Source organism: Halomonas sp. PGE1, from assembly GCF_013000985.1.
Taxonomy (GTDB): Bacteria; Pseudomonadota; Gammaproteobacteria; order Pseudomonadales; family Halomonadaceae; genus Halomonas; species Halomonas alkalicola.
On record NZ_CP053032.1, the window covers coordinates 1,399,935 to 1,849,174 of the forward strand.

Sequence of the window (449,240 nt, forward strand, 5' to 3'; positions counted from 1 at the left end):
AATCTCTCGCCCCGCGAGGCCATCGCCCTGCAGCGGCGCCTGGCCGGGCGGGTGGAGCGTGAGGATCGCCTGGGCGAGGTGCGGTGCATCGCCGGAGTGGATATCGGCTTCGAGCAGGGCGAGGCGATCACCCGGGCGGCAGTGGTGGTGCTGGCCTGGCCGCCGCGGGGGCCGGGGGTATTCGATGTGGTCGAGGAGGTGGTGCACCGCGGGCCCACGCGGATGCCCTATATCCCCGGGCTGCTCTCCTTTCGCGAGGTGCCGGCGGCGCTGGCGGCCTTCGAGCGGCTCGGCGTGATGCCCGATCTCATCATGGTGGACGGCCAGGGCATCGCCCATCCGCGCCGGCTCGGGGTGGCCTCCCACCTGGGGCTGTGGCTCGACCTGCCCACCATCGGCGTGGCCAAGTCGCGGCTCTGCGGGCGCCACGGCGAGCCGGGGCCCGCGCGGGGTGACTGGACGCCGCTGATCGACGGCCCCGACGACGAGGTGATCGGTGCGGTGCTGCGCTCGCGGGTGGGCGTGAAGCCGCTCTTCGTCTCGCCGGGGCATCGCCTCTCGCTGGCCGCGGCGCTCGACTGGGTGATCCGCTGCCTCGGGCGCACCAAGCTGCCGGAGCCGACCAGGATGGCCGATCGCCTGGCCTCCCGACGGGGAAACCGGTGATTTTCTACACGATATCCAGCGTCGTCTTGCGGGCCGGCGCGGGGAAGGCGGCGTCGAGGCGGGCGAGCGCTTCCTCGGTCAGCGAGATCTCGAGGGCCCTGGCGTTCTGCTCCACGTGCTCGAGGCGGGTGGCCTTGGGGATGGCGATCACGTCGCGGGGCGCGCCCTCGCCCCGTGGCCGGATCGCCCAGGCCAGCAGCAGCTGGGTGGGGGTGATGCCGAGCGACGAGGCGATCTCGAGCACCTCGGGGTGGGTGAGCAGCTCCCGGCGCAGCTCGCCGGCCTGGGCCAGCGGGCAGTAGGCCATGGTGGGGATGCCGCGGGCGCGCTGCCAGGGCAGCAGGGCGTGTTCGATGCCCCGGGAGCCGAGGTGGTAGAGCACCTGGTTGACTGCGCACGCCTTGCCGCCGGGCAGGGCATGTAGCGCGGCCATCTCGTCCACGTCGAAGTTGGAGACGCCGAAGCGGCGGATCTTGCCCGCCTGGCGCAGCCGCTCGAAGGCCTCCAGGGTCTCCTCCAGCGGCACGCTGCCCGGCCAGTGCAGCAGGTAGAGGTCCAGATGGTCGGTGCCCAGGCGTGTCAGGCTCGCCTCGCAGGCGGCGATGGCCGAGTCCCGCCCGGCGTTCCAGGGGTAGACCTTGGAGACCAGGAAGGCCTCGTCGCGCCGGCCCAGCAGCGCCTCGCCCACCACCGCCTCGGCCTCGCCGTCGGCATACATCTCGGCGGTGTCGATCAGGGTGAGGCCACGCTCCAGGCCGTGCTGCAGGGCGCGCACCTCGTCGCTGCGCGGGGCGAGCCCCTCGCCCATGTGCTAGGTGCCCTGGCCGATGGCGGGAAGCTCGACCGCAGGCGCATGGGCGGTGGCGGGCAGGGTGACGGTGGGTGACGAGATGGCGGACATCGTGGCTCCTCGTGGCGGTCGGGTTTCTGCCACAATAGCAGACCGCCTTCCCCAGACCGCCTTTCCTGTTGCCACGAGAGTCCCCATGTCCGCATCCATCGAGCCCACCCCGAACCAGGCCCAGGCCCTGGCCGCCACCCGCGCCTGGGTCGAGACCTTCGTGGTCGCCCGCAACGTCTGCCCCTTCGCCGGGCGCGAGGTGGCCCGCGACACCATCCGCTACCTGGCGGTGGAGGCCGGCGACTGGGAGCGCGCGCTGCTGACCCTTGTGGCCGAGTGCGAGCGCCTCGACGAGATGCCCGCCATCGAGACCACCCTGCTGGTGCTGACCCCGGGGCTCGAGGCCTTCGACGACTACCTCGACTTCCTCGCCGTGGCCGAGGCGCTGCTGGAGGACCAGGGGTATGAGGGCACCTACCAGCTGGCGAGCTTCCACCCCGACTACTGCTTCGAGGGAGCCGAGGAGGAGGACGCCGCCAACTTCACCAACCGCTCGCCCTGGCCGATGCTGCACCTGCTGCGCGAGGCGGGCCTCGAGCGGGCGCTTGAGCACTATCCCGACCCCGAGGCGATCCCCGAGCGCAACGTGGCGGCGATGCGGGCGCTGGGCGAGCCGGCCCTGGCCGCGGCCCTGGCCAGGCTGCGTGACGGCAAGCGTTGAGTCGTGGCTGGCCGTTCGCGGCCGGAGAGGCTAGGCTCGAGTCTTCCCCAGACGACAGAGGAGTAGTGCCATGAGCCAGGTGAAACTCGGCGGTGAGCCGGTGGACGTTGCGGGCAGCTTTCCCGCGGTGGGCGATACGGCGCCCGCGCTGACCCTGACCAATGCCGAGCTGGCGGATGTGACCCTTGCCGACCACGCCGGTAAGCGCAAGGTGCTCAATATTATTCCCAGCGTCGATACGCCGACCTGCGCTACCTCCACCCGCCGCTTCAACGAGCTGGCGTCGCAGCTGGATAACACCGTGGTGCTGGTGGTGTCCGCCGACCTGCCCTTTGCCGCCCAGCGCTTCTGCGGTGCCGAGGGGCTGGAGAAGGTGGCGACCCTTTCTACCTTCCGCCATCCGGAATTCCGGCGCGACTGGGGCGTCGATATCAGCAGCGGACCGCTGGCCGGCCTCTGCGCGAGGGGCGTGGTGGTGCTCGACGAGAACGATCGCGTGATCCACAGCCAACTGGTCGACGAGATCAAGGACGAGCCGGACTACGAGGCGGCGCTCGCGTCCCTCGGCTAGCGGGTGAGGGAACCGGATCGCCCGATCCATGCAGACGGCCACCCTCGGGTGGCCGTCTTCGTGCCGGGGGGGGCTCAGCCCGCCTGCCGCTGGCGGGCGGCCTCGACCAGGGCGCGGATCAGGCGCTGCTGGGGGCGGTTGAAGATCAGCCACTCCGGGTGCCACTGCACGCCGATCAGGAAGTCGTGGTCGCGGGATTCGATGCCCTGGACCAGGCCCTCGCGGTCGCGGGCGACGATCTCGATCCCCTCGCCGGTTTCCTGCACCGCCTGATGGTGCAGGCTGTTGATGCGGCACCAGCTCACCCCCAGCAGGCGGTGGAGCTTGCTGGCGCCGACGATATCCACCGTCTTGCGCGGCAGCACCGTGCGCCGGCGCTTGAGGCCCTCGTGGGTGGTGTAGATGTCCGGGTCCAGGGTGCCGCCACGGTAGACGTTGATCAGTTGGGCGCCGCGGCAGATGCCGAGCACCGGGGTGCCCTCGGGGATGAAGCGCTCGAGCAGCTCCAGCTCCAGCTCGTCGCGTTGGGGGTCGACCCGCACGTCGAGCTGCACCTCGGAGTCGTAGAGGTGGGCCTGGATGTCGTCGCCGCCGCCGATGATCAGGCCGTCGAGGCGCTCGGGCAGAGGGCGCGAGGGCGACAGCCGCCGCGGCCGACCGCCGTGGCGCCACACCGCGAACCAGTCGAAGAGCCAGGCGATCTGGCTCTTGTCGTCGGAGGTGGTGATGCCGATCAGGGGGCGGGGATCGCTCACGAGGTGCCCGCCCAGCCGCGCATGCGCAGCCACAGTCGGGCCAGCGGCGAGAGGGTGTGCTTGGCCACGTAGCCGGCGCTGCGCTTGGCCAGCAGCTCCTTGTCGGCGGCCAGCTTCTCCACCTCCAGCCAGCGGTTCCACTCCGTCACCGAACCCCAGCCGGGCTCCGAGAGCCGGGCGTCGGGCAGCCGGTAGTGGAAGGTGGGGCGTGCCTTGACCAGCTTGTTGCGAAACAGCGGGTGGGGGTAGCCGGGGCGCAGGTGGGCAAACAGCGGGGTCATGTCGAGCTCGCGGTTGCGGGTCGGGTTGTCCTCGAGATAGTCGCCGATCAGGGTGTCGAGATCCGGCGCATAGCGGGGGTCGAGCACCTTGAGGGCATATGGCTTGGGGAAGGGGTTGGCGTGGGGCAGCACCTCGCGGGTGATGTCCACGTCGATCTGCTCGCGCAGCCACTCGGCGGTGAGCAGGTAGGCACGCAGGTGGTCGAGGAGGCTCTCCACCGAGAGGCTCGCCGCTTCGGGATTGAGGTGCAGGCCGAAGCCGTAGAGCAGGCTGGCGTCGGTGCCCTTGGCGCCGTGCTGGCGCAGGGCGTCGAAGAGGGCGTCGAGCTCGTCGAGCTCGTCCCAGGGTACCGCTGGGCAGACGATCTCGGTGGGCACCAGGCCCGTGACCACGTCGCCGATCAGCTCCCGGGTGCGGGTGTGGAAGTCGACGCGCATCTGGTGGCGCTGGCGCTCCCACTCGGTATCGTCCTTCGGACGGGCGTCGAGCACCTCGCGGTCGGGATGGGCATACTGGGTATCGAGCTCGATGACGAAATCGCCCCAGCGGGTCTCCTGCACCTTGAGACGGTGGGGGCTGATGACCGTCAGTTCGCCGCCGAACAGCTCGCGCACCAGCTCGGCGGTGTCGCGGGGCGGCAGACCGGCGAACTCGATCTCGACCCCGACGCGGCGCGTCTCGCCGTCTGGATTGCGGGGCTCGGGTGGCGGGAGAGGCGTCATGGCGGCATCCTGTGCGTGACCGATGGGCTCGCGTGGAGCCTAACATATCAGCGGCCTGCGTCGCCGACCGAACACGGAGAAACGATGTCCCTACCACTGCGCCGAACCCTCTTCACCTGCCTGGCCTGGCTGCTGCTGCTCCTGCTGGCGCTGCCCGCCCAGGCCCAGCAGCTGGGCCTGACGGGGCTGGTCGGAGGCGGGGAGGCCACCGCCGAGCATGACCCCCAGGCGTTCCAGGAATCCCTCGAGCAGGTGATTGCCACCCTGGAGGACGCCGAGCGGCGCGGCCAGCTGCTGGAGGGCCTGCGCGAGCTGCAGGCGGTGCACGGCGAGGCGGCCGAGGAGGCGGCCCTGGCGCCGCGCCAGGGGCTGCTCGGGGCCCTGGCCGAGACCCTGAGCGACCTGGGCGAGCAGGCCGAGGCAGGGCACTCGCCCGTCGACCAGTGGCAGGACCAGCTGGAGCAGGGCTGGGAGGACCTCAGCGGCCTGGTGACCGGCACCGGCAATGCCGACCTGATGCGCTTCCTGGTGGAGGGGGCCGTGCTGCTGGGCATCTGGGTCGGCCTGCTGGTGATCCTGATCGCCCTGGGGCGCCTGCTGGCCCGTCGCCGCGGCTGGCCGCTCGACCTGCCCCGGGACCCGCGGGCCTGGTTGCTCACCGTGCATTTCCTGCGCCGCATGCTGCCCTGGGCGCTGGCCTTCTTCCTGGTGCTGGGCATGGCGCAGCTGATCCCGGAGAGCTCCGGTCGCACCATGGCCCTGGTGGTGGCCTATATCGCCCTGTGTGGTCGTACCCTCTCGGTGGTGGTGGAGACCTTCGTCTCGGTGTTTACCCGCGGGCATCGCTTCGTGGCGGTGCAGATCCTGCAGCAGCGCGCGCTGCGGCCGCTGTTCGTGATCGGCGCGCTGATCGCGCTGGGCGATGCCTTCAACTCCGGACGCCTGACCGACCTGATCGGCGACGAGCTGGCCGGCCTGCTCTCGGTGCTGGCCAACATGCTGGCCGCGCTGCTCAGCATTCGCTTCATCCTGCGCTTCCAGCGCCCCATCCAGCACATCATCAGGAACCGCCCCTGGCGCGAGCGCCGTGAGAGCAGCGGTAGTGCCAGCGTAGTGGCCGTGGTTGGCAGCCTCTGGCACGTGCCAGCGCTGCTGCTGGTGGGCGCTTCGCTGGTGGCGATCTTCGTCACCGGCGGTGACGTGGGCACGGCGCTGGCCCGCTCGATCATTTCGGCGTCGCTGCTGGTGCTGGCGCTGGTGGTCACCGGCCTGCTGCGCCGCCACGGGGAGCGGCGCAGCAAGCGCAACCAGCGGCGGCGCATCAGCCAGTATCGCCAGCGCCTGGAGCGCTTCGGCTATGTGCTGGCTCATGCCGCCACCTGGCTGGCCTTCGCCGAGCTCTCCACCCAGGTGTGGGGCGGGTCGCTGATCGGCATCGGCCAGCAGGGGGTGGCGAGCGCACGCATCGGCCAGGCGCTGCTGGCCGTGGCCTTTACCGTGCTGCTGGCCTGGCTGGCGTGGATCTTCGCCGATACCGCCATCCAGCGTGCCCTGACCAGTTCGGCGCGCACCCGCGGGCGGCGGGTCAACCAGGCCCGGGCCCAGACCATCACCCCGATGATCCGCAATGTCATCTTCACCACCATCGTGATCATCGCGGCGATCGTCGGCCTGGCCAATCTCGGGGTGAACGTCACCCCGCTGCTGGCCGGTGCCGGTGTGATCGGCCTGGCCATTGGCTTCGGCGCCCAGACTCTGGTGCAGGACCTGATCACCGGCATCTTCATCCTCATCGAGGACTCGCTGGCGGTGGACGACTTCGTCGAGATCAACGGCCACATGGGCACGGTGGAGGGGCTGACCCTGCGTACCGTGCGCCTGCGTGACCTGGACGGCATCGTGCACATCATCACCTTCAGCCGCATCGCCACCATCCACAACATGTCGCGGCAGTTCGGCATCGCCCTGATGCGCATCCGCATCCCCCACGAGATGAAGATCGACGATGCCATCAGCCTGATGCAGGAGACTGCCCAGGCGCTGCGCCAGGACCCGATGATGCGCCACTACATCTGGTCGCCGCTGGAGATGCAGGGCATCCAGGCCTTCGAGGAGGGCTGTCCGGTGCTGCGCATGCGCTTTCGCACCGCGCCCGAGATGCAGTGGGACGTGGCCCGCGCCTTCAACCTGCTGCTCAAGCAGCGCATGGAGGAGCAGGGCCTCGACCTGGCCATGCCGCGCCTCAACATCAGCATGCAGGGCCGCGGCGGCGGCCGTCTGGACGGCAGCGACGAGGGCATCGCCCGGGCCAGCGAGTCCCCTGATGCCCCCCCGCGACGCCGCCGGGCGCGAGCCCGGTGAGGCCCAGGTGGCCGACCCCGAGGGCGACACCAACCCCCGCGGTGCCTCACCGGATCCCGGCCAATGATCAGCGTGGATCGCGCGGATGCGCTCTCCCTGCGTATCTCCCGGGTGCTGCAGGAGGAGACCGCCCACCAGTTGGATCTCTACCTGTTCGTGCCCGGGGAGCTGGGGCTTGGCCCCCAGGTGCTCGCCGAGGAGGCCTTCTACCACGCGGCGATCCACGTCAAGCGCACCTACTACAGCGACCGCTACCGCCTGCCGCTGGTGCTCAGCCGGCTGGCCGAACGGGGGCGCCTCGACCCGGCGCAGTACCGCCTGGGGATGAGCCTCTACGCCTACCAGTACGTGGTGGCCCTCGAGGGCTCCAACCAGCCGCTGCTGGACGCCGCCCGTCGGGTGCGCCGGGCCGAGAAGGCCGCCGCCGGCAAGGAGAAGGGTGCTGTCGGCAAGGAGAAGGGGGCGAGCGGCAAGGAGAGCGCCCCGGCTGCCAGGGAGAGGCCCGCACCCGGCACGCCGAGCGCCCAGGCCGCCAACGACACGCACAAGCCCGCCGGCGGCCAGGCGAAGGAGCGCGAGGGGCAGAAGGAGGAGGCCTCCCTGGAGACGCGGCTGGAGGAGCACGCGGAGCTTGCCACCGGGATTCTCAAGCGGCTGCGTCGCCAGGAGCCCGCCGAGGAGAGCCTCAGCCGCTACTACGTCACCATCGACAACTATCTCTCCTGGTTCACCGAGCAGCGCCTGCTGGCGCTGGTGGCCAACCTGCCCAGGGGCGCGCGCTTTCGCGAGATTCGCAAGCGGCTCCTGGCCATCTGCCGGGAGGAGGGCGCCCATCGGGAGGCGCAGCAGTACAACTCCGAGCGGGTCACCCGGGACCCGACCCGCATGTCCAACAAGATGCGGCTGCTGCGCCGCTTGATCGAGTACCCGGTGACCCTCAAGCAGAAGACCCAGGAGCTCGGCGGGGGCGAGCAGAAGGCGGTCAAGGCGCTGGCCACCGCGGTGGTGATGGTGTTCGTCTCGCTGGGGCTCTTGCGGGTGCGTGACGCCCTGTCCGATATCACCGCGCTCTTCGTGCTGGCCATGGCGGTGCTCTATGCCCTGCGCGAGGTGTTCAAGGACGACCTGCGCAACACCCTGTGGCGCCTCCTGCGCCGGGGGCGGCCCAAGTGGCGACGCCAGTACCTGGACCCCACCCGCAACGTGACGGTGGGCCATCAGCTCGAGTGGTTCGACTATCAGCGCTTCCTCAAGCTGGACGAGGAGATCAAGCGGGTGCGCAAGCGCAACGTGGCACAGCGCGAGGAGGTGGTGCTGCACTATCGCTCCCGCTCGCGGATGTCACCGACGCGCTTCCTCAGCGGCTACGAGCACACCCGCGAGACCCTGACCCTGGACCTCTCGCCGCTGGCGCGGCTGATGGACAAGGGCAGCCACCGGGTCTACCGGCTGGAGGAGGGGCAGGTGGTGCGCGAGGAGGTGGAGAAGCGCCATCTGATCAATCTGGTGATTCGCGAGGTGCAGGGCGACCGGCCGCCGACCCTGCAGCGCTGGAAGGTAGTGATGAGCCGTTCGCGGATCGTCGACGTGGAGCGGGTCCATGCCGAGGGGGCGGGCCAGGCAGACTGAACCGGGGCAAGGGTTGAAACGGCGTCCAGCAAACCCGGCCCCGGTCAATGCGTCGCCGCCGGCAAGTTGCTATCTTCAGGGTGTATTCCCATAAATCCGTGGAGAACGCCCGATGCTAGCTGCAGATGTCATGACCCAGAACGTCATCACCGTATCGCCGGACAGCGAGGTGCGCGAGATCGCCAGCCTGCTGCTGGAACACGGCATCAGCGCGGTCCCCGTCGTGGATGATGGTGGCAAGGTGCTCGGCATCGTCAGCGAGGGTGACCTGATGCGCCGGGTGGAGAACGACACCGCGCGCCGCAAGTCCTGGTGGCTGAAGCTGTTCGCTGGCCACGATGCCGCCGACTACGTGAAGTCCCACGGTCGCCGTGCCCACGAGATCATGACCAAGGACCCGATCACCATCGCAGGCGACATGCCGCTGCACAAGATCTCGCGGCTGCTCGAGAAGCATCACATCAAGCGGGTGCCGGTGGTTCAGGAGGGCAAGCTGGTGGGCATCGTCAGCCGCTCCAACCTGCTGCGCGGCTTCTCCGTGGTGGCCACCGAGGCCAGCGTGACCGCGGATGACCGCGAGATCCGCGAGGCCATCCTCAAGGAGGTCGACGCCAACACCGGCGTGCTGGTCGACCGGATCAACGTCATGGTCTCCGACGGCAAGGTGCAGCTGTGGGGCCTGGTCGAGAACCAGCAGGAGAAGATGGCCGTGCAGGTGGCCGCCGAGAATACCGCGGGCGTCAAGGAGGTCGACAACAACCTCGGCTTCGTGCCGCGCGGCGTCGGCAGCCTCTGAGGCTCGGCGCGGCTCCGGCGCGCAACGCAAGCACGAGCTAAACAAGCACGAACTACGCAAATACGAGCTACGCAAACACGAGAGGGGCGGCCAGTTGGCCGCCCCTCTTCTTATGGTGGGCTTTGTCGTTGCAGGCTGGCCCTATCAGGCCTCGCCGGGGGGTACCGGTTGCGCCCGGGCGATGGTCTCGAGGGCACCGCGCAGGTGGGCCAGGCTGCGCTCGCGGTCGTGGAGCTTCTCCAGGCCGAACAGGCCGATGCGGAAGGTCAGGAAGCCCTCGCCCTCGTCGCACATCAGCTGCACGCCGCCGGCCACCTGCAGGCCCGCCTCGGCAAACTTGCCGACCAGGCCGGCGTCATCGGTGTAGCTGACCACCACGCCGGGGGCCTCGAAGCCGGGGGCCGCCACGCTCCGATAGCCGAACTCTGCCAGCAGCTCGCGGACGCCGTCGCCCAGCGCCTGCTGCTCGTCGCGCACCTTCTCCAGGCCATAGGCCTCTATCTCGACCATCACGTCGCGAAGCGTCACCAGCCCGTCGGTGGGCAGGGTGGCGTGGTAGGCGTGGCCGCCGCCCTCGTAGGTTTCCATGATGGTGAGCCACTTCTTGAGGTCGCAGGCGAAGCTCGAGCTGGTGGTGTCGTCGATGACCTCGCGGGCCTGGCGCGAGAGCATCACCATGGCGCAGCAGGGCGAGGCGCTCCAGCCCTTCTGGGGGGCGCTGACCAGCACATCGACGCCGAGGTCCTGCATGTCGACCCAGATGGCGCCGGAGGCGATGCAGTCGAGCACCAGCAGGCCACCCTCCTGATGGATGGCATCGGCCACCTGGCGGATGTAGTCGTCGGGCAGGATGATCCCCGCGGCGGTCTCCACGTGGGGCATGAAGATGATGTCCGGCTGCTGGTCGCGGATCGCCTCGATCACCTCCTCGATGGGCGCCGGGGCGAAGGGCGAGGCGGGGCTGCTCTCGTCGAGGCGGCGCGCCTTGAGCACGTTGATATCGGCCGGGATGCGGCCCATCTCGAGGATCTGGCTCCAGCGGTAGCTGAACCAGCCGTTGCGGATCACCAGGCAGCGCCGCTCCTTGGCGAACTGGCGGGCCACCGCCTCCATGCCGAAGGTGCCGCTGCCGGGCACGATCACCGCACTGTGGGCGTGGTAGACCCGCTTGAGCTGGCCGGAGATATCGCGCATCACCTCCTGGAAGCGGGAGGACATGTGGTTCAGGGCGCGGTCGGTATAGACCACCGAGTATTCGAGCAGACCATCGGGATCGACGTCGGGAAGCAGGCCGGGCATGTGAGTCTCCGTCATGAAGCGGGGAGCCTTCAGGTTAGCGAAGGCGGGTCCATGGACTGAGAATATGCCCATTCGCCACCCGGGGCCAGCGGCCCGCGCGGCGGGCTTGAGGCGGGTCAAGTGAGACGCGAGCGCCCCGTCGGTTACCCTGACGGGGCGCTGCTGTTTTCAGAGGGCCGCCGGCTCAGTCGCCCTGGGCGGCCTGGATGGCGGTCAGCGCGATGGTGTAGACGATGTCGTCGACCAGCGCCCCGCGGGAGAGGTCGTTCACCGGCTTGTTGAGGCCCTGCAGCATGGGGCCGACGCTGACCACCCGGGCGCTGCGCTGCACCGCCTTGTAGGTGGTATTGCCGGTGTTGAGGTCCGGGAAGACGAACACCGTGGCGCGCCCCGCCACCGGGGAGTCCGGCGCCTTCTGGCGGCCGACGCTCTCGATGGCGGCGGCGTCGTACTGCAGCGGGCCATCGATCGAGAGCTCGGGGGCCCGTTCCCGGGCCAGGCGGGTGGCCTGACGCACCTTCTCCACGTCGGCGCCTGAGCCGGACTCCCCCGTGGAGTAGCTGATCATTGCCACCCGCGGCTCGATGCCGAAGGCCTGGGCGGAGCGGGCGCTCTGCAGGGCGATCTCGGCCAGGGTCTCGGCGTCCGGGTCGGGGTTCACCGCGCAGTCGCCGTAGACCACCACCTGCTCGGGCAGCAGCATGAAGAAGATCGACGAGACCTGCTCATAGCCCGGGGCGGTCTTGATCAGCTGGAAGGCCGGACGCACGGTGTTGGCGGTGGTGTGGATGGCGCCGGAGACCAGGCCATCCACCTCGTCGAGGGCCAGCATCATGGTGCCGAGCACCACGTTGTCCTGGAGCTGGGCCTCGGCGGTCAGCTCGTTCACCTTGCCGGTGCGCCTCTCCACCATGGGCGCCACGTAGCGCGCCCGGATGCTGTCCGGGTCGATGATCTCGAGCCCCTCGGGCAGTTCGATGCCGCGCTGGCGGGCCACCTCCATGATCTCCTCGCGCTTGCCCAGCAGCACGCAGCGGGCGATGCCGCGACGCTGGCAGATGGCGGCGGCCTCCACGGTGCGCGGCTCGCTGCCCTCGGGCAGGATGATGCGCCGGTCGGCCTGCTGGGCCAGCTTGACCAGCTGGTGGCGGAAGGCGGAGGGGGAGAGACGGCGGGTATAGCCGCGGCTCAGGTGGTCCTTGAGCCACTGCAGATCGATATGGGCGGCCACGAAGTTGGCCACCCGCTCGGCGCGCTCGAAGTCGTCGATGGGGATGTCGTTGCCCATCTGGCCGAGGTTCTTGGCGGTGGTGAAGCTGTCGGTGTCGACGCTGATCACCGGCAGGCCGGTCTTCAGCGCCGGGCGGCACATCTCGATCATGTTGTCGCCCGGGATGAAGCCGTTGGTAAGCAGGACGCCGGCCAGGGGGACGCCGTTCATGGTGGCCAGGGCCGAGGCCAGCACCACGTCGTCGCGATCGCCGGAGGCCACCACCAGCCCGCCGGGTTTGAAGATGTGCAGGGCGTTGGAGGCGCTGCGCGCGCAGAGGCTGGTGGAGAGCACCCGCCGTTCGGGTTCCCCCTCGTTGAGGAAGCGGGCTCCCAGGGCGCGGGCCACGTCCAGCACCCGCGGGGCGGAGAGCGCCGGGGCGTAGGGCACCATGCCGATCAGGTGGAAGCGTTCGGTGGCGAGCGCGGGGGAGTGACGGCGCAGCTCGGCGAGCAGGGCCTCCTCCAGGGCCGGCGCGGCGGTACCGGGGGCCAATCCACTGGCGTCCTCGCCCCCGGGCATGTTGTGCATGCGCATCAGGATGCAGCCCAGGGTGCGGGCCGAGCCGACCCCGCCGAAGGCCCGGGCGTGCATGTCGAGCTGCTCGGCCAGCGCCTGGGGATCGGCCAGGTCGCCGCTGCCCACTAGGATGATCCGGGCGTTCAGCGCGTGGGCCAGCTGGGCATTGACCTGGGCGGCGTAGCTGGCGTGGCGCGTCGGCACCAGCCCCTCCATTACCAGCAGCTCCGGGGCGCCGTCCGGGAAGGCCTCGAGGGCGGCCTCCTGGAGCTCCACCACCTGCTCCATCAGCACGTCGAGGCGGTCCTGGCGCAGCAGGCGCTCCATCTCGGACTGGGGGATCGGCGCCGGCGGGCGCAGCCCCAGGGTACTGTTGACCAGGGCGCAGGAGCGGTCCGGCCCCGAGCCGTTGAGCTCGTCCTGGCGCAGCGGCTTGAGGAAGCCGGCCTTGAGGCCGATGGTGTCCAGCGCCTGGATCAGGCCCAGGCAGGCCGAGGTGAGGCCGGCGCCCTCGCCGGTGGGCACCAGCAGGATGGCCTGGGGAGCGGGGCGGGCGGGGCGGGGCGTCATCGGGCGGTCTCTCCCAGCAGCTGGCGGGTCTCGTCGGCGATGCGGCCCTCCTCGTCGGTGGGGATCACCCACAGGGCGGGGCGGTTCGGGGCCGGCGCGTCGATGCGGCCCTCGTGGCCGCGAATCGTCTCGCGGTTGGCCTCGGGGTCCAGGGCGAGGCCGAAGTGGGGCAGCAGCGCCACCACCTGCTCGCGCACCCGTGGCGAATTCTCGCCGATGCCGCCGGTGAAGACGATGCCGTCCAGGCGGGGCAGGGCGCAGGAGAGGGCGGCCAGGGACTTGGCGATGCGGTAGCAGAACACCTCCACGGCGAGTGCCGCGCCGGCGTGGCCCGCCTCGGCGGCGGCCTCCAGCTCGCGCATGTCGTTGGAGAGCCCGGAGAGCCCGAGCAGGCCGCTACCTCGGTTGAGGACATCGTTGATGCGCTCGAGGGACCAGCCCAGCTCGCGGGCCAGGTGGGCGTGCAGCCCGGGGTCGACGTCGCCGCTGCGGGTGCCCATGACGAGCCCCTCCAGCGGGGTGAGGCCCATGCTGGTGTCGAGGCTCTGCCCCTGCCACACCGCGGCGGTGGAGCAACCGTTGCCCAGGTGGGCGGTCAGCCAGCCGCCTTCGATGCCGGCGAGGGCATCGGCGCGCGCGCTCACGTAGGCATGGCTGGTGCCGTGGAAGCCGTAGCGGCGGATGCCGTGCTCGCGATAGAGCGCCTCGGGCAGGGCATAGCGGTAGGCGCGGGGCGGCAGGCTCTGGTGGAAGGCGGTATCGAAGACCGCCACCTGGGGCAGTTCGGCAAACAGCGCGCGGGTGGCGGCGACCCCCTGGAGGTTGGCCGGGTTGTGCAGCGGCGCGAGCGCGCTGGTGGCCTCGATGGCGGCCACGACGTCATCGTCGATCAGCGCGGCCCGGGTGAAGCGCTCGCCGCCGTGAACGACCCGGTGCCCCACGGCGCCGGGGCGGTGGTCCCCCAGTCCCTCGAGGATCGCCGCGAGGGCCTCGACGTGGCCGGCGTCACCCAGGGCGCGGGTGAAGGCCTCGCCGCGGCTGTCGACGCCCTTGAGGCGGGCATCGCCGCTGCCCAGCCGCTCGGCCAGGCCGGTCAGGCGCGGCTGGTCGGCAGCCGCCGGCACCAGCGCATACTTGATGGAGGAGGACCCGCAGTTGATCACCAGCACCGGCTCGTTCATCGACGCCTCTTGTGGGATGGAGGGTGAGAGAAGGCTTGGACTTTAGTCTAACATGAGGCCGCCGCCGGTGGTCGCCTCTCGGCTTGACGCCCATCATGATGTGCTGCCCTTGTCCCCTACACTCTGCATGGAAGCCGTGACATGTCGACCCCCTCTGGCGCTTCGGTGGCCCCCGCTCCTTTCCCGCGGCCCCTCGCCCTGGCCCTGATGTGCGGCCTCGCCACCCTGTTCGCCGCCAACCACGTGGCCGCCCGGGTCGCCTTCGATGCCGGTGCCGGCCTGCTGCTGGCCATCGTGCTGCGCTCCGGCGTGGCCGCCCTGGCACTGGCGGCGCTGGTGGTGTTCCAGCGCAAGTCGTGGCGACTGCCCGCAGGCTCCGGACGCTGGCAGCTGGCGGTGGGCCTGCTGGTGGCGGTGCAGAGCCTCTGCCTCTATTCGGCGGTGGCGCGCATTCCGGTGGTGGTGGCGCTGCTTTTGATGAACACCCTGCCGATCCAGCTGGCGCTGCTCTCCTGGGCGCTGGGGGGGCCGCGGCCGACGGCGCGGGCGACGCTGGTCATGGGTGTGATCCTCATCGGCCTGGTGGTGGTGCTGGACGTGCCGACCTGGTTCGCCGACCCCGGGGCCATGGGGCCGGACTGGCTCGCCGGGGTGGCCTTCGGCCTGGCCGCCGCCACCGCCTTCTCCTGCGCCCTGTGGATCACCGAGCACCGCCTGGCCGGCGTCGGCAGCACCCTGCGCAGCCTGCTGACCATGCTCACCGTGCTGGCGGCCATGGTCATCGCCGGGGGCCTGGGGCTCGTGCCGGGCGGCATGGCGCCGCCCCAGTCGCTGGCCGGCTGGACGGGGCTCGCGCTGCTGACGCTCTGCTATGCGCTGGCCTTCTCGGTGCTCTTCATCACGGTGCCCAGGCTCGACATGGCGCGCAACGCCCCGGCCATGAACATGGAGCCGGTGGCGGCCCTGCTGCTGGGCTACCTGGTGCTGGGGCAGGCGCTCACCCCGGTGCAGCTGGTGGGCGGCGGCATCGTGCTCGCGGGGATCCTGTTCCTGGGCCTGTCGAAGCGGGCGTGAGACCAGGCGGCGTCGCCGCCGGGCGACGCCGCTTGGCGCACATTTGCACATTCCCACCTTGAAGAGTGGCGTTCCCGGGACCACACTGTAGGCGTTATAGAACGGTGTTCATTAACGAGGAGAGCCCCATGAAACGCATCACGCTTGCCGCCGCAACCGCGGCCATCCTGGCCGCCGGCGCGGCTACCAGTGCCCAGGCCCAGCAGGCCTTCTATCCCCAGCCCTACATCGGCGGCGACGCCATGTTCTGGGACCTCAACCCCGATGGGCCCGCCTCCAGCCGCGATAGCGTCGGCCTGCGCCTCAACGGCGGCATGCAGTTCAACGAGTACTTCGCCGTGGAGGGCCACCTGGGTGGCGGCGGCTCCGATGGCCCCGTCGAGCTCGACTACCTGATCGGCGCCTATGCCAAGGGTATCCTGCCGGTGGCTCCGGAGTTCCGCCTCTATGGCCTGGCCGGCTTCACCGAGGTGGACTTCGATATCGACCGCGAAAGCGGCTTCTCCTACGGAGCCGGCGCCGAGTTCGACGTGGCCCCCAACCTGTCAGTGGGCGCGGACTACATGCGCTACCTGGACAAGTCCCGCTACAACTTCGATGCGGCAAGCGTGGGTCTTCGCTACCGCTTCTGATCCGCGACGGCTGCGGTTCCCGACGCCCCGAGGCTTTTTCGCCTCGGGGCGCTCTTTTTTGGTGCGTCATGATGCGCCGGGATGGTGCGCAAGGTTCGCCGCCGTCGCGCCAACACCCGCTGCAATGCGGCCTGGCACGCCCTGTGCAAGGTAAGGGCAACGACCCGATGTCACGCCAGGGAGCTGCCATGACCGACTCACGCCTCACGCCCCATTCCGGCCTCGATGCCGCCCTCACGCCGCGGCTGCTGTTTACCGACCTCGACGGCTCGCTGCTCGACCACCACAGCTACGACTGGCAACCCGCCAGGCCCTGGCTTGCACGGCTCAAGCAGCTGGGTGTGCCGGTGATTCCGGTGACCAGCAAGACCCGCAGCGAGATCGTGCCGCTGCGCCGGGAGCTGGGCCTGACCGATACCCCCTTCATCGCCGAGAACGGCGCCGTGGTGGGGCTGCCGCCGGCCTGGTGCCATGCGCGCGTCGACCGCCCGGGCCCCGATGGGCTCGGGATCCGCACCCTGGGGGTGGACATCGGCTTCGTTCGCAAGCGCCTGGCGGTATGGCGCGAGCGTCTCGGGGTGCGCTTCACCGCCATGAGCGAGATGACCCTCGATGAACTCACCGACTACACCGGTCTCCCCGAGCCCGAGGCGCGCCTGGCGCGGATGCGCGAGGGCAGCGAGCCGCTGATCTGGGAGGAGGATGAGGCGCGCCTCGAGGGCTTCCGCGTGGGGCTCGCCGGCGACGGCCTGCAGCTGGTGCGGGGCGGGCGCTTCTGGCACGCCACCGGTACCTCCCACAAGGGCAACGCGGTGAGCTGGCTGATCTCCCGCTTCGAGGCGCTGCGCGGCCGGCGGCCGATGACCCTGGCCCTGGGCGACGGCCCCAACGACATCCCCATGCTGGAAGCGGTGGATCAGGCGGTGGTGATCCGCGGCTGCCATGGCCTGGACGTATTGCCGGACCAGCCATCGCTCTACCGCAGCGAGGCGACGGGACCCGCCGGCTGGGCCGAGGGGGTGGCCTACTGGTGGGGGCGAGCCGACCGCCGGGTAATTCCGGCGGCACTGCGTGAGACCGTCGAGGCGGCCGAGGAGGCAGCGGCATGAGCGACTTCCATCAGAACGGCATCATCACCGACTTCCACAACCTGACCCGGCGGCCGGTGGCGGCGTTGGAGGCGGAGCTCTGCGAGTTCGGCCGTCGTCGGCCCATGAGCCTGATCCTGCCGTCGCTCTTCTCGGAGCTGGAGGGGCCCGCCCTCGAGGCGATCGTCGAGGAGCTACGTCGGGTGCCCTACCTGGCCGAGGTGGTGATCGGGCTCGACCGGGCCGACCGCGAGCAGTTCCTGCACGCCCGGAAGTTCTTCGCCCGGCTGCCCCAGCGCCATCGCATCCTCTGGAACGATGGCCCGCGACTGCGTGCCCTGGATGCCGAGCTGGAGGAGCATGGCCTCTCGCCCCGGGAACCCGGCAAGGGGCGCAACGTCTGGTTTTGCGCGGGCTACGTGCAGGCCTCGGCACGCGGTGCGGTGGTGGGGCTCCACGACTGCGATATCCTCACCTACGACCGGGGCCTGCTGGCACGGCTCTTCTACCCGGTGGCCCACCCCCACTTCAACTACGAGTTCTGCAAGGGTTACTACCCTCGCATCGCCGAGGGCAAGCTCAACGGCCGGGTGTCGCGGCTGATGGTCACGCCGCTGCTGCGGGCGCTCAAGCAGATGCATGGGCCGCTGCCCTACCTCCAGTATCTGGACAGCTACCGCTATCCGCTCTCCGGTGAGTTCGCCATGCGCGCCGAGGTGCTCGACGGCATCCGCATCCCCGCCGACTGGGGCCTGGAGATCGGCGTGCTCTCGGAGGTGCACCGCAACCACTCCACCAAGCGGCTCTGCCAGGTGGACCTGGCCGATGCCTACGACCACAAGCACCAGCCGGTCTCGGAGGAGGATGCCTCGGCGGGGCTCAACCGCATGAGCCTGGACATCGCCAAGGCGCTCTACCGCAAGCTGGCTACCCAGGGCGTGACCTTCAGCGCCGAGGGGTTCCGCACCCTCAAGGCCACCTACTACCGCCTCGCCCTGGACCTGATCGAGGCCTACCATCACGACGCGGTGATGAACGGCCTCGCCCTGGACCGTCACGCCGAGGAGCGCGCCGTGGAGCTGTTCGCCGCCAACCTGCTGGAGGCCGGCAACGCCTTCCTCGACAATCCCGGCGAGCGTCCCTTCATCCCCAGCTGGAACCGCGTGCGCTCCGCCATCCCCGACCTGCTGAGCCGCCTCCACGATGCCGTGGAGGCCGATAACGCTGGGGAAGTGTAACCAGGTCGGATCACAGCGTAGTGCGAGGCGCCGGCATAGCCTCCAACGATGTTCCTGTCGTTCAGGACTGCTGGACCAGCCACAGGGTGCGATAGGGGGCGAGGCTCTCCTGACCCGCCCAGGGCACATTCTCCAGCAGGTCGAACCACTCCCCCTCGGCCAGCGCCGCCAGTGGCTGGCGCTGGTCGCTGACGTTATGGATCGCCAGCAGACGCCGGCCGCCCGCCAGCGGGCCACGCTGGAGCACCAGCAGCGCCGGCGGGGCTGGCAGCACTCGCTGGGGGGCATCGGGATGGAAGCAGGGCTCGGCGCGGCGGATGGCCAGGCGCCGCTTGAGCGCCAGGAAGACCTCCCGGGTGGGGGTATTGCGGCTGTCGAGCAGCTCGTCGAGCTCGTCCAGGTGCCAGCGGCGGCGGTTGATCGAACGCAGCCGGCCGCTGCGCTCCACGCCCTCCAGGTCGTTGAGGGTACCGGTCAGGCAGTGCAGGTAGAGCGCCGGGATGCCCTGCAGGGCCAGCATCAGGTGCTGGCTGCACAGGAAGCGCTCGATCTGCCAGGGATCACGGCCGCGCCGGGTGCCCTGCATGGCGTCGAACCAGGTGATGTTGATCTCGTAGGGTGCGTCCTCGCCGTCGGGGCGCTTGCGCATGCTGACGAAGCCGCCGAAGCGATGCATCAGCTCCAGCAGCGCCTCGATCTCATGGGGGGGGCAGCCAGCCCTCCAGGGGGCGCACGCCGATGCCGTCGTGGCTGGCGGTGAAGTTGAGATAGCTGCAGCCCGGGGGCAGTTCGGGCAGGCTCTCGAGCCAGCTGGCCAGCAGGCTGGCGTCGCCGCTGGTCAGGGTGTGCAGCAGCAGCGGCGGCAGCGAGAACTGGTAGACCAGATGCGCCTCGTCGGGCTCCCCGCCCTCTGCCAGCCGTTCTAGACCGAAGTAGCTGAGGTTCTCGTGGTGGGGCACGTTGGTCTCGGTGAGCAGCAGGGTGCTCGGAGCCACATGATCCACCACGGCGCGCAGCAGGCGCACCACCTCGTGGGTTTCGGGCAGGTGGATGCAGGGGGTGCCTACCCGCTTCCACAGGTAGGCGATGGCGTCGAGGCGGACGATGCGGGCGCCCTGGCCGAGGTAGAAAAGCAGGATGCCGATGAACTCCAGCAGCACGTCCGGGTTGGCGAAGTTCAGGTCGATCTGGTCCTCGGAGAAGGTCGCCCAGAGGTGGCGGGTGCCGCGGCGGGTGGGCACTGGTACCAGCAGCGGCGAGCTGCGCGGGCGCACCACCGCCGAGAGGTCGGTCTCCGGGTCCAGCTCGATGAAGTAGTCGCGGCCCGGCTGGCTGCCGGTCAGGTAGTCGACGAACCACAGCGACTCCCGCGACACATGGTTGAGCACCAGATCCACCGCCAGGTCGCGCCGCTCGGCCAGGGCACGCACCTGGGGCCAGTCGCCCAGCGCCGGGTCCACCTCCCGGTAGTGGATCACCGAGAAGCCGTCGTCGCTGCTCCAGGGGAAGAAGGGCAGCACATGCACGCCGCTGAAGGTGTCGGGCAGCCGGGTATCGAGGAAGTCTCCCAGCACCGCAAGGGGCGGGCGCTCGCCGTCGAGCAGGCTGTCGCCGTAGCTGATCAGCCACTGGTCGCGCTCGCTCCACAGCGGCACGCGGGTCTCGCCCGGGGAGGGGGCCGGCGGCGCCTGATGGGCCAGCAGCGTCGTAAGCCGGCGCAGCACCTCGTCGGCGCGGGGGCCGTACAGCATCGCCAGGTGCTCACGGGCGCGGCTCTGAAAGGCCGCGGCGTCGAGCGGCGTGGCCAGGGAGGGGGTGAAGGTCGGACGGTCGGGCATGGTCGGGCTCCTGTCGGATCGGGCATTGCCCGATCCATGCAGGGAGCGTGCCAGCGCTAACGATCCGGATCGAAGAGACTCATGCGTGCCATCACGCCGTCGCGACGGATCAGCCAGTGGTAGAGCGCACCGCTGATGTGCAGGGTGATCAGGCCGAGGATCACCCAGCCCAGCCAGCCGTGCCATTCGAACAGCCGCTCCGAGAGCGCCTCGTTCACCGGCACGATGCCGGGCAGGTGCCAGTGCAGGAACTGCACCGGAAAGTCGCCGCTGGCGGTGGCGGCCCAGCCCAGCATCGGCTGGGCCAGCAGCGCCAGGTAGAGGAGGTGGTGCACCGCGGTGCTTAGGATGCGCTGGAAGGGGTGCAGCGGCGGGTCATGGTCGGGCACCACATAGAGCAGCCGCGTCATCACCCGCAGGGTCATCAGCGCGAGCAGGGCCACGCCGAGGGACTTGTGGGAGGTGTAGAGAAAGTCGGTGCCGGCCCGGCCCAGGCGCTCCATGGCCCCTTCGAAGCCGAGAAACCCCAGGGTCAGGCCGCTGGCCAGCGACAGCAGCAGCACCGCGGCCACCAGCCAGTGCAGCACGCGGTGAGGGTAGGCGTAGCGGTCCGTCTCTGACAATTCCAACTCAGACATGGGGCGTCTCCCGGAATCGAGGTGGGGCACCGCTACAGCCTAGCCAAACTCAGCGTTGAGTGCGCTGCATGCGCCTGGCTTACACCACCTTCACACCTCCTGGTAGAGCTCACTGCCCTTCTGGCGGAACTTCTCCGCCTGTTCCTCCATGCCCTTCATCACCGCTTCCTGATCGCCATCGAGGCCGTTATCCCGAGCATAGTCTCGCACCTCCTGGCTGATCTTCATGGAGCAGAACTTCGGCCCGCACATGGAGCAGAAGTGGGCCACCTTGGCGGAGTCCTTGGGCAGGGTCTCGTCGTGGTACTCCCGGGCGGTGTCCGGGTCCAGCCCGAGGTTGAACTGGTCCTCCCAGCGGAACTCGAAGCGCGCCTTGGAGAGGGCGTTGTCGCGGCGCTGGGCGGCCGGGTGGCCCTTGGCGAGGTCCGCCGCATGGGCGGCGATCTTGTAGGTGATGATGCCGGTCTTGACGTCGTCCTTGTTGGGCAGGCCGAGGTGCTCCTTGGGCGTGACGTAGCAGAGCATGGCGCAGCCGAACCAGCCGATCATGGCCGCGCCGATACCGGAGGTGATGTGGTCGTAGCCCGGGGCGATGTCGGTGACCAGCGGGCCCAGGGTGTAGAAGGGCGCCTCGTCGCAGTACTCGAGCTGCTTGTCCATGTTCTCCTTCACGAGATGCATGGGCACGTGGCCGGGGCCTTCGATCATCACCTGGACGTCGTGCTTCCAGGCGATCCTGGTCAGCTCGCCCAGGGTCTTGAGCTCGGCCATCTGCGCCTCGTCGTTGGCGTCGGCCACCGAGCCGGGGCGCAGGCCGTCGCCCAGGGAGAAGGCCACGTCGTAACGCTTGCAGATCTCGCAGATCTCCTCGAAGTGCTCGTAGAGGAAGCTCTCACGGTGATGGTAGAGGCACCACTTGGCCATGATCGAGCCGCCCCGGGAGACGATGCCGGTGACCCGCTTGGCGGTGAGCGGCACGTAGCGCAGCAGCACGCCGGCGTGGATGGTGAAGTAGTCCACCCCCTGCTCGGCCTGCTCGATCAGGGTGTCGCGGAATACCTCCCAGGTGAGGTTCTCGGCCACGCCGTTGACCTTCTCCAGCGCCTGATAGATCGGCACGGTGCCGATGGGCACCGGCGAGTTGCGCAGGATCCACTCGCGGGTCTCATGGATGTTCTGCCCGGTTGAGAGGTCCATGATGGTGTCCGCGCCCCAGCGGATGCCCCAGGTCATCTTGTCTACCTCCTCCTCGATGGAGGAGGTCACCGCGGAGTTGCCGAGGTTGCCGTTGATCTTCACCAGGAAGTTGCGGCCGATGATCATCGGCTCCGATTCCGGATGGTTGATGTTGCAGGGAATGATCGCCCGGCCGGCAGCGACTTCTGCGCGCACGAACTCCGGGGTGATCTCCTCGGGCAGCCGGGCGCCGAAGCCCTGGCCCGGGTGCTGGTGGCCCAGGATGCGCTCCACCTCTTCGGTGCCTGAGTACTTCGCAGAGAGCGCCTGCCGCCTCTGGTTTTCCCGGATGGCGATGAACTCCATCTCCGGGGTAATGATGCCCTGGCGGGCGTAGTGCAGCTGGGTAACGTTCTTCCCTTCCTTCGCGCGCCGCGGCGTGCGGGTCAGGTCGAAGCGCAGCTGGGCGAGCGTCGGGTCGTTGGCGCGGCGCTTACCGTACTCGCTGGTGGGGCCGTCGAGCTGTTCCGTATCGCCGCGTGCCTCGATCCAGGCGCGGCGCAGCTCGGGCAGGCCGCGGCGCAGGTCGATCTCGGCATTCGGATCGGTATACGGGCCGGAAGTGTCGTAGACCAGCAGCGGCGGATTCTCCTCGTCGGCGCCGGAGGTCTTTGTCGGCGAGAGCGAGATCTCGCGGAAGGGCACGCGGATATCGGGGCGTGAGCCTTCCACATAGACCTTGCGCGAGCCGGGCAGGGGCTGGATGGCGGCCTCGTCGACCTTGGCGGTTTCGGCGAGGAAGTGGGCGGTCTTGCTCATGGCGTGAATCCTTGTCGTGGCTGTTGTTGTCGGGGGGAGTGGCCTTGGGTGTCAGGGGTGTGGTGGGGCGGCGGCGCTAGAGGGCGCGGTCCAGCCCCATCTGCCAGAAATCGATCTCGAGCCGGGTGGCGTCGCGGAACACCTGGGTGAGCTCGGCGAAGCGCGCCGGGGTGACGTCGGTCAGGCGGGCGTCGAGCCAGGCCTCCTCGGCGCGGCGGGCGGCCTGGAACTCCTCGCTCTCGTACATGGCGATCCAGGCGTCATAGGGGTTGGCATCGCCGCGGACCGTTTCGGCGCGGGCGTTGATCCAGTCGGCGATCTCGCCGTAGCCCACCAGGCAGGGGGCCAGGGCCACGTGCAGGTCGAGCAGGTCGCCGCGGTTGCCGGTATCCAGCACGTAGCGGGTATAGGCCATGGTGGCGCGGGCCTCGGGCAGCTCGGCCAGGGACGCTTCGGAGATGCCCCACTCGCGGCAGTAGCCCACGTGCAGCCCCAGCTCCAGGTCGACGATGGCCTTGAGCCCCTCATGGGCCTGACGCAGGTCGTCCAGGGTGCGGCTCTTGTAGGCGGCCAGGGCGTAGGCCCGGGCAAAGTGGATCAGAAACAGGTAGTCCTGCTTCAGGTAGTGGCGAAAGGCGCCCTCCTCGAGGGTGCCCTCGGCGAGACCGCGCACGAAGTCGTGTTCGATATAGGCGCGCCAGTCGTCCTGGCAGGCGGCGGTGAGGTCGCTGAAGCGGTAGCCCATCTTGCCTCCGATTGTCGGGTGACGATCCGGAGTGCGGGCGAGGGAGGGAGTGGGGCCTGGGGGGCGCGCTACACGGGGGTAGCCGGGGGAGGCCGCCGCTTGATTCCTACGCCGGTACTAACCGGATCAGGTTCAACGGGCCCCGCCGTGACGACCGCGCCGGTGTGGCGCACTGTCGTATAGCGATCTCAGCCGGTTCCACCGGCACCCCGTCAAGCGAAGGCCCACTCTAGCAGGCCCGGGGGCATTTGCCAGCCCCGAGGCTTATCGATGGTGGTAGAGCCAGCGCACGTCCACGGCGAAGGAGAGGGTGAGCCCCGCCAGGGCGGTGGCGGCCAGCCAGGTGGCGATCAGGCCGGGCGTGGCCGGCAGCAGAGCCAGCATCAGCGCCGCCACCTGCCACACGCAGACCGCCTTGCGGCGCAGGCTGTCCGGCAGCTCGCCGGCGAGCCAGGGCCAGCGCCAGCTCGCCGCCACGAAGGCGTAGCGCATGGCGCCAATGGCCAGCACCCAGGGGCCGACGCGCTCCAGCAGCAGCAGCGCCAGGCAGAGCATCAGGATGAAGAAGGCGTCGAGCTCCATGTCGAAGCGGGCCCCCACGGCGCTGGCGCTGCCGGTGCGTCGAGCCACCCAGCCATCCACGCCGTCCAGGGCCAGGGCGACCAGCGCCAGGGCGAAGAGCCACTCTCCGTGGGTGGCCAGCAGGGCCGGGTCGGCCAGGGTGCCGGCCAGCAGGGCCACCAGCACGCCTCGCGCCAGGGTGACCCGGTTGGCCGCGCCCAGCCCGCCCTGGCGCATGGGGCGGCGGCGCAGGGCGCGCCACAGCAGGGCCGCCATCCCCAGGTAGGTGGCGATGGCCAGCGGCGCTACCCATGACCCCACCAGCCCCAGCGAGGCCAGAAGCCCGAGCAGGGTGAGACCGCCCAGCGCCAGCTCCATGGCCAGGCGCCAAGGCCGCGTCGCCTCGGCGGGCCCTTGCGCAGGCGGGTGGGATGAGAGAGGAGAGGGCATCCGGGCTCCCTGATGGTTGTCGATCGCCGCTGTCGATGGCCGTTGTCGACGGCCATGGTGGCGAGGCATAGCCGCTATGCTGAACGCGATGGGCTCATGACCACCACACTAGCAGTCGGCACCGCCCTGGGCCGCCGGCAGCGATAAAATTGTTCATTTGCATGTTACTGTACCATTATTGTAGAAGTATTCGCCCGCCTCACCGCTGGAGCCGCCATGTCCGTCGACACCGCCACCGCCTTCTGGACCCTGGCCCCGGGTCACGGTGAACTGCGCGCGGAGCCGTTGCCCGCCGCCGGCGAGGGGGAGGTCCGGGTGAGGGCGCTGTTCGGCGGCATCAGCCGCGGCACCGAGGCGCTGGTCTTTCAGGGGCGGGTGCCCGAGAGCGAGCGGCAGCGCATGCGCGCCCCCTTCCAGGTCGGCGACTTCCCCTGGCCGGTGAAGTACGGCTATGTCAGCGTCGGGGTGGTCGAGGCAGGCCCCGCGGCGCTGCTGGGCCGGGAGGTGTTCTGCCTGCATCCCCACCAGGACCGCTACGTGGTGCCGGCCGCCGCCGTCACGCCGCTGCCGGCGGGTCTGCCCGCCGCCCGGGCGGTGCTCGCCGCCAACATGGAGACCGCGCTCAACGGCTGCTGGGACGCCGAGCCGCGCCTGGGCGACCGCATCGCGGTGATCGGTGCCGGCGTGGTGGGCGCCCTGGTGGCCTGGCTCTGCGCGGCGATTCCCGGCACCCGGGTATGTCTGGTGGACGTCTCGCCGGGGCGGGCCGAGCTCGCCCGCGCCCTGGGCGTCGATTTCTGCCTGGCCGGCGAGGCGCCGGGGGACAACGACCTGGTGATCCACGCCAGCGGCAACCCCGAGGGGCTGCGCCAGGCGCTGGCGCTGGCCGGCGATGAGGCGCGGGTGGTGGAGATGAGCTGGTACGGCGATCGCGAGGCGAGCCTGCCGCTGGGGGAGGCCTTCCATTCCCGGCGGCTCAAGCTGATCGGCAGCCAGGTGGGCCGCCTGCCCGCCGAGCGCATGCCGCGCTGGGGCCACGCCCGGCGCCTGGCGCTGGCGCTCGAGCTGCTGCGCGACCCTCGCCTCGACGCCCTGATCAGCGGCGAGAGCGATTTCTCCGAGCTGCCCGCCCTGATGCCTCGCCTGGCCGCCGGGGCCGGCGAGGTGCTCTGCCACCGGCTGCGCTATGCCTCGCCCGACCGATTCGACGCCGACGGATCCGAATCCGACCGACTGGAGCCCTGACATGTACCGACTCACCGTTCGCGACCACGTGATGATCGCCCACAGCTTTCGCGGCGAGGTCTTCGGGCCCGCCCAGCGGACCCACGGCGCCACCTACGTGGTGGACGTCACCTTCCAGCGCCGCGAGCTCGACGACCATGACCTGGTGGTGGACATCGGCCTGGCCAGCGAGGCGCTCAAGGCGGTGCTCGCCGAGTTCAACTTCCAGAACCTCGATGAACTGACGGAGTTCCAGGGCCGCAACACCACCACCGAGTTCATGGCCCGGGTGATCTTCGAGCGCCTGGCCACGGCGATCCAGCTGGGGCGGCTGGGGGAGGGCGCCGGCGGGCTCGAGGCGATGACCGTGACCCTCCACGAATCCCATATCGCCTGGGCCAGCTTCGAGGGCCCCCTGTGATGGCGAGCGCCACTCTGGCCCGGCCCGTGACGATGCCCGTCACGATGATCGTGGCCGGCGATCCCGGCCAGCTCACCGGTGGCTATCTCTATGACGCCCGCATCGCCGAAGCGCTCAGGGCCCGGGGCTGCCGCGTCGAGGTGGTGGGGCTCGAGGGGCGCTTTCCCGTGCCGGACGACCTGGCCCGGCGCAGCATGACCCGGGCGCTCGCGGCGCTGCCCGACGGTGCCCGGGTGGTCATCGACGGCCTCGCCATGGGCGGGCTTCCCGAGGTGATCGCCCGCCATGCGGATCGCCTGGCGATCATCGCCCTGGTCCACCATCCGCTGGCCGACGAGACCGGCCTGGACGAGGCGACCCGCCGCTCGCTGCTCGACAGCGAGACCCGCGCCCTGGCCCTGGCGCGTCGGGTGATCGTTACCAGCCGCTTCACCGCCCGGGGCCTTGGGCGTTTTGGCGTGGCGCCCGAGCGGCTCCGCGTGGTCGAGCCTGGCGTCGAGCCGGTGCCGCTGGCGGCCAGCGCCCTGGACCTCGAATCCCCCGGCCCCCGGCGCCTGCTCTGCGTGGCGACCCTGGTCCCGCGCAAGGGCCACGATGTCCTGCTCAAGGCGCTGGCCGGCCTCGGGGAACGCGACTGGACCCTGACGGCCATCGGCAGCGCCGAGCGCGATTCCGCTCATGCCGCCCGGCTTTACGAGGCCACTCGCCGATACGGCCTCGAGGGGCGCATCGACTGGGCCGGGGAGCGCAGCACCGCCGAGCTGGCCGCCGCCTACCACCGGGCGGAGCTCTTCGTGCTGCCCTCGCGCTACGAGGGCTACGGCATGGTGGTCACCGAGGCGCTCTCCCGCGGCCTGTCGGTGCTCACCACCACCGGCGGTGCCCTGGTCGACACCCTGCCACCGGGGGCCGGCCTGGCCGTGCCTCCGGATGATGCCGACGCCCTGGGTGCGGCCCTGGCCGCCTGGCTCGATGACGCCGCGCTGCGTTGCCGGCTGCGCCGCGGCGCCCGGGAGGCCCGCGGCCACCTGGGCGACTGGCAGCAGGCCGGCGACCGCTTCCTGGCGGCCCTGGAGGACGCTGCGGCTCCCACTCCCGCACCCACCCCCGACCCAACCGACGCCGGCCAGGCGCCCGAGGAGAGCCCGCCATGACGCTACCCGCCCCCGCCCGGTCCGACGCCGAGGCCACCCGCCCAGGCGAGCGCTTCAGCGCCGACTGGCTCTCCCGCCGCGAGGCGCTCGACGCCCGCTCGCGCAGCCGCTGCCTGACGGGCCTGGCCGCCGACTGGCTCGCCGGCCGGCCCGGAGCACACGACGGCGCGCATGGCATCCTCGATCTGGGATGCGGCAGCGGCAGCAACCTGCGCTTCCTCGCGCCGCGGCTGCCGGGGCCCCAGCGCTGGCGCCTGGTGGACCACGACCCGTCGCTGCTGGCGCTGGCCCGACGTCATGGCGCCACCCTGCGCGACCCCACCGGTGGCCGGCTGACCGTCGAGGCCAGCTGCCGCGACCTGGCGCCGGTGGAGGATGGCCTGCTCGAGGGCGGCGACCTGGTGGTGGCCTCGGCGCTCTTCGACTTGGTATCGCGCCCCTGGACCGAGGCGCTGGTGGCGGCCGCGGCCGTGCGCGGCCAGGCGCTGCTCTTCACGCTGAGCGTGGATGGCGACTGGGCCTTCCTGGATGCCGCTGGAGAGCGAATCGAGGATGAGGAGGACATAGCGGTACGGGCGCTCTTCCAGGCCCACCAGCGCCGCGACAAGGGGCTTGGCCCGGCGTTGGGCGGCGACGCCCCCGGCGTGCTGGCGGCGGCCATGACCGCGGCCGGCTACCGGGTGGAGAGCGCGGCCACCCCCTGGCACCTGGCCGCTGGGGAGGAGGCGCAGTGGCCCCTGGCCGAGCCGCTGGTACGGGGCTGGCATGACGCCGCCCTGGCCCAGGCCCCGGAAGAGCAGGCGCGTCTCGCTCGCTGGTGCGAGCGGCGGCTGGCCGGCCTCGCCGCCGGCGAGCTGGGGCTGGTCGTGGGGCATCGCGACCTGCTGGCGCTGCCGCCGCTGTCGGCCAGGGGCGCCTGAGCATGGCCCTTGCCCAACGAGCAGCCCGGCGAGCGCGACAACCCGCACGCCAGGGCCTGCTGCGCCCGCTGGTGGGGGTGGTACTGCTGGTCGGTCTCGTCGGGTGGCTGCAGCCGGGGGCGATCCTCGCCGAGGTGCAGCGGCTCTCGCCGGGCTGGGCCCTGCTGGCCCTGGCGCTGACCCTGCCGCCCCTCTTGCTGAGCGCCTGGCGCTGGCGGCTCACGGCTCGCCTGCTGGGGCTCTCGCTGGGGTTCCGCCGGGCTCTGCGGGAGTACTACCTGGCGCTCTTCCTCAACCAGGTGCTGCCGGGCGGGGTGGCCGGCGATGCCGCCCGGGCCTGGCGCCACTCCCGCGACAGCGGGCAGCGCGGCGGCGCCTGGCGGGCGGTGATCATCGAGCGCGCCTCCGGCCAGCTCGCCATGGCGCTGCTGACCCTGGCCGTGCTGGCCGCCTCGCCGCTCTGGCATGAGCTGCTGGGCCGCGCCTTCAGGAGTGCGGCCGCGTCGACCTGGCTGCCGGCCGGGGGCGCCGCCCTGCTGCTGATGGTTCTGGTGGTCTGGCAGCTGGCCAGGCGCCCGCCGGCGGCCCTGGTGGGCCTCGGCGGTGATCTCAGGCGCAGCCTGCTGGCGGCCTCGGTGTGGCCCAGGCAGCTCGCCGGGTCGCTGTTGGTGGTGGTGAGCTACGCCCTGGTGTTCGTCTGTGTCGCCCGGGCGATCGGCGTCCAGCTGCCGCTTGCCACCCTGCTGGCGCTGGTGCCGCCGGTGCTGCTGGCGATGCTGATCCCGATCACGCTCGCCGGCTGGGGGGTGCGCGAGGGAGCCGCCGCCCTGGTGTGGGGGCTTGCAGGGCTGCCGCCGGCCCAGGGGGTGGCGATCTCCATGGCCTACGGAATCATCGTGCTGCTGGCGAGTCTGCCCGGCGGCCTGGTGCTGCTGCATCGGGCGCTTCGCGTCGTGCCGGGGCACACCGGCAGCGAGCCGATGGCTCAGGGGGCCGGGGCGTCGAGCACGAGATCGAAGAGGGTGTCGTCACCGCAGCGGAAGGTCCGCGACGCGGGGCGGCGCGCCTCGTGGAGGGTGGCGATGGGCGTCATGACCAGCCCCGGTCGGCCGGAGCCGATCAGCAGCGGGGCCACCAGCAGGTGCAGGCGATGGAGCACGCCGGCCTCGAGGAAGCGCGACACCGTGATGCCTCCGCCTTCGATCAGCACCCTGGCGAGGCCCCGCTCGGCCAGGACGTCGAGCACCGCCCGCGGGGCGAAGCCGCCCTCGACCAGCGGCAGCGCCAGACGCTCCACATGCGCCCCCGACGGGCCTTCCGGAGGCGCCCCCTCGCCGTGCAGGTGCAGGGTCGGCGCCACGGGGTCGCGCAGCAGGCGGCGGTCCGGCGTTACCCGGCCGCGGGGGTCGAGGATCACCCGCACCGGGTGGGGCCCGGTCACATGGCGCACCGTGAGCAGGGGATCGTCCTCGCTGGCGGTGCCGGCGCCGACCACCACGGCGTCCACCAGGGCGCGCAGCCGGTGCAGGTGCACCAGGCTCTGCGGGCCGTTGACGTAGTGGGAGTGGCCGCTCTCGGTGGCGATGCGCCCGTCCAGGCTCTGCCCGAGCTGGGCGATGGCCAGCCGGCCGGGCCGGGCGGCCAGCGGGGCCAGGCAGTCGAGCAGTTCGCGGGCCTCTGGCGCGACGGGGCGCGCGGCCTGCCAGCCGGCCGCCGAGAGGCGCAGGTCGGATGCCTGCGCGGGCGGCTCGCGGTCGGGGTGAGCGGCATGCACGAGGGCCTGCCAGGCCTCCTCCAGGGAGAGCGTCGAATCGGTGGCGCCCATGGGGCCTCCTGCCGGGGAGCTGACCACCATCATGCGCAGATCTTGGGCGCGACGCCAAGCGCATCGAAACCACCAGGAGAGAGCGATGCATCAGGTTGAACGGGCCATCTTCGATTTACGACGGGGGCTGCCGGTGCTGCTGGTGGCCGGTGAGTCCAGGGTGCTGGTCCAGGCCCTCGAGGGGGCCGCCGAGGCGGCCGTCGCGCGGCTGGGCGAGCTTGCCGGCACTTCCCCGGCGCTGGTGCTCAGCCGGCATCGTCTGGCGACCCTCGGCGCGGGGAAGGGCGGCACGGCGGCGCGGCTGCCGCTGCCGGCCGGGCGGGTGCGTCGGCGCCTCGAGTGCCTGGCCTACGGGGCCACGCCGGCGGCGAGCCTCGGCGAGGCGGGGCTGGACGAGTGCCGTTCGGCCCTGGAGGCAGCGGAGCCGGCCGATCTGGCGGCCCTGGCGTTGATGCGCCGGGCGCTGCTGATCCCCTCGGCCCTGGTGGCGCGGGTCGCCGAATCCCAGAGCAAGGCGGTGAAAGCGGCGGTGGCCGACGGCACCCTGCTGACGGTGAAGGCCGAGCAGGCGGCGCGCTGCCTGGACGGGGCCGGCGGGCTGCTGCGCCGGGTCAGCGAGGCCAGGATCCCCCTGGCCGATGCCGACGAGTGCCGCTTCATCCTGTTTCGCGAGCCCGACGGGCTGCGCGAGCACGTGGCGGTGGTGATCGGCGACCCGCCCCTCGAGGCGCCGGAGGCGGCCGTGCCGCTGCGCCTGCACTCCGCCTGCCTTACCGGCGACCTGTTCGGCAGCCTGCGCTGCGACTGCGGCGAGCAGCTGCGCAACGCCGTGGCCGAGATCGAGGCCCTGGGCGGCGGGGTGCTGCTCTACCTGGCCCAGGAGGGGCGCGGGATCGGCCTGGCCAACAAGCTGCGCGCCTACACCCTCCAGGACAGTGGGCTCGACACCCTGGATGCCGACCAGGTGCTCGGCTTCGGCGAGGACGAGCGGCGCTACGGCGTGGCGGTGGACATGCTCGACGCCCTGGGCATCCGCCGCGTGCAGCTGATGACCAACAACCCCCTGAAGATGGCGGCCCTGGCCCAGGGCGGCATCGAGGTGGTGGAGCGCCAGGCGCTCTACGGCAGCCTCAACGACCACAACCACCGCTACCTGAGCGCCAAGGCCGACCGTGCCGGCCACCTGCTCGACGAGGTGTTCCGGGCGCGACGCTGAGGCGACGAACCGGCGCCGTCAGGGCCCGCCGTGGGATCGCTCGAGGCGCATCGTGCGGGTCTCCTCGAGGATCCGGGCGATGCGCGAGGCGTAGTGGTCGGTCAGGCGCGCGCCCAGTTCGGCGCTGCCGAGGTGGGCGTTGCCGACGACGCCCTCCGGATGCAGGTCCTCGGCCAGCCAGGCGAAGGCCGCTTCCCCCTCCGGGCCCAGCAGCTGGCCCTCCTCCGCCATGGCCTGGCCCCGGGAGATCGGGTGGTCCAGGTGCGCCAGGCGCACCTTGTGCGGCGCCAGGTGGCGCATCAGGGCGGTTTCCAGCGCACCGCCGTGCAGCCCGTGGCGTAGTTCCTCGGCGGGCAGCGTCGCGTCCGGGAGGTCATCCGGCAGCGGCATGCGCATGTAGTGAACCTTGACCACCAGCAGGCCGTGGCGGCGGCGCAGCCGCAGGGCGGCCAGGTCCATCACCGCCTTGTTGCCGCCGTGGCTGTTGAGCCATACCAGTCGCTGGAACCCGGCCCGGGCCACGGCATCGCCGTGGGCCTCCAGGGTGGCGATGGCGAGCTCCGGCGAGAGGCTCAGGGTGCCGCCAAAGCTCAGGTGCTCGTCGCTGGCGCCCACCGCCAGGGTCGGCAGCTGCACCAGCGGGAAGCCCGCCGGCAGCCGCGCGAGGGCGGCGGCCAGCAGCCCCTCGCCGATGTCGAGGTCGGTGGAGAGCGGCAGGTGGGCGCCGTGCTGCTCGATGGCACCGAGCACCATCACCGCCACGCTCGCCTCGGGCAGCTCGGCGAGTTCGGGGGGCGTCAGGTCCTGCCAGCGCGGAAAGTCCTTTGGGGCCTGGGCGGGGGAGGAGCTCATGGGGTCGTCTCCGCGGTCGAGGTATCCGGGGGCGTGGTGGCGTTCGGGGTGTCCAGCCGCGCGTAGAGGTCGCCTGAAGGGAGGCCGTCGGCGCCCTGCGCGAGCCACCCGAGGGTGGCGTCCGCCGTTCGCCACTCGGGCCAGCGGAACTGACGGCGCTCTCCCTCGATGGCGTTGAAGCGATAGTCGCCCAGCGCGGCCAGGCGTGTCACGCAGCGCTCGGCCACCTCCAGGGCGCCGGCCACGAACTCCACCGAGACCCCCTCGATGGGCCGGGAGAGCCCCGCCAGCACCTCGGCCTCGAAGCCCTCCACGTCGATCTTGCAGAAGCGCGGGGTGCCGTGCTCGGCGATCAGCGCGTCCAGGGTGGTCACCGCGACCCGCCGGCGGCTCTCCCAGCGCACGTTCTGGAAGCCGGGGTTGCGCGCCCCGATGGTGGTACGCCACTCATGAGCCAGGGTGGAGACCGTGGGGTTGGCTTCGCTCACCGCGAGCTCTGCCTCACCGGGTTCGGCCCCGGCGGCCTGGGGCAGCAGGATGACCCCGGCCCGACCGCCCACCAGCCGCGCCAGCCAGCGGAAGAGCCCGGGCTGGGGCTCCAGGGCCACCACCCGGGCACCCAGCGCCTGGAAGGCGGCGGTGCGATCGCCGAGATGGGCGCCCACGTCGAAGGCCAGGTCGCCGGGGCCGACGAAGTCGGCGTAGAGGCGACGCAGCGCGCGCTGTCGCCCGGGGCGCCAGTAGATCAGCAGCGAGCGGGCAATGCCGGCGCCCTGGCGCAGGCGGGCCGGCGAGAGTAGAGCCGTCATCGAGGTTCCCTATGCAGGAGTTGGGTGGGCATCTCTCCGGGACATTCGGGAGGCGGTGGCCGTAGGGCCGGCGTGTCGGCCTCGGCTGCGTCGTTGGCGGCGAGGTCGCGACGTTCTTCCAGCAGCTCGGCATGGGCCTGGGGCTCCGGGGTGCGCAGCAGGCCCCGTCTCGCCAGCCAGTCGGCCGCCCGGCGGCTGCCGCTCAAGCGCACCAGCAGCGGCGACAGGGCCAGCCCCACCCAGACCGGGGCCAGCCAGGCGACCAGCATCGGCACCTGCCAGTGGACAAGGGCGATCCACAGCCCCCCGAGCAGGGCGAAGGGCGCGGTGTGGCGCAGCGCCTCCCGCCAGAGCACACGGCGCCCCTCGCGGGCCTGGGCGCCCCACTCCACGCTGGTGCCGGTCAGCACGCCGATCACGAAGGCGCTGTGGAAGGCCATCATGATCGGCGCCAGCAGGATGGCGGCAAGGCTCTCCAGCAGGGCACTGGCGCAGAGGCGCGCTCGCCCGCCGTAGCCGGCGGCGCGTCGCCCCAGGGCCAGCAGCAGCCCGAGCCCCTTGGGCAGCAGCAGCAGGGTGGCGGTCATCGCCAGCAGGGCGGCGATCAGCTCGGGGCGCGCCCGGGGCCAGAAGGGGAAGAGCTGCTCGCCTGGGCCGAAGTAGGCGGGCTCGCTGCGGGCGATCAGCACCGCATCCAGGCTGCCGGCGAGCAGGATGGCGAGCCACAGCAGCGAGGAGACGAAGGCGGTGGCGCCGAGCAGGAAGTGCAGCCGGCTCAGGCCGTGCAGGCCCGGCGCCGCCAGCAGGCGCAGGTGCTGCAGGTTGCCCTGGGTCCAGCGCCGGTCGCGGCGGGCATAGTCGAGCAGGTTGCCGGGCATCTCCTCGAAGCTGCCCGTCAGCCGGGTCTCGAGCTGCACCTCCCAGCCGGCGCGACGCAGCAGGGCGGCCTCCACGAAGTCGTGGCTCAAGATCTCGCCGCCCAGCGGCGGGCGGCCGGGCAGGGGCGGCAGGCCGGCGTGGTCCATGAAGGCGCGCAGGCGCAGGATGGCGTTGTGCCCCCAGTAGTTGGCGGCGTCGCCCTGCCAGGCGCTCTGGCCGGCGGCCAGCATGGGGGCATAGAGGCTGGCGGCGAACTGGGCCAGGCGGCCGAACAGGGTGTGCTGGCGCACCGGCAGCGGCACCGTCTGGATCAGCGCCACCCCGGGGCGGGCCTGCATGGCCCGCACCAGCTCCAGCAGCGTCTCGCCGTCCATGCGGCTGTCTGCATCCAGCACCACCATGAAGTCGAAGGCCGCCCCCCCAGCGGCGGCAGAACTCGGCGAGGTTGCCCGCCTTGCGCCCGGCGTTGTCGGCGCGGCGCCGATAGTGCACGGCCAGGCGCCCTTCGAGGCGCCGCTGAAGGGCGGCCATGGCGCGGGCCTCCGCCACGGCGATGGCCGGGTCGGTGGTGTCGCTGAGCACGAAGAGCGTGAAGTGGTGCGCCTCGCCGGTGGCGATGAGCGATTCGGCGGTGGCCGAGAGGGCAGCGTCCACCTGCTCGGGCGACTCGTTGTGGATCGGCATGGCCAGCACGGTGCGCCGGGTGATCGGCAGCTGACGCTCGTCGGCGACCCGGGGCCGGCGGGCCAGGGTCAGGGGGTCGCGGTCGGCGAGCAGCAGCAGAAAACCGGCCACGGAGCTCCAGAAGCCCACGGCGACCCAGGCGAAGGTGAGGGTGAAGAGCGCAAGGATGCCCCCGCGCAGCGGCGTGATGCCGCCGGGCGAGAGGATGTGCCACATGAGCCCCGTGCCGACGAGGGTGGTGAGCAGCGCCAGGCCGCCCAGCAGTGCCCGGCGCAGTGCCAGCCCCGGGAGCCGGGCGCCGGCGTGGCGGCCGCGGCGGCCGCGGCGGGCGGCTAGGCTAGCGCCGCTCGTCGGGGTGCCAGACATGGTTCCAGGTCTCGCTGATCACCTCGTCGCGCAGGCGGAGCCGCAGGCGCAGGTCGCTGGACTGCTGGCCGTCGGGGTTGAGGCGGAAGGAGGCGCGCCAGCCGCGGCCGTCCGGCAGCGGGCGTGTCTGCAGGTGGTGGATCTCGCCGCGGCTCGCCGTGAGCTCGGCCTCCACCGGCTGGTCGGGGGAGAGGTTCTCGAGCTCGCCGCCGGCGAAGTCCACCATGAAGTGGCGTCGGCTGCGCGGCGGCGGGCTGGGATCGCCGGGCACGCCGCCCCAGCCCTGGCGGGTGCGGATGACCCGGGCCGGTGCCGCCGCGGCGGGCTCGGCGCCGAAGGTGTGGGTGCGGTAGCGCAGCTCGCGGCGCTCGCCGGCGCGCAGGGGCGTATCGCTGACCCAGAAGGCGACGATGTTGTCGTGGGTCTCGTCCGGCGCGGGGATCTCGATGAGCTGCACGCGCCCCGCCCCCCAGGGGACGAGCGGTTCCACCCACTGGCTGGGGCGGCGATCGTAGCGGGCCTCGAGGTCCAGGTAGCGGTCGAAGTTTCGCTCCCGCTGGGCCAGGCCGAAGCCACCGGGGTCGCGGTCGAGCAGCGAGGAGACGCGCAGCGAGCGCGGGTTGGTGAGCGGACGCCAGATCCATTCGCCGCTCCCGGTGTGTACCAGCAGGCCGTCGGAGTCGTGCACCGCCGGGCGGTGGTCGTCCACGGCCCGGGGGGTGGTGTCGCCGTGGGCGAACATGCTGGTCAGCGGCGCCACGCCGAGCCGCTCCACGTCGCGGCGGGCGAACAGCCGGGCGGTCACCTCCACCTGGATGTCACGCCCCGGGGCGATCTCGAAGCGGTAGGCGCCGGCCAGCGAGGGGCTGTCGAGCAGGGCGAGAACCGTCATGCGGGTGGCCTCCGGGGCCGGCCGCACCAGCCAGAACTCGCGGAAGGCCGGGAACTCCTCGCCCCGGGGCAGGGCGGTGTCGATGGCCAGGCCCCTGGCGGAGAGGCCATAGCCCTGGCCGCGGCCCACCAGGCGGAAGTAGGAGGCGCCGAGGAACACCGCGAACTCGTCCTGGTAGTCGGCCCGGTTGAGGGGGAAGTGCAGCCGGAAGCCGGCGTGGCCGGCGCCGGAGAGGTCCCGCTCCGGCAGGGCGGCGGCGGCGTCGTCGTAGCGGAAGCGGGCGGGGTCGAAGTTCAGCGCGGTCACCTCGCCATCCTCCACCGTATGCAGGTGGACCGGGGCCTCGAACAGGAAGCCGGTGTGGAAGAGCTGCACCGAGAAGAGGCCCTCGTCGGCCCAGAGGGCGGCCTCCGGGCGGAAGCGGATCTGTCGATAGGTGTCGTAGTCGAGATCGCGCAGCGCCTCGGGCAGCTCGCCCGTGCCGGGGTCGTGGGGTCGGCCGGCCAGCGCCTCGGCCTGTTCGGTGATGCTGTCGAACAGGGCATCGACCTCGCCGGGGGCGGTCTCGGCGGCGGCTGGCAAGGCTGATGAGAGTGTCAGCAGCAGCGCCATGGCCAGGCACGCCGTCAGGCGAGGGTTTCGTCTCAGGGGCATCGCGTCTCTCCCGGGCTTCCTGGCTCGTTCTCGCAGACTCGCTCCTGCACAACAGTGTCGTCGCGGAGGGGGGATACTGCACGTGTGGCGGAGTGGATCCTTGTGAGACAATCCTTGTACATGGTAAGTCATGCGTACACAATTTTCTCGTGCGCTACCCTATAACGATAACCCCACCCTCGAGGATCCCCCCGCGATGCTGCGACTGCTGGGCCTTGCCGTCCTGCTCAACCTGCTGCTGCTGCTGCCCCTGTGGCTGCGCTTCGGGGAGATCGCCACCCGCTGGGTCGCCCTGGAGGCGCTGCTGCTGGCGGCCCTGCTGGTGGTGCTGCCGGCCGGTCGACTGGGCTGGCTGCGCCCGCTCTTGACCGTCGTCGTGATGGTGGCGGTGCTCGCCGGCCTCGGCGATGCGGCCACCCACCTGGCCCTCGGCCGTTCGCTGAACCTCTATCTGGACCTGCCGCTGCTGCGTTCGGTGTTTCACCTGCTGGAGGGCAACCTGGGCACCGGGATGGCCTGGGCCACCACCCTGGCGGCCCTGCTGCTTGTCGGCCTGGTTGGCTGGGCGCTGAATCGAGCACTGCGTGCCGGACAGCGGCAGGCGACGGGCGGGGCGGTGTCGCTGATCGCGCTCCTGCTGCTTCTGGCCAGTACTACCCTGATGGCGGCCCAGTGGCATCATCAGCGCTGGCTGCCCGTGGCCCGGGCGCCGGCCATGGATACCCTGCGCTTCCAGGGCCAGCAGCTGGTGGAGACGCGCCGCGCCCATCGCGACTTCGCCGCGCGCATGGCGGCGTCGCCCACCCGGGCCACCGCGCTGCCGGGGCTTGCCGGGCGTGATGTGCTGCTGGTCTTCGTGGAGTCCTATGGCGAGTCTTCGGTGTTCGATCCACGCTTCAGCGAGGTGACCCTCCCGCGGCTGGCGGCCATGGAGGCGCGCCTGGCAGAGGCAGGGCTTGTGATGGCCACGGGGCTGCTGGACGCGCCGATCCGCGGCGGACAGTCCTGGCTCGCCCATGCCAGCACCCTGAGCGGCCTGAGGATCGACAACTCGCTCTGGTACCGGCTGATGCTGGCAAGCGAGCGGCCGACCCTGGTGGACGACTTCCGGGCCAGTGGGCATCGCACCCTGACGGTGATGCCCGCCATCACCCTGGCCTGGCCGGAGGGCGAGGCCTACGGCTTCGACGAGATCCACGCCGCCGCCGACATCGACTACTCCGGGCCGCCCCTCAACTGGGTGACCATGCCCGACCAGTTCACCCTGCACCACTTCGAGCAGCGCATCCGCGCCCCGGCCGAGGCGCCGCTGTTTGCCCAGGTCGCCCTGATCTCGAGCCACGCGCCCTGGACGCCGATCCTGCCGGTGCTCGACGACTGGGACGCGGTGGGGGACGGCAGCATCTTCTATCAGTGGGAGGACGCCGGCATCCCGCCGGACGAGCTGTGGCAGGATCTCGAGCGGGTGCGCGAGCACTATGCGCACTCGGTGGACTACGCCCTGGAGGTCAGCGCCCGCTGGGCGGCGGACGCGCTCGGCGACGAGGCCCTGCTGATCCTGCTGGGCGACCACCAGGCCGCCCCCCTGATCATCGGTGACGAGGCGGGCTTCGGGGTGCCGGTGCATGTGATCAGCGCAGACGCTTCCCTGCTTGCCCCCTTCCTGGCGCGGGGCTTCGAGCCCGGCATGATGCCGGCGCCGGGCCCTGCCGAGCACGGCCTGGAGGCCCTGCGCGGCTGGCTGCATGAGGACTTTGGCGAATGATGACTCCCGTGATCCTGGCCGGCGGCAACGGCGTGCGGCTCTGGCCGCTGTCGCGCCGGGCGCGGCCCAAGCAGTTCCTCGCCCTCGAGGAGGAGGGCAGCCTGCTGGCCCGCACCCTCGCTCGCCTGGAGGGGCTCGCGCTGGCGCCGCCCATCGTCATCTGCCACGAGGCGCATCGCTTCCTGGCCGCCGAGCAGCTGCGCCGGGCCGGCGTGGAGGGGGCGACCCTGCTGCTCGAACCCGAGGGGCGCGGCACCGCCCCGGCCATCGCCCTGGCGGCCCTGCTGGCCCATGGCGAGGGGCGCGAGGGGCCGCTGCTGGTGCTCCCCTCGGACCACCACCTGGGCGACGAGACCGCCTTCCACGAGGCGGTGGCCCGCGCCGTCGACCTGGCCGAGGCGGGCTACCTGACCACCTTCGGGGTGGTGCCGACCCGCGCCGAGACCGGCTTCGGCTACCTGCAGGCGGGTGACCCCCTGGGCGGGAAAGGCTTCGCGGTGGCGCGCTTCGTGGAGAAGCCCGACGCGGCGCGGGCCGAGCAATTCCTGGCCGCCGGCGACTACTACTGGAACAGCGGCATCTTCGTGATGCGCCCGACGGACGCCCTGGCGGCCCTGGCCACCCACGCCCCGATGATCCTCGCGGCGTGCCGCGAGGCCCTGGCGGGCGCCACCACCGACCTGGACTTCCTGCGTCCCGCCGAGGCGGCCTTCCTGGCCTGCCCGGCGGATTCCATCGACGTGGCGGTGATGGAGCGCACCGACCGGGCGGCCATGGTGCCGCTGGAGGCGGGCTGGAGCGACATCGGCTCCTGGCAGGCGCTGTGGGAGGTGCTGCCCCGCGATGGTGACGGCAACGCCCTGCATGGCGACGTCGTCTGCGAGGCGAGCCGGGGGCTTCTGGTTCACGCCGAGTCGCGGCTGGTGGCGACCCTGGGGGTGTCGGACCTGGTGGTCGTCGAGACCCGTGACGCCGTGCTGGTGGCCGATCGCGCCAGCAGCCAGGCCCTGCGCGGCCTGGTCGATCGCCTCGAGGCCGCGGGCCGCCCGGAGACCCGCCAGAGCGCCACGGTCTTCCGCCCCTGGGGGCACTACGAGACGCTGGACGCCGGCGAGCGCCACCAGGTCAAGCACATCACGGTGAAGCCCGGCGCCCGGCTGTCGCGCCAGCTCCACCACCATCGCGCCGAGCACTGGATCGTGGTCAGCGGCACCGCCCGGGTGACCCTGGACGACCAGACCTTCCTGGTGGGGGAGAACGAGTCGACCTTCATCCCCGTGGGCCGGGTGCACTGCCTGGAGAACCCCGGGCTGATTCCCCTGGAGCTGATCGAGGTGCAGTCCGGCAGCTACCTGGGCGAGGACGACATCGTGCGCCTGGACGACCGCTACGGGCGGGAGTGACGAGCGGGGGGAGGGACCAGACGCTCAGTAGAGCCGGAACTCCTGATGGCGGGGGTGGCCCTGCTGCTCCTCGACCACCTTGCGGTAGCGCTTGTACTCCCACTGGTACTGAGCCGGGTCCAGGGCGATGGCGGCTTCCACGCAGGCGTTGACGCCGGTGGCGGATTCGGCCTCGTCCGGGGAGTAGACCCGCGTGTCGGCGGGGAGGAAGTGGAGCTCGAAGCCGCGGCCGGGGATGCGCCGGGCGACCCCGGTCACCACCCGCGCCTCGGTGCGCGCCACCAGCTTGGGCAGCAGGGTGGCGGTGTAGGCGGGACGGCCGAAGAAGGGGGCGAAGACGCCGCTGCCCCAGTCGGGCTCCTGGTCCGGCAGGATGCCGATCGCCTCGGAGCGCTTGAGCGCCTTGAGCAGGGCGGCGACGCCCCTGGGGTTGGTGGGCACCAGGCTCGCCCCCATGCGCTCGCGCCCGGCGCGGGTCACGGCGTCTAGCTCGGCGATCTTCGGCGGCTCGTACATGGCGGTGAAGGGGAAGTGGCTGGAGAGCCAGAAGTTGAGCACCTCCCAGTTGCCGAAGTGCGGCGCCAGCACGATCACCCCGCGGCCCTCGGCGCGGGCCTCGTCGAGCAGCTCGCGGCCGTGCACGGCCTGGATCGAGGCCTCGACCCTCTCGGGGTCGCCCATCCAGGCGAAGCCGAGCTCCAGCATGGTGGCGGTGGAGTGGGTCAGGCTTTCCCGGGCCAGGCGGCGGCGCTCGGCGGTGCTGCGCGCCGGGTAGACCTCGCCCAGGTTGATCTCGGTGACCTCGCGCTCGCGGCGGCTGAAGCTGTGCACCAGGGGGCCTGCGAGGCGCGACAGGCACCACAGGGTGGCCAGCCTGCGGCCGGCCAGGCTCTTCCACAGCCCGGCGATGGCGCGGGCCTGACGGGGACTGGACTGGGAGCGGGAGTCGGCCATGGGTGCGTCGCCTAGAACAGCCAGGTGTCCACGTTGTCCGGCGCGCGCTTCTCCTGCAGGCCGCGGAAGCCCTTCACACAGCGTACGATCAGCCACACCGCCAGGGCGATCAGCAGCGGGATGCCGATGGCCACCAGCACCAGAATGGAGGCGATGGTGGCGTAGAGCAGGCCGATCCAGAAGGTGCGGATCTGGTAGCGGTAGTGCTCGTCGAGCCACCCCGGTCCCTTGCCGCGGTAGACGTAGGCGATCACCACGCCGATCACCGAGGTGAAGCCCACCACGAAGCTGACCAGGTAGAGGGCATAGACCACCATGGGCATGGTGGTGTCGGGGGGCTCGCGCCGTTCGATGATCACATTGTCGTTCTGGACTTGGTCTTGTCGGGGCCTGTCACTTTGGAAATTGTCGCTCATGGGGCGTCCCTGGCCGTGGAATCGAATCTCGGGGCGTCATGATACCGACCGGCAGACGCATTGCCAGCGCCGGCCGGGGAGCTCAGCCCTCGGCGGCCTCGGTGGCCGCCTGGCGCAGCGGGCGGCTGATCTCGATCAGGTTGCCGTCCGGGTCGCGCAGGTAGACCGACTCCAGCAGGCCGGTGGCGCCCTGGCGCTCGACCGGGCCGAGCTCCACCTCCACCTCCAGCGCCTCCAGGTGGCGGGCCACCTCGTCCAGAGGCAGCAGGCTGCGCAGGCAGATATCGATGCTGCCGGGGGTGGGGGTCGCTGCCCTGGGCTCGATATCGGTGGCGGTCCAGTGCAGGCGCAGGGCCAGGTCGCCGAGGATCAGGTCGACGCGCTCGCGGTCGCGATAGCGCACCTCCAGCCCCAGCACCCGGGAGTAGAAGTCCACGGCGCGGGAAATGTCGGTCACGGTGATGACCAGATGATCCAGACCTGACAGCATTCACATCTCCTTGGTCTTGTCCTGGAGTGGCAAGAACGTTCTGGCACAGAGGATACGACGATGCCGACCTGCCCGCTATGCGCATCTGGCGACGCGGCCTTCTACCATCGCGATGCGCGGCGCGAGTACCACCAGTGCCGGCGCTGCGCGCTGGTGTTCGTGCCGCCGGCCTTCCGGCTTGGCCCTGAGGAGGAACGGGCGGTCTATGACCAGCACGAGAATTCCCCGGAGGACCCCGGCTACCGGCGCTTCCTGTCGCGCCTCGCCGACCCGCTGCGCGAGCGCCTCGCCCCCGGCGCCCGGGGGCTCGACTTCGGCGCCGGCCCCGGGCCGACCCTCTCGGTGATGTTCGAGGAGGCGGGTCATCCCATGGCGGTCTACGACCCTTTCTACGCCCCCGACCCCCGGGTGTTCGAACAGGCCTACGACTTTATTACCGCCACCGAGGTGGTCGAGCACCTCTTCGCACCGGGGGAGGAGCTTGCGCGCCTGGCACAACGCCTGCGTCCCGGCGGCTGGCTGGGGCTGATGACCAAGCGGGCCACCGATCGCGAGGCGTTCGCCCGCTGGCACTACATCCTCGACCCGACTCACGTGGCCTTCTTCAGCGAGACGACCTTTCGGTGGCTTGCCGATGAGCTCGGCATGAGCGTGGAATTTCCCGCCGCCGACGTGGTGCTGCTGCAGAAGCCCTGAGGCGTGAGGTGGGGGAGGGGGTGTGGCGGATGATATTGCCAAACTGGGGGGAGCTGGCAGAAGAAAATTCCGCCTTGCTGATGCCGGGTCGGGAAAGCGATTGACTCGCCGCCAATCGGGCGTATGATTCGCGCGCTTCGATACCCTGCCGGCGCTTCAGGCGCCGCTTCCGGCCCGCCGGACAGGCGATATGTCCCGTTTTCTGCCACTCTTTCCGTCTTTCCTTTCGCTGTGAGGCATGCAATGTCGCGGCAACTGCTGACCATGGCCCTGGCGCCGCTGCTCGGTCTCTTCATCCTCGGCATCGGTAACGGCTTCCTGGCCACCGTGATCACCCTGCGCCTGGATGCCGCGGGCGAGTCGGCGGTGGTGATCGGCTGGGTCTCCTCGGCCTACTTCATCGGCCTGGCCCTGGGCGCCATGCTCAACGACCGCCTGCTGTTGCGCATCGGCCATATCCGCGCCTATGGAAGCTTCGCCTCCCTGGTGGCGGTCACGGTGCTGCTGCAGGGGCTGGTGGACCACCCCTGGGCCTGGTTCGTGCTGCGCTTCATCGGCGGCTGGGCCACGGTGGGGGTCTTCCTGGTGATCGAGAGCTGGCTCTTGACCGCCGGCGACCAGAAGGTGCGTGGACGACTGCTGGCGCTCTACATGATCTCGCTCTATGCCGCCGGGGTGCTCGGCCAGCTGCTGCTGGGCGTCACCGAGGCCATGGGCGGGGCGGCCTCCTTCATGGTGATCGGCATGCTGGCCTCGCTCTCGGTGCTGCCCATGGCGATGATCCCGCGGGTCACGCCGCTGATCGAGAAGGCCGAACCGCTGCCGCCCCATCGCCTGATCACCCTGACCCCCACCGGGGTGATGGGCAGCTTCGGGTCGGGGCTGGCGGTGGCCGCGGTCTATGCGCTGCTGCCGCTCTACCTGCAGCGCGTCGGCCTGTCGGTGGACCGGGTCGGTCAGATGATGGCGGTGGTGATCCTCGGGGCCCTGCTGCTGCAGTACCCGGTGGGGCGCTGGTCGGACCGCCATGATCGCCAGATCGTGCTGATCGCCATCGGTGGCTTCTGTGCGCTGATCTCGGCGGCGATCCTGTGGCTGCCGATGTCCACCTGGCTGCTGGCGGGGCTGCTGTTCCTGCTCGGCGGCGGGGTCTTCTCGCTCTATCCGGTGGCGGTGGGCCACGCCGCCGACCGGGCGCCCGCCGGTGCCCTGGTGCGCATGAGCCAGGGTCTGCTGCTGATCAACGCCATCGGCTCGGCGATCAGCCCGCCGCTGATCTCGCCGGTGATGGCCGCCCTGGGCGATGCCGGGCTGTTCTGGAGCTTCGGCGCCCTGGGCCTGTTCCTGGTGGCCTTCTTCGGCTGGCGGCGCAGCGTACGCCCGGCGCCGGTGCCGGTGGCGCCCTTCCATGCGACCACGCCGATGTCCGCCGCAGGGGCCGAGCTGGTGGTCACCGAGGAGCTGTTGCAGGGGGCCGCCGAGCACGAGCACATGGAGGACCTCTCCGGGGCGGTCCCCGAAGTGGACGTGGCCGAGCCTCTGGTCGGCCCGCCGCCGGCCGACGAGTCCCATGTGGCCTACTTCGACGAGGCCGAGGCCAGGCAGGGGAGCGAGCCCACCCAGGAGGAGCTGCCCGGCCTCGAGCCGCTGCCCTCCCGTAGCTGAGGCGCGGAGGGCGAGGCGGGGTAAGACCTTGGGATAATGGTCGGTGAAAAGTAGGGAATCTACTATCGCCGTTATCATTTTTCCCCGAGGTGCTTCGATGATCCCCTTTGCCGCCCCCGTTCGCGACATCCGCTTCGTCCTGGAGGAGCTGCTCGAGCATGGCTCGCTCTCGCTGCCCGGCTTCGAGGAGGCCAGCCCCGACCTGGTGGAGGCGGTGCTGGAGGAGGCCGCCAGGCTTGCCGGCGAGGTATGGGCGCCGCTCAACGCCAGCGGCGACCGCCAGGGCTGCACCCGCCGCGACGACGGCGGGGTGACCCTGCCCGACGGCTTTGCCGAGGCCTACCAGGCCTACGCCGAGGGCGGCTGGAACGGCATCGGCGTGGCCGAGGCGCTGGGCGGCCAGGGGCTGCCCGAGGTGGTGGCAAGCTCGGTCCAGGAGATGCTGCACGGCGCCAACATGGCCCTCGGGCTCTGCCCCATGCTCACCGCCGGCGCCATCGAGGCCCTGGCCCACCACGGCAGCGACGAGCTGAAGGAGCGCTACCTGCCCAGGCTCGTCGAGGGCACCTGGACCGGCACCATGAACCTCACCGAGCCCCAGGCCGGCTCGGATCTCTCCAAGGTGCGTACCCGCGCCGTGCCCCAGGAAGACGGCAGCTACCGGCTGTTCGGCCAGAAGATCTTCATCACCTGGGGCGAGCACGACGCCGCCGAGAACATCATCCACCTGGTGCTGGCCCGCAAGCCCGATGCTCCGGAGGGCAACAAGGGCATCTCGCTGTTCCTGGTGCCGAAGTTCCTGGTCAATGCGGACGGCTCGCTCGGCGAGCGCAACGACGTCATCTGCGCCTCCATCGAGCACAAGCTGGGTATCCACGGCTCCCCCACCTGCACCCTGAGCTTCGGCGAGGGGGAGGGCGCCATCGGCTACCTGGTGGGCGAGGAAGGCCGCGGCCTCAACCACATGTTCACCATGATGAACGAGGCGCGCCACAAGGTGGGGATCCAGGGCATCGGCGTGGCCGAGCGCGCCTGCCAGCACGCCTTCGCCTACGCCCTGGATCGCACCCAGGGCCGCAGCCCGCGCTCCGGACGCAGCGATTGCACCATCAGCGACCACCTCGACGTGCGCCGCATGCTGCTCTCCATGCGGGCGCGCACCGATGCCCTGCGCTCGCTGGCCCTCTACTGCGCCGCCCAGCTCGACCTGGCCCGCCACGCCGAGGATGACGCCGAGCGCGCCGCCGCCCAGGCCCGGGTCGAGGTGCTGATCCCGGTGGTCAAGAGCTTCTCCACCGACCAGGCCGTGGAGATCGCCTCCCTCGGCGTGCAGGTGCACGGCGGCATGGGCTTCATCGAGGAGACCGGCGCCGCCCAGCTGCTGCGCGACGCCCGCATTGCCCCCATCTACGAGGGCACCAATGGCATCCAGGCGCTGGACCTGGCCGGGCGCAAGCTGCAGCGCGACCGGGGTGCGGCCCTCGAGGGCCTGATCGACCAGGTGGAGGCCACCGCCGACGCCCTCAAGGCCAGCGACGAGCACGCCGCCCTGGGCGAGAGCCTGGCCGGCGGTGCCGCCGACCTGCGCGCCGCCATGGTCGCGGTGCTCGAGGCGGGCGCCGACCCGGAACAGGGCGCCGATGCCGTCCAGGCCTACGCCACCCCCTTCCTGAACCTGGCCGGCCACGTGCTCTGCGCCTGGCAGATGGGCCTGGCGGCGCTCAAGGCCAGCGCGGCCGTGGCCGCCGGCCGCGACGAGCCCTTCTACCAGGCCAAGCAGCAGAGCGCCGACTACGCCATCCGCCAGTGGCTGCCGGTGGGGCGCGCCCAGCGCGCGGTGATCGAGGCCGGCATGGCGAGCCTCGCCGCGTTCGACGCCGCCGCCCACTGATCTCGCATCGATCCGCCGCCGGCCCCGCGCCGGCGGCGGCCGTTCATGACATCGCATCACGACATTCCTCGGAGCCAAGCATGAGCCAGAGCATCTTCGAACAGGGCCTGCCCAAGACATCGGCCAATCATGTGGCCCTGTCACCGCTGACCTTCATCGAGCGCACCGCCTCGGTCTACCCGGACTATCCGGCGGTGGTCTACGGCGAGATTCGCCGCGACTGGGCGACCACCTGGGAGCGCTGCCGGCGGCTCGCCTCGGCGCTGTCGAAGCGTGGCGTCAAGCCCGGCGAGACGGTGGCCGCCATGCTGCCCAACGTGCCGGCCATGTTCGAGGCCCACTTCGGCGTGCCCCTGGCCGGCTTCGTGCTCAACACCCTGAACATCCGTCTGGACGCCGAGGCCATCGCCTACATGCTCGAGCACGGCGAGGCGAAGGCGATCCTGGTCGACCCCGAGTTTGCCGATGTCATCGAGGAGGCGGTGGCGACGCTCGACGACAAGCCGCTGATCATTGACGTGGCGGACCCCGAGTTCATGCCCCAGGGGCGGGCCATCGGCGCCCTGGAGTACGAGGCGCTGCTGGCCGAGGGCGATCCCGACTACGCCTACCGGCTGCCCGAGGACGAGTGGCAGGCGATCTCGCTCAACTACACCTCCGGCACCACCGGCAAGCCCAAGGGGGTGGTCTACCACCACCGCGGGGCCTACCTGAACGCCACCAGCAACATCCTGGTGTGGGCGATGCCCCACCACCCGGTCTATCTGTGGACCCTGCCGATGTTCCACTGCAACGGCTGGTGCTTCCCCTGGACCATCGCCGCCGCCGCCGGCACCAACGTCTGCCTGCGCAAGGTCGAGGCGAAGCGGGTCATGGACCTGATCGCCGACGAGGGGGTCACCCACTTCAGCGGCGCCCCCATCGTGCTCAACGGCCTGGTCAACCTGCCGGATGACCAGAAGCGCGACTTCGGCCATCCGGTGAAGGTCACCACCGCCGGCGCCGCGCCGCCCGCCTCGGTGATCGCCGGCGTGGAGCGCCTCGGCATCGACGTGACCCACGTCTACGGCCTCACCGAGGTCTACGGCCCGGTCACCTCCTGCGCCTGGCGCGAGGCCTGGAACGAGCTGCCCGCCGAGGAGCGGGCGAAGCTCAAGTCCCGCCAGGGGGTGCGCTACCACATGCTCGAGGCGCTCTGCGTGGCCGACCCCAACACCCTGGAGCCGGTGCCCAAGGATGGCCAGACCATCGGCGAGATCCTGATGCGCGGCAACACCATGATGAAGGGCTACCTGAAGAACCCGGCGGCCACCGAGCAGGCCATGGAGGGGGGCTGGTACCATACCGGCGACCTGGCCGTGTGGCATGCCGACGGCTACATCGAGATCAAGGACCGTTCCAAGGACATCATCATCTCCGGCGGCGAGAACATCTCCACCATCGAGGTGGAGGATGCCATCTACGCGCACCCGGCGGTGGAGGAGGCCGCGGTGGTGGCCAAGCCCGACGAGAAGTGGGGCGAGACCCCCTGCGCCTTCGTCAAGCTCAAGGTGGGCTACGGTGAGGTGACCGAGCAGGACATCATTGATCACTGCCGCGCGCGCCTGGCCCACTTCAAGGCGCCGAAGACGGTGGTCTTCACCGAGCTGCCCAAGACCTCCACCGGCAAGATCCAGAAGTTCGTGCTGCGCGACGAAGCCCGCAAGCAGTGATCGCCCCGGCCTGACAACAACCAAGGAGAGAGTGCAATGAGTGAGCAAGCGATCGGCGTGGTAGGCGCCGGCACCATGGGCCAGGGCATCGCCCAGGTGCTGGTCCAGAGCGGCTTTGCCGTGCAGCTCTACGACGTGGCCGACGAGCAGCTGGAACGCGCCCGAGGCGGTATCGACAAGGGGCTGGGCAAGCTGGTGGCCAAGGAGAAGCTCTCCGAGGCCGACAAGGCGGCCGCCATGGCGCGCCTGGCCACCTCCACTGCGCTGGACGCCCTGCGCGACTGCGAGGTGATCATCGAGGCGGCCCCCGAGCAGCCGGCCCTCAAGGAGAAGCTGTTCCGCGACCTGAGCCGCCTGACCCACGACGCGATTCTGGCCTCCAACACCTCGTCGCTGTCGCTGACCCGGCTCGCCGCGGTGTGCGAGCGCCCGGAGCGGGTGGTGGGCATGCACTTCTTCAATCCGGTGCCGGTGCTCAAGCTCGTCGAGGTGATCCGCGCCGAGCAGACCTCTGATGCCACCGTGGCGCGCATCGAGGCGCTGACCGAGTCGCTCGGCAAGACCGCCGTGGCCATCGCCGACTCCCCGGGCTTCGCGGTCAACCGCCTGCTGGTGCCGATGATCAACGAGGCGGCCTTCCTGCTCCAGGAGGGCGTGGCCAGCGCCGCGGACATCGACGAATCCATGAAGCTGGGCGCCGCCCACCCCATGGGCCCGCTGGCCCTGGCCGACCTGATCGGCCTGGATGTCTGCCTCTCCATCATGGAGGTGCTGCAGGAGGGCTTCGGCGACCCGAAATACCGCCCCTGCCCGCTGCTCAAGCGCATGGTGGCCGCGGGCTACCTGGGCCGCAAGACCGGCCGCGGCTTCCACGTCTACGAATAAACCCACCGAGATGACCATCGCGAGGTGAGCCATGTTCAAGGCGATAGTGATCGAGAAGCAGGACGACGCCCAGCGCGTCACCATCCAGTCCCTGGACGAGTCACGGCTCCCGGAGGGGGACGTCACCGTGCGGGTGGAATGCAGCACCCTCAACTACAAGGATGCCCTGGCCATCACCGGCAAGGGCCCCGTGGTCCGGCAGTTTCCCATGGTGCCGGGGATCGACCTGGCGGGGACGGTCGAGGCGTCGAGCGCCGATGAGTTCAAGCCGGGCGACAGCGTGCTGCTCAACGGCTGGGGCGTGGGGGAAGGCCACTGGGGCGGGCTTGCCGAGAAGGCACGCCTCAGGAGCGACTGGCTGATCCCGCTGCCCTCGGCCTTCACCGCCAGCCAGGCCATGGCCATCGGCACCGCGGGCTACACGGCGATGCTCGCCGTGATGGCGCTGGAGCGTCAGGGGCTCGAGCCGGACCACGGGGAGGTGCTGGTGACCGGTGCCAGCGGCGGCGTGGGCAGCTACGCCATCGCCTTGCTCGCGCGGCTGGGCTATCGGGTCATCGCCGCCACCGGGCGGCCCGAGGAGGAGGCCTACCTCAAGGGGCTGGGGGCCCAGGCGATCCTCGACCGCAGCGAGCTCGCCGAGCCGGGCCGGCCGCTGGCCAAGGAGCGCTGGGCCGGCGCCATCGATTCGGTGGGCAGCCACACCCTGGCCAACGTGCTGGCGGGCACCCGCTATGGCGGCTGCGTCGCGGCCTGCGGGCTCGCCCAGGGCATGGACCTGCCGGCCACGGTCGCGCCCTTCATCCTGCGTGGCGTGACGCTGGCGGGCATCGACAGCGTCATGCGGCCCCGGGCCGATCGCCTCGAGGCCTGGCGCCGGCTGGGCGAGCTGCTCGACCGCGCCCAGCTGGACACCATCACCCGCACCATCGGCCTCGACGAGGCTATCGACACGGCCGAGGCGCTGCTCGCCGGCCGCGTGCGCGGCCGGGTCGTCGTCAGCATGACCTGAATCGGCCCGACAGGCCGAGCCAGACAAAAGAGGGGATTGCCGCCCAACCAAGCGTTCGCTAGGGTTGGGCGTTATCGTCCTGAACACGTACTGCCCCATCCACTGAACAACAAGCCAAGGAGTCCCCCATGAGCGAGCAGCTGATCGAGGTGTTCGACAACGCCGGCATCGTGCGCCTGACCATCAATCGCCCCAAGGCGCTCAACGCCCTGAACAGCGCCGTGCTGAACGAGCTCGAGCGCGTCCTGGCCGAGCTGGAGGCCCGCGACGACCTGCGCGCGGTGCTGGTCACCGGCGCCGGCGAGAAGTCCTTCGTGGCCGGTGCCGACATCGCCGAGATGCGCACCAAGACGCCGGAGGAGGCCCGCGCCTTCGCCCGTCAGGCACTGGCCACCCTCAAGCGGCTGGAGACCCTGCCGGTGCCCACCGTGGCGCTGGTCAACGGCTTCTGCCTGGGCGGCGGCTGCGAGCTGGCCCTGGCCTGCGACTGGGCGGTGGCCAGCGACAACGCCATCTTCGGCCAGCCCGAGGTGCTGCTGGGCGTGATCCCCGGCTTCGGCGGCACCCAGCGCCTGCCGCGCCGGGTCGGCCCGGCCATGGCCCTGGACCTCTGCACCACCGGGCGCAAGATCGATGCCGCCGAGGCGCTGCGCATCGGCCTGGTCAACCGGGTGATGCCCCAGGCGGAACTCGAGGCCTACGCCGAGGAGCTCACCAAACAGCTGGGCGGCAACGGCCCGCAGTCGGTGCGCGCCTCCAAGCAGGCAATCCACGACGGCATGGACCAGGACCTCGACAGCGCCCTGGCGCTGGAGACCGCGCTGTTCGCCTTCTGCTTCGCCGGCGACGAGCAGACCGAGGGCATGAGCGCCTTCGTCGAGAAGCGCAAGCCGAACTTCTGATCCTGGCGTGTCCTTCTGGTGAGACTACCGCGGCCGTGGCAGAGATGCCACGGCCGCGCTGCGTCTGGCAGGCCTTGCGCCGCTGGTGCTACTTGGCGAACAGCTGGCTCATGTCCTTGAACGCCTTGAACTCCAGGGCGTTGCCGCAGGGATCGAGCAGGAACATGGTGGCCTGCTCGCCCACCTGGCCCTTGAAGCGCACGTAGGGCTCGATCACGAACTCGGTGCCTCGGGCGCGCAGCCGCTCGGCCAGGCTCTCCCACTCCTCCCAGCCCAGCACCACCCCGAAGTGGGGCACCGGCACGTCGTGGCCGTCCACCGCGTTGGTGTTGGCCTGCTCCTGGTAGGGCATCTTCGGGTGCTCGTGGATCACCAGCTGGTGGCCGAAGAAGTCGAAGTCGACCCACTGCTCGCTGGAGCGGCCCTCTTCCAGGCCGAACACCTCGCCGTAGAAGGCGCGGGCCGCGGGCAGGTCGTGGACGGGAATCGCCAGATGAAAGGGGGAAAGGCTCATGGGGTTCTCCTGGTGTTCTCTCGTGGATGATCAGTGTCGAGAGTGGTTGTTGTCGGGCGGGGTGTCATCGGGGGTGGCCCCGGGTGCTGCAGCCTGTGTTGCATCGAGGGTTGCCGCCATCGGCTGTGCCGCGGTCGCGGGGGATGGCGGGGCGCGCCGTCGCAGCCGCAGCAGGCCGGTGGCGACGGCGGTGCCGGCCAGGGTAATCGCCATGCCGGCCAGGATCTGCAGGCTCAGGCGCTCGCCCAGCAGCAGGTAGCCCCACAGCAGAGCGCTGACCGGCACCAGGAAGGTCACCGTGGAGGTGGCGGTGGCCCCGGCGCTGGCCAGCAGGGCGAAGTAGATCAAGAAGGCGGCGGTGGTGCTCAGCGCCGCCAGCGCCAGGGCGTTGGCCCAGGCCTGGCCGCTGATCGGCTCGCTGGGCCACAGCAGAAGGCCCGGCACCAGCAGCACCAGCGCCGACATGGCCGAGCTGCCCGCCGCCAGCACCCGTGCCGGGAGGTGGGACAGGTGGTTGCGAGAATAGTTGCCGGCGATGCCGTAGCAGAAGGTGGCGCCCAGCACGGCCAGGATGAACCAGCCGTCGCCGCCCAGGGCGAAATCCAGGCGGTCCGCCGAGAGCACGTAGACCCCGAAGAGGGCCAGGGCCAGGCCCAGGTACTGGCGGCGCTGGATCGGCACGGTAAAGAAGAGTGCGCCGAGCAGGGCGGTGAAGATCGGCGTGGTGGCGTTGATCAGCGAGGTGAAGCCGGCCTCCAGGCGGGTGGTGGCCAGGGCCAGCAGCGAGAAGGGCAGCACATGGTTGATCACGCCCAGCAGCAGCAGGCTGCCCTTGTGCTGCCAGACCAGGCGCAGGTAGTAGAGGCTGAGCAGCAGCGGCACCAGCAGCAGGGCACCCACGCCCATGCGCACCAGCACCAGCGAGACCGCGCCGAACTCGGGGGCGGCCACCCGCATGAAGATGAACGACAGCCCCCACAGCGAGGAAAGCAGCAGCAGGCGCAGGGTGTCGGCGGGTGACATACCGGTTCCTTGGATGGCGATATCGTTCGCGGGAAAACAATCAGATTACGGCGGCCGCGAGGCGTTGGGAAGGGCAGCCCCTTGTGCGGCATTGCGGCATGACCTTGACGTCCATCAAGGGCAGAGGTGGCAAACCCCTGCTATAGCTGTAGGGCACCCTTTCCGGAACCTGGAGCCTTGCCCATGCCCGCCATGATGAAAGCCGCCGTCTTCGTAGAGCCCGGCCGCATCGAGATCGACGACCGACCGATCCCCGACATCGGCCCCAACGACGCCCTGATCCGGGTCACCACCACCACCATCTGCGGTACCGACGTGCATATCCTCAAGGGCGAGTACCCGGTGGAGAAGGGACTGATCGTGGGCCACGAGCCGGTCGGGGTGATCGAGAAGCTCGGCGCGAACGTTCAGGGCTACCACGAGGGCCAGCGGGTGATCGCCGGGGCTATCTGCCCGAGCTTCACCTCCTACGCCTGCCAGGACGGCTGCAGCGCCCAGGATGGTGGCCACCACGCCCACGGCTACAAGCCCATGGGCGGCTGGCGCTTCGGCAACACCATCGACGGCGCCCAGGCCGAGTACCTGCGGGTGCCCGACGCCCAGGCCAACCTCTCGCCGGTGCCCGACGGCCTCACCGACGACCAGGTGCTGATGTGCCCGGACATCATGTCCACCGGCTTCGCCGGCGCCGAGTCGGCCAATATCAAGATCGGCGACAGCGTCGCGGTGTTCGCCCAGGGCCCCATCGGCCTGTGCGCCACCGCCGGTGCCCGGCTGCGCGGCGCGGGGCTGATCATCGCCGTGGACGGCGTCGACGAGCGCCTCGAGATGGCCAGGAAGATGGGCGCCGACGTGACCCTCAACTTCCGGAAAGTTGACGTGGTCGCCGAGATTCTCAAGCTCACCGGCGGCCGCGGCGTGGACGCCTCCATCGAGGCGCTGGGGCTGCAGCAGACCTTCGAGCAGGCGCTGCGGGTGATCAAGCCCGGCGGCACCCTGTCGAGCCTGGGGGTCTACTCCGAGAGCCTGACCATTCCGCTGGACGCCTTCTGCGCCGGCCTCGGTGACCACCGCATCGTCACCTCGCTCTGCCCCGGCGGCAAGGAGCGCATGCGCCGGCTGATGCAGATCATCGACAGCGGCCGCCTGGACCTCGGCCCGATGGTCACCCACCGCTACCCGCTGGAGAAGATCGTCGACGCCTATGACCTCTTCTCCCACCAGCGCGACGGGGTGCTGAAGATTGCCCTTGAAGTCTCCTGAGTCCTTGCGATGGCGGGAGTTCTGGTACACTCCCGCCATCATCGAGGTAGACGGAGACACGATGGAAACGGAACTGAGTGAGTTCGAGCGACAGATGCGTCGTGAGATCAACGCCTTCATGGACAACGCGCAGGAAACACGGCGCAAGGCGGTGACGTCACCCCCCGAATGGCCCAAGGAGGCCGACGAAGAGGCCAAGGCCAAGGCGCCGCGCAACAAGCCGGCCGGTTCGCCGAAGACCGGCCACCGCGTCAAGCTGGCGGTGCGTACCAAGCCCCTCGAGCTGGACACCGTCTTCGAGCATGTCTCCTCCAGCATCTCCAAGATCGAGGCGCAGCTCGAGGCCGAAAAGGCCGCCCGCAAGGCCGGCTACCCGATCATCGGCCATGTGATCGAGACCCAGCGACTGTAACGCCTTCCCGCCCGGGCCAGGCGTCGGGCAGACCCCACCGAGGAGCCGCCCGTGAGGATCACCCAGCTTGCCATCTATCCGGTCAAGTCGCTGGGCGGCATCGCCCTCGATGACGCACGCCTGACCGCCGAGGGCCTGGCCTGGGATCGCCGCTGGATGGTGGTCGACGATGTCGGCCGCTTCGTTACCCAGCGCCAGCTGCCGGCCATGGCGTCCATCCGCGTCACCCTGGAGCCCGATGCCCTGGTGCTTGCCCACCCCGGGGTCGCGCCGCTGCGCGTGGCGCTTGCCGCCCGCCAGCAGGAGCGTCTCTCGGCCTACGTCTGGGAGGATCGCTGCGACGCCCTGGACGAAGGGGCTGAGGCCCGCGACTGGCTGGCCGCGGCGCTGGGGGATCTGCGCGGCAGCCGCCTGCGCCTGGTGCGCTTCGCCCCCGACCACCGTCGCCCGGTGGAACCCCACTACCTGGCGCCCGGCGAGTGGGCCCACACCGCCTTCGCCGACGGCTATCCGCTGCTGGTGGCCTCCATGGCGTCGCTTGCCGAGCTCAACCGTCGGCTTGCCGCCAAGGGACTGTCGCCGGTGCCCATGAGCCGCTTTCGCCCCAATATCGTGATCGAGGGTGTCGAGCCCTTCGCCGAGGATGGCTGGCAAGCGCTCGGCCCCACCGACGGCCGCTGGCGGCTGGGGCTGCGCAAGCCCTGCCAGCGCTGCAAGATCACCACCGTGGATCAGCACAGCGGCGAGATACCGGTGCCCGGCGAGCCGCTGCGTACCCTGGTGGAGATGAACCCACGCCTCGCCCCCGGCGGCTACTTCGGCCAGAACGCCATCCTGCTGGCGGGAGAGGGCGAGACGCTCAGCGTGGGCGATGTGGTGGCGGCGAGCCCCGCCTGACCGGTCCCTGCATTCCTGGAACGATTTTTCATTAAAATCGCCCTGGGCTATGATGGCGGGTCCGATTCGTCCATCCCCCACCAGGAGCCTGCCATGAGCTTTCATGTCTATCTGTCCGGCGAGATCCACACCGACTGGCGCGAGGAGATACAGCGCGGCGCCGAGGCCGCCGGGCTGGATGTGGTCTTCACCGCCCCGGTGACCGACCACGCCGCCAGCGATGCCGCCGGCGACCACCTGGGCGAGACGCCCAGCCAGTTCTGGCGCGACCACCAGTCCTCCAAGGTCAACGCCATCCGCACCCGCACCCTGATCGAGCAGAGCGACCTCGTGGTGGTGCGCTTCGGCGACCAGTACAAGCAGTGGAACGCGGCCTTCGATGCCGGCTACTGCGCGGCTCTGGGCAAGCCCTACGTGACGCTCCACGCCGCGGAGATCGTCCACCCCCTCAAGGAGGTCGACGCCGAGGCCCAGGCCTGGTGCACCACCACCGACCAGGTGGTGGAGATCCTGCGCTACGTGCTCAAGGCCTGACCCCACAGGCTCCGGCCGGGACTGGCCCGGCCGGAGCCTCCTCGCGGCAGGTGCCGGCCAACGATCGCCATTCCTGGGCTACGCTGATCAGGGAAGCCATCGAGGGCTCCAGGCAGGGCGGGATGCGCATGGGGTCCGCCAACTGCTTGCCCGGCGACTCCCGCGGCGACTGGGCCCACCCAGCGCGGGTCCTGCCGGCAGAGGAGCGTCAGCATGACCAGGGAGCGCTACCACCCGATCATCTACGTGCGCGGTTTCGCCATGCGTGACAGCGAGATCGAGGCGACCATCAACACGCCCTACATGGGTTTCAACCTGGGGGCGACCCGGGTACGCCAGGGGCCCAGCGGGGCGTTCGACTCCCTGATCTTCGAGTCGCCGGTGATCCGCCTGATGAAGGATCACGGCTACCGGGACGTCTACGCCGAGGGGGCGGAGCGCGAGGACCGGCTGCCCCGCCGGACCCTGCTGATCCACCGCTACTACGAGGGGGAGGGCGGTGAGGGGCAGCGCCCCTCGATCCCCGAGGCGGCCCGGGCGCTCTCCGAGCGGATCCTGTGGCTGCGCGAGCGGATCTGCGGCGACGATGAGGAGGCGCGGGAAGCCTTCAAGGTCTACCTGGTGGCCCACTCCATGGGCGGGCTGGTCTGCCGCTGCCTGCTGCAGAACCCCGAGGCGGGCAGCGCTGAGGCGCGCGCCTGCGTCGACAAGGTCTTCACCTACGGCACCCCCCACGATGGCATCGAGATGGCCGGGTTCAACGTGCCGCGCTTCCTGGGCCTCTGGGACATCAGCAACTTCAACCGCAAGAGCATTGCCGGCTACCTCAAGCTCTCCCCGCGCGGGGGCCGGGTCAACCGCCTGGGGGGACACTTCCCGCCGGAGCGCTTCTTCTGCCTGGTGGGCACCAACCACCGCGACTACAACGCCACCCGCCACGTGGTGGGCGCGCGCAGCGACGGCCTGGTGAAGATCGACTGCGCCTGGGTCGAGGACGCCCCTCGGGTGCACCTCTACCTGGCCCACAGCGGCCCCTTCGGCATGGTCAACTCCGAGGCCGGCTACCTCAACCTGACGCGCTTCCTGTTCGGCGATGCCCGCATGCAGGGGCAGCTGGTGGTCGACCACCTGCCGCTGCCGCCTTCGCTGCAGCAGGCCCGTGACGAGGGGAACGACATCGAGGGCAGCTACCACTTCGAGTGCACGGTGATGCCGAGGCTCTTTCCGCCGGTGGCGCTCTCGGAGCGGCGGGTGGAGCACGACTCGGCGATCTTCCGTCGCTATGACGAGATGTTCCATCCCGAGCGGGCCGGCCATGACCATGCCCGTCACCCGGTGCTCTTCTCCGTCTACCTGGACAGCACGAGGATCACCGTCACCCAGGGGCGCACCATGATGCTGACGGCCGACATCGCCGTGCGCAGCACCGAGTTCAAGGTGGGGGGGCGCTGGTTCGTCAGCCGCCGGGTGCCGGAGGAGAACCTCTTCCGCGAGAAGGTGGTGATCCTGGCCACCGCCGCTGCCGGGGGCTGGCGGCTGCGCTATATCCTCGGCGACGAGGACTGGGGCGAGGGGCGCGGGCGGCCGGTCAAGGAGGATGCGCGAGGGCACTACGTGCCGCTGACCAGCCGCAAGGGCTTCAAGGCGCGGCTCTACCTGCGCATCGATCCCTGGCAGTGAGGCGTCGCCCGGGCTGGCGGGCTGATGCCCGGGGCGTTCGGTGGTACTGTTCCCTCATTCGAATGAACTTAGGCTCGGGCGGCCTCATGCCGCCCGGGGCAACAGGGAACAGCAACGGAGCGGGCCTTGGCTCAACTGGAACATATCCAGGCGCTGGAAAAGCGCCTGTGGAGCGCCGCGGACAATCTGCGCGCCAACTCGAACTACGCCAGCAACGAATACTTCCTGCCGGTGATGGGCCTGGTCTTCCTGCGTCACGCCTATAGCCGCTACCTGGCGGTGAAGGACGACATCCAGGCCAGCCTGCCGTCGCGGGGTGGCAAGATCCGCGAGATCACCAAGGAAGACTTCTCCCAGCGCAGCGCCATCTACCTGCGTTCCAAGGCGCAGTTCGACCATCTGGTGAGCCTGCCGGACAGCGCCGATCGAGCCCGCGCCATCATCGACGCCATGGAGGCCATCGAGAGCGACTATGCCTCGCTCAAGGGCGTGCTCCCCAAGAGCGAATACCAGGAGCTCGACAACGAGGTGCTGGGCCAGTTGCTTCGGACCCTCAACCCCGACGAGCTCAAGCGGGTGAAGGGCGATGTCTTCGGGCGCATCTACGAATACTTCCTGACCCAGTTCGCCGACCAGGGGGCCCACGACGGCGGCGAGTTCTTCACCCCGGTGTCGCTGGTCTCACTGATCGCCCATGTGCTCGACCCAGAACGCGGCACCGTACTGGATCCGGCCTGCGGCTCCGGCGGCATGTTCGTGCAGAGTGCCCGCACCGTGGAGGAACACGGCGACAACCCCAGCGAGCGGTTGACGTTCCGGGGCCTGGAGAAGAACGCCACCACGGTGCGTCTGGCCAGGATGAACCTGGCGGTGCACGGCCTGGAGGGTGATATCCAGCGCGCCATCACCTACTACGAGGACCCCCACGCGCTGGTCGGCAAGGCCGACTATGTGATGGCTAACCCGCCGTTCAACGTCGACGAGATCGACGCTGAGAAGATCAAGGCCGACCCGCGCCTGCCCTTCGGCCTGCCCGGGGTGAACAAGAAGGGCAAGGTCTCCAACGGCAACTATGTCTGGATCAGCTACTTCTACAGCTACCTGAGCGAGCGCGGCAGAGCGGGCTTCGTGATGTCCTCCCAGGCCTCCAGCGCAGGTCGAGACGAGGCCCGGTTGCGCCAGGCGCTGGTGGAGACCGGTGACGTCGACGCCATGATCGGCATCCGCGGCAACTTCTTCTATACACGCAGCGTGCCCTGCGAGCTGTGGTTCCTGAACCGCGACAAGCCGGCAGAGCATCGCGACAAGGTGTTGATGATCGATGCGCGCCAGATCTATCGCCAGGTGACGCGCAAGATCTACGACTTTAGCCCCGAGCAGCAGCAGAACCTGCAGGCCATCGTCTGGCTCTACCGCGGCGAGACCGAACGCTACCTGGCACTGGTGGCAGCTTATGGCCGGCGCACCCTGTTTGATGCCGCCGCCTGCTTCGAGCGGCAGGATGAGGAGGGAAGCACCGACGCTCCCCTGGCTGACTTCGACACCGCCCTGGATGCCCTGGGCGAGCGCGCCGCGCCTTTCCTCGACAGCCTCAACGACGCCTCTCCCTCGCTGGCGCCGCTCGCGGAGGCCCGAGATGAGCTGGCCCAGGCGCGTCGCGCTTTTGCCACCGATGTGGCGGCCTTCCGCGAGACCCTGGCCGCCGAGCAAGCGGAATGGCGCGGGCAGTCATTGACTAACGGTGCCCTCAAGCAAGCCGTCGACCGCCTGGCGCCCCTGGCCGAGGCCAGTCGCGACCTGGTCAAGCAGACGGACCTGCTCTACAAGCTGGCCTGCCGGGTGCTCGACAGCTGCGAGCAGGAGTACGCGGCGAAGAAGAGCCGCCTGTGGCCCAGCCGCGAGATCAACCGCGCCCGCAAGGCCGCCGATGCAGGCCGCCATGCGGTAGTAGAGCAGCTCAAGGCCGTGCGCTATTTCTGGAAGCAGGCGCACTGGCTCACCGAGCGCTTCCCGGAGGCGAAGCTGCGCGACGTGGAGGGGCTGGTCAAGCTGGTCAGCATTGACGAGATCGCCGCCAACGACTGGAGCCTGACCCCCGGACGCTATGTGGGCGTCGCCCCGGAAGAGGAGGACGAGGACTTCGACTTCGAGGAGGCCCTGCGAGGGATCCATGTGGAGCTCGCCGACCTCGACGCCGAGGCGACCCGGCTGGCCGCGAAGATCCGCCGCAACTTCGAGGAGTTGGGGGTATGAGTTGGCCTCTCAAGCCATTGAATGAGCTTTGCCTTCTTGCAGTCGATTGCGTCAACAAGACTGCTCCTGTCGTCGACTACGACACCGGCTACAGGATGATTAGAACCACCAACATCAAAGGTGGCTTCATTGATCTGGATAACGTTCGATATGTGACCGAGGAAGTATTCGAGAAATGGACTCGTCGCTCCAGGCCGCAATATGGTGACGTAATCTTGACCCGGGAAGCTCCTGTAGGGGAGGTCGGTAGATTCACAGAAGACGTCAATAACGTCTTTCTTGGGCAAAGGCTATTTCACTATCGCCCAGACCCTGACTTGCTTGATTGGAACTATCTGGCCTATGCCTTGCTCTCTCGACAGATTCAGGGCCGGCTCAAAGGAATGGGCTTTGGCGCCACGGTTGATCATATTCGTGTTGGTGATGCCGAGACCCTAGCTATTCCTTGTCCACCGCTTCCAGTGCAGCGCAGCATCGGGAGCATCCTGGCTAGTTACGATGACCTGATCGAAAACAACCAGCGCCGCATCCAGCTCCTAGAGGAATCGGCCCGCCTGCTCTACAAGGAGTGGTTCGTCCATCTGCGTTTTCCCGGCCGTGAGCATGTCAAGGTCACCAATGGCGTGCCGGAAGGGTGGTCAAGAAGAAGGCTTGTTGATGTCACTTCGAAAATTGGCAGTGGTGCAACCCCGAAAGGAGGGGCTTCGGCCTACCAGCCGGAAGGCATTGCCTTGATCAGGAGTCAGAACGTCTATGACTATCGTTTTGACTCCAGTGGACTCGCCTTTATCAATGACGAGCAGGCAGATAGACTTTCCAACGTCGAGGTCAATGGATCCGATGTTCTGCTGAACATCACTGGGGCATCAGTAGGACGCTGCTGCCTGGCTCCCGATTATCATCTTCCTGCACGTGTCAATCAGCATGTGATGATCATTCGGTCCGATTCTGAAAAGTTCGGACCACACTACCTGTTGCATTTCATTAACAGCTATCGTGAGAAGCAGAGGATCCTTGCCGCGGCGGGTGCAGGTGGCTCCACACGCGAGGCCTTGACCAAGAGCTTTGTACAGAACCTTGAGGTAACGCTTCCTTCAAGAACTCTTATGGAGCAATTCGAGGATTTTGCTAAAGACTGTTTCGAGCAGAAGCAAAAGCTGGAAATGCAGAATATCCGCCTCGCCAAGGCCCGCGATCTGCTGCTGCCCAAGCTGATGAGCGGAGAGCTGGCCGCATGAACCGCCAGGCGCTGAACGACCTGCTCGCGCTCGGAGAGGGCTTTACCACCGAGTTCAAGAAGGCCGGTACCTCCGGCCTGGGGCGGGAGCTCTGCGCCTTCGCCAACGCCACCGGCGGGGTGATCCTGATCGGCGTCACCGATGCCGGCGAGGTGGTCGGCGTGGCCGACCACAACAAGCTGAAGTCCGATGTCCAGGCCACGGCGCGCTCCGCCGAGCCGCCTATCGCCGTGGAGGTGGAGAGCGCAGGCAATGTGCTGTGCGTGACCGTGCCGGCCCAGCACAGCAAGCCCTACTCCTTCGGCGGCAAGTTCTACCTGCGCGAGGGCGCCTCCTCCCAGCAGATGTCGCGCCAGGAGATCCGCGAGTTCTTCTACCGCGAGGGGCTGATCCACTTCGACGAGACACCCTGCGAGCGCTTCTCCCTGGAGGAGGACCTGAGCGACGAGGCCTGGGCCACCTTCCGTCGCCGGGCGCGCATCCCCGCCGAGATGCCGCCACTCACCGCGCTCAAGAATCTGCATCTGCTGACCGACGACGGCAGGATGACCCACGCGGGCGCCTGGCTGCTGGCACGCGACATCCAGAAATTCTCCATCAGCGCCGACGTGGGCTGCGCCCTGTTCATGGGCACCGACAAGGTGCATATCCTCGACCGTCGCGGCTTCCACGGCGACGTCTACTCGATGATCGACGAGGTGATGGCCTGGCTGCTCTCCAAGCTCAACGTCGCCTACATCATCAAGCACGTGAAGCGCGAGGAGCGCCCCGAGCTGCCCGAGGAGGCGCTGCGTGAGGCGGTGGTCAACGCCCTGGTGCATCGCGATTACCGCTCTACCGCCAACGTGCATGTCTACGTGTTCAAGGACCGGGTCGAGGTGGTCAGCCCCGGCGGCCTGCCCGCCGGCATGAGCGAGGCGGACCTGGGCATCAAGAGCATCCCGCGCAACCCGCTGCTGTTCGGCATGCTGCACCGCATGGAGGCCGTGGAGCATATCGGCTCCGGCATCCGGCGCATCCGCCGCCTGTGCGCCGAATACGGTGTGGCCGATCCCGAGATCGAGCTATCGCCTAACTGGTTCGTGCTGCGTTTCCCGCGGACGGTAGTGGGCGAGGAGGCAGGCCAAGAGCCACCTGCTTCCCATGACACGGAAGTCGGGGAGCAGGACGAGGCTAGGGCAGCACCAAGTCGGCACCAAGTTGGCACCAAGTCGGCACTAAGTCGGCACCAAGTTGCGATTCTGGTGAAATGCCTCGAAGATCAAGCCATAACGGAGCTGATGGCGGTCACCGGCCGTTTGGACCGCACCAAGTTTCGAAAGCAGGTGCTGGCACCGCTGCTGGAGGAGGCCCTGTTGGAAATGACCATCCCCGATAAGCCCCGCAGCAGCAAGCAGCGCTATCGGCTGACCGAGCGCGGTCGGCGCTACCTTCAGGAACACGCCCCGGAGCCGAACGACAAGGATGCGTGATGAGCCCGAGCCCCTACAGTGAAGACACCCTTGTTCAGCAGACCACCGCCGACTATCTGGAACAGCGGCTCGGCTGGCGCTCGGTCCTGGCCTGGAACCAGGAGGACTTCGGGCCGGATAGCCTGCTGGGGCGAGGCTCAGAGCGCGAGGTGGTGCTCACTCGAACGCTGCGCGAGCGGCTGACTCGGCTGAACCCCGGGCTGCCGGCCGATGCCTACGACGATGCCATGCGTCAGGTGGTGGCCTCACCGGTGGCCCAGTCCCTGGCGGCCACCAACCGCGACAAGTATGCCCAGCTGCGCGACGGCGTCTGGGTCACCTTCCGCGACGCCAAGGGCGAGCGCTGCCGCGAGCGCCTGCGGCTGATCGACTTCGACGAGCCGGACAACAATGACTTCCTCTGCGTGCGCGAGTTGTGGGTGCAGGGCGACCTCTACCGCCGCCGGGCCGATATCATCGGCTTCGTCAACGGCCTGCCGCTGCTGTTCATGGAGTGCAAGAACATCGGCAAGCACCTGCGCACCGCCTTCGAGCAGAACTTCTCCAGCTACAAGGGCGAGGTGCCGCACCTCTTCCACCACAATGCCCTGGTGGTGTTCGGCAATGGCGAGAAGGCCAAGCTGGGGTCGTTGACCAGCCGCTGGGAGCACTTCACCGACTGGAAGCGCCTGGCCGAGGAGGACCCGGGCTCGGTGGACATGGAGACCCTGCTCAAGGGCGTCTGCGAGCGGCGCAACTTCCTGGATATCGTCGAGAACTTCACCCTCTTCGATGATTCGGCAGGTGAACCGAAGAAGATCATCGCCCGCAACCATCAGTTCCTCGGCGTCAACCGGGCGGTGCAGGCGGTGCGCGAACGCCGCCAGCGGCAGGGCAAGCTGGGGGTGTTCTGGCATACCCAGGGCTCCGGCAAGAGCTACTCCATGGTGATGTTCACCCGCAAGGTGCACCGCAAGCTGGGCGGTAACTTCACCTTCGTGGTGCTCACCGACCGTGAGGATCTCGACACCCAGATCTACAAGACCTATGCCGGCTGCGGGCTGGTGGACAACGATCGGGACCCCTGCCGAGCCGGCAGCGGCGATCACCTGGAGGCGCTGCTGGGGCAGCACAAGGCTTACCTGTTCTCGCTGATCCAGAAGTTTCGGCCGGACATGCCGCCCAACCGGCGTGACGACATCATCGTCATCTCCGACGAGGCCCACCGCACCCAGTACGGCAGCCTGGCGCTGAATATGCGCAATGCCCTGCCGCGGGCGAGCGTGATCGGCTTCACCGGCACGCCGCTGTTCAAGGACGACGAGATCACCCGACGGATGTTCGGCGACTACGTTTCCACCTATGATTTCCAGCGCGCCGTGGAGGACCAGGCCACGGTACCGCTCTACTACGACGCCCGCGGTGACAGGCTGGGTGTGGCCATCGGCGATATGAACGAACGCATCGCCGAGCGCCTGGAGCAGTTCGAGACCGACGATGTGGACGTGGAGCAGCGCCTCGAACGGGATCTCAAGCGGGACTATCACATCATCACCGCCGGCAAGCGGCTCGACCGGGTGGCCCAGGACTTCGTCGAGCACTACGCCAACGCCTGGGAGACCGGCAAGGCGATGCTGGTGTGCATCGACAAGGTCACCTGCGTGCGCATGCACAAGCTGATCGGCTTCTACTGGGATGCGAAGATCCACGAGCTGGAGAGGTCGCTGGCCAAGAGTACCGATGAGCAGGAGGAGCTGTTCCGGTCGCGGCAACTGGCGTGGATGCGCGAGACGCGCTCGGCGGTGGTAGTGAGCGAGGAGCAGGGTGAGGAGGAGAAGTTTCGCCGCTGGGACCTGGATATCACGCCACATCGGCGGTTGATGAAGGAAGGCATGGCGCTGCCCGAATCGATGCGCGAGCTGCCCCAGTTCCGCCACATGCAGCGCATGGCGCTGGATGACGCCTTCAAGGCCGAACAGCACCCGTTTCGTATCGCAATCGTCTGCGCCATGTGGCTGACCGGCTTCGACGTGCCGAGCCTCGCCACCCTCTACCTCGACAAGCCGCTCAAGGCCCACACCCTGATGCAGACCATCGCCCGCGCCAACCGGGTCAGCGAGGGCAAGAACAACGGCCTGATCGTCGACTACTGCGGCATCCTGCGCCATCTGCGCAAGGCGTTGGCGACCTTCGCCGGCACCACCGGGGAGGGCGACCCGGGGGAGGGCCGCGATCCTGCACGCCCGGAAGAGGAGCTGCTGGCCGACCTGGACGAGGCCGTGGCAATGACCAGAGCCTTCCTTGAGGAGCGCGAGGCCTCGCTGGCGGCGGTGCAGACCACCAGCGGCTTTGCGCGCAACGCGGCCATCGTCGCCTGCAAGGAGGTGGCCAATGAGAGCGACGAGAGCCGCAAGCGCTTCGAGGTGATGTGCCGTGAGGTGTTCAAGAAGTTCAAGGCCTGCCTGAACGCCAAGGGCGTCAACGCCCGCCGTGCCGACCGGGACGCCATCGATATCGTCTACAAGAGTCTGCAGCAGGACCGCGAGCAGGCCGATATCTCGCATATCATTCGCGAGCTGCATGGCGTGGTGGATGAGGCCATCGCGGTGCAGCCAACCGATGACAGGGCCTATGGAAGCAAGCCCTACGATATCAGCGCCATCGACTTCGAGCGCCTCAAGAAGGAGTTCGAGAGGAGCAAGCAGCAGCGCACCCTGTTGCAGGAGCTGAGCCAGGTGGTTGAGCAGAAGCTGCAGCGCCTGCTGCTGCAGAACCCGCTGCGCACCGACTTCCAGAACCACTACGAGAAGCTGGTGGCCGACTACAACCGCGAGAAGAGCCGTGCAACCGTGGAGCAGACCTTCGAGGAACTGTTCAAGACGTTGGCAGCTCTGGATGACGAAGAGGCGAGGGCCAGGAGGGAAGGCCTTGATGAAGAATCGCTGGCGATCTTCGACCTGCTGCGCAAGCCGGAGCTCAGCGGCGCCGAGATTCGCCGTATCAAGCGGGTGTCGGTGGAGCTGCTGGAGAACCTGAAGGCGAGGATCACCGAGATCGACCACTGGCAGGAGCGCGAATCCAGCCGCGATACGGTTCAGATCATCATCCGCGACTTCCTGTGGGACGACCGCACCGGTTTGCCGGTGGACCACTACAGCGAGGAAGAGGTGCTGGAGAAGACAGGTGAGGTATTCCGGCACGTGATGCGCGCCTATCCCCGTGTACCGTCGCCGGTCTACTCAGGGCAGGCTTGGCACTGAGCGAAATTGGCATGTGCCAGAGACAGTAACGCCGCCCCCGGCCAGGGCCGGGGGCGGCGTCTCTTGCGGTGGCGCCCTGTGTCGAGCTCGCCGGCCGGGTTGGGTCGAGGCTCAGAGGGTCATGAAGGGCGTGGCCTCGCCGTCGCGGAACTGGTAGACGTCCCAGTCGCCCTGCTTGGGCCCGGGCATGCCGGGGGTGCCGATGGGCATCCCGGCCAGGCCGATGCCGCGGGTGTCGGGGCGCTCCTCGAAGAGCTTCTCCACCGCTTCGAACGGCACGTGCCCCTCGATGGCGTAGCCGCCCATCTGGAGGGTGTGGCAGGAGCCGAGGCCGAAGGGCAGGCCGACGCGCTGCTTGATCTTGCCCACCTCGATATCGTCGACGATCTTCACCTCGACCCCGCGGGCCTCGAGCTGGCGGGCGTACTCGTCGCAGCAGCCGCATTCCGGGTTCTTGAACATGGTCGCCTTGTCGGGCAGGGCGGCCTGGGCGGTGCCGGCGCCCAGCAGCAGGGCGGCGGAGAGCAGGAGGGTGGAGCCTAAGCGGTTCATGAGCGGACCTCCGGAAGATCACGGGATGTGCGGGGGGACGTGAACAGGTACTTGGCGAGGGCGGCGATGCCGAGGCCGAGCAGGGTGAGCATGGCGATGGGCATGACCCAGGCCAGCCAAGGCAGGTTGCCCATCAGGGCGGTACAATGCGCGATCATGGTCTTGGTTCCTCTCAGTGGTTGACCCAGGTCACGCCGTTGGGACCCTGGCCAGTGTCGTGGCGGCTGATGACGGCGCCGGCTTCCAGGTCGATGACCGAGAGGCTGTCGTCATACAGGCTGGTGATGAAGGCGAAGCGTCCGGTGTCGTCGACGCTGATGCCGTGGGCGCCGGCGCCAACCTCATGGGTGGCCACCACCGTCAGGCTGTCGAGGGCGATGACCGAGACCCGGTTGTCGGGTTCGGCTTCGCTGCCCTCGTTGGCCACCAGCATGAAGCGACCATCCGCGGTGGCATGTACCTGGATCGGTAGCCGGCCCACCTCGATGCGCTCGATGACCTCGCGGCTGGCGGTGTCGATGACGGCCACGCGGTTCTCGTCGCGCAGTGAGACGAAGACCCGATCGCCAGCGGGGGTGAAGCCCACCTGGACGGGCGCCTGGCCCACCGGCAGGCGAGCCACTTCTTCGCGCGCCGCGACATCGATCACCGAGACGCTGCCATCCAGCACGTTGGCCACATAGAGCTCCCGGCCGTCGGGGCTCAGGCGCAGACCGTGGGGATACTCGCCGGTGGCGATGGTGGCAACGCTCTCCCTGGCTTCGAGGTCGACGACCGAGACGCTGTCGTCTCCGGCATTGGTGACGAAGGCGAAGCGGCCTTCCAGGTCACTGACCACATGGGCCGGATGGCTGCCCACCTCGATGCTTGCCAGGGGAGCGCCGGTTGGATCGTTGGCCGGGTAGAGCTTGAGCGTGCCGGGGGCAGCGCCGTGAGCATGCGCGTGGCCGTGAGCGTGGTCGTCGGATACCGGTTCCCCCACCGCCATCAGGTAGCGGCCGGCAGCGCCGAGCTGGACGTTGTGGGGGGCTATGCCGATGGCATGGCGAGAGGCGGTGCCGTTGCCCAGGTCGATGTGGGTCAAAGAGGCGCCGCGCTCGTCGGCGGTGACCACGCTGCCGGCGGGACTCTCGCCGGCGAGTGCCGGGGGGCTGGAGAGGGCCAGCCCGGCGGCCACCAGCCAGCCGAGGAGCAGAGTCTTTCCGCCGAGGGAAAGGGGGGAAGGGAGGAATGCCTGGCGCGCCATGGCGGCCGATGGGACACGGATAGTCATGATGAACTCCTGATGAACGTAATGTTTGATGCGACGGGGAGTCGCGATCCGACGGCGATGCCGCCTGCGTTCGATCAGGCTCTGGGAGGGCGTCTGGGGGGCAGCGGGATCTGCGGGAACAGGGCCATGGCCGGCGAGTCGGCCTGGCGCTGCGGACCCACCACGGGGAGTCGCGCCTGGCCCGTGGCGGTGGAACAGGTGACGCAGGATGAGGCCTCATGGTCGTGCTCGGCACTGAGGCCGCTGCTCGCATGAGCATCATCGGCCACCCATTCGGCGGCGACGCTGCAGTCAGGGGATGACGCCATGGTGGCGCCGTGGCTCGACAGCGTGACCATCGCCAACAGCAGCGCGAGCAGGAGGGCCAGCAGGCGGCCTCCTGTGCGCTGTGTTGCTGATGTCGGAATGAGCCGGTGCATGAGGAATTCCCTTGAGTCAGGCCTTCAGCTTACCTCTTGGTGCCTTGAGCTGCATTGATCCAAGGCAACTTCCCGGGCGAATCGCGAAGTGGGAACGAGGACGCGGGTCATTCATCGTTTCGGTGGCTGTGGCGGTGCATGAACAGATGCAGGCCGAGACAGAGCCCCATCGGCAGCAGCAGCAGCCAGGTGCCGGTGCCGAAGGGGTTGCCGCGCCACAGCACGATCAGCATGGCCACCCCCATCAGCACCAGGCAGGCGGTCATCATTGCGTGGTGCAGGCGGTTCATGTCTTCTCTCCTTGCGGGTTGGCGCGGGTGAAGCCCCGCTTGAGCAGCAGCGAGTTGCCGATCACCGAGAGCGAGCTGGCGGTCATGGCGATCACGCCGATCATCGGGTGCAGCAGGCCCACGGCGGCGATGGGAATGGCGGCCACGTTGTAGGCACTGGCCCAGATCAGGTTCTGAACGATCTTGCCGAAGGTGGCGCGCGAGAGGTGCATGGCCTCCACCACCCCGGTCAGCTCGCCGCGCACCAGGGTCACGTCGGCGGCCTCGATGGCCACGTCCGCCCCGGCGCCGATGGCGATGCCCACGTTGGCCTGCTTCAGCGCCGCGGCGTCGTTGATGCCGTCTCCCACCATGGCCACGTGGTTGCCGTACCTTTCCTGCAGCTTGCGAATCGCATCGACCTTGCCCTCGGGCAGTACGCCGGCCTGGACTTCATCGATGCCGACCTCCTCGGCCACGGCCCGGGCGGCACGCTCGTTGTCGCCGGTGATCATCACCACGTGCAGGCCCAGCGCATGCATGCCGCGGATGGCCTCGACCGACTCCTCCTTGAGGGTATCGGCCACGGCCACCAGGCCCAGGGCCTGGCCGTCGGCGGCCACGATCACCACGGTGCGCCCCTTCGCTTCGAGCTTGCCCATGGCGTCATCCAGGGCCTCGAGGCCGGCCACGCCTTCCTCCTCGAGCAGCCGGCGATTGCCGATCAGCACGCTCGCGTCGCCCACCCGGCCCGAGACGCCGCGGGCACCGGTGGAGCGGAACTCGCTGACCTCGCCGGGCGTCACATCGCGTTCCTTGGCACCGTCGACAATGGCCCGGGCGATGGGGTGCTCCGAAGCGTTCTCCACGCTCGCCGCCAGGGTCAGCAGGCGCGTCTCCTCGACGCCCTCGGCGGCCACCACCTCGGTCAGCGTCGGTTCGCCGCGGGTGATGGTGCCGGTCTTGTCCAGCACCATCACCTTGACGTCCTTGAAGGTCTGGATCGCCTCGCCGGAGCGGATCAGGATGCCGCGCTCGGCACCGATGCCGGAGCCCACCATCAGCGCCGTGGGCGTTGCCAGGCCCAGCGCGCAGGGGCAGGCGATGACCAGCACCGCCACGGCGGCCAGGATCGCCAGCACCGGGGTGGCGGCCTCGGGGTTGACCCAGGGCAGGAAGGTCGCGCCCCAGTCGAGGATCGGGCGCAGGGCATCCGGAATGAGCAGCCACGCCGCCAGGCTGGCCAGGGCGATCAGGATCACCGCCGGCACGAAGCGGCCGGTCATGCGGTCGGCGAACTCCTGGATCGGCACCCGGGAACCCTGGGCCTGGTCGATCAGGCGCACCACCTGAGCGAGGAAGGTGTCGCCGCCGACCCGGGTCGCCTTGACCCGCAGGCGCCCCTCCTTGTTGATGGTGGCGCCGATCACGCTGTCGCCGGGGCTCTTGTAGACCGGGATCGATTCGCCGGTGGCGATGGACTCGTCGAGGTGGCTCTCGCCCTCGACCACCTCGCCGTCGGTGGGGACCTTGTCGCCGGGGCGCACGATCATGATGTCGCCGGGCGCCAGCTCCTTGACCGGCACCTCGACCTCCTCACCGTTGCGCTCCACCCGGGCCGTCTTGGCGCCCAGGGTCAGCAGGCGGCGGATGGCCTGTGAGGCGCGCCCCTTGGCCAGGGCCTCCAGGTAACGCCCCAGCAGGTGGAAGGTCATGATGGTGGCGCCCATCTCGATGAACGAGGTCATGGGGGTAATGAAGCCGACCAGGCCGATCAGGTAGGGCGGCAGGCTGCCCATGGAGATCAGCACGTCCATGTTGAAGGTGCCGTTCTTCAGCGAGCGCCAGCTCGAGCGGTGCGTGGCGGCGCCGCCATAGAGAAAGATCACCGGGAAGGCCAGCAGGGCGACGATGGCCAGGTAGCCCGGGATCGGCTGCCAGAACATGTGCGGCATCATCAACAGCATGATCAGGGTGGCGGGTATGCCGGCGATGATCAGGCGCTTGCGCGCCTGGGCGAGGTAGGCCTCCTCGATCTCGGCGTCGCCGTCGCCCGCCTCCTGCTCCTCGGTCTGCACGGCGGCCACGTCATAGCCGGCCCCCTCGACGGCGCGCTTCAGCGCCTCACCATCGGGGCCACCGGCCTCGATGGTCACACTGACGCGGTGGCTGGCGATATTGGTCTGGATCTCGCCCACGCCATCGAGGCGTTCGAGCGTCTTGCGCACGATGCCGGCGCAGTGGTCCGAGCCCATGCCGGGCACCGTCAGGCGAATCTGCTGCTGGCCACCACCGCTGACGGCGGCCACGTCATAGCCGGCACCCTCAACGGCTCCCTTCAGGGTGTTGCCGTCGGGTCCGCCTTCCTCGACCGTCACGCTGACATGATGGTTGGCGATATTGGTCTGGATCTCGCTCACGCCATCGAGGCGCTCGAGGGTCTTGCGCACGATGCCGGCGCAGTGGTCGCTGCCCATGCCGGGTACCGTCAGGATGATCGTTCTGGACCTGGTGTCACTCATCACGTGCCTCCTGCAGCTGTCGCCGAGTGGACGGCCAGGGTTGGCCGTCCTTGATGTTGCGTACTCAGTGACTCCGCCGATCAGTGATGGGCATCGTGGTCCTCGGGATCCACGTCGGCGGGCGCCGCCTGCTGAAGCTGCTCGCGCTGCTCATCGGTCATGAGGTCGTGCATGGCGTTACGCATGCGCACCATCTCGGCCATCATCTCGCCGTGCAGCTCGGCCAGGCGGCCGTGGAGTTCCTGCACCTGCTCAGGGTCCGGACGCTCGCCGTGCATCTCGGCCATCAGGTCGTCGCGCAGGTTCATCAGGCGCCCCTTGCGCTCGAACTGGGCCGGGCGGTGCTCCTGCATCAGTTCGCGCATCTGGCTGCGCTGGTCGGGCTCGAGCATCGACATCATGCCCATGCCCTCGCCCATCATCGGGCAGGGCATCATGCCGCCCATCATGCCGGGGCCCATGCCGCCCTGGCCGCCGCCGCCCATCATGCCCCCCATCATGCCGGGGCCCATGCCGCCCTGGCCGCCGCCGCCCATCATGCCCCCCATCATGCCGGGGCCCATACCGCCCTGGCCGCCACCGCCCATCATTCCTCCCATCATGGCGCTGCCCTGGCCGGGTTGAGAGTCCGGCATGCCCTGGGCGAGGGCGATCCCAGAACCACTGGCACCGATGGCCAGCGCGAGTCCGAGGGCGAGAGTCTGTTTGCGAAGTTTCATGATCGTTCTCCTTGCGGCTATTGGGGCCTTTCGAGGGCCTTCGAATCGAGTGTAGAAGGTATGTGTCACACAAAGGTCAATGCCGTGAGGGCATGTCTTATCCATCGGGCAAGATGAAAAGGTCTTGCGTGAAGGGCCCTGCTTGCAGGGGGCCTCGAGGCCGTGAAATACTCGCTCCCCCAACTGGCTCACAAGGCCGCTTTACTCCATGCGTCGACTCTCCTCCCACTGGCTTCTCAGCCTGCTGATGGCCCTGGTGCTGGTCATGGCGCCGCCCGTTGCCGCGGGCGGGCACCATGGGGATGCCGCCTGCCTGGAGAGTCAGCTCATGGAGCATTCGGCCATGCAGGGGGCGGCGGCCTGGGACCTCTCGGCAACCGCCGACCCCAGCGAGCCGGATGCCTCCCTGGCCTCTCCCTGCTGCATCCCCTGTGCCCAGTGCGGTGCCAGCATGGCCCGGCTGACCATCGAGGCGGTAGCATCCCCGCATCCCCTGTCCGGGCCCGGCCTGGGCCATCCTGCGGGGCCTCCCGCTCCCTTCGAGCGGCCTCCTCGCGCCTGAACCTCTCTTCCCCTGATGGCGCCGCGGGTGATCGAACCGCGGTGAGAGTGTTCATGTCACGAGGATCACTTGATGAAACATCGCGAATTTCTGGGCTACTCGGCGCTGGGCGCCCTGGTGCTGTCCACGGCCGGCACCATGGGCTATGCCCTCTCTCGCCAGCTTCCCCATTCGACGCCGCCCGTCGGGCTCGCCCCGACGCCGCTGGGCGGAGAGCCCCTCCAGCCGCTGCCGCGCATCGCCAACCTGAGCGAGACGGCCGGCCGCTTTCGCAGCGCGCTGACCCCGGCCCCCCATGCGGTGCCGCTCGGCGATGAGCTCGAGGCCCGACTGTGGCTCTACAACGGCAAGGTGGCGCCGCTGATCGAGGTGCGCGAGGGGGATGAGCTGAACATCACCCTGATCAACGAGCTGGAGCAGGAGACCACCCTGCACTGGCACGGCGTGCCGGTGCCCCAGGCCCAGGATGGTGCCCCCTGGGACGCGGTGGCGCCGGGCGAGTCCCGCCAGTACCGCTATACCTTCCCCGCCGGCAGCGCGGGCCTGCACTGGTTCCATCCCCATCCCCACGAGGGCACCGCCCGTCAGGTGGCCCACGGCCTGGCGGGGGCGCTGCTGGTGCGCCCGCCCCAGGATCTGCTGCCCCTGGAGGTGGAGGAGCACCTGCTGGTGGTCAGCGACCTGCGCCTGATGGCGAACGGTGAGGTGGCGCCGCATACCGCCGAGGACTGGATGAACGGCCGCGAGGGGGAGCTGCTGCTGGTCAACGGCCAGCGCGAGCCGCGCCTGGACGTGGCGCCGGGCACCACCCTGCGCCTGCGGCTGATCAATGCCTGCGCCGGGCGCTACCTGCGTCTGCGCCTGGACCAGCACGAACTCACCCTGATCGGTACCGATGGCGGCCTGATCGAGCGGCCGCAGCCGCTGGAGGAGCTGCTGCTCACCCCGGGCGAGCGCGCCGACCTGCTGGTGCGGGTGAGCGAGCAGGCCGAGGGGCGCTTCCAGCTGGCCAGCCATCCCTACGAGCGCGGCTGGATGGGCGAGAGGCCACCCCACCTGGAACAGGTCGCGCCGCTGCTGGCGATCCATACTCTCAATTCGGGCGTACACCCCGCCGTCGCACTGCCCGAGCGGCTGGGGCGCGTCGAGCCCCTGGGCGAGCCGGCGGTGCAGCGTCGGGTGGAGCTGACCGAGGTGATGCCGGGCCATGACGACCACGGCGCGGGCCACGGTGACCCCCATGCCGGCCATGGAGCAGGTCACGGTGCAGGCCACGGTGACCCCCATGCCGCCCACGGCGGCGGCAGCGGCAGCGGCAGCCATCATGGCACCCATGGTCCTGGCGCCGGTCACGGGGCCGGCCAGGCTGGCGACGCCCGCCCGGAGGTAGATTTCCTGATCAACGGCCGCGCCTTCGCCATGGACGAGATCCTCTTCGAGGGCAGGGCCGGCGAGGTGGAGGAGTGGGAGGTCTTCAACAACTCCCATATGGACCACCCCTTCCATGTGCATGGCACCCACTTCCAGGTGGTCGCCAGCCGCGATGGCGACGGCGAGTGGCGCGAGGCGCCCTGGCTGGCCTGGAAGGACACCGTCAACCTGGCGCCCTACCAGCGCCTGACACTCCGCATGGTGTTCCGCGAGCCCGGTGACTGGCTGTTCCACTGCCACATCATCGAGCACGAGGAGCTGGGCATGATGGCGACGATCCGCGTGAGCTGAGGCCACCCCTGTTGCCGAGGCGCCCCGGGGGGCCTTGCCACCCCGGGGACGCTTGAGAGGAGAACGAGATGCTGCAATACCCCAATATCGATCCGGTGGCCATCAGCCTCGGGCCGTTCGCGATTCACTGGTACGGCCTGATGTACGTGGTGGGCTTCGTTGCCGCCTGGTGGCTGGGGCGCCGCCGGGCCCACCGCCTGGGCCTGACCCACGATGATATCGGTGACCTGATCTTCTACGCCGCCGTCGGCGTGGTGCTCGGCGGACGGCTGGGCTATGCGCTCTTCTACGGCAGCGGGCAGTGGCTTGCCGACCCGCTCTGGCTGCTGCGACTCTGGGAGGGGGGCATGAGCTTCCACGGCGGCCTGGTCGGGGTGCTGGTGGCGGCCTGGCTGTTCGCGCGCAAGAAGCGGCTCGGCTTCCTGTCGCTGACCGACTTCATCGCACCGCTGGTGCCGATCGGACTGGGGGCGGGGCGGATCGGCAACTTCATCAATCACGAGCTGCCGGGCCGGGTCAGCGAGCTGCCCTGGGCGATGCCCTTCCCGCATATGGGGCCAGAGCCGCGCCACCCCACGGCGCTCTACGAGTTCGCCCTGGAGGGGGTGGTGCTGTTCGCGGTGCTCTGGTGGCTCTCCCGCGAGCCGCGCCGCACCGGGCTGATCTCCGGGCTCTTCCTGCTGCTCTACGGCGTCTTCCGCTTCGCCGTTGAGTTCGTGCGCCTGCCCGATCCGCATATCGGTTTCATCGCCTTCGGCTGGGTGACCATGGGCATGGCGCTGACCCTGCCGATGATCCTGGCAGGCATGGCGCTGATCGGCTGGTCGCGGCGTCAGCCGGCGGTGGAAGCCGCTTCCCGATGAGACATCAGTCACTCCAGTGACAAATCTCAACACTCTTGCTGCTCCGGGACGGGGTGCTCCCCGTTACACTACGGACACGATAATGATCCCGAGGCCTTGCGGCCGCGGATGCCTTGACGAGGTGATATAGATGGCAATATCGAGAGACAAGCCCGGCTGGCGGGGCGAGCCCCGGACGTGGTCGGCCCTGGCCATGAGCGTGCTTCTGGCCGGCATGCTGGCGTTGACCGGTGCCGTTCAGGCCGACGAGGAGCGCGAATGGCCCCGCGGCCACTACCCGCTGCCCGAGGAGGGCAACGTGATCGGCGAGGTCTACACCGTGACCGTGGACGACCACGAGGACACCCTGATCGACATCGCTCGCCGCCATAACGTCGGCTACGAGGAGATCGTGCGCGCCAATCCGGACGTCAGCATCTGGATTCCCGGCGAGGGCACCGAGGTGACCATTCCCGGCAAGTTCATCCTGCCCGATGCCGAGCGCACCGGGGTGGTGATCAACGTCGCCGAGCTGCGTCTCTACTACTTCCCCGAGGCGCGCAACGGCGAGACCCCGCGGGTCGAGAGCTATCCGATCGGCATCGGCCGCGAGGGGTATGACACCCCGCTGGGCATCACCAAGACCACCATGCGGCTGCAGGACCCGGCCTGGTATCCGCCGCGCTCCATGCGCGAGGAAGCCGCCGCCCGCGGCGAGCCGGCCCCGGCCGTGGTGCCGCCCGGCCCCGACAACCCCCTGGGGCGCCATGCCGTGCTGCTCGATATCCCTGGCTACCTGATCCACGGCACCAACGATCCCGACGGCATCGGCATGCGCGCCAGCCGCGGCTGCATCCGCATGTTCCCCGAGGACATCGAGTCGGTGTTCCACACCGTGCCGGTGGGCACCCAGGTCAACATCATCGACCAGCCGATCAAGGTCGGCTGGCAGGAGGGCCAGGCCCTGGTGCAGGTCTTCGAGCCCCTGGAGTCCCAGGAGCACGGCATGTCGGCCCTGATCGACACCATCTCCCGTCTCAACGCGGGCAATGCCAACGGCGCTGCCTTCGACTTCGAGCAGCTGCGTGGCCTGCTCGAAGCGCCCACCGGCCAGGTGGTGGCGTTGCAGGCGCCCCCCGAGCCCGAGCCCGACGAGGCGCCGGCGCTGAACGGCCTCTTCGAGGAGCTGGCGCTCAGCGACGACTGACGCGAGCCAGGCTCACGGAACGGGCGCCCTCGGGCGCCCGTTCTCGTCAGTGGCGGTGGCCGCCGGCCTCGCTGCCATTCGCGTCGGCCGCCAGGACGTGGCGGATATAGAGCACCACGGCCCAGGTCTCCTCCTCGCCGAGCTTGCCGGCAAAGCGTGGCATGGCGCTCTCGGGGTTGCCTGCCTTGACCAGCCAGGCATATTCGCCGGCCGCGTGGCCGGCGCCATGCTGGGCGAGGTCGGTCGGCACCGGCACGAAGCCGGCCACGCCGGCGGCGACACCGTCCCCGCGTCCTCTCTCACCATGACAGGCGGCACAGTAGCGCTGATACACCTGCTGCCCGACAGCCAGGTTGTCGGCGCTGAGTGGCAGGGGGCTCTCCCGCTCGAGCCACTCCTGCGGGGCCTGGCGGCCGTGATCGCCATGGGCGTGGTCGCCGTGGCCATGGGCATGGTCGCCATGGTCGTTGGCAGGGGCCGGCGCATGGGCGTGGTCGCCATGGTCGTTGACAGGGGCCGGTGCGTGGGCGTGATCGCCGTGGTCATGGGCTGGCGCATGGGCATGGTCGCCATGGTCGTTGGCAGGGGCCGGTGAGTGGGCGTGATCGCCGTGGTCATGGGCTGGCGGATGGGCGTGATCGCCGTGGTCGTCATGGGCATGAAGGGGGCCGGCGAGGGCCAGGGCGGCAAGCAGGACGAGGGGCAGGCGGCGCAGGGGGCGCCTGGGCGAGACGAAGGCTGACATGGAGAATCTCCTGATATCCGTGAGGGACGAGCCGTCATGGCGGCTCGAGCAAGGCAGCGGAATCAGGCGGTTCTGGGAGGGCGTTCGAGGCGGTCGCAGGGAGCCGGGAGGTGCCGCAGCCCGGGCGGCGGCGGGCAGGCGGCCTCGGCGGGGGCGTTTGCCAGGCTGAAGCGGCCGGCGGTGCCGCTCAGGCAGTGGCCGGCGGCCAGGCACTCGGCGCCGTGAGTCTCGTCCGGACAGTCGGCAAGCCGTTCGGCCGGTGCACTGGCCGAGGGGGCATGGGCCGCGTGCGCATGGCTGGAGGTCGCGACGGCCGACGGGTCGGGCGAAGCCTGGGTGGTCATCCCCGGGGGCCCGGCCAGCAGCTGCCCGCCTGCCGAGAAGGCAAGCAGCAGGCAGAAGCCAAGCAGCAGGGCGAGACGTCGCATGGGAAGACCGTGAGCCAGGGTGATGCCGGGATCATCGCCCGGCTCGGCGCCAGCGGCAAGGCGCCGGGACGCTTCGGCGGGCATCAATCGGCGTCGACTTGACCCCGGTCAGGCAGCGCCTCCACCAGCTCCAGCGCCACGCAGAGCCGCACCAGCTCGGCGAGGCTCGACGCTCCCAGCGCCTTCATGGCGCGCAGCCGGTAGACCTCCACGGTCTTGGCGCTGATCCCCAGATGCTCGGCGACCTCGCGGCTGGTCATCCCCTCCGCCACGTGCACCAGGATCTGCCGCTCCTTGGGGCGCAGCGCCGCGTAGCTCGCCTGCAGGTCGTCGTGGCGCTCCCGCTCCCGGCGCTGCCGCTGGTGGGCCTGCCGCGCCTGCTGCACGGTATCGATCAGCTGCTGGTGGTTGAAGGGCTTCTCGATGAAGTCCAGGGCACCGGCCTTGAGGGCCGCCACCGCCATGGGGACGTCGCCGTGGCCTGTCATGAAGATCACCGGGAGCTCGTCGCCGCGCTCGTTCAGGCGCTGCTGGACCTGCAGGCCGGAGAGGCCCGGCATGCGCACATCCAGCAGTAGGACGTCGAAGGCGTCAGGGTCGGCGGCCAGGAAGGCCTCGCCGTCGGCGAAGGCGCGGCTGGCCAGGCCCACGGAGTCGAGCAGCCAGGCCAGCGACTCGCGCAGGTCCTGGTCGTCGTCGACGACGGCGATGCAGGCGTCGGGTGTGTCGGTCACGGGTGTCTCGCGGCAGCCAGGGGAGCGGGTTCGGCCAGCAGTGTAGCGGCAAAGGTGGCGCCGCCGGAACCGTTGGCGGGCAGGAGGCGCAGGTCGCCCCCCATCGCCTCCATCAGCGAGTGGCTGATAGCGAGCCCCATGCCGAGCCCCTCCGGTCGCCCGGAGTGGAAGGGCGCGAAGATGCGCTCGGCGTCGCTGGCCGGCACTCCGGGCCCCTGGTCGCTGACCGTGAGGGTGACCTCACGGCGACCGCTCTGGCGGGCGCGCAGACTGACCCGTTCGGCGCCGGGGTGGTCGCGGCTCGCCTCCAGGGCGTTGAGCAGCAGGTTGACCAGCACCTGCTCCAGGGCCACCGGGTCGACGATGACCCGCGGCAGGGTCTCGGGCAGGTGGTGCTCCAGCGCGATGCCGGCCTGCTGGAACTGCCACTCGCAGAGCCGGCAGGCGGCGTCCACCACCTCCAGCAGGACAGCCGGCCGCGGCCGGGTCTGCCCCTTGCGCACGAAGGCGCGGATATGCCGCAGGCGCTCGGCCAGGCGGGTCACCTGGTCGCTGATCCGGGAGAGCGGCAGGCGCAGCGCCTCGGCCGGCAGGTCGGGGTCGGCGTCGAGCTTGAGCAGGGCGCCGCTGGCGTAGTTGGCGATGGCCCCCAGGGGCTGGTTGAGCTCGTGGGCGATGTTGGAGGCGAGCTCGCCGGTGGTGGCCAGGCGGTTGGCGTGGGCGATCTGCTCCTGGTGGCGGCGGGCCTGGGTCTCGGCGGCCTTGCGCAGCCCGATATCGCGGTTGAGCAGCGACACGTGGCCCGGCTCGCTGCCCAGGCCCCGATGGGCCATCACCACGCTGAGCACCGGCACCGGCCCGTCGGGGCCGCGCATGGCCAGCTCGCCGCTCCAGGAGCCATAGCGGGCCACCGCGGGGAGCACGATATCGCGCAGTTCGGCCAGCGACTCTTCGCCGTAGGCGTCCGCCAGGCGGGCCTCGCCGCCCTCCCGAGGCAGGCGCAGCAGGCGCCGGGCGGCCTCGTTGGCGTAGAAGAGCCGCTCGTGCTCATCCATGAACAGCACGTGGTCGGTGGTGGATTCCACGACCCGGGCGAGGCGTTCGCGGTTGGCCTCGGCGCGCAGGCGCCGGCCCACGTCGCGGGAGACGCTGAGGATGTCGAGCAGCTCGCCGGTGGCGGGGTCGCGGCGGGTGCGGCTGGTGGTCTCGAACCAGACGTAGCGGCCGTCCTTGGCGCGGAAGCGGTAGGTCTGCTGGTAGAACCCCTTGTGGTAGTAGACCCGCGGCGACTTGTTGAGCAGGTCGGCCAGGTCCGCTGGGTGGAAGAGGTCGTAGGCGGAGACGCCGATCAGCTCCTCGGGCTCATAGCCGAGCAGGTCCCGGGCGGCGCGGGAGGCGTAGAGGAAGGTGCCGTCCCGGGCGTGCCGGCTGATCAGGTCGGTGGTGCTCTCGGCCAGCCACTGGTAGTGGTCGCGCTCGTCCTGGAGCGGCTGCAGCTGGTCCCTGAGCCGCCGGTTCTCTGCCTCCAGCTCGGCGCAGCGCGCCGCCAGCCCTTCGGTCCTTTCGTTTTGCCCCGTCATCAGCGCGCCGGGTCCACCCGGCCGCCCAGGGAGGCGTTGCGCCGGAACCAGCCGGCGATGCTGGCCCGCGGCAGGCGGGTCGGCAGCACCTCGTGGGGCACGCTCTCGGCGAGGAAGCAGGCGAAGGTGCCGGCGCTGGGCCGCACCCGGGCCACCTCGCGCTCGGGCTCGTCGGGGGCGTAGAGCACCATCTCGCCGCCGCCGTCCTCGGGCCAGTCGGGGTTGAGGTAGCCCACGGTGGAGACCACCCGGTTGGCGCGGCCGCGGAAGCTGTCCAGGTGCCGGCGGTAGAAGGCGCCGGGCGGGTAGTGGGCGAAGTGGGCCTCGTACTCGAAGAGCCCCAGGAACAGTGCCCGGTTCAGCGCCTGCTGCACCTCGCCCATGGCCTCCAGATAGCGGCGCTGGGCGAGGCTCTCGCGGTCGAGCCAGTGGATGGCGTCGCCGCGGATATCGCGACGCAGCTGAAGCTCCTGGCCGCGGCCGATGCCGGCGGCCTCCAGGGCGTCGCGTTCGGCCAGGGCGGTGAGTTCGGCGTGAAGCTCCGCGCACAGGTCGGCGTCCAGCACCCCCTCGCCCAGGTACCAGCCCTGTTCCACCAAGGCATCGATCAGGCGGGGCAGGGCCTCGGGGGCCAGCGCGGGGGGCAGGGCGGAGGGCAGGCTCAGTGTCGTGGTCTCCTGGGTCGAACGGGTCAGCGGCTCGCCTGCTGCTGGATGCGCAGCAGGCGGTCGGGAAAGTAGCAGAGCCGGCCGGGGGGCTTCCTGTCCAGGCTCACCGGGCAGCCGAACCCCTCGGCCAGCAGCTCCACCAGCATCATCGCCGAGAGCCCCCAGATCACCTGGCCGTCTACGTGGTAGTTGGGCACATAGAGGGGCCGGCCGTCCATGGGGATGACGTCGGTATGGTGGCGGCGATCCTCCAGGAAGTGGGCGAGGGGCACCTCGAAGATGGCGTCGAGCTCCGTGGGGTCGGGGATCAGGGGCAGGTCCGGTGGAATGAGCCCCACGTAGGGAGTGACGCGCAGGCCGTGCAGCGAGACCACGTCCGACAGCCTGCCGAGCAGCTCCACCCGGTAGGGGGGCAGGGCGATCTCCTCATGGGACTCCCGAAGGGCGGTGGTCAGCAGGTCAGGGTCGCCCGCCTCGCGCTTGCCGCCGGGGAAGGCCACCTGGCCACTGTGGGTGTTGAGGTGGGCGGCGCGGCGGGTGAGCAGCAGGGTCGGCTCGGGGCGGTCGACGATGGGCATCAGCACCGCCGCCTCCGGCAGCTGCAGCAGTGACCGCCGGGGGCGGTGCGCTTGCAGGCGTTCGCGAAGATTCTCTAACATGGGGTTTCCATCGGGTTTGATTCCTTCTACCCGTCCCTCGAGAGCGGCGTCAAGCCCGCCAGCCTGCCCGGGAGCCCCATGAACTTCTGCAGCCACTGCGGCCACACCGTGCGCTTCGCGATTCCCGAGGGGGATGACCGCCCCCGCCACCTGTGCGACGAGTGCGGCACCGTCCACTACCAGAACCCGCGCATCGTGGCCGGCACCCTGCCGGTGAGCGGCACCCGGGTGCTGCTGTGCCGCCGCGCCATCGCCCCGCGCAAGGGGTACTGGACCCTGCCGGCGGGCTACATGGAGAACGCCGAGACCACCGTGGAGGCGGCCGCCCGGGAGACCCGTGAGGAGGCCTGCGCCGAGGTCGATATCCACGGGCTCTACACCCTGATCAATCTGCCCCACATCAACCAGGTCTACATGATCTTCCGGGCCGATCTCACCGGCGGCTTCGGCCCCGGCCCCGAGAGCCTGGAGGTGGCGCTGTTCGAGGAGCACGAGATCCCCTGGGAGGAGCTCGCCTTTCCCACCATCGAACGCACCCTGCGCCACTTCTACGCCGACCGCCGCGATCAGCGGTTTCCGCTGCACGTCAGCGACATCACCCCCGAGGATCGCGAGCGCTACTTTGGCTCAGCCTGACGGTGGCTCTGCCTGACATTGGTTCTGCCTGACGCTGGTTCCGCCTGAGCGTCAGTCGAAGGTCTCCAGCCGCCATACGTCATAGGCCGGCTCCTCGTAGGGGTGGGCCAGCCTGAGCGCGGCCACGGCGGCCTGGATGCGGTCGTCCTCGCACACCAGCTCCACCTTGAGCTCCTCGACGCGCTCCAGCTCGCCGACGCGGCCGATATGCGGGTTGGCGCCGGCCAGCGGGCGGAACTGCCCGGTGCCCGGCGTCTGGAAACAGCACGCCTCGTAGTCGCCGATGCGCCCCGCGCCGGTGGCGAACACGGCTTCCTTGACTGCCTCGGCATCCGCCACGGGCACGAAGAAGGCCAGCTTGTACATCGCGGTTCTCCCTGTTGGTCGGTATCGGGTCGGGGGCATCCCCTGCGCCCCCTTGTGCCACAGCCAGGGCGCCGCGTCAGCCCGACGGTGAGGGAGTGACGAAAAAATAGCGTGACGCGGTGAACTTCTTGTTCAGTAGGTGTACAAATAGTTCGTCATGTACAGGAATGTTCCTGCGGTTCGGGTCCCCTGTCAGACACCGATCACTGACGAACTGCCCGCTGGGCAATCCCTCAAGGAGTCACACCAATGACGAGCTTCAAGGCAGCAACCCGTTGGATGGGCGTCGGCGTGGCCGGCCTGATGATGGCCGGCGCCGTGCAGGCAGGTAGCCACGGTGGCGGCCACGACCATCCGGACATCGTCGATACCGCGGCCGCGGCCGGGCAGTTCGAGACCCTGGTGGCCGCCGTCGAGGCAGCGGGCCTGGTCGACACCCTGAAGGGCGAGGGTCCCTTCACCGTCTTCGCGCCCACCGACGAAGCCTTTGCCGCCCTGCCCGAGGGCACCCTGGAGGAGCTGCTGCTGCCCGAGAACCAGGAGACCCTGCAGGCGATCCTCACCTACCATGTGGTGGCCGGCAAAGTGATGGCCGAGGACGCCATGGGCCTCGAGAGCGCCGAGACCGTTCAGGGCCAGGAGATCACCATCACCACCATGGACGGCAGCGTGATGATCAACGAGGCCAACGTGATCCAGGCCGACATCGAGGCCAGCAATGGCGTCATCCACGTGATCGACGCGGTACTGCTGCCCGAGTGACCCCCCTTTCCGCGCTTCCTCCAGTCCCTTGCTCTTGCCGCCCCTCGGGGCGGCTTTTTTGTAGCGTGTTTCCGGCCGGTGACTCCGGCCCCCGGAGAGGTCTTCTTGGTCGCCTGCTGGCATGACAACGCCCCGGCCGATGGGCCGAGGCGCTGTGGTGGGTCAGATGCGTCTTACCAGGCCTTGTAGGGCAGGAACTTGCCGTTGAGGGTCAGCAGCACGCGGTCCCCCTTGGGGTCCTCGATCTTGTCGACCTCCATGGTGAAGTCGATGGCGCTCATGATGCCGTCGCCGAACCGCTCCTGGACCACGTCCTTGAGGGTCTCGCCGTAGACGCCCACGACCTCGTAGAGGCGGTAGATGAAGGGGTCCTGGGGGATCGCCTCGTCCCAGGCCTTGGTGGGGAAGTCGGTGAGCGCCTCGGCGACCTCGGTATCGACCTCCAGCACGTCGCAGAGCTTGTGGGCCACCTCGTGGCTCGCGCTGTTCATGCCGTAGCAGGCGGAGGCCACCCAGACGGGCGACATGTTCACGGCGGTGGCGATGTCGTCCCAGCTCAGCTTCTTGCGGGCCTTGGCGGCGAGCAGGGTGTGGCGCATCTCGAGCTTATCCATGGTGAGTCTCCTTGGGAGTGAACTTGACCAGTTTCTGGTTGGAGGAAGCGGACTCAGCATCCGCGCTATCGGTATCGCTCTGGGTATCACCCTGGGTATCTGACCCGGTGGCCTCGGCGGTCGGCTCGGTGACCGGGTTGACCGCGCGCGGGTAGGTGAGGCCGCGGCGGTCGAGGTCGGCGGTGCGCAGCTCGCCCGAGCGGTTCACCAGAAAATCGACCAGGTAGTTGCGGATGGTGTAGAAGTGCGGGTGCTTGACGATCTCGGCCCGGGCGCGTGGCCGCGGCAGGTCGATCTCCACCGCCTCGGCGATGCGCGCCTGGGGGCCGTTGGTCATCAGGAAGATGCGGTCGGCCAGCAGGATCGCCTCGTCGACGTCGTGGGTGATCATGAACACCGTCTGGCGGTCCTGGCTCCAGATCTTGATCAGCTCGTCCTGGATGACGCCGCGGGTCAGGGCGTCCAGGGCGCCGAAGGGCTCGTCGAGCAGCAGCAGCTCCGGCTTGGTGGCAAACGCTCGGGCGATGCTGACCCGCTGGCGCATGCCCCCGGAGAGCTGGGCGGGCTTGCGATCCTCGACCCCCTTCAGCCCCACCATCTCCAGGTACCTGAGGCTGTGCTCGGTGACCTGAGACTCGTCCCACTCCTTCCAGCGGGCGCGGACCCCGAAGCGAACGTTCTCCAGGGTGGTGAGCCACGGCAGCAGGCTGTAGTTCTGGAACACCACGCCGCGCTCGAGGCCCGGGCCGTTGATCTCCTTGCCCTCCATCACCATGGCGCCATCGCTGAACTGATCCAGCCCGGCCAGGGCGTTCATGATGGTGGACTTGCCGCAGCCGGAGTGGCCGATAATGCAGACGAACTCGCCCTTCTCGAGGCTGAAGCTGACGTTCTCGAAGACCGTCAGGCCCTCGCCCCCCTTGGCGCCGGGAAAGCGCTTGGCGGCTTGCTGAACTTCCACAAAGGCATGACTCATGGTTCTCTCCTGTGGGGGATGCGTGGGGTCGGTCATTCCTGGTAGGCGACCAGCCTGGCGACGGCGCCGAGGGCCAGGTCGAGCAGCATGCCGACCACGCCGATAAGCAGGATCGAGAAGATCACGCTGGTCAGGTCGAGGTTGTTCCACTCGTTCCACACGTAGTAGCCGATGCCGGTGCCGCCCACGAGCATCTCGGCGGCGACGATGACCAGCCAGGCGATGCCGATGGAGATGCGCATGCCGGTGAGGATGGTCGGGGCCGCGGCGGGCAGGATCACCTGGAAGGCGGTCTTCATCGGCGACAGCTCGTGGGTGCGGGCCACGTTGACCCAGTCCTGCCTCACGCCGGCCACGCCGAAGGCGGTGTTGAGCAGCATCGGCCAGATCGAGCAGATGAAGATCACGAAGATCGCCGAGGCCTGGGCATCGCGGATGATGAACAGCGCCAGCGGCATCCAGGCCAGCGGCGAGATGGGTCGCAGCACCTGGATGAAGGGGTTGAGCGCCTTGTAGGCGAGCGGCGACATGCCGATCAGAAAGCCGATGGGAATCGCCACCAGGGCCGCGGCGAAGTAGCCGGTGAGCACCCGGAACAGCGAGTAGCCGAGCTGGATACCGATGCCCTTGTCGTTAGGGCCCGCATCGTAGAAGGGGTTCGACAGCTCCTGCCAGCCGCGCTCGATGATCTGCGAGGGGGGCGGTACCCGGGCGGTCTCGTCGGCGCCACCCATCAACAGCTCGTATTCGCTGAGTTCGGCGCCGGCGCCGCCGAGGATCGGGGCGCGGTTGAGCCCCTCCCAGAGGCCGAGAAGCAGCGCCAGGATCACCGCGGCGAGCAGGCCGGCGCGAAAATTGAGACTGAACTTCCACTCGGTGGTCGTGCGGTCCATGGTTCAGCTCCTGCGGATGTCGAAGCTCTGCAGATAGGCTTCGGGATTGGTGTAGTCGAAGGTCTTGCCCATGATCTGGTAATGCCGCGAGGTCTCCTCCGGGGCGTCGTAGCCGAGCTCGCGCATCACCTCGGCGGCCTCGGTGGCCAGGAAGACGTCGCGGGCGACCCGCTGGTAGTCCACGTCGCCATCGATGTAGCCCCAGCGCTTCATCTGGGTGAGGATCCACACCGCCATGGAGTGCCAGGGGAAGGGGTCGAAATCGATGCGGTCGGGCACGTTCTGCACGTTGCCCAGGCCGTCGGCGAAGCGCCCGGTGAGCACCTGCTCGATCACCGTGACTGGCTGGTTGAGGTAGTTGGTGGGGGCGATGGCCTCGGCGATCTCCGAGCGGTTGGCGGGGTCGGAGGAGTACTGGGTGGCATCGATGATGGCCCGCAGCAGAGCGCCGTAGGTGTTGGGGTTTTCCCGGGCGAAGGTGGCGCTGGTGGCGAAGGCGCAGCAGGGGTGGCCGTCCCAGATCTCCTTGGTCAGCAGGTGGATGAAACCGATGCGCTCGAACACCGCCCGCTGGTTGAAGGGGTCCGGCGAGAGGAAACCGTCGATGTTGCCGGCGCGCAGGTTGGCGACCATCTCGGGCGGCGGAATGACGCGGATCTGGATGTCCTGGTCGGGGTCGAGGCCGTGTTCGGCGACGTAGTAGCGCAGCAGGAAGTTGTGCATCGAGTATTCGAAGGGCACGCCGAAGGTGAAGCCCTTCCACTGCGCCGGGTCGCGCTTGTCCTGGTGGTCGTTGTGCAGCACGATCGCCTGGCCGTTGATGTTCTCGATGGCCGGGGTGATGAAGGCGCGACGGCTGGAGCCCGCCCCCAGGCTCATGGCCAGCGGCATCGGCGAGAGCATGTGGGCGGCGTCGTAGTTGTCGTTGAGCGAGTTGTCGCGGATCAGCGCCCAGCCGGCGGTCTTGATCACGTTGACGTCGAGGCCGTAGCGCTCGTAGAAGCCCATGGGGTGGGCCATGATGATCGGCGTGGCGCAGGTGATGGGGATGAAGCCCACGTCCAGGCGGGTCTTCTCCAGCGGGCCGAGGTCCTCCTTGACGGCCGCCTTGATGGCGTCCATCGGGAACAGGGTGGCCAGGGCCGCGGCCACGGTGCCGCCCCCCACCAGTTTCATGAACTGGCGGCGGTGCATGTCGCTGTGGCCGAAGATGCCGCGCACCAGGGCGCTCTCCACCACCCGGTCCATCATCTCCTCGCTGTCGCGCGGCGCCCCGGTGGCAGCGGGGGCCTCGTCGGCGCGGCGACTGGCCGAGGGAGGCGTCGAGGGAGAGGAAGAAGCAGGGGAGTGCGCATCCGCGCAGGTCTTGCAGCCACAGTTGCGTCCATGGACCAGGGATTGCCGGTGATCGAAGGGGTTACCCAGACTGTTGTGGTCGTTGTTCATGGTCGTCTCGCTTCGCTAGTGCAGGGGAAGGCCTGTCATGCGCCAGCCTGGTGCAGAAATGCTGCTCGCTGGCCGTTCACCCTGAATACTGCGAGGCCCGTGCCATCTTGCGAGATTCCTGAGATACCCGTCGAATTTTCAAACGCTTGGAAATAAATGGCTGACTGGCGAGGGCGCTTCCTGACGGTGACGAGATCTCGTCAATGACGAGATCTCGTTGAAAGATTGGCGATTTCTCGTCATTGGCGCGGGCCTTGTATGGCAGGGATACCCATCGCTGCGAGGCCGTCGCCATGTCCCAGCCCGATCTCTCCCCGCCCTCCCTCGTCCAGGAGGCCTTCGCCCGGGCGCCCCAGGCGCTGCTGCTTATCGACCCCGTGGCCGACCGCCTGCTCGGCGCCAATGCCGCGGCCTGCCAGCTGCTGGGTGGCGACACCGAGGCGCTCGGCGCACACCCCTTCAGCCATCGCCTGGGGGCCTCGCTGCCGCTGTGGGTCAGCTTCACCGACGAGGCCCTGAACCGCTCCCCCGCCTGGTCCGACGACTTGGTGGTCCTCGATCTCAAGCGCCAGCCGCGCCATGTGGAGGTGCAGGCCCAGGCGCTGGCGGGGGGGCGGCTGTTATTGACCCTGGTCGATCGCCAGAAGGCCGAGCAGCGCCGCGCCCGGGCCGACCTGAGGCGACAGCATCGGCGCGGGCAGGTGGGCTGGGAGCGGGTCGAGCAGGTGTTCGAGCGCATCGAACGCCAGAACCAGCTGATCCTCGGCGCCGCGGGGGAGGGCATCTACGGCCTCGATGCCGAGGGGCGCACCACCTTCGCCAACCCCGCCGCCGAGCGAATCCTGGGCTGGAGCAACGAGGACATGGTGGGCCACGACGCTCACCTGCTGTTCCACCACACCCACGCCGACGGCAGCCACTTTCCGGTGCAGCAGTGCCCGATCCATGCCTCCTTCAGCGACGGCCAGGTGCATCGGGTCGATGACGAGGTGTTCTGGCACAAGAACGGCGAGGCGGTGCCGGTGGAGTACACCAGCACGCCGATCTTCGAGATGGGGCGCCTGGTGGGAGCCGTGGTGCTCTTCCGCGACATCTCCGAGCGCAAGCGCGCCGAGCAGCAGCTGCGCGACGCCCTGGCCGAGGTGGAGTCACTGAAGCAGCGCCTGGAACTCGAGAACCAGTACCTTCAGGAAGAGATCACGGCGGAGATCAACCACCGCGAGATCGTCGGCGAGAGCCAGGCCGTGGCCCACCTCGTGCGCCAGATCGCGCTGGTGGCGCCGACCGATGCCAACGTGCTGATCAGCGGCGAGTCGGGCACCGGCAAGGAGCTGATCGCCCGGGCCATCCACGCCGGGGGTGTCCGGGGGGGCGGCCGCTGATCCGGGTCAACTGCGCCGCCATTCCCCGCGACCTCTTCGAGAGCGAGTTCTTCGGCCACGTGAAGGGGGCCTTCACCGGGGCGGTCAACGACCGGCCGGGGCGCTTCGAGCTGGCCGATGGCGGTACCCTGTTCCTCGACGAGGTGGGCGAGATCCCCCTCGAGCTGCAGGGCAAGCTACTGCGGGTGCTGCAGGAGCAGCAGTTCGAGCGGGTGGGCGACAACCGTACGCGCCAGGTGGACGTGCGGGTGATCGCCGCCACCAACCGCGACCTGCGCGAGATGGTCGAGGCGGGCGAGTTTCGCGAGGACCTCTACTTCCGCCTCAATGTCTTCCCGATCGCCTCGGTGCCGCTGCGCCAGCGCATCGAGGACGTGCCCCTGCTGGCGCGACACTTCCTGCTGCGCGCCTGCCAGAAGTTCAACCGGCCGGGGGTGAGGATACCGCCGGCCCAGCTCGAGGTGCTCAAGCGCTACCCGTGGCCTGGCAATATCCGCGAGCTGGAGAACGTGATCGAACGCCAGGTGATCGTGGCCCAGGGGCGCCAGCTGGCCTTCGATGACCTGATCCCGGCGGCCGGCGACGAGGGGGTGGCATCGCCCGGCGAGCCCTTTCCGCCGCCCCGGGAGCCCACCGAGCCGGGACTCTTGACCGAGCACGAGCTGTCACGCCGGCAGCGCGAGAACGCCCTGGCGGCGCTGCGTGCCAGCGGTGGCAAGGTGTCGGGGGAGGGCGGGGCCGCCGAGCGGCTGGGGATCAAGCCGACCACCCTGCGCTCGCGCCTCAAGGCGTGGGGGATCGCACCCCGGGACTTCAAGGCGTCATGACGGTCTTGTTAACCCCTGAGCCGCGCGAGCAGCCGTTTCCACCAGGCCGTGGAGGGAGGCGACGGCGGTGCCGGCATCAGGGTCTCTCTCGGCCGCTCGAGGAAGCCCGCGATGGGGTCGACCTGGCTCGCCCGGTCGAGCATGGGGGCGTGGCCGCAGCCGGGCACCTCCAGCGTGACCAGGCCCGGCTGGGCCTCGGCCATCTTCGCCACGCTGTCCCGGCGCAGCAGCGGGGAGTCGGCGCCGCGCACCACCATCAGCGGACAGCGAATCGCGCGCCAGTCGGCCCAGGTATCGCGGGGAGTGTCGTGGATGAATTGCTCGCCGATGCGGGGATCGTAGTGGTAGGTCCAGCTGCCGTCTGGCAGCCGGCGTGCGCTGCCCAGGGCCAGCCGCCGCCAGGCGTCGTCAGTGTCGATGCCGAAGCCGGCATAGTGGCGACGCAGCTCGGCCTCCAGGTCGCCGAAGCGGGTGAAGCGATGGGGGGCGGCGAAGTAGCGGCCCAGGTCGGCGAGGCCCTGGAGGTCCAGCTCCGGGCCGACGTCGTTGAGCACCAGCCGTTCGAGGCGCGGGGCCGTCTCGGGGTCCGCCGCGAGCAGCATGCCGATCAGCCCGCCCATGGAGGTACCCACCCAGGGCACGCTGTCGAGCTCGAAGTGGTCGAGCAGGGCGATGGCCAGGGCCGTGTAGCGCGCATAGAGGTAGTCGTGGGCGGGGAAGAGCGGCCAGCCCGACAGGCCACGCCCCGGCGTGTCGGGGGCGATGACGCGCCAGCCGGGGCCCAGCGCCCGGGCGAAGTCCTCGAAATCGCCGCCGTGGCGGGCCAGGCCGTGCCAGGCCACGACCGTCCGGGGGACCTCGGGGTGCCAGATGCGCACCGCGACCTCCAGCTGTTCGACCCTCACCAGTTCCAGCGCATCCATGGCCTTGCTCTCCTGTTTGTCACGATGGTCTGCGTGGCTTGCCAAGCCACCCTCGCGGCAGCTTAGCGGCGAGCCGGGCCCGGGTCGAGGCGATAAAAATTGTACGAATATTGATTCGTGTCGATTTGTTGTCTAATATTTTCACGAGGGAACCTCAGCCCTCGGCTTGAAATGAACTGTTCCTTGTTTCAAGTCCGTCTGTACCAACCCTGCTTTACCGCCCCGCCCCGGGCGGTTTTTTTCTGTCCGGAAGGAGGGGGGCGGGAGAAAAGTCGCTAGTATACATACAAGGATGTAGCTATAATCCCTGCCTGTTTTCGACCCGCGCGCCGGCGTTTTCCCCCTGCTGGCGGGCCCCTGACGAGATCACCCAGAGTGGAGACTTCCATGCGATTGGCACCCCAGAAGGGGCACAGGCCCCTGAGAATCCTGGCCCTGGCGGGCCTGATGGCCGTCGGGCTGTCTGCCTGCGGTCAGGACAACGATCAGGCCGGAGCGCCCGGCGGCGGTGGCGGCGAGCGTCCTCCCCCTCCGGTGGTGGTGGTCGGCGTCGAGCCGCGCAGCGTGGAGGTGATCGAGGAGTATGCGGCCCGCGCCCGGGGTTCCCGGGAGGTGCAGGTGCGTGCCCGGGTCGACGGCATCCTCGAGGAGCGCCTCTACACCGAGGGCCAGATGGTCAGCGAGGGCGACGCGCTGTTTCGTATCGACCGCGAGCCCTACGAGATCGCCCTCAAGCGCGCCGAGGCCGAGCGCGCCAATGCCCAGGCCGAGCTGAACCAGGCCAATCGCGAGTGGCGGCGCATCTCGACCCTGTTCAACCAGAGCGCCGTCAGCGAGCGCGAGCGCGACAGTGCGCTCTCCGCTCGGGAGCTGGCGGAGGCGCGCCATGCGCTGGCCGAGACCGGCGTGGCCAACGCCGAGCTCAACCTCAGCTACACCGAAGTGCAGGCGCCCCTGGATGGCCTGACCGGCCTCGAGAGCTTCCCCGAAGGCAGCCTGATCGAGCGCGGCACGCTGCTGACCAGCGTGACCCAGCAGGACCCGATCCATGTGCGCTTCTCGCTGCCCGAGCGCGATGCCGCGCTGCAGCGCGCCGCGCGCCGCGCGATGAGCGATGCCCAGACCGAGGCGCCGCGGGAGGCGTGGCTGACCCTGCCCGACGGCAGCGAGTACGCCGAGCGCGGCCTGATCGACTTCACCGACAGCACCATCGACCCGCGCACCGGCAGCGTTTCGGCGCGCGCCGTCTTCCCCAATCCGGAGGGGCTGGTGGTGCCAGGGCAGTTCGTGCGCGTGCGCGTGCTGGTGCAGGAGCTCGACGACGTCTTCCTGGTACCCCAGGAGGCGGTGGGCCAGGGCCCCGGCGGCCCGCGTATCTTCGTGGTCGCCGAGGACCGGGCGCATGCCCGCGATGTGGCGCTGGGGCCCATCGTCGACAATCGCCAGGTGGTGCTGAGCGGCCTCGAAGCGGGTGATCGCATCATCGTCAGCGGCCTGGTGATGCTGCAGGATGGCATGCCGGTGCAGGCTCGCGAGGCCGAGTCGGCCGAGGAGGTCGAGGGCGACGAGACGGCCGCCGAGGTGTCGCTCGACGCCGCCGACGTCGACGACGAGGAGGCGTGATGCTCAGGTTCTTCATCGATCGGCCGATCTTTGCCTCGGTCATCTCCATCATCATCATGCTGGTCGGCCTGGCGGCGCTGCGGGCCCTGCCGGTGGAGCAGTACCCCGACGTGGTGCCGCCCCAGGTGGTGGTCCAGGCCGCGTATCCCGGCGCCAGCTCCACGGTGATCGCCGAGGCGGTGGCCGCACCGCTGGAGCAGGAGATCAACGGTGTCGACAACATGCTCTACATGGAGTCGACCTCGACCGATGCCGGCAGCCTGCAGATCACCATCTCCTTTGCCATGGGCACCGACCCCGACCAGGCGGCGATCAACGTCAACAACCGTGTGCAGGCAGCGCTTTCCAGGCTGCCCCAGCAGGTGCAGACCCTGGGGGTCAGGGTCGAGGCGCGTTCCAACAACATCCTGATGGTGCCGGTGCTGTTCTCGCCGGACGGCAGCCGCGACGTGCTGTTCATGTCCAACTATGCGCTGCTCAACGTGCTCGACGAGCTGGTCCGGATCCCCGGAGTGGGTGATGCCTCGCTGTTCGGCGCCCAGGACTACTCCATGCGCATCTGGCTCAGCCCCGACAAGCTGGCCCAGTTCGACCTGACGCCCAACGACGTGGCCGCGGCGATTCGCGAGCAGAACGCCCAGTTCGCCGCCGGCAGCCTGGGCGCCGAGCCTTCGCCCCAGGGCCAGGCCTTCACCTTCTCGGTGACCACCCGCGGCCAGCTCTCCGAGGCCGAGGAGTTCGAGGCCATCATCCTGCGCGCCGAGCAGGATGGCAGCACCCTGCGCCTGGGCGACGTGGCCCGCGCCGAACTGGGCGCGCAGAACTATGCCTTCTCGGCCACCTATAACGGCCAGAACGCCGTGCCCATGGGGGTCTACCTGCAGCCGGGGGCCAATGCCCTGGAGACCGCTACCGCCGTCCACGAGGCGCTGGACGAGATGGCGTCACGCTTCCCGGAAGGCCTGACCTATACGGTGCCGTACGACACCACCGAGTTCGTCGAGATCTCCATTCGAGAGGTGTTCATCACCCTGCTGATCGCCGTGGCGCTGGTGGTGGTGGTGACCTTCATGTTCCTCCAGCACTGGCGCGCCACCCTGATCCCGGTGGCGGCGATTCCGGTCTCGTTGGTCGGTACCTTCGCCGGCATGCTCGCCTTCGGCTTCTCGGTCAACCTGCTCACGCTGTTCGGGCTGGTTCTGGCCATCGGCATCGTGGTGGACAACGCCATCATCGTGCTGGAAAACGTCGACCGCCTGATCAAGGAACAGGGCATGAAGGCCCGCGAGGCCTCCATCGAGACCATGAAGCAGGTGGCCGGGGCCGTGGTGGCCTCGACCCTGGTGCTGGTGGCGGTGTTCGCCCCGGTGACCTTCCTGGGCGGCCTGACCGGCGAGCTCTACCGACAGTTCGCGGTGACCATCGCCGTCTCCGTGGTGGTCTCCGGCGTGGTGGCCCTGACCCTGACGCCGGCCATGTGCGCGCTGCTGCTCGACAGCCAGTCGCACAAGGTGGCCAAGCCGTTCCAGTGGTTCAACGCCGGCTTCGATCGCCTCACCCGCGGCTTTACCTGGCTGGTCGGCAAGCTGCTGCGCCATGCGCTGGTCGGCGTGGTGCTGTTTGCCGGCGTCCTCGCCGCCACGCTGTTCACCATGTCGCGCCTGCCGCCGGGGCTGGTGCCCCAGGAGGACCAGGGCGTGGCGCTGGTGATGTACCAGCTGCCGCAGGTATCGGCGCTGCCGCGTACCGAGGCGGTGCGCGACCAGGTCTCGGCGATGCTGCTGGAGATGGACGAGGTGGATGAGTTCACCTCCTTCGCCGGCTTCGACATCATTGCCGGCGCCCTGCGCAGCAATGTCGGCGTGGGCTTCGCCAACCTGGCCGACTGGAGCGAGCGCGAAGGCCCCGGCCAGGATGCCCAGTCGCTGACTGGCCGGATCATGGGCATGGGAGGCGGCATTCCCGAGGCCTTCGTGATCGCCTTCACGCCGCCGCCGATCATGGGGCTGTCGCTGACCGGCGGGGTAGAGGGCTATGTGCAGGTGCGCGGCGATGCCACCACCGAGGAGATCGCCGAGCTGGCCGGCCGGCTGGCGGCCGCGGCCAATGCGCGCCCGGAGCTGACCAACGCCCGCACCACCCTGGACACCTCCATCCCGCGCTATCGGGCCGAAGTGGACCGCGAGAAGGCCCGCGCCATGGACGTGCCGATCAACGAGGTCTTTGCCAGCATGCAGAGCACCTTCGGCTCCATGTACGTGAACGACTTCACCCTGGCCGGGCGCAACTGGCAGGTGAACCTGCAGTCGGAGGGCGAGTTCCGCAGCCAGCCCGAGGATCTCAATAAGGTCTTCGTGCGTTCCCAGGGTGGCGAGATGATTCCGCTGAGCTCCCTGGTGACCCTGACCCGGGAGGCCGGGGCGGACATCCTCAACCGCTACAACGTCTATTCGGCCGCCAAGTTCCTGGCCGATGCGGCGCCTGGCTATACCACCGGGCAGGCCAAGACAGCCATGGAGGAGGTGGCCGCCGAGGTGCTGCAGAGCGGCGATGTCCAGCTGGGCTGGACCGGCGAGGCCTATCAGCTCGACGCGGCCGCCGGTGCCGGCGGCCTGGCCTTCGGCCTGGGGCTGCTGATGGTGTTCCTTATCCTGGCGGCCCAGTACGAGCGCTGGACGCTGCCCTTGGCGGTGGCCACGGCGGTGCCCTTCGGTGTGCTGGGGGCGGCGCTGGCGGCCATGCTGCGCGGTTTTCCCAACGACATCTACTTCCAGGTGGGCCTGCTGGTGCTGATCGGCCTGGCGGCCAAGAACGCCATCCTGATCGTGGAGTTCGCCGCCCAGAACCGCCGCGAGGGGCACAGTTCCACCGAGGCGGCCCTGGCCGCGGCCCAGCAGCGTTTCCGGGCCATCCTGATGACGGCGCTGACCTTCATCATCGGCACCCTGCCGCTGGTGTTCGCGACCGGCGCCGGGGCTAACAGCCGCCAGGAGATCGGGACCGTGGTGGTGGGGGGCATGCTGATGGCGAGCTCGCTGGCGCTGATCTTCGTGCCGCTGGCCTACAAGCTGCTGGAGGACCTGGTGACCTGGCGCCGCGAGCGCAAGGTCGGCCGCCTGGAGAAGGAGACTCCCCATGCGTAAGGCACTGCCTGTCCTGCTGCTCTCCACCGCCCTGCTGGCCGGCTGTGCCGTGGGGCCCGGCTACCGGGCCCCCGCGCTGGACCTGCCCGAGCAGTGGCCCGAGCACGTGCTGCTCTCCGCCGAGGCGCGCGCCGACTGGCAGCAGTGGTGGCGCCAGTTCGAGGACCCGCACCTGGATGCCCTGGTGGCCCGGGCGGTGGACGACAACCTGGAGCTGCGTCTGCAGCTGGCGCGGATCCAGGAGGCCCGCGCACGGCTGGGGTTGGCCCGCGCCGAGCAACTGCCCTCGGTGAGTGCCCAGGCCGAGGCGGCCCGGGAACGCACGCCAGGGGCGGCTTCGCCGCTGGGGCAGAGCAGCACCGACAACCTCTTTTCCCTGGCGGGCGTGCTCGACTACGAGCTTGACCTCTGGGGCCGGCTGGCCCGGGAGCGGGAGGCCTCCGAGGCGCTCCTCGAGCAGAGCCTGTTCGCCCACGACGCGGTGCGCCTCAACGTGATCGCCGACGTGGTGGCCACCTATTTCGACCTGCGTAGCGCCCAGCGTCAGCTGCGCATCACCGAGGCCACGGCGGCGTCTCGCGAAGAGACCTTCCGCCTGGAGCAGCTGCGCTTCGACGTGGGCGAGAGCGACGAGTTGGCCCTGCGCCAGGCGCAGTCGGAGTTGGAGTCGACCCTGGCTCAACTGCCAGGCCAGCGTGAGCGGGTGCGCATGCTGGAGGGCGCCCTGGCGCTGTTGGTGGGCATGAGTCCCGCCGAGCTGATGGCCGAACTGGACTACGGCGACACCGACCTGGAGGCGATCTCCCTGCCCGACGGAGTGCCGTCGGTGCTGCCCTCGGAGCTGCTGGCACGGCGCCCCGATATCCGCTCGGCGGAGGCGGGGTTGATTGCCGCCAATGCCGGCATCGGAGTGGCCGAGGCGAGCCGCCTGCCGCGCTTCAACCTGGGCGGTCTGCTGGGCAGCGCCGCCGGGGACGCTGGGGACCTCTTCACCTCGGCGGCCGGCACCTGGGGGCTCTCCGCCACGGTGATGGGGCCGCTGTTCGACTTCGGGCGCAGCGCCTCTCGTATCGAGACCGCCGAGGCCCTGGCCGAGCAGGCCGAGGTACAGTACCGCGCCACCGTGGCCCAGGCCTTCAACGAGGTGCGCAACGCCTTGGTCACCTACGAGGCGAGCGGCGAGCGCGTCGAGGCGATTCGCCGCCAGGTGACCGCCTTCGAGCGCACCCTGGAGCTGGCCGAGGTGCGCTACCGGGAGGGCTTCGTGGGCTTCATCGAGCTGCTCGATGCCCAGCGCGCCCTGCTGGCCGCGGAGCTCGCGCTCTCCGAGGCGATGCGTGATCGCCTGACCGCCACCGCCACGCTGTTCAAGGCGCTGGGCGGCGGCTGGCAGCTCGACGGCTGAGGCGCCGCAAGGCTCAGGGAACGAGGGCCGGCCCGGAACCGGCCGGCCCCCACCAACTCAAGGGAGACATCTCATGGCGACCCGAATCACCGCTACCCGGCGCGACGACGGCATCATGGTGCTGAAGATCAGCTGCCCGGAGCGGCGCAACATCCTCGACGAGGCCAGCTACACCCAGCTGATCGAGGGGCTTGCCGCGGCCGAGGCGGACGACAGCGTCAGGGTGCTGATCCTCACCGGCACCGAGAACTGCTTCACGGCGGGCAACGACCTGGCCAACTACAAGGCCCTGGCCGAGGCCGACAGCGTCACGGCGATCACCTTCCTGCGCCGCCTGCACGCCTTTCCCAAGCCGGCCATCGCGGCGGCGGAGGGGATCGCCATGGGGCTTGGGGTCTCGATGCTGCTGCACTGCGACTTCGCCTATGCGGGGCTCTCGACCCGCTTCCAGCTGCCCTTCACCCGCTTCGCGCTGAGCCCGCTGGGGGCCACCACCTGGCTGCTGCCGCAGCTGGCGGGCCACAAGGCGGCGGCACAGATGCTGCTGCTGGGACAGGCCTTCTCCGCCGGCGAGGCCCGGGAGATCGGCCTTCTGACCGATACCGCGCCGGATGGCCGAGCGCTGGAGCAGGCCTTCGACTGCGCCGCCCGGCTGCTGGCCAAGCCCGGCGAGGCCGTGCTGGCCACCAAGGCGCTGATGCGCGAGGGGCAGGCCGAGGCGGTCAAGGCGGCGCTGGATCGCGAGGAGCAGATGCTGCTGGCGCGCTGTCGCACGCCCGAGGCCCAGGGGGCCATCGATGCCTTCTACGCCAGAAGACGCCATCCGTGACCTGACCTGACCGGAAGGGCAGGGCGCCGGGCCGGATCAGGCCTGGCGTCTGAACAGCCCGAGCTGGGTCTCCACCAGCAGGTTGCCCTGTTCCAGGATGGAGAACTGCTCGTGATTGCGCAGCCAGTCGTGGAACAGCCCGCCGAGCATCGACTGCAGCAGCCTGGCGGCGAGCTCCGGCGAGAGGTCCTCGCGCAGCTGGCCCAGCCGGGCGGCGCTCTCCAGGTAGTCGCGCAGGGCGCCGCAGGACTCCTCGGCCATCTCGTTCTGCATGGCCAGCGGGTCGATATCGCCGAACACCTCGCAGTGGTGGATCAGGATGGCGTGGACACGGCGGTAGCGCGGCCGCTCGAGGCGCGCAAAGCCGCTGACGCAGGCCAGGCGGATCGCTTCCAGGGGGGCGTCGGCAAGGCTCGGGTCACCGATCTCTTCCACCAGCTCCTGGAAGGGCATGCGTACCCGGTTGAGCATGGCCTGGAAGAGGTCGGCCTTGTTCTTGAAGTGCCAATAGACGGCTCCCCGGGTCATGCCGGCATGGCGGGCGATCTGCTCCAGGGAGGTGCGGGCCACGCCCTTCTCGAGGAAGACCTCCTCGGCGGCGTCGAGCAGGGCCTCGCGGGTCGCGGCGGCCTCGGCCTTGGTCTTTCGCGCCATGTGGGGCGGACTCCATCAAGCGGTGGGGAAGTGATTCTAACCGATTGTCGCGACTTTTACATTCGTCAATGTATGGTTGGTGGGCGGCCGTCGCCGCCCTCGCCAACCCCCTGATGACACGGGTATAAAGGGAATCTCGCCCCGTCACAGGATGACTCGCCATGGCCCGCGCTCCCTTCGACCTCGCCGGCATACGGATTGCCCCCGGCAGTCGCACCCAGATCGATGTGCCGGTAGCCCGGCTCTACACCCATGCGCCGCTCTATATCCCGGTGGAGGTGGTGCATGGCCGCCAGGCGGGGCCGACGCTGCTGGTGTGCGGGGGCATCCACGGCGACGAGATCAACAGCGTGGAGATCGTGCGCCGGCTGCTGCGCTCGAAGCAGCTCCAGGGCCTGCGCGGCACCCTGGTCGCCGCACCCATCGTCAACGTCTTCGGCTTCGTGCAGCACAGCCGCTACCTGCCCGACCGGCGCGACCTCAACCGCTGCTTCCCGGGCAGCGAGTCGGGCTCCCTGGGCGGGCGGGTGGCGGCGCTGTTTCGGGAGCAGATCGTCGACCACGCCACCCATATCATCGACCTGCACACCGGCGCGATCCACCGCACCAACCTGCCCCAGATCCGCGCCCAGCTGGAGAGCGGCAGCGAGACCGAGCGCATGGCCAACGCCTTCGGCGCGCCGGTGATCCTCAACGCCGAGCTGCGCGAGGGCAGCCTGCGCCACTATGCCCAGACGCGCGGCATCCCGGTACTCACCTACGAGGCCGGCGAGGCGCTACGCTTCGATGAGTGGGCGATCACCCCCGGGGTGCGCGGCGTGCTGCGGGTGATGCGCCGGCTCGGCATGCTGACCGGCGAGCACCGCCGTCGCGCGCCGCCGGCGGCGGAGGTCGCCAACGGCTCCAGTTGGGCCCGGGCGCCCATCGACGGCATCCTGCGCCCCCAGGTGCGCCTGGGCGACCGGGTGGCCAGGGGCGAGCTGCTGGGCCGGGTCGCCGACCCCTTCGGCAACGCCGAAGGGGAGGTGCGCTCCATGGCCGACGGCATCGTCATCGGCATGAGCCGACTGCCGCTGGCCAACGAGGGCGAGGCGCTCTTTCATATCGCCCGCTTCGATGCCATCGAAGAGGCCGAGAGCGCCATCGAGGACTTCCACTCCAGCCTCACGCCGCCGCCTGACCCGCTCTATTGAGGAGGCACCACCATGTTCGATCCGAGCCCCCAGCAGATGGACGCCCAGCGCGCTTCCGGCGGCGCGCCGGGCGAGCTCAACCACCACTACTGGATGCCGTTCAGCGCCAACCGCGACTTCCATGCCCACCCGCGGGTGATCACCGGGGCGGAGGGGCGCTACTTCATCGATGACCGGGGCCGGCGGCTATTCGACTCGCTCTCGGGGCTGTGGACCTGCGGAGCGGGGCACAACCGCGCCGAGATCCAGCAGGCGGTGGCGGAGCAGCTCGGCATCCTCGACTATGCGCCGGGCTTCCAGGTGGCCCACCCGCTGGCCTTCCGCCTGGCCGAGAAGGTGGCGAGCCTCACCCCGGACGGCCTCGACCACGTCTTCTTCACCGATTCGGGCTCCGAGTCCGCCGACACCGCGGTGAAGATGGCCAAGGCCTACTGGCGGCTCAAGGGGCGGCCCGAGAAGACCCGGCTGATCGGCCGCGCCAAGGGCTACCACGGGGTCAATGTGGGCGGCACCAGCCTCGGCGGCATCGGCGGCAACCGCAAGCACTACGGCCAGCTGATGGAGGTCAGCCACCTGCCCCACACCCTGCAGCCGGGGCTCGCCTTCACCCGCGGCCAGGCCGAGAGCGGCGCCGAGCTGGCCGATGCGCTGCTCGACCACATCGCCCTGCATGACGCCTCCAATATCGCCGCGGTGATCGTCGAGCCGATGTCCGGCTCCGCGGGGGTGATCGTGCCGCCGAAGGGCTATCTGGAGCGGCTGCGGGCGATCTGCGATGCCCACGAGATCCTGCTGATCTTCGACGAGGTGATCACCGCCTTCGGGCGCAGCGGGGCGCGCACCGGCGCCGAGGCGTTCGGCGTGGTGCCGGACATGATGACCATCGCCAAGCAGCTCACCAACGGCGCCGTGCCCATGGGCGCAGTGGTGGCCTCGCGCGAGATCTTCGACACCTTCATGCACGCCGGCGGGCCCCGTCACGCCATCGAGTTTCCCCACGGCTACACCTACAGCGCCCACCCGGTGGCCTGCGCCGCGGCCCTGGCGGCCCTGGCGCTCTTCGAGCGCGAGGCGTTCCCCGCCCAGGTGCGCGCCATCGCCCCGGCCTTCGAGGCGAGGCTGCACGCGCTCAAGGGGCGGCCCCATGTGGTGGATATCCGCAACTACGGTCTGGCCGGCGCCATCCAGCTGGCGCCGCGGAATGGTGACCCCACCATCCGGCCCCGGGACGTCCATATGGCGCTGTGGGAAGCGGGCTTCTACGTGCGCTATGGCGGCGACACCCTGCAGTTCGGCCCCCCCTTCGGCAGCACCGAAGAGGAGCTGGAGCGTCTCTTCGATGCGGTGGCGGGAGTGCTGGACCGGCTTGAGTGAAACGGGCCTCGCCCCCAAGGCGGCAACACCCTCTCTACCAACCCTCGGCCCCCCCCTTCGGCAGCACCGAAGAGGAGCTGGAGCGTCTCTTCGATGCGGTGGCGGGGGTGCTGGACCGGCTTGAGTGAAACGGGCTTCGCCGCCAAGGCGGCGACACCCTCTCTACCAACCCTCGGCCCCCCCCTTCGGCAGCACCGAAGAGGAGCTGGAGCGTCTCTTCGATGCGGTGGCGGGGGTGCTGGACCGGCTTGAGTGAAACGGGCTTCGCCGACGAGACCCGTTGAATCCTGAAAAAAGCGACCGGGGCCATGATGGCCCCGGTCGTCGTTGTGGCGTGGCGTTGTCGCTCAGGCCGCGGCGCTCTCGCGCTCGGGCACCAGGCTCAGGGCGTCGTCGAAGACCCGCAGGCAGGCCCCGTCGAGGTGGCCGTTCTCGGAGAGGTGGCGGCGGAAGCGGCGCCCGCCGGGCTGGCCCTGGAAGAGGCCCAGCAGGTGGCGGGTGATGTGGTTGAGCTTGGCGCCCTCCTCGAGGCGCCGGGCGATGTAGGGGCGAAAGGCCCGTGCCGCCGCGTGTCGGCTGACCGCCGGGCCGGGCTCGCCGTAGAGCGCCTGGTCCACGCCGGCCAGCAGCCAGGGGTTCTGGTAGGCCTCGCGCCCCACCATCACGCTGTCCACCTGCTCGAGCTGCGCACGACACTCCTCGAGGGTCCTGATGCCGCCGTTGATGCCGATATGCAGCTCGGGTCGGCTCGCCTTGAGGCGGTGCACCCGGGGGTAGTTGAGCGGCGGGATATCGCGGTTCTCCTTCGGCGAGAGGCCCTGCAGCCAGGCCTTGCGAGCGTGCACGATGAAGGTGTCGCAGCCGGCGTCGGCCACCGTGGCGATGAAGCGCTCGAGATCCGCGTCCTCGTCCTGGTCGTCGATGCCGATGCGGCACTTGACCGTGACCGGGATCGAGACCGCCTCGCGCATGGCGCGCACCGCCGCGGCCACCTTCTCGGGATGGCCCATCAGACAGGCGCCGATCAGGTTGTTCTGCACCCGGTCGCTGGGGCAGCCCACGTTGAGGTTGACCTCGTCATAGCCCCAGGCCTCGGCGATGGCGGCGCACTCGGCCAGCTCGCCCGGGTCGCTGCCGCCCAGCTGCAGGGCCAGCGGATGCTCCACCGCATCGAAGCCCAGGAAGCGCTCCCGCGGGCTGCCGTGCAGGATGGCGCCGGTGGTGACCATCTCGGTATAGAGCAGGGCGTGGCGGGTCAGGGTCCGGGCGAAGGCGCGGTAGTCGCGGGTCGTCCAATCCATCATCGGCGCGACGGAGAAGGTGCGGTCGAGCTGGGGCATCGGGCATCACGGGGTTGTTCGGAGAGGCCAGCATTCTACCAGCCCCCGGCGCGGGTTGCCCATGGCGGACATGCTGCGGCCCGTCGGGCCGGTCTGGGAGAAGGCGGTCGGCGCTTCGCGGTTGCCGCACTGCCGGCAGATCAGGGTCAGGCCTTGTACCCTGTGGGTGAGGGCGATCCTTCAAGCGCGAGCGACGCTAACCCTGGAACCTTACTCTGCGAGATGACGGCCATGTCCCACGAACTGACCGACCACCAGCTGGAGCTGCTGGCCCGCGTGCTGCAGCATGGCGGGGTCCTCTCCTCGCCCTTCGGCTACTCAGACGAGGACGCCCTGCTGCCGGCGCTGCGTGAGGATATCGCCGCGCTCGAGGAGAAGGGGCTGATCACGGTGACGCCCCATGCCGGCCGGGAGGGGGAGACCCTGACGCTGACCGAGGAGGGCTATGCGGCCCTCGACATGACCTGACGGGCCCGCCTGGTCGGCACGCGCTCAGGCGGTGAACACCGTGTAGAGCATCTGCAGCGCCAGGAGCATCAGCATGACCGCGAATACCCGCTTGAGGAGCGCCACCGGCAGGCGGTGGGCGAGCCTCGCGCCGAGGGGGGCGGTGAGGATGCTGAAGGGCGCCATGAGCAGCAGGGCGGGCAGGTAGACATAGCCCCAGGCGGCATCCGGCAGGCCGGCGGTGCCCCAGCCGTTGATCAGGTAGCCCAGCGCCCCGGCCAGGGCGATGGGCAGGCCCACCGCGGCGGAGGTGCCGATCGCCTGGGGCAGCCGGACGTTGCACCAGGTGAGGAAGGGCACGGTGAGCGAGCCGCCGCCGATGGCCACCAGCGCGGAGATGCCGCCGATGCCGAACCCCGCTCCGGAGAGGCCGACGGCGCCCGGCAGGGTGCGCGATGGCCTGGGCTTGAGGTTGGCGAACATCTGCAGCGACATCAGTACCATGAAGCAGGCGAAGAACACCGCCAGGCCGCGGGTCGGTATCAGGGCCGCGATGAAGGTGGCCAGGAAGGTGCCGGCGAGGATCGCGGGGGTGATGAGGCGAACGACATGCCAGTTCACCGCGCCATGCCGATGGTGCGACCAGAGGCTGGCCGAGGCGGACGGCACGATGGCGGCCATGGCGGTGCCCAGGGCCAGGTGGGCGAGGTGCTCATGGGGGACGCCCTGGAGCACGAACAGGAAGGTCAGGATCGGCACCATGATGCCGCCGCCACCGATGCCGAGCATGCCGGCCATCAGGCCAACGAAGCTTCCCAGGGCCAGATAGGCCAGCCACCACAGGGGATCCACGGGCGTCTCCTCGATCGTCATGGGTTGTCGTGAAGAGGGCATTCTAGTGGAAAACCCGTGCCGACAGGCAATTGCCGGGTCGTGGGACGGTCGGCATGTGCTATGAAGAAGGACAGGCGGTGCCACTCCGGTACGCCTGGCGACGGGAGGCAGGAGCATGATGGAGCGCAAGCAGCGACTCGAGACCCTGCGTGACGAGCTGGTCGAGCGAATCGATCGCTATCGTGACCACAAGGAGCAGCGTGCAGGCCCGCTGGACAAGGACATGGAGGAGCAGGCCATCGAGTTGCAGAACGACGAGGTGGTCGATGCCCTGGAGCGGGAGGCCGAGGATGAGCTGCGTCAGGTGATGCATGCCCTGGCGCGCATCGACGGCGGCGAAGGGGAGCTCTGCGAGGTGTGCGAGGAGCCGATCGCGGGCGAGCGTCTCGAGGCCCTGCCGTTCGCTACCCTCTGCCGAGACTGCGCCGAGCCACGTTGAGTGGTTCACGGGACGGGCAGCCCGAGCCGATGATAGCCTTGGCCTGGGAGTCATCGCTTGGGAGGTCATGCATGAAGCTGTGGTATCGAGGATGCAGCCTGGGGCTGCTGCTGCTGCTGGCGGGCTGCGGCGGCGCCGATAATGGTGACGCGGCGCCCGAGGCGCCGGCAGAGGAGCCGGAAGCGGAGGTGGTCGTCGAGGCGCCGGCGCCCGAACCGGAACCCGAGGTGGCACCCTTCGACGAGCCGGTCGTCATCGAGTTCGCGGCCAGCCTGCGCACCGACCGGCGGCTGATGGTCGAGGGGGAGAGCAATCTGCCCGAGGGGGCGAGGCTGCAGATCGTGGTGGAGCGGGAACTGAGCGGCGTGCGCTGGCAGCAGCGCACCACCCTGCAGGAGGGGCGCTTCCATGCCGGTCCCTTCGGCCCGGGCAGTGGCCTGCCGGACGGCGGTTACACCATTACCGTGAACCTGCCCGAGGCCAGCGTGCAGCCGCTGGAGGTGCGGCGGAAGATCGGCCAGCAGGGCGAGCACCTGAGCGGTCCTCTGGTGAGTACCTCACGACACGGCCTGGGGCAGGTGGCCAGTGCCTCCCGGCGTTTCCTGGTGGGCAGCGAGCCCCGTCGCACCGATGATCGGGTCGAGGTGCTGGGCGTCGAGTAGGGGGAGGAAGAGGGCCGCCTCAGAGTGAGGCGGTCTGCCAGCGGGCCACCAGCTTGCCCAGCAGCCGGGTATCGGGGGTATAGCCTTCGACCCGGTCGCTCTCCTCGGCGCTGAACAGCAGCTTGCCGTCATCATCCTGGCTGACGCGACGAATGCAGTGACGCCCCTCTCGCTCGACCAGGTAGAGCCCGGTCTGATGGAAGATGTCGGTGGGGGCCACGGCGACCAGGTCACCTTCGCTCAGGAAGTCGAAATGCTCGCCAGGGGCCGGGGTCAGCAGGAAGCACTCTCCCTCCCACTGCTGGGCGGGCACCAGCTCGAAGGGCAGCTCGATGCGTCCGGCGGCGGGGTCCTGCCAGGGGGCGGGGGGCTGGCTGCGCAAGTAGAGAGGGGCGGCCCGGCCGCCGTTCTCGCCCTCCAGCAGCCGCGACAGGGGGCAGCCCAGGGCCTGGGACAGCGCCACCAGCCGCTCGTGGCCGATCTGGCGGATGGCGCCCGACTCCCAGTAGGAGATGGTCACGTCCGAAACGCCTACCCGTCGAGCCAGGGCCGCCTTGTTGAGGTTGGCCTCCAGACGGAGCTCCTTGATGCGCGGGCCTAGTGAATCCATCTCTTCATCCTGTCGTTGCATGTCTTGTGTTATCGGAACGTTAGGAAAAGCCGGCGACGATCATCCGGGATCCTGTGCGGCTGTGCAATAACGCGCATCAACGTTGATTAACCGCTTATGGCGCCATGGGTGGTGATCACCAGGCCACCGGATCCCCGGCCCAGTCGAAAAAGCTGGCGGCGCCGCCCAGCGCGCGCTCCCCCAGCACCGCGAGAAGCCGCTCGGCCACGAATGCCGGTGTGAACAGTTTGCCTTCCGGCACCCGGGCCTGGAAGGGGCGTGAGAGTCCGGTATCCGTGGTGCCGGGATGCAGGCAGACCACGGCGAGGGTTTTGTTGAGCCGTCGCAGCTCCACCGCGGCCGTCCTCATCAGCATGTTATGGGCTGCCTTGCTGGCGCGATAGGCGTACCAGCCGCCCAGACGATTGTCCTCGATGGAGCCGACCCGGGCCGAGAGACTGGCCACCAGGGCCGGGTGCCCTCCCTTCAGGCTGGGCTGCAGCGCCTGGAGCAGCAGGGCCGGGGTCGTGGCATTGACGTGGAACAGGTGTGCCATGGCCTCGGCGTCGAGGTCGTCGAGCTTCTTCTCTGGGTGAATGCCGAGCGCCTCGTCATGCAGCATGCCGAGGGTGTTGAAGGTCAGGTGAAGCGGTGTGCCGTCCAGGTGGGCGGCCAGTCGCTCTCGGCCCTCGGGCGTGGTGAGGTCGGCTTCCAGCGGCTCCAGGCGGGGATCCGCTTGGGGCATCGGGCGCCGGCTGGCGGCGATCACCCGGCCCGGCCTGGGGCTGGCCAGCAGGGTCTCCACCACCGCCCGGCCGATGCCGCCGCCGGCGCCGGTCACCAGCGTGGTGAAGCCCTCGGGAAGTTGCGCAAGCATGACGTGTCTCCTGGTCGGCCGGCGGGCCAGGTCGGGTAGCCTGACATTGACCGCGATCCACGCGGATGATTCCCGGTGACGGCTGCCGAGCGGGCGGCAGGTGCGTATAATGCGGCCATTCTTCCACCAGCATCGGGACACCGCAACGACATGACCGTACGCACGCGTATCGCGCCGTCACCGACCGGCGATCCCCACGTCGGCACCGCCTACATCGCCCTGTTCAACCTCTGCTTCGCCCGCCAGCACGGCGGCCAGTTCATCCTGCGCATCGAGGACACCGACCGGGTGCGCTCGACGGCCGAGTCCGAGCAGATGATCCTCGACTCCCTGCGCTGGCTGGGCCTGGAGTGGGACGAGGGCCCCGACGTGGGTGGCCCCCATGGGCCCTATCGCCAGAGCGAGCGCGGCGACATCTACGCCGAGTACGCCCGCCAGCTGATCGAGGCGGGGCACGCCTTCAAGTGCTACCGCACCAGCGAGGAGCTCGATGAGCTGCGCGAGGCGCGCAAGGCTGCCGGCATGCACCTGGCGCTCAAGCCCGCGGACCTCGCCCTGCCCGCCGAGGAGCAGGCGCGCCGCGAGAAGGAGGGCTGGCCCTACGTGGTGCGCATGGCGGTGCCTGCCAGCGGCACCTGCGTGATCCAGGACATGCTGCGCGGCACCATCGAGGTGGACTGGGCCCAGGTGGATGCCCAGATCCTGCTCAAGTCCGACGGCATGCCCACCTATCACCTGGCCAACGTGGTCGATGACCACCTGATGGGGATTACCCATGTGCTGCGCGGTGAGGAGTGGATCAACTCGGCGCCCAAGCACCAGCTGCTCTACGAGTACTTCGGCTGGGAGATGCCCGAGCTCTGCCATATGCCGCTGCTGCGCAATCCCGACAAGTCGAAGCTCTCCAAGCGCAAGAACCCGACCTCGATCAACTACTACCGGCGCATGGGCTACCTGCCCCAGGCGGTGATCAACTACCTGGGCCGGATGGGGTGGTCGATGCCCGACGAGCGCGAGAAGTTCAGCCTCGACGAGATGATGGCCCATTTCGATATCCAGCGGGTCTCGCTGGGCGGCCCGGTCTTCGACCTCGAGAAGCTGACCTGGCTCAATGGCCTCTATATCCGCGAGGAGCTCGACGACGACGCCTTCCTCAGGGCGCTGATGGAGTGGGCCTTCAACGAGCGCTACGTGAAGGAGATCCTGCCCCAGGTGCGCCCGCGGGTGGAGACCCTCTCCGAGGTGGTGCCCCTGGCCGGCCACTTCTTCTCGGGGCTGCCGCGGATCGGCGAGGAGAGCTTCGACGGCGTCAAGCTGGGTCGCGAGGACCTGCTCAGGCTGCTGCAGTTCCTGGTGTGGCGCCTGGAGACGCTGCCCGCCTGGCACAAGGAGGCGCTGCTTAGCGAGGTGAAGGCGCTGGCCGCCCACTTCGACCTCAAGATGAAGGAGTTCCTGGCGCCGGTCTTCATCGCCATCACCGGCTCCGCCGCCAGCACCTCGGTGATGGACGCCATGGCGATCCTCGGCTCCGACATGACCCGGGCGCGCCTGCGCCACGCCATCGAGGTGCTCGGCGGCGTCTCCAAGAAGCAGGCCAAGCGCTTCGAGAAGGAATTCCGCGAACTCGCGTGATTTCCTGTTGACGAAGGCGAGTCGAATCAGTACTATACGACTCGTCTTCAGGGCACGGGGCCTTAGCTCAGCTGGGAGAGCGCAACACTGGCAGTGTTGAGGTCAGCGGTTCGATCCCGCTAGGCTCCACCAACCCCTCGAACGACACCTGCGTCCCATTCGTCTAGTGGCCTAGGACACCGCCCTTTCACGGCGGGAACAGGGGTTCGAACCCCCTATGGGACGCCACTCTTCCTGAAAAGGGCACTCTCTCTGAGTGCCCTTTTTTCATCGCCCGGTGGCGGTCGCCAGCGTTGATGCCTCTCACGTTATCTCCCTCTTGGGGCCCCTCTTGCGGGGCGATTTCTGCTTGACTTGTCCACCAGGCGGGGTTCCGTCGGTACGCCTGTGCACAGCAGGTCTGCAATCGCCCGTGTCTACAGGCTTTTTCATAAAGCCTTTCAAAATCAATGGTTTATACAAGATCAAAAATTGATCAATCTGAGCTCAGCCCCCAGTTCATGGCGATCTGACGGCCTTTTCTTGCGGTTGTGAACAGGTTTATCCACAGAATGTGTGGACAACGGCGAGTAAGCCTCTGGCGCTGTGCAGTATGGCTTTTGTCAACCTGAAAAGAGGGGGAGACTAATACTGGCGGGGGAGGGGGGAAGGGCGGCGCCGGGGCGCCGCCCTGAGGCTCAGCGCTGGCCCACGGCGCGCAGTCGGCGCAGCAGCGAGGAGGTGTCCCAGCGGCCGCCGCCCATCACCTGGACATCGGCATAGAACTGGTCGACCAGAGCGGTGACCGGCAGTCGCGCCTGCAGCTGGCGGGCCTGCGCCAGGCAGATGCCGAGATCCTTGCGCATCCAGTCCACCGCGAAGCCGTGGTCGTACTCGTCGGCGATCATGGTGGCGTGGCGGTTCTCCATCTGCCAGGAGCCGGCCGCGCCCTTGGCGATGACGTCCACCACGCGCTGGCGATCGAGCCCCGCCTGCTCGGCGAAGTGCAGCCCCTCGGCCAGCCCCTGGACCAGGCCGGCGATACAGATCTGGTTGACCATCTTGGTGAGCTGGCCGCTGCCGGCGGCACCCATCAGGGTCACCGCACGGCCATAGTGGGCGAGCACGGCTTCGGCGCGTGCGAAGTCGTCCTCCTCGCCGCCGCACATGATGGTCAGAGCGCCGTTCTGGGCACCCTGCTGGCCGCCGGAGACCGGCGCGTCAAGAAAGCCGATGCCCTGCTCGCGGCAGGCGGCGTCGAGCTCCAGGGCGAGCTCCGCCGAGGCGGTGGTGTGGTCCACCAGCAGGCTGCCCTCTGCCATGCCGGAGAGCGCGCCCTGCTCGCCCGTGGTGACCTGGCGCACGTCATCATCGTTGCCCACGCAGACCAGCACCAGGTCGGCGCCTCTCGCGGCCTCCTGGGGATTGGGGTGGTGGCTGCCGCCATGTTCGGAGGCCCAGGCGGCGGCGCGGGCCTCGGTGCGGTTGTAGACGCGGACCTCGAGCCCGGCGCGGGCCAGGTGGCCGGCCATGGGATAGCCCATCACGCCCAGGCCGATAAAGGCGACTCTAGAGATGCTCTTGCTCATCCTGACTGCTCACTCTGGTTGGGAAGGTTGGGGGTCACGACGCAGAAAGCCGCCCGAAGGCGGCTTTCTGTAGGGTAGCGCATGCGGGTGTGGCCGCACCTGCCGTTGGCTTACTTGGCAGGATAGTCGCGCTGGGTGTGGCCGGTGTAGAGCTGACGCGGACGGCCGATCTTGTAGCTGTCGCTCAGCATCTCGTGCCAGTGGGAGATCCAGCCGATGGTGCGGGACACCGCGAAGATCACGGTGAACATGTTGGTCGGGATGCCCATGGCCTTGAGGATGATGCCGGAGTAGAAGTCGACGTTGGGGTAGAGCTGACGCTCGACGAAGTACTCGTCTTCCAGGGCGATCTGCTCCAGGCGCTTGGCGATCTTCAGCTGGGGATCGTCGATACCGAGCTCGGCCAGCACCTCGTCGCAGGTCTCCTTCATGACTTTGGCGCGCGGGTCGAAGTTGCGATAGACGCGGTGCCCGAAGCCCATCAGCTTGAAGGGGTCATCCTTGTCCTTGGCCTTGTCGATGAAGCGCTGGATGTTCTCCTCGGAGTCGTCGCCGATCTCGTCGAGCATCTTCAGCACCGCCTCGTTGGCGCCGCCATGGGCCGGGCCCCACAGGGCGGCGATGCCGGCGCTGATGCAGGCGAAGGGGTTGGCGCCGGTGGAGCCTGCCAGGCGCACCGTGGAGGTGGAGGCATTCTGCTCGTGATCGGCGTGCAGCATGAAGATGCGGTCCATGGCCCTGGCGTAGACCGGGTTGACCTTGTACTCCTCGCACGGGGTGCTGAACATCATGTAGAGGAAGTTCTCTGCATAGCTCAGGTCGTTGCGCGGATAGTTGAAGGGCTGGCCCACGTTGTACTTGTAGGACATCGCGGCGATGGTCGGCATCTTGGCGATCAGGCGGATCGCGCTGATGATGCGGTCCTCTTCCACGGTGATGTCCATATGGTCGTGGTAGAAGGCAGCCAGGCCGCCAACAACGCCACACATGATCGACATCGGGTGGGCGTCGCGGCGGAAGCCCTTGAAGAAGTTGTTGATCTGGTCGTGGACCATGGTGTGGTTGCGCACCCGCGACTCGAAGTCGGCGTACTGCTCGTCGGTCGGCAGTTCGCCGAACAGCAGCAGGTAGCACATCTCGACGAAGTCGGACTGCTTGGCCAGCTGGTCGATCGGGAAGCCGCGATGCAGCAGAACGCCCTTGCCGCCATCGATATAGGTGATGGCGGACTGGCAGGAGGAGGTGGCCATGAAGCCGGGGTCGTAGGTGAACAGGCCTTCGGCACCGAGCCCGCGTACGTCGATCACGTCGGGGCCCAGGGTGCCCGAATAGACAGGCAGTTCGATCGTCTTGTCCAGACCGTCTACCGTCAGCGTCGCTTTCCTGTCAGCCATGCAAGGCCTCCTCTCGAGTTCGTGATAGGGCGATAAGTCGTTATTTCACTGGCGGGTTCGCAGATGATGCCGGCGAAAAGGTTCGCCCACTATAGAAGCGTTCCAGCGATTGTCAATTAGCCCATGGCGACCCCGGCATTGTACGGAGTGTCAATATACATATAGCTACTGTATAATAATTGGTGCTTTGCACCACGCCCGCGCGGGCGCCGGGGCAGGTTGTGCCGGAGCAGGCATCTGCTGGCTGTCGACACCCTTTGCACCATGGTCTAGTTGGCCGCCGCTGCGTTTGTCATGGCTCGGCCATGTCCCTATAATCCACCCCGCGCGACTGGCAGGAACAGGCGGTCTTGCCTTCAACGGTGAGTGCCGCTCCTTCCCGAAACCACCGCCCGCTCGGACCTTGCCCGTCCCGTCCTCAAGTGGGCCATAGAGAGTGTGTAGAGAGCCGTGAATAGTAAACGACCCGTAAACCTGGATCTGTCCACGATACAGTTCCCCCTCCCCGCCCTGACCTCCATCACCCACCGCGTCACCGGTGTGATTCTGTTTGTCGGCCTGATCTTCGCCTTCTGGGCCCTGAGCAAGTCGCTCTCCTCTCCGGCCGGCTTCGCCGCGGTGAGTGATGCGCTGGCCAACAACTTCCTGGCCAAGCTGATCGCCTGGGGCCTGCTCTCGGCGCTGGCCTTTCATTTCGTGGCCGGCATCAAGCACCTGCTGATGGACGCAGATATCGGCGTGACCCTCGAGGGTGGCGTCAAGAAGGCGCAGATCACCGTGGTGGTGAGTGCGGTCCTGATCATTCTGGCGGGAGTCTGGGTATGGTAACCAACATCACGAATTTCGGCCGCAGTGGCCTCTCCGACTGGCTGATTCAGCGCGTGTCGGCGGTCATTCTGGCGCTCTACACCGTCTTCATCGTTCTCTATCTGCTGTTCAATCCCGGTCTCGACTACGTCACCTGGAGCGGCCTGTTCGCCCAGACCTGGATGCGCATCTTCTCGCTGCTGGCCTTCGTGTCGCTGGCCGCCCACGCCTGGGTCGGGCTGTGGACCGTGACCACCGACTACCTCAAGCCGACCGGCCTTCGCGTCGGCGCCCAGACCGCCATCATCCTGGCCATCTTCGTGTTCCTGGTCTGGGGCATTCAGATTCTGTGGGGAGCCTGATACATGTCCAACCTGCGTAGCCTTTCCTTCGACGCCATCATCATCGGCGGTGGCGGTGCCGGCCTGCGTGCCGCCCTCGAGCTGGCCAAGTCCGGCAAGAAGACCGCCGTGCTGTCCAAGGTCTTCCCGACCCGCTCCCATACCGTTTCCGCCCAGGGCGGCATCACCTGCGCCATCGCGTCTGCCGACCCCAACGACGACTGGCGCTGGCACATGTATGACACCGTCAAGGGCGGCGACTACATCGCCGACCAGGACGCGGCCGAGTACATGTGTTCCGAGGGCCCCAAGGCGGTCTTCGAGCTCGAGCACATGGGCCTGCCGTTCTCCCGCTTCGACAACGGCCGCATCTATCAGCGTCCGTTCGGTGGCCAGTCCAAGGAGTTCGGCGCCGGCGGCCAGGCGGCGCGTACCTGTGCCGCGGCCGACCGTACCGGCCATGCCCTGCTGCACACCCTTTATCAGAACAACCTGAAAAACAATACCACCTTCCTCAACGAGTGGTATGCGGTTGACCTGGTCAAGAACGCCAACGGCGACGTGGTAGGCTGCATCGCCATGGACATCGAGACCGGTGAAGTGGTCCACGTCAAGTCCAAGGCCACCGTGCTGGCCACCGGCGGCGCCGGTCGCATCTACGCCTCCACCACCAACGCCCTGATCAACACCGGCGACGGCATCGGCATGGCGCTGCGCGCCGGCTTCCCGATGCAGGACATGGAGATGTGGCAGTTCCACCCGACCGGCATCTACGGTGCGGGTACCCTGGTGACCGAAGGCTGCCGCGGTGAGGGTGGCTACCTGGTCAACAAGGATGGCGAGCGCTTCATGGAGCGTTACGCCCCCAACGCCAAGGACCTGGCCGGCCGCGACGTGGTCGCCCGCTCCATGGTGATGGAGATCCTCGAGGGCCGCGGCTGCGGCGAGCACGGCGACCACGTCTTCCTGAAGCTCGACCACCTGGGCGAGGAAGTGCTCGGCAAGCGTCTGCCCGGCATCGTCGAACTCTCCAAGACCTTCGCCCACGTGGACCCGGCCAAGGAGCCGATCCCGGTGGTGCCGACCTGCCACTACATGATGGGCGGCGTGCCGACCAACATCCACGGCCAGGCGATCATGCAGGACGCCGACGGCAACGACCAGATCATCAACGGTCTGTTCGCCTGCGGCGAGGCGGCCTGTGTGTCGGTGCACGGCGCCAACCGCCTGGGCGGCAACTCGCTGCTGGACCTGGTGGTCTTCGGCCGCGCGGCCGGCATGTTCATCGAGGGGGCGCTCAACGAGGGTATCGACTACCTCGACGCCTCCGAGTCCGACATCGAGTCGGCCATGAAGCGCATGAACCGCTGGAACGAGTCCACTGGCGGCGAGACCGTCCCGGAGCTCAAGCGCGAGCTGCAGAACATCATGCAGAACTCCTTCGGCGTGTTCCGCGAGGAGAAGAACATGGTCGAGGGCGTCAAGCAGCTGGCCGCACTGCGCGAGCGCATCGCCAATGCCTACCTGCCGGACAAGTCCAACGCCTTCAACACCGCGCGCGTCGAGGCCCTGGAGCTGGACAACCTGATGGAAGTCGCCGAAGCGACCGCCATCGCCGCTCTCGAGCGCAAGGAGAGCCGTGGCGCCCATTCCCGCTACGACTATCCGGATCGCGACGACGTCAACTGGCTGAAGCACTCGCTCTACTTCCCGGCAGAGAAGAAGCTCGGCAAGCGTGACGTCAACTTCACGCCGAAGACCGTCGATACGTTCGAGCCGAAAGTCCGCACCTACTGAGGGGAGTCACGATGCTTCAGGTATCCATCTACCGCTACAACCCGGAAACCGACTCCGCGCCCTACATGCAGGAGTTCCAGGTCGACACCCAGGGCCGTGATGTCATGGTGCTGGACGTCCTGCACCTGATGAAGGAGCAGGACAACGGCCTGGCCTATCGCCGCAGCTGCCGCGAGGGCGTGTGTGGCTCCGACGGCATGAACATGAACGGCAAGAACGGCCTGGCCTGCATCACCCCGCTCTCCGAGGTGGTGAAGAACGGCAAGCTGGTCCTGCGCCCGCTGCCGGGCCTGCCGGTCATCCGCGACCTGGTGGTCGACATGGGGCTGTTCTACAAGCAGTACGAGCGCATCCAGCCGTACCTGCAGAACAACACCCCGGCGCCGGCCATCGAGCGTCTGCAGTCGCCGGAAGACCGCGACAAGCTGGACGGGCTGTACGAGTGCATCCTGTGCGCCTGCTGCTCCACCTCCTGCCCGTCGTTCTGGTGGAACCCGGACAAGTTCGTGGGTCCGGCCGGCCTGCTGCAGTCCTACCGCTTCCTCGCCGACTCACGCGACGAGGCGACCCGCGAGCGTCTGGCAGATCTGGAGGATCCCTTCTCCGTGTTCCGCTGCCGCGGCATCATGAACTGCGTCGCGGTCTGCCCGAAGGGGCTCAACCCCACTCGCGCGATCGGCAAGATCCGCGAGATGCTGCTGGCCAACGCCACTTAAATCGTGGCGCCTAGCTTGCTATCATGGGCCCCCGTCTCCCGCTGCGACCAGGTGTCGCAGCCGGAGCCGGTCGGTTCAGCAGCATCAGGAGCCGGTGCCTTGGGCACCGGCTCCTGAGCATGGAATTCAAGGCTGTCGACCGCGTGTCGGCAGCGCCGGAACGAGAATGGCCCCGCCGGCAGGGCACCACCGATGTCGCCGCGCCCAGCGTGCGGGGACGCCGATACCACCCCATCAGTGCAGGGTGACCGAGAGATGCAACAAGGCATAATGGAGTTGATGTGGCGCTCTTCCCACGTCAGTGGCGGCAATGCCCACTATGTGGAAGCGCTCTACGAACAGTACCTCGACGATCCCGCCGCTGTCCCGGAAGAGTGGCGCAACTACTTCGACCAGTTGCCGGCCCCCGAAGGCAGTGCCCCCCAGGATGTCCCCCTCGCCCCGGTCCGCGACCAGTTCTACCAGCTGGGTCGTGCCCGCCGCACCGCCCTGGCTCCTGCCGCCGCCGACGGCGAAGAGAGCCGCAAGCAGGTCAAGGTTCTCCAGCTGATCAACGCCTACCGCTTCCGCGGTCACCAGAAGGCCAATATTGATCCGCTCGGCCTGCGCAGCCCGACACCGGTGCCCGACCTCGACCTCTCCTTCCATCAGCTCTCCAAGAGCGACATGGACACCGAGTTCCAGACCGGCTCCTTCTTCCTGGGCCTGGATCGCGCGCCGCTCAAGGATATCGTCGAGGCGCTGGAGCAGACCTACTGCCGCTCCATCGGCTGCGAGATCATGCACATCGTCGACACCGAGGAGAAGCGCTGGCTGCAGCAGCGCTTCGAGTCGGTGCGCAGCGCGCCCAAGTTCAGCAACGAGGTGCGTCAGCATGTGCTCGAGCGGCTGACCGCGGCCGAGGGCCTGGAGAACTACCTGGCCTCCAAGTACCCCGGCACCAAGCGCTTCGGTCTGGAGGGCGGCGAGTCCTTCATTCCGATGATGGACGAGCTGATCCAGCGCGGCGGCGGCTACGGCATCAAGGAGATGGTGATCGGCATGGCCCACCGCGGCCGTCTCAACCTGCTGGTCAACATCCTCGGCAAGAACCCCGGCGACCTGATCGACGAGTTCGACGGCAAGAAGGTCATCGAGCGCGGCTCCGGCGACGTCAAGTACCACCAGGGCTTCAGCTCCAACGTGATGAGCCCGGGCGGCGAGGTACACCTGGCGCTGGCCTTCAACCCCTCCCACCTGGAGATCGTCTCTCCGGTGGTCGAGGGCTCGGTGCGCGCCCGCCAGGACCGCCGCGACGACAGCGACCGCAGCAAGGTGCTGCCGATCAACGTCCACGGCGATGCGGCCTTCGCCGGTCAGGGCGTGGTCATGGAGACATTCCAGATGTCCCAGACCCGCGCCTACAAGACCGGCGGCACGATCCATATCGTGATCAACAACCAGGTCGGCTTCACCACCTCGAACCCGCTGGACACCCGCTCCACCGAGTACTGCACCGACATCGCCAAGATGGTCCAGGCGCCGATCTTCCACGTCAACGGCGACGACCCCGACGCGGTGCTGCACGCCACCCAGGTGGCGCTCGACTTCCGTCAGCAGTTCAAGAAGGACGTGGTGATCGACCTCGTCTGCTATCGTCGCCGCGGTCACAACGAGGCCGACGAGCCGAGTGGCACCCAGCCGCTGATGTACAAGAAGATCAAGGACCATCCCTCTTCCCGTGAGATCTACGCCAAGCGCCTGGTGGCAGAAGGCGTGCTCTCCGAGGAGGACGCCAAGGCGATGATCGAGACCTACCGCGAGGACCTGCTGGCCGGCAACCACGTGGCCAACGCCCTGGTGCAGGAGCCCAACACCTCGCTGTTCGTCGACTGGAAGCCCTACCTCGGCCACGAGTGGACCGGCTATGCCGACACCGCCGTGGAGATGAAGCGGCTGCAGCGCCTGGCCGCCCGCATGTGCGAGATTCCGGACGGGGTCGAGGTGCAGCGTCAGGTCGCCAAGATCTACGAGGACCGCCGCAAGATGCAGGCCGGCGGCATGGCGCTGAACTGGGGTTTCGCCGAGACCCTGGCCTACGCCACCCTGCTCGACGAGGGGCATCCGGTGCGCATCACCGGCCAGGACGTGGGCCGCGGCACCTTCTCCCACCGCCACGCGGTGGTGCACAACCAGAAGGATGGCACCAGCTACGTGCCGCTCCAGCACATGGCGGATGGCCAGCCGGCCTTCACCATCCACGACTCCTTCCTCTCCGAGGAGGCGGTGCTGGCGTTCGAGTATGGCTATGCCACCACGGCGCCCAACGACCTGGTGATCTGGGAAGCGCAGTTCGGCGACTTCTTCAACGGTGCCCAGGTGGTGGTGGACCAGTTCATCTCCTCCGGCGAGACCAAGTGGGGACGGCTGTGCGGCCTGACCATGCTGCTGCCCCATGGCTACGAGGGGCAGGGTCCCGAGCACTCCTCGGCCCGCCTCGAGCGCTTCCTGCAGCTGTGCGCCGAGTACAACATGCAGGTCTGCGTGCCCACCACCCCGGCGCAGATCTTCCACCTGCTGCGCCGCCAGGTAATCCGCCCGCTGCGCAAGCCGCTGGTGGTGATGTCGCCCAAGAGCCTGCTGCGCCACAAGGAGGCGATCTCCAGCCTCGACGAGCTGGCCACCGGCCAGTTCCAGATGGTGCTGCCCGACCAGGGCGAGCGCGATCCCAAGCAGGTCGAGCGCATCATCCTGTGCGCCGGCAAGGTCTACTACGACCTGGCCACCTGGCGCGAGGAGAATGACCGCCAGGATGTCGCCATCGTGCGGGTCGAGCAGCTCTACCCCTTCCCCAAGGAGGAGCTGTTCGAGGCGCTCAAGGCCTACGTCAACGTCAGGGACGTGGTGTGGTGTCAGGAGGAGCCGCTCAACCAGGGCGCCTGGTACTCGAGCCAGCACCACATGCGGGCCGTGGCCGACATGCTCAAGAGCAACCTGGGCGGCGCGCTCAAGTTCGCCGGGCGCCCGGCCTCTGCCGCACCCGCCGCGGGCTACATGTCCGTCCATATCGAACAGCAGCGCCAGCTGGTGGAAGACGCCTTCAATCTGTAAGGCACGCCACCGGGACGAGAGAACAGACAAGGGAAACGACATGGCTACCGATATCAAGGCCCCAACCTTTCCGGAATCCGTTGCCGAAGGCAGCGTGGCTGCCTGGCACAAGAAGGCCGGTGACAGCGTCGAGCGCGACGAGCTGATCGTCGAGATCGAGACCGACAAGGTGGTGCTCGAGGTGCTGGCTCCCGAGGCCGGCACCCTCACCGAGGTGCTCGCCGAGGAGGGCGACACCGTCGAGTCCGAGCAGGTGCTGGGCCGCATCGGCGAGGGCAAGGCCAAGCCGGCAGCGGCCAAGGCCGAGCCGAAGAGCGACGCCAAGGCCGACGCGCCTGCCGCCAGCGGTGGCAAGCAGCACCAGGTGAAGGCGCCGACCTTCCCCGAGTCCATCCAGGAAGGCACCGTCGCCCGCTGGAACAAGCAGGTCGGCGAGAGCGTCAAGCGCGACGAGGTGCTGGCCGAGATCGAGACCGACAAGGTGGTGCTCGAGGTGGTGGCGCCGGGCGACGGCGTACTCACCGAGATCAAGGCCGAGGAGGGCAGCCAGGTCGAGTCCGAGGCCGTGCTGGCGATCTTCACCGAGGGCGCCGGTGGCGCCGCGACCGCCGCCGACGAGACCCCGGCCGCTTCCGCCGATGACGGCGCCAGCGACGAGAAGGTGGGCGACAAGATCCTCGCCCCCGCCGCTCGCAAGCTCGTCGCCGAGCACGACCTCGACGTCAGCGCGATCCAGGGCACCGGCAAGGGTGGCCGGATCCTCAAGGAGGACGTGCAGAAGGCCGTGAAGGAGGGCACCGCGAAGAAGGCCGCCAAGCCGGCCGCGCCCAAGCCTGCCGCCGCCGCGGCCCCCGCCTTCGAGGGCGAGCGCCCCGAGAAGCGCGTGCCGATGAGCCGTCTGCGCCAGACCATCGCCAAGCGCCTGGTCCAGGCCCAGCAGACCGCCGCCATGCTCACCACCTACAACGAGGTGGACATGAGTGCGGTGATGGCGCTGCGTGCCCAGTACAAGGACAGCTTTGCCAAGACCCACGACGTCAAGCTCGGCTTCATGGGCTTCTTCGTCAAGGCGGCCTCCGAGGCGCTCAAGCGCTTCCCGGACGTCAACGCCTCCATCGACGGTACCGATATCGTCTACCACGGCTACCAGGACATCGGCGTGGCGGTCTCCACCGACCGCGGCCTGGTCGTTCCGGTGCTGCGTGACACCGACAGCATGAAGATCGCCGACGTCGAGAAGGGCATCGGCGACTTCGGCAAGCGTGCTCGTGACGGCAAGCTGGGCATCGACGAGATGCAGGGCGGGACCTTCACCATCACCAACGGCGGTACCTTCGGCTCGCTGATGTCCACGCCGATCCTCAACCCGCCGCAGACCGCCATCCTGGGCATGCACAAGATCCAGGATCGCCCCATGGCGGTGGACGGCAAGGTCGAGATTCGCCCGATGATGTACCTGGCGCTCTCCTACGATCACCGCATGATCGACGGCAAGGACGCGGTGCGGTTCCTGGTCACCATCAAGGAACTGCTGGAAGATCCGGCGCGCCTGCTGCTGGACATCTGAGCGGAACGTGCCGCCGGGCGATCCCCGGCGGCACTCCATCCCAAGACACGCAAGGGGAGCCAACATGGCTGACAAGTTTGATGTGATCGTGATCGGTGCGGGCCCCGGCGGCTACGTGGCCGCCATCCGCGCCGCCCAGATGGGCCTGAAGACCGCCTGCGTCGAGAAGTGGATCGGCAAGGAAGGCAAGGTGGTGTTCGGCGGGACCTGCCTCAACGTGGGCTGCATTCCCTCCAAGGCGCTGCTCGAGGCCTCCCACAAGTTCGTCGAGGCCAAGCACGACTTCGCCGGCATGGGGATCCAGACCGGTGACGTCCAGATGGACGTCAAGAAGATGATCGCCCGCAAGGACACCATCGTTAAGAACCTCACCGGTGGCATCGCCGGCCTGTTCAAGGCCAACGGCGTGACCGGCATCGAGGGCACCGGCAAGGTGGTGGGCGCGAAGCAGGTCGAGGTCACCGACCTCGACGGCAAGGCGACCACCTATGAGGCGGACAACATCGTGATCGCCGCGGGCTCCGTGCCGGTGGAGATCCCGCCGACCCCGCTGACCGAGGGCCTGATCGTCGATTCCACCGGCGCGCTCGAGTTCACCGAGACGCCCAAGCGCCTGGGCGTGATCGGCGCCGGCGTCATCGGCCTGGAGCTCGGCAGCGTGTGGAACCGCCTGGGCTCCGAGGTCACCGTGCTCGAGGCCATGGACAGCTTCCTGCCGATGGTGGACGCCGCCATCGCCAAGGAGACCCAGAAGCTGCTCAAGAAGCAGGGCTTGGACATCAAGCTGGGCGCGCGGGTCACCGGCTCCGAGGTCAAGGGCCAGGAAGTCATCGTCAAGTACACCGACGGCGATGGCGACCAGGAGATGACCTTCGACAAGCTGATCGTCTGCGTGGGCCGCAAGCCCTATACCCAGGGTGTCGTGGCCGATGGTGTCGGCGTCGACCTCGACGAGCGTGGCTTCATCCACGTCGACGACCAGTGCCGCACCAGCGTGCCGGGCGTCTACGCCATCGGCGACTGCGTGCGCGGCCCGATGCTGGCCCACAAGGCCTCCGAAGAGGGCGTGATGGTCGCGGACATCATCGCCGGCCACAAGGCCGAGATGAACTACGATGCCATCCCCAACGTCATCTACACCTTCCCCGAGGTGGCCTGGGTCGGCCTGACCGAGCAGGAGGCCAAGGCCAAGGGCATCGAGGTCAAGGTTGGCAGCTTCCCGTTTGCCGCCAGCGGCCGCGCCATGGCCAACAACGCCACCGAGGGGCAGGCCAAGATCGTCGCCGACGCCGAGACCGACCGCGTGCTGGGCATGCACATCGTCGGCCAGCACGCCGGCGAGATGATCGCCCAGGGCGTCATCGCGCTGGAGTTCGGCTCCAGCGCCGAGGACCTGGCGCTGACCTGCTACGCGCACCCGACCATGTCGGAAGCCGTGCACGAGGCCGCCCTGGCGGTGGATGGCCACGCCATCCACATGGCCAATCGCAAGAAGCGCAAGTAAGCCGCACAACGAGCGCCGCCCATCGGGCGGCGCGCCCCTTCCGACCATGTATCGGCAGGGACGGTGGTGGTCCGAGACGTCCGCCCGAGGCGAAGCCGGACCACCGTTCGAGTCACATGCAACCAATGGCATGAATCGATGAACCTTCACGAGTATCAGGGCAAACAGCTGTTTGCCGACTACGGTCTGCCGGTGTCCAAGGGCTTCGCCGTCGACACCCCCGAAGAAGCCGCAGAAGCCTGCAAGAAGATCGGTGGCGACATGTGGGTCGTCAAGGCCCAGGTCCACGCCGGTGGCCGCGGCAAGGCCGGCGGCGTCAAGCTGATCAAGAGCCCGGAGGAGGCCAAGGCCTTCGCCGAGCAGTGGCTGGGCAAGAACCTGGTGACCTACCAGACCGACGCCAACGGTCAGCCGGTCGCCAAGATCCTGGTCGAGAACTGCACCGACATCGCCGAGGAGCTTTACCTGGGCGCCGTCGTTGACCGTGCCACCCGCCGCGTGGTCTTCATGGCCTCCACCGAGGGCGGTGTCGAGATCGAGAAGGTCGCCGAGGAGACTCCCGAGAAGATCCTCAAGGCCGAGATCGATCCGCTGGTGGGCGCTCAGCCCTACCAGGCGCGCGAGCTGGCCTTCGCCCTGGGCCTCAAGGGGGACCAGGTGAAGCAGTTCACCAAGATCTTCCTGGGCCTCTCCAAGCTGTTCCACGACAAGGATCTGGCGCTGCTGGAGATCAACCCCCTGGTGATCACCGACGAAGGCAACCTCCACTGCCTCGACGCCAAGCTCAATCTGGACAGCAACGCCCTCTACCGTCATCCGGACCTGCAGGCGATGCGCGACCCCTCCCAGGAGGACGCTCGCGAGGCCGAGGCGGCCGCATGGGAACTCAACTATGTGGCGCTGGATGGCAACATCGGCTGCATGGTGAACGGCGCCGGCCTGGCCATGGGCACCATGGACATCGTCAACCTGCACGGCGGCTCCCCGGCCAACTTCCTGGACGTGGGCGGCGGTGCCACCAAGGAGCGCGTGGCCGAAGCGTTCAAGCTGATCCTCTCCGACGATAATGTGAAGGCCGTGCTGGTCAACATCTTCGGCGGTATCGTGCGCTGCGACATGATCGCCGAGGGCATCATCGGTGCCGTCGAGCAGGTCGGCGTCAACGTGCCGGTCGTGGTGCGCCTGGAAGGCACCAACGCCGAGCTGGGCGCCGAGAAGCTGGCCTCCAGTGGTCTGAACATCATCGCTGCTACCAGCCTGACCGATGCGGCAGAGCAGGTCGTCAAGGCAGCGGAGGGCAAGTAATGAGTATCCTGATCGACAAGAACACCAAGGTCATCTGCCAGGGCTTCACCGGCGGCCAGGGGACCTTCCACTCCGAGCAGGCGATTGCCTACGGTACCCAGATGGTCGGCGGCGTGACCCCGGGCAAGGGTGGCCAGGAGCACCTGGGCCTGCCGGTGTTCAACACCGTCAAGGAAGCCGTGGAGAAGACCGGCGCCGAGGCCAGCGTGATCTACGTGCCGGCCCCGTTCTGCAAGGACTCCATCCTCGAGGCCGCCAACGCCGGCATCAAGCTGATCGTCTGCATCACTGAGGGCATCCCCACCCTCGACATGCTCGACGTCAAGGTGAAGTGCGACGAGTTGGGCGTGCGCCTGATCGGCCCGAACTGCCCGGGCGTGATCACTCCCGGCGAGTCCAAGATCGGCATCATGCCGGGTCACATCCACAAGCCGGGCAAGGTCGGTATCGTGTCGCGCTCCGGCACCCTGACCTATGAAGCCGTCAAGCAGACCACCGACTACGGCTTCGGCCAGTCCACCTGCGTGGGCATCGGTGGCGACCCGATCCCGGGCTCCAACTTCATCGACATCCTCGAGATGTTCGAGAAGGATCCGGCCACCGAGGCGATCGTGATGATCGGCGAGATCGGCGGCACCGCCGAGGAAGAGGCGGCGGCCTACATCAAGGCCAACGTCACCAAGCCGGTGGTCTCCTACATCGCCGGTGTGACCGCCCCTCCGGGCAAGCGCATGGGCCACGCCGGTGCGATCATCTCCGGCGGCAAGGGCACCGCGGACGAGAAGTTCGCCGCCCTCGAGGACGCCGGCGTCAAGACCGTGCGCTCCCTGGCGCAGATCGGCGATGCCCTGAAGGAAGTGACCGGCTGGTAAGCCACGCTTTCCTCGGGAAGATCAAAAGGGCGCCTTCGGGCGCCCTTTTGTGTGGGAAGATGTGCGCTACCGGGTCCGGACAGCCACACGGCGGCCAGTTGGCCGCCGTGCTGTTCACTGCTGCTGGGCCGCGAGGGCCTGGGTCTCAGTCGGCGGGACGCGCCACCAGCGAGCGGGTCTCCTCGCGGGCCTCCAGCAGGGCCACGCGGATATGGTCGCCCAGCTTGAAGCGCTCCTCGCTCTCCACCTGGATACGCCCCTCCTTGTCGTCGATGGCCACCTTGTCGCGATCGCTGTGGATCATCGGTGCCGGCACGAAGGCGGTGGCGCCATTGGCGGTGAGGCGCACGCGCATGCCGCCGCGGTTGATGGCGATGATCTCGGCGTCGAAGCTCTCCTGGGCCTCGGCGGCCGGGGTCAGGTAGCGCACATAGAGCCAGTCCTTGACGTCGCGCTCGGCCATGCGGTTGAGCCGGCGGCGCTCGGTGAGCTGCTCGGTGAGCGCCAGGCTCGCCTCGGCGGGGGCCTGCTCGCCCTTGAGCACCCGCTTGATCAGGCGGTGGTTGACCATGTCGCCATACTTGCGGATCGGCGAGGTCCAGGTGGCGTAGGCGGCAAGCCCCAGGCCGAAGTGCGGACCCGGCTTCGCCGACATGCTGGTGAAGCCCTGGAAGCGGCGCAGGCGGGCGTCGAGCCAGGCGTCGTCGCGCCCCTCGAGCTCGCGCTTGAGCTCCTTGTAGCGGGGCAGTTCGGTCAGGGCCTCCAGTGCCACCTCGATCTCCTGGCTGGCCAGGAAGTCGCGGGCCGCCTCGGCCTTGTCGTCCTCGAAGGCGCGGTGCACGTTGAAGATGCCGTGGCCCACGTGCTCGGCCAGCAGGTCGGCACAGCAGGCGTTGGCCGCGATCATCGACTCCTCGATCATGCGGTTGGCGATGCGCCGCTCCTCGGTGCGCACGTCCAGCACGTTGCCGGCCTCGTCCAGGTCGAAGACGTAGTCGGGACGGTCCTTGAACACCAGGGCGTGGGCGGCGCGCCAGGCGCTGCGGGCCTCGGTGAGGTCGCGCAGGGCCTTGAGCTGCTCGGCGATCTCGTCGGCCGGGGCCCAGTCGCCCTGGCCCTCAAGCCAGTCGGAGACGCGGTCATAGGCCAGCTTGGCTCGGGAGGTCGCGGTGGCGGCGAAGAAGCGATAGTCGCCCAGGCTGCCGTCGGCCTCCACGTTCAGGGTGCAGGCCAGCACCGGGCGCTCCTTGCCTTCCCACAGCGAGCAGAGGTCGTCGGCCAGCTGCTCTGGCAGCATGGTGACGTTCTGGCCCGGCAGGTAGACGGTGAAGGCGCGGGTGCGTGCCTCCAGGTCCGCCGCGTGACCCTCTTCCACATAGGCGGTGGGGTCGGCGATGGCCACGGTCAGCGCCCAGCCGCCCTCCTCGCGGGGCACGATGCGCAGGGCATCGTCCATGTCGCGGGTCTTCTCGCCGTCGATGGTGAAGAAGGGCTCGGCGGTGAGGTCCTCGCGAGCCAGGCCCTCGTCGCGCAGCGGCCAGTCGTCACCGGCATCCGGGCACTCCTGCTCCAGGGCGTGGCGGGCCAGGGTGACGCGCCAGGGCACGGCGGGGTCGTCGGCCTTGGCCACCAGCTCGTCGATCTGGGCGAAGAAACCGCGGTCGTCGGCCTTGAGGGGGTGACGGACCAGACGGGCGACGACCCAGTCGGCGTCGCCGATGGTGGCTTCGTCCAGGCTGCGCTTGATGCGCGCCTTGAGGGCGTTGTTGATGGAGGGGTGGTCGGGCACCACGGCCAGGCGGCCCTCGGCCTTCTGGACCCGGGCGATGAAGCGGTCGAGTCCCTGTTCGATCAGGGTGTCGGGTTCGACGCGCTTCTTGTCGCCTTCCTCATGCAGCACGGCGCCGACCCGATCGCCGTGGAGGACCAGCTTCATGGCGGGGGGCGGCACGAAGTAGGACTCGCCCTCGTCGGTCTCGAGGAAGCCGAAGCCCTTCTGGGTGGCCTTGATCACTCCCTCGACCCGGGGGGTGCTGGAGCGAATCTGTTGCTTGAGCTGGGCAAGCAGGGCGTTGTTCTGCAGCATGATCACGAACGTGTGGCGGGGGTAGGGGGCCACTATACGGACTCCCGGGGCGCGCGCCAAACGCGGGACAGCCCGGACGAGGGGAATCAGTCACTTGAGCCGGCGCCCGCCTCCCGACCGGAACGCAGACGGCGCCCTCAGGCGCCGTCGTCGTTGCGGTTGGCCGCGGGCTCAGCGCACGGTGATGACGGTGCAGTCGGCGGTATGGGCCACCTTGTGGGAGACGCTGCCGACCACGAAGCCTTGCAGGTTGCTCAGGCCGCGGCTGCCCATGACGATGGCGTCGACGCCGCGACGGCGCGCTTCGCTGAGGATGGTACGGGCCGGGTCGCCCTGGCCGATCACGGTCTCGATGTTGGTGGCGCCCTGCTCGCGGGCGGCCTCGGCGGCGCGGTCCATTACCTGCTTGCCGGCCTCCTGGCGCTCCTCGCGGCTGGCCTCGATGGCGATGGCGCCGATGCCCCACACCAGGGTGGTCTCGTGGGCAAGCTCTTCCGGGATATGCACCAGGTGCAGGGTGCAGCCCTCTTCCTGGCGGGCGAGCTGGCAGGCCACGGAGAGGGCCTTCTTGGCGTGCTCGGAACCGTCGACGGGCACCAGGATGGACTTGAACATAGCGGACTTCCTTGCTCGGTTGGATGGACGATGCCTTGATCGTAGCGCTTCGGGGCCACGCTGTCATGATCCCGGTCAAGGTGGCCGAGGCTCAGCGCCGCTCGTCCGGTGACTCGCGGCTCTCCAGCCGGCGCAGCTGCTGCCACAGCTCGCGGCGCAGATCGCCCAGGCGAGGGGTCGCGTTCTCCGCGAAGGGCAGCGGTCGCGTGAGCCGCTGGGTGCGCAGCCCCAGCCGGGCGCCGAGCAGCCCCACGCCCATGCCCTGGGCGGCACGGGTGGAGAGTCGCCCGGCCAGGTTCATCGACAGCAGTTCCATGCCGGCGTCGCTGGCCATCTCGGTGGCGCCGGCGAAGGCCATCTGGTGGAGCACCGCGCGCAGCAGCCGGATCCGCCCCGCATAGCTAAGCTCCAGGCCATAGAGACGGCACAGGCGGTCGATCATCGCCAGGCTGCGCCAGGCCACCAGCGCCATGTCCACCAGGGTCAAGGGGCTGACCGCCACCATGATCGCCGTCTCGCCGGACATCCGTGATACGAGCCGGCTCGCCTCGCGGTCGCGGGGGGCCAGCAGATGGTGGTCGAGCAGCAGCTGGATGTCCCGGCCGTCGTGGTGGGCCTGGCGGGCCGCCAGGAAGCCCTGCCAGTGGGGGTGGTCGTCCTCCAGGGCCAGGGCATGACGCAGCGCCTCGGCGGTGGCCAGGGCCTCGCGGGGCGTCGACTCGGGCAGGGCGGTGAGACGGTCGCGCAGCCGGTCATGGCGGCGCAGCCGGCGCAGCCGCCACAGCTCGCGCCCCAGCGCAGAGCCTCCCAGGGCCAGGGCCAGCAGCAGCAGCCCGCTCCAGGCGCCGGCCAGCCAGTTGCCGCCGAGGCCGGCGGCGTAGAGGGTCGTGCCGGCCTCCACGGCGCCGAGCCCAAGCGTGCCGCCGAGCAGGGCGAGCAGGCCCCAGCGTCGCCTGCGTGGCCGGGCCAGGCTCGTCTCCAGGGCGCGCTCGCCGGCGTCCGCTGGCGCCTCGGCCAGCGGGCGGCTCTCCAGGTCGGTGGCGAAGGCCGTGGCGGGGCGCGGGTCGCGGGCCGTGGGGGCCTCGGCGGGGTCGTTGGGTTCGGGGGAGAAGCGCTGGCCCGGTCGTGGGTCGCGGGGTTCGTTCATGTCGGCTCGCTCATGACAGCTTGTCTCCGATCAGCCAGTCCAGGGCGGCATCCATGCGGATATGGGGCAGGGCACCGCCCTCCAGGGGCAGCGGCCGAAAGGCCGGATAGGCGAACCCCTGGCGCGCCCAGAAGGCGTCATCGGGCAGGCGTTCCGGCACCTCGCCGGGATAGAGCAGCAGCGCTTCGCCGTCGAGCCCGGTGCCGCGCAGGGCGGGGGTGCGCTGGCCGCGATGCTCCACCTCGCGAGCCTCGCTGGCGCGGATGGCGGCAAGGGACAGGGCACGGACCGGCACGCTGGCGAAACGCAGGTCCTTCAGGGGCTCGGCCAGCAGCGCCTCGAGCAGCGCCACCAGGCGGGGGTGCTGCTCCGGGGTGACGTGGTCGGCCTTGGTGGCGGCGATGGCCAGGCGGTCGATGCGCGGCGCGAAGAGCCGCGAGAGCAGGCTGCGCTTGCCGTAATCGAAGCTCTGCATCAGGTTGGCGAGTGCCCGGGAGAGGTCCTGGAAGCGCTCCGGGCCGGCATTCAGCGCACCGAGCAGGTCCACCAGCACGATCTGGCGATCGAAGCGGCGAAAGTGGTCGCGGTAGAAGGGCTTCACGATGTGCTGCTGGTAGTACGCGAAGCGCCGCGCCAGGGTGGCGTAGTTGCTCTCGGGCGGCAGGGTGGCGAGCGCGGCGGGGTCCGCCTCGGCCACGCCGGGCAGCGGGAAGAACTGCAGCACCGGGGCGCCGGCGAGATCCCCCGGCAGCAGGAAGCGCCCCGGCTGCAGGTCGGCGAACCCCGCCTCCCGGGCGGCGCGCAGCCCCTCGGCATAGTGCTCGGCGATCTCGGCCAGGCGCGCCTCGTCGGCCTCGGCGGTGGGGTCGAGCGACTCCACGGCCGCGTGCCAGGCGGCGAAGTGGGCGCGGCGCTGCTCCCCCGCGAGGGCCTGCTGGCGGCGGCACCAGCTGGGGTAGTCATGGGCCAGCAGCGGCAGGTCGAGCAGCCATTCGCCGGGGTAGTCGAAGAGGTCCAGGGTGAGCTGGCGGGATTCGCCGCCGAGCCAGCCACGCTTCGCCGGGCGATAGCGCAGCACCAGGCGCAGCTCGCTGATGCCGCGGGTGGGCTCCGGCCAGCGCGGCGGCGTCTCGGCCAGTGCCGCCATGGCCTGGTCGTAGGGGAAGCGCGGGACGCCCAGGTCCTGCTGGTTGACCCGCCGGGCCCCCAGCAGCCGCCCCTGGCGGGCCGCCGGCAGCAGGTCGAGCCTGGCCTCCAGGCCGACATGGCGAAGCTGGTTGACCAGTGAGGTGAGGAAGGCGGTCTTGCCGGAGCGGGAGAGGCCGGTCACCGCCAGGCGCAGCTGGCGGTCGCGGCCGCGCTCGATCAGGTCATGGAGCTCGCGAGCCAGGGGCTGGCGCATGGGCAGGGCCTCCTCGGGGCTCAGCGGGGGCCGGCAAACATGGTGTAGAGCAGTGGGCTCGCGGCGATCACGAAGCCCGCGCCGGCCAGCAGGTAGCCGGGCACTCGATGTCGGGTGCGGTGGGCCAGGGTCAGGCCGCCGATGCAGACCAGCATGCCCACCAGGTTGAGGGTGAAGGAGGCCATCTCCATGAAATGCTGGGGCGACATGCGTGTTCCTCGGGTTGCCGTGCAGTGTGGGGAATGGTATCAGGTGTCGGGGTATCTCCGCAGGACCGACCAGGAGGACGCGCATGGCCAGGTTACCGGATACCGAGGCGGTGATTCGCTTCTGGTTCGACGAACTCACGCCGGCCCAGTGGTTTCGCAAGGATCCCGAGCTGGATGGCGAGATCGCGGCGCGCTTCGGCGAGCTGCTGGCGGCGGCGGGGCGCGGCGAGCTGTGGTCGTGGCGGCTCTCGGCCCGGGGGCGCCTGGCCGAGGTGATCGTGCTCGATCAGTTCTCGCGCAACATTCATCGGGACACCCCGCTGGCCTTCGCCCGGGACCCGGTGGCGCTGGTGCTGGCCCAGGAGGCCGTGGCCAGCGGCATCGATCACCGCCTGGAGGTGCCCTGGCGCGCCTTTCTCTATATGCCCTGGATGCACAGTGAGTCCCTGGCCATTCATGACGAGGCCCTGGGGCTCTTCGACCAGCCGGGCCTGGAGGAGCAGCTGCACTTCGAGCATCGCCATCGCGACATCATCCTGCGCTTCGGCCGCTACCCGCACCGCAACGCGATACTGGGTCGCCCCTCCACGCCGGAGGAGCTGGCCTTCCTCGACCAGCCCGGCTCGTCATTCTGAGCGCCGCTCGGGCTGTCCTGGATTCAACACGACACACTGCAAGGAGAGCGATATGGGACTGATTGCCTGGTTGATCATCGGCGGGCTGGCGGGGTGGATCGCCGGTCACATCATGCGCGGAGGCGGCTTCGGCATCCTCGGCAATATCGGCGTCGGCGTGGTGGGCGCGGTGATCGGCGGCTTCCTGTTCAGCCTGCTGGGGCTGCAGGCCGGGGGCTTCGTCGGCTCGCTGGTCACCGCCATCGTCGGGGCCGTGGTGCTGCTGTGGGTGATCTCGAAGGTCAGGAAGGCCTGACCCCCGCTGCCATGATGCCTGCCTGGCGCCCGGCTCCGGCCGGGCGTCGTCGTCTCTGGCGGCGGCTCAGCGTCCTGCGGGGCGGGGCAGGATGCGCCGATAGCGGTCCAGGGTGCGGTCGAGCCAGGCGCCGTTCAGCACCACCTCCTCGCGCCGGGCCGGCACGCTCAGCGCCAGCAGGAAGACCCCGTCGGCGGCGGGCTCCCCCGAGCCCAGGCGCCGGGCCAGGGCCGGGGGCAGGGCCTCCGGTCGCCGCCAGGCGAGGCGCAGGGCGCGCTGCTGGAGAAGGTACTGCAGGCGGGCGGCATCGGTGAGCACCGAGGCGGCACCCTCGGCCAGCCCCCGGGAGAGGCTCTCCAGGGTGCGATAGGCGGGGGCGCCCGCGGCCCGACAGGCGTGGGCCCCCTCCACGAAGCAGCGCTCGCGCTCCTCGGGAGTCTCGGGCCAGCGGCCGCCGGCCAGGCGCGCCCGGGTGGCAGGGTAGGCCAGGGTGATGGTGACCCCGGGGGTGCCGTCGGCCAGGGCGGTGGACGGCTCGGTGATGGCGCCGTGGTGAAGCTCCCCGCGCAGCCAGCGGTAGTCGCAGGCCTGCTGCACGGTGGCCTGGGCCTCCTGGGCGGTGTGGCTGGCACCCTGCAGGGAGCGTAGCAGGGAGAGGGTTCGCAGTATCACGGGATGGCCTCGCGGTGGACGCCGTCATCTTCCCGGCTGCGCCCGGCGATGACAAGGCCCCCCAACGCAAGCCCCCCAACACAAGCCCCCCAAGACAAGCCGCCCGGCGCAGAGCCGGGCGGTGAGCCGCTGGACGCGAGGCGGCGGGTCAGGCGGTGGTGGGCTGGCCCACCAGCTCCTTGAGGGAGGCCTCGACGATGGCCAGGCCCTCCTCCAGCACCTCGTCCTCGATGGTGACGGGCATCAGGAAGCGGATGGTATTGCCGTAGAGGCCGCAGGAGAGCAGCACCAGCCCCTTCTCGCGGGCGCGCTTGCACAGCGCCGCGGCCAGGTCGGCGTCCGGGGTGTGGTTGGCCCTGTCGGAAACGAGGTCGATGGCCGCCATGGCGCCCAGGTGGCGGCCGTTGTCCACGCAGTCGAAGGCCTGCTGCCACTTGGCGAAGCGCTTGCCCAGCTTCTCGCCCAAGGCCTGGCTCCTGGCGAGGATGTTCTCCTCCTCGAACACCTCGAGCACCGCCAGCACGGCCGCACAGGAGACCGGGCTGCCGGTGTAGGTGCCGCCCAGGGAGTTGGGGCCGGAGGCGTCCATGTGCACGTCGGTGCCTACCACGGCGGAGATCGGCATGCCGGCCGCCATGCTCTTGGCCATGGTGATCAGATCCGGCTCGACGCCGCTGTGCTCGATGGCGAACATCTTGCCGGTGCGGCCGAAGCCTGACTGCACCTCGTCGACGATCATCAGCATGCCGTGCTCGTCGCAGATCTCGCGCACCGCCTTGAGGAAGCTGGCCGGGGCGGGGTAGAAGCCGCCTTCGCCGAGCACCGGCTCCAGCACGATGGCTGCGGTATCGCGGGGGTTGGCGTCGGTCTTCAGCGCCATCTTGAGGCCGCGCAGGGCCTCGTCCTCGCTGACGCCGTGGTAGGGCACCGGGTAGGGGGCGCGGAAGACGTTGCCCGGCATGCTGCCGAAGTCGGCGGCGTAGGGGGCGACCTTGCCGTTCATGGCCATGGTCATGAAGGTGCGGCCGTGGTAGCCGCCGTCGAAGCAGATCACGTTGTTCTTGCCGGTGGCGGCGCGGGCGATCTTGACGGCGTTCTCGAGGGCCTCGGCCCCGGAGTTGGCCAGCATCACCTTGGCGTGGCCGCGCACCGGGGTGATCTGGCTGAGTTTCTCGGCCACCTTCACGTAGCCCTCGTAGGGCATCACGGTCTGGCAGGTGTGCATCACGCGGTCGAGCTGCGCCTTGACGGCCTCGACCACCTTGGGGTGGCGGTGACCGATGTTGAGTACGCCGATGCCGCCGGCGAAGTCGATGATGCGGTTGCCATCGGCATCCCAGATCACGGCGTTCTCGGTGCGATCGGCGAACTGGGTGGCGGGGCTGGCCGCGCCGTTGGCGACATAGCGCTTCTTCAGGTCGTTGAGTTCCGCGTTGGTCATGATGCCTCCGGTGGCAGAATAAGGGGGGCGAGAGCGGTCCGCGCTCCCACAGTCTAGTTCACTCTGCCAGGTTTGCCGGGGCGCGCAAGGGCAGGGCGCTCGGGGGCAGCAGCGGAACCGGAACCGGCAGAAGGCGCGCGTCGACCCATCGGCGCCGGCGGCGCTTTCCGCTACACTATGGCGCCGCAATACGCTGGCGGCCGCTGCCGTCCTTCTGACTGATGCCGAGGTGAGCCTTGATCGATCCGCTGAATGCCTGGTGGGCCCAGCAGCTGGTGCTGTGTGACTGGGCCTTCGACCCCGACCCGCTGAGCGTGGAACCTCAGGCCGCCCTGATGCGCCTGCACGGGCTGGGCGTGGCGGACCGCGGCGAGCTCGGCTGGCGCCTGGTGGAGTCCTTCGGCGTGGGCGGCAGCATGGCCGACCCGGCTCGCCTGCTGGCGGCCCTGGAGCTGGTCGCCCTGGCCGGTGCCGCGGGCTGGCTGGACGAGCGGGCCGGGCGCGCCTGGGCCCATCGTCTGGCCGCCGAGATCAGCGCCCATCACCGGGACCTGGATGCCTGGCTTTCTGCACTGCGTCGGGCGCGCAGCGCCGAGGGATGGGTGCGCGGCGATGACGGCTTCTTCGAGGCCTGCGAGGCGCTGGCTGCCCTCGAGCACGATGGCGATGGCATCACCTGGGAGCGTCTCGGCGAGTGGCTGGCGATCCACGATACGCTGCCGCCGCTGTGGCCCGTCGAGGAGGAGGCACAGGTGTGGCGTCTGCGCGCCGGCTTCGCGCCGGTGATAAGCGTGCCCGCCATCGAGGAGGACTGGTCGGGCCTGGCCGGCTGGCTGGGCGAGGCGTGGCAGATCCACCACCGTGACGACCTGATCCGTTCCCTGCTGTGGCTGGGCGGGCAGGGCGATCGTCAGGGCTGGGACCTGGACGCCACGCGGCTGCTGGAGAGCGATCCGGCGAGCCGCTATGCCTGGCTTCACAAGCTCGAGGAGGAGGATCAGCGCTATGGCCGGGTGCTGCTCGAGTTCATCGAGCACGGCGAGCCCCTGGAGTGGGCGGCCTGGGACTGGCTGCGGCTGATCGACCTGGCCTGGGCCGGGGCCTGCATGGGCTGGCTCAGCGGCCGGGAGGCCGCCGACTTCGCGCTTCACGGCGCCGACCTGGTGATGCATCGCTACAGCGACTGGGCGGCCCTGGCCCGGGCCTATCAGCGCGGCAGGAGCCTCTTCGAGGGGCGCAACCTGCTGAGCACCTTCGAGGCCGACTGGCGGCTGCTGCTGCAGTCGCCGGTCAGTCCCTGGCGCCCGGCCCTGCAGGGGCTCGTGGGCCAGGAGTCGCTGGAGCGCTCCCGGCAGGCCATTCGGGCCTGGCGGGCCGATCCCCGACACTGGGTGCTGGCCCTGGCCGCGGTGCGCGAGCCCGAGCTGGCGGCGCGCCAGGGGCCCGCCGGGCCGGTGTCGACGGCGCGCCGTGACGACGCCCTCCAGTACCTGGCCGAGACCCTCGACCTGCACCCCGACGAGGGCATCTCGGCGCTCTCCCGCTACTGGCTGCCGGCCCAGGCGCACCACCTCAACCAGCTGGCCGCCGATGCGGCCCATGGCGCCCTGCCGCCGGCGGAGACCTCCTTTGGCCACGCCGACCCGGCGGGGCTGGCAAGCCGCGATGCGCTGCGCCGCGGCAGCCGTCATGCGGCCACCATCCACATGGCCGAGAAGTACGCCTTCTATCTGCAGATGGCCATGGACTGCGAGGCCTTCGACGCCGAGGGGCTGGCGGCGCTGGCCGATGCCCTGCGCGCCTCGCTGTGCCGCTTCTATCCGGACCCCCGCCGCCTGCTGGAGGCCTGGGCGACCTGGGAGGGACTGCTGCCGGAGGAGGAGCAGCCTTCGTTGGTGGTCGAGATCCGCTGGCATGAGGAGGACCCCGGCAGCCTGTTTCACTGGCTCGACTGGCGTGCCGGCGAATGGCAGGAGCCGGGGCCGCGTCCCAGCCTGAACCTGTTCACCGCCATGGCACTGGTGGGGCCGCTCAACAGCCCGGCCTGGAGCCTGCCCCACCCGGAAAGCGAGCGTGAGCGCGTATCGATCCGCGAGTGGATCGATGGCCATTACGGGCTCCAGGGGGCCGAGGAGCTGGGCGAGTTCCTGGAGTTCCTGCTCGAGTCCGGCGACCGTCAGGAGTATCTGATCAACTACGCGCCCTACACCCTGAACGCCGCCCGGCTCGGCTCCGAGATCGCTACCCTGGAGTCCGGCGAGTGCAGCGACGAGGAGCGCACCCACCTGCTGCGCCTGCAGCGGGTGCGGGACAACGAGGACGGCTGCAACGAGACCGACATGGCCGCCTGGGACGTGGCTCAGGCGGTGGATCTGGCCATCGCCGCACGCCAGCTGGGCTGGCTGGAGGAGCGCGCCTTCGTGGCGGTGCTGGAGCGTGCCCATGGCCTGGCGGCAGCCCACTACTCGGGGTGGGAGGCCTATGCTCGCGGGCTCTACGCCGGCTTCTCCTTCTTCATGGGCGAGACCCCGGAGCGGGAGAGCTTCGTTGCCGGCTTTCGGCAGGCCCTGGTGGCCTGGCTGTCCGCGGCCCCGCCCCTGGCCGGGCCCTGGGCAAGCCTGGAGTTTCCCGGGGCACGCCCGCGCCACTGGGCGCCGATGCATATCGACACCCTGCCGGGTGATTCGCGCACCCTGCACTGAGAGCGCTTTCAGGGCTCGCCACCCGCTCGGGGCTGGTTTATAGTCGGCGAGTCTAAACAAGGCTCCACCTGTCGGGAGCCGTGTTCCACAGTGAGCCGCCGACAGGCCGCTCTGGCAGTGATACCGGTTGCCGGCACCACTGCCACAGCGATGACTCCCCCGAAGGCTGGCGCCCGCCGGCGCCGCCGGGGCGCGGCTCCGGTCAGAGGTCACCGCTGGAATGGACGTCACCTCGTCGTGCCGAGCCCTGTGTGTTGTCGTGTCGCTGGCCCTGCTGGCCGGCTGTGCCTCCGCTCCTCGCGATGTCGCCTCCCGCGACGCCGAGGAGCCCTACTTCGCCCGTCAGCTGCCCGGGATATCCGGCGACTGGGGGCTGGCCATGTCGCCGGTGGACAATCCGATTCTGGAGGCGCGCGCCCTCGGCAATCCCCCGCCCGCCCTGATCCAGCAGGCGCTGCTGGCCCAGCATGAACGCTGGGTCGGTACGCCCTACCGCATTGGCGGCACCTCCTCCAGCGGGATCGACTGCTCGGCGCTGGTGCAGAGCGTCTTCGAGGAGACCTTCCGCGTCTCCCTGCCGCGCACCACCGGCGAGCAGGTCCACCAGGGGGCGCCGGTCGAACGCAGCGAACTGGTACCCGGCGACCTGGTCTTCTTCCGCCCGCCGGGCCGCTATGACCACGTCGGCATCTACCTGGGCGAGGGGCGCTTTCTGCATGCCTCCACCTCCCGGGGGGTGATGATCTCCGAGCTCGACAACCGCTACTGGCAGCGCTACTACTGGCAGGCCCGTCGCACCCTGGAGCCCACCACCCTGGCCCAGCGTGTGATGGTCGGCGACCAGGGCTGAATCGCGCCGCGGTCGCGGCGAGCCGGCGACCGTCGCCGCCCGTGGGCCGGCCCGCCGGCCCGCTGCTCCCATGACCGCAGGCGTTCACGCCATGATCCAGATTCGAACCCGTGCCTGGTGGCGCGCTACCCTGGCTCTCAGCCTGGGTTCCTTCCTCGTCTTCATCAATCTCTACGCCCCTCAGCCGCTGCTGCCGGAGCTGCGCGAGGCCTATGGGGTCTCCACCCTGGCCGTGGGGCTGGTGATGTCGGTCGCGACCCTTGCCCTGGCGGCCTCGCTGCTGGTCTTCGGTCCGCTGTCGGACGCCATCGGTCGCGCGGCCATCATGCGCCTGACGCTGCTGGCGGCCGGCGCGCTGTCGCTGGGTCTGTCACTGGCACCCAGCTTCGAGGTGCTGCTGGTGCTGCGCGGGCTGCAGGGCTTCGTGCTGGGCGGGCTGCCGGCGGTGGCCATCGCCTGGATGGGGGACGAGTTCGAGCCTTCGGCGATGCTGCCGGCGATTGGCCTCTATATCGGTGCCAACTCCCTGGGCGGGATCAGCGGCCGCCTGGTGGGCGGGGCCGTGGGGGAGGTGGCCGGCAGTTCCGCCAGCTTCCTGGCGGTAGGCGTGATCACACTGGTGGGGCTGGTGGTGTTCTGGAAGCTGCTGCCGGCGGCCAGGGGCTTCGTGCCACGCCGTTTCGAGCTGCGCGGCGCAGCGCGAGATCTCGCCGGGCACCTGCGTAACCCGTTGCTGCTGGCCGCCTACCTGCTGGGCGGGCTCAACTTCCTGATCTTCATCAACCAGTACAGCTACCTGACCTTCCGCCTGGCCCAGGCGCCCTTCGAGCTGGGGCCGAGCGTGCTGGGGCTGGTCTTCCTGACCTATCTGGGGGGCACCCTGGGCTCATCGCTCTCCGGCCGGCTGGCGCGGCGCCTGACACCGCCAGCCTGCATGATGCTGGGCATCCTGATCCTCATGGGTGGGACCCTGGTGACCCTGGCGGGGTCGCTGGCGCTGATCGTGCTCGGCCTGACCATCAACGCCTTTGGTTTCTTCCTGGCCCACGCCATGGCCTCGAGCTGGGTGGGACGCCATGCCGGACAGGCCAGGGGCAGCGCCTCGGCGCTCTATCTGGTCTTCTACTACAGCGGCGCCAGTCTGGGGGCCTTCTGGCTGGAACCCTTCTGGCAGGTCGGGGCCTGGCCCGGGGTCGCGCTGGCCTCCTGGTTGGTGCTGGGCGTCACCCTGGCGATTGCCGCCTGGCTGTGGCGACGACAGCGCCCATGAAAAACCCCTGCCGATGGCAGGGGGCGAAGAGAGGGGAGCGGCCTGATGGGTGACGCCTTGTCACTCCTCGTGGGCGGTCTCCTCGCGGTTCTCGCCGGCGCGGACTTCGGCCCAGGCCTCTTCCAGGGTGCAGCTCAGGCGGGAGTCGAGGGTGTCGACCACTTCGAGAGCGTGCTGGAGGGACTGTCGGTCGCCCTTCAGGGCAACCACCAGCCTGGCCAGGTCCTGCTTGCTGAAGCTGTCGGCGATACGCTCGGCCTGTTCGCTCAGTTCGGTGGCGTTCATGGTGTCTTCCTCGTGTCAGGTCATCACGGCGCTGGTCAATGCTGTCTGCGGGGAGTCGGGATGGCGGCACACCCTCCTGATCCATGATGTCACTATGGTCCAGGCCCTTTTTTGCCGCAATGCATCATTGGGTGAACCCCCGGTTGTAGCTCGACTACATGGCCGCCCCGCCCGGGAGGCCGGGCAGGGGACTTTCACATTCCTTGAGCGATTTCGGGCTAGAATGAGCCGCACATAGATAGCCTGCGCTGGTCAAAGCGTTACAGACTGGCATAGAATCCCGTTAGCAAACACTGTTCACTAATCTGGCCATTCCTCTCCGGACGTCCCGGAGCCTGCTCCCACATGACGGGGACCGGCAGCCTTTCTTCAGGAGGTTTTTCATGAAGCGACTTCTTCCCATCCTTGCCATCGGTGCCCTGACCCTGGCTGGCTGCGCCAATACCTCGACGATGGGCGGCAACGTCTACCGTGGCAGCCAGGCCGGCACCGCCCAGACCGTGACCTTCGGCACCATCGAGGCCGTGCGCCAGGTGCAGATCCAGGCCGACAGCCGCGCCGGGGGCATCGTCGGCACCGGCGGTGGTGCCGTGGTCGGTGGCCTGCTGGGCCGCCAGGTAGGTGGCGGCAGCGGTCGCGACCTGGCGACTGCCGCCGGTGTGATCGGTGGCGCCGTGGCTGGCTCGCGCATCGAGGAGGCCACCAACCGCGTCAACGCCCTGGAGATGGAGATCCGTCGCGATGACGGCCAGCGCGTGGTGATCGTCCAGAAGGCCGACCAGCGTTTCCAGACCGGCCAGCGCGTGCGCCTGATCGGCAGCGGTGCCAACATGACCGTGGCTCCCTACTGAGCGCCGCGACGCCTGGCCCGGTTACGGGTTAACCGGGGCCGGGCATAGCGCAGCGCTGAAAGCAGAAGGCCCGCGGAGAGATCCGCGGGCCTTCTGCCATTCGGCGATCAAGCGCTGCCACTCCGGCAGCGCTGCTGGCTCAGTGCAGGTCGACCTTGTTCATCGCCCAGCTAGCAAGCTTCCAGCCGACGAGGCCGATGATCACGGCCAGCACCACGGTCAGCAGGATGTCCACCGGGCGCACCAGGACGGTGGCCCCCAGGATGGCAAGCGAAAGCCCCCAGAGGGTGCGATTGTCGCCGCGGCTCTTGAGCAGCGAGGGCAGCACGCGGTCCAGCGCCGGACTCACGCTGTCCCAGCGCTTGAAGGTGAGGAAGAGAATCGCTGCGAAAGCGATCAGCCAGAGCACTACTTGGATCATGGGCAGATCTCCAGACAAGGGGTGAAAGGCGGGTCATCAAAAAGGTGCGAGCTAGGTTAGCCGCGGCCGCACTCGGGCGCAACCGTCCATAGGTCAACCCTGAGGGCATGCCATTTACCGGCGGCTGACGGCTGCCGGCCGGGTGCGTGAACGCCTTTCAGGATGCCGTTTGCGATCCTGAAAATCCGCCATGCCCCTGACAGCCACCCCCGCGCCGCGTTACCATGCCGGGACATGCACTCACCGAAAGGTTCATTAATGCAGATTGCGCAGAACTCCGTTGTCGCGTTCCACTACACCCTGACCAACGACTCAGGTGAGGTGCTGGACAGTTCGGAAGGCCGCGAGCCGCTGACCTACCTCCATGGCGCCGGCAACATCATTCCGGGCCTCGAGAAGGAACTGGAAGGCCGCCAGGCGGGAGACTCCCTCAACGCCGTGGTATCACCGGCCGAAGGCTATGGCGAGAAGCAGGAGCAGCTGGTGCAGGAAGTGCCCCGCGATGCCTTCCAGGGCGTCGAGGGCATCGAGCCGGGCATGCAGTTCCAGGCCCAGACTCAGGGCGGCCCGCTGATGGTCACCGTGACCAAGGTCGAGGGTGACACCGTCACTGTCGACGGCAACCACCCGCTGGCCGGCCAGACCCTGAACTTCGCCGTCGAGATCGCCTCGGTGCGTGAGGCCAGCCAGGAAGAGATCGAGCACGGCCACGTGCACGGCGAGGGCGGTCACCAGCACTGAGCGGTGTCCGACAGCCGACGCGGCGCTCGCCGCACGTAACAGAAGGGGCAGCCTGGGGGCTGCCCCTTCTGTTTGCGCTAGCGACGGCGGCGAAAGCCTGGCGAGCAGGCACAAAAAAAGGGGAGGCAGCTGCCTCCCCCAAGTTCCAGTTTTACCGCAGTGCCATGATCAACCGATCCGGTATCAGCCGAACTGGTTCATGGTGTTGTCCTTGCCACCGGCCTTCAGTGCGGCCTCGCCGTGGAAGAACTCCTTGTGGTCGTCTCCGATGTTGGAGCCGGCCATGTCCTGGTGCTTGACGGTGGCGATACCCTGACGGATCTCGCGGCGCTGCACGCCCTCCACGTAGGCCAGCATGCCCTCGTCGCCGAAGTAGCCCTTGGCCAGGTTGTCGGTGGAGAGAGCCGCCGTGTGGTAGGTCGGCAGGGTGATCAGGTGGTGGAAGATGCCCGCCTCGCGAGAGGAGTCGCGCTGGAAGTTGCGGGTCCACTCGTCGGCCAGCTGGGCCAGCTCGGTGGCGTCGTACTCCGGGCTCATCAGCTTGGCGCGGTCGTAGGCGGAGACATCCTTGCCTTCCTTCTCCCAGGCGTCGAACACCTGCTGGCGGAAGTTGAGGGTCCAGTTGAAGGAGGGCGAGTTGTTGTAGACCAGCTTGGCGTCCGGCACCGCCTGGCGGATGCGGTTGACCATGCCGGCGATCTGGCCGACGTGGGGCTTCTCGGTCTCGATCCAGATCAGGTCGGCGCCGTTCTGCAGGCTGGTGATGCAGTCCAGCACCACGCGGTCCTCGCCGGTGCCCGGCTTGAACTGGAAGAGGCCGGAAGCGAGACGCTTGAGCTTCTTCAGCTTGCCTTCGGACTTGATGACCACGTCGCCGTTGTCGATCTGGTCGGCGCTGTCGATGTAGTCGCCGTCGAGGAAGCTGTTGTACTGGTCGCCCAGGTCGCCCGGCTCGTTGGTCACGGCGATCTTCTGGGTCAGGCCGGCGCCCAGGGAGTCGGTGCGGGCGACGATGACGCCATCGTCAACGCCAAGCTCCAGGAAGGCGTAGCGCACGGCGTTGATCTTGGCCAGGAAGTCCTCGTGGGGCACGGTGACCTTGCCGTCCTGGTGGCCGCACTGCTTCTCGTCGGAGACCTGGTTCTCGATCTGGATGCAGCAGGCACCCGCCTCGATCATCTGCTTGGCCAGCAGGTAGGTGGCCTCGGCGTTGCCGAAACCGGCATCGATGTCGGCGATGATCGGCACCACGTGGGTCTCGTGGTTGTCGATCTGCTTCACCAGCTCGGCGGCCTTGGCGCTGTCGCCGGCCTGGTTGGCCTCTTCCAGAGCGCGGAACAGGTGGTTCAGTTCCCAGGCGTCGGCCTGGCGCAGGAAGGTGTAGAGCTCACCGATCAGGCCGGAGACGGCGGTCTTCTCGTGCATGGACTGGTCGGGCAGCGGGCCGAACTCGGAGCGCAGGGCGGCGACCATCCAGCCGGAGAGGTAGAGGTAGCGACGCTTGGTGGTGCCGAAGTGCTTCTTGATGGAGATCAGCTTCTGCTGGCCGATGAAGCCGTGCCAGCAGCCCAGGGACTGGGTGTACTGGGCGGTGTCGGCGTCGTAGGCGGCCATGTCTTCCCGCATGATCTTGGCGGTGTACTTGGCGATGTCCAGGCCAGTCTTGAAGCGGTTCTGGGCACGCATGCGGGCGGCGCTCTCGGGGCTGATGTCCGCCCACTTGCCTTGCATGGCTTCACGCAGCTGGGACAGTGCCTTGATATCGTCCTGGTATGACATGGTGTCATCCTCTCCTGGTCTGGTCGTTGGCTTGCCGGTGTCGCTTATGCTGCACCTGCGAAGTGGAGTCAGGTTCGTTCATCGCCGGCGGCTTGTCTCTGCGGCCTTGGTCGAACCCGGGCGAATTTGAAACGAATGTATGAAGGCGCTCGCAAGGCCGGTGTCAAACAGTCGTTTCGTCGTCCGCCATGGCAAGCACTATGGCCCATGGCCATGGGCTTCAACAATGGGCTCTTTGGGGAAGAAGGCGTTGTAACTCGACTACAAACAGGGCCGAAATGGCCCTGCCCGTGTAGTCAATTTTCGTTTGAAAGGTGGTTAGCCGGCTCAGGAACAGGCCAGCGGAAGGCGCATATTGCGGTGCAAGATACCGGCGTCGAGGAATTCGTCACCGAAGGGAATGAAGCCCAGCCGTGCGTAGAAGGCGAGGGCGTGGGTCTGGGCGGCGAGCTCCACGGCGGGGTGGCCGTCGCGGCGGGCGGCCTCGATGGCCGCCGCCATCAGCGCCGCGCCGATCCCGGAGCCGCGGGCCCTGGCGAGCACCGCTACGCGGCCGATATGGGCGTCGGGCAGCAGGCGGGCGGTGCCCACCGGGAGCCCCTCCAGCAGGGCGAGGAAGTGGCGGCACTCGGGGTCGCGGCCGTCCCACTCCTCCTCGAGGGGGACGCGCTGCTCCTCGATGAAGACCATCCGGCGGATCTCGGTGGCCTCGGCGCCCAGCGCCTCCCAGCTCCCCTCGCGAATCTCCAGCTTGGCATTTTGCATGTTATCCCTTCCCATGCTCGGGGCTGATCCAGCGGCAGGCCTACGAGGAGGCGCTGTAAATACATCCCTGTAAGCTACTTTTGCCTTCCCTGGCAAAAGACCTCCTCTTTGGCCTGCCCCTGGCGCCCCTCGAGCCTATTCCCCTCACTCGTCATCCGCCCAGGCCAGGCTGCCGGCATCCAGCAGGGCGGTCATCAGCTCGGCGGCGCCGGGCAGGGCCAGCGCCTCGGCGTCCAGCGAGACCTCGGAGGCCACCAGCTGCGCCAGCGCCAGGGGGCACTCGACGCCGTCGCCGTCGGCGAACAGGGTGGCACGCTCGTCGTCCAGGGCCCGCCAGGCGAAGCGCGAGCCGGGGCTGCGCACGAGCATCTCGCCTTCCTGTAGTGCCGCAACAAGCGCGGCGGGGTCGGTGGGGGTGTCGCTGGCCACCAGCTGGTCGACGTACTTGGGCTGGGTCATTACCCGGCCGAACCACTGGGCCAGCTGGGCCGGGTCGTCGAGGGTCTCGAGGATCAGGGCGCGCATGCGCGCGATGGCGGCATCGTCCAGCTCGGCCGGGTCCCCGAGCGGGGCCATGCCGGCGTCGGAGTAGCGCTTTGATGCCGGCAGCTGCTCGCCCAGGAAGTCGGCGAAAGAGGTGATCGCCTCGTCGGCGGAGGGCGCGCGGAAGCCCACCGAGAGGGTCAGGCAGTCGTCGGACTGGCTGACGCCGTGGTGGGCCCAGCCGGGCGGCAGGTAGAGCATGTCGCCGGGCGCAAGCACCCAGTCGTCGTCGTCCTCCACCTCGAAGTGCTCGAGGATGCGCAGGTCGATGCCGGCGATGATCGGGGCGTCGTCACCCACCCGGCCGCCCAGCTGCCAGCGACGCTGCCCGCTGCCCTGGAGCAGGAAGACATCGTACTGGTCGACGTGGGGGCCGACGCTGCCGCCCGGGGGGGCGTAGCTGATCATGATGTCGTCGAGCCGCCAGCGGGGCAGGAAGTCGAAGGCCTCGAGCAGCTCGGCCACCTCGGGCACATAGTGATCCACGGCCTGCACCAGCAGGGTCCAGTCTCGCTCGGGCAGCCGGGCGAAGGTGCGCTCATCGAAGGGGCCGTGGCTCACCTGCCAGGGGCCGGCCTTGCCGTGCTCCTCCACCAGGCGGGCCTCGACGCCCTCCTCGCAGGCCAGGCCCGCCAGCTCGTCGGGGTCTAGCGGGCACTCGAAGTCGGGAAAGGCGCCGCGGATCAGCAGCGGCTTCTGCTGCCAGAAGTCGCCCAGGAACTCGGCGGCGGTCAGGCCGCCGAGCATGGCCAGCGGGGTGTCGGCAGAAGCGCTCACAGCCGGCGCGCCTGGGCCTCGGCGTTGCCGATGTAGGTCGCCGGGCTCAGCGCCTTGAGCTCGACCTTGACCTCGGCGGGCAGCGCCAGGGTGTCGATGAAGGCTTTGAGCCCGTCCTGGTCGATGCGCTTGCCGCGGGTCAGCTCCTTGAGCTTCTCGTAGGGCTTCTCGATGCCGTAGCGGCGCATCACCGTCTGGATCGGCTCGGCGAGCACCTCCCAGCTGGCGTCGAGGTCCTCGGCGATGCGCGCCGGGTTGGCCTCGAGCTTGCCGATGCCCTTGAGGGAGGCCTCATAGGCGATCAGGCCGTAGGCCAGGCCGACGCCCAGGTTGCGCAGCACCGTGGAGTCGGTGAGATCGCGCTGCCAGCGGGAGATCGGCAGCTTCTGGGCCAGGTGGCCGAGGATGGCGTTGGAAAGCCCCAGGTTGCCCTCGGAGTTCTCGAAGTCGATGGGATTGACCTTGTGGGGCATGGTCGAGGAGCCGATCTCGCCCTCGACGGTCTTCTGCTTGAAGTAGCCCAGCGAGATGTAGCCCCAGACGTCGCGATCGAAGTCGATCAGGATGGTGTTGAAGCGGCAGATAGCGTCGAACAGCTCGGCGATGTAGTCGTGGGGCTCGATCTGGGTGGTGTAGGGGTTGAAGGTCAGCCCCAGCCCCTCGACGAAGGTGCGGGCGTTGCCTTCCCAGTCCACCTCCGGGTAGGTGGCCAGGTGGGCGTTGTAGTTGCCCACCGCGCCGTTGATCTTGCCGAGGATCTCGACGCCTTCGATCAGCTTGAGCTGGCGGCGCAGGCGATAGGCGACGTTGGCCATCTCCTTGCCCAGGGTGGTGGGGCTCGCCGTCTGGCCGTGGGTGCGCGACAGCATCGGCAGCGCGGCATGCTCCTGGGCCAGCTTGGCGATCTCGTCGGCCACCCGCTGCATCACCGGCAGCAGGCTCTTGAGGCCGTCGGTGAGCATCACGCCGTGGGAGAGGTTGTTGATGTCCTCGCTGGTGCAGGCGAAGTGCACGAACTCGGTGATGGCGTGCAGCTCCGGCTGGCCGGCGATCTTCTCCTTGAGGAAGTACTCCACCGCCTTGACGTCATGGTTGGTGGTGCGCTCGATCTCCTTGATGCGCTCGGCGTCCTCCAGCGAGAAGTCGCGGATCAGCGCCTCCAGGAAAGCGGTGGCCTCCGCGGAGAGGGGCGGCACCTCGGTGACCCCGGCCAGTTCGGCGAGGCGCTGGAGCCAGCGAACCTCGACGATCACGCGGGCGCGGATCAGGCCGAACTCGCTGAAGTGTTCGCGCAGGCTTGAGGCCTTGCTGCCGTAGCGGCCGTCGACGGGGGAGAGGGCGGTAAGGGCGGACAGGGGAAGCGAAGAGTGCGACAGGGCTTGCATGGTTCGAGTTCCAGGTCGATGAGCGTTGGAGTGTCGGGCTGGGTAAGGGATCAGGAGAGCTGGTCCAGGGCCTTCTTCAGGGCGCCGCGCTGGAAGACCAGCTTCCAGCGTCGGCCACCCTGCTGGTGCCAGAGCAGTGCGAAGCGGATGCCGCCGAGCAGGCAGGCTCGCACCCGCTCGGGCATCATCCGGCTCTGCAGCAGCGAGGGGTCGCCCTGCACCACGATGCGGGTCTTGAGGGTAGAGAGCGTCTCCTGGTAAGCCTCGCCGAGGCTGGCGATGACGTTCTCGTGGGTCTCGCCGAAGTGCTCGGCCTGCCCCTGGATGCGCACCAGCCGGCTGCCCAGCTCGCCCAGCATGGCGTCGTTCTTGCGCACCTGGTTCATCAGCAGCAGCAGGGTGAAGCCGTAGCGCAGCACCACCGGGTTGGCCTGCTTGCGGCCCACCACGGCCTCGAGCACCTCGAGGCCGCAGCGCAGGTTGTTGGGATGGCCGCCGTAGATCGCCTCGAAGCTCTCGGGGTTGGTGTCGAGGGTGGCGCGGATCAGGGTGTCCCAGCTACGCGGGTCGACCTGGCCGGTGCGGGCCAGTTCGTCGACCAGGCTGGCCGACTGGAAGACCCCCGCCAGGGCCAGGGCCTGGCGGGTGACGGGGTCGTCGGGGATGCGGTGGATCGGGGTCGAGGCGGTCATGGGGCAGGCTCCTCGGCGTTCCAGGTGTCGCGGATCACCCCGCCGCCCAGGCAGATCTCGCCGTCGTAGAGGACCAGCGACTGGCCGGGGGTGACGGCGCGCTGGGGATCAATGAAGCGCACCTCGACGCCGCCATCCGCCAGGGTGCGCATGCGGCAGGGCACGTCGCTCTGGCGATAGCGGGTCTTGGCGGTGAAGCGCCCCTCGGCGGCGGGCGCCTCGCCGGCCACCCAGTCCATGGCCTCGGTGGCCAGGCTGTCGGTGTAGAGCAGCGGGTGGTGCTTGCCCTGCACGGCGATCAGCACGTTGCGCTCGAGATCCTTGGCGGCCACGTACCAGGGGGCCTCCGGGTGATTGGCGAGCCCGCCGATGCCCAGGCCCTGGCGCTGACCCAGGGTGTAGTACATCAGCCCCATGTGCTCACCGATCGCCTCGCCCTCGGGGGTCTCGATCACCCCGGGCTGGGCCGGCAGGTACTGCTTGAGGAAGTCGCGGAAGCGCCGCTCGCCGATGAAGCAGATGCCGGTCGAATCCTTCTTCCTGGCGGTCACCAGATCGTGGCGCTCGGCGATGGCGCGCACCTCGGGTTTCTCCAGTTCGCCCACCGGGAAGAGGGTGCGGGCGATGGCGGCCTCGGGCACGGCGTGCAGGAAGTAGCTCTGGTCTTTGTTGGCGTCGAGCCCCTTGAGCAGCCGCGGCCGCAGCAGGCCGTCCGTCGGGCCGCGGCGCTCGCCCTGGCGAACATAGTGGCCGGTGGCGATCTTCTCGGCGCCGAGCATCTCGGCATACTCCAGGAACACCTTGAACTTGATCTCGCGGTTGCAGAGGATGTCCGGGTTCGGCGTTCGCCCGGCCTTGTACTCGGCCAGGAAGTGCTCGAAGACGTTGTCCCAGTACTCGGCGGCGAAGTTGGCGGTGTGCAGCCGGATGCCGAGCCTGTCGCAGACGGCCTCGGCGTCCGCCAGGTCGGCCTTGGCGGTGCAGTATTCGGTGCCGTCGTCCTCGTCCCAGTTCTTCATGAACAGGCCTTCGACCTGATAGCCCTGCTCGAGCAGCAGCAGGGCAGAGACGGAGGAGTCGACGCCGCCGGACATGCCGACGATCACCTTGCCTGGGGTGGCGGTCATGGGCGCCCTCGGAATCGGTGTGACATAAATGGGGCAGGATTATACATGATCTGAGCGCCGGGCGCGGCGCGCTCAGCGTTCGTGGATGACGTCCATGGGGTAGAAGCGCCCGGCCTGGGCGTCGCGGATGCGGCGCAGCACCAGCGGGCTTCTCAGGCGACCCTCGCGATCCAGGGTCTCGACCTCCTCCAGGGTCAGCCAGTGCACGGCCAGGATCGCCGGGTCCAGTTCGCTGCCCAGGTGGGCCAGCGCCATGCCGAAGAAGGCGTGGCTGTGGAAGGTCTTGCCATCCGGGGCCCGGTAGACGTACATCCCCAGGTAGTCGCTGATGCCGACTCGCCAGGCGGTCTCCTCGGCCACCTCGCGCAGGGCGGCGTCGAGGATCTGCTCATCCGGTTCCAGGTGGCCGGCGGGCTGGTTGAAGAGGGTGGCGGGGCCGCCGCGGTCCTCCTCCACCATGAGGAAGGCGCCGGCGCGCTCCACCACGCAGGCCACGGTCACGTAGGGCTGCCAGCGACTCATCGCCTGCCGCCTCGCGTGGCGGGCTTGCGACGCGGGGTAGGGCCCTGGCCCGGCCGGCCACGACGCGACGGGGTCGGGGCATGCAGGGTCTCGCGGCGCCACTCTCCGGGGGCCAGGCCGTCGAGGCGCCAGGGGCCGATGGCCACGCGCACCAGGCGCAGGGTGGGGTGGCCGACGTGGGCGGTCATCCGCCGGACCTGACGGTTGCGTCCCTCGCTGATGGTGATCTCCAGCCAGGTGGTCACCGGATGGCGCCTGGGGTCCAGCGGCGGGTCGCGCTCGGGCAGGCCGCTCGCCTCCAGGCGACGCACCTTGGCCGGCTTCGTCATGCCGTCGCCGAGCGCGACGCCCTGGCGCAGCGCCTGCAGGGCGGCGTCATCGGGCTCGCCCTCCACCTGGACGCGGTAGGTCTTGGGCTGCTTGTGGCGCGGGTGGCTGATGCGGTGGATCAGCTCGCCGTCGTCACAGAGCAGCAGCAGCCCCTCGGAGTCGTGGTCGAGGCGCCCGGCCGGGTAGATGCCGGGCACGTCGATGACGTCGGCCAGCGTCGCGCGACGCTCGCCGTCCACGCCGGCCCGGTCGGTGAACTGGGACAGCATGCGGTAGGGCTTGTGCAACAGGTAGAGGGTGCTCATGGGGCAAGCTTACCGGCAAGCGGGGCAGGATGGCAGGGGGAGGGGCGTCAGCCTTATTGCTCATGCGCCGGCTCGGGCGGACTGATATAATGCGCCCGCTCGCCGGGAGCGCCCTCGTCGTTCAGGGATCTGCCGAGACTCCGCCACCGGGTCGATGCCAAGCGCATCCCCGCACGATCACAACAGTGGGCGGAGCACGCCGGTCCCCCGTTGCAGACATCGTGAGCGCGCGCTACCGATCCAGTTTCATGCCACCGCAGTGACCAGAGAGATCAACGCCAACATGTCCAAAACGCCGAAGATTATCTATACGCTGACCGACGAAGCGCCGGCCCTGGCCACCTTTTCCCTGCTGCCGATCATTGATGCCTATACCGACTCCGCGGGCGTCATCGTGGAGACCCGCGATATCTCCCTGGCCGGCCGCATTCTCTCCCAGTTTCCCGAATACCTGACCGAGGCCCAGCAGATCGGCGACCACCTGGCCGAGCTGGGCGAACTGGCCAAGACCCCCGAAGCGAACATCATCAAGCTGCCCAACATCAGCGCCTCGGTGCCCCAGCTCAAGGCGGCCATCCGCGAGCTGCAGGCCCAGGGCTACAAGCTTCCCGACTATCCCGACGAGCCCACCACCCAGGTGGAGCGTGACATCAAGGCGCGCTACGACCGCACCAAGGGTAGCGCGGTGAACCCGGTGCTGCGCGAGGGCAACAGCGACCGCCGCGCCCCCAAGTCCGTGAAGAACTATGCCCGCAAGTACCCCCATCGTATGGGCGAGTGGAGCGCCGACTCCCAGTCCCACGTAGCCTGCATGAGCGAGGGTGACTTCTACGGCAGCGAGAAGTCCGCCACCCTGGCCGCCGAGGGTTCAGTGAAGATCGAGCTGGTCGGCCAGGACGGCACCGCCACCGTGCTCAAGGAGACGACCCCGGTGCTGGCTGGCGAAGTGATCGACGGCTCGGTGATGAGCCACAAGGCGCTCTCCGCCTTCATCAAGGAGCAGGTCGCCGACGCGAAGGAGAAGGACGTGCTCTTCTCCCTGCACCTCAAGGCCACCATGATGAAGGTCTCCGACCCGATCATGTTCGGCATCGTGGTGGAGGAGTTCTATCGTGACGTGCTGGAGAAGCACGCCGACGCCCTGGCCAAGGTCGGCTTCGACGCCACCAACGGCATTGGCGACCTCTACGCCACCATCGAGCAGCTCCCCGCCGACCAGCAGGAGGCGATCAAGTCCGACATCGAGGCGCTCTACGCCGAGCGTCCGCGTCTGGCCATGGTCAACTCCCACAAGGGCATCACCAACCTGCATGTGCCCAGCGACGTGATCATCGACGCCTCCATGCCGGCCATGATCCGCGACTCCGGCAAGATGTGGGGCGCCGATGACGCCCTCCACGACGCCAAGGCGGTGATCCCGGATCGCTGCTACGCGACCATCTACCAGGCGGTGATCGAGGACTGCAAGGCCAACGGCGCCTTCGATCCGACCACCATGGGCAGCGTGCCCAATGTCGGCCTGATGGCCCAGAAGGCCGAGGAGTACGGCTCCCACGACAAGACCTTCCAGATCCCGGCGGATGGCACCGTGCGCGTCACCAACGACGCCGGCGAGGTGCTCTTCGAGCACGCCGTGGAGAAGGGCGACATCTGGCGCATGTGCCAGACCAAGGACGCGCCGATCAAGGACTGGGTCAAGCTCGCCGTGACCCGCGCCCGCGACAGCGAGACCCCGGCGGTGTTCTGGCTCGACGCCGAGCGCGCCCACGATGCCTCGCTGATCAAGAAGGTCGAGGCCTACCTCGCCGAGCACGACACCAGCGGCCTGGACATCCGCATCATGTCTCCGGTGGAGGCCATGAAGTTCTCCCTGGAGCGTATCCGTCGCGGCGAGGACACCATCTCCGTCACCGGCAACGTGCTGCGCGACTACCTCACCGACCTCTTCCCGATCATGGAGCTGGGCACCAGCGCCAAGATGCTCTCCATCGTCCCGCTGATGAACGGTGGCGGCCTGTTCGAGACCGGCGCCGGCGGCTCTGCGCCCAAGCACGTCCAGCAGTTCCTCGAGGAGAACCACCTGCGCTGGGACTCCCTCGGCGAGTTCCTGGCCCTGGCCGCCTCCCTGGAGCACCTGGGCAAGACCTTCGACAACCGCCGCGCGCTGGTGCTGGCGAAGGCGCTGGACGAGGCCAACGGCCAGTTCCTGGACAGCAACAAGTCGCCCTCGCGCAAGGTCGGCGAGCTGGACAACCGCGGCAGCCACTTCTACCTGGCGATGTACTGGGCCGAGGCCCTGGCGGCGCAGGACGAGGACGCCGAGCTCAAGGCGCTGTTCACCAGGCTGGCCGAGGAGTTCAAGGCCAAGGAGGAGGTGATCATCGAGGAGCTCAATTCGGTGCAGGGTCAGGCCATGGACATCAAGGGCTACTATCACCCTGACCGTGAGCTGACCGACGCGGCCATGCGCCCGAGCGCGACGCTCAACGCCGCCCTGGCCCTGGTTTCCAAGAGCTGAGCTGCCAAGGACTGAGCTGCCAAGGGCTGAGCGCTCTCTCGGCGCCGTTGATGCCGAGAGGTCGGTAGCGCTGTCAGCCGCGAGTGCATCGGCCCCTGCCTGGATGACGGGCGGGGGCCGTTGCGTTGAGGCCTGGCGCTGCGTTGAAGAGCAAGATGAACCCCGCCGGCCGGGCGACGTCAAAACGTCCTGACCCGCCCGCTAGCCGGCCCGTGAAACGAGTAGTCTCCCGCTATGTGGCAACGACAGATATGGTGCGGCATGACCCGCCCTCCGGGGACCGACGAGGAGGGCGACCTGGCGGTGCAGAGCGCCGAGCCTGCGCTGGCGCGCCCGCCGATGTACAAGGTGGTATTGCACAACGACGACTTCACCCCCATGGAGTTCGTGGTAGAGGTGTTGCAAACCTTCTTTCATATGGACAGCGAGACCGCGGTGCAGGTGATGCTGACGGTGCATACGCAGGGCAAGGCGACCTGCGGCATCTTCACTCGCGATATCGCGGAAACCAAAAGCCATCAGGTCAATCAATACGCTAGAGAGTGTCAACATCCGCTGCTCTCGGACATCGAGGCGGCGGACTGACTCCCCCCGGACATGGTCGCGACGGGTGGTCACCGCCTGCCGTTGGCAGCAAGGCTTGCAACGGCGGCGTTTGTGCCCGATGTTGATGATGCCGGATGACGAAAGATCCGACGCAATGCCCTGGGCGGCAAGAAGGGGACTGCCATGCTGAGCAAAGAACTTGAACTGACCCTGAACACGGCGTTCACCGTGGCGCGCTCCAAGCGGCACGAGTTCATGACCGTGGAGCACCTGCTGCTGGCGCTGCTGGACAACGCCTCGGCGGCCGATGTGCTGCGTGCCTGCGGGGCCAACCTCGACAAGCTGCGCTCCGACCTGCAGGACTTCATCAACTCCACCACGCCGCTGATTCCCGAGGATCAGTCAGACCGCGAGACCCAGCCGACCCTGGGCTTCCAGCGCGTGCTGCAGCGGGCGGTCTTCCACGTGCAGTCCTCCGGCAAGAGCGAGGTCACCGGGGCCAATGTGCTGGTGGCGATCTTCTCCGAGCAGGAGAGCCAGGCGGTCTACTTCCTGAAGCAGCAGAACGTTGCGCGTGTCGATGCCGTCAACTACATCGCCCACGGCATCTCCAAGGTGGCCGGGCACGGCCAGAGCCCCTCGTCGGCCCCCTCGGATTCCGAGGAGAGCGAGGAGGGGGGCAACGAGCACGGGGCCAACCCGCTCACCGGCTATGCCACCAACCTCAACGAGCAGGCCCGCATGGGCAAGATCGACCCGCTGATCGGCCGCGAGCAGGAGCTCGAGCGGGTGGTGCAGATCCTCGCCCGGCGGCGCAAGAACAACCCGCTGCTGGTGGGCGAGGCCGGCGTGGGCAAGACCGCCATCGCCGAGGGTCTGGCCAAGCGCATCGTCGAGGAGGACGTCCCCGAGGTGATCAGCGATGCCGTGGTCTACTCGCTGGACATGGGCGCCCTGCTCGCCGGCACCAAGTACCGCGGCGACTTCGAGAAGCGCCTCAAGGGGCTCTTGGCGGAGCTGCGCAAGCAGCCCAACGCCATCCTCTTCATTGACGAGATCCACACCGTGATCGGTGCCGGTGCCGCCTCGGGCGGGGTGATGGACGCGTCCAACCTGCTCAAGCCGCTGCTCTCTTCAGGCGAGCTGCGCTGCATCGGCTCCACCACCTTCCAGGAGTACCGCGGGATCTTCGAGAAGGATCGCGCCCTGGCTCGCCGCTTCCAGAAGGTCGACGTGCCGGCCCCCTCGGTGGAGGACACCATTCGCATCCTCAAGGGGCTGCGTTCACGCTTCGAGGAGCATCACCGGCTCAAGTACACCGATGCGGCCCTCGAGAGCGCCGCGAGGCTCGCGGATCGCTACATCAGCGACCGCCACCTGCCGGTCAAGGCCATCGACGTGATCGACGAGGCCGGCGCCCACCAGCGGCTGCTGCCGCCCGAGGTGCGCATCGACACCATCGATACCGCCCAGGTCGAGGCGGTGGTCGCCTCCATCGCGCGTATTCCGCCGAAGAGCGTCTCCAGCTCCGACCGCAAGCTGCTCGAGAACCTCGATCGAGACCTCAAGATGCTGGTCTTCGGCCAGGACGAGGCGATCGACAGCCTCTCTGCCGCGATCAAGCTCTCCCGAGCCGGGCTCAAGGCGCCGGACAAGCCGGTGGGCAGCTTCCTGTTCGCCGGCCCCACCGGGGTGGGCAAGACCGAGGTGGCCCGCCAGCTGTCGAAGATCATGGGGATCGAGCTGGTGCGCTTCGACATGTCCGAGTACATGGAGCGTCACACGGTGTCGCGGCTGATCGGCGCCCCGCCGGGCTACGTGGGCTACGATCAGGGTGGCCTGCTGACCGAGGCGATCACCAAGCATCCGCACTGCGTGCTGCTGCTCGACGAGATCGAGAAGGCGCATCCCGAGGTCTTCAACCTGCTGCTGCAGGTGATGGACCACGGTCGTCTGACCGACAACAACGGCCGCGAGGCGGACTTCCGCCACGTGATCCTGATCATGACCTCCAACGCCGGGGTCGAGCAGGCCACGCGGCGCTCCATCGGCTTCCAGCATCAGGACCACTCCACCGATGCCATGGAGGTGATTCGCAAGACCTTCTCACCGGAGTTCCGCAACCGCCTGGACGGCATCATCCAGTTCCACGCCCTGCCCGCCTCGGTGGTGCGCAGCGTGGTGGACAAGTTCCTGGTGGAGCTGCAAGCGCAGCTCGACGAGAAGCGGGTGCAGCTGGATGTGGACCTGGCGGCCCGGGACTGGCTGGCCGAGAAGGGCTACGACCCGGACATGGGCGCTCGCCCCATGGCAAGGCTGATCCAGGAGAAGCTCAAGAAGCCGCTGGCGGAGATGATCCTGTTCGGCGAGCTCTCGGAGCACGGCGGCGTGGTGCACGTCACCGTGGAGGAGGGCGAACTCCATCTCTCCACCGAAGCGGAGCTGGCCGACGCGCCCTGACGGCCGACACCCGCACACGACGCAGCGCCCTGTCGATCGACGGGGCGTTGTCCTGTGCGGCTGGCGTCGGGCTTGGGGAGGCTCGACCGCGGCTCAGCGGGAGCGGTAGACGATGCGACCCTTGGTCAGGTCGTAGGGAGTCAGCTCCACCTTGACCTTGTCGCCGGTCAGGATGCGGATGTAGTTCTTGCGCATCTTGCCGGAGATGTGCGCGGTGACCACGTGGCCGTTTTCCAGCTCGACGCGGAAGGTGGTGTTGGGGAGGGTGTCGACGATGACGCCTTCCATTTCGATATGGTCTTCACGTGCCATATAGGCGGTTCCTCGCTGATGGATATGACGCTCGGCAGGGCGCTGCCGCCCTGAAAGAATAGCGCGATATTGTGCCGCATGCCGGCCGACATGGCAAAGCATCGCACTCGGCGGCGGGAGGTCAGGCGGGAATCAGGCGCCGCCAGTGGCGGCCCTCGAGCATCTCCAGAGGCTGGAACGCCTGCTTGTAGGCCATCTTGCGGCACTCGCGTATCCAGTAGCCCAGATAGACATGGGGCAGGCCGCGGCGACGCGCCTGTTCCACCAGGGTGAGCACCGCGAAGGTGCCCAGGGAGCGCCGCTCCAGTGCGGGGTCGGGGTCGAAGAAGGTGTAGATGGCCGACAGGCCGTGCTCGAGCTGGTCGAAGGCCGCGACGGCCACCAGCCGGCCCGCGAGGCGGAACTCCAGCAGCCGCGCATACTCCTGATCCAGGGTCAGGAAGGTGCGGTACTGCTCGTGGCTCGGCGGGTACATGTCGCCGTCGGCGTGCCGGGTGCGGATATAGTGGGCATAGAGGCCGTAGTGTTCCGGGTCGAAGATCGCCGGGCGCAGGTGCAGGGTCAGGTCGGCATTGCGCCGGACCAGCCGGCGCTGGCTGCGGTTCGGGGCAAACTCCGCCACCGGTAGGCGCACCGAGATGCAGGCGCTGCAGCCTTCGCAGTGGGGGCGGTAGAGATGGCGGCCGCTGCGCCGGAAGCCGAGCAGTGCCAGGGAGTCGTAGACGCCCTGCCCGGGCGACTCCTGGGGGTCGAGGAACAGGGTCGTTGCCTCGCGCCCGGCCAGATAGCTGCAGGCATGGGGCACGGTCAGGAAGAAGCGTAGATCCCGGACGGGCTGGCGGGGGGCGTTGCTGCTCACGACGACTCTCTCCGGCTCCTGGTGGCGTTCACTGGCGGCCCCCCGGGGGGCTCGCCGATGGCTTCGAAGGACCAGCAGGCCGGGGTGAAGGATAGGCCGTCGGGCTCCACATCCTGAGGCTTGCCCAGCCACTTCTCAAGATAGCCGATGAACTCGGCGCGGGCGATATCTCGGGCGCCGAGGCTTGCCAGGTGGGCGGTGTGCATCTGGCAGTCGATCAGCCGCCCGCCGCCCGACGACATGGCCCGGGCCAGGTGCACCAGGGCCACCTTGGAGGCGTCCGCCACCCGGGTGAACATCGACTCGCCGAAGAAGGCCGGTCCCAGCGCGACGCCGTAGAGGCCGCCCACCAGGCGCTCCCGTTGCCAGACCTCGACGGAGTGTGCCGCCCCCAGGGCGTGAAGCCGGACGTAGGCCGCACGCATCTCGTCGGTGATCCAGGTGCCTGGCTGCCCGGCACGCGGCTCGGCGCAGGCGGTCATCACGGCGTCGAAGGCGCGGTTGGCGGTGATCGTGAAGCCGGCGTGGCGCAGCCGCTTGGCGAGGCTGCGACGCACCCTGAGCTCCTCCGGGAAGAGCACCATGCGCGGGTCCGGGCTCCACCACAGGATCGGCTGATCGTCCCCGTACCAGGGAAAGATGCCGCGGCGGTAGGCGGCCAGCAGCCAGCCGGGATCGAGGGCGCCGCCGGCGGCCAGCAGACCGTCGGGGTCGCGCAGGGCCGCCGTGACGGGCGGGAAGCGGATCGGGCGCTCGAGCAGCCAGGGCACCATCGGCGGGCATCCAGCAGTAGGGGAGGCCAGTGTGCCGCCCGCGGCGCCTCGGCTCAAGGCGTTCGGGCCACTGTGATGGGCGGGCCTGGCTCGGTATGATTGGCGCCAATCAACTGGAAGACGCCAGCGGTGGCGCAAGGGGGATGACCACTTGAGTGTCAACAAGAAGTCCTCGCCGCGTCGAGTGAGCGCGGCCCAGGCCAGGGAGACGGCCAGGCGTTTCGGCGTGAAGCTGCAGGGCTCGGCGCGGGAGGGGGTGGCCATCGTGCTGCTGGCCGGCTGCGTCTTCCTGCTGCTGGCCCTGTTCAGCTTCGAACCCGGTGATCCCGGCTGGTCGCGCAGCGGGCCCGAGACCCACATCGACAACTGGATGGGGGCGGTGGGGGCCTGGCTCTCCGACGTGCTCTACTCGCTGTTCGGCGCCAGCGCCCTGTGGTGGCCTGCCATGCTGGGCTACGCCGCCTGGCGGCTGCTGCGAGCCCGCCAGGGGATCGTCCTGGAGTGGGACGCCACGGCGCTGGCGGTGCGCGGTGGTGGCCTGGTGCTGGTGCTGCTAGGCACCACCACCCTGGGCGCGCTGCACTTCTATCGGCCCCCGGCAGAAACGGTGCTTCCCTACTCCTCGGGGGGCATCCTCGGCGAGGGGCTGGTGGGCGCCCTGGTGCCCCTGGTGGGCTCCGGCGGCACCGGCCTGGCGGCGCTGGCGGCGCTGCTCTGCGGCCTGCCGCTGCTGACCGGCCTCTCCTGGCTCTCGGTGATGGACGAGCTGGGGCTGCGCGCCCTGCGCGTGTGGGGCTGGCTGGCGGAGCGCTTCGCCTTTTCCCGTGAGCCGGCCTATGAGCGCGTCGAACCGGATGCGGCAGGGTCGGCCGGGGAGGACACCGCCGAGCCGATGGCCGAGGCGGAATCGGCGGCGCCCACCGAGGAGGGGGCGAGCCGCCGCTCCCGCTGGTGGCAGCGGCTGCTGCCTGGCGGCCGCTCCCGGGAGCCCGAGATCGATCTCCAGGCCGCCGGCCGTCGCGAGCCTGGTTTCGGCAACGACGGTGACACCGAGATCCCCTGGGAAGTCCCCGAGAAGACCCCCTCGGCCAAGCAGCCGGGAGCGGCCTACAGCGAACGCTCTCCGGGCGGCGTGCCGGGGGCCGGGGCAGTGGCCGGTGCGGCCGCCGTGGCCGCCAGCGCGGCCAGTGCCGCGACCGAAGGCGCCTCGGCAGGTGGGGTGGCCCGCGCCGAGAGCCCAGCGCCGGCGGCACGGCCTGGCGCCGCCAGGCCCGACGACGAGGCGACGGCAGCAACGGCGGCGACATCCGCCGGCCAGGCCCCCGAGCCCCGAACGACGGCGGCGGCACCCGCCGGCCAGGCTTCCAAGCCCCTAACGCCGGCGGCGACTCCCGCCGGCGAGGCCAGCCCGCCTCGCAGGCCGGAAACGGTGCCCGAGCCGATGCTTCCCGACGATGATGAGCCCGCCGCCGCCTGGGAGGGCCCCTCGCTGCGGGCGAGCCGCCATGAAGCGCCGGCCTCCGCCGAGGCGTTCCGGGAGGAGGGCGCCACGGCCTCTCCCGAGCCTTCCCCCCGCGACGAACCCGTCGACCCGCTGCGCGCCGCCGAGCCGGAGATGCCGCCCGCCCGTGCCTCCTCTGCGGCCTCGCCGCACCCCCTGCGCGAGAGCGGCCGTCGCGAGCCTGGCCTGGTGGACTGGCAGGAGATCGACTGGGACGAGACGGATGACGATGAGCCGAGGCTCGCCTGGGACGAGCCCGAGCAGGTCGACAGTGCGGACCGTGCGGACAGCGCCGTGGAGCCCCCCCCGGCCACCCGCGCCGGAGGCCCCGGCCCAGCGCAGCGCAGCGCTGCAGCCGCCGGAGCCGGAGGAGTTCGAGGAGGCCTTCGATGGCGACGCGCAGGGCAGCGATGCTACGCCGCGCCTGGCCACCGCCGAGCAGGCCCGGGAGGCCGCCGACGAGTCCGGCATGCGGCTGTGGACCGTGGAGCACCTGCAGAGCCAGCGTCCGGTGCTGGACGAGCTGCCGGAGCCCGAGGGCGAACTGCCCAGCCTGCGCCTGCTGACGCCACCGGAACCCCAGCAGCAGAACTACACCGGTGACCAGCTGGCCGAGATGGCCGAGCTCCTAGAGGTGCGGCTGCGCGAGTATGGCGTCAAGGCCGAGGTGGTCGACACCTGGCCGGGGCCGGTCATCACGCGCTTCGAGATCAAGCCTGCCGCCGGGGTGAAGGTCTCCAAGATCAGCAACCTGGCCAAGGACCTGGCGCGCTCGCTGATGGTCAAGAGCGTGCGGGTGGTGGAGGTGATCCCGGGCCGCCCCACGGTGGGCATCGAGATTCCCAACCCACACCGCGCCATGATCCGCCTGCGCGAGGTGATCGACTCCGACCGCTACCAGCAGGCCGATTCCGCCCTGACCCTGGCGCTGGGCCAGGACATCGGCGGCGGCCCGGTGGTGGCCAACCTGGGCAAGATGCCCCACCTGCTGGTGGCCGGTACCACCGGCTCGGGCAAGTCGGTGGGCGTCAACGCCATGCTGATCTCCATGCTGCTCAAGGCCACGCCCGAACAGCTGCGGCTGATCATGGTCGACCCCAAGATGCTCGAGCTCTCCGTCTACGACGGCATCCCGCACCTGCTGGCGCCGGTGGTGACCGACATGAAGGAGGCGGCCAACGCCCTGCGCTGGTGCGTGGCCGAGATGGAGCGTCGCTACAAGCTGATGGCGACCATGGGGGTGCGCAACATCGCCGGCTTCAACGCCAAGCTCGACGAGGCGGAGCAGGCCGGCGCCCAGGTGGCCGATCCGCTGTGGGAGCCGCAGCCCTGGGAGATGCACCAGGCGCCGCCGGTGTTGGAGAAGCTGCCCTATATCGTGGTGGTGGTCGACGAGTTCGCCGACATGTTCATGATCGTCGGCAAGAAGGTCGAGGAGCTGATCGCCCGCCTGGCCCAGAAGGCGCGGGCCGCCGGCATCCACCTGATACTCGCCACCCAGCGCCCCTCGGTGGACGTGGTCACCGGCCTGATCAAGGCCAACATCCCCACGCGGATGGCCTTTCAGGTCTCCTCGCGGATCGACTCGCGCACCATCCTCGACCAGGGCGGCGCCGAGAACCTGCTGGGCCACGGCGACATGCTCTACCTGCCGGCGGGCTCCGGCCTGCCGACCCGGGTCCACGGCGCCTTCGTCGACGACGACGAGGTGCACCGGGTGGTGGAGGACTGGAAGCGCCGCGGCGAGCCCGAGTATATCGAGGAGATCCTCTCCGGCGGGGTCTCCGCCGAGGCGCTCACCGGCCTCGAGGCCGAGGGCGTCGGTGACGGCGACGATGCCGAGCAGGATGCCCTCTACGACGAGGCGGTGCAGTTCGTCATCGACTCGCGCCGAGCGTCGATCTCGGCCGTGCAGCGCCGCTTCAAGATCGGCTACAACCGCGCGGCGCGCCTGGTGGAGGCCATGGAGATGGCCGGTGTCGTCTCCACCATGGGGACCAACGGCTCCCGCGAGGTGCTGTCCCCGCGAGCGGGGGGCGACTAGCAGCGCGCCCGCCACCGACGCGGGCGTCTCCCCTGGGAGACGCCCCCCTTCAACCATGCAACCAGCATGAAAGCGCCGGCAGGCCTGCAACCCGCCGGCGTCCATACAGTCCGAGTGACAGGATTCCAGTTGGAACCGTCCAGGGAGACAGAGCACCATGATAGTGAAGAAGACCCTTGCCGTTATCACCATGACCCTGGCCATGCCGCTCGCGGCCCTGGCCAGCGAAGGGGCGGATCGCCTGACCCGCATGCTCGAGCCGCTGCAGACCTTCGAGGCGCGCTTCGAGCAGCAGATCCTCGACGCCAGCGGCGAGCGTCTCCAGGAAGCCCACGGCCAGATGTGGCTCGCGCGTCCCGGCAAGTTCCGCTGGGAGGTGGAGGCTCCCTACCAGCAGGAGGTGATCTCCGACGGCGAGGAGGTGATGCTGCACGACCCCGACCTGGAACAGGCCACCATCCAGGCCCTGGATCATCGCGTCACCCATACCCCGGCCCTGCTGCTCTCCGGCAGCGCCAGCGACCTGGTCGACAGCTACGACGTGACTCGCCAGCAGCAGGGGAGCGCCGAGACCTTCACCCTGCTGCCCAAATCCGCGGATACCCTCTTCGAGGAGCTGAAGATGACCTTCCGCGGTGAGCTGCTGACCACCCTGCAGATGACCGACAGCACCGGGCAGCGCACCGCCATCGAGTTCCGCGATGCCACCATGAACCAGGCCATCGACGACAGCCGCTTCGTCTTCGAGATCCCCGAGGGCACCGATGTGATCCGCGATACGCACTGAGGCCTTCGGCCAGCCGCTCGGTCACGGGCGGTCGGTGCCACATGCTCGGGAGCCCCCGTCGGAAGCCATCCGACGGGGGCTCCGGCGTTTCTGGTGGGATCCCGGCGGAGCCGGGCTCTCGCCATGTTCCCGACGCTCGCTCTGGCGCTAGGCGCCGCCGCCCTCGTCGGCCTCGGCGTCGAGCTGCTCGCGCCAGGCCATCAGCTGGCCGTAGCGCTTCTCCTGGCCCTGCTCGGTCGGCCGGTAGAAGCGCTCTCGGGGCGTCTCCTCCGGCCAGCAGTCGTGGCTGCTGCCGGCGGGGTAGGCATGGGGCTCATGGTGGGCGTAGCGGTAGCCATGGCCGTGGCCCAGGCTCTCCATCAGCTTCGTCGGCGCGTTGCGCAGGTAGCCGGGCACCTCCAGCCGTGGCTGGCTGGCCACGAAGGCCTGGGCACGCTTCCAGGCCTGGTCGATGGCATTGCTCTTGGGCGCCACCGCCAGGTGGATGGCGGCGTGGGCGATGGCCCGCTGGCCCTCGTGGTCGCCCAGGCGCAGGTAGGCGTCCCAGGCGGCCATCACCAGTGGCAGGGCGCGCGGGTCGGCGTTGCCCACGTCCTCGGAGGCGATGGCGGCTAGGCGCCGGACCACGTCCAGCGGGTCGCCGCCGCCCTGCACGAAACGGGCGATGTAGAGCAGGGCGGCATCGGGGCGCGAGGAGCGCACCGACTTGTGGATCGCCGAGAGCAGGTCGTAGTAGTGATCGCCCTGCTTGTCGAAGGCGCTGGCCTGGTGGCCGAGCACGTCGACCAGCGCCTCGCGGCGCACCACCTCGCCACCTTCGCCATCGGGCTCGGCGAAGTCGCAGGCGGTCTCCAGCAGGCCCAGCGCCCGGCGGGCGTCCCCGGCGGCGGCCCGGGCCAGCAGGGCCAGCACCTCATCATCGACCCGCAGGCGTCGCGCGCCCAGGCCGCGGGCCTCGTCGGCCAGCGCCCGGCGCAGCACCTCGCCCAGCTCCGCCTCGCCGAGTGAGGTCAGCACGTGCACCCGGGCCCGCGAGAGCAGCGCCGAGTTGACCTCGAAGGAGGGGTTCTCGGTGGTGGCGCCGATCAGGGTCAGCAGCCCCGACTCCACATGGGGCAGCAGGGCGTCCTGCTGGCTCTTGTTGAGACGGTGGATCTCGTCGAGAAACAGCAGCGTCGCCTGGCCGTGAGCCTGGCGCGCCCTGGCCCGCTCCACCGCGGCGCGGATCTCCTTGACGCCGGCCATCACCGCCGAAAGGTGCTCCAGTTCGGCGCCGGACTCGGCGGCCAGGATCTCCGCCAGGGTGGTCTTGCCGCTGCCCGGCGGCCCCCAGAGGATCATCGAGCGCACCACGCCGGTCTCGACCATACGGGCCAGGGGGCGGCCGGGGCCTACCAGCGCCTGCTGGCCCACATAGTCGGCCAGGGTGCGGGGCCGCATGCGCCAGGCCAGCGGGGCGCCGTGATCGCTCTCGTCGGCGAAGAGGTCCATGGCAGGTTCCTTACGTTGATCTCGACAGAGGCAGGTCGTGGGACTGGCTGCTAGAGTGGGGAGGTATCATCGCTGGCCAGGCAGTCGATGAACCTCGTCCCCGATGGCGCATCCAATGAAAGCGTGTGCCTACTCCCTACGTCCCTGCAATGATGTCACTACACAGGAGGGCCCGACATGCCCGTGCTGACCCAACTGCGTCTGGATCATGCCAACATGGCTCGCATGTTGCACGTTCTGCAGCTGAAGCATAAGACCCTCGCGGCAGGCGAGCGCCCCAACTTCCAACTGGTGCGCGAGGTGGTGGACTACATCCTGGACTACATGGAAGGCTTCACCCTGCCCCTGGAGCGGCTGTTCAGCGAGCGCCTGGCAGAGCTCGACCCCGGCAGCCGGCCGATGACCGAGCGTCTCGCCGCCGACTATCAGGCGCTGAAGGTCCAGCTGGGCCGCCTCTCCAGCGATATCGACATGATCCTGATGGATGCGGTGATCCCCATGGATCGCTTCGCGGACGACCTCAAGGCGTACCTGGATGCCCACCGCGCCTACCTGCGCGACGAGCGGGAGCTGCTCTTCCCGATGATTCGCGAGCACTTCAACGAACAGGATCTCGATCGCCTCGCCCAGGCGCTTCCCGAGGGTGCCGCGGCCGAGCTGGAGCGCCTCCAGGAGGCCTATCCGGAGCTCTACGCCGAGCTGCGCGAGACGCCCGAACCCGCCTGACCCGGGCTGCCAGCGCGCGCCGGCTGGGGTAGAATGTCGCCTCTCCCAGCCGGTGCCTCGTGATGCCAGACCCCCGACACTCGTCGACGCTCTCCCACCGCCCCGACCGTGATGCCGCCTGCGGCATGGCCGGGGTGTGCCCATGAGCGGCGGACCGATCCTGGTCTTCGACTCCGGGGTGGGGGGGCTCTCCGTGGTGACGGCCCTGCGTCACCAGCTGCCGGAGGCCGCGCTGGTCTACGCCTGCGACAATGCCATGCTCCCCTACGGCCTGCGCGAGGACGACTGGCTGGTGGCGCGCATCCTGCGCGTATGCGAGGCCGCCGTGTCGGCCAGCCGCTGCGTGACCCTGGTAGTGGCCTGCAACACCGCCAGCACCCTGGCGCTGGATGCCCTGCGCAGGCGGCTTGCGATCCCCGTGGTCGGCACCGTACCGGCCATCAAGCCCGCCGCGGCCTCCTCGCGCAGCGGCCACTTCGGCCTGCTGGCCACCTCCGCCACGGTGGCGCGTCCCTATACCCTGGGCCTGATCGAGGCCTTCGCCGCCCACTGCCGTGTGACCCGGGTGGCCGCCGATGAGCTGGTCCGCGAGGCCGAACGCTGGCTGGCCGGCGAGGCCCCGGACCCCGCGGTGATCCGCCGGGCCCTGGCGCCGCTGTGGGAGGATCCGCTGCTGGATACCGTGGTGCTCGGCTGCACCCACTTTCCCCTGCTGCGGGACTTCCTGGCCGCCGCTGCCCCCCGCGAGATTGCGTGGATCGACTCCAGCGAGGCCATCGCCCGGCGCACCGCCCAGGTGGCGCGCGGCGTGGCCCCCCGGTGCGGCCCGGGAGAGAGCCATGTCACCGCTCTGGACCCCCGGCTGACCGCGGGCCTTGCCCGCTTCGGCTTTGCCGAGCCGCGACTTCTGGTGCTGGACTGAGCGCAGTCCCCCATCCGTTTCCTGCCATTCCCCGAAGGAGGCTTCTTGGCCATTCCTGTTGTCGACCCCGCCCGCTATGACCAGCAGCTCGAGGCCAAGCGCGAGCGCATCACCCGCGACTTTGCGCGCTTCTCGCCGCCGACCCTCGAGGTCTATCCCTCGCCGCCCAGTCACTACCGCCAGCGCTGCGAGTTCCGGATCTGGCACGAGGGTGACGACCTCTTCTATGCCATGTTCGAGATACAGGAGTCCGAGGCGGGCCCCGAGGAGCCGAAGAAAAAGACGAAGAGGGTGATTCGCCTCGACGAGTACCCGGTGGCCAGCCGTCGCATCAATGAGCTGATGCCGGCCCTGCTCGACGCCATCCGTGGGGTGCCCCTGCTGCGCCGCAAGCTCTTCCAGGTGGAGTTCCTCACCACGCTCGCCGGCGAGGCGCTGGTGACCCTGGTCTACCACCGCCCGCTGGACGAGGCCTGGGAGGCCGAGGCGCGCCGCCTCCAGGAGACGCTCGGGGTGATGATCATCGGGCGCGCCCGCAAGCAGCGTCTGGTGCTCGAGCGCGACCACGTCTGGGAGCGCCTGACGGTGGAGGGGCGCGAGTTCGTCTACCAGCAGGTGGAGAACAGCTTCACCCAGCCCAATGCCGAGATCTGCCGCTCGATGCTCGCCTGGGCGCGGGAGGTGACCCGGGGCAGCCAGGCCGGCGACCTGGTGGAGCTCTACTGCGGCAACGGCAACTTCACCGTCGCGCTGGCCGAGAACTTCCGCCGCGTGCTGGCCACCGAGATCTCGCGCACCTCGGTGGCCAGCGCCCGCGAGAACCTCGCCGCCAACGGCCTCGACAACGTCACCGTGGGACGCATGTCGGCCGAGGAGTTCGCCGCGGCCCTCCAGGGCGAGAAGGGCGGCCGGCGGGTGGCCGAGTGGGCCCTGGACGACTACGACTTCACCACCGTGCTGGTGGATCCGCCCCGCGCCGGACTGGACGAGGCCAGCTGCCGCCAGCTCAGCGGCTATGAGCGCATCGTCTATATTTCATGTAATCCGGATACGCTGGCGGACAACCTGGAGCGACTGACCGAGACCCACGCCATCACCCGTTTCGCGCTGTTCGACCAGTTTCCCTGGACCCACCACTGCGAGTGCGGGGTGCTGCTGGAGCGGCGCGACTGACCGGGTCGCGGGGCGTGCCTGTCAAGTGGCGATGCCCAACCGTCATGCTCCATGAGCATGTTGGCATCCCGGTGGGGCCGGTGCGGAGAGTGGCGTAAGCTGGCGACAGGGCGCCCGGGGCGGGCGCCATGTCGAACACTTCCGGTCGCTGTCGCGGCCCAAGGCACGAGGTGAAGGATGCTGCATGTTGCGAACAATGACGCCAGACAGGGCTTTCTCAAGCAGCTTACCGAGCGGCTGAGCACCCGACTCGAGGAGCGCAAGGCGGCGGAGGTGGGCGCCTTCGCCCGCTACTTCTACGCCTCCGTGCCCTTCGATGACCTCGAGGATCGCCGCCTGGACGACCTCTACGGGGCCACCCTGTCGGTCTGGCACTTCCTCCAGCAGTTCGACGCCGCCTCCCCCAAGGTGCGGGTCTTCAACCCCGACTACGAGGAGCATGGCTGGCAGTCGTCCCACACCTTCGTGGCGGTGCTGCATGAGGACATGCCCTTCCTGGTGGACTCGGTGCGCATCGAGCTCAATCGTCGCGGCATCACCGTGCATGCCATTCACAATGCCGTGCTGGCCACCGAGCGCGGCACAGACACTCGCCTGACTCGGGTCGCCTCGCCCCGCGATGCCGATGCGCCGAGCGGCCGGGAGTCGCTGATCGTCATCGAGATCGACCGCCACTCCGACCCGGCCGCGCTGGCCGAGCTCCAGGCCAGCCTGCACGAGGTGCTGGTGGACGTGCGCACGGCGGTCACCGACTTCGAGCCGATGCGCGAGCAGGTCAAGGCCGCTCTGGAGGAGCTGCGCGCCGCCTGTCCGGCCCAGATCGATCCGGAGGACCACCGCGAGGCGATCGCCTTCGTCGAGTGGCTGCTGCACGACAACTTCACCTTTCTCGGCTACGACGCCTATCAGGTCACTGCGAAGGGCGGCCAGCAGCAGCTGGTCAAGGCCAAGGGCAGCGAGCTGGGGGTCTTCCGGCTCGACCAGCCGCGCTATCGCGAGCGCATCCGCACCGAGCTCGGCGTCGAGAATGGCGAGTTCGTGCTGGTGCCGGAGCTGCTGTCGTTTGCCAAGAGCGCCCACCACGCCCGGGTGCATCGCCCGACCTACCCTGACTACATCTCCATCGACCGCTACGATGAGCAGGGCAACCTGATCGGCGAACACCGCTTCCTGGGCCTGTTCACCGCCACCGTCTACAACGAGTCGCCGCGCAACGTGCCGATCCTGCGCCGCCGGCTCAAGGCGGTCATGGAGATCGCCGGCTTCAACCCCAAGGGGCACAACGGCAAGCAGTTGCTGCAGATCCTCGAGGTCTATCCCCGCGACGACCTCTTCCAGATCGACACCGACGAGCTGGCCGAGACCGCGCTGGGCATCCTCAGCATCCGCGAGCGGCGCCGGGTGCGCCTGTTCATCCGCGAGGACCGCCCCGGGCGCTTCTACTCCTGCCTGGCCTACATCCCGCGGGATGTTTTCTCCACCGAGCTGCGCGTGCGCATCCAGAACCTGCTCTGCGAGGAGCTCGATGCCACCTTCGGCGACTTCAACACCTACCTCTCGGAGTCGGTGCTGGCCCGCATCCAGTTCATCCTGCGCTTCCAGGGCGACCGGCCGGTGGAGTATGACGTCAGGCGGCTCGAGGCCAAGGTGGCCCAACTGGCCCGCAACTGGCGCGACGACCTGCAGGCCGCCAGCATCGAGGGCTTCGGCGAGGAGCAGGCCAACCGTCTGATGGACCGCTTCCGCGATGCCTTCCCGGCCAGCTATCGCGACGACTTCAGCGCCCGCACCGCCGTCTACGATCTGCAGCATATCAGCGAGCTGGACGATGGCGCACCGCTGTCGCTGTCGCTCTACCGGCTGGTGGAGGAGGAGGGTAGCGGGGTCAACCTCAAGCTGTTCCATCGCGACAAGCCGATTCCGCTCTCCGATGTGCTGCCGATGATGGAGAACCTCGGCCTGCGGGTGATCGGCGAGCGTCCCTACGAGATCGAGGCCAGCGATGCCGTCTACTGGATCCACGACTTCGACCTGGAGCACCACACCAGCGTCGAGGTGAACCTCCAGGAGATGCGCGAGCCCTTCATCGAGGCCTTCCAGCGCATCTGGACCGGCGAGGCGGACAACGACGCCTTCAACCGGCTGATCATCGGCGCCAACCTGACCTGGCGTGAGGTAGCCATGCTGCGCGCCTATGCGCGTTATATGAAGCAGATCCGCTTCGGCGTCTCCCAGGAGTACATGGCCAACACCCTCGCCAGCCACCCGGAGATCACCCGCGAGCTGGTGACCCTCTTCGAGCTGCGCTTCGACCCAGAGGAGCGTCCCGCCGAGGGCGAGGAGGCGGCCTGCGTGGAGCGTATCCAGCGTCTGCTGGATGATGTCGCCAGCCTCAACGACGACCAGCTGCTGCGCCGCTACATGGAACTGATCCGCGCCACCCTGCGCACCAACTACTACCAGCGGCGCGCCGACGGCGGGGTCAAGGACTACATCGCCGTCAAGCTGGAGCCGTCGAAGGTCACCGGCATGCCCAAGCCACGCCCGGCCTTCGAGATCTTCGTCTGCTCGCCGCGCCTCGAGGGCGTTCACCTGCGCTGCGGCAAGGTGGCCCGCGGCGGCCTGCGCTGGTCCGATCGCCACGAGGACTTCCGCACCGAGGTGCTCGGCCTGGTCAAGGCCCAGCAGGTCAAGAACTCGGTGATCGTACCGGTGGGCGCCAAGGGGGGGTTCGTCTGCAAGCGCCTGCCCGAGGGCGATCGCGAGGCCTATCAGCGCGAGGGGATCGAGTGCTACAAGACCTTCATCCGCGCGCTGCTCGACGTGACCGACAACCTCAAGGGGGGCGAGGTGGTGCCGCCCCAGGCGGTGGTGCGCCACGACGAGGATGACCCCTACCTGGTGGTGGCGGCGGACAAGGGCACCGCCACCTTCTCCGATATCGCCAACGAGATCTCCGCTGAGTATGGCCACTGGTTGGGCGACGCCTTCGCCTCCGGGGGCGCCAACGGCTACGACCACAAGAAGATGGGTATCACCGCCAAGGGGGCCTGGGAGTCGGTCAAGCGCCACTTCCGCAACCTCGGCGTGAACACCCAGCAGGACGAGTTCACCGTGGTGGGCATCGGCGACATGAGCGGCGACGTCTTCGGCAACGGCATGCTGCTTTCCGACCGCATCCGCCTGGTGGGGGCCTTCAACCACCTGCATATCTTCGTTGATCCCGACCCCGACGCCGCGGCGACCTTCGCCGAACGCCAGCGCTTGTTCGAGATGCCGCGCTCCAGCTGGGAGGACTTCGATGCCTCGCTGATCTCCGAGGGGGGCGGCGTCTTCAAGCGCAGCGCCAAGTCGATCCCGATCTCGCCCCAGATGAAGCGCCTCTTCGGCATCCGGGAGGAGCGGCTCTCGCCCAGCGAACTGATCCGCGCCATGCTCAAGTCCGAGGTCGACCTGATCTGGAACGGCGGCATCGGCACCTACGTCAAGGGCAGCGAGGAGAGCGACGCCCAGGTGGGCGACAAGGCCAACGACGCCCTGCGCATCGATGGTCGCGAGCTTAACTGCCGGGTGGTGGGCGAGGGCGGCAACCTCGGCTTCACCCAGCGCGGCCGCATGGAGGCCGCCGCCCGCGGCGTGCGCATCAACACCGACTTCATCGACAACGCCGGAGGGGTCAACTGCTCCGACCATGAGGTCAACATCAAGATCCTCATCGACGAGGTGGTCAAGCGCGGCGACATGACCGAGAAGCAGCGCAACCAGCTGCTCGCCGACATGACCGACGAGGTCGCCGAGCTGGTGCTGCGCGACAACTACCGCCAGACCCAGGCGCTGGACCTGGCCGAGATCATCTCCCGGGAAGGGATCGGCCCCTATCGCCGCTTCATCAGCGAGCTCGAGGCTCAGGGGCTGCTGGATCGCGAGCTGGAGTTCCTGCCCGCCGACGAGGTGCTCGAGGAGCGCGCCGCCAACCAGCAGGGCATGCTGCTGCCGGAGCTCTCGGTGCTGATCTCCTATGCCAAGCGCGTGCTCAAGGGCGACCTGATCGCCTCCGAGGTGCCCGATGATCCGGTCATGGAGCGCCACGTGGAGTGGATCTTCCCCGCGGTGCTGGTGGAGCGCTACCGCGACGAGATGTACGAGCATCGCCTCAAGCGCGAGATCGTGGCGACCCAGGTGGCCAACGACCTCGTCGACCATATGGGCATCGTCTTCGTGCGTCGGCTGATCGACTCCACCGGGGCCAGTCGCGCCGAGATCGCCCGCGCCTATGTGATCGCCCGGGAGGTGTTCCAGCTCGACAGCCTGTGGCAGCAGATCGAGGCCCTGGACAACCGGGTGCCGAGCGCAGTGCAGTACGGCATGATGATCGACCTGATGCGCCTGATCCGCCGCGCGACCCGCTGGTTCCTACGCGCCCGGCTGGGAATGGAGACCCGCGAGACCATCGAGTACTTCACCCCGCGCCTGGCCCAGCTCCAGGAGGGCATCGGTAAGCGGCTGCGCGGTGAGGAGCTCAAGGCCTGGGAGGCGCGCCGCGCCGAGCTCATCGAGGCCGGCGTGCCCGAGGCGTTGGCCGGCGCCTCGGCGGCGGCCGCCAGCCTCTATGCCGGGCTCGGTATCATCCAGGCGGCCCGCCAGGCCGGTGAGAAGCCTCAGCGGGTCTCCGAGGTGTTCTACGAGATCGGCGATCGCCTGAAGCTGCCGTGGCTGATCGGCCAGATTACCGACCTCAAGGTGCGCGACAGCTGGCAGGCCCAGGCCCGCGACACCTTCCGCGACGACGTCGACCGCCAGCAGCTGGCGCTCACCGTCAGCGTGCTGCGCATGGAGGGCGGCGCTCGGGAGGCCGGCGAGCGGGTCGATCAGTGGCTTGAGCTGCACGCCGGCATGCACAGCCGCTGGTGCAAGCTGCTCGAGCAGGTGGGCAGCGGTGGCCAGGGTGGCTTCCCGCTGTTTGCCGTGGTCGTGCGCGAGCTGGTGGACCTGGCGGAGAGCAGCCAGGAGAGCTGAGCTCGCCCTGCCTTCGGAGTCGACGCACCCCGCCGCCTGGCGGGGTGCGTCGTCATGGGGCGGGGGCGCTGCTATACTCCTGCGCCGACACGTCTAGCCCCTCGCCGCCTGGAGACGCCATGTATTCCCTCGCCCGCTCGATCCTCTTTCGCCTCGATGCCGAGACCGCCCACGGGGTGGCGCTGAAGGGGCTCGATCTGGCCGGGCGCCTGGGGCTGGCGGGCCGCCTCGGCGGCGAGCGCGTCGAGGACCCGGTTGAGCTGATGGGACTGCGCTTTCCCAACCGGGTAGGCCTGGCGGCCGGCCTCGACAAGAACGCCGACCACCTCGACGTCCTGGGGGCGCTGGGCTTCGGCTTCGTCGAGGTCGGCACCGTGACCCCGAAGCCCCAGGCGGGCAATCCGCGGCCGCGGCTCTTCCGGCTGCCCGAGGCCGGCGCCATCATCAACCGCATGGGCTTCAACAATGCCGGGGTCGACCACCTGGTCGAGAAGGTCAGGGCGAGCCGCTATGACGGCGTGATCGGCATCAACATCGGCAAGAACCTCACCACGCCGGTGGAGCAGGCGGTGGACGACTACCTCGCCTGCCTGCGCAAGGTGCATGCCCATGCCCACTACATCACCGTGAACATTTCCTCGCCCAACACCCCGGGGCTGCGCAACCTGCAGTTCGGCGAGCAGCTCGATGGCCTGCTCTCGGCGCTGCGCGAGGAGGGCAGCCGGCTCGACCGCGACGGCGGCCGTCGGGTGCCGCTGGCGGTGAAGATCGCCCCGGACATGGAGGCCGAGGAGGTCGGCCTGGTGGCGCGCTGCCTGGCCGGCAACGCCATCGATGCGGTGATCGCCACCAACACCACGATCTCCCGCGAGGCGGTGGCGGGGCTGCCCCACGCCGAGGAGGCCGGGGGGCTTTCCGGCCGCCCGGTGTTCGAGGCCTCCAATGCGGTGATCCGCGAACTGCGCCGGCAGCTGCCAGAGATGCCGATCATCGGCGTGGGGGGCATCGACAGCGGCGAGGCGGCCCTTGCCAAGCGCGAGGCCGGCGCCGACCTGGTGCAGCTCTACTCGGGCTTCATCTATCGCGGCCCGGCCCTGGTGGGCGAGTGCGCCCGGGCCCTGAAGGCCCAGGCCGGCGCGCGATGAGTTGGTGAGGCACGCAAAAAGCCCGTGGTGAGTGCCACGGGCTCCATCGAGTTGGGATCTCCAGTCTATCGAGATCGGTGGGTGTGAACCCGAAAGCGGGTTGGGGTCACATCACCATGGGGTTCTTGTGGATGCCGGAGACTCCCGTCATGCCGGACCATTGATCCCCACGACCTTCACGCCAACCGCTCATCCAGTATTCGCGAAGATTGATGTCCTGGCTCGGACAGTCATCGCGAGAGCGACCTGAAATACCTGCCTTGTAGCCATGAATGTAGGCACGCTGGAAGCGATCACGTTTCTGTCGTTTCATTGGACTACCTCTTGAAAAGGTATCTAACTGGCAGGCCCCGACCGAAGGCGCGAGCCATACCCTAACGTGCCACGGGCCGGCCCTTGAAGATCGAGCCCGTTGACAGCAAACGCATGCGTGTTTCAGTAGCTACTGGGGTATTGATAGCCCACTTCGATCGGGCTTGTCGACCCCCGATTTGTAACAACCCGTTCACCTGTCTGACACGGTGGACCCCGAGAATCTGCCAAGCGGTATCGACGCGATGACACCACCACCACACGACGCCACGCTGGATCTCCTGGCCACCTGCCCCCAGGGGCTCGAACTGCTGCTGGCCGAAGAGCTCGCCGCCCTGGGCGCCGAGCCCGGCAAGACCACGGTCGGCGGGGTGAACCTGCGCGCCGACCTCGCCGGCGCCTACCGCGCCTGTCTGTGGTCGCGGCTGGCCAACCGGGTAGTGCTCTGCCTGGCCAGGGAGGAGAGCATCGAGACCCCGGAGCAGCTGCGTGCCGCGGTGGCGGCCATCGACTGGTCACGCCACCTGGCGCCCGGCGCGACGCTGGCGGTGGATTTCCATGGGCGCAGTGAGGCCATTCGTCACACCCGCTTCGGCGCCCAGACGGTCAAGGACGGGGTGGTCGACCGGCTGCAGGCCGCGGGGCTGGCGCGCCCCGATGTCGACCTGAAGTCCCCCGACCTGCGCCTCTATGCCCACCTGCACCGCGGGCGGCTGATCATCGGCGTGGACCTCTCCGGCGACAGCCTGCACCGCCGTGGCTATCGCCGCGACGTGGGCCATGCCCCGCTCAAGGAGAACCTGGCCGCGGCGCTGCTGGTGCGCGCCGGCTGGCCGGCCCTGGCCCGGGAGGGGCGCGCGCTGGTGGACCCGCTGTGCGGCGCCGGGACCCTGCTGATCGAGGCGGCGATGATGGCCGCCGACATGGCTCCGAACCTCGCGCGGGAGCGCTTCGGCTTCCATGGCTGGGCCGGTCACGACGAGACCCTGTGGCGTGAGCTGAAGCGCGAGGCCGAGGCGCGGGCCAGCATTGGTCGCAAGCGCTGCCGCTCGCACTTCCATGGCTTCGACCAGAGCCCGGCGGCGCTCGCCGCGGCCCGGGCCAACGCCATGCGCGCCGGCATCCCGGCGCTGATCACCCTGACCGGGGCGGGGCTGGCCCAGCTGGCGCGTCCTGAGGGCCTGGGCGTTGAACCGCCTGGCCTGGTGATCACCAACCCGCCCTACGGCGAGCGGCTCGGCGAGCTGCCGGAACTGGTCGGCCTCTATGCGCAGCTGGGCGAGCGAGTGCGCGCGGCCTTTCCCGGGTGGCGGCTGGCGGTCTTCACCGCCAACCCTGACCTCGGCCACCGCATCGGCCTGCGTGCCCACAAGCAGTATGCCCTGCGCAACGGGCCGCTCGAGGCCAAGCTGCTGCTCATGGAGGTCACCGAGGCCGATGGCCCAGCGTCAGGGGAGGGCACCGCCCCGCGTCGCTCCGAAGGGGCGCAGATGTTCGCCAACCGGCTGGAGAAGAACCGCAAGCGCCTGAAGAAGTGGCTCAAGCAGAGCGGCGAGCGCTGCTATCGGCTCTATGATGCCGACATGCCGGAGTACGCCCTGGCCGTTGATCTCTATGGCGATCGGGTCCATGTGCAGGAGTATGCCGCGCCCCGCTCCATCGATGCCGCCCAGGCCCAGAAGCGCCTGTTCGAGGCGCTGGCGGTGATCCCCGAGGTGCTCGAGGTCGACCCGACGCGGGTGGTGGTCAAGCGCCGCGAACGCCAGAGCGGCCGCGCCCAGTACCAGAAGCAGGCGGCCAGCGGCGAGCGCTTCGAGGTGCGCGAGGGCCGCGCCCGGCTGTGGGTCAATCTGCGCGACTACCTCGACACCGGCCTGTTCCTGGACCACCGTCCGGTGCGCCGGATGCTGGGCGAGATGGCGCCGGGCAAGCGCTTCCTCAACCTCTTCTGCTACACGGCCACCGCCACCGTGCAGGCGGCGCTGGGGCCGCGTGGCGCCGAGGGGTGCGCCGGTGCCAGCGACAGCGTCAGCGTGGATCTCTCCAACACCTATCTGGAGTGGGCGCGGGACAACTTCGCCCTCAACGGCCTCGACCCGAGCCGCCACCGGGTGGTACGCGACGACTGCCTGCGCTGGCTCGAGACGGCGGGGGCCGAGTTCGACCTGATCTTCATGGACCCGCCCACCTTCTCCAACTCCAAGAAGATGGAGGGGACCCTCGACGTGCAGCGCGACCACGGGCGCCTGGTGCGCCTGGCCATGGCCCGCCTGGCGCCGGGTGGCACCCTGGTGTTCTCCAACAACCAGCGCCGCTTCACGCTGGACGCCGACCTGGCCGAGCACTACGCGGTGGACGACATCTCGGCGAAGACCTTCGACCCGGATTTCAAACGCAATCCCGACCTGCACCACGTCTTCCTGATTCGTCACCGGGAGGCGCGCGCATGATCCGGCTGACCCTTTACACCACCCTGGGGTGCCATCTGTGCAGCCAGCTCGAGGCGCTGCTGGGCCACCTCAGCCGCGAGCCGGTGGCCCTGGATCGGGTCGAGATCAGCGAGGATGATGCCCTGGTCGAGCGCTACGGGGTACGCATCCCGGTGCTGGCGGATGCCGAGGGGAAGGAGCTGGACCGCGGCTTCGAGGCGCCACGGCTGGCGGCCTGGCTGGCCGAGCGGGACTGGCTGGATGACGACGCCTGGGAGGTCCTGCACCGCCAGCTGGCGGGCGAGGAGCCGACCCGCGAGGTACACGGGGCCGAGATGCGCAACGGTCGGCGCTACCTGGGATAGCGTCCTACAGGGCGTCCAGCAGCGACAGCTGGCTGACCGCCTCGCGTCCCTCGGGGCTTTCGTCCTCGACCTCCAGCACCTTGCGAAAGCCCCGGGAGGCCTGGATGGTGGCCTCGTCGGCCAGCCACATCAGCGCCTGGTCATGATCGTCGGCCAGCTGGTGCTTGAGGCCCCCGAACTGGGTGCCGATCTGCCCCCAGGCGCGACTGAAGATCCAGTCGCCGAACATGTCCTGGTGGATATGCACCAGCACATAGTCGTGGTCGGTTTCCCAGCGGACGATCATCGAGGCTCCTGAGATGCAGAGGCTCCCCGTGGCGGCGGGGGAGTGGTAGGTTGGGGCGTATTGTAATCGCCTGAGAAGTGGGAACAAGAGACCATGCGAATCCTTGTCGATGCTAACGTCCCCGCCGCCGAGGCCTGCTTCGGTTCGCTGGGCGAGCTTGTCCGCCGGCCCGGGCGGGAGATCACCGCCGATGACCTGGTCAACGTGGACGCCCTGGTGGTGCGCTCCATCACCCGGGTAGACGAAGCGCTGCTGGCCCGAGCGAACCGGCTGCGCTTCGTGGGCACCTGCACCATCGGCACCGACCATATCGAGACCGCGGTGCTCGCCGAGCGCGGTATCGCCTTCGCCAGTGCCCCGGGCTGCAACGCCGAGGCGGTGGTGGATCATGTGCTCGGCAGCCTCGCCACCCTGGCCGAGCGCCAGGGGTGGCGGCTTGCCGAGCGGCGGGTGGGCGTTGTGGGCGCCGGCAACGTAGGCGGGCGGCTGCTGGGGCGCCTCGCCGCCATGGGCATCGACTGTCTGGCCTGTGATCCGCCCAGGGTCGCGGCAGAGAGTGCCGCGGGGCAATCTCTGTCCGGCTTCGTCGACCTCGAGACGCTGATCGATGAGTGCGACGTGCTCTGCCTGCATACCCCGCTGGTGCGCGAGGGGCCCCATGCCACCCATCACCTGCTCGACGCCGAGGCGATCGCCGAGCTGGCGCCGGGCACCGTGCTGCTCAATGCCGGCCGCGGCGACTGCGTCGACGGCGCGGCGCTGCGCCAGCGGCTGGCCGGGGAGGGCGATATCAGCGCGGTGCTCGACGTCTGGGAAAACGAGCCCGCCATCGACGCCGCCCTGTGCGACCTGGCCGAGATCGCCACGCCCCATATCGCCGGCCACAGCCTGGACGGCAAGCGGCGCGGCACCCATATGGTCTACCGAGCGCTCTGCCGTGAGCTCGGGCTCCCCGCTCGGGTCACCCTCGATGCGCTGCTGCCTTCCCCGCCCCTGCGCCGCCTGGCGCTGGGTCCGGGCCTCGAGCCCGAGGAAGCGCTGCGGCTCTGCCTCCGCGCCGTTCACGATGTGCGCCGGGACCACGACAGCCTGCGGCGTGAAAGCCGCCGTCAGGGCATGGCCAAGGGCTTCGACGCCTGCCGGGCGAACTACCCCCTGCGCCGGGAGTTTTCCACCCTGGAGGTGGAGCTGACCGAGCCCGACGCCGCCCTGGCGGCGCTATTGACGGGAGCGGGCTTTCGGCTGCTGTACGGCGATGATGGCAAGAGTCGATAGCTCATCCGAACTGCCCTTTGCATCCCTGGCGGCCCCGGCATACGCTGAAATACGGCAAGCCAGCCGAGGCGGCTGGCCAGCGAGATCAAAGAGGTGCATTACACCGCATGGATGGCAGGTGCCATGCCAGCATGCAGTGGGGCGGTAGCGTGCCTAAATGACCGAGCGAGCAAGCACGCGAATCCTTCTTATGTAGCCAAGCTATTCTTAATTTCAAAGGAAATCAGTTGGTTAGTGGAAAAGTTGCACGCTCGTTTATTGACTTGAACGAGCGCGCGCGTTCAAGTCAATAAACGAGCGTGCTGTCTAATACCTGTTAAGAGCTCAGGAGAGCATGTGAGCAAGATTGAAGAAATAAGAGCGTTACTTGATGAGCTAGAGGCAGAAACGGCCTCCGAAGACGATCAAGCATTCGCTGAAAATTTTGAGTTCCTAGAGCTGCCTGAAATTGTCTGCTCCGTTATTGATTATTTGCAGCCCGCACTGTACCCATACGAAGCTGCTGTCTACTGGCATCTGTTCAGGAAATCTGTATTGGGTGAAGGCACTCAGTACACGAGAGCTAGCGTTCGTGGGATGACTTCGGGTGTTATCACCTCATCGAGCGGCCAATCTGATGGGTTGAGCTATGGCGCTGTGCAGAAAGCGCTTAATGGGCTTGAAGAGAAAGGGGCAATATCAAAGGCAGGTGACACCACCAGAGAAGGCACCCTGTATAAAGTCCATCTTCCCGAAGAAATTGAGCTTTGCCAAGAAGCAAAGAAAGCTGCTGCGAATGAGACTCCAAGAACAGAAAGAGACTTGAAGAAAGAGCTCGATTTTTACAATGTCAGAGAAAATCGTCTGAAAGTCTTCGAGCGCGATGACTACAAGTGCCGTTATTGCTCCAAGCAACTGACCAGGTTTACCGCGACACTAGATCACGTGCAGCCAGTTTCAAAAGGTGGCGACAACTCGCTTGATAATCTTGTCACTGCCTGTCTGCACTGCAATTCCCAACGCGGAAATAGGCCGGTAATGGACATCATAGATGAAAAGCGCTCTTAACAATCGGCTGCACGGCGACCAGTTTTCCGCTGCTTCGCAGCTCCAAACCGGCGCGTGAGCCGGGCGTTAAGAGGCAAAGACTGTGGAAATCGTTCCTCTGGCTGACAAGAAAGATTTTATTGCGGAGTTGGCGGAGCTCCACCATTCAGAGTGGAAGCATTTGAACCCCTCGCTTACTCTGGAAGGTCGAACCGAAGCAATCTCCAAAGCTGCAGGACGAGAGGGTATTCCTTCAATCTTTGTTGCTGTGTCAGGGGGTCAGCTTGTTGGTTCGGCTGCTCTAGTACAGAATGACATGGACACTAAACCGGATTTGTCCCCTTGGCTGGCTGCCGTTTATGTCAAAGAGTCTTTCCGGCATCACGGAATAGCAACTGAATTGATTGCTCGGTGCGAAAATGAGGCAGTTCGTTCCAATGCTGATACCTGGTACCTCTACACTGAGTTCGCCTCAAAACTTTATGAGAAGCTCGGGTGGCGCTATCTGGAAAAATGCGAATATAAGGGAGTTACGGTCGATGTCATGTGCAAGCAAATTGCCTCTTAACCAGCGCAGGCACAGCGACGGCCTTTTCGTTGCGGCTGCGCCTCCACTACAAGGCCGCGCGTGCTGCGGGCGTTATGCGCAAAAGGAGGAGGTGTGCATCATTTAGCAGCCCAATGGATTGTGGGGTTACTGAGAGGTATGAATATCCCCTTTCTGATCTGTGGAGGACTCGCTGCAAAGGGCTATGGCTCTGAGCGTGATCTGAATGACATCGACCTATTCGTTTCTGGGGAACACTTTTCGTCAGTGGTCCAGGCCGGCCAGGAGTTTGTATCCAAAGCAGCCGCTCACCGCCAAGAGGAAGGCTGGGATCTAACCTACGTCCAGTTCAAGTATGAAGGTATTAAAGTGGAGGTAGGTAACGCTGACGGACCTCGAATCTTCGATGCATACAACAAGACTTGGGTTCCGCTCAACATAGAATTTTCTCGCTATGCGAGAGTGCATTTTCTGGGTCTTGAGCTTCCCCTTATGTTGAAGGAAGATCTGATCCGGTATAAATCTGCGCTTTCACGGCCGGTGGATATCGAGGATATCCGTGCCATCCGAGAGAGCGCATAACCAAGCCATGCACCGGATGCCAAAACCTCTGCTTCGCGCCGGTTTTATAACCAGTGATGGCGGGCGTTATATGATACAGAAAACGACTACTTGCGAAAAATAATGAACCAAGATGATTTCAAAGAGATTTCACCCAATCCTCAAAAAGGATTGTATAGCCCAGAACATGTGATTTCCGGTATTCCTATCCCGAAAGCGAAGCGCGTGCAGCTATTTGGTGCGGACGAGTGGGAGGAATTCACCGAGGAATGGGCTTCATCGCTTGAAAACTTCTATCATTGCGTCAAACGATTTGCTGGTGCAGGCGACAAAGGACTAGACGTCGTTGGTTTTATCGCCTCTAGCCAGTTTAGTGATGGCTGGGACAACTACCAGTGTAAGTTTTACGATAAGCCGTTAGCTCCTTCCGATGTCTGGGTTGAGTTAGGTAAGATTATTTACTTTACGCATTGCGGTGAATATACGTCACCGCGAAAGTATTACTTTGTTGCTCCGAAGCAAATCGGGACGAAGCTGGGCAAGCTACTCGCGAATGCTCCAAAATTAAAAGAAGAGCTCAAATATAACTGGGAAAAACATTGCGAAGATGGCATTACCTCTACAGCCAAAATAAAGCTCGAGGGCGAGCTCCTTACCCATTTAGAGAGATTTGATTTTACCATATTCGACTCCGTATCACTTGTTCGAATGATTGAACAACATGCCTCCACGCCTTTTCATTCCGTAAGATTTGGTGGAGGGCTAGCCACACGCCCCGAACCTGAAATACCGCCAGAAGATACTGTATCTATGGATCATCGTTACGTAAGACAGTTATTACGCGTATATGCACAGTCCATTGGCGATAACCTGAAACCACCCGATCTTTCCCTGCTAGAAAAAGATGATGGCATACGGAACAATTTTCGAAGACAGCGTGAGCGCTTTTATCATGCGGAGTCCTTGCGAAACTTTTCCCGAGACACAGTTCCTCCAGGTGTCTTCGAAGCTCTTCTAGATGATGTTTTTGATGGTGTTGTGGATATTTGCGAGTCCAAGCACGACTGCGGTATGGATCGTTTAAATGCAACAATGAGCCAGGCAGCCAATGTTGCCGTTGATGCAAGCCCGCTTGCCAGCGTCACACGCACGCGGGACAAACAAGGAATGTGCCACCAACTTGTGAATGACAGTCGGTTGAATTGGGGTGAGCACGATGAGTGAAGAGCGTCAACCAAATGTCACAGTATTTAACAGTGCACTTGAGACAGGTGTTCGCTCGTTAGTCATTCTTACAGCTAATTTTCCCGTTGCTTTGGATTTGCAGCGTCTTGTTGATTTTGACTATCTGGTCGTTCATTCAGGCGATGTTAACGGCCCCGAAAGCCTCCATCCACCTCTTCCGATGAGAGAAGGTGAGCTTCTGGTTAGGCGTAAAATTATTGAGTCGGGACTTTCTTTAATGATGAGCCGTGGGCTTGTCACCAGGATTGTGAGGGCGGAAGGGATCTTTTATCAAGCAAGTGACTATGCGAAGCCATTCGTCGATTCGATGGCTACCCCTTATATGCGCATATTGATGGATAGAGCACACTGGGTTGGGGAGACTTTCGGGAATATGGACACTGCCGAGCTTCAAGATTTGATCAGCAGGTTTTTTGATAAATGGACTACCCAATTTCAACCATCCCAAGGTATAGGTGATAGTTAATCAAATGGATGAAACAATTCAAATAAGGAACATAAGCTTTCTGGGTAGTAGAGTTGCACCCGCTTTGATTGGTTTCGATCAAAACCTGAGTGTTGTATGCGGTGCATCTGATACCGGAAAATCCTTTCTTGTCGAGGCCATTGACTTCCTCCTTGGTGGTAAGGAACTACGAGGAATTCCAGAGCTGGCCGGATACGAAAAGGCGCGCATTGCTATCGAATCCTCGGAAAAAGGCCTCTGGACATTCGAACGCAGTATAGAGGGCGGTAACTACCGGATATTTAAAGGGGATATTGAAGCTGCGACTGATGCCGAGGAAAACGGCACGATGAAGATGAAACACGCAGCAGGCAGGGAGGACAATATTTCCGGTTGGCTCCTTGGCGCTATAGATTTGCTAAGCAAATATGTGCGAAAGAATGCGAATGGAGATTGCCGGTCCCTAAGTTTTCGCGACATTGCTCGACTTATCATTGTTAATGAGCAGGAAATAATTCGCCAAGATTCTCCGTTCTTAACTGGCCAATATGTTTCTAAAACTGCTGAAAAGTCTACCCTGAAACTCATGCTTACGGGGTCGGATGATAGCGCAATAGTACCAGCAGATACTCGCAAACAATCGGAGGCAAATTACCAAGCAAAAGCCGAACTTCTCGAACAGTGGATAGCTGATGTAGAGGACGAGATTACTGAACACGGCTTTGGGCGTGAAGAACTGGAAGATCAACTCGAAAAGCTAGAGAAGTCTATTTCATCTAGCAGAGAAAAGCTTCAACTGGCTCAGGCTCAGCTCAATGAAATGACCACCCAAAGACGGGAGATTGTGAATAACCGCGAGGCGATTAAGGACAGGATAGATGACATTGCCAACATGTTGGAACGCTTTGCTTTGCTGAAGGCGCAATACGTAACAGACTTGCGTCGATTGATGGCCATCGAAGAATCCGGTTCGCTTTTTGTGCACCATGAACGAGTGCCTTGCCCGCTTTGCGGCGCATTGCCTGAATCTCAACATAGTACCGAAGAGTGCGATGGCGATGTTGAGTCAATAGTCGTTGCTGCAGCAGCAGAGATGGAAAAGATCAAGAGACTGGCTAGTGATCTTGATTCTACAATTACTTCGTTGCATGACGAGTCGGCCCGTCTATCCGAAGCTCTGATTGAGATCGAAAACAAATTCAATGGCATTGATGGTAAGATTAAAAATGCCATTGCTCCAGAATTGTCAGATGTTCAGTCTGACTACGCCGTGTTTGTTGATACCCGTAGCAAAGTTGTTTCGCACCTTTCGGTATTTACCAGATTAGACAAACTCCGTGAACAAAGAGAAGAATTATTCGGAGACGAGAACGAAGCGGAAACAGGTAATCACAAGATTGCCGCGAGGCTATCGACCCAAGTCCTACATGATTTCTCTAAAACGGTAGAACGAATACTTGTGGCTTGGGACTTTCCCGATACAGGCAGTGTTTATTTTGACGAAACTGCTATGGATTTTGTCATCAATGGTAAGCTTCGTGGCAACAGAGGCAAAGGCCTCAGAGCGATAACGCACGCCGCCGCCACTTTAGGGTTGCTCGAATTTTGTAAAGAGCGCTCGCTCCCTCACCCGGGGTTTGTTGTACTTGATTCACCTTTGCTCGCCTACTACAAGCCGGAGGGCGAGGGCGATAGCCTTCAGGGCACGACTCTTAAACAAAAATTTTATAAATATCTGATCGAAGAACATTCCGACAGCCAAGTCATTATCGTTGAAAACGAGCATCCGCCAGAGTCTTTTGAAGGCCAGCTTGGGCTGACGGTATTTACGAAGAATCCTCAGTATGGTCGTTTCGGCCTCTTTCCTTTAAAAGAAAGACAAGAGTAAATGTAAGTAAATGGGACGGCGCTAGCTTGTAAATGTTCATAGGTGTGCAAGTGTATATCATGCGTATAACAAAGTGCTGCACACGGACAAATTTCCCGCTGCGCTCTAAATTTGCCGGTGAGCACAGCGTTGAACTAAACCGCTTCGCGGTAGCTGTCGTCGAATCCTGTCTCTCGCTTTACCGAACCACACTGTTCATTGACCCCCGAGGGTCACTGAACAGGAGTGACGACGATGACTGCCTTACGACAGGCGATGATTGAGGCCATGCGTCAGCATGGCTTCGCACAACGCACCCAGCATACCTACCTGATGGTGATCACTGACCTGGCGCGCTATTTCCACCGACCGCCAGACACATTGAGCCCTGACGACCTGCAGCGCTTCTTCAACCACCTGGTTCAGGAGCGCGGTTTGTCAGCCGCCAGCTGCCGCGTCTATCTGCACGGCGTGCGATTCCTGTACCTCCACGTGTTGCACTGGCCGTCGGTTGAGGTATCGCCCGTGGTGCCGAAGACACCGCAACGGATTCCGGAATTGCTGACTCGCGACGACGTCCGGCGGATCTTGGCCGCGTGCCAAAACCCCAAGCATCGCATGATGCTCGAACTGTGCTATGGCTGCGGGTTGCGCGTGAGTGAGGTCTGCCACCTGCGGGTCCGGGACATCGACAGCCAGCGTGGCCAGCTACGTGTCACCCAGGGTAAGGGCGCGAAGGATCGCATGGTCTTGCTCTCGGTGACCCTGCTCGATCGCCTGCGTGATTACTGGCGTGCCTACCGGCCGCCGACTTGGCTGTTTCCGAGCACGCTGTTCCCGGATCGCGCGCTGCATCCGAGCGCGCCGCAGAAGGCCTTTACCCAGGCCAAGCGCCAGGCTGGTATAGAACGGGTCGGTGGCATTCACAGCCTGCGCCATGCCTACGCCACGCATGTCCTGGAGCAGGGTATGCCCGTCCATCAGCTTCAACGGTTGCTGGGCCACCGAAGCGTCCAGTCGACGATGCGCTACCTGCACTGGCTGCCGGGCCAGCAGGGGATGAGTCAGGGCCCCATCGACCTGGTGGCCGGCCTGGAGGTGGCCCATGACTGAGACAGCCACCCTCCAACAGGCCCTGGCTCGCTTTTTCAATCCGGCCGGCCTGGATCGTCAGCGCCAACGCGTATGCCGCCATCTACTCGCCTGTCGCACCGAGGCGATGGGCGGGACGGTCTTGCAGTGTACGGACTGCGACCACACCCCAGGGAAAATGCATGAAAAACCGCTCTACGACGGGCTTCGTAGCGCTTTACCAGTAGGAGCTAATGTGGTCACCTAACGCTTTTTGCTCATGGATGACCTCATGCTGACACCATCGCTTATGCACCATTTATCGATCGTTCCCGACTTCCGCCAGGCCTGGAAAGTGCAGCATCAGCTGTCGGATATTCTGTTTCTGACGGTCTGTGCGGTGATCTGTGGTGCCGAGGGGTGGGACGAAATCGAGGATTTTGGCCACGCTAAGCTCGATTTTCTGCGCCAGTACGGCGATTTTGAGGCTGGCGTGCCCAGCCACGACACGTTGGCGAGAGTCATGGCCCTGGTGAATGCCGAGCAGCTGCAAAGCGCATTCGCCGAGTGGATGAAGGCCTGCCACGATGTGACGGAGGGCGCGGTGGTGGCCATCGATGGCAAGACGCTGCGTGGGTCGTACTGCCGAGGGAAGGGCAAAGGGGCGATACACATGGTCAGTGCCTTCAGTGCGGCTAATGGCGTGGTGCTGGGCCAGGTCAAGACGGCGGAGAAATCCAACGAGAGTGTGCCGTGGGCACTGAAGCTGGCTTGTTAGGATGACAGTCAGTGAATGAGCATAAGCTCATGAAGAGATGGAGGAAGGCCCTCCAGAGTCTGCTGTCGGAAGCCGGCTCTAAACCACCTTCAAGCGGCTATTATTAAGAGTGATGGTCGGAAGCGTTGAAGGAAAATCAGAAGACAATTCTGGCGAGGTGGGGTGTAAGGAGATGAGTAAACCCGAACCTATGTGGACGCGTCGTAAACTTTCAAAGCAACATCAAAACCGAGATCGTTTCGTTATCTCGGGACAAGCACACTGGCGACTCCGAATGTTGAGTGTGCGGTGTTCGGCGTAAAGTAGGCATGACCTTACACCAGGCTCTTTATGGGAACCACGGGAACCAGTCATCATGATGTTAAGGGAGAAAGGCAAATCACTGAAATGATAAGCCTGAGAGTACCGATGCATGATACTGGGGCGGAGCAACTCGTAGTAGTGAGGAAGCGCTTGTAATGAGTGTGGAGCGAAGGGGTTGCGTCAAGCAGCCTGAACAGGCGTCTCAACTGTCATACAGTGATAGGAGGAGGATGCATGCGCAGGCAAAACCATTTGCAATCTCAAAATGGGAGGTGCAAGCCGCCTTCGAAAAAGTGAAAGAAAATCGAGGCGGTGCGGGTGTTGATGATGTAACTCTTGAGGATTTCGAGAAAGATCTCAAGAATAACCTGTACAAGATATGGAATAGACTGTCATCGGGTACCTATTTCCCTCCACCGGTGAAGGCGGTAAACATACCGAAGAAGTCAGGTGGCGTGAGGACACTGGGTATACCTACCGTCGGTGACCGTGTCGCACAAATGGTGATCAAAGAACGGCTTGAGAAAATGATAGAGCCGTATTTCCTTGAAGACTCCTATGGCTACAGACCGACTAAGTCTGCGATCCAAGCCATCGGTGTGACTCGAAAGCGTTGTTGGAAATATGACTGGGTTCTAGAGTTTGACATCAAGGGACTATTTGACAACATACGACATGACCTGCTGATGAAAGCCGTTGAGAAGCACGTCTCTATTGGTGAGCGTACTCATGGGCAAGGTTTCAGTTGGATCACCTTCTATATCAAGCGATGGTTAATTGCACCATTGCAGCAGGAGGATGGCAACATCATCAAGCGTAGTCAGGGAACGCCACAGGGTGGCATTGTCAGTCCACTGTTGGCGAATTTGTTCTTGCACTATGTATTTGATAAGTGGATGCAAAAGCAGTTTCCTGACAACCCGTGGTGTCGATATGCGGATGATGGTCTGGTGCATGCCAACACCAAAGGCGACGCTGAAGTGCTGCACAGAGAAATAAAGCAGAGGTTTGAGGGCTGTGGTCTTGAACTTCACCCAGAAAAGACAAAGTTGGTATATTGCAAGGATGGAAAACGTAAGGAATTACATCCTTGTATAAGCTTTGACTTTCTAGGGTACACCTTCAGGCAAAGGAGGTGTAAAAATAGTTCAGATAATAGCTTTTTTATTAGCTTTACTCCAGCAGTGAGCTTGCCAGCGATGAAGGCGATGAGACGGAAAATCAAAGAGCTGAAAGTAAGGCAGAAAAGGGTTCTTCGTCGTTTCATGTGGATTTGGCCTGATCGAACAGGCGGCCCACCGGGCTGCCAATCAGGTAGATCATGGCGATGAAGTTGGCCTCGTTCCGGTAGCCGCGTGCGCGTGACCGAGCCGCCTGGAACAAGCCGTTCATCCCTTCCAGTCGTGCGTTGGTCAGTCCCGAGATCCACCGCCTGACTACCGCGTCGGCGTGCCGCTCCAGCGTCGCCAGGGCCTTCCCCATCGGCTTCAGGAGAGGCTTCTCCGAGACCGCCGCCTTCATGACCTTGAGGTAGTTCGTGATACGCCACCGAGCCGCTCGCGGCGTCGGGGCCTTCTGGATCCAGCGCAGCTTCTCCTTGATCACCCAGGCATCGGACGTGGCGCTCTGGTCGGCCACCAGTTCCTGGAGCGCCGCCAGCTGCTTGGGCGTCAGGTTCTCGTTTTCCAAGCTCTTCAGCAGAGCCCAGCGCAGCGACTTGGGGTGCCCCTGCTCCCGGCGCTCCTTCTTGCGCACTTCGTCCAGCCGCTTAGTGAAGGTCTGCACGATATGGAACCAGTCGACCGTAACCTCGGCCTTGGGAAGGTGCTCGGCCACGCCGCTGAGGAAGGCTTGTGACATGTCGCAGACGACCTCGACCACGTTGTCCGGATCGCCGCCATGGGCCGCCAGGAAGGCGCTGAAGGCCTTGATGGTGTCCTTGCCGTGGCCTGGGACGGCGAAGATCACCGGCTCCTGCTTGCGCTGCATGTCGAGGAACACAGTGACGTAGCGCTGGCCGCGTCGGGATGCGGTTTCATCGACGCCGACGGTGGCCACATTGCTCAAATCCAGTTCCCCCAGCATGCGGCCGACGTAGTGGTGCACGATGCGCCACAGCCGCTTGTCGGAGATCTCCAGCTGCCGGGAGACGGCCAGTACCGGCATTTCCTTGACCAGCGACATGGCGGCTTGCTCGAACAACAGGGTGAAGTCGCTGCCTGGCCGGGCCCAGGGCACCTCGATGCGCTTGACGCCATGCTCCGGGCACTTGGTGCGGGGCACGCGGGCGTGCAGGTGGCAGTGATGCTGGAAGAAGTTCAGATGCCGCCAGGTCTTGTTGGAGAAGTCGTGAGCCGGACAGGCCTCACCGCACTCAGGGCAGGGGTAGAGGCTGCCGCGCTCGGCCTCGACGTAGAGGTCCAACCGGTGGGGCGATACGGAGGTATCCAGGTGCTGGTCCTTGAGGATCCAGGGCGCTTCCAGGCCCAGGCCGAGGGTCAGAATCTGGGTGCCGTCCATGCCATGCCTCCTGTCGTCGTGGAGGTCATATCCTGGCCCAGCTCAGGGGGCGAATTCCACACCCAACGACGAAGAGCCCAGAAAAGTCACTATAGCCTAGAAGAGTTGGCGCGATGGTTGAACCCTATTGTGCAAGGTTGGATAGGCTACTATGGATATTATCGCCGATCAGCACTTGATCCGGTATTCCGACACCTGAATAAAGCTCTAGTGCGTTGGGCAAGAAGGAAATTCAAGACGCTCAAGAGGCACAAACGTCGAACAGTAGAGTTGTTTGATAGACTCTCAGTGAGATGTCCCAGATTATTCGCCCATTGGCGATTTGGATCTGCAAGAGCGTTTGCTTGATGGGAGCGGAATGAATCGAGAGGTTCACGTTCCGTTCTGCGAGAGGCTGCAGGGGAGGTTCCTGCGGTCTACTCACCTTACGGCGATTCCCGAGCTACTCAAGCTTCTCAATCTGCAAGGTTGCCTGGTGACGATCGATGCCATGGGGTGCCAAAAGAAGATCGCCACTCAGGTGCTGCAGAAGGGCGCCGATTACCTGCTGTCGGTGAAGGAAAATCAGCCAGCCCTGGCGGATGCCTTCGAGGCGGCGTTTCCCATGGCCAAGGTGGTCAATTTCGAAGGGGATGCCTATGTCACGGACGAGAAGAACCGAGGCCGGCAAGAGACCAGATACCATATTGTCAGCAAGGTTGCTGAAGAATTTCAGGAGCTTAGCTATGAATGGCCAGGCCTGAAAACGGTGGGCGTGGTGATGAGTTTCCGCCAGGAAGGCGATGAGGTGCCAGAAGCCCCGATGATCCGCTACTACATCAGCTCTGCTGAGCTGAGCGCCAAGAAGCTCGCCGAAGCGGCCCGCCAGCATTGGTTTGTCGAGAATAAACTCCACTGGTCGCTGGATGTGGCGCTCCGCGAGGATGCCTGCAAAATCCATCGAGGCCAGGCGGCAGAAAACCTCGCCAGGGTCCGACATATCGCGCTGAATTACCTGAAAGGTGAGACGTGTTTCAAGGGCGGAATCCGACGGAAGCAGAAGAAAGCCGCGCTGGATGAGACCTATCTGGCCGACATTCTCGCGGTGTGACGGTTTTCATGCGTTTTCCCTGGACCACACCCAGCCGCACTACTTTGGCTGTCGCGATCGCCACTGCCCGCAGTGCCAAGGCCGCGCCATGCATCAGTGGGCCGAGCGTCAGCAGGCGAACATCCTGCCGGTGCGCTACTACCACGTCGTGTTCACCCTGCCGCACAGCCTCAACGGCTGGGTCCAGCTTCACCCCGAGGTGATTTACCGGCTGCTGTTCCAGAGTGCCTGGCACACCCTCAGATCCTTCGGTCGCGATCCCAAGCGTCTCGGCGGCGAGATGGGCATGAGCGCCGTGCTTCACACTTGGGGCCAGAACCTGAGCCAGCACGTGCACCTGCATTGCCTGGTCCCGGGCGGTGCGCTGGGCGACGATGGCGGCTGGCATGGGGCTCGCAGCCATTATCTGTTCCCGGTCCGAGCCCTGTCGCGCCACTTTCGCGGGCACTTGGTCAGTGGGTTGCGTCAGGCCGCCACGGCTGGCGAACTCCACCGAGTCACCCGGCCCGGTGACGTCGATGACCAGCTCAACGCCTTGATGGCCACCGAGTGGGTGGTTTACAGCAAGGACTGTCTCGAACACACCGACACGGTGGTGCGCTACCTGGCGCGCTACACGCGACGGATCGCTATCAGCAACGCCCGCATCCTCGCGGTGGACGACCGCCAGGTGACCCTGCGCTACAAGGACTACCGCGACTGTGATCGGCGGAAACAGCTCGTCCTCGATGGGGAGGAGTTCGTGCGCCGCTTCCTGCTCCACGTCCTACCCAAGGGGCTGATGCGGGTCCGTCACTACGGCTTTCTGGCCAATCGTTGCCGGCGACGACGCCTGGCACAGATCCGCCAAGCGCTGGCAGTCGCTGAGGTGACGCCGGATGCCGATTCTGCCGCCAGTGACCCGGAGCCGACCTACACCTGCCCGCACTGCCGGCAACCGACACTGCGGGTGATCGGGACCCTCGCCCCGCGCAGACCCACATGTGGCCGACCACCGAACCACAGGGAGCAACGTTATCGAGCATGAAGTAACGCCATAACCCACAACGGACTCGACTATCCGGCCCGCTCGCGGGTTGCGGCGGCGCTCGTCTCGGTGATGGATGTTGGCGAGCAGGCGCGCTACATTGGGGCAAATTGGCCTCAGAGGGAACGGTGATCATGGTCAACATCACGGCTCGAACGCGTCACCACAGGTCTGTATCTGCGCGACCGGATGCCCCAGGCCGCACTCCGAAGAATACAATACCCTATAGAAGCTGCAGAGCAGCCTGATGGGCGGCTTAGTCCAACAGGCATTTATACGCCATGCTCCGCACGGCGTATAAATGCTGAACAGTTATGCATAAGGAGTATTTACCATGGACTTGAGAGAGCTTCTGGGAGAGCTTGAGCAGCTAGGGGAAGAGAACGACGCGACGGTAAAGCAGAAGGAGCTCAAGTATCTCAACATTACGAGGGATACCGGGGAGTTTTTGGCAGTGCTCATTAAAGCCAGTGCAGTGCGACAGGCCCTAGAGGTCGGGACATCCAATGGCTACTCAACCTTGTGGTTAGCATCTGCGCTACCAGCGGATGGACATGTAACTACTCTGGAAGTCTCCCCACATAAAATTGAGCAGGCATCCCAAAATTTCAAGCGGGCAAAACTCGACCACAAGATAACAGTCGTGCAAGGTGACGCCTCTGACTATTTGAGCAAAGACGGCGTGCAGTTTGATTTGATTTTCCTTGACGCCGATCGTTCAAAGTACATTGAGTTTGCTCGTCATGTCATCGCGCGAGTTCGCCCAGGGGGGCTGCTTATCTGTGACAACGCTGTATCTCATGCCTCAGAAATGGAGGAGTTTATCCGCTTCCTAAAAAATACAGGCGAGTTTACTACTGTAACTGTGCCGATTGGCAAAGGAGAATTTGTTGCTTGCAAGAGTGCATAACAAGGCGCTGCACGCGACACGAATGCTAGTCCGTTTTTGTGTTTCGCTGCGCTCAATTTTACACAAAACCGGCCGTCGCTCTCGTTCGCGTGAGCTTGGCGTTTCTTCAGGAGGTAAATTGATTAATATTGTGGGAAAATGGCGAATCAAGTGGATGGAGATGTGGGATCAAGATTTTGTTGATCTTATCGAGCCCGGGTATTTTCAGTTCGATAAAGACGGCCTTGGTTTCTTCATGTTCGGCGCAGTCGAGGGGCAAATCGATTATCGCGTTACTGATGATGGAGCGCGCGTCGAATTCTCGTGGTCCGGCAATGACGATGGCCGCGAGAACTCTGGCCGTGGTTGGTTCCAGTTTCAATCTGCAGGCTCAGCTAAAGGCAAGATATTCATTCATTGTGGAGACGAGTCGGCTGTGAATATCGAGTTTCAAGCATAACCAGGGCATGCGCCGGATGCCAAAACTTACGCTTCGCTGCGGATTTGCCACCGGTGATGACAGACGCTGCAACGCAAGAGGGCCCGCCAATGGCGGGCCCTCTGCATTCTGGCCGTCGGAATGGCTGATCGCCGTTACTGACGGTAGGCGGATTCCTTCAGCGCGCGGATGCGGTCATCCAGTGGGGGGTGGCTGGCAAACATCCGCTCCATCAGCGAGCGGGTCTGGCCCTTGGTGATGGCCATGGCGCGCAGGGTGTCCGGCATCTGGTCGGGCATCTCGGTCTCCGCCTTGAGGCGGGCCAGGGCGTTGATCATGGCGCCGGAGCCGGCGAGCTTGGCGCCGGCGGCGTCGGCGCGGTACTCGCGGAAGCGCGAGAACCAGGCGACGATGGCCGAGGCGATGATGCCGAAGACGATCTCGGCGACGATCACCACCGCGAAGTAGCCCATGAAGCCGAGCCCCGCGCCGTCGCTGCGGCTCTTGAGGAACTGGTCCACCAGGTGGGCGACCACCCGGGCGAAGAACATCACGAAGGTGTTCACCACCCCCTGGATCAGCGCCAGGGTCACCATGTCACCGTTGGCCACGTGGCCGATCTCGTGGGCCAGCACCGCGCGCACCTCCTCGGGGCGCATGCGGTTGAGCAGGCCCGCGGAGACCGCCACCAGGGCGTCATTGCGGTTCCAGCCGGTGGCGAAGGCGTTGGACTGCTGGGCGGGGAAGATGCCCACCTCGGGCGTCTTGATGCCGGCCTCCCGGGAGAGCTCTTCCACGGTGTCGAGCAGCCACTTCTCGGTGGCGTTGCTTGGCGTCTCGATGATCACGGTGCCGGTGCTGCGCTTGGCCATCCACTTGGAGATGAACAGCGAGATCATCGAGCCTGCCATGCCGACGATGAAGCAGAAGATCAGCAGGCTGTTGAAGTTGATGCCCTGGCCGCGCAGATAGCCTTCCACCCCCAGCAGCCGCAGGGTGATGCTGGCGACGATGATGACGCCCAGGTTGGTGCCCAGAAAGAGCAGGATTCTCATCATGGTGCAGTCTCCAATGGTTATCGAGGGAAAGGGGATCCGAAGTGAGGTGCCGCGCGGGGGCGCGGCGTTCAGAAGCTTTGGCTTAGATACGTCCGGAGCCCGCGGGTTTCAAGCGCCGCGGGCGCCGGGCCTGCGCCACTACTGGCGATAGCGCGACAGGAAGCGCTCGAAGCGCTCCAGGGCGTCGCCGAGCTGGTCGGCCCAGGGCAGGGTGACGATGCGCACGTGGTCCGGCTCCGGCCAGTTGAAGGCGGTGCCCTGGACCAGCAGGATCTTCTCCTGCAGCAGCAGGTCGAGCACCAGCTGCTGGTCGTCGCGGATGTTGAAGACCTTGGGGTCGAGCCGGGGGAAGGCGTAGAGAGCTCCCTTGGGCTTGACGCAGCTCACCCCGGGGATGGCGTTGAGCCTCTCATGGGTGATGTCACGCTGGGCCAGCAGGCGCCCGCCGGGCAGGATCAGGTCGTTGATCGACTGGTAGCCGCCCAGCGCCGTCTGGATGGCGTGCTGGGCCGGCACGTTGGCACACAGGCGCATGGAGGCGAGCATGGTCAGCCCCTGGATGAAGTCGGCGGCTCGCTGCTTGGCGAGGTTGCCGGAGAGGATCATCCAGCCGGAGCGGAAGCCGGCGCAGCGATAGCTCTTGGAGAGGCCGTTCATGGTCACCACCAGCTGGTCCTCTTCGGCCAGGGCGCCGGTGGAGACGTGCTCGACGTCGTCGTAGAGGATCTTGTCGTAGATCTCGTCGGAGAAGACCACCAGGTCGTGCTGGCGGGCGATCTCCAGGAGCTCGCGCACCACCTCCGGCGGATAGACGGCGCCGGTGGGGTTGTTGGGGTTGATGATCACGATGGCCCGGGTGTGGCTGGCCACCTTGCTGCGGATATCGTCGAGATCCGGCGCCCAGTCGGCCTGCTCGTCGCACAGGTAGTGCACGGCGCGCCCTCCGGAGAGGTTGGCGGCGGCGGTCCACAGCGGGTAGTCCGGCGCCGGGATCAGCACCTCGTCACCGTCGTTGAGCAGCGCCTGCATGGCCATCACGATCAGCTCGGAGACGCCGTTGCCGACGTAGATGTCCTCGATGCCGACATTGGGTATGTTCTTGCGCTGGCACTCCTGCATGATCGCCTTGCGCGCCGAGTAGAGCCCCTTGGAGTCGCAGTAGCCCTGGGCGGTGGGCAGGTTGCGCATCACGTCCTGGAGGATCTCCTCCGGCGCCTCGAAGCCGAACGGGGCGGGGTTGCCGATATTGAGCTTGAGGATGCGCTGGCCTTCCTCTTCCAGCCGCTTGGCGTGGTCGAGCACCGGGCCGCGGATGTCGTAGCAGACGTTGTGCAGCTTGTGCGATTTCCGGATCGGGGTGGTGTCCATGTCGTTCGGTGTCCAGTGTCCAGGGCGGCGGGCGAAAGGGGATTATGCGGTGTGGTCGGGGCCGGCGTCATCCTCGGCGCAGGCCGGTTCTTCCACGGGCTCGGGGGGAATATCCGCCGGGGTCTCCAGGGTAAGGCGGCCGAGCTTGCCGTCGCGAAGCTCGTGGAGCAGCACCTCGGCGCCGCGGTGCAGGTCCACCTCGCCGCCGGGGCGCAGGCCGCCGCGGCGGCTGGCGATCTCGGCCAGGATGGCGTGGCCATCGAAGCCGGCCAGCGCCAGCAGGTCCACGCGCGCCGGGCCGTCGGCCTCGACCCGCTCGGCCTCGGGGTTGGCCGTGTAGGCCGGCAGCGCCTTGAGCCTGTAGCGCGCGGTGAGCGCCTCGGGGTAGCGGCGCGCCAGTTCGGCGGCGGTGACCACCGCCACGTCGACATAGTCGATGGCGGTATCGCGGATGGCGCCGCTGGCGGCCAGCCGATAGGCGCTGGCCTGGTCCTCGATCTTGGGCCACAGCACCCCGGGGGTGTCGATGATGGCGACGCGCCCGCCGATGCGCACCTTCTGCTGGCGCTTGGTGACCGCGGGCTCGTTGCCGGTCTTGGCGATGCTCCTGCCGGCCAGGCCGTTGATCAGGGTCGACTTGCCGACGTTGGGAATGCCCATCACCATCACCCGCACGTCGCGGTCGGCACGCACCTGTCCTGCCAGCTCGTGGCAGAGCCTGGGGATGCGCTTGAGCTCCCGGGCGTTGGTGGTGGTGACGGCGAGCGCGCGCATGTCGGGCTGGGCGTCGAAGTAGGCGACCCACTCCTTGGTGCGCGCCGGGTCGGCCAGGTCGGCCCGCGACAGCAGCTTCAGCACCGGCTTGTGACGGGTCAGCTGGGCGAGCATGGGGTTGGCGCTGGAGTAGGGCAGGCGGGCGTCGAGGACCTCGATCACCACGTCGATCTCCGGCAGCGCCTCGGTGATCTGGCGCCTTGCCTTGTGCATGTGTCCCGGGTACCAGCCGAGCATGGGGGCCTCACTTGGGTCAGCCAAAAGAACGGCCGCCCATCTTACCAGATGGGCGGCCGCGGCAGGATGAGGTGGACGGCGACTCGCCGGGGCGCTACTCCCCGGCGTGGAAGTCGATGGCCACCGAGTTGATGCAGTAGCGCAGGCCGGTGGTGTCCGGCGGGCCGTCGGGAAAGACGTGCCCCAGGTGGGCATCGCAGTGGGCGCAGGTCACCTCGGTGCGCAGCATGCCGTGGGAGGTGTCGTTGTGCTCCTCGACGCTGTGCCGGCCGAGCGGGCGATCGAAGCTCGGCCAGCCGCAGCCGGCGTCGAACTTGTGCTCGTTCTCGAACAGCGGGGCGTTACAGCAGACGCAGTGGTAGATGCCGTGCTCGTCGCTGACCCGGTAGTTGCCGCTGAAGGGGGGCTCGGTGCCCTGCTGGCGGGTGACCCGGTACTGCTCGGGGGTCAGCTGCTGGCGCCACTCGGCCTCGCTCTTCTCGATCTTGGTTCGCATAGCCTCTCTCCTCGTCGTCGGGGCCTGTGAGGTCCTCTCATTGTGGCACCCCGCGGCAGGAATGTGACCGGCAACGGCCGCTCGGGTATCACGCCGGCTCAACGCTGAGCGCTCGCCGGGGCGAGCGCTCAGGAGGAACCGCGGACCTAGACCGCGGGCCTATACATTGAAGCGGAAGTGGATCACGTCGCCGTCCTGGACGATGTACTCCTTGCCTTCCAGGCGCCACTTGCCGGCGTCCTTGGCGCCCTGCTCGCCGCCGAGGCTCACGAAGTCGTCGTAGGCGATGACCTCGGCGCGGATGAAGCCCTTCTGGAAGTCGGTGTGGATCACGCCGGCGGCCTCGGGGGCGGTGGCGCCCACCTTGACGGTCCAGGCGCGTACCTCCTTCACCCCGGCGGTGAAGTAGGTCTGCAGGCCGAGCAGGGCGTAGCCGGCGCGGATCACCCGGTCGAGGCCCGGCTCCTCCATGCCCATCTCGTCGAGGAACATGGCGCGCTCCTCGTCATCGAGCTCGGCGATCTCCGCCTCGAGCTGGTTGCACACCGGCACCACCACGGCGCCTTCGGCCTCGGCGATCTCGCGGACCACGTCCAGATAGGGGTTGGCCTCGAAGCCGTCCTCGTTGACGTTGGCGATGTACATGGTGGGCTTCAGGGTCAGGAAGCCGAAGCCCTTGAGCTGCTTCTTCTCGTCCTCGTCGAGGCCGAAGCTTCTCAGCGGCAGGCCCTCGGCCAGGTGGGGCTGGATGCGCTCGAGGATCGCCTTGGTGGCGATGGCCTCCTTGTCGCCGCCCTTGGCCACGCGCACCAGGCGCTGGATGGCGCGCTCCACGGTGTCGAGGTCGGCCAGCGCCAGCTCCATGTTGATGATCTCGATGTCCGCCCGCGGGTCCACCTGGTTGGCGACATGAATGACGTTGTCGTTGTCGAAGCAGCGCACCACGTGGGCGATGGCCTGGGTCTCGCGGATGTTGGCCAGGAACTTGTTGCCGAGCCCCTCGCCCTTGGAGGCCCCCGCCACCAGCCCGGCGATGTCGACGAACTCCATGGTGGTGGGCATCACCTTCTGCGGCTTGACGATCTCGGCGAGCCGGTCGAGGCGCGGGTCGGGCATCGGCACGATGCCGACGTTGGGCTCGATGGTGCAGAAGGGGAAGTTCTCGGCGTCGATGCCGGACTTGGTGAGGGCGTTGAAGAGGGTCGACTTGCCGACGTTGGGCAGGCCGACGATACCGCAGTTGAAACCCATGGGATCGTCCTGGAAAGCGTGTTCGCGATTGGAAGGTGGCGTCTATTCTACGCGGGCGAAGCGCGTTTGAAACGTTAGGCGCTCTTGAAACTGTGCAGCCGGTTCATGGCCTTGACCCAGTCCCCGGCCAGCGCCTGGGGCAGGGTGGCCAGGCACTCGTCGATGGCCGCCTCGATGGCGCCATGCTCGGCCTTGCCGGGGCGCCCCAGCACGAAGTGGGTCACCTGTTTCGCATCGCCCGGATGGCCGATGCCGATGCGCAGGCGGTGGAAGCCGCGCTCGTTGCCCAGGGCGCTGATGATGTCGCGCAGCCCGTTGTGGCCGCCGTGGCCGCCGCCGGTCTTGTAGCGGGCGGTGCCGGGGGGGATGTCCAGCTCGTCGTGGGCCACCAGCAGCTCGTCCGGGGCGATCTTGTAGAACTGGCAGAGGGCCGCCACGGCGCCACCGCTGCGGTTCATGAAGGTCGTCGGGTTGAGCAGGTGGAGGTCGTGGCCCTCGAACTGCACCCGGGCATGAAGCCCGAGGAACTTGCGGTCGGGGCGCAGCTCGGTCCCTGCGCGGCGGGCCACCGCCTCCACCAGCCAGGCGCCGGCATTGTGGCGGGTGGCCTCATAGTCGGCGCCGGGGTTGCCCAGCCCGATGATCGCTCTGACCTGACTCATGGCGGTTGTCTCCAAAAAAAATCAAGCGCCGGGGCGCTTGATCGTAACCGGAAGGGGCCGTGCCTGGCACGGCCCCGGGCGGTCGGATGGAGCGGTGAGGATTACTCCTCGCCCTGCTCGCCTTCCTCGCCTTCACCGGCTGCCTCGCCACCGCGGACCTTGGCCTTGGTGATGCTGAGGATCGCCTGGTTGTGGTCCTCGCCGTGGGTCAGCTCGACCAGGGTCACGCCGGCCGGCAGGACCAGGTCGGTCAGGTGCAGGGTGGAGCCCAGCTCGACGTCGGCGATGTCCACTTCCAGGAAGTCCGGCAGGTCCTTCGGCAGGCAGCTGATCTGGACTTCGTTGGCCAGCACGTGCAGCTCGCCGCCGTTGTCCTTGATGGCCTTGGACTTCTCTTCGCCCACCACGTGCAGCGGCACGTTGATGGTGATCTCGTGGGTGGCGTCCACGCGCAGGAAGTCGGCGTGGGTGATCAGCGGCTTGAAGGGGTGACGCTGCATGTCACGCACCACGACCTGCTCGCTCTTGCCGTCGATGACCAGGTTGATCACAGAGGAGAAGAAGGACTCGCTCTCGGCGGCCTTGTAGAAGGCGGACTTCTCGACGGAGATCGGCTGGGGCGCCTTCTCACCACCGTAGACGATGGCCGGCACCTGGAGGTTCGCACGACGCAGGCGGCGGCTCGCACCTTTCCCCAGGTCGTTACGAACGCTGGCGTTAAGGGTAAAATCAGACATGGTATTGCCTCTTCAGTGAAGTAAGGAAGGCGCCGCGGCCCGCGACCTGACCGTGACGCTTCCAGTTGCCCCGCAGGGCGCTTTCCGACGCGGTTCCCGAGGCGTGCCTCAGTGGAACATGGCGCTGACGGATTCCTCGTTGCTCACCCGACGGATCGCCTCGGCGATCAGCCCGGCCACGCTGAGCTGGCGGATATGGCCACAGCGGCGTGCGTTGTCGGAGAGCGGAATGGTATCGGTGACCACCACCTCATCGAGCACCGAGCCGACGATGTTGTCGACTGCAGGCCCCGAGAGGATGGGGTGAGTGGCGTAGGCCACCACGCGCTGGGCGCCGTGGTCCTTGAGGGCCTCGCCGGCCTTGCACAGGGTGCCGGCGGTGTCGATCATGTCGTCGACCACCACGCAGTTGCGCCCCTCGATCTCGCCGATGATGTGCATCACCTGGGCCTGGTTGGCGGAGGGGCGACGCTTGTCGATGATGGCGAGATCGGCGTTGAGCTGCTTGGCGATGGCGCGTGCGCGGACCACGCCGCCCACGTCGGGGGAGACCACCACCAGGTTCTCGTAGTTCTGGCGCTCGATATCGTCGAGCAGGATCGGCGAGCCGTAGACGTTGTCCACCGGCACGTCGAAAAAGCCCTGGATCTGGTCGGCGTGCAGGTCCATGGTCATCACCCGGTCGACGCCGGCCTTGACCAGCATGTCGGCGACGATCTTGGCGGAGATGGGCACGCGGGCGGAGCGCACGCGACGATCCTGACGGGCGTAGCCGAAGTAGGGCACGACCGCAGTGATGCGGTGGGCCGAGGCGCGACGCAGGGCGTCCACCATCAGCACCAGCTCCATCAGGTTGTCATTGGTCGGTGCACAGGTGGACTGGAGGACGAAGACGTCCTTGCCGCGCACGTTCTCGTTGATCTCGACCGCGATCTCGCCGTCGCTGAACTGACCGACCGTGGCGTTGCCCATGCGGGTGTCCAGACTCTCGGCGATCTTCCGGGCGAGTTCGGGATTGGCGTTCCCGGCGAAAACCATCAATTTTGACACGCGCAGCCACCTATGCAGGGTTGGGTCATCAGGAGTCGAGTTCCACGGCGTCATGGCCCAGGACGTCGTCGTCCAGAACATCGTGGTCCAGAACATCATGGAGAGGGGAGCGGTTCAGCCCGCGGGCCTTGAAGGCCGGCCAGCGTCCGGCGATCTCGGCCAGCAGCCGGTCGGCCTCGGCCTCGCTGGCCAGACGGGCGAAGATGCAGGCGCCGGTACCGGTCAGCAGTGCCGGTGCTCGTGCCGATAGCCAGTCGAGCGCCTCCGCCACGGGCGGATAGAGGGCCCTGACCGTGGCCTCGCAGTCGTTGCGCCAGCTCGACGCACCCCCCTGAAGTGCGCGCGCCATGGTAATCGGGGGGGTGTTGCGTGTCAATTCGGGGGCCCCGAACACCGCCGGGGTGGAGACCGCCACGCCGGGATGCACCACCACGAACCAGGGGGTGTCGAGCTCGACGGGGGTGAGGCGCTCGCCGACCCCCTCTCCCCAGGCGGCGTGGCCGCGCACGAACACCGGCACGTCGGCGCCCAGGGTGAGCCCCAGCTCGGCCAGGCGGTCCAGGGTCAGCCCCAGCTGCCACAGGGCATTGAGGCCGAGCAGGGCGGTGGCGGCATCGCTGCTGCCGCCGCCCAGCCCGCCGCCCAGGGGCAGGCGCTTCTCGAGGTGGATCTCGGCGCCCAGCCGGCAGCCGCTCTCGGCCTGCAGCGCTCGGGCGGCGCGCAGTATCAGGTTCTCCTCGGCGGGCACCCCGGGAATCTCCGGGGTCAGGCGGATCTCGCCATCCTCGCGAAGGTGGAAGCGCAGGGTGTCGCCGTGGTCGAGGAACTGGAACAGCGTCTGCAGCTCGTGGTAGCCGTCCGGGCGGCGTCCGACGATATGCAGCAGGCGGTTGAGCTTGGCCGGGGCCGGCAGGACAAGGGGCTTGTTCATCAACCTGCTCATCGACCTACTCATCGACGACCGGGCGCCAATCGGTGACCACCAGGGTCACGCGCAGGTCGCCGTAGGTCATCACTAGCCGGCGCGGCAGCCAGAGCTCCTCGGCCAGGGTCCAGTCGCGGTACTCGATCTCCCAGCCATCCTGCTCGAGCCGCTGGGGGAAGCCGAGGTCATCCTCTTCCAGGCGGTAGTCGCTCTGCGAGCCGGGCAGGCCACGGACCCAGTCCTGCAGGGCGCCCATCGGCAGCGACCAGCCGAGCTGCTCCTCCATCAGCGCCTCGGGGGTCTCGGCCTCGAAGCGGCCCTCGGAGGTGGTCAGCGAGAAACGCCCCTCGCGGCCCTCGAGGGTGCTGCGCCCGCTGCCGAAGGGGCCGCTGAGCAGCATCCTGTAGTAGTGGGGGTGCTGGCTCCAGTCGAGGTTGGCGCTGGTGCCGTCCTGGGAGGTGCGCAGTCCGACGCGTGCCACCAGGATCCAGGTGTCCAGGGCCTCGGTGCGCTCGGCCTGGGCCTGCCACTGGCCGGCGGCGCGCTCGCCATCCGGGGCGGGCGTGCGTCCGGCACAGCCGGCCAGCAGCAGCAGGGCGAGCAGGGGAATCAGCAGCGTCGTCAGGGAACGTGGCGTCATGGGTGTCTCGTGGCGGTAGTCGGTGAGAGTCGGGCTTTCAGCGGGCCAGCTCGGGGATGCGCCGCAGCAGGTCATCGACCAGCGGGCGCTCGTCGAAGCGCTCGAGGGCCTCGGCCAGGCGCTCGCGGGCCTCGGCGCGCCGCTCCAGGGCCCACAGCACCTCGATCAGGTGGGCGGCGATCTCCTGGTCCGGCATCTGGGCATAGGCGCGTTCGAGCCAGGGCAGGGCGCGCTCGAGGTCGCCCAGGCGATAGTAGACCCAGCCCAGGCTGTCCTTGATGGCGGGGTTGCCGGGGTCGAGCTCGTGGGCACGCTCGATCATCTCGCGCGCCTCGTCGAGACGCTCGGTCACGTTCATGTCGGCCAGGGTGTAGCCCAGGGCGTTGAGGGCCATGGCGTTGTCCGGGTTGCGCTCGATGATGCGCCCCAGGTCGCGCTCCATCCCCTCGGGGTCGCCGGCCTCCCAGGCGCGCATGGCGCGCAGATAGAGCAGCTGTTCGTCGTTGGGGGTGCGGTCGAGCTCGCGGTCGAGCAGGGCGGTGGCCTCGTCGGCGAGCCCCTCGCGCCCCAGCAGCTCCACCTCGAGGCTGACCAGGTCGGCGAAGTGGACCTCGTGGCGCAGCCGCTCGATGCGCAGGAAGGCGCGGGCGTCGAGCAGGCGATCATCCTCGATCAGCATCTCGGCGGCGCGCAGGCGTGCCGCCAGGAACTCGGGGCCCGGTGCCACCTGGCGGTAGTAGAGCAGGGCGTTGTCCACCTCGCCCTCCGCCTCGGCGGTGGTGCCGAGCAGGTAGAAGGCCATGGGCGGGGTGTCGGGTTCGTCCACCAGCGGCAGCAGCAGGCGGCGGGCGGCCTCGGTGGCGCGCTCCTCGAGGTAGAGGCGGGCCAGTGCCAGGCGCAGCTCCGCGTTGCCGGGGTGATCCTCCAGCAGGGCGTCGGTGCTCGCCTCGGCGGCGGCCACGTTGCCCAGGCGCAGCTCGCTCTGGGCCAGCAGCAGGATGAAGCGGGCATCGTCCGGTGAGATGGCCAGCCCGCGCCGCGCCGCCTCGCGGGCGCCGCGGTGGTCGCCGCGCTCCTGGGCCAGGCGCGCCCGGGTCAGCCACAGCGCCGGCAGCTCCGGCGCACTCTGGCCCAGCCGTTCCAGACGGCGCTCGGCGGCGGCGGTGTCGCCGCTGGAGACCTCCAGCAGCGCGGTGGCAAGCTCCGCGTCCTGGCGGGCTGCGCCCTGTGGCGCGCGGGGCAGCCAGGGGCGGAGCAGCGCCAGCAGCGGTGCCGGGTCGGCGTTCTCGCCAAGTGCCGCCTCGACGAAGGCGGTCAGGTCGCTCTCGCTGCCACGCTCGATCAGCGCCAGGCGCTGGCGCAGCGCATCGGGCCAGTCGCCGCGCTGCACCGCCAGCCCCGCGAGCAGCCGCGAGGGCGCCTCGGCCTCGGGGGCCAGCGCCTGCCAGCGGTCGGCGGCCCGGGCCAGCAGTTCGCGGTCGCTGCTGAAGCTGGCGGCCAGGGCGGCGCGCTCGGCCAGGGCCGGGGCGGCGTAGCGCTCGGTGGCCTCCAGATAGCCCAGGGCGGCGCGGCGGTAGTCGCCGCGCTGGCCGGCGAGCTCCGCGGTGAGCAGGCCGGCCAGCCCCTCGGCGTCCAGGCCGCGCTCGATGGGGGGGGCGTCGGCCAGCGGGTCGTCCAGCGGCTCGCCCGCCCCGCCCACGGCCGACAGCGTCTGGCAGCCGGCGAGCAGCATGGCCAGCGCCAGCGGGGCCAGGCGGGCGGAGAGCGGGCGAAGTGACGAGGGAAGAGCGGCAGGCATGGGGTTCTCGCTGGCAGGGCCGAGGGGTCAGCATAACGGCTTGACCGGCGTGGGCAAAGCGCACCACCGTAGGCGGCCAAGCGGGCGACGCTATGGTAGAATCCACGCCCAATGATCAGGACGCCGCCAAGGCCGGCCACCACTAGCAAAGATGCCCGACGGATGACGCTGCTTGCCCTAGGAATCAACCATCGAACCGCCACCGTCGAGGTGCGCGAGCAGGTGGCCTTTACCCCCGCCCAGCTGGAAACGGCGCTCGGCGAGCTGCGCGGTTTGCCCCAGGTCAAGGAAGCAGCGGTTCTCTCGACCTGCAATCGTACCGAGCTCTACTGCGTCACCGAGCCCCAGGGGGAGATGGCGATCCTCGATTGGCTGGGTCGCTTCCATGGCCTGCCGGTGGCGGATCTCTCGACCTGCGCCTATCACTATCTCGATAACGAGGCCGCCCGCCACCTGATGCGGGTGGCGGTGGGCCTCGACTCCATGGTGCTCGGCGAGCCGCAGATCCTCGGCCAGCTCAAGGATGCCTATCAGGCCAGCCGCGAGGCTCGCGGGCTCGGCAAGGAGCTCGAGTGCCTCTTCCAGCACACCTTCGCGGTGGCCAAGCAGGTGCGCACCGAGACCGGTATCGGTCGCAACCCCGTCTCCGTGGCCTATGCGGCGGTCAGCCTGGCCAGCCGCATCTTCGATGACTTCGGTCGCGCCCGGGCCCTGCTGATCGGCGCCGGCGAGACCATCGAGCTGGTGGCGCGCCACCTCTTCGAGGCCGGCGTGCGCCAGATCACCGTGGCCAACCGCACCCGGGAGCGCGCCGAGCTGCTGGCCGGCAGCCTGGGCGGGCGCGCCATCACCCTGGACGCCATTCCCGAGGCGCTGGTGGAGGCCGATATCGTCATCTCCTCCACGGCGGCGCCGCTGCCGATCATCGGCAAGGGCATGGTGGAGCGAGCGCTGAAGGCGCGCCGCCACCGCCCCATCTTCATGGTCGACATCGCCGTGCCCCGGGACATCGAGCCCGAGGTGGGCAGGCTCGCCGACATCTTCCTCTACTCCGTCGATGACCTTCAGGAGGTGATCGAGGAGAACCGCCGCCACCGCCAGGTGGCCGCCGACCAGGCCGAATCGCTGATCGAGCACGGGGTGGGCGCCTGGCTCCACGAGCGGCGCATCCGCGGCGGCGGCGAGCTGATCCACGACTTCCGCTCCCGGGGCGAGGCTCTGCGCGACCGCTCCCTGGAGCAGGCCCTGATGCGGCTTGGCCGCGGCGAGGACCCCGAGGCGGTGGTGCGCCGCCTGGCGCACCAGCTCACCAACCGGTTGCTGCACAGCCCCACCGTGGCGCTGCGCGAGGCCGCCTCCGCCGAACGCCACGACCTGCTCGAGGCCGCCGGCGCCCTGCTGCTCGGCGCCGTCCCCGACAAGACCCGATAGGACAACCCATGAAAGCTTCCCTGCGTCAGCGCCTCGACGCCTTCGGCGAGCGCTTCGAGGAGCTCGCCGCCCTGTTGGCGGAGCCCGAGGTGATCGGCGACCAACCCCGCTTCCGAGACTATTCCCGCGAGTACGCCGAGCTCGAGCCCCTGGTGGAGGCCTGGCGCGAGTTCCGCGGCGTGGAGGGCGATATCGCCGACGCCGAGCAGCTCGCCGGTGACAGCGACCCGGAGATGCGCGAGCTGGCCGAGCTGGAACTGGCCGAGGGGCGCGACAGGCTTGCGGCCATGGAGGTGCGCCTCAAGCAGCTGCTGGTGCCGAAGGATCCCGACGACGGTCGCAGCGTCTTCCTGGAGGTGCGCGCCGGCACCGGCGGCGACGAGGCGGCGCTGTTCGCCGGTGACCTCTTTCGCATGTACTCCCGCTACGCCGAGCAGCATGGCTGGAAGGTCGAAGTGGTGAGCGCCAGCCACGGCGAGCAGGGCGGCTACAAGGAGATCATCTCGCGCATCAAGGGCGAGGGGGTCTACGCGCGGCTCAAGTTCGAGTCCGGCGCCCACCGGGTGCAGCGGGTCCCGGCCACCGAGTCCCAGGGGCGCATCCATACCTCCGCCTGCACCGTGGCGGTGATGCCCGAGGCCGATGCGGTGGGCGATATCGACATCAACCCCGCCGACCTGCGGGTCGACACCTTCCGCTCCAGCGGCGCCGGCGGCCAGCACGTCAACACCACCGACTCCGCGATACGCATCACCCACCTGCCCAGCGGCGTGGTGGTGGAGTGCCAGGAGGAGCGCAGCCAGCACAAGAACCGCGCCAAGGCGATGTCGCTGCTCGCCGCGCGCCTCAAGCAGAGCGCCGTTGAGTCGCGCCGCCAGGCCCAGGCCGACGAGCGCAAGAGCCTGGTGGGCTCCGGCGATCGCAGCGAGCGCATCCGCACCTACAACTTCCCCCAGGGGCGGGTCACCGACCACCGCATCAACCTGACCCTCTACAAGCTGGCCGAGGTGATCGGCGGCGAGCAGCTCGACGAGGTGATCGAGCCGCTGATCCACGAGTACCAGGCGGAGCAGCTCGCCGCCCTGCAGCAGGAGAGCTGATGCGCCTCGATGCCCTGCTGGTGGCGTCGGCGGCGCGCCTGGCGGCGGCCGGCTCGCCCACCCCGCGCCTCGACGCCGAGGTGCTGCTCTGCCACCTGCTCGAGGTCGATCGCACCTGGCTCTACACCTGGGGGGATCGCGAGGCGGACCCCGCCACGGCCGAGCGCTTCGCCGCCCTGCTGGCGCGCCGCGAGGCGGGCGAGCCGGTGGCCTATCTCACCGGCGAACGGGAGTTCTGGGGGCTGCGCCTGGCCACCGAGCCGAGCACCCTGATCCCGCGCCCCGATACCGAGACCCTGGTCGAGGCCGCCCTGGAGAAGGCGGGCGCTGCCACCGGGCGGCTGCTGGATCTCGGCACCGGCACCGGGGCCATCGCGCTCGCCTTCGCCAGCGAGCGGCCGGGCTGGGCTGTGCTGGGGGTGGATCTGCGTCCCGAGGCGGTGGCGCTCGCCCGCCGCAACGCCGAGCGGCTCGCCATCGCCAACGCCGTGTTTCGCCAGAGTGACTGGTTCTCCGCGCTGGAAGCCGCCGAGGGTGAGGCCGCCGAGCGCTTCGAGCTGATCGTCTCCAATCCCCCCTATCTGGCCGACGACGACCCGCACCTGGCTCGCGGCGACGTGCGTTTCGAGCCGGTGAGCGCCCTGGTGGCCGGCGACGGCGGCCTGGCCGACCTCCATCACCTGGTGCGCACGGCCCGGGAACACCTGGCCGCGGCGGGCTGGCTGCTGCTCGAGCACGGCGCCGAGCAGGGCAGTGCGGTGCGCCAGGCCCTGATCGGTGCCGGCTATGACGAGGTGGCGACCCGCTGCGACCTGGCCGGCCTCGAGCGGGTCAGCCTGGGGCGCTGGCCGGGGCGTTGAGGGTTCAACTGGCGGTGATCGGCGGCGGTGTGGTACACCTTGATCAGAAAATAACACCTAAAGCCGCCGTGATTTCATGCCTGAAGACCACAATGCCGCTCTCCTGGCGGTGGTTTTCAGTCCGATCGACTGTCGCGCCGGCACGTTCTGCCACTCCCGAGACCGAGCAGCCGCCACCGCCATGAAAGCCAAGTCCCGCGCCCTCGACCGCATCGACCTCAAGATCCTGCGCTGCCTGCAGGAGAACGCCCGCATCTCCTACGTCGACCTCGCCGCCCAGGTGGGGCTCTCCACCACGCCCTGTCTCGAACGGGTCAAGCGCCTTGAGCGCGCGGGCGTGATCCGCGGCTACAAGGCGGTGCTCGACCCCCGGGCGCTCAAGGCCAACCTGCTGGTGTTCGTGGAGATCAGCCTGGAGACCCAGTCGCCGGCGGTGTTCGACGAGTTCCGTCGCGCCGTGGCCAAGCTGCCGCAGATCCAGGAGTGCCACCTGGTCTCCGGGCAGTTCGACTATATCCTGAAGTGCCGCATCCCCGAGATGGCCGCCTACCGGCAGCTGCTCGGCGACGTGGTACTGACCCTGCCGGGGGTCAAGGAGTCCAAGAGCTATGTGGTGATGGAGGAGGTGAAGGAGGAGTTCTCCCTTCATGTGCCCGACATCGAGGAGTTCGAGGACAAGTGACCATGCACGACGCCGACCTGCTGCGCTACAGCCGCCAGATCATGCTGGCCCAGATCGACATCGAGGGGCAGGAGCGGCTGCTGGCCGGCCGGGCCCTGGTGGTGGGCGCCGGCGGGCTCGGCTCCCCGGTGGCCCTCTACCTGGCCGCCGCCGGGGTAGGGCGGCTGACGCTGGCCGATGCCGATGCGGTGGAGCTCTCCAACCTGCAGCGCCAGATCGCCCACGGCGAGGCGGACCTGGGCCGCAACAAGGCCGAGTCCGCCCGGGACTCGGCGCGGGCCCTGAACCCCGGCTGTACGATCGAGACATTGACCGCTCATCTGGAGGGCGAAGCCATGGCCGCGGCGGTGGCCAACGCCGACGTGGTGCTCGACTGCACCGATCGCTTCTCCAGCCGCTACGCCATCAATGCCGCCTGCCGCGCGGCCGGCGTGCCGCTGGTCTCCGGGGCGGCGATCCGCTTCTCGGGGCAGCTGGCGGTGTTCGACCCCCGCGATCCCGACGGCCCCTGCTACGCCTGCCTCTACCCCCCGGACGATCGCGGGGACGAGGCGCTCTCCTGCGCCGAGAGCGGCGTGGTGGCCCCCCTGGTGGGGCTGATCGGCAGCTTCCAGGCGCTGGAGGCGATCAAGCTGCTCAGCCGGGCCGGCACGCCCCATCGCGGGCTCTCCACCTTCGACGGCCTCACCGGCCAGTGGCGCCACTTCAAGGTGCCCCGGGATCCCGCCTGCCCGGTCTGCGGCGGCTGAGGCCTGGCGGGCTCTGGTCGTCATTTCTTGACGCCTGAGGCGTCGCAGATGGGATATGGCGGCCAGGATGGCGGACTTTCGGTGATTTTTGCCTGGCTGCCAGGCGTAGCGTTGTTATTGAATACTTGACAATCTCGCGGCGGCTGATGTCAAACTGTTCCGAGAGCAGGGCCGCACGGCCCTCCATCCCACAACAACGAGCGCACTGCGCATGACCGCATCGGCGACCCCCCCCTTCCAGCCTCGATCGGCGTCCGGCTTCCTGGTACCGCGACTCCATCGCCGTTGACCTTGGCCCCTGCCCCCCGCTGGCGGGGGAGGTGCGTGCCGACGTCTGCGTGATCGGCGGCGGGATCACCGGCTGCTCGGCGGCGCTGCACCTGGCCGAGCGGGGCTATTCGGTGGTGCTGCTGGAGGCCAGCGAGATCGGCTTCGGTGCCTCCGGGCGCAGCGGCGGCCAGATCCTGCCGGGGCTCGGCACCGACATCGCCACCGTGGAGCGTGCGCTGGGCCTCGGCGCCGCCCGTGACATCTGGGCCATGAGCCGCGAGGCGGTGGCCCTCACCGCCGAGCTCATCGAGCGCCACGCCATCCCCTGCGATCTCGCCTGGGGCTACCTGCACGCCGCGGTGAAGCCGCGCCACGTGCGCGAGCTCAAGGCCTTCCGCGACCGCCTGGCCCGAGACTACGGCTACGAGGCGCTGACCTGGCTCGAGGGCGAGGCCCTGCGCGAGCGCGTGGTCAGCGATGCCTATCCCGGGGCGCTCCACGAGAGCGAGGCGGGGCACCTGCATCCGCTCAACTACACCCTGGGGCTGGCCCGCGCCGCTCGCGACGCCGGCGCGGTGCTCCACGAGGGCAGTCCGGCGCTCGCGATCGAGCGCGGCACTCCCCACCGGGTGGTCACGCCCGGCGGCAGCGTCACCGCCGACTTCGTGGTGCTGGGTACCAACGCCTTCCAGCACCGCCTGGTGCCGGAGCTCACCGGCCGGGTGATGCGCGCCGCCAACTACCTCATCGCCACCGAGCCCCTCGGCGCCGCCCGCGCCGCCCGGGTGCTGCCGAAGAACGATGCCCTCTCGGACGCCAACTTCGTGCTCGACTACTATCGTCTCTCCGCCGACCGGCGGCTGATCTACGGCGGCGAGGTGAGCTATACCGGGCGTGAGCCCAGGGGGCTTCAGGCGCGCATGGACGCCAAGATCGCCCGGCTCTTCCCGGCGCTGCGTGGCGTCGCCATCGACTACCGCTGGGGCGGCGAGGTGGCCATCACCCTCAACCGGGCGCCGGACTTCGGCCGCATCGGCCAGACGCTCTACTATGCCCAGGGCTACTCCGGCCACGGCATGGCGCTGGCGGGGCTGGCCGGCAAGCTGATGGCGGAGGCGGTGGCCGGCCAGTGCGAGCGCTTTGACGCCTTCGCCGCCATGCCCCACCGGCGCTTTCCCGGCGGAGAGCGGCTGCGCACGCCGCTGCTGGTGCTGGCCACCGCCTTCTACAAGCTGCGCGATCGACTATGACGAGCGCCCGGGCCCCGGGCGACTGACGAGGTTCCCATGAAAGACCTGGAAAGCTGGCTGAAGGAGCGACGCATCACCGAGGTGGAGTGCCTGGTGACGGATATCACCGGCATCGCCCGCGGCAAGATCACCCCGGTGTCGAAGTTCGTGGCCGAGAAGGGCATGCGCCTGCCGGAGAGCGTGCTGCTGCAGTCGGTGACCGGCGACTACGTCGAGGACGACATCTACTATTCACTGCTCGACCCCGCCGATATCGACATGGTCTGCAAGCCCGATGCGGGGGCGGCCTACCCGGTGCCCTGGGCGCTGGAGCCCACCGCCCAGGTGATCCACGACTGCTTCGACAAGATGGGCAATCCCATCGAGCTCTCCGCCCGCAACCAGCTCAAGCGCGTGCTGGCGCTCTACGCCGAACAGGGCTGGCGCCCCATCGTGGCGCCGGAGATGGAGTTCTACCTCACCAAGCGCTGCGAGGACCCGGACCTGCCGCTGCAGCCGCCCATCGGCAGAAGCGGCCGCCAGGAGACCGGCCGGCAGTCCTTCTCCATCGACGCCGCCAACGAGTTCGACCCGCTCTTCGAGGACATGTACGACTGGTGCGAGGCCCAGGGGCTGGATATCGACACCCTGATCCACGAGGAGGGCACCGCCCAGATGGAGATCAACTTCCGTCACGGCGACCCGCTGACCCTGGCCGACCAGGTCTTCCTTTTCAAGCGCACCATGCGCGAGGCGGCGCTCAAGCACGACGTGGCGGCCACCTTCATGGCCAAGCCGGTGACCAACGAGCCGGGCAGCGCCATGCACATCCACCAGAGCGTGCTCGACGCGAAGAGCGGCAAGAGCGTCTTCTCCAACGCCGACGGCACCATGAGCCAGCTCTTCCTGCACCATATCGGCGGGCTGCAGAAATTCATTCCCGAGGCGCTGCCGCTGATGGCTCCCAACGTCAACTCATTCCGCCGCTTCCTGCCCGACACCTCGGCGCCGGTCAACGTCGAATGGGGGGAGGAGAACCGCACCTGCGGCCTGCGGGTACCCGACTCCAGCCCCCAGAACCGCCGGGTCGAGAACCGCCTGCCGGGAGCCGACGCCAACGCCTACCTGGCCATCGCGGCGTCCCTGCTGTGCGGCTACCTGGGGATGATCCAGAAGCTCAACCCCTCGGCCCCGGTGCAGGGGCGCGCCTTCGAGCGCCGCAACCTGCGCCTGCCCTTCACCCTGGAGCAGGCCCTGGAGCGCATGGAGCACTGCGCCGAGCTGGAGACCTACATGGGCAGCAAGTTCGTGACCGGCTTCGTGGCGGTCAAGCGGGTGGAGAACGAGAACTTCAAGCGCGTGATCAGCTCCTGGGAGCGGGAATTCCTGCTGCTGAGTGTCTGATGCGCACCCCAGCGTTGAGACCGCCCCCGAAGCGGGTCGCTACGCTGGCTTCATCGGGCCCGGCCCAGGGCAACCGATAACAACAAGCGACCGAAGAGGTGATCAGGATGATGCAAGCCAAGCGACTCTCACTGGCCGTGACCGCCGCCGGCCTGGCGCTGGGTGCCGCCGCCACCCAGGCGGCGGGCGAGGTACGGATCTACAACTGGTCGGACTACATCGCGCCGGACACCCTGGAGAAGTTCACCGAAGCCACCGGCATCGAGGTGATCTACGACGTCTACGACAGCAACGAGGTGCTGGACGCCGCGCTGCTCGCCGGCCGTTCCGGCTATGACGTGGTGGTGCCCTCCAACCACTACCTGACCCGCCACATCAGCGCCGGGGTCTATCGGGAGCTCGACCACGACAAGCTGCCCAACATGGCCAACCTCAACCCGGAGCTGATGGACGACCTGGAGTTCGTCGACCCGGGCAGCCGCTACTCGATTCCCTACATGTGGGGCACCAACGGCATCGGCTACATCGAGGAGCGGGTCCTCGAGATCCTCGGCGACGACGCCCCGGTGGACTCCTGGGCGCTGCTCTTCGATCCCGAGATCACCACCGCCCTGCGCGAGGGGGGCTGCGGCATCTCCATGCTCGACTCCGGCGACGAGATGCTCTCGCCGGCCATGGCCTACCTGGGGCTCTCGCCGCTCTCCGAGGAGACCGCCGACCTGGAGGCCGCCGGTGACCTGATCGCCGCGGTGCGCAACAACGTCACCTACTTCCACTCCTCGCGCTACATCACCGATCTCGCCAACGGCGACCTCTGCGTGGCGGCGGGCTACTCAGGCGACATCTTCCAGGCCGCCGACCGCGCCGAGGAGGCGGGCCGCGACTTCACCATCCGCTACAGCATCCCCAAGGAGGGCGCCGCGCTCTGGTTCGACATGATGGCGATCCCCGCCGATGCGCCGAATCCGGACAACGCCCATGCCTTCATCAACTTCATCCTGGAGCCCGAGATCGCCGCCGCGATCACCGAGTACGTGGTCTACGCCAACCCCAACCTGGCGGCCAACGCCTTCCTCGACCCGGCCATCCGCGACGATCCGGCGATCTATCCCGACCAGGAGGTGATGGACAACCTCTACGTGGCCGAGGAGAAGCCGCTGGCCGTGCAGCGCGTGCGCACCCGGGTCTGGAACCGCGTCAAGTCGGGGCGCTGAGCCCGTGATGCCCGCGGCGAGGGACGCCGCGGGCAGTTCGAGAGAGGAGATGCCGATGCCCCAGAACCAGACCGCGGCGCGTCCGCCCGGGCGACGCACCGGCGAGGCGCTGGTCGAGATCCGCCGCATCAGCAAGCGCTTCGACGGCGCCCTGGCGGTGGACGACGTCAACCTGACCATCCGCCAGGGCGAGATCTTCGCCCTGCTGGGCGGCTCGGGCTCCGGCAAGTCGACCCTGCTGCGCATGCTGGCAGGGTTCGAGAAGCCAAGCGAAGGCCAGATCCTGCTCGATGGTCAGGACATCACCGCCATGCCGCCCCATGAGCGGCCGATCAACATGATGTTTCAGTCCTACGCGCTCTTCCCCCACATGACGGTGGCGCAGAACATCGCTTTCGGGCTCAAGCAGGACCGCCTGCCCCGGGCCGAGATCGAGCAGCGAGTGGCCGAGATGCTCAAGCTCGTGCACATGGAGGGCTTCGCCAAGCGTCGCCCCCACCAGCTCTCCGGGGGCCAGCGCCAGCGGGTGGCCCTGGCCCGGTCGCTGGCCAAGCGGCCGAAGCTGCTGCTGCTCGACGAGCCCATGGGGGCGCTGGACAAGAAGCTGCGCACCGAGATGCAGCTCGAGGTGGTGGCGATCCTCGAGCGGGTGGGGGTGACCTGCATCATGGTCACCCACGACCAGGAGGAGGCGATGACCATGGCCGATCGCGTGGCGATCATGTCGGATGGCTGGATCGCCCAGGTGGGCAGCCCCATGGACGTCTACGAGAGCCCGGCGAGCCGCATGGTGGCGGAGTTCGTGGGCACCGTGAACCTCTTCGAGGGGGAGATCCGCGTCGACGAGGCCGACCACTGCATCATCGCAAGCCCGGCACTCGGGCGCGATATCCGCATCGGCCACGGGGTCTCGACCCAGGCCGACGAGCGCCGGGTGTGGGTGGCCATCCGCCCGGAGAAGACCACGCTCACCCGAACGCGGCCAGAGGGCGAGTACAACTGGACCGCCGGCACGGTGGAGGATATCGCCTACCTGGGCGGGCTCTCGGTCTACTACGTGCGCACCGAGTCCGGCGCTCTGGTCAAGGCGAGCCTGGCCAACGTGGAGCGTCGCGGCGACCGCCCCGACTGGGACGAGCCGGTCTACGTCAGCTGGGACGAGATGAGCGCCGTGGTGTTGCATGAGTGAGCGCTGCACGAACAGCCCTTCATGCGTGAGCCCGAACAAGCGAGGAGCCCCATGAAATCGACTGCCCTCGAGCGCCTCTCGCGCCGCCTGCGACCCGGGCGCGGCTGGGTCATCGCCGTGCCGCTGATCTGGCTGAGCCTCTTCTTCCTGGCGCCCTTCGCCATCGTGCTCAAGATCAGCCTCTCCGAGGCGGCGATCGCGGTGCCCCCCTACCAGCCGCTCCTCGACTTCAGCGCCGAGACCCTCAATATCGCCCTGAACCTCGGTAACTACCTCTTCCTGGCCAGCGATTCGCTCTACGTGGCGGCCTACTGGGGCTCGGTGAAGATCGCCTTCTTCTCGACGCTCTTCTGCCTGCTGATCGGCTACCCCATGGCCTACGCCATGGCCCGGGCCCCGGCGCGCTGGCAGCTGGTGCTGCTGCTGCTGGTGATGCTGCCCTCCTGGACCTCCTTCCTGATCCGGGTCTACGCCTGGATGGGGATCCTGAGCACCAACGGCCTGCTCAACAACCTGCTGCTGTGGGTCGGCCTCATCGACTCGCCGCTGCGCATGATGAACACCAACTTCGCGGTGATGCTGGGCATCGTCTACGCCTACCTGCCCTTCATGATCCTGCCGCTCTACGCCAACCTGACCCGGCTCGACGACTCTCTCCTGGAGGCCGCCGCGGACCTCGGCTCCCGGAAGTTCAACACCTTCCTCACCGTGACCCTGCCGCTCTCCAAGGGGGGCATCATCGCCGGCTCCATGCTGGTCTTCATCCCCGCGGTGGGGGAGTACGTGATCCCGGAGCTGCTCGGTGGACCCAACACGGTGATGATCGGCAAGGTGCTGTGGGAGGAGTTCTTCCTCAATCGCGACTGGCCGGTGGCCTCGGCGCTGGCCATGGTGATGCTGCTGCTGCTGTTGATCCCCATCGCGCTGTTCCATCGCTACCAGTCCCGCGAGCTGGAGGAGTGACCATGCGCCGATCCTTCACCCCCCCCTCGTTCACCACCCTGATGCTGATCCTGGGGCTGCTGTTCCTCTACCTGCCCATGGTGGTGCTGGTGGTCTACTCCTTCAATTCGTCGCGGCTGGTGACGGTCTGGGCGGGCTTCTCCGGGCGCTGGTACCTGGAGCTGCTGCGCGACCGGCAGATACTTGCCGCGGTGTGGACCAGCCTGCGCATCGCCTTCTTCTCCGCCACCATGGCGGTCTGCCTGGGCACCCTGGCCGCCTTCGTGATGACGCGCTTCGGCCGCTTTCGCGGCAAGACCGCGCTCTCCAGCATGATCACCGCGCCTCTGGTAATGCCGGAAGTGATCACCGGCCTGTCGCTGCTGCTGCTCTTCGTGCAGATGGCCCAGATCGTCGGCTGGCCGGCGGATCGCGGCATGGCCACCATCTGGATCGCCCACACCACCTTCTGCAGCGCCTACGTGGCGGTGGTGGTGTCGTCGCGGCTGCGCGAGGTGGACCGCTCCATCGAGGAGGCGGCCATGGACCTCGGCGCGCCGCCGGTGAAGACCTTCTTCCAGATCACCCTGCCGGTGATCGCCCCGGCCCTGGCTGCGGGCTGGCTGCTCGCCTTCACCCTGTCGCTGGATGACCTGGTGATCGCCAGCTTCGTCTCCGGCCCCGGTGCCACCACCCTGCCCATGGTGGTCTTCTCCTCGGTACGCATGGGCGTCTCGCCCAAGATCAACGCCCTGGCCACCCTGATCATCCTGGCGGTATCGCTGGCCACCTTCCTGGCCTGGTACTTCATGCGCCGCAGCGAGGCGCGCCGCCTGGCCGCCCTGCGCCAGCAGGAGACGCCCTGATGTCCCCTTCGCAGAGTCTGGAGCCCTCTCATGCCTGACTATCCCGCCGGCGAGCACGTCGCCTCCTGGTACGCCGCCACCGCCAACCCCGCCCCCGAGCGCCCGGCGCTCGCCGGGGAGGTCGAGTGCGACGTCTGCGTGGTGGGGGCCGGCTTCACCGGCATCTCCGCGGCGCTGCACCTGGCCGAGCGCGGCCTCTCGGTGGTGGTGCTGGAGGGGGCCAGGGTGGGCTTCGGCGCCAGCGGGCGCAACGGCGGCCAGATCGTCAACAGCTACAGCCGCGACATGGACGTGATCGAGGCGAAGTATGGCGCCCAGACCGCCCGCGCCCTGGGCGACATGGCCTTCGAGGGCAACCGCATCATCCGCGAGCGGGTGGCGACCTACGCCATCGACTGCGACCTGCGCGACGGCAACCTCTTCGCCGCCTGCAACCGCAAGCAGCTGGCCGGGCTGCGCGAGCACAAGGCGCTCTGGGAGCGCTACGGCTACCGGGAGCTGGAGCTGCTGGAGGGGGAGGGGGTGAAGCGCGAGGTCAACTCCGACCGCTACGTGGGCGCCCTGGTGGACCACGGCGGTGGCCACCTGCATCCCCTGAACCTGGTGCTGGGCCAGGCCGCCGCGCTCGAGTCGCTCGGCGGGCGCATCTTCGAGCAGTCGGCGGTGCGGGAGGTGATCCACGGCGAGCCGGTCACCCTGCGCACCGCCGGCGGGCGGGTGCGCGCCGAGCGGGTGGTGATGGCCGGCAACGCCTACCTGCGCGGGGTGCTGCCGGAGATCGAGGGCCGCTCGATGCCCTGCGGCACCCAGATCATCACCACCGAGCCCCTCGGCGAGGCCCGGGCCCGGGCGCTGATACCCAACGGCCTGGCGGTGGAGGACTGCAACTACCTGCTCGACTACTACCGGCTGACCCGCGACAATCGGCTGCTCTACGGCGGCGGAGTCAACTACGGCGGCGAGGACCCGGCCGACATCACCGCGGTGATCCGGCCCAAGATGCTGGCTACCTTCCCGGGCCTTGCCGACGTCAAGGTGGACCACGCCTGGAGCGGTACCTTTCTGATGACGCTCAACCGGCTGCCCCAGTTCGGGGTGGTCAACGGCAACGTCTACTACGCCCAGGGCTACTCCGGTCACGGCGTCACCTGCACCCACCTGGCCGGCAAGCTGATCGCCGAGGTGATCCATGGCCAGGGTGAGCGCTTCGACGCCTTCGCCGGCATTCCCCACCTGCCGTTCCCCGGCGGGCGGCTGCTGCGGGTGCCGCTCTCGGCGCTGGGCGCCTGGTACTACTCGACCCGGGACCGTCTGGGGCTCTGAGGGCCAACCGGGACCGCTTGGGGCACTGACCCCCGGGCGCCACCGGCCTGTCGCATCCCTGCGACAGCCGGTCAGATAATGGGGAAACCCTGTCCGCGCCCTCCACCGGGTGGCGCGGGCGCCTATAATGCCCCTATCGCGGTGGCGCAGGAGGCCCCGCCGCGGCTCTCATCGTCACCATCACCGAACTGAGTCATCCACGCCTGGAGCCATGCGAGTTTCAGCGACGGGCGCCCGTACGCCCGCGAGGAGGAGAACCATGAGCAAGTCGATCATCGTGGGGTCCAGCCTGGCCGTCCTGGGGCTGGGGGGGCTGGCCTTCGGCGCCTGGCAGGTCCAGGAGAACCGCGCGCCCGAACCGCAGTTTGCCGAGATCCTTGACGTCGCGGCGGCCACCCGCAGCGTGGAGCGCCCCCGTGAGGTGTGCGAAGACGTGGAGAAGGTGGTCAGCGTCGAGGTGCCGGTGGAGGTGCCCGTCCAGGTGCCCGTCACCCAGGCCGCGCCCTCAGGCCCCGGGGCGAGCCAGGACCCCCATCGCGTCGTCGGCACCGCGGCCGGGGCCATCGTCGGCGGCCTGCTGGGCAACCAGGTGGGCGGCGGCAGCGGCAAGAAGCTGGCCACCGTGGCCGGTGCCATCGGCGGCGGCCTGGCCGGGCGCGAGGTGCAGAACCGCGTCGAAGCCCGCCAGCACGCCCAGGCGGGTAGCCAGGTCCAGTACGAGACCCGCTACGAGACCCGTTACGAGACCCAGAACCAGACCGTGACCGAGCGGCAGTGCCAGACGGTGATGGAGAGCCACGAGGAGCACCTCGGCTACGACGTCACCTATCGCCTCAACGGCGAGGAGCTGACCCGGCGCATGGAGAGCGCCCCCCAGGCCGAGCGTCTCCCGGTCGTCGAGGGCGAGGTGCAGTGGCAGGCCGCCCTGCAGGAGGCCGAGCCCCAGCGCGAGGGCTGAGCGAGAGGGCTTGGCAAGAGGGTTGAGCAAGAGCGCTCTGCGCCCCACCGGCCCGGTTCATGCACGCCCCCGGATCCGCCAGGATCCGGGGGCGTATGCGTTTCGGGGGGCCGCACCAGGGGGCTCAGACGTGGCGCAGGTACCACTCGTACTCGAGCCGGCTCACCGCCTGCAGGGCCTGGGCACGCTCGGCGCGACGGTTGGCCAGGTAGACGTGGAGGAAGTCGCGCCCCAGGGCCTCGCCGAGGATCTCGTCGGCCTCCAGCAGGTCGAGGGCCTGCTGCCAGCTGTTGGTCAGGCTGGGGGGCGTCGTCTCGTAGGCGTTGCCGACGCTGGGCGGCGGCGGCTCGAGTCCCTCGGCGAGACCATGGTGGATGGCGGCCAGCAGGGCGGCCAGCAGCAGGTAGGGGTTGGCGTCGGCGCCGGCCACCCGGTGCTCGATGCGCCGGGCGGCCCGGGCCCCGGCGGGAATGCGCAGCGCCACCGAGCGGTTGTCGAAGCCCCAGGTGGGAGCCAAGGGCACGTAGAGCCCCGCCTGGAAGCGCCTGAAGGCGTTGAGGTTGGGCGCGCAGATCGCCATGGAGGCGGGCATCAGCGCCAGCAGGCCGGCCACCGCCTGGCGCAGCGCCGGGCTGCCCAGGGGGTCGTCACCCGGCTCGGTGAAGACGTTGCGGCCCGTCTCATCCAGCAGGCTGATATGCACGTGCATGCCGTTGCCCGCCTCCTGGCCGTAGGGCTTGGCCATGAAGGTGGCCTCGAAGCCGTGGCGCAGGGCGACCCCCTTGATCAGGCGCTTGAGCTGCACCGCGTGGTCGCAGGCCGCCAGCGCATCGTCGCAGTGGATCAGGTTGATCTCGAACTGCCCCGGGGCGCACTCCTTGAGGGCGGTGTCCAGGGGCAGGCCCTGAACCTGGGCCGCGATCTGCACCTCCTCGAGGAAGTCGGCGTACTCGTCGAGCTCCAGCATGGAGTAGAGCTGGCTCTGGCTGGCGCGTTCCCCGCTGACCGGCGAGCAGGGCGGCTGGATCAGCCCGGCGGCGGTGCGCTCGCGATCCACCAGGTAGAACTCCAGCTCCACGGCGATCACCGGGGTCAGCCCCAGGGCGGTCAGGCGACCCAGCACCCGGCCCAGCAGCTGGCGGGGGTCGGCGAAGAAGGGGGAGCCGTCGAACTCCTCCATGGTCATCAGCAGCTGGGCCTGATGGCCCCGGGCGACCCAGGGCACCGGCTTGAGGCTGCCGTCGATCGGTCGGCAGAGGCGGTCGCCGTCGCCGCTGTCGAGGCCGAGCCCGGTCTCCTCGATGGTGTGGCCGTTGATGTCCAGGGCGAAGACCGAGGCGGGCAGGGCGATGCCGCTGGTATAGGCCTTGGTGACGCTCTCCCGGGGGATGCGCTTGCCGCGCATCACCCCGTTGAGATCGCTGATCAGCAGGTCGACGCTGTTGATCTCCGGGTGGGCGTCGAGGAAGGCCCGGACATCGTCGGGAACAGGCATGGGCGCACCTCTGGCGTTGTGATCCTTGTGGCTCCTATCCTTGTAGGGGTGCCCGGTGTTGTCAAATAATTTACGTATCGAGGGGAGTTTCCGCCTTGGAAAGCGGGCGCCAGGTGGTTATGGTGAATAAAACATAACACCCGGTCCGCTTCCGACGAGGAGAGACGCGATGAAGAGCCGACCCCTGGTGGGGGTGATCGCCTGCCACCGTGAGGTGGAGGGCCATCCCGCCCAGATGGTGACCGACAAGTACCTGCGCGCCCTGTGGGACTACGGCCTGTCGCCGGTGATCCTGCCGGTGTGGGAGGAGCAGGAGGCCGACCCCGAGGCCGCTCGCGGCCTGCTGGCCCGCCTCGATGGCCTGCTGCTGACCGGCAGCTACACCAACGTCGAGCCGCGCCGCTACGGGGCCGAGCGGGTGCCGGAGAACACCCGGGATGACCGCCACCGCGATGCGGCCGCCCTGGTGTGGATTCCCGCGGCGCTGGACCTCGGCCTGCCGCTGTTCGGCATCTGCCGGGGCTTCCAGGAGCTCAACGTGGCCTTCGGCGGCACCCTGCATCAGGCGGTGCAGGGCGTGCCCGGCCTGCAGGACCACCGCGAGCCCCCGGGGGAACGCGAGGCGCAGTATGCCCCCGCCCACGAGATCACCCTGGTGCCCGGCGGGCGCCTGGCGGCGCTGCACCCCGAGCCCCGGTCGCGGGTCAACTCCCTGCACCAGCAGGGCATCGCCGAGCTGGGGGCGGGCCTTGTGGCCGAGGCCCATGCCCCGGACGGGCTGATCGAGGCGGTGTCGGTGGCCGATGCCGCCGGCTTCGCCCTGGCCGTGCAGTGGCATCCCGAGTGGCGTCCCCGTGAGCACCCCCTGAACGATGCCCTCTATCGCGCCTTCGCCGAGGCGTGCCGCGTCCGCCAGGCCGCCTCCCGCGCGCCCCGGGCGGACTGAACGCCCCGTTATCTGGAGATCCCCCATGCATACTCGTGACTACCAGGCCCTGGATCGCGCCCACTACCTGCACCCCTTCACCGACTTCAAGGCCCTGGGCGAGGAGGGCAGCCGCATCATCGAGCGCGCCGAGGGAGTCTACATCCACGACTCCGAGGGCAACCGCATCCTCGATGGCATGGCGGGGCTCTGGTGCGTCAACCTGGGCTATGGCCGCGAGGAGCTGGTGGCAGCGGCCACCGAGCAGATGCGCCAGCTGCCCTACTACAACAGCTTCTTCAAGACCGCCCACCCTCCGGCGGTCAAGTTGGCCGAGACCCTCTGCCGCCTGGCGCCCGCCCATGTCAACCACGTCTTCTTCACCGGTTCCGGCTCCGAGGCCAACGATACCGTGCTGCGCATGGTGCGCCGCTACTGGGCGCTCAAGGGCCAGCCCGACAAGCAGTGGGTGATCGGCCGCAAGAACGCCTACCACGGCTCCACCGTGGCGGGGGTGAGCCTCGGCGGCATGGCCCCCATGCACGCCCAGGGCGGCCCCCTGGTGCCGAAGATCGCCCATGTGCGCCAGCCCTACTGGTTTGGAGAGGGGCGGTCTGGCGAAGGGCGCACCGCCGGCCAGGACCCCGAGGCCTTCGGCCGGGAGTGCGCCGCGGCCCTGGAGGCGAAGATCCTGGAACTGGGTGAAGACCAGGTGGCGGCCTTTATCGCCGAGCCGGTGCAGGGCGCCGGCGGTGCCATCATTCCGCCGGAAAGCTACTGGCCGGCGGTGAAGGCGGTGCTGGCGAAGTACAACATCCTGCTGGTGGTGGACGAGGTGATCTGCGGCTTCGGGCGGCTGGGCGAGTGGTTCGGCAGCGTCCACTATGGCCTGGAGCCGGACCTGATGCCCATCGCCAAGGGACTCTCCTCGGGCTACCTGCCCATCGGCGGGGTGCTGGTGGGCGACCGGGTCGCCGAGACCCTCATCGAGGAGGGCGGCGAGTTCTTCCACGGCTTCACCTACTCGGGCCATCCGGTGTGCGCCGCGGTGGCGCAGCGCAACCTCGAACTGCTGGAGGCCGAGGGGCTGGTGGACCGGGTCCGCGACGAGATCGGCCCCTACCTGGCCAGCCGCTGGAAGGCCCTCGAGGCACACCCCCTGGTGGGCGAGGCGCGCTCCCTGGGGCTGATCGGCGCCCTGGAGCTGGTCGACCCCGCCACCGGCGAGCGCTTCGCCGAGTCCCGGGGGGTGGGCACCCTGTGCCGCGATCTCTGCTTCGCCGGCGGCCTGGTGATGCGCTCGGTGGGTGATACCATGATCATCTCGCCGCCGCTGGTGATCTCCCGTGACGAGATCGACGAGCTGATCGACAAGGCGCGCGCCGCCCTGGATGCCACCCTGGCGCGGCTGGCCGAGCCCCGGCCCGACCCCCGACCCGACCCCCAGGAGGAGTCCCCCGCATGAGTCGCCCCGAACCCCCCAAGACCCTGGCCGACTGGCAGGCCCTGGCCGCCTCCCAGTTCGAGACAGGGTTCGAGACCCGCGCCTTCGTCGACGACGCCTTCGTCGCTGCGCTGAGCGGCGAGACCTTCACCACGACGAACCCGGCCACCGGCGAGCCCCTGGCCGAGGTGGCGAGCTGCGACGCCGCCGACGCCAAGCTCGCCGTGGGCCATGCCCGGGCCGCCTTCGAGGGCGGCGAGTGGTCGCGCCTGGCCCCGGGCAGGCGCAAGAAGGTGCTGCTGCGCCTGGCCGACCTGATGGAGGCCCACCGGCACGAGCTGGCGCTGCTCGACACCCTGGACATGGGCAAGCCGGTGGCAAGTTCGCTGGGCGACATGGCCGGCGCCATCGCCTGCTTCCGCTACCAGGCCGAGTGCATCGACAAGCTCTACGGCGAGGTGGCGCCCACCGGCGAGGAGGCCCTGGCCCTGGTGCTGCGCGAGCCGCTCGGGGTGGTCGCCTCCATCGTGCCCTGGAACTTCCCGCTGATGATGACCGCCTGGAAGGTCGCCCCGGCGCTGGCCGCCGGCAACAGCGTGATCCTCAAGCCCTCGGAGAAGTCGCCGCTCTCGGCGCTGCGTCTGGCGGCGCTGGCCCATGAGGCGGGTATCCCCCGCGGCGTCTTCCAGGTGCTGCCGGGCTTCGGCCACACCGTGGGCAAGGCCCTGGCGCTCTCCATGGGGGTGGACTGCCTCGCCTTCACCGGCTCGACCCAGGTGGGCAAGCAGCTGATGCAGTACGCCGGCCAGTCCAACCTCAAGCGGGTCTATCTGGAGTGCGGCGGCAAGTCCCCCAATATCGTCTTCGCCGACTGCAAGGACCTCGCCCGGGTGGCGAAGCACGCCGCCTCGGCGATCTTCCACAACCAGGGGGAGGTGTGCATCGCCGGTTCCCGGCTGCTGGTGGAGAACGCGATCCGCGAGGCCTTCATCGACCAGGTGCTCGTGGCGGCTAAGCGGATGCAGCCCGGCGACCCCCTGGACCCCGACAGCTTCATGGGGGCCATCGTCGACGAGGCCCAGTATCGGCGCATCCTGGGCTACATCGAGAAGGGCCGCGAGGAGGGCGCCCGGCTGCGTGTGGGCGGTGAGGCCACCCAGGTCGATGGTAAGGGGCTCTTCATTCCACCTACGGTGTTCGATGGCGTGACCCCCGAGATGGCCATCGGCCGCGAGGAGATCTTCGGCCCGGTGCTCTCGGTGTTCGGCTTCGACAGCGAGGAGGAGGCGGTGGCCATGGCCAACGACAGCGTCTATGGCCTGGCCGCGGGGCTGTGGAGCCAGGACATCGACCGCATCATGCGTGTCACCCGGCGGCTCCACTCCGGCCAGGTGTTCGTCAACAACTGGGCCGGCGGCGACCAGACCATGCCCTTCGGCGGGGTGAAGCAGTCGGGCAACGGCCGCGACAAGTCCCATCACTCCCTGGAGGAGTACTCCGAGCTCAAGAGCGTCTGGATCTCGCTGTCGAGCTGAGCCCTTTCACCGTAGCCTGACGCGACGAGGCCGGCGCCATGGGCGCCGGCCTCGTCGTATCTATGCGGAATGATTAAAATGTACAGCTCTTGTATCGATTTTTTTTCGGCGAGGGGAGTAGCCTGTGGCTGACACTCCCCGGCCAGAGGTACTCCCATGTTCGGACTCTTCAAGAGCGACCCGACCAAGAAGCTGCAGAAGGCATATGAGCGCAAGCTCGAGCAGGCGATGCACGCCGCCCGCAACGGCGACATGCGCGCCAACGCCTCGCTCACCGAGGAGGCGGAGGCGATCCGCGCCGAGATCGAGGCGCTCAAGCAGGGGTAGGAATAGGAGCCCCCGGGTGGATCAGAAGGCCCGGGCGGGGGTGGCGCAGCTCACCAGGCGGCAGGGCTCGCTGCCCGGGTTGCGGAAGCGGTGGGGGACGTTGGTCTCGAAGTAGTAGGCCTCCCCCGCCTGGAGCACCCGGCTCTCGGCGCCGATGGTGATCTCGATCTCCCCCTCGAGCACCATGCCGGCCTCCTCGCCCAGGTGGGCGATCATCTCGCGGCCGGTGTCGGCCCCCGGCGGGTAGGTCTCCACCATGAAGGAGAGGGCGCGATCACGGCGATCGGCCCCCACCAGCTTGTAGATGACGTCGCCGGTGCCCACGTCGGCCAGGTCCTCGGCCGAGTAGAAGACCCGACGGCCGTTCTCCAGGTCCATGGTGAAGAAGTCCCCGACGCTCATCGGGATGGCGTCGAGGATCTTCTTCAGCGAGCTGACCGAGGGGCTCACCTTGCCCTGCTCGATCAGCGACAGGCTGGAGTGGGTCACCCCGCAGCGCTTGGCCAGCTCGCGCTGGGAGATGCCGCGCAGGGTGCGCAGGGCGCGCAGCCGCTCGCCCACGTCATCGGCCATGGTGGCTCCTCTTCAGCACAGGGCGTCCAGCTTCTCCTTGAGGAGCTGGTTGACCTGCTGCGGATTGGCGGTGCCGCGGGAGGCCTTCATCACCTGGCCCACGAAGTAGCCGATCATCTTGCCGCGCTTGTCCGGCTCGGCGTCGCGGTACTGGGCCACCTGGGCCGGGCTCTCGCCGATCACCCGGTCGATCATCGCCTCGATGGCGCCAGTGTCGGTGACCTGCTTGAGCCCCTTGGCCTCGATCACCTCATCGGCGGACTGCCCCTGGCCGTTCCAGAGCGCCTGGAACACCTGCTTGGCGGCCTTGCCGTTGATGGTGTCGTCCAGCACTCGGCCAATCAGCTCGCCGAGCTGGCGGGCCGAGACGGGGCTGTCGGTGATCGGCAGCCCCTCGCGGTTGAGCGCGCCGGCGAGCTCGCCCATCACCCAGTTGGCGGCGGACTTGGCGTCGCCGCAGGTCTCCTTGACCTCCTCGAAGAACTCGGCCATCTCGCGGGTGGCGGAGAGCACCCCGGCGTCATAGGCGGAGAGGCCCAGCGCCGACTGGAAGCGGGTGCGCTTCTCGTCGGGCAGCTCCGGCAGCGCCTCGCGCAGGTGGTCGAGGTAGGCTCGGTCGAGCACCACCGGCAGCAGGTCGGGGCAGGGGAAGTAGCGGTAGTCGTTGGCCTCCTCCTTGGTGCGCATGCTGCGGGTCTCGTCGCGCTCGGGGTCGAAGAGGCGGGTCTCCTGGACCACCTTGCCGCCGTCCTCCAGCAGCTCGATCTGGCGCTCCACCTCGAACTCGATGGCGCGCTCCACGAAGCGGAAGGAGTTGACGTTCTTGATCTCGGCGCGGGTGCCGTACTCGGCCTGGCCCACCGGGCGCACCGAGACGTTGACGTCGCAGCGCATGGAGCCCTCGGCCATATTGCCGTCACTGATGCCGAGATAGGTCACGATGGAGTGAATGGCTTTCAGATAAGCCGCCGCCTCCTTCGCCGAGCGCATGTCCGGCTCGGAGACGATCTCCAGCAGCGGGGTGCCGGCGCGGTTCAGGTCGATGCCGGTCATGCCGTGGCCCATGCCGTCAGAAAAGGATTCGTGGAGCGACTTGCCGGCGTCCTCCTCGAGGTGGGCATGGTGCACCCGGATGCGCTTGCTGCTGCCGTCTTCCAGGGTGATCTCCACCTCGCCGGCGCCGACGATGGGGTGGTACATCTGGCTGGTCTGGTAGCCCTTGGGCAGGTCCGGGTAGAAGTAGTTCTTGCGGTCGAAGACCGAGACCTCGGGGATCTCGGCGTGGATCGCCAGGCCGAACTGCACCGCCATGGCCACCGCCTGCTCGTTGAGCACCGGCAGCACCCCGGGCAGGCCCAGGTCCACGGCGCAGGCCTGGGTGTTGGGCTCGGCGCCGAAGGCGGTGGAGGCCCCGGAGAAGATCTTCGAGCGGGTGGCGAGCTGGACGTGCACCTCCAGCCCGATCACGGTTTCCCATTGCATCAGGTGGTCTCCTCGGCAAGCGCGGGACGACGCAGGTGCCAGTCGGTGGCCTGCTGGAAGCGGTGGGCGACGTTGAGCAGCCGCGCCTCGGCGAAGTGGGTGCCCAGGATCTGCAGGCCCACGGGGCGCTTGCCCACGAAGCCCGCCGGCACGCTGATGCCGGGGATCCCGGCCAGGTTCACCGCGATGGTGTAGATGTCCTGCAGGTACATGGAGACCGGGTCCTTCTTGGCGCCCAGGTCGAAGGCCGGGGTGGGGGAGGCCGGGCCCATCAGGACGTCGACCTCCTCGAAGGCGTCGAGGAAGTCCTGGCGGATCAGTCGGCGCACCTGCTGGGCCTTCTTGTAGTAGGCGTCGAAGAAGCCCTCGGAGAGGGTGTGGGTGCCGATCAGGATGCGCCGCTGCACCTCCTCGCCGAAGCCCTCGGCGCGGGAGCGCTTGTAGAGGTCGATCAGGTCGGACGGGGCCTTGCAGCGGTGGCCGAAGCGCACGCCGTCGTAGCGCGACAGGTTCGAGGAGGCCTCGGCCGGCGCGATGACGTAGTAGGCCGGGATCGCGTAGTGGGTGTGGGGCAGGCTCACCTCGCGCACCGTGGCGCCCAGCGACTCATAGACCCTGACCGCCTCGCGCACCGCGGCCTCCACCTCGGGGTCGAGGCCGTCGCCGAAGTACTCGACCGGCAGCCCGATCTTGAGGCCGGAGAGCGGAGCGCCGAGCTCCTCGGTGTAGTCGGGCACGCCGCGGGCCACGCTGGTGGAGTCCTTCGGGTCGGGGCCGGCAATGGCGTTCAGCAGCAGGGCGCAGTCCTCGGCGGTGCGCGCCATGGGGCCGGCCTGATCGAGGCTCGAGGCGTAGGCGATGATGCCCCAGCGCGAGACGCGGCCATAGGTGGGCTTCAGGCCTGTGATGCCGCAGAAGGCGGCCGGCTGACGGATCGAGCCGCCCGTGTCGGTGCCCATGGCGGCGGGCACCAGGCCCGCGGCCACCGCGGCAGCGCTGCCGCCGGAGGAGCCGCCGGGCACGGCGCTGGTATCCCAGGGATTCTTCACCGGGCCAAAGGCGCTGTTCTCGTTGGAGGAGCCCATGGCGAACTCGTCCAGGTTGACCTTGCCCAGGCTCACCGTGCCGGCGGCCTTGAGCTTCTCCACCACGGTGGCGTCGTAGGGGGAGACGAAGTTGGCCAGCATCTTCGAGCCGGCGGTGGTCAGCACCCCCTCGGTGCAGAACAGGTCCTTGATGGCCAGCGGCAGGCCGGTCAGGGGGCCGGCCTCGCCGCGAGCGCGGGCGGCGTCGGCGGCATCCGCCGCGGCGAGGGCCTGCTCGGCGGTCACGGTGATGAAGCTGTTGAGCTCGCCGTCGAGGCGCGCGATGCGCGCGAGCTGGTGTTCGGTCAGCTCGCGGCTGGTGAACTCGCCGGCCGTGAGGGCGGCGGCCAGTTCGCTCAGTGTCTTGTCATGCATGGGCCGGGGGCTCCGTCAGGCAGGAAGGCTTATTCGACCACGCGGGGGACCAGGTAGAGGCCCTGTTCCACCGCCGGGGCGCAGCGCTGGAAGCGGTCGCGCTGGTCGCTCTCGGTCACCTCGTCGGCGCGCAGCCGCTGGGTGGCGTCGAGGGGATGGGCCAGGGGGGCAACGCCCTCGGTGTCCAGCGCCTGGAGCTGGTCCACCATCTCCAGAATGCGGCCGAGGTCGTCCAGGTAGTGGGCGGCGTCCTCGTCGCTCAGGCCGAGCCGGGCGAGGTGCGCGGCCCTGAGCACGTCAGCGTGTTCAAGCGCCATGGTTCGGATGTCCTCGAAGGGAAAACAGGCCGCAAAAGGTACCACATACCGCGACCCGCGGGCAGGCCCGTGAGACGCGGGTCTCGCGGGCGCCGCGCTTGCTGCGCAGGGGCCGCGGTGATACCGTTTGCGTCCGCACAGGGTTCCCGGACTGCACTAGGTAACGACTTCCATGTTCAAACGCTTGAGGGGGCTGTTCTCCAGCGATCTGTCGATCGACCTGGGAACCGCCAATACGCTGATTTATGTGCGCGGTCGTGGCATCGTGCTCGATGAGCCGTCGGTTGTGGCCATCCGCCAGTCCGGCAACATGCGCAGCGTGGCCGCGGTTGGCTCCGATGCCAAGCGCATGCTGGGCCGCACGCCCGGCAACATCACTGCCATCCGCCCGATGAAGGACGGGGTCATCGCCGACTTCACCGTCACCGAGCAGATGCTCCAGCACTTCATCCGCAAGGTCCACCAGAGCACCTTCCTCACCCCGAGCCCGCGGGTGCTGGTCTGCGTGCCCTGCATGTCGACCCAGGTGGAGCGCCGCGCCATCAAGGAGTCCGCCGAGGGCGCCGGCGCCCGCGAGGTGTTCCTGATCGAGGAGCCCATGGCGGCCGCCATCGGCGCCGGCCTGCCGGTGGAGGAGGCTCAGGGCTCCATGGTGGTGGACATCGGCGGCGGCACCAGCGAGATCGCCATCATCTCTCTCAACGGCATCGTCTACTCCGAGTCGATCCGCGTCGGCGGCGACCGCTTCGACGAGGCGATCATCGCCTACGTGCGCCGCCACTACGGTAGCCTGATCGGCGAGGCCACCGCCGAGCGCATCAAGGAAGAGATCGGCTGTGCCTATCCCGGCGGCGAGCTGCGCGAGATCGACGTGCGCGGCCGCAACCTGGCAGAGGGGATCCCGCGCAGCTTCACGCTCAACTCCCACGAGATCCTCGATGCCCTGCAGGAGACCCTGGCCTCCATCGTCACCGCGGTGAAGAACGCCCTGGAGCAGTCCCCGCCGGAGCTCGCCTCGGACATCGCCGAGCGCGGCCTGGTGCTGACCGGTGGCGGGGCGCTGCTGCGCGACCTGGACAAGCTGATCGCCGAGGAGACCGGCCTGCCGGTGATCGTCGCCGAGGATCCGCTGACCTGCGTGGCCCGCGGCGGCGGCAAGGCCCTGGAGATGATCGACCAGCACACCTTCGAGCTGCTCTCCAGCGACTGACCCGGGGCTGACTTTAGGGGAAAACGCCTATCAAGCCGCTGTTCTCCGACGGATCGCTGCCCGGCTACCGCCTCCTCCTGTGCGTGCTGGTGGCGTCGGCGCTGATGTTCGCCGATACCCGCCTCACGCGCATGGAGGAGGTGCGCGCCCAGCTCTCCACCCTGGTGGCCCCCGTCCAGTGGGCGGTGAGCCTGCCCAGCGGTATCCTCACCTGGGGGTCGCTGGCGCTCTCCGACCAGCGCGCCCTGCTGGAGGAGAACCGCCGGTTGCGCGAGCAGATCCTGACCCTCTCCCACCGCGTGCAGCACATGGCCAGCCTCACCGCCGAGAACGTGCGCCTGCGCGAGCTGCTCTCCGCGGCCCAGCGGCACGACATGCCCTTCATCACCGCCGAGCTGCTCTCCCTGGACCCGGACCCCTTCGCCCACCAGATGGTGATCGATCGGGGGCGGCGCAACGGCGTCTACGTGGGCCAGCCGGTGATGGATGCCTCTGGCCTGGTGGGGCAGGTGACGGCGGTCTCCGCCTACTCCAGCCGGGTGCTGATGGTGGCCGATGCCAGCCATGCGCTGCCGGTGCAGGTGAACCGCAACGGGCTGCGCTTCATCCTCCAGGGCAGCGGCCGCTACGAGGCGCTCACGGTGCTGCACGTGCCCGACACCGCCGATATCCGCGAGGACGACCTGCTGGTCACCTCGGGGCTGGCGGGGCGCTTCCCGCCGGGCTACCCGGTGGCCAGGGTGGCCGAGGTGGTCCATGATCCGGGTCAGCCCTTCGCCCGGGTCACCGCCACGCCGGTGGCCCAGCTGCAGCGCTCCCGCCACTTCCTGCTGCTCTTTCCGCCGCCCGCCCCGGGGGTCGACGACGAGGTCTGGGAACTCGAGCTCTCCGCCGAGGCGATGGAGGCCGCGCGGGCGGTGATCGGCCTCGACGCCGATCAGGAGGCACGCTGATGGCCACTCCCTCTTCCGCCCACCTGGCCCTGCCGTGGATCTGGCTCTCGCTGCTGCTGGCGCTCTGCCTGCAGGTGATGCCGCTGGCGGACGGCTGGCAGATCTGGCGTCCCGACTGGCTGGGCCTGATGCTGATCTACTGGTGCATGAAAACGCCGAGCCGGGTGGGCGTCTTCCACGGCTTTGCGCTCGGTATCCTGCTCGACCTGATCGAGGGGGCCACCCTCGGGCAGAACGCCCTGATCCTGTCGCTGCTGGCCTTCCTCTGCGCGCTGGTCTATCCGCGTTTCCGGGCCTATTCCCTGGTCCAGCAGGCGGTGCTGATCTTCGTGCTGCTCGGCACCGTGCAGCTGGCCGAACAGTGGCTGCGCACCCTGCTCGGCCCCTTCTCCATCCATCTGGCCTTCCTGCTGCCCTCGCTGATCGGCGCCGTGCTGTGGCCCTGGCTCGCCACCCTCTTCGAGGCCCTGGGCCGGCGCCTGGCCCGCGACTGATCCGGAGCCCCGCATGTCCGATCCCCGTCAGCTCCTCTCCGATACCGCCCGCCCCGGGCTCTGCCTGGCCAGTGCCTCGCCGCGGCGCCGCGAGCTGCTCGCCTCCATCGGCGTGTCGGTGGCGGTGCGGCCGGTGGATATCGACGAGACTCCGCGCCCCGGCGAGGGGGCGGTCGACTACGTGACCCGGCTGGCCCGGGAGAAGGCCCTGGCCGGGGCCCGGCTCACGACGCTGCCGACCCTGGGCTCCGATACCGCCGTGGTCTGCGATGGCGAGATCCTCGGCAAGCCGGAGGGGCCCGAGCATGCCGCCGCCATGCTGCGTCGCCTTGCCGGCCGGACCCACGAGGTGCTCACCGCGGTGGCGGTGAGCGGGCCCGCCGGCGTGCTCGAGGCCTGTGTCGCCACCCGGGTCAGCATGCGCGCGATCGGCGAGGCGGAGATCGCCGCCTACTGGGCCAGTGGCGAGCCCGCCGACAAGGCCGGCGGCTACGCCATCCAGGGGCTGGCGGCGGTCTTCGTCGAGCGCACCGAGGGCAGCCACTCGGCGGTGGTGGGGCTGCCGCTTTACGAGACCGCCGAGCTGCTGCGCCGCCAGGGGGTGGCGCTGTGGGGCGGGACCTTCGGTTGACCCCTTGCCGGTCATCAACGCCTTGGGCGTATGACACTATGTCATAATGGACGCAAAGCATTCTGGATAAGGACTTCCGCATGAGCGGCGAAGTACTGATCAATCTGACGCCGATGGAGACCCGCGTCGCCGTGGTGGAGAACGGCGTGCTGCAGGAAGCCTTCATCGAGCGCAGCCGCCGGCGCGGTATCGTCGGCAATATCTACAAGGGCAAGGTGGTCCGGGTGCTGCCCGGCATGCAGGCGGCGTTCGTCGATATCGGCCTCGACCGCGCCGCCTTCATCCACGCCCATGAGGTGATGCCCCCCGGCACCCCGGCCGAGGAGCAGCTCTCCATCGGCCACCTGCTCCACGAGGGGCAGGCGCTGGTGGTGCAGGTCACCAAGGACCCCATCGGCTCCAAGGGGGCCCGGCTCACCACCCACCTATCGGTGCCGTCGCGCTACCTGGTCTACATGCCGGATGCCCCCCATCATGGGGTCTCCCAGCGCATCGAGGACGAGCGGGAGCGGGAGCGGCTGCGCGGGCTGATCGAGGAGGCCCAGGCCCAGCAGGGCCAGGAGGTGGTCGGCGGCTTCATCGTGCGCACCGCCGCCGAGGGTGTCGGCCTCGAGGAGCTCGCCACCGACATGCACTTCCTGCTGAGGCTGTGGCGCAAGGTGAGCGAGCGCAAGGTGACCGCCGGGGCCCCCAGCGTCATCTACGACGACCTGCCGCTGTTCATGCGCATCCTGCGCGACGTGATGCGCGACGACATCGAGAAGGTGCGCATCGACTCCCGCGAGAACCACGTCAAGCTGATCGAGTTTGCCGAGGAGTTCATGCCCGATGCGGTGGAGCGCATCGAGCACTATGCCGGCGAGCGGCCGATCTTCGACCTGTTCAGCGTCGAGGACGAGATCCAGAAGGCCCTGGGCCGCAAGGTGCAGCTCAAGTCCGGCGGCTACCTGGTGATCGATCCCACCGAGGCGATGACCACCATCGACGTCAACACCGGCGGCTATGTGGGGCACCGCAACCTCGAGGAGACCATCTTCAAGACCAACCTCGAGGCCGCCACCGCCATTGCCCGCCAGCTGCGCCTGCGCAACCTCGGCGGCATCATCATCATCGATTTCATCGACATGGAGGACCCGGAGCACCAGCGACAGGTGCTGCGCATGCTCGAGAAGTCGCTGGAGCGCGACCACGCCAAGACCAAGTGCACCGGCGTCACCGAGCTGGGCCTCGTCCAGCTGACCCGCAAGCGCACCCGCGAGAGCCTGGAACAGACCCTCTGCGAGGCCTGTCCCACCTGTGGGGGGCGCGGCACCCTCAAGACCCCGGAAACGGTCTGCTACGAGATCTTCCGCGAGATCCTGCGCGAAGAGCGCGCCTACAGCGCCGAGACCTACATGGTGCTGGCGGCCCAGGCCGTGGTGGACCGCCTGCTCGACGAGGAGTCCGCGGCGGTGGCCGACCTGGAGGAGTTCATCGGCAAGCCGATCCGCTTCCAGGTGGAGACCCACTACTCCCAGGAGCAGTACGACATCGTGCTGATGTGAGCCCATGTCTCCGATTCGCCTGGTGACGCGCTGGAGCCTGACGCTGGTGGCGCTGCTGCTGGCGTCGCTGGCGCTGCTGCTGCTGGCGCTGCGCCTGGCGCTGGCGCTGGCCGACGGGCTCACGCCGCATCTCGAGGCGCTGCTCTCGGCTCGCTTCGGCGCCGAGGTGCGCATCGCCGAGCTGGACACCCGCCTCGCCGGCCTCGACCCGGCGCTCTCCCTCGACGCCCTGAGCATCCGCACCCACGAGCGCGCGGTGCCGCTGCTGGAGGTGGAGAGCGGGCGACTGCGCCTGGACAGCCTGGCCTCCCTGCGCGCCGGGGTGCCGGTGGTGGAGGATGCGAGGCTCTCCGGGGTGACCCTGCACCTCTACCAGACCCCCGAGGGCGGCTGGCACTGGCCCGACCCCGCCGAACTGCCCCCCGAACTCCAGCCCCGCGGCGAGCTCGACCTGGAGCGCCTCGACTTCTGGGTCGGGGTGTTGCTGCGCCAGCGCGCCTGGGTCGAGGACCTGCGCCTGGTGCTGCATGGACGCGAACGGCGCGTGGTGCTCGAGGCGCCGCGGCTGCTGATGACCGGCGATGACCGACGCGCTCACCTCGAGGGCGAGGTGCGTCTCGAGGGGGACCCCGAGGCCGCCATGCAGGCCGCCCTGGAGGTGCTGCCCGGCCCCTCGGGCTTTCGCGACTTCAGCGCCGCCCTGCAGGCCGACATGCGGCTCGACAGCCTGATCAGCCTGGTGGAGGTACTGGGCCGCAACGAGCCGCTGCGCCTCGACGAGTCCAGCGGCCGGGCGCGGCTGTGGGGCCGCTGGCACCGCGGGGAGCTGGCCGATGCGCGGCTGGACCTGGGCATTGCCCGCCTGGCGGTGAGCCACGCCGATGGCAACGGCGAACGCCACGCCATCGAGCTGACCGAGGTGGAGGGGCGTGGTCAGTGGCTGCGCCGCGACGGCGGCTGGGAGGCCTGGTTCGAGGGCGATGCGGTGAGCCCCGAGCCGGCGGAACCCGACGATCTCGAGGCGCCCTGGGGGCCGGCGCTGCCGCACCGCTGGCAGCTCGCCGGCGATGGCGACGGCTGGTGGCTGGACACCAGCGGCTTCGACCTGGGGTCGCTGGCCGCCTGGCGTCACCGGGTGCCGCTGCCGGAGGCCCTGGCCCGGGTGGTGGACACCCTGGACCCCCGCGGACAGGTCAACGGCTTCCGCCTCGGCCATCGGGAGGGCCAGTGGCTGGCCCGCGCCGCGCTGAGCGGGGTGGAGGTCTCGCCCTGGGAGCAGGCCCCCGGCGGTGGCCCCCTGGACATGTGGGTCGAGGCCCGCGACCTGGCCGGCCGGGTGCGCTTCGCGGGCGGGCCGGGGGCCAGCCTGCACTTCCCCGCGCTGTTCCATGGACCGATGGCGCTGGAGCATGCCGCCGGCGAGGTGCTGTGGACCTATGACGGCCCGCGCAGCCTGGTCAGCGGCCGCGAACTGCGGGTGGGCTGGAACGGTGCCGAGGTGGAAGGCGGCTTCGGCCTCGCCGTGGGCGGCGGGCAGCGGGGCGGCTTTGGCCTCTCGCTGGGGTTCCGGGAGGTGGACGCCGTGGAGACGCCGCTGTCGGAGTGGCTGCCGGTGGGCATCCTCGGGGAAGAGCTGCGGACCTGGCTGGACGGCGTGGCCGGCCGGGTGCCCGAGGGCTCGCTGCGCCTGCATGTCCCCCTGGCCGGCGGTGCCGAGCGCATCGACCCCAGCTTCGGGCTGGAGCTCGCCATCGAGCAGGGGCGGCTGGCCTTCGATCCGGCCTGGCCGCCCCTCACCGACGTCGAGGGGCGGCTCTCTCTGCAGGACACCACCCTGGAGGCGAGCCTCGAACGGGCCGAGAGCCTGGGGGTAGCGGCCCGCAACGGCCGGGTGCGCCTGATCGACGAGCGCCTCGAGGTGGAGGGCGAGCTTGCCGCCTCGGCGCAGGCGCTGCGTCGCTACCTGCTGGCCATGCCGGTGGAGGGCATCGAGGCCGTCGACGACTGGCAGGCCGAGGGGGAGGCGGAGGGCCACCTGCGCCTGGCGCTGCCGCTGGGGCAGCCCGACGAGCCGAGCGGGCTCGAGCTCGATATCGAGACCGAGGTCGCCTTCCCACGGCTGGAATTCCGTCCGCTCGAGCTTACGTTCAGTGATCTCTCGGGTCCCCTGAGCTGGCGTCAGCGGGGCGAGGAGGGGGGCCTTGAGGGGCGCATCGAGGGACGGCTGCTGGGCGGTCCGGTGCGCGCCGACGTCGATACCCCCGGCGGCGGCCTGGGGCTCTCCGGCACCGCCGAGGCCCGGGCCCTGGCGCGCTGGGCAGGAGTGGCGGGCATCGATGACCTGGCGTCCGGCCGCTTCGCCTGGCAGGGGCGGCTGGCGATCGGCGAGAACCGGCTGCACCTGGGGCTCGACAGCGGCCTGGAGGGGCTCGGCATCGACCTGCCGGCGCCGCTCGGCAAGGGGAGCGGCGAGCGGCGCCCGCTGCGGCTCGACATGGACCTGACCGAGGGGCGCCTCGAGGGTCGCCTGGGTGATGAGGTGGCGCTGCGCTGGCGGGCCCTGCCCGGTGACGGTCCCGGCCAGGGCCAGGTCTGGGTGGGGCGGGCACCGACCGCGGGCTGGCCCGAGGGGGAGGGGTGGCGGGTCGACGCCTACCAGCCGCGCCTCGACCCGGCGCGCTGGGCCGAGGCGCTGGGCGGGCTCGGCGGCCTGGCCGGTGGCGGGGGAGCGACGGCCCTGCGCGAGCTGCGCCTGGCCACCGACTGCCTGGAGAGCGACGGCCGCTGCATCGGTTCGCTGGCGGCGGAGGGACGGCCCCAGGCGGGAGGCGGCTGGCGCGTGGCGCTGGAGGGCAGCCTGCTGGCGGGTCAGCTCGACTACCGCCCGAACCTTCCCCAGCCCCTGGACATCAGCCTGATGCGCCTCTCCCTGGATGGCCTGACCCCGGAGCCCGAGGCCATGGGGTCGCTGTTCGACGAGATCGCCACCCCGCCCGAGCCCGCGCCTTTCCCCGACTGGGTGGGGGAGCTGCCCGATGGCCGCCTGCGCATCGCCGACATCGAGCGCGGCGGTCAGCGGCTGGGCCCCTTCACGGCGCGCTGGCAGGCTACTCCGGAGCGCCTCACCGTCGCCCCGCTGGGCCTGACCCTGGGGCAGATCAGCGCCCGGGGCGAATTGGTCTGGGAGGCCGCCGGGGCCGCCGACACCCTGACCCGGGCGCGGCTCGATCTGGACGGCCGCGACCTGGGCACGGCCATGGAGCGGCTGGGTCAGGACGCGGTGATCCGCAGCGGCGAGACCCGCGTGCAGAGCCAGCTGGCCTGGCCCGGGGCGCCCTGGCAGTTCGCCCTGGAGCGCTCCCGGGGCAGCGTCGAGGTGGAGCTGCGCGACGGGCGCTTCGTCAACGTCGCCTCGACCTCCGCTCGCCTGGTCGGGCTGCTCAACGTCGACAACCTGGTCCGCCGGCTGCGCCTGGACTTCTCCGACGTGACCGGGCAGGGCACCGCCTTCGACCGTGTCAGCGGAGCGGCGACCCTGTATGGTGGCATACTGGAGACCCGGGGCCCGGTGACGGTCGACGGCCCGGCCACCCGCTTTACCCTCGAGGGGCGCGTCGACCTGGCGCGGCGGGAACTGGATCAGCGTCTGGGGGTCACGGTACCCATCAGCCGCAATCTGCCGCTGGCCGCGGTGCTGGCCGGGGCGCCGGTGGTGGGGGGCGCCCTGTTCATCGCCGACCGCCTGTTCGGTGACGCCCTCGACCGCGTGACCCGAATTCATTATCGCGTGCGGGGTCCCTGGACCGCGCCGCAGATCTCAGTGGAAAGTGCCGAATGACTGCTACCCGACGTTCCCTGCTCGACGAAGCCGAAGCCTTCCTGCTCACCCCAGGGGGACTGACCCTCGATGATCTGGACCTCGGCCTCGGCCATGCCCTGGGGCCGGGGATCGACTACGCCGACCTCTACTTCCAGCGCAGCTGGCACGAAGGCTGGGTGCTCGAGGACGGCGAGGTGAAGGAGGCGAGCTACAACATCGACGGCGGCGTCGGCGTACGCTCCCTTTCCGGCGAGAAGACCGGTTTCGCCTACTCCAACCAGATCACCGCCGACGCCCTGGCCGAGACCGGCCGCACCGCCTCCGGCATCGTGCGCAGCGGCTCGCGCCTGGCGCTGGCGCCGAGGGTGGTGGTGCAGAGCGACGCCCGCTACGGCGGCGTCGACCCCCTCACCGGCCTCTCCGCCGAGGAGAAGATCGCCCTGCTCAAGGAGGCGGACCGGGTGGCGCGGGCCGCGGACCCGGCGGTGAGCCAGGTCAGCGCGTCCCTCACCGGCGTCCATGAGGTGGTGCTGGTGCGTGCCAGCGATGGCACCCTGGCGGCGGACATCCGCCCCCTGGTGCGCCTCAACGTCAGCGTGATCGTGGTGCGCAACGGCCGCCGCGAGCGCGGTAGTGCCGGGGGCGGCGGCCGCTACCCCATGGCCCGGCTGCGCGACGAGGGGGTGGCCGAGCGCTTTGCCCGGGAGGCGGTACACCAGGCGCTGGTCAACCTGGAGGCCATCGACGCCCCGGCCGGCCAGCTGCCGGTGGTGCTGGGGCCGGGCTGGCCCGGCATCCTGCTCCATGAGGCGGTGGGCCACGGCCTGGAGGGCGACTTCAACCGCAAGGGCAGCTCCGCCTTCGCCGGGCGGATGGGCCAGCGGGTCGCGGCCCGGGGGGTGACCGTGGTCGACGACGCCACCCTGGTCGACCGCCGCGGCTCCATGACCATCGACGACGAGGGCACCCCGGGTCAGTGCACGACGCTGATCGAGGACGGCATCCTCACCGGCTACATGCAGGACAAGCTCAACGCCCGGCTGATGGGCATGGCGCCCACCGGCAACGCCCGACGCGAGTCCTTCGCCCACCTGCCGATGCCGCGCATGACCAACACCGTCATGCTGGCCGGCCAGGACGACCCTGCGGATATCCTGAAGAGCGTCAAGCGTGGCCTCTATGCGGTGAGCTTCGGCGGCGGCCAGGTGGACATCACCTCGGGCAAGTTCGTCTTCTCGGCAAGCGAAGCTTACCTGGTGGAAGACGGCAGGATCACCGCGCCGGTGAAGGGGGCGACCCTGATCGGCAACGGCCCCGAAGCCATGGGGCGGGTCTCGATGATCGGCCACGACATGGAGCTGGATACCGGCATCGGCGTGTGCGGCAAGGAGGGCCAGGGGGTGCCCGTCGGAGTGGGCCAGCCCACCCTGAAGCTTGACGAGCTGACGGTGGGCGGCACGGCGTCCTGAGTGAACGTGCCTGCGCTCGCCCATACGGCGTTGGCGTTCGGCGAGCCATGCTCATTTAGGGCCCCTAAACTCCGCTGGCTCGCCGAACGCCGCCTTGTCTGGCCTTCGCTCGGCGACGTTCCGCGAGGGGGGCTTAAAGCCCCGCGGTATCGCGGATCAGCTTGAAGAGCTTGCGGGCGCTGGCGGGGGGCTTGCCCCTCTCGCGCTCGCGCTGGGCGTTGCGGATCAGCTGGCGCAGCGCCTGGCGATCGACCTCGGGGAAGTCGGTGATGAAGGCTTCGACGGCGGCGTCGCCCTCGTCGAGCAGGCGGTCCCGCCAGGCCTCCAGGCGATGGAAGGCGTGGTCGCGGCGCAGCTTCTCCTGCTCGATCTCGTCGTAGACGGCCTTGATCGCCTCGAGGTTCTCGCGGCGCATGACCTTGCCCACGTACTGCATGTGGCGCCGGCGCCCCTCGTGGGAGCGCACGCGCGAGGTCTCCTCCACGGCGGCCAGCATGTCGTCGGAGAGGGGGAAGCGGGCGCGCTCGGCGGGGGTCATGGCGATGATCGCCTCGCCCAGCGCCTGCAGGGCATGCATCTCCCGCTTGAGCTGGGACTTGCTGGGGCGTTCGTCTTCGTCGGGCTGCTGCTGGATCAGCTGGTCGAGCAGTTCGAGGGGGGAATCCTGGGACATGCCGCATCCATGGTTGGGCTTGAGAATAGCCACAGTATACCAGCCCGCGGCGGCGGGCTTGAGCGCAACATCACGAAGAGTTGGCCCGCAGGGCCGGCAGACGAGGAGAGACCCATGACACAGGCATTCGATGCCGCCGCCCAGCAGGCCCTGCTGGAGACCCGCGCCCAGATGGCCCTGGAGCTGGCCCGTCGGCTCGGCGCCGACGCCTGCGAGGTGGGCGCCAGCGTCGACCAGGGCGTCGGCGTAAGCGTGCGTGAGGGCGAGGTGGAGACGGTGGAGCTCTCCCGCGATCAGGGCATCGCGGTGACGGTCTACGTGGGCAAGCGCAAGGGCAGTGCCTCCTCCACCGACGCCGGGGAGGCGTCGATCCGTGCGGTGGTGGAGAAGGCCCTGGCCATCGCTCGCCACACCGGCGAGGACCCCGCATCGGGGCTGGCCGATGCCGAGCTGATGGCGCGTGAGCTGCCCGACCTCGACGTCCACCACCCCTGGGCACTCTCCACCGAGGAGGCCATCGAGCTGGCACTGGCCTGCGAGTCCGCCGGCCGTCGCCGCCCGGGCATCATGAGCTCCGACGGCGCCTCGCTCTCCAGCGGCGAGGGCGTGCGGGTCTATGCCAACAGCCACGGCTTCCTGGGCAGCCAGCGCGGCAGCCGCCACTCGCTCTCCTGCATGCTGATCGCCCAGGACGAGAGCGGGATGCAGCGCGACTACGACTACACCAGTGCCCGCCATCCTCGCGACCTGCTGGCGCCCGAGCGGGTAGGCGAGAGCGCCGCCGAGCGCACCCTGCGTCGCCTGGGCGCCGGTCGCCCGGCGACGGGGCGAATGCCGGTGCTGTTCGATCCCACCCTGGCGTCGGGCCTGGTCGGCTCGCTGATGGGGGCCATCGCCGGCGGGGCCCTCTATCGCCAGGCCTCCTTCCTCTGCGACCGCCTCGGCGATGCGCTCTTCCCGGAGTGGTTCAGCCTTCAGGAGCGCCCCATGGAAATGGGCGCCATGGCCAGTTCGCCCTTCGACGGCGACGGCGTGCAGACCCGCGACAACGTCTTCATCGAGCAGGGGCGCCTGGCCAGCTACATGCTCTCCGCCTACAGCGCCCGGCGGCTGGGGATGCAGACCACCGGCAACGCCGGGGGCGCGCGCAACCTGCGCATCGAGGCGCCGCTGGCCTCGCGCGAGGAGCTGCTCTCGCGCATGGGGCGCGGGGTGCTGGTCACCGAGCTGATGGGGCAGGGGGTCAACGCCGTGACCGGGGACTACTCCCGCGGGGCGGCAGGCTTCTGGGTGGAGAACGGCGAGATCCAGCACCCGGTGGAGGAGTTCACCATCGCCGGCAACCTGGAGGCGATGTTCAAGGGCCTGGCCGGCATCGGCAGCGATACCGACACCCGCGGCAGCATCCATACCGGCAGCTGGCTGATCGACGAGATGACCGTGGCGGGTAGTTGAGGGTCACTCATCCTCGTCGAAGCGGGCCTCGAACAGCGCCTCGATGGCGTCGAGGGCCGCCTCGGCGTCCTCGCCCTCGGCGGTCACCGTGAGCTCGGTGCCACAAGGAGCGGCGAGCATCAGCAGCGACATGATGTTGGCGGCGTCGCCGCGCATGGGCCCGTTGGCCACGCTGATGGAGGCGGCGAAAGGCTGGCAGCACTGCACCAGCTTGGTGGCGGCGCGCGCATGCAGGCCGCGCTTGTTGCTCAGGGTCAGCTTGCGTTGCGGCACGCTCAACTTCCTTGATGAGGAGTGACGTCGGTCGCCGGGTCCGGCAACGGGAGCAGGGTGTCATGGATGCCCAGCTCGCGATGGCGGAGCCGGACCAGGGGGTGGGAGGCGGCCAGGCTCGCGGCCAGGCGCTCCGCCAGGTAGACCGAGCGGTGCTGGCCGCCGGTGCAGCCGATGGCCACCGTGAGGTAGCTGCGGTGGCTGGCCAGGTAGGCGGGCAGCCAGCGCTCCACCCAGGCCTGGATATCGGCGCGCATTGCCTCCACCAGGGGGTAGGTCTCGAGGAACTCGATGACCGGCGCGTCGCGGCCGGTGCTGGCGCGCAGCTGCGGGTCCCAGTAGGGGTTGGGCAGGCAGCGCGCATCGAACACCAGGTCGGCGTCCAGCGGCACGCCGCGCTTGAAGCCGAAGGACTCGAAGGTGAGGGTGAGCTGGTCGGGCTGGTGGAGTGCCACCTGGTCGGCGATACGGCGCCTCAGTTCGTGGACCGATAGCCGTGAGGTATCGATGACCAGGTCGGCCAGGTCGCGGATCTCGGCGAGGGCCAGCTCCTCGGAATCGATCGCCTCGGCCAGGGTCATCTGGCTGTCCCGCGTCAGCGGATGGCGGCGTCGGGTGGCGGAGTAGCGCTCGAGCAGGATGCGCGCATCGGCGGTGAGGTAGATCACCTGGCAGGCGATGCCGCGGGCCTGGAGCGCCTGCAGCTGGGCGGGAAAGCTCTGCAGGGCCTGCGGCAGGTTGCGGGCGTCGATGCTGACGGCGATGGAGGAGCGTGGCGACTCCGAACTACCCAGCTCATCGACCAGCGAGCCGAGCAGCATGGCCGGGAGGTTGTCGATGGCGTAGTAGCCGAGATCCTCCAGGGCCTGCAGCGCGATCGACTTGCCCGAGCCGGAGCGGCCGCTGATGATCACGAGCTGCATGGGGGATCTCCTGGTCGTCAATCTGGCCGGGTGCCCGTGGGCGCTATCCCTGCCGTCGAATCGCCTCGATGAGCCGTTCGTGGAGCTCGCGCTGGCTTTCGCTGCGGCGCAGCCCGCTGCGGGTGTCGGCGTCGTTCATCACCCCGGCCACCTGGGCCAGCAAGGCGAGGTGGGCGTCATCGGCCTCCTCGGGGACCAGCAGCACGAACACCAGGTCGACGGGTTCGCCGTCGATGGCGTCGAAGTCCACCGGCTCGGCCAGCTTCAGGAAGCCGGCGATGGGGGCCTTGCAGTGGGGGCTTCTGGCGTGGGGGATGGCCACCCCGTTGCCGATGCCGGTGCTGCCCAGGCGTTCGCGCCCGATCAGCCGGCTGAACACCTCCTGGCTGTCGAGGCTCGGCGTATTCTGGGCGATGAAGGTGCTGAAGAACTCCAGCACCCGTTTCTTGCTGCCCCCGGGCACGCCGAACAGGGTGCGCTCCGGGGGCAGGATGGCTTCCAGTGACATGATGGGCTCAACGAGCGCCGGCGCCCTGGGCGCGGGCCTGGGCCTTCTCCTTGTGCTTGACCAGCTGGCGATCCAGCTTGTCGGCCAGAGCGTCGATGGCGGCGTACATGTCAGCGTCCTGGGCTTCGGCATGCAGGTCGGCGCCGGCGGCATGCAGGGTGCAGGCGGCGTGCTGGCGCTCCTTCTCCACGGACAGGGTCACCTGCACGTTGGTGATGTTGTCGTAGTGGCGCTCCACGCGAGCCAGCTTTTCGTCCACATAGCCACGCAGGGCATCGGTCAGTTCCACATGATGGCCGGTGATATTGACTTGCATGACACGCTCCTTGCTCGTTGGTTGTGGGTCGATTGTAACCCTTTTTCCTGCCTTGCATACCCCCCGGCCTGCCGCCGCCGCGGCGGGCCTGATGCAGGTCAGCGAAGCGTCTGCCGGCGGCGGTTCGCTAATGACTCCCCAGGCGTCACGGAGCATGCTGGGGGGTAGGCCTACCGCAGCCGCTTGCGCTCGCTGGAGGAGGGGATGCTCATGGCCTCGCGGGTGACTGTGGTGAGCGCGACGGCCCGCCTGGGCTACCTCAGCCGCTTGCGTTCGCTGGAGGAGGGGATGCCCATGGCCTCGCGGTACTTGGCGACCGTCCGCCTGGCCACCTGGATGCCGGCCTCCTCGAGCAGGGTCACCAGCTTGCTGTCGGAGAGCGGCTTGCGCGGCGGCTCCTCCTGGATCAGCTTGCGGATCCGTGCGCGGATCGCGGTGCTGGAGTGGGCGTCGCCCTCGCCGTTGCCGCCCACCTGGCTGGAGAAGAAGAACTTCAGCTCGAACACCCCCCGGGGAGTGTGGATGTATTTCTGGGTGGTGACCCGGGAGATGGTCGATTCGTGCATCTCCACGGCCTGGGCGATGTCGGCCAGGATCAGCGGCTTCATCGCCTCCTCGCCCTGCTCCAGGAAGTCGAGCTGGCGGGCCATGATCTCGCGGCCCACCCGCAACAGGGTGTCGTTGCGGCTGGAGAGGCTCTTCATCAGCCAGCGCGCCTCCTGCAGGTGGTCCTTGAGGAACTGGTTGTCCTGGCTCTTGTCGGCGCGGCGGATCAGCGCCGCGTAGTCGGGCTGGATGCGCAGCCGGGGCAGCGCCTCCTGGTTGAGCTCCACGTGCCAGCCGCGGCTGTCCTGGCGTGCCACCAGGTCGGGGATCACGTAGTCGTTCTCGAGGCTGGAGTAAGCGCTTCCGGGGCGCGGGTCCAGGGAGCGGACCAGGGCGATGGCCGTTTCCAGGGCGTCGTCGTCGAGGCCGAGGCGGCGCTTGAGCAGGCGACGGTCGTCGCCGGCCAGGGCCTCGAGGAACTGGCGCACCAGGCGGCGCGCCTGGGGCAGCAACGGGGTGTCGTCGGGCAGGGCGGCGAGCTGCAGCATCAGGCACTCGCGCAGGTCCCGGGCGAAGACGCCGGTGGGCTCGAACTGCTGCAGGCGCAGCAGCACCTGCTCCACCTCGGCGCTGCGCAGCCCGCCGAGCCCCTGGGACTTGAGGCCGTCGCGGATCTCGTCGAGGGATTGCGCCAGGTAGCCCGCGCTGTCCACGGCATCGATCAGGCTCTCGGCGATCTGCTGCTCGCGGGGGTCGAGGTCGGTCATCGCCAGCTGCCAGGCCAGGTGGCCCTGCAGGCTCTGTGCGCTCGCCTCGCGCTCGAAATCGGGGCCCTCGCCGCCGGCCGGCGCCCCCAGGTCCTGGTAGGTGTCCGACCAGTCGCTGTCGGTGCTGAGCTCGTCGGGAATCTCGCTGGCCCAGTCGTCCTCGGGGGCCTCGCTCACCGCCTGCTCGCCGAAGCCCTCGTCGAGCTCCAGCATGGGATTTGACTCCAGGGCCTGCTGGATCTCCTGGCGCAGGTCGAGGGTGGAGAGCTGCAGCAGGGCAATCGCCTGCTGCAACTGGGGCGTCATGGTCAGCTGCGTGCCGACGCGGAGCTGAAGGGAGGCTTTCATGGCCATCGTGATCGTCTGCCCTCTTGTGCCGGGAAGTGGCCGGAAGGCCTCACCCTAGCGCGGGCGACGCGGGCATGCAAGCGCTTGTTAAGCAACTTCTGTGCCACCCGCAATCGGTATGCCGTCATCTAATAACGACAGGCATATCAGGGGATTGTGGTCAGAGCCGGAAGTCCTCGCCCAGGTAGACCTCGCGCACCCGCTGGTTGGCGAGGATCGCCTCGGCGTTGCCCTCGGCGATGATCTTGCCGTCACCGACGATGTAGGCGGTGTCGCAGATATCCAGGGTCTCGCGCACGTTGTGGTCGGTGATCAGCACGCCGATGCCGCGGGCCTTGAGCTGGCGGATGACCCCCTTGATCTCGCCCACCGAAATGGGGTCGACGCCGGCGAAGGGCTCGTCGAGCAGGATGAAGGCGGGCTCCGTGGCCAGGGCCCGGGCGATCTCCACCCGCCGTCGCTCGCCGCCGGAGAGGCTCATGCCGAGGTTGTCGCGGATATGGGTCACGTGAAACTCCTCGAGCAGCTGCTCGAGGCGGGCGCGGCGCCCCTCACGGTCGAGATCCTTGCGGGTCTCGAGGATCGCCATGATGTTGTCGGCCACCGACAGCTTGCGGAAGATCGACGCCTCCTGGGGCAGGTAGCCGATGCCGGCCCGGGCGCGCTGGTGCATGGCGGCCCGGGACAGGTCCAGGCCGTCGATGGCCACCTCGCCGGCGTCGGCGCGCACCAGTCCCACGATCATGTAGAAGGAGGTGGTCTTGCCGGCGCCGTTGGGGCCGAGCAGGCCGACGATGCTGCCCTGGCGGATGGCCAGGCTGATGTCCTGGACAACGCGGCGACGCTTGTAGCTCTTGGCCAGGTGGCGGGCATGGAGGGTCTTCATGGGCGGCCTTACTGCTCGGGCTGTAGGGTCATGCGGATGCGCTGGCGTCCTTCGACACCCTCGCCCTCGCTGCGGGCCTGGACCACGCGGCGGTCGAGGAAGTACTCCAGATAGCCGCCGTCGAAGGTATCGCCGCCCTGGTGCAGCTCGGCGCGGTCGATCAGCTCCATACGCCGCTCGGCCACGTGGTAGATGATGGTGCGGCCCCACCCGCGCACCATGGGCTCTGAGGGGTCGGGCTGCTGCTCCAGATAGGCGCGCTCGCCGGTGGCGATGGCGCGGGAGAGCTGGCCCTGGGCGTTGCGCTGGATCTCCACCCGATCGCCGGTCAGGCGCATGCTGCCCTGGCGGATATCCACCTCGCCGGTATAGACCGCGGTGCCGGCGCGGTCGTCCAGATCGAGCCGGTCGGCCTCCACCTCGATGGGGGCCTCGGCATCGCGGCCCTGGGCCAGGGTCGGCGCGGCGACCAGCGGCAGCAGCAGGCAGAGCAGCAGGGCGGAGGTTCGCTTCATGGCTGGGGGTCCTCTCGGGTCTCGGGCGGATGGTGGCCGCGCACATTGTCGGTCAGTCGGGCGCGGTTGTCATGGAGCCAGGCGTCGAAGCGCTCGCCGCTCATGCGCTGGGGGGGCTGCTGGAGCAGGGCCGGGGTGTCGCTCCAGGCGTGACCGCTCTCGGCGTCGTAGTGGAGCACCTCGGTGTCGAGCTGCCAGCGCTCCTCGGGGGCGTGGAGCCTGGCGCTGCCGGAGAGGGTGAGCGGGTTGCCGCCGGGACCCAGCACGCCGCTGTCGGCCTCGGCCAGCCATATCCGGCCGGCGTTGTCGTAGAGTCGGGCGTCGGGAGTCTCGAGGCGGGTGACGTCGTCGTGGGGCGTGTGCACCAGGCGTGGCGTCTCGATGCGCTGATGGGCGCGCCCCTCGCCGTCGAAGCGGGTCAGTCGTGCCCCCTCCAGGTAGAAGTCCGGCTCGCCGGCTTCGTCCCGGGGGACCGCGCCGGGCTCCCTGACGCTGCGCGAGTCGAGCAGCACCAGCATGCCACCCAGCGCCACCAGCAGCAGGAAGAGCCAGACCCGAAACGACGGCCGCGGCAGGGCCATGGGCTCAGCCGGCCCCGTGCAGGTAGGTGTCGATCACGGCGTCCCAGTGGCCCTGGGCCTTGAGCAGGGTGTCGGCGATCTCGCGGGCGGCGCCCTGGCCGCCGCCCTTCACGGTGACCCAGTCGGCGTGCTTCTGGATGTACTCCGGGGCGTTCGGCACGCTGATGCCCACGCCGGCGCGGCGAATGGCGCCCACGTCTGGCATGTCGTCGCCGCAGTAGGCGACCTGGTCGAATTCGAGGCCTAGGCGGGCGCAGAGGTCGCGCAGCACCGGCAGCTTCTTCTCCACCCCCTGGAAGACGTGTGGGATGCCCAGCGCCGCAGCGCGGCGGCTCACCGTCGGGGAGTCGCGGCCGGTGATCAGCGCCACCTCGATGCCGGCACGCTTGAGCAGCTTGAGGCCGTGGCCATCCTGCACATTGAACGCCTTGATCTCGATGCCGTCGGCCTGGAAGTAGAGCTGACCGTCGGTGAGCACGCCATCGACGTCCAGGGCCAGCAGGCGGATGCGGCGCAGGCGGTCCACCAGGCGGGGGTCTTGCAGCGGGAGGGTGTGGGGCATGGGAGCTCCGGTTCGGGGGGTGAGGGTCAGATCACGCCGCTGGCGAGCAGGTCGTGCATGTGCAGGGCGCCGACCGGCCGGTCGTCGTCGTCGACCACCGCCAGGGCGGAGATGCGGTGGTCCTCCATCAGCTTCACCGCCTCGGCGGCCAGCATCTCCGGTGCCACTCGCTTGCCGGGTCGGGTCATCACCGCGTCGACGGTCAGGCCGGAGAGGTCGCTGTGCTGGTCCAGGGTGCGTCGCAGGTCGCCGTCGGTGTAGACCCCGGCCAGCCGGCCCTGCTCGTCCACCACGCAGGTGAAGCCGAGCCCCTGGCGGGTGATCTCCAGCAGGGCGTCGCGCAGCGGGCTGCCCAGCGGCACGATGGGCAACCGGGGACCGTCGTGCATCAGGTCGGCCACGCGCAGCAGCAGCCGCTTGCCGAGGCTGCCGCCGGGGTGGGAGAGGGCGAACTCCTCGGCGGTGAAGCCGCGAGACTCCAGCAGCGCCACCGCCAGGGCATCGCCCAGCGCCAGGGCGGCGGTGGTGGAGGCGGTGGGCGCCAGGTCCAGCGGGCAGGCCTCGCGTTCCACGCCGGCGTCGAGGTGGGCCTCGGCGTGGCGGGCCAGGGTCGAGGCGGGGCGGCCGGTCATGCTGACCAGGGGCACGCCCATGCGCTTGAGCAGCGGCAGCAGGGCGGTCACCTCGGCGGTCTCGCCGGAGTTGGAGAGCGCCAGCACCACGTCCCCCGGGGTGATCATGCCGAGGTCCCCGTGGCTGGCCTCGCCGGGGTGCACGAAGAAGGCCGGGGTGCCGGTACTGGCCAGGGTAGCGGCTATCTTGCCGGCGATATGGCCGGACTTGCCCATGCCGGTGACCACCACCCGGCCGCGGCAGGCGAGAATCAGCTGGCAGGCGCGGTCGAAGTCGGCGTCGAGGCGGGCGATGAGCGCGCCGATGGCCTGCTGCTCGAGGCGCAGGGTGCGCCGGGCGCTGTCGCGCAGCGACGAGGCGTGCGGAGCCTGGGGAGTCTGTTGGGTCATGGCGGTGATTGTTGCCTGTTGCGCGGGTTCACTCAAGGGGCAGCGCCGAGGCTGGCCACGCCGACCCAGGCCAGGTAGCCCAGGTAGGTGGCCGCCAGCAGGGCCCCGGGGAGGCGACCGACCCGACCGCGGCGCTGCCACAGCAGCAGCATGCCGAGCGCCAGGGTCAGCGCCAGCATCACCGGGTAGTCGCGGCCCGCGGCGGCGGGATCGCTGGGGCCGGGGGCCAGCAGGCCGGGAATCGGCAGCACGAGGAGCAGGTTGAAGAGGTTGGAGCCGATCACGTTGCCGATGGCGATGTCGTGGTGACGCTTGAGGGCGCTGGCCACGCAGGCGGCGAGCTCCGGCAGGCTGGTGCCGATGGCCACCACGGTCAGTCCGATGGCCAGCTCGCTCACCCCCAAGCCGAGAGCCAGCTCGCTGGCCCCCCACACCACGGCGCGGGAGCCCGCGGCCAGCACCAGCAGGGTCGCTGCCAGCCAGGCCAGCGCCCGGGGCAGGGCCATGTCGGGGATCTCGCCGGCGTCGGGGTGGGGGGCGTCCGGGGAGTCGGCGCGAAACAGCCACCACAGGCTGAAGACCAGCAGCAGCAGCAGGAAGAGGGCGTCGAAGCGGCCGAGGATGCCGTTGGCCAGGGCGTAGCCGGCCAGGCCCGTGGCACCCAGCAGCAGCGGCAGCTCGCGGCGGACGATGGAGAAGCGCACCGGAATCGGCACGATCAGGGCGGTGATCCCCAGCACCAGGCCGATATTGGCGATGTTGGAGCCCAGGGCGTTGCCGGTGGCCAGGTCGGGGATGCCGTCCAGGGCGGCCATCGTGGAAACCACCATCTCCGGGGCCGAGGTGCCCAGCGCCACCACCGTCATGCCCACCAGCAGGGTGCTCATGCCGGCCCGGTGGGCGGTGGCCGCCGCCGCCCCCACGAAGCGGTCGGCGCTCCACAGCAGGGCGGCGAGGCCCAGCAGCACGACGATCAGCGGTACCAGCATGCGGTGTCCTTGGCGGAGAAGCGGGAAGGGCGCATTAAACGCGCTGGCCACGGGGAGTGCAAGGCGCTGGGGGAGGGGCGAAGAGCGTCTCGCTGGCGCCGGCCCGGGCAGTTAGGATACGATGTTCGATAATTATCCCCAGGGTTCCGAAAGAGTTGACGAGCCGATGAGTGACACTCCCTTCGTGGTGGTGGAGGGTCTGCATTTCTCGCGGGGTGACAAGGAGATCTTTCGCGGCGTCGATCTCGTTATCCCGCGGGGCAGGATTACCGCCATCATGGGTCCCAGCGGCACCGGCAAGACCACGCTGCTCAAGCTGATCGGCGGCCAGCTGGTCCCCGACGCCGGCCGCGTGCTGATCGACGGCGAGGACGTGCATCGCCAGTCGCGCCGGGCGCTGTTCGCCATGCGCCGGCGCATGGGCATGCTGTTCCAGAGCGGGGCGCTCTTCTCGGACCTCAGCGTGTTCGAGAACGTCGCCTTCCCGCTGCGCGTTCACACCGACCTGCCCCAGGCGATGATACGCGACCTGGTGCTGATGAAGCTCGAGGCGGTGGGGCTGCGCGGCGCCCGCGAGCTGATGCCGGCGGAGCTCTCCGGCGGCATGGCACGCCGGGTGGCGCTGGCCCGGGCGATGGCCCTGGACCCCGAGCTGATCCTCTACGACGAGCCCTTCGTCGGCCAGGATCCCATCTCCATGGGCGTGCTGGTGCAGCTGATCAAGCGCCTCAACGAGGCGCTGGGGCTCACCTCCATCGTGGTTTCCCACGATATCAAGGAGACCCTGACCATCGCCGACTACGTCTATGTGATCGCCGACGGCCAGGTGATGGCCCACGGCACCCCCGAGGGGCTCGACGTGGACCAGGACCCCCGGGTGAGCCAGTTCGTCCATGGCGAGCCCGACGGCCCGGTGCCTTTCCACTATCCGGCGGTGGACTTCTTTACCGATATCCTCAATGCGGGAGGGCGGCGATGATCGGGCGGATCACCAGCCTCGGCCGGCGCGGCTGCGAGCTTCTCGAGTCGCTGGGCCGGGCCGGCATCTTCGTGGCCCAGTCGGCGGTGGGCGTGCCCAGCCGGGAGGGCTGGCACCTGTGGCTGCGCCAGATGCACTTCGTGGGGGTGCTGTCGCTGGCCATCGTGCTGGTCTCGGGGCTCTTCATCGGCATGGTGCTGGCGCTGCAGGGCTACACCATCCTGGTGGACTTCGGCGCCGAACAGGCGCTGGGCCAGATGGTGGCGCTGTCGCTGCTGCGCGAGCTGGCGCCGGTGGTGGCCGCGCTACTGTTCGCCGGCCGCGCCGGCTCGGCGCTGACCGCCGAGATCGGCCTGATGAAGGCCACCGAGCAGCTCACCAGCATGGAGATGATCGGCGTCGACCCGCTGCGCCGGGTGGTGGCTCCGCGGCTGTGGGCGGGGTTCGTGGCCCTGCCGCTGCTCACCATCGGCTTCAGCGTGGTGGGGATCTACGGCGGCTACCTGGTGGGCGTGGAGTGGCTCGGCGTCTTCGAGGGCTCCTACTGGGGCAACATGCAGTCCAGCGTCGAGTTCATCGGCGACGTGGGCAACGGCATGGTCAAGAGCCTGGTGTTCGCGGTGGTGGTGACCTGGATCGCGGTGTTCCAGGGCTACGACCTGGTGCCCACCTCGGAGGGAATCTCCCGGGCCACCACCCGCACGGTGGTCTACTCGTCGCTGGCGGTCCTCGGCCTCGATTTCGTGCTGACCGCGGTGATGTTCGGTGGCCTCTCCTGAGCGGATGCCCGACAGGAAGAGACGCCCCGCAAGCCTGATGTTCGGAGAGAAACGATGAAACGCAGCAAGATGATGGAGCTGGGGGTGGGGCTGTTCATGCTCGCCGGCATCCTCGGCCTGGTATTCCTCGGCCTGCGGGTCAGCGGGCTGACCTTCCAGGCGCCCGGCGACACCTTCCGCCTGGAGGCCAACTTCGCCAATATCGGCGGCCTCAAGCCGCGGGCGCGGGTCACCATGGCCGGCGTCACCGTAGGAAGGGTCTCGGCCATCGAGCTCGACACCGACTGGTACGATGCCCGGGTGATTCTCGAGCTCAACGGCGACCTGGAGGACAGGCTCTCCCGGGATACCACCGCGGCGATCCTCACCGCGGGGCTGCTCGGCGAGCAGTACATCGGGCTCAGCGTGGGCGGGGACCCCGAGACCCTCTCCGACGGCGACACCATTCGCGACACCCAGTCGGCCGTGGTGCTGGAAGAACTCATCCAGCAGTTCCTGTCCAACATGATGAGCGACTGACCTGAGCGGTACCGCTTTGTGCCCCCTTCAAGGAGAGTTTCTGCATGAGCCGTCTTTTTCTTCCCGTGCGTGCCCTGCTGGCCGGCCTGGCGCTGGCCCTGTTCGCCCTGCCGGCCAGCGCCGCCCCCGAGCGCTCCCCCGAGCAGGTGATCCGTGACAGCGTCGAGACGCTCACCGCCGAGATCGAGGGGCGTCGCGACTACTTCGCCGACAACCTCGACGAGCTCAAGGCGCTGGTCGACGAGAGCCTGGATGACATCGCCGACTTCCGCTACATCGGCGCCAGCGTGATGGGGCGCTACTTCCAGAATGCCACGCCCCAGCAGCGCGCGCGGTTTGCCGACACCTTCCGCCAGACCCTGATCGACACCTACACCAAGGGCCTGGTCACCTTCGACTATCGTGAGCTGCGGGTGCTGAACAGCCAGCGCCCCCAGCGCCACGAGGACCAGGCCAGCGTCGACATGGAGGTGGTCGCGACCAATGGCCAGGTCTACCCGGTCAGCTATTCGCTGCGCCTCTCCGGCGACGAGTGGCGGGTGGTCAACGTGATCGTCAACGGCATCAACCTGGGGCTCACCTTCCGCAGCCAGTTCGACCAGGCCATGCGCGAACAGGGCCGCGACTATGACGCCGTGATCAACAACTGGGCGCCGGAGCTGGCCGTCGAGGAGCTCGAGGAGGGCGGCAGCGCATGACCCGGCTGCTCGAGGGCGCGGACGTCTGCCTGGAGGCCGACGGCAGCGCGCTCAAGGTCGAGGGGCGGGTGGGCTTCGAGGCCGCCGCGGCCCTGGCCGAGGCGGGGCGCGGCTGGCTCGCCAGCCAGCCCGCCGGTACCCGGGTCAGCTTCGACCTCACCGGCGTGGCCGACGTCAGCAGTGCGGCGCTCAGCGTGCTGCTGGAGTGGGCCCGGGCCGCGCGCACCGCCGGCCTCAAGCTGCAGGCGGTGCGCCTTTCGCCGGCCCTGCGCCGGCTCACCGACCTCGCCGGACTGGAGCGCCTGCTCCCGGTGGAGAGCGACGCTGCCTGAGGCGATGGCCTGCCGAGATCGCCAAGCGACGCGCTTTTCATTACCATGGGCCATCCCCGTTTCGTGCCATCGGCCGCGCCGCGCCCGGTGGCCTTCCCGTTTAATAGACAGGAGTGCCGCACCATGCACCCCAGCGACGTCAAGGCGCTGCTCGATGCGCGCATCGAAGGCTGCGAGTTCCATATTCAGGGCGAAGGCTGCAACTTCCAGGTGGTGGCCGTGGGCGAGGTCTTCTCGGGCCTGTCGCCGGTCAAGCGCCAGCAGCTCATCTACGGGGCGCTGGCCGACGAGATCGCCTCCGGCGCCCTGCACGCGGTGAGCATCAAGACCTATACCCCGGCGCAGTGGGAAAGCGCGCCGGAAAACGCCGGTGCCTGAGATCGAGCCCCCATGGACAAGTTGATCATCACCGGCAACGGGCCGGTCGACGGCGAGGTATGGGCCAGCGGCGCCAAGAACGCTGCCCTGCCGATCCTGTGCGCCACCCTGCTTGCCGAGGAGCCGGTGACCATCGGCAACCTGCCGCACCTGCAGGACATCACCACCACCCTGGAGCTGCTCGGCCACCTCGGTGTCGAGCCGGTGATGGGCGAGAAGATGACCATTCAGCTCGACGGCGCCCAGGTGAAGCACTGCGATGCGCCCTATGAGCTGGTCAAGAAGATGCGCGCCTCCATCCTGGTGCTGGGGCCGCTGCTGGCCCACTTCGGCCACGCCGACGTCTCCCTGCCCGGCGGCTGCGCCATCGGCTCGCGCCCGGTGGACCTCCACCTGCGTGGCCTCGAGGCCATGGGCGCCGAGATCCGCGTCGAGGGCGGCTACATTCGCGCCCGGGTCGATGGCCGTCTCAAGGGCGCCACCATCTTCTTCGATACCGTGACCGTGACCGGCACCGAGAACCTGCTGATGGCGGCCACCCTGGCCGACGGCACCACTGTGCTCGAGAACGCCGCCCGGGAGCCGGAGGTGGTCGATCTGGCCGAGTGCCTGATCAAGATGGGGGCGAGGATCCGCGGCCACGGCAGCGACACCATCGTCATCGAGGGGGTCGAGCGCCTGCACGGCGCCTACCACGACGTGATGCCCGACCGCATCGAGACCGGCACCTTCCTGGTGGCCGCCGCACTCTCCCGGGGGCGCGTCAAGGTGCGCCGCACCCGCGCCGATATGCTCGAGGCGGTGCTCGCCAAGCTGGAGGAGGCCGGTGCCGAGATCACCACTGGCGACGACTGGATCGCGCTGGACATGCACGGCAAGCGCCCGCGGCCGGTGAACATCCGCACCGCCCCCTATCCGGCCTTTCCCACCGACATGCAGGCGCAGTTCGTGGCCATGAATGCGGTGGCCGAGGGGACCTCCCGGGTGGTGGAGACCATCTTCGAGAACCGCTTCATGCACGTCCAGGAGCTCAACCGCATGGGCGCCAGGATCGCCCTGGAGGGCAATACCGCGGTGATCGAGGGGGTCGAGCGCCTCTCCGGTGCCCCGGTGATGGCCACCGACCTGCGCGCCTCGGCGTCGCTGGTGATCGCGGCGATGATGGCCGAGGGCGAGACCCTGGTCGACCGCATCTACCACATCGACCGCGGCTACGAGTGCATCGAGGAGAAGCTGCAGCTGCTGGGCGCGCAGATTCGTCGCGTGCCGGGCTAAGGACGACCAAGGCAAGAGCATGAGCAAACAACTGATCCTGGCCCTCTCGAAGGGCCGCATACTCGACGAGACCTTGCCGCTGCTGGCCGATGCCGGCATCACCCCGGCCGAGGACCTGGGCAGGAGCCGCAAGCTGCTGTTCGACACCAACCTGCCCGACGTCAAGCTGGTGGTGATCCGCGCCACCGACGTGCCCACTTATGTGCAGCTGGGCGCCGCCGACCTGGGGGTCGCCGGCAAGGATGTGCTGCTCGAGCACGGCGCCGAGGGGCTCTACGAGCCGCTGGACCTGGAGATCGCCCGCTGCAAGCTGATGACCGCCGGGATCGTCGGGGCCGAGCCGGCCCGCGCCAGGCGCCGGGTGGCCACCAAGTTCGTCGGGGTGGCGCGCCGCTGGTACGCCGAGCAGGGCATCCAGGCCGAGGTGATCAAGCTCTATGGCGCCATGGAGCTGGCCCCGCTGATGAACCTGGCCGACGAGATCGTCGACATCGTCGACACCGGCAACACCCTGCGGGCCAACGGCATGGAGCCCCGCGAGCTGATCGCGCAGGTCTCCACCCGGTTGGTGGTCAACAAGGCCGCCATGACCATGAAGCACGCGCGCATCAAGCCGCTGCTGGAGCGCCTCGGCCAGGCCGTGGCCGCGCGCCGGGAAACCCTGGCCTGAACCGGCGGGGTTGGAGGAATGATAGCCATGGCGTCTCGACGCCATAGCTCAAGCCCCCTTGCCCCCTGGCCCCCGGGCCCGAACAATAGAGTCCTCCCCGATTGATGACGGAAGCTGCCATGACCGAGACAACCGCCCCCTCCGGCATCGCCCGGCTTGCCACTGCCGAGGCGAGCTTCGAAGACCGCCTGTCGACCCTGCTGGCCTGGGAGGGGGTCTCCGACGCCGCGGTGCAGCACCGCGTCGACGAGATCATCGCGGCGGTGAAGGCCCGCGGTGACGAGGCCCTGGTGGAGGCCAGCAACCGCTTCGATCGCCTCTCGGCGACCGGCATGGCGGAGCTGACCCTGTCCGCCGAACGGCTGCGCCAGGCCTATGACGGCCTGCCCGCCGAGCAGCGCGAGGCGCTGGCCCAGGCCGCCGAGCGCATCCGCGTCTACCACGAGCGTCAGAAGCCCGAGTCCTGGCACTACACCGAGGCCGACGGCAGCGTGCTGGGCCAGCAGGTGATGCCGCTGGACCGCGCCGGCATCTACGTGCCGGGGGGCAAGGCGGCCTATCCCTCCTCGGTGCTGATGAACGCCATTCCCGCCCACGTGGCCGGGGTGCGCGAGATCATCATGGTGGTGCCGACCCCGGACGGCGTGCTCAACGAGCTGGTGCTGGCCGCCGCCCACCTGGCCGGCGTCGACCGGGTCTTCACCGTGGGCGGTGCCCAGGCGGTGGCGGCGCTGGCCTACGGCACCGAGACAGTGCCGCGGGTCGACAAGATCGTCGGGCCCGGCAACATCTACGTGGCCACGGCCAAGCGCGCGGTGTTCGGCCAGGTGGGGATCGACATGATCGCCGGCCCCTCGGAGATCCTGGTGGTCTCCGACGGTGGCACCGACCCGGAGTGGCTGGCCATGGACCTCTTCTCCCAGGCGGAGCACGACGAGGATGCCCAGTCGATCCTGGTGAGCTGGGACGCCGAGCACCTCGACGCCGTGGCGGCCGCCATCGATCGGCTGCTGCCGACCCTGGAGCGCGAGGAGATCGTGCGCGCGTCGCTCTCCCGTCGCGGCGCCCTGATCCGGTGCGCCAGCCGCGAGGAGGCGGTGGTGCTGATCAACCGCATCGCCCCCGAGCACCTGGAGCTCTCGGTGGCCAACCCCGAGGGCTGGCTGCCGGAGATTCGCCACGCCGGGGCCATCTTCATGGGCCGCTATACCGCGGAGGCGCTCGGCGACTACTGCGCCGGCCCCAACCACGTGCTGCCCACCTCGGGCACCGCGCGCTTCTCCTCGCCGCTCGGGGTCTACGACTTCCAGAAGCGCTCCTCGATCATCCATTGCTCCGCCGAGGGAGCGTCCCGACTCGGCCGGGTGGCCTCCGTGCTGGCCCGCGGCGAGTCGCTGACCGCCCACGCGCGCAGCGCCGAGTACCGCATCAAGGAGTGAGCCCGAGCCGGTCGGACGGTTCGGTCGAGACGCAGGAGGCCCCGCCATGGCGGGGCCTCCTGCGTTGGTGCGGGGCGCGACAGGCTACTCCGGGCGGCGCAGCTCCGGTGCCGGGCGCTCGCCCACCTCCAGGGTGACCTGCAGCGTCTCGCCGCCGCGCACCACGGTGAGCGGCAGCGTCTCGCCGGGGGCCACCGCGGCGATGTCGGACATGGTGACCCGCGCATCGAGGATCGGGCGGTTGTCGATGGCCAGCAGCACATCGCCGGGCTGGAGGCCGGCCCGGTCGGCGGGGCCGTCCGGCACCACGCCGGCGATCACCACCCCGCGGGGCGCCTGCAGGCCGAAGGAGGCGGCCAGCTCCGGGTTGAGCTCCTGGGCCTCGACGCCGAGCCAGCCGCGAATCACCCGCCCCTGGGTGACCAGCTCCTCGAGGATGTTGGCGGCGAGGTTGGCGGGGATGGCGAAGCCGATGCCCTGGGAGCCGCCGGAGCGCGAGAAGATGGCGGTATTGATCCCCACCAGCGCCCCCTCGGCGTTGATCAGGGCGCCGCCGGAGTTGCCGGGGTTGATGGCGGCGTCGGTCTGGATGAAGTCCTCGTAGGCGTTGAGGCCCAGGTGGCTGCGTCCGGTGGCGCTGATGATGCCCATGGTGACGGTCTGGCCCACACCGAAGGGGTTGCCGATGGCCAGCGAGACATCGCCGATGGCCACCTCGGTGGAGTCGGCCAGCTCGATCACCGGCAGGGAGTCGAGGTCGATGCGCAGCACGGCCAGGTCGCTCTCCGGGTCGGTGCCGATCACCTCGGCCAGGGTCTCGCGGCCGTCGCGCAGCGCTACCTGGATCTGATCGGCCCCGCCGATCACGTGGTGGTTGGTCAGCACATAGCCCTCCTCGCTGACGATCACCCCGGAGCCGAGGCTCGACAGCATGCGCTGGCGGGCGGGCACGTCGTCGCCGAAGAACTGACGGAAGAAGGGGTCCGACATCAGCGGGTGCTGGTCGCGCTCCACCACCCGCGAGGAGTAGATGTTGACCACCGCCGGCGCCGCCTTCTCCACGGCGGCGGCGTAGCTTACCGGCCCCTGCTCGCGGGAGAGCGGGGCGGCCTGGCGCAGCTCCGGGGCGGGGCGCGGTTCGCTCTCCTGCGGTGCCTCGACCCGGGGGGAGACGCTCAATGGCGCCGGGGGCGGCTGGACCGTGGGTTGCGGCGGCGGTGTGGGGTCCGCCTGGCGTCCGCTCAGCTGCGGGAAGGTGTTGAGCAGCACCACGGCCAGCAGCACCCCGATGGTGATCGGCAGCAGGTAGGGCGTGAGCGAGCGCAGAAGGCGAGGCATGCGGGTCGGCGTCCTTGTGGCGGGCGGTCGCGGGGAGGGTGGCCCCGCCGGTACAATGGGGCAATTGTAACATTGTCACCCCGCAGACGTAGGGAGCTCTCCATGATGAATCGCGATGCGCTGGTGGCCGCCTGTGACCGGGAACTGGCGGCGGAACGCTTCAAGGACTACACGATCAACGGCCTCCAGGTCGAGGGCCGCGAGACGGTGCGCCGGGTGCTGAGCGGCGTTACCGCCTGCCAGGCGCTGCTCGACGAGGCGGTGGCCTGGCAAGCGGACCTGGTGCTGGTGCACCACGGCTTCTTCTGGAAGAACGAGCCGGTGGCGATCACCGGCATGAAGCGCCGGCGCATCCGCACCCTGCTGGCCCACGACATCAGCCTGCTGGCCTATCACCTGCCGCTGGATGCCCATGTCAGTCTGGGCAATAACGCCGAGCTGGCTCGCCGGCTGGCGTTCCGGGTGCAGGGCTGCGCCGACGGCGAGCCGGGCGAGGGGCTGCTGTGGCTGGGCTCGCCGCCGACGGGGCTGGATGCCCGCGGCCTGGCCGCCCACGTGGGTCAGCGGCTCGAGCGCGAGCCGCTGCTGGTACAGGCGCCGGGCCAGGGCGAAATTCGCCGGGTGGCCTGGTGCACGGGGGGCGCCCAGGACATGATCACCGCGGCCTGGGAGGCGGGTGCCGACGCTTTCATCTCCGGCGAGATCTCCGAGCGCACCACCCACCTGGCCCGGGAGCTCGGCATCCACTACCTGGCGGCAGGGCACCATGCCACCGAGCGCTACGGGGTCCAGGCGCTGGGCGAGTGGCTGGCCGGCGAGTTCGGGCTCGAACACCGCTTCGTGGATATCGATAACCCGGCTTGAGGCACTGCCCAACAACCGCGCCCCGACGGGGTCGGGGCGCGGTAGCATCAGCCTGCGGCAGCCTCAGTAGCGGGGCGGTTGGGGCGCCTTGGCGTCCTCATCGTCTTTGAGGCCGAGACCTTGTCGAGAGCTCTGAGAGGGTGCCGCGGCGGCCTCAGTAGCGGGGCGGCTGAGGCGCCTTGGCGTCCTCGTCGTCCTTGAGGCCGAAATCCTCCGACAGGGTGCCGCCGGTGCCATCGGCATAGTCCCGGGGCATCGCCGGTTCCTCGCCGCCCGCGACCGCAGGAGGGCGGGCGGGGCTGGCCTCCAGGCCGGCGCGCGGGGCGCCCTTGCCGCCCAGGCGGCTGGCGTCCTGGGCCAGGCGGTTGGCCAGCGCCTCGCCGTCGCGCTGCAGGGCGCTCACCAGGCGGGAGATCTCCCCCAGGTGATCGTCCACGCCATCGCGCAGGGCCGCCAGTTCACGGTCGCGCTCGGCCAGGCGCCGGCGCAGCTTCTGCAGGCTGGCGGCGCTGGAGTTGAGCAGGTGGTAGCCCAGCGCGCCCAGCCCGATGCCGGCGAGCAGGCAGGCGATGGCCAGAATCCAGTTGATCTTGCTTGCGTCCACGTCTGTCTCCCTGCGGCGGTGGATCGGCCCGCCTCGGTGCGGGCCCGTCTGGGGCGAGGCCCCGGGCGCCCATTATAGGGCCGAGCCGCAGCGGCGGGTCAACGCGCCCCTCTGATGGGGTCATGGCGGTGTGTGCCTCGGCCTCATATGCGTATAATGCGCAGCCACCTACAGCCGAGATGGTCCGAACCCCGCATGAGTGCCACGCCGACCCCGCCCGAGTCCCGAGACGCTCGCCTGTCGCCCACCGAGCGCTATCGCGCCGACCTGAAGCGGGACGACTTCCAGTACGACCCCGCCCAGGAGCAGGCGGTCGCCCACCTGCAGCGTCTGCATGACGACCTGATGGCCGCTCCGCGGCGCCGGCCGCGGGCCGTGCCTCCCCAGGGGAAGATCGCCTCGCGCATGGCAGGCCTGTTCGGCAAGCGCAGCCGTCAGGCGTCGGCGCCCGAGCCGGTATTGCCCGAGGTCACCGGCCTCTACTTCTGGGGCGGGGTGGGGCGCGGCAAGACCTATCTGGTGGACGCCTTCTACGAGTCGCTGCCCTTCCCGGAGAAGATGCGGACCCACTTCCACCGCTTCATGCAGCGGGTCCACAACGAGCTGACCCACTACAAGGGCGAGAAGAACCCCCTGAAGCTGATCGCCGCCAAGTTCGCGAGCGAGGCGCGGGTGATCTGTTTCGACGAGTTCTTCGTCAAGGACATCACCGACGCGATGATCCTGGCCAACCTGCTCGAGGCGCTCTTCGAGCATGGCGTGGTGCTGGTGGCGACCTCCAACATCGTGCCCGACGACCTCTACAAGGAGGGCCTGCAGCGGGCGCGCTTCCTGCCGGCCATCGAGCTGCTCAAGCGTCACTGCGAGGTGGTCAACGTCGATTCGGGCATCGACTACCGGCTGCGCGCCCTGGAGCGCGCCGAGATCTTCCATGCGCCGCTGGATGCCGCCGCGGAGAGCGAGCTTGCACGCAGCTTCCGGGAGATCGCCGGCCATGAGGGCGAGGCGGATGCCCCCATCGAGATCAACCATCGCGTGCTGCGTGCCCGGCGGCTGCACGATGACGTGGTGTGGTTCGAGTTCCGGGAGCTGTGCGATGGCCCTCGCAGCCAGAACGACTACATCGAGCTGGCTCGCGAGTTTCACACCGTGCTGGTCGCCAATGTCACCCGCATGCGCGGGGCGACGGATGACCAGGCGCGGCGCTTCATCAACATGGTCGACGAGTTCTACGACCGCGGCGTCAAGCTGCTGATGTCCGCCGAGGTGCCCGCCGAGCGGCTCTACGCCGATGGCCGCCTCGAGTTCGAATTCCAGCGCACGCTGTCGCGGCTGCAGGAGATGCAGTCCCACGAGTACCTGGCGCTGCCCCACAAGCCGTGATCAGCATTGCGTCCCTGGCGTGATCTCGTGTAGAATTCGCGCGCTCTACTCGTTGTCCCCGTTTCTGTTCGCCACGCGGCGAGCCCCGGCGGGTGGCAACCAAGAAGAATAGGGATGGTTCCATGCCGGAGAGCCGGCTGAGAACCCAATACACTTGAACTGGTGATAGCTCCATGAAGACGTTCACTGCTAAGCCGCAGACCGTCCAGCGCGACTGGTATGTCGTCGACGCCACGGACAAGACGCTCGGCCGCCTGGCCACCGAAATCGCTCGTCGCCTGCGTGGCAAGCACAAGCCGGAATTCACCCCGCACGTCGACACCGGCGATTACATCGTCGTCGTCAACGCCGAGAAGGTGAAGGTCACCGGCAACAAGGCCAAGGCCAAGACCTACTACCGTCATACTGGCTACCCCGGTGGCCTGCGCTCCATGACCTTCGACAAGCTGCTCGACCATGCGCCCGAGCGCATCATCGAAGGCGCCGTCAAGGGCATGCTGCCCAAGGGTCCGCTGGGCCGCGCCATGTATTCCAAGCTCAAGGTCTATGCCGGTGCCAAGCATCCGCACGCCGCCCAGCAGCCGCAAGAACTGAACATCTGAGGGAGTCTTCGCCATGACACAGCAGTATTACGGTACCGGGCGCCGCAAGACCTCTACCGCCCGTGTCTTCATGAAGCCGGGCACCGGCAAGATCACCGTCAACAGCCTTGAGCTGGACCAGTACTTCGGCCGCGTTACCGGCCGCATGGTGGTCCGCCAGCCGCTCGAGCTGACCGACACCCTGAACCAGTTCGACGTCTTCGTGACCGTCAAGGGCGGCGGCGGCTCCTCCCAGGCCGGTGCCATCCGTCACGGCATTACCCGTGCCCTGATGGAGTACAACGAGGAATTCCGCAGCCAGCTGCGTGAGGCCGGCTACGTGACCCGCGACGCTCGTCAGGTCGAGCGTAAGAAAGTGGGTCTGCGCAAGGCGCGTCGTCGCCCGCAGTTCTCCAAGCGTTAAGCGCCGATTATCGCGCCAGAGACGCTCACGCCCGAGTCTACGACTCGGGCGTTTTTGTTTTAGGATCAATGATTTGACGGGCGTGTTACACCTTCGTCAAGGGTCATTGTCCTTGTATGGTGAGCCGCATTTTCTTACTATAGTGCGCATTTGGTATCCGTGGTCGCGGGATGCTTTTCCGCCCGTGATGGATCAACGGGTAAGCTGATGGGAGAAACCTTGAAATGGCAGATAACGGCGTAAACAAGGGTCGGCGCCGTTTCCTCGTAGGTGCCACCACCGTCGTGGGTGCGGTGGGTGCCGTCGGGGTAGCGGTCCCCTTTGTGGCTTCCTGGCAGCCCAGTGCCAGGGCGAGAGCGGCGGGTGCGCCGGTTCAGGCGGATATCTCCAAGCTTGAGCCGGGGCAGCGCATGACCGTCGAGTGGCGCGGTCGGCCGGTATGGATCATCAACCGCACGCCGGAGATGATCGAGCGCACCGAGAGCTTCGACGGCTCTCGCCTGTCCGATCCCGATTCGCAGGTGCAGCAGCAGCCCGCCTACATCAGTGGCCCGCTGCGCTCCATCCGCCCCGAGATTGGCGTGCTGATCGGCATCTGTACCCACCTGGGCTGCTCGCCGCTCTTCCGTCCCGAGCCCGATGCGGTCGACATGAGTGGCTGGCCGGGCGGTTTCTTCTGCCCCTGCCACGGCTCCTACTTCGACCTGGCGGGTCGCGTATTCCGCAACGTGCCGGCGCCCAGCAACCTGGAGGTGCCGCCGTATCGCTTCGAGACCGACGACATCATCATTGTCGGTGAAGACGAGGAGACTGCCTGATGGGTAACCCGAACAAGGCGAAGGCAGAAAAGGGCCTGATGCGCTGGGTCGATGATCGCTTCCCCGCCACCCAGATGGTTCAGGACCACCTGACCAAGTATTACGCGCCCAGGAACTTCAACTTCTGGTACTTCTTCGGCTCGCTGGCCCTGCTGGTGCTGGTCAACCAGATCCTCACCGGCGTCTGGCTGACCATGAGCTACAACCCCTCGGGAGAGGGTGCCTTCGCTTCCGTCGAGTACATCATGCGCGACGTGGAGTACGGCTGGCTGATTCGCTACATGCACTCCACCGGTGCGTCGGCCTTCTTCGTGGTGATCTACCTGCACATGTTCCGCGGCCTGCTCTACGGCTCCTACAAGGCGCCCCGCGAGCTGGTGTGGATCTTCGGCATGGCCATCTACCTGCTGCTCATGGCCGAGGCCTTCATGGGCTACCTGCTGCCCTGGGGGCAGATGTCCTACTGGGGTGCCCAGGTCATCATCTCGCTGTTTGCCACCATCCCGTTCATCGGTCCCGACCTGGCCCAGTGGATTCGCGGTGACTTCCTGATCTCCGGTATCACCCTGAACCGCTTCTTCGCCCTGCACGTGGTGGCCCTGCCCATCGTGATCCTGGCGCTGGTGGTGCTGCACCTGATCGCCCTGCATGAGGTGGGTTCCAACAACCCGGACGGCATCGACATCAAGGAGAAGAAGGACGAGACCGGCAAGCCGCTGGACGGCATCCCCTTCCACCCCTACTACACGGTGAAGGACATCGTCGGCGTGGCCGTGTTCCTGTTCGTCTTCGCGGCGGTGATCTTCTACTTCCCCGAGGGCGGCGGCTACTTCCTCGAGCGTCCGAACTTCGAGCCCGCCAACCCGATGGTGACGCCTGACCATATCGCGCCGGTGTGGTACTTCACGCCCTTCTACGCGATCCTGCGTGCGATCACCTTCAATATTGGCCCGCTGCAGGCCGAGTTCCTCGGCGTGCTCTTCATGGGCGGTGCCATCGCGGTGCTCTTCGTGCTGCCCTGGCTCGATCGCAGCCCGGTGCGCTCCATGCGCTACAAGGGCTGGATGTCCAAGGTGATGCTGACCCTGTTCGCCATCAGCTTCGTGGTCCTGGGCGTCCTCGGCGCCATCCCGGCCACAGGGCTCCGCACTGCGGTGGCGCAGCTGTGCACCGCGATCTACTTCGCCTTCTTCCTGCTGATGCCGATCTACACCAGGCTGGAGAAGACCAAACCCGTTCCGGAGAGGGTGACTGGCTAATGAAAAAGCAACTCTTCGCACTGCTCTTCGCGCTGGTGCCGTTCGCGGCCATGGCGGCTCCGCTGCCGGACATGCCGCACTCGATGTCGCCGGACCTCAGCGACACGGCGTCCCTGCAGCGTGGCAAGCAGCTCTACGTCAACTACTGCATGGGCTGCCACTCTCTGGAGCACCATCGTTTCGCCCGCTCCGCTGCCGATCTGGGTATTCCCCAGGACCTGATCGAGGAGAATCTGATCTTCTCCAGCGAGCTGGCCTTCAACGACCAGATGCATGTTGCCATGCAGTCGGGTGACTCCGAGAACTGGTTCGGTGTGGCACCGCCCGATCTGACGCTGTTCAGTCGCCTGCGGGGAGCGGACTACATCTACTCCTATCTGCTGGGGTTCTATCGTGACCCGAGTCAGCCGCTCGGCGTCAACAACACCGTGCTCGAGGCGTCGGCCATGCCCAACGTGCTCGAGCCCCTGCAGGGCGTGCAGGAGATGGTGTGCAGCGAGAGCGACCGGCCGCTGCCGGGCGCCGAGCTGGACCCGCTGACCGGCAAGTACCAGTCCTGCGAGGTGCTGCAGATCACTCGCCCGGGCAGCATGGAGCCGGACGAGTTCGAGGAGGCCATGTACGACCTGACCAATTTCCTGGTCTACGTGGGCGAGCCTTCCAAGCTCCAGGCTCAGGCCCTGGCGCCCAAGGTGTTGATCTTCATCTTCATCTTCGGTGTCATCGCCTACCTGCTGAAGCGTGAGTACTGGCGCGATATCCACTGATCCACTGCGGTGGTGACGTTCGGGGGCGCATGGCCGAGGGTCATGCGCCCCCTGTGGTTTCTGCTGGCAGCCTGGGAGCACGGCCTCCCGCTGCCCGCTGTCGTGTTATCATTGCCGTTCGAACTGATGCGAGGATTCTTTCATGGGTGTAGTGGCCAAGCGGTCGTCGATGATCTTCTACTCGGGTGGTGCTGATCACCTCAGCCATCGCGTACGGATCGTGCTCGCCGAGAAGGGCGTGGCGGTGGACATCGTCGAGGTCACCGACGAGCAGCACCCCGAGGAGCTCGCCGACCTCAACCCCTACAACAGCGTGCCCACCCTGCTGGATCGCGAGCTGGTGCTCTACGAGTCCAAGGTGATGATGGAGTACCTGGACGAGCGCTTCCCCCATCCGCCGCTGCTGCCGGTCTACCCGGTGGCGCGTGCCCAGAGCCGGCTGTGGATGCATCGCGTCGAACGCGAGTGGTGCCCGCTGGTCGAGCAGATCGAGAAGGGGCCCAAGAAGGAGGCGGACAAGGCGCGCAAGGAGCTGCGCGAGAGCCTGATCGGCATCTCGCCGATCTTCGAGGACATGCCCTACTTCATGAGCGAGGAGTTCACCCTGGTGGACTGCTGCCTGGCGCCGCTGCTCTGGCGTCTCCCGGCACTCGGCATCGAGCTGCCCGAGAAGCAGGTCAAGCCGCTGCTCGGCTACATGGAGCGGGTCTTCGAGCGTGAGGGCTTCAAGGCCTCGCTGAGCGAAATCGAGCGCGAGATGCGCAGCTGAATACACCGCCCCCGGCCCGGCCGGGGGCCGCAATCCGGAGGGCCTGACGATGTCATCCAGTCGCCCCGAGTCGAGTCGCCCCTATCTGGCCAGAGCCCTGTATCAGTGGCTGCTGGACAACGACCTGACCCCCTATATCGTGGTCGATGCGGAGCAGCCCGGCGTGGAAGTGCCGCGGCAGTTCGTCCAGAACGGGCAGATCGTGCTCAACCTCTCGCCCGGCGCGGTGCGGGACCTCTTCATGGAGAACGAGGCGCTGGGTTTCTCCGCCCGTTTCGGCGGCCAGCCGATGCGGGTGATGGTGCCCACCTCGGCTCTGGTGGCCATCTACGCCCGCGAGAACGGCGTGGGCATGGTATTCGGCCATGAGCCGGTGCTGGCCAGCGCCGAGGCGCCCAGCGAGGAGGGGCCGAGCCTGACCAGCGTGGAGGGCGACGGCGAAGCTCCCGGCGCGCCCCGGAGCGAGGGGGGCGAGCAGGGCGGAGGCGAGAAGGTCGGCGAGACGCCGCGCAAGGGCAAGCCCTCGCTGCGAGTGATCAAGTAGCGCCTCGCCGACGTCTCGGCACGGCGGCAGCAACGCGAAACGGCAGGCCACTGGCCTGCCGTTTCGCGTTTGCGGCTTCCGCTCCTGGCGGGGAGGCCGCCCTCAGTCGGTGTAGTCGAACACCTTGACGATGCGCTGCATGCCGCCGACGTTGGAGACGGCGTCGACGATGCGGTCGCCTTCGGCACGGCTGACGATGCCCATCAGGTAGACGCTGGCATTCTCGGTGACCACGCGGATCCGCCCGGAGTCGATGCGCTCGTTGGCGGCGAGGCTGGTACGGATGCGGGTGTTGAGCCAGGAGTCCGAGAGGCGCTGGCTGGCCGGGAGGTTGGCGGCCACGGAGAGCTCGTTGTGCACCTCGCGCACGTTGCGCACCTCGCGGGCGACCTCGCTGGCCTTCTCCTTGAGCTCCTGGCTCGGCACCTGGCCGGTGAGCAGCACCACGCCGTTGTAGGCGTCGACGTTGATGCGGGCGTCGCCCAGGCGGGCATCGGTGCGGCGCAGGTTGTGGCTGATCTTGGTCTCGATGTTCTGATCCTCGACCTGAGTGCCGACGGTGCGCTTGCCGTAGTTCTCGTCGATGGTGCCCTGGTGGGTGACGCCGGTGACGGTGGTGCAGCCGGCGACGCCCAGGGCGGTGGCCAGCAGCAGGGAGGTGAGCAGGGGCTTGCGGGTCATGGGCTTTACTCGCTTGTACCGAAGAGTTGTTCGTCGATCAGGTCGCAGAGGCAGTGGATCACCAGCAGGTGCACTTCCTGGATGCGGGCCGTGGAGGTGGCCGGGACGCGGATCTCGCAGTCGTCCTGGCCAAGCAGCGAGGCCATGTTGCCGCCGTCGCGTCCGGTCAGGGCCACCACCGTCATGTCGCGGTCGTGGGCGGCCTGGATGGCCTGGATGACGTTGGCCGAGTTGCCGCTGGTGGAGATCGCCAGCAGGATGTCGCCGGGCTGTCCCAGGGCTCGGATCTGCTTGGAGAAGACCTCGTTGTAGCTGTAGTCGTTGGCGATGGAGGTCAGCGTCGATGTGTCGGTGGTCAGTGCCAGGGCCGGCAGGCTGGGACGCTCGCGCTCGAAGCGGTTGAGCAGCTCGGAGGAGAAGTGCTGGCTGTCCCCGGCGCTGCCGCCGTTGCCGCAGGCCAGGATCTTGCCCTCGTTGACCAGGCACTGGACCATCATCTGGCTGGCCACCTCGATGAAGGGCGGCAGGACCTCGCTGGCGTAGGTCTTGGTGTCGATGCTGGCGTTGAAATGGCCGAGAATGCGCTGCTGGAAATCCATGTGGCGTCCGGGTCCTTTGGCAGGGTGACGTGACCGGTCAGTACGCCTCGAAGGCGTTGGCGACCCAGTCGTACTCGAGGTGGGGCGGCAGGCCGGTGACGGCCAGCACATCGAAGCGGCAGGGACATGATAGCCGGTTGCGATGGAGATAAAAACGCGCGGCCCGGATCAGGCGGCGCTGCTTGGAGGGGGTGATGGTCTCCAGCGGGTGGCCGTGGCGGCTGTCGGCCCGGTGGCGCACCTCGACGAACACCAGGGTCTCGCCGTCGCGCATCACCAGGTCGAGTTCGCCTCCCTTGGCGTGCTGGTTCACCGCCTCCAGGGCCAGGCCGCGCTCGGCGAGCCAGGCCGCGGCGAGGCGCTCGATGGCCTCGCCGCGGGCGCGGGCATCACGGGGTCCGTTCATCGCCGAAGATCCCGGGGATCAGGATCGGCTGGGGGACGCCGTTGACGAAGCGAGCCCAGGGCAGCTGGCGCTCGATGCGCCCATCGCTGCCCGGGCGCAGGGTGCCGGTGGCGCCCTGCACTTCGCTGCCGGGGATGGCCTGCAGCTGGGGCAGGCGGCGGGCCAGTTCGAAGGCGTCCACGCCCATGGCCTGCAGGCGGAACACCGTGGGGTCCGGCTCCTCGCGCAGCGAACGGTAGCTGTCGAGGAAGGGCAGCACCTCGACGCCGCCCACGGCGGCCTCGGGGATCTGCCAGGGGATGTCGAGGAACTGGACGTCGTTCAGGTCGTTGTCCAGGCGCGGGTTGATGCGCCCCTCGAAGAGGTGTGAAGTGGCGTAGACCGGCAGCTGGCTGGCGTTGAAGTAGTCCAGGGTGGGCGGCACCTGGCGGGCGTAGTCCGGCAGGCCCAGCAGGAACAATGCGTCCGGGCGCGGGTTGCTGATGGCGCGGCGGGTGCTCTCGGTGGCCGGGGCGCCGGGGTTGTAGCGCACGGCATTGGTCACCTCACCGCCCAGGGCCTGCCACTCGTTCCAGAACGCCTCGCCGACGCGGCGCCCCCAGTCGTTGTCGGGCACCAGCAGGGCGGCGCGGCGATGGCCGTCCCGCCAGGTGCGGAGGGCGGCCTGGCGGGCCTCGTCCTCGGCGGAGAGGCCGTACTGGAAGAGCCCGTCGGCGCTGTTGCGCTCGGCGTGGCCGTAGTTGAGCGCCAGGGTGGGCAGCGGCACGCGGTCGCGCGCCTCGAGCTGGCTCACCTGGTCCTTGTCCAGGGGGCCGATCACCACCTGGGCGCCGCGGCTCTCGGCCTCGCGATAGAGCGATTCGAGGTCGCCGCTGGCGGCGTCGATGAAGCTCAGGCGGATGTCGCCGCCGCTATTGCGATGCTGGGTACGCATGCCTTCGGCGATGGCCGCGGCGGGGCGCGCCAGAGGGCCAGACTCCGGCAGCAGCACGGCGATATGGCGCACCTCAAGGCCGCGCAGTTCGCCCAGGGCGGCAAGGTCGGCGGGCAGCTGGCGGGCCGCCGGATGGCGGCCGTTGCGGCTGCGCCACTCCTCCAGGCGCTCAAGGAAGCGCTCGATATCGCCCCCGCTTGCGCGGTAGAGCTCGGTGAGTTCGAGCCAGCCCCGGGTCAGGGCGTCCTCGTCCTGGGCCAGGGCGCTGATGGCCTGGTGGTCCATGCGTATGAGGGCCTCCCAGATCGGATCGTTGAGCGCCACGTCATCGGTCTCGGCCTGGACGCGCAGCAGCGCCCGGGCGGCGCCGGCCGGCTCGTCCTCGGCCAGCAGCGCCAGGCCCATCCGCTCGCGCAGGGCCCTGGCCTGGGCGGGCTCCAGGGCGAGCTCATCCAGGTCGCGGGTGGCCTGGATCACCGCCTGCGGCTCGCCCAGCGCCTCGCCGAGGTCGGCCAGCAGCAGGGCCCAGCGGGCGCGCTGCGTACCCTCGAGCAGGCTGTCGTCGATGTCGGAGGCGACCCGAAGCGCCTGGGTGCGTTCCCCCTGGCGTGCTAGGATGTCGGCCGCCTCGAGCCGGCTCCTGGCCGCCTGGGCCGGTTCCTGCTGGCCGGCCTGTTCGAGCAGGCGTGCGGGGTCATCTTCCGTCACGCGATCGACGATGCCCGGTGCCGTGGCACAGCCCGCCAGCAGCAGCGCAAGGAGCGCGGTGGCCAGCAGGCCGCGAGTGGGTATCCGCATGAATCCATCCTTAGTCCGTTGTGTCGGTCATTGCGCCGAGGAGCCACAAGTGTCAGACGCTAACTCAGCCTCATTGTACGTGGTCGCCACGCCGATTGGGAATCTGGAGGACCTGAGCCCGCGCGCCGCGCGGCTGCTGGGAGAAGTGGCACTGATCGCCGCCGAGGATACCCGCCATACCGGCCGGCTGCTGCGCCACCTGGGGCTCTCGGTGCCGCTGCTCTCGCTGCATGAGCACAACGAGGCGGCGCGGGTCGAGCAGCTGGACGCCCGGCTGGTGGCCGGCGAGTCCATCGCCCTGGTCTCCGACGCCGGCACGCCGCTGATCAGCGACCCGGGCTTCGTGCTGGTGCGCGAGCTGCGCGCCCGGGGGCGGCGCATCGTGCCGGTGCCGGGCGCCTGCGCCCTGGTGGCCGCGCTCTCGGCGGCGGGCCTGCCCACCGACCGCTTCACCTTCCAGGGATTCCTGCCGGCCAAGGGGGGCGGACGCCGCGCGCGCCTCGAGGCGCTGGCCGCCCGGGAGGAGACCCTGGTCTTCTACGAGTCGCCCCACCGCATCCGCGACACCCTGGCCGACCTGGCGACGGTGGTTGGCAAGCGGCGCCTGGTGCTGGCCCGGGAGCTGACCAAGGCCTTCGAGACCTTCCTCGACGGCTCGGCGGACGAGCTGCTGGCGCGCATGGAGGCCGACCCCGACCAGGCCCGCGGCGAGTTCGTGGTGATGGTGGCTGGTGCCGCCCCCCGCGAGGAAGAGGAGGCCTCGGTGGTGGAGGGCGAGGCGCTGCTCGCGGCGCTGCTGGCCGAGGGCGTCGGCGTCAAGCAGGCGGCGGCGGTGGCGGCGCGGGTGCTGGGGGGCGGCAAGAAGGCCTGGTATGCCCGCGCCCAGGCTCTCAAGGATGCGGGTTGAGCCGCGATCAGGCATTGAGGGGCCTACGGGGCGCTGGTATGCTTGCCGCGGGAGTCGGCCAGACAGTCGCCGCCGGAGAGATCCGGGGGAGGAAAGTCCGGGCTCCACAGGGCAGAGTGCCAGGTAACGCCTGGGCGGCGTGAGCCGACGGAAAGTGCAGCAGAGAGCAGACCGCCTACGTCTCCTTCGGGAGGCCGGTAAGGGTGAAAGGGTGCGGTAAGAGCGCACCGCGCGCCTGGTAACAGTGCGTGGCACGGTAAACCCCACTCGGAGCAAGACCAAATAGGAACCCCATGACGTGGCCCGCGTCGGGTTCGGGTAGGTTGCTTGAGGGTCGCGGTGACGCGCCCCCTAGAGGAATGACTGTCCACGACAGAACCCGGCTTATCGGCCGGCTCCCCCCTGATTTCCACCCCTGAGCGTGCGGTCTGTGGCCGACCCGCCAGCCCATGATCGAGATACGCATGTCGTCATCCGCACCTGATACTGCCTCGCGCGGCTTCCGTCATGCCAGCGTCCTGCTCGACGGCGCCGTGGAGGCCCTGGTGCACGACACCGATGGGGTCTACCTGGACGGCACCTTCGGCCGCGGGGGCCACTCCCGCGCCATCCTTGACCGGCTCTCGCCGGCCGGGCGCCTGATCGCCATCGACCGCGACCCCGAGGCCATCGCCGAGGCCGCGGCCATCGACGACACCCGCTTCACCATCGAGCGCGCGGAGTTCGCCCGCCTGGGCGAGATCGCCGGGCAGCACGGCGTGCACGGCCAGCTGGCCGGCATCCTGCTCGACGTCGGCGTCTCCTCGCCGCAGCTCGACGACCCCGAGCGCGGCTTCAGCTTCCTGCGCGATGGTCCCCTGGACATGCGCATGGACCCCACCCAGGGGGAGAGCGCCGCGGCCTTCATCGCGCGCGCCAGCGAAGCCGAGCTGGCGCGGGTGTTCAAGGAGTACGGCGAGGAGCGCTATGCCCGCCGGCTGGCCAAGGCTATCGTCGCCCGTCGCGGCGAGCAGCCCTTCCTGCGCACCGCGGACCTGGCCGAGGTGGTCAAGACGGCCCACCCGGCCTGGGAGAAGCACAAGCACCCCGCGACGCGGGTCTTCCAGGCGCTGCGCATCCATGTCAACGGCGAGCTCGAGCAGCTCGATGCGGCCCTGGAAGCGGCCCTCGAGGCCCTGGCCCCCGGTGGCCACCTGGTGGTGATCAGCTTCCACTCGCTGGAGGATCGCCGGGTCAAGCGCTTCATTCGCCACCACGTGCGCGGTGATTCCCACCTGCCGCGGGGCATGCCGATTGCCGATACGGAGCTCGAGCGGCGCCTCGAGGCGCTTGGCAAGGCGCAGCGGGCCGGCCCCGAGGAGGTCGAGGAGAACCCCCGGGCACGCAGTGCGGTGATGCGGGCGGCTCGCAAGCGTTACTGAGGGAGGCGATATGACACAGGGACGAACGTCGACATCCGGATTCGGCTGGCCGCTGGCAGTGCGGCCCAGCCCCTCCCTGCTGCTGGTGGCCGCCCTGCTGGTGGCCAGCCTGGTCAGCGCCCTGGCGGTGATCACCACCACCCATCTGACCCGTGAACAGTATGGTCGCCTGCAGCAGCTCGAACGCGAGCAGAACCAGTTGCAGACCGAGTGGGGGCAGCTGCTGCTCGAGGAGAGCGCCTGGTCGTCGCCGGCGCGCATCGAGCGCCTGGCCATGGAGCGCCTGGAGATGCGCCTGCCCGATGTCGACGAGGTCGAGGTGATCCGGCCATGAGCACCGAGGTCCGCAGCGGCGTCTCGCCCCGTCGTCCGCCGCCCATGGCCCCCATGGGGGGGCTGCGCTACGGCCTGATGCTGGCCATCGTGCTACTGGGGCTGGGCCTGCTGGTGGGGCGCATCGTCATCCTCCACGTGGTGGACCGCCCCTTCCTGCAGGGGCAGGGCGACGCCCGCACCCTGCGCACCGACCCGATTCCCGCCCACCGTGGCATGATCAGCGACCGCAACGGCGAACCCCTGGCCATCTCCACGCCGGTGGTCACTCTGTGGGCCAATCCCCAGGATGTCCCGGAGGATCCCATCCAGCGTCTTCAGCTGGCCAGGGCGCTGGGCATGGAGCTCGACGACCTCGACGCGCGCCTGGAGCGCTTCGCCTCCCGGGAGTTCATGTTCCTGCGCCGCCAGCTGACCCCGGAAGCGGCCCAGCGGGTGCTGGACCTGCGCATCCCCGGGGTCTATCGCCAGGACGAGTACAAGCGCTACTACCCGGCAGGGGAGGTGACCGCCCAGCTGCTTGGCGTCACCAATGTCGACGACGTGGGCCAGGAGGGCCTCGAGCTCGCCTACCAGTTCTACCTGGCCGGCGAGCCGGGGCAGCGCCGCGTGCTGAAGGACCGTCGCGGGCGCCTGGTGCGCGACCTCGAGGTGCTGCGCGAAGCGCGCCCCGGCGGTGAGCTGACCCTTTCCATCGACCAGCGCCTGCAGTACATGGCCTACCGCGAGCTCAAGGCGGCGGTGGCCGAGCATGACGCCGACGGCGGTGTGGTGGTGATGATGGATGCCCGCACCGGCGAGGTGCTGGCCATGGCCAACCAGCCCTCCTACAACCCCAACAATCGCGCCGGCCTCGATCCCCGCGGCCTGCGCAACCAGGCCATCGTCGACGTCTTCGAGCCCGGCTCGGTGATGAAGCCGCTGGCCATGGCGGCGATCATGGAGAGCGGCCAGTTCCCCCGCGACGTGGTGGTGGACACCTCGCCGGGCTGGATGCGCATCGACCGCTTCACCATCCGCGATATCCGCAACTACGGCCGACTCGACCTGGCGGGCATCCTCGAGAAGTCCTCCAACATCGGCATGTCGAAGCTGGTGCTGGAGCTCGACGACCCCCTGGTGCCGGACCTCTACCGCCGGCTCGGCTTCGGCCAGAGCCCCGAGACCGGCTTTCCCGGCGAGTCCACCGGCACCCTGCCGGCGCCGGTGCGCTGGTCGCGCAGCCAGTGGGCCGCGCTCTCTTATGGCTACGGCCTGTCGACCTCCGCGCTGCAGCTGGCCGGCGCCTACACCGCCATCGCCAACCACGGCGAGCGCCTGCCGCCGTCGCTGCTCAAGCTCCCCGAACCGCCGCCGGGGGAGCCGGTCATCGACCGCGCCGTGGCCCACGACCTGCTGCGCATCATGGAGGAGTCCGTGCAGCCGACCACCGGGGCGCGGCGCGCCATGGTGCCGGGCTACCGGGTGGCCGGGAAGTCCGGCACGGTGCGCAAGACCGGTGCCGGCGGCTATGTGCAGAACGCCTATCGCAGCCTCTTCGCCGGTATCGCGCCGGTCTCCGACCCGCGCATCGTCACCGTGGTGATGATCGACCACCCTCGTGGTGACAGCTACTTCGGCGGCGCCGTGGCGGCGCCGGTCTTCTCCCGCGTCGTGGGCAGCGCCCTGCGCCTGCTCGACGTGCCGCCCGACCAGCGCAGCCGCTGAGGCCCCCATGACCCTGAGCCCACTCCCGACCCGACAGCTGCGAGGCGAAACATGCAGGTGACCCCCTCTCGCCTGACGGCGACCCTCCAGCGCCTCTGGCCCGAGGCGCGCCCCTTGCCTGAACTCGCCGTAGCGACCCTCGGGCTCGCGACCGACAGCCGCCGTGCCGGGCCGGGCACGCTGTTCGTGGCGGTGCCCGGGGTGGCCGCCGATGGCCGCGACTTCATCGCGGCGGCGCTGGCAGCCGGGGCCTGTGCGGTGCTCTGCCACTCGGGCGATGAGCGCGCCTGCCCCGACGACCCACGCGTGCTGCCGCTGCCCGGCCTGCGCGAGCGGCTGGGGGAGCTGGGGCGCGAGCTCTTCGCGGTGCCGGACAGCCTGGAGCTGATTGGCGTCACCGGCACCAACGGCAAGAGCTCGGTGACCCACTATATCGCCGAGCTGAGTGAGGCGCTGGGAGTGTCGGCGGGGCTCGTGGGTACCCTGGGGTGCGGGCGCCTGGGTGCGCTGCACGACGGCGGCCTGACCACGCCGGGGCCGCTGGCGCTGCAGGCGGCGCTGGCCGAGCTGGCCGATGCGGGTGTTCGCCGGGTGGCCATGGAGGTCTCCTCCCACGCCCTGGAGCAGGGGCGCCTCGACGGCTGCCGGCTGGCCGCGGCGGTCTTCACCAACCTGACCCGCGACCACCTCGACTATCACGGCAGCATGGCCGCCTACGCCGCGGCCAAGGCCAGGCTCTTTCGCCGTGAGGAGCTGCGCCTTGCCGTGGTCAACGCCGATGACTCCCTGGCCCGGCTGATGCTGGCCGGGCTCCCCGGTGGTCAGGAGGGGCGGGTGCGCGTGCTGGCCACCGGTACCGACGAGGCGGTGACCTTCCGGGTCATCGACTGGCACCCCCACGGCGCCGGCCAGCGGGCGCTGGTGGCGACCCCCGAGGGGGAGCGGGTGTTGGAGACCTCGCTGCTCGGCCGCTTCAACCTGGACAACGTGCTGCTGGCCATCGCCACCCTCTACGGGCTGGGCCACCCCATCGGCGCGCTGTTCGACGCCGCCGCGGGCCTCGCCCCGGTGCCGGGGCGCATGGAGGCGCTGGTGCGCCCCGGCGCTCCTACCGTGGTGATCGACTACGCCCACACCCCCGACGCCCTGGACAACGCCCTGGCCGCCCTGCGCGCCCACCGGCCGGCGGATGGCCGGCTGTGGTGTCTGTTCGGCTGCGGCGGCGACCGCGACCCCGGCAAGCGGGCGCTGATGGCGGCCGCCGCCGAGCGCCATGCCGACCGCCTGGTGGTCACCGACGACAACCCCCGCGGGGAGGATCCGGCCGCGATCCGCGCAGCGGTGCTGGCGGGGCTCTCCGCCGACGCGCGCCGGCAGGCGCTGGAGATCGCCGGGCGCGGTGAGGCGATCGCCCGGGTGCTGGCCGATGCCGATGCCGAGGACCTGGTGCTGATCGCCGGCAAGGGCCACGAGACCTACCAGGAGATCGCCGGCGTGCGTCACCCCTTCTCGGACCTGGTCGAGGCCGAACGCGCACTGGCCGCCCGGGCGCCTGCCGGCGGGGAGGCGACGCCATGAGCCGCTGCGGATTGACCACCCTGGCCGAGGTGGCCGAGGCGCTGGGCCTCGAGGCACCGGCGGCCGACCTGCCCATCGGCGCGATCGTCACCGATACCCGCCGGCTGAGCCCGGGCAGCCTGTTCGTCGCCCTGCGCGGCGAGCGCTTCGATGCCCACGACTTCCTCGACGAGGCCCGGGCGGCCGGCGCCGCGGCGGCGCTGGTCGAGGCCGGCGCCATGGCCGAGAGGGGCGACGTGGAGGGCATGGCGCTGCTCGAGGTGGCCGATACCCGCCTGGCCCTGGGGCTGCTCGGCCGCGCCCGGCGCCGCGCCTGGGGCGGCCCTCTGGTGGTGGTGACCGGCAACAGCGGCAAGACCACCGTCAAGGAGATGCTGGCCGTCATCCTGGCTCGGCGGGGGGCGACGCTGGCCACCCGGGGCAACCTCAACAACGACTTCGGTGCGCCGCTGACCCTGCTCGAGCTCGCCCCCGAGCACCGCCAGGCGGTGGTGGAGCTCGGCGCCAACCACCTCGGAGAGATCGCCTGGACCAGCGTGCTGGCCGAGCCCGGGGTGGCGGTGATCACCAACGTCACCGGCGCCCACGTCGGCGAGTTCGGCGGCATGGGGCGCATCGCCCAGGCCAAGGGCGAGATCCTCGCCGGCCTGCCGACCGACGGCGTGGCGGTGCTCAACCGCGACGACGCCTACTTCGCCACCTGGGCGCGCCTCGCCGCGCCGCGGGAGGTGCGCGACTTCGGCCTCGATCCCCGCGCCCGGGTCACCGCCCGGGCGCTGGCCTGCGATGCCCTGGGGCGCTATGCTTTCACGCTTGTCGCCGACGGGGTCGAGCTGGGCCGCGTGCAGCTGGGCCTGCTCGGGCGCCACAACGTGGCCAATGCCCTGGCCGCGGCGGCGGCGGCGCTGGCCATGGGCCTGGCCCCCGAGGAGGTGGTGGCAGGCCTTGGCGAGGTGGTGCCGATGCCGGGGCGGCTCTCCGTCGTCCCGGGCATCAACGGCTCACGCCTGCTGGATGATACCTATAATGCCAACCCCGGCGCGGTGAGGGCGGCACTCGACCTGCTGGTCACGCTGCCCGGCCCCCACTGGTGCCTGCTGGGCGCCATGGGGGAGCTGGGGGAGGCGTCCGAGCGGCTGCACGCCGAGATCGGAGATTACGCACGGAAACTGGGAATCGACTTCCTCGGCACCTGCGGCGAGGCGGCCCGCGCCGCCTCCCATGCCTTCGGCGCAGGCGGGTGCCACTTCCAGGAGCGCGAGGCGCTGGTGCGTCACGCCCTCCACCATCTTCCTCCCGGCGCCAGCGTGCTGGTCAAGGGATCGCGCAGTGCCGCCATGGAGCAGGTGGTGACGGCACTGCGTCAGGATCGATCAAGGTGAACGCGATACATGCTGCTCTATCTGGCTGAGTTCCTGGCGCAATACTTCAGCGCCTTCAACGTCTTCAACTACCTGACCCTGCGCATGATCCTGGGCACCATCACCGCCCTCGGGCTCTGCCTGTGGCTGGGGCCTGTGATGATCCGCCGCCTGGTCGAGCGCCAGATCGGGCAGGCGGTGCGCGACGACGGCCCCCAGTCACACCTCTCCAAGGCCGGCACGCCCACCATGGGCGGGGCCATGATCCTGATGGCCATCGCCGTCAGTACCCTGCTGTGGGGCGATCTCGGCAACCACTACGTCTGGATCGTGCTGGGGGTGACCCTGGGCTTCGGGGCCATCGGCTGGGTCGACGACTATCGCAAGGTGGTGGAGAAGAACCCCCGCGGCCTGCCCGCGCGCTGGAAGTACCTGTGGCAGTCGGTGGTCGGCCTGGCCGCCGCGGTGCTGCTCTACGCCACCGCGGCCTCGCCGGTGGAGACCAGCCTGATCGTGCCGCTGTTCAAGGACGTGGTGGTGCCGATGGGGGTGTTCTTCATCGTGCTGACCTACTTCGTGATCGTCGGCAGCTCCAACGCGGTGAACCTCACCGACGGCCTCGACGGCCTGGCGATCATGCCCACCGTGCTGGTGGCCATGGGGCTGGCGGTGTTCGCCTACGCCACCGGCAATGCGGTGTTCGCCAACTACCTGCAGATCCCCTTCATTCCCGGGGCCGGGGAGCTGGCCGTGTTCTGCGCCACCATCGCCGGCGCGGGGCTCGGCTTCCTGTGGTTCAACACCTACCCCGCCCAGGTCTTCATGGGCGACGTGGGGGCCCTGGCGCTGGGGGCGGCGCTGGGCGTGGTGGCGGTGATCGTGCGCCAGGAGATCGTGCTCTTCATCATGGGCGGCATCTTCGTGATGGAGACCATCTCGGTGATCCTGCAGGTGGGCTCCTACAAGCTCACCGGCCGGCGCATCTTCCGCATGGCCCCGCTGCACCATCACTATGAGCTCAAGGGCTGGCCCGAGCCGCGGGTCATCGTGCGTTTCTGGATCATCACCGTGGTGCTGGTGCTCATCGGCCTGGCCACCCTCAAGGTGCGCTGAGCGAGGCCCTCCACGCGGGCAAGGAGCAGGATATGGTCAAGGTGCCGACAGGCGTCACCCTGGTGGTCGGGCTCGGGATCTCGGGGCGCGCCATCTGTCGCCATCTGGAGCGCCAGCGGGTGCCCTACATGGTGGCCGACACCCGTGCCGTGCCGCCGGGCATCGACGACTTTCATGCCGCCCACCCCGGCGTGGCCATCCACTGCGGCCCGCTGACCGCCCTCGACCTCTCCGAGGTGGAGGAGGTGGTGGTGAGCCCCGGCATCGACCCGCGCACCCCGGGCCTCGACGTCCTGGACGGGCGCCTCCGCGAGGCCACCGGCGAGCCGCTGGTGATCGGCGAGATCGCGCTCTTCGTGCGCGCCGCCCGGGCGCCCATCGCGGCCATCACCGGCTCCAACGCCAAGTCCACCGTGACCACCCTGGTGGGGGAGATGGCCGTCGAGGCCGGTCGTCGCGTGGCGGTGGGGGGCAACCTGGGCACCCCGGCCCTGGACCTGCTCGCCGACGAGCCCGATGCCGATTTCTACGTGCTGGAGCTCTCCAGCTTCCAGCTCGAGACCACACCCAGGCTCGGTGCCGAGAGTGCGGCCTTTCTCAACCTCTCCGAGGATCACCTGGACCGCCACGGCGACATGGCCGGCTATCGGGCCGCCAAGCTCGGCATCTTCCGCGGGGCGCGTCACGGGGTGGTCAACGCCGAGGACCCCAACACCTGGCCGGAGCAGCGGCTGCCCTTTCAGGACAGCTTCACCACCCGCCCACCCGAGGCCGGCGAGTGGGGCATCGGCCGCCACCGGGATGCCGACTGGCTGATGCATGGCGACACGCCGCTGATGCCCGCCGCCGAGGTGCGCCTGGCCGGTCGCCACAACCAGGCCAATGCCCTGGCCGCGCTCGCCATGGGGCGCCGGCTGGGCCTGCCCATGGAGCCGATGTGCCGGGTGCTGCGGCGCTTTCCGGGGTTGCCCCATCGTGGCGAGGTGGTGGCCGAGGTGGGCGGCGTGCGCTGGATCAACGACTCCAAGGGCACCAACGTGGGGGCCACCCTGGCCGCCATCGCCGGGCTCGGCCCGACCCTGGCGGGCCGCCTGATCCTGCTGGCCGGCGGCGTCGGCAAGGGGGCCGACTTCGCCCCCCTGGCCGAGCCCTTGGCCCGCCATGGCCGCGAGGCGATCCTCTTCGGCCTGGATGCCGAGCGCCTGGCGCGCGCCCTGCGCGGGCGGCTGCCGCTGACCGAGGTGGAGGACCTGGCCGCGGCCATGGCCCGGGCTGCCGAGATCGCCGAGCCCGGTGACTGCGTGCTGCTCTCGCCGGCCTGTGCGAGCCTCGACCAGTTCGCCAACTACCAGGAGCGGGGCGAGGTGTTCCGGCGCTGGGTGCGCCGCCACCTGGCCGAGGAGGAGGCATGAAGCGCGCGCCCCGGTTCGCCCGGCTCTCCCGGCTCCGCGAGCGGCTCTCCACCCGCGACCAGCCCTTCGACGGCTGGCTGCTGATCGCGACCCTGTCGCTGATGCTGATCGGCTGGGTGATGGTGACCTCGGCGTCATCGGAGGTGGCGGCGAGCCTGACCGGCAATCCCTGGTACTTCAGCATCCGTCACGGCCTCTTCCTGGTGATGGCGCTGGCCGCGGCCGTCTTCGTGCTGCGCATTCCCCTGGGGTGGTGGAAGGTCAACGGTCCGCTGCTGCTGCTGGTGGGCATCGCCCTGCTGGTGCTGGTGCTGCTGGTGGGGCGCGAGATCAACGGCAGCAAGCGCTGGATCTCGATCCCCGGGGTGCCCTTCAACCTGCAGGCCTCCGAGGTCGCCAAGCTCTGCCTGATCGCCTACATGGCTGGCTACCTGGAGCGCTTCCTGCCCCAGGTGCGCCGGCAGTGGGGCGCCTTCCTGCGTCCGCTGCTGATCCTGGCCATCATCGGCGTGCTGCTGATCCTCGAGCCGGACTACGGTGCCGTGGTGGTGATGACCGGCTGCGTGATGGGCATGCTGCTGATGGCCGGGGCCCCCTGGGGGCGCTTCCTGCTGCTGGCGCTGCTGGTCGCGGCCGGCGGGGCCCTGCTCGCCATCGCCGAGCCCTATCGCCTGGCGCGCCTGGCCAGCTTCGCCGACCCCTGGGCGGACCAGTTTGCCAGCGGCTACCAGCTGACCCAGGCGCTGATCGCCTTCGGCCGCGGCAGCTGGCTGGGCATGGGGCTCGGCAACAGCGTCCAGAAACTCTTCTACCTGCCCGAGGCCCACACCGACTTCGTCTTCGCGGTGCTCGCCGAGGAGCTCGGCCTGTTCGGCGCCGTGGGGGTGGTGGGGCTCTTCGCGCTGCTGATCTGGCGGGCCATGGCGGTGGGCCGCCGTGCCGAGCTGGCCCAGCTGCCCTTCGCCGCCTACCTCAGCTACGGCATCGCCCTGGTGATCGGTGCCCAGGCCTTTATCAATATCGCCGTGAGCAGCGGCATGCTGCCCACCAAGGGATTGACCCTGCCGCTGCTCAGCTACGGTGGGTCGAGCCTGCTGGTCAGCACGGTGATGATGGCGCTGCTGCTGCGGGCCGACATCGAGACGCGCCTGGCCCAGCGGCGGGCGAGCCCCGCGGCGCCCAGGGGGGATGGGCGCCGGGAGCCCTCCCTGGCACCGTCGGGTTCCGCTTCCACGCCACTCTCTCAACGACAAGGAGTCGCCAAGTGAGCATGCGACCGGGACGCCGCGTCCTGATCATGGCCGGAGGCACCGGCGGCCACGTCATTCCCGCCCTCTCCCTGGCCCGGGGCCTGGACGCCGAGGGGGTAGAGGTGGCCTGGCTGGGCAGCCCCCGCGGCATCGAGAACCGCCTGGTGCCGGAGGCCGGCATTCCCCTGCATCGTATCGCGGTGTCGGGGTTGCGCGGCAACGGTGCCGCCGGCTGGCTGCTGGCGCCGTTCAACCTGACCCGCGCCGTGTGGCAGGCGTGGCGGGTGATCCGTGCCTTCGACCCCCAGCTGGTGGTAGGCCTTGGCGGCTTCGCCAGCGGCCCCGGCGGCCTGGCCGCCTGGCTGGCGCGCCGCCCCCTGGTGATCCACGAGCAGAACGCCGTGGCCGGACTTACCAACCGCGCGCTGTCACGCCTGGCGCGGCGCGTCTACGCCGCCTTTCCCCAGGCCTTCGGCGCCCGCGGCGAGGTGATCGGCAACCCGGTGCGCGAGGAGATCGCCGCCCTGGGCGAGTCACCCCGCCCGGCCGCGGCGATGCGTGGCCGGCGCCTGCGCCTGCTGGTGGTGGGCGGCTCGCTGGGGGCCCAGGCGCTCAACGAGTGCCTCCCCGAGGCCCTGGCTCGCCTGCCGGAAGGCGAGCGACCCGAGGTACGCCACCAGGCGGGGCGCGACAAGGACGCTGCCACCCGCGAGGCCTACGCCCGCGAGGGCGTGAGCGCCGAGGTGACGCCCTTCATCGATGACATGGCCGAGGCCTACGGCTGGGCCGACCTGGTGGTCTGCCGGGCGGGCGCCCTGACGGTGGCGGAGCTGGCCGCCGCGGCCCGGCCGGCGCTCTTCGTGCCCTTTCCCTTCGCGGTGGACGATCATCAGACCGCCAACGCCCGAGCGCTGGTGGAGGAGGGGGCCGCCGAGCTGCTGCCCCAGACCGACCTCACGGCGGCGACGCTGGCCGATCGGCTGGCGGCGCTGCTCGATCCCGATACCCTTGCCACCATGGCCTTGCGAGCGAGGGCCTGCGCGCACCTCGACGCCGTCGAGCGCCTGGTGGCCGGCTGCATGGAGACAGGTTTTGAGCGATAGCACGTCACGGCCGGTTCCCGGCCAGTCCGTCCCCCCCCGAGCGGGGCCTTGGCATGCGCCGGATCCGGCACATCCATTTCGTGGGCATCGGCGGCGCCGGCATGTGCGGCATCGCCGAGGTCCTGGCCAACCAGGGCTATACGGTCAGCGGCAGCGACCTGAAGGCGTCGACGGTGGTGGCGCGGCTGCGCCAGTGCGGCATCACGGTCGCCATCGGCCACGATGCCGACCATGTGGTCGGCGCCGATGTCGTGGTGGTCTCCACCGCGGTGGACGAAGCCAACCCCGAGATCGTCTGGGCCCGGGAGCACCGGGTGCCGGTGGTGCGCCGCGCCGAGATGCTCGCCGAGCTGATGCGTTTCCGCCACGGCATCGCCGTGGCCGGGACCCACGGCAAGACCACCACGACGAGCCTCACCGCGACCCTGCTCGGCGAGGGGGGGCTCGACCCCACCTTCGTGATCGGCGGGCGGCTGACCAGCGCCGGCACCAATGCCCGGCTGGGGGAGGGCGACTACCTGGTGGCCGAGGCGGACGAGTCCGACGCCTCCTTCCTGCACCTGCAGCCCATGGTCTCCATCGTCACCAACATCGATGCCGACCACATGGCCACCTACGGCGGCGACTTCGAGAAGCTCAAGACCACCTTCCTCGAGTTCCTGCACAATCTGCCGTTCTATGGCCTGGCGATCCTGTGCATCGACGATGACAACGTGCGCGGCCTGCTCGACCGGGTGCATCGCCAGTTCATCACCTACGGCTTCAGCGAGGACGCCGACTACCGCATCGCCGACTTCGCCCAGCAGGCCGGCGAGATCCGCTTCACCGCCCATCGCCCCGGCGGGCTGGCGCCGCTCGCCGTTCGGCTGGCCATGCCCGGCCGCCACAACGCCCTGAACGCCCTGGCGGCCATCGCCGTGGCCACCGATGCCGGGGTCGACGACGACGCCATCCTGCGCGGCCTGGCCGGCTTCCAGGGGGTGGGACGTCGCTTCCAGGTGCAGGGGCATTTCCCGGCGCCGGGCGGCGAGGGCGAGGTGATGCTGGTGGACGACTACGGCCACCACCCTCGCGAGGTGGAGATGGTGATCCGGGCGGTACGCGCCGGCTGGCCCGAGCGGCGCCTGGTGATGCTCTACCAGCCCCACCGCTACTCGCGCACCCGCGACCTCTATGAGGACTTCGTGCGGGTGCTCTCCGGCGTCGACACCCTGCTGCTGCTGGACGTCTACAGCGCCGGCGAGGCGCCGATTCCCGGCGCCGAGGGGCGCACCCTGGCCGGTTCCATCCGCCAGCGCGGTGAGGTGGACCCGATCTTCGTCCAGGAGAAGGGCGAACTGCCGGGCCTGCTGGCCCGGGTGCTGCGCCCGGACGACATCCTGATCACCCAGGGCGCCGGCGACGTGGGCGGCATCTCCCTGGCCCTGGCCGAGGCGGCCCTTGAGCTCGACGAGGTGACCCTATGAGCCTGGTGAACGACCTCGGCCGCGTGGCCGTGATCTACGGCGGCAGCTCCGCCGAGCGGGAGGTCTCGCTGAAGAGCGGGGCGGCGGTGCTGGCGGCGCTCACCCGTGCCGGCGTGAATGCCATCGGCTACGACCCCGCCGATGGCGGGCTGGTGGGGCTCGAGGCCCTGGCCCCGGACCGCGTCTTCATCGCCCTGCACGGCCGCGGCGGCGAGGACGGCACCCTGCAGGGGGCGCTGGAGCTGCTCGGTATTCCCTATACCGGCAGCGGCGTGCTCGCCTCGGCCCTGGGCATGGACAAGCAGCGCACCAAGCTGGTGTGGCAGGCACTCGGCCTGCCCACGCCGGAGTCGGTGATGCTGGAGACCGACGCCGACTGGTCGGCGGTGGTGGCGCGCCTCGGCCTGCCGCTGATCGTCAAGCCGGTGCATGAGGGCTCGACGCTGGGCATCAGCATCGTCGAGAGCGCCGAGGCCCTGGCGGCGGCCTACCACGAGGCGGCCCGCTTCGACGCCCGGGTGATGGCCGAGCGCTTCATCAAGGGCGACGAGTATACGGTGTCGCTGCTTGGCGACGAGGTGCTGCCGGCGATCCGCGTCGAGGTGCCCGGCGGCTTCTACGACTACGAGGCCAAGTACCTCTCCGACGAGACGCGCTACCACCTGCCCTGCGGGCTCGGCGATGCTGAGGAGGCCGAGCTCGGCGAGCTCTGCCGTCGCGCCTTCGAGGCGGTCGGCGCCGAGGGGTGGGGGCGCGTCGACGTGATGCGCGACGCCGAGGGGTGCTTCTGGCTGATCGAGGTCAACACCTCGCCGGGGATGACCGACCACAGCCTGGTGCCCCAGGCCGCGGCCCACGCCGGCATCGACTTCGAGGCCCTGGTGCTGCGCATCCTGGCCAGTACCCTGGAGGCGAAGCGGGCATGACGCGTCGCGGTGGCCTGCTCGGGGTGGTGCTGCTGCTGGTGCTGTTCGGCGCCGGCGGTCGGGCCCTGTGGCTGTGGCTCGACCGGCCCATCGAGCGGGTCTCCATCGCCGGCGAGTTCACCCACGTCAGCGCCGACTACCTGCGCGACGAGCTGGCGCCGCTGATCCGCGGCCGCACCTGGCTGTCGGTCAACGTGGCCGAGCTGCGCCAGGAGGCGCTGGCCATCGACTGGCTCTCCGAGGTGCGGGTCACTCGGGAGTGGCCCAATGCGCTGACCTTCGAGCTGGTCGAGCAGATTCCGGTGGCACGCTGGAACGACGACTACCTGCTCAATCCCGAGGGCGAGCCCTTCGCCTTCGGCCCGGTGTCGCCGCCCGGCGACCTGCCGGATCTCGCCGGTCCCGCCGGCAGCGGGGCGGAGGTGCTGGCCTACCACGAACGGCTGGCCACCCGCTTCGGCGCCATGGGCCTCGAGCTCTCCCAGCTGCGCCTGGAGCCCCGCGGCGCCTGGCGCTTCCAGCTGGACGATGGGGTCTGGGTGATGCTCGGTCGCAACGACCGCGAGGCGCGGCTGGGCAGGCTCTCCGCGGCCTGGCAGCGGCAGCTCGGCTCCCTGGCGTCGCATATCCGCTACATCGACCTGCGATACCCCAACGGCGTGGCCGTTGCCTGGCACGGTGAATCCGACCCCGCCGAGGATGATGAGTCGGCCGAGGGCTGAGACCATTTTCTCCGCAAAGGCGCATGTTCGAGGGACTGCGCCTGTTTCTTTTGGGGCAAAATCACCGTATCGTGAAAGGTGAATTTTTCTGTGGGGTGGAGGATCAACCCGAGTTGTTCCTATAATTGCCCCCAGGTTCATTTTCCGTGTTGCAGGCCCCGAAGCGGGCCAGGTTCTAGGAGAGTTCCCGACTCATGGCAGGTCCTTCCAATGCGTCCAATATGGTAGTCGGGCTGGATATCGGAACGTCCAAGGTCGTGGCGATCGTGGGTCAGCCCACCGACGATGGCGGCATCGAGATCGCCGGTATCGGCTCGCACCCCTCCCGCGGCATGAAGAAAGGGGTGGTGATCAACATCGAATCCACGGTGCTCTCCATCCAACGCGCCGTGGAGGAGGCCGAGCTGATGGCCGGCTGTGATATCCATTCGGTCTATGTCGGCGTCGCCGGCAGCCATATCAGCTCCATGAATTCCGATGGCGTGGTGGCGATCAAGGAGCGCGAGGTCACCCCCTCCGACATCGATCGCGTCATCGACTCCGCACGGGCCCGGGCCATCTCCGAGGGCCAGCGGGTCCTTCATGTGCTGCCTCAGGAGTTCTCCATTGACACCCAGGGCGGCATCCGCGAGCCGCTGGGCATGTCCGGGGTGCGCCTGGAGGCCCGGGTGCACCTGGTCACGGCGGCACTGAACGCCGTGCAGAACATCGAGAAGTGCGTGCGCCGCTGCGGCCTCGAGGTCGATGCCATCATCCTCGAGCAGCTCGCCTCGAGCATGGCGGTGCTCACCGAGGACGAGCGGGAGCTGGGCGTCTGCATGGTGGACATCGGCGGCGGCACCACCGATATCGCCGTGTTCACCGAGGGGGCGATTCGCCACACGGCGGTGATCCCCATCGCCGGGGACCAGGTCACCAACGACATCGCCATGGCCCTGCGCACCCCGACCCAGCACGCCGAGGAGATCAAGGTCAAGTACGCCTGCGCGCTGACCCAGCTGGCCGCCAGCGACGAGCTGATCAAGGTGCCCAGCGTCGGCGACCGCCCGGCCAGGGACCTCTCCCGCCAGGCGCTGGCCGAGGTGGTGGAGCCTCGCTACGAGGAACTCTTCACCCTGGTGCGCGACGAACTGCGCCGCAGCGGCTACGAGGACCTGGTGGCCGCCGGGGTGGTGCTGACCGGGGGCACCGCGCGCATGGAAGGGGTGGTGGAGCTCGCCGAGGAGATCTTCCACATGCCGGTGCGCATCGCCTGCCCGCAGAACGTGCGGGGCCTGGCCGATGTGGTCCGCAACCCGATTTATTCGACCGGAGTCGGTTTGCTACATTACGCCCTGCAGGAAAATCGGCAGGGGCATGGTCGACAGACACAGGGCAGCTTGGTGCCGGTTCAGGCGCGGCGTGAGGACGCCGGCCGGCGCGGCTTCAGGGAAAGCATACCGGCGCTGGCAAGGTTCAAGGGCTGGTTGAAAGGAAATTTCTGACAGGGTCGCCATGGCGACCCAGGAGACGGGGCAAATGTTTGAACTGGTAGATAGCGCACCCTCAAGCAGCGCGGTCATCAAGGTGATCGGTGTCGGCGGCGGCGGCGGCAATGCCGTCAATCACATGGTCGAGAGCAACATCGAGGGCGTGGAGTTCATCTGCGCCAACACCGATGCCCAGGCCCTCAAGCGGGTCTCCGCCAAGACCGTGCTCCAGCTCGGCACCGAGATCACCAAGGGGCTCGGCGCCGGCGCCAACCCCGAGGTGGGGCGTCAGGCGGCCATGGAAGACCGCGAGCGGATCGCCGAGCTGCTCAACGGTGCCGACATGGTCTTCATCACCGCCGGGATGGGTGGCGGTACCGGCACCGGCGGTGCCCCGGTGGTGGCCCAGGTGGCCAAGGAGCTGGGTATCCTCACCGTGGCGGTGGTGACGCGTCCCTTCCCCTTCGAGGGTCCCAAGCGCATGCGCGCCGCCGAGGAGGGCATGCGGGAGCTCTCCGAGCACGTCGACTCGCTGATCACCATCCCCAACGAGAAGCTGCTCTCGGTGCTGGGCAAGAGCGCCAGCCTGCTGACCGCCTTCAGCGCCGCCAACGATGTGCTGCTGGGCGCCGTTCAGGGCATCGCCGAGCTGATCACAAGCCCGGGCATCATCAACGTCGACTTCGCCGACGTGCGGACCGTGATGTCCGAGATGGGCATGGCGATGATGGGCTCCGGCAGCGCCATCGGCGAGAACCGCGCCAGGGAAGCCGCCGAGAAGGCCATTCGCAGCCCGCTGCTCGAGGACGTCGACCTCCACGGCGCCCGCGGCATCCTGGTCAACATCACCGCCGGCCCGGATCTCTCCATCGGCGAGTTCAACGATGTGGGCGCCACCGTTCAGGAGTTCGCCTCCCAGGACGCCACCATCGTGGTGGGCACCTCCATCGACATGGAGATGTCCGACGAGCTGCGTGTCACCGTGGTGGCCGCCGGGCTCGACGGCCGTCAGCAGGCCAAGGCCGCGACCCGCGAGCCGGCCAAGCGCGTCGAGGCAGGCAGCGACTACCGTCAGCGCCCGGCGCAGCCGGCCATGCGCCAGCAGGCCGCCCGCGCCGCCGCCGAGCCGGAGGAGGCCGCCAAGCCGCGTGCCGAGAAGCGCCGCTCCCAGGAGCTCGATGACTATCTCGATATCCCGGCCTTCCTGCGCCGCCAGGCGGATTGAGGGGCGCTATCGAGTCCATAGGGCGTGCCGGGCGAGGTTTCTTTGTCGAAACGCCCGTTCGGTGTTATAGTGAACAGTGTTTGATAACCCGACAACAGCCTGGCCACCTCTCATGATCAGACAACGCACCCTGAAGAACGTCATCCGCGCCACGGGCGTCGGCCTGCACTCCGGCAAGAAGGTCTACATGACCCTTCGCCCGGCGCCCGTGGATACCGGCATCGTCTTCGTGCGCACCGATCTGGATCCCGAGGTGCAGATTCCGGCGAAGGCGCACAACGTCACCGACACCACCCTGTGCACCGCGCTCTCCTCGGGCGGCGCCAAGGTGGCCACGGTGGAGCACCTGATGTCGGCCCTGGCCGGACTCGGCATCGACAACGCCTATGTCGACCTCAGCGCCCCCGAGGTGCCGATCATGGACGGCAGTGCCGGCCCCTTTGTGTTCCTGATCCAGTCCGCCGGCATCAGCGAGCAGAACGCGCCCAAGAAGTTCATCCGCATCAAGCGCGAGATCACGGTGACCGAGGGCGACAAGGAGGCCACCTTTCGCCCGCATCAGGGCTTCAAGGTCGCCTTCTCCATCGACTTCGACCATCCGGTGTTCGAGGAGCAGACCCAGACGGCCATGGTGGACTTCTCCACCACCTCCTTCGTCAAGGAGGTGTCGCGGGCCCGCACCTTCGGCTTCATGCGTGACCTGGAGTACCTGCGCTCCAACAACCTGGCGCTCGGTGGCAGCCTCGACAACGCCATCGTGGTGGACGACTACCGCATCGTGAACGAGGGCGGCCTTCGCTACGACGACGAGTTCGTCAAGCACAAGGTGCTGGATGCCATCGGCGACCTCTACCAGCTCGGCCACAGCCTGATCGGCGAGTTCCGCGGGGTGAAGTCGGGCCATGCGCTCAACAATCAGCTCTGCCGCGCCCTGCTGGCCCAGCCCGACTCCTACGAGATCGTCACCTTCGAGGAAGAGGCCGCCGCCGCGCCCATCTCCTACGCGGCCCCGGCCATGGCCTGACGCCAGTTCGTCCCGCCCCCATGACATGAAGAAGGCCCGCCAGCGTCTGGCGGGCCTTTCTTGCTATGGGGCTCGGGGCGTTGCCGTCATGGCTCGCGCTCGGCATGGGCGGCCAGTCGCTGGAGCGCTGCCTTGAGCCGCGGGTCGACCACGTCCTCGGCGCAGCTCGCGAGTTCATCGGCCGCTCGGGCCGGCAGATGGCGCACCTGGCGCAGCGGCGCCTTGACCGGTCGTACCGGGCGGACCTTGAGGGTGAAGCCGGTCACCGCCTCGAAGCCGGGCAGCTGGTGAAGCCGTTCGAGCAGTCGCGGCTGCTCGTAGCGCAGCCGGGTGAGCCAGGCGGCACGGTCGGTGATCAGCGTCAGGCGACCATCGCGAAAGCCGCCCACGTGCAGGTGCTCGGCCACTTCCGCGGGGAGCTGGTCACGCAGGTGCTGCTGAGCGCGCTCGATCAGTCGCGCCATGCGCATCAGCGAGCCGAGTTCGCCGTGGCCATCGAGCAGGCGGGTCATGGGCTGGGCGCGGAAGCGCTTTGCCTTTATACTCATGGGCTTGTTTCTCGGGGCCTTGTTCCGGTCGCCGGACAGGAAAGCCACACTCACTCTTCACTGTGCCGGGCGCTGATGCCCGCCAGCCTAGCACGCTCGGGAGTCCGTCGACAGCATGCCCGCCCGCACCCAGCATGACGATGCCAAGGCGCCCGCCGCCATGAGCCGGCGGCGCCCCGCGCGCTGGTGGCTGGCCGGGCTGCTGGTGGGGTGCCTGCTGCCGGCTGGCCTGGCCCAGGGTGAGACGCTGCGCCAGGCCGAGCGCCTGGTGCAGGTATGCATCCTGGCACCGGCGCTGATCCGGGCCAGCTCCCGGCTGCAGGCCCGCCGCCGCGCGCGGCGTGCCTGGCCGCTGCGTGTCCTCGGCCGTCCTGGCGCACGCGGGCGACTGCCCCTGCCGCCATCCCCCCGCCGCCGCCTGGCGACCGCGGCCCATGATGTCCTGACCCGTCGGGGTCCGCCCTGCGTTGGCACGCTGAATCCCTGATCCTGGCCGGCTGCCTCGGGCGGCTGGCACGCTGCCACACGTAAAGACTGGACCCCCCCAATGATCAATTCCCTGTTACGCAAGGTCGTCGGCTCCAAGAACGATCGTGAAGTGAAGCGCATGAGCCGCCAGGCCGACCGCATTACTGTTCTCGAACCGGAGCTGCAGGCGCTGGACGACGCCTCTCTGCAGGCGCGCACCGAAGCCTTCCGTGGTCGTCTCGACGCCGGCGAGGCACTCGATGACCTGCTCGTCGAGGCCTTCGCCACCGTGCGCGAGGCGGGCAAGCGGGTGATGGGCATGCGCCACTTCGATGTGCAGATGATTGGCGGCATGACCCTGAACAGCGGCCGCATCGCCGAGATGAAGACCGGTGAGGGCAAGACCCTGGTGGCGACCCTGGCCGTCTACCTCAATGCCCTGCCCGGCAAGGGCGTGCACGTGGTCACGGTGAACGACTACCTGGCACGCCGGGACGCCGAGTGGATGCGTCCGCTCTATGAGTTCCTCGGCCTCACCGTCGGCATCATCCATGCCGGCCAGACCAGCGAGGAGAAGCGCGCGGCCTACGCCTGCGACATCACCTACGGCACCAACAACGAGTTCGGCTTCGACTACCTGCGCGACAACATGGCCTTCTCGCTGGAGGACAAGGTACAGCGCGGGCTCCACTTCGCCATCGTCGACGAGGTGGACTCGATCCTGATCGACGAGGCGCGGACGCCGCTGATCATCTCCGGCGCCGTGGACGAGAATACCGAGCTCTACAAGGTCGTGGACCGCCTGGCGACCCACCTGGTGGCCTGCGAGGATCCCGAGGAGCCGGCCAGCGGCGATTTCCTGCTCGATGAGAAGCACAAGCAGGTGGAGATCACCGAGACCGGCCACAACAAGGTCGAGGAGCTGATGCGGGCGGAGGGGCTGCTGGGCGAAGACGACTCCCTCTACGCGGCCCAGAACCTCAATCTGCTGCACCACATGCATTCGGCGCTGCGCGCCCGTCACCTCTACCATCGTGACGTGGACTATATCGTCGCCGACGGCCAGGTGGTGATCGTCGACGAGCACACCGGGCGCACCATGCCGGGCCGCCGCTGGTCCGAGGGCCTGCACCAGGCGGTCGAGGCCAAGGAGGGCGTGGCGGTGCAGCGCGAGAGCCAGACGCTCGCCTCGACCACATTCCAGAACTACTTCCGCCTCTACGAGAAGCTGGCCGGCATGACCGGTACCGCCGACACCGAGGCCTTCGAGTTCCGCCAGATCTACGGCCTCGACGTGGTGGTGATTCCTACCAACAAGCCGCTGGTGCGGCGCGACCTCAACGACCTGGTCTACCTGACCGCCGAGGAGAAGTTCGAGGCGATCATCAAGGACGTCCAGGCCGAGACCGAGGCCGGACGCCCGGTGCTGGTGGGGACCGCCTCCATCGAGACCTCCGAGTACCTGGCCGGGCTGATGAAACAGGCCGGCCTCGCCTTCAGCGTGCTCAACGCCAAGCAGCACCAGAGCGAGGCGGAGATCATCGCCCAGGCGGGCCGCGCCGGCGCCATCACCATCGCCACCAACATGGCCGGCCGCGGCACCGACATCATGCTGGGCGGCAACTGGGAAGCCGAGGCGGCCAAGCTCGACAACCCGAGTCCCGAGCAGCTCGAGGCGCTCAAGGCCGCCTGGCAGGAGCGCCACGATGCGGTGCTGGCCGCCGGCGGCCTGCACGTGATCGGCTCCGAGCGCCACGAATCGCGGCGCATCGACAACCAGCTTCGTGGCCGTGCCGGTCGCCAGGGGGACCCGGGCTCGACCCGTTTCTTCCTGTCGCTGGAGGACAGCCTGATGCGGCTGTTCGGCTCCGACCGGGTGCAGCGCATGATGAAGGCCCTGGGCCTGGAGCGCGGCGAGGCGATCGAACACAAGATGGTCTCCAACGCCGTGGAGCGCGCCCAGAAGAAGGTCGAGAGCCGCAACTTCGATATCCGCAAGCAGCTGCTCGAGTATGATGACGTGGCCAACGACCAGCGCCGGGTGATCTACGAGCAGCGCAACGAGATCCTGGCCGCCGAACAGGTCTCCGAGGCCGTGGCGGGCATTCGCCAGGAGGTGCTGGACCTGGCCATCAGCGACTATGTGCCGCCCCAGAGCCTCGCCGAGCAGTGGGATCTCCCCGGGCTTCAGGACCACCTCAAGGCCGAGTTCAACCTGGACGTCCCGGTGGTGCAGTGGGCCGAGGAGGACGACCGCTTCCACGAGGAGCAGCTGCGCGAGCGGCTGCAGACCCTGCATCGCGAGACCTACGAGGCCAAGGTGGCCGAGGCCGGCGAGGCCCTGATGCGCCGCTTCGAGAAGCAGGTGATGCTGCAGGTGCTCGACACCCGCTGGAAGGAGCACCTGCAGTCCATGGACCACCTGCGCCGGGGCATCCACCTGCGCGGCTACGCCCAGAAGAACCCCAAGCAGGAGTACAAGCGCGAGTCCTTCGAGCTGTTCCAGAACCTGCTGGCCAATATCAAGGCCGACGTGACGCGCATCCTCAGCCATGTGCAGGTGCGGCGTCCCGAGGAGGTCGAGGAGCTCGAGCAGAAGCGTCGCGAGGCGCTGGAGCGCGAGAAGGCCATGGCCGACAGCCGTCACGAGGATCCCGATGCACTCGACCGCCCCGAGGAGTCGGGGGCGCCGCTGCCGGGAGCGGATGGACGCCCGGTGCGCCGCGAGGGGCCCAAGGTGGGCCGCAACGATCCCTGCCCCTGCGGGTCGGGCAAGAAGTACAAGCAGTGCTGCGGCAAGCTGGACTGAGCTGCCGCCCAGCAGACAGGAGACGAGACGATGGCAGTGGGTAATGCAAGCTTTCCCGAGATGCCGGCGATCCCCGGCGTGCGCCTGGGTACCGCCATGGCGGGCATCAAGAAGGCCAACCGCCGTGACCTGGTGGTGATCGAGGCGCCCGCCGGTGCCCGCGTGGCGGGGACCTTTACCCGCAACGCCTTCTGCGCGGCACCGGTCACCGTGGCCCGCGAGCACCTGGCCTCCGGCCAGCCGGCCCGCTACCTGGTGATCAATACCGGCAACGCCAATGCCGGTACCGGCGAGGTAGGGCTTGCCGATGCCCGCGCCACCTGCGCCGAGCTGGGACGCTTGGCCGGGGTGCCCGGCGAGGCCGTGCTGCCGTTCTCCACCGGGGTGATCGGCGAGCCGCTGCCCATGGAGCGGGTGCTGGCGGGACTGCCCGTGGCGCTGGCGAACCTGGGGGAGGAGGGGGCGTCCTGGCACCAGGCCGCCGAGGGCATCCTCACCACCGACACCCGCGCCAAGGGTGCCAGCGTGACCCTGGCGCTGGGGGAGGCCACGGTCACCATCAACGGCATCGCCAAGGGCTCGGGCATGATCCAGCCCAACATGGCGACCATGCTGGCCTTCGTGGCCACCGACGCCGCCCTCGACCAGGCGCTGCTCGAGGAGATGCTGCGCGAGACGGTGGATCGCTCCTTCAACTGCATCACCGTGGACGGCGACACCTCCACCAACGACGCCTGCATGCTGATCACTACCCAGCAGGGACCGCGGGTCGAGGGGGAGGAGGCCATCGCCATCTTCCGCAACGGTCTGCAGCGGGTCATGACTGAGCTGGCCCAGGCGATCATCCGCGACGGCGAGGGAGCCACCAAGTTCGTGACCCTGCAGGTGAACGGGGCCGCGAGCCGTCAGGAGGCTCTCGACGTGGCCTTCACCGTGGCCAACTCGCCGCTGGTCAAGACCGCGCTCTTTGCCTCGGATGCCAACTGGGGTCGGATACTGGCGGCGGTCGGCCGTGCGCCGGTCGAGGACTTCGATGTCTCCCGGGTGGCCATCGACCTGGGCGAGGTTCGCCTGGTGGAGGCCGGTGGCCGGGCGCCCTGCTACACGGAAGAGGCCGGCAGTGCGGTGATGGCCAGGGAGGAGATCCCCATTCGCATCGACCTGGGACGCGGGGAGGAGAGCGCCACGGTATGGACCACCGACCTCTCCCATGAGTATGTAACCATCAACGCCGACTATCGCAGCTGAGCGATCGGTCAGCCGCCGGACAGAGCATCCCGCCCCCGAGGGCGGGCCAGTTGGAAAGGTGAATGAACGCAATGGTGAAGAGAAGGGTGCATGTGGCGGCCGCCGCCATCATCAGTGCCGACGGCGGGCAGGTCCTGATCGCCCGCCGGCCCAGCAACGTCGACCATGGCGGGCTGTGGGAGTTTCCGGGAGGCAAGCTGGCGCCGTACGAGACGGGCCTCGGCGGGCTCAAGCGCGAACTCCATGAGGAGCTCGGGGTGGAGATCCAGCGCGCGCAGCCGCTGATCCGCATCCACCACGAGTATCCCGACAAGCACATCCTGCTCGACGTCTGGCAGGTGCACGAGTTCTCCGGCGAGCCCTTCGGCCGCGAGGGGCAGGCGGTGCGCTGGGTGCCCATGGAGGAGCTGGTCAACTACCCCTTCCCGGCGGCCAACCTGCCGATCCTGCGTGCCGTCGCGCTGCCGACCGAGTACCTCATCACCGCCGAGGAGGAGGACGAGGCTCTCTACCTGCAGCGCCTCGAGCGTGCCCTGGTGGAGGATCGCGCCCGCCTGGTGCAGCTGCGCGCCAAGCAGCTCGACGAGACCGCCTACCTGGCCCGCGCCGAGGTCACCCTGGCGCTGTGTCGCCAGCATGGGGCTCGCCTGCTGCTCAACGCCGAGCCCGAGCTCCTCGAGCGGGTCGATGCCGACGGTATCCACCTCACCAGCGAACGGCTGATGCGCCTCGAGCGTCGCCCCATCGCCGAGGGGAAGTGGCTGGCGGCCTCTACCCACGATCGCGAGCAGCTGGTACAGGCCGGCAAGCTGGGTTGCGACTTCGTGACCCTCTCGCCGCTGCGCACTACCCCCTCCCACCCCGAGGTGCCCCCCATGGGCTGGCATGACTTCCAGCAGCTGGTGGAGCGTGCCGCCATGCCGGTCTTCGCCCTGGGTGGCATGACCCGCTTCGATGCCAACCATGCCCGCGCCGTGGGTGCCCAGGGCATCGCCTCGATCCGCGATTTCTGGAAGTAGCCGTCGGCGACGTCCGTCGCTGTAGTCAGGTTGCGCCCCGCCCCATGGCGGGGCGCACTGCGTCTGGGGTCTGGCCCGTCGTGGCGTGTCGGCACCGACAGTGGGGACGGGCTTCTGTCGTCCGGTGGAGACTCGACGGATGTCTATGAACAGGGGCAGGGACGCCGGGAGGCCGAATTCTGTCGGCCCGAGACGACAGTTCTACGGCCGATGGCGCGATGATGGCGATGGCTCCGAGAGTGGTTTATTTATTAATGCATTGAATATATTGATTTTAGTTTCTTTCTGGCATGAGTTTCGCGTTGTCTTGGCAGGAACCCGGCCCGAGTGGTCGTGCGACTCACGGACGAGTCACCCTTGAAGATGGAAGCCCGCCCCTGGCGGGGCACAAGGAGGCGCATCATGAAACTCAAGACCCTGGCCGCCAGTATGGCGCTGATCTTTTCCGGTATGACCGTCCAGGCTCACGCCATGAGCCTGGAGGATGAGATGCTGTCCACAGAGTTTTCTTCAACGGCCACCATGACCCACTCCAGTGACACCCTCCTGCTGGCGGCCGCCGACGGTGGTGCCGATGGTGGTGCCGACGGTGGTGACGCCGACGGCGGTGATGCCGACGGCGGCCTCGACGGTGGCGTCGAGGGCGATGCCGACGCTGGTATCGACGGCGGCGTAGAGGGCGACACCGAGACCGGCCTGGACGCCGATACCGACACCGAGACCGGTCTGGACGCCGACACCGATACTGGCCTGGACGCCGATACCGAGACCGGCCTGGATGCCGATACCGAGACCGGCCTGGACGCCGATACCGAGACCGGCCTGGATGCCGATACCGAGACCGGCCTGGACGTCGAGGGCGACACCGAAGCCGATACCGAGACCGGCCTTGAGGGCGACACCGAAGTTGACACCGAGGCAGAGGTGGATGTCGAAGCCGACGTCGAGGCGGATGCCAGGACCAAGGCCCCGGGCCTGGACCGTGCCGTGGAGAACGCCGCTCCCCCGGCCAAGGGTCGCCTCGAGGCCGTGCGGGATCGGCTGCGGGGGATGGTCGGCGGTGACGACGACACCGACGAGGTCAACTGAGGCCTGATGCACCCATCACCGGGCAGGAGGCCCGGAGACTCAACTTCAAGCGCGCCGGGGCAGGATGCCCCGGCGCCTGCGTGTGGTCAGCCTCGGCCCGCAGCCAGGCGCTGCTGCTGCCAGGCGAAGTAGAGGAACAGGCCCCCCATCACCAGGTAGCCCACCACATAGTCCGGGGCGGCGTTGAGGGCGAGGGCCGGGGCATGCATCAGGCCCACGAAGGAGAAGCCCGCGGCGACCGCGGCGAAGGCGGCGGCACGGCGGAACTGGTGGTCGATCACCGAGACCGTCATGGCGCCGATCAGGATCGCCATGAACATGGCGCCCTGGCCCAGCGGCACGATCCCGGTGGAGATGCCGGTCACCGTCTCCTCGGCGGCACGCCCGAAACGGGTCATCACGTAGTTGGCGAAGTAGGGCAGCATGGCCAGTGCCACCGCGGGGTAGTAGCGGGTGTCGTTGCTCTGGAAGGCGGTGGCGATCATCGACATGCCCACGAAGACCAGGATCGGCGCGACCACCGAGACCGGGATGATGGCGGCCAGGGCCGCGATCAGGCCGAACATGGTGGCCAGGCCGTAGACCGCGCCGTTGAGCAGGCTGTAGCCGCGCCCGGCGCCCATCCACTTGGCGCCCACGGTGGCGATGTAGACGGTGGTGGGGAAGACCCCGCCGAACAGGGCGCCGATCATGGTGCCGGCGCCGTCCACCGCCTGGCACTCGCGCACGTCGTACCTGTCGCCGGCGGCCTCCATGGCCTCGACGTTGTTCATGGTCTCGATGGCGTTGTAGAGGGTGATCGGCAGCACCACGGTGAGCACCGCCAGCATGCCGGTGAAGAGCAGCCCCAGCCCCTCGAGCCAGGCCAGGTTGGGCAGCAGCGGGTAGAAGCCCAGATGGGTGAAGGCGTCGCTGAAGCGCTCGCCGCCGGCATCCCCGATCAGGTAGGCCATGGCGGTCCCCACCACGATGGCGAACAGCGAGGTGGGCAGCCGGAAGGGCATGGCGACCCGGGCCACCAGGCCGACGATGATGATCGCCAGTACCAGCAGGCCGATCACCGGCATCTCCAGGGTCTTGAACAGCATCTCGCCGGCGATGAAGGTCAGTGCCACCCCGGCCACGGCGCCGAGCATCGCCGCCCGGGGCAGGTGATGCTGGACCCAGCGGCCGATCAGGCTGATCAGCGCCTCGATGGCGCCGCTGATGAAGCAGGCGGCCACCGCAACCTTCCAGGCCAGTTCGGCATCGCCGGTGAGCTGCTTGGCGGGCAGCAGCACCCCGAACAGGAAGACGAACATCACCGGGGTGGAGATGCCGTAGGAGAGGGCGGTGACGTCGGTGCGGTTCTCCTTCCTGGCCAGGCGCGCGGCGCTCCAGGCGTAGTAGAAGTTGCCCACCATCACGGCCACCGCGGCGCCGGGCAGCACCTGGCCGAAGACGATCGACGCCGGGAAGCCCATGCCGAGCATGGTGATGGCGATGATCACGAAGTTGGCGATGTTGTTCTGGAACAGGGCAAAGAAGGCGTCGGTGTCCTCCTTCTTGTACCAGGGATAGTGCACGGGGGAGCTGCCGGGGGTAGCCGCCATGGGGAGCCTCTTGCTGTTGGGGTGGTTGTGTACAAGGCAGGCATCAGTCTGTATGCGACCTGACTGATTGGTCAAGACTGTTGCCGCCGGGCGCGCCCCGAGGCCGCCCTGATCCCCGGTGCAGCGAAAAACAGGCGAGGAGTCTACCCGAATCGAGTAGGAGGGGGAGTCGCCTCCCCCGTCCTCTCACACCACCGGGCATACGGTTCCGTACCACGGCGGTTCACGAAGAACGACTAAGCCCTCTTGACCGTATCGAGTACCGAGATCAGGCCCTGCTGCTCGAACCATTTCCGTGGCAAGGCCTGATTCATGTGCGAGGCGCCGGCGTTCCACCAAGGGCCTCGCCCGTTTCCCGCTGACTTCCACGCCCGATGGTCGTCCAGACCCAGCGCCCGTAGCTTGCGGCGCCGGGTCCGCGGGCGTTTCCATTGCCGCCAGATCACGCAACGCAGTCGACGACGTATCCAACCCTCCAGCGCTTCCAGCGGGCGCTTTACGTCGACGAAGGAGAAGTAGTTGGCCCAGCCCCGCAGGACCGGGGTCAACTCTTCGATAACGCGCCGTATGTTGCGCCCCCTGCCACGCTTGAGGATCTCGCGGACACGCTGCATCAGGCGCTGCAGGCTGGCCTTGGCCAGCGTCAGCTTCGGCCGCTTGTGCCGGGTCAGCGTGTAGCCCAGATACCCCCGGTTCCAGGGTCGGTCCACCGCACTCTTGTCGCGATTGACCGTCAGCCTGAGTGAGCTCTCGAGAAAATCACTCAGACTGGCCATGACGCGCTCGCCCGCTCGCCGACTCCTGACATACACCTGCATGTCGTCGGCATAGCGGCAAAAGCGGTGGCCGCGGCGTTCCAGTTCCTTGTCCACGTCATCCAGCAGGATATTGGCCAGCAGCGGGCTGAGTGGTCCGCCCTGGGGCGTGCCCTGCCGGCGTGGCGCGACCAGGCCGTCCTGGAACATCCCGGCTTCCAGATAGCGGCGGATCAAGCGCAACGCTCGCTTGTCGCAGACGCGGCGCGCGACCCGCGCCATCAGCAGGTCGTGATTCACCCGGTCGAAGAAGGCTTCCAGGTCGAGGTCGACCACCCAGCGGTGGCCGGCAGTGACATGGGCCTTCATCGCCGAGACGGCCTGCTGGGCGCTGCGCCCGGGCCGATAGCCGTAACTCGATGCGGAGAACCCCGGATCGAAGATCGGCGTCAACACCTGAAGCAGCGCCTGCTGGATCAGCCGGTCGGTCACCGTGGGGATGCCGAGCTGTCGCGTCCCGCCCTTGGGCTTGGGAATCTCGACGGCTCGGATCGGGCTGGGGTGGTACTCACCGGCCAGCAGCCGTTCGCACAGCGTTGGCCAGCATTCCTTCAGGTGGTCGGCCAACTGGTGGACCGTCATGCCGTCGGCACCCGGCGCCCCCTTGTTGGCGACCACCCTTCGGTAAGCCCGCGCCATGTTGGCCTTCCCTACCACGGCCTCCATGAGCGGGGCGGGCTCCGCTTTCGTCCACGATGACGACGCCGGGATCGTCTCGACGCCCACCGGCCGGGACTCGGGGTTCCGCCCCTGCCCCTCTGGGTGGGTGGCGGTATCAGCGCCACTTTCTGCCTTCCTGATCGATCCTCGAGACATCATCGCCTACTCGCGGTTCTTCATGTTCGGCCCTTGGTGCCGCGGTGAACCGGCACTTACTATGGCCTCTGCTGACGTCTGGTGGCCCATCCCGTCGCCTCTCGGCGCCGGTAGCACCGTGGCAGACCACCAGACCTCCCAGGGTAAGACGCGCGACCTTCCTCCCATCTACCCGCCGCATTTACCTCCACATCTTCCGGATAGCTATTGGGCTTCGAGTGTCATTGCCCTCTCGCCCAGATGTGGCTGCCTCATATGCGATTCCTGTTCGTCAGGCCGGGAGTTTGCCTTCAGCTTCCTTCAGATTCCGCCTCGCGGCGGACACCCTTGCTGTTCGGCTAGCGGTTCCCGCTATCAGGGTCCGCAGGGGACTTTCACCCCCAAGTCATCCCGAGGCACCACCCTCGGGAACAGCACCTATCGGTGCTACGCGCCATGCCTGGCGCACAACGAAAACGCCCGGGCAGGGCCCGGGCGTCGGCATGGCTGGCGGCGCGGCGATCAGTTGACGGCGGCGACGGCCTTGGCCAGGTAGGGCAGGTTCTCGTGGGAGAAGCCTGCCACGTTGGCGCGGCCGGAGCGCACCATGTAGATGCCGAACTCGTCGCGCAGGCGATCGACCTGCTCAGGCGTCAGGCCGGTGTAGCTGAACATGCCGCGCTGCTCGGCGATGTGCGCATACTTCTGGTCGAGGCCGTAGGGCTTCAGGGCCTCGACGAAGTCGCGACGCAGGGTGTTGATGCGGTCGCGCATCTCGGTGAGCTCCTCGCGCCAGATGGCGGCGAGCTCCGCGGAGTGCAGGATCTCGCTGACGATGGCGCCGCCGTGGGCCGGCGGGTTGGAGTAGTTCTCGCGGGCCACGATGGCGATCTGCGAGCGGACGTTCTCCATCTGCTCGGCGTTCTTCGCCACCATGATCAGGGCGCCGGTACGCTCGCAGTAGATGCCGAAGTTCTTGGAGCAGGAGCTGGTGATGATCACCTCGTCGAGGTGCTCGGCCAGCAGGCGCACGGCGTAGGCGTCCTCCTCCAGGCCCTCGCCGAAGCCCTGATAGGCGAAGTCGACCAGCGGCAGCAGGTTGCGCTCGCGCAGCACCTCGAGCACGGTCTGCCACTGCTCCCGGGAGAGGTCGAAACCGGTGGGGTTGTGGCAGCAGGCGTGCAGCACCACCACGTCGCCCTCGGGAATCTGCTTCAGGGCGGCGAGCATGCCGTCGAAGTCGAGGCGGTTGTCGGCGTCCACATAGGGGTACTTGTGCAGCGCGATGCCGGCGGCGGTGAAGATGCCGTGGTGGTTCGGCCAGGTCGGGTCGGAGACCCAGATCCCCTTGCCGGGCAGCTCCTTGGCGATGAAGTCGGCCGCCAGGCGCAGGGCGCCGGTGCCGCCGGGTGACTGGGTGGCGCTGGCGCGGTTCGCCGCGAGGACCGGAGAGCCCTCGCCCAGCACCATCGGCAGCACCACCTCACCGTACGCGGGCGCCCCGTGGGAGCCGATGTAGGTCTTGGTGGTCTCGTTCTTGAGCAGCAGGGCCTCGGCTTCCTTGACCGCGCGCATCACCGGGGTGTTGCCCTGGGCATCCTTGTAGACGCCGACGCCGAGGTCGACCTTCTGGGGGTTGGTGTCCTTCTTGAAGGCCTCGATGAGACCGAGGATGGCGTCCCCGGGAACCCGCTCAATGTGTTCGAACATTTAATTCGCTACCTCGTCGGTTCTGGCGGCAAGAATGAAGTCGTTCCTGTGCAGGCCCCGTATCTTGTGTGACCACCAGGTCACGGTGACCTTGCCCCATTCGGTCAGCAGGGCCGGGTGGTGACCCGCCGCCTCGGCGATCTCGCCGACGCGGTTGGTGAAGGCCAGCGCCTGCTTGAAGTCGGGGAAGGTGAAGGCCCGCTCCAGCTGCATGATGCCATCGCGCTCGACGATCTTCCACTGGGGGATCTCCGGCTTGAACAGCGCGATCTCGGCTTCGCTGACGGTGGGGGCGCCCTTGCGGCAGGCCTCGCAGGGCTGCTGGGACAGCTGGCTCATGGTGTGGCTCCCGGGGTGATGGCATGACCCTGTCAAGGTCGTGCAGCCGGCCCCGGGCGTCAAGCACCCGCGGCGGTGGCGGCGGGATTGAGCCGCCGGGGGTGTCACGTTATCTTGACACTCCGTCATGCCGGCGTGACACCCCGTGGCCGGCCTGGCCTCCCTGATCCCCCTGAGGAGCGTTGCCACCATGCGTCTGAGGTTTCACTGCCAGAATCGGGTGGGCATCCTGCGCGATATCGTGGCCCACTTTGCCGACTATGGCCTCAACGTGGCCCGTGGCGAGGTGGGGGGCGAACAGGGCAACGCCATCTACCTGCATGTGCCCCACCTGCTCAATGCCCAGCTGGTGACCCTCAAGCCCGAGCTGGAGGCGGTGCCCGGGGTCTTCGCGGTGCGCCGGGTCGGCCTGATGCCCAGCGAGCGGCGCCACCTGGAGCTCGATGCGCTGCTCTCCTCGCTCACCGACCCGGTGATGTCCATCGACATGGAGGGGCAGGTGGTGGCCGCCAACCGCGCCGCCGGCCAGCTGCTCGGCGTGCGCATCGACGAGGTGCCGGGCCTCTCCCTGGACCGCTACCTGCCCGACCTGGACCTGCCCGAGCTGGTCCGGCGCAACAACGCCCGGGTCAACGGCCTGCGCGTCACCCTGCGTGATACCACCTTCCTGGCCGACATTGCGCCGCTGCACCGGGAGCATCTCGATGACGTGGCGTCGCTGGCCGGCGCCGTGGTGACCCTGCACCGTGCCGAGCGCATCGGCGAGCGCATCTATCAGGTGCAGCGCCAGGAGCTGCGCGGCTTCGAGGCGATCTTCCAGGCCAGCCCGCGCCTGGAGGCGCTGACCCGGGAGGCCCGGCGCATGGCGCCGCTGGATGCGCCGCTGCTGATCCAGGGCGAGACCGGCACCGGCAAGGAGCTGCTGGCGCGGGCCTGCCACCTGGCGAGCCCCCGCGGCCAGGCACCCTTCATGGCGCTCAACTGCGCGGGGTTGCCTGAGTCCATGGCCGAGACCGAGCTCTTCGGCTATGCCCCCGGCGCCTTCGAGGGGGCCCGGCCCGAGGGCAAGCTCGGCCTGCTCGAGCTCACCGCCGGCGGCACCATCTTCCTGGACGAGGTGGGGGAGATGAGCCCGCGCCTGCAGGCCAAGCTGCTGCGGTTCCTGCAGGACGGCGGCTTCCGGCGGGTGGGCAGCGACGAGGAGACCTGGCTCGACGTGCGGGTGATCTGCGCCACCCAGCAGGACCTGCCGCGGCTGTGCGCCGAGGGTCGTTTTCGCCACGACCTCTTCCATCGCCTCAACGTGCTGTCGCTCGTGGTGCCGCCGCTGCGCGATTGTCGCGACGGCATCCCTGCCCTGGCGGAGCATTTCATCGACCGTGCCGCCCGCCAGATCGGCTGCCCGCTGCCGGTGCTCTCGGCCGCGGCCCTGGCCCGCCTTGCGGCCTACCCTTGGCCCGGCAACGTGCGCCAGCTGGAGAACGTGCTCTTCCAGGCGGTCTCGCTGTGTGACGGTGCCCGCATCGAGCCCCTTCACCTGCGCCTGCCCGAGGTGGGGGAAGGCCCCCTGCTGGCCGGCCTGGACCTGTCGGGAAGCCTGGCCGAGATCATGGGCGCGGTGGAGCAGCGGGTGCTGGCCGCCCTCTATCCCCGCTTTCCCTCCAGCCGGCAGCTGGCCAGGCGGCTCGGGGTCTCCCACACTACCATCGCCAACAAGCTCCGGCGCCACGGCATCGGCGGGGAGGAGGGCGATGCCTGATGGAGCCGGCCGAACAGGAGGGCGTCATGCCGAACAACGCTGCACCGGGTCAGCTGCCGCTGTGGCTGAAGCTTGCCTTCACCGCCTGGATCATCGGCTGGGCGCCCACCTACTGGGTGCTGCTCGGGCCGCAGAACTACTTCTGGCTATGTAACCTGGCGAGCTTCCTGATCCTGGTTGGCCTGTGGCGGGAGAGCCGGCTGCTGCTCTCCATGCAGTGGCTGGCGGTGGCCCTGGTGGGCACCCTTTGGGCACTGGACGTGGGCACGGCCTGGCTGACGGGGGTGCATCCCATCGGTGGCACCGAGTACATGTTCGATGACGACCAGCCGCTGCTGACCCGGCTGATGTCGCTCTACCACCTGGTGCTGCCGGTGGTGGCGGGGCTCGCCATCTGGCGGCTCGGCTATGCGCCGCGGGCGCTGGCCTGGCAGTCCGTGCTGACCTGGCTGGTGGTGCCGGCGAGCTACCTGCTCACCGAGGCCGAGCGCAACATCAACTGGGTGCACGGCCCCTTCGGCACCCATCAGGAGTGGCTGCCGCCGCTGGTCTACCTGGCGGGGCTGATGGCGCTGTGGCCGCTGCTGATCTACCTGCCGGTGCACCTGGCGACGCGCTGGCTGCAGCGGCGTGGTCGCCTCCCAGGCGCGGGCTGAGCGGCGCCGTTCAGGCCCCTGTCGGGGCCGCGGTGCTCCTGTGCACCGCCTCGCGCACCTCGGCGTAGGGGTAGGCCTCGAGCGCCCCGAAGCCGGGCAGGCCGCGCGCCTTGAGCCGGGTGAGGCGGGGCGTGGTGATGCCGCACAGGAAGCGCGCCAGCAGGTCTGCCGTGGCGGGGCCGCCGGCGGCATCCTCGGCGAGCCGAGGGCCCAGCGCCGCGAGGTGTGCGGCGAGCTCTCGCTCCTCCAGCGGGGCCAGCGACGGCGGGGCCGGCAGCCGCGCGGGCTGGCCCCGGCAGGCGGAGCAGTGGCCGCAGTGCACCGGGGCCTGGGTATCGCCGAACCACTCGGCGAGCCGTCGACTCAGGCAGTCATCGGACTCGAACAGCGCCAGCATGGCGTGCAGGCGGGCGATCTCGGCCTGTTCCCTGTCGCGGAAGTAGGCGTGGAGCTCGGCGCCGAGGGCGGCGGGGTCCCGGGGGGGAGCGAGCACCCGGTAGACCTCGGTGAGCTGCTTGCTCTCGAGCGCCATCCACCCCTTCTCGACGAAATACTCGAGGGCCGTGAGCACCCGGCCGCGCTGGACGTCCAGCCCGCGCTCCGCGCCCAGCCGCTCCAGTACCGCGAAGTCCAGGGCGTGCCAGGTGCGCGCCCGGGGGGCGGCGTCGAGGATGGCCTGCACGAAGGCGCGGCGCTCGCCCGCAAAGCGCTCGACCAGAGCCTCGGGCTCCTCCTGCAGGCGGAAGCGGTAGTCGGCGAAGTAGCTGTGGCGCGGGGCGATGATGCCGCGCAGCTCCAGCTGCACCAGCAGCGTCTTGAGCGGCAGCGGGCGGATATCGCTGTCCCGGGAGAGGGCGTTCAGGGTGAGCTCCCAGTCGCCGCCATGGTGCTCGGCGGCCTCGACCAGGGCATCGATCACGCGAACGATGCCCTGGCGCTCCGGGGTGTCGCCGTAGACGAAGGTCTCCAGCACCCCGAGGGTGTCGCGCCCGGCCAGCATCAGGCACTCGGAGGTGGCGCCGTCGCGGCCCGCGCGGCCGATCTCCTGGCTGTAGTTCTCGATGGACTTGGGCAGGTCGAAGTGCACCACGGCGCGGATATCGGCCTTGTCGATGCCCATGCCGAAGGCGATGGTGGCGACGATGCAGTCACACCTGCCGGCCATGAAGTCGCGCTGGATCGCCTCGCGCCTGTCGGCCTCGAGCCCCGCATGGTAGGCGGTGGCGGGGATGCCGGCCTTGCCCAGGTAGGCGGCCAGGCGCTCGGCGGTCTGCTGCAGGGTGACGTAGACGATGGTGGGGAAGGGGGCCGCGCCGCGTCGCGCCTGGAGCCAGGCGGCCAGGGCGCGAGGGCGGGCGTCGGCGGCCACCGGGGCGACCGTCAGGTCGAGGTTCTTCCGGTAGAAGCCGGTGGCGGTGACATCGGCGGCCGCGATGGCGAAGCGTCCGCGCATGTCGTCGATCACCCGCGGGGTGGCGGTGGCGGTGAGCAGCAGCGCCTGGGGGATACCGAACTCGCGCTGGTAGTCGGGGAGCTTCAGGTAGTCGGGGCGGAAGTTATGGCCCCACTCGGAGATGCAGTGGGCCTCGTCCACCACCATCAGCGAGATCGGCACCCGGCGGATGAAGGCGCGGAAGCGCTCGTTCTTGAGACGCTCCACCGAGATCATCAGGATGCGGATCTCGCCGCGCTCGACCCCGGCCATCACCGCGGCGGTCTCCTCGCGACTCTGCCCGGAGTCGATGCTGCCCGCGGGGATGCCGTGGCGTGCGAGAAAGGCGAGCTGGTCCTGCATCAGCGCCAGCAGCGGCGAGATGACCAGGGTGAGGTGGGGCAGGTGCAGGGCGGGCAGCTGGTAGCAGAGCGACTTGCCGGAGCCGGTGGGGAAGATCGCCGCCGCCGAGCGGCCCGCCGCCACCGCCTCGATCACCGGGCGCTGGCCGGGGCGGAAGTCGGCATAGCCGAAGACGCGCTTCAGGGTCTCGTCGATCATGGTGGGGCGCTTGATATGGATGAATGTCCAGTATAGGCGCCCTGGTCGCCTGTGTCTTCCTTGTGCCGGCTCACCCTGGGGTCAGGCGTCCGCCAGGGCGCGGTTGCGGCCGTCGTTCTTGGCGGCGTAGAGCCGGTGGTCGGCGCGCGCGATCAGCTGGCGTGCCCCTTCGCCGATGCGATGCTCGGCGATGCCGATGCTTGCCGTGATGGGGTGCTCCACCCCGAAGTCGTGCCCGGCAATCGAGCCGCACAGCCGCTGTGCCAGGGTCAGAGCGCGACGCTTCGACGTCAGCGGCAGCAGCAGGGCGAACTCCTCGCCGCCCATGCGCGCCACCAGGTCCTCCTCGCGCAGCATCGCCTGGCAGAGTCGCGCCACCTCACGCAGCACCTCGTCCCCCTGCAGGTGGCCGTGGGTGTCGTTGATGACCTTGAAGTGGTCGATGTCGAGGATCATCAGCGACAGGGGGGTGGCGTGGCGATTGCTCAGGGAGACCGCCTCCTCCAGGCGCGCCATCAGGTGCCGGCGGTTGGCGACGCCGGTGAGGTCGTCGGTGTCGGAGAGGCGACGCAGGCGCGCCTCCTCGGCCACCTGCTCGGAGATATCCATCAGCATGCCATGCCACAGCACGCCGTCGTCGGCGGGGGTAGGCTGTGCGCGCAGGGCGACCCAGCGTACGCCACGCCCCTTGAGGGGCAGCCGGAAACGGGTGCTCACTGGAGTCTGTCCGCGCACCGAGCGCTCCAGCGCCGCCATCAGGCGTGGGTAATCCTCTTCGACCAGGCGGTCCAGGGCGGGGCGGGCATCCTCGGCGAGTCGCTCCGGGGCGATGCCGATCAGGCGGACGCCGCCGCCGGCCAGGTAGGGAAAATGTAGCCGCCCGTCATGGTGACGGTGCAGTTGGAAGATGACCCCGGGCAGCCGGTCGATGGCCGCGGCATCAGCCTCCCTCCCGCCCGGCATGACTGTCGTCGACGTCATGTGGGTTTCCTTGTTCTGTGTCCCGCTGCGTACGGGTGGTGTTCTGGTTATGGTGGACGCGGCTCTGTGGCCGGCCATATTCTTATTCTACCCTGATTCCCTTCCGCCGTTCGTTGACGGATCTCCGTCAGTGGATGTAGGCGATCGCCGACAATTTATCTTTTCCTGATCCATATCAAGGGAGGGGCAGCCCCGCGCAGCGCTCCCGGGCCAGCTCGTCGATGCGGTCGCAGTCCCACCGGCCGTCCATGTAACTTCAAGGCGCTCTTCGAATCCATCGAGGAAGACCAGATCCGTCGCGGCGTGCTCAAGGCCGAGTGAGCCGCGGCGCCCCCTGCCGGAGCGAAGAAGAATAACGCCATGGCAGGCTGCCAAATCACGGCAATATCCATCACAATGCCGGGCCAGAACGGCCTGGTATTGTGGTGTCCAACCATAAAAGCAACGTGATTCCCCTGGTGTAACATGACGACGAACGCACAACCTCGTGCCCAGTGGCTCGGCCGCTGGGGCTTCGTGCTGGCGGCCACCGGTTCCGCGGTGGGTCTCGGCAACATCTGGAAATTTCCCTACATCACCGGCGAGTACGGCGGCGGCGCCTTCGTACTGGTCTACCTGGCCTGCATCCTGGCAGTGGGCATCCCGGTGATGATGACCGAGATCGCCTTCGGGCGTCGCGGCCGCGGCAGCCCCATCGACGCCGTGCGGCGGGTCGTCAACGAGTCCGGCCGCGCCTCTGCCTGGTCGCTGCTGGGCTGGATGGCGATGCTCTGCGGCTTCATGATCCTCTCCTTCTATGCGGTAGTGGCAGGCTGGTCCTTCGCCTACCTGTGGAAGATGCTGACCGGTGTCTTCGCCGGGGCCGGCGCCGACGACATGGTGGGCATCTTCGTCGCCAACAACGAGCACCCGCTGAACCTCGGCTTCTGGAGCACCCTGGTGGTGGTGGCTACCATGCTGATCGTCGGCAAGGGGGTGCAGGCCGGCATCGAGCGCAGCGTCAGCTGGATGATGCCCGGCATGGTGGTGATGCTGGCGATTCTGATCGGCTACGGCGTGTTCTCCGGCGGCTTCGGCGAGGCGTGGCGCTTCCTGTTCTCCTTCAACGCCGGCAGCCTGTCGAGCGAGGGGATGCTGGCGGCCCTGGGCCATGCCTTCTTCACCCTGTCGCTGGCCTCCGGTGCCATCCTCACCTACGGCAGCTACCTGCCGGCCCGGGCCTCCATCGCTCGCACCACCCTGACCGTGGCCGCCGCCGATACCTTGGTTGCGCTGATGGCGGGGCTGGCGATCTTCCCGATCATCTTCGCCAACGGCATGAGCCCGGCGGAGGGGCCGGGGCTGATCTTCATGAGCCTGCCGCTGGCCTTCCAGGCAATGCCGCTGGGCACCCTGTTCGGCATCCTCTTCTTCGTGATGCTCTCCATGGCGGCGCTCACCTCGTCGATCTCCATGGTGGAGGCCACCGTCTCCTGGCTGACCGACAACAAGGGGATCTCGCGCGGCGCCGCGGCCTGGGGCACCGGCATCGTGCTGTGGGTGGTGAGCACCCTGGCGATGCTCTCCTTCAACCTGGGCGCCGACTGGACCCTGGCCGGGCGCAACGTCTTCGACTGGCTCGACTACCTGACCGCGCGCTGGATGATGCCGCTGGGTGGGCTCGGCCTGGTGCTGCTGGCCGGTTTCGTGCTCAAGAGCGAGATCCTGCGTGACGAACTCGGGCTCTCGCCGCGGGCCCATGCGCTGTGGCTCTTCGCCGTGCGCTACCTGGCCCCGCTGGGCATCCTGGTGATCTTCGCCGATGCCCTGGGCGTGGCCCGCATCGAGTTCGGCCTGCACTGGCCCTGGCTGCTGGCGACGCTGGTCGTGATCACCCTGATCGGTGAGCTGGCCTGCCCCAGGCTGCGTCGCACCCTCCAGGGCTGAGCCCCTCTCGTCACCCGCCCATCGCCCCCGCCTCGTCGGGGGCGATGACGTTTCGGGCGGTGGAAAAGGTTATAAGCTCGGTGCGGATGGAGAGTGGCAGGCGCGTGGCAAAATCATTACCTTTCGGAATATCAACAAATAGATTGTCCGAGGTAATGGAATATGCAGCAGAGCCCGTCTCCCCACGAGCCCCCAGGCACCGCCTTCGCGCCGGGCAGCGTCTGCCTGGTGGGGGCAGGCCCCGGCGACCCGGAGCTGCTGACGCTGAAGGCGCTGCGCCGCCTCCGGCAGGCCGAGGTGGTCCTGCACGATCGACTGGTCGGGGCGGAGATCCTGGCCCTGGCCAACCCGGCGGCCGAGCGCCTCTACGTGGGCAAGGCGCGCTCGAACCACAGCGTCCCCCAGGAGGGCATCAACCAGGCGCTGGTGGAGTGGGCGAGGGCGGGGAAACGTGTCCTGCGATTGAAGGGGGGCGATCCCTTCATCTTCGGGCGCGGCGGCGAGGAGCTCGAGACCCTGTCGGCGGCAGGCATCCCGGTGGAGGTCGTTCCCGGCATCACCGCCGCTTCGGGGTGTGCCGCCTATGCCGGCATCCCGCTGACCCACCGCGACCACGCCCAGTCGGTGCGCTTCATCACCGGCCACCTGAAGAACGGCAGCGCCGAGCTGGACTGGCCGGCCCTGGCCAGCCCCGGCCAGACCCTGGTCTTCTACATGGGCCTGCATGGCCTGCCCGAGATCTGCCGTCAGCTGGTGGCCCATGGCCTCCCCGAGACCACCCCGGCGGCCCTGATCGAGCAGGGCACCACGGCGCGCCAGCGGGTGCATCGCGCGACCCTCGCCGACCTGCCGGCGCGACTGGCCCAGGCGTCGCCCCGGCCACCCACCCTGATCATCGTCGGTGGAGTGGTCGGGCTGCACGGCACCCTGGCCTGGTTCGACCCCGCGCATGCCGGGGCCGGTGGCTGGGAGACCGGTAGCCGCGGCTGAGGCGGGGCGCTGCCGGCGACGGCGTGGTCGTCGCGTGCGACAATGAGGGCTCCACGATCGTCGGGAGCCCATCATGACGGCTCGTCCCAAGGATGCCCTCGCCGAGGTGAGGCGACTGCGCCACCAGCGCCCGCGGCGCCACCGCCTGATGCGCAGCTTCCGCCTGCAGGTGATGCTGCTGGTGGGGGTGCTGCTCGCCGCCATGCTGCTGGCCCAGGGCGCCTACCTCAATCACCGCAAGGCCGAGATCATCAGCGACCAGATGGGCCAGCGTGCCCTGGCGGTGGCCCAGAGCGTGGCCGCCATTCCCGAGCTGGTTGCGGCCTTCGACGAGCCCGACCCCAGTGTCACCATCCAGCCCATCGCCGAGCGTATCCGCCGCGACACCGGGGCCCGCTATGTGGTGGTGGGCAACGCCGAGGGCATCCGCTACTCCCACCCGCTGCCGGACCGCATCGGCCTGCCCATGGTCGGGGGCGACAACGACCGGGCGCTGATCGGCGGCGAGTCCTACGTCTCCGAGGCCGAGGGCTCGCTGGGCGAGGCGATGCGCGGCAAGACCCCTGTGTTCGACGCCGAGGGCAACATCATCGGCATCATTTCGGTGGGCTTCATGCTCGACCGGGTGGCCCTGGACGTGGGGCGACACACCAGCCTCGGCTGGTGGCTGGTGGCGGCCATGATCGCCCTGGGCTTCGCCGGCGCCTACGGGCTCTCCCACCACCTCAAGCGGGTGATCCTGGGCCTCGAGCCCCACGAGATCGCCCGGCTCGCCATGGAGAAGGAGGCGATCCTGCAGTCGATCCACGAGGGGATCCTCGCCGTCAACCGCGAGGGCGAGATCACCCTGGTCAACCAGCAGGCGCGGCGCTTCCTGGGGCTGCCCGAGGCCCGGGAGGTGCTGGGGCGGCCGATCCAGGAGCTGGTGCCCAACTCGCGGCTGCTGGAGGTGCTCGAGCGCGGCGAGCGGCAGTTCGACCAGCAGATGTGGCTCGGCGACCACCCGGTGGTGGTCAATCGGGTGCCGGTGCGCCACGCCGGCGAGATCGAGGGGGCCGTGGCCACCTTCCGCAGCCGCCGCGAGATCGTCGAGCTCTCCGATGCCCTGACCGCCGCCAGCCGCGACGTGGACATGCTGCGTGCCCAGGCCCACGAGTTCTCCAACAAGCTCTACACCCTCTCCGGGCTGCTGCAGCTCGATCGCATCCAGGAGGCCCTGGCGCTGATCCACCAGGAGAGCGAGCGGGCGCAGGCGCAGATGAGCTTCCTGATGGGCCACGTGGCCGACCCGGTGATCAGCGGCACCCTGCTCGGCAAGCTGACCCGGGCCCGCGAGATCGGCGTGGTGCTGGAGATCGACGACCAGAGCTCCTTCTCGCTGCCGATGACCGCCGCCGGCCAGGAGGTGCTGATGACGGTGCTGGGCAATCTCATCGACAACGCCTGCGATGCCGCCCGGCAGGGCGCCGGCCCGGATGGCGATGGAGACCGTGGCGAGCTGCCGCGGGTCAGGCTCTTCTTCACCGACCTGGGCGAGCAGCTGCTGATCGAGGTGGAGGACAACGGCCCCGGTGTGCCGTCCGCCCAGGTGGCGCGCATCTTCGAGGAGGGCTACTCCACCAAGCCCGGCCGCCACCGCGGCATCGGCCTGGCCCTGGTCGCTCGCCTGTGCGCCGAGCAGGGCGGCGCCATCACCCTGGAGGAGAGCGAGCTGGGCGGGGCCTGCTTCACGGTGGTGCTGGACCGTTCGCTGTGCCGCGACCCGGCCACGGCCTGAGCGAGCCCCGGCTCCCCAACCGCCACCACCGTCAGAGGAGGAGAGATGTCGAACGACCCCCAGTCGGCCCAGGGCCAGGACCTCGATCATCAGGGCCATGGCGTCCTGATCATCGAGGACGACTTTCGCATCGCCGAGATCCACCGCGCCTTCATCGAGCAGAGCGAGGGCTTCCGGGTGGTGGGGATGGCGCGCTCCGGGGCGGAGGCCCGCACTCTGCTCACCGACGTCGGGGAGGCGGTGGATCTGGTGCTGCTCGACGCCTATCTGCCCGATGTCGAGGGGCTCGAGCTGCTCTGGCTGCTGCGCCGCGACCACCGCCATGTCGACGTGGTCATGGTCACCGCCGCCCGGGAGGTGGAGACCATCGGCGAGGCGCTGCGCGGCGGCGTCTTCGACTACCTGATCAAGCCCGCCGAGGCCTCGCGCATGGCCCAGATGCTGGCGCGCTTTCGCCGCGAGCGGGCGGCCCTGGCGGCCCGTGGCGAGATGAACCAGGAGGAACTCGACCGGGTGCTGGCGCGGGTGCAGCCCGAGGCGGGCGGGTCGCGGCGGCAGTTGCCCAAGGGCATCGACCGGCTGACCCTGCGCGCGGTGGTGGCCGCCCTGGAGGAGGCGAGGGCGCCGCTGGCGGCCATGCAGGTGGCCAGGGCGATGGGCGCGAGCCGCTCCACGGCGCGGCGCTACCTGGAGTTTCTGGTATCGGTGCAGGTGATGGAGGCCGAGCTGGGCTATGGTGATGTGGGCAGGCCGGAGCGTCGCTATCGCCTGGTGGGGGACGCCACTCCCTGGTGCGAGGAGGGGTGAGGGGCTCGCCGCCGTGAGCAGAATGGACACAATGCCCACAACGCACTTTTTCTTCATTATGTTCACAAGGTTGTGATCCCTGGCGCCGCTCCTCTAACGTTCGCTCCGTAGTTCCATAATAACGAACCCGCCTAGAGGAAATCGCCATGACCGCCACGTTCACTGCCAGGGGTCTCACCGCCATCGTACTGCCGCTGGCCGCGCTCACCGGCCTGGCCGGCGCCGCCCAGGCCGACGACTGGACCCCGACACGCTCCATCGAATTCATCGCTCCGGCCAATCCCGGTGGCGGCTGGGATACCCTGGTGCGCACCACCTCCCGTGTCATCCAGGAAGAGGGCCTGGCCGGCCAGAACCTGGCCGCCATCAACGTGCCCGGCGGCGGTGGCGCGGTGGCCTGGGCCCAGATCGCCCGCGACAGCGGCAACCCCCATAAGCTGTTTGCCACCAGCCCGCCCATCATCCTGGTGCCCCTGGCCGGCGCCTCGCGCTATGACCACACGCATTTCACGCCGGTTGCGCGGCTGATCACCGACTACTCCATCGTGCTGGTGAGGGCCGACTCCGACTACGAGGATCTGGGGCAGCTGATCGAGGCCCTGGGAGAGAGGCCGAACCTGAGCGTCGGCGGCGGCAGCGCTCCGGGCTCCATGGACCACATCTCCATGGCAGGCCTGGCCTCGGCGGCCGGCCTGAGCGCCGCGGGGGTCAACTACATCCCGTTCTCCGGCGGCGGCGAGGCGATGACCAACCTGATGGGCGGGCACGTCGAGGCGGTGATCACCGGGGCCGGCGAGGCCTCGGGCCAGCTGGGGGAGGGCAGCGAGGTGAGGGCGCTGGGCGTCTCGTCGCCGGAGCGGCTCGGCGGCGTGCTGGCCGAGGTGCCCACCTACCAGGAGCAGGGCATCGACTACACCTTCGACATCTGGCGCGGGGTGATGGGAACGCCCGACATGCCGGTCGAGGCCGTCGCCTACTATGAGGAGCTCTTCGCGCAGATGCTCGAGACCGACGGCTGGGCCGCCGCCCGCGACCAGCTGGGCTGGATCGACGCCTATCAGGACAGCGAGGAGTTCGGCGCCTTCCTGGACGAGCAGCGCGAGCAGTTCAGCGAGGTGCTGACCGAGCTCGGCCTGATCGGCGGCTGATGCCGACCGGCGCTCGCCGCCGCTGACGCCCTCGAGCCCTGGTCTCCCCGGGGCTCGATTCCTTCGAAGGTGATTCCCGGGCTCGGGGCTGGCGCTGCCAGCCTCGGGCTCGAGGTGGATGCATCATGACACGACTCAATACCAACCAGATCCTGGCGCTGATCATCGCGCTCTTCTCGGTGGGCTATCTGGCGATGGCCTTCCAGATCCCCCAGTTCCCCCTGCCGCGGCCGATCGATTCCGACCTCTTTCCCAAGGTGCTGGGATTCACCCTGCTCGGCCTTGCCGGGCTGCTGTTCCTGGAGAAACCCAAGGCGCAGGACATTCCCGACGAACCGAGCCTGGAGGCGCTGAGCCAGCCCCTGCTGCTGCGCCCCTGGTCGCGGGTCGTCATCACCTCGCTGGCGATCACCGCCTACGCCCTGCTGCTGGTGCCGGTCGGCTTCGTGGTGGCCTCCACGCTGCTCTCCTTCGGCCTGGCCTGGTACTACGGCTATCGTCGACACGGGGTCAACCTGGCGACCTCGCTTGGGGTGGTGCTGGCGCTGTACCTGACCATGACGCGCCTCATGGAAGTCTACCTGCCCACCGGAATCCTGCCGATCTGATGTCCCATGACACGATCCGCCCGCGAGAGAGAGCCCGCTCATGGACGCCTTGAATAACCTGATGTACGGCTTCGGCATCGCGCTTGAGCCCATGAACATCGCCTATGTCTTCGCCGGCGTCTTCGCCGGCACCATCATCGGCATGCTGCCGGGCCTGGGCCCGATCAGCGCCCTGGCCCTGATGATCCCGATCACCTTCGCCATGGAGCCATCGTCTGGGCTGATCCTGATGGCCGGCGTCTATTACGGGGCCATCTTCGGTGGCTCGAGCTCGTCGATCCTGCTCAACGCGCCCGGCGTGGCCGGTACCGTGGCCACCTCCTTCGACGGCTACCCCATGGCCAAGCAGGGCATGGCCGGCAAGGCACTGGCCATCGCGGCCTATGCCTCCTTCGTGGGCGGTACCATCTCCATCGTCTTCCTGATGATGGTGGCGCCGATGCTGTCGAAGGTGGCGGTGGCGTTCGGCCCGGCCGAGTACTTCGCCCTGATGGTGCTGGGCCTGACCGCGGTGGTGTCGCTTTCCGACAAGTCGCTGGTCAAGGGGCTGATCGCCGCCGTGGTAGGGATCATGATCTCGATCATCGGCATCGACCTGCAGACCGGCACGGTGCGTTTCGCCTTCGGCAGCTCCCATCTGCTGGACGGTATCGACTTCCTGGTAGTGGCGCTGGGCATCTTCGCCCTGGCCGAGGTGTTCTACATGCTGCTGCGGGGTGGCGGGGGCAAGGAGCAGCCGCGCAACGCCATCGGCTCGCTCAAGCTCAGCCGCAGCGAGGTCGGGGAGATCGCGGGCCCCATCGGGCGCAGCTCGGTGCTGGGCTTCTTCACCGGGGTCCTGCCGGGGGCCGGTGCGACCATCGGCTCCTTCCTCGGCTACAGCATGGAGAAGCGCATCGCCAAGGATGGTGACACCTTCGGCAAGGGCAATATCAAGGGGGTGGCGGCACCCGAGGCGGCCAATAACGCCGCCTGCACCGGCTCCTTCGTGCCCCTGCTTACCCTCGGCGTGCCGGGCTCCGGTACCACGGCGGTGCTGCTCGGTGCCCTGCTGGTCATGGGGGTATCGCCCGGGCCTGCCATGCTGGTGGACCGGCCCGACGTCTTCTGGGGCGTCATCGCCAGCATGTACATCGGCAACATCATGCTGCTGGTTCTGAACCTGCCGCTGATTCCCTACATCGCCAAGATCCTCGAGATGCCGCGCCCGCTGCTGCTGTCGCTGATCCTGATCTTCTGCATGGTCGGCGTCTATGGCATGAGTTTCAGCATCATCGACCTGCTGTTCCTGCTCGGTTTCGGCCTGGTGGGGCTGGGCATGCGCCTGTTCGGCTTCCCGGCGGCACCGCTGATCCTGGCGCTGATCCTGGGGGCCATCATGGAGGAGTCCATGCGTCGTGCCCTGCAGATCTCCGGCGGCGACTGGATGGTCTTCATCGACAAGCCGATCTCCATGTGGCTGCTGATCATCGCGGCACTCTCGCTGCTGCTGCCGGTGGTCAAGCCGATGATGCACAAGCTGCGGACCCGCCGGGGCGCCTGATCCCTGCCGCGCAGTGCCCGACGGGGGCGCCGGCTATGCCGGCGCCCCCGCGTCGTTGTACCCGGGCTCTCGGCGCGCGGCACGTCCGCCGCGCACTGACCTGGCGCAAGGAGGCGGGCACGACGCACCGAACGGTGCATGGCGGCGCCCTCGGTTGCACCGAGGTGGTGCGTCAAGCGCTCTGCTGCGCCGCATTAATTAGAGACAACTGCTTGTATTTGCAAGCCTTTATCGGGAATGGCCCACTGTGGCGCACCCCTTGCAAAGTCTCCTTGTCCCACAACAACGACCCCCGAGCGGGGAGCAAGGAGATTCTCGTGACCCTATCCCATCGCAAGTCGCTGCCTCTTCGTCCCCTGACCGCCGCGCTGCTGACCGCCTCCCTGCTGGGGGCCGGCGGCCAGGCCCTGGCCGATGACGATCCCATCAAGGTGGGCATCCTGCATTCGCTCTCCGGCACCATGGCGATCAGCGAGACGGTGCTCAAGGACACCGTGGAGATGCTGATCGCCAAGCAGAACGAGCAGGGGGGGCTGCTCGGCCGCCAGCTCGAGGCGGTGGTGGTGGACCCGGCCTCCAACTGGCCGCTGTTCGCCGAGCGCGCCCGGGAGCTGCTCGCCCAGCATGAGGTGGACGTGGTCTTCGGTAACTGGACCTCGGTGTCGCGCAAGGCGGTGCTGCCGGTGTTCGAGGAGCTCAACGGCCTGCTCTTCTATCCGGTGCAGTACGAGGGGGAGGAGTCCTCCGAGAACGTCTTCTACACCGGCGCCGCGCCCAACCAGCAGGCCATCCCCGCGGTGGAGTACTTGATCAACGAGATGGGCATCGAGCGCTTCGCGCTGCTCGGCACCGACTACGTCTATCCGCGCACCACCAACCGCATCCTCGAAGCCTTCCTCAAGGAGGAGCACGGCATCGCCGACGAGGACATCATGGTCAACTACACCCCCTTCGGGCACAGCGACTGGCAGAACATCGTCGCCGAGGTGCGCCGTTTCGGCAGCGAGGGCAAGCCCACCGCGGTGGTCTCCACCATCAACGGCGATGCTAACGTGCCCTTCTACCGGGAGCTGGGCAACCAGGGGGTGGACGCTGGCGACATTCCGGTCATCGCCTTCTCGGTGGGAGAGCAGGAGCTCACCGGCATCGACACTGCCCCCCTGGTGGGCCACCTGGCCGCCTGGAACTACTTCATGAGCGTCGACACCGACGCCAACTACGACTTCATCGACGCCTGGATCGAGTGGACCGGCGACGAGGAGGCGGTCACCAACGACCCCATGGAAGCCCACTACATCGGCTTCAACATGTGGGCCGAGGCGGTGCGCAAGGCCGGCACCACCGACCCCGACGCCATCAAGGACGCCATCATCGGCGTGGTGGTGCCGAACCTCTCCGGCAGCTACGCGGCGATGATGCCCAACCACCACATCACCAAGCCGGTGCTGATCGGCGAGGTCCAGGACAACGGCCAGTTCGACATCGTCTGGCAGACCCCCTCCACCGTGGTCGGCGACGCCTGGTCCGACTTCCTGCCCGGCTCCCGTGACCTGATGGCCGACTGGCAGGCGCCCATGCGCTGCGGCAACTTCAACGTGGCCACCGGCCGCTGCGGCGGCAGCACCGCCGCCGAGGAAGCCGAGGCCGCCCTCGCCGAGTAACGCCCGCTCCCGGCGTCGCATCAAGCGCAAGGCGCCGGGGACAGGTCGAAGAGGGGGTCCTATGCCAGGGATGGCATCGGTAGCAATGGGATGGAGTCCTCCCCACCCTATATCGGCGTCATTGCGCCACACTGGTGGGCAGGAACACCAACCAGCCTGAGGGTGAGGAGAACTCGTCATGAACATTACCCGTGTCGGCGTCGATATCGCAAAGTCTGTTTTTCATGTCCACGGCGTCGATCGCCATGATCAGGTGCAGTGGCAAGGTAAGTACACCCGCGAAAAATGGCTGGATGAGGTCAGCAAGCGGGTGCCGGCGGGAGCCGAAATCGGCATGGAAGCCTGTGCCTCGTCTCACTACTGGGCGCGGGCCTTGCAGGAGCGAGGCTATCGCGTCAAGTTGATCGCCGCACAGTTCGTGACGCCCTACGTGAAGAGCAACAAGAATGACCGGGTCGACGCCGAAGCGATCTGTGAAGCCATGGGGCGGCCCAGCATGCGCTTCGTGGCCGTCAAGAGCGTCGCTCAGCAGGATACCCAGGCGGCACACCGCATTCGTGAAGAGCTGGTACGGCAGCGCACGGCCAAGGCCAATCAGATACGTGGGCTGGTGGGGGAGTATGGCCTGGTCGCTCCGGTGGGTATCGGTCAGTTGCGTGCCGCCCTGCCTCGCTGGCTGGAAGAGGCAGACAACGGGCTGACGGATGCCTTTCGTGTCCTGCTTGCCGGCCTTGCCGAGGATCTGCGACACCTGGATGAGCGCATCGCGACGGTCACGGCGAGCCTCGAGCGACAGGCCAAGGCAGACCCCGTGGCCAAGCGGCTGATGACGCTGCAGGGTATCGGTCCACTGACCGCCACCGCGCTGGCCGGCGCCCTCGGCGATGGCAAGAGCTTTCGGCGCGGGCGAGATTTTGCCGCCTCGCTCGGCTTGACGCCTCGACAACACAGCACCGGGGGGCGAGACCGCCTGCTGGGCATCAGCAAACGCGGCGACAGTTACCTGCGCAAGCTACTGGTGCATGGTGCGCGATCGGTGCTCCGGCATGTGGGTACCAAGGACGACGGCCTGAGCCAGTGGGTCAGGCACCTGGCCGAGCACAAACATGCCAATGTGGCGGTCGTCGCACTGGCCAACAAGACGGCACGTATCGCCTGGGCGGTAACCCGCCATGAGAGCGCCTATGATGCGTCGCTGGCGTCCCGGCTTTCGGCATGAAAAACCATTGGATTTAGCACGTTAATATAATATTGAGCACCGTCCACCACGATTGCTGAGCATGCTGCAGGATGGCGAACAGGTCGAACCGACGTCAGACAACCCCTTCTGGACGCTGAGCCTTTTGAGCTCGAGGTAGCGATTGGGAGCTGACGTGCGGATAGCCCATCAAGGTCCGATGTTCATGAGAGCATCATTACTGAGACCGGATATACGTGTGCAGTCGTACCTACCGACCATCGTGCCTCGTGCTTGCAAACGGGGAGGACTCCATATACGCCCAGGGATGGGTTTACAGCGCCCCCTCGCAGGCCTGTCGCCGGAACAGCCTTGAGTGATTCTGCCTGCTGTGATTTCGCGGGGCGCACGCCCGCTTTACCCCCTTAGTGACTCCCTAATCCAAAGGATGAACCCATGAGGCGTCTCCTTTTTCTCTGGCTGCTGGTGCTGCTGGCCGTGCCGCTGGGCGCCCAGGCCCAGCCCGCGGCCGACGATTCCGCCGCCATCGAGCTGCTCGACGCCCTCGACGTCGACAGCTTCCCCGCCAAGAGCCGCGCCATCGAGGCCATCGTGGCCAGCGACGACGAGCGCGCCCGGGACTGGCTCCAGGCCCTGCTCGACGGCCGCCTGCAGCGCGCCGACGACGGCCGCTTCGTGGTGGTGCTGGACAACCGCGGCCGCGACTGGCCGGTGGAGGATGCCCTCACCGGCGAGGCGCTGGGCGAGATGTCCCGGCGCGATCTCGACCGCATCGGCATCAACAACGCCCTGCGTAACCAGCTGCGCAGCGCCATCGCCGTGGTAGATCTCTACTCGGCGGACCTTGCGCTGCGCCGCGCCTCCGCCGAGCGGCTGCTCGGCGAGGTGGACGCCGACCTGGCCGGCCCCCTTGCCGAGGTGATCGAGGGCGAGGAGGACGCCCGGGTGCGCCGCCGCCTGACCCAGGCGCTCGCCATCTACCGCCTGGAGCAGGGCGAGGTGGCCGCCGTGGCCGACCTCGAGGGCAGCCTGCACTCCCGGGTGCGCGTCGCCCTCAACGGCGCTGCCAATGGCGACGACCCGGTGCTAGCCGATGCCGCACGCAACGCCTTGAACCAGATCGAGCAGATGCTCAAGGTCAACCGCGCCGCCGAGACCCTCTACTTCGGACTCTCCCTGGGCTCGGTGCTGGTGCTGGCGGCCATCGGCCTGGCCATCACCTTCGGGGTGATGGGGGTGATCAACATGGCCCACGGCGAGTTGATCATGCTCGGCGCCTACACCACCTGGATGATGCAGCAGCTGCTGCCCGGCCAGCCTGGGCTGGCGCTGGTGCTGTCGATTCCCGCCGGCTTCCTGGTGGCGGCGCTGGCCGGCATCGCCATCGAGCGCGGGGTGATCCAGTTCCTCAAGGGGCGGCCCCTGGAGACCCTGCTGGCCACCTTCGGCATCAGCCTGATCCTGCAGCAGCTGGTGCGTACCCTGATCTCGCCCCAGAACCGCACCGTGGTCTCCCCGGAGTGGATGAGCGGCTCCATCGCCATCAACGACGCCCTCTCGTTGACCCTGAACCGCATGGTGGTGATCGCCTTCGCTCTGGCGGTGTTCGCCGCCCTGGTGCTGATCATGCGCCGCACCCGGCTCGGGCTCGAGGTGCGGGCGGTGACCCAGAACCGCGCCATGGCGCGCTCCATGGGCATCCGCGCCACCCGGGTCGATATCCTCACCTTCGCCCTGGGCTCCGGGGTGGCGGGACTCGCCGGGGTGGCGCTCTCCCAGCTCACCAACGTGGGGCCCAACCTGGGCCAGAGCTACATCATCGACTCCTTCATGGTGGTGGTCTTCGGCGGCGTCGGAAACCTCTGGGGCACCCTGGTGGCGGGCCTGTCGCTGGGCGTGATCAACCAGGTGCTGGAGCCCTGGGCGGGCGCCGTGCTGGCCAAGATCATCGTGCTCGTCTTCATCATCCTGTTCATTCAGAAGCGCCCCCGCGGGCTCTTCCCGCAGAAGGGCCGGGCGGCGGAGGGCTAGCCGATGCATTCCACACACTTCTGGCTGACGCGCCCCTTCGCCGAGCGCTCGACGCAGCTCTTTCTCGGCGTGCTGCTGGCGGCCATGACCCTGGTGACGCTGCTGCACCTGGCCGTGCCCCAGGGCCATCCGCTTTACGTCAACGCCTATACCGTCAACCTCTTCGGCAAGTACCTCAGCTATGCGCTGCTCGCCGTCGCCGTGGACCTGGTGTGGGGCTATCTGGGCATCCTGAGCCTCGGCCACGGCGCCTTCTTCGCGCTGGGCGGCTACGCCATGGGCATGTACCTGATGCGCCAGATCGGTGACCGCGGGGTGTATGGCGATCCCGTGCTGCCGGACTTCATGGTGTTTCTGAGCTGGGAGAACCTGCCCTGGTACTGGCTCGGATTCGACATGGCTTGGTTCGCCTTCCTGATGGTGCTGCTGGTGCCCGGCGCCCTGGCGCTGGTGTTCGGCTTCCTCGCTTTCCGCTCCCGGGTCACGGGGGTCTATCTCTCCATCATCACCCAGGCGCTTACCTTCGCCCTGATGCTGGCCTTCTTCCGCAACGAGATGGGCTTCGGCGGCAGCGACGGCCTGACCGACTTCCGCGAGATCCTGGGCTTCAACCTGAGAAGCAATGAGACCCGCCTCGGGCTCTTCCTGGCCAGCGGCGTGGCCCTCGCCCTGGGCTACGTCGTGTGCCGGGCCATCGTGGGAAGCAAGCTCGGCCGGGTCTGCGTGGCCACCCGTGACGCCGAGGCGCGCACGCGCTTTCTCGGCTACCGGGTGGAGCGCTTCCAGCTCTTCGTCTTCGTGGTCTCGGCGATGCTGGCGGGGCTCGCCGGCGCCCTCTACGTGCCCCAGGTGGGGATCATCAACCCCAGCGAGTTCTCGCCGCTCTTCTCCATCGAGATCGTGCTCTGGGTGGCGCTCGGTGGCCGGGCGACCCTCTACGGGGCGGTGATCGGCGCAATACTGGTCAACTACGCCAAGACCTACTTCACCGGCGCCATGCCCGACGCCTGGCTCTTCGCCCTCGGCGGGCTCTTCGTGCTGGTCACGGTCTTCCTGCCCAAGGGCGTGGCGGGGCTCCTTGCCTATCGCCTGAAGCGTCGCCGACGGGGCGGTGACCACGGCGCGTCCGGCAATCAAGACGGAGCCACCGGCTCGGAGGTGACCCCATGAGTTTCCTGAGATCCCTGGCCGACCGCGATCGCGTCTTCGATTTCCTGGTGCCCGCCGCCTCGCCGGTAGACGTGCGCCACGGCCCGATCCTCTACCTGGAAGACGTCACGGTGAGCTTCGATGGCTTCAAGGCCATCGACAACCTCAACCTGACCATCGACGACGGCGAGCTGCGCTGCATCATCGGCCCCAACGGCGCCGGCAAGACGACCATGATGGACATCATCACCGGCAAGACCCGTCCCGACACCGGCTCGGTGTGGTTCGGCAGCCGCCACGACCTGCTGACGATGAACGAGCCGGAGATCGCCAGTCTCGGCATCGGCCGCAAGTTCCAGAAGCCTACGGTCTTCGAGGCGCTCAGCGTGTTCGAGAACCTGGAGCTGGCCATGGCCGCCGACAAGCGCATCCTGCCGACCCTGACCGCACGGATGAGCGGCGAGGTGCGCGACCGCATCGAGGAGGGGCTCGACACCATCGGCCTCACCGCGCTGCGTGACCGGCCGGCGGGCATCCTCTCCCACGGCCAGAAGCAGTGGCTGGAGATCGGCATGCTGCTGATGCAGCGGCCGCGCCTGCTGCTGGTGGACGAACCGGTGGCCGGCATGACCGAGCAGGAGATGGAGCGCACCGCGGAGCTGCTGACCGGGCTTGCCGGCAAGCAGTCGGTGGTGGTGGTGGAGCACGATATGGGCTTCGTGCGCTCCATCGCCCGCCAGGTGACGGTGCTCCACCAGGGCAGCGTGCTGGCCGAGGGGACCATGGACCAGGTGGCCAGCGACCCCAGGGTGATCGAGGTCTACCTGGGGGCCGAGGCCGACGAGGAGATGGCGTGATGCTCAGGATCGACAAGCTCAACCAGTACTACGGCGAGAGCCACACCCTCTGGGATCTCGACCTCGAGGTGCCGGCGGGGGAGTGCACCTGCGTGATGGGCCGCAACGGGGTGGGCAAGACCACCCTGATGAAGTCGATCATGGGCGAGGTAAGGGTGGCCTCCGGCAGCCTCCGCTACGCCGACGACGTGGAGCTGACCCGGCGGCGCGTCGAGGAGCGCTCGCGGCTCGGCATCGGCTACGTGCCCCAGGGCCGCCAGATCTTCCCGCTGCTCACCGTGGAAGAGAACCTGCGCACCGGGCTCGCCGCCCGGGGCGACGGCCGCAGGACGATTCCCGAGCGCATCTACGAGCTCTTCCCGGTGCTTCGGGAGATGAAGCACCGTCGCGGCGGCGACCTCTCCGGTGGCCAGCAGCAGCAGCTGGCCATCGGCCGGGCGCTGGTGCTCGAGCCGCGGCTGCTGATCCTCGACGAGCCGGGGGAGGGCATCCAGCCCAATATCGTCACCCTGATCGGCGAGGTGATCCGCAGGCTGATCGCGGAAGACGGCCTCACCGTGCTGCTGGTGGAGCAGAAGCTGCCCTTCGCCCGCAAGTACGCCGACCGCTTCGTGATCATGGACCGCGGCCGGCCGGTGGCCAAGGGGGCCATCGGCGAGCTCTCGGATGCGCTGATCAGGGAGCACCTCACCGTCTAAGGTCGGAAGCGACGACGGGCGGTTACAGCTGGCTTATATCACTCGGGGCTGACCTGTCGGCAAGCCTTCGAGCGGGGCCGGCCTTCCGGAGGCGCTCTGAATACATCCCTGTACGTATATGGAGTCCTCCCCGTTTGCAAGCACGAGGCACGATGGTCGGTAGGTACGACTGCACACGTATATCCGGTCTCAGTAATGATGCTCTCATGAACATCGGACCTTGATGGGCTATCCGCACGTCAGCTCCCAATCGCTACCTCGAGCTCAAAAGGCTCAGCGTCCAGAAGGGGTTGTCTGACGTCGGTTCGACCTGTTCGCCATCCTGCAGCATGCTCAGCAATCGTGGTGGACGGTGCTCAATATTATATTAACGTGCTAAATCCAATGGTTTTTCATGCCGAAAGCCGGGACGCCAGCGACGCATCATAGGCGCTCTCATGGCGGGTTACCGCCCAGGCGATACGTGCCGTCTTGTTGGCCAGTGCGACGACCGCCACATTGGCATGTTTGTGCTCGGCCAGGTGCCTGACCCACTGGCTCAGGCCGTCGTCCTTGGTACCCACATGCCGGAGCACCGATCGCGCACCATGCACCAGTAGCTTGCGCAGGTAACTGTCGCCGCGTTTGCTGATGCCCAGCAGGCGGTCTCGCCCCCCGGTGCTGTGTTGTCGAGGCGTCAAGCCGAGCGAGGCGGCAAAATCTCGCCCGCGCCGAAAGCTCTTGCCATCGCCGAGGGCGCCGGCCAGCGCGGTGGCGGTCAGTGGACCGATACCCTGCAGCGTCATCAGCCGCTTGGCCACGGGGTCTGCCTTGGCCTGTCGCTCGAGGCTCGCCGTGACCGTCGCGATGCGCTCATCCAGGTGTCGCAGATCCTCGGCAAGGCCGGCAAGCAGGACACGAAAGGCATCCGTCAGCCCGTTGTCTGCCTCTTCCAGCCAGCGAGGCAGGGCGGCACGCAACTGACCGATACCCACCGGAGCGACCAGGCCATACTCCCCCACCAGCCCACGTATCTGATTGGCCTTGGCCGTGCGCTGCCGTACCAGCTCTTCACGAATGCGGTGTGCCGCCTGGGTATCCTGCTGAGCGACGCTCTTGACGGCCACGAAGCGCATGCTGGGCCGCCCCATGGCTTCACAGATCGCTTCGGCGTCGACCCGGTCATTCTTGTTGCTCTTCACGTAGGGCGTCACGAACTGTGCGGCGATCAACTTGACGCGATAGCCTCGCTCCTGCAAGGCCCGCGCCCAGTAGTGAGACGAGGCACAGGCTTCCATGCCGATTTCGGCTCCCGCCGGCACCCGCTTGCTGACCTCATCCAGCCATTTTTCGCGGGTGTACTTACCTTGCCACTGCACCTGATCATGGCGATCGACGCCGTGGACATGAAAAACAGACTTTGCGATATCGACGCCGACACGGGTAATGTTCATGACGAGTTCTCCTCACCCTCAGGCTGGTTGGTGTTCCTGCCCACCAGTGTGGCGCAATGACGCCGATATAGGGTGGGGAGGACTCCATCCCATTGCTACCGATGCCATCCCTGGCATAGGACCTCCTCTTCGGCTTGCCCCCAGCGCCCCTCGTTATGCGTCACTGCGGCAGCCCGGCTGTCGAAATCGAGAGAGTCTTGCACCTTTTTGGCCTGCCCGCCCGTGCGCCTGCACCTGCAAGGTGCGCGGCGGCCTCCGTTGATGCACCGCGAGGGGGCGTGCATGCCGTCGGCCTGGCACCGGCATTCATCTCAACTTTATGAATGATAAGGGAAATAACTCCCCCTCCCCATTCTGGTACGCCCCTTGCTGAAGACTGGTCAGAGATGCCACCGCACGAGCCGCCCATGACTGCCTTCGAGCCTACCCTTGCCCCCCCGCCGCCGGCATCCGGCCACCGCTTCGATGCCGGGCGGCGCTGGGAGGCGACGCTTGAGTTGCGTTTCGCCGCGCGGGGCGGGGCGACGCGGCTGACCCGGGCGCGCCATTGCGGGCCGCTGCGGGTGCAGCGCCCCTTCTATCCGGAGGGGCCTGCGGGCGTCTGCCACCTCTACCTGCTGCACCCGCCGGGGGGGCTGGTCAGCGGCGATGCGCTGACGATCTCGGCGCGGGTCGAGGCGGGCGCCCAGGCGCTGCTCACCACGCCTGCGGCCAACAAGCTCTATCGCGCCGACAGCCACGGGGTGGCCTGGCGCCAGGCCACCCACCTCGCGGTCGACGACGGCGGCAGCCTGGAGTGGCTGCCCCAGGAAACCATCGCCTTCGACGGCTCCCGGGGGGAGCAGAGCACCCGGATCGACCTTTCCGGCACCGCCCGTTGCCTGGGATGGGAGGTGCTGGCCCTGGGGCGCCCGGCAAGCGCGCTGCCCTATCGCTCGGGGCGCCTCGAACAGCGCTTTCGCCTCACCCGCGACGGCAGGCCCCTGTGGCTGGAGCGCCAGCCGCTGGACCCCACCCACCCGCGCTTCACGGGGCGCTGGGGGCAGGGGGGCGCCAGCGTCCAGGCGACCCTCTGGGCGGTGGGCCTCGACGACGAACCCGAGGCCATCGAGGCGCTGCGCGACGCGCTTCCCGCCTCGCCGCGCTGGGCGGTGACCCTGCGCCACGGCGTGCTGCTGCTGCGCTACCTGGGCGATGAGCGCCGCGAGGCCTGGGCGCTCTGCGAGGCCGCCTGGCGCGTGCTGCGCCCGCGGCTGCTGGGCCTCGAGGCCCAGATTCCGCGCATCTGGCTGACCTGATTCCCTTCACCAACGAGACGACGCCATGGAACTGACTCCCCGCGACAAGGACAAGCTGATGCTCTTTCTGGCCGCTCAGCTGGCCGAGCGCCGCCGCGCCCGCGGCCTGAAGCTCAACTACCCCGAGGCGGTGGCGCTGATCAGCTTCGAGATCATGGAGGGCGCCCGGGATGGCCGCAGCGTGGCCGACCTGATGAGCGCCGGCCGCGAGATCCTCGGCCGCGACGACGTCATGGAGGGGGTGGCCGAGATGGTCCACGAGGTGCAGGTGGAGGCTACCTTCCCGGATGGCACGAAGTTGGTCACCGTCCACACCCCAATCGTCTAAAACTGGCTGCACTCGGCCATGCTGTGTTGGCTTCGCGACAAAAATTGCTCATTTACTAAAGTAAACTCCGCTTTTTTGCCGCTCGCCGCCTTGCCTGGCCTTCGTTCGCTCAGTTTTAGCTGTGCAGCAGCAGCCATTAACGAAAGGTAAGGCGCTTATGATTCCTGGCGAATATCAGCTGAAGGACGGCGAGATCGCGCTCTGCGAGGGGCGCGAACGGATCACCGTCGAGGTGGCCAACACCGGCGACCGGCCGATCCAGATCGGCTCCCACTACCACTTCGCCGAGGCCAACCCGGCGCTGGTCTTCGACCGCGACAAGACCCGCGGCCATCGCCTCGACGTGGCCGCCGGCACCGCGATTCGCTTCGAGCCGGGCCAGACCCGGGAGGTGACCCTGATTCCCTTTGCCGGCACGCGCCATATCTACGGCTTCCGCGGCGACGTAATGGGCGCGCTGGAAGGAGGCAAATCATGAAGATCTCGAGACAGGCCTACGCCGATATGTACGGCCCTACGGTGGGCGACCGGGTGCGCCTGGGCGACACCGAGCTGTGGATCGAGGTGGAGCGCGACGCCACCCACTACGGCGAGGAGGTGAAGTTCGGCGGCGGCAAGGTGATCCGCGACGGCATGGGCCAGAGCCAGCGCCATGACGACAGCGTGATGGACACCGTGATCACCAACGCCCTGATCCTCGACTGGTGGGGCATCGTCAAGGCGGATGTGGGGCTGCAAAATGGCCGCATCGCCGCCATCGGCAAGGCGGGCAATCCCGATACCCAGCCGGGCGTGGAGATCGTGATCGGCCCCGGCACCGAGGTGATTGCCGGCGAAGGCATGATCCTCACCGCCGGCGGCATCGACGCCCATATCCACTTTATCTGCCCCCAGCAGGTGGAGGAGGCGCTGGCCAGCGGCATCACCACCATGCTGGGCGGCGGCACCGGGCCCGCCACTGGCTCCAAGGCCACCACCTGCACCCCGGGGGAATGGCATATCGGCCGCATGCTCCAGGCGGTGGATGGACTGCCCATGAACATCGGCCTGTTGGGCAAGGGCAATGCCAGCCTGCCGGAGGGGCTGGCGGCGCAGCTCGAAGCCGGGGCCATGGGCCTCAAGCTCCACGAGGACTGGGGCACCACCCCGGCGTCGATCGATACCTGCCTCTCGGTGGCCGAGCGTTATGACGTCCAGATAGCCATCCACACCGACACCCTCAACGAGTCGGGCTTCGTGGAGGACACCCTGGCGGCGTTCAAGGAGCGCGGCATCCACACCTACCACACCGAGGGGGCCGGGGGCGGCCACGCGCCGGACATCCTCACCGCCTGCGCCAAGCCCTACGTGCTGCCGTCCTCCACCAACCCGACCCGGCCCTACACGGTCAACACCATCGACGAGCATCTCGACATGCTGATGGTGTGCCACCACCTGGACCCCAACATCCCCGAGGACGTGGCCTTCGCCGATTCGCGCATCCGCCGCGAGACCATCGCCGCCGAGGACATCCTCCAGGATCTCGGCGTGATCTCGATGATCTCCTCCGACTCCCAGGCCATGGGCCGGGTGGGGGAGGTGGTGTGCCGCACCTGGCAGACCGCCCACAAGATGAAGGTGCAGCGGGGCCTCTTGCCCGAGGACGAGGCGCTCGGCGCCGACAACTTCCGCGCCCGGCGCTATATCGCCAAGTACACCATCAACCCGGCGATCACCCACGGTATCGGCCACGAGGTGGGCTCCGTCGAGGTGGGCAAGCTGGCCGACCTGGTGCTCTGGAGCCCGGCATTCTTCGGCGTCAAGCCGGCGCTGATCCTCAAGGGCGGCATGATCGCCATGGCGCCCATGGGCGACCCCAACGCCTCAATCCCTACGCCCCAGCCGGTCCACTACCGGCCGATGTTCGGCGCCCTGGGGCGGGCGGCAAGCGAGACCCGGGTCAGCTTCGTCAGCCAGGCGGCCCTGGACGCGGGGATCCAGGAGCGGCTGGGCCTCGCCAGCCGGCTGGTGGCGTGCCGTAACGTGCGCGGCGTCAGGAAAGGGGATATGAAACTCAACGACGCCTGCCCCGAGCTGACAGTAGACCCCCAGACCTACGAGGTGCGCTGCGACGGGGAGCTTCTGACCTGCGAGCCCGCCACCGAGCTGCCGCTGGCCCAGCGCTACCACCTGTTCTAGGAGCCCGAGATGCTGAAAATGACCGAACGCCTGGGCCCCATCGGGGCGGACCAGGCCCGCGATACCCTGACGCTGCCCTATGAGCTGCGTATTCGCGGCCGCCTCAAGGCGACTAGCGACGCCGGCCGCGACCTCGGCCTCTTTCTCGACCGCGGGCCGGTGCTGCGCGACGGCGAGGGGCTGCGCGCCGAGGGCGGCGAGGTGGTGCGCATCCGCGCCGCCGACGAGCCGGTGGTCACCGCCCGCATCGCCGCCGGCCTGCCCCTGGCGCGGCTCGCCTACCACCTGGGCAACCGCCATGTGCAGCTGGCGCTGGGCGAGGACGAGAAGGGGGGATACGTACGCTTTCCGCCGGACCATGTGCTGGAGGAGCTGGCGGCGCTGCTCGGCGCCACGCTCGAGCACCACCGGGCCCCCTTCGACCCGGAGCCCGGCGCCTACCAGCAGCTGGGCGGGCACGGCCACTCACACAGCCACTCGCACGGGCACGACCACGACCATGAGCACGACCATGGCCACCCCCATGCTCACTGAGCCCGAGGCGCCGGTGGAGAGGGCGCCGGGCGACGACCTGGCCCTGCTCGGGCTGCTGCAGTGGGTCAGCCCGGCGCTGCCCATCGGCGCCTTCGCCTTCTCCCAGGGGCTCGAGAGTGCCTTCGAGCTGGGCTGGGTGACCGACGAGGCGAGCCTCGGCGACTGGCTCGAAGGGGTGCTCGAGGATGGCCTGACTCGCTGCGACCTGCCGGCACTTTCGCGCCTGCATGCCGCCTGGTCGGAAGGCGACGGCGAGGCGGTGGCCGAGTGGGACCAGTGGCTTGCCGCCAACCGCGAGACCGCGGAGCTCGCCGCCGAGGATGCGCGGCTCGGGGCCTCGCTCAAGCGGCTGCTGGGCAGCCTGGCGCTGCTGCCCCCTGATGTTTCAAGTCATGGGCCCGAGCTCCCGGAAGGAGCGGGCTATGTGACGCTGTTTGCCTGGGCGGCCCGGGTGCGCGGCATACCGGTGCGCCAGGCGCTGCTTGGCTTCGCCTGGGCCTGGCTGGAGAACCAGCTGGCGGTGGCCTGCAAGGCGCTGCCCCTGGGCCACACCGCCGCCCAGCGAATCGTGGAACGGCTGCGTCCGGCCCTGGTCGCCGCGGTGGACGAGGCCCTGGCGCTGCCCGATGACGAACTCGGCCCGGCGCTGCCCGGCCTCGCCCTGGCCAGCGCCCTGCACGAGACCCAGTATTCGCGACTGTTCAGAAGCTGATGTGACCAGAAGCTGACGATGCACAACCAGGAGAGACGACCATGACCCATTGTTTACGCGTTGGCGTCGGCGGCCCGGTGGGCTCCGGCAAGACGGCGCTGCTCAAGCAGCTCTGCCTGGCCCTGCGCGACCACTACGATATCGCCGTGGTCACCAACGACATCTACACCCGGGAGGACGCCGACTTCCTGCTGCGCCACGAGGCGCTCGCCGCGGATCGCATCCTCGGCGTGGAGACCGGCGGCTGCCCCCACACCGCCATCCGCGAGGACGCCTCCATGAACCTCGCCGCCATCGACGAGCTCCAGGGGCGCCACCCTGGCCTTGAGCTGGTGCTGGTGGAGTCCGGCGGCGACAACCTCTCGGCCACCTTCAGCCCCGAGCTCTCCGACCTCACCCTCTACGTGATCGACGTCTCCGCCGGCGACAAGATCCCCCGCAAGGGCGGCCCCGGCATCACCAAGTCTGACCTGTTGATCATCAACAAGATCGATATCGCCGAGCAGGTGCATGCATCGCTCGAGGTGATGGAGCGCGACTCGAAGATGATGCGTGGCGAGCGCCCCTTCGTTTTCACCAACCTCTACGACGGCGTGGGCCTCGAGACCATCATCCAGTTCATCCTCGAGCGCGGCATGCTGCCGGAACGACGGCCGTCGGCCGATGCCGGCGCTACCGCCTGATTCACTCCCCCATACCGACTCGACACCCTGGCAAGGAGATCGCCACCATGACCTTACTCTCGATGTCTCTCTCGAAACGGGCCGCCGCGGCCACCGGCCTGATGCTTGTGGCCGGCTCCGCCCTGGCCCACCCGGGCCACGGCGCCCCCGATGTCCATGCGCATACCGGCCATCCGCTGCTGCTGCTGGCGGGCGCCTTCGCCGTGCTGGGCGTGACCGGGCTGGCCCTGCTGCTGCGGCGTGTCCTTCGCCAGCGACGGCTGCAGCGTCAGCGCTGAATGTCGGCGTCGCCACAAGCAGAACGCCCGGCCAGTGGCCGGGCGTTCTGCATGGGGGGCAGGGTGGTGATCAGGGCAGCAGGATGGTGGAGCCAGTAGTCTGGCGGCCCTGCAGGGCATCCTGGGCCTTGCCGGCCTCGGCCAGCGGGTAGCGGTGGGAGATATCGACCTTGAGCTTGCCGCTTTCGAGCATGGCGAAGAGCTCGTCGGCCATCATCTGCAGACGCTCGGGGGTGTCGGCATAGCCGTTGAGGCTGGGACGGGTGACGAACTGCGACCCCTTCTGGTTGAGGATGCCCAGGTTGACCCCGTCGACCGCGCCGGAGGCGTTGCCGAAGCTGACCATCAGCGAGCGCGGCTTGAGGCAGTCGAGGGACGTTTCCCAGGTGTCCTTGCCCACCGAGTCGTAGACCACGTCGCACATGGCGCCGTCGGTGAGTTCGCGCACGCGCTCGACCACGTTCTCCCTGGTGTAGTCGATGGTGGCCCAGGCGCCGTTCTTCTCGGCCAGGGCCGCCTTCTCCGGCGAGCTGACGGTGCCGATCAGCTTCACGCCGAGCGCCCGTGCCCACTGACAGGCGATGGAGCCAACGCCGCCGGCCGCGGCGTGCCACAGGATGGTCTCGCCGCCCTTGAGCGCAAAGGTCTGGCGCATCAGGTACTGCACCGTCAGCCCCTTGAGCATGCTGGCCGCGGCGGTCTCGAAGTCGATGGTGTCGGGCAGCTTGACCACCTTGTCGGCGGGCAGGGTATGCAGCTCGGCGTAGGCGCCGAGCGGGCCCTGGGCGTAGGCGACGCGGTCGCCGGGCGCGAGGTGGCTGACCCCTTCACCCACCGCATCGACCACGCCGGCGCCCTCGGTGCCGAGCCCGGAGGGCAGCGACGGGGCGGGGTAGAGACCGGTGCGGAAGTAGATGTCGATGAAGTTGAGGCCGATGGCGCGGTTGGCGATTCGCACCTCGCCGGGGCCGGGCTCGGCGGGGGAGACATCGACGAGTTCGAGCACCTCGGAGCCGCCGGTGCGGGCAAACTGGATACGCTTGGCCATGTCGGTAAGTCCTTGTTTTGCAGAATGCTGTACGGGATGAGAGACCGTCGGGATAGGGACAATATCCAAACGCCGTTCACGTGTCCGGTCAAGTCGGCAGCGCCAACGGCAGGCTCAGGCGTCGGCGAGCCCCTCGACGAAGGCCTGTTTCTCCGCCTCGAAGAAGGTGCGCTCCTGCTTGAAGCGACGCAGCACCGCCGACTCGTCGAAGGCGAGCGGCGCACAGAGCCGGCCGGAGAGGGCGGCGGGGTGCTGGAAGGCGAGCCCGACCCGCTCCCCCTGGGCGTTCTTCACCCAGCGGGTGATGCCGCACGCCTCGAGGAAGGCCTCGTCCAGGGTCTCGCCGGGCGTGACCGAGAGAGGGGCGTTGAGGGCCAGGTCGCGAAGCAGGCGCCTCAGCGGCTCGCGGCTCTCCTCGAGGGTGGCGGCGAGGGTCACGGCCATGCCCTCGCCGCTCTCGTCCATGACCAGCAGGGCCAGCGCCAGGGGCCGACCCTTGTTGTCCAGCAGCGCCCAGAGCCGTGCCGCCTCGGCGGGAAACAGCAGGTGACGGGTGCCGCTGAAGGCCACCAGGGGCGCCAGGCCGGCCTGGGTGCCGTGGACCGCCGCGCACAGCCGCGCCAGGCAGGCATCGCGCCTGGCGCCGGGCTCGAGACTCACCACTTTCATCCGGATTCTCCACTCCATGACGGGTTGGCGCGAAGCCTACCATATCTGCCCGCCCATGCTCGGCCGCCATCCCTCCGCGCAGGGGCTGTGCCTGGCTCCTGCATCTCGCTATGCTGGCTTCCATTGCCGGTCGCCGCTGCCATCCGCTCGTGGTGGCCGGCCCCCTCAAGGACGCGAGAGGCCCCATGAACTATCCCACAACGCCCCATCCCCTCATGCCTCATTCCGCCACGTCCCATCCCGCGATCAGCCTGCCACGCCTGATCGCCCACCGCGGCCTGTCGGCTCGGGCCCCCGAGAATACCCTCTCCGCGGTGCGCGCCGCCCACCGGGCGGGCTGTACCTGGGTGGAGCTCGACGTCCAGCTGCTGGGCGACGGCACGCCGGTGGTCTGGCATGACGCCACGGTCAAGCGCTGCTCCGATGGCCGCGCCCGCCTGGCGGACCTGGACCTGCCCCGGGCTCGTCGGCTGGACGTGGGCGGCTGGTTCGGCGACGAGTTCCGCGGTGAGCGCATGGCGACCCTCTCGGAGATGCTCGCCCTCGTCGATGCCCTGGGGCTCGGCCTCAATCTGGAGCTCAAGGTGAACCGCGGCCGCAGCGCCGCGGCCCTGGTCGAGGAGGCGGTCCCCGCGGCCCTGGATGTCCTGCCGCCCGAGCGACTGATCGTCTCCTCCTTCAGTGGCGAGGCGCTGGCCTGCGCCCGGGACCTGGCCCCCGCTGCCCGGCTGGCCCTGGGCGTGCTGTTCGAGGGGATTCCCGACGACTGGCGGCAGCGCTGCGAGGCGCTGGACGCCTTCAGCGTGCATGCCGACTGGACGCGCCTGAGTGGGCGCGGTGCCAGGGCCGTGCGGGAGGCCGGCTACCCGCTGCTCTGCTACACCGCCAACGATCCGGCGGCCTTCGCCCACCAGTGGGCGTGGGGCGTGACCAGCGTGATCAGCGACGATCCCGCCCGCTTTGCGGGGCACCTGCCCGACCGGGAGTGACCGGCCAGCCCGCATGGCAACGCAAGGGGCCGCTCCGATGGAGCGGCCCCTTGCGGTTGGTCCGGATGTGGTCATCCGGTGGCACCTGGCTCAGCGGGTGGCCGGGGAGATCTCCTCGCGGCCATCATCCTGTTCCACCACCATGTCATCCTCGACGTGGATCGGCTCCTCGTCCTCGACGGCGCGCACGCTGCGGGCGCGGTGCTCGATCAGGAAGTAGAGGATCAGGCCGATGCCCAGGCCCCAGGCGGCGCCGTGGGTGGCCAGGACCACGCCCATGATGCCCGCCACGCCCATGGCGGTGGCGTTCTTGATCTGCTCCACGGCGACCGCGATGCACAGGTAGCCGGTGATCAGCAGGGTGATGGAGAGGGCGATCGGCAGCACCGGACGGAAGGCGGTGACCAGCGGCAGCAGGAAGAGGGCGAAGAAGCCGACGATCCAGAACACCGCGGTGCCGGAATAGATGGTCTCCATCGCCTTGCGGCCGTAGCGGTAGCGCTCGGTGACCGTCGCCATGGCGCCGGTGAAGAGCGGGCCGGCCAGGCCCGGATAGGGGGCCAGCAGGGAGTGCATCAGGTTGCGCAGTCCGGTGATCAGGTGCACGCGATCCACGTCCACCTCGATCTTCTCGTCGGGGCGCAGGTGGTCGACGCGCTTGATCAGGGTCTGGCCGACGATGATGTCACCGAAGGCGATGATGTAGGCGATGATGGCGGTGGGGATGGCGGCGATCATCAGCTCGATGCCCGGCGCGCCGATGGAGAAGGGCAGGTAGGCCCAGATGCCACCGAAGTCGGGGATGGCGATGCCCCACTCCACCGTCGGCAGCGGGTACTCGCCCACGCCCCAGCCGATGGCCATGGTGATCAGCATGCCCGGCACCATGCCGTAGGCGACGATGTTGCGGGCCCAGCGGTACTTCTCGGCCAGGTCGCGGAAGGAGAGCGAGAAGAGCACGTAGAGGGTGATCAGGCCGCCGATGCCGAGCGAGATCGGAGTATTGTAGAGACGCCCACCCACGCTGATCTCGCCGCTGATGGCGGCGATGCCGGCGCCCAGCAGGATGCCCGCCTTGATGGAGTCGGGGACATTGTTGACCAGCTTGGTGCCCAGACGGGTGACGGCCATGAACAGGAAGATGGCGGTGACCATCAGCTGCAGGGCGATCATCGCCTTGAGGGCGTCCGGGCCCGGCTCGTACTGGCCGATGAACAGGAGTACGACCGGAATGGCCGGGGTGATCCAGCCGGCGATAAAGGGAATCCCGAGCAGCGGCGGCAGGATGAAGCCGATGCCGCAGACCACCACGAAGGCCAGTGCCACCTCGTAGGGGATGCCGAGGTACTGTTCCAGCAGCGGGATCATGCCCAGGGAGATGACGAACATCACCAGCGCCTGGATGGTCTCCGGGATGGCCCAGGGGAAGTGGATGAAGGGGAGGCGAACCTTGAAGGGTCCCACCGGCCAGTAGGGTTGTTCCTCACCATACTTACGTTTCAGTAGCACGTCGTTAACCTCAGCGGTTCTGGTTGTTCATGGGCATTCCTCGCTTTGCTGTTGTTGTTCTTGGCTGAGGCGTTTGTACTCGGCGCCGCCGGGGGGGAACATTCGACCTTGTAACGAGGCGGCTCGTCCCCGGCAGGTCGGGAGTGTCGACAATCTTTGCGGCGAGCGGTGGAAGTATCGCGAAATGACGGGGAAATGCCGCCAAGGCGCCGGCATATGACGGCATTGTTGTCGACACGCGGAGGCTTACTTCAGTAGCTTACGTAAACGTAAACTTTGGTCCAATGGGCCCCGATACGTGAGCCGGGGAGCGCCCGAGGGGCTGTACGTGGACGAGACGAGGAGGGCGCATGTGGCCATGGATCGTGACGGCGGCGCTGGCGGCCTGGGTCGCCATGGGCCTCTGGCAGCGCGTCAAGCCGCTGCCGGCGGGCGTCGGCGTGGCCTGGCCGCAGCGCGCGGCCGATGAGGTGCGCTTCCTGGCCGACGAGTCCTGGTTCGATGCGGCGGGGGAGCGTCGCCTCGAGCAGGTCATCTTCGACGAGGTGCTGGCGCTGATCGGTCAGGCCCGGCGCCTGGTAGTGCTGGACATCTTCCTGTTCAACGACTTCGCCGGCGACGCCGACGGCCTGCGGCCGCTCAGTGCCGAGCTGACCGACGCCCTGGTCGAGCGCAAGCGCGATCATCCCGAGCTCCAGGTGGTGGTGATCAGCGATCCGCTCAATACGCTCTACGGCGGCATCGAGCCCGAGCACCTGGAGGTGCTGCGCCACGCCGGCATCGAGGTGGTGCTGACCGACCTCGATCGGCTGCGCGCCTCCAACCCACTGTGGTCGGGCCTCTGGTACCTGGGGGCGCGCTGGCTCGGCAACAGCGCCCGTGGCGGCTGGCTGCCCAATGCCCTGGGGCCCGGACGGGTCACCCTGCGCAGCTACCTGGCGCTGCTCAACTTCAACGCCAACCATCGCAAGACCCTGGTGGTGGATCGCGGCGAGGGCTGGGCGGGGCTGGTGACCTCCGCCAACCCCCACGACGCCAGCAGCCTCCACGGCAACGTGGCCCTGCGCTTCGCGGGGGCCGCCGCCCTGGACCTGCTGGCCTCCGAGCGCACGGTCGCCGCCTGGTCCGGCGTCCGCCTGCCGGGCCCGGGGCCACGGCCGGCCCCGCCCACCCCCGAGGGTGGAAGGCTACAGGTGCTCACCGAAGGGGCGATCCGCGATGCCCTGCTCGCCGCCATCGGGGCCAGCGGCGAGGGGGATCGCCTCGACCTGGCGGTCTTCTACCTCTCCCACCGCGAGGTGATCGAGGCGCTCAAGCGGGCCCGGCAGCGGGGCGCCGAGGTGCGCGCCCTGCTGGACCTCAATCGCGATGCCTTCGGCCTGGAGAAGGGCGGCATCCCCAACCGACCGGTGGCCCATGAGCTCGTCGAGGCGGGCATCGCGGTGCGCTGGTGCGCCACCCGGGGCGAGCAGTGCCACAGCAAGCTGCTGCTGCGCCGACCCGCCCGGGGGGGCGAGGCGGAGCTGATCCTCGGCTCGGCCAACTTCACCCGGCGCAACCTCGACAACCTCAACCTGGAGACCAGCGTCCGGCTGCTGGACGCCCCCGGCTCGCCGGCCCTCGAGCAGGCCGCGGCCTTCTTCGAGCGCCGCTGGCAGAGCTCCCCGGAGCGCACCACCAGCGAGCCCTTCGCGGCACACGATGACGCCACCGTCTGGCAGCGCTGGCGCTACCGGATCATGGAGGCCACCGGGCTCTCTACCTTCTGACGGCTGAAGGCTCTCTACCTTCTGACGGCGTCCCGGCCCTGCGGCGGGGGATGCCTTGACAGGGCGAGGCTCACCGACCAGCTTGGAAGGGCCGATTCGACAAGGAGAGCGGGCATGGACAAGCTGCTGCTGGCCGTGAAGCTGATCATCACGGCCCTGGTACTGATTCTCTTCGTGCAGAACATCGCCGTGGTGGAGGTGCGCTTCCTGACCTGGAGCCTGTCGCTGCCCCTGGCCCTGCTGCTGGTGGCGATCTACCTGCTGGGCATGATCAGTGGCAAGAGCCTGATGGGTCTGATCCGCCGGCTGCGCCAGGGCGGCTCGGAGACATCCCGTCGCTGAGGGCGCCTGCGGGCCTTCTCACCCCCGGCGCTGCCACCTTATTCCACATGGGTGACGGCCTGGCGGCGGGGGTCGATGTGCCACGCCAACCCCTGGCGGGCGTTGTGCTCCAGCTCGGCGATCACCTGGGCGCCCAGTAGCAGGATGATGGCCCCCACCTCCAGGCTCAGCAGCATCACGATCAGGGTGGCCAGGGAGCCGTAGACGGCGTTGACGAAGGAGATGTTGGCGAAGTAGTAGACCAGCAGCAGGCGCACCCCCTCCCACAGCAGGGCGGCCACCAGGCCGCCGATCACCGCCCGGCGCAGGGCGACCTTGACCACCGACAGCACCTTGTAGATGGCGCTGAAGAGCAGGAAGACCCCGAAGAAGCTGGCCAGGTTGAGCACCGGATCCGAGAGTCCGGCCAGCGGCAGTTCGCGGTCGAAGAGCGCCAGCCATAGCGCGTTGAGCGAGCTGAGCAGGCTGACCAGCAGGGTCAGCGCCATCAGCCCCGCCCCCAGCACCACCATGAAGGCATAGGGCAGCAGCACCGAGACCCAGGCGCTGCGGCCGTGATGGTGGGTGTCCGGGGCATGGAAGATGATCGCCAGGGCGTCCTCCAGCATGCGGAGGCGAAGGAGCTGAACAGCAGCAGGATCGGGAAGCCGAGGATGCCGATCACCTCGCGGGTGTCGAGCAGGGCGCGCACCGCCTCCAGCAGCACCTCGGCGTGGGCCGGGGCCAGGTGCTGGGCCTGGATGCTCAGCACTCCGAGCAGGTGCGCCTCGTCCACCACCCGGGCCAGCAGCACCACCAGCAGCGCAAACAGCGGCACGATGGAGAGCAGGATGTTGTAGCCCACCCCGCCGGCCAGCAGGATGCCGCGGTTGCGCAGGAAGGCGGTGAGCACCCGCCACAGGAAGCGGGCCACCCGCGGCAGCAGCGTGAGGAGGGGCAGGGGGCGCGAGGGGCGCCTGGGCGGCGATGCAGTCATGGCGGAGGCCATCCATGGGCGTACCTGCATCATACGCCCCGCCCAGCACTCGTTGCCAATGCCGCTGCCTGCCGGCGGGGCAACGGCCAAATAATGGTACGGCGGGACGACAGTCAGCATAATGTCACGCCTCGGCTTCACCCCATTCCCACGGCAGCGAGACACCATGGCCAAGTTCGAACTGATCGGCACCGCCAGCATTCCCGGCAAGGGCACCGAGCTGCGCCTGCTGCGGCGCAATGATGAATTCTCCATCCGCATCGCCGGCACCGCCGGCGAGCTGATGAACACGCGCCTGCACGGCTCCGAGGATGCCCTCGCCGAGCTCGCCTGCCAGCGCATCGCCGAGCGTCCCGCGGCCCGGGTGCTGGTGGGTGGCCTGGGCATGGGCTTCACCCTGGCCGCGGCGCTGGCCGCCCTGGGGGAGGACGCCGAGGTGGTGGTGGCCGAGCTGGTGCCGGGGGTGGTGGAGTGGAATCGGGGCCCGCTCGGCGCCGCCGCCGGCTACCCCCTCGACGATCCGCGCACCCGTGTCAGCGTGGGCGACGTGGGCGAGCTGCTGCGCCGCGAGCCCGGCGGCTTCGACGCCATCATGCTCGACGTGGACAACGGTCCCGAGGGGCTGACCCGGCGCGAGAACGACTGGCTCTACTCGCCCAAGGGGCTCGCCGCCGCCCAGGCGGCGCTGCGCCCCGACGGCATGCTGGCGGTGTGGTCGGCGGGCCAGGATCCGGCCTTCACCGAGCGCCTGCGCCGGGTCGGTCTGCTGGTCGAGACGGTCACGGTGCGCGCCCATCGCCCCGGCAAGGGGGCCAAGCACTGCATCTGGCTGGCCCATTGAGATGGGCACCTCGAGCGCGCTGATCCGGGGAGCGCTGCTGCTCGCCCTGCTGGGCCTGGTCGGCTGTGCCGGGCGGCTGACCCCGCCGGAGGCCAGCGTGGCGCCGGTGACGGTCTACCTGCTCGACCACGGCCGCCACGCCAGCCTGGTGCTGCCGCGCCGGGAGGGCGGCATGGTGCGCTACAGCTACGGCGAGTGGCGCTGGTACGTGGAGGGCGAGCGCCACCTGCTGGCCGGTGCCTCGGCCCTGCTCTGGCCCACCGCCAGCGGCCTGGGGCGCGGCGTGCACGAGACAATCACCACCCGGGGCGAGCTGTCGGGCCTCGCTCCGGAAGGGCTGGTGCGGGTCTATCCGCTGGTGGCCGAAGAGGCCCGGGTGGTAGCCCTCAAGCGCCGTCTGGATGCCCACTTCGAGGCGCCAGGGGTCGCTCCGGTCTACAGCGAGGAGTTCGATCTCGCCTTCGTGCCTTATCCCCGCGCCTACTGGCTGACCCACCAGTCCAACCTGGTCACCGCCCGCTGGCTGCGCAGCCTGGACGTGGAGGTGCGGGGCATCCCCTGGCTCTCCAACTGGCGCCTCGAGGCGCCACCCCACCCCATTGATCAGTCCCCTACCCCCATTGATCAGCAGAAGGATGAAACATGAGTGACACGGACGCCGGTGAGCGGCTCTCCAAGCGGCTGGCCCGCGAGCTGCCCTGTTCGCGCCGCGAGGCCGAGCTCTATATCGCCGGTGGCTGGGTGAGGGTCGATGGCCGCATCGTCGAGGAGCCCCAGTTCAAGGTCGCCGATGAGCGTATCGAGCTCGCCCCCGGCGCCACGCCCCGGGAGATCCCGCCGGCCACCCTGCTGTTCAATGCGCCCGCCGACATTGCTGCCGCCGAGGCCGGGGGCGAAGGCGAGGACCTGGCGAGGCGGCTGATCCGCAAGGCCACCCACTGGGCCGAGGACCCCGCCGGCCAGGCCCCCCTCAAGGCGCACTTTCGCGGCCTGACCACGCTGCTGCCGCTGGCCCCCGGCGAGGAGGGGCTGCTGGTGTTCACCCAGGATCGTGGGGTGGCGCGGCGTCTCGACGAGGGGCGGACGCGCCTGGAGGAAGAATGGCAGGTGGAGGTGATCGGCAGCCTGGACGAGCGTCAGCTCGCATCGCTGCGGGATGGCACGGCGGTGCCGGGACGACGGCTGGCGCCCGGCAAGGTCAGCTGGCAGAGCGAGACTCGCCTGCGCTTCGCGCTGAAGGGCATGGTGCCCGGCCAGCTGGAGCTGATGTGCCGGGCCGTGGGGCTGACCGTGGTCGCCACCCGCCGGCTGCGCATCGGCGGGGTGTCGCTGGGTCGGGTGCCGGTGGGCGAGTGGCGGTTTCTCAGGGCCGCGGAGCGCTTCTGAGCGTTGAGCCTCCCCCGGCGCCGTCCCTTTCCCCTGTGAGACCCCCTCTGTATGCTGGGCTTCAGTAGGTTGGAATCCTGATCGCCTGAACGCCACCCGGGCAGGATTCGAAGTGCTTGGCCGCTCGGCCTATGCCGGCCGGTCCCGATCCCTAGGTTGACTCACAGAGGATGCATCCATGTCGGAAACCTCCCAGACATCACCGTTCAAGGACAACCGTGTCAAGGGGCTGGCGGGTGTCGCCGCCGTCGCCGTCATCTGGGCCCTCGTCGCCCAGTCCAACTCCGGCTCTCATCGTGAGGCTCGCGAGGCCCTGGAGGCGGAGCTCGCCGCGCTGGAGTCGCGCAACCAGACGCTGGCCAGTCAGCTCGACGAGCGCGACGAGGCCGGCGAGGAGATCGAGGCGCTGCAGGCGCGCCTGGCCGAACTCCAGGACGAGCGCGATGCCGCCGAGGCCGCCATGGCCGAGGAGCAGGCCGAGGCGCGCGGCGAGCTCGAGCGTCTGAATGCCGAGATCGGCGAGGCCGAGGCGCAGCTCGAGTCGCTCACCGAGCAGCGCGATGGCCTCCAGGAGGAGCTCGAGGCCCTCGAGGCGCAGCAGGCCGAACTGCAGGCCGCGCTCGAGGCGCTGGGCGAGGAGGTCGAGGCCGTCGAACAGGCGCGCGACGACGCCGAGGCCGCCCGCCAGGATGCCGAGGAGTCACGCCAGGAGGCGGAGGCCGCCCGTCAGGAGGCCGAGGAGGAGCGCCAGCAGGCGGTCGACACTCGCGAGCAGGCCGAGGCGGCTCGCGATGAGGCCGATGCCGAGCTGGCGTCGCTGCAGGAGCGGGTCGAGGAGACCGAGGAGCGGCTGGCCGGCATCGAGGCCGAGCTCGAGGAGCGCCAGGCCCATCTCGAGGCCCTCGAGGAGGAGATCGAGGCGCTGGAGATCTGGCGCGACGAGGTCGCCGAGGAGGTCGGCGAGGCCCGCGACGAGCGTGACGCCGCTCGCGCCGAGGTGCAGGAGGCCCGCGCCGAGCGCGACGACCTGATGATCGCCATCGGCATCGGCCGCGACGAGGTGGCCACCATCGAGGCCGAAGCGGAGCGCCGCGAGCAGCAGCTCGAGCGCCTGGAGGCCCAGCTGGCCACCTGGCGCAGCGAGCTGGCCGATCTCGAGGCCAGCGTCACCGCCGAAGAGGCCGACGAGGAGTAGTCATCTCCCGGGATGGCGCCAGGGCAACGGCGGGCTTCGGCCCGCCGTTCGCCGTTGGGGGAGCCGGGACGGCGCCGGGCCCTATGGGTATACTGGTCCGACAGCGCGGGGCGGCGACGCAGGCCCCGGCAGATGACAAGCGAGAGGAGCAGTCCGTGATCGAAGGGGTCAAGCATATCGTCGCCGTGGCATCCGGCAAGGGCGGCGTGGGCAAGTCCACCGTCACCGTCAATCTGGCGCTGGCCATGGCGGCCGAAGGCTATCGGGTCGGCATCCTGGATGCCGATATCCACGGGCCCAGCCAGGCCCAGATGCTGGGGGTAGGCGAGGGCGTGCGGCCCCAGGCCGCGGGCGAGAACCGCATGCACCCGCTCGAGGCCCACGGCCTCCAGGCGATGTCCATGGCCTTCATGGTCGACACCCGGGAGCCCATGGTATGGCGCGGGCCCATGGTGGCCGGTGCCTTCCAGCAGCTGCTGACCCAGACCCAGTGGGATGACCTGGACTTCCTGTTCATCGACATGCCACCGGGCACCGGCGACATCCAGCTGACCCTGGCCCAGAAGGTGCCGGTGGACGGCGCGGTGATCGTCACCACCCCCCAGGACATCGCCCTGCTCGACGCCCGCAAGGGGATCGAGATGTTCCGCAAGGTGAAGGTGCCGGTGCTCGGCGTGGTGGAGAACATGAGTCTCCACGTCTGCTCGAACTGCGGCCACGCCGAGCCGATCTTCGGCGAGGGGGGCGGCGAGCGCATCGCCGCAGAGTACGAGACCCGGGTGCTCGGCCGGCTGCCCCTGGCGCTCTCCATTCGCGAGCAGGTCGACGGCGGGCGGCCCACGGTGGTCGCCGAACCCGACGGCGAGGTGACGGCCATCTTCCGCGACATGGCCCGCCAGGTGGCCGCGCAGGTGCAGGCGCAGGCCGATGAGGGGCCCAGCATCTCCTTCAGCGACTGAGCCCGCGGCGTCGAGGTGACGCCCGTGGCCGGGGCCGCTATCATGTGGCCCCGCGGCCTGGCGCCCAGGCCCAAGACTTCACTTCAGCAGGAAATGTCCCGATGAGCATCAAGTCCGACAGGTGGATCCGCCGCATGGCCGCGCAGGAGGGGATGATCGACCCCTTCGAGCCCGACCAGGTTCGCTACGTGAATGACCGTCGGGTGATCTCCTACGGCACCTCCAGCTACGGCTACGACGTGCGCTGTGCCGACGAGTTCAAGGTGTTCACCAACATCCACTCGGCGGTGGTGGACCCCAAGGCCTTCGACGAGAAGAGCTTCGTCGACATCAAGGGCGACGTCTGCGTGATTCCGCCCAACTCCTTCGCCCTGGCGCGCACCGTCGAGTACTTCCGTATCCCGCGCAGCGTGCTGACCATCTGCCTGGGCAAGTCCACCTACGCGCGCTGCGGCATCATCGTCAACGTGACGCCGCTGGAGCCGGAGTGGGAGGGTCACGTGACCCTGGAGTTCTCCAACACCACCAACCTGCCGGCCAAGATCTACGCCAACGAGGGCGTGGCGCAGATGCTCTTCCTGGAGTCCGACGAGGTGTGCGAGACCTCCTACAAGGACCGCGGCGGCAAGTACATGGGGCAGCGCGGGGTCACTCTCCCCCGTACGTAACCGCGGCGCGCCTGCTGCTGGAAACGACAAGGCCCGCCGGCGTCGGACGCCGGCGGGTCTTTCGTTGGGGCGGCATCATGCTGCCGCTACTGCTCGTCCAGCTCCTCGGCCGCGTCGGCGTGGGAGAGGCGCACGCCCTGTGCCGGCAGCGGCATGCCGTCCAGGGTGGCGCCGCCGGGCGCGAACTGCAGGCGCCCCTCCAGGAACCACTTCACCGCGATGGGATAGATCAGGTGCTCCCGGGCGTGCACCTTCTCCTTGAGGCTCGCCTCGGTCTCGCCCTCGGCCACGTCGACGGCCGCCTGGATCACCACGGGGCCGCAGTCGAGCTCCTCGGTCACGAAGTGCACGCTGCAGCCGTGCTCGGCGACGCCGTCGGCCAGGGCGCGGGCGTGGGTGTCGAGCCCCTGGTAGGCGGGCAGCAGGGAGGGGTGGATATTGAGCATCCGCCCCAGGAAGCGCTGCACGAAGCGCGGGGTGAGGATGCGCATGAAGCCGGCCAGCACGATCAGGTCCGGCTCGTGGCGCTCGATCACCTTGATCAGGGCGCCATCGTAGGCCTCGCGGCTGTCGTACTCGCGGTGGGGGAGCACCACGGCGTCGATCCCGGCCTCCCGGGCGCGGGTGAGGCCGTAGGCGTCGGGCTCGTTGGAGATCACGGCGACGATCTCGCCGCCCAGGCGGTCATGGGTCTGCTCGTCGATCAGTGCCTGCAGGTTGCTGCCGCTGCCGGAGATCAGCACCACCACCCGGCGCGCACCGACCGGCTCCGAGGCGAAGTCGTTCAGGGTGTCGCTGGCATAGTCGGTATCGCTCATGCCCGAAGGTTCTCCAGGCGAACCTGTTCCTCGTCGCCGTCCCGGGCGACGATCTCGCCGATGCGATGCACCGTCTCGCCCAGGGCCTGCAGGTGGGCGCGGGCCTGGTCGGCCTTCTCGGCCGGCACCACCACCACCATGCCGATGCCGCAGTTGAGCACCCGGTACATCTCCTCCTCGGCCACGTTGCCCTGCTGCTGTAGCCAGTCGAAGACCGCCGGACGGGCCCAACTGGTCACATCGACCTTGGCCGCGAGGCTGTCGGGCAGCACCCGGGGCAGGTTCTCGGTAAGGCCACCGCCGGTGATATGGGAGAGGGCGTGGACCGGCACGCCGCTCTCGCGAATCAGCGACAGCAGCGGCTTGACGTAGATGCGGGTGGGCGCCATCAGGGCATCGCCCAGTGCCATGCCGCCGATGTCGGCGTCGAGGCTGGCACCGGACACCTCGAGGATCTTGCGAATCAGCGAGTAGCCGTTGGAGTGGGGGCCCGAGGAGGCGATGCCCAGGAGCACGTCGCCCTCGGCCACCTTGCTGCCGTCGAGGATCTCGGACTTCTCGACGACGCCGACGCAGAAGCCGGCCAGGTCATAGTCGCTGCCCTCGTACATGCCGGGCATCTCGGCGGTCTCGCCGCCCACCAGGGCACAGCCGGCCTGCTCGCAGCCCTCGCCGATGCCGGAGACCACGTCCGTGGCGATGTCCACATCCAGCTTGCCCGTGGCATAGTAGTCGAGGAAGAGCAGCGGTTCGGCGCCGGCCACGATCAGGTCATTGACGCACATGGCCACCAGGTCGATGCCGATGGTGTCGTGGCGGCCAAGGTCCATGGCCAGGCGCAGCTTGGTGCCCACGCCGTCGGTGCCGGAGACCAGTACCGGCTCGCGGTAGCCGCTCGGCAGCTGGCACAGGGCGCCGAAGCCACCCAGCCCGCCCATCACCTCGGGTCGAGTGGTACGCTTGGCGACGCCCTTGATGCGGTCGACCAGGGCGTTGCCGGCATCGATGTCGACGCCGGCATCCTTGTAGCTGAGCGAGGGGCGGGAAGAGGGGGAGTCGGTCATCTCGGGTCCTGTCGATAGGTCGTCGGCGTGGGCCGCACCGGCTGTCAGCGCAGGCGTGGTCCAGGCGGATGGGCAAGAGCGGCTGCTGAATCAAGATCGGGTGCAGGATTGTAGCATCAAGACGCCGTGCAGGCAGCCGTGAGGGCATGCCCGCGCGGCAGCACAGGGAGAGCAGGATGCGCAGAGAGTGGTGGGTGCTGGCGGCGGCGGTGGCCCTGGTGTGGCTGATGCTGCGCCTCGAGGCGATGCTGATGCCCTTTATCGCCGGGATGATCCTGGCCTATCTGGTCGACCCCCTGGCCAACCGGCTGGAGCGCTGGGGAGCGTCGCGGCCGCTGGCGGTCAGTGCCGTCTTCCTGGTGCTGCTGGTACTGCTGGCGGTGGGGCTGCTGGTGCTGATTCCCCTGCTGGTCCAGCAGCTGCGCCAGTTCGGCCAGATGATCCCGGGGATCTTCGAGTGGCTGGAGTCGGTGCTGGCGCCGCAGATCCAGGCCTGGACCGGCTTCGACGTGGCGGCGGAGCTGGAAAACGTCCAGACGACCCTGGCCGAGCACTGGCAGGATGCCGGTGGCTACCTGGCTCAGGTGCTGGGGCAGGTGGGGCGCTCGGGCATGGCCTTCGTCACCTGGGTGACCTATGTGTCGCTGATCCCGGTGGTGACCTTCTACCTGCTGCTCGACTGGAATCGCCTGATGGGGAGCCTGCGAGACCTCCTTCCCCGGGGCTGGGAGGCCGATGCCGTGCGCCTGGCGGGGCGCTGCGACGATGTGCTTTCGGCCTTCCTGCGCGGCCAGCTGCTGGTGATGCTGAGCCTGGGGGTGATCTACGGCCTGGGGCTCACCCTGATGGGGGTGCGCTTCGGGGTGCTGATCGGGCTGATCTCGGGGCTGGCCAGCATCGTGCCCTTCCTGGGTTTCATCGTCGGCATCAGCATCGCGCTGATCGTCGCCTTCTTCCAGTTCGGCACCTGGCTGGCGCTGCTGGGCGTGGTGGCGGTGTTCAGCATCGGCCAGGCGATCGAGAGTACGGTGCTGCAGCCCAAGCTGCTGGGGGACCGCATCGGCCTGCACCCGGTGGCGGTGATCTTCGCCGTGCTGGCCGGCGGCAACCTGTTCGGCTTCACCGGGGTGCTGCTGGCGCTGCCTGCGGCGGCGGTGATCATGGTACTCTTGCGCGAGCTCAATGAACGCTACAAGAACAGTACCTTGTACGACGCCACGCTCGCTCGACGCGACGATGAGGAGGCGCCATGAGCAGGACCCCGGCGCAGCTGCCGCTGGGCGTCGGCCTGCGTGACGACGCCACCTTCGCCAACTACCATCCCGGGCCCAATGCCAGCCTGGTCGCTCGCCTGGTCCAGCAGCTGGACGAGAGCGGGGAACCCTTCCTCTACCTGTGGGGCGGGGAGGGCGTGGGTCGCAGCCACCTGCTCCAGGCCGCCTGCCATGCCGCCTCGGATCGGGGCCTGCGCGCCCTCTACCTGCCGCTGGCGGAGCTTGGGCACTTCCCGCCCTTGATGCTCGAGGAGATCGAACGCCTCGACCTCGTGGCCATCGACGACCTGGAGCGGGTGCTCGGGCGCAAGCGCTGGGAGGAGGCGCTGTTCCACGCCTTCAATCGCCTGCGTGATGCGGGCAAGCGGCTGCTGGTGGCGGCCGACGCCGCTCCCCGGCAGCTGCCGGTCAAGCTGCCCGATCTCGCCTCGCGGCTCACCTGGGGCGTCACCTTCCACGTCCAGGGGCTCGACGATGCCGGGCGGCTGGCCGCGCTGCAGCTGCGCGCCCGGGGGCGGGGCATGGCGCTGCCGGACGAGGTGGCCCGCTATATCCTGCATCGCGGGCCGCGACGGCTGGGCGAACTCTTCGAGGTGCTGGCCACCCTGGACCGCGCCTCGCTCTCCGCCCAGCGCAAGCTGACCATTCCCTTCGTCAAGCAGGCGCTGGGCTGGTAGGGCGGCTGGCCGCGCCGCCTTGGCCGCTCAGCGGCTGAGCTCGACCTCCACCTGCTGGCCACGGCTCAGCTGCACCTGGCGGATCACCACCCGCGCCTCGCCGGTGCGCGGGTCGGGACCGGCGCCGGAGAGGTAGAACGCGCCTGCGGGCAGGCCGGTGAGGCGGAAGCGGCCGCTGCCGTCGGTGCGCGTGCTGTGGGTGTACTCCCGCGCCCGCGGGTCGGCGGGCTCCACGGCGATGCCGGCCAGCGCCTTCTCCGCCGCCTCGGCGGAGTAGGTGGTCACCGGCGCGGCGGAGACGCCGGCGCCCGCCACCGGCTGGCCGCCCAGCATCAGTCGACCGCTGATCACGGCGCTGCCCGACTTCTCCAGGGCGGCATACTCGGCGGCGGGGAAGGCCACCTGGCGAGCCACACGCCCGGGAGCGACCTCGCGGACCTCCTCGGCCGGCTCGACCTCGCGGTCGACCACCTCGATGCGCTCGGTGGGCGTCGGGGCGGGGGGCATGATCTCGCAGCCGGCCAGCAGCAGCCCCGGCAGCAGCATCGGTATCCAGCGTTTCATGGTGTCACTCCCTGAGAGGTTCATCGGCGCCCTGTGCCAGCCCAAGAGCATAGCGCAAGCCGCTGCCCAGGCCACGCCGTGCGTGTCGAGCGCCCAGCAAAAAGCCGCCGCCCCGGAGGGCGGCGGCTTTTCTGAAGCGCGGCGGTTGCCGGCCTGGCCGGCAGCGGCGGCTTACTTCTGGGCGGTAGCCTTGGTGGCGGTCGCCTGGGCCTGCTTGACGTTCTCTTCGGTCAGCTTCTGGCTCTGCTGGACGAAGTCCTGCTGCAGGGCCACGACCTTCTCGGCGTCGCCCTTCAGGCGCTCGGCCAGGTCCTTGGCGACCTTCTGCTGGCCTTCCATGTAGCTCTTCAGGCCTTCGGCATCCTTGACGGCCATCAGGGTGCGCAACTGGGCCAGGCCGGTGTCGGTGTAGGCCTTGGTGGCGTCCAGCTGGGCGTGGGCCAGCTTCTCGGCGTAGTCCACGGACAGGGAGGCGTAGGCGCGGGCCGGGCCGAAGAAGAGGGCGTCGAACTGCTGGGTGTCGAACTGCTTGGAGTCGAAGTTGAAGGCGTTCATCATGGCGAACCTCCTGGTTCATCTGGTGTGAATGAGCAGGTTACCTGCCCTGTTGCATTGCACAATAGCAGAGCGGTTTGTGCACTGCAACATTGTCGAGCGATTTCGTTCTCCCTCCTCGGACTTGCAGGACGCCGTCGGCGGCGCCATGGTGAACCCAAACCCCAGCCAGCCTGGTTCCATCCCCCTTCGAGGAGCCCGCCATGAGCAAGATGCGCAAGGAACACGACAGCATGGGAGAGCTGGAGGTGCCGGCCGATGCCCTCTATGGCGCCCAGACCCAGCGCGCCGTGAACAACTTCCAGGTGTCGGGGCAGCCGATGCCCGCCGCCTTCATTCACGCCATCGCCCGTATCAAGCTGGCGGCGGCCCAGGTCAATGCGGAGCTTGGCCTGCTGGATCCGGCGCGCGCCGAGGCGATCTCCACCGCCGCTGAGGCGGTGATTCGCGGCGAGCACGACGAGCACTTTCCCGTGGAGGTGTTCCAGACCGGCTCCGGCACCTCCAGCAACATGAACGTCAACGAGGTGATCGCCACCCTGGCCAGCCGGGAGGGGCTCGAGGTGGGCCCCAACGACCACGTCAACATGGGGCAGTCCAGCAACGACGTTATCCCCACCGCCATTCACGTTGCGGCGGCGCTGGAGTTGACCGGCCGGCTGCGACCGGCGCTGGTGCACCTGCGCGAGACCATCGATGCCCGTGCCGCCGAGCTCGACGGCGTGGTCAAGACCGGCCGCACCCACCTGATGGACGCCATGCCGCTGCGCATGAGCCAGGAGCTGGGCGCCTGGTCGAGTCAGGTCGGCCAGGCCATCGAACGCTTCGATGCGGCCCAGGTGCGGCTCTGCCGACTCGCCCAGGGGGGCACGGCGGTGGGTACCGGCATCAATGCCCACCCGGAGCTCGCCGAGCGGGTAGCGGCCCATCTCTCGGCCCAGACCGGACTTACCTTTGCGCCCAACGACAGCTTCTTCGCCAGCCTGGCCGCCCAGGACGCCGCGGTGGAGCTCTCCGGCCAGCTCAAGGGGCTCGCCTGCGCGATCATGAAGATCGCCAACGACCTGCGCTGGATGAACTCCGGCCCCCTGGCCGGCCTCGGCGAGATCGAGCTCGAGGCGCTGCAGCCGGGCAGCTCCATCATGCCGGGCAAGGTCAACCCGGTGATTCCGGAGTCCGCGGCCCAGGCGGCCGCTCAGGTCATCGGCCTGGATGCGGCGGTGACGGTGGCTGGGCAGAGCGGCAGCTTCCAGCTCAACGTCATGCTGCCGCTGGTGGCTCACAACCTGCTGACCACCATCACCCTGATGAGCAACACCGCGCGGCTGCTGGCCGATCGCGCCATCGCCACCTTCAAGGTGCGCGAGGAGAACCTGGCCGGGCCTCTGGCGCGTAACCCCATCCTGGTCACGGCGCTCAACGCCGTGATCGGCTACAACGCCGCCGCGGCGATCGCCAAGCAGGCCTATCAGGCGGGACGGCCGATCCTCGACGTCGCCGAGGAGCAGACCGAGCTCTCCCGTGAGGAGCTCGAGCGGCTGCTGGACCCGGCGGCGCTGACCCGAGGCGGGATTCCGGAGTAGAGGAGGGCCGGCGGGGTCCCGGCCCGCTGGCTCAGATCGCCTTGCGGCGCAGCAGGCCGGTGATCGCCTCGCCGATCAGCACCAGCACCACGATGGCGATCAGGATGGTGGCCACGGTGGGCCAGGCGAAGGTGTCGATGGCGCCCTGCAGCAGCACCCCGATGCCGCCGGCCCCCACCAGCCCCAGCACCGTGGACTCGCGGATGTTGATGTCCCAGCGCAGGATGACGATGGCGAAGAACGCCGGCATCACCTGGGGCACCACGGCATAGGCGATCACCTTCAGTCGCGAGGCCCCGGTGGCCTCCATGGCCTCCACCGGGCGGCGGTCGATCTCCTCGATCGCCTCGCCCATCAGCTTGCCGATGAAGCCGATCGAGCGGAACATGATCGCGAGGATCCCCGCCAGCACCCCGGGGCCGAAGATCGCCACGAACAGCAGGGCCCAGATGATGGTGTTGACCGAGCGGCTCGACACCAGGATGAAGCGCCCCAGCCACAGGCAGAAGCGGTTGGGGGTGGTGTTCTGGGCGGCGATATACGAGACCGGCAGGGCGATGAAGATCGTCAGCAGCGTCGCCAGGGTGGCGATATGCACCGTCTCGAGCATGGCATCGAGGATCACCCCCAGCCGGCTCGGATCCGGCGGCCACATGCGGGCGCCGAGGCTGGAGATCTGGTTGGGGGCATCCCAAACCCAGGGCCAGAAGATGTCGATGTCGCGCACCGCCCAGACGACCCCCATCAGCGTCACCAGCAGCACGGCGTAGCGGATCAGGCGCCCCCTGCGGTCGTAGCGCCGCCAGACGCGGTCGGCCAGGGCATCGGTATGATCTACCATATCTTCTTCCTCACCCAGCCGCTGACGCCCTCGCTGACCAGGATCACCGCGATGATGATCAGCAGGATGGCGAAGGCGAAGTCATAGTCGTAGCGCCCGAAGGCGTTCATCAGGGTGCCGCCGATGCCGCCGGCACCGACGATGCCCACCACCGCCGAGGCGCGCAGGTTGCTGTCGAGCTGGTACATCGAGAGCCCCACCTGGCGAGGCAGGATCTGCGGGAAGACCGCATAGACGAGGGTCGCCAGGTAGCCGGCGCCGGCGGCGCGCATCGCCTCCACCTGACCCCAGTCGATCTCCTCGATCTCCTCGGCGAGCAGCTTGCCGACGAAGCCGATGGAGTAGAGGGTCAGGGTGAGGATCCCCGCCAGCGGGCCGAAGCCCACGGCGGCGACGAACAGGATGGCGACGATCACCGGATGGAAGCTGCGCGACACGATGATCACCGCGCGGCCCACCAGATAGATCGGCAGCGGTGCAATGTTGCGTGCCGCCATCACCGCGAAGGGGATCGACAGTGCCACCCCCAGCAGCGTGGCCAGGATGGCGATCTGGAAGCTCTCCTTGAACCCCGTGAGCAGCAGGGCGCCGCGCTCGAAGCTCGGCGGGAAGCCGCCGCCGAAGATGCGTGCCGCCCGCGGCAGGCCCTCGCTGATGCGCACCCAGTTGAATGGCAGGCTGCCGAAGGCCCAGACGAGATAGGCGATCACCGCGAGCCAGAGGCCATAGCGCAGCCAGGGGTTGGCGATGAACGGCGGCTTGCGCCAGGTTCGGTGCCCCGTCGCGGCGATGTCAGGGCGAGCCATCGGACACCCCCTGGGCGACAGAGCGGGCGGGCGGCGCGGGCGCCTCATCGTCATCCTCGTCCGGCGCCTCGATGCCGCCATAGATGGCGTCCAGGGCCTCCCTGTTGAAGTCGGCGGGGCTCCCGTCGAAGATCATCTTGCCGTGACGCAGCCCGACGATGCGCTCGGTATAGGTCTTGGCCTGCGCCACGTTGTGAATGTTGATGAGCACCGGCAGCGACAGCTCGCTCGCCAGGCTCTGCAGCAGCATCATGATCTGCTCGGAGGTGCGCGGGTCCAGCGAGGCAGTCGGCTCGTCGGCAAGCAGGATCTCGGGCTCCTGCATCAGCGCCCGTACCACGCCGACCCGCTGGCGTTCTCCGCCGGAGAGGGCATCGGCACGCTTGTTGGCATAGTGGGCGATGCCCACCCGCTCCATCAGGGTGAAGGCGCGCTCGATATCGGCCTGGGGGTAGCGGCGGGTCACCGCCTGGAAGAGATTGACATAGCCGAGCCGGCCGGCCAGCACGTTTTCCATCACCGTCAGGCGGTCGATCAGGTTGAAGCCCTGGAAGACCATGCCGATCTTGCGGCGAGCCCGCCGCAGCGCCGCCCCGCGCAGGGTGACAAGCTCGGTGCCATTGAGCCGGATCGAACCCGAGCTGGGCTCCACCAGGCGGTTGATACAGCGCAACATGGTGCTCTTGCCGGCCCCGGAGGCGCCGACGATGGAGACCACGCTGCTGCCCTCCACCACCAGGTCCAGCTCCTTGAGGACCGGCTCGTCACGGCCGTAGCGCTTGACCAGCTTCGAGATTTCCAGCATCGCGACACCTCGCTATAGGGGAGCCACCCCGGCCGCGGGTCGGGGTGGCTCGTTCCGGCTCGGACCGGGGTCCGGCCCTGAGAGACTGGCCAGGATCACTCCTGTTCCAGGCCCTCGCGGGTGTAGCGGACATCATTGGCCGCCTGAATGGTGCGAATGACCTGCCAATGCTCCTGGTAGTTGATGGGGATGAACTTCTCCACGCCCTCGAACTCGTCCCCGAGCGCGGTGCCGGCGAAGTCGAAGGTGAAGAAGGCCTCCTTGATCTTCTCCACCAGGTCGGGGTGCAGGTTGTGGGCGTAGTTGTAGGAGGTGGTGGGGAAGGCGTCGGTCTCGTAGATGATCTTGACCTCCTCCTCGTCATAGAGGCCGCGGGCCGCCATGCGTTCGACCACCTCAGAGGCGACCGGGGCCGCGTCGTAGTCGCGTGCCACCACGCCGAGCATGGACTGGTCGTGACTGCCGGAATAGACCACCTCGTAGTCCTCGTCGGGCACGATGCCGAGCTCGGGGAACAGCGCGCGGGGGGCCAGGTTGCCGGAGTTGGAGGTCGGCGAGGTGTGGGCCACCCGCTTGCCGGCGAGGTCGGTGAGCTCGTTGATGCCCGAATCCACGTGGGTATAGACCTGCAGGGTGTAGCCGAACTGGCCGTCGTCGGAGCCCATCAGTGCGAAGGGCACGGCGCCGGCGAGATTCACGGCAAACGGCGTCGGGCCGGTAGAGAAGCCGGCGATATGCAGGCGTCCGCTGCGCATCGCTTCCACCTGGGCCGAGTTGGACTGCACGGCGAAGAAGCGCACGTTGCGCTCGGTGACCGCTTCGAGATGGTCGATGAAGGGCTGCCAGATGTCGGAGTAGATTGCCGGGTCCTCCACCGGGGTGTAGGCGAAGATCAGGGTGTCCGGATTGGCCCACCGGGACTCGTCGGCGGGCAGGTCGGCGACCATGTCGCCATCCTCATCGCAGAAGAGCGTATCCAGGTCGCCTCGGGGGCAGTCGGCGAGGGCAGGAGCGGCCATCAGCAGGGAGAACGGCAGCAGGGTGGCCGCGGCAAGGGCAGCAAGGGAACTCCGGCTGGTAGCCGAGGCGGGAGCGGGCCGTGACGCGGGCCGGGTAAGCGATGCGGGTTGGGTAACCCTGGGGGCGATATGCATGGCGTGCCTCTCTATTATTGTTGTCGAGCCGGTATTGTTGTCGAGTCGGCATGGCGATGTTCGGAAACCGACATGCCGAGAATTAGCTTGGTTGCTTCCGAAAGATTGCTCCCTCAGCTTGGTTTTGCCGCCGGGCGATGTCAAACACTATACCTACACGGTCAATTGACGACGCCCATGGGCGTGTGCGTCTGGCGCGTCGTCAGGTAGCGGTCGAGCCGTTGACGGTCCCGTTCGCTCAGGCGCATGGCGAGCTTGGTCCGCCGCCACAGGACATCCTCGAGGCCGACCGCCCACTCCCGGTCGACCAGGTAGTCGACCTCCCGGGCGGTGAGGCCGGCGCCGAACGCTTCGCCGAGATCGGCCTCGGCCCGGGCGCCGGCGAGAAACTCGAGGCAGAGAGAGCCATAGGTGCGCGCGAACCGGCGCGCCCGCGCCTCGCCCAGCCAGGGAAACTCCGCGAGCAGCCGCGCCGTGAAATCGGCCTGGCTGCCGATGTCGCCTCCGGGGAGGGGAGCCTTCTCGGTCCAGGCGGGTCCCATCGTCGGTAGGTGCGGGGCCAGCTGCGCCAGGGCGGCCTCGGCGAGCCGGCGGTAGGTCGTCAGCTTGCCGCCGAAGACGCTGAGCAGCGGTGCCCCGCTGGTGTCCAGATGGAGGGTGTAGTCGCGGGTCATGGCGGAGGGGGCGGTCGACTCGTCATCGCACAGCGGCCGGACGCCGGAGAAGGTGCGCAGCACGTCCTTGCGGGCGAGCGGTCGCCGGAAGTGGGCGTTGACGACCCCCAGCAGGTAGTCGATCTCCTCGTCGGTGGCGGTGACCCGGGCCGGATCGCCGTCGTAGCGGCGATCGGTGGTCCCCACCAGGCTGAAGTCCTCCTCCCAGGGGAGCACGAAGACGATGCGCCCGTCCTGGTTCTGCAGGATGTAGGCGCGCTCGTCCTCGTTGAGGCGGGGCACCACCAGGTGGCTGCCCTGGATCATGCGGATGCCATAGCGCGGCTCGCGCGCGAGCCCCTGGCGTATCACCTGCTCCACCCAGGGGCCGGCGGCGTTGACCAGAGCCCGGGCGCGGCGCCGGAAGCGCTCGCCGCTGCCGGCATCCTCCAGCTCCAGCTCCCAGAGCCCCTCCACCTCGCGGGCAGCGATACAGCGGGTGCGGACCAGCACCTCGGCGCCGTGCTCCCGGGCCTGCAGGGCGTTGAGCACCACCAGGCGGGCATCGTCCACCCAGCAGTCGGAGTATTCGAAGCCGCGGGTGATGCTCGGTGCGAGCGGGCTTTGGGCGGTGAAGCGCACGCCGCGGGAGGCGGGAAGCGCTCGGCGTTTGCCCAGATGATCATAGAGGAAGAGGCCGGCGCGAATCATCCAGGCCGGCCGCAGATGGGAGCGGTGGGGGAGCAGGAAGCGCATTGGCCAGATGATATGGGGCGCCTTGGCCATCAGCACCTCGCGCTCGCGCAGCGCCTCGCTCACCAGTCGAAACTCGCGGTGTTCCAGGTAGCGCAGGCCGCCATGGATGAGCTTGCTGCTGGCGGAGGAGGTGGCGCTGGCGAGGTCGCCCTGTTCGCAGAGGCCGACGCGCAGCCCGCGGCCGGCGGCGTCGTTGGCGATGCCGGTGCCGTTGATGCCGCCGCCGATCACCATGAGGTCCAGGGGGGTCATTGTCTCCTCCGATCCATCGCTCGGCGGGGTGGGTGCCGCCTGCTCTTCTGTCGGTTTTTTTCATAAGTGAAAATACGCCACTCGGAAAAGAACATCAATGGGTGGGGATGAACTCTTTCGGGTTCGCTTTCGAGAGCGGGTCGGAGGGCTGGGCTCAGTCGGCGATATGCAGGGCCACGTCGTGGCTCTCCATCAGCTGGCAGATCGACTGGGGGGGGGCGCAGGTCGGTGAAGAGGGCGTGGATCTGGGTGATGTTGCCCTGGCGCACCGAGGGATTGCGGCGGAACTTGGAGTGGTCGGCGGCGAGGTAGACCTGGCGCGAGTTCTGGATGATGGCCTGGGCCACGCGCACCTCCTGGTAGTCGAACTCCAGCAGTGAGCCGTCCTCGTCGATGCCGCTGATACCGATGATGCCGTAGTCCACCTTGAACTGGTTGATGAAGTCGATGGTGGCCTCACCGATGATGCCGCCGTCCCGGGAGCGCACCTGGCCACCGGCGATGATCACGTTGAAGTCCTCCTTGTGCTGTAGGATGGCCGCCACGTTGAGGTTGTTGGTGATCACCTCCAGCTCGCGGTGGTGCTCCAGCAGCGCCTCGGCGATCACCTCATTGCTGGTGCCGATATTGATGAACAGCGATGAGCTGTCGGGGATCTTGCTGGCCAACAGCGCGGCAATGCGGCGCTTGGCCTCGAGGTTGAGGGTCTTGCGAGTGGCATAGGCAGTGTTGACGGTGCTCGACTCGAGCCCCGCGCCGCCGTGGACCCGGCGCAGCAGGCCGTCATTGGCCAGCGCGTTGAGGTCGCGGCGAATGGTCTGAGGGGTGACGCTGAAGTGATCGGTCAGTTGCTCGATGCTGGCATAGCCTTCGCGGCGCACCAGCTCGACGATGGCTTCGTGTCGCTGCTGTTGGTTCATGTCGACTCCCTTTGGCTGGCGGCAGTTTAGGTGATCGGGGCGGCGTCGGCATCGCAGCTGGCGTCATGAGCGACCAAGGTTGTAGAGATTTCCGAACACGCTGCAGTACCCTTGGTGACTATAAGCGAACATTTCTCGACAGGAGCCACCATGGCTGACCTGATACTGGCGATCGATCAAGGCACCACCAGTTCCCGCGCGATCCTGTTCGATCGTGAAGGCGGCAACGTGGCATCGGCACAGCGCGAATTCACCCAGCACTTTCCCCATGATGGCTGGGTGGAGCACGACCCGGAGGAGATCTGGGAGAGCGTGCTCGCCACCTGCCGGGAGGTCATCGACCGGGCCGGCGTCGGCCCCGAGCGGCTGGCCGGGGTGGGCATCACCAACCAGCGCGAGACCGCCCTGCTCTGGGATCGGCAGAGCGGTGAGGTGCTCCACCGCGCCATCGTCTGGCAGGACCGGCGCACCGCCGACGCCTGCCAGGCGCTGCGGGAGGCGGGCCACCTGGAGGCGGTCCAGGCGCGCACCGGTCTCTTGATCGACCCCTATTTCTCGGCCACCAAGCTCGCCTGGCTTCTCGACAACGTGGCGGGGGGCCGGGAGCGGGCCCGGCGCGGCGAGCTCGCCTTCGGCACCGTGGACACCTTCCTGATCTGGCGCCTCACCGGGGGGCGGGTCCACGCCACCGATGCCACCAACGCCTCGCGCACGGCCCTGTTCAATATCCACGAGCAGCGCTGGGATCCGGTGCTGCTCGAGCTGTTCGGTATCCCCGAGGCGCTGCTGCCCGAGGTGAAGGACTCCAGCGACGACTTCGGCACCCTCGAGCGGGAGTGGCTGGGGGCGGAGCCGCCCATCGCCGGAGTGGCCGGGGACCAGCAGGCGGCGCTGGTGGGGCAGGCCTGCTTCCGTCCGGGCATGGGCAAGAGCACCTACGGCACCGGCTGCTTTATGATCGTCAATACCGGCGACACGGCGGCGCTGTCGCGCAACCGCCTGCTGACCACCGTGGCCTATCGCCTGGAAGGACGGCCCACCTACGCCATGGAGGGGAGCATCTTCGTGGCCGGTGCCACGGTGCAGTGGCTGCGGGATGGCCTGCGGCTCTTCGAGAATGCCGCCGAGACCGAGGCCCTGGCGCGCCAGACCCGGGCCGGCCACAGCGTCTACCTGGTGCCGGCCTTCACCGGGCTGGGGGCGCCCCACTGGGACCCCAAGGCCCGCGGCGCCATCTTCGGCCTGACCCGGGACACCGGCATCGCCGAGATCGTCGCCGCCGGCCTCCAGGCGGTCTGCTACCAGACCCGTGACCTGCAGGCCTGCATGAGCGACGACATGGACGCCGCGCCGGACACCCTGCGGGTGGACGGGGGCATGGTGGCCAACAATTGGGTGATGCAGTTTCTGGCCGACATGCTGGGCGTGGCGGTGGATCGCCCCACGGTGCTGGAGACCACGGCACTGGGGGCGGCCTACCTGGCCGGGCTGCGCCTGGGCTGGTACCGGGACCTCGACGAGATCGCCGAGCTCTGGCGCTGCGAGCGGCGATTCACGCCGCAGATGCCCGAGGCGGAGCGGGAGCGACTCTACCGCGGCTGGCAGGAGGCGGTGGAGCGGGTCAAAAGCGAGCGCTGAGTGCTTGCAAAATCTCTGAGGATCGGTAATATATGCATCCGTTGCCGGGGCGAGATGCCTCGGCAATATGCTGCTGAAACAGGACCATAGCTCAGTTGGTTAGAGCGCTACCTTGACATGGTAGAGGTCGGCGGTTCGAATCCGCCTGGTCCTACCAGCATGCATCCACACCAGGACCATAGCTCAGTTGGTTAGAGCGCTACCTTGACATGGTAGAGGTCGGCGGTTCGAATCCGCCTGGTCCTACCAGATTTCGGAACGCCCCCGCAGCCCTGCTGCGGGGGCGTTCTGCCTTTCGTGAGCTCTATTCCTGCCGGTGCGCCCAGGCCGGCGCCAGGTCCGTGTGTGCCACGAACACCGCCACCAGCGACTCGATGCCGGCCTGGTCCGCCGCGCTGAAGCGCCCGCCGCGGGGGCTGTCCAGATCCAGCACGCCCCAGAGGCGATCCGCGACCAGGATGGGGACCACCAGCTCGGCCCTGGAGGCGGCGTCGCAGGCGATATGGTCGGCCACGGCGTGGACGTCGTCGATGCGCTGGGTGGTGCGGGTGCGCGCCGCGGCGCCGCAGACCCCCTTGCTGAAGGGGATGGGGTGGCAGGCGGGCTTGCCCTGGAAGGGGCCGAGGCAGAGGGTCTCCGGCTCGCGCTGCAGGTAGAAGCCGGCCCAGTTGAGCTCGGGAATCTCCTGCATCAGGAAGGCGGCGGTCTGGGCGCTGTTGGTCAGCCAGTCGCGGGTATCGAGGAGTGCGGCGAGCTGGCGGGCGAGCAGGGGATAGTCGACGGTCATCATGGCTCCTGAAATAGAAGGGGCCGGCTAAGGCCGGCCCCTGTTCTTCTCCGTTTTTCTTATTCCCAGCCGGGCACCGCCGCCGGCCCGAACAGCTCGGCCGCCTTGGCCTTCACTTCTTCGGTCTGGTAGCTGCGCACCAGCTGCTGGATCGCCTCGCGCTCCACGTCATCGCCGCGCACCACGATCAGGTTGACGTAGGGGGACTCCGGGCCCTCCTTGATCAGGGCGTCGTCCAGGCTCAGGCCGGCGGGCTGGGCGAAGGTGTTGTTGATGAAGGCCATGTCCACGTCGGGCAGCACGCGGGGGAGCTGGGCGGCCTCGATCTCCCGGAAGCGAAAGCCGCGCGGGTTCTCCACCACGTTGAGCGGGGTGGCCTCGAGGTTTTCCGGGTCGTCCAGCTGGATCAGGCCCTCGTTGTGCATCAGGATCAGCGAGCGACCCTCGTTGGAGGGGTCGTTGGGCAGGGCGATCTGGGCGCGCTCGGGGAGCTCGTCGATGCTGGCGTACTTCTCGGAGTAGGCGCCGATCGGGTAGACGAAGGTGCGCCCGGCGATGGCGAAGTCATAGCCGCGATCGTTGACCATGGCCTGCATGTAGGGCTCGTGCTGGTAGGCGTTGGCGTCCAGGCTGCCGTCGGCGAGTGCCGCGTTGGGGGTCACGTAGTCGGTGAACTCGATGATCTCCACGGTCAGGCCGTACTCGCGCTGGGCGACCTCGGCGGCCACCTGCATCACGTCGGTCTCGGGGCCTGCCACGGTGCCGACCTTGATGCTGTGGTCGTCGGCCAGGGCGCTGCCGGCGCCCAGGGCCAGGCTGGAGGCGAGCAGAGTGCTGATCACTGTCTTGCGCATGGGAAGGGTCTCCTCGGGTGGTGTGACGATAGTATAGGAATAAAAACCCTGGTTTTAATACTTTTTTGCTATCACGCCTACTTGTGGTCGCTCTTGCGGACCAGATAGTCCCCCAGGCTCTGGAAGCCCTGCACCATCACCACGAGGATCGCCACGGTGATCAGCATGACGGTGGGGTTGAAGCGATTGTAGCCGTAGCGGATCCCCAGGTCGCCCAGGCCCCCGCCCCCCACGGCGCCGGCCATGGCCGAGTAGCTGACCAGGGTGACCACGGTGACGGTCATCGCCGTGAAGATGCCGCCGCGGGCCTCGGGCAGCAGCACCCGGGTGATGATCTGCCAGGGGGTGGCGCCCATGGACTGGGCGGCCTCCACCAGGCCCGGGTTGATCTCGTTCAGCGCGCCCTCCACCAGGCGGGCGATAAAGGGAATGGCGGCGATGGTCAGCGGCACGGCGGCGGCGTTGGTGCCGATGGAGGTGCCCACCAGCATGCGGGTGAAGGGGATGATCGCCACCATCAGGATAATGAAGGGGATCGAGCGGCCGATATTGGTGACGATGCCGAGCACGCCGTTGACCGCCGGCTGGGCCAGCACCTGGCCGGGACGCGTCACATAGAGCAGCACCCCGAGCGGGATGCCCACCAGGGCCGAGATCACCCCGGAGACGGCCACCATATAGAGGGTGTCCAGGGTAGCCCGGAGGATCAGGTCAATCATCGCGCTGGACATGGCCAAGCACCTCCACGTGCAGATCATGGGATTCGAGATAGTCGATGGCCGTGCGGGTCTGCTCCGCTGGGCCCATCAGCTCGGCGATCATCAGGCCGAGGGTGCGCTCCTGGATCGACTCCACCTTGGCCTGCAGGATGCTGACGTCGACGCCGCACTCCCGGGCAAGCCGCGAGATCAGCGGCGTGGAGACGGCGTCGCCGGAGAAGGCCAGGCGCACCACCGGATGGGTGTGCTCGCCGGGGCTCTCCTCGAGGCGTTCGATCAGCGCCCGGGGCGGCTCCAGCTTGAGGAAGTCGTTGAGGAACTCGCGGCCGAGCCGGGTGCGCGGGGCGGTGAAGAAGTCGCCCACCTCGGCCTCCTCCACCAGCTCGCCGCCGGAGATCAGGCTGACCCGGTGGCAGATCGACTTGACCACCTCCATCTCGTGGGTGATCAGCAGAATGGTCAGGCCGAGCTTCTGGTTGATGTCCCGCAGCAGCGCCAGGATCGAGGCGGTGGTCTGAGGGTCGAGGGCCGAGGTGGCCTCGTCGCAGAGCAGCACCTTGGGGCGGCTGGCCAGCGCCCGGGCGATGGCCACCCGCTGCTTCTGGCCGCCGGAGAGCTGGGCCGGATACTGGTTCGCCTTGTCGGCCAGGCCCACCAGCTCCAGCAGCGGCGTGATCCGCTCGCGGATCTCGGCGCGCCTCATGCCCATCAGCTCCAGGGGCAGGGCCACGTTGGCGAATACCGTGCGGTTGGTGAGCAGGTTGAAGTGCTGGAAGATCATGCCCATGCCGTGGCGCGCCTGGTTGAGCGCCTGGCGGGAGAGGCCGGTGAGCTCCTGGCCGTCCACGGTGACGGTGCCGGTGGTGGGGCGCTCGAGCAGGTTGACGCAGCGAATCAGGGTCGACTTGCCGGCGCCGGAGAGGCCGATCACGCCGTGAATCTGGCCGGCGGGCACGTGGAAGTCGATATTCTTGAGCGCCTCTATGGTCCGAGCGGGGCTGCCGCGTCGCCCTTTCAGCGCATAGGTCTTGGATACGTTATGGAGTCGAATCATCGGAAGCACCGCAAGCGGGGCGCCGGGGCGGGCGGTGCAGCCAGGGTAAAAAAAGGCCACCCTTGCGGGTGGCCATCAACGCTGGACACACCCTTTTAGCTGCACTTCACGCGGTGGCACGGCCCGGAAGGGCGTGTCGCCGCGCTGGCGCCCGCAAGCCGGGTACAAATCGGCGCCGTTCAATGTAGCGGGGAAGCTTAGGTGCGGCGGGCGTGGCTGTCAATCGCCCTGGGTGTTGTTGTGGTCGTCCCGCTCATTAGGCAGGACAATTTCCTGTTTTCTCGTGTTTGGTAGGTGAAAGCGCTGGTGTGCCGGGTGCCGGCGTGGACGCCTCGGGTGGGATTTCTCTACACTCTGTGCCCTTGCCCCTGCGGGGGTCCAGCTGCAGTCGAGGAGACGCCATGTTCACGGGTATCGTTCAGGGCACCGCCGAGGTGGTCGCCATCGAAGAGGCCGAGCAGTTTCGCACCCATATCCTGGTCCTGCCCGAGGCGCTGCGCCAGGGGCTCGAGATCGGGGCCTCGGTGGCCCACAACGGGGTCTGCCTCACGGTCACGGCCATCGACGGCGAGCGGGTCAGCTTCGACCTGATGCGCGAGACCCTGCGGGTGACCAACCTTGGTGCAGTCGAGGTGGGCAGCCGCGTCAATATCGAGCGGGCGGCCCGCTTCGGCGACGAGATCGGCGGCCATGCCATGTCGGGCCACGTGATGGCGGTGGCCGAGCTGGTCGAGCTCGACGAGGCGCCCAACAATCGCCGGCTGTGGTTCGAGCTGCCCCATGCGCTGGGGCGCTTCCTGTTTGACAAGGGCTACATCGGCGTCGACGGCATCAGCCTGACCATCGGCGAGGTGCGCCCGGCCACCGCGGCCCACGGGCCCCGCTTTTGCGTCAACCTGATCCCCGAGACCCTGGCGCGCACCACCCTGATCGACCGGGTGCCGGGGGACAGCGTCAACGTCGAGATCGACCCCCAGACCCAGGCCATCGTCGAGACCGTGGAGCGGGTGCTGGCCGCCCGGGGGATCTGAGCCTGGCGGTGGCTTGACCGCTCCGTCAGGTCTGCGTTGGTGGCACGGCTGGCGTCTGGCCCGGTCTTTGCTTATACAGTGTGAAGAGTAGTGTGAAGAGCACTGTGAACAGTGCGAGTCAGCGGCCTTCCGGTCTCTCGCATCCCGACGGGGATGCGGGTACCATAGGCCGCTTTTCTCGTGACCCTTCTCGCCCCCCAGGGACCGTCGCCACGTCCAAGCGCGCAGGAATGAGCCCCATGAAGAGCCTGATCGACAAGCAGTTCAAGCTGTCCGAGCACAACACCAGCATCAAGACCGAGGTCATCGCCGGGATCACCACCTTCCTGACCATGGCCTACATCATCTTCGTCAACCCCAGCATCCTCTCCGAGGCCGGCATGGACTATGGCGCGGTCTTCGTCGCCACCTGCCTGGCCGCCGCCATCGGCTGTCTGATCATGGGGCTCTGGGCCAACTACCCGATTGCCCAGGCGCCGGGCATGGGGCTCAACGCCTTCTTCACCTACGGGGTGGTGCTGGGCATGGGCTACACCTGGGAGGCGGCGCTCGGCGCGGTCTTCTTCTCCGGCTTCTGTTTCTTCCTGCTCAGCATCTTCAAGGTGCGCGAGTGGATCATCCACTCGATCCCGCTCTCCCTGCGCCTGGGCATCGCCGCGGGCATCGGCCTCTTCCTGGCCATGATCGCGCTGAAGAACGCCGGCATCGTGGTCTCCAATCCGGCCACCTATGTGGCGCTGGGGGATCTCTCCCAGCCCGCCGCCATCTACGCCCTGCTGGGCTTCTTCGTGATCACGGCCCTGGCCTACCTGAAGGTGACCGGAGCGGTGATGATCGGCATCCTCGGCATCACCGTGGCTGCCATGCTGTTTGGCCATAACGAATATGGCGGCATCATGTCCATGCCGCCCTCCATCGCGCCCACCTTCATGGCGCTGGACCTGTGGGGCGCGCTGGATATCGCCATGCTCAGCGTGATCTTCGCCTTTCTCTTCGTCGACCTCTTCGACACCTCCGGCACCCTGGTGGGCGTGGCCCATCGCGGCAAGCTGCTCGACAAGGACGGCAAGCTGCCGCGCCTCGGTCGCGCCATGATGGCCGACAGCGGCGCCTCCATGGCCGGTGCGGTGCTTGGCACCTCCACCACCACCAGCTACATCGAGTCCACCGCGGGCATCGCCTCCGGCGGGCGTACCGGCCTGACCGCCGTGGTGGTCGCCGCGCTGTTCCTGATCAGCCTCTTCTTCGCCCCGCTGGCGGGCTCCATTCCGGCCTACGCCACCGCCGGCGCGCTGCTCTACGTGGCGGTGCTGATGGCCGGCAGCCTGGCCCACGCCAACTGGGAGGATCCCACCGACGCCGCGCCGGTGCTGATCGCCGCCCTGGCCATGCCGCTGACCTTCTCGATCGCCGAGGGCATCGCCCTGGGCTTCATCAGCTATGCGGCGATCAAGGCGCTCTCCGGGCGCTTCAAGGACCTCAATCCGGCGGTAGTCGTGCTGGCGCTGCTGTTCGCGCTGAAGTTCCTGTTCCTCGACTGATCCTCGACCACCGATTGCACCCACTCACCGAGACCCGTATCGATGAGCATCTACGGCGACTACATCAAGTCCGTCATCCGCACCGTCCCCGACTGGCCGCAGCCGGGGGTCAACTTCCGCGACATCACGCCGCTGCTGCAGAACAGCGCGGCCTTTCGCAAGCTGGTCGACAGCTTCGTGCACCGCTACCAGGAGATGGAGATCGATGCCGTCGCCGCCATCGACGCCCGCGGCTTCATCGTCGGGGCGCCGTTGGCCTACGAGCTCGGCTGCAGCTTCGTGCCGGTGCGCAAGAAGGGCAAGCTGCCGTTCCGTACCATCAGTGAGACCTACACCCTGGAGTACGGCGAGGCCGAGGTGGAGCTCCACTCCGACGCCTTCAAGCAGGGCGATCGCATCCTGATCGTCGATGACCTCATCGCCACCGGCGGTACCATGCTGGCCGCCGCCAAGCTGATCACCCGCAGCGGCGGCCAGGTGGTGGAGACCGCCACCATCGTCGACCTGCCGGATCTCGGCGGCTCTGCGCGCATCCGCGAGGCGGGCTTCAACGTCTTCGCCGTCTGTTCCTTCACCGAGGACGAGTGACCTCATGAGCAGCAACCGCTACCACAAGCACTTCACCGTCTCCTGGGACCAGCTGCATCGCGATGTCCGCGAGCTCTGCCACCAACTGGTGGAGCGCGACTTCAAGGGCATCGTCGCCATCACCCGCGGCGGGCTGATCCCTGCGGCCCTGATCGCTCGTGAGCTCAACGTCCGCCTGATCGATACCGTCTGCATCAAGAGCTACGACCATATGGACCAGGGCGGCCTCGACGTCATGAAGGGCGTCGACCATGACGGCGACGGCTGGCTGCTGGTCGACGACCTGGTGGACACCGGCAAGACCGCCCGCAAGGTGCGCGAGCTGCTGCCGAAGGCGCACTTCGTCACCGTCTATGCCAAGCCGGAGGGGCGTCCGCTGGTGGACCAGTACCTCACCGAGGTGGCGCAGGACTGCTGGATCCAGTTTCCCTGGGACATGGGCGTGGCCTACGTCGAGCCCCTGGCCGACCAGGTCAAGCGCTGAGACGCGAGGAGGGCAGGGATGGCGGCACCGCTTCCCGATAGCTGGCAGCAGTGGCTGGGCGAGGAGTTCCAGGCGCCCTACATGCAGTCGCTTCGCGACTTCCTGGCCGCCGAGAAGGCGGCCAGGAAGGTGATCTATCCCCACTCCGTCGACTGGTTCCGGGCCTTCGAGCTCACGCCCCTGCCGTCCGTGAAGGTGGTGATCCTCGGCCAGGACCCCTACCACGGCCCCGGCCAGGCCCATGGCCTGTGCTTCTCGGTGAAGCCGGGGGTGCGCATTCCGCCGTCGCTGGCCAACATCTACAAGGAGCTGGCCACCGACGTCGGCTTCCGCCCGGTGGCCCACGGCCACCTGGAGCACTGGGCGCGCCAGGGGGTGCTGCTGCTCAACACCTCGCTGACCGTGGAGGAGGGCAATGCCGGCTCCCACCGCGGGCGCGGCTGGGAGACCTTCACCGACCGCGCCATCGCCACGGTCAGCGAGCACGGCGAGCCCACGGTGTTCCTGCTGTGGGGCAGCCACGCCCGCCAGAAGAGGACGCTGATCGATGCCAGCCGGCACCTGGTGCTGGAGTCGCCGCACCCCTCGCCGCTCTCCGCCCATCGCGGCTTCTTCGGCAACCACCACTTCTCCCGGGCCAACGCTTTCCTGGTCGAGCACGGGCGCACCCCCCATCGACTGGCAGCTGCCCGAGGTGCCCTGAGCCGCCTACACCTCGAGGCGGGATGCGGGTAGAATGGCCGTCAATTTACCGGCCGGGTCCATGCGACCAAGGTCGGTATCGTCTCCCGCCGCCCCGAAGAGTGAAGAGGTTCCGCCCATGAGCGTCCATGCCATCCAGCACCCCCTGGTCCAGCACAAGTTGGGTCTGATGCGTGAAGCCGGCATCAGCACCAAGAGTTTCCGTGAGCTGGCCGGCGAGCTGGCCAAGCTGCTCACCTACGAGGCGACCAAGGATCTCGAGCTCGAGGTTCAGGAGATCGACGGCTGGAGCGGCAACAAGATCCCCGTGAACCTGCTCAAGGGCAAGAAGGTCACCATCGTGCCGATCCTGCGCGCCGGCCTCGGCATGCTCGACGGCGTCACCGACCTGATCCCCAGCGCCAGGATCAGCGTGGTGGGACTCTACCGAGACGAGGAGACCCTCGAGCCGGTGCCCTATTTCGCCAAGTTCGCGAACGACCTCGACGAGCGCCTGGCCATCGTCATCGATCCCATGCTGGCCACCGGGGGCACCATGGTGGCGACCCTGGACATGCTGCGCGAGCGCGGCTGCAAGCAGATGAAGGTGATCGTGCTGGTGGCGGCGCCCGAAGGGATCAAGCGGGTCCAGGACGCCTACCCGGACATCGAGATCTACACCGCCGGCGTCGACGAGCGTCTCGATGAGCACGGCTATATCGTGCCCGGCCTGGGTGATGCCGGCGACAAGATCTTCGGTACCCGCTGAGTCCTTTCCCATCGCCATCGCGCCCCTGAGCCCTCGCGCCAGGGGCGTTTTTTCGGAGAACTGTCATGACTGACACCTCAGCGGCCGCCCACCCCGCGGCCGAATCGCTGCCCCGTACCCTGCTCACCGGGGCGCAGATGCTCTTCGTGGCCTTCGGCGCCCTGGTACTGGTGCCGCTGCTCACTGGGCTTGACCCCAGCGTGGCGCTCTTCACCGCCGGCGTGGGGACCCTGGTGTTCCACGGCGTGACCCGGGTCACCGTGCCGGTCTTCCTGGCCTCGTCGTTCGCCTTCATCGCCCCCATCCAGGGCTCGGTGGTCAACTTCGGCATCCCGGCCACCATGGGCGGCCTGATGGCCGCGGGCCTGGTCTACGTGGCGATCTCCCAGGCCGTGCGCCTCAAGGGCACCGCCTGGCTGCATCGGCTGCTGCCGGCCGTGGTGGTGGGACCGGTGATCATGGTGATCGGCCTGGCGCTGGCGCCGGTGGCGGTCAGCATGGCCACCGGCGAGACCAGCGACAACATCGGCTATGCCCCGGCGATCTTCCTCTCCATGACCAGCCTGCTGGTGACGCTGGTGCTAGCGGTGTTCGGCCGCGGCCTGATCCGCCTGATCCCGATCATGGGCGGCATCGTCACCGGCTATGTGCTGGCGCTTGCGATGGGCATGGTGGACTTCACGCCGGTGCGCGAGGCGGCCTGGCTATCGATCCCGGCGTTCACCGCGCCGAGCTTCCACTGGGCGGCGATCCTCTTCATGATCCCGGTGGCCATTGCGCCGGCGGTGGAGCATATCGGCGACATGGTGGCCATCGGCTCGGTGACGCGCAAGAACTACCTGGAGAAGCCCGGCCTGCACCGCACCCTGCTGGGCGATGGCCTGGCCACCACCACCGCGGCGCTGTTCGGCGGTCCGCCCAACACCACCTACTCCGAGGTGACCGGGGCGGTGACCCTGACCCGCGCCTTCAATCCGAAGTACATGGTGGTGGCGGCCTGTCTCGCCATCGGCCTGGCTTTCGTGGCCAAGCTCGGCGCCCTGCTGCAGACCATCCCGGGTCCGGTGATGGGCGGCATCATGACCCTGCTGTTCGGCTCCATCGCCGTGGTGGGCATGAACACCCTGGTGCGCGCCGGCCATTCGCTGACCGCGCCGCGCAACCTGGTGGTGATCTCGCTGATCCTGGTCTTCGGCATCGGCGGCATGCAGTTCGGCGGCGGCCAGTTCACCCTGCAGGGGGTGAGCCTCGCCGCCCTGGTGGGCATCGTGCTCAACTGGGTGCTGCCGCGCGCCGAAGAGGACGAGTAGGCGGCAAGTCCGCCGGTCTGTCGTCGGGCTTTACCGGCGGCAGGCCCCGGGGCGCCGGACCGTCGAGGAGGCGCTGTAAATACTTCCCTGTACGCTACCTCGGCCGTCCCTGGTCCTCGGACCTCCTCTTCGGCCTGCCCCCGGCGCCCTCTGGCTTGCTGACGGCACCAGTCTCAGTCGCGGTAGCGCCGGGTCAGATCTCCGTAGGCGTCGATGCGGCGGTCGCGGAGATACGGCCAGATCCGGCGCACGTCCTCGCCGCGCTCCATGTCCAGGGTCACCAGCAGGCGCTCGGCGTTGACGCCGCCGTGGGCCAGCAGCTCCCCCTGGGGGCCGGCGATGAAGCTGCCGCCCCAGAAGTCGATGCCGCGGCCGACCCCGGAGTGATCCGGCTCGTGGCCGACCCGGTTGGCGACGATCACCGGCACGCCGTTGGCCACCGCGTGGCTGCGCTGGATCAGCGTCCAGGCGTCCTTCTGGCGGGACTTCTCGGCGTCGTCATCGGCGGGGTCCCAGCCGATGGCGGTGGGGTAGAGCAAAAGCTCCGCCCCGGCCAACGCCATCAGGCGCGCCGCCTCCGGGTACCACTGGTCCCAGCACACCAGCAGGCCGAGCCGGCCCACCGAGGTGTCGATGGGGTGGAAGCCCTGGCCGCGGGCGTCGTCGGCGTCGCCCGGGGTGAAGTAGAACTTCTCATAGAAGCCCGGGTCGTCGGGGATATGCATCTTGCGGTAGTGGCCCACGGCACCGCGCTTGCGGTCGTAGACCACGGCGGTGTTGTGGTAGAGCCCCGGCGCGCGGCGCTCGAACAGCGAGCCCACCAGCACGATATCGAGCTCGGCGGCGAGCGCCGCCAGGCGGGTGCCGGTGGGGCCGTCCAGGGGCTCGGCCAGGTCGAAGAGCTCGGTGTCCTCGTACTGGCAGAAGTAGTGGGTGGCGTGCAGCTCCTGGAGCATCACCAGCTCGGCGCCGGCGGCGGCCAGCTCGCGGATGCCGGCCTCGCTCTCGGCGAGGCTCCTGGCCTTGTCGGGCCAGGCGGGCTGCTGGACCAGGCCGACCTTCAGTTGGCGGGGCATGATCGACTCTCCTCTTTATTCATTTTCTCGGGGCTTGTCTGGCGACAAGCCTGCGAGGAGGCGCTGTGAATACTTCCCTGTACGCTACCGACGCCCTGCGGCGCTCTCGCATCCTGCGCCGCTTGCAGGGCCGGTGCGGGCCATCCATGGCCCGCCCGTTCGGAGCAATGCTCCTCACCCCTGGCGTAGGACCTCCTCTTCGGCTTGTCCCCAGCGCCCCTAATCTCGTGGTTCCAATTTCCTTCAGGCCCGGCTGGCCAGGCTGCCCTGGGGCAGCTGCATGGTCAGGCAGTGCAGGCTGCCGTGCTGGCGGATCACGCTCAGGCAGTCGATGGGAATGATGTCGCGCCCCGGGAAGGCGCCGGCCAGGGCGGTCAGCGCCCGGGTGTCGGCGGCGTCGCCGTAGGTGGGCACCAGCACCGCACCGTTGATGATCAGGAAGTTGGCGTAGGTGGCCGGCAGGCGGTGGCCGTCGACCGGGTCGAAGCAGGGGCTCGGCCAGGGCAGCGGCACCAGCCGGTAGGGCTCGCCGTCCCGGCGGCGCAGGGCCTTGAGCTCCGCCTCCATGGCGGCCAGCGCCGGGTAGTGGGGGTCGCTCTCGTCGTCGCAGCGCACGTAGGCGATGGTGGCCGGGTCGCAGAAGCGCGCCAGGGTGTCCACGTGGCTGTCGGTGTCGTCCCCTTCCAGGTGGCCATGGGCCAGCCACAGCACCCGGGTCACCCCGAAGTCCTCGTGCAGCCAGGCCTCCACCGCCGCTCGATCGAGGCCGGGGTTGCGGTTGGGATTGAGCAGGCACGCCTCGGTGGTGAGCAGGGTGCCGGCACCGTCGCTCTCCAGCGCCCCACCCTCCAGCACCAGGCCGCGCTCGCTGACCGGGCAGGCGTAGACGCCGGCATCAAGCAGCCGCCGGGTCAGGGTATTGTCCCGGGCGGCGGGAAACTTGCCGCCCCAGCCGGTGAAGACGTAGTCGTGCAGGCGCAGTTCGCCGTTATCCTCCACGGCCAGCGGGCCATGGTCCCGGGCCCAGGTGTCGTCGGCGGGCGCCACCACCAGCGTCACTCGCTTCTCCGGCACGCCGAGGCTTGCGAAGCGGCCGGCCAGGTGGGTGCGGGTGGCGGTGTCGGGCACGCTGATCAGCACGGCCTGATAGCGGGCGATGGCGACCACCATGGCCTCCAGGGTGGCCTCGATGCGCTCGAGCAGCGGCGCCCAGTCGCTCTCGGGGCCGGGCCAGGTGAGCTGGACGGCATCCTGAGGGTGCCATTCGGGAAGCAGGCGTTTGGCCATGGTCAGAGAAAGCCCCGCTGGGTGGATCGGTGGGTCAGGTCGCGAATGTAGGCATCAATGCACGGCGATGCAAGTGGCGACCGTGAGAGGGTTGGTCTCGGTCGGTGGTGCGCATCGATGATATTCTTGGAGCATTGCAGATTGCCGGCCCGCCGAGGAGCCCCATGCGCCCGTTGACTCGCCCCCTCTTTCCCCTGGCCATGGCGCTGCTGCTCGGCGGCTGTGCCGCGCTGCCCTCGGGCGATGCCATCGTCACCTCCTCGGGTGAGTGGCTGTCACGTACCGGGGAGGCCATCGGCGCCCAGCGGGAGCGCCTGGCCGATCGCTTTTCCCGGGATGACGACGACCTGGCGGCGCAGGAGGCCGAGGTCGAGGCGCTGCTGGCGCAGCCCTGGATCGACCCGCTCACGGACTTCCTCGAGGCGAACGCCGGGGAGCCTCGGCTCGCCGAGAGCCTGGTGGTCCTGTCCCGTGAACGTGACCGCCGCTGTGCGGCCATCGCCGAGGAGTACGCCGAGCGTCCCGCAAATCGGGAGACCCTCGCGCGTTACCGCCGCGGCTATCTCCACTCCTGCCCCGCCGATGTGAACACCTTTCATGCTAGGGTCCGCGAGGAGGAAGCGCGCCTGGCCGCCGTCTCGACCCCCGCTCCTGAACCCCGCGAGGATGAGTCCGAGTCGCGCCGCGAGGCGCAGGCCATGGCCCGCCGCGACGCCAGCGACTGCTACCTCTACTTCACCATTCGCAACCTCCAGCAGGCCCGCGAGGCCTGTGCCGCGCCGGCGGAGCAGGGGGATGCCAGGGCCCAGCACCATATGGGCAGTCTGGCGGAGCTGGCGGGGGACCGCGAGGAGGCGCTGGGCTGGTTGCAGCGCGCCGCCGACGGTGGCGATGAAGCCGCGGCGGCCCGCCTGGAGCAGCTCTCCCGGGCCGGTGGTGACGAGACCGCCGAGGCCGCCCGATGAAGCCGCCCGCCCTCGGACTGGGCGGGCGCCACGTCATCATGCTGCTGCTGGCCCTGCTGGTGGCGCTCTTCCTCGGCGGCATGTGGCTGCTCTCGGGGCTGAACCTGCGCATGGCCGAATCCTCCCTGGCCGAACTGCGCGAGCGCCGGATTCACGAGAGCTTCGAGGCCAACCTGGGCCGCATCAACGCCCACCATCGGCGCATGGAGCAGAACACCCAGGACCTGGCGCGGGTCGGCCAGCTGTTGATCGAGCTGGACGGGGGGGCAGCAGCGGCCGAGGAGGCCCTGCGCCAGGCACTGACCGACTTTCCCGATGCCCAGGGGGTCACCCTGTGGCTCGCCGGCGTGACGCCGCCGCTGGGCATGCACGCCTGGCGCCGGGGAGGCGAGCTGCGGGTCGCTCCCCTGGAGCCGGGCTGGGAAGCGGTCGACTGGCTGGCCCGGCGGCTCGACGCCTGGCGCGAGGGGGCGACGCCCATGCACTGGACCGCCGCCTACTTCAAGGAACGCATCGACGACGTGGTGATCAGCGCCAGCGCCCCGGTGCGCGACGCCGAGGGGCGCGTGCTCGGCATGGCGGCCAGCGACTGGGTGGCCGGGGACATCATCGGCCTGATCAGCGAGGTGGAACTGACGCCGCGCGCCTTCACCTTCCTGGTCGACCGCGAGAACCGCAACCTCTCGAGCCTGGCCCGGGCCGAGGACCAGGCCCGCGCCCAGCCGCTGATCGAGGCGGTCATCGACCAGCAGCTGCACCGCGAGACCAGTCCCGAGATGACCCTGAGCCCCCTGGCCCTGCAGGGGGAGGCCTGGGTCCTGCTGCATGCCACCACCCGGGCCGGCATGGTGTTCGGTATCGGCGTGCCCCAGGCCGAGATCGACGCGGTGCTCACCCCGATGCGCCAGGCCAACCTTCGCATCATGGCCACGGTGGGGGCGGGGGTGCTGCTGCTGGCGCTGGTCATCCTGCTGCTGGTGGCCGGCATGCTGCGTCAGCTGCGCACCCTCTATACCGACCCCCTGACCGGCCTGCCCAACCGGGCCCGGCTGCTGGCCGACCTGGAAGGGCACAAGCCGGGTGCCCTGGTGCTGGTCAACGTCGACGGCTTCAAGCAGTTCAACGGCGTCTTCGGCCAGGCCTGCGGCGACCAGGTGATCCGCCACATGGTGTCATGCCTCGCCGCCGAGCTGCAGGGGGTGGAGTGGCGCGGCAGCCGGCTCTACCGCATGCCTGCCGACGAGCAGGCGATCTGGCTGCCAGGCCGCTTCTCGCACGAGGCGCTGGCGCGACGGCTCGCGGCCCTGCAGGTGGCGGTGGGCACCTCGCGCCTGACCTGGCGGGGGCAGGAGCTGGCGCTGCACGCCACCCTGGGGCTGGCCGCCACCTGGCAGCTCGCGGACGAGGGACGCGAGGCGCTGATCTCCGCCGCCGGGATGGCGCTGCGCCAGGCCCGCGAGCAGCAGACGGGCAGCGGCCTCTATGACCCCGCCAAGCGGGTGCGGGAGGGCTACGAGCAGAACCTGGCCTGGGCCAACCGCCTCTCCGCCGCCCTGGAGGAGGGGCGCATCGTCGCCTACTTCCAGCCGATCCTCGAGCTTGCCAGCGGCCGGATCATCAAGCACGAGTGTCTGATGCGCCTGATCGACGAGCAGGGCGAGGCGGTGAGCCCCGCCCAGTTCCTGGAGGTGGCGCGGCGCAGCCGGCTGCACCGGCGCCTGACCCTGACCATGCTCGAGTGCTGTCTCTCGGCCATGGCGCAGGGCGACCACTCCTTCTCGCTGAACCTCTCCGCCGAGGACCTGGTGGATCCCGAGGTGAGCGAGCCGCTGCTCGCTCGGGTAGCCGAGAGCGGCCTGGGCAGCCGGCTCATCCTCGAGATCCTCGAGTCGCACAGCATCGACAGCTATGTGGCGGTCAGCGACGCCATCGCCCGTGCCCGTGCGCTGGGGGTGCGCATCGCCATCGACGACTTCGGCACCGGCTACGCCAACTTCGAGCACCTGCTGCGCCTCGACGTGGACCTGCTCAAGATCGACGGCAGCCTGATCCGCCATCTGGACAGCGACCCCCAGGCGCTGACCCTGACCCGTGGCATCGTGCGCTTCGCCCGGGAGCTGGGCATCGAGACGGTGGCGGAGTTCGTGCATAGCCCCGAGGTGCTGGCGCGGGTGCGCGAGCTGGGCATCGACCATGCCCAGGGCGCCTGCATCGGCATGCCCGAGGCGCAGCCGATCACCGAGCCTCGTCTGGCCTGAGCGGGAGTCGTGCAAATCCGCGGCAAGGCGCCGCCGCCCCGGTGCAGCGGCGTCCAAAAAGCCGTACCATGGGTGCCCGCTGACAAGGAACGCCTCCATGCTTGACCGTCTGCCATTCCTGATCGGGCTGCGCTACGTGCGCGCCAAGCGCCGCAACCACTTCATCTCCTTCATCTCGCTGACCTCCATGCTGGGCCTGATGCTGGGCGTGGCGGTGCTGATCCTGGTGCTCTCGGTGATGAACGGCTTCGACCACGAGCTGCGCACCCGCATCCTCGGCATGGTGCCGCACACCAAGATCGAATCGCGTACCGGCATGGTGGAGTGGGAGTCCCTGGCCGCCCAACTGATGGAGCGCGAGCGGGTGATCGGCGCCGCCCCCTTCGTGGAGCAGCAGGGCATGTTCTCGGTGGGCGGCCGCAACGAGGGCGCCATGGTCAACGGCATCCACCCCGATTGGGAGGACCGCGTCTCGATCATCGGCCGGCACATGCAGCAGGGCGCGCTCGACGACCTGCAGCCCGGCGAGTGGAACATCGTGCTGGGCTCCATCCTGGCCCGGCGGCTGGGGGTTGGCGTGGGTGATACCGTGACCCTGCTGGTGCCCGAGGCCTCGATCACCCCGGCCGGGGTCTTCCCGCGCCTGAAGCGCTTCACGGTGAGCGGGGTGTTCAGCGTCGGTGCCGACCTGGACGCGGCCCTGGCCTACGCCAATATCGAGGACATGCAGACCCTGGCGCGCCTCGGTGACGCCGTGGGCGGCCTGCGCCTGGAGCTCGACGACCTCTTCCTGGCCGCCGCCGAGACCCGCAGCATCGTCAACGAGCTGGGGCCGGGCTACCGCGGCATCGACTGGACCTTCTCCCACGGCAACCTCTTCCAGGCGATCCAGATGGAGAAGCGCATGATCGCGCTGCTGCTGACGGTGATCATCGCCGTGGCGGCCTTCAACATCGTCTCCACCCTGGTGATGGTGGTCACCGACAAGCACGCCGACATCGCCATCCTGCGCACCATCGGCGCCACGCCGCGCTCGATCATGGGCATCTTCATCGTCCAGGGGCTGGCCATCGGGGTGATCGGCATCCTGGTCGGGGTGGCGCTCGGGGTGCTGCTGGCGCTGACCATCTCCGACATCATCGACGGGGTCGAGAGCCTGTTCGGCATCCAGTTCCTCGACGCGGGGGTCTACTTCATCAGCAACCTGCCGTCGCGCCTCGACTGGACGGACGTGCGCGACATCGTCGCCGCGGCCCTGGGCCTGACCTTCCTTTCCACCCTCTATCCGGCCTGGCGGGCGGCCAAGGTCCAGCCGGCCGAGGTGCTGCGCTATGAGTGAGACGACCATGCAAGCCACTGCCGAGCAGGGCGCCGCCACGGCGCCGGGGGCGCCGATGCTGGAGTGCCGCGACCTGACCCGCATCTACCACGAGGGTCCCCAGGACGTCACCGTGCTGGACGGCCTCGAGCTCACCGTGCACGCCGGCGAGCGGGTCGCCATCGTCGGCAGCTCCGGCTCCGGCAAGACCACCCTGCTCAACCTGCTGGGCGGCCTGGACCAGCCCACCCGCGGCGAGGTGCGCATCGCCGGCGAGTCGCTGCTGGCGCTGGGCGACGCGGCCCTCGGCCACTTCCGCAACCGCCATATCGGCTTCGTCTACCAGTTCCACCACCTGCTGGCCGAGTTCACCGCCCTGGAGAACGCCGCGCTGCCGCTGATCGTGCGCGGTCAGCGCAAGAAGGTCGCCGAGGCGCGCGCCCGCCAGCTGCTGGAGCGCGTCGGCATGGCCGCCCGCGCCGACCACAAGCCGGGTGAGCTCTCCGGCGGCGAGCGCCAGCGGGTGGCCATTGCCCGGGCCCTGGTCACCGACCCGAGCCTGGTGCTGATGGACGAGCCCACCGGCAACCTGGACCAGCACACCGCGGCGAGCATCCTGGCGCTGATGGATGAGCTGGCGCGCACCTCCGCCTGCGCCTTCGTGATCGTGACCCACGACCCGGGGCTGGCGGCCCATCAAGACCGGGTCATGCGCCTGGACGAGGGGCGCCTGAGCGAGCAGCCGCGGCCCACCCCGGTGGAGTGAGCCCGCAGGCGAGGCGCCGCCATCGTCCGGCAACCGCGAACGGCCGGCCCCAAGGGGGCCGGCCGTTCGCGTATGGGCAGTCGAGAGGGCAACGTCAGGAAGGGAGCAGCGGCGCCTCAGCGCAGGTCCTTGTCGCAGGGCGCCTGGCGCCGCCGGCGCCGCCGGGCCTTCCAGCTGCGCGAGACCTGCCAGCGCCAGATCAGCCGGATCACCAGGTTGCCGAGCAGCGCCAGGACGACGGCGGTGACCACCGAGCCCACCGCCAGGGCGGGCAGGATATCGGCCATCTGTTCGGCGATCCAGCGGGTGGAGAGGCGTTCGGGCACCTCCCGGGCCGGCGTGTTCATCAGCCAGGCGCCGAGGCGGTAGTTGGCGTAGAAGATCACCGGCATGGTCAGCGGGTTGGTGATCCACACCAGGCCCACGGAGAGGGGCAGGTTGGCGCGCGCCAGCCAGGCGCCGAAGGCGGCCACCACCATCTGGAAGGGAATCGGCAGCATGGCGCTGAACAGGCCCACCGAAAAGGCGTTGGCCACACTGCGACGACTCAGCACCCACAGGGCGGGGTTGCCGATCAGGTGACTCATGAAACGCAGCGAGCGCTGGCGCCTGAGTGTCTCGGGGTGGGGCATGTAGCGCTGGAGAAAGCGGCGCGGCATGTCGTCGGGCTCGCGGCATCGTGACGCGAGCTATTATCCATACAAGGGCCTGCCTTTGCCATGACTGCGCTTCCACGCAAGGCGCGGGGCACGGGCAGACATGCACCCATCCGGAGCAAGGGAATGCGACCTGGAATGGCCATCCTCCTGGCCCTGGCCGTGCTCGCCGGCCTGGGACTGGGCAGCCAGCCGCCGCCGGGGCTGCTCGAGGGGCTGGGACTCCTCGCCCTGGGGGCGCTGGCCAGGCGGCGACCGGCCGACTGGCTGCCTCTGGCGGCACTGTTCGCCGTGATGGCCGTCGTGCTGCTGGCGCGCGGGGCGGTGCTGCCCGATGGGCTGCTGCGCGAGGATCTCGCCATCCAGGGGCGGCTGGTGGAGGTGACGGAGGAGGAGCGGCTGACCCGCCTCACCCTGGCGGTGAGCGATTGCCGCCCGCTTGCCGCGGCGCGCCCCGCCTGCGAACGCCTGCGACGCGTGCGCCTGAGCGCCTTCGAGGCGCCCCCCATGCAGCCCGGCGAGCACTGGGCGCTCACCGTGCGGCTGCGTCCGCCGGCGGGATTCGCCAATCCCCACACCTTTGACTACGAGGCCTGGCTGTGGCGCGAGGGCATCCAGGCCACCGGCTATGTGCGCCATGAGCCGCCGCCGCAGCGGTTGGCCGAGTCCGCGCCCGGCCTGCGCGAACATGCCCTCACGCATCTGGAGGGCCGGGCGCTGCCGCCTCGCGCCGAGCGCTGGCTGGCGGCCCTGACCCTGGGCGCCGGCGATCGGTTGACGGCCGATGACTGGGCCCTGCTCAACGCCAGCGGCACCACCCACCTGATGGTGATCTCCGGGCTGCATGTGGGGCTGGTTGCGGGGTTTGCCCTGCTGCTGGGCCGGGGAGCCGCGCGGTTGGCGACCCCGGGGGGATGGCGCCTGGCGGTGTGGCCCTGGTGGATGGCCGGCGTCGCGGCGGCGGGCTATGCGACCCTCGCCGGTCTGGAGCCCCCGGCGCTGCGCGCTCTGGTGATGGCGCTGGTGGGGCTGTGGGTCGCCAGCGGGCGCCACGCCCCGGGGCCCTGGCAGGGGTGGTGGCTGGCGCTGGCCGTGGTGCTGGCCATCGACCCGCTGAGCGCCTGGCGCCCGGGGCTCTGGCTCTCCTTCCTGGCGGTGGCGCTGCTGATCCTGGCCTGGCAGGGCCGGCCGCGTCCCCGTGGCGTGCGCGGCTGGCTGTGGGCGCTGGTCAGGACCCAGCTGCTGCTGGCGCCGCTGATGGCGGCGGCGGTGCTGCTGGCCTTCGCGCGGCTGGCCCCGGCCGCACCGCTGGTCAACCTGGTGGCGGTGCCCGTGGTCAGCAGCCTGCTGGTGCCGCTGGGGCTGCTCGGCTGGCTGCTGGCGCCGCTGCCGCCGCTCTCCGCGCTCTGCTGGTGGCTCTTCGCGCACCTGAGCGAGGCCCTGGCCCGAGGCCTGGAGGCCGCCGTGGTCTGGTTGCCGCTATGGCTCCCCGAGCCGGCCCTGGTGACGCCCCTGGCGCTCTGCCTGGGGCTGATGGCGCTGCTCTGGGTGCTGCCCGGGCTTGCGGCCCCGCTGCGCGCCACGGGCAGCCTGGCGCTGGCCGCGGTGGCGCTGAGCCTTGCGCCCGCGGGCATTCCCCCCGGCCAGCTGGAGGTGCGCGTGCTGGACGTGGGCCAGGGGCAGCTGGTGGAGCTGCGCACCGCCGGCTATCGGGCGCTCTATGATGCGGGGCCACGCTTCGCCTCGGGGTTCGTCCCGGTCAGCGTGCTGTGGCCGCCGGGTCAGCGCTTCGACGAGGTGATCGTCAGCCACGATGACATCGATCATGCCGGCGGGGTGGCGCTGCTGGCGGAGCGCCATCGCGTGGGGCGCTTCCTGGCGCCGCCTGGCGAGGAGATCGGCGTTCCCTTCGCCGCCTGCCGGCGCGGCGACAGCTGGGAGCGGGACGGCGTGCGCTTCCGTTTCCTGTGGCCGCCGGAGGAGACCGCCGCGCTCTCCAGCAATGATCGCTCCTGCGTGCTGGAGGCGAGCGTGGGCGGAGAGCGGCTGCTGATCACCGGCGACGTGGGGCGCCGGGTGGAGCGCGCCTTCCTGCTCGAGGCCGAGGCGCCGGTGACCCTGCTGGTGGCCGGCCACCACGGCAGCCAGACCAGCTCCGGGCCTCAGCTGGTGCAGTGGCTCACCCCGCGTCAGGTGGTCTACAGCGCCGGGCGGCGCAACGCCTTCGGCCATCCCCACGACGAGGTGGTCAGGCGCTTCCGCGGCGCCGGCAGCTGCCAGTGGAGCACGGCGCTGGATGGCGCGCTAACGTTCCGGCTGGGGGGCGAGGCGGGGCGGGTCGTCGAGAGCACACGGCCACTGCCCTGGCGGCGGGGCGGTGTCGGAGCCGACTGCCTTGCGTTAGAATCGCCCTGAGTTCGGGATCAAGGTTCACGGGGCATCTTCGAGGGAAAGCGCATGGACATGATGGAGGCCCTGATCGCCGGGGGCTGGCTGATGCTGCCACTGCTCGGCTGTTCGCTGCTTGCCACGGTGATCATCATCGAACGCCTCTGGACCCTGCGTGCCGGGCGCATCGCGCCCCGGGGGCTCGGCCAGGAGGTCTGCACCCTGGTCTCTCGGGGCCAGGTCAACCTCTACTGGCTGGAGAGCCACTCGCCGCTGGGCGGCGTGCTGGCCGCGGGGCTGCGCAACGCGCGCCTCGGCCATGAACAGGTGCGGGCGCGTCTGCAGGAGGCGGGCACCGCGGTGATCCATGACATGGAGCGCTTCCTGAGCCCCCTCGGCACCATCGCCGCCATCGCCCCGCTGATCGGGCTGCTGGGCACCGTGGTGGGGATGATCGAGGTCTTCTCGGTGATCGTCGCCGGCGACGGCGCCAGCCGCACCGCCGATCTCGCCGGCGGCATCTCCCGCGCCCTGGTGACCACCGCGGCGGGCCTGACCGTGGCGATTCCCGCCCTGATGTTCCACCGCTACTTCCTGCGCCGGGTCGAGGACATCACCGTGCGCATGGAGGAGCAGTCGGGCCAGGTGGTGGAGTTCCTCGCCCACTACGGCGGCGAGCTGACCCTGGCCGAGCGCCACGAGGCCGCCGCCGAGGAGGAGCGCCTCGAGGCCGACGGGCGGATGGCGCCCCGGGTGAAGCGCTCGTGAGGTTTGCGCGTACCCGCCGCGACCCGGTGGAGGTCAACCTCACGCCGCTGATCGACGTGGTGTTCCTGCTGCTGATCTTCTTCATGGTCTCCACCACCTTCGAGACCCGTCAGGCGCTGGAGCTCGAACTGCCCGAGACGACCAGCGGGGCCGCCGCCGAGGTCTCGCCGGTCACCCTGGTGGTCACCGCGGCCGGCGTCTACCGCCTCGGCGAGCGCGAGCTGACGTCGGCCGAGCTGGCCTCGGCGCTGGCCGCCGAGGCCGAGCAGGCCCGCGAGCACGGCCTGGTGGTGGAGGCCGATGGCCGCGCCAGCCACGCCGATGTGGTCCGCGTGCTCGACCAGGCCGGCCTGCAGGGCATCGAGCGGGTGCGCATCGCCACCACCGAAAGCCGCACCGGCGAGACCATTTCCCCACAAGCGGAGACGCCGTGAATCAGGACGGGACCCCCCCAACACTCCGGCTGGACGCTCTACAAGCGCCTGCTGAGCTATGTGCGCCCCCACTGGCGCTCCTTCGGCCTGGCCATTGTCGGCTATGTCATCTATGCCGCCTCCAGCACGGCACTCGCCGAGATGATGAAGCGCCTGATCGATGGCATCCAGAACCCCGATGCCGCCTTCCGGCTCTTCCTGCCGCTGTTCGTGGTCGGCATGTTCGCCGCCCGGGGCCTCGGCACCTTCCTCGGCACCTACTTCATGAGCAACGTGGCGCGCAACGTGGTCCACGCCCTGCGCTGCAACGTCTTCAACCATATGCTCCACCTCCCGGGGCGCTTCTTCGACAGCCACTCCAGCGGCCACCTGATCTCGCGGGTCACCTACCACGTGGAGCAGGTCACCGGCGCGGCCACCAAGGCGCTGACCATCCTGCTGCGCGAGGGGCTCTTCGTCCTCGGCCTGGTGGGCTACCTGCTGTGGACCAACTGGATGCTGACGCTGCTCTTCCTGACCGTCACGCCGCTGATCGGCGGGGTGGTCAGCTACGCCAGCAAGCGCTTCCGGCGCATCTCGATGCGCATCCAGGCCTCCATGGGGGACGTCACCCACGTGGCCTCCGAGGCGCTCTCCGGCTACCGGGTGGTGCGCACCCACGGCGCCGAGGGCTTCGAGAAGGCTCGCTTCGCCGCCGCCAGCGAGTACAACCGCCAGCAGAGCATGAAGGAGGCGCTGACCAAGGCGATCAGCACTCCGGTGATTCAGCTGCTGGTGGCCCTGGCCCTGGCGGTGCTGGTGTGGCTGGCCATGTCGCCGGCGCTGATGGACAACATGACCGCCGGCGAGTTCGTCGCCTTCATCACCGCCGCCTCGTTGATGGCCAAGCCGGTGCGCCAGCTCACCGAGATCAACAGCGAGATCCAGAAGGGGCTGGCCGCCGCCGCCGAGCTGTTCGGCCTGCTGGAGGTGCCCGCCGAGCGGGACGAGGGGCACCACGAGCCGGGCCGGCTGGTCGGCAGGGTCCGCTTCGAGGGCGTGCGCTTCCGCTACGGCGAGGGTCAGCCCGAGGTGCTCAAGGGCATCGACCTCGAGGTGGCGCCGGGCGAGATGATCGCCATCGTGGGCCGCTCGGGCAGCGGCAAGTCGACCCTGGTGGGGCTGCTGCCGCGCTTCTATCGGCCCACCGAGGGGCGGGTGCTGGTCGATGACGTGCCCCTGGACGACTACCGCCTGACGCCGCTGCGCCGCCAGATCGCCCTGGTCTCCCAGCAGGTGACCCTGTTCAACGCCAGCATCGCCGACAACATCGCCTATGGCGTACCCGACGCCGACCCTGCGGCCATCGAGGCCGCCGCCCGGGCCGCCCATGCCCACGAGTTCATCGAGCGCCTGCCCGGCGGCTACGCCACCGTGGTGGGCGACAACGGCGTGATGCTCTCCGGCGGCCAGCGTCAGCGCCTGGCCATCGCCCGGGCGATCTTCAAGGACTCGCCGCTGCTGATCCTCGACGAGGCCACCTCGGCGCTGGACACCGAGTCCGAGCGCCATATCCAGGCGGCCCTGGAGGAGGTGTGCCGCGGGCGCACCACCCTGGTGATCGCCCACCGTCTCTCCACCATCGAGCGCGCCGACCGGATCCTGGTCATGGAGCAGGGCGAGGTGATCGAGCAGGGTAGCCATGCCGAGCTGCTGGCCCGCGACGGCGCCTACGCCGCGCTGCACCGCCTGCAGTTCCAGGAGGCCGACCCCGCATGAGAGGCCCGCAAGCGTGCCGGCCGGTGATGGCCACGGCAGTGTCGCTGCATCGCTTGCCGCACCGGGAGGCCGGCCCCGCATGAGCGGACTGGGCGATCGCTGGCTGGCGGCCGCCTATGGGGGGGCGCCCTGGCTGGCGCTGCTGCGTCCCCTGGAGGCTCTCTACCGAGCCGCGGTGGCGCGTCGCACCGCCGCCTATGCCGAGGGGCGCCGCACGGTGTGGCGGGCTCCGGTGCCGGTGATCGTGGTGGGCAACCTGACGCTCGGCGGCACCGGCAAGTCGCCGCTGGTGGCCTGGCTGGTGCGCCACCTCGTCGAGCGCGGCCATCGTCCGGGCATCCTCTCCCGCGGCTATGGTGGGCAGAGCGACGCCTATCCGCTGTGGGTCGATGACCGGACCCCCGCGGCGCAGTGCGGCGACGAGCCGCGCATGCTGGCCGACCAGACCGGCGTGCCGGTGGTGGTGGACCCGGACCGTCCCCGCGGGGCAGGCAGGCTGCTGGCGGCGGGCTGTGACATCCTGGTCAGCGACGATGGCCTCCAGCACCTGGCCCTGGGGCGCGACCTCGAGCTGGTGGTGGCGGATGGGGCCCGGGGCTTCGGCAACGGCCGCTGCCTGCCGGCGGGGCCGCTGCGCGAGCCGCTCTCGCGACTGGCCAGCGTCGATGCGGTCGTGATCAATGGCGAGCCGGCCTTCACCCCGCCGCCGGGGGCCTTCGCGATGACGCTGGCCCCGGTCGCCTGGCGCCGGCTGGGTGACGGTGAGCGCTCTCCACCGCGACCGCTGCCGTTTACGGGGCCGGTCCATGCGGTGGCCGGCATCGGCCGTCCGGCGCGCTTCTTCGAGACCCTGGCCGAGCTCGGCGTCGAGGCGATGGCCCACCCCTTCGACGACCACCACGCCTATCGCGCCGAGGAGCTCGCCTTCGCCGACGGTCGCCCGCTGGTGATGACCGCCAAGGACGCCGTGAAGTGCCGTGACCTGGCGCCCCGCGACAGCTGGGTGCTGGAGGTGGCGGCCACGCCGGATCCCGCCTTCGTCCGCTGGCTCGAGGCGCGGCTGGACGCCCTGGACGCCGCGGCGCCCGACATGAATTCGCGAGCCGGCAGTGCGCCGGCTCACCACCAGGAGTGAGGTGAACATGATGGACAAGGAACTGCTGGCCATGCTGGTCTGCCCGCTGTGCAAGGGCAAGCTGAAGTACCAGCGCGAGGCCGAGGAGCTGCACTGTCTCTATGATGGCCTGGCCTATCCGGTGCGCGACGGCATCCCGGTGATGCTGCCCGAGGAGGCGCGTCAGCTCTCCGCCGACGAGAAGCTCCGCGCCTCCCCTGGACGCACGGGGGAGGCGTGATGGCCGAGCGCGACTTCATCGCCGTCATTCCGGCGCGCTTCGCCTCCTCGCGCCTGCCCGGCAAGCCCCTGGCCCAGATCGCCGGCCGGCCCATGGTGGCCCACGTCTGGCAGCGCGCCTGCGAGAGTCGCGCCGCCCGGGTGGTGGTAGCCACCGACGATGGCCGCATCGAGCAGGCCATGCGGGCCGAGGGCGCCGAGGTGGTGATGACCCGCGCCGACCACCCCTCCGGCACCGACCGCCTGGCCGAGGTGGCCGAGCGGCTGGGCCTGGCCGATGACGCCGTGCTGGTCAATGTCCAGGGCGACGAGCCGCTGATCCCGGCGACGCTGATCGACCAGGTGGCCGACCGGCTCTTCGACGACCCGGAGGCCTCCATCGCCACCCTCGCCGAGCCGATCAGCGACGTGGAGAGCCTCTTCAATCCCAACGTGGTGAAGGTGGTGCGCGCCCTCTCCGGGCGGGCGCTCTACTTCTCCCGGGCGCCCCTGCCCTGGGATAGAGAGGCCTGGGACCGTGACGCCTTCACCGCCCGCCCCGAGCTGCTCGAGACCGACGCCTGGCTGCGCCATATCGGTCTCTACGCCTATCGCGCCGGCTTCCTGGCCGAGTATCGCGACTGGGTGCCGTCGCCCCTGGAGCGGCTCGAGCACCTGGAGCAGCTGCGCGCGCTCCATCACGGCCACGCGATTCAGGTGGCCCTGGCCAGGGAGCCGCATCCCGCCGGGGTCGATACCGCCGAGGACCTGGCCCGGGTGAGGGCCCTGCTGGACGCCGCCGAACGCGGGGGAGGGGAGTGATGCGGGTACTCTTCGTCTGCCTGGGCAATATCTGCCGCTCGCCCACCGCCGAGGGGGTGTTCCGTCGCCTGCTCGACGAGCGCGGCCTGGCTCACCGGGTCGAGGTCGACTCCTGCGGCATCGCGGGCTGGCACGAGGGCAAGGCGCCGGATCCGCGCACCCGCGAGGCCGCCGCCCGCCGCGGCATAGACCTCTCGACGCTGCGTGCCCGCCAGCTGGATGATGCGGACTTCGACGCCTTCGACTACCTGCTGGCCATGGACCACGACAACCTGGCGGCCATGCGGGCCCGAGCCCCCGCGACCCTCGACGCCCATCTCGGGCTCTTCCTCGCCTTCGCCGGCATGCCGGATCGTGCGGTGCCCGACCCCTACTATGGCGGTGAGCAGGGCTTCGAGGAGGTGCTCGACCTGGTGGAGCAGGGGGCCCGCGGCCTGCTGGCCGAGATCGAGGCGCGGCTGGAGCGCCGCCCTTGAGTCCGTCGCCTTACCCGGGAACCGACCTGACGTCGGCGAACACCCTGGGCCTTCCCTGCACGGCGGAGCATTTCGCCGCGCCCGCGAGCCTGGCCGAGCTGCAGGCGGCCCTGGCCGAGGCGCGCGCCCGGGACTGGCCGCTGACCCTGCTCGGCGGCGGCAGCAACCTGATCCTGCCCGAGCGCCTGCCTGGGCTGGTCATCCGGCCGGCCATGGCGACCTGGTGGCTCGAGGAGGGCGAGAACGACAGGGTGCGGGTCCACGTCGAGGCCGGCGTGGTCTGGCACGAGCTGGTGATGGCCCTGGCCCGCCGCGGCCTGTGGGGCACCGAGAACCTGGCGCTGATTCCCGGCCACTGCGGGGCGGCACCGATCCAGAATATCGGTGCCTATGGGGTCGAGCTCTGCGAGGTGCTGGAGGCGCTGCAGGTGGTGGATCTGGCGGATGGCCGCGAGGCGTGGATGACGCCGCAGGAGTGCGCCTTCGGCTACCGTGACAGCATCTTCAAGGGGCGTCTGGCGGGGCGGGTGGTGATCACCCGGCTGGTGCTGTGTCTTTCGCGCACCGCACGGCCGCGCCTGGCATATGGCGATCTGGCCGGTCGGGTAGGGAAGGCCCCGACGCCGCTGGCGGTGGCCGAGGCGGTGTGTGCCATTCGTCGCGACAAGCTGCCCGACCCGGCGGTACTCGGCAACGCCGGCAGCTTCTTCAAGAACCCGGTGGTGGAGGCGGGGCTGGCCGAGCGGCTGCTGCTCGAGCATCCCGGGATGCCGCACTTTCCCCAGCTCGACGGGCGGGTCAAGCTGGCCGCCGGCTGGCTGATCGACCGCTGTGGCCTCAAGGGTCTGCGCGAGGGCCACTTCGGGGTGCATGAGCGCCAGGCGCTGGTGCTGGTCCACTTTGGTGGCGGCAGTGCGGCGGAGCTGCTCGGCTTCGCCGCGCGGGTGGCGAGTCGTGTGCAGGAGCGCTTTGGCGTGACCCTGGAGCGGGAGCCCCGGCTGGCCGGCGAGCGCTGATGGCCTGACGCGACGGCCACTCCTAAACGACCGCGCCCGCAGCCATGGCTGCGGGCGCGGTCGTATGGGGGAGGGGCCAAGCGGGGCCTCAGCCCTGCTTGCCCTCCTGGCCCTTCGCCTCGAGCTCGCGACGACGGATCTCGCGCGGGTCGTTATGGGCGCGGCGGCGACGGCGGTTGGCGCGGCGCTCCTCCGGCGTCTCCTCGGCCTTGGCGGGCTTCGGCTCTGCCTTGGGCGCTTCGGCGTTTACCTCGGCCTTGGGCTCGGCGGGCTTGGGCGCCTCGGCGGGCTTGGGCGCCTCGGCCTTCGGAGCCTCGGCCTTCGGCGCGTCGGCCTTCGGCTCGGCGGGCTTGGGCTCTGTGAGCTTCGGTGCCTCGGCCTTCGTCTCGGCGGGCTTCGGTGCCTCGGCCTTCGGCGCGTCGGCCTTCGGCTCGGCTGGCTTGGGCTCTGTGGACTTCGGTGCCTCGGCCTTCGGCTCGGCGGGCTTCGGCTCTGCCTTGGGCGCTTCGGCGTTTACCTCGGCCTTGGGCTCGGCGGGCTTGGGCGCCTCGGCGGGCTTGGGCGCCTCGGCCTTCGGAGCCTCGGCCTTCGGAGCCTCGGCCTTCGGCTCGGCGGGCTTGGGCTCTGTGGGCTTCGGTGCCTCGGCCTTCGGCGCGTCGGGCTTCGGTGCCTCGGCTTTCGGCGCGTCGGGCTTGGGCGCTTCGGCCTTCTGCTCGGTCGGCTTGGCTACCTCGGGCTTGGGCGCCTCGGCCTTCGGCTCGGCGGACTTGGGCGCTTCGGCCTTCGGTGCGTCGGGCTTGGCTACCTCGGGCTTGGGCGCTTCGGCCTTCGGCTCGGCGGGCTTCGGAGCCTCGGCCTTCGGCTCGGCGGCTTTCGGAGCCTCGGCCTTCGGCGCGTCGGGCTTCGGTGCCTCGGCCTCCGGCTCGGTGGGCTGCGGCGCTGCCTTGGGCGCTTCAGCCTTTACCTCGGCCTTGGGTGCCTCGGCTGCCGTTTCCGGCTGGGCCTCGGCCGCCTGGGCCTGGAGGCGCTGCTGCTCCTCCAGGGCCTTCGGGCTGATGGCGTGCTGACGGCTGCGGCTGCGCGGGTTGTTGCGGGTACGCTTGGGCTTGCCGTCGTCCACCGGCGCCTCGGCCCTGGGCGCGTTGCTCTTCGCCTCTACCGGCTTCTCGGCGGGGCGCTCGTCACGCCTGTCGCCGCCGCGTTGGCGACGCGCGTCGTCGCGGGGCTTCTCGTCGCGCGGCCTTTCATCGCGCTTGGGTGCCTCGGGCTGACGCGCCTGACGGGCATCGTCCTGGCGGCCGCGCCCACGGCCGCCACGGCCACCGCGGTTGTCTGCGGACTCGGCCCTGCCGTCGCCGCGCTCGCTCTCCTGGCGCGGCGCGCCGCGGCGCTCCTCGCTGCGCGGGCGGCGCTGACGCTGATTGCGCCCGCTGCGCTCGTCGTCGCGCTGCGCGGGCTTGCGGGCGCCCTGGTCAGCGCGTGACTCCTCGCCGCGGGCGGCGGGGGCCTTGCCGCTGTCGGCAGGCGCTTCGTCGCCGCCGAGCAGCTTGGCCAGGCCCTTGACCAGGCGGCCCAGCACGCCGGCCTGGGGCTCGGCGACCGGCTGCTGCACCGCGGGCGGGCGGGCCGGCGCCCTGGCTGCCGGGGCAGGGGGCTTGGCGGGGGCCTTGGGTGCCGGGGCCTCTTCCTGCTGCAGGGAGGCGGGGGCCGGCTCGTGGTGGATGACCGTCTTCACGGCGGCCTCGGCGCGCTGCACCGGCTTGCCGAAGGTGGGTTCCGGCTCGCGGCCGACCTCGGTGTCGGTGGAGAGCTCGAAGCTGGAGAGGGAGGCGGAGCCCTCCTCGTCCACGTGGTCGTCGCGCAGACGCTGGACATCGTAGTGGGGCGTATCCATGTCCGGGCTGGGCAGTAGTACCACCCGCACGCCCTGGCGACGCTCGATGTCGGCCAGCACGTTGCGCTTCTCGTTGAGCAGGTAGGTGGCTACCGGCACCGGGAGGATGGCGCGGATCTGGGCGCTGCGCTCCTTCATGGCCTCTTCCTCGATCAGGCGCATGATCGAGAGGGAGATGGAGCGGACGTCGCGGATGGTGCCCTGGCCGTCGCAGCGCGGGCAGACCACGCCGCTGGTCTCGCCGAGCGACGGGCGCAGGCGCTGGCGGGACATTTCCATCAGGCCGAAGCGCGAGATGCGGCCGATCTGCACCCGGGCGCGGTCCAGCTTCAGCGCATCCCGCACGCGGTTCTCGACCTCGCGCTGGTTGCGTGCCGGGCTCATGTCGATGAAGTCGATCACCACCAGGCCGCCGATATCGCGAAGACGCAGCTGGCGGGCGATCTCGTCGGCCGCCTCCAGGTTGGTCTGCAGGGCGGTCTCCTCGATATCGCTGCCGCGGGTGGCGCGCGCCGAGTTGATGTCGATGGAGACCAGCGCCTCGGTGTGATCGATGACGATGGAGCCGCCGGAGGGCAGCTTCACCTCACGCTCGTAGGCGGTCTCGATCTGCGACTCGATCTGGAAGCGCGAGAAAAGCGGCACCTCGTCGACGTAGAGCTTGATCTTCTGCTGGTAGGAGGGCATCACCTGGCGGATGAAGGCCAGCGCCTCCTGGTGCACCGCCTCGCTGTCGATCAGCACCTCGCCGATGTCCTGGCGCAGGTAGTCGCGCATGGCGCGGATGATGACGTTGGACTCGCGGTAGATCAGGAAGGGAGCGGAGCGCTTGCCGGCCTCGGCGGTGATCGATTCCCACACCTGGACCAGGTAGTCCAGGTCCCACTGCAGCTCCTCGGGGGAGCGGCCGATGCCGGCGGTGCGCACGATCAGGCCCATGCGGTCGGGGATGGTGAGCTGCCCCATGGCCTCCTTGAGCTGGCTGCGCTCCTCCCCCTCGATGCGGCGCGAGATGCCGCCGGCCTTGGGGTTGTTGGGCATCAGTACCAGGAAGCGACCGGCCAGACTGATGAAGGTGGTCAGCGCCGCGCCCTTGTTGCCGCGCTCCTCCTTGTCGACCTGGACGATGACCTCTTGCCCCTCCTTGAGCACCTCCTTGATGCTGGGGCGGCCGGAGGCGGGCTCCTTGACGAAGTACTCGCGCGAGATCTCCTTCAGCGGCAGGAAGCCGTGGCGATCCGCGCCGAAGTCGACGAAGGCGGCTTCCAGGGAGGGCTCGATGCGGGTGATCTTGCCGCGGTAGATATTGGCTTTCTTCTGTTCCCGGGCACCGGATTCGATGTCCAGGTCGTAGAGGCGTTGTCCATCGACCAGCGCGACGCGCAGCTCTTCGGGCTGGGTCGCATTGATGAGCATCCGTTTCATGTTGTCTCGCACTATGGGGTGCCGGCGAGTACGACGTGGCGAACCTCTGTGTGCTGCGTGCCTGTGCTCAGCGTATCGCAGGAATACGCATATCTACGGCCGTGGCGGTTCGATGACGACGCGTCACGGCACGAGTTGTTGAGTACGGGGCGGAGGCAGGACATGTCTCGGTGGGGGTCACCCATCCGGCCCTGCGGTCACCGCCAACACCTGGCATTCATCGATTCGCCGCCGCCGGTCTCCGGCACGCTGTTGAACGTGTCCCGTGGCCTGCCGAAGTTCCATGACGGGGGAAACATCGGGGGGATCCGGGCGTGGCGCTGTATCGCTGTGTTTCCGTTGCTGCGGGCGGCGGGACGTGTCGACGTCGTCGCGGCCTGATCTTTTCGCTCCGGCCTGCGTGTCTGTCGGGCAGGCGCCAGAGGGCCTGGTTTGGCCCATTGGAGCGAACTGGCAATATAACAGCAACCGGGCCGCGTCAGCAATTGGCGCGCCGGGGAGCCCACTGCGATAGAATGCGCCTTTTGGCAGTTTCCGGCAGTGGAGTCTCGGCATGGCCGAAGGGCGCGACGTACAGTGGGTCGAGGTGACGGAAGGTCAGGATGGCCAGCGGGTCGACAATTTCCTGATGACCCGGATCAAGGGGGCGCCGCGGGCGCTCATCTACCGCATCGTGCGCAAGGGCGAGGTGCGGGTGAACAAGAAGCGCGTCAAGCCGGACACCCGCCTGGCGGTCGGTGATCTGGTGCGCATACCGCCTCTCAAGCTCTCGCCCCGGGAGGCGGTGCGGGAGGTGAGTGACAACCTGCGCAACCTGCTGGCCGGCAGCGTGCTGGTCGAGGGGCGCGACTGGCTGGTGATCAACAAGCCGGCGGGGCTCGCCGTGCACGGCGGCAGCGGGGTCAAGATCGGCCTGATCGAGGCGCTGCGCCAGGTGCGCGAGGATCTCGACTTCCTGGAGCTGGTGCACCGCCTGGATCGCGACACCTCCGGCTGTCTGCTGCTGGCCAAGTCGCGCCCGGCGCTGCTGGCACTGAACGAGGCCCTCAAGCAGCAGCAAATGGACAAGCGTTACCTGGCCCTGGTGGCCGGTCGCTGGCCGGCGCGGCGCGACTACGTGGCGGCGCGGCTGGACCGCTACACCCTGGCCAACGGCGAGCGTCGGGTGCGGGTCGATCCGGCAGGGAAGGTCTCCCGCACCCGTTTCGCGGTGCGCGAGGCCTTTCCGAGGGTGACCCTGCTGGAGGCCGAACCGGTCACCGGGCGGACCCACCAGATCCGCGTGCACGCTGCCCATGCCGGTCATCCGCTGCTGGGCGACGACAAGTATGCCAGTCGCGACAGCCAGCGGCTCAGCGAGTCCCTCGGCGTGACGCGGCTCTTCCTGCACGCCGAATCGCTGAGCTTCCCCGAGCCCACCAGCGGCCGCCCGGTGCAGATCAAGGCGCCGCTGCCCGATGAGCTTCAGGCGGTGCTGGCCCGGGCCCGTCGCGACGCCTGAGCCCTGTTCGACTCGATTCAACGACCCGATTCATCGACCTCGGGCATCGACCACACGGAGAGGACAATGCGCTATCGACTGGTGATCTTCGACTGGGATGGCACCCTGATGGACTCGGCGGCGCGCATCGTCGACTGCATGCAGGCGGCGTCGCGGGACGCCGGCTGGGGCGAGCTCTCGCCCCAGAGCATCCGCAACATCATCGGCCTGGGGCTGCCCGAGGCGATCGCCACCCTGTGTCCCGGCATCGACGCGGAGCGCGCCGAGCTGCTGCGCAGCCGCTACTCCTGGCACTTCGTCGAGGGCAGCGACACGCCCATGCGCTTCTTCTCCGGGGTGGAGGCGGGGCTTGCCGACCTGCATGGCCGTGGCGGGCAGCGTCTGGCGGTGGCCACGGGCAAGAGCCGCCGCGGCCTCGATCGGGTGTTTCGCGACAGCGGCAGCGGGGGCTGGTTCCACGCCAGCCGCACCGCCGACGAGACCCGCTCCAAGCCGCACCCGCAGATGCTCGACGAGCTGCTGGCCGAGCTCGAGGTGGCGGTGGAGGAGGCGGTGATGGTGGGGGATACCGAGTATGACCTGGAGATGGCCCGGGCCATCGGCATGGACCGGGTGGCGGTGACCTGGGGGGTGCATGCGCCCGCGCGGTTGGCGGCCAGCCGGCCGACCTTCACCGCCGAGGCGGTGCCCGAGCTCTTCGACTGGCTGCAGGGAAGGTAAGGCATGAGTGACGACGACCAGAAGCATGGCACCACACAGGACCCCTGGACCCAGGGGGAGGAGCGCAGCCCCGAGCAGGCCCGCGAGGAGCGCGAGGCGCGCCGCACCCCGGCGGAGCCGGTCGCGGCGCAGGCCGAGAGCGCCGAGGCCCTGCGCGAGCGCCAGCGCCTCCAGCAGCTGGAGATGATGGACCGCTGGATCGGCGGGGTGCTGACGGAGCAGCGTCGCGCGCGACGCTGGAAGCTCTTCTTCCGCTTCCTGTTCGCGGCGCTGATCCTGGCCTCGCTCTCGGCGACCCTCTACAGCCTGGTGGCCGGCCCCCCCGGCAGCAGTGCCGCTTCCGGGCCGCACCTGGGCGTGGTCAAGGTGCGCGGCGTGATCGATTCGGAGTCGCCGGCCAGTGCCGAGCGCATCATCACCGGGCTCAATCGCGCCTGGGAGGCCGAGGAGAGTGTGGCGGTGGTGCTGCAGATCGACAGTCCCGGCGGCAGCCCGGTGCAGTCCCAGCGCATCTTCGACGAGATCATGCGGCTGCGCGGCGAGGGCGACAAGCCGATCATCGCGGTGATCGAGGATGTGGGGGCCAGCGGCGCCTACTATATAGCCGCGGCGGCCGACGAGATCCTGGTGGCTCCCGCTAGCCTGGTGGGGTCCATCGGGGTGATCTCGGCCAGCTTCGGCTTCGAGGAGGCGATCGAGCGCCTGGGCGTGGAGCGGCGTGTCTTTGCCGCCGGTGACAACAAGGCCTTCCTCGACCCCTTCTCGGAGCTGGCGCCCGAGCAGCGCGACTTCTGGCAATCGGTGCTGGCCACCACCCACCGCCAGTTCATCGAGGCCGTGCGCGAAGGGCGGGGCGATCGCCTGAGCGAGGATGAGCGACTGTTCAGCGGCCTGGTGTGGAGCGGCGAGCAGGCCGTGGCGCTCGGCCTGGTGGACGGCATCGGCAGCCTGGGCGGCCTGGCCCGGGAGCGGCTGGCCGAGCCCAGGGTGCGGGACTACACTCCGCGCCTGGATCCCTTCGAGCGCTTCTCCCGGCAGTTCGGCCGCGTCGCCATGGAACTGCTGGGCGTGCCCCGCGCCGATTCCCCGCTGCGCTACCAGCTACCCTAGCGGGTCGAGGCCTGCCTCGCGCAGCATGGCGCAGAGGCGGATCAGCGGCAGGCCGATCAGGGTGTTGGGGTCGTCGCCCTCGAGTTTCTCGAACAGGGTGATCCCCAGCCCCTCCATGCGGAAGCTGCCGGCGCACTCCAGCGGCAGCTCCTTCTCCACGTAGCGGGCGATCTCGCCCTCGCCGAGCCGGCGAAACACCACGTCATAGGTCTCGTGGGTCACCCGGTGGCGCCCACGGCGCGTGTCCAGCAGGGCCAAGCCGGTCAGGAAGCGCACCCGCTGTCCGGAGAAGCGCGCCAGCTGGCGTCTTGCGGCGGCGGCATCGGCTGGCTTGCCGAGGATCTCGCCGTCGAACAGGGCCACCTGGTCGGAGCCGATGATCAGGTGGTCGGGCCACGCCTCGGCCAGGGCCTGGGCCTTGCCCAGCGCCAGCCGGTGCACCAGGGTGGCCGGCGCCTCCCCCGGGTGCGGGGTCTCGTCGATGTCGGGGCTCTGCCAGGCGTAGGGGATTTCCAGGCGATCCAGGAGCTGGCGGCGCCAGCGAGAACCTGAGGCGAGGACGAGTCGTGGCATGGGGGCTTTTCCGGTGGCGGATGGATGAACGAGGGTAGCATGAGCCGAACGGTCAACGGCGGCTTTGACAGGGGAGGGGGGAGTGCCTATCATTGCGCGCCTATGTTGACCACACGACTTCCCAGCAGGGTCGAGCCCTACAAGCTTGCAGCCCGCGCCGAGCGACTCGAGGGCCTGATGGCCCTCGCCGATTTTGCACGTCTGGCCGAAGAGGTCGGTGCCCAGACCGGCGATATTCGCGTCACCCTCGATTTCGGCATCGACGCCCAGGGACGCCGAGTGATCCATGGCCGCCTGGAGGCCGACCTGCAGCTGCCGTGCCGGCGCTGCCTGTCGCCCCTGGCGCAGCATGTGGAGAGCGAGTTCCTGCTGGGGATGGTCACCAGCGACGATCTGGCAGCCGAGTTGCCGAGCACTCATGAGCCGGTGCTGGTGGAAGACGAACAGCTGAACCTGCTGACGGTGGTCGAGGACGAACTGATCCTCAGCCTGCCTCAGGTGGTTTACCACGATGAGGCCGACTGTGAGGTCTCTCGCGACCAGCTGACCAGCGGGGAGGATGCCGTGGCATCCCGGGAGCCCGCAGCGAGCCCCTTCGATGTGCTCAGGCACCTCAAGGGCAAATCCTGATTCATCATCGTTTTACTCTGGAGTGACATCCCATGGCAGTTCAACAGAACCGCAAGACCCGTTCCAAGCGCGGCATGCGTCGTAGCCACGACGCCCTGAGCGCTCCGGCCCTGTCCCAGGACAAGGAAACCGGTACCACTCACCTGCGCCACCACGTCTCTCCGGACGGCTTCTACCGTGGTCGCAAGGTCGTCGACGCCTGAAGCGACGACGCATCTCTCGGTGACGCCTGGCCGCTGACGCCCCGTGCGAATCGCCATCGATGCGATGGGCGGTGACCTCGGTCCCCGCGCCACCGTGCGAGGAGCGGCCAGTGCGGCCCTCCAGGACTCCCGTCTCTCGCTCCTGCTGTTCGGCCCGCGTCGACAGCTGGAGGGAGAGATCTCCTGCCTGCCGCGGCGTCTCGTCGCGGCTGGTTCGCGTCTGGAGGTCGTGGATTCCGCCGAGGTGATCGCCCCCGGTCAGCGCCCCGCCGACGCCCTGCGCCATGGCCAGGCCAGCAGCATGGCCAGGATGCTGGCCGCGGTAGCGGCCGGCGACGCCGCGGCGGGGGTCAGCGCCGGCAACACCGGTGCCCTGGTGGCGCTGGGGCGCCAGGCGCTGGGCACCGTGGCCGGCATTCCGCGTCCGGCGATCAGCACTGCCATTCCGACCCGCAGCCAGGGGCGCTGCTATCTGCTCGATCTGGGGGCCAACGTCGAGGCCTCCGCCGAGCGGCTGGTGGACTTTGCCCTGATGGGTGAGCTGATGGCTCGTCATGTGGACGGGATCGAGGCCCCCCGGGTGGCGCTGCTCAACGTCGGCGTCGAGGGCACCAAGGGCACGGCCAGCGTTCGCGAGGCCGATGCGCGGCTGCGTGCCCTCGGCGGACTCGACTATCGTGGCTACGTGGAAGGCGACGGCATCTTCGCCGGCCAGGTGGACGTGGTGGTGTGCGACGGCTTCGTCGGCAACGCCGTGCTCAAGGCCAGCGAAGGGTTGGCGCGCATGCTGGTGGCGCGGGTCCAGGCGACCTTCGAGGCCCACTGGAGCAGCCGCCTGGTCGGGGCCCTGGCGCGGCCGGCGCTGCGCCGCCTCAAGGGCGAGCTGGATCCGGTGCGCTACAATGGCGCCAGTCTGCTGGGCCTTGGCGGCATCGTGGTGAAGAGCCACGGCGGTGCCGATGCCGCTGGCTTCCACTATGCGGTGCTGCGGGCGGTTCAGGAGGTCCGGCATGACCTGCCGCGCTGCCTGGCGGCGGGTCTGGCCCCACGGCGGGGCGTTGGCGAGTCGATCGGCAGAGCCGGTCGAGTCGCCAGCGATCCCGACTTCCTCACGCCGGGGATTTCCGGTGGTGATGACAGCCAACAAGAGCAAAGGTGACCAAGATGACTCAATCCCTCGCCCTCGTGTTCCCCGGGCAGGGTTCCCAGCAGATCGGCATGCTGCGGGAGCTGGCGGAACGCTACAGCGTGGTGCGTACCTCCTTCGAGGAGGCCTCCGACGCGCTGGGCTATGACCTCTGGCAGGTGGTGCAGGAGGGGCCGGCAGACGCCCTCAATGCCACCGCCTGCACCCAGCCGGCCCTGCTCACCGCCAGCGTCGCCATCTGGCGGGTCTGGCAGGAGCTGGAGGGGCCGCGCCCCGGTGCCATGGCCGGTCACAGCCTCGGCGAGTACAGCGCCATGGTGTGCGCCGGCGTGATGAGCTTCGCCGAGGGCGTCAAGCTGGTGCGCCTGCGCGGCGAGGCGATGCAGGCGGCGGTGCCGGTGGGTCAGGGCGCTATGGCGGCGATCCTCGGTCTCGACGATGGCGTGGTGGAGCAGGCCTGCGCCGAGGCCGCCCAGGGCGAGGTGGTCTCCGCGGTCAACTACAATGCCCCCGGTCAGGTGGTGATCGCCGGCGGCAGTGCCGCCGTGGAGCGCGCCATCGCCGCCTGCCAGGCGGCCGGTGCCAAGCGTGCCATGGCGCTGCCTGTCTCGGTGCCTTCCCACTGTGCGCTGATGGAGCCCGCCGCCGAGCGCCTGGCCGAGGCGATGGCCGCCATCGAGCTGCGTGCCCCACGCTATACCGTCTTCCAGAACGTCGATGCCCAGGCCCACGCCGATACCGAGACCCTGCGTACCCGGCTGATCGAGCAGCTCTATCGCCCGGTGCGCTGGACCTCCTGCGTCGAGGCCATGGTCGAGGGCGGCGCCGAGGTGTTCATCGAGTGCGGGCCTGGCAAGGTCCTCACCGGGCTCGGCAAGCGCATCGCCCGGGGCAGCAAGGGGCTGGCCGTCAACGACCCGGACAGCCTCGAGGCGGCCCTGGAGCTGGCCCGCAGCGTCGCCAACGGCGGCTCGACCAACGGCTGAACCATTCCTCAGGACGAAGGCGAAAACACCATGACAACCGAAACGAGAGTTGCCCTGATCACCGGGGCCAGCCGCGGCATCGGCCGGGCCATCGCCCATGAGCTGGGCCGTCAGGGGCGCATCGTGATCGGCACCGCGACCAGCGATGCCGGCGCCGAGAAGATCGACGCCGATCTCAAGGCCCAGGGGATCCAGGGCGCCGGGCGCCGGCTCGACGTCACCGACGCGGCCAGCGTCGAGGCCCTGGTCAAGGCGGTCAGCGAGGAGTTCGGTGCGCCGACCATCCTGGTCAACAATGCCGGGATCACCCGCGACAACCTGCTGATGCGCATGAAGGAAGAGGAGTGGAGCGACGTCGTCGACACCAACCTCACCTCGATCTATCGCGTCAGCAAGGCCTGCCTGCGCGGCATGACGCGGGCGCGCTTCGGCCGCATCGTCAACATCAGCTCGGTGGTGGCCACCATGGGCAACCTTGGGCAGACCAACTATGCTGCCGCCAAGGCGGGCATGGAGGGGTTCACCCGGGCCCTGGCCCGCGAGGTCGCCTCTCGCGCCATCACCGTCAATGCGGTGGCCCCGGGCTTCATCGCCACCGACATGACCGAGGCGCTGCCCGAGGAGCAGCACAAGATGCTGCTGGGCCAGATTCCCCTGGCGCGGCTGGGCCAGCCGGAGGAAATTGCCGCGGCGGTGGGCTTCCTTACCGGCGACACGGCGAGCTACATCACCGGCGAGACGCTGCACGTCAACGGCGGGATGAACATGCGTTGAGACCCTTCCGGGGCGGCGGTTGCGCCGGCCCCGGGGCGTCTATAAACTACCCCGCAGCTTCCGTCTGCGGATCTGGAACCCCAACGGCTGGTCATCTGGACGGCCAATTTGAACGACTGGAGTACGTCATAATGAGCACCATCGAAGAGCGCGTGAAGAAGGTTGTGGCCGAGCGCCTGAACGTCAAGGAAGAGGACATCCAGAACAGCTCCTCCTTCACCGAGGACCTGGGCGCCGACTCCCTGGATACCGTCGAGCTGGTCATGGCGCTCGAAGAAGAGTTCGATACCGAGATCCCGGACGAAGAAGCCGAGAAGATCACCACCGTCCAGGAAGCCATCGACTACGTCAACGCCCACCAGTAAGCCTGGTGGCGGTCGATGCCGCCTGACGCGGGGAACCGCTTCCCCGGAGAAAAGCCGCCTCGCGAGGCGGCTTTTTCGTGGCAGGGTGATACGAGGCTTGTCAGGGCAGCGCATGGCGGGGAGACTCGGTATAATGCGCGCAAAGGACGGCTCCTCGCGGGGGAGCCCTGTCATACTGGATGTCTGGAGGAACACTGATGGCACGTAGAAGGGTAGTGGTGACCGGTCTGGGACTGGTCACGCCGGTGGGGAATAGCGTCGAGGAGAGCTGGTCCAACATCAAGGCCGGCAAGAGCGGTATCGCCCCCATCGAGCACTTCGATGCCAGCGGCTTCAATACCCGCTTCGGCGGCTCGGTGAAGGACTTCGACATCAGTCCCTACCTGAATCCCAAGGAGGCCCGCAAGATGGACCTCTTCATCCAGTACGGGGTGGCGGCAGGGGCCCAGGCGATTCAGGATTCCGGGATCGAGTGCACCGAGGAGAACGCCGCGCGCATCGGCGTGGCCATCGGCTCCGGCATCGGCGGCCTGCCGATGATCGAGCACAACCACAGCGCCATGCTCAAGAGCGGCCCGCGGCGCATCTCGCCCTTCTTCGTGCCCGGTTCGATCATCAACATGATCTCCGGCAACCTGGCCATCCAGCACGGCTTCCGCGGCCCCAACATCGCTATCACCACCGCCTGCACCACCGGCACCCACAATATCGGCTATAGCGCCCGCACCATCGCCTACGGTGACGCCGACGTGATGATCTGCGGCGGGGCCGAGATGGCCACCACGCCGCTGGGCCTGGGCGGTTTCTCCGCGGCGCGAGCGCTTTCGACCCGCAACGAGGCGCCCGAGGCGGCCAGCCGCCCCTGGGACCGCGACCGCGACGGCTTCGTGCTCTCCGATGGCGCCGGGGTGCTGGTGCTGGAGGAGTACGAGCACGCCAGGGCGCGCGGGGCGACCATCTACGCCGAGCTGACCGGCTTCGGCATGAGCGACGACGCCTATCACATGACCGCCCCGCCCGAGGACGGCAGCGGCGCGGCGCTCTCCATGGCCAATGCCGTGAGGGATGCCGGCATCGATGCCTCGGCCATCCACTACATCAATGCCCACGGCACCTCCACCCCGGCCGGCGACCTTGCCGAGAGCCGCGCCGTGGAGAAGGTGATGGGCGCGGCGGCGAAGTCCGTGGCGGTGAGCTCCACCAAGTCGATGATCGGCCACCTGCTGGGCGCCGCCGGCGCCGTGGAGGCGATCTTCTCGATCCTGGCCATCCGCGACCAGGTGGCGCCGCCCACCATCAACCTGGATAACCCCCAGGAGGGCTGCAACCTCGACTACGTGCCGCACACCGCTCGCGAGATGAAGATCGACGTGGCGCTGTCGAACTCCTTCGGCTTCGGCGGCACCAACGGCACCCTGATCTTCTCCCGGGTCTGACCCGGGGGTAGGCAAGCCGATGCGTGACGGGCAGGGTGGCTGGCCGCTGGACGACCGCGGGGCCGCCTACGGCGACGGCCTGTTCGAGACCGTGCTGCTGCGCGATGGCCGTCCGCTGCTGTGGGATGAGCACCTGGCGAGGCTGGTGCGCGGCTGCCATGCCCTGGGCATTCCGATGCCCGCCGAGCGTGAACTGGCCGCTCCCCTGGCCGAGGCGGGGCCGGGGCTAGTGATACTCAAGCTGATCCTGACCCGCGGCAGCGGTGGCCGCGGTTACCGGCCGCCGGCGTCCCCCGAGCCTCGCCTGCGCTGGCAGCTGGCGACCTTCGCCCCTGCGGAAAACCGCTGGCGGGAGGGCGTGCGAGTGCGACACTGCCGCCTGCGGCTGGGCATCCAGCCGGCGCTGGCCGGCCTCAAGCACCTCAATCGCCTGGAGAATGTGCTGGCCCGCTCGGAGTGGGACGACGAAGGAGTTGCCGAGGGGCTGCTCTGCGACAGCGATGGCCGGCTGGTGGAGGCGACCGCCATGAACCTCTTCTGGCAGCGTGACGGCCGCCTGGAGACGCCCCGCCTCGACCGCTGCGGCGTGGCGGGCACCCTGCGCGAGGCCCTGAGGGAGCGCCTCTCCATCGCCGAGGTGGAGGCCGGGCCCGAGGCGCTCATCGCGGCCGAGGCGGTGTGGCTCGGCAACTCGGTGCAGGGGGTCTGGCCGGTGGTGCGCCTCGATGATGCCGACGGCGTCGAGCGGCAGCGCTGGTTCCTTGCGCCGTTGCACCGGGGCTTCCAGGCCGAGGCCCATCGCCTGCTGGGCTATCCACTGCCCGATCCGACCTGACTTGAGACGACGAGGACGCCGATGCTGCGTGTGCTGAAGATCCTGCTGGTGCTGGCCATCCTGGCCGCTGGCGCCCTGTTCGGTGGTTACCGCTACTGGGAATCCCGGCTCGAGGCGCCCATCGCGGTGAGCGAGCCAACCCTCTACGAGGTGCCCCGCGGCGCCGGCTACAACCGGGTGGTGGCCGACCTGGCCCAGCGCGGAATGATCGAGGACGACTGGGCCTTCCGCCTGCTGACCCGTCTGGAGCCCGACAGCGTGCCGCGCCTGCGCGCCGGCGAGTACATGCTGGAGCCGGGCATGAGCGGGCGCGAGCTGGTGGCGCTGCTCGGCAGCGACCGGGTGGTCACCTACCCGCTGACCATCCCCGAGGGCTGGACCTTCCGTCAGATGCGCCAGCTGCTGGACAACGCCCCCAAGCTGGAGAACCGCACCGCCGGCCTCTCCGACGAGGAGGTGATGGCGCTGCTGGACCGCGAGGGCGTCCATCCCGAGGGCTGGTTCTTCCCCGACACCTACCGCTACCACAAGGGGGTGAGCGACGTGGAGATCCTGCGCCAGGCGCTCACCCGCATGGAGACGATCCTCGAGGAGGTGTGGGAGGGGCGCGCCGACGACCTCACCATCGAGTCGCCCTACGAGGCGCTGATCATGGCCTCGCTGATCGAGCGTGAGACCGGTGCGCCCGAGGAGCGCCGCGAGATCGCCGGCGTGTTCAAGCGGCGCATGCAGACCGGGATGCGCCTGCAGACCGACCCCACCGTGATCTACGGCATGGGCGAGCGCTATGACGGCCGCATCACCCGCGCCGACCTGCGCGAGGCGACCCCCTACAATACCTATGTGATCGACGGCATGCCGCCGACGCCCATCGCCATGCCCGGCCGGGCGTCGCTGGAGGCCGCGGTGGATCCGCTGCCCGGCGACACCCTCTACTTCGTCTCCCGGGGCGACGGCACCCATCACTTTTCGCGCACCCTGCGCGAGCACAACAACGCGGTGAATCGGTATATCCGCAACCGCCAGTAAGGAGGCTCGGATGGTCGCGCGCGGACGCTTTATCACCCTGGAGGGCAGCGAGGGGGTCGGCAAGTCGACCAACCTGGCCCGGGTGGTCGCCTGGCTCGAGGCTCGGGGGCTCGAGGTGGTGCAGACCCGCGAGCCCGGCGGTACCCTGCGGGCCGAGGCGATCCGCCGCCTGCTTCTCGACCCCGACGTCGAGGAACCGCTGGACGTCGATGCCGAGCTGCTGCTGGTCTTCGCCGCCCGGGCCCAGCATCTGGCGCGGGTGATTCGCCCCGCGCTGGAGCGCGGCGCCTGGGTGGTCTGCGACCGCTTCACCGATGCCACCTTCGCCTACCAGGGCGGCGGGCGGGGCATCGACCCCGCGCGCATCGCCGAGCTGGAGCGCTTCGTGCAGCGGGGCCTCGCCCCCGACCTGACCCTGCTGCTGGATATGCCCGTCGAGGCAGCCCGGGAGCGGGTGGCCCTGCGCGGCGAGACGCCGGACCGCTTCGAGCGCGAACGCGGCGAGTTCTTCTCGGCGGTGCGCCAGGCCTACCTGGCCCGCGCCGCCGCCGCCCCCGAGCGTATCGCCGTGGTGGACGCCTCGCGCCCCCTGGCGGCGGTCGGGGAGCAGATCGATGCGCTCCTGGCTCAGCGGGTGTCGGCATGGCGGTAGCGTCCGCGGTCGGACAGCCGCTGCCCTGGCTGGCGCCGCGCTTCGCCGAGCTGACGCGCCTGGCCGATGCGGGCCGGCTGCCCCATGCGCTGCTGATCTCGGGGCCGCGCGGGGTAGGCAAGCGTTCCCTGGCCGACGCCCTGGTCGCGCGCACCCTGTGCGCCGCCCCCGGTGAGAGCGCCTGCGGCAGCTGCCATGGCTGCCGCATGCTGGCCTCGGGCTATCACCCCGACCTGCTGCGCGTGGAGCCGGAGGAGGGCAAGCGCCAGATCCGCATCGATGTCATCCGCGAGGTCAACGCCTTCGTGGCCCAGACCCCCCAGCAGGGCGGCTACCGGGTGATCCTCATCGCCCCGGCCGAGGCCATGAACCTGGCCGCCGCCAACGCTTTGCTCAAGAGCCTCGAGGAGCCGGGGGAGCGCACCCTCTTCGTGCTGCTCGCCGACATTCCCTCGCGCCTGCTGCCCACCATCCGCTCACGCTGTCAGCACTGGAGCCTGGCGGTGCCCGGGGAGGCGGCCTGCCTGCCCTGGCTGGCCGAGCGACTCGGCGACGAGCAGGAGGCCCGCTTCTGGCTGGGGCTCGCCGGCGGGCTGCCCCTGGCCGCCCTGTCCCAGGCCGAGCCGGCCTCCCGGGCGCTGCGTCAGCAGCTGGTCGAGACCTTCGAGGCGCTGGTACGCGGCGCTGAACCGGTGGCCGAGGCCGCCCGGCTGGAGCGCCAGTCGACGGAGGCGATCCTGTGGTACGGTATCGCCTGGCTGGAGGACCTGATCCGGCTGGGGCTCTCGGGGCAATCCGGCGAGCTGCGCAATCCCGATCTGCTGCCGCTCTACCGCCAGGCGGTGAAGAACGCGCGACTGCGCGACTGGTTCCGCCTGCTCGACTACGCCCGGGAACAGCGTCGCCTGCTGGCCGCGGGCGGCAATCCCAATCCCCAACTGGTGCTCGAAGCCTGGCTGGTGCGCTGGTCCGCGCTGCTGCGCTCGTGAACGAGGAGAGGCCCATGGCTGCCCAGAAGGCCCTGTCGCTGAATATCCAGGATGTCCAGACCCTGCTCTCGGCCTACATGCCGATGCTCGAGCGGGGGGGCATCTTCGTGCCCACCCGGGAGCGCTACGAGCTGGGGCAGGAGATCTACCTGCTGCTCACCCTGCCCGGCGAGAGCGACCGGGTCCCGGTCACCGGCCAGGTGGTGTGGGTCTCCCCGGAAGGGGTCAGCGGGCGGCGCATGCCCGGCGTCGGCATCCACTTCAGTGCCGGTGACCAGTCGGTGCGCGATCGCATCGAGAACCTGTTGGCCGGCCACCTGGACAAGGGCGCGCCCACCTACACGCTGTAATCAAGGACCCCCATGTTTGTCGATTCCCACTGCCATCTCGATCGCCTCGACCCCGCGACTCATGGCGGCGACCTCGCCGCCACCCTGGACGCCGCCCGCGCCCGCGGGGTGAAGCAGTTCCTGGCCATCGGCGTGACCCTGGAGGAGCTGCCCGGCATCGCCGCCATCGCCCGGGGCCATGACGACGTGGTGATCTCCGCCGGGGTTCACCCGCTGCACAGCGTCGCCGAGGAACCGAGCCTCGAGGCGATCAAGGAGGCCGCCGAGCGCTTCGGCGCCGTGGCCATCGGCGAGTGTGGCCTGGACTACCATTATCTGGAGAAGGCGCCGGACAAGGTGCCCTCCCGCGAGGTGCAGCGCGAGCGCTTCCGCCGCCAGCTGATCGCCGCCACCGAACTCGAGCTGCCGGTGATCATCCACACCCGGGAGGCCCGCGAGGAGACCCTGGCGATGATCCGCGAGCACACCGACCCGGCCATCGGCGGCGTGCTGCACTGCTTTACCGAGGATCTCGAAATGGCCCGGGAGGCGGTGCGCCACGGCTTCTACATCTCGCTCTCCGGCATCGTCACCTTCCGCAACGCCGAGGCGCTGCGCGAGGTGGCGCGCAAGGTGCCGCTGGATCGGCTGCTGATCGAGACCGACAGCCCCTACCTGGCGCCAGTGCCCCATCGCGGCAAGCCCAACGAGCCGGCCTGGGTGGTGGAGGTCGCCGAGTGCATCGCCGCCGAGCGAGGCATCAGCGTGGAGGAGGTTGCCATGCAGACCACCGCCAACTTCTACCGCCTGTTCCGGGCCGCGGCCCCTGAGGCGCCCGCCGAGCTGCGCGAGACGCTGCGCGGCGCGGGCCTGCTGGGCTGATTCACTGCAAGGCTGGAGCCACCATGAACCTCGACCCGCTGCTGGCCCAACTCGATCCCGAGGGCGAGATCCCGCCGGTGGATCTCTGGCATCCCGAGCAGGTCGGCGAGATGGACCTGGTGATCGTCGCCGACGGACGCTGGCTCCATGAGGGGACGCCGATCGCACGTCCGCGACTGGTGCGGCTGCTCTCGACGATCCTGCGCCGCGAGGATGACGGCCGCCATGCCCTGGTGACCCCGGCCGAGAAGCAGTTCATCCGGGTGGAGGATCGTCCCTTCGTGGTGGTGGACGCCGACCCGGATGCACAGGGCACCTGGTGGCTCACCACCAACGTCGGCGACCGTCTGGCGTTGGGCGAGGACCTCCGCCTGTCGCTGAGCGAGACGCCTGCCGGCGAGACGGTGCCCGAGGTGCCGGTACGCTTCGGCCTCGCCGCGCGCCTCGGGCGCAACGTCTACTACCGGCTGGTGGAGGCCGCCGAGCACCGCCCGCTGCAAGGCGGCGGCGAGGAGCTGGGCCTGGTCAGCGCCGGCGTCTGGCAGCCCCTGGGGCGCCTGGACAGCGGCGACACGGCGTGAGGCTGACCCCCGAACAGCGTGCCGTCGTCGAGCACGCGGGCGGTCACGCACGGGTGGCGGCGGTGGCCGGCTCGGGCAAGACCACCACCATGGTGGCCCGGGTGCTGCAGCTGCTGGCCCGGGGCGTGGCGCCGGAGCGGATCCTGGTGCTGATGTTCAACCGCTCGGCCCGCGAGGATTTTCAGGCGCGCCTGGCCGCCATGGCGCCTGCCGGGCAGACGCTGCCCGACGTGCGTACCTTCCACTCCCTGGGTCACCGCCTCACCGCCAGCCTGACCCGCTGGGGGGCGCTCTCGCCGCGCACGCTGCTCACCGCCGACTGGCAGGCCGAGCGGCTGCTGCGCCAGGCCACCAAGCGCGCCCTGGTCGATAGCCCCGAGGCGGGGGAAGCGGCCCTGGACGCCGAACGCCTCGAGGCCCTGGCCCACTTCTGCGCCCTGGTGAAGGCCGAGATGCTGCCGCCGGCGGAGCTCTACGCGCGGCTCGATTTCGGCGAGGCCACCGAGCACTTCGTGGTGGCCTTCGACCACGCCGAGGCGCTGCTCGACGATCATGGCCTGATGGGCTATGCGGACCTGCTCTACCGCCCGCTGCGCGCCCTGGAGGCCGACGACAGGCTACGCGGTCGCGTGCAGGGCTTTCTCGACCACGTGATCATCGACGAGTACCAGGACATCAACGTCGCCCAGCAGCGCCTGCTGGCGGTGCTGGCCGGTGATCGCGCCGAGGTGATGGCGGTGGGCGACGCCAACCAGTGCATCTATGAGTGGCGCGGCGCCCATCCGGACACCATGCTGGAGCGCTTCACCGCCACCTTCGGCGCCGCGCTCGACTACCCGCTCTCCACTACCTTTCGCCATGGCCACGCCCTGGCCCTGGCCGCCAACCACGCCATCGAGGCCAATCGGCGCCGCCCCGACCAGCTCTGCCTGGCCGCACCGGGCAACCCGAAGACCCGCCTGGCCCAGGCCCAGGGCAGCCGCGCCCTGCTCGAGGCCCTGTCGGCCTGGGAGGCGGATGGCCGCCGGCTCAACGAGGCCTGCGTGCTGGTGCGCAGCTGGTCGCTCTCGGTGCCGCTGCAGCTGGCGCTGCTGCGCGAGGGAATACCCTTCCGGCTCTCGCGCCAGGATCGCTTCGTCTTCCGCCTGCCGCTGGTCCAGGCCCTGGCCGGCTACCTGCGCCTGGCGCGGGAACCGGCCCTGCTGGCAGATCCCGCCCACCTGGCGCTGCTGCTGAGCCAGCCGACCCCCTTCGTGGCCCGGGAGCGACTGGAGCGCCTCGCCGCCGTGCTGGCCGACACCCAGCGCTGGCCGGAGCGCCACGACCCGCTGCTGGCCGGCCTCAAGCCCCACCAGCAGCGCACCCTCAAGAAGCGCTGGGCGCTGCTCTGCGAGCTGCCCAAGCGCTCGGCCTGGCCGCCCGCGCGGCTGCTCGAGCACGTGGTGGAGGCGGTGGAGGCCGAGAAGGTGCTCAAGCGCGCCGCGGCCCGGCGTGACAAGGGCGAGGAGGACGTGCGGCTGCTCGACGTGCTGCTGGAGCAGGCCGCCGAGCTCGGCAACGACCCGGCGGCCTTCATCGAACTGCTGCAGCGGCCGGTGCAGAGCGATGCACAGGGCGTGCTGATCACCACGGTGCACGGCGCCAAGGGGCTGGAGTGGCCGCTGGTGGCGCTGGCCGGGGCCAACGAGCAGGACTTTCCCCACTACAGCCGCGACAACCCCTTGACCGCCCAGCGTCTGGAGGAGGAGCGCCGGCTCTTCTACGTGGCCATCACCCGGGCCCGGGAGCGGCTGCTGCTGCTCCACGACGGTGGCGACCACCGGCCGAGCCGCTTCCTCGCCGAGAGCGCCTGGGAGGAGTGCCAGCGGGTGGCCGAGCGGCTTGACGAGGAGCCGCCAGCGCCGGCCGCCAGGGCCGAGGCGCCGCTGGCAGTGTCGCGTCCCGTCCTGGTCGAGCGCTATCTGGCAAGGCTCGGCACCTCGCTGCCGCTGGCCTCGGCGGCCTCGCCGGGGGTGGCCGAGGGTACCGTCGACTATCGCGCCTTCGACGTGGGGCAGCGCCTGCGCCATGCTGTCTTTGGTGAGGGCGAGATCGACCTGGTGGAGGGCGACCCGGACAACCCGGTGATCGAGGTGCGCTTCCGCCATGCCGGCCGCCGGCGCCTGATCGCGCGCCGGGCGCCCATCGAACTGCTGGAAGGAGACCGCCCATGAGCCCCCCCTTGATCACCGCTTCCGAACTGGCCGAGGCCGTCGACAGTCGCCTGCCGCCGAGGCTGCTGGACTGCCGTGCCCGCCTGGGCGATCCCGATGCCGGCCACACCCTGTGGTGGGAGGCCCATCTGCCCGGCAGCTACCACCTCGACCTGGACCGCGATCTGGCGGGTCCGCCGGGGCAGGGCGGTCGCCACCCGCTGCCGAGCCGCGAGGCCTTCACCGCGACGCTGCAGCGCCTCGGCATCACGCCCGAGGTGCCGGTGGTGCTCTATGACGACATGGGGGGGCAGCTGGCTGCGGCGCGGGCCTGGTGGATGCTGGCCTGCTGGGCCGGCCATCCGGAGGTGCGGGTCTTCGACGGCGGCATCAAGGCCTGGCTGGGGGCCGGTGAGGAGCTCTCGGAAGGCGACCGTGCCGCGCCGCCTGCCAGCCGCTGGGTGCCGGAGTTCCGTGACGACCAGTGGGTGGACGCCGTCGGGCTTCAGGCGAGCGGGGCGCTGCTGGTGGATGCGCGCAGCCGCGAGCGCTTCCGCGGCGAGGTCGAGCCCATCGATCCGGTGGCGGGGCATATCCCCGCGGCGGTGTGTCGACCCAGCGCCGACAACCTGACCCCCTTCGGTCGCTTCAAGTCCGCCGCCGAGCTCGCCCGGGAGCTGCCGGAGGCCGAGGCGGTGATCGCCTACTGCGGCTCCGGCGTCACCGCCTGCCATAACATCCTGGCCTACGCCGTGGCCGGCCGCCCGCTGCCGCGGCTCTACCCCGGCTCCTGGAGCGAATGGATTCGCGACCCGTCACGGCCCTTGGCCACCGGCGAATAGCGTTCGTACCCACAAGCCTCGATGAGGCTCGAGGCTACTGGTGGGAGATCGTCTCTGCCGGCGGTTCGACGCTTCGACGAATGGCGCCGCAGGCGCCTCGGCGGTGTCGCTTGCGTTGGCTAACACCGCCTGGGAGCCCTTCGGTCTCCATTCGCTCCGCAAAGCGTTGCTCCCACCAGAATCAACAGCCTCAGTGGCCACTTTCCATCAGAAGCAACGACCTCGGCGAGGTTGCTGGATGCCTACATATTCGGGTAGTTCGGCCCACCGCCGCCTTCCGGCGCCACCCAGGTGATGTTCTGGGCCGGGTCCTTGATATCGCAGGTCTTGCAGTGCACGCAGTTCTGGAAGTTGATCTGGAACTGCGGCTTGCCGTCGTCCCCCTCGATCACCTCGTAGACCCCGGCCGGGCAGTAGCGCTGGGCAGGCTCGGCATAGGTCGGCAGGTTGTCGCGTATCGGCAGCTCCGGGTCCGCCAGGCGCAGGTGGCAGGGCTGATCCTCCTCGTGGTTGGTGTTCGACAGGAACACCGAAGAGAGCTTGTCGAAGGAGAGCTTGCCGTCGGGCTTGGGGTAGTCGATCTTCTCGAATTCGCCGGCCGGCTTGAGCGCTGCGTGATCCGGCGTGGTGTCGTGGACGTTGGGCAGCTTGCCGCCGAGCAGCTGGTTGACGAAGTTGTAGGCGCCGCCGCCCACGGTACCGTACTTGTGGATCGCCGGGCCGAAGCTCGCGCTCTCCTTGAGCTCGGCGTAGGCCCAGCTCGCCTCCCACTTCTCGGTAAAGGCGGTCAGCTCCTGTCCCCCTTCATCACCGCCGGCGATGGCCTCGAAGACCGCCTCGGCGGCCACCAGGCCCGACTTCATGGCGGTGTGCAGCCCCTTGATCTTGGCGAAGTTGAGGGTGCCGGCGTCGCAGCCGATCAAGAGGCCACCCGGGAAGGTCATCTTCGGCAGGCAGTTGAGGCCGCCCTTGGTGATGGCGCGGGCGCCGTAGGCGATGCGCTTGCCGCCCGCGAGGTGCTTGGCCAGCACCGGATGGTGCTTCATGCGCTGGAACTCGTCGAAGGGCGACAGCCAGGGGTTGCGGTAGGAGAGGTCCATGATCAGGCCCACCACCACCTGCTGGTTCTCGGCGTGGTAGAGGAACCAGCCGCCGTGGGTGGACGTGTCCAGCGGCCAGCCGGAGCCGTGCAGCACCAGGCCGGGCTCGTGCTGCTCGGCGGGGATATCCCACAGCTCCTTCAGGCCGATGCCGTAGTGCTGGGGGTCGCGGCCGGCCGCCAGGTCATACTGCTGGATCAGGCGCTTGCCGATATGGCCGCGGGCGCCCTCGGCGAAGAGGGTGTACTTGGCGCGCAGCTCCATGCCCGGCATGTAGCTGTCCTTGGGCTCGCCGTCGGCGCCCACGCCCATGTCGCCGATCAGGATGCCCTTGACCACCCCCTCCTCGACGATCGCCTCCTGGGCGGCGAAGCCCGGGAAGATTTCTACGCCCAGGCCCTCGGCCTGCTCGGCCAGCCATCGGCAGAGGTTGCCGGCGCTGATCACGTAGCGGGGCATGTCGCCGCCGGTGTTATGCATGGACTTGGGCACCAGGGCGTTGGGCAGCTTCTGGGCCTTCTCGGCATCCTTGAGCAGGTAGAGCTCGTCGCGGATCGCCGGGGTGGTCAGCGGGGCGCCGCGCTCCTCCCAGTCGGGGAAGAGTTCGGCCAGGGCGCGGGGCTCGAAGACGGCGCCGGAGAGGATATGGGCGCCCACCTCGGAGCCTTTCTCTACCACACACACGGTGAGCTCCTGCTCGGCGGCATTGGCCTGCTGCATCAGCCGGCACGCCGCGGCCAGGCCCGAGGGGCCGGCGCCGACGATGACCACATCGAAGTCCATCGAATCGCGTTCTACTTGTTCCACTTGCGTCTCCTCCCTCGCTTCGCTGCCGATGGTCTGCCACCAACGTCGAAGGCAATTAAAACGGTCGTTTGCTTCTGGCCTGACTCCATGATAGGCATAATAGCGGACTCAGGTCACCCCCTTCGATGCGTTAGGCCGAGGAGGTGGGCGTCCCAAGGTGGGATTGTTGCCATGGGCCCGGCTATGGCACATTGACAGGGTTTTTCGATGCGGCGCCTATCAAACGCTCGCATGAAACATATAAAGGCATGCCGCGCCGTTCTAAGCGGCCCGTTTCAGGAAGGTGTGCACGCCAGTGCCGCACCAGATACCAAGCGAGGACACCATGAAAGTACTCGTCGCGGTCAAACGCGTCATCGACTACAACGTCAAGATTCGGGTCAAGCCGGATCACTCCGACGTCGACCTCACCAACGTCAAGATGGCCATGAACCCCTTCTGCGAGATCGCCGTGGAAGAGGCGGTGCGCCTGAAGGAGCGCGGGGTCGCCACCGAGGTGGTCGCCGTCACCGTCGGCCCCAAGGCCGCCCAGGAGCAGCTGCGCACCGCGCTCGCGCTGGGCGCCGACCGCGCCATTCACGTCGAGACCGACGAGCGCGTCGAGTCGCTGGGCGCCGCCAAGGCGCTGGCCAAGCTGGTGGCAGAGGAGCAGCCGGGCCTGGTGATCCTCGGCAAGCAGGCCATCGACACCGACAACAACCAGACCGGCCAGATGCTGGCGGCCCTCACCGGCCTGCCCCAGGGCACTTTCGCCTCCGAGGTGAAGGTCGAGGGGGAGAAGCTCCAGGTGACCCGTGAGGTCGACGGCGGCCTGCAGACCGTCGAGCTGAGCCTGCCCGCCATCGTCACCACCGACCTGCGCCTGAACGAGCCGCGCTATGCCAAGCTGCCGGACATCATGAAGGCCAAGAAGAAGCCGCTGGACGTCAAGACCCCGGCGGATCTCGGCGTCGAGGTGGCCTCCAAGGTCAAGCTGCTCAAGGTCGAGCCGCCGGCCGAGCGCCAGGGCGGCGTCAAGGTGGGCTCCGTGGATGAGCTGATCGACAAACTCAAGAACGAAGCCAAAGTGCTTTGATAGGAGCGGATCTCATGAGCATTCTGGTACTCGCTGAACATCACGACGGCGCCCTGGCCGGCGCCACCGCCCATGTGGTCGCCGCTGCCAAGGCCATTGGCGGTGATATCGACGTGCTGGTGGCCGGCGAAGGCGTCGCCGCCATCGCCGAGGCCGCCGCCAGGCTGGACGGCGTCTCCCGCGTCCGCGTGGCCGACCACGCCGCCTACGCCCACCTGCTGGCCGAGCCCACCGCGGCGCTGCTCAACGAGCTGGCCGGCGACTACACCCACCTGCTGGCGGCCGCCTCCACCACCGGCAAGAACGTGCTGCCCCGCGTCGCGGCGCTGCGCGACGTCGCCCAGATCTCCGAGATCATCGCGGTGGCGTCCCCGGACACCTTCAAGCGCCCGATCTACGCCGGCAACGCCATCGCCACCGTGCAGAGCGAGGACGCCCTCAAGGTGATCACCGTGCGCACCACCGGCTTCGATGCCCGCCCTGATAGAGGGACCGAGGGTGGCAGCGCCGCCATCGAGGCGGTGGACTTCGTGGCCGACAACGCCCAGTCCACCTTCCTCAAGGAGGAGCTGGCCAAGTCCGACCGCCCCGAGCTCTCTGCCGCCCGGGTGGTGATCTCCGGCGGCCGCGGCATGGGCAACGGCGAGAACTTCAAGCTGCTCGACGGCATCGCCGACAAGCTGGGCGCGGCCATCGGTGCCTCCCGCGCCGCGGTGGACGCCGGCTTCGTGCCCAACGACATGCAGGTGGGCCAGACCGGCAAGATCGTCGCGCCTGAGCTCTACATCGCCGTGGGCATTTCCGGTGCCATCCAGCACCTGGCCGGCATGAAGGACTCCAAGGTGATCGTCGCCATCAACAAGGACGAGGAGGCCCCGATCTTCCAGGTGGCCGACTATGGCTTGGTGGCCGACCTCTTCCAGGCGCTGCCGGAGCTCGAGAGCAAGCTTTAAGAAGATCGGGATCTTCCAGGTCGAGCTCTCGATACTGGCGGTCTGGTGGGTGACCTGTTCGAGCTCCTGGCGGAGCTGGAAAGCAAGCTGTAAAGAACGGGAAGTTGCATACCGGATGAAGCCGATCCTCAAGCGAGGGTCGGCTTCTTTCGTGGCCGCACTGGTCATGGCGATACGATTTTATGAAGCTTGGCTATACAAGACAGTAACAATAGCTATTAGCATTAAGTGTCAGGCTTTGCCATGCTGTACCGATGAGTCGAGGGCTTCGGCCCCTATTTCGTTTGCTTCATGGAGGAGCTGACCTATGCCGCACACACTACCCGAACTTCCCTACGCCTATGATGCGCTGGAACCCTATATCGATGCGATGACCATGGAGATACACCACTCGCGTCACCACAAGACCTACGTGGACAAGCTCAATGCCGCTCTGGAAGGTACCGGCTTGGAAGATATGCCGGTGGACGAGCTGTTGGCCAATATCGACCGGGTACCCGAGCAGAAGCGGCAGGAGGTCATCAATAATGGTGGTGGCCACTCCAACCACTCCAAGTTCTGGCAGATGATGGCGCCCGGCGGCGGTGGCCAGCCCCAGGGCAAGGTGGCCCAGGCCATCGATAGCGAACTGGGTGGTTTTGACAGCTTCAAGGAAGCCTTCACCAAGGCGGCCCTTGGGCGCTTCGGCAGCGGCTGGGCCTGGCTCAGCGTGACCCCGGAGAAGAAGCTGGTGGTCGAGAACACCCTGAACCAGGACAGCCCGCACATGCATGGCAACACGCCGGTGCTGGGTCTGGACGTGTGGGAGCACGCCTACTACCTGAAGTACCAGAACAAGCGCCCGGATTATGTCGAGGCATTCTTCAACGTGGTCAACTGGGAGGACGTGGAGCGCCGCTACCAGCAGGCCACCTCCTGACCAGCGCGCGCACGCGCTTACCGACAATCGCCGCAGCCTCTTGGCTGCGGCGACTGCGTTAGGCCTGTGCGACAGCGAGGCCGATCAAACCGTAGACCTTGCCTTCCTCGGAGTAATGTTCGAGGGGCTTCAGCAGGGGGCCGTTGATTGCGAAGATGGCGCCCTTGACTTCGAGCATGATGAATCCTTGGTGATGCTACCAACCGAGCCAATGACGCAGCCGCTGGCCGGGCGAAGCAGGCTGGGTGGCCGTCATCCGGCGGATATCACCCGATAGCAGCAGCGAGGCCTCCTGCAGCGGCGCCATGATGGCCTTGAGATGGTGCTGGCAAAGCTGGCGGTTGAGGGCGGCAGGGCACTGTGCCATGAGCAGGCCGCAATGATAGATGGCAGTATCCAGTGACTCACGGACGTCCTTGAAGGGCGAGGCCTCCTACCGGCAACGCTGCAGCTCGTCGTACAGCATCCTCAGCATCTGGGCATCCAGCCAGCAGGGCGTATCGTCCCCCTTGGGTTTGCTTGCCACTGCATTGTGGACGGCCTGAAAAGAAACATGCAGAAAGATGCATGTGTAGTAAAGCTGAGAGCGTTCCGTTGTCATGGGACACCATATGAAATCTCAATGAGACTGATTTGCATTTTGTCGAAAAGGGGGCGTGACGTCAAATGCGGAGCAGAATCCTAATTCTGCTGATAATCATGCTGCTGATGGTACTGGCTGACTGGATCGGCCGGCAGGTGATCTTGCCCTATGAAATTCCCGCCGGCCTGGTCGCTTCGCTGATCGGCGGTGCCTACTTCATGTAAGGCCTGCGGCGCTTGTGAGAGCACGGATACGAAGTGACTCGAGCAGAGTTCATGGGTACAGCACGGTCTTCCCGGAGGCCATGACCTGCGTGGCCACCCACACTTGGCTTGCTGCGGGCGGGCCTGCGGCCAGGTCTGCACAGGTATCGTAGCGCTGGATCATCCTGGGCTCGCAGCGCACCGCGAGTCGGCCCGTGTCGCTTGCGCTGCGCCAATCCATCGCTATCCATCCTTGGCTCGATTCCTGTCCATCGCTTGGCTGGACCACCGACACGTCAGCATGAACGCTTCGAGAAGCCAGCCACTCCAGTGCCGCGACCTGGGCACACTGCTGCACTGGACTGAGCCGGGAATCGCCTCGATAGCAGGGCAGGTAGGGACGGTTCGCCATCTCGCTCTCTAGTAGCGGCACCACGTCCTCTTCGCCGATGCGGCCGTACTTGCGCAGGGCGGGAAAGACCACGGCGCTGGCTGCCAGGCGGCAGCCGCCCAGGTGGGTGCTTTCCCATACCTCGAAGGGCAGGTCACGTTCCGTTACTGCTGCATCCAGGGCCTTGTAGGCGGCATAGCCGAATTTTGCGCAGCACTTGTCCTTCCTGCCATGGGTGCAGCACAGCAGCAGCGCTCCGCCGGGCGGGGAGGCCTCCCAGTGCGCGAGCGGCTCGTTCCGCTCCAGTGCGGCCAGAAAAGCCGACAGTTCGTTGCGTGTCACTTCGAAACGGCGATTCTCCGGCATCAGGTAGAGGCAGTGGCGTGCATTGGGTTGGTCTCGCCGATGAATCAGGTTGACTCGCCGTCCCGCCTCGGCAATGGCCTCGAGCCGTGTCGACACTTCGTTGCACATGTCGCTGGCCTGGCGCAGGCTGCGTTGCCATTTCGGCCGTGGCCAGCTGAGCAGCAGATTGCGCTCGGCGTGGGCGGCGCTGCCCGCCAGTGGGTCGCCTAGCGCAAGGCTTTCCTGGGTACAGAAACGCTGGGTGGTGCTCATGCAGGCAACTCCTCCTTGCGTTTGACGGGAGAGACGGCACTGCCCAAGGCCGGGATGCAGACCGGTCGACCGGTACTGGGGGCGCTGATCACCTCGGCATCGAGATCGAATACCTGCTTGAGGTTCGCCGCGGTAAAGACCTTCTCCGGGGGACCGCTATGCTCGATGCGTCCGTTGCGCATCATCACCAGCACGTCGGCATGGGCGGCGGCCAGGTTGAGATCGTGTAGCACCACCAGCAGGGTGCGGCCACGCTCGTGGGCCAGCCGTACCAGCAGCTCCAGCAGATCGACCTGAACCTTGAGGTCGAGAAAGGTGGTCGGCTCGTCGAGCAGGATGAGATCGGTGTCCTGGGCCAGCACCATGGCGATCCAGCAGCGTTGGCGCTGGCCGCCGGAAAGGGCGTCCACCGGACGCTCGGCAAGGTCCACGATCCGCGCCACAGCCATGGCCTCCGCGACCGCCTCTTCGTCCTGTGTCGACCATTGCCGCCACAGCCGCTGATGGGGAAAACGCCCCATGCCGACCAGCTCGCGTACCGTCATGCCCTCTGGCGCTGTGGGGCTCTGGGGCAGGATACCCAGGCGGTGGGCCACGTCGCGGGTGCGGTAGCGGTGTATCTCCTGGCCGTCGAGCAACACACGGCCTTTTTGTGGCGTCAGCGTACGGGCCAGGGTCTTGAGCAGCGTGGACTTGCCGCTGCCGTTGGGGCCCAGCAGCACCGTGAGGCGCCCTTCGGCAACACGGAAATTGACGTTCTCGAGGACACGGCGGTCTTCGTAGCCGGCGGTCAGGTCTTCGCCCAACAGGCGGCAGGCTTGGGAGCGAGAAGTGTCCATTGGCGATGCCACAGCTAGGGTGCGTTAACAATTGCTGATGGAGATCGGGCTGATTTAGAATATCAGCATTTTTCGGTGATCTATGCCTCGGCTAATGCTACGTGATGACCAATGGGAGCGCATCGAGCACATGCTCCCCGGCAAAGCTTCAGATCGCGGGGTGACGGCCAAGGACAATCGCTTGTTCGTGGAAGCCGTCCTGTGGATCGCCCGGACAGGCGCTCCCTGGCGTGATCTGCCCGACGCCTTCGGTCGCTGGCACACTGTCTACATGCGCTATAACCGGTGGTCTAAGAAGGGGGTCTGGCAGCAGGTTATCGACACATTAGCCGATGATCCCGACATGGAGCAGCTGATGATAGATGGCAGTATCGTCAAAGTTCATCAGCATGGGGCGGCAAAAAAACGGCTCAGAGCACCGAAGCCATGGGGAAATCGCGTGGGGGATTGAGCACCAAGATCCACGCGGCGGTCGATGCCCTCGGCAACCCGGTACGGCTAATCCTCACACCGGGCCAAGCGTCTGAGTACGGAGCCGCCCCAGCGTTACTGGCGGGCTTTTCTCCAGCGGCGGTGCTTGGCGACAAGGGGTATGATTCCACCGCTTTGAGGGACATCATTCGAGCGGTGGGCGCCGAGCCGGTGATTCCGCCGAGAAAGAATCGCTTGGAATGCCCCGAGATAGATTGGCACTGTTACAAGGATCGCAACCTGGTAGAAAGGTTCTTCCAGAAAATCAAGCAGTTCAGGCGGCTGGCAACACGCTATGAGCGACTGGCGAGAAACTACCAGTCGCTACTCAACCTTGTATCCGCCGTCATATGGCTGGCCTAATTGTTAACGCTCCCTAGGGATGCAGGCGAGGAGTATAAACATTTCTCATTCCCGATGCGACGTATTACATATAATTACCAAATGCCTTTGATAACCATTTGTATTTAAGAATTGGCTGTGACAGCCTTGGGCATCGTCCAGATTCGCCCCCATGCAGCTCATGGGGCGTAGGGAAGAAAGGAATGCCATCCAAGGGAATGTCGTCCAAGGATAGTGCCGCGCGTCGAGTGCTTGTCAGCGTGCTGCTGGGAACCTTCACCGTCAGTCTCAACAACAGCGCCTTGAATCTGGCGATCCCCGAGTTGATGCGGGTGTTCGACGCCGCGGCCATCCAGGTGAGCTGGGTCATGACCCTGTTCCTGGTGGCCATGGGCATGACGATGCCGCTGACCGGTTTCCTGGCCAAGCGCTGGGGGGCGCGGCGCTTCTACCTGCTCGGGCTGTGGCTGTTCCTGTTCGCTTCCCTGCAGGGGGCGCTGGCGACGAGCCTGGTCGGGGTGCTGGTGGCACGCACTCTGCAGGGCGTCGCCGCCGGCCTGATGATACCGCTGTCGCTGCCGTTGATCTTTGCCGCCTGGCCCGCCGAGCGGCGGGGGCGGGTGGTAGGGGTCTGGGGTTTCGCCGTGATGATCGCGCCGGCCATAGGCCCCAGTGTCGGTGGGCTGCTGCTGGAAGTGAGTTCCTGGCATGCCCTGTTCCTGATGAACCTGCCCGTCGCCGTTCTGGCCTTGGTGGGCGCTCATTTTTGCCTCGAAGAGGGCGAACGCGACCGCGAGCGTCGCTTCGACCTGCCCGGCTTCGTGCTGGTGACTCTGGGAGTGGGAGGGGTGCTTGTCGCCCTGGCCGGCATGGCGTCGCCCGCCGATCTCCTCGAAGTCGCCCATTGGGGACCGCTGGGCCTCGGAGTGGCGTTGCTGGTCGCCTTCGTCAGGGTCGAACGCCGCACCGCGCAACCGCTGCTCGAACTCCGCCTGTTTGGCATCTCTCCTTTCCGCGCCAGCGTGCTCATCGCCTGCGCTCAAGCCGTCGCCACCTTCGGCTGTCTGCTGTTGATCCCCATCTGGATGCAGCGTGTCCAGGGCTACGACGCCCTGACGACCGGCCTGATGTTCCTGCCCACAGCACTGATGGCGGCCGTCTGCTCGCCCTGGGCCGGCCGCCTGGTCGATGGGCGCTGGGCGCGCCAGGTGGTAACGGGCGGCCTGGTGGTGTCGGCAGCGGCATTGGTAGGTCTTGCCGCGCTGGGCAATGCAGCGCCCCTCTGGCTGATCGGCATATTGATGGCTTCGCGCGGGGCCGGGCTCGGCTTCGGCTACCTACCGGCAACCACGATCGGCCTTAACGCCGTGGGGGACGCTCGTGTTGCCCAGGCGTCGGCAATGAACAATCTGGCCCGGCGGCTCGCTTCGGCGCTGGGCATCGCCATCCTGGCCCTGCATCACGACCTGCGCACCTTGCAGCTCGCCGCCGAGGGCGTCGCTCATGACGCGGCCGCCCTGGCGGCGTTGGGTGAGGCGTTTCTCGTCCTGGCTGCTCTGCTTCTCGTGGCGACGCCCCTGGCGTTGTCGCTTCCCTCCACCCGCCATGAGGTAACGCCAGCTCACGATCCATGTAGAGCTACCCAGATTTCCCGCAAGTGAGCGGGAGGCAAGCCAGGCCACGATGCCGACACCACATGCGACCTGTCCCTCCTATGCCAGTCATCTGCAGGCCAAGGAGAGCACCCTGCGTGCGCTGCTCAACAGCTACTTGCGTGAGACGGGATGCCACGATCCGCGTCATGACGAGACCGGACTGGCGGCATCGCTGCTCGACGTCGGCGAGCCCTTCTGCTTGCGGCTGCCCGCAGGCGAGCTGATCGGCACGCTGCGTGACTTCTCCCTGTCGGGACAGCATCGCTATGGAGCGGCCTTCTATCTGCGCGACGATCAGGGAGGCGTGGTGCCACTCGATATGCAGGACATCATCCAGCGGCTGCTGGAGTCGCTGAGTGAGCCGGCAATCGACAATACCCACGAGCTGCGGCTGTGGGACATGCGCGACAAGATCAACAACAGCTTCACCCGCATGGCGGTGCATCTCGACGACTTCCACCACTGCCATGCCAATGCGCCGGAAGCTGTAACGGACTTCATCAGCGCCGAACAGTCGCTCTACCTCGGGCATCCGTTCCATCCCTTCCCCAAATGCTCCCAGAGCGTGGAACGCCGCGCCTTCGACGACTACAGCCCCGAGCGTGGTGCCCGCTTCCAGCTGCACTACCTGGCCGTGCGCCGCGACCTGATGGTGGAGGCGTGGCTCGACGGCCCCGACGATGGGGTGGCGGACAGCGTGCTGGAGACGGCCCGGCATCGACTCGGCGAGCGCTACGCCGATTATGTCCTGCTCCCCATGCATCCCTGGCAGGCGGGCTACCTGCTGCATCAGCCGGACATGCGTCTGTTGCTGGAGGAGGGGCTGCTCGTCGATTTCGGTGCTCTAGGGCCGCTGGCCTATCCCACTTCCTCGGTACGCTCGGTGTGGCTGCCGGAAACCGGTCAGGGCTACAAGCTGCCGCTACAGGTACGCATCACCAACCTGATTCGCGAGAATACCCTCGAGCAGTCGCGCCGCACCCTGGACGCCGCGCGGCTGATCCACCACCTGCGCGGTGAGCTGGAGAGCGATGCCTTCCGCGTCGTGATGGAGACCGGCTACCGCACCCTGGACCCCGCGCACCCGGCCCTGGCCGGCCACCGTGCGGCTGCCTTCGCGGTGATCTATCGGCCCATGCCGGTCGAGGCGCAGCATGCCTGCGTACTCGCCTCGCTGCTGGAACCCTACCCCGGCGAGGCGGAGCCCAAGCTGATCGCAGCGATTCGCCAGGGCGCAGACGGCGAGGTGGACCTGGATCGCTGGTTCGAAGCCTACCTGGAAGTCTCGCTGGTACCGATCCTGGAGATACTGGCGCGCACCGGCGTCAGCTTCGAGGCCCACCTGCAGAACAGCCTGCTGCGCCTGGAGCGGGGCTGGCCCTCCACGCTCTACGTGCGCGACCTGGAGGGTGTGAGCCTGGACCGTGAGCAGGTCACCCGCTTGGCGGCGTGGCCTTCGCTTGGCATCGCGGCAGACAGCCCGCTGCTCTACTCGCCGCAGGTCGCCTGGCGGCGCACGCAGTACTACTTCTTCGTCAACCACCTCGGGGGCGTGGTGAACGCCCTGGCGACTCATCTCGATGTCGACGAGGGGTGCTTCTGGCATCAGGTGGGCGCCTGCCTGGCGCGCCTGTGCGAAGCGAAGGACGCACGCCTTGCGGCTTACGCCGAAGATCTGTTGCAGGCTGAGCACTGGCCGGCCAAGGCCAATCTGCTCAGTTGCTTCCGGCAGCGCGGTGCAAGCCCGCTGTTCGTCGATGTCCCCAACCCCATCAAGCGAGCTGGATGATTCTCATGGAAGCGATCCTACGACCCACGCAAACGAGCGTCGACCTGGGGCAGTTACCATCGTCGCCGGAGTATGTGCGCGTACAGCAGCGGGTGCTGCGCCAACTCATCCAGGGGCTGCTGTTCGAAGCGGTCCTGCCGGTCGTCGAGGAGGCGGTCGGGCCGGGTGCGCTGCACGCGTTCGCGCTGACGGGGCGTGACGACCAGGGGCGTGAGGTGAGCTATACCGCCTGGGGCGTGCGCAAGGCCAGCTTCGGACGGGTGCGCCTGTCGATGCGGCCCGTTCAGCGCCGCGATGCGGACGGCCAGCGGCAGGAGGCGACCCTGGTCGGCTTCATGGTCGAGGTGATGGCTACGGTGGTTCCCGCAGAGCGATTACCCTACCTGCTGGAAGAGCTGCAACAGACCCTGCTCAAGGATACCCAGTCGCGGATCTTGAGCGGCATGCCGACCACCCCGGACCTGACCTGGGACCACGATGCCTGGGAAGGGTGGCTGCAGGAGGGCCATCCCTATCACCCGAGCTACAAGTCACGGCTTGGCTTTTCGCTCACCGACAACGCGGCCTATGGCCCCGAGTTCCGCCAGGACGTTCGGCCGGTTTGGCTGGCCGTGGACCGTGAGCATTGCCGGGTCTCGTCGTCGGCTTCGCTGAGCCTGGCTGCCTTCCTGCGCGATGAGCTGGGCGAGGCGACGCTGGCACGTTTCCGCCGCCGGCTCGTCGCAGCGGCACGGCGCCCCCAGGACTATGCCTTCCTGCCGGTGCATCCCTGGCAGTGGAGCCACATCATCCTGCCCACCTTCCAGGCCGAGCTGGCCGATGGGCGGCTCTGCTACCTGGGCACGGGCGAGGACGCCTACCTGGCCCAGCAGTCGATCCGCACCCTGGCCAATGCCAGCCGGCCGCGGCGGGCCAGCCTCAAGCTGGCGTTGAGCATCGTCAATACCTCCACCAGCCGCATCCTGGCGGCCCACACCGTGGAGAACAGCGCGCGGATCAGCGACTGGTTGCATGACCTGGCGATGCGTGACGATACGGCGTGCGAGTGCGGTGTGGTCATCCTGCGTGAGGTACTGGGCGTGGCCTATGACGCCTCGCGCCTGGCCGAGCCGCAGCGCAGCCTGGCCTACGGCACCCTGGGCGCCGTGTGGCGCGAGAGCCTGCACTGCTACCTGCAGCCGGGAGAGTGCGCACTGGCCTTCAACGGCCTGACCCAACTGGCCGCCACGGGGGTGCCGATGCTCGACGGCTGGGTGCGGCACCATGGAGTGGCGGCCTGGACCCGGCGGCTGCTCGAGGTCACGGTGACGCCGCTGATTCACCTGCTCTACGCCCATGGCATCGGCCTGGAGTCCCATGGCCAGAACATCCTGCTGATCCATCGCGACGGCTGGCCCGAGCGCATCGCGCTCAAGGACTTCCATGATGGGGTGCGCTACAGCCCGGCGTTGCTGGCCGAGCCCGAGCGCGCGCCCTGCCTGGTGCCGGAGCCGGCCAGCCACGCTGCCGTCAATCGCAACTCCTATATCCAGACAGAAAGTGCCGACGAGGTGCGCGACTTCACCTACGACGCCTTCGTCTTCATCGCCCTCACCGAGCTCTGCCTGTGCCTGGAGCAGCACTACGACCTGTCGGAGGCGAGCTTCTGGGCGATGACCGCGGACGTCATTCGGGGTTACCAGGCCGAGCACCCCACGCTGGAGCCGCGCTTCGCACTGTTCGATCTCTTCGCGCCGGCGGTGAGCATCGAGGAACTGACCAAGCGACGGCTGTTCGGTGACGCCGAGAAGCGCTTCGCCACCCGTGACAACCCGCTGCATCCCTATCGGCCAGGCGCCTGAGGAGAGTCGATGTTGACCCCCAATGAACTGAAGCGCCGGTTGGCGCGAGGCGAGACGGTGCTTGGCCTGTTCGCCTCGATTCCAACGGCGGTGACCGTCGAGATGATCGGCCAGGCCGGCTTCGACTTCGTCATCCTCGATACCGAGCATACCCTGGTGAACCCCGAGACCCTGGAGCATATGCTGCGTGCCGCGGAGCTTGCCGGGCTCACCGCCCTGGTGCGGGTGTCGCGCCCCGACCCGGCCATCGTGGTACCGCTGCTCGATGGTGGTGCCCGGGGCATCGTCCTTGCCGACGTGCGCGGCCCCGAGCCCCTGTTGGCGCTCAATGAATGCCTGCGCTTCCATCCACTGGGGCGACGTGGCATGAACAGCGGCCGCCCGGGGCGCTTCGGTGCCGGCGACCTGGTCGATTACCTGCAGCGGGCCAATGACGAGCTGATGCTGGTGCCGATGATCGAGAGCCGGGAAGGGGTGGAGAACCTCCAGGCCATCCTGGGCGTGCCCGGGATCGACATGGTGCTCGAGGGTGCGGCAGACCTGTCGCAGTCGCTGGGCCTGCCCTGGCAGACCGAGGCGCCGGAGGTGCGCGAGGCGCTGGAGCGTATCCATGCCGCCTGTCGCTGCGCCGAGGTGCCGTTCTGCGCCATTCCCCGCAGCGCCGCGCAACGCGACGACTGGCGCGAGCGGGGTGTGCACGCCTTCGTGTTGGGGGATGAGCGCGGCACCGCCTTTCGCGCCCTGCAAGCGAAGCTGGCCCCCTATCGCGAGGAGGCGAGACCATGACCAGCGCGGCCAAGTTCCTGGCTCAGGCGCCCTGGAACCCGCCTTCCGCAGCGGTCAGGCGTTGCCTGGCGGCTCTCGGCGAGCCGGCACCCGACGGTACCCGCGAGCCGGTTTGTGCCTTTCTCTACGACCTGGCGGCGCTGCGCGAGCACGTCAGTGCCATGCTGACGGGGCTGCCCGAGCGATGCCAGCTGTACTATGCCGTTAAGGCCAACCCCGACCGGCGGCTGATCGCGGCGCTGGTGCCGCTGGTGGCGGGCTTCGAGGCCGCCTCGATCGGAGAGATCCGGCGTATCCGCGAGGTGAGCGACACGGCTTCGATCATCTTCGGCGGCCCCGGCAAGAAGGATGCCGAACTCGAGGAGGCACTCACCCTCGGCGTGGAGCGCATTCACGTCGAGAGCCTGCACGAACTGCGCCGGCTCAACCTGATCGCCGAGCGCCGCGGCCAGGTGGTGCCGATCCTGCTGCGGGTGAACCTGCACGATGCGCTGCCCGAGGCCACCGTCACCATGGCCGGGCGGGCGACCCAGTTCGGCATCGACGAGCCGCAAGTGGAAGACGCCATTGAAGAAGCCCGGCGCAGCCCGGCGCTGCGGTTCGATGGCTTCCACCTGCACTCGATCTCCAACAACCTCGATGCACGCCTGCATGCTCGGCTGGTAGCCACCTACCTGGCGCGGGTGCGGGGCTGGGCCGAGCGCTTCGACCTTGAGATCCGCTGTGTCGATGCCGGCGGCGGCTTTGGCGTCTCCTACGACGAGCGCCCGGACTTCGACTGGTCGCTCTTCCTCGATACGCTGCGCCCGTTGCTCGACGACGAGCCGTTGCCCGGGGCGACGCTGCTGTTCGAACCCGGGCGCTATCTGGTGGCCTTCTGCGGCTATTACGCCGCCGAGGTCATCGATCTCAAGCAGAGTCATGGCCGTGACTTCGCCATCTTGCGCGGTGGCACCCATCACTTCCGTTTGCCCGCTTCCTGGCGCCACGATCATCCCTTCGAGGTGGTGCCGCGGCGCCACTGGCCCTATCCCTTCCCACGTCCCGCCCTTGAGGGTCGGCGCGTGACCCTGGTCGGCGAGCTGTGCACGCCCAAGGATGTGCTGGCCAGCGACGTGCCGGTGGCACGGCTGCGGATTGGCGACGTGGTGCTGTTCCATCGCGCCGGCGCCTACGGCTGGACCATCTCCCATCACGATTTCCTGGGCCATCCCCATCCCCGGCATCTCTATCTCGAAGATCTCTCTCGAAGATAGCCACGACGACAAGGAGCTTGTCCGATGATTGCGTTTCCTTCACCGACCGATGCGGATCTTGCCGAAGCAGGGCGCCTCGCCGAGGCGCGGCTGCTGGGCGATCTCGTCGACACGCTTCTGGCCGAAGGTTTTCTCGACGACCAGGGCGTCGACTGGCCGGCGCCGAATACGTTGCCTGCCGCCCTGGCCTGGCCGCGGGGAGTAGAGTGTCTGCGCTGGTGGACGGCGCGCGAGGCGGGGGAGGCGGTGCTGATTCCGCTACGCAGCGCGATATTGCCGTCGCACCGGCATGTCGCGGAAGGCGGCGTGTTCGCGGCGAGCTACCGCGACGATGGCACTCTCGCCACCTGGTCGCGCCTGGCGCCGGCCGAGCTGCTCGAGTTCGTGGTGAAGCACTGCCTGAATGAGGCTCAGCGCCAGCAGCCGGGCGTGGCCAATGTGCGTCGCCTGTTGACCACCACCCTGTGGCAGACCCGCCAGTCCATCGCCGAGGCAGCGCCGCTGGACGTGGCGCAGATACACTCAGCGGCAGCGAGCCTGCGTACCCTCGAGCGCCGTGCCGCCCTGCGCGACCGACCTTTCCATCCACTGGCCAAGGCCAAGGAAGGGCTCGACGAGGCGAGCCATCGGTGCCATGCGGCGGAGTTCGCACAAACCATCCGTATGCGCTGGCTGGCCGTGCGGCGAGACTGCCTGACGGCCGGCAGCGGAGCGGCGACCGGGGCGTCCGAGCCGGTGGATCTGCTACTGGATGATGCCGCGCGCAGCGAGCTCGAAGAGGAAATGGTGCGGCGCGGCCTGGACCCACGGTGCTACATGCCGCTGCCGGTGCATCCCTGGCAGCTCGAGCACGGGGTGCCGCGCTATCTCGCTACCATGCTGGCGGCAGAGGAGGGGATGGCACTGGAGACGGCTGCTGGCGACTTCGCGGCGACGTCCTCGCTGCGCTCGCTGGCACCGCTGAACGAGAACCGCTTCCACCTCAAGCTGCCGGTGGCGGTCTTCTCGCTGGGTGCCGCGCGCTACCTGCCGGCGGTCAAGCTGATCAACGGTGAGCGCGGCCAGACGCTGCTCGAGCAGGCCAAGGCGCGGGATCCGGAGCTCCAGGCGCGGCTGTACCTGTGCGACGAGCGGCGCTGGTGGTCCTACCTGCCGCAGGGTAGCGGGCTGTTCGACGACCCGCCCCGGCACATGGGGGCACTGGCACGGGAGTATCCGGCTTCACTGCTGGAGGACCCCTCGGTGCGCCTGGTGCCGATGGCGGCGCTGGGTGTATCGAGCGCCCAGATGGCGCGTGCCGGCGAGCACCCCTTCGACACCTGGCGGCAGCAGCGTGGCTGGAGCGACTCCGAAGCGGCAGCGATCGCACTGTTCGGCGAAGTGTGCGACACCTTCTTCGATATCGCGCTGCGCCTTTACCGCCTGGGGCTGATGCCGGAGATTCATGGCCAGAACGCCGTACTGGTATGCCGTGACGGTCGCCTCGACGGCCTGCTGCTGCGCGATCACGACTCGGTGCGCCTGCATCGGCCGTGGCTGGATCGTCACGGCATCGACGACCCCTGCTACCAGATTCGCCCGGGCTATTCGAACAGCCTCTACAACGACACCCCGCAGGACCTGCTCTTCTATCTCCAGACGCTGGGCATCCAGGTCAACCTGCTGGCCATCGTCGAGAGCCTGACACGGCATCATGCTCACCTTGGCTTGGCGGAAGCGCGACTATGGCATGAGATGCGTGCTCGCTTGGCAGCGCGAATTTCGGCCCTGCCGTTCGATGCCGAGCAGCGACGCACCTTGCACGCCGTGCTGTTCGAAGCGCCGCGCTGGCCATTGAAGTGTGTGCTGCGGCCGTTGTTCGAGCAGCAAGGAGTGCCAGGCAGCATGCCTTCGGGCAAGTCGAGCCTGCCCAACCCGTTCCACGTCTTGGAATTGCACAGGCAGGAGCGGGACGTCACGTGCGTTGTCGGTACCGAACCTGTATAAAGGTCGCCGGCTCAAAAAAGGACGAATGATTCTCATGCTCTTCTTGCGTGTCTATCGCCGACTCATCGCCCTGCTGTTCTCAGGGTGCCTGACCCTGGTGGCCCACGCCGAGGCGGCGCGCAGCGTCGAACACGCTCTGGGCGAGGTTCGCATCACGGGCCAACCGCAGCGCATCGTGACGCTCTACCAGGGCGCCACCGACACCGCGCTGGCGCTGGGGCTCGAGCCGGTGGGGATGGTCGAGTCGTGGCTCGAGCGTCCCATGTATCGCTACCTGCGCGACGAGCTGCCCGCGGAAGTGCGCTTCCTGGGGCTGGAGACCCAACCGGACCTGGAGGCGGTAGCGGGGCTCGCGCCCGAGCTGATCGTGGGAGCCCGCTATCGCCATGCCGCCGTGTATCCTCTGCTCTCGCGCATCGCGCCGACCGTGATTGCCGATACCGCCCACGACGTCGAGGCCATGCTCGAGCTGATGGGCGAGGCAACCGGTCGCGACGCCGAGGCCCAGGCGCTGCTCGCCGATTGGCGGGCACGCGTCGCCGACTTTCGCTGCCGCGCCGAGGCCCGGCTGGGTGATGCCTGGCCTCAGCGGGTTTCGGTGGTGAACTTCCGCGGTGACCACGCGCGCCTCTACTACGACGGCTTCGCCCGGCACACCCTCGACCAGTTGGGATTCTTGCGCCCGGAAGGGCAGCAGGGCAACGGCTGGGGCATCAAACTGGTGAGTCGCGAGACCCTGCCGGCCCTGGATGCCGACGCGATCTTCGTCTTCATGCGCGACGATGCGGCGGTGGCCGAGCTGCATCGTGAGTGGACGGCGCATCCGCTTTGGCGGCGCCTGGAGGCGGTCCAGCGGGAACGGGTCTATTACGTCGACCCGGTGATATGGAACATGGGCGCTGGCATCCTGGCCGCCCATCGGCTGCTGGACGAACTCTACGACCACTACGAACTGCACAATGCCGTGCCCCAAGAAGAGGACAGGGCATGCTGACTACCCCGTCGGCCAGGCTACTTGGGTTGATGGCAGGAGTGCTGTTGGCGCTTGCCGCTGGTCTGGCCAGCTTGGCCTTGGGTGCCACGACGATTGCGCCGACCACCCTGGTGGAGGCCTTTCTCGCGCCCGATCCGGGCTCGGTACAGCACCTGATCCTGCGTACCGAACGCCTGCCCCGCGCGCTGATCGCCGCCGTGGTGGGGGCCAGCCTGGCGGTGGCCGGCGCCCTGATGCAGACGTTGACACGTAACGCCCTGGCGGCGCCGAGCATCCTTGGTATCAATGCCGGCGCCATGTGCTTCGTGGTGGTGGCGAGCAGTCTCTTCGCCCTGCGCTCACCCTTGGTGCTGGCCTGGGTGGCCTTCCTCGGCGCCCTGGTGGCGGCATTGTTGGTCGCGCTGTTGGGGCGCGGGCGTGATGGCGGTTTCTCGCCGGTGCGGGTGGTGCTGGGCGGAGTCGCGGTCACCGCATTGTTCGTCTCGCTGGCCCAAGGACTCCTGATCGTCGACCAGGAGGGCTTCGAGAGCCTGCTGCTGTGGCTGGCGGGCTCGGTGGCGGGGCGCGGCCTGAACATGCTGCTGCCGCTGCTGCCGTTCTTCCTGGTCGCCGCCGCTATCTGCCTGCTGCTGGTGCGCCAGCTCAACCTGCTGGTGCTGGACGACGAGGTGGTCAAGGGCTTGGGCCAGCGCACCGGCCGGGTCAGATTACTGGCTGGGGCGGTCGTCATCGTGCTGGCGGGAAGCTCGGTGGCGCTGGCCGGGATGATCGGCTTCGTCGGGCTGATCGTGCCGCATATGGTGCGCGCGTTGTTCGGCCGCGATCATCGCTGGGTGCTGCCCGGCTGTGCCCTGCTCGGTGCTGGACTGTTATTGGCTGCCGATACCCTGGCGCGCTTCATCATGCCGCCCCAGGAGGTACCGGTTGGGGTGATGACGGCGCTGCTTGGCACGCCGTTCTTCCTTTATCTCGCTCGTCGCCGGAGCCTTGCTCCATGAGCCATCCCGTTCTCCTGCGTACGGCCGACGGCCGATTCTCCCTGCGTCTTGAGCGTCGCCCCCTGGTGGTGACGCTGCTGCTGAGCCTGGCGCTCGCGGCCAGTGCCCTGGCCTCGCTGAGCCTGGGCAGCCAGGCCACGTCCCTTGGGGCGGTGCTGGAAGCGCTGCTAGTTCCCGGGCGCAGCGACATTGCCCTGATCGTCCACGAGATCCGCCTGCCCCGGGTGGTGCTGGCGATACTCGTCGGAGCCTGCCTGGGGGTGGCTGGACTGCTGCTGCAGGGGCTGGTGGGCAACCCCCTGGCCTCGCCGGATGTGATCGGCATCACCGGTGGCGCCTCGCTGGCGGCGGTCGGCTTCCTGGCGCTGGGTGGGGCGGCGCTGGGGGACGCTTGGCTGCCGCTGGCGGCGTTGTGCGGCGCTCTGCTGGTGGCACTGGCCATCATCGCCCTGACCGGGCGAGGAGTGACTCCGACGCGCCTGGTATTGATCGGCATCGGGATGGCCGCCGCGCTGGGGGCGGGTACCACGCTGGTGCTGGTGCTCGCTGCCGATACGACGGCGATGCAGGCCTATGTCTGGCTGACCGGCAGCCTCTACGCCGCCCAGTGGAGGGAGGTGGCAGGGCTGGCACCCTGGGCGCTGGCGGGGCTGCCCCTGGCACTGGTGCTGGCGCGTCGCCTGGATGTCATGGCGCTCGGCGACGAGCTGGCCGTGGGGCTCGGCACGGCGCTGCAGGGCAGTCGCCTGGCCTTGCTGCTGCTGGCCGTGGCGCTGGCCGGTGCAGCGGTGGCGTTCGCCGGCGGGCTGAGCTTCGTCGGCCTGCTCGCCCCGCATATCGCCCGCCGGCTGGGGGTGCGCGGCCATGCCGGCCTAGTGCCGGTGACCGCCCTTATCGGTGCGCTGATCGTGCTGCATGCCGACCTGATAGGGCGAATCGCCTTTCTGCCTCGGGACCTGCCTGCTGGCATCTTTGTTGCCGGCATCGGCGCCCCGTTCTTCGTCTACCTGCTATATCGCTGGCGAAGCTGAGTGCCAGCCGGTGACAAGGAGTCTCGAGCATGTTCGATATTCGTCCTCGGGTGTCGGGCGCTTCGCCCGAGCTGCTGGACCGCTACCGCGAGGTGGGCACTTCCACCCTGGGTCACTTTACTGACTTGGGCGCCATCACCGACCTCATGCCGTTGTGCCATCCCATACGGCTGCTGGGCAGTGCCCTGACGGTGCGTATCCCGCACCTCGATGGCAGCGTGATCCGCCAGGCATTGGAGATGGCGGAGACAGGAGACGTGCTGGTGATCGATGTTGCCGGCGACGAGCGTCGCGCCTGCTGGGGTGAGCTGCGGACCTATGCGGCCCTGGGCAAGGGACTGGCAGGCGTGGTGACGTCTGGACGGGTGACCGACACAGCCGGGCTGATACGGCTGGGGCTGCCCATCTACTCACGCGGAGCGAGCCCGCTGACCACGCGATCTCTCAAGCTGGAAGGTGAGGTCAACCTGACGGTGGCCATTGATGGCGTGGCGATCTCGCCGGGCGACCTGATCGTCGGCGACGACGATGGCCTCTTCGCGCTCACACCGGCACGCGCCGAGGCGCTACTGGAACCCGTACTCGACAAGCAGGCGCGGGAAGCGACGCGTCGGCGGGAACTCATGGCTGCGCATCCCGAATGGTGGCGCTGAGGTTTAGGCAGGCCAACAACGAAAAAGGCGGCGCCCAAGGCGCCGCCAAACAGTAAGCCAGGTCCGTTTTAGACCGAGGAATCAGAAGTCCAGCTGGTAGCCGAGGGTAAAGGTGCGGCCGCGGCCGGCGAAGTACTGATCGTCACCGGGACGGGCGGTCTGTGAATAGTAGGTGATGTACTGCTCGTCGGTGAGGTTCTCGATGCCGAAGGAGATCTGGCCCACGGGCAGCTGGTAGCCGAGCGAGGCGTCGACCAGGGTATAGCCGTCGAAGCGCTGCAGGTCGGGGTTTTCCTGATCGTTGAAGTTTCGATCGAAGAAGTGGCTCGCCTGGAGGTGGGTCGAGAGATCGTCGCTCCAACTGGCGCTCCAGCCCAGGGTGAGACGCTCGGGGGCGATATTGAGACCGCTCAGCTCGGTATCGACCCGCCCGTCGCCGGTGGTGTCGGACTTGCCCCGGTTGCGCGCATAGGCAACACGCAGGCCATGAGCGTCGGTCACGTCGAGTTCACCTGCGAGCTCCACGCCACGAATCTCGGTCTTCTCCCGGCTGCCCACGAACACCCCGCTGTCGTCCTGGATGAGTCGTTCGCCAAGGTCGGAATCAGACTCGTAGTAGCTCAGCTCCAGTCGGGCACGCCCCCAGTCGAAGCGGGTACCGACCTCCCGGTTATCGGTGATGATAGGGCTCAGCTCCAACAGCGTATCGATGGATTGTCCTTCGCTATTGACGGCGCGTAGCACCCGGCCCACATCGGGCATGCCGAAGCCTTCGGAGTAGTTGGCGAATAGCTGAGCCCAATCGGTGGCCTGGTAGACAAGACCAAAATTGTAGAGTGTATCGTTGAAGCTAGGTTTGCCCCCCTCCACCGTTACCCCATCCTGCCTGACATCGCTGCGGGAGATGGTCTGATAGGTATCGACATCGAGCTGAGCGTGCTCATAGCGCACGCCGGCATGTAGCGTCAGTGGCTCGACCACTTGCAACGAACCCTGCAGGAAGGCTGCCGCGTTACGGAACTGGGTCTCGGGTACATAGCTGCGATCGGTCTGCACCAGCCGCTGCTGGGTATCGTCCTGCAGCAGGTCGATGCCGGTAGCCAGCGAAACGCGATCGTTGAATAGGTCGCTGCGGCTCAGGGTGAACTTGGCGCCTAGCTTGTTGGACTCGTTACGGCTCTGGTCGAGCCTGGCATTGCCCTGAGCATCCTGATAGGGGAAGGCGGTGGGATGAGGGCCGAACTGGGCGCGGAAGCGCTGATGATACACCTTGGCATCCAGCTCGTTGCCGAACCAGTCACCGTGCCGATAGGTCAGCTGGGCGGTGGTGGATTCATTATAGGGCGCCTCGCCCTCCGGCTTGCCGCGCTCGGCGCTGGTAGGGATGCGGTTGGCCCGGTTGCCCACGACCGGTACATAGTCGTTGTTGCCCTCCAGCTCGAAGCGGTTGAGGGAGAACTCCAGGCTCTGGTCGTCATCGACCCAGTATCCGAGCTTGGCGAAGAGGTCGTAGCTGGTCGAATCCTGAATCTCGCCCTGAATCGGGTCGATGCCGACATTGCGGCCGCTGCCATCACGGAAGATGCCTTGCTCCTGCCGGGTTACGCCGCCAAGGAAATCCCAATCGCCCTGCTGGGCGCTGATGCGATAGCCCAGCCGGTGGCCAAGGCCCTCGGAGTCGAGCTTGTCGTCGAAAGTGATCTGGCTCGAGACGTGGTGATTGACGCCGCCGCCCTCGGCACGCTTGGTCACGAAGTTGATGATACCGCCGGTGGCGCCCAGGCCGTGTTCGGCGCTGGCGCCGTGAATCACCTCGATGCGCTCGACCATGTCGAGATCAATGGTATAGCTCTCGCGGGAGCTGTCGCGTATGGGCGTGGACTGCGGCACGCCGTCGATCATGTAGAGCGGGGCACGGCCGCGAAATGTCTCGCCGGAGTTGGTCATCTTCTGGCGGCTGGGAGAATAGCCAGGGATTAGATTGCCGAGTATCTGGCCGCGGTCCCGGGTAACGGCAAGCTGTTGTTCGATCTGCTCGCGAGTGATGACGGTTACCTTCTGGGGCGTTTCGCCAGCGTGGCTGCGGTTGCGGGTCGCGGTCACCACCAGGGGTGAGAGATCGGATGAAGCGGCCGTTTCGTCATTGCTCTGGGCGAAGGCCAGTCCCGGCAGAGCGGAGCCGAGCATCACCGGTGCCAGCCAGGCGATAGGCGTCTTGTGGATCATGGAAGGTCACTCCCTTGCTTGGTGTTGGGCTATCGAGTCGTCTCAGTGGCGATCATGCAGAGCCAGGCTAAAGAATATTAACGATAATGGTTTGCATTTAAATTTTCAAACGCAAATGGGTGTCTATGCCGGTGATGCCAATGGGTATGGCGAACTCAAGAAGTCCGGTGGCATGGCGATGCGCCGATTCCATTGATAACGGTTATCATTTATGGCATCGTCTTTGCCCTGCCCGTGTGGCAGAGCATCGTTTGTTCATTGAGTCGTTTTTGCCGGGAGTCCACACGTGAGAACGTTTCGCCATCCATGCCTCTGGGGGGCAATTCTCTGGCTGGGTTTGGCCTCCTCGGCGTCCGCCGATCCCGCGCTACACCAGGAGGCGAGAGAGGCTCAGCGCAGCCAGGCCGAGCTGCAGTCGCACATCGACGCCGCCGATGATGAAGCGCGGGCCATGCTCGAGGAGCTACGCGAGCTGGAGCGCATCGAGCGCCGTCTGTCGCGCGAGAACGCCGAACTCGCACCGCGCAACGAGCGCCTGGCCGAGACCCTCGACCGCCGTGAGGTGGCGCTGGATACGCTAGAGGAAACCCGTGAGGCCCTGCCGGTCCTGCAAGAGCGCTTGATCGAGCGGCTCGAGCAGTGGGTCGAGCACGACATGCCGTTCCTGCGCGAGGAGCGCCAGGCACGGGTCGCCAGCCTGCGCTCCAGTACCGACGAGCTCTCTTCCGACGAGCGTTGGGAGCGGGTCGTCGAGGCCTGGCGTACCGAGCTGGAGTACGGGCGCGAAATCGATGCCTGGCGCGGCTATCTTGGCGAAGGTGACTCTCGCCGTGAAGTCGACTATCTGCGCCTGGGGCGCGTGGGCTTCTACTATCTCACTCCGGACGGAAGAGCCGGGCGCGTGTGGCAGGCCGATGCGGGCAGTTGGGCACCCCTCGACGAAGCCCAGCGTCGTGAGGTACGCAACGGCCTGCGTATCGCACGTGATCGCCGAGCCCCCGAACTGCTCACGCTGCCCATTTCGCAGCCGCTTGAACGCACCGGGGAGGGCGGCGCATGAGACTGTCGCGTTTTGTTCTAGGTATTCTTCTGGTGGGCCTCATGAGTGTCTCGGCGAGCCTCCAGGCCCAGTCGGAGCCGTTGACCACCCTGCGCGCCGAGCGCGAAGCCGCCGAGGCCCGCGATCGGGCGCGTCTGGCCGAACTGCTCGAGGACCGGGATGCCCTGGAAGCCGCTCTCGAGGAGGCCCGCACCGCTCATCGGCAGGCCGAGGCGCGTAACACCGAATTGCAGGCCGAGGCTCAGGCGTTGAACGAACGCCAGGCCGAGCTCGATGCCCGCCAGGAGGAGCAGGGCGGCGATCTCGAGGCGATACTGGCCTCGCTCGCCCGGCACAGCGGCGAACTGCGTGACGACCTGGCCGAAAGCTGGCTGACGCTGGGAGGTGCCGGTCTTCCCCCGCGGCTGGAGGATGCCGAGGTGCTCGAACTCGAACATCTCGAGGCCTTTGCCGAGAGCCTGGTGGCATTGACGATTGATACGGCTCGCGTGGTGCGCTTCGAGGCGCCGGTGGCGTCGGTCAGCGGTGAGCTTGCGCCAAGAGATGTGGTGCGACTGGGGGATTTTGCTGCCTTCACCGAGGGAGAGTTGTTGCGTCGTGGCGCCGATGGCCAGACGCTGTCGGTGATCGAGCGCACGCCGCGGGAAGTGGCTACCAGCCTGGCAGCTTTTCATGGCGGAGAGTCGCGCTTGCTGGCGCTCGATCCTACCCGTGGGCAGGTCATCTCGGCGCTGGCCCAACGTCCGAGTCTGATCGAGCGTTTCCACCAGGGTGGAGCAGTCGGCTACGTGGTGGTGGGGCTCGGCGCTCTCGGCCTGCTGGTCGCGCTGCTTCAGTACGCCTACCTGTTGCGGGTGACGCTGGCCATGCGTCGCCAGCTGCGTGACCTCACCACGCTGCGCGAGGACAACCCGCTCGGCCGCGTGCTGCAGCGCTTCCGTGCGCTGCACGACGATTCCGTGCCGGAAGCGCTGGAGGCTCGCCTCGACGAAGCGGTGCTCGCCGAGCTGCCGCGCCTGGAGCGTGGCCAGCCGTTGGTCAAATTGCTGGCGGCGGTGGCGCCGCTGCTGGGATTGCTTGGCACCGTCACCGGCATGATCGTCACCTTCCAAGCCATCACAGTGTTCGGCACCGGCGACCCGCAACTGATGGCGGGCGGTATCAGCCAGGCACTGGTGACGACAGTGCTGGGGCTGATCACCGCCGTGCCGCTGCTCTTCGCATACACCGCCCTTGCCGGTCGCAGCCGCCATCTGGCGGGTCTGGTCGAGGGGCAGGCCAGTGCCGCCCTGGCCGAGCAGCTCGAACATCGCCCGCAAGGGCCCGATGGCGTCACCGGGAGCGCGCGTCGCGATGCCGCCTTGGCTTGAGATAGGGGGCCTTGAACCGCTGGAGCGCCTGGTCGAGGCCGGCGGCTCGGTGCTGGTGGTGATTGCCCTGGTAGCGATGGTGCTGTTCAGCCTGGCGTTGGAGCGGGTGTGGTATTTCCGCCTCACCTATCGCCGGGCCAGGCGTGCCCTTATCGCACGCTGGGCGGCGCGTCAGGATCACCTGAGCTGGAGTGCCCTGACCCTGCGCGAGGCCTGGGCGCGAGAGCTGATCGGACGGCTGCGCCGCCCGCTGCCTTGGCTCAAGCTGCTGGTGGCGTTGTGCCCGCTGCTCGGTTTGCTGGGCACCGTGACCGGCATGATCGCCGTGTTCGACAGCCTGGCGATGACCGATACCAGCCAGGCCCGCGCCATGGCGGATGGCGTGGCACGTGCGACTCTGCCGACTTTGACCGGCATGGCCGTGGCGGTAGTGGGGCTGCTGTTCACCAGCCGCCTCGAGCAGATCATTCGACGCGAGGACCAGCGGCTGCACGACCGCCTGGCCCGTGCCGTGGAGGATACCGATGCGTAGACGCCGAGTTGGCGCCGATGACGGCGAGGCCAGCGAGGTCAACCTGACCCCGATGCTGGACGTCGTCTTCATCATGCTGATCTTCTTCATCGTCACCACCAGCTTCATCAAGGAGAGCGGCGTGGAGATCGAGCGGCCCGAATCCAGCGCCGCCACGCCGCGACCCGATGCACAGGTGATGGTAGCCATCACACCCGAAGGGGCGGTATGGGTCGATGGCCGTGCCGTCGACCTGCACCGCGTGGGTAACGAGGTGGCTGGATTGGTGAGCGAAGACGGCTCGGTGGTGATCCAGGCCGATCGCGACTCCACCACCGGGCTACTGATCGAGGTGATGGACCGCATTCGCGAGGCCGGCGTGGAGCAGGTGGCCGTCGCCGCCAGTCGGAGCCGGTCGTGACGCGTATCCCTTTTTCTTCGCTGGGCGGCGTGGCGCTGGCGCTGCTGCTGTTCTGGCTGCTGGCGCTGCTGGTGACGCCACCGGAGGAGGAGTTCGACGTCGTCGACGTCAGCATGACCATGAGCATGGTCGAGGCGCCGGAGCCGGTGCAGGAGGAGACGGTCGAGTCCAGTGCCGAGCCGCCCCCGCAGGTAGAGGCCACGCCACCGCCGCAGCCGGAGCCGCTGCCGCTACTGGAGAGCTCGATTGCCATGCCGGAGCCGGAGCTGCCGCCCGAGCCGATGGAGCCACTGGAATTCGATGCCAGTCTGCCGGAGCTCGCCGAGGTGCGGCCTGAACCGCCGCCTGAGCCAGCCCCGGAACCACAGCCCGAACCCGAGCCGGCCCCCGAATCGACTCCTGAGCCGGCACCGACTCCCGATCCGAGCCCGTCACCCACGCCTCCGAGTACCACACCGGCACCAGGTCCAGCGGCCGAAGAGGCCGCACCCGCCGAGCAGGGGCCGGTGGATGTGGGCGAGATCACCCCGACCAGCCGCGTGCCGCCGGAATATCCATCCCGCGCCCAGCGTCGAGGGCTGGAAGGGCATGTAGAGCTGCAGTTCCTGATCCGTCCCGACGGCAGCGTCGATCGTTCGTCCATTCGTGTGGTCGAGTCGCAGCCGCGTAACGTCTTCGATTCTGCCGCCGAGCAGGCCGTGGCGCGCTGGCAGTTCGAGCCGGCCAGCGGCGTGCGTCAGGCGCGGCAACGTCTCGAGTTCCAGTTGAGGTGATGCCATGACACTGCGTGCCGTGATTCGTCTGATAGCCTGTGTCGTTCTGCTGGCAAGCGCCTCGGTAGCGGCCGATCCGCCGGCACTCTCCGGTGACATCATTGCCGACCTGGAGCGGCTTCAGCGGCAGTTGCAACAGGGCGAGCATGACCGCGTGGGTGAGCGGGCCCGCACACAGGCGAGTCGTTTCGAAGGCGGCAATGCCGCCGATCGCTGGGCCAGCGCGCTCTACCGCCAGTTGGCGGCAGGCGCCGAGGCCGGGGCGGGGCGCCACGAAGCCGCCGCCGAACAGTTGCGCCAGGCGCGTCGGGTGCAGGAGACGCCGTTGCATCAGCGCGACCGCTGGCTGCGCGAGGAGGCGCGCCTGCGTTCGGCGGCAGGGCAGACCGAAGTGGCGGTGGCGCTATGGCTCGACTGGCACCAGCGGCATGATGGCAGCGTCGACGACCATTGGCGCCTGGCCCGTGCCCTGGCGGAGCTGGAGCGCTGGGATGAGGCGACGAGCTGGACCGAGCGCGCCCTGGCCGATGACCCAACCCCGGAGCAGCGCCGCCAGGCGCTGGCAGCCACCGTGTTCCAGCGTGCTGGGCGCGGCGAGGCAGCCCTGGCGAGCCTGGAAGCCGCACTGAACGCGCAGGTCGAGCCCGAAGCATGGCGGCGTGCCGCGGCCCTGGCTCAGAGCCTCGGAGAGGCCGAGCGGGCAGCGGCCATTTGGGAAGCCGGTTGGCAGGCTGGGGCGCTGGCGGGAGAGGAGGATTTGCGTCAGCGGGTCGAGCTGCATCTGGCCGCCGGCACGCCGGCCCGGGCGGCGGAATATCTGGAGGCCGCGCTGGCCGACGAGACGCTGCCTGATAACCTGGATAACCGGCGGCTACTGGCCCGCGCATGGGAAGAAGCCCGGGACCGCGGGCAGGCACTCAACGCCTGGCGTGAGGTCGCCGAGCGTAGCGACGCGGGCAGCGACTGGCGGCGCCTGGGCTTGCTGGCCCATGCCTGCGGGCAAGGTGAGATAGCGCAGGACGCCATGCTGCAGGCCCAGGCGCGGGGCGTCGAAGTCGACGAACGCTGGCTCTCTTCCCGCTAGCCGCCTGTGGCGCCGATCATAGGTCGAGCTCGGTCCAGACCGGTGCGTGATCCGAGGGCCTCTCCATGCCGCGCAGGTCATAGTCGATGCCGGCGTCCACGACCCGCTCGGCCAGCGGTGCGGTGACCAGGATATGATCGATGCGCAGCCCGCGCCTGGGCTCGCGGTCGAAGCCCTTCGAGCGATAGTCGAACCAGCTGTAGCGGTCGTCCACTGCCGGGTAGCGCACCCGGTAGCTGTCGACGAGCCCCCAGGCCTTGATGCCGTCGAGCCACTCCCTCTCCACCGGCTGGAAGCTGGTCTTGCCCTCGCGCAGCCAGCGCTTGCGGTTGTCCTCGCCGATGCCGATGTCGATCTCCTCGGGGGAGATGTTGAAGTCGCCCATCACCGCGAGGCGCTCGTCGGGACGATGCTGCGTCTCCAGCAGCCGCCTGAGCTGGGCGTAGAAGTCGCGCTTGTGGGGAAACTTCACCGGATGGTCGAGGTTCTCGCCCTGGGGGAAGTAGCCGTTCCACACCGTCAGCGCCTCGCCGTCTGCCAGCACCAGGCGCGCGCCGATCATGCGCCGCTGGGCCTCCTCGCCGTCGTCGGGAAAGCCGTAGTGGACCGTCTCGGGCTCGCCGCACTGGCCGGCGTCGATCATCAGCGCCACCCCGTAGTGCCCCTTCTGGCCGTGAAAGAACACTCGGTAGCCCAGCGCCTCCACCGCCTCGCGGGGAAACTCGCTGTCCTGGACCTTGGTCTCCTGCAGGCCGATCACCACCGGGCGCTGGGTGGCCACCAGCGCCTCGAGCTGGTGGAGCCGGGCGCGAATGCCGTTGATGTTGAAGGACACCAGGCGCATCAGCTCTGCGGACCTCCCTGCTCGGGGGGCTCGGTCTGCGGTTCGGCGTGGATGGCGATGCTCTCGCCGCTCTCCTGTCGGGCCAGCTTGCGGGCGGCCTGGAGCTTGCGCTGCTGGCGCTTCTTCTGGGTGTAGCGGGTCGACGAGGTGACCTGGTCGGGGTTCTCGTGGCGCCACTTCTTGTAGTCCTTGCGCCGGCCGGTGCGGATGGTCACCTTGTCGGCGAGCGAACGGGTCTTCTTGCGACGGGTCATGGATCAACTCCTCTGGTCTGGCGCGCATTCTACCAGTCCCGCCGCGCCTACCACAGGCGAAGCGCTCACGAGACGCGCCCTTCGTCGCATTGGCTGTTACAATGCGCGTTTGTGTCATGCACTCAACCACCCAAACGGACAGACAGCAGCCTATGAGCGAGTCGGATCAGATCAACGCACCGGCCCAGGATCACAAGCCCAAGCGTCGTCGTCGCAAACCGCGGCGCCGCAACGCCTCCGGCTGGGACCTGCGCCAGTTCCAGGTGCCTGCCGTGGCAGGCAAGTGGCGCTTCCATGACTTCGATCTGCCGCTGCCGCTGATGCATGCCATCCATGCCCTGGGCTTCGAGTACTGCACCCCGATCCAGGCCGAGGCGCTGACCCACACCCTGCTGGGCGGCGACGTGGTCGGCAAGGCCCAGACCGGCACCGGCAAGACCGCCGCCTTCCTGATCTCGATCCTCGCCTACTTCCTCGAGGAGGAGGCGCCGAACGCCCAGAAGCCCGGCGCCCCGCGGGCCCTGATCGTTGCCCCGACCCGGGAGCTGGCCCTGCAGATCGAGAAGGACGCCAGGGCCCTGGCCCGCTTCACCGACCTCAAGGTGGCCAGCGTCGTCGGCGGCATGGACTACCAGAAGCAGCGCGAGGCCCTGGCCGACCGCCTCGACATCCTGGTGGCCACCCCGGGCCGGCTGCTCGATTTCCACCAGAAGCGCGATGTCGACCTGACCCAGGTCGAGGTGCTGGTGCTGGACGAGGCCGACCGGATGCTCTCCATGGGCTTCATCCCGGACGTCAAGCGCATCATCCGCCACACCCCGAAGAAGGAGGAGCGTCAGACCTTCCTCTTCTCGGCCACCTTCACCGAGGACATCCTCAACCTGGCCAGCCAGTGGACCCATGAGCCGACCCACGTCGAGATCGCGGTCACGGTGGAGAATGCCGCCGATATCGACCAGCGGGTCTACCTGGTCAGCGACGCCGACAAGCAGCGCCTGCTGGTCAACCTGCTCGGGCAGGAGAGCTTCGACCGGGTGATGGTGTTCGGCAACCGTCGCGACCTGGTGCGCAAGCTCGACGAGCTGCTGACCAAGGCCGGCATCAACGCCGCCATGCTCTCCGGCGATGTGCCCCAGAACCAGCGCATCTCCACCCTCGAGAAGTTCCGCGAGGGCGAGATCCAGGTGCTGGTGGCCACCGACGTGGCCGGCCGTGGCATCCATATCGAGGATGTCAGCCACGTGATCAACTACACCCTGCCGGAAGACCCGGAGGACTACGTCCACCGCATCGGTCGCACCGGCCGCGCCGGCGCCAAGGGTGTCTCGATCAGCTTCGTCGGTGAGGAGGACGCCTTCTCGCTGCCCGAGATCGAGCGCTTCATCGGCGACAAGCTGCCCTGCGAGCATCCGCCCGAAGGCCTGCTCTGAGCCCATGCTCGACGAGGCCCTGAAGGGCGAGATCCAGGCCGCCTACCGCCGCGTGCTCGAGGGTCTCGAGCTGACGCCTCGCTATGGGCAGCGGCTGATGATCGCCGAGATCGCCCGCACCCTGGGGGGCATCGAGGCCGACGAGGCCGGCAAGCGGGTCAGCGACGAGCACGTCTGCGTGCTCGAGGCGGGCACCGGCACCGGCAAGACCCTGGCCTATCTGCTGGCCTCACTGCCGGTGGCCAAGGCCCGCGGCAAGCGGCTGGTGGTGGCCACCGCCACCGTCGCGCTGCAGGAGCAGGTGCTGCACCAGGACCTGCCCGCCCTCAAGGCTCACAGCGGCATCGATTTCGGCTATGCCCTGGCCAAGGGGCGCGGGCGCTATGTCTGCGTGGCGCGCCTCGATCAGGTCCTCGAGGGCGTCGAGGAGAACCCCACCCTGTCGCTCTTCGAGCGCGAGATCGCCAGTGGCGGCGACGACTTCCAGGCCCTGGCCCAGTCGCTGGGCGAGGCCTACGGCAACGGCCGCTGGGCCGGCGACCGCGACAGCTGGCCCGAGGCCATCGAGGACACCCACTGGCGCCGGCTCACCGTCGACCACCGCCAGTGCACCAACCGCCGCTGCGGTCACTTCGGGGCTTGCGCCTTCTTCCGCGCCCGGCGCGACCTGGAGCAGGCCGACATCATCGTCGCCAACCACGACCTGGTGCTGGCCGACCTCTCCCTGGGCGGCGGGGTGGTGCTGCCCGACCCCGGCGACTGCATCCACGTCTTCGACGAGGGCCACCACCTGCCCGACAAGGCGCTCAACCACTTCACCCATCGCTTCGCCGTGGGCGGCGCCCTGGGCTGGCTGCGTACCCTGAAGAAGTCGCTGACCGAGCTCAACCAGGCGCTGGCCGTGCAGCCGACCCTGGCGCGGCTGCTGGCCACGCTGCCCCAGGCCATCGAGGCGCTGGAGCCGAAGCTCGGCGAGGCCTTCGCCCTGGGTCACCAGCTGGCCGGGCGCCCCGAGGGCCTCGCCGACGGCGAGGAGGCCCGCCAGCACCGCTTCGAGATGGGCCGCGCCCCGGAGGCGCTGCGCGAACTGGCCGGGGCCCTGCTGGTGATCTTCGCCGAGCTCTCGCGGACCCTGGAGAGCATGGCCGATATCCTGCGCGAGAGCCTCGACCCGGAGAAGCATACTGGGCTGCCTCGGGAGCAGGCCGAGGCGTGGCTGCCGCTGGTGGCGCTGCTCCACGGTCGCGCCCTGGAGGCCCACGCCCTGTGGCAGGCCTTCTGCGAGGCAGACCCCGAGGGCGAGCCGCCGCGGGCGCGCTGGCTGACCCTGGAGCGCTTCGGGGCCGACCCGGAGCTGAGCTTCTCGGCCAGCCCCGTCTCGGCGGCCCATACCCTGGCGAAGAGCCTGTGGGGCGCCACCTTCGGCGCCGTGGTCACCTCGGCCACGCTGACGGCGCTGGGGCGCTTCGAGCGGCTGCAGGAGCGCGCGGGGCTCGCCAACCGCTACCGTTACCAGCGCCTGCCGAGCCCCTTCGACTACTCCCGGGCGGTGCTCAGCGTACCCCGGGAGGCCGTGGACCCGGCCGACCGCGAGGGCCATGAGCGCGCCATCGTGGACTTCGTCCAGGCGCTGGGGGACAAAGAGGCGGTACTGATGCTGTTCTCGTCCCGGGCGCAGCTGCGCGCGGTGGAGAAGGCGCTGCCGAAGGCCCTGGGCGAGCGGGTGCTGGCCCAGGACCGCCTGCCCAAGCGCGAGCTGATCACCCGGCACCGGGCGCGGGTCGACGCGGGGGAGGGCAGCATCATCTTCGGCCTGGCCAGCTTCGCCGAGGGCATCGACCTGCCCGGCGACTACCTCACCCACGTGGTGATCACCCGGCTGCCCTTCGCGGTCCCCGACGACCCGGTGGGGGCGACGCTCGCCGAGTGGATCGAGAGTCGTGGCGGCAACCCCTTCATGCGCATCAGCGTGCCGGACGCCTCCATCAAGCTGGTGCAGGCCTGTGGCCGGCTGATCCGCAAGGAGGCCGACAGCGGGCGCATCACCCTGCTCGACCGGCGCGTGCTGACCCGCCGCTACGGCCGGGCCCTGCTCGACGCCCTGCCGCCCTTCGTGCGCGAGATCGACGGCGTCCGCCAGTAGGGCGGATGGCAAAACGAGAGCGGGCCCGCCAACTGGCGGGCCCGCGATCGTTCAGGGGGGCGATTACGCCGGTTGTGCCGCCTCGAGCCGCTTGGCCAGCGCCGGGGCGAGCTTCTCGTTCATCGCCTTGAAAGCGCGCTCGGTGGCATCCCAGTCGATGCAGGCATCGGTGATGGAGACGCCGTACTGCAGCTGGCTCAGGTCCTCGGGCACCTTCTGGGCGCCCCAGCCGATGTTCGACTCCACCATCAGGCCGATGATCGAGCGGTTGCCCTCGAGGATCTGATTGGTGACATTCTCCAGCACCAGGGGCTGCAGCGCCGGGTCCTTGTTGGAGTTGGCGTGGGAGCAGTCGATCATGATGTTGGGCTTGATGCCGGCCTTCTTGAGCTCCTGCTCGGCCAGGGCCACGCTGACGCTGTCGTAGTTGGGCTTGCCGTTGCCGCCGCGCAGCACCACGTGGCCGTAGGCATTGCCGCGGGTGCGGATGATCGCCACCCGGCCGGCATAGTCGATGCCCAGGAAATTGTGCGGGTGGGCCACCGACTGCAGGGCGTTGACCGCCACCTCCAGGCTGCCGTCGGTGCCGTTCTTGAAGCCGACCGGACAGGAGAGGCCGGAGGACATCTCGCGGTGAGTCTGGGACTCGGTGGTGCGCGCCCCGATGGCCGACCAGCTGATGCAGTCCTGGATGTACTGCGGCGAGATCGGATCCAGTGCCTCGGTGGCCAGCGGCAGGCCCATCTCGGCCAGCTCCACCAGCAGCCGGCGGGCAATGTGCAGGCCCTCCTCGATCTCGAAGGAGCCGTTGAGGTGCGGGTCGTTGATCAGGCCCTTCCAGCCCACGGTGGTGCGCGGCTTCTCGAAGTAGACCCGCATCACGATGTAGAGGCTCTCCTTCACCTCGTCGGCGAGGCGGCGCAGGCGGCGGGCGTAGTCGAGGGCGGCATCCACATCGTGGATGGAGCAGGGGCCCACCACCACCAGCAGGCGGGGATCCTCGCCGTCGAGGATGCGCTGGATGGTCTCGCGCCCTTCGATGACGGTGCGCTCGGCGGCCTCGGTGAGGGGGATCTCCTGCTTCAGGGCCTCGGGAGTGATAAGGACGTCCTGGGAGAGGACGTTGAGGTTGCTGACCTGCTGATCTGTCATTCGGCTACCTGTGTGTCGTGTCTGCGCTGATGGCCCGGGGGCGAGGGAGAGTTTTTCCCCCTACTATACACCGGTGGGGCCGCATCAGATCAATCACGGAACCCCCGCCGGGGCCTGGTGGTCACAGCGCGGTTCGTCCTGTCGATGTCGCGATGACCCGCCCCGGGTTGATGGATGGCCAGGAAAAGGGAACACTTGTGCGACTTTGGGCTACGGCCTTGGATCTTTTGCTGCCCCTTCAGGGCTTCGGGTTGATGCCATGCACGCACTCTTGAACATGACCGCCGCTCCCCGAGCGCACTCGTCACGCTCTCCTCGCCGTCTGTCGGGGAGGCCGTGAATGGGTGCCAGGGAGACCGACCAGCAGCTCGTCGAGCGCGCCCAGAAGGGCGACAACCAGGCCTTTGACCTGCTGGTGAGGAAGTACCAACACAAGATCATCGGGCTGATCGGGCGCTACGTCCACGACCATGCCGAGGTGCAGGACGTGGCCCAGGAGGCCTTCATCAAGGCCTACCGGGCACTGGGCAAGTTTCGCGCCGAGAGCGCCTTCTATACCTGGATGTATCGCATCGCCATCAACACCGCCAAGAACCACCTGGTCTCCCGAGGGCGCCGTCCGCCGGGCAGCGACCTGGATATCGTGGATGCCGAGATCGTCGACCGCAGCGGACGCCTGGCGGATTCCGAGACGCCGGAGGCGGCCATGGCCCGCGACCAGCTCGAGGCGGCGGTCTTCGAGGCGATCGACAATCTGCCCGATGACCTGCGCACGGCGATCACCCTGCGTGAGCTCGAGGGGCTCTCCTACGAGGATATCGCCAACATCATGCAGTGCCCGGTGGGCACGGTGCGTTCGCGGATCTTCCGCGCCCGGGAGGCGGTGGACCAGCACATCCAGCCGCTGGTCACCACCTCCCGCAACCGCGAGACCGTGGAGGAGTAGGGGCGACAGGGGCGGCTGCACACTTTTTGCCGATTGGCTGAACTGTCGGTCGCCTTTGACGTCAGAAGCTGTGTTCGATCCGCCTACCAGGCGGAGATCGCGTCGGCATTCCCGGCCCATTCCGGGAATGCCGATTCCAGGCTGAAATCGAGGGAGCAGGGCGGAGCGTCCTGCCACTGTAGAGGGTGTTGAGAATGAGTCAGAACGCACGGGAGTCGCTTTCTGCCCTGATGGATAACGAGGGGGACGAGCTGGAGCTGCGCCGAGTGCTCAAGGCGCTGGAGGCCTCCCCCGACGCCGCCGAGGCGTGGCGGCGTTATCACCTGATGCGCAGCCTGATGCGTCGGGAACCCGATATCGACGTCGCCACCGATCTCTCCGCCGGCATCATGGCGCGCCTCAAGGACGAGCAGCCGCCCCAGATGGATGCTCCTGCGCCCACCACCCGCCGCTCGTTGCCCTTCGCGCGCAGCGCCGGCATCGCCGCCGCGGTCTCGCTGATGGTCATCACCGGCGTGCAGTTCTACGGGGGCGGCGGCTCCGATGGTACTCAGCCGAGTGTCGCCGGCGGCGGTGCCGCCCAGCCGGCACCCGCCAGCCTGGCGGCCGGCGAGGGCGCCGCGCGTCCCTCGCTGGTCGACCTTCCGCTCTTCCAGCTGCCTCAGGGCGCCGGACAGGGGCTGATGACCGTGGGGGCCGGCGCTGACGCCCCCCCCATGTTCATGGCGCCGGGGCAGCGCCAGTCGCTGCTCATCGACGAGGAGCAGGCCCGCCTGCTGCAGTCCTACCTGGATCGCCACGCCGAGGGGGCCGCCTACCGCAGCGGCGATACCTGGATGCCGCTGCTGCGCGCCTCCGGCGCCGACGGCCTCGGTCAGCGCTGAGCGCAGCGGGGTGACGATGAGTGCGTCACGCCTGTGCCTCCTCGCCGCGAGCTGCCTGAGTGGCCTGCTGTTCAGCAGCGTCCTGATGGCCGCCCCGATGGCAGAGACCAACGGGCCCGACGAGGAGTCCTTCGACTGCCGCGTCCTGGCCGAGGCCGAGGCCCCCGAGACGGCCCGGCAGTGGCTCGAGCGCAGCCTGTGGGCGGGCCACTGCTACCTCTACGATGCTCATGCCGTGCGCATCGGCCACGATGGCGTGCGTACCCTGACCCTCAGTCACGATGTGCGTGATGGCATCGAGCGTGGCGTGGCCAGCTACCTCGATGGTCCGCCCATGGTATTCGAGCGTCGCGGGCGCGTCGGACGTCTGGGCGGGTCGGGGGAGGGCGGCAAGGCACTGCCGTCCCCGGCCGGCATCGCCGAGCGGGTCGACGGCCTCTACCGCCTGCAGCTCGGTGGCGAGGAGCGCATCGCCAACCGCCGCGTCCTGCGTCTGGACATCGCCCCCCTGGACAGTTTCCGCTTCGGGCATCGTCTGTGGCTCGACCAGGCCACCGGCCTGACGCTCAAGCAGTCGCTGCTCGACGAGACCGGGCGCCCCCTTGAGACCTTTCAGCTGACGGCGCTGGAGCGTCCCCGCCTCTATCAGGGCGAGGTGCGTCTCGACCGCCTGCGCGAAGCCCCGGCAGACCCCTGGCGGCTGGGCTGGCTGCCCGACGGCTTCGCCCCCCAGCCGGCGGATACCCGCAGTGCCCGCCACGGCGAAGGCGTGATCCACCGCCTCTACAGCGATGGGCTCGCCACCCTCAGCCTGTTCGTGGCGCCCATCGACGAGGTGGAGCTGCTGGCGCCGGGCCTGCATCGCCTGGGCGTCTCCAACGCCGCGGTGCGCCATCGCGACCTGGGTGGCGAGCCGCGCCAGCTGGTCGTGATGGGCGAGCTGCCGCCCCGGGTGCTGCTGCGGGTTGCCGACAGCCTGGTGTGGGAGGCCCCCTGATGAGGCTTGTGAAGGCCGCGCATCGTCCCTATCTGCCTGTTGTGTCATGACCCTCATCGCCAACCGATATCATGGATATCCGTCGTTCCGACCCATCGCAGGAGCCCTTCATGAAGCGCATGATCCGACCCCTTTCTCTGTGGATGCTGCTCGCCGCGACCCTGCTGGCCTGGCAGTCGGCCGCGGCCCGGGGGCTGCCCGACTTCACCGAGCTGGTGGAAGAGGCCGCTCCTGGCGTCGTCAACATTTCCACCACGCGCACGGTGCAGAGCCGCGACAACCCCTTGCAGGGCTTCGGTGGCCAGGAGCTGCCGGAGATCTTCCGCCACTTCTTCGGCGACCGCTTCCCGGAACCGCCCGGCGGTTCGGCGCCCGGGCGTCCCCAGGAGCGCCAGTCACTGGGCTCCGGCTTCATCATCAGCGATGACGGCTACATCCTCACCAATGCCCACGTGGTGGACGGCGCCGACGAGATCCTGGTGCGCCTCAGCGACCGCCGCGAGCTCGCCGCCCAGCTGGTGGGCAGTGACGAGCGCACCGATGTGGCGCTGCTCAAGGTGGACGCCGAGGACCTGCCGCCCCTCAAGCTGGGCAACTCCGATACCCTTCGGGTGGGCGAGTGGGTGGCCGCCATCGGCTCGCCCTTCGGCTTCGACCACTCGGTGACCGCCGGCATCATCAGCGCCATCGACCGCACCCTGCCCAGGGATGCCTATGTGCCCTTCATCCAGACCGATGTTGCTATCAACCCGGGCAACTCCGGCGGCCCGCTGTTCAACCTGGACGGTGAGGTGATCGGCATCAACTCCCAGATCTTCACCCGCAGCGGCGGCTTCATGGGGCTGTCGTTTGCCATCCCCATCAACGTCGCCATGGACGTGGCCGACCAGCTGCGCGACGACGGCCAGGTACGCCGCGGCTGGCTCGGGGTGATGATCCAGCCGGTCTCCCGGGACCTGGCCGAATCCTTCGGCATGGACAGCCCCAGCGGGGCGCTGATCGCCGACCTGGACCCCGAGGGCCCGGCCGCCCGCGGTGGCCTTCAGGCCGGCGATGTCATCCTCGAGGTGGACGGCAGCCGCGTGCACGACTCCAGCACCCTGCCGCGCCTGATCGGCCGCACCGCACCCGGCAGCGAGGTGGAGCTCGAACTGATGCGCGACGGCCAGCGTCGCCAGCTCACCATCACCGTGGGGGACTGGCCCGACGCCGAGCGCGCCACCGCCAGCCGCCCCCAGGAGAGCCGCCAGGCGCGCCTGGGGATCTCGGTGGGCGAGCTCGAGCGCGCCGAGCGCGAACAGATCGGCATCGAGGGCGGCGTGAGGGTGCGCGAGGTCGACCCCGACGGCGCCGCCGCCGCGGCCGGCATCCGCCCCGGCGACATCCTGGTCAGCATCGACCATCGGGCCGTCAGCGACGCCTCCCAGCTGGTCGAGCTGGTCGGCGAGCTGCCCGCCGACCGAGCCGTGCCGGTGCGGCTCTTCCGCGACGGCCGCTCGCTGTTCGTGGCCCTGCGCCTGGCCGGCGACTGAGTCCTTCTGCGGCGCAACCCTGACCCGGCGGCCATGGCCGCCGGGTTCGCTGTATCTGGCCATTGGTCAGCACCTGGCGCGTGGAGGGGCAGGGTGGGCTGGTGATGTTTTTTCTTTACTCAGCAGGGAGATAGTGTGGAGAGGGGCGGCTGGCGATAGCGCTTGACATATGGTGCTGTGGTAGCATTTACGGATCAGCTAACAGGAGGCATCATGGCTATAGAGCCAACAGGCTACCCAGCTATCGAGCCCAATACAGCATTGGGGCGTGCCCTTGTAGACTTCTTTGATGTTCTTGAGCCGGTATACGCGAGCGGTGAGCATGGCGTTTTCCAAGTGATTGTATTTGGCGGGTGTGCCGTCCATATTCATACGCAGTCACGTGGCAGTGCTGATATTGACGCTGAGGTCGCTTCTCACGGCCATGCTGATAAATCCGAGATTATTGCCCTCCTGGGTGAAGATGCCTATGTCTTCTCTGATGAGGAGGGTGTTTCGCAGATGCTGGAGCTCGATCTCAGCTTCAATACGACGCTATCCCCATTGCATGAGGATTACGAGGACCGAGTCGTTCGGCTAGTGACACAAAGCAGTGTTCCGAACGTGGAGGTATATGTAGCCAGCGCCATCGACGTGGCAATCTCCAAGCTTGGCCGATTTGGTGAGCGAGATCAGCATGATATTCAATCTTTACTTCGTCTTCCTCATGTCGATATCGTCGAATTCGAACGGTTGGCTCGTGAGGCCATCGGTTACTATGTCGGCGACCATACTCGAATACTGGGAAACCTAAGCATTGTGCTGGACGACTATCACCACAGTGAGGGTCAGTCATGATGGTCTCTTTCAAACGCAAACGGCTGTATCGCGTCGGCTCTCGTCCGCTAGAGGTGGCGGTCGATGACGTGAAGGCACTGGCTGAAGCCGTCTGGTACCGCGGCTATCGTCCGACGCGGGTGGAACTGGAGCAGCTGCGTGGCGTGATGTCACGAGAGGAGTTCCAGAGGGCGCTTTGTGTGCTGGAACTGCTCAGTCAGTATCCAGTGTGCCGCCGCGAGACCGCACGACATCTACAGCAGCTCGCCCGGTACTTTCATAGGGAGCTGCTTGGAAACGACGACACGCCGGTACAGGGGCGCTACTCCCCCAGCAAGCGTTGGGGCTTGAATGATGCCACTGGCCCCTTGCGCAAGGCACTGTTGCCGCTGCAGACCCGTACCTACGCTGACGCCACGGGCCACCAACACGGCCTCAGCGCCTGAGTGCTGGGGAAGTGTTCAGGCCTTGCCCATGACCCCGTCAAATGCATAAGGGCAGCCCTGGTGGCTGCCCTTAGCGTATCTGTCTGTTTTTTTGGTACCAGAGCAGAAAGCAGCCCGACCCGATGGATCGGGCTGTGTGTGCTCATTGTGCTGCCATCATCCCCGCATCTGCGGGGAAAACACTCGATTAGGGTGAAACCACCCTGTCCGTGCCGTTCATCCCCGCGTCTGCGGGAGTCCTGCTGCAGGGACGGTTCGATGATACCTCAGATTGCGCCCTGGGTCCGGCCTCATCAGGTCAGAAGAACGTCTCCCAAGCGGTATCAGGCATGGGCTTCTGATTGCCCCTGCCGCTCCTTGCCGCTTCACCCGGCCAGGTGGTCTGGGCTTCGCGGTAATCCTTCAGGAAGCGAGGCGGTATCGCGCCGAGTGACTGGGCGTGCTGTCGCAGCCCCTCGCCGGCGGGCGCTCCTCTGGGGGATGGGAAGCGTGGGTCGAGGATGACCACATGCACGTCATCATCGGGGTGGCGAATCCCGCGCCCGAGGCCCTGGCGAAGCTTGTGGGTCGACCGTATGCCCCCCTGCTTGAGCAGGATCTGCCGGGCCAGCTTGCTGGCCTCCTCCCGTGAACGACTGCCACGGCGCATGAACTGCTGTTCCAGCAGTGCCTGTAGCACGGGGTCCGGCGTGGGGTGGGGCAGGCGCAGGATGACCAGGTGATCCCAGAAGGCCCGGTCACCGCGAGTCGGCGACAGCCCCTCCCATCCTGAAGGGGTCACCAGCACGGCGTCCTCGTCCAGCGCCTCGGCGATCTGGTTGAGGTTCGCGCCGGGGGCGTGGGTCACCAGCCGTGCGTCTTCCTCTGGCCAGGCATGGCGGATCGCCTCCACGTCCGAGTAGGCGTTGGCCAGCACCAGGACGCGCCCCGCGAGCGAGCGGATGCGACGGGTGGCCATGGCACAGAAGGTCGGGGAAAGGGCGTACCGACCCGCCTCCGGCTGCCACAGCGGCGGGGGCATGTCGTCCGGCAGGGTGAAGCGCATCCTGCCGAAGCGCAGAGCGGGGTGGCTCGCCTTGAGGCCCAGGCGGGTGTCCGCCGTGCCCAACTGCAAGCGGCCCCGCAGGTAGTCGAAGCTGGGGGCTTCTCCCAGGGCGTGCTGCATATCGGAGAGCGTGGCTGAGGTCAGGATGGTGCAGCGGGAAGCGGCGCCTGACTTGAGGCACCGCCCAGCGGCGGGCTCCTGAGCCACGAGGCTGGGCAGCCCTATCACCGGGGAGTGCGATACCAGCAGGGGGCTGTCTGGGGAGTCCTTCAGGCGCATGGTCATCAGGTCGACCTGCGCCATGAACCGGTGCCACTCCGCTGCGAGGGTACTACTTACGGCGTCCAGGTTTGGCTTGGCACGGCGCAGCGTCTGGAAGGCCGCCACCAGCTGCTCACGTTGTGGAGCGGAGAGCGGCAGTGCCCGCCCGGCATGGGCCGGCGTCGTCCAGCCGTTCAGCAGCTCCTGCCAGGCGTGTGCTGCCCTTATCCCCAGCTGGTCCAGCAGTGCGTGGCTGGCCCGCAGCGACAGCTGTTCAGACAGAATTGACTCGGCGGCGTCCGGGAAGCGGTCGGCCTCATCCAGCAGCAGCGCATAGGGCGTCGCCGCACCGGTGATGCTCCCCTCGGTGACCAGATCCAGAGCCAGCAGGGCGTGGTTGATGATCAGGATGTCGTGGCCCTGGGCGGCCTGGAAGTGCTCCTCGAGGGCTCGGGGTAGCGGCTCCTGGGGCAGCAGGCAGATATCGGCCAGGGTGACACCTTCGGGTAGGGCGTCCGTCTCCAGGTCGAGCAGGCAGCCGGGCGTCTCCAGGGCCCACTGGGCCAGCGTGCGCTCCTCGTCACGCCGAGAGCGATCCTTGGCGACCGTGGCCAGCTCCGGCGCGCCCAGCGCTCTTGCCAGACGCTCTGGTGAGACGTAGTTGCCACGCCCCATGCGCAGGCCCACGCTCAGTGAAGGCAGGCCCTCCTGAGCCAGGTACTCCGCGATCAGGTCGAGATGTTCGGGGTCCAGCAACTGGCGCTGCAGCGCCCGGGTGTGGGTGGCGACGATGGCGCGTCGGCCGATGTCCGTGTTTCGGCCCTTGTCCTTGTGTTTTCTCTTGCCACGGGCCACCCAGTCCGCCAACGCCAGCGAGTAGGCCAGCGACTTGCCGATGCCGGTATCCCCCTCGATGAAGTGCAGCTTGCCGGGCTGGGCCAGGGCGCCGGTCATGGAGCCGGCATAGGCCATCTGCACCGGGTTGGCCTGGTAACCGGCCCGCTCGGGCAGGCGTTCGGCGAGAAACGCCTGAACGCGGTTTGCCGTCCGGGTGCTGATCATTCGTCACCGCCATGCTTCACCGGCATCAGGAGCCCCAGACCATAGCCTCGCTTGCGTGAGACTCCCTTGAGCCACGCCTCGGCGGCCAGCATCGGGTCGGTGACCCGCAGCCGCGCCTGGCAGTGGGCCACGCCGATCAGGCGCTCCCCCTTGCCCGGCAGGCGGAAGACGCCATGCCGATGCACTGCGATCTCTCCGCCTACCTCCCAGCCGTGGCGGTGGATCTTGTCGCGGCAGTTCTCTGGCCATTCCTCGGTAGCGGGCTGGTAGCGCTGCCCCCTGGGCTTGCCGGCGGCGCGGCCTTCTTGTGGCGAGGTTAGCAACCGGCTGCGGGAGGGCAGGTGCAACCAGGAGAGCGTCAGCTCCGTCCCCTCGCTCAGGTCGACGCTGCGTAGCGAAGATCTGGCCTTGGCCCCGTCGAACGCCATAGGGGAGCGAAGCAGGTAGACATCCATGGGCAGGCTGGGGTGGGGCTGTACGCGAAAGAGAAAGGGGCGTGGGTCGCCGTTCTGAAGCTCGGTGGCACCCTGGCTGAACAGCCGCCAGGCGGTCCTGTGGTGATCCTCCAGGCTCAGGTGGCCCCGGGTGGGCGTGGCCCGGGGCACCATGGCCATGGCCTCATGGTAATGAACGATCACGGGGCCTCCTCCAGAAACGCCGGATCAGCGCTGATTCTCGGGATGAGGGAGCGCATCATGGCGGGCAGTTCCAGGCGGTCGTGGGGGTTGATGGGCAGGGCGGCCAGCAGCGCCTGGGGTTCCGGCACCTTCCTGAGCCACGCTGCCATGTCATCGGAGAGCGATTCCAGCGGTGCCCCCTGGGCGGCCTGTCGGATCGGCGTCCAGAAGCTCGGCTTGAGGCCCTGGTCGGCGATGCCTTGCCGGCACAGCTCCCGGGCGGTGGCGGCATGGGCCAGCAGGTCACGGGGAAACGGCCCCTTCTCGCTGTTGCACCACAGCTCCGAGAGCGAGTGGGTCAGGCTGAGGCCCTGCATCAGGGCGTCGGGCTTGCGTCCCCACAGGTCGATGTAGAGAAAGCCTCGCTCGACCTCGATCTGATCGCCGTAGATCAGCTCCAGCAGGATATCCAGCGGCCTTACCCCGGGGCCGATTTCATGGATCTGCCCCCGCTGACCATAGATGCCAGGGCCGTATTTCGTCACGAACGCCTTGGGAAGCGCGAGGTGCAGCGTTCCCTCATGGGTCACGATGCCGCCCGAGCCTGCCAGCATGCCCAGCTTGCCGGGGGTGGGTATCCGGCTCTTGCCCCGGTAGGACTCGATGCCGAGGGCGTTGGGTGCCGAGATGCGCGGGGTGTAGCAGGTGCTGCACAGGTACTCGACGGCGGTAGGCGGGGAGTACCGGTAGGTAAAGGCCTGGCCGGGGTCCTCTACCTCCTCCCAGCCGCGCTGACAGTAGCCGCAGGCGAGGGAGGTGGGCGTTACCGGCTCGTTCTCGTTGTCCTCCCGCACGGCGTGGGTGGCGGCATGAAAGAGCGCATAGGGGCTCACCACATGGGTGCTGGGGGAATCGGCGCTCGGGTTAAGCGAAGTCTCAGGTGCTGGGTCATCGAAGAGAAGCGGAAGGGTGCCCTGCGCCGCGCTTTCGGCGCCCCTGGCGATGCGGCTGGGCTTGGGGTGAGAAGGCGGCTTAGCCATGGGGCAGCGCCTCCTTGAGCACGCGGGGCGGGCGAAGCACTGGCTGGTCATTACCGCCCGGCACCAGGGCGAGATGGTCGACCACGGGGCGGTAGGGCTGCTCGGCGTGGGCCTCCGGCCGGTCGATGGCCCAGGGGCGCTGACACCAGCGGGTATCGTCATCCGGCAGGGGTTCGATGCTCTCCACGGAGAACTCGCCACAGCCATGGGCGTGCTCGCGCCCGATGCCGGTCAGCAGCGTCAGCAGTTCCGCGCAGCGCATAGCGTCGCCGACGCCGTAGAGCAGGGCATAGGGGGCCAGCAGGGCAGGGTGCTCGCTCAGGCGCGGGGCGGTCGGCCCTCCGTCCACCGTGATGCGCTTGCGGATCGGCGGTGAGACCTCGGTGAAGGGCAGCCGTCTGATCGCCGTGGGGAATGCCACGCTTTCGGCCACTAGCCCTGATCGAGGCGTTGTGCCGAACACTAGCTGAGAGCCCCGCAGCCCGCCCAGTTCGGCATCCCACGTCAGCGGGATGTCGCTGGCCTGGATCGGGGTGTCCCAGTCCAGGCGCAGGTGTCGCAAGGCCTCGGCCAGCAGCACATCGAGCCTGGGTGCCACGCGGGGCAGGATCAGCGGCGTGTGCAGCTTGAGCCGTAGACAGAAGGCGTGGCTGGCCATGCTCACTGGTCCCGTTGGCTTTTCTTCTGGCTTGCCTGCTCCAGCAGGTAGCAGGAGAGATCCTGGGTCGGGATCGCCGCCCGGAATGCCTCCCGTGCCGCTTCCAGGGCATCGCCGGTCAGCTGGATGCCTAGCTCATCCAGTGCGACCTCGCCGATCTCCTCCGCCTGCAGGCTGCCCGCGTCGCGACGATAGACCGTCCAGCGGGCCTCGACGGTGCCGCCGGCCCCCTGGTGCCCGCCGATCACCGGGTGGCGGGAGAAGACGATCAGAGTCTCCAGCAGCAGGCCGAGCGACGCCTCAGAGACGTTGCGCAGCTTCAGGGTAGAGGAGAGGGTGCTGCCCGGGGCAATCGCTTCATACCCCTCGATGGGGTGCTTGATCGAGTTCTCGGCGCCCTTGCGATTCTCGCGCAGTTCCTTGATCTCGGCTTCGAGGCGTTCGACCTGCTTCCACAGCTGGCTCTTCTGCTCACGGTCGTCCGTCTTGCGGTACTGGGCCTTGAGCTGCTTGATCTCGGCCTGCAGGGGCGCGATATCCGCCATCGACGCCGAGGCGCTGGCCATCATCTCGCGGAGGGCCGCCTGGTCCTCCTCGGAGAGCCACTCCACCAGCGAGGGGTCACGCTCGAACTGGTCATGGCGGGTGCCCTGGCCCGCCTGGATGACGTTGCCGGCAGCGGTTCGCAGCGGGCTCACGCTGAGCTGCCCGGCCAGCCGCCAGCGGCCGAACATGTCGAGGATCAGGTTGGTTTCGCGCAGGCGCTGCTCGGCGGCGGGATCAAAGTATTTACCTACCTCGTTGTTGACCTCGCGGGTGGTGTCCACGCCTTCCCCGAGCATATAGAGCGTCTGGAGGCTCAGCGCCTCGTGCACCTGCTCCTTGGCGACCCGCAGCGCGGCCTTGCGCAGCGGGCCGCGCAGGGTGCCACTGTTGAGGAACACCTCCCCATGCGGGGTGCGGGGCAGCCTGCCATCCAGGCCCACATAGGTGACGGAGAGCGGAGCGGTGGCGGTAATCTCGCCGCGAAGGAGGTACTGGTGCTTTGGGGCTGGCATCGCGTTCGGGCGCTCCTGGGCTGTGGGGCTTGGCTGCCTGGGGTGGCTGCATGGCTTGGCTGCTGGCCCCGATGGTAGCGCATCTCGGCGCTCAACAAAGCCAACAAGGCCGGGGAGGGCAGCCAGCCCTGCAGAGGGCGGGCGGTGAGGCGGTGGCCGTGCCCGCGCTCTGGCGCCTCGTCGCCCGGTGACGGTCACGTGCCGAGCACCGCGGCACGCCGTGAGCGAAGACCGTGAAAATAGGTCACGCAATGTGAACTCGTCCTTGCAGAATTACAAACCGTAACTTAGAGTAACTGACAGGAGCCACAGCCGATGCGGCTCCGTGGAGAGCAGGCAGCGCGGCGGCGCTCGACTGCCTGGCTTGGGCACATCCGCAGGGGGCAGACCACTGCCGGGGCGGACATGAATTCAAGGGGCACAGCCATGAGCACGGTAACAGAGATGAACGAGTTGAGCGGAAAGGCGCGGCGCAACAGGGCGCAGGGCGGTTTTACCCTGATCGAGCTGATGATCGTGGTAGCGATCATCGGTATTCTGGCGGCAATTGCGATTCCTAGATATCAAGACTATGTAGCATGATCGCAACTGGCGTCAGCCCTGCAGGAAATATCCCCCCTCAGAACAGCTGCTGAAGAGTTTATTCAGCGTGGTCAGGGATCAGATATTGTCGATGCAGATTTTCTTGGGGCGCCCAGCTCCTCGAGTTTTGGAGCCATTTCTATAACTACTGCTTTTACAGATGCCGGGGCAGGGGCCATTTCTCATACATTAGGAGGCACTGATGGTGACGTTTCGCCCGCTTTGGAGGGTGTGCTGATAAACCTTACCCGCACGGCAGATACTGCATCTGAAAATCCAGGTCAGTGGGCGTGTACAATTACTAACAGGCCAGCCACTTATAAATCATCTTACACGCCTCAGGCTTGCACAGCCCCAGGTGCTAATAATTCATGAAAATCTTATGGTGGGCTATGGTGAGCTAATCGGAAACAGGCTCCCATTTCTTACCTAGCTGAAAGCAGCACCCAGCGGCCGACAGAAATGTCGGCCGTTGGCGTTATGGTTCGCCTCTGATTTCATTCCGGTCCTTTCTCGGCATGTGCTTCAGCGCCTCCTTCCCTACCCCCTCTACCAAGCCCACCTGGCAGCTCCGCCGGCTGATGTCAGTTGCTGGCGAGGCCACCTGCTCGCCGATTGCGCCTCGGACGACGGCTAAGCCGCCTCTGACGACAACCCGCCCTTTCTCGCTGTACAATACGCCCAACCTAGATTCTCGCGCTCGCTCGGGTCCCTGCCCAGCCTTGACCATGGGTGCGTACATGAACCGGATTCTGATGCATGTCTAACAGCGAAAACCGTAGCAAAATCAGTCATATACGGAATTTTTCCATTATCGCCCACATCGATCACGGCAAGTCGACCCTTGCCGACCGTCTGATCCAGAGCTGTGGCGGGCTGTCCGAGCGCGAGCTGAAGGAGCAGGTGCTCGATTCCATGGACCTCGAGCGCGAGCGCGGCATCACCATCAAGGCCCAGTCGGTGACCCTGGACTACCACGCCCAGGACGGCAGCACCTACCAGCTCAACTTCATCGACACCCCGGGCCACGTGGACTTCTCCTATGAGGTCTCGCGCTCGCTCTACGCCTGTGAAGGGGCGCTGCTGGTGGTGGACGCGGCCCAGGGCGTCGAGGCGCAGTCGGTGGCCAACTGCTACACCGCCATCGAGCAGGGACTCGAGGTGCTGCCGGTGCTCAACAAGATGGACCTGCCCCAGGCCGACCCGGACAAGGTCGCCCATGAGATCGAGGAGATCATCGGGCTGGATGCCACCGACGCCTGCCAGGTTTCGGCCAAGAGCGGCCTGGGCATCGATGCCCTGCTGGAGCGCCTGGTGCGCGACATCCCGCCGCCCAAGGGCGACCCCGACGCGCCGCTGCAGGCGCTGATCATCGACTCCTGGTTCGACAACTACCTGGGGGTGGTCTCCCTGGTGCGGATCTTCGACGGCACCCTGAAGAAGGGTGAGAAGATCCGCATCAAGTCCACCGGTCGTGACTGGCAGGCCAACGAGGTGGGCATCTTCACCCCGCTGCGCAAGGAAACCGGGATCCTGCGTGCCGGCGAGGTGGGCTTCGTGGTGGCCGGCATCAAGGAGATCCAGGGCGCCCCGGTGGGGGATACCATCACCCACGCGAAGACCCCCGACGTCGAGCGCCTGCCCGGCTTCCAGAAGGTCAAGCCCCAGGTCTATGCCGGCATGTTCCCGGTCAGCGCCGACGACTACGAGGACTTCCGCGACGCCCTGGAGAAGCTGGCGCTCAACGACGCTTCCCTGGAGTACGAGCCCGAGAACTCCGACGCCCTGGGCTTCGGCTTCCGGGTCGGCTTCCTCGGCACCCTGCACATGGAGATCATCCAGGAGCGCCTCGAGCGCGAGTACAACCTGGACCTGCTGACCACGGCGCCCACGGTGGTCTACGAGCTGGCGCTCAAGAACGGCGATGTCATCTACGTTTCCAACCCCTCCAAGCTGCCCGACATGGCCGACGTGGAGGAGATGCGCGAGCCCATCGTGCGCGCCAGCATCCTGGTGCCCCAGGAGTTCGTCGGCAACGTCATCGCCGAGTGCGAGAACCGCCGTGGCACCCAGAAGGACATGCAGTTCCTCGGCAGCCAGATCCAGCTGGTCTACGAGCTGCCGATGTCCGAGGTGGTGATGGACTTCTTCGATCGCCTGAAATCGATCTCCCGGGGCTATGCCTCCCTCGACTACGGCTTCGAGCGCTTCCAGGCGGCCAAGCTGGTGCGCCTGGACGTGCTGATCAATGGCGACAAGGTCGACGCCCTGGCGGTGATCATCCACCGCGACCACGCCCACGGCCGTGGCCGGCTGCTGGTCGAGAAGATGAAGGAGCTGATTCCGCGCCAGATGTTCGACGTGGCGATCCAGGCCGCCATCGGTGGCCAGGTGGTGGCCCGCTCCACGGTCAAGGCGCTGCGCAAGAACGTCACCGCCAAGTGCTACGGTGGTGACGTCAGCCGCAAGAAGAAGCTGCTCGAGAAGCAGAAGGCGGGCAAGAAGCGCATGAAGCAGGTCGGCCGGGTGGAGATTCCCCAGGACGCCTTCCTCGCCGTGCTCAAGGTCAATGACTGATTTCAACCGCTAGGAACGCATACCCCCATGGATTTCTCCCTGCTGCTGGTGGTGGCCGTGGCCATCACCGGCCTGATCTGGCTGCTTGACCTCGTCTGGTGGCGTCCCGCCCGCCGCCGCGCTGCAGCCAACGCCGAGGCCGGCACCACCGAGGGGCTCGACCCCGTCGCCCGCGAGAAGGTGCTCAAGGAGCCCTGGCCGGTGGACTACTCGCGCTCCTTCTTCCCGGTGCTGCTGGTGGTGCTGGTGCTGCGCAGCTTCGTGGTGGAGCCCTTCCAGATCCCCTCCGGCTCCATGCGCCCGACCCTGGAGGTGGGGGATTTCATTCTGGTCAACAAGTTCACCTACGGCCTGCGCCTGCCGGTGGTGCACACCCGCATCGTCGAGTTCAACGAGCCGGAGCGCGGCGACGTCATGGTGTTCCGCTTCCCCAATGAGCCTGCGGTGAACTTCATAAAGCGGGTCGTGGGCCTGCCCGGCGATACCGTGCGCTACGAGGGCAAGCAGCTCTACGTGAACGGCGAGCCGGTGCCCAAGCGGCTGCTGGAGGATAGCCCCGCCGGCGCGCCGGGCGAGCTGCTGCTGGCCGAGCGGCTGGGCGGTGTCGAGCACCGGATCTACAATAATCCCCGAGACCCGGGCCCGCAGATGCGCGAACTGGTGGTGCCGGAAGGCCACTACTTCACCCTGGGCGACAATCGCGACCACTCCAACGACAGCCGCTACTGGGGCTTCGTGCCGGAGGAGAATATCGTCGGCCGCGCCTTCGCCGTGTGGATGCACTGGGACGGTGGCCTGCCCAGCTTCAGCAGCGTGCGACGCATCCAGTGAGCCTCCATGCCACCGGCGGCAGGAGCCGCCGTCCGCGGGCCGCACCGGCGCCGACAAGACATCAGACAACAGGATATCCGTGAGCAACTCCCTCAACGCCTTCAGCCGACGCCTCGGCCACGCCTTCCGGGATCCCGCCCTGCTGGAGCTGGCCATGACCCATCGCAGCGTCGGCGGGCAGAACAACGAACGCCTCGAGTTTCTCGGCGATTCCATTGTCAATTTCGTGATCGCCGAGGCGCTGTTCCGGCGCTTCCCCGACGCCCGCGAAGGGCAGCTCTCCCGCCTGCGTGCGCGCCTGGTCAAGGGCCAGACCCTGGCCGAGCTGGCCCGCGAGATGGACTTCGGCGAGCACCTTCGGCTCGGCTCCGGCGAGATGAAGAGCGGCGGGCATCGCCGCGAGTCGATCCTGGCCGACGCCGTGGAGGCGGTGATCGGTGCCATCTACCTGGACGCCGGCATGGAGGCGGTGCGCGGTCGCGTGCTCTCCTGGTATGCCGCGCGGCTGGAGAGCACCAGCCTGCAGGATACCCAGAAGGATCCCAAGACCCGCCTGCAGGAGTTCCTGCAGTCGCGCCAGGTGCCGCTGCCCCGCTACGAGGTGGTCAACGTGGACGGCGAGGCGCACGCCCAGACCTTCACCGTGGAGTGCCACGTGGAGATGCTCGATCAGCACACTACCGGCGAGGGGGCCAGTCGGCGCCACGCCGAGCAGCAGGCCGCCGAGAAGGCCCTGGCCCTGCTGGAACCCGTCAGGGCCAACGCACAGGGAGCACGACCATGACCCAGACCTGCGGCTTCGTGGCCATCGTCGGTCGCCCCAACGTCGGCAAGTCGACGCTGATGAACCGGATCCTCGGCCAGAAGATCTCCATCACCTCGCGGCGTCCCCAGACCACCCGCCACCAGGTGATGGGCATCAAGACCGAAGGGGAGGCGCAGTTCATCTACGTCGATACCCCCGGCATCCATATCATGGCCAAGGATCGCAACAAGGCGATCAACCGCTTCATGAACCAGGCGGCGACCCAGGCCCTGCGCGACGTGGACTGCGTGGTGTTCATCATCGACCGCACCCGCTGGAGCGACGAGGATCAGATCGTGCTGCAGCGCCTGGAGCACGTCACGGCGCCGGTGATCCTGGCGGTCAACAAGGTCGACCGGCTGCAGGACAAGGCGAGCCTGCTGCCCTGGCTGGAGGAGGTCGGCGCCCGGCGCGACTTCGCCGCCATCGTGCCGATCTCCGCCAAGCACGGCACCAACGTGCCGGAGCTTGAGGCCGAGGTGGCCAGGCATCTGCCCGAGAGCGTGCACTTCTTCCCCGAGGACCAGGTCACCGACAAGAGCCAGCGCTTCCTGGCCGCGGAGCTGGTGCGCGAGAAGGTGATGCGCCAGCTCGGCGACGAGCTGCCCTACCAGATGACCGTGGAGATCGAGGAGTTCCGCGACGAGGGGCGGGTGGTGCATATCAGCGCCCTGATCCTGGTGGAGCGCCAGGGGCAGAAGAAGATCCTCATCGGCGAGAACGGCGAGCGCATCAAGAGCATCGGCCGCGAGGCGCGCCTGGACATGGAGCGCGCCTTCGGTGCCAAGGTGATGCTCAACCTCTGGGTCAAGGTGAAGCGCGGCTGGTCTGACGACGAGCGGGCGCTGAAGAGCCTGGGCTACAACCTCGACTGAGGCGCCATGACGCCTGAACCGGCCTTCCTGCTGCACCGGCGCCCCTACCGGGAGACCAGCGCCCTGGTGGAGCTGCTGACCCTCCACCACGGGCGGGTGCGGGCGGTGGCCCAGGGGGTGCAGCGCCCCGGCTCCCGTTCCCGGGGGCGTCTGCAGCCCTTCGCGCCGCTGCACGTCACCTGGGCGGGCGAGGGCGAGCTCAAGCGCCTGCGCCTCATGGAGAGCCGCGGCTCCGCGGCGCTGCTGGCCGGGGAGGGGCTGCTCTGCGGGCTCTATGCCAACGAGTTGCTCACCCGCACCCTGCCGGTGGAGCTACCGGTGGCCGAGGTGTTCGCCTTCTACACGGCGCTGCTCGAGGCCCTGCCCAGGCCGGATGCTCGCGCCGCGGGCCTGCGTCGCCTCGAGGTGGCGCTGCTCGAGGCCCTCGACGCCCTGCCGCGTTTCACCACCCCGGACGGCGGCGAACTGGACCCCCAGTCGCGCTATGTGCTGGATGCGGCCAGCCGTGCCTTTCGCCCCGGCAAGCCGGGCCTGGATGGGCGTACCCTGCGCCTGCTGGCGGCCGGGGACTGGGACGCCCCGGGGCTCGCGGGCCCCGCCAAGGCGGTCACCCGGGCGGCGCTGGCGCCGCTGCTGGGCGCACGCCCCTTGCGCTCCCGGGAGCTGATGGCCCAGCTTGCCCAGCGCCGCCGGGCTGGGTCACACTGAACGCCCTTCACCTCGTGCACTGGCCCTGTCGCCTACTCCTGATTTCTCGACTCTCGGAGACCCTCATGCATCCCCCCCCGACTCCTGCTTGGCGTCAATATCGACCATATCGCCACCCTGCGTCAGGCCCGCGGTACCCGCTACCCCGACCCGGTCCAGGCGGCGCTGCTGGCCGAGGAGGCCGGCGCCGATGGCATCACCGTGCATCTGCGCGAGGATCGCCGGCACATCCAGGAGCGCGATGTGCGCCTGCTGGCCGAGGTGCTCAACACCCGCATGAATCTGGAGATGGCGGTCACCGAGGAGATGATCCGCCTGGCCGAGGAGGTCCGCCCGGCCCACGTCTGCCTGGTGCCCGAAAAGCGCGAGGAGCTGACCACCGAGGGCGGCCTGGACGTGGTGGGGGGCTTCGCGGCGATCCAGGCCGCCTGCCAGCGCCTGGCCGCGGCCGGCTGCGAGGTGTCGCTGTTCATCGACCCCGAACCGTCACAGATCGAGGCGGCGGCTCGCGCCGGCGCCCCGGTGATCGAGCTGCACACCGGCGCCTACGCCGAGGTGACCGGCGAGGCGGCGGTCAAGGAGCATGCGCGGCTCGCGGCGGCCGTGGAGATGGCGCTGGAGCTGGGGCTCACCGTCAATGCCGGCCACGGCCTCAACTACCACAACGTGGAGGCCATCGCCGCCATCCCCGGCCTGCACGAGCTCAATATCGGTCATGCGATCATCGCCCGTGCGCTCTTCGTGGGCCTCAAGGAGGCGGTGGCCGAGATGAAGCGCCTGGCCATCGCCGGCCAGGAGGCGGGCTTCGTGGCCTCGCTGGAGGAGCACGACCATCACCATGACCCTCACCACGATCATCAGCACTGAGCCATGATTCTCGGCATCGGCACCGATATCGCCAGGGTGGAGCGCTTCGAGCGCGCGCTGGCGCGGCACGGCGAGCGGCTGGCGCTGCGGCTGCTGGGCGAGCTGGAGCGTGAGCGCCTGGCGGGCCATCCGGCGCCGGCCGCCTTCCTGGCCAAGCGCTTCGCCGCCAAGGAGGCCTTCGTCAAGGCGCTGGGGACCGGCCTGCGGCTGGGCATGCGCTGGACCGAGATCCAGGTCACCAACGATGCCCTCGGCCGGCCCTCGCTGCTGCTGTCGGGCAAGGCCCATGAGATGGCGATGGCC

At 68.5% G+C, this 449,240-nt stretch carries 412 protein-coding genes, 4 tRNA genes, 1 other RNA gene, 11 pseudogenes and 1 riboswitch (2 of these 429 cut by a window edge); of the genes and pseudogenes, 279 read left to right on the plus strand and 149 right to left on the minus strand.

The window, feature by feature from the left end; all coding sequences use genetic code 11:
• Positions 1-666, plus strand: the 3' portion of a protein-coding gene (gene nfi, locus HIR79_RS06615; protein WP_169957723.1) for a deoxyribonuclease V. Its footprint begins 27 nt before the window's first position; 666 of the gene's 693 nt are visible here — the last part of the coding sequence; the start codon falls outside the window, past its left edge; it ends in the stop codon at positions 664-666.
• Between the two features lie 4 nt (positions 667-670).
• On the opposite strand, the gene HIR79_RS06620 is transcribed toward nfi, so the two are convergent.
• Positions 671-1,474, minus strand: coding sequence for an aldo/keto reductase (locus HIR79_RS06620; RefSeq protein WP_249322275.1), 804 nt, complete (start codon positions 1,472-1,474; stop codon positions 671-673).
• 178 nt (positions 1,475-1,652) lie between these two features.
• Here HIR79_RS06620 and HIR79_RS06625 point away from each other — a divergent pair, with 178 nt between their 5' ends.
• Together HIR79_RS06625 and tpx are read left to right on the plus strand one after the other, a co-directional pair.
• Positions 1,653-2,228, plus strand: coding sequence for a DUF1415 domain-containing protein (locus HIR79_RS06625; RefSeq protein WP_169957724.1), 576 nt, complete (start codon positions 1,653-1,655; stop codon positions 2,226-2,228).
• Positions 2,229-2,298: 70 nt separating this feature from the next.
• Positions 2,299-2,799 (plus strand): thiol peroxidase, encoded by a 501-nt coding sequence (tpx, locus tag HIR79_RS06630; protein WP_110068332.1) that lies wholly within the window; start codon positions 2,299-2,301, stop codon positions 2,797-2,799.
• 74 nt (positions 2,800-2,873) lie between these two features.
• On the opposite strand, the gene HIR79_RS06635 is transcribed toward tpx, so the two are convergent.
• Positions 2,874-3,554: a gamma-glutamyl-gamma-aminobutyrate hydrolase family protein gene (locus HIR79_RS06635; RefSeq protein WP_169957725.1), complete on the minus strand. Its 681-nt coding sequence runs from the start codon at positions 3,552-3,554 to the stop codon at positions 2,874-2,876.
• The gene (locus HIR79_RS06640) at positions 3,551-4,558 is read right to left on the minus strand and encodes an amidoligase family protein (RefSeq protein WP_169957726.1); all 1,008 of its coding nucleotides are present in this window, start codon (positions 4,556-4,558) and stop codon (positions 3,551-3,553) included. Before HIR79_RS06640 ends, HIR79_RS06635 begins: the two co-directional genes overlap by 4 nt.
• A gap of 84 nt (positions 4,559-4,642) precedes the next feature.
• On the opposite strand from HIR79_RS06640, the gene HIR79_RS06645 reads away from it, so the two are divergent.
• From HIR79_RS06645 to HIR79_RS06655, 3 genes are all read left to right on the plus strand, one after another.
• The gene (locus HIR79_RS06645; RefSeq protein ID WP_169957727.1) at positions 4,643-6,919 is read left to right on the plus strand and encodes a mechanosensitive ion channel family protein; all 2,277 of its coding nucleotides are present in this window, start codon (positions 4,643-4,645) and stop codon (positions 6,917-6,919) included.
• Positions 6,920-6,982: 63 nt separating this feature from the next.
• Entirely contained in the window at positions 6,983-8,548 is a 1,566-nt protein-coding gene (locus HIR79_RS06650) for a hypothetical protein (protein WP_169957728.1), read from the plus strand.
• 112 nt (positions 8,549-8,660) lie between these two features.
• The gene (locus tag HIR79_RS06655; protein ID WP_169957729.1) at positions 8,661-9,344 is read left to right on the plus strand and encodes a CBS domain-containing protein; all 684 of its coding nucleotides are present in this window, start codon (positions 8,661-8,663) and stop codon (positions 9,342-9,344) included.
• A 144-nt stretch (positions 9,345-9,488) separates the two neighbouring features.
• On the opposite strand, the gene HIR79_RS06660 is transcribed toward HIR79_RS06655, so the two are convergent.
• The 3 genes from HIR79_RS06660 to HIR79_RS06670 all read right to left on the minus strand — a co-directional run bounded on the left by HIR79_RS06660 (position 9,489) and on the right by HIR79_RS06670 (position 14,183).
• Entirely contained in the window at positions 9,489-10,643 is a 1,155-nt protein-coding gene (locus HIR79_RS06660) for an aminotransferase class V-fold PLP-dependent enzyme (RefSeq protein ID WP_110068327.1), read from the minus strand.
• 184 nt (positions 10,644-10,827) lie between these two features.
• Complete coding sequence (gene pta / locus HIR79_RS06665; protein ID WP_169957730.1) at positions 10,828-13,002, minus strand: phosphate acetyltransferase; 2,175 nt, start codon at positions 13,000-13,002, stop codon at positions 10,828-10,830.
• A complete protein-coding gene (locus tag HIR79_RS06670) occupies positions 12,999-14,183 on the minus strand; it encodes an acetate/propionate family kinase (protein ID WP_169957731.1) in 1,185 nt (394 codons plus the stop codon). Before HIR79_RS06670 ends, pta begins: the two co-directional genes overlap by 4 nt.
• Positions 14,184-14,324: 141 nt before the next feature.
• On the opposite strand from HIR79_RS06670, the gene HIR79_RS06675 reads away from it, so the two are divergent.
• The 4 genes from HIR79_RS06675 to HIR79_RS06690 all read left to right on the plus strand — a co-directional run bounded on the left by HIR79_RS06675 (position 14,325) and on the right by HIR79_RS06690 (position 18,215).
• Positions 14,325-15,257: an EamA family transporter gene (locus HIR79_RS06675; protein WP_169957732.1), complete on the plus strand. Its 933-nt coding sequence runs from the start codon at positions 14,325-14,327 to the stop codon at positions 15,255-15,257.
• A 128-nt stretch (positions 15,258-15,385) separates the two neighbouring features.
• On the plus strand, positions 15,386-15,889 hold the full coding sequence (locus HIR79_RS06680; RefSeq protein ID WP_169957733.1) for a porin family protein: 504 nt from the start codon (positions 15,386-15,388) through the stop codon (positions 15,887-15,889).
• Positions 15,890-16,077: 188 nt separating this feature from the next.
• On the plus strand, positions 16,078-16,998 hold the full coding sequence (locus HIR79_RS06685; RefSeq protein WP_169957734.1) for an HAD-IIB family hydrolase: 921 nt from the start codon (positions 16,078-16,080) through the stop codon (positions 16,996-16,998).
• Positions 16,995-18,215 (plus strand): glycosyltransferase family protein, encoded by a 1,221-nt coding sequence (locus HIR79_RS06690; protein WP_169957735.1) that lies wholly within the window; start codon positions 16,995-16,997, stop codon positions 18,213-18,215. The genes HIR79_RS06685 and HIR79_RS06690 overlap by 4 nt, the downstream gene beginning before the upstream one ends.
• A gap of 61 nt (positions 18,216-18,276) precedes the next feature.
• On the opposite strand, the pseudogene HIR79_RS06695 reads toward HIR79_RS06690, so the two are convergent.
• The 5 genes and pseudogenes from HIR79_RS06695 to HIR79_RS06715 form a co-directional block, all read right to left on the minus strand.
• Positions 18,277-20,053: pseudogene (locus HIR79_RS06695) on the minus strand (sugar phosphorylase).
• A 56-nt stretch (positions 20,054-20,109) separates the two neighbouring features.
• Positions 20,110-20,691, minus strand: coding sequence for a cytochrome b (locus tag HIR79_RS06700; RefSeq protein WP_249322276.1), 582 nt, complete (start codon positions 20,689-20,691; stop codon positions 20,110-20,112).
• 90 nt (positions 20,692-20,781) lie between these two features.
• Positions 20,782-22,686, minus strand: a complete 1,905-nt coding sequence (gene thiC / locus HIR79_RS06705) for a phosphomethylpyrimidine synthase ThiC (protein WP_169957736.1) — start codon at positions 22,684-22,686, stop codon at positions 20,782-20,784.
• 76 nt (positions 22,687-22,762) lie between these two features.
• Positions 22,763-23,431: a thiaminase II gene (gene tenA / locus HIR79_RS06710; RefSeq protein WP_169957737.1), complete on the minus strand. Its 669-nt coding sequence runs from the start codon at positions 23,429-23,431 to the stop codon at positions 22,763-22,765.
• A gap of 86 nt (positions 23,432-23,517) precedes the next feature.
• A riboswitch (TPP riboswitch) is annotated at positions 23,518-23,653 on the minus strand.
• 42 nt (positions 23,654-23,695) lie between these two features.
• Entirely contained in the window at positions 23,696-24,442 is a 747-nt protein-coding gene (locus HIR79_RS06715; protein ID WP_169957738.1) for a CDP-alcohol phosphatidyltransferase family protein, read from the minus strand.
• 216 nt (positions 24,443-24,658) lie between these two features.
• Between HIR79_RS06715 and HIR79_RS06720 the strand changes: the two genes are divergently transcribed.
• From HIR79_RS06720 to HIR79_RS18785, 5 genes and pseudogenes are all read left to right on the plus strand, one after another.
• Positions 24,659-25,687 (plus strand): zinc-dependent alcohol dehydrogenase, encoded by a 1,029-nt coding sequence (locus tag HIR79_RS06720; protein WP_169957739.1) that lies wholly within the window; start codon positions 24,659-24,661, stop codon positions 25,685-25,687.
• A 1-nt stretch (position 25,688) separates the two neighbouring features.
• Positions 25,689-26,087 (plus strand): 6-pyruvoyl trahydropterin synthase family protein, encoded by a 399-nt coding sequence (locus HIR79_RS06725; protein WP_169957740.1) that lies wholly within the window; start codon positions 25,689-25,691, stop codon positions 26,085-26,087.
• Between the two features lie 32 nt (positions 26,088-26,119).
• Positions 26,120-27,241, plus strand: a complete 1,122-nt coding sequence (locus HIR79_RS06730) for a glycosyltransferase family 4 protein (RefSeq protein WP_169957741.1) — start codon at positions 26,120-26,122, stop codon at positions 27,239-27,241.
• Positions 27,238-28,161, plus strand: coding sequence for a class I SAM-dependent methyltransferase (locus HIR79_RS06735; RefSeq protein WP_169957742.1), 924 nt, complete (start codon positions 27,238-27,240; stop codon positions 28,159-28,161). The genes HIR79_RS06730 and HIR79_RS06735 overlap by 4 nt, the downstream gene beginning before the upstream one ends.
• Positions 28,162-28,163: 2 nt before the next feature.
• Positions 28,164-29,015, plus strand: a pseudogene (locus tag HIR79_RS18785) (lysylphosphatidylglycerol synthase transmembrane domain-containing protein); the annotation flags it as partial.
• A gap of 131 nt (positions 29,016-29,146) precedes the next feature.
• Here the strand turns inward: HIR79_RS18785 and HIR79_RS06745 are convergent.
• Positions 29,147-29,986: a RibD family protein gene (locus tag HIR79_RS06745; protein ID WP_169957743.1), complete on the minus strand. Its 840-nt coding sequence runs from the start codon at positions 29,984-29,986 to the stop codon at positions 29,147-29,149.
• Positions 29,987-30,071: 85 nt separating this feature from the next.
• Between HIR79_RS06745 and HIR79_RS06750 the strand changes: the two genes are divergently transcribed.
• Positions 30,072-31,202: a GTP cyclohydrolase II gene (locus HIR79_RS06750; RefSeq protein WP_169957744.1), complete on the plus strand. Its 1,131-nt coding sequence runs from the start codon at positions 30,072-30,074 to the stop codon at positions 31,200-31,202.
• Between the two features lie 18 nt (positions 31,203-31,220).
• Here the strand turns inward: HIR79_RS06750 and HIR79_RS06755 are convergent, their stop codons facing one another.
• Genes HIR79_RS06755 through mdoH form a run of 3 tightly spaced genes read right to left on the minus strand, consistent with a single transcriptional unit; the run spans position 31,221 to position 34,143 of the window.
• Positions 31,221-32,054, minus strand: coding sequence for a creatininase family protein (locus tag HIR79_RS06755; RefSeq protein WP_169957745.1), 834 nt, complete (start codon positions 32,052-32,054; stop codon positions 31,221-31,223).
• Complete coding sequence (locus HIR79_RS06760; protein ID WP_169957746.1) at positions 32,051-32,863, minus strand: FkbM family methyltransferase; 813 nt, start codon at positions 32,861-32,863, stop codon at positions 32,051-32,053. The genes HIR79_RS06755 and HIR79_RS06760 overlap by 4 nt, the downstream gene beginning before the upstream one ends.
• The gene (gene mdoH / locus HIR79_RS06765) at positions 32,860-34,143 is read right to left on the minus strand and encodes a glucans biosynthesis glucosyltransferase MdoH (RefSeq protein WP_169957747.1); all 1,284 of its coding nucleotides are present in this window, start codon (positions 34,141-34,143) and stop codon (positions 32,860-32,862) included. The genes HIR79_RS06760 and mdoH overlap by 4 nt, the downstream gene beginning before the upstream one ends.
• Here mdoH and HIR79_RS06770 point away from each other — a divergent pair.
• On the plus strand, positions 34,142-34,762 hold the full coding sequence (locus tag HIR79_RS06770; RefSeq protein WP_169957748.1) for a hypothetical protein: 621 nt from the start codon (positions 34,142-34,144) through the stop codon (positions 34,760-34,762). The two genes, mdoH and HIR79_RS06770, sit on opposite strands and share 2 nt — an antisense overlap.
• A gap of 1 nt (position 34,763) precedes the next feature.
• On the opposite strand, the gene HIR79_RS06775 is transcribed toward HIR79_RS06770, so the two are convergent.
• Positions 34,764-36,338, minus strand: coding sequence for an OpgD/OpgG family glucan biosynthesis protein (locus tag HIR79_RS06775; RefSeq protein WP_249322278.1), 1,575 nt, complete (start codon positions 36,336-36,338; stop codon positions 34,764-34,766).
• Between the two features lie 196 nt (positions 36,339-36,534).
• Here HIR79_RS06775 and HIR79_RS06780 point away from each other — a divergent pair, with 196 nt between their 5' ends.
• The gene (locus HIR79_RS06780; protein ID WP_169957749.1) at positions 36,535-38,103 is read left to right on the plus strand and encodes an alkaline phosphatase family protein; all 1,569 of its coding nucleotides are present in this window, start codon (positions 36,535-36,537) and stop codon (positions 38,101-38,103) included.
• Entirely contained in the window at positions 38,100-39,506 is a 1,407-nt protein-coding gene (locus HIR79_RS06785) for a mannose-1-phosphate guanylyltransferase/mannose-6-phosphate isomerase (protein WP_169957750.1), read from the plus strand. Before HIR79_RS06780 ends, HIR79_RS06785 begins: the two co-directional genes overlap by 4 nt.
• Positions 39,507-39,530: 24 nt before the next feature.
• On the opposite strand, the gene HIR79_RS06790 is transcribed toward HIR79_RS06785, so the two are convergent.
• From HIR79_RS06790 to HIR79_RS06800, 3 genes are all read right to left on the minus strand, one after another.
• A complete protein-coding gene (locus HIR79_RS06790; RefSeq protein ID WP_169957751.1) occupies positions 39,531-40,460 on the minus strand; it encodes a lysophospholipid acyltransferase family protein in 930 nt (309 codons plus the stop codon).
• An 11-nt stretch (positions 40,461-40,471) separates the two neighbouring features.
• Positions 40,472-40,876 carry a DUF4870 family protein gene (locus tag HIR79_RS06795; RefSeq protein ID WP_110068315.1) on the minus strand — a complete coding sequence of 135 codons (405 nt, stop codon included), beginning with the start codon at positions 40,874-40,876 and terminating at the stop codon, positions 40,472-40,474.
• Between the two features lie 82 nt (positions 40,877-40,958).
• Positions 40,959-41,366, minus strand: a complete 408-nt coding sequence (locus tag HIR79_RS06800) for a VOC family protein (protein ID WP_110068314.1) — start codon at positions 41,364-41,366, stop codon at positions 40,959-40,961.
• 60 nt (positions 41,367-41,426) lie between these two features.
• Here HIR79_RS06800 and HIR79_RS06805 point away from each other — a divergent pair, with 60 nt between their 5' ends.
• From HIR79_RS06805 to HIR79_RS06835, 7 genes are all read left to right on the plus strand, one after another.
• Entirely contained in the window at positions 41,427-42,062 is a 636-nt protein-coding gene (locus HIR79_RS06805; RefSeq protein WP_169957752.1) for a class I SAM-dependent methyltransferase, read from the plus strand.
• Between the two features lie 243 nt (positions 42,063-42,305).
• Positions 42,306-43,727 carry an MFS transporter gene (locus HIR79_RS06810; protein ID WP_169957753.1) on the plus strand — a complete coding sequence of 474 codons (1,422 nt, stop codon included), beginning with the start codon at positions 42,306-42,308 and terminating at the stop codon, positions 43,725-43,727.
• A gap of 97 nt (positions 43,728-43,824) precedes the next feature.
• Entirely contained in the window at positions 43,825-45,618 is a 1,794-nt protein-coding gene (locus HIR79_RS06815; RefSeq protein ID WP_169957754.1) for an acyl-CoA dehydrogenase, read from the plus strand.
• A gap of 80 nt (positions 45,619-45,698) precedes the next feature.
• Positions 45,699-47,330 (plus strand): acyl-CoA synthetase, encoded by a 1,632-nt coding sequence (locus HIR79_RS06820; protein WP_169957755.1) that lies wholly within the window; start codon positions 45,699-45,701, stop codon positions 47,328-47,330.
• Between the two features lie 36 nt (positions 47,331-47,366).
• On the plus strand, positions 47,367-48,215 hold the full coding sequence (locus HIR79_RS06825; RefSeq protein WP_169957756.1) for a 3-hydroxybutyryl-CoA dehydrogenase: 849 nt from the start codon (positions 47,367-47,369) through the stop codon (positions 48,213-48,215).
• A gap of 31 nt (positions 48,216-48,246) precedes the next feature.
• The gene (gene acuI, locus HIR79_RS06830) at positions 48,247-49,227 is read left to right on the plus strand and encodes an acrylyl-CoA reductase (NADPH) (RefSeq protein ID WP_169957757.1); all 981 of its coding nucleotides are present in this window, start codon (positions 48,247-48,249) and stop codon (positions 49,225-49,227) included.
• 128 nt (positions 49,228-49,355) lie between these two features.
• Positions 49,356-50,129 (plus strand): enoyl-CoA hydratase-related protein, encoded by a 774-nt coding sequence (locus HIR79_RS06835; RefSeq protein ID WP_169957758.1) that lies wholly within the window; start codon positions 49,356-49,358, stop codon positions 50,127-50,129.
• Positions 50,130-50,217: 88 nt separating this feature from the next.
• On the opposite strand, the gene HIR79_RS06840 is transcribed toward HIR79_RS06835, so the two are convergent.
• Positions 50,218-50,643, minus strand: a complete 426-nt coding sequence (locus HIR79_RS06840) for a VOC family protein (RefSeq protein ID WP_169957759.1) — start codon at positions 50,641-50,643, stop codon at positions 50,218-50,220.
• A gap of 30 nt (positions 50,644-50,673) precedes the next feature.
• Positions 50,674-51,666, minus strand: coding sequence for a DMT family transporter (locus HIR79_RS06845; RefSeq protein WP_169957760.1), 993 nt, complete (start codon positions 51,664-51,666; stop codon positions 50,674-50,676).
• Positions 51,667-51,849: 183 nt separating this feature from the next.
• Here HIR79_RS06845 and HIR79_RS06850 point away from each other — a divergent pair, with 183 nt between their 5' ends.
• From HIR79_RS06850 to HIR79_RS06890, 9 genes are all read left to right on the plus strand, one after another.
• Positions 51,850-52,929 carry an NAD(P)-dependent alcohol dehydrogenase gene (locus tag HIR79_RS06850; RefSeq protein WP_169957761.1) on the plus strand — a complete coding sequence of 360 codons (1,080 nt, stop codon included), beginning with the start codon at positions 51,850-51,852 and terminating at the stop codon, positions 52,927-52,929.
• Between the two features lie 61 nt (positions 52,930-52,990).
• Positions 52,991-53,341 (plus strand): hypothetical protein, encoded by a 351-nt coding sequence (locus HIR79_RS06855; protein WP_169957762.1) that lies wholly within the window; start codon positions 52,991-52,993, stop codon positions 53,339-53,341.
• A 51-nt stretch (positions 53,342-53,392) separates the two neighbouring features.
• Complete coding sequence (locus HIR79_RS06860; RefSeq protein WP_169957763.1) at positions 53,393-54,238, plus strand: MOSC domain-containing protein; 846 nt, start codon at positions 53,393-53,395, stop codon at positions 54,236-54,238.
• Positions 54,239-54,331: 93 nt separating this feature from the next.
• Positions 54,332-54,772, plus strand: a complete 441-nt coding sequence (locus tag HIR79_RS06865) for a YtoQ family protein (protein ID WP_119022519.1) — start codon at positions 54,332-54,334, stop codon at positions 54,770-54,772.
• A 213-nt stretch (positions 54,773-54,985) separates the two neighbouring features.
• The gene (locus HIR79_RS06870) at positions 54,986-56,452 is read left to right on the plus strand and encodes an esterase/lipase family protein (RefSeq protein WP_169957764.1); all 1,467 of its coding nucleotides are present in this window, start codon (positions 54,986-54,988) and stop codon (positions 56,450-56,452) included.
• A 126-nt stretch (positions 56,453-56,578) separates the two neighbouring features.
• Positions 56,579-58,705, plus strand: a complete 2,127-nt coding sequence (locus HIR79_RS06875) for a class I SAM-dependent DNA methyltransferase (protein ID WP_169957765.1) — start codon at positions 56,579-56,581, stop codon at positions 58,703-58,705.
• Positions 58,702-59,943 (plus strand): restriction endonuclease subunit S, encoded by a 1,242-nt coding sequence (locus tag HIR79_RS06880; protein WP_169957766.1) that lies wholly within the window; start codon positions 58,702-58,704, stop codon positions 59,941-59,943. The genes HIR79_RS06875 and HIR79_RS06880 overlap by 4 nt, the downstream gene beginning before the upstream one ends.
• Positions 59,940-61,415, plus strand: a complete 1,476-nt coding sequence (locus HIR79_RS06885; protein WP_169957767.1) for an ATP-binding protein — start codon at positions 59,940-59,942, stop codon at positions 61,413-61,415. The genes HIR79_RS06880 and HIR79_RS06885 overlap by 4 nt, the downstream gene beginning before the upstream one ends.
• Positions 61,415-64,654 carry a type I restriction endonuclease subunit R gene (locus HIR79_RS06890; RefSeq protein ID WP_169957768.1) on the plus strand — a complete coding sequence of 1,080 codons (3,240 nt, stop codon included), beginning with the start codon at positions 61,415-61,417 and terminating at the stop codon, positions 64,652-64,654. Before HIR79_RS06885 ends, HIR79_RS06890 begins: the two co-directional genes overlap by 1 nt.
• Positions 64,655-64,765: 111 nt before the next feature.
• On the opposite strand, the gene HIR79_RS06895 is transcribed toward HIR79_RS06890, so the two are convergent.
• The 7 genes from HIR79_RS06895 to HIR79_RS06925 all read right to left on the minus strand — a co-directional run bounded on the left by HIR79_RS06895 (position 64,766) and on the right by HIR79_RS06925 (position 70,408).
• Positions 64,766-65,206: a DUF411 domain-containing protein gene (locus tag HIR79_RS06895; RefSeq protein ID WP_169957769.1), complete on the minus strand. Its 441-nt coding sequence runs from the start codon at positions 65,204-65,206 to the stop codon at positions 64,766-64,768.
• Positions 65,203-65,364: a hypothetical protein gene (locus HIR79_RS06900; RefSeq protein ID WP_169957770.1), complete on the minus strand. Its 162-nt coding sequence runs from the start codon at positions 65,362-65,364 to the stop codon at positions 65,203-65,205. Before HIR79_RS06900 ends, HIR79_RS06895 begins: the two co-directional genes overlap by 4 nt.
• 14 nt (positions 65,365-65,378) lie before the next feature.
• A complete protein-coding gene (locus tag HIR79_RS06905; protein WP_211620969.1) occupies positions 65,379-66,479 on the minus strand; it encodes a YncE family protein in 1,101 nt (366 codons plus the stop codon).
• A 74-nt stretch (positions 66,480-66,553) separates the two neighbouring features.
• Complete coding sequence (locus HIR79_RS06910) at positions 66,554-66,898, minus strand: DUF2946 family protein (protein ID WP_169957771.1); 345 nt, start codon at positions 66,896-66,898, stop codon at positions 66,554-66,556.
• A 107-nt stretch (positions 66,899-67,005) separates the two neighbouring features.
• The gene (locus HIR79_RS06915; protein ID WP_119022638.1) at positions 67,006-67,188 is read right to left on the minus strand and encodes a hypothetical protein; all 183 of its coding nucleotides are present in this window, start codon (positions 67,186-67,188) and stop codon (positions 67,006-67,008) included.
• Positions 67,185-69,689, minus strand: a complete 2,505-nt coding sequence (locus HIR79_RS06920; protein WP_169957772.1) for a heavy metal translocating P-type ATPase — start codon at positions 69,687-69,689, stop codon at positions 67,185-67,187. Before HIR79_RS06920 ends, HIR79_RS06915 begins: the two co-directional genes overlap by 4 nt.
• Positions 69,690-69,769: 80 nt before the next feature.
• A complete protein-coding gene (locus tag HIR79_RS06925; protein WP_169957773.1) occupies positions 69,770-70,408 on the minus strand; it encodes a Spy/CpxP family protein refolding chaperone in 639 nt (212 codons plus the stop codon).
• Between the two features lie 208 nt (positions 70,409-70,616).
• Here HIR79_RS06925 and HIR79_RS06930 point away from each other — a divergent pair, with 208 nt between their 5' ends.
• The 4 genes from HIR79_RS06930 to HIR79_RS06945 all read left to right on the plus strand — a co-directional run bounded on the left by HIR79_RS06930 (position 70,617) and on the right by HIR79_RS06945 (position 74,741).
• Complete coding sequence (locus HIR79_RS06930; protein ID WP_169957774.1) at positions 70,617-70,970, plus strand: hypothetical protein; 354 nt, start codon at positions 70,617-70,619, stop codon at positions 70,968-70,970.
• Between the two features lie 72 nt (positions 70,971-71,042).
• Positions 71,043-72,692: a multicopper oxidase family protein gene (locus HIR79_RS06935; protein WP_169957775.1), complete on the plus strand. Its 1,650-nt coding sequence runs from the start codon at positions 71,043-71,045 to the stop codon at positions 72,690-72,692.
• Positions 72,693-72,760: 68 nt separating this feature from the next.
• Entirely contained in the window at positions 72,761-73,555 is a 795-nt protein-coding gene (lgt, locus tag HIR79_RS06940) for a prolipoprotein diacylglyceryl transferase (RefSeq protein WP_169957776.1), read from the plus strand.
• Between the two features lie 214 nt (positions 73,556-73,769).
• Positions 73,770-74,741, plus strand: coding sequence for a L,D-transpeptidase family protein (locus HIR79_RS06945; RefSeq protein ID WP_249322319.1), 972 nt, complete (start codon positions 73,770-73,772; stop codon positions 74,739-74,741).
• 46 nt (positions 74,742-74,787) lie between these two features.
• Here the strand turns inward: HIR79_RS06945 and HIR79_RS18630 are convergent, their stop codons facing one another.
• The 6 genes from HIR79_RS18630 to HIR79_RS06975 form a co-directional block, all read right to left on the minus strand.
• The gene (locus HIR79_RS18630) at positions 74,788-75,486 is read right to left on the minus strand and encodes a c-type cytochrome (RefSeq protein WP_169957777.1); all 699 of its coding nucleotides are present in this window, start codon (positions 75,484-75,486) and stop codon (positions 74,788-74,790) included.
• Positions 75,487-75,548: 62 nt separating this feature from the next.
• The gene (locus HIR79_RS06955) at positions 75,549-75,998 is read right to left on the minus strand and encodes a hypothetical protein (protein ID WP_169957778.1); all 450 of its coding nucleotides are present in this window, start codon (positions 75,996-75,998) and stop codon (positions 75,549-75,551) included.
• Positions 75,998-76,648, minus strand: a complete 651-nt coding sequence (locus HIR79_RS06960) for a response regulator transcription factor (RefSeq protein WP_169957779.1) — start codon at positions 76,646-76,648, stop codon at positions 75,998-76,000. The genes HIR79_RS06955 and HIR79_RS06960 overlap by 1 nt, the downstream gene beginning before the upstream one ends.
• Positions 76,645-78,228, minus strand: a complete 1,584-nt coding sequence (locus HIR79_RS06965) for an ATP-binding protein (RefSeq protein ID WP_110068288.1) — start codon at positions 78,226-78,228, stop codon at positions 76,645-76,647. The genes HIR79_RS06960 and HIR79_RS06965 overlap by 4 nt, the downstream gene beginning before the upstream one ends.
• Positions 78,228-78,893, minus strand: coding sequence for a 2OG-Fe(II) oxygenase (locus tag HIR79_RS06970; protein ID WP_169959505.1), 666 nt, complete (start codon positions 78,891-78,893; stop codon positions 78,228-78,230). The genes HIR79_RS06965 and HIR79_RS06970 overlap by 1 nt, the downstream gene beginning before the upstream one ends.
• A 26-nt stretch (positions 78,894-78,919) precedes the next feature.
• Positions 78,920-79,555 carry a CoA pyrophosphatase gene (locus tag HIR79_RS06975; RefSeq protein ID WP_169957780.1) on the minus strand — a complete coding sequence of 212 codons (636 nt, stop codon included), beginning with the start codon at positions 79,553-79,555 and terminating at the stop codon, positions 78,920-78,922.
• A gap of 78 nt (positions 79,556-79,633) precedes the next feature.
• On the opposite strand from HIR79_RS06975, the gene HIR79_RS06980 reads away from it, so the two are divergent.
• Positions 79,634-80,191, plus strand: a complete 558-nt coding sequence (locus HIR79_RS06980) for an NUDIX hydrolase (RefSeq protein WP_169957781.1) — start codon at positions 79,634-79,636, stop codon at positions 80,189-80,191.
• A gap of 51 nt (positions 80,192-80,242) precedes the next feature.
• Here HIR79_RS06980 and HIR79_RS06985 read toward each other — a convergent pair whose 3' ends face one another.
• A complete protein-coding gene (locus HIR79_RS06985; protein WP_169957782.1) occupies positions 80,243-80,557 on the minus strand; it encodes a YqfO family protein in 315 nt (104 codons plus the stop codon).
• A 249-nt stretch (positions 80,558-80,806) separates the two neighbouring features.
• Here HIR79_RS06985 and HIR79_RS06990 point away from each other — a divergent pair, with 249 nt between their 5' ends.
• Positions 80,807-81,319: a fasciclin domain-containing protein gene (locus tag HIR79_RS06990; protein ID WP_205527610.1), complete on the plus strand. Its 513-nt coding sequence runs from the start codon at positions 80,807-80,809 to the stop codon at positions 81,317-81,319.
• A gap of 173 nt (positions 81,320-81,492) precedes the next feature.
• Here the strand turns inward: HIR79_RS06990 and cynS are convergent, their stop codons facing one another.
• From cynS to HIR79_RS07010, 4 genes are read right to left on the minus strand one after another with little or no spacing between them, the layout of a single operon-like run.
• A complete protein-coding gene (gene cynS / locus HIR79_RS06995; protein ID WP_169957783.1) occupies positions 81,493-81,933 on the minus strand; it encodes a cyanase in 441 nt (146 codons plus the stop codon).
• Positions 81,926-82,909: an ABC transporter ATP-binding protein gene (locus HIR79_RS07000; RefSeq protein ID WP_169957784.1), complete on the minus strand. Its 984-nt coding sequence runs from the start codon at positions 82,907-82,909 to the stop codon at positions 81,926-81,928. Before HIR79_RS07000 ends, cynS begins: the two co-directional genes overlap by 8 nt.
• 32 nt (positions 82,910-82,941) lie before the next feature.
• The gene (gene ntrB, locus HIR79_RS07005) at positions 82,942-83,802 is read right to left on the minus strand and encodes a nitrate ABC transporter permease (RefSeq protein WP_110068279.1); all 861 of its coding nucleotides are present in this window, start codon (positions 83,800-83,802) and stop codon (positions 82,942-82,944) included.
• A gap of 3 nt (positions 83,803-83,805) precedes the next feature.
• Positions 83,806-85,248: a CmpA/NrtA family ABC transporter substrate-binding protein gene (locus HIR79_RS07010; protein WP_169957785.1), complete on the minus strand. Its 1,443-nt coding sequence runs from the start codon at positions 85,246-85,248 to the stop codon at positions 83,806-83,808.
• A gap of 293 nt (positions 85,249-85,541) precedes the next feature.
• Here HIR79_RS07010 and HIR79_RS18790 point away from each other — a divergent pair.
• A pseudogene (locus HIR79_RS18790) lies at positions 85,542-87,457 on the plus strand (sigma-54 interaction domain-containing protein).
• 8 nt (positions 87,458-87,465) lie between these two features.
• Here HIR79_RS18790 and HIR79_RS07020 read toward each other — a convergent pair.
• Positions 87,466-88,380: an alpha/beta fold hydrolase gene (locus HIR79_RS07020; RefSeq protein WP_169957786.1), complete on the minus strand. Its 915-nt coding sequence runs from the start codon at positions 88,378-88,380 to the stop codon at positions 87,466-87,468.
• Positions 88,381-88,767: 387 nt separating this feature from the next.
• Here HIR79_RS07020 and HIR79_RS07025 point away from each other — a divergent pair, with 387 nt between their 5' ends.
• The 4 genes from HIR79_RS07025 (at position 88,768) to HIR79_RS07040 (ending at position 95,380) form a co-directional block, all read left to right on the plus strand.
• Positions 88,768-90,003: an efflux RND transporter periplasmic adaptor subunit gene (locus HIR79_RS07025; RefSeq protein ID WP_169957787.1), complete on the plus strand. Its 1,236-nt coding sequence runs from the start codon at positions 88,768-88,770 to the stop codon at positions 90,001-90,003.
• Positions 90,003-93,146, plus strand: coding sequence for an efflux RND transporter permease subunit (locus tag HIR79_RS07030; protein ID WP_169957788.1), 3,144 nt, complete (start codon positions 90,003-90,005; stop codon positions 93,144-93,146). The genes HIR79_RS07025 and HIR79_RS07030 overlap by 1 nt, the downstream gene beginning before the upstream one ends.
• Positions 93,139-94,551, plus strand: coding sequence for an efflux transporter outer membrane subunit (locus HIR79_RS07035; protein WP_169957789.1), 1,413 nt, complete (start codon positions 93,139-93,141; stop codon positions 94,549-94,551). The genes HIR79_RS07030 and HIR79_RS07035 overlap by 8 nt, the downstream gene beginning before the upstream one ends.
• 73 nt (positions 94,552-94,624) lie before the next feature.
• Positions 94,625-95,380 (plus strand): enoyl-CoA hydratase-related protein, encoded by a 756-nt coding sequence (locus HIR79_RS07040; RefSeq protein WP_169957790.1) that lies wholly within the window; start codon positions 94,625-94,627, stop codon positions 95,378-95,380.
• A 36-nt stretch (positions 95,381-95,416) separates the two neighbouring features.
• Here HIR79_RS07040 and HIR79_RS07045 read toward each other — a convergent pair whose 3' ends face one another.
• Positions 95,417-96,034, minus strand: coding sequence for a TetR family transcriptional regulator (locus HIR79_RS07045; protein WP_169957791.1), 618 nt, complete (start codon positions 96,032-96,034; stop codon positions 95,417-95,419).
• A 161-nt stretch (positions 96,035-96,195) separates the two neighbouring features.
• Between HIR79_RS07045 and HIR79_RS07050 the strand changes: the two genes are divergently transcribed.
• Together HIR79_RS07050 and aptA are read left to right on the plus strand one after the other, a co-directional pair.
• Positions 96,196-97,227: a succinylglutamate desuccinylase/aspartoacylase family protein gene (locus tag HIR79_RS07050; protein ID WP_110068272.1), complete on the plus strand. Its 1,032-nt coding sequence runs from the start codon at positions 96,196-96,198 to the stop codon at positions 97,225-97,227.
• Between the two features lie 36 nt (positions 97,228-97,263).
• Positions 97,264-98,601: an omega-aminotransferase AptA gene (gene aptA, locus HIR79_RS07055; protein WP_249322322.1), complete on the plus strand. Its 1,338-nt coding sequence runs from the start codon at positions 97,264-97,266 to the stop codon at positions 98,599-98,601.
• 347 nt (positions 98,602-98,948) lie between these two features.
• Here the strand turns inward: aptA and dusA are convergent, their stop codons facing one another.
• Positions 98,949-99,941 (minus strand): tRNA dihydrouridine(20/20a) synthase DusA, encoded by a 993-nt coding sequence (gene dusA, locus HIR79_RS07060; protein ID WP_169957793.1) that lies wholly within the window; start codon positions 99,939-99,941, stop codon positions 98,949-98,951.
• A gap of 231 nt (positions 99,942-100,172) precedes the next feature.
• Here dusA and HIR79_RS07065 point away from each other — a divergent pair, with 231 nt between their 5' ends.
• Positions 100,173-100,409 carry a hypothetical protein gene (locus HIR79_RS07065; RefSeq protein WP_169957794.1) on the plus strand — a complete coding sequence of 79 codons (237 nt, stop codon included), beginning with the start codon at positions 100,173-100,175 and terminating at the stop codon, positions 100,407-100,409.
• 24 nt (positions 100,410-100,433) lie between these two features.
• On the opposite strand, the gene HIR79_RS07070 is transcribed toward HIR79_RS07065, so the two are convergent.
• Entirely contained in the window at positions 100,434-101,261 is an 828-nt protein-coding gene (locus HIR79_RS07070; protein WP_169957795.1) for a sulfite exporter TauE/SafE family protein, read from the minus strand.
• Positions 101,262-101,397: 136 nt separating this feature from the next.
• Here HIR79_RS07070 and HIR79_RS07075 point away from each other — a divergent pair, with 136 nt between their 5' ends.
• Positions 101,398-101,721, plus strand: coding sequence for a TraR/DksA family transcriptional regulator (locus HIR79_RS07075; RefSeq protein WP_169957796.1), 324 nt, complete (start codon positions 101,398-101,400; stop codon positions 101,719-101,721).
• A gap of 71 nt (positions 101,722-101,792) precedes the next feature.
• Positions 101,793-102,383, plus strand: coding sequence for a hypothetical protein (locus HIR79_RS07080; RefSeq protein ID WP_169957797.1), 591 nt, complete (start codon positions 101,793-101,795; stop codon positions 102,381-102,383).
• A gap of 19 nt (positions 102,384-102,402) precedes the next feature.
• Here HIR79_RS07080 and HIR79_RS07085 read toward each other — a convergent pair whose 3' ends face one another.
• On the minus strand, positions 102,403-102,993 hold the full coding sequence (locus HIR79_RS07085) for a helix-turn-helix domain-containing protein (protein ID WP_162899889.1): 591 nt from the start codon (positions 102,991-102,993) through the stop codon (positions 102,403-102,405).
• 136 nt (positions 102,994-103,129) lie between these two features.
• Positions 103,130-103,870, minus strand: a complete 741-nt coding sequence (locus tag HIR79_RS07090; RefSeq protein WP_169957798.1) for an SDR family NAD(P)-dependent oxidoreductase — start codon at positions 103,868-103,870, stop codon at positions 103,130-103,132.
• Between the two features lie 150 nt (positions 103,871-104,020).
• Between HIR79_RS07090 and gltX the strand changes: the two genes are divergently transcribed.
• The 3 genes from gltX (at position 104,021) to HIR79_RS07105 (ending at position 105,730) form a co-directional block, all read left to right on the plus strand.
• Entirely contained in the window at positions 104,021-105,502 is a 1,482-nt protein-coding gene (gltX, locus tag HIR79_RS07095) for a glutamate--tRNA ligase (protein ID WP_119020698.1), read from the plus strand.
• A gap of 56 nt (positions 105,503-105,558) precedes the next feature.
• A tRNA-Ala gene (locus HIR79_RS07100) sits at positions 105,559-105,634 on the plus strand.
• Between the two features lie 20 nt (positions 105,635-105,654).
• Positions 105,655-105,730, plus strand: a tRNA-Glu gene (locus HIR79_RS07105).
• A gap of 449 nt (positions 105,731-106,179) precedes the next feature.
• Here the strand turns inward: HIR79_RS07105 and HIR79_RS07110 are convergent.
• Both HIR79_RS07110 and gltA read right to left on the minus strand, forming a co-directional pair.
• Positions 106,180-107,070: an NAD(P)-dependent oxidoreductase gene (locus HIR79_RS07110; RefSeq protein ID WP_169957799.1), complete on the minus strand. Its 891-nt coding sequence runs from the start codon at positions 107,068-107,070 to the stop codon at positions 106,180-106,182.
• Positions 107,071-107,180: 110 nt separating this feature from the next.
• Complete coding sequence (gltA, locus tag HIR79_RS07115) at positions 107,181-108,464, minus strand: citrate synthase (RefSeq protein WP_169957800.1); 1,284 nt, start codon at positions 108,462-108,464, stop codon at positions 107,181-107,183.
• Between the two features lie 450 nt (positions 108,465-108,914).
• On the opposite strand from gltA, the gene sdhC reads away from it, so the two are divergent.
• The 9 genes from sdhC (at position 108,915) to sucD (ending at position 120,463) form a co-directional block, all read left to right on the plus strand.
• Positions 108,915-109,292, plus strand: a complete 378-nt coding sequence (sdhC, locus tag HIR79_RS07120) for a succinate dehydrogenase, cytochrome b556 subunit (RefSeq protein ID WP_169957801.1) — start codon at positions 108,915-108,917, stop codon at positions 109,290-109,292.
• Positions 109,286-109,633, plus strand: a complete 348-nt coding sequence (sdhD, locus tag HIR79_RS07125; RefSeq protein ID WP_169957802.1) for a succinate dehydrogenase, hydrophobic membrane anchor protein — start codon at positions 109,286-109,288, stop codon at positions 109,631-109,633. The genes sdhC and sdhD overlap by 7 nt, the downstream gene beginning before the upstream one ends.
• Positions 109,634-109,636: 3 nt before the next feature.
• Complete coding sequence (gene sdhA / locus HIR79_RS07130; protein WP_169957803.1) at positions 109,637-111,409, plus strand: succinate dehydrogenase flavoprotein subunit; 1,773 nt, start codon at positions 109,637-109,639, stop codon at positions 111,407-111,409.
• Positions 111,410-111,420: 11 nt separating this feature from the next.
• The gene (locus HIR79_RS07135; RefSeq protein ID WP_169957804.1) at positions 111,421-112,125 is read left to right on the plus strand and encodes a succinate dehydrogenase iron-sulfur subunit; all 705 of its coding nucleotides are present in this window, start codon (positions 111,421-111,423) and stop codon (positions 112,123-112,125) included.
• Positions 112,126-112,380: 255 nt separating this feature from the next.
• Positions 112,381-115,215 (plus strand): 2-oxoglutarate dehydrogenase E1 component, encoded by a 2,835-nt coding sequence (locus tag HIR79_RS07140; RefSeq protein ID WP_169957805.1) that lies wholly within the window; start codon positions 112,381-112,383, stop codon positions 115,213-115,215.
• Between the two features lie 40 nt (positions 115,216-115,255).
• Positions 115,256-116,782, plus strand: coding sequence for a 2-oxoglutarate dehydrogenase complex dihydrolipoyllysine-residue succinyltransferase (gene odhB / locus HIR79_RS07145; RefSeq protein WP_169957806.1), 1,527 nt, complete (start codon positions 115,256-115,258; stop codon positions 116,780-116,782).
• Between the two features lie 64 nt (positions 116,783-116,846).
• On the plus strand, positions 116,847-118,286 hold the full coding sequence (gene lpdA / locus HIR79_RS07150) for a dihydrolipoyl dehydrogenase (RefSeq protein ID WP_169957807.1): 1,440 nt from the start codon (positions 116,847-116,849) through the stop codon (positions 118,284-118,286).
• Between the two features lie 138 nt (positions 118,287-118,424).
• Positions 118,425-119,591 (plus strand): ADP-forming succinate--CoA ligase subunit beta, encoded by a 1,167-nt coding sequence (gene sucC / locus HIR79_RS07155; RefSeq protein ID WP_110068254.1) that lies wholly within the window; start codon positions 118,425-118,427, stop codon positions 119,589-119,591.
• Positions 119,591-120,463 carry a succinate--CoA ligase subunit alpha gene (gene sucD / locus HIR79_RS07160; RefSeq protein WP_110068253.1) on the plus strand — a complete coding sequence of 291 codons (873 nt, stop codon included), beginning with the start codon at positions 119,591-119,593 and terminating at the stop codon, positions 120,461-120,463. The genes sucC and sucD overlap by 1 nt, the downstream gene beginning before the upstream one ends.
• Positions 120,464-120,608: 145 nt before the next feature.
• Here sucD and HIR79_RS07165 read toward each other — a convergent pair whose 3' ends face one another.
• The 5 genes from HIR79_RS07165 to HIR79_RS07185 all read right to left on the minus strand — a co-directional run bounded on the left by HIR79_RS07165 (position 120,609) and on the right by HIR79_RS07185 (position 125,922).
• A complete protein-coding gene (locus HIR79_RS07165) occupies positions 120,609-122,549 on the minus strand; it encodes an exoribonuclease II (protein WP_169959506.1) in 1,941 nt (646 codons plus the stop codon).
• A gap of 171 nt (positions 122,550-122,720) precedes the next feature.
• Positions 122,721-123,164 carry a universal stress protein gene (locus tag HIR79_RS07170; RefSeq protein WP_110068252.1) on the minus strand — a complete coding sequence of 148 codons (444 nt, stop codon included), beginning with the start codon at positions 123,162-123,164 and terminating at the stop codon, positions 122,721-122,723.
• 91 nt (positions 123,165-123,255) lie between these two features.
• The gene (locus tag HIR79_RS07175) at positions 123,256-124,311 is read right to left on the minus strand and encodes a YcjF family protein (RefSeq protein WP_169957808.1); all 1,056 of its coding nucleotides are present in this window, start codon (positions 124,309-124,311) and stop codon (positions 123,256-123,258) included.
• Between the two features lie 10 nt (positions 124,312-124,321).
• A complete protein-coding gene (locus tag HIR79_RS07180; protein ID WP_110068250.1) occupies positions 124,322-125,713 on the minus strand; it encodes a YcjX family GTP-binding protein in 1,392 nt (463 codons plus the stop codon).
• Positions 125,714-125,733: 20 nt separating this feature from the next.
• Positions 125,734-125,922 (minus strand): hypothetical protein, encoded by a 189-nt coding sequence (locus HIR79_RS07185; protein WP_110068249.1) that lies wholly within the window; start codon positions 125,920-125,922, stop codon positions 125,734-125,736.
• 83 nt (positions 125,923-126,005) lie between these two features.
• Between HIR79_RS07185 and HIR79_RS07190 the strand changes: the two genes are divergently transcribed.
• Together HIR79_RS07190 and HIR79_RS07195 are read left to right on the plus strand one after the other, a co-directional pair.
• Entirely contained in the window at positions 126,006-126,557 is a 552-nt protein-coding gene (locus HIR79_RS07190) for a DUF924 family protein (protein ID WP_110068248.1), read from the plus strand.
• A 52-nt stretch (positions 126,558-126,609) separates the two neighbouring features.
• On the plus strand, positions 126,610-126,852 hold the full coding sequence (locus HIR79_RS07195; protein ID WP_110068247.1) for a GlsB/YeaQ/YmgE family stress response membrane protein: 243 nt from the start codon (positions 126,610-126,612) through the stop codon (positions 126,850-126,852).
• Between the two features lie 66 nt (positions 126,853-126,918).
• On the opposite strand, the gene HIR79_RS07200 is transcribed toward HIR79_RS07195, so the two are convergent.
• Positions 126,919-127,524, minus strand: coding sequence for a hypothetical protein (locus tag HIR79_RS07200; RefSeq protein WP_169957809.1), 606 nt, complete (start codon positions 127,522-127,524; stop codon positions 126,919-126,921).
• A 148-nt stretch (positions 127,525-127,672) separates the two neighbouring features.
• Entirely contained in the window at positions 127,673-128,965 is a 1,293-nt protein-coding gene (gene gabT, locus HIR79_RS07205) for a 4-aminobutyrate--2-oxoglutarate transaminase (protein ID WP_169957810.1), read from the minus strand.
• Positions 128,966-129,201: 236 nt separating this feature from the next.
• On the opposite strand from gabT, the gene HIR79_RS07210 reads away from it, so the two are divergent.
• From HIR79_RS07210 to HIR79_RS07220, 3 genes are all read left to right on the plus strand, one after another.
• Positions 129,202-131,667 carry a DUF1266 domain-containing protein gene (locus tag HIR79_RS07210; RefSeq protein ID WP_169957811.1) on the plus strand — a complete coding sequence of 822 codons (2,466 nt, stop codon included), beginning with the start codon at positions 129,202-129,204 and terminating at the stop codon, positions 131,665-131,667.
• 220 nt (positions 131,668-131,887) lie between these two features.
• Positions 131,888-132,517, plus strand: a complete 630-nt coding sequence (locus tag HIR79_RS07215) for a C40 family peptidase (RefSeq protein WP_169957812.1) — start codon at positions 131,888-131,890, stop codon at positions 132,515-132,517.
• A gap of 91 nt (positions 132,518-132,608) precedes the next feature.
• Complete coding sequence (locus tag HIR79_RS07220) at positions 132,609-133,787, plus strand: MFS transporter (RefSeq protein ID WP_110068242.1); 1,179 nt, start codon at positions 132,609-132,611, stop codon at positions 133,785-133,787.
• Positions 133,788-133,847: 60 nt separating this feature from the next.
• Here HIR79_RS07220 and HIR79_RS07225 read toward each other — a convergent pair whose 3' ends face one another.
• Positions 133,848-134,072: a hypothetical protein gene (locus HIR79_RS07225; RefSeq protein ID WP_110068241.1), complete on the minus strand. Its 225-nt coding sequence runs from the start codon at positions 134,070-134,072 to the stop codon at positions 133,848-133,850.
• 383 nt (positions 134,073-134,455) lie between these two features.
• Between HIR79_RS07225 and HIR79_RS07230 the strand changes: the two genes are divergently transcribed.
• Positions 134,456-134,923: an outer membrane lipoprotein gene (locus HIR79_RS07230; RefSeq protein ID WP_110068240.1), complete on the plus strand. Its 468-nt coding sequence runs from the start codon at positions 134,456-134,458 to the stop codon at positions 134,921-134,923.
• A gap of 139 nt (positions 134,924-135,062) precedes the next feature.
• Here HIR79_RS07230 and HIR79_RS07235 read toward each other — a convergent pair whose 3' ends face one another.
• Complete coding sequence (locus HIR79_RS07235) at positions 135,063-135,344, minus strand: hypothetical protein (RefSeq protein ID WP_110068239.1); 282 nt, start codon at positions 135,342-135,344, stop codon at positions 135,063-135,065.
• 258 nt (positions 135,345-135,602) lie between these two features.
• On the opposite strand from HIR79_RS07235, the gene HIR79_RS07240 reads away from it, so the two are divergent.
• Positions 135,603-136,085: an FKBP-type peptidyl-prolyl cis-trans isomerase gene (locus HIR79_RS07240; RefSeq protein ID WP_110068238.1), complete on the plus strand. Its 483-nt coding sequence runs from the start codon at positions 135,603-135,605 to the stop codon at positions 136,083-136,085.
• A 183-nt stretch (positions 136,086-136,268) separates the two neighbouring features.
• Here HIR79_RS07240 and HIR79_RS07245 read toward each other — a convergent pair whose 3' ends face one another.
• From HIR79_RS07245 to HIR79_RS07280, 8 genes are all read right to left on the minus strand, one after another.
• Positions 136,269-137,864, minus strand: a complete 1,596-nt coding sequence (locus tag HIR79_RS07245) for an isocitrate lyase (RefSeq protein WP_169957813.1) — start codon at positions 137,862-137,864, stop codon at positions 136,269-136,271.
• Between the two features lie 327 nt (positions 137,865-138,191).
• Entirely contained in the window at positions 138,192-138,629 is a 438-nt protein-coding gene (locus HIR79_RS07250) for a GNAT family N-acetyltransferase (RefSeq protein ID WP_169957814.1), read from the minus strand.
• A gap of 144 nt (positions 138,630-138,773) precedes the next feature.
• Positions 138,774-139,919: a cupin domain-containing protein gene (locus HIR79_RS07255; RefSeq protein ID WP_169959507.1), complete on the minus strand. Its 1,146-nt coding sequence runs from the start codon at positions 139,917-139,919 to the stop codon at positions 138,774-138,776.
• Positions 139,920-139,945: 26 nt separating this feature from the next.
• Entirely contained in the window at positions 139,946-141,334 is a 1,389-nt protein-coding gene (gene purB / locus HIR79_RS07260; protein WP_169957815.1) for an adenylosuccinate lyase, read from the minus strand.
• A 50-nt stretch (positions 141,335-141,384) separates the two neighbouring features.
• The gene (gene hflD, locus HIR79_RS07265) at positions 141,385-142,026 is read right to left on the minus strand and encodes a high frequency lysogenization protein HflD (RefSeq protein ID WP_169957816.1); all 642 of its coding nucleotides are present in this window, start codon (positions 142,024-142,026) and stop codon (positions 141,385-141,387) included.
• Complete coding sequence (mnmA, locus tag HIR79_RS07270) at positions 142,023-143,153, minus strand: tRNA 2-thiouridine(34) synthase MnmA (RefSeq protein ID WP_119020722.1); 1,131 nt, start codon at positions 143,151-143,153, stop codon at positions 142,023-142,025. The genes hflD and mnmA overlap by 4 nt, the downstream gene beginning before the upstream one ends.
• Positions 143,154-143,225: 72 nt before the next feature.
• Positions 143,226-143,675 (minus strand): NUDIX domain-containing protein, encoded by a 450-nt coding sequence (locus HIR79_RS07275; protein WP_169957817.1) that lies wholly within the window; start codon positions 143,673-143,675, stop codon positions 143,226-143,228.
• Positions 143,672-144,310 (minus strand): pseudouridine synthase, encoded by a 639-nt coding sequence (locus HIR79_RS07280; RefSeq protein WP_169957818.1) that lies wholly within the window; start codon positions 144,308-144,310, stop codon positions 143,672-143,674. Before HIR79_RS07280 ends, HIR79_RS07275 begins: the two co-directional genes overlap by 4 nt.
• Before the next feature lie 283 nt (positions 144,311-144,593).
• Between HIR79_RS07280 and HIR79_RS07285 the strand changes: the two genes are divergently transcribed.
• The 3 genes from HIR79_RS07285 (at position 144,594) to clpA (ending at position 149,834) form a co-directional block, all read left to right on the plus strand.
• On the plus strand, positions 144,594-146,828 hold the full coding sequence (locus tag HIR79_RS07285; RefSeq protein WP_169957819.1) for an NADP-dependent isocitrate dehydrogenase: 2,235 nt from the start codon (positions 144,594-144,596) through the stop codon (positions 146,826-146,828).
• Between the two features lie 261 nt (positions 146,829-147,089).
• Entirely contained in the window at positions 147,090-147,413 is a 324-nt protein-coding gene (clpS, locus tag HIR79_RS07290; RefSeq protein WP_119020725.1) for an ATP-dependent Clp protease adapter ClpS, read from the plus strand.
• Between the two features lie 144 nt (positions 147,414-147,557).
• A complete protein-coding gene (gene clpA, locus HIR79_RS07295; protein WP_169957821.1) occupies positions 147,558-149,834 on the plus strand; it encodes an ATP-dependent Clp protease ATP-binding subunit ClpA in 2,277 nt (758 codons plus the stop codon).
• 93 nt (positions 149,835-149,927) lie between these two features.
• Here clpA and infA read toward each other — a convergent pair whose 3' ends face one another.
• The 3 genes from infA to aat all read right to left on the minus strand — a co-directional run bounded on the left by infA (position 149,928) and on the right by aat (position 151,778).
• Positions 149,928-150,146 (minus strand): translation initiation factor IF-1, encoded by a 219-nt coding sequence (gene infA, locus HIR79_RS07300; RefSeq protein ID WP_027961652.1) that lies wholly within the window; start codon positions 150,144-150,146, stop codon positions 149,928-149,930.
• A 121-nt stretch (positions 150,147-150,267) separates the two neighbouring features.
• Complete coding sequence (locus HIR79_RS07305) at positions 150,268-151,005, minus strand: arginyltransferase (RefSeq protein WP_169957822.1); 738 nt, start codon at positions 151,003-151,005, stop codon at positions 150,268-150,270.
• Complete coding sequence (aat, locus tag HIR79_RS07310; protein WP_110068225.1) at positions 151,002-151,778, minus strand: leucyl/phenylalanyl-tRNA--protein transferase; 777 nt, start codon at positions 151,776-151,778, stop codon at positions 151,002-151,004. Before aat ends, HIR79_RS07305 begins: the two co-directional genes overlap by 4 nt.
• Before the next feature lie 151 nt (positions 151,779-151,929).
• Here aat and HIR79_RS18795 point away from each other — a divergent pair, with 151 nt between their 5' ends.
• From HIR79_RS18795 to lolA, 3 genes are all read left to right on the plus strand, one after another.
• Positions 151,930-153,882 carry a DNA translocase FtsK gene (locus HIR79_RS18795; protein ID WP_211620973.1) on the plus strand — a complete coding sequence of 651 codons (1,953 nt, stop codon included), beginning with the start codon at positions 151,930-151,932 and terminating at the stop codon, positions 153,880-153,882.
• A complete protein-coding gene (locus HIR79_RS18800) occupies positions 153,791-155,323 on the plus strand; it encodes a DNA translocase FtsK (RefSeq protein ID WP_502708673.1) in 1,533 nt (510 codons plus the stop codon). Before HIR79_RS18795 ends, HIR79_RS18800 begins: the two co-directional genes overlap by 92 nt.
• Before the next feature lie 157 nt (positions 155,324-155,480).
• Positions 155,481-156,110: an outer membrane lipoprotein periplasmic chaperone LolA gene (gene lolA / locus HIR79_RS07325; protein ID WP_169957823.1), complete on the plus strand. Its 630-nt coding sequence runs from the start codon at positions 155,481-155,483 to the stop codon at positions 156,108-156,110.
• 147 nt (positions 156,111-156,257) lie between these two features.
• Here lolA and HIR79_RS07330 read toward each other — a convergent pair whose 3' ends face one another.
• Positions 156,258-157,601: a replication-associated recombination protein A gene (locus tag HIR79_RS07330; protein WP_169957824.1), complete on the minus strand. Its 1,344-nt coding sequence runs from the start codon at positions 157,599-157,601 to the stop codon at positions 156,258-156,260.
• Between the two features lie 177 nt (positions 157,602-157,778).
• Here HIR79_RS07330 and HIR79_RS07335 point away from each other — a divergent pair, with 177 nt between their 5' ends.
• From HIR79_RS07335 to HIR79_RS07355, 5 genes are all read left to right on the plus strand, one after another.
• On the plus strand, positions 157,779-158,327 hold the full coding sequence (locus tag HIR79_RS07335) for a hemerythrin domain-containing protein (RefSeq protein ID WP_169957825.1): 549 nt from the start codon (positions 157,779-157,781) through the stop codon (positions 158,325-158,327).
• Positions 158,328-158,469: 142 nt separating this feature from the next.
• The gene (murI, locus tag HIR79_RS07340; protein WP_169957826.1) at positions 158,470-159,249 is read left to right on the plus strand and encodes a glutamate racemase; all 780 of its coding nucleotides are present in this window, start codon (positions 158,470-158,472) and stop codon (positions 159,247-159,249) included.
• A gap of 45 nt (positions 159,250-159,294) precedes the next feature.
• The gene (gene trmA, locus HIR79_RS07345) at positions 159,295-160,422 is read left to right on the plus strand and encodes a tRNA (uridine(54)-C5)-methyltransferase TrmA (RefSeq protein WP_169957827.1); all 1,128 of its coding nucleotides are present in this window, start codon (positions 159,295-159,297) and stop codon (positions 160,420-160,422) included.
• Positions 160,423-160,599: 177 nt separating this feature from the next.
• Complete coding sequence (locus HIR79_RS07350; RefSeq protein ID WP_169957828.1) at positions 160,600-165,438, plus strand: NAD-glutamate dehydrogenase; 4,839 nt, start codon at positions 160,600-160,602, stop codon at positions 165,436-165,438.
• A 119-nt stretch (positions 165,439-165,557) separates the two neighbouring features.
• Positions 165,558-166,583, plus strand: a complete 1,026-nt coding sequence (locus HIR79_RS07355; protein WP_169957829.1) for a quinone-dependent dihydroorotate dehydrogenase — start codon at positions 165,558-165,560, stop codon at positions 166,581-166,583.
• 106 nt (positions 166,584-166,689) lie between these two features.
• Here HIR79_RS07355 and rmf read toward each other — a convergent pair whose 3' ends face one another.
• On the minus strand, positions 166,690-166,896 hold the full coding sequence (rmf, locus tag HIR79_RS07360) for a ribosome modulation factor (protein WP_110068206.1): 207 nt from the start codon (positions 166,894-166,896) through the stop codon (positions 166,690-166,692).
• Between the two features lie 244 nt (positions 166,897-167,140).
• On the opposite strand from rmf, the gene rlmKL reads away from it, so the two are divergent.
• Positions 167,141-169,345, plus strand: a complete 2,205-nt coding sequence (gene rlmKL, locus HIR79_RS07365; RefSeq protein WP_169957830.1) for a bifunctional 23S rRNA (guanine(2069)-N(7))-methyltransferase RlmK/23S rRNA (guanine(2445)-N(2))-methyltransferase RlmL — start codon at positions 167,141-167,143, stop codon at positions 169,343-169,345.
• Positions 169,342-169,689, plus strand: a complete 348-nt coding sequence (locus HIR79_RS07370; protein WP_169957831.1) for a glutaredoxin family protein — start codon at positions 169,342-169,344, stop codon at positions 169,687-169,689. The genes rlmKL and HIR79_RS07370 overlap by 4 nt, the downstream gene beginning before the upstream one ends.
• A gap of 4 nt (positions 169,690-169,693) precedes the next feature.
• Here HIR79_RS07370 and HIR79_RS07375 read toward each other — a convergent pair whose 3' ends face one another.
• Positions 169,694-169,975: a hypothetical protein gene (locus HIR79_RS07375; RefSeq protein WP_110068203.1), complete on the minus strand. Its 282-nt coding sequence runs from the start codon at positions 169,973-169,975 to the stop codon at positions 169,694-169,696.
• A 93-nt stretch (positions 169,976-170,068) separates the two neighbouring features.
• On the opposite strand from HIR79_RS07375, the gene pdxB reads away from it, so the two are divergent.
• From pdxB to ltrA (HIR79_RS07430), 11 genes and pseudogenes are all read left to right on the plus strand, one after another.
• On the plus strand, positions 170,069-171,250 hold the full coding sequence (pdxB, locus tag HIR79_RS07380) for a 4-phosphoerythronate dehydrogenase PdxB (RefSeq protein WP_169957832.1): 1,182 nt from the start codon (positions 170,069-170,071) through the stop codon (positions 171,248-171,250).
• Positions 171,251-171,586: 336 nt separating this feature from the next.
• Positions 171,587-172,297, plus strand: a complete 711-nt coding sequence (locus tag HIR79_RS07385) for an HNH endonuclease (RefSeq protein WP_211620976.1) — start codon at positions 171,587-171,589, stop codon at positions 172,295-172,297.
• Positions 172,298-172,379: 82 nt separating this feature from the next.
• On the plus strand, positions 172,380-172,844 hold the full coding sequence (locus HIR79_RS07390) for a GNAT family N-acetyltransferase (protein ID WP_169957833.1): 465 nt from the start codon (positions 172,380-172,382) through the stop codon (positions 172,842-172,844).
• A gap of 93 nt (positions 172,845-172,937) precedes the next feature.
• A complete protein-coding gene (locus HIR79_RS07395; protein WP_211620979.1) occupies positions 172,938-173,405 on the plus strand; it encodes a nucleotidyltransferase in 468 nt (155 codons plus the stop codon).
• Between the two features lie 102 nt (positions 173,406-173,507).
• A complete protein-coding gene (locus tag HIR79_RS07400) occupies positions 173,508-174,608 on the plus strand; it encodes an ABC-three component system protein (RefSeq protein ID WP_169957834.1) in 1,101 nt (366 codons plus the stop codon).
• Complete coding sequence (locus HIR79_RS07405) at positions 174,601-175,095, plus strand: ABC-three component system middle component 2 (RefSeq protein ID WP_169957835.1); 495 nt, start codon at positions 174,601-174,603, stop codon at positions 175,093-175,095. The genes HIR79_RS07400 and HIR79_RS07405 overlap by 8 nt, the downstream gene beginning before the upstream one ends.
• Positions 175,096-175,099: 4 nt before the next feature.
• Positions 175,100-176,962, plus strand: coding sequence for an AAA family ATPase (locus HIR79_RS07410; RefSeq protein WP_169957836.1), 1,863 nt, complete (start codon positions 175,100-175,102; stop codon positions 176,960-176,962).
• A 234-nt stretch (positions 176,963-177,196) separates the two neighbouring features.
• Positions 177,197-178,054 (plus strand): tyrosine-type recombinase/integrase, encoded by an 858-nt coding sequence (locus tag HIR79_RS07415; RefSeq protein WP_169957837.1) that lies wholly within the window; start codon positions 177,197-177,199, stop codon positions 178,052-178,054.
• Positions 178,047-178,244, plus strand: a pseudogene (locus HIR79_RS18805) (transposase zinc-binding domain-containing protein); the annotation flags it as partial. The gene HIR79_RS07415 and the pseudogene HIR79_RS18805, both read left to right, overlap by 8 nt.
• 60 nt (positions 178,245-178,304) lie before the next feature.
• Positions 178,305-178,781: pseudogene (locus HIR79_RS07425) on the plus strand (ISAs1 family transposase); the annotation flags it as partial.
• A 542-nt stretch (positions 178,782-179,323) separates the two neighbouring features.
• A complete protein-coding gene (gene ltrA / locus HIR79_RS07430; protein WP_211620982.1) occupies positions 179,324-180,424 on the plus strand; it encodes a group II intron reverse transcriptase/maturase in 1,101 nt (366 codons plus the stop codon).
• On the opposite strand, the gene HIR79_RS07435 is transcribed toward ltrA (HIR79_RS07430), so the two are convergent.
• Complete coding sequence (locus HIR79_RS07435; RefSeq protein ID WP_169957841.1) at positions 180,357-181,613, minus strand: ISL3 family transposase; 1,257 nt, start codon at positions 181,611-181,613, stop codon at positions 180,357-180,359. The two genes, ltrA (HIR79_RS07430) and HIR79_RS07435, sit on opposite strands and share 68 nt — an antisense overlap.
• A gap of 3 nt (positions 181,614-181,616) precedes the next feature.
• On the opposite strand from HIR79_RS07435, the gene HIR79_RS18810 reads away from it, so the two are divergent.
• From HIR79_RS18810 to HIR79_RS18465, 5 genes and pseudogenes are all read left to right on the plus strand, one after another.
• Positions 181,617-181,961 carry a group II intron maturase-specific domain-containing protein gene (locus tag HIR79_RS18810; RefSeq protein WP_169957842.1) on the plus strand — a complete coding sequence of 115 codons (345 nt, stop codon included), beginning with the start codon at positions 181,617-181,619 and terminating at the stop codon, positions 181,959-181,961.
• Between the two features lie 10 nt (positions 181,962-181,971).
• Entirely contained in the window at positions 181,972-182,703 is a 732-nt protein-coding gene (locus tag HIR79_RS07445; protein WP_169957843.1) for an ISAs1 family transposase, read from the plus strand.
• A gap of 22 nt (positions 182,704-182,725) precedes the next feature.
• A pseudogene (locus HIR79_RS07450) lies at positions 182,726-183,730 on the plus strand (IS91 family transposase); the annotation flags it as partial.
• 334 nt (positions 183,731-184,064) lie between these two features.
• A complete protein-coding gene (locus HIR79_RS07455) occupies positions 184,065-184,640 on the plus strand; it encodes an O-methyltransferase (RefSeq protein ID WP_169957844.1) in 576 nt (191 codons plus the stop codon).
• Entirely contained in the window at positions 184,621-185,079 is a 459-nt protein-coding gene (locus HIR79_RS18465) for a hypothetical protein (RefSeq protein WP_249322280.1), read from the plus strand. Before HIR79_RS07455 ends, HIR79_RS18465 begins: the two co-directional genes overlap by 20 nt.
• 134 nt (positions 185,080-185,213) lie before the next feature.
• On the opposite strand, the gene htpX is transcribed toward HIR79_RS18465, so the two are convergent.
• From htpX to HIR79_RS07515, 11 genes are all read right to left on the minus strand, one after another.
• Entirely contained in the window at positions 185,214-186,116 is a 903-nt protein-coding gene (gene htpX / locus HIR79_RS07465) for a protease HtpX (protein ID WP_169957845.1), read from the minus strand.
• 138 nt (positions 186,117-186,254) lie between these two features.
• Positions 186,255-187,484, minus strand: coding sequence for a pyridoxal phosphate-dependent aminotransferase (locus HIR79_RS07470; RefSeq protein ID WP_169957846.1), 1,230 nt, complete (start codon positions 187,482-187,484; stop codon positions 186,255-186,257).
• 42 nt (positions 187,485-187,526) lie between these two features.
• Positions 187,527-188,495 carry a ribosome biogenesis GTPase YlqF gene (gene ylqF / locus HIR79_RS07475; RefSeq protein ID WP_169957847.1) on the minus strand — a complete coding sequence of 323 codons (969 nt, stop codon included), beginning with the start codon at positions 188,493-188,495 and terminating at the stop codon, positions 187,527-187,529.
• A gap of 94 nt (positions 188,496-188,589) precedes the next feature.
• Positions 188,590-188,991 (minus strand): peptide-methionine (R)-S-oxide reductase MsrB, encoded by a 402-nt coding sequence (gene msrB / locus HIR79_RS07480; protein WP_169957848.1) that lies wholly within the window; start codon positions 188,989-188,991, stop codon positions 188,590-188,592.
• Between the two features lie 159 nt (positions 188,992-189,150).
• A complete protein-coding gene (gene ychF, locus HIR79_RS07485) occupies positions 189,151-190,242 on the minus strand; it encodes a redox-regulated ATPase YchF (protein ID WP_169957849.1) in 1,092 nt (363 codons plus the stop codon).
• Positions 190,243-190,316: 74 nt separating this feature from the next.
• On the minus strand, positions 190,317-190,904 hold the full coding sequence (gene pth / locus HIR79_RS07490) for an aminoacyl-tRNA hydrolase (RefSeq protein WP_169957850.1): 588 nt from the start codon (positions 190,902-190,904) through the stop codon (positions 190,317-190,319).
• A gap of 101 nt (positions 190,905-191,005) precedes the next feature.
• On the minus strand, positions 191,006-191,641 hold the full coding sequence (locus HIR79_RS07495; RefSeq protein ID WP_169957851.1) for a 50S ribosomal protein L25/general stress protein Ctc: 636 nt from the start codon (positions 191,639-191,641) through the stop codon (positions 191,006-191,008).
• Between the two features lie 108 nt (positions 191,642-191,749).
• Entirely contained in the window at positions 191,750-192,691 is a 942-nt protein-coding gene (locus HIR79_RS07500; protein ID WP_169957852.1) for a ribose-phosphate pyrophosphokinase, read from the minus strand.
• A gap of 28 nt (positions 192,692-192,719) precedes the next feature.
• Positions 192,720-193,622, minus strand: coding sequence for a 4-(cytidine 5'-diphospho)-2-C-methyl-D-erythritol kinase (gene ispE, locus HIR79_RS07505; RefSeq protein WP_169957853.1), 903 nt, complete (start codon positions 193,620-193,622; stop codon positions 192,720-192,722).
• Between the two features lie 16 nt (positions 193,623-193,638).
• On the minus strand, positions 193,639-194,256 hold the full coding sequence (lolB, locus tag HIR79_RS07510; protein ID WP_169957854.1) for a lipoprotein insertase outer membrane protein LolB: 618 nt from the start codon (positions 194,254-194,256) through the stop codon (positions 193,639-193,641).
• Between the two features lie 37 nt (positions 194,257-194,293).
• Entirely contained in the window at positions 194,294-196,054 is a 1,761-nt protein-coding gene (locus HIR79_RS07515) for a tetratricopeptide repeat protein (protein ID WP_169957855.1), read from the minus strand.
• 162 nt (positions 196,055-196,216) lie between these two features.
• Here HIR79_RS07515 and hemA point away from each other — a divergent pair, with 162 nt between their 5' ends.
• The 13 genes from hemA to HIR79_RS07580 all read left to right on the plus strand — a co-directional run bounded on the left by hemA (position 196,217) and on the right by HIR79_RS07580 (position 210,271).
• Positions 196,217-197,485, plus strand: coding sequence for a glutamyl-tRNA reductase (gene hemA, locus HIR79_RS07520; RefSeq protein WP_169957856.1), 1,269 nt, complete (start codon positions 196,217-196,219; stop codon positions 197,483-197,485).
• Positions 197,486-197,493: 8 nt separating this feature from the next.
• Positions 197,494-198,585, plus strand: coding sequence for a peptide chain release factor 1 (gene prfA, locus HIR79_RS07525; RefSeq protein WP_119020755.1), 1,092 nt, complete (start codon positions 197,494-197,496; stop codon positions 198,583-198,585).
• The gene (gene prmC, locus HIR79_RS07530; RefSeq protein WP_169957857.1) at positions 198,585-199,445 is read left to right on the plus strand and encodes a peptide chain release factor N(5)-glutamine methyltransferase; all 861 of its coding nucleotides are present in this window, start codon (positions 198,585-198,587) and stop codon (positions 199,443-199,445) included. Before prfA ends, prmC begins: the two co-directional genes overlap by 1 nt.
• Before the next feature lie 181 nt (positions 199,446-199,626).
• Entirely contained in the window at positions 199,627-200,127 is a 501-nt protein-coding gene (locus HIR79_RS07535; protein ID WP_169957858.1) for an Lrp/AsnC ligand binding domain-containing protein, read from the plus strand.
• 2 nt (positions 200,128-200,129) lie between these two features.
• Positions 200,130-200,876, plus strand: coding sequence for a HesA/MoeB/ThiF family protein (locus HIR79_RS07540; protein WP_169957859.1), 747 nt, complete (start codon positions 200,130-200,132; stop codon positions 200,874-200,876).
• Positions 200,877-201,154: 278 nt separating this feature from the next.
• On the plus strand, positions 201,155-202,396 hold the full coding sequence (locus tag HIR79_RS07545; protein WP_169959511.1) for an NAD(P)/FAD-dependent oxidoreductase: 1,242 nt from the start codon (positions 201,155-201,157) through the stop codon (positions 202,394-202,396).
• A gap of 36 nt (positions 202,397-202,432) precedes the next feature.
• Positions 202,433-203,779 (plus strand): glutamine synthetase family protein, encoded by a 1,347-nt coding sequence (locus HIR79_RS07550; RefSeq protein WP_119020760.1) that lies wholly within the window; start codon positions 202,433-202,435, stop codon positions 203,777-203,779.
• Positions 203,780-203,886: 107 nt separating this feature from the next.
• Positions 203,887-204,993 carry a polyamine ABC transporter substrate-binding protein gene (locus HIR79_RS07555; RefSeq protein ID WP_169957860.1) on the plus strand — a complete coding sequence of 369 codons (1,107 nt, stop codon included), beginning with the start codon at positions 203,887-203,889 and terminating at the stop codon, positions 204,991-204,993.
• Between the two features lie 55 nt (positions 204,994-205,048).
• Entirely contained in the window at positions 205,049-206,182 is a 1,134-nt protein-coding gene (potA, locus tag HIR79_RS07560; RefSeq protein ID WP_169957861.1) for a polyamine ABC transporter ATP-binding protein, read from the plus strand.
• A gap of 51 nt (positions 206,183-206,233) precedes the next feature.
• Entirely contained in the window at positions 206,234-207,145 is a 912-nt protein-coding gene (locus HIR79_RS07565) for an ABC transporter permease subunit (protein WP_211620989.1), read from the plus strand.
• A 2-nt stretch (positions 207,146-207,147) separates the two neighbouring features.
• A complete protein-coding gene (locus tag HIR79_RS07570; protein WP_305502324.1) occupies positions 207,148-207,990 on the plus strand; it encodes an ABC transporter permease subunit in 843 nt (280 codons plus the stop codon).
• 30 nt (positions 207,991-208,020) lie between these two features.
• Entirely contained in the window at positions 208,021-209,313 is a 1,293-nt protein-coding gene (locus tag HIR79_RS07575) for an NAD(P)/FAD-dependent oxidoreductase (RefSeq protein ID WP_169957863.1), read from the plus strand.
• 259 nt (positions 209,314-209,572) lie between these two features.
• Entirely contained in the window at positions 209,573-210,271 is a 699-nt protein-coding gene (locus HIR79_RS07580) for a glycine zipper 2TM domain-containing protein (protein ID WP_110068173.1), read from the plus strand.
• Positions 210,272-210,395: 124 nt separating this feature from the next.
• Here the strand turns inward: HIR79_RS07580 and HIR79_RS07585 are convergent, their stop codons facing one another.
• Positions 210,396-211,766 carry a glutamine synthetase family protein gene (locus HIR79_RS07585; protein ID WP_169957864.1) on the minus strand — a complete coding sequence of 457 codons (1,371 nt, stop codon included), beginning with the start codon at positions 211,764-211,766 and terminating at the stop codon, positions 210,396-210,398.
• Between the two features lie 169 nt (positions 211,767-211,935).
• Between HIR79_RS07585 and HIR79_RS07590 the strand changes: the two genes are divergently transcribed.
• The 4 genes from HIR79_RS07590 to HIR79_RS07605 all read left to right on the plus strand — a co-directional run bounded on the left by HIR79_RS07590 (position 211,936) and on the right by HIR79_RS07605 (position 215,997).
• On the plus strand, positions 211,936-212,712 hold the full coding sequence (locus HIR79_RS07590) for a gamma-glutamyl-gamma-aminobutyrate hydrolase family protein (RefSeq protein WP_169957865.1): 777 nt from the start codon (positions 211,936-211,938) through the stop codon (positions 212,710-212,712).
• Between the two features lie 25 nt (positions 212,713-212,737).
• Positions 212,738-214,156 carry an aspartate aminotransferase family protein gene (locus tag HIR79_RS07595; RefSeq protein ID WP_169957866.1) on the plus strand — a complete coding sequence of 473 codons (1,419 nt, stop codon included), beginning with the start codon at positions 212,738-212,740 and terminating at the stop codon, positions 214,154-214,156.
• On the plus strand, positions 214,153-215,670 hold the full coding sequence (locus tag HIR79_RS07600; RefSeq protein WP_169957867.1) for an aldehyde dehydrogenase: 1,518 nt from the start codon (positions 214,153-214,155) through the stop codon (positions 215,668-215,670). The genes HIR79_RS07595 and HIR79_RS07600 overlap by 4 nt, the downstream gene beginning before the upstream one ends.
• 156 nt (positions 215,671-215,826) lie before the next feature.
• Positions 215,827-215,997: a DUF6435 family protein gene (locus HIR79_RS07605; RefSeq protein ID WP_169957868.1), complete on the plus strand. Its 171-nt coding sequence runs from the start codon at positions 215,827-215,829 to the stop codon at positions 215,995-215,997.
• Between the two features lie 21 nt (positions 215,998-216,018).
• Here the strand turns inward: HIR79_RS07605 and HIR79_RS07610 are convergent, their stop codons facing one another.
• Genes HIR79_RS07610 through gatC form a run of 4 tightly spaced genes read right to left on the minus strand, consistent with a single transcriptional unit; the run spans position 216,019 to position 219,829 of the window.
• A complete protein-coding gene (locus HIR79_RS07610; RefSeq protein WP_169957869.1) occupies positions 216,019-216,570 on the minus strand; it encodes a cupin domain-containing protein in 552 nt (183 codons plus the stop codon).
• A gap of 12 nt (positions 216,571-216,582) precedes the next feature.
• Complete coding sequence (gene gatB / locus HIR79_RS07615) at positions 216,583-218,052, minus strand: Asp-tRNA(Asn)/Glu-tRNA(Gln) amidotransferase subunit GatB (protein ID WP_169957870.1); 1,470 nt, start codon at positions 218,050-218,052, stop codon at positions 216,583-216,585.
• On the minus strand, positions 218,052-219,512 hold the full coding sequence (gatA, locus tag HIR79_RS07620) for an Asp-tRNA(Asn)/Glu-tRNA(Gln) amidotransferase subunit GatA (RefSeq protein WP_169957871.1): 1,461 nt from the start codon (positions 219,510-219,512) through the stop codon (positions 218,052-218,054). The genes gatB and gatA overlap by 1 nt, the downstream gene beginning before the upstream one ends.
• Positions 219,513-219,541: 29 nt before the next feature.
• Positions 219,542-219,829: an Asp-tRNA(Asn)/Glu-tRNA(Gln) amidotransferase subunit GatC gene (gatC, locus tag HIR79_RS07625; protein ID WP_110068164.1), complete on the minus strand. Its 288-nt coding sequence runs from the start codon at positions 219,827-219,829 to the stop codon at positions 219,542-219,544.
• Between the two features lie 172 nt (positions 219,830-220,001).
• Here gatC and HIR79_RS07630 point away from each other — a divergent pair, with 172 nt between their 5' ends.
• The 7 genes from HIR79_RS07630 (at position 220,002) to tldD (ending at position 229,950) form a co-directional block, all read left to right on the plus strand.
• On the plus strand, positions 220,002-221,039 hold the full coding sequence (locus HIR79_RS07630; RefSeq protein WP_102588540.1) for a rod shape-determining protein: 1,038 nt from the start codon (positions 220,002-220,004) through the stop codon (positions 221,037-221,039).
• Between the two features lie 104 nt (positions 221,040-221,143).
• The gene (mreC, locus tag HIR79_RS07635; protein WP_249322282.1) at positions 221,144-221,992 is read left to right on the plus strand and encodes a rod shape-determining protein MreC; all 849 of its coding nucleotides are present in this window, start codon (positions 221,144-221,146) and stop codon (positions 221,990-221,992) included.
• Complete coding sequence (gene mreD, locus HIR79_RS07640; RefSeq protein WP_110068162.1) at positions 221,992-222,486, plus strand: rod shape-determining protein MreD; 495 nt, start codon at positions 221,992-221,994, stop codon at positions 222,484-222,486. Before mreC ends, mreD begins: the two co-directional genes overlap by 1 nt.
• 13 nt (positions 222,487-222,499) lie before the next feature.
• Positions 222,500-223,117 carry a Maf family protein gene (locus tag HIR79_RS07645; protein WP_169957872.1) on the plus strand — a complete coding sequence of 206 codons (618 nt, stop codon included), beginning with the start codon at positions 222,500-222,502 and terminating at the stop codon, positions 223,115-223,117.
• An 80-nt stretch (positions 223,118-223,197) separates the two neighbouring features.
• The gene (gene rng / locus HIR79_RS07650; RefSeq protein WP_169957873.1) at positions 223,198-224,661 is read left to right on the plus strand and encodes a ribonuclease G; all 1,464 of its coding nucleotides are present in this window, start codon (positions 223,198-223,200) and stop codon (positions 224,659-224,661) included.
• 4 nt (positions 224,662-224,665) lie between these two features.
• On the plus strand, positions 224,666-228,499 hold the full coding sequence (locus HIR79_RS07655) for a YhdP family protein (protein ID WP_169957874.1): 3,834 nt from the start codon (positions 224,666-224,668) through the stop codon (positions 228,497-228,499).
• Positions 228,496-229,950 carry a metalloprotease TldD gene (gene tldD / locus HIR79_RS07660; protein ID WP_169957875.1) on the plus strand — a complete coding sequence of 485 codons (1,455 nt, stop codon included), beginning with the start codon at positions 228,496-228,498 and terminating at the stop codon, positions 229,948-229,950. The genes HIR79_RS07655 and tldD overlap by 4 nt, the downstream gene beginning before the upstream one ends.
• Before the next feature lie 133 nt (positions 229,951-230,083).
• Here tldD and yjgA read toward each other — a convergent pair whose 3' ends face one another.
• Positions 230,084-230,623 (minus strand): ribosome biogenesis factor YjgA, encoded by a 540-nt coding sequence (gene yjgA, locus HIR79_RS07665; protein WP_110068157.1) that lies wholly within the window; start codon positions 230,621-230,623, stop codon positions 230,084-230,086.
• A 114-nt stretch (positions 230,624-230,737) separates the two neighbouring features.
• Here yjgA and pmbA point away from each other — a divergent pair, with 114 nt between their 5' ends.
• On the plus strand, positions 230,738-232,078 hold the full coding sequence (gene pmbA / locus HIR79_RS07670; protein ID WP_169957876.1) for a metalloprotease PmbA: 1,341 nt from the start codon (positions 230,738-230,740) through the stop codon (positions 232,076-232,078).
• Between the two features lie 3 nt (positions 232,079-232,081).
• Here the strand turns inward: pmbA and HIR79_RS07675 are convergent, their stop codons facing one another.
• The 11 genes from HIR79_RS07675 to HIR79_RS07725 all read right to left on the minus strand — a co-directional run bounded on the left by HIR79_RS07675 (position 232,082) and on the right by HIR79_RS07725 (position 240,314).
• Positions 232,082-232,351: an HPr family phosphocarrier protein gene (locus HIR79_RS07675; protein WP_110068155.1), complete on the minus strand. Its 270-nt coding sequence runs from the start codon at positions 232,349-232,351 to the stop codon at positions 232,082-232,084.
• 2 nt (positions 232,352-232,353) lie between these two features.
• Positions 232,354-233,274: an RNase adapter RapZ gene (gene rapZ / locus HIR79_RS07680; protein WP_169957877.1), complete on the minus strand. Its 921-nt coding sequence runs from the start codon at positions 233,272-233,274 to the stop codon at positions 232,354-232,356.
• Positions 233,275-233,317: 43 nt separating this feature from the next.
• Complete coding sequence (gene ptsN, locus HIR79_RS07685; RefSeq protein ID WP_119020785.1) at positions 233,318-233,782, minus strand: PTS IIA-like nitrogen regulatory protein PtsN; 465 nt, start codon at positions 233,780-233,782, stop codon at positions 233,318-233,320.
• 7 nt (positions 233,783-233,789) lie between these two features.
• Complete coding sequence (gene hpf, locus HIR79_RS07690; protein WP_169957878.1) at positions 233,790-234,098, minus strand: ribosome hibernation-promoting factor, HPF/YfiA family; 309 nt, start codon at positions 234,096-234,098, stop codon at positions 233,790-233,792.
• Positions 234,099-234,352: 254 nt separating this feature from the next.
• Complete coding sequence (locus HIR79_RS07695; RefSeq protein WP_169957879.1) at positions 234,353-235,765, minus strand: RNA polymerase factor sigma-54; 1,413 nt, start codon at positions 235,763-235,765, stop codon at positions 234,353-234,355.
• A gap of 154 nt (positions 235,766-235,919) precedes the next feature.
• A complete protein-coding gene (gene lptB / locus HIR79_RS07700; protein WP_169957880.1) occupies positions 235,920-236,645 on the minus strand; it encodes an LPS export ABC transporter ATP-binding protein in 726 nt (241 codons plus the stop codon).
• An 8-nt stretch (positions 236,646-236,653) separates the two neighbouring features.
• Positions 236,654-237,160 (minus strand): lipopolysaccharide transport periplasmic protein LptA, encoded by a 507-nt coding sequence (lptA, locus tag HIR79_RS07705; RefSeq protein ID WP_110068149.1) that lies wholly within the window; start codon positions 237,158-237,160, stop codon positions 236,654-236,656.
• Entirely contained in the window at positions 237,157-237,741 is a 585-nt protein-coding gene (gene lptC, locus HIR79_RS07710; RefSeq protein WP_169957881.1) for an LPS export ABC transporter periplasmic protein LptC, read from the minus strand. Before lptC ends, lptA begins: the two co-directional genes overlap by 4 nt.
• A gap of 4 nt (positions 237,742-237,745) precedes the next feature.
• A complete protein-coding gene (locus HIR79_RS07715; RefSeq protein WP_110068147.1) occupies positions 237,746-238,303 on the minus strand; it encodes a KdsC family phosphatase in 558 nt (185 codons plus the stop codon).
• A gap of 26 nt (positions 238,304-238,329) precedes the next feature.
• The gene (locus HIR79_RS07720; protein ID WP_169957882.1) at positions 238,330-239,325 is read right to left on the minus strand and encodes a KpsF/GutQ family sugar-phosphate isomerase; all 996 of its coding nucleotides are present in this window, start codon (positions 239,323-239,325) and stop codon (positions 238,330-238,332) included.
• Between the two features lie 32 nt (positions 239,326-239,357).
• A complete protein-coding gene (locus tag HIR79_RS07725; RefSeq protein WP_169957883.1) occupies positions 239,358-240,314 on the minus strand; it encodes a calcium/sodium antiporter in 957 nt (318 codons plus the stop codon).
• A 166-nt stretch (positions 240,315-240,480) separates the two neighbouring features.
• On the opposite strand from HIR79_RS07725, the gene HIR79_RS07730 reads away from it, so the two are divergent.
• The 9 genes from HIR79_RS07730 to hisD all read left to right on the plus strand — a co-directional run bounded on the left by HIR79_RS07730 (position 240,481) and on the right by hisD (position 247,383).
• Positions 240,481-241,293: an ABC transporter ATP-binding protein gene (locus tag HIR79_RS07730; RefSeq protein ID WP_169957884.1), complete on the plus strand. Its 813-nt coding sequence runs from the start codon at positions 240,481-240,483 to the stop codon at positions 241,291-241,293.
• The gene (gene mlaE / locus HIR79_RS07735) at positions 241,290-242,072 is read left to right on the plus strand and encodes a lipid asymmetry maintenance ABC transporter permease subunit MlaE (RefSeq protein WP_110068144.1); all 783 of its coding nucleotides are present in this window, start codon (positions 241,290-241,292) and stop codon (positions 242,070-242,072) included. The genes HIR79_RS07730 and mlaE overlap by 4 nt, the downstream gene beginning before the upstream one ends.
• A 54-nt stretch (positions 242,073-242,126) precedes the next feature.
• On the plus strand, positions 242,127-242,591 hold the full coding sequence (gene mlaD / locus HIR79_RS07740; RefSeq protein WP_110068143.1) for an outer membrane lipid asymmetry maintenance protein MlaD: 465 nt from the start codon (positions 242,127-242,129) through the stop codon (positions 242,589-242,591).
• 44 nt (positions 242,592-242,635) lie between these two features.
• Entirely contained in the window at positions 242,636-243,289 is a 654-nt protein-coding gene (locus tag HIR79_RS07745) for an MlaC/ttg2D family ABC transporter substrate-binding protein (RefSeq protein ID WP_169957885.1), read from the plus strand.
• The gene (locus tag HIR79_RS07750) at positions 243,286-243,621 is read left to right on the plus strand and encodes an STAS domain-containing protein (protein ID WP_110068141.1); all 336 of its coding nucleotides are present in this window, start codon (positions 243,286-243,288) and stop codon (positions 243,619-243,621) included. The genes HIR79_RS07745 and HIR79_RS07750 overlap by 4 nt, the downstream gene beginning before the upstream one ends.
• Positions 243,622-243,744: 123 nt before the next feature.
• Positions 243,745-243,999, plus strand: coding sequence for a BolA family protein (locus tag HIR79_RS07755; protein WP_110068140.1), 255 nt, complete (start codon positions 243,745-243,747; stop codon positions 243,997-243,999).
• A gap of 12 nt (positions 244,000-244,011) precedes the next feature.
• Positions 244,012-245,274 (plus strand): UDP-N-acetylglucosamine 1-carboxyvinyltransferase, encoded by a 1,263-nt coding sequence (gene murA / locus HIR79_RS07760; protein ID WP_169957886.1) that lies wholly within the window; start codon positions 244,012-244,014, stop codon positions 245,272-245,274.
• 19 nt (positions 245,275-245,293) lie between these two features.
• A complete protein-coding gene (gene hisG, locus HIR79_RS07765; protein WP_110068138.1) occupies positions 245,294-245,944 on the plus strand; it encodes an ATP phosphoribosyltransferase in 651 nt (216 codons plus the stop codon).
• A 119-nt stretch (positions 245,945-246,063) separates the two neighbouring features.
• Positions 246,064-247,383 (plus strand): histidinol dehydrogenase, encoded by a 1,320-nt coding sequence (hisD, locus tag HIR79_RS07770; protein WP_169957887.1) that lies wholly within the window; start codon positions 246,064-246,066, stop codon positions 247,381-247,383.
• An 84-nt stretch (positions 247,384-247,467) separates the two neighbouring features.
• Here the strand turns inward: hisD and HIR79_RS07775 are convergent, their stop codons facing one another.
• Positions 247,468-248,721 carry a S1C family serine protease gene (locus HIR79_RS07775; protein ID WP_110068136.1) on the minus strand — a complete coding sequence of 418 codons (1,254 nt, stop codon included), beginning with the start codon at positions 248,719-248,721 and terminating at the stop codon, positions 247,468-247,470.
• Between the two features lie 102 nt (positions 248,722-248,823).
• Between HIR79_RS07775 and HIR79_RS07780 the strand changes: the two genes are divergently transcribed.
• Complete coding sequence (locus HIR79_RS07780; RefSeq protein WP_169957888.1) at positions 248,824-249,585, plus strand: Nif3-like dinuclear metal center hexameric protein; 762 nt, start codon at positions 248,824-248,826, stop codon at positions 249,583-249,585.
• Positions 249,586-249,739: 154 nt separating this feature from the next.
• Here the strand turns inward: HIR79_RS07780 and HIR79_RS07785 are convergent, their stop codons facing one another.
• Positions 249,740-250,189 carry a Z-ring associated ZapG family protein gene (locus tag HIR79_RS07785; RefSeq protein WP_169957889.1) on the minus strand — a complete coding sequence of 150 codons (450 nt, stop codon included), beginning with the start codon at positions 250,187-250,189 and terminating at the stop codon, positions 249,740-249,742.
• Between the two features lie 195 nt (positions 250,190-250,384).
• On the opposite strand from HIR79_RS07785, the gene zapE reads away from it, so the two are divergent.
• The 8 genes from zapE to HIR79_RS07825 all read left to right on the plus strand — a co-directional run bounded on the left by zapE (position 250,385) and on the right by HIR79_RS07825 (position 256,734).
• A complete protein-coding gene (gene zapE / locus HIR79_RS07790; protein ID WP_169957890.1) occupies positions 250,385-251,572 on the plus strand; it encodes a cell division protein ZapE in 1,188 nt (395 codons plus the stop codon).
• Between the two features lie 173 nt (positions 251,573-251,745).
• The gene (rplM, locus tag HIR79_RS07795; RefSeq protein WP_169957891.1) at positions 251,746-252,174 is read left to right on the plus strand and encodes a 50S ribosomal protein L13; all 429 of its coding nucleotides are present in this window, start codon (positions 251,746-251,748) and stop codon (positions 252,172-252,174) included.
• 13 nt (positions 252,175-252,187) lie between these two features.
• The gene (gene rpsI / locus HIR79_RS07800; protein WP_110068132.1) at positions 252,188-252,577 is read left to right on the plus strand and encodes a 30S ribosomal protein S9; all 390 of its coding nucleotides are present in this window, start codon (positions 252,188-252,190) and stop codon (positions 252,575-252,577) included.
• 224 nt (positions 252,578-252,801) lie between these two features.
• A complete protein-coding gene (gene petA / locus HIR79_RS07805; protein WP_169957892.1) occupies positions 252,802-253,395 on the plus strand; it encodes a ubiquinol-cytochrome c reductase iron-sulfur subunit in 594 nt (197 codons plus the stop codon).
• Positions 253,395-254,654 (plus strand): cytochrome b, encoded by a 1,260-nt coding sequence (locus HIR79_RS07810; protein ID WP_169957893.1) that lies wholly within the window; start codon positions 253,395-253,397, stop codon positions 254,652-254,654. Before petA ends, HIR79_RS07810 begins: the two co-directional genes overlap by 1 nt.
• Positions 254,654-255,421: a cytochrome c1 gene (locus HIR79_RS07815; RefSeq protein WP_169957894.1), complete on the plus strand. Its 768-nt coding sequence runs from the start codon at positions 254,654-254,656 to the stop codon at positions 255,419-255,421. The genes HIR79_RS07810 and HIR79_RS07815 overlap by 1 nt, the downstream gene beginning before the upstream one ends.
• A gap of 142 nt (positions 255,422-255,563) precedes the next feature.
• Positions 255,564-256,190, plus strand: a complete 627-nt coding sequence (gene sspA, locus HIR79_RS07820; protein WP_169957895.1) for a stringent starvation protein SspA — start codon at positions 255,564-255,566, stop codon at positions 256,188-256,190.
• Between the two features lie 49 nt (positions 256,191-256,239).
• The gene (locus HIR79_RS07825; protein ID WP_169957896.1) at positions 256,240-256,734 is read left to right on the plus strand and encodes a ClpXP protease specificity-enhancing factor; all 495 of its coding nucleotides are present in this window, start codon (positions 256,240-256,242) and stop codon (positions 256,732-256,734) included.
• A 102-nt stretch (positions 256,735-256,836) separates the two neighbouring features.
• Here HIR79_RS07825 and HIR79_RS07830 read toward each other — a convergent pair whose 3' ends face one another.
• The 4 genes from HIR79_RS07830 to HIR79_RS07845 are packed head-to-tail and all read right to left on the minus strand — an operon-like array spanning position 256,837 to position 260,152.
• A complete protein-coding gene (locus HIR79_RS07830) occupies positions 256,837-257,415 on the minus strand; it encodes a BON domain-containing protein (RefSeq protein ID WP_169957897.1) in 579 nt (192 codons plus the stop codon).
• Between the two features lie 5 nt (positions 257,416-257,420).
• Positions 257,421-258,014 carry a phosphoheptose isomerase gene (locus HIR79_RS07835; RefSeq protein WP_110068125.1) on the minus strand — a complete coding sequence of 198 codons (594 nt, stop codon included), beginning with the start codon at positions 258,012-258,014 and terminating at the stop codon, positions 257,421-257,423.
• A 37-nt stretch (positions 258,015-258,051) separates the two neighbouring features.
• On the minus strand, positions 258,052-258,420 hold the full coding sequence (locus HIR79_RS07840; protein WP_169957898.1) for a YraN family protein: 369 nt from the start codon (positions 258,418-258,420) through the stop codon (positions 258,052-258,054).
• A complete protein-coding gene (locus HIR79_RS07845; RefSeq protein WP_169957899.1) occupies positions 258,404-260,152 on the minus strand; it encodes a penicillin-binding protein activator in 1,749 nt (582 codons plus the stop codon). Before HIR79_RS07845 ends, HIR79_RS07840 begins: the two co-directional genes overlap by 17 nt.
• A 49-nt stretch (positions 260,153-260,201) precedes the next feature.
• Between HIR79_RS07845 and rsmI the strand changes: the two genes are divergently transcribed.
• From rsmI to lpxC, 17 genes are all read left to right on the plus strand, one after another.
• A complete protein-coding gene (gene rsmI, locus HIR79_RS07850) occupies positions 260,202-261,059 on the plus strand; it encodes a 16S rRNA (cytidine(1402)-2'-O)-methyltransferase (RefSeq protein ID WP_249322283.1) in 858 nt (285 codons plus the stop codon).
• Positions 261,060-261,109: 50 nt separating this feature from the next.
• Positions 261,110-261,462, plus strand: an RNA gene (rnpB, locus tag HIR79_RS07855) — RNase P RNA component class A.
• Positions 261,463-261,523: 61 nt separating this feature from the next.
• Positions 261,524-262,480 (plus strand): 16S rRNA (cytosine(1402)-N(4))-methyltransferase RsmH, encoded by a 957-nt coding sequence (rsmH, locus tag HIR79_RS07860; RefSeq protein ID WP_169957901.1) that lies wholly within the window; start codon positions 261,524-261,526, stop codon positions 262,478-262,480.
• A 10-nt stretch (positions 262,481-262,490) separates the two neighbouring features.
• Positions 262,491-262,814, plus strand: coding sequence for a cell division protein FtsL (gene ftsL, locus HIR79_RS07865; protein ID WP_169957902.1), 324 nt, complete (start codon positions 262,491-262,493; stop codon positions 262,812-262,814).
• Positions 262,811-264,520 carry a peptidoglycan D,D-transpeptidase FtsI family protein gene (locus HIR79_RS07870; RefSeq protein ID WP_169957903.1) on the plus strand — a complete coding sequence of 570 codons (1,710 nt, stop codon included), beginning with the start codon at positions 262,811-262,813 and terminating at the stop codon, positions 264,518-264,520. Before ftsL ends, HIR79_RS07870 begins: the two co-directional genes overlap by 4 nt.
• Before the next feature lie 51 nt (positions 264,521-264,571).
• Entirely contained in the window at positions 264,572-266,098 is a 1,527-nt protein-coding gene (locus tag HIR79_RS07875) for a UDP-N-acetylmuramoyl-L-alanyl-D-glutamate--2,6-diaminopimelate ligase (RefSeq protein ID WP_169957904.1), read from the plus strand.
• The gene (locus HIR79_RS07880; RefSeq protein ID WP_169957905.1) at positions 266,095-267,480 is read left to right on the plus strand and encodes a UDP-N-acetylmuramoyl-tripeptide--D-alanyl-D-alanine ligase; all 1,386 of its coding nucleotides are present in this window, start codon (positions 266,095-266,097) and stop codon (positions 267,478-267,480) included. The genes HIR79_RS07875 and HIR79_RS07880 overlap by 4 nt, the downstream gene beginning before the upstream one ends.
• A 9-nt stretch (positions 267,481-267,489) precedes the next feature.
• Positions 267,490-268,572 (plus strand): phospho-N-acetylmuramoyl-pentapeptide-transferase, encoded by a 1,083-nt coding sequence (gene mraY / locus HIR79_RS07885; protein ID WP_169957906.1) that lies wholly within the window; start codon positions 267,490-267,492, stop codon positions 268,570-268,572.
• 32 nt (positions 268,573-268,604) lie between these two features.
• The gene (gene murD, locus HIR79_RS07890) at positions 268,605-269,984 is read left to right on the plus strand and encodes a UDP-N-acetylmuramoyl-L-alanine--D-glutamate ligase (protein ID WP_169957907.1); all 1,380 of its coding nucleotides are present in this window, start codon (positions 268,605-268,607) and stop codon (positions 269,982-269,984) included.
• Positions 269,981-271,252, plus strand: a complete 1,272-nt coding sequence (ftsW, locus tag HIR79_RS07895; protein WP_169957908.1) for a putative lipid II flippase FtsW — start codon at positions 269,981-269,983, stop codon at positions 271,250-271,252. Before murD ends, ftsW begins: the two co-directional genes overlap by 4 nt.
• Before the next feature lie 2 nt (positions 271,253-271,254).
• Positions 271,255-272,337 (plus strand): undecaprenyldiphospho-muramoylpentapeptide beta-N-acetylglucosaminyltransferase, encoded by a 1,083-nt coding sequence (gene murG, locus HIR79_RS07900; RefSeq protein ID WP_249322324.1) that lies wholly within the window; start codon positions 271,255-271,257, stop codon positions 272,335-272,337.
• 53 nt (positions 272,338-272,390) lie between these two features.
• The gene (murC, locus tag HIR79_RS07905) at positions 272,391-273,803 is read left to right on the plus strand and encodes a UDP-N-acetylmuramate--L-alanine ligase (protein ID WP_110068113.1); all 1,413 of its coding nucleotides are present in this window, start codon (positions 272,391-272,393) and stop codon (positions 273,801-273,803) included.
• Entirely contained in the window at positions 273,800-274,729 is a 930-nt protein-coding gene (locus HIR79_RS07910; RefSeq protein WP_169957909.1) for a D-alanine--D-alanine ligase, read from the plus strand. Before murC ends, HIR79_RS07910 begins: the two co-directional genes overlap by 4 nt.
• Positions 274,726-275,451, plus strand: coding sequence for a cell division protein FtsQ/DivIB (locus tag HIR79_RS07915; RefSeq protein WP_169957910.1), 726 nt, complete (start codon positions 274,726-274,728; stop codon positions 275,449-275,451). Before HIR79_RS07910 ends, HIR79_RS07915 begins: the two co-directional genes overlap by 4 nt.
• A gap of 194 nt (positions 275,452-275,645) precedes the next feature.
• Positions 275,646-276,935, plus strand: a complete 1,290-nt coding sequence (gene ftsA / locus HIR79_RS07920) for a cell division protein FtsA (RefSeq protein WP_119020824.1) — start codon at positions 275,646-275,648, stop codon at positions 276,933-276,935.
• Between the two features lie 34 nt (positions 276,936-276,969).
• On the plus strand, positions 276,970-278,145 hold the full coding sequence (gene ftsZ / locus HIR79_RS07925) for a cell division protein FtsZ (protein WP_169957911.1): 1,176 nt from the start codon (positions 276,970-276,972) through the stop codon (positions 278,143-278,145).
• Between the two features lie 112 nt (positions 278,146-278,257).
• Positions 278,258-279,169, plus strand: coding sequence for a UDP-3-O-acyl-N-acetylglucosamine deacetylase (gene lpxC, locus HIR79_RS07930; RefSeq protein ID WP_169957912.1), 912 nt, complete (start codon positions 278,258-278,260; stop codon positions 279,167-279,169).
• Positions 279,170-279,255: 86 nt separating this feature from the next.
• Here the strand turns inward: lpxC and HIR79_RS07935 are convergent, their stop codons facing one another.
• A complete protein-coding gene (locus HIR79_RS07935; RefSeq protein ID WP_169957913.1) occupies positions 279,256-279,717 on the minus strand; it encodes a DUF721 domain-containing protein in 462 nt (153 codons plus the stop codon).
• Positions 279,718-279,832: 115 nt separating this feature from the next.
• On the opposite strand from HIR79_RS07935, the gene HIR79_RS07940 reads away from it, so the two are divergent.
• The 5 genes from HIR79_RS07940 to HIR79_RS07960 all read left to right on the plus strand — a co-directional run bounded on the left by HIR79_RS07940 (position 279,833) and on the right by HIR79_RS07960 (position 286,350).
• Entirely contained in the window at positions 279,833-280,204 is a 372-nt protein-coding gene (locus HIR79_RS07940; RefSeq protein WP_249322377.1) for a hypothetical protein, read from the plus strand.
• A 60-nt stretch (positions 280,205-280,264) separates the two neighbouring features.
• On the plus strand, positions 280,265-282,994 hold the full coding sequence (gene secA / locus HIR79_RS07945; protein WP_169957914.1) for a preprotein translocase subunit SecA: 2,730 nt from the start codon (positions 280,265-280,267) through the stop codon (positions 282,992-282,994).
• Between the two features lie 30 nt (positions 282,995-283,024).
• Positions 283,025-284,242 carry a bifunctional glutamate N-acetyltransferase/amino-acid acetyltransferase ArgJ gene (argJ, locus tag HIR79_RS07950; RefSeq protein WP_169957915.1) on the plus strand — a complete coding sequence of 406 codons (1,218 nt, stop codon included), beginning with the start codon at positions 283,025-283,027 and terminating at the stop codon, positions 284,240-284,242.
• A 71-nt stretch (positions 284,243-284,313) separates the two neighbouring features.
• Positions 284,314-285,261 (plus strand): Nudix family hydrolase, encoded by a 948-nt coding sequence (locus HIR79_RS07955; protein ID WP_119020830.1) that lies wholly within the window; start codon positions 284,314-284,316, stop codon positions 285,259-285,261.
• Positions 285,262-285,663: 402 nt separating this feature from the next.
• The gene (locus tag HIR79_RS07960; protein ID WP_169957916.1) at positions 285,664-286,350 is read left to right on the plus strand and encodes a hypothetical protein; all 687 of its coding nucleotides are present in this window, start codon (positions 285,664-285,666) and stop codon (positions 286,348-286,350) included.
• A gap of 86 nt (positions 286,351-286,436) precedes the next feature.
• Here HIR79_RS07960 and HIR79_RS07965 read toward each other — a convergent pair whose 3' ends face one another.
• The 4 genes from HIR79_RS07965 to HIR79_RS07980 all read right to left on the minus strand — a co-directional run bounded on the left by HIR79_RS07965 (position 286,437) and on the right by HIR79_RS07980 (position 291,601).
• The gene (locus tag HIR79_RS07965; protein WP_169957917.1) at positions 286,437-287,942 is read right to left on the minus strand and encodes an NCS2 family permease; all 1,506 of its coding nucleotides are present in this window, start codon (positions 287,940-287,942) and stop codon (positions 286,437-286,439) included.
• A gap of 236 nt (positions 287,943-288,178) precedes the next feature.
• Entirely contained in the window at positions 288,179-289,576 is a 1,398-nt protein-coding gene (gene ltrA, locus HIR79_RS07970; protein ID WP_211620858.1) for a group II intron reverse transcriptase/maturase, read from the minus strand.
• Between the two features lie 498 nt (positions 289,577-290,074).
• Positions 290,075-291,262: an amino acid aminotransferase gene (locus HIR79_RS07975; RefSeq protein ID WP_169957918.1), complete on the minus strand. Its 1,188-nt coding sequence runs from the start codon at positions 291,260-291,262 to the stop codon at positions 290,075-290,077.
• Positions 291,263-291,601, minus strand: coding sequence for a 4a-hydroxytetrahydrobiopterin dehydratase (locus HIR79_RS07980; protein ID WP_119020834.1), 339 nt, complete (start codon positions 291,599-291,601; stop codon positions 291,263-291,265). It abuts the gene before it with no gap.
• 190 nt (positions 291,602-291,791) lie between these two features.
• Between HIR79_RS07980 and HIR79_RS07985 the strand changes: the two genes are divergently transcribed.
• Entirely contained in the window at positions 291,792-293,360 is a 1,569-nt protein-coding gene (locus HIR79_RS07985) for a sigma-54-dependent transcriptional regulator (protein WP_169957919.1), read from the plus strand.
• Positions 293,361-293,386: 26 nt separating this feature from the next.
• Complete coding sequence (locus HIR79_RS07990) at positions 293,387-294,016, plus strand: hypothetical protein (RefSeq protein WP_169957920.1); 630 nt, start codon at positions 293,387-293,389, stop codon at positions 294,014-294,016.
• A 10-nt stretch (positions 294,017-294,026) separates the two neighbouring features.
• Here HIR79_RS07990 and HIR79_RS07995 read toward each other — a convergent pair whose 3' ends face one another.
• Both HIR79_RS07995 and HIR79_RS08000 read right to left on the minus strand, forming a co-directional pair.
• Positions 294,027-296,009 carry a RecQ family ATP-dependent DNA helicase gene (locus HIR79_RS07995; protein WP_169957921.1) on the minus strand — a complete coding sequence of 661 codons (1,983 nt, stop codon included), beginning with the start codon at positions 296,007-296,009 and terminating at the stop codon, positions 294,027-294,029.
• An 81-nt stretch (positions 296,010-296,090) separates the two neighbouring features.
• A complete protein-coding gene (locus tag HIR79_RS08000; protein WP_249322284.1) occupies positions 296,091-296,990 on the minus strand; it encodes a sensor domain-containing diguanylate cyclase in 900 nt (299 codons plus the stop codon).
• Between the two features lie 465 nt (positions 296,991-297,455).
• Between HIR79_RS08000 and HIR79_RS08005 the strand changes: the two genes are divergently transcribed.
• The 13 genes from HIR79_RS08005 (at position 297,456) to urtE (ending at position 313,383) form a co-directional block, all read left to right on the plus strand.
• Positions 297,456-298,916, plus strand: a complete 1,461-nt coding sequence (locus tag HIR79_RS08005) for a sodium-dependent transporter (RefSeq protein WP_169957922.1) — start codon at positions 297,456-297,458, stop codon at positions 298,914-298,916.
• A 162-nt stretch (positions 298,917-299,078) separates the two neighbouring features.
• Positions 299,079-299,906 carry a uroporphyrinogen-III C-methyltransferase gene (gene cobA, locus HIR79_RS08010; protein WP_169957923.1) on the plus strand — a complete coding sequence of 276 codons (828 nt, stop codon included), beginning with the start codon at positions 299,079-299,081 and terminating at the stop codon, positions 299,904-299,906.
• Between the two features lie 73 nt (positions 299,907-299,979).
• Positions 299,980-301,683, plus strand: coding sequence for an ATP-binding protein (locus HIR79_RS08015; protein ID WP_169957924.1), 1,704 nt, complete (start codon positions 299,980-299,982; stop codon positions 301,681-301,683).
• A gap of 45 nt (positions 301,684-301,728) precedes the next feature.
• Entirely contained in the window at positions 301,729-302,490 is a 762-nt protein-coding gene (locus HIR79_RS08020; RefSeq protein ID WP_169957925.1) for a response regulator, read from the plus strand.
• A gap of 146 nt (positions 302,491-302,636) precedes the next feature.
• Positions 302,637-303,638, plus strand: coding sequence for a tripartite tricarboxylate transporter substrate binding protein (locus tag HIR79_RS08025; RefSeq protein ID WP_169957926.1), 1,002 nt, complete (start codon positions 302,637-302,639; stop codon positions 303,636-303,638).
• A 125-nt stretch (positions 303,639-303,763) separates the two neighbouring features.
• On the plus strand, positions 303,764-304,246 hold the full coding sequence (locus HIR79_RS08030) for a tripartite tricarboxylate transporter TctB family protein (protein ID WP_169957927.1): 483 nt from the start codon (positions 303,764-303,766) through the stop codon (positions 304,244-304,246).
• 40 nt (positions 304,247-304,286) lie between these two features.
• On the plus strand, positions 304,287-305,789 hold the full coding sequence (locus HIR79_RS08035; protein WP_169957928.1) for a tripartite tricarboxylate transporter permease: 1,503 nt from the start codon (positions 304,287-304,289) through the stop codon (positions 305,787-305,789).
• A gap of 311 nt (positions 305,790-306,100) precedes the next feature.
• Positions 306,101-307,450 (plus strand): urea ABC transporter substrate-binding protein, encoded by a 1,350-nt coding sequence (gene urtA / locus HIR79_RS08040; protein ID WP_379688216.1) that lies wholly within the window; start codon positions 306,101-306,103, stop codon positions 307,448-307,450.
• Positions 307,451-307,628: 178 nt separating this feature from the next.
• On the plus strand, positions 307,629-308,669 hold the full coding sequence (locus HIR79_RS08045) for an IS110 family RNA-guided transposase (RefSeq protein WP_169957516.1): 1,041 nt from the start codon (positions 307,629-307,631) through the stop codon (positions 308,667-308,669).
• 414 nt (positions 308,670-309,083) lie between these two features.
• Positions 309,084-310,679, plus strand: coding sequence for an urea ABC transporter permease subunit UrtB (gene urtB, locus HIR79_RS08050; protein WP_169957930.1), 1,596 nt, complete (start codon positions 309,084-309,086; stop codon positions 310,677-310,679).
• A 3-nt stretch (positions 310,680-310,682) separates the two neighbouring features.
• Positions 310,683-311,849 (plus strand): urea ABC transporter permease subunit UrtC, encoded by a 1,167-nt coding sequence (urtC, locus tag HIR79_RS08055; RefSeq protein WP_169957931.1) that lies wholly within the window; start codon positions 310,683-310,685, stop codon positions 311,847-311,849.
• Positions 311,846-312,685, plus strand: a complete 840-nt coding sequence (gene urtD / locus HIR79_RS08060) for an urea ABC transporter ATP-binding protein UrtD (protein WP_169957932.1) — start codon at positions 311,846-311,848, stop codon at positions 312,683-312,685. The genes urtC and urtD overlap by 4 nt, the downstream gene beginning before the upstream one ends.
• Entirely contained in the window at positions 312,685-313,383 is a 699-nt protein-coding gene (gene urtE, locus HIR79_RS08065) for an urea ABC transporter ATP-binding subunit UrtE (protein WP_169957933.1), read from the plus strand. The genes urtD and urtE overlap by 1 nt, the downstream gene beginning before the upstream one ends.
• A 392-nt stretch (positions 313,384-313,775) precedes the next feature.
• On the opposite strand, the gene HIR79_RS08070 is transcribed toward urtE, so the two are convergent.
• Positions 313,776-314,816: an IS110 family RNA-guided transposase gene (locus HIR79_RS08070; protein ID WP_169957516.1), complete on the minus strand. Its 1,041-nt coding sequence runs from the start codon at positions 314,814-314,816 to the stop codon at positions 313,776-313,778.
• Between the two features lie 407 nt (positions 314,817-315,223).
• Here HIR79_RS08070 and HIR79_RS08075 point away from each other — a divergent pair, with 407 nt between their 5' ends.
• From HIR79_RS08075 to HIR79_RS08110, 8 genes are all read left to right on the plus strand, one after another.
• Positions 315,224-316,114, plus strand: coding sequence for an urease accessory protein UreD (locus HIR79_RS08075; RefSeq protein WP_169957934.1), 891 nt, complete (start codon positions 315,224-315,226; stop codon positions 316,112-316,114).
• A 25-nt stretch (positions 316,115-316,139) separates the two neighbouring features.
• Positions 316,140-316,442, plus strand: a complete 303-nt coding sequence (locus HIR79_RS08080) for an urease subunit gamma (protein WP_110068086.1) — start codon at positions 316,140-316,142, stop codon at positions 316,440-316,442.
• Between the two features lie 157 nt (positions 316,443-316,599).
• Positions 316,600-316,920, plus strand: coding sequence for an urease subunit beta (locus tag HIR79_RS08085; RefSeq protein WP_169957935.1), 321 nt, complete (start codon positions 316,600-316,602; stop codon positions 316,918-316,920).
• Positions 316,917-318,620, plus strand: coding sequence for an urease subunit alpha (ureC, locus tag HIR79_RS08090; RefSeq protein ID WP_169957936.1), 1,704 nt, complete (start codon positions 316,917-316,919; stop codon positions 318,618-318,620). Before HIR79_RS08085 ends, ureC begins: the two co-directional genes overlap by 4 nt.
• 9 nt (positions 318,621-318,629) lie before the next feature.
• Complete coding sequence (gene ureE / locus HIR79_RS08095) at positions 318,630-319,154, plus strand: urease accessory protein UreE (protein ID WP_169957937.1); 525 nt, start codon at positions 318,630-318,632, stop codon at positions 319,152-319,154.
• A complete protein-coding gene (locus tag HIR79_RS08100) occupies positions 319,144-319,866 on the plus strand; it encodes an urease accessory protein UreF (protein WP_249322326.1) in 723 nt (240 codons plus the stop codon). Before ureE ends, HIR79_RS08100 begins: the two co-directional genes overlap by 11 nt.
• 41 nt (positions 319,867-319,907) lie before the next feature.
• A complete protein-coding gene (gene ureG, locus HIR79_RS08105) occupies positions 319,908-320,549 on the plus strand; it encodes an urease accessory protein UreG (protein WP_169957939.1) in 642 nt (213 codons plus the stop codon).
• A gap of 47 nt (positions 320,550-320,596) precedes the next feature.
• The gene (locus tag HIR79_RS08110) at positions 320,597-320,827 is read left to right on the plus strand and encodes a hypothetical protein (RefSeq protein ID WP_169955843.1); all 231 of its coding nucleotides are present in this window, start codon (positions 320,597-320,599) and stop codon (positions 320,825-320,827) included.
• 70 nt (positions 320,828-320,897) lie between these two features.
• Here HIR79_RS08110 and HIR79_RS08115 read toward each other — a convergent pair whose 3' ends face one another.
• Positions 320,898-321,875, minus strand: coding sequence for an NADPH:quinone reductase (locus HIR79_RS08115; protein ID WP_169957940.1), 978 nt, complete (start codon positions 321,873-321,875; stop codon positions 320,898-320,900).
• Between the two features lie 114 nt (positions 321,876-321,989).
• Positions 321,990-322,544 (minus strand): hypothetical protein, encoded by a 555-nt coding sequence (locus tag HIR79_RS08120; RefSeq protein WP_169957941.1) that lies wholly within the window; start codon positions 322,542-322,544, stop codon positions 321,990-321,992.
• A gap of 185 nt (positions 322,545-322,729) precedes the next feature.
• On the opposite strand from HIR79_RS08120, the gene HIR79_RS08125 reads away from it, so the two are divergent.
• Positions 322,730-323,533, plus strand: coding sequence for a glycerophosphoryl diester phosphodiesterase (locus tag HIR79_RS08125; protein ID WP_249322285.1), 804 nt, complete (start codon positions 322,730-322,732; stop codon positions 323,531-323,533).
• Positions 323,534-323,623: 90 nt separating this feature from the next.
• Here HIR79_RS08125 and HIR79_RS08130 read toward each other — a convergent pair whose 3' ends face one another.
• Complete coding sequence (locus HIR79_RS08130; RefSeq protein ID WP_169957942.1) at positions 323,624-325,042, minus strand: xanthine/uracil/vitamin C permease; 1,419 nt, start codon at positions 325,040-325,042, stop codon at positions 323,624-323,626.
• A 350-nt stretch (positions 325,043-325,392) separates the two neighbouring features.
• Between HIR79_RS08130 and HIR79_RS08135 the strand changes: the two genes are divergently transcribed.
• Positions 325,393-326,811: a phospholipase D-like domain-containing protein gene (locus tag HIR79_RS08135; RefSeq protein ID WP_169957943.1), complete on the plus strand. Its 1,419-nt coding sequence runs from the start codon at positions 325,393-325,395 to the stop codon at positions 326,809-326,811.
• A gap of 114 nt (positions 326,812-326,925) precedes the next feature.
• Entirely contained in the window at positions 326,926-327,153 is a 228-nt protein-coding gene (locus HIR79_RS08140; protein ID WP_110068075.1) for a lipopolysaccharide assembly protein LapA domain-containing protein, read from the plus strand.
• Between the two features lie 38 nt (positions 327,154-327,191).
• Here HIR79_RS08140 and HIR79_RS08145 read toward each other — a convergent pair.
• Positions 327,192-328,129: pseudogene (locus HIR79_RS08145) on the minus strand (YihY/virulence factor BrkB family protein).
• A gap of 166 nt (positions 328,130-328,295) precedes the next feature.
• Between HIR79_RS08145 and HIR79_RS08150 the strand changes: the two are divergent.
• The 6 genes from HIR79_RS08150 to dcd all read left to right on the plus strand — a co-directional run bounded on the left by HIR79_RS08150 (position 328,296) and on the right by dcd (position 333,178).
• Positions 328,296-328,970, plus strand: coding sequence for a polyamine aminopropyltransferase (locus HIR79_RS08150; protein WP_169957944.1), 675 nt, complete (start codon positions 328,296-328,298; stop codon positions 328,968-328,970).
• A gap of 1 nt (position 328,971) precedes the next feature.
• Positions 328,972-329,616 (plus strand): hypothetical protein, encoded by a 645-nt coding sequence (locus tag HIR79_RS08155; protein ID WP_169957945.1) that lies wholly within the window; start codon positions 328,972-328,974, stop codon positions 329,614-329,616.
• Complete coding sequence (locus tag HIR79_RS08160) at positions 329,613-330,356, plus strand: RNA pseudouridine synthase (protein ID WP_169957946.1); 744 nt, start codon at positions 329,613-329,615, stop codon at positions 330,354-330,356. The genes HIR79_RS08155 and HIR79_RS08160 overlap by 4 nt, the downstream gene beginning before the upstream one ends.
• 178 nt (positions 330,357-330,534) lie before the next feature.
• Positions 330,535-331,551, plus strand: a complete 1,017-nt coding sequence (locus tag HIR79_RS08165) for a coiled-coil domain-containing protein (protein ID WP_169957947.1) — start codon at positions 330,535-330,537, stop codon at positions 331,549-331,551.
• A 155-nt stretch (positions 331,552-331,706) separates the two neighbouring features.
• The gene (gene apbC / locus HIR79_RS08170) at positions 331,707-332,510 is read left to right on the plus strand and encodes an iron-sulfur cluster carrier protein ApbC (RefSeq protein WP_283241859.1); all 804 of its coding nucleotides are present in this window, start codon (positions 331,707-331,709) and stop codon (positions 332,508-332,510) included.
• A gap of 101 nt (positions 332,511-332,611) precedes the next feature.
• Positions 332,612-333,178: a dCTP deaminase gene (gene dcd / locus HIR79_RS08175; RefSeq protein ID WP_110068068.1), complete on the plus strand. Its 567-nt coding sequence runs from the start codon at positions 332,612-332,614 to the stop codon at positions 333,176-333,178.
• Between the two features lie 86 nt (positions 333,179-333,264).
• Here dcd and purN read toward each other — a convergent pair whose 3' ends face one another.
• Both purN and purM read right to left on the minus strand, forming a co-directional pair.
• Positions 333,265-333,996, minus strand: coding sequence for a phosphoribosylglycinamide formyltransferase (purN, locus tag HIR79_RS08180; RefSeq protein ID WP_169957948.1), 732 nt, complete (start codon positions 333,994-333,996; stop codon positions 333,265-333,267).
• On the minus strand, positions 333,993-335,060 hold the full coding sequence (gene purM / locus HIR79_RS08185; protein ID WP_169957949.1) for a phosphoribosylformylglycinamidine cyclo-ligase: 1,068 nt from the start codon (positions 335,058-335,060) through the stop codon (positions 333,993-333,995). The genes purN and purM overlap by 4 nt, the downstream gene beginning before the upstream one ends.
• 176 nt (positions 335,061-335,236) lie before the next feature.
• On the opposite strand from purM, the gene HIR79_RS08190 reads away from it, so the two are divergent.
• Both HIR79_RS08190 and hda read left to right on the plus strand, forming a co-directional pair.
• On the plus strand, positions 335,237-336,313 hold the full coding sequence (locus HIR79_RS08190) for an AI-2E family transporter (RefSeq protein ID WP_169957950.1): 1,077 nt from the start codon (positions 335,237-335,239) through the stop codon (positions 336,311-336,313).
• Entirely contained in the window at positions 336,310-337,011 is a 702-nt protein-coding gene (hda, locus tag HIR79_RS08195; RefSeq protein WP_119020875.1) for a DnaA regulatory inactivator Hda, read from the plus strand. The genes HIR79_RS08190 and hda overlap by 4 nt, the downstream gene beginning before the upstream one ends.
• Positions 337,012-337,038: 27 nt before the next feature.
• On the opposite strand, the gene HIR79_RS08200 is transcribed toward hda, so the two are convergent.
• Both HIR79_RS08200 and HIR79_RS08205 read right to left on the minus strand, forming a co-directional pair.
• Positions 337,039-337,575, minus strand: coding sequence for a carboxypeptidase-like regulatory domain-containing protein (locus HIR79_RS08200; RefSeq protein WP_169957951.1), 537 nt, complete (start codon positions 337,573-337,575; stop codon positions 337,039-337,041).
• 171 nt (positions 337,576-337,746) lie between these two features.
• Positions 337,747-338,130, minus strand: coding sequence for a phasin family protein (locus tag HIR79_RS08205; RefSeq protein ID WP_502708674.1), 384 nt, complete (start codon positions 338,128-338,130; stop codon positions 337,747-337,749).
• 203 nt (positions 338,131-338,333) lie between these two features.
• On the opposite strand from HIR79_RS08205, the gene HIR79_RS08210 reads away from it, so the two are divergent.
• A complete protein-coding gene (locus HIR79_RS08210; protein WP_169957953.1) occupies positions 338,334-339,713 on the plus strand; it encodes a class II fumarate hydratase in 1,380 nt (459 codons plus the stop codon).
• Positions 339,714-339,744: 31 nt separating this feature from the next.
• Here HIR79_RS08210 and phnE (HIR79_RS08215) read toward each other — a convergent pair whose 3' ends face one another.
• The 6 genes and pseudogenes from phnE (HIR79_RS08215) to HIR79_RS08240 all read right to left on the minus strand — a co-directional run bounded on the left by phnE (HIR79_RS08215) (position 339,745) and on the right by HIR79_RS08240 (position 345,900).
• Complete coding sequence (gene phnE / locus HIR79_RS08215) at positions 339,745-340,554, minus strand: phosphonate ABC transporter, permease protein PhnE (protein ID WP_169957954.1); 810 nt, start codon at positions 340,552-340,554, stop codon at positions 339,745-339,747.
• Positions 340,548-341,360 (minus strand): phosphonate ABC transporter, permease protein PhnE, encoded by an 813-nt coding sequence (gene phnE, locus HIR79_RS08220; protein WP_169957955.1) that lies wholly within the window; start codon positions 341,358-341,360, stop codon positions 340,548-340,550. Before phnE (HIR79_RS08220) ends, phnE (HIR79_RS08215) begins: the two co-directional genes overlap by 7 nt.
• Positions 341,347-342,165, minus strand: a complete 819-nt coding sequence (gene phnC / locus HIR79_RS08225; protein WP_169957956.1) for a phosphonate ABC transporter ATP-binding protein — start codon at positions 342,163-342,165, stop codon at positions 341,347-341,349. The genes phnE (HIR79_RS08220) and phnC overlap by 14 nt, the downstream gene beginning before the upstream one ends.
• 95 nt (positions 342,166-342,260) lie before the next feature.
• A complete protein-coding gene (gene phnD / locus HIR79_RS08230) occupies positions 342,261-343,184 on the minus strand; it encodes a phosphate/phosphite/phosphonate ABC transporter substrate-binding protein (RefSeq protein WP_302143083.1) in 924 nt (307 codons plus the stop codon).
• A 296-nt stretch (positions 343,185-343,480) separates the two neighbouring features.
• Positions 343,481-344,980, minus strand: a complete 1,500-nt coding sequence (glpD, locus tag HIR79_RS08235) for a glycerol-3-phosphate dehydrogenase (RefSeq protein ID WP_169957957.1) — start codon at positions 344,978-344,980, stop codon at positions 343,481-343,483.
• A 154-nt stretch (positions 344,981-345,134) separates the two neighbouring features.
• Positions 345,135-345,900: pseudogene (locus HIR79_RS08240) on the minus strand (DeoR/GlpR family transcriptional regulator).
• 150 nt (positions 345,901-346,050) lie between these two features.
• On the opposite strand from HIR79_RS08240, the gene glpK reads away from it, so the two are divergent.
• The 3 genes from glpK to HIR79_RS08255 all read left to right on the plus strand — a co-directional run bounded on the left by glpK (position 346,051) and on the right by HIR79_RS08255 (position 347,787).
• Positions 346,051-347,538, plus strand: a complete 1,488-nt coding sequence (gene glpK / locus HIR79_RS08245; protein ID WP_169957958.1) for a glycerol kinase GlpK — start codon at positions 346,051-346,053, stop codon at positions 347,536-347,538.
• An 80-nt stretch (positions 347,539-347,618) separates the two neighbouring features.
• Positions 347,619-347,695, plus strand: a tRNA-Val gene (locus tag HIR79_RS08250).
• Positions 347,696-347,710: 15 nt separating this feature from the next.
• Positions 347,711-347,787, plus strand: a tRNA-Val gene (locus HIR79_RS08255).
• Between the two features lie 55 nt (positions 347,788-347,842).
• On the opposite strand, the gene msrC is transcribed toward HIR79_RS08255, so the two are convergent.
• The 4 genes from msrC to HIR79_RS08275 form a co-directional block, all read right to left on the minus strand.
• A complete protein-coding gene (gene msrC, locus HIR79_RS08260; RefSeq protein WP_169957959.1) occupies positions 347,843-348,328 on the minus strand; it encodes a free L-methionine (R)-S-oxide reductase MsrC in 486 nt (161 codons plus the stop codon).
• Between the two features lie 56 nt (positions 348,329-348,384).
• Positions 348,385-349,179: a MetQ/NlpA family ABC transporter substrate-binding protein gene (locus HIR79_RS08265; RefSeq protein ID WP_169957960.1), complete on the minus strand. Its 795-nt coding sequence runs from the start codon at positions 349,177-349,179 to the stop codon at positions 348,385-348,387.
• Positions 349,180-349,256: 77 nt separating this feature from the next.
• Positions 349,257-349,910 carry a methionine ABC transporter permease gene (locus HIR79_RS08270; RefSeq protein WP_169957961.1) on the minus strand — a complete coding sequence of 218 codons (654 nt, stop codon included), beginning with the start codon at positions 349,908-349,910 and terminating at the stop codon, positions 349,257-349,259.
• A complete protein-coding gene (locus HIR79_RS08275; protein WP_169957962.1) occupies positions 349,891-350,952 on the minus strand; it encodes a methionine ABC transporter ATP-binding protein in 1,062 nt (353 codons plus the stop codon). Before HIR79_RS08275 ends, HIR79_RS08270 begins: the two co-directional genes overlap by 20 nt.
• A gap of 401 nt (positions 350,953-351,353) precedes the next feature.
• Here HIR79_RS08275 and HIR79_RS08280 point away from each other — a divergent pair, with 401 nt between their 5' ends.
• The 7 genes and pseudogenes from HIR79_RS08280 (at position 351,354) to HIR79_RS08310 (ending at position 357,356) form a co-directional block, all read left to right on the plus strand.
• The gene (locus HIR79_RS08280; protein ID WP_169957963.1) at positions 351,354-351,983 is read left to right on the plus strand and encodes a riboflavin synthase subunit alpha; all 630 of its coding nucleotides are present in this window, start codon (positions 351,354-351,356) and stop codon (positions 351,981-351,983) included.
• A 239-nt stretch (positions 351,984-352,222) separates the two neighbouring features.
• Positions 352,223-353,524, plus strand: coding sequence for an NCS2 family permease (locus HIR79_RS08285; RefSeq protein ID WP_169957964.1), 1,302 nt, complete (start codon positions 352,223-352,225; stop codon positions 353,522-353,524).
• Between the two features lie 42 nt (positions 353,525-353,566).
• A complete protein-coding gene (locus HIR79_RS08290; RefSeq protein ID WP_169957965.1) occupies positions 353,567-354,112 on the plus strand; it encodes an adenine phosphoribosyltransferase in 546 nt (181 codons plus the stop codon).
• Between the two features lie 4 nt (positions 354,113-354,116).
• On the plus strand, positions 354,117-354,596 hold the full coding sequence (gene gpt / locus HIR79_RS08295; RefSeq protein WP_169957966.1) for a xanthine phosphoribosyltransferase: 480 nt from the start codon (positions 354,117-354,119) through the stop codon (positions 354,594-354,596).
• Positions 354,597-354,614: 18 nt separating this feature from the next.
• Positions 354,615-355,299 (plus strand): annotated as a pseudogene (gene ung / locus HIR79_RS08300) (uracil-DNA glycosylase).
• A gap of 117 nt (positions 355,300-355,416) precedes the next feature.
• Positions 355,417-356,046, plus strand: a complete 630-nt coding sequence (upp, locus tag HIR79_RS08305; RefSeq protein ID WP_119022969.1) for a uracil phosphoribosyltransferase — start codon at positions 355,417-355,419, stop codon at positions 356,044-356,046.
• Positions 356,047-356,111: 65 nt separating this feature from the next.
• A complete protein-coding gene (locus HIR79_RS08310; RefSeq protein WP_169957967.1) occupies positions 356,112-357,356 on the plus strand; it encodes a uracil-xanthine permease family protein in 1,245 nt (414 codons plus the stop codon).
• 173 nt (positions 357,357-357,529) lie between these two features.
• On the opposite strand, the gene HIR79_RS08315 is transcribed toward HIR79_RS08310, so the two are convergent.
• Positions 357,530-358,432, minus strand: coding sequence for a carbon-nitrogen hydrolase (locus HIR79_RS08315; RefSeq protein WP_169957968.1), 903 nt, complete (start codon positions 358,430-358,432; stop codon positions 357,530-357,532).
• A gap of 243 nt (positions 358,433-358,675) precedes the next feature.
• Positions 358,676-359,719: an agmatine deiminase family protein gene (locus HIR79_RS08320; protein WP_169957969.1), complete on the minus strand. Its 1,044-nt coding sequence runs from the start codon at positions 359,717-359,719 to the stop codon at positions 358,676-358,678.
• A 164-nt stretch (positions 359,720-359,883) separates the two neighbouring features.
• Here HIR79_RS08320 and HIR79_RS08325 point away from each other — a divergent pair, with 164 nt between their 5' ends.
• From HIR79_RS08325 to HIR79_RS08340, 4 genes are all read left to right on the plus strand, one after another.
• Positions 359,884-360,684 (plus strand): hypothetical protein, encoded by an 801-nt coding sequence (locus HIR79_RS08325; protein WP_169957970.1) that lies wholly within the window; start codon positions 359,884-359,886, stop codon positions 360,682-360,684.
• Positions 360,681-362,942 (plus strand): EAL domain-containing protein, encoded by a 2,262-nt coding sequence (locus HIR79_RS08330; protein WP_169957971.1) that lies wholly within the window; start codon positions 360,681-360,683, stop codon positions 362,940-362,942. Before HIR79_RS08325 ends, HIR79_RS08330 begins: the two co-directional genes overlap by 4 nt.
• Before the next feature lie 97 nt (positions 362,943-363,039).
• Positions 363,040-364,281, plus strand: a complete 1,242-nt coding sequence (locus tag HIR79_RS08335; protein ID WP_169957972.1) for a lipoprotein-releasing ABC transporter permease subunit — start codon at positions 363,040-363,042, stop codon at positions 364,279-364,281.
• 7 nt (positions 364,282-364,288) lie between these two features.
• Positions 364,289-365,026 carry an ABC transporter ATP-binding protein gene (locus tag HIR79_RS08340; protein WP_249322287.1) on the plus strand — a complete coding sequence of 246 codons (738 nt, stop codon included), beginning with the start codon at positions 364,289-364,291 and terminating at the stop codon, positions 365,024-365,026.
• Between the two features lie 116 nt (positions 365,027-365,142).
• Here HIR79_RS08340 and HIR79_RS08345 read toward each other — a convergent pair whose 3' ends face one another.
• On the minus strand, positions 365,143-365,685 hold the full coding sequence (locus tag HIR79_RS08345; RefSeq protein ID WP_169957974.1) for a DUF2062 domain-containing protein: 543 nt from the start codon (positions 365,683-365,685) through the stop codon (positions 365,143-365,145).
• Between the two features lie 135 nt (positions 365,686-365,820).
• Between HIR79_RS08345 and HIR79_RS08350 the strand changes: the two genes are divergently transcribed.
• From HIR79_RS08350 to murB, 9 genes are all read left to right on the plus strand, one after another.
• Positions 365,821-368,097, plus strand: a complete 2,277-nt coding sequence (locus HIR79_RS08350; protein WP_249322288.1) for a DNA internalization-related competence protein ComEC/Rec2 — start codon at positions 365,821-365,823, stop codon at positions 368,095-368,097.
• Between the two features lie 42 nt (positions 368,098-368,139).
• Positions 368,140-368,838 (plus strand): MotA/TolQ/ExbB proton channel family protein, encoded by a 699-nt coding sequence (locus HIR79_RS08355; RefSeq protein ID WP_169957976.1) that lies wholly within the window; start codon positions 368,140-368,142, stop codon positions 368,836-368,838.
• On the plus strand, positions 368,835-369,272 hold the full coding sequence (locus HIR79_RS08360) for an ExbD/TolR family protein (protein WP_119022952.1): 438 nt from the start codon (positions 368,835-368,837) through the stop codon (positions 369,270-369,272). The genes HIR79_RS08355 and HIR79_RS08360 overlap by 4 nt, the downstream gene beginning before the upstream one ends.
• Complete coding sequence (gene msbA / locus HIR79_RS08365; protein WP_169959521.1) at positions 369,273-371,030, plus strand: lipid A export permease/ATP-binding protein MsbA; 1,758 nt, start codon at positions 369,273-369,275, stop codon at positions 371,028-371,030.
• A 79-nt stretch (positions 371,031-371,109) separates the two neighbouring features.
• Positions 371,110-372,165 (plus strand): tetraacyldisaccharide 4'-kinase, encoded by a 1,056-nt coding sequence (lpxK, locus tag HIR79_RS08370; protein WP_169957977.1) that lies wholly within the window; start codon positions 371,110-371,112, stop codon positions 372,163-372,165.
• 10 nt (positions 372,166-372,175) lie between these two features.
• On the plus strand, positions 372,176-372,385 hold the full coding sequence (locus HIR79_RS08375; RefSeq protein ID WP_119023720.1) for a Trm112 family protein: 210 nt from the start codon (positions 372,176-372,178) through the stop codon (positions 372,383-372,385).
• Positions 372,385-373,185: a 3-deoxy-manno-octulosonate cytidylyltransferase gene (gene kdsB / locus HIR79_RS08380; protein ID WP_169957978.1), complete on the plus strand. Its 801-nt coding sequence runs from the start codon at positions 372,385-372,387 to the stop codon at positions 373,183-373,185. Before HIR79_RS08375 ends, kdsB begins: the two co-directional genes overlap by 1 nt.
• Positions 373,185-373,661, plus strand: a complete 477-nt coding sequence (locus HIR79_RS08385) for a low molecular weight protein-tyrosine-phosphatase (protein WP_119022948.1) — start codon at positions 373,185-373,187, stop codon at positions 373,659-373,661. The genes kdsB and HIR79_RS08385 overlap by 1 nt, the downstream gene beginning before the upstream one ends.
• Positions 373,658-374,677 (plus strand): UDP-N-acetylmuramate dehydrogenase, encoded by a 1,020-nt coding sequence (gene murB, locus HIR79_RS08390; protein ID WP_169957979.1) that lies wholly within the window; start codon positions 373,658-373,660, stop codon positions 374,675-374,677. Before HIR79_RS08385 ends, murB begins: the two co-directional genes overlap by 4 nt.
• An 88-nt stretch (positions 374,678-374,765) precedes the next feature.
• Here the strand turns inward: murB and rne are convergent, their stop codons facing one another.
• Complete coding sequence (gene rne / locus HIR79_RS08395) at positions 374,766-377,996, minus strand: ribonuclease E (protein ID WP_169957980.1); 3,231 nt, start codon at positions 377,994-377,996, stop codon at positions 374,766-374,768.
• A gap of 553 nt (positions 377,997-378,549) precedes the next feature.
• Between rne and HIR79_RS08400 the strand changes: the two genes are divergently transcribed.
• From HIR79_RS08400 to sppA, 3 genes are all read left to right on the plus strand, one after another.
• A complete protein-coding gene (locus HIR79_RS08400; protein WP_169957981.1) occupies positions 378,550-379,497 on the plus strand; it encodes an RluA family pseudouridine synthase in 948 nt (315 codons plus the stop codon).
• A gap of 66 nt (positions 379,498-379,563) precedes the next feature.
• Entirely contained in the window at positions 379,564-380,217 is a 654-nt protein-coding gene (locus HIR79_RS08405; protein WP_169957982.1) for an HAD family hydrolase, read from the plus strand.
• Between the two features lie 3 nt (positions 380,218-380,220).
• Positions 380,221-381,327 carry a signal peptide peptidase SppA gene (gene sppA / locus HIR79_RS08410; protein ID WP_169957983.1) on the plus strand — a complete coding sequence of 369 codons (1,107 nt, stop codon included), beginning with the start codon at positions 380,221-380,223 and terminating at the stop codon, positions 381,325-381,327.
• Here sppA and HIR79_RS08415 read toward each other — a convergent pair.
• Positions 381,319-381,900 carry a Maf family protein gene (locus HIR79_RS08415; protein ID WP_169957984.1) on the minus strand — a complete coding sequence of 194 codons (582 nt, stop codon included), beginning with the start codon at positions 381,898-381,900 and terminating at the stop codon, positions 381,319-381,321. The two genes, sppA and HIR79_RS08415, sit on opposite strands and share 9 nt — an antisense overlap.
• Positions 381,901-382,002: 102 nt before the next feature.
• Here HIR79_RS08415 and HIR79_RS08420 point away from each other — a divergent pair, with 102 nt between their 5' ends.
• The 16 genes from HIR79_RS08420 to HIR79_RS08495 all read left to right on the plus strand — a co-directional run bounded on the left by HIR79_RS08420 (position 382,003) and on the right by HIR79_RS08495 (position 395,772).
• Positions 382,003-382,530: a YceD family protein gene (locus tag HIR79_RS08420; RefSeq protein ID WP_119022942.1), complete on the plus strand. Its 528-nt coding sequence runs from the start codon at positions 382,003-382,005 to the stop codon at positions 382,528-382,530.
• 32 nt (positions 382,531-382,562) lie between these two features.
• Positions 382,563-382,733, plus strand: coding sequence for a 50S ribosomal protein L32 (rpmF, locus tag HIR79_RS08425; protein WP_023005526.1), 171 nt, complete (start codon positions 382,563-382,565; stop codon positions 382,731-382,733).
• A 43-nt stretch (positions 382,734-382,776) separates the two neighbouring features.
• Positions 382,777-383,892 (plus strand): phosphate acyltransferase PlsX, encoded by a 1,116-nt coding sequence (plsX, locus tag HIR79_RS08430; protein WP_169957985.1) that lies wholly within the window; start codon positions 382,777-382,779, stop codon positions 383,890-383,892.
• A gap of 5 nt (positions 383,893-383,897) precedes the next feature.
• Positions 383,898-384,866 (plus strand): ACP S-malonyltransferase, encoded by a 969-nt coding sequence (gene fabD, locus HIR79_RS08435; RefSeq protein WP_169957986.1) that lies wholly within the window; start codon positions 383,898-383,900, stop codon positions 384,864-384,866.
• Positions 384,867-384,896: 30 nt separating this feature from the next.
• Positions 384,897-385,640: a 3-oxoacyl-ACP reductase FabG gene (gene fabG, locus HIR79_RS08440; protein WP_169957987.1), complete on the plus strand. Its 744-nt coding sequence runs from the start codon at positions 384,897-384,899 to the stop codon at positions 385,638-385,640.
• A gap of 131 nt (positions 385,641-385,771) precedes the next feature.
• On the plus strand, positions 385,772-386,005 hold the full coding sequence (acpP, locus tag HIR79_RS08445; RefSeq protein WP_008956801.1) for an acyl carrier protein: 234 nt from the start codon (positions 385,772-385,774) through the stop codon (positions 386,003-386,005).
• A 197-nt stretch (positions 386,006-386,202) separates the two neighbouring features.
• On the plus strand, positions 386,203-387,441 hold the full coding sequence (gene fabF / locus HIR79_RS08450) for a beta-ketoacyl-ACP synthase II (RefSeq protein WP_119022939.1): 1,239 nt from the start codon (positions 386,203-386,205) through the stop codon (positions 387,439-387,441).
• 19 nt (positions 387,442-387,460) lie between these two features.
• Positions 387,461-388,276, plus strand: a complete 816-nt coding sequence (gene pabC / locus HIR79_RS08455; protein WP_169957988.1) for an aminodeoxychorismate lyase — start codon at positions 387,461-387,463, stop codon at positions 388,274-388,276.
• 21 nt (positions 388,277-388,297) lie between these two features.
• On the plus strand, positions 388,298-389,305 hold the full coding sequence (mltG, locus tag HIR79_RS08460; protein WP_169957989.1) for an endolytic transglycosylase MltG: 1,008 nt from the start codon (positions 388,298-388,300) through the stop codon (positions 389,303-389,305).
• A gap of 10 nt (positions 389,306-389,315) precedes the next feature.
• Complete coding sequence (gene tmk / locus HIR79_RS08465) at positions 389,316-389,957, plus strand: dTMP kinase (RefSeq protein ID WP_169957990.1); 642 nt, start codon at positions 389,316-389,318, stop codon at positions 389,955-389,957.
• Entirely contained in the window at positions 389,948-390,946 is a 999-nt protein-coding gene (locus HIR79_RS08470) for a DNA polymerase III subunit delta' (protein ID WP_169957991.1), read from the plus strand. The genes tmk and HIR79_RS08470 overlap by 10 nt, the downstream gene beginning before the upstream one ends.
• Positions 390,947-390,960: 14 nt before the next feature.
• Complete coding sequence (locus tag HIR79_RS08475) at positions 390,961-391,296, plus strand: PilZ domain-containing protein (RefSeq protein WP_119022934.1); 336 nt, start codon at positions 390,961-390,963, stop codon at positions 391,294-391,296.
• Positions 391,297-391,308: 12 nt separating this feature from the next.
• Positions 391,309-392,157, plus strand: coding sequence for a TatD family hydrolase (locus HIR79_RS08480; RefSeq protein WP_169957992.1), 849 nt, complete (start codon positions 391,309-391,311; stop codon positions 392,155-392,157).
• Positions 392,158-392,180: 23 nt separating this feature from the next.
• A complete protein-coding gene (locus HIR79_RS08485) occupies positions 392,181-392,738 on the plus strand; it encodes a DUF1285 domain-containing protein (protein ID WP_169957993.1) in 558 nt (185 codons plus the stop codon).
• On the plus strand, positions 392,735-394,951 hold the full coding sequence (locus HIR79_RS08490) for an ATP-dependent helicase (RefSeq protein ID WP_169957994.1): 2,217 nt from the start codon (positions 392,735-392,737) through the stop codon (positions 394,949-394,951). Before HIR79_RS08485 ends, HIR79_RS08490 begins: the two co-directional genes overlap by 4 nt.
• Complete coding sequence (locus HIR79_RS08495) at positions 394,948-395,772, plus strand: sulfurtransferase (protein ID WP_169957995.1); 825 nt, start codon at positions 394,948-394,950, stop codon at positions 395,770-395,772. Before HIR79_RS08490 ends, HIR79_RS08495 begins: the two co-directional genes overlap by 4 nt.
• A gap of 242 nt (positions 395,773-396,014) precedes the next feature.
• On the opposite strand, the gene HIR79_RS08500 is transcribed toward HIR79_RS08495, so the two are convergent.
• Entirely contained in the window at positions 396,015-397,679 is a 1,665-nt protein-coding gene (locus HIR79_RS08500; protein WP_169957996.1) for an electron transfer flavoprotein-ubiquinone oxidoreductase, read from the minus strand.
• Between the two features lie 325 nt (positions 397,680-398,004).
• Here HIR79_RS08500 and HIR79_RS08505 point away from each other — a divergent pair, with 325 nt between their 5' ends.
• The 3 genes from HIR79_RS08505 (at position 398,005) to HIR79_RS08515 (ending at position 400,626) form a co-directional block, all read left to right on the plus strand.
• Positions 398,005-398,754, plus strand: a complete 750-nt coding sequence (locus tag HIR79_RS08505; RefSeq protein WP_169957997.1) for an electron transfer flavoprotein subunit beta/FixA family protein — start codon at positions 398,005-398,007, stop codon at positions 398,752-398,754.
• A 14-nt stretch (positions 398,755-398,768) separates the two neighbouring features.
• Positions 398,769-399,707, plus strand: a complete 939-nt coding sequence (locus tag HIR79_RS08510) for an electron transfer flavoprotein subunit alpha/FixB family protein (protein ID WP_169957998.1) — start codon at positions 398,769-398,771, stop codon at positions 399,705-399,707.
• Between the two features lie 307 nt (positions 399,708-400,014).
• Positions 400,015-400,626 (plus strand): superoxide dismutase, encoded by a 612-nt coding sequence (locus HIR79_RS08515; protein WP_169957999.1) that lies wholly within the window; start codon positions 400,015-400,017, stop codon positions 400,624-400,626.
• Between the two features lie 196 nt (positions 400,627-400,822).
• On the opposite strand, the gene HIR79_RS18470 is transcribed toward HIR79_RS08515, so the two are convergent.
• Positions 400,823-400,993 carry a hypothetical protein gene (locus HIR79_RS18470; protein WP_249322290.1) on the minus strand — a complete coding sequence of 57 codons (171 nt, stop codon included), beginning with the start codon at positions 400,991-400,993 and terminating at the stop codon, positions 400,823-400,825.
• Positions 400,994-401,316: 323 nt separating this feature from the next.
• On the opposite strand from HIR79_RS18470, the pseudogene HIR79_RS08530 reads away from it, so the two are divergent.
• Positions 401,317-401,433 (plus strand): annotated as a pseudogene (locus HIR79_RS08530) (iron chelate uptake ABC transporter family permease subunit); the annotation flags it as partial.
• Positions 401,434-401,482: 49 nt separating this feature from the next.
• Here the strand turns inward: HIR79_RS08530 and HIR79_RS08535 are convergent.
• Together HIR79_RS08535 and HIR79_RS08540 are read right to left on the minus strand one after the other, a co-directional pair.
• The gene (locus HIR79_RS08535; RefSeq protein WP_169958000.1) at positions 401,483-402,421 is read right to left on the minus strand and encodes a ferredoxin family protein; all 939 of its coding nucleotides are present in this window, start codon (positions 402,419-402,421) and stop codon (positions 401,483-401,485) included.
• A complete protein-coding gene (locus tag HIR79_RS08540; RefSeq protein WP_169958001.1) occupies positions 402,418-403,260 on the minus strand; it encodes an ABC transporter ATP-binding protein in 843 nt (280 codons plus the stop codon). Before HIR79_RS08540 ends, HIR79_RS08535 begins: the two co-directional genes overlap by 4 nt.
• Before the next feature lie 130 nt (positions 403,261-403,390).
• On the opposite strand from HIR79_RS08540, the pseudogene HIR79_RS08545 reads away from it, so the two are divergent.
• The 11 genes and pseudogenes from HIR79_RS08545 (at position 403,391) to HIR79_RS08595 (ending at position 417,062) form a co-directional block, all read left to right on the plus strand.
• Positions 403,391-404,094: pseudogene (locus HIR79_RS08545) on the plus strand (IS5 family transposase).
• A 182-nt stretch (positions 404,095-404,276) separates the two neighbouring features.
• Positions 404,277-405,734 carry a DHA2 family efflux MFS transporter permease subunit gene (locus HIR79_RS08550; protein WP_169958002.1) on the plus strand — a complete coding sequence of 486 codons (1,458 nt, stop codon included), beginning with the start codon at positions 404,277-404,279 and terminating at the stop codon, positions 405,732-405,734.
• 22 nt (positions 405,735-405,756) lie between these two features.
• Positions 405,757-407,517: an IucA/IucC family protein gene (locus HIR79_RS08555; protein WP_169958003.1), complete on the plus strand. Its 1,761-nt coding sequence runs from the start codon at positions 405,757-405,759 to the stop codon at positions 407,515-407,517.
• Between the two features lie 5 nt (positions 407,518-407,522).
• Positions 407,523-409,358, plus strand: a complete 1,836-nt coding sequence (locus HIR79_RS08560; RefSeq protein ID WP_169958004.1) for an IucA/IucC family protein — start codon at positions 407,523-407,525, stop codon at positions 409,356-409,358.
• 9 nt (positions 409,359-409,367) lie between these two features.
• Entirely contained in the window at positions 409,368-410,144 is a 777-nt protein-coding gene (locus HIR79_RS08565; RefSeq protein ID WP_169958005.1) for an HpcH/HpaI aldolase family protein, read from the plus strand.
• Entirely contained in the window at positions 410,141-411,400 is a 1,260-nt protein-coding gene (locus HIR79_RS08570; protein WP_169958006.1) for a type III PLP-dependent enzyme, read from the plus strand. Before HIR79_RS08565 ends, HIR79_RS08570 begins: the two co-directional genes overlap by 4 nt.
• A gap of 24 nt (positions 411,401-411,424) precedes the next feature.
• Positions 411,425-413,386, plus strand: coding sequence for an IucA/IucC family protein (locus HIR79_RS08575; RefSeq protein ID WP_169958007.1), 1,962 nt, complete (start codon positions 411,425-411,427; stop codon positions 413,384-413,386).
• Between the two features lie 34 nt (positions 413,387-413,420).
• Positions 413,421-414,380, plus strand: a complete 960-nt coding sequence (locus HIR79_RS08580) for an ABC transporter substrate-binding protein (RefSeq protein ID WP_169958008.1) — start codon at positions 413,421-413,423, stop codon at positions 414,378-414,380.
• Positions 414,374-415,378 (plus strand): FecCD family ABC transporter permease, encoded by a 1,005-nt coding sequence (locus tag HIR79_RS08585; RefSeq protein ID WP_169958009.1) that lies wholly within the window; start codon positions 414,374-414,376, stop codon positions 415,376-415,378. Before HIR79_RS08580 ends, HIR79_RS08585 begins: the two co-directional genes overlap by 7 nt.
• The gene (locus HIR79_RS08590) at positions 415,375-416,409 is read left to right on the plus strand and encodes a FecCD family ABC transporter permease (protein ID WP_169958010.1); all 1,035 of its coding nucleotides are present in this window, start codon (positions 415,375-415,377) and stop codon (positions 416,407-416,409) included. Before HIR79_RS08585 ends, HIR79_RS08590 begins: the two co-directional genes overlap by 4 nt.
• 29 nt (positions 416,410-416,438) lie before the next feature.
• Positions 416,439-417,062: an RraA family protein gene (locus HIR79_RS08595; protein WP_169958011.1), complete on the plus strand. Its 624-nt coding sequence runs from the start codon at positions 416,439-416,441 to the stop codon at positions 417,060-417,062.
• A gap of 81 nt (positions 417,063-417,143) precedes the next feature.
• Here the strand turns inward: HIR79_RS08595 and HIR79_RS08600 are convergent, their stop codons facing one another.
• Complete coding sequence (locus HIR79_RS08600; protein ID WP_169958012.1) at positions 417,144-419,288, minus strand: TonB-dependent receptor; 2,145 nt, start codon at positions 419,286-419,288, stop codon at positions 417,144-417,146.
• Between the two features lie 286 nt (positions 419,289-419,574).
• On the opposite strand from HIR79_RS08600, the gene HIR79_RS08605 reads away from it, so the two are divergent.
• From HIR79_RS08605 to HIR79_RS08630, 6 genes are read left to right on the plus strand one after another with little or no spacing between them, the layout of a single operon-like run.
• On the plus strand, positions 419,575-420,348 hold the full coding sequence (locus HIR79_RS08605) for a DUF3450 domain-containing protein (protein WP_249322291.1): 774 nt from the start codon (positions 419,575-419,577) through the stop codon (positions 420,346-420,348).
• Positions 420,345-421,718 carry a MotA/TolQ/ExbB proton channel family protein gene (locus tag HIR79_RS08610; protein WP_169958013.1) on the plus strand — a complete coding sequence of 458 codons (1,374 nt, stop codon included), beginning with the start codon at positions 420,345-420,347 and terminating at the stop codon, positions 421,716-421,718. The genes HIR79_RS08605 and HIR79_RS08610 overlap by 4 nt, the downstream gene beginning before the upstream one ends.
• Complete coding sequence (locus HIR79_RS08615) at positions 421,702-422,250, plus strand: MotA/TolQ/ExbB proton channel family protein (RefSeq protein WP_169958014.1); 549 nt, start codon at positions 421,702-421,704, stop codon at positions 422,248-422,250. Before HIR79_RS08610 ends, HIR79_RS08615 begins: the two co-directional genes overlap by 17 nt.
• Positions 422,243-422,650: an ExbD/TolR family protein gene (locus HIR79_RS08620; RefSeq protein ID WP_169958015.1), complete on the plus strand. Its 408-nt coding sequence runs from the start codon at positions 422,243-422,245 to the stop codon at positions 422,648-422,650. The genes HIR79_RS08615 and HIR79_RS08620 overlap by 8 nt, the downstream gene beginning before the upstream one ends.
• Entirely contained in the window at positions 422,647-423,423 is a 777-nt protein-coding gene (locus HIR79_RS08625) for an energy transducer TonB (protein ID WP_169958016.1), read from the plus strand. The genes HIR79_RS08620 and HIR79_RS08625 overlap by 4 nt, the downstream gene beginning before the upstream one ends.
• A 4-nt stretch (positions 423,424-423,427) precedes the next feature.
• Entirely contained in the window at positions 423,428-424,507 is a 1,080-nt protein-coding gene (locus tag HIR79_RS08630) for a tetratricopeptide repeat protein (RefSeq protein WP_249322292.1), read from the plus strand.
• Positions 424,508-424,523: 16 nt separating this feature from the next.
• Here the strand turns inward: HIR79_RS08630 and xthA are convergent, their stop codons facing one another.
• Complete coding sequence (gene xthA, locus HIR79_RS08635; RefSeq protein WP_169958017.1) at positions 424,524-425,351, minus strand: exodeoxyribonuclease III; 828 nt, start codon at positions 425,349-425,351, stop codon at positions 424,524-424,526.
• Entirely contained in the window at positions 425,351-425,605 is a 255-nt protein-coding gene (locus HIR79_RS08640; protein WP_169958018.1) for a hypothetical protein, read from the minus strand. Before HIR79_RS08640 ends, xthA begins: the two co-directional genes overlap by 1 nt.
• 152 nt (positions 425,606-425,757) lie before the next feature.
• Between HIR79_RS08640 and rhlB the strand changes: the two genes are divergently transcribed.
• Both rhlB and dinG read left to right on the plus strand, forming a co-directional pair.
• Positions 425,758-427,035, plus strand: coding sequence for an ATP-dependent RNA helicase RhlB (gene rhlB / locus HIR79_RS08645; RefSeq protein ID WP_249322293.1), 1,278 nt, complete (start codon positions 425,758-425,760; stop codon positions 427,033-427,035).
• A 4-nt stretch (positions 427,036-427,039) separates the two neighbouring features.
• A complete protein-coding gene (dinG, locus tag HIR79_RS08650; protein ID WP_169958020.1) occupies positions 427,040-429,178 on the plus strand; it encodes an ATP-dependent DNA helicase DinG in 2,139 nt (712 codons plus the stop codon).
• Between the two features lie 63 nt (positions 429,179-429,241).
• Here dinG and HIR79_RS08655 read toward each other — a convergent pair whose 3' ends face one another.
• Positions 429,242-430,330, minus strand: a complete 1,089-nt coding sequence (locus tag HIR79_RS08655; protein WP_169958021.1) for a 3-deoxy-7-phosphoheptulonate synthase — start codon at positions 430,328-430,330, stop codon at positions 429,242-429,244.
• A 340-nt stretch (positions 430,331-430,670) separates the two neighbouring features.
• Here HIR79_RS08655 and rpoE point away from each other — a divergent pair, with 340 nt between their 5' ends.
• The 6 genes from rpoE to HIR79_RS08685 all read left to right on the plus strand — a co-directional run bounded on the left by rpoE (position 430,671) and on the right by HIR79_RS08685 (position 435,951).
• Positions 430,671-431,276 carry an RNA polymerase sigma factor RpoE gene (rpoE, locus tag HIR79_RS08660; RefSeq protein ID WP_169958022.1) on the plus strand — a complete coding sequence of 202 codons (606 nt, stop codon included), beginning with the start codon at positions 430,671-430,673 and terminating at the stop codon, positions 431,274-431,276.
• Positions 431,277-431,470: 194 nt separating this feature from the next.
• Entirely contained in the window at positions 431,471-432,160 is a 690-nt protein-coding gene (locus tag HIR79_RS08665) for a sigma-E factor negative regulatory protein (RefSeq protein WP_169958023.1), read from the plus strand.
• 85 nt (positions 432,161-432,245) lie between these two features.
• On the plus strand, positions 432,246-433,157 hold the full coding sequence (locus HIR79_RS08670; protein ID WP_169958024.1) for a MucB/RseB C-terminal domain-containing protein: 912 nt from the start codon (positions 432,246-432,248) through the stop codon (positions 433,155-433,157).
• A 110-nt stretch (positions 433,158-433,267) separates the two neighbouring features.
• Positions 433,268-434,689, plus strand: a complete 1,422-nt coding sequence (locus HIR79_RS08675; protein WP_169958025.1) for a DegQ family serine endoprotease — start codon at positions 433,268-433,270, stop codon at positions 434,687-434,689.
• Between the two features lie 213 nt (positions 434,690-434,902).
• Positions 434,903-435,526, plus strand: coding sequence for a DUF6036 family nucleotidyltransferase (locus tag HIR79_RS08680; RefSeq protein WP_169958026.1), 624 nt, complete (start codon positions 434,903-434,905; stop codon positions 435,524-435,526).
• Entirely contained in the window at positions 435,523-435,951 is a 429-nt protein-coding gene (locus tag HIR79_RS08685; protein WP_119022218.1) for a hypothetical protein, read from the plus strand. The genes HIR79_RS08680 and HIR79_RS08685 overlap by 4 nt, the downstream gene beginning before the upstream one ends.
• A 298-nt stretch (positions 435,952-436,249) precedes the next feature.
• Here HIR79_RS08685 and HIR79_RS08690 read toward each other — a convergent pair whose 3' ends face one another.
• Genes HIR79_RS08690 through HIR79_RS08710 form a run of 5 tightly spaced genes read right to left on the minus strand, consistent with a single transcriptional unit; the run spans position 436,250 to position 441,692 of the window.
• A complete protein-coding gene (locus tag HIR79_RS08690; RefSeq protein WP_169958027.1) occupies positions 436,250-438,319 on the minus strand; it encodes a helicase C-terminal domain-containing protein in 2,070 nt (689 codons plus the stop codon).
• A complete protein-coding gene (locus tag HIR79_RS08695; RefSeq protein ID WP_169958028.1) occupies positions 438,316-438,957 on the minus strand; it encodes a type I-E CRISPR-associated protein Cas6/Cse3/CasE in 642 nt (213 codons plus the stop codon). The genes HIR79_RS08690 and HIR79_RS08695 overlap by 4 nt, the downstream gene beginning before the upstream one ends.
• The gene (locus HIR79_RS08700; protein WP_169958029.1) at positions 438,954-439,976 is read right to left on the minus strand and encodes a hypothetical protein; all 1,023 of its coding nucleotides are present in this window, start codon (positions 439,974-439,976) and stop codon (positions 438,954-438,956) included. Before HIR79_RS08700 ends, HIR79_RS08695 begins: the two co-directional genes overlap by 4 nt.
• Positions 439,969-440,634 (minus strand): hypothetical protein, encoded by a 666-nt coding sequence (locus HIR79_RS08705; protein WP_169958030.1) that lies wholly within the window; start codon positions 440,632-440,634, stop codon positions 439,969-439,971. Before HIR79_RS08705 ends, HIR79_RS08700 begins: the two co-directional genes overlap by 8 nt.
• A 2-nt stretch (positions 440,635-440,636) precedes the next feature.
• On the minus strand, positions 440,637-441,692 hold the full coding sequence (locus HIR79_RS08710; RefSeq protein ID WP_169958031.1) for a hypothetical protein: 1,056 nt from the start codon (positions 441,690-441,692) through the stop codon (positions 440,637-440,639).
• Between the two features lie 426 nt (positions 441,693-442,118).
• Between HIR79_RS08710 and HIR79_RS18645 the strand changes: the two genes are divergently transcribed.
• The 9 genes from HIR79_RS18645 to acpS all read left to right on the plus strand — a co-directional run.
• Positions 442,119-442,274: a prepilin-type N-terminal cleavage/methylation domain-containing protein gene (locus tag HIR79_RS18645; RefSeq protein ID WP_283241860.1), complete on the plus strand. Its 156-nt coding sequence runs from the start codon at positions 442,119-442,121 to the stop codon at positions 442,272-442,274.
• 6 nt (positions 442,275-442,280) lie between these two features.
• Complete coding sequence (locus HIR79_RS18815; RefSeq protein WP_211621062.1) at positions 442,281-442,649, plus strand: pilin; 369 nt, start codon at positions 442,281-442,283, stop codon at positions 442,647-442,649.
• Between the two features lie 384 nt (positions 442,650-443,033).
• Entirely contained in the window at positions 443,034-444,851 is a 1,818-nt protein-coding gene (gene lepA / locus HIR79_RS08720; protein WP_169958032.1) for a translation elongation factor 4, read from the plus strand.
• Between the two features lie 27 nt (positions 444,852-444,878).
• Positions 444,879-445,682: a signal peptidase I gene (gene lepB, locus HIR79_RS08725; RefSeq protein ID WP_169958033.1), complete on the plus strand. Its 804-nt coding sequence runs from the start codon at positions 444,879-444,881 to the stop codon at positions 445,680-445,682.
• Positions 445,683-445,761: 79 nt separating this feature from the next.
• A complete protein-coding gene (rnc, locus tag HIR79_RS08730) occupies positions 445,762-446,466 on the plus strand; it encodes a ribonuclease III (RefSeq protein ID WP_169958034.1) in 705 nt (234 codons plus the stop codon).
• Positions 446,463-447,362 carry a GTPase Era gene (gene era, locus HIR79_RS08735; protein ID WP_169958035.1) on the plus strand — a complete coding sequence of 300 codons (900 nt, stop codon included), beginning with the start codon at positions 446,463-446,465 and terminating at the stop codon, positions 447,360-447,362. The genes rnc and era overlap by 4 nt, the downstream gene beginning before the upstream one ends.
• A 6-nt stretch (positions 447,363-447,368) precedes the next feature.
• A complete protein-coding gene (gene recO / locus HIR79_RS08740) occupies positions 447,369-448,070 on the plus strand; it encodes a DNA repair protein RecO (RefSeq protein ID WP_169958036.1) in 702 nt (233 codons plus the stop codon).
• 69 nt (positions 448,071-448,139) lie between these two features.
• Complete coding sequence (gene pdxJ / locus HIR79_RS08745) at positions 448,140-448,937, plus strand: pyridoxine 5'-phosphate synthase (protein ID WP_169959524.1); 798 nt, start codon at positions 448,140-448,142, stop codon at positions 448,935-448,937.
• Between the two features lie 3 nt (positions 448,938-448,940).
• Positions 448,941-449,240 carry the 5' portion of a holo-ACP synthase gene (gene acpS, locus HIR79_RS08750; protein ID WP_169958037.1) on the plus strand. The gene runs 78 nt beyond the window's last position, so 300 of the gene's 378 nt are visible here — the first part of the coding sequence; it begins with the start codon at positions 448,941-448,943; its stop codon lies beyond the right edge, outside the window.

Coding starts and splice junctions, on each gene's coding strand:
- HIR79_RS06620 (WP_249322275.1), bottom strand. CDS start 1,474: ATGGGCGAGGGGCTCGCCCCGCGCAGCGACGAGGTGCGCGCCCTGCAG.
- HIR79_RS06625 (WP_169957724.1), top strand. CDS start 1,653: ATGTCCGCATCCATCGAGCCCACCCCGAACCAGGCCCAGGCCCTGGCC.
- tpx (WP_110068332.1), top strand. CDS start 2,299: ATGAGCCAGGTGAAACTCGGCGGTGAGCCGGTGGACGTTGCGGGCAGC.
- HIR79_RS06640 (WP_169957726.1), bottom strand. CDS start 4,558: ATGACGCCTCTCCCGCCACCCGAGCCCCGCAATCCAGACGGCGAGACG.
- HIR79_RS06645 (WP_169957727.1), top strand. CDS start 4,643: ATGTCCCTACCACTGCGCCGAACCCTCTTCACCTGCCTGGCCTGGCTG.
- HIR79_RS06650 (WP_169957728.1), top strand. CDS start 6,983: ATGATCAGCGTGGATCGCGCGGATGCGCTCTCCCTGCGTATCTCCCGG.
- HIR79_RS06655 (WP_169957729.1), top strand. CDS start 8,661: ATGCTAGCTGCAGATGTCATGACCCAGAACGTCATCACCGTATCGCCG.
- HIR79_RS06660 (WP_110068327.1), bottom strand. CDS start 10,643: ATGCCCGGCCTGCTTCCCGACGTCGATCCCGATGGTCTGCTCGAATAC.
- pta (WP_169957730.1), bottom strand. CDS start 13,002: ATGACGCCCCGCCCCGCCCGCCCCGCTCCCCAGGCCATCCTGCTGGTG.
- HIR79_RS06670 (WP_169957731.1), bottom strand. CDS start 14,183: ATGAACGAGCCGGTGCTGGTGATCAACTGCGGGTCCTCCTCCATCAAG.
- HIR79_RS06675 (WP_169957732.1), top strand. CDS start 14,325: ATGTCGACCCCCTCTGGCGCTTCGGTGGCCCCCGCTCCTTTCCCGCGG.
- HIR79_RS06680 (WP_169957733.1), top strand. CDS start 15,386: ATGAAACGCATCACGCTTGCCGCCGCAACCGCGGCCATCCTGGCCGCC.
- HIR79_RS06685 (WP_169957734.1), top strand. CDS start 16,078: ATGACCGACTCACGCCTCACGCCCCATTCCGGCCTCGATGCCGCCCTC.
- HIR79_RS06690 (WP_169957735.1), top strand. CDS start 16,995: ATGAGCGACTTCCATCAGAACGGCATCATCACCGACTTCCACAACCTG.
- HIR79_RS06700 (WP_249322276.1), bottom strand. CDS start 20,691: ATGTCTGAGTTGGAATTGTCAGAGACGGACCGCTACGCCTACCCTCAC.
- thiC (WP_169957736.1), bottom strand. CDS start 22,686: ATGAGCAAGACCGCCCACTTCCTCGCCGAAACCGCCAAGGTCGACGAG.
- tenA (WP_169957737.1), bottom strand. CDS start 23,431: ATGGGCTACCGCTTCAGCGACCTCACCGCCGCCTGCCAGGACGACTGG.
- HIR79_RS06715 (WP_169957738.1), bottom strand. CDS start 24,442: ATGCCCTCTCCTCTCTCATCCCACCCGCCTGCGCAAGGGCCCGCCGAG.
- HIR79_RS06720 (WP_169957739.1), top strand. CDS start 24,659: ATGTCCGTCGACACCGCCACCGCCTTCTGGACCCTGGCCCCGGGTCAC.
- HIR79_RS06725 (WP_169957740.1), top strand. CDS start 25,689: ATGTACCGACTCACCGTTCGCGACCACGTGATGATCGCCCACAGCTTT.
- HIR79_RS06730 (WP_169957741.1), top strand. CDS start 26,120: ATGCCCGTCACGATGATCGTGGCCGGCGATCCCGGCCAGCTCACCGGT.
- HIR79_RS06735 (WP_169957742.1), top strand. CDS start 27,238: ATGACGCTACCCGCCCCCGCCCGGTCCGACGCCGAGGCCACCCGCCCA.
- HIR79_RS06745 (WP_169957743.1), bottom strand. CDS start 29,986: ATGGGCGCCACCGATTCGACGCTCTCCCTGGAGGAGGCCTGGCAGGCC.
- HIR79_RS06750 (WP_169957744.1), top strand. CDS start 30,072: ATGCATCAGGTTGAACGGGCCATCTTCGATTTACGACGGGGGCTGCCG.
- HIR79_RS06755 (WP_169957745.1), bottom strand. CDS start 32,054: ATGAGCTCCTCCCCCGCCCAGGCCCCAAAGGACTTTCCGCGCTGGCAG.
- HIR79_RS06760 (WP_169957746.1), bottom strand. CDS start 32,863: ATGACGGCTCTACTCTCGCCGGCCCGCCTGCGCCAGGGCGCCGGCATT.
- HIR79_RS06770 (WP_169957748.1), top strand. CDS start 34,142: ATGAAGTCGAAGGCCGCCCCCCCAGCGGCGGCAGAACTCGGCGAGGTT.
- mdoH (WP_169957747.1), bottom strand. CDS start 34,143: ATGGTGGTGCTGGATGCAGACAGCCGCATGGACGGCGAGACGCTGCTG.
- HIR79_RS06775 (WP_249322278.1), bottom strand. CDS start 36,338: ATGCCCCTGAGACGAAACCCTCGCCTGACGGCGTGCCTGGCCATGGCG.
- HIR79_RS06780 (WP_169957749.1), top strand. CDS start 36,535: ATGCTGCGACTGCTGGGCCTTGCCGTCCTGCTCAACCTGCTGCTGCTG.
- HIR79_RS06785 (WP_169957750.1), top strand. CDS start 38,100: ATGATGACTCCCGTGATCCTGGCCGGCGGCAACGGCGTGCGGCTCTGG.
- HIR79_RS06790 (WP_169957751.1), bottom strand. CDS start 40,460: ATGGCCGACTCCCGCTCCCAGTCCAGTCCCCGTCAGGCCCGCGCCATC.
- HIR79_RS06795 (WP_110068315.1), bottom strand. CDS start 40,876: ATGAGCGACAATTTCCAAAGTGACAGGCCCCGACAAGACCAAGTCCAG.
- HIR79_RS06800 (WP_110068314.1), bottom strand. CDS start 41,366: ATGCTGTCAGGTCTGGATCATCTGGTCATCACCGTGACCGACATTTCC.
- HIR79_RS06805 (WP_169957752.1), top strand. CDS start 41,427: ATGCCGACCTGCCCGCTATGCGCATCTGGCGACGCGGCCTTCTACCAT.
- HIR79_RS06810 (WP_169957753.1), top strand. CDS start 42,306: ATGTCGCGGCAACTGCTGACCATGGCCCTGGCGCCGCTGCTCGGTCTC.
- HIR79_RS06815 (WP_169957754.1), top strand. CDS start 43,825: ATGATCCCCTTTGCCGCCCCCGTTCGCGACATCCGCTTCGTCCTGGAG.
- HIR79_RS06820 (WP_169957755.1), top strand. CDS start 45,699: ATGAGCCAGAGCATCTTCGAACAGGGCCTGCCCAAGACATCGGCCAAT.
- HIR79_RS06825 (WP_169957756.1), top strand. CDS start 47,367: ATGAGTGAGCAAGCGATCGGCGTGGTAGGCGCCGGCACCATGGGCCAG.
- acuI (WP_169957757.1), top strand. CDS start 48,247: ATGTTCAAGGCGATAGTGATCGAGAAGCAGGACGACGCCCAGCGCGTC.
- HIR79_RS06835 (WP_169957758.1), top strand. CDS start 49,356: ATGAGCGAGCAGCTGATCGAGGTGTTCGACAACGCCGGCATCGTGCGC.
- HIR79_RS06840 (WP_169957759.1), bottom strand. CDS start 50,643: ATGAGCCTTTCCCCCTTTCATCTGGCGATTCCCGTCCACGACCTGCCC.
- HIR79_RS06845 (WP_169957760.1), bottom strand. CDS start 51,666: ATGTCACCCGCCGACACCCTGCGCCTGCTGCTGCTTTCCTCGCTGTGG.
- HIR79_RS06850 (WP_169957761.1), top strand. CDS start 51,850: ATGCCCGCCATGATGAAAGCCGCCGTCTTCGTAGAGCCCGGCCGCATC.
- HIR79_RS06855 (WP_169957762.1), top strand. CDS start 52,991: ATGGAAACGGAACTGAGTGAGTTCGAGCGACAGATGCGTCGTGAGATC.
- HIR79_RS06865 (WP_119022519.1), top strand. CDS start 54,332: ATGAGCTTTCATGTCTATCTGTCCGGCGAGATCCACACCGACTGGCGC.
- HIR79_RS06870 (WP_169957764.1), top strand. CDS start 54,986: ATGACCAGGGAGCGCTACCACCCGATCATCTACGTGCGCGGTTTCGCC.
- HIR79_RS06880 (WP_169957766.1), top strand. CDS start 58,702: ATGAGTTGGCCTCTCAAGCCATTGAATGAGCTTTGCCTTCTTGCAGTC.
- HIR79_RS06885 (WP_169957767.1), top strand. CDS start 59,940: ATGAACCGCCAGGCGCTGAACGACCTGCTCGCGCTCGGAGAGGGCTTT.
- HIR79_RS06890 (WP_169957768.1), top strand. CDS start 61,415: ATGAGCCCGAGCCCCTACAGTGAAGACACCCTTGTTCAGCAGACCACC.
- HIR79_RS06895 (WP_169957769.1), bottom strand. CDS start 65,206: ATGAACCGCTTAGGCTCCACCCTCCTGCTCTCCGCCGCCCTGCTGCTG.
- HIR79_RS06900 (WP_169957770.1), bottom strand. CDS start 65,364: ATGATCGCGCATTGTACCGCCCTGATGGGCAACCTGCCTTGGCTGGCC.
- HIR79_RS06905 (WP_211620969.1), bottom strand. CDS start 66,479: ATGACTATCCGTGTCCCATCGGCCGCCATGGCGCGCCAGGCATTCCTC.
- HIR79_RS06910 (WP_169957771.1), bottom strand. CDS start 66,898: ATGCACCGGCTCATTCCGACATCAGCAACACAGCGCACAGGAGGCCGC.
- HIR79_RS06915 (WP_119022638.1), bottom strand. CDS start 67,188: ATGAACCGCCTGCACCACGCAATGATGACCGCCTGCCTGGTGCTGATG.
- HIR79_RS06920 (WP_169957772.1), bottom strand. CDS start 69,689: ATGAGTGACACCAGGTCCAGAACGATCATCCTGACGGTACCCGGCATG.
- HIR79_RS06925 (WP_169957773.1), bottom strand. CDS start 70,408: ATGAAACTTCGCAAACAGACTCTCGCCCTCGGACTCGCGCTGGCCATC.
- HIR79_RS06930 (WP_169957774.1), top strand. CDS start 70,617: ATGCGTCGACTCTCCTCCCACTGGCTTCTCAGCCTGCTGATGGCCCTG.
- HIR79_RS06935 (WP_169957775.1), top strand. CDS start 71,043: ATGAAACATCGCGAATTTCTGGGCTACTCGGCGCTGGGCGCCCTGGTG.
- lgt (WP_169957776.1), top strand. CDS start 72,761: ATGCTGCAATACCCCAATATCGATCCGGTGGCCATCAGCCTCGGGCCG.
- HIR79_RS06945 (WP_249322319.1), top strand. CDS start 73,770: ATGCTGGCGTTGACCGGTGCCGTTCAGGCCGACGAGGAGCGCGAATGG.
- HIR79_RS18630 (WP_169957777.1), bottom strand. CDS start 75,486: ATGTCAGCCTTCGTCTCGCCCAGGCGCCCCCTGCGCCGCCTGCCCCTC.
- HIR79_RS06955 (WP_169957778.1), bottom strand. CDS start 75,998: ATGCCCGCCGAAGCGTCCCGGCGCCTTGCCGCTGGCGCCGAGCCGGGC.
- HIR79_RS06965 (WP_110068288.1), bottom strand. CDS start 78,228: ATGACGGGGCAAAACGAAAGGACCGAAGGGCTGGCGGCGCGCTGCGCC.
- HIR79_RS06975 (WP_169957780.1), bottom strand. CDS start 79,555: ATGTTAGAGAATCTTCGCGAACGCCTGCAAGCGCACCGCCCCCGGCGG.
- HIR79_RS06980 (WP_169957781.1), top strand. CDS start 79,634: ATGAACTTCTGCAGCCACTGCGGCCACACCGTGCGCTTCGCGATTCCC.
- HIR79_RS06985 (WP_169957782.1), bottom strand. CDS start 80,557: ATGTACAAGCTGGCCTTCTTCGTGCCCGTGGCGGATGCCGAGGCAGTC.
- HIR79_RS06990 (WP_205527610.1), top strand. CDS start 80,807: ATGACGAGCTTCAAGGCAGCAACCCGTTGGATGGGCGTCGGCGTGGCC.
- cynS (WP_169957783.1), bottom strand. CDS start 81,933: ATGGATAAGCTCGAGATGCGCCACACCCTGCTCGCCGCCAAGGCCCGC.
- HIR79_RS07000 (WP_169957784.1), bottom strand. CDS start 82,909: ATGAGTCATGCCTTTGTGGAAGTTCAGCAAGCCGCCAAGCGCTTTCCC.
- ntrB (WP_110068279.1), bottom strand. CDS start 83,802: ATGGACCGCACGACCACCGAGTGGAAGTTCAGTCTCAATTTTCGCGCC.
- HIR79_RS07010 (WP_169957785.1), bottom strand. CDS start 85,248: ATGAACAACGACCACAACAGTCTGGGTAACCCCTTCGATCACCGGCAA.
- HIR79_RS07020 (WP_169957786.1), bottom strand. CDS start 88,380: ATGGATGCGCTGGAACTGGTGAGGGTCGAACAGCTGGAGGTCGCGGTG.
- HIR79_RS07025 (WP_169957787.1), top strand. CDS start 88,768: ATGCGATTGGCACCCCAGAAGGGGCACAGGCCCCTGAGAATCCTGGCC.
- HIR79_RS07030 (WP_169957788.1), top strand. CDS start 90,003: ATGCTCAGGTTCTTCATCGATCGGCCGATCTTTGCCTCGGTCATCTCC.
- HIR79_RS07035 (WP_169957789.1), top strand. CDS start 93,139: ATGCGTAAGGCACTGCCTGTCCTGCTGCTCTCCACCGCCCTGCTGGCC.
- HIR79_RS07040 (WP_169957790.1), top strand. CDS start 94,625: ATGGCGACCCGAATCACCGCTACCCGGCGCGACGACGGCATCATGGTG.
- HIR79_RS07045 (WP_169957791.1), bottom strand. CDS start 96,034: ATGGCGCGAAAGACCAAGGCCGAGGCCGCCGCGACCCGCGAGGCCCTG.
- HIR79_RS07050 (WP_110068272.1), top strand. CDS start 96,196: ATGGCCCGCGCTCCCTTCGACCTCGCCGGCATACGGATTGCCCCCGGC.
- aptA (WP_249322322.1), top strand. CDS start 97,264: ATGGACGCCCAGCGCGCTTCCGGCGGCGCGCCGGGCGAGCTCAACCAC.
- dusA (WP_169957793.1), bottom strand. CDS start 99,941: ATGCCCCAGCTCGACCGCACCTTCTCCGTCGCGCCGATGATGGATTGG.
- HIR79_RS07065 (WP_169957794.1), top strand. CDS start 100,173: ATGTCCCACGAACTGACCGACCACCAGCTGGAGCTGCTGGCCCGCGTG.
- HIR79_RS07070 (WP_169957795.1), bottom strand. CDS start 101,261: ATGACGATCGAGGAGACGCCCGTGGATCCCCTGTGGTGGCTGGCCTAT.
- HIR79_RS07075 (WP_169957796.1), top strand. CDS start 101,398: ATGATGGAGCGCAAGCAGCGACTCGAGACCCTGCGTGACGAGCTGGTC.
- HIR79_RS07080 (WP_169957797.1), top strand. CDS start 101,793: ATGAAGCTGTGGTATCGAGGATGCAGCCTGGGGCTGCTGCTGCTGCTG.
- HIR79_RS07085 (WP_162899889.1), bottom strand. CDS start 102,993: ATGGATTCACTAGGCCCGCGCATCAAGGAGCTCCGTCTGGAGGCCAAC.
- HIR79_RS07090 (WP_169957798.1), bottom strand. CDS start 103,870: ATGCTTGCGCAACTTCCCGAGGGCTTCACCACGCTGGTGACCGGCGCC.
- gltX (WP_119020698.1), top strand. CDS start 104,021: ATGACCGTACGCACGCGTATCGCGCCGTCACCGACCGGCGATCCCCAC.
- HIR79_RS07110 (WP_169957799.1), bottom strand. CDS start 107,070: ATGAGCAAGAGCATCTCTAGAGTCGCCTTTATCGGCCTGGGCGTGATG.
- gltA (WP_169957800.1), bottom strand. CDS start 108,464: ATGGCTGACAGGAAAGCGACGCTGACGGTAGACGGTCTGGACAAGACG.
- sdhD (WP_169957802.1), top strand. CDS start 109,286: ATGGTAACCAACATCACGAATTTCGGCCGCAGTGGCCTCTCCGACTGG.
- sdhA (WP_169957803.1), top strand. CDS start 109,637: ATGTCCAACCTGCGTAGCCTTTCCTTCGACGCCATCATCATCGGCGGT.
- HIR79_RS07135 (WP_169957804.1), top strand. CDS start 111,421: ATGCTTCAGGTATCCATCTACCGCTACAACCCGGAAACCGACTCCGCG.
- HIR79_RS07140 (WP_169957805.1), top strand. CDS start 112,381: ATGCAACAAGGCATAATGGAGTTGATGTGGCGCTCTTCCCACGTCAGT.
- odhB (WP_169957806.1), top strand. CDS start 115,256: ATGGCTACCGATATCAAGGCCCCAACCTTTCCGGAATCCGTTGCCGAA.
- lpdA (WP_169957807.1), top strand. CDS start 116,847: ATGGCTGACAAGTTTGATGTGATCGTGATCGGTGCGGGCCCCGGCGGC.
- sucC (WP_110068254.1), top strand. CDS start 118,425: ATGAACCTTCACGAGTATCAGGGCAAACAGCTGTTTGCCGACTACGGT.
- sucD (WP_110068253.1), top strand. CDS start 119,591: ATGAGTATCCTGATCGACAAGAACACCAAGGTCATCTGCCAGGGCTTC.
- HIR79_RS07165 (WP_169959506.1), bottom strand. CDS start 122,549: ATGCTGCAGAACAACGCCCTGCTTGCCCAGCTCAAGCAACAGATTCGC.
- HIR79_RS07170 (WP_110068252.1), bottom strand. CDS start 123,164: ATGTTCAAGTCCATCCTGGTGCCCGTCGACGGTTCCGAGCACGCCAAG.
- HIR79_RS07175 (WP_169957808.1), bottom strand. CDS start 124,311: ATGAACGAACCCCGCGACCCACGACCGGGCCAGCGCTTCTCCCCCGAA.
- HIR79_RS07180 (WP_110068250.1), bottom strand. CDS start 125,713: ATGCGCCAGCCCCTGGCTCGCGAGCTCCATGACCTGATCGAGCGCGGC.
- HIR79_RS07185 (WP_110068249.1), bottom strand. CDS start 125,922: ATGTCGCCCCAGCATTTCATGGAGATGGCCTCCTTCACCCTCAACCTG.
- HIR79_RS07190 (WP_110068248.1), top strand. CDS start 126,006: ATGGCCAGGTTACCGGATACCGAGGCGGTGATTCGCTTCTGGTTCGAC.
- HIR79_RS07195 (WP_110068247.1), top strand. CDS start 126,610: ATGGGACTGATTGCCTGGTTGATCATCGGCGGGCTGGCGGGGTGGATC.
- gabT (WP_169957810.1), bottom strand. CDS start 128,965: ATGACCAACGCGGAACTCAACGACCTGAAGAAGCGCTATGTCGCCAAC.
- HIR79_RS07215 (WP_169957812.1), top strand. CDS start 131,888: ATGGACGTCACCTCGTCGTGCCGAGCCCTGTGTGTTGTCGTGTCGCTG.
- HIR79_RS07220 (WP_110068242.1), top strand. CDS start 132,609: ATGATCCAGATTCGAACCCGTGCCTGGTGGCGCGCTACCCTGGCTCTC.
- HIR79_RS07225 (WP_110068241.1), bottom strand. CDS start 134,072: ATGAACGCCACCGAACTGAGCGAACAGGCCGAGCGTATCGCCGACAGC.
- HIR79_RS07230 (WP_110068240.1), top strand. CDS start 134,456: ATGAAGCGACTTCTTCCCATCCTTGCCATCGGTGCCCTGACCCTGGCT.
- HIR79_RS07235 (WP_110068239.1), bottom strand. CDS start 135,344: ATGATCCAAGTAGTGCTCTGGCTGATCGCTTTCGCAGCGATTCTCTTC.
- HIR79_RS07240 (WP_110068238.1), top strand. CDS start 135,603: ATGCAGATTGCGCAGAACTCCGTTGTCGCGTTCCACTACACCCTGACC.
- HIR79_RS07245 (WP_169957813.1), bottom strand. CDS start 137,864: ATGTCATACCAGGACGATATCAAGGCACTGTCCCAGCTGCGTGAAGCC.
- HIR79_RS07250 (WP_169957814.1), bottom strand. CDS start 138,629: ATGCAAAATGCCAAGCTGGAGATTCGCGAGGGGAGCTGGGAGGCGCTG.
- HIR79_RS07255 (WP_169959507.1), bottom strand. CDS start 139,919: ATGCTCGGCGGCCTGACCGCCGCCGAGTTCCTGGGCGACTTCTGGCAG.
- purB (WP_169957815.1), bottom strand. CDS start 141,334: ATGCAAGCCCTGTCGCACTCTTCGCTTCCCCTGTCCGCCCTTACCGCC.
- hflD (WP_169957816.1), bottom strand. CDS start 142,026: ATGACCGCCTCGACCCCGATCCACCGCATCCCCGACGACCCCGTCACC.
- mnmA (WP_119020722.1), bottom strand. CDS start 143,153: ATGACCGCCACCCCAGGCAAGGTGATCGTCGGCATGTCCGGCGGCGTC.
- HIR79_RS07275 (WP_169957817.1), bottom strand. CDS start 143,675: ATGAGTCGCTGGCAGCCCTACGTGACCGTGGCCTGCGTGGTGGAGCGC.
- HIR79_RS07280 (WP_169957818.1), bottom strand. CDS start 144,310: ATGAGCACCCTCTACCTGTTGCACAAGCCCTACCGCATGCTGTCCCAG.
- HIR79_RS07285 (WP_169957819.1), top strand. CDS start 144,594: ATGTCCAAAACGCCGAAGATTATCTATACGCTGACCGACGAAGCGCCG.
- clpS (WP_119020725.1), top strand. CDS start 147,090: ATGACCCGCCCTCCGGGGACCGACGAGGAGGGCGACCTGGCGGTGCAG.
- clpA (WP_169957821.1), top strand. CDS start 147,558: ATGCTGAGCAAAGAACTTGAACTGACCCTGAACACGGCGTTCACCGTG.
- infA (WP_027961652.1), bottom strand. CDS start 150,146: ATGGCACGTGAAGACCATATCGAAATGGAAGGCGTCATCGTCGACACC.
- aat (WP_110068225.1), bottom strand. CDS start 151,778: ATGGTGCCCTGGCTGCTCGAGCGCCCGATCCGCTTCCCGCCCGTCACG.
- lolA (WP_169957823.1), top strand. CDS start 155,481: ATGATAGTGAAGAAGACCCTTGCCGTTATCACCATGACCCTGGCCATG.
- HIR79_RS07330 (WP_169957824.1), bottom strand. CDS start 157,601: ATGGACCTCTTCGCCGACGAGAGCGATCACGGCGCCCCGCTGGCCTGG.
- HIR79_RS07335 (WP_169957825.1), top strand. CDS start 157,779: ATGCCCGTGCTGACCCAACTGCGTCTGGATCATGCCAACATGGCTCGC.
- murI (WP_169957826.1), top strand. CDS start 158,470: ATGAGCGGCGGACCGATCCTGGTCTTCGACTCCGGGGTGGGGGGGCTC.
- HIR79_RS07350 (WP_169957828.1), top strand. CDS start 160,600: ATGCTGCATGTTGCGAACAATGACGCCAGACAGGGCTTTCTCAAGCAG.
- HIR79_RS07355 (WP_169957829.1), top strand. CDS start 165,558: ATGTATTCCCTCGCCCGCTCGATCCTCTTTCGCCTCGATGCCGAGACC.
- rmf (WP_110068206.1), bottom strand. CDS start 166,896: ATGAAACGACAGAAACGTGATCGCTTCCAGCGTGCCTACATTCATGGC.
- rlmKL (WP_169957830.1), top strand. CDS start 167,141: ATGACACCACCACCACACGACGCCACGCTGGATCTCCTGGCCACCTGC.
- HIR79_RS07370 (WP_169957831.1), top strand. CDS start 169,342: ATGATCCGGCTGACCCTTTACACCACCCTGGGGTGCCATCTGTGCAGC.
- HIR79_RS07375 (WP_110068203.1), bottom strand. CDS start 169,975: ATGATCGTCCGCTGGGAAACCGACCACGACTATGTGCTGGTGCATATC.
- pdxB (WP_169957832.1), top strand. CDS start 170,069: ATGCGAATCCTTGTCGATGCTAACGTCCCCGCCGCCGAGGCCTGCTTC.
- HIR79_RS07400 (WP_169957834.1), top strand. CDS start 173,508: ATGAACCAAGATGATTTCAAAGAGATTTCACCCAATCCTCAAAAAGGA.
- HIR79_RS07405 (WP_169957835.1), top strand. CDS start 174,601: ATGAGTGAAGAGCGTCAACCAAATGTCACAGTATTTAACAGTGCACTT.
- HIR79_RS07410 (WP_169957836.1), top strand. CDS start 175,100: ATGGATGAAACAATTCAAATAAGGAACATAAGCTTTCTGGGTAGTAGA.
- HIR79_RS07415 (WP_169957837.1), top strand. CDS start 177,197: ATGACTGCCTTACGACAGGCGATGATTGAGGCCATGCGTCAGCATGGC.
- ltrA (WP_211620982.1), top strand. CDS start 179,324: ATGCATGCGCAGGCAAAACCATTTGCAATCTCAAAATGGGAGGTGCAA.
- HIR79_RS07435 (WP_169957841.1), bottom strand. CDS start 181,613: ATGGACGGCACCCAGATTCTGACCCTCGGCCTGGGCCTGGAAGCGCCC.
- HIR79_RS18810 (WP_169957842.1), top strand. CDS start 181,617: ATGCCTCCTGTCGTCGTGGAGGTCATATCCTGGCCCAGCTCAGGGGGC.
- HIR79_RS07445 (WP_169957843.1), top strand. CDS start 181,972: ATGAATCGAGAGGTTCACGTTCCGTTCTGCGAGAGGCTGCAGGGGAGG.
- HIR79_RS07455 (WP_169957844.1), top strand. CDS start 184,065: ATGGACTTGAGAGAGCTTCTGGGAGAGCTTGAGCAGCTAGGGGAAGAG.
- htpX (WP_169957845.1), bottom strand. CDS start 186,116: ATGATGAGAATCCTGCTCTTTCTGGGCACCAACCTGGGCGTCATCATC.
- HIR79_RS07470 (WP_169957846.1), bottom strand. CDS start 187,484: ATGGACACCACCCCGATCCGGAAATCGCACAAGCTGCACAACGTCTGC.
- ylqF (WP_169957847.1), bottom strand. CDS start 188,495: ATGCTCGGCTGGTACCCGGGACACATGCACAAGGCAAGGCGCCAGATC.
- msrB (WP_169957848.1), bottom strand. CDS start 188,991: ATGCGAACCAAGATCGAGAAGAGCGAGGCCGAGTGGCGCCAGCAGCTG.
- ychF (WP_169957849.1), bottom strand. CDS start 190,242: ATGGGTTTCAACTGCGGTATCGTCGGCCTGCCCAACGTCGGCAAGTCG.
- pth (WP_169957850.1), bottom strand. CDS start 190,904: ATGAGTCAGGTCAGAGCGATCATCGGGCTGGGCAACCCCGGCGCCGAC.
- HIR79_RS07495 (WP_169957851.1), bottom strand. CDS start 191,641: ATGTCTGATTTTACCCTTAACGCCAGCGTTCGTAACGACCTGGGGAAA.
- ispE (WP_169957853.1), bottom strand. CDS start 193,622: ATGAACAAGCCCCTTGTCCTGCCGGCCCCGGCCAAGCTCAACCGCCTG.
- lolB (WP_169957854.1), bottom strand. CDS start 194,256: ATGACGCCACGTTCCCTGACGACGCTGCTGATTCCCCTGCTCGCCCTG.
- HIR79_RS07515 (WP_169957855.1), bottom strand. CDS start 196,054: ATGCCTGCCGCTCTTCCCTCGTCACTTCGCCCGCTCTCCGCCCGCCTG.
- hemA (WP_169957856.1), top strand. CDS start 196,217: ATGACGCTGCTTGCCCTAGGAATCAACCATCGAACCGCCACCGTCGAG.
- prfA (WP_119020755.1), top strand. CDS start 197,494: ATGAAAGCTTCCCTGCGTCAGCGCCTCGACGCCTTCGGCGAGCGCTTC.
- prmC (WP_169957857.1), top strand. CDS start 198,585: ATGCGCCTCGATGCCCTGCTGGTGGCGTCGGCGGCGCGCCTGGCGGCG.
- HIR79_RS07535 (WP_169957858.1), top strand. CDS start 199,627: ATGAAAGCCAAGTCCCGCGCCCTCGACCGCATCGACCTCAAGATCCTG.
- HIR79_RS07540 (WP_169957859.1), top strand. CDS start 200,130: ATGCACGACGCCGACCTGCTGCGCTACAGCCGCCAGATCATGCTGGCC.
- HIR79_RS07550 (WP_119020760.1), top strand. CDS start 202,433: ATGAAAGACCTGGAAAGCTGGCTGAAGGAGCGACGCATCACCGAGGTG.
- HIR79_RS07555 (WP_169957860.1), top strand. CDS start 203,887: ATGATGCAAGCCAAGCGACTCTCACTGGCCGTGACCGCCGCCGGCCTG.
- potA (WP_169957861.1), top strand. CDS start 205,049: ATGCCCCAGAACCAGACCGCGGCGCGTCCGCCCGGGCGACGCACCGGC.
- HIR79_RS07565 (WP_211620989.1), top strand. CDS start 206,234: ATGAAATCGACTGCCCTCGAGCGCCTCTCGCGCCGCCTGCGACCCGGG.
- HIR79_RS07570 (WP_305502324.1), top strand. CDS start 207,148: ATGCGCCGATCCTTCACCCCCCCCTCGTTCACCACCCTGATGCTGATC.
- HIR79_RS07575 (WP_169957863.1), top strand. CDS start 208,021: ATGCCTGACTATCCCGCCGGCGAGCACGTCGCCTCCTGGTACGCCGCC.
- HIR79_RS07580 (WP_110068173.1), top strand. CDS start 209,573: ATGAGCAAGTCGATCATCGTGGGGTCCAGCCTGGCCGTCCTGGGGCTG.
- HIR79_RS07585 (WP_169957864.1), bottom strand. CDS start 211,766: ATGCCTGTTCCCGACGATGTCCGGGCCTTCCTCGACGCCCACCCGGAG.
- HIR79_RS07590 (WP_169957865.1), top strand. CDS start 211,936: ATGAAGAGCCGACCCCTGGTGGGGGTGATCGCCTGCCACCGTGAGGTG.
- HIR79_RS07595 (WP_169957866.1), top strand. CDS start 212,738: ATGCATACTCGTGACTACCAGGCCCTGGATCGCGCCCACTACCTGCAC.
- HIR79_RS07600 (WP_169957867.1), top strand. CDS start 214,153: ATGAGTCGCCCCGAACCCCCCAAGACCCTGGCCGACTGGCAGGCCCTG.
- HIR79_RS07605 (WP_169957868.1), top strand. CDS start 215,827: ATGTTCGGACTCTTCAAGAGCGACCCGACCAAGAAGCTGCAGAAGGCA.
- HIR79_RS07610 (WP_169957869.1), bottom strand. CDS start 216,570: ATGGCCGATGACGTGGGCGAGCGGCTGCGCGCCCTGCGCACCCTGCGC.
- gatB (WP_169957870.1), bottom strand. CDS start 218,052: ATGCAATGGGAAACCGTGATCGGGCTGGAGGTGCACGTCCAGCTCGCC.
- gatA (WP_169957871.1), bottom strand. CDS start 219,512: ATGCATGACAAGACACTGAGCGAACTGGCCGCCGCCCTCACGGCCGGC.
- gatC (WP_110068164.1), bottom strand. CDS start 219,829: ATGGCGCTTGAACACGCTGACGTGCTCAGGGCCGCGCACCTCGCCCGG.
- HIR79_RS07630 (WP_102588540.1), top strand. CDS start 220,002: ATGTTCAAACGCTTGAGGGGGCTGTTCTCCAGCGATCTGTCGATCGAC.
- mreC (WP_249322282.1), top strand. CDS start 221,144: ATGTTCGCCGATACCCGCCTCACGCGCATGGAGGAGGTGCGCGCCCAG.
- mreD (WP_110068162.1), top strand. CDS start 221,992: ATGGCCACTCCCTCTTCCGCCCACCTGGCCCTGCCGTGGATCTGGCTC.
- HIR79_RS07645 (WP_169957872.1), top strand. CDS start 222,500: ATGTCCGATCCCCGTCAGCTCCTCTCCGATACCGCCCGCCCCGGGCTC.
- rng (WP_169957873.1), top strand. CDS start 223,198: ATGAGCGGCGAAGTACTGATCAATCTGACGCCGATGGAGACCCGCGTC.
- HIR79_RS07655 (WP_169957874.1), top strand. CDS start 224,666: ATGTCTCCGATTCGCCTGGTGACGCGCTGGAGCCTGACGCTGGTGGCG.
- tldD (WP_169957875.1), top strand. CDS start 228,496: ATGACTGCTACCCGACGTTCCCTGCTCGACGAAGCCGAAGCCTTCCTG.
- yjgA (WP_110068157.1), bottom strand. CDS start 230,623: ATGTCCCAGGATTCCCCCCTCGAACTGCTCGACCAGCTGATCCAGCAG.
- pmbA (WP_169957876.1), top strand. CDS start 230,738: ATGACACAGGCATTCGATGCCGCCGCCCAGCAGGCCCTGCTGGAGACC.
- rapZ (WP_169957877.1), bottom strand. CDS start 233,274: ATGCAGCTCGTGATCATCAGCGGCCGCTCCGGCTCGGGCAAGTCGATC.
- ptsN (WP_119020785.1), bottom strand. CDS start 233,782: ATGTCACTGGAAGCCATCCTGCCCCCGGAGCGCACCCTGTTCGGCGTG.
- hpf (WP_169957878.1), bottom strand. CDS start 234,098: ATGCAAGTCAATATCACCGGCCATCATGTGGAACTGACCGATGCCCTG.
- HIR79_RS07695 (WP_169957879.1), bottom strand. CDS start 235,765: ATGGCCATGAAAGCCTCCCTTCAGCTCCGCGTCGGCACGCAGCTGACC.
- lptB (WP_169957880.1), bottom strand. CDS start 236,645: ATGAAGACCCTCCATGCCCGCCACCTGGCCAAGAGCTACAAGCGTCGC.
- lptA (WP_110068149.1), bottom strand. CDS start 237,160: ATGAAGCGAACCTCCGCCCTGCTGCTCTGCCTGCTGCTGCCGCTGGTC.
- lptC (WP_169957881.1), bottom strand. CDS start 237,741: ATGGCCCTGCCGCGGCCGTCGTTTCGGGTCTGGCTCTTCCTGCTGCTG.
- HIR79_RS07715 (WP_110068147.1), bottom strand. CDS start 238,303: ATGCCCCACACCCTCCCGCTGCAAGACCCCCGCCTGGTGGACCGCCTG.
- HIR79_RS07720 (WP_169957882.1), bottom strand. CDS start 239,325: ATGACCCAACAGACTCCCCAGGCTCCGCACGCCTCGTCGCTGCGCGAC.
- HIR79_RS07725 (WP_169957883.1), bottom strand. CDS start 240,314: ATGCTGGTACCGCTGATCGTCGTGCTGCTGGGCCTCGCCGCCCTGCTG.
- HIR79_RS07730 (WP_169957884.1), top strand. CDS start 240,481: ATGAGTGACACTCCCTTCGTGGTGGTGGAGGGTCTGCATTTCTCGCGG.
- mlaE (WP_110068144.1), top strand. CDS start 241,290: ATGATCGGGCGGATCACCAGCCTCGGCCGGCGCGGCTGCGAGCTTCTC.
- mlaD (WP_110068143.1), top strand. CDS start 242,127: ATGAAACGCAGCAAGATGATGGAGCTGGGGGTGGGGCTGTTCATGCTC.
- HIR79_RS07745 (WP_169957885.1), top strand. CDS start 242,636: ATGAGCCGTCTTTTTCTTCCCGTGCGTGCCCTGCTGGCCGGCCTGGCG.
- HIR79_RS07750 (WP_110068141.1), top strand. CDS start 243,286: ATGACCCGGCTGCTCGAGGGCGCGGACGTCTGCCTGGAGGCCGACGGC.
- HIR79_RS07755 (WP_110068140.1), top strand. CDS start 243,745: ATGCACCCCAGCGACGTCAAGGCGCTGCTCGATGCGCGCATCGAAGGC.
- murA (WP_169957886.1), top strand. CDS start 244,012: ATGGACAAGTTGATCATCACCGGCAACGGGCCGGTCGACGGCGAGGTA.
- hisG (WP_110068138.1), top strand. CDS start 245,294: ATGAGCAAACAACTGATCCTGGCCCTCTCGAAGGGCCGCATACTCGAC.
- hisD (WP_169957887.1), top strand. CDS start 246,064: ATGACCGAGACAACCGCCCCCTCCGGCATCGCCCGGCTTGCCACTGCC.
- HIR79_RS07775 (WP_110068136.1), bottom strand. CDS start 248,721: ATGCCTCGCCTTCTGCGCTCGCTCACGCCCTACCTGCTGCCGATCACC.
- HIR79_RS07780 (WP_169957888.1), top strand. CDS start 248,824: ATGATGAATCGCGATGCGCTGGTGGCCGCCTGTGACCGGGAACTGGCG.
- zapE (WP_169957890.1), top strand. CDS start 250,385: ATGAGTGCCACGCCGACCCCGCCCGAGTCCCGAGACGCTCGCCTGTCG.
- rplM (WP_169957891.1), top strand. CDS start 251,746: ATGAAGACGTTCACTGCTAAGCCGCAGACCGTCCAGCGCGACTGGTAT.
- rpsI (WP_110068132.1), top strand. CDS start 252,188: ATGACACAGCAGTATTACGGTACCGGGCGCCGCAAGACCTCTACCGCC.
- petA (WP_169957892.1), top strand. CDS start 252,802: ATGGCAGATAACGGCGTAAACAAGGGTCGGCGCCGTTTCCTCGTAGGT.
- HIR79_RS07810 (WP_169957893.1), top strand. CDS start 253,395: ATGGGTAACCCGAACAAGGCGAAGGCAGAAAAGGGCCTGATGCGCTGG.
- HIR79_RS07815 (WP_169957894.1), top strand. CDS start 254,654: ATGAAAAAGCAACTCTTCGCACTGCTCTTCGCGCTGGTGCCGTTCGCG.
- sspA (WP_169957895.1), top strand. CDS start 255,564: ATGGGTGTAGTGGCCAAGCGGTCGTCGATGATCTTCTACTCGGGTGGT.
- HIR79_RS07825 (WP_169957896.1), top strand. CDS start 256,240: ATGTCATCCAGTCGCCCCGAGTCGAGTCGCCCCTATCTGGCCAGAGCC.
- HIR79_RS07830 (WP_169957897.1), bottom strand. CDS start 257,415: ATGACCCGCAAGCCCCTGCTCACCTCCCTGCTGCTGGCCACCGCCCTG.
- HIR79_RS07835 (WP_110068125.1), bottom strand. CDS start 258,014: ATGGATTTCCAGCAGCGCATTCTCGGCCATTTCAACGCCAGCATCGAC.
- HIR79_RS07840 (WP_169957898.1), bottom strand. CDS start 258,420: ATGAACGGACCCCGTGATGCCCGCGCCCGCGGCGAGGCCATCGAGCGC.
- HIR79_RS07845 (WP_169957899.1), bottom strand. CDS start 260,152: ATGCGGATACCCACTCGCGGCCTGCTGGCCACCGCGCTCCTTGCGCTG.
- rsmH (WP_169957901.1), top strand. CDS start 261,524: ATGTCGTCATCCGCACCTGATACTGCCTCGCGCGGCTTCCGTCATGCC.
- ftsL (WP_169957902.1), top strand. CDS start 262,491: ATGACACAGGGACGAACGTCGACATCCGGATTCGGCTGGCCGCTGGCA.
- HIR79_RS07870 (WP_169957903.1), top strand. CDS start 262,811: ATGAGCACCGAGGTCCGCAGCGGCGTCTCGCCCCGTCGTCCGCCGCCC.
- HIR79_RS07875 (WP_169957904.1), top strand. CDS start 264,572: ATGCAGGTGACCCCCTCTCGCCTGACGGCGACCCTCCAGCGCCTCTGG.
- HIR79_RS07880 (WP_169957905.1), top strand. CDS start 266,095: ATGAGCCGCTGCGGATTGACCACCCTGGCCGAGGTGGCCGAGGCGCTG.
- mraY (WP_169957906.1), top strand. CDS start 267,490: ATGCTGCTCTATCTGGCTGAGTTCCTGGCGCAATACTTCAGCGCCTTC.
- murD (WP_169957907.1), top strand. CDS start 268,605: ATGGTCAAGGTGCCGACAGGCGTCACCCTGGTGGTCGGGCTCGGGATC.
- ftsW (WP_169957908.1), top strand. CDS start 269,981: ATGAAGCGCGCGCCCCGGTTCGCCCGGCTCTCCCGGCTCCGCGAGCGG.
- murG (WP_249322324.1), top strand. CDS start 271,255: ATGCGACCGGGACGCCGCGTCCTGATCATGGCCGGAGGCACCGGCGGC.
- murC (WP_110068113.1), top strand. CDS start 272,391: ATGCGCCGGATCCGGCACATCCATTTCGTGGGCATCGGCGGCGCCGGC.
- HIR79_RS07910 (WP_169957909.1), top strand. CDS start 273,800: ATGAGCCTGGTGAACGACCTCGGCCGCGTGGCCGTGATCTACGGCGGC.
- HIR79_RS07915 (WP_169957910.1), top strand. CDS start 274,726: ATGACGCGTCGCGGTGGCCTGCTCGGGGTGGTGCTGCTGCTGGTGCTG.
- ftsA (WP_119020824.1), top strand. CDS start 275,646: ATGGCAGGTCCTTCCAATGCGTCCAATATGGTAGTCGGGCTGGATATC.
- ftsZ (WP_169957911.1), top strand. CDS start 276,970: ATGTTTGAACTGGTAGATAGCGCACCCTCAAGCAGCGCGGTCATCAAG.
- lpxC (WP_169957912.1), top strand. CDS start 278,258: ATGATCAGACAACGCACCCTGAAGAACGTCATCCGCGCCACGGGCGTC.
- HIR79_RS07935 (WP_169957913.1), bottom strand. CDS start 279,717: ATGAGTATAAAGGCAAAGCGCTTCCGCGCCCAGCCCATGACCCGCCTG.
- HIR79_RS07940 (WP_249322377.1), top strand. CDS start 279,833: ATGCCCGCCCGCACCCAGCATGACGATGCCAAGGCGCCCGCCGCCATG.
- secA (WP_169957914.1), top strand. CDS start 280,265: ATGATCAATTCCCTGTTACGCAAGGTCGTCGGCTCCAAGAACGATCGT.
- argJ (WP_169957915.1), top strand. CDS start 283,025: ATGGCAGTGGGTAATGCAAGCTTTCCCGAGATGCCGGCGATCCCCGGC.
- HIR79_RS07955 (WP_119020830.1), top strand. CDS start 284,314: ATGGTGAAGAGAAGGGTGCATGTGGCGGCCGCCGCCATCATCAGTGCC.
- HIR79_RS07960 (WP_169957916.1), top strand. CDS start 285,664: ATGAAACTCAAGACCCTGGCCGCCAGTATGGCGCTGATCTTTTCCGGT.
- HIR79_RS07965 (WP_169957917.1), bottom strand. CDS start 287,942: ATGGCGGCTACCCCCGGCAGCTCCCCCGTGCACTATCCCTGGTACAAG.
- ltrA (WP_211620858.1), bottom strand. CDS start 289,576: ATGATGTCTCGAGGATCGATCAGGAAGGCAGAAAGTGGCGCTGATACC.
- HIR79_RS07975 (WP_169957918.1), bottom strand. CDS start 291,262: ATGTTCGAACACATTGAGCGGGTTCCCGGGGACGCCATCCTCGGTCTC.
- HIR79_RS07980 (WP_119020834.1), bottom strand. CDS start 291,601: ATGAGCCAGCTGTCCCAGCAGCCCTGCGAGGCCTGCCGCAAGGGCGCC.
- HIR79_RS07985 (WP_169957919.1), top strand. CDS start 291,792: ATGCGTCTGAGGTTTCACTGCCAGAATCGGGTGGGCATCCTGCGCGAT.
- HIR79_RS07990 (WP_169957920.1), top strand. CDS start 293,387: ATGCCGAACAACGCTGCACCGGGTCAGCTGCCGCTGTGGCTGAAGCTT.
- HIR79_RS07995 (WP_169957921.1), bottom strand. CDS start 296,009: ATGATCGACGAGACCCTGAAGCGCGTCTTCGGCTATGCCGACTTCCGC.
- HIR79_RS08000 (WP_249322284.1), bottom strand. CDS start 296,990: ATGACGTCGACGACAGTCATGCCGGGCGGGAGGGAGGCTGATGCCGCG.
- HIR79_RS08005 (WP_169957922.1), top strand. CDS start 297,456: ATGACGACGAACGCACAACCTCGTGCCCAGTGGCTCGGCCGCTGGGGC.
- cobA (WP_169957923.1), top strand. CDS start 299,079: ATGCAGCAGAGCCCGTCTCCCCACGAGCCCCCAGGCACCGCCTTCGCG.
- HIR79_RS08015 (WP_169957924.1), top strand. CDS start 299,980: ATGACGGCTCGTCCCAAGGATGCCCTCGCCGAGGTGAGGCGACTGCGC.
- HIR79_RS08020 (WP_169957925.1), top strand. CDS start 301,729: ATGTCGAACGACCCCCAGTCGGCCCAGGGCCAGGACCTCGATCATCAG.
- HIR79_RS08025 (WP_169957926.1), top strand. CDS start 302,637: ATGACCGCCACGTTCACTGCCAGGGGTCTCACCGCCATCGTACTGCCG.
- HIR79_RS08030 (WP_169957927.1), top strand. CDS start 303,764: ATGACACGACTCAATACCAACCAGATCCTGGCGCTGATCATCGCGCTC.
- HIR79_RS08035 (WP_169957928.1), top strand. CDS start 304,287: ATGGACGCCTTGAATAACCTGATGTACGGCTTCGGCATCGCGCTTGAG.
- HIR79_RS08045 (WP_169957516.1), top strand. CDS start 307,629: ATGAACATTACCCGTGTCGGCGTCGATATCGCAAAGTCTGTTTTTCAT.
- urtB (WP_169957930.1), top strand. CDS start 309,084: ATGAGGCGTCTCCTTTTTCTCTGGCTGCTGGTGCTGCTGGCCGTGCCG.
- urtC (WP_169957931.1), top strand. CDS start 310,683: ATGCATTCCACACACTTCTGGCTGACGCGCCCCTTCGCCGAGCGCTCG.
- urtD (WP_169957932.1), top strand. CDS start 311,846: ATGAGTTTCCTGAGATCCCTGGCCGACCGCGATCGCGTCTTCGATTTC.
- urtE (WP_169957933.1), top strand. CDS start 312,685: ATGCTCAGGATCGACAAGCTCAACCAGTACTACGGCGAGAGCCACACC.
- HIR79_RS08070 (WP_169957516.1), bottom strand. CDS start 314,816: ATGAACATTACCCGTGTCGGCGTCGATATCGCAAAGTCTGTTTTTCAT.
- HIR79_RS08075 (WP_169957934.1), top strand. CDS start 315,224: ATGACTGCCTTCGAGCCTACCCTTGCCCCCCCGCCGCCGGCATCCGGC.
- HIR79_RS08080 (WP_110068086.1), top strand. CDS start 316,140: ATGGAACTGACTCCCCGCGACAAGGACAAGCTGATGCTCTTTCTGGCC.
- HIR79_RS08085 (WP_169957935.1), top strand. CDS start 316,600: ATGATTCCTGGCGAATATCAGCTGAAGGACGGCGAGATCGCGCTCTGC.
- ureC (WP_169957936.1), top strand. CDS start 316,917: ATGAAGATCTCGAGACAGGCCTACGCCGATATGTACGGCCCTACGGTG.
- ureE (WP_169957937.1), top strand. CDS start 318,630: ATGCTGAAAATGACCGAACGCCTGGGCCCCATCGGGGCGGACCAGGCC.
- HIR79_RS08100 (WP_249322326.1), top strand. CDS start 319,144: ATGCTCACTGAGCCCGAGGCGCCGGTGGAGAGGGCGCCGGGCGACGAC.
- ureG (WP_169957939.1), top strand. CDS start 319,908: ATGACCCATTGTTTACGCGTTGGCGTCGGCGGCCCGGTGGGCTCCGGC.
- HIR79_RS08110 (WP_169955843.1), top strand. CDS start 320,597: ATGACCTTACTCTCGATGTCTCTCTCGAAACGGGCCGCCGCGGCCACC.
- HIR79_RS08115 (WP_169957940.1), bottom strand. CDS start 321,875: ATGGCCAAGCGTATCCAGTTTGCCCGCACCGGCGGCTCCGAGGTGCTC.
- HIR79_RS08120 (WP_169957941.1), bottom strand. CDS start 322,544: ATGAAAGTGGTGAGTCTCGAGCCCGGCGCCAGGCGCGATGCCTGCCTG.
- HIR79_RS08125 (WP_249322285.1), top strand. CDS start 322,730: ATGAACTATCCCACAACGCCCCATCCCCTCATGCCTCATTCCGCCACG.
- HIR79_RS08135 (WP_169957943.1), top strand. CDS start 325,393: ATGTGGCCATGGATCGTGACGGCGGCGCTGGCGGCCTGGGTCGCCATG.
- HIR79_RS08140 (WP_110068075.1), top strand. CDS start 326,926: ATGGACAAGCTGCTGCTGGCCGTGAAGCTGATCATCACGGCCCTGGTA.
- HIR79_RS08150 (WP_169957944.1), top strand. CDS start 328,296: ATGGCCAAGTTCGAACTGATCGGCACCGCCAGCATTCCCGGCAAGGGC.
- HIR79_RS08155 (WP_169957945.1), top strand. CDS start 328,972: ATGGGCACCTCGAGCGCGCTGATCCGGGGAGCGCTGCTGCTCGCCCTG.
- HIR79_RS08160 (WP_169957946.1), top strand. CDS start 329,613: ATGAGTGACACGGACGCCGGTGAGCGGCTCTCCAAGCGGCTGGCCCGC.
- HIR79_RS08165 (WP_169957947.1), top strand. CDS start 330,535: ATGTCGGAAACCTCCCAGACATCACCGTTCAAGGACAACCGTGTCAAG.
- dcd (WP_110068068.1), top strand. CDS start 332,612: ATGAGCATCAAGTCCGACAGGTGGATCCGCCGCATGGCCGCGCAGGAG.
- purN (WP_169957948.1), bottom strand. CDS start 333,996: ATGAGCGATACCGACTATGCCAGCGACACCCTGAACGACTTCGCCTCG.
- purM (WP_169957949.1), bottom strand. CDS start 335,060: ATGACCGACTCCCCCTCTTCCCGCCCCTCGCTCAGCTACAAGGATGCC.
- HIR79_RS08190 (WP_169957950.1), top strand. CDS start 335,237: ATGCGCAGAGAGTGGTGGGTGCTGGCGGCGGCGGTGGCCCTGGTGTGG.
- hda (WP_119020875.1), top strand. CDS start 336,310: ATGAGCAGGACCCCGGCGCAGCTGCCGCTGGGCGTCGGCCTGCGTGAC.
- HIR79_RS08200 (WP_169957951.1), bottom strand. CDS start 337,575: ATGAAACGCTGGATACCGATGCTGCTGCCGGGGCTGCTGCTGGCCGGC.
- HIR79_RS08205 (WP_502708674.1), bottom strand. CDS start 338,130: ATGAACGCCTTCAACTTCGACTCCAAGCAGTTCGACACCCAGCAGTTC.
- HIR79_RS08210 (WP_169957953.1), top strand. CDS start 338,334: ATGAGCAAGATGCGCAAGGAACACGACAGCATGGGAGAGCTGGAGGTG.
- phnE (WP_169957954.1), bottom strand. CDS start 340,554: ATGGTAGATCATACCGATGCCCTGGCCGACCGCGTCTGGCGGCGCTAC.
- phnE (WP_169957955.1), bottom strand. CDS start 341,360: ATGGCTCGCCCTGACATCGCCGCGACGGGGCACCGAACCTGGCGCAAG.
- phnC (WP_169957956.1), bottom strand. CDS start 342,165: ATGCTGGAAATCTCGAAGCTGGTCAAGCGCTACGGCCGTGACGAGCCG.
- phnD (WP_302143083.1), bottom strand. CDS start 343,184: ATGGCCGCTCCTGCCCTCGCCGACTGCCCCCGAGGCGACCTGGATACG.
- glpD (WP_169957957.1), bottom strand. CDS start 344,980: ATGACCCCCCTGGACCTCATGGTGATCGGCGGCGGCATCAACGGCACC.
- glpK (WP_169957958.1), top strand. CDS start 346,051: ATGGCTGACCTGATACTGGCGATCGATCAAGGCACCACCAGTTCCCGC.
- msrC (WP_169957959.1), bottom strand. CDS start 348,328: ATGATGACCGTCGACTATCCCCTGCTCGCCCGCCAGCTCGCCGCACTC.
- HIR79_RS08265 (WP_169957960.1), bottom strand. CDS start 349,179: ATGCGCAAGACAGTGATCAGCACTCTGCTCGCCTCCAGCCTGGCCCTG.
- HIR79_RS08270 (WP_169957961.1), bottom strand. CDS start 349,910: ATGTCCAGCGCGATGATTGACCTGATCCTCCGGGCTACCCTGGACACC.
- HIR79_RS08275 (WP_169957962.1), bottom strand. CDS start 350,952: ATGATTCGACTCCATAACGTATCCAAGACCTATGCGCTGAAAGGGCGA.
- HIR79_RS08280 (WP_169957963.1), top strand. CDS start 351,354: ATGTTCACGGGTATCGTTCAGGGCACCGCCGAGGTGGTCGCCATCGAA.
- HIR79_RS08285 (WP_169957964.1), top strand. CDS start 352,223: ATGAAGAGCCTGATCGACAAGCAGTTCAAGCTGTCCGAGCACAACACC.
- HIR79_RS08290 (WP_169957965.1), top strand. CDS start 353,567: ATGAGCATCTACGGCGACTACATCAAGTCCGTCATCCGCACCGTCCCC.
- gpt (WP_169957966.1), top strand. CDS start 354,117: ATGAGCAGCAACCGCTACCACAAGCACTTCACCGTCTCCTGGGACCAG.
- upp (WP_119022969.1), top strand. CDS start 355,417: ATGAGCGTCCATGCCATCCAGCACCCCCTGGTCCAGCACAAGTTGGGT.
- HIR79_RS08310 (WP_169957967.1), top strand. CDS start 356,112: ATGACTGACACCTCAGCGGCCGCCCACCCCGCGGCCGAATCGCTGCCC.
- HIR79_RS08315 (WP_169957968.1), bottom strand. CDS start 358,432: ATGCCCCGCCAACTGAAGGTCGGCCTGGTCCAGCAGCCCGCCTGGCCC.
- HIR79_RS08320 (WP_169957969.1), bottom strand. CDS start 359,719: ATGGCCAAACGCCTGCTTCCCGAATGGCACCCTCAGGATGCCGTCCAG.
- HIR79_RS08325 (WP_169957970.1), top strand. CDS start 359,884: ATGCGCCCGTTGACTCGCCCCCTCTTTCCCCTGGCCATGGCGCTGCTG.
- HIR79_RS08330 (WP_169957971.1), top strand. CDS start 360,681: ATGAAGCCGCCCGCCCTCGGACTGGGCGGGCGCCACGTCATCATGCTG.
- HIR79_RS08335 (WP_169957972.1), top strand. CDS start 363,040: ATGCTTGACCGTCTGCCATTCCTGATCGGGCTGCGCTACGTGCGCGCC.
- HIR79_RS08340 (WP_249322287.1), top strand. CDS start 364,289: ATGCAAGCCACTGCCGAGCAGGGCGCCGCCACGGCGCCGGGGGCGCCG.
- HIR79_RS08345 (WP_169957974.1), bottom strand. CDS start 365,685: ATGCCGCGCCGCTTTCTCCAGCGCTACATGCCCCACCCCGAGACACTC.
- HIR79_RS08350 (WP_249322288.1), top strand. CDS start 365,821: ATGGCCATCCTCCTGGCCCTGGCCGTGCTCGCCGGCCTGGGACTGGGC.
- HIR79_RS08355 (WP_169957976.1), top strand. CDS start 368,140: ATGGACATGATGGAGGCCCTGATCGCCGGGGGCTGGCTGATGCTGCCA.
- lpxK (WP_169957977.1), top strand. CDS start 371,110: ATGAGCGGACTGGGCGATCGCTGGCTGGCGGCCGCCTATGGGGGGGCG.
- HIR79_RS08375 (WP_119023720.1), top strand. CDS start 372,176: ATGGACAAGGAACTGCTGGCCATGCTGGTCTGCCCGCTGTGCAAGGGC.
- kdsB (WP_169957978.1), top strand. CDS start 372,385: ATGGCCGAGCGCGACTTCATCGCCGTCATTCCGGCGCGCTTCGCCTCC.
- HIR79_RS08385 (WP_119022948.1), top strand. CDS start 373,185: ATGCGGGTACTCTTCGTCTGCCTGGGCAATATCTGCCGCTCGCCCACC.
- rne (WP_169957980.1), bottom strand. CDS start 377,996: ATGAAACGGATGCTCATCAATGCGACCCAGCCCGAAGAGCTGCGCGTC.
- HIR79_RS08400 (WP_169957981.1), top strand. CDS start 378,550: ATGGCCGAAGGGCGCGACGTACAGTGGGTCGAGGTGACGGAAGGTCAG.
- HIR79_RS08405 (WP_169957982.1), top strand. CDS start 379,564: ATGCGCTATCGACTGGTGATCTTCGACTGGGATGGCACCCTGATGGAC.
- sppA (WP_169957983.1), top strand. CDS start 380,221: ATGAGTGACGACGACCAGAAGCATGGCACCACACAGGACCCCTGGACC.
- HIR79_RS08415 (WP_169957984.1), bottom strand. CDS start 381,900: ATGCCACGACTCGTCCTCGCCTCAGGTTCTCGCTGGCGCCGCCAGCTC.
- HIR79_RS08420 (WP_119022942.1), top strand. CDS start 382,003: ATGTTGACCACACGACTTCCCAGCAGGGTCGAGCCCTACAAGCTTGCA.
- rpmF (WP_023005526.1), top strand. CDS start 382,563: ATGGCAGTTCAACAGAACCGCAAGACCCGTTCCAAGCGCGGCATGCGT.
- fabD (WP_169957986.1), top strand. CDS start 383,898: ATGACTCAATCCCTCGCCCTCGTGTTCCCCGGGCAGGGTTCCCAGCAG.
- fabG (WP_169957987.1), top strand. CDS start 384,897: ATGACAACCGAAACGAGAGTTGCCCTGATCACCGGGGCCAGCCGCGGC.
- acpP (WP_008956801.1), top strand. CDS start 385,772: ATGAGCACCATCGAAGAGCGCGTGAAGAAGGTTGTGGCCGAGCGCCTG.
- fabF (WP_119022939.1), top strand. CDS start 386,203: ATGGCACGTAGAAGGGTAGTGGTGACCGGTCTGGGACTGGTCACGCCG.
- pabC (WP_169957988.1), top strand. CDS start 387,461: ATGCGTGACGGGCAGGGTGGCTGGCCGCTGGACGACCGCGGGGCCGCC.
- mltG (WP_169957989.1), top strand. CDS start 388,298: ATGCTGCGTGTGCTGAAGATCCTGCTGGTGCTGGCCATCCTGGCCGCT.
- tmk (WP_169957990.1), top strand. CDS start 389,316: ATGGTCGCGCGCGGACGCTTTATCACCCTGGAGGGCAGCGAGGGGGTC.
- HIR79_RS08470 (WP_169957991.1), top strand. CDS start 389,948: ATGGCGGTAGCGTCCGCGGTCGGACAGCCGCTGCCCTGGCTGGCGCCG.
- HIR79_RS08475 (WP_119022934.1), top strand. CDS start 390,961: ATGGCTGCCCAGAAGGCCCTGTCGCTGAATATCCAGGATGTCCAGACC.
- HIR79_RS08480 (WP_169957992.1), top strand. CDS start 391,309: ATGTTTGTCGATTCCCACTGCCATCTCGATCGCCTCGACCCCGCGACT.
- HIR79_RS08485 (WP_169957993.1), top strand. CDS start 392,181: ATGAACCTCGACCCGCTGCTGGCCCAACTCGATCCCGAGGGCGAGATC.
- HIR79_RS08495 (WP_169957995.1), top strand. CDS start 394,948: ATGAGCCCCCCCTTGATCACCGCTTCCGAACTGGCCGAGGCCGTCGAC.
- HIR79_RS08505 (WP_169957997.1), top strand. CDS start 398,005: ATGAAAGTACTCGTCGCGGTCAAACGCGTCATCGACTACAACGTCAAG.
- HIR79_RS08510 (WP_169957998.1), top strand. CDS start 398,769: ATGAGCATTCTGGTACTCGCTGAACATCACGACGGCGCCCTGGCCGGC.
- HIR79_RS08515 (WP_169957999.1), top strand. CDS start 400,015: ATGCCGCACACACTACCCGAACTTCCCTACGCCTATGATGCGCTGGAA.
- HIR79_RS18470 (WP_249322290.1), bottom strand. CDS start 400,993: ATGGCACAGTGCCCTGCCGCCCTCAACCGCCAGCTTTGCCAGCACCAT.
- HIR79_RS08535 (WP_169958000.1), bottom strand. CDS start 402,421: ATGAGCACCACCCAGCGTTTCTGTACCCAGGAAAGCCTTGCGCTAGGC.
- HIR79_RS08540 (WP_169958001.1), bottom strand. CDS start 403,260: ATGGACACTTCTCGCTCCCAAGCCTGCCGCCTGTTGGGCGAAGACCTG.
- HIR79_RS08550 (WP_169958002.1), top strand. CDS start 404,277: ATGCCATCCAAGGGAATGTCGTCCAAGGATAGTGCCGCGCGTCGAGTG.
- HIR79_RS08555 (WP_169958003.1), top strand. CDS start 405,757: ATGCCGACACCACATGCGACCTGTCCCTCCTATGCCAGTCATCTGCAG.
- HIR79_RS08560 (WP_169958004.1), top strand. CDS start 407,523: ATGGAAGCGATCCTACGACCCACGCAAACGAGCGTCGACCTGGGGCAG.
- HIR79_RS08565 (WP_169958005.1), top strand. CDS start 409,368: ATGTTGACCCCCAATGAACTGAAGCGCCGGTTGGCGCGAGGCGAGACG.
- HIR79_RS08570 (WP_169958006.1), top strand. CDS start 410,141: ATGACCAGCGCGGCCAAGTTCCTGGCTCAGGCGCCCTGGAACCCGCCT.
- HIR79_RS08575 (WP_169958007.1), top strand. CDS start 411,425: ATGATTGCGTTTCCTTCACCGACCGATGCGGATCTTGCCGAAGCAGGG.
- HIR79_RS08580 (WP_169958008.1), top strand. CDS start 413,421: ATGCTCTTCTTGCGTGTCTATCGCCGACTCATCGCCCTGCTGTTCTCA.
- HIR79_RS08585 (WP_169958009.1), top strand. CDS start 414,374: ATGCTGACTACCCCGTCGGCCAGGCTACTTGGGTTGATGGCAGGAGTG.
- HIR79_RS08590 (WP_169958010.1), top strand. CDS start 415,375: ATGAGCCATCCCGTTCTCCTGCGTACGGCCGACGGCCGATTCTCCCTG.
- HIR79_RS08595 (WP_169958011.1), top strand. CDS start 416,439: ATGTTCGATATTCGTCCTCGGGTGTCGGGCGCTTCGCCCGAGCTGCTG.
- HIR79_RS08600 (WP_169958012.1), bottom strand. CDS start 419,288: ATGATCCACAAGACGCCTATCGCCTGGCTGGCACCGGTGATGCTCGGC.
- HIR79_RS08610 (WP_169958013.1), top strand. CDS start 420,345: ATGAGACTGTCGCGTTTTGTTCTAGGTATTCTTCTGGTGGGCCTCATG.
- HIR79_RS08615 (WP_169958014.1), top strand. CDS start 421,702: ATGCCGCCTTGGCTTGAGATAGGGGGCCTTGAACCGCTGGAGCGCCTG.
- HIR79_RS08620 (WP_169958015.1), top strand. CDS start 422,243: ATGCGTAGACGCCGAGTTGGCGCCGATGACGGCGAGGCCAGCGAGGTC.
- HIR79_RS08630 (WP_249322292.1), top strand. CDS start 423,428: ATGACACTGCGTGCCGTGATTCGTCTGATAGCCTGTGTCGTTCTGCTG.
- xthA (WP_169958017.1), bottom strand. CDS start 425,351: ATGCGCCTGGTGTCCTTCAACATCAACGGCATTCGCGCCCGGCTCCAC.
- HIR79_RS08640 (WP_169958018.1), bottom strand. CDS start 425,605: ATGACCCGTCGCAAGAAGACCCGTTCGCTCGCCGACAAGGTGACCATC.
- rhlB (WP_249322293.1), top strand. CDS start 425,758: ATGAGCGAGTCGGATCAGATCAACGCACCGGCCCAGGATCACAAGCCC.
- dinG (WP_169958020.1), top strand. CDS start 427,040: ATGCTCGACGAGGCCCTGAAGGGCGAGATCCAGGCCGCCTACCGCCGC.
- HIR79_RS08655 (WP_169958021.1), bottom strand. CDS start 430,330: ATGACAGATCAGCAGGTCAGCAACCTCAACGTCCTCTCCCAGGACGTC.
- rpoE (WP_169958022.1), top strand. CDS start 430,671: ATGGGTGCCAGGGAGACCGACCAGCAGCTCGTCGAGCGCGCCCAGAAG.
- HIR79_RS08665 (WP_169958023.1), top strand. CDS start 431,471: ATGAGTCAGAACGCACGGGAGTCGCTTTCTGCCCTGATGGATAACGAG.
- HIR79_RS08670 (WP_169958024.1), top strand. CDS start 432,246: ATGGCCGCCCCGATGGCAGAGACCAACGGGCCCGACGAGGAGTCCTTC.
- HIR79_RS08675 (WP_169958025.1), top strand. CDS start 433,268: ATGAAGCGCATGATCCGACCCCTTTCTCTGTGGATGCTGCTCGCCGCG.
- HIR79_RS08680 (WP_169958026.1), top strand. CDS start 434,903: ATGGCTATAGAGCCAACAGGCTACCCAGCTATCGAGCCCAATACAGCA.
- HIR79_RS08685 (WP_119022218.1), top strand. CDS start 435,523: ATGATGGTCTCTTTCAAACGCAAACGGCTGTATCGCGTCGGCTCTCGT.
- HIR79_RS08690 (WP_169958027.1), bottom strand. CDS start 438,319: ATGATCAGCACCCGGACGGCAAACCGCGTTCAGGCGTTTCTCGCCGAA.
- HIR79_RS08700 (WP_169958029.1), bottom strand. CDS start 439,976: ATGGCTAAGCCGCCTTCTCACCCCAAGCCCAGCCGCATCGCCAGGGGC.
- HIR79_RS08705 (WP_169958030.1), bottom strand. CDS start 440,634: ATGGCCAGCCACGCCTTCTGTCTACGGCTCAAGCTGCACACGCCGCTG.
- HIR79_RS08710 (WP_169958031.1), bottom strand. CDS start 441,692: ATGCCAGCCCCAAAGCACCAGTACCTCCTTCGCGGCGAGATTACCGCC.
- HIR79_RS18645 (WP_283241860.1), top strand. CDS start 442,119: ATGAGCACGGTAACAGAGATGAACGAGTTGAGCGGAAAGGCGCGGCGC.
- lepA (WP_169958032.1), top strand. CDS start 443,034: ATGTCTAACAGCGAAAACCGTAGCAAAATCAGTCATATACGGAATTTT.
- lepB (WP_169958033.1), top strand. CDS start 444,879: ATGGATTTCTCCCTGCTGCTGGTGGTGGCCGTGGCCATCACCGGCCTG.
- era (WP_169958035.1), top strand. CDS start 446,463: ATGACCCAGACCTGCGGCTTCGTGGCCATCGTCGGTCGCCCCAACGTC.
- recO (WP_169958036.1), top strand. CDS start 447,369: ATGACGCCTGAACCGGCCTTCCTGCTGCACCGGCGCCCCTACCGGGAG.